Source organism: Mycolicibacterium canariasense (assembly GCF_002101555.1).
GTDB lineage: Bacteria > Actinomycetota > Actinomycetes > Mycobacteriales > Mycobacteriaceae > Mycobacterium > Mycobacterium canariasense.
In genome coordinates this window covers 1-461373 of record NZ_LQOL01000052.1, presented here as the reverse complement: position 1 = coordinate 461373, position 461373 = coordinate 1, and the positions used below count along the sequence as shown (strand labels likewise).

Genomic DNA, 461373 nt, shown 5'->3' with positions numbered 1-461373 from the left:
GCCTACCTGCCCAAGAACCAGAACTACCTGTCCTTCGTGATGATCGGAAACACCAACCGGCCCAACGGCGGCCTCTTCGAGCGACTCGCCTTCCTCGGCCACGTCCCGATCCTGGACGCCACCTTCGGGCTGCCCGCCCCCACCGACACCTGCGATCACATCTGCGCCACCGATATCGCGTTCCAATACGACGGTGTCTCCGACTTCCCGTTGTATCCACTCAACGCGTTGGCCACCCTCAACGCCATCGCCGGCTTCTGGTACGTGCACGGGACGTATCTGTCGCCGGACGGCAAGAGTGCCCCCGACGAGTTGCCCGACGACTACACGCCCGAAGAACTGGCCGCCCAGATCGCCGACCCGACCAACCAAACCGACTACGGCGACACCCGCTACATCACCATCCCGACCAGGACGCTGCCGCTGGTGCGCCCGTTCCTCGAGTTCGGCGGCTTCACCCACACCAGCTTCATCATCAAACCCATCGTGGATCTGCTGGAGCCGGTGCTGCGGGTGCTCATCGACACCGGCTACGACCGCAGCCTCAGCCCGGGGGTGCCGGCGCCGTTCCGGCTGATCCCGCTCAACATCAATCCGGTCAAGCTCGCCGGGGACGTGGTCAAGGCCCTCGGCGAGGGTGTGCAGGCCGCCCTGGCCGATATCGGCGTCAAGGTGCCCAAGGCTGCCCAGCCCGTCACCACCACCCCGACCACCAGCCTGGCGGCGGCTAAGGACTCGAACGCCACCCTGACGGCGGCCAAGACCGCCGACACCGCCAAGACCGCTGCGAGCACCAAGACCGCAGACACCCCGGTCGACACCACCAAGGTCGATACCGCGAAAGTCGATACCACCAAGGTCGATACCGCAGGGACAGAACCGGACACCACCGCCGAAACCGAGCCCGTCGACACCAAGACGAACCAACCCGCCGCCACACCGGAACCGGTGCGGCCCAAGGTACGCGGGCCGATCGGGACGGGCCCGCTGGCCCAGCTGGTTCGTCAGTTCGGTCAGGCGCTGACCGGCAAGCACGACGTGAAGTCCGCCGACGCCACCAAGCCCGGCACCGAACCCGCGACCAAGCCGCAGAGCACACCCGAAACCGAACCGGAGAAGACCGAAAAGCCCGGAGCCACCGGCGAATCCACCAGCGGGGAGGCGGCGAAGGACGACGCCGCCACCGCGAAGGCGGCGGCCTAGCCGTTCAGGTAGTCGCGCAGGCCCGCCGCGAGCGGGATCGGCACCCGCCCGACGATCCTGGTGCCGTCGACGGTGTGCTCGGTGCTCTCGATCCGGCCGTCGGCGTGCACCCGCGCCACCAGATCCCCGCGGTCATACGGGATGGTCACGTCGATCACGGTGTCGGTCGGCTCGACCAGGGCGGCCATCCGCCGGCGCAGCTGATCGAGCCCCTCCCCGGTGTGCGCTGACACGAACACCGCATCGGGCAGGGCCCGGCGCAGCTGCGCCAACGCCAGATCGCCTGCCGCGTCGATCTTGTTGATCACCAACAGTTCCGTCGCCGGCGCCCCGTCGTGGTCGGCATACACGTCGCGGATCACCTCACGCACCGCACTGATCTGCGCCATCGGATTGGCATCGGAGCCGTCGACGACATGTACCAGCAGGTCCGCGTCCACCACCTCTTCCAGGGTGGACCGGAACGCCTCGACCAGCTGGGTGGGCAGGTGCCGGACGAACCCGACGGTGTCGGTGAGCACGAACGGGCGGCCGTCGTCGAGCTGTCCGCGCCGCGTGGTGGGCTCCAGGGTGGCGAACAGGGCGTTCTCCACCAGCACTCCAGCCCCGGTCAGCGCATTGAGCAGGCTGGATTTGCCGGCGTTGGTGTAGCCGACGATGGCCACCGACGGCATATCGGCCGCGCGCCGTTTTCCCCGCTGGGTGTCGCGCACCTTCTTCATCTCGCGAATCTCGCGGCGCAGCTTGGACATTCGCTCACGGATGCGGCGCCGGTCGGTCTCGATCTTGGTCTCACCGGGGCCGCGGGTGCCCACCCCGCCGCCGGCACCGCCGGCCCGGCCGCCGGCCTGCCGCGACATCGACTCACCCCAGCCGCGCAGCCGCGGCAGCATGTACTCCATCTGGGCCAGCGATACCTGCGCCTTGCCTTCCCGGCTGGTCGCATGCTGGGCGAAGATGTCCAGGATCAGCGCGGTGCGGTCGATCACCTTGACCTTCACCGCCTTTTCCAGCGCGTTCAGCTGGGCCGGGGAAAGTTCGCCGTCGCAGATCACGGTGTCGGCGCCGGTGGCCAGCACGGTCTCGCGCAGTTCCTGTGCCTTGCCGGAACCGATATAGGTCGACGGGTCGGGTTTGTCACGGCGCTGGATCAGGCCTTCGAGGACTTCCGAGCCGGCGGTCTCGGCCAGGGCCGCCAGTTCGGCCAGGCTGGCGTCGGCGTCGGCGGCGCTGCCCTCGGTCCACACCCCGACCAGCACGACGCGTTCCAGGCGCAGCTGGCGGTATTCGACCTCGGTGACATCGGCGAGTTCGGTGGACAGACCGGCTACGCGGCGCAATGCCGTGCGGTCTTCCAGGGCGAGATCGCCGGTGCTGGGTACGGAGATTTCAGGTCGTGTCATGGGCGGCTTTCGATGGTGTCATGCCGGCCCGCGACGGTGCATCCGAATTTCGTCACGCCGGGTTGCGCCACCACTGGTCGGCGAGCTCGCCGGTCGCGACGAGCACGGACGGGCCGCGCAGGTAGCTGGTGGCCTCGGTGACGGTGACGGTGACCTCCCCGCCGGGGATGCGCACCCGCAGCGTGCCGGCGCTCTCCCCCGCATGCTGCAGGGCGGCGACCGCGGCGGCGACGGTTCCCGTTCCGCAGGAACGGGTTTCGCCGACACCGCGCTCATGCACGCGCATCGAGACCACCCCGCCGACCGGCTGGGTCAGCACCTCGACGTTGACGCCGTCGGGGAACTGCTCGGCGTCGAAGGACACCGGCGCGGCGACGTCGAGCACCGCCAGCGCCGTCGCGCTCAGTTCCGTGACGCAGGCCAGGTGCGGATTGCCGACGTCGACGGCCAGCCCGTCGAAGGCGCGGCCGGCGACCACCGCCGATCCGCTGCCCACCACGTTGGCCTTGCCCATGTCGACGGTCACCTCGGCATGGACATCGTCGTGCCGGTGCACCACGACCGGGCGCGGCCCGGCCAGCGATCCGACCACGAATTCGTCGCGGCGCTCCAGGCCCGCGGCACGCAGATAGTGGGTGAACACTCGGACCCCGTTGCCGCACATCTGTGCGATCGACCCGTCGGCGTTGCGGTAGTCCATGTACCAGTCCGCCGCGGCCACCCCTTCGGGCAGCGCCGGGAAAACCCCGGCAGCCAGCGCGGCGCCGGCGGTGGTGACGCGCAGGACACCGTCGGCTCCCAGCCCACGACGCCGGTCGCACAGGGCGGCGACGGCCTCGGGGGTGAGGTCCAAGGCGGCGTCGAGGTCGGCAAGCACGACGAAGTCGTTCTGCGTGCCGTGCCCTTTCGCAAACCTCATCCGTCCAGGATAGCGACCGCGGTATCGGCCAGGTCCGATGCCGAACCGTCGAGCCAGTTCACCCGGTGGTCGCGGCGGAACCAGGAGCGTTGCCTGCGCACGTAGCGGCGGGTGCCCATGAAGGTGGGTTCGCGTGCGGCCGAGCCGTCCCCGCCGGCGTCCAGGTCGGCCAGCACCTGCGCGTAGCCGAGCGCGCGTGCGGCCGTCACCCCGGTGCGCAGCCCCACCCCGATCAGACCGGTCACCTCGGCGACCAGCCCCTCGTCGAACATCGCATCGGTGCGCTGCCGCAGCCGCTCGTCCAGAAGCTCGGTCTCCCAATCCAATCCGATGATCGCGGTGTCCCAGCGCGGCGTCCCGATCCGCGGCGCCGACGCGGCGAACGGCTGACCCGTCAGCTCCACCACCTCCAGCGCGCGCACGATGCGGCGGCCGTCGGTGGCCAGGATCGAAGCCGCGGCCTGCGGGTCGACGCGCCGGAGTTCGTCGTGCAGCGCCGCCACCCCCACCTCGGCCAGCCGCGCCTCCCAGCGGGCCCGCACGTCGGGATCGGTGGCCGGGAACGACCACTGGTCCAGCAACGACTGGATGTAGAGCATCGAACCGCCGACGATCACCGGCACCGCCCCGCGGTCCATGATCGCCTCGATATCGGCGGCGGCGCGTTCCTGGTAGCGGGCGACCGACGCGTTCACCGTGACGTCGAGGACGTCGAGCTGATGGTGTGGGATGCCGCGGCGCTGCTCGACCGGCAGCTTGGCGGTCCCGATGTCCATCCCCCGGTACAGCTGCATCGCGTCGGCGTTGACGATCTCCCCGCCGAGCCGCTCCGCGATATCCAGCGCCAGCGCCGACTTACCGGTCCCGGTCGGCCCGATCACGGCCACCGGCCGGGTCACGGTGCACATCCCCCGGTCGCTATGTGCGCCAGCGCCGGACGCCACACCCCGGCGAAGTAGCCGACGCCGTAGGGCGCACCCCGGTACAGCTCGGTGGCCTCCGCAGGCGCGCCGAGCCCGGCCAGCACCTGGTAGGCCACCCGGCCCACCACGCCGGCGCCCAGCCGGGCCAGGGCCGCGGTGTCGCCGGTGGCCAGCGCGTCATCCAGGACTTCTTGCACCGCAACCGAATCGGGGTCGTGCCCTCCGGGCGCCGACGGCGTCAGGGTGTGCGCACCGTCGGCCACCACCAGCACCCCGACCGCGTCGGCGGCGGCATCGATCTCGGTGCGCAGGGCGCCGCCGGCGGCCACGGCCGCCTCGGCATCCAGATCGTCGCGGTACACCCGGACCTCGGCCCGCGCGCCCGGCGCCGCCAGCCCGCGCACCCAACCGGCGATCAGCGCGCACAGCGGCAACTCGGCGAGGGCACCGGCCGCCCCCGGTGCGAGTTGCACCCGCAGATCGACGCCGTACCCGGCGAACGTGCCGACCGCATCGGGCGCGATGAGCGCGGCGGCCGGGCCGGTGCCGACGACGATCCAGCGCGACGGCAGCGCCGCGGCCGCGGTCGCGACGGCGGTACGGGCATCGCGAAGTTCGGCCGTCACGTCCGGGGCCGCTCCGGCCAGCTCGGGCACCAGCACGGGAGCCGACGGGATCACGGCGATGGCGGCCAACACCCGGACCACGTTATCGCTACGTGTGGGCGGGCTCCTGCGCCCAACCGGCCTCGCCGCGGGCCAGCGCGCCGGTCGCGACCACCATGACCAGCACGGCGGCGATCAACGTGATCCAGCCCGCATCGCCGGGCCGCAACGTCTCACCGAGCACCACGATGCCCAGGATGGACCCCACCACGGGTTCGGCGTCCGTCATCGCCGGCAGCGACGCGGTGAGGGTCCCGGCCCGGAACGCGGCCTGCTGCCACCCGGTCGCGGCGACGGCCACCAGCGCCCAGGCGTAGAGCTCCGGGGTGCTCAGCACCGCCAACGGGCCGTGTTGGAGGCGGTCGACCACGCCCTTGGTCAGCACCGCGAACAGTCCCCACATGGCGCCGGACACGCAGGCCAGCAGGATCGCGCCCACCGTCCCCGACCAGATGCGTGCGCCGATGATGCACAGCACCAGCGCCGGCCCGAGGACCGCCCCGACGGCCAGCCACACCTGCACCGACGCCCGGGAGTGCCCCGCGGTCGGATTGCCGACGGTCACGATGACCGCCACCGACGCGGCCAGCAGCGCGGCCCAGGTCCATTCGAACCGGGTCACCCGCCGGTGCGTCAGGCGCGCGTTGATCGGGAGCGCGAACAGCAGCGAGGTCACCAGCAGGGCCTGCACCAGCAGCACCGACCCGAATCCCAGCGCGGCGGCCTGCAGTCCGAAACCGGCCCCGGCCACCAGGCTGCCCAGCCACCAGCGGCGATCGCGCAGCAGCCGCGCGAACAGCCGCAGATGGCCGACGGATTCGTCGCTCACCTGCTGCGCCGACCGCTGATGGATGACGTCGCCGACGGCGATGAAGAACGCGGCGCCCAGCGCCAACAGAGCGGCGATATCCGCTTTGTGCATCGGTGACTCCAAACCTCTCAGCTGCGCTGAGCGTGCCGTCAGTGGTGGTGATCTCGCAACCGAGGGACCCGGTCCATCACGAAGCCGTACGCACGTCGGCCGGTGACCTGCTTCAATAGCGTGCGGAAGCTATTGGCGCCGCGTCGCGCGGCAGGTGCGGGTCAGCCCGCGTGGAGGTGGAGAAAACTCATGACGACCAGCGATTCCGACGCTCCCAAGCCGGCACCGCGCCCAGGTCCCCGGCCCGGCCCCCGTCCGGGCCCCAAACCGGCTGCTGCCGCCGCCGCGGCCCCGGCCGTCATACCGCCCACCACCCCGGCCGTCGATCCGCACCGGTTCGGCCGTGTCGAACCCGACGGCACCGTCGTGCTGATCACCTCGGCGGGGGAACGCGTGATCGGGTCCTGGCAGGCCGGTGATGCCGAGGCGGCCTACGCCCACTTCGGCCGCCGCTACGACGATCTGCACACCGAGGTCGCCCTGCTGGAGACGCGGCTGGCGTCGGGCAGCGGTGATGCCCGCAAGATCAAGACCGCCGCCGCCGCCCTGCTGGAGGGGCTGCCCACCGCCGCCGTACTCGGTGACGTGGACGCGGTGCACGCCCGGCTGACCGCCATCGTCGAACATGCCGGCGACGCCGCCGCGGCCGAGCGTGCCCGGCGTGACGAACATCGCGCCACCCAGACCGCGCGTAAGGAGGCGCTGGCCGCCGAGGCCGAGGAGATCGCCGAGAACTCCACCCAGTGGAAGGCCGCCGGCGACCGGCTGCGCGAGATCCTCGACGAGTGGCGCACCATCACCGGGCTGGACCGCAAGACCGACGACGCGCTGTGGAAGCGGTATTCGGCCGCCCGGGAGGCCTTCAACCGGCGGCGTGGCTCGCACTTCGCCGAGCTGGACCGGGAACGGGTGGGCGTGCGCCAAGCGAAGGAAGCATTGTGTGAGAAAGCCGAGGCGCTCAGCGATTCCACCGAGTGGGCGGCGACCGCGGCGACCTTCCGGGATCTGCTGGCGCAGTGGAAGGCCGCGGGCCGGGCCGCCAAGGACGTCGACGACGCCCTGTGGGCACGCTTCAAGGCCGCCCAGGACACCTTCTTCGCCGCGCGCAACGCCGTCAACGCCGAGCGCGACGCCGAGTTCGGGGCGAACGCCGCGGCCAAGGAGGCGCTGCTGGCCGAGGCCGAGGCCATCGACGTCAGCGACCCGGACGCGGCGCGGGCCGCCTTCCGGGCGCTCGGCGACAGATGGGACGCCATCGGCAAGGTGCCGCGGGAACGTTCGGCCGAATTGGAGCGCCGGTTGCGCGCGGTCGAGAAGAAGGTGCGTGACGCGAGTTCGGTGAGCCATGTGGACGCCGAGGCGGTGGCCCGCGCCGAACAGTTCCGCGAGCGCGCCGAGCAGTTCGAGAAGCAGGCGGAGAAGGCCGCGGCGGCCGGCCGCACCAAGGATGCCGAGCAGGCCAGGGCCAGCGCCGCGCAGTGGCGGGAGTGGGCCGAGACCGCGGCCGAGGCCGTCAGCAAGAAGCGCTAGCCAGGCCCTCTAGTCGTCGCCCGCGTCGTCGCCGAGATCATCGAGCAGGCCCTTGCTCTGGCGCTGCGCGAGGGCGCGGCGGCGCTGTTCCTCGGCGGCCAACTGCACCGCGGTACGCGACCACACCACCCGCGCCCAGTTGTAGGCCAGCAGGATCACCGCGATCCAGCCGATGATCAACCCGATACCGGGGCCGGGGTGGCCGTGGGTGGCGGTCTGGCGTGACCAGACCGCCAGCATGCCCGCCGGGCAGGCCACCGCGGTGCCGGCCAGGGCGATCCAGGCCAGCGTCCAACGCCGGGTCAGCAACGCCAAGATGGAAAAGCCCACGCCGAAAACGAGTGTGAGCCAGACGAATACCCGCGACGGCAGGGCGACGCCGTCGTTGATGGCGGTCTGGTCGCCGACCAGCACGTCCAGCCCGCGGGTGGAGCCCATGTGCGGCAGCGCGAACGACAGCGCCACCACCAACACCAGCACGGCGACCACCACCGCGCGGCCGCCCGGGTCGATCTCGGCGGCGACGCGCCGCTCGGCGGCCTCGATATCGCCCTTGTAGGCGTCGAATTCCTTGTCGCTCATCGGGCACATCCCGACGTGGCCGCGGCCGCGGGTGGCGCGCCGATGCCCGGCATCCCCAGGCCGACGCCGGTCACCGGGCGCTGACCGGCGGCATGCGCGTCACCGGCCCTGGTGCGGCGGTGGCTGCGCACGGCACCGTCGGCAATCAGGTGATGCGGCGCGGCCCCGGTGATCACGGTGGTGACGATGTCACCGGGACGGATGTCGGCCTGCCCCGGGGCGAAGTGCACCAGCCGGCCGTCGCGGGCGCGCCCGGACATCCGTGCGGTGGCAGCGTCCTTACGGCCCTCGCCGGCGGCCACCAGAACCTCGACGGTGCTACCGATCTGAGCCTTGTTCTCCTGCCAGGAAATCTCCTCCTGCAGGGCGATCAGGCGCTGATACCGTTCGCTGACAACGGCTTTCGGCAGCTGGTCCGGCAGCTCGGCGGCCGGCGTGCCGGGCCGCTTGGAGTATTGGAAGGTGAAGGCACTGGCGAACCGGGCCTGACGCACGACGTCCAGGGTGGCCTGGAAATCGTCCTCGGTCTCCCCCGGAAATCCGACGATGATGTCGGTGGTGAGCGCGGCGTGCGGGATGGCGGCCCGCACCCGGTCGATGATGCCCAGGTAGCGCTCGGCCCGATAGGACCGACGCATCGCCTTGAGGACGCGGTCGGACCCCGACTGCAGCGGCATGTGCAGCGTCGGGCACACATTCGGGGTGGCCGCCATCGCCTCGATCACGTCGTCGGTGAATTCGGCCGGATGCGGCGAGGTGAACCGCACGCGTTCCAGTCCGTCGATGCGGCCACAGGCGCGCAGCAGTTCGGCGAACGCGCCGCGGTTGCGCGGGATGTCCGACCACATCGCCGGGTCCTCGCGCAAGCGCTCGTCCGCTGCGAACGACACGCCGTAGGCGTTGACATTCTGGCCCAGCAGGGTGATCTCGAGCACACCCTGGTCGACGAGGGTCTGCACCTCGGCCAGGATATCGCCGGGCCTGCGGTCCACCTCCTTGCCGCGCAGCGACGGGACGATGCAGAACGTGCAGGTGTTGTTGCAGCCCACCGAGATGGAAACCCATGCCGCGTAAGCGGATTCACGTGACGCCGGCAGCGCCGACGGGAACTCCTGCAGCGCCTCGGCGATTTCCACCTGCGCCACCCGCTGATGGCGGGCGCGTTCCAGCAACACCGGCAACGAACCGATGTTGTGGGTGCCGAACACCACATCCACCCAGGGCGCCTTGGTGAGCACCGCGTCACGGTCCTTCTGCGCCAGGCACCCGCCGACGGCGATCTGCATGTTCGGGTCGGCGCTGCGCCGCGGCGCAAGATGGCTGAGGTTGCCGTAGAGCTTGTTGTCGGCGTTCTCGCGCACCGCGCAGGTGTTGAACACCACGATGTCGGCGTCGGTGCCGTCCGCGGCGCGCACATAACCGGCGGCGTCGAGCAGCCCGGCCAGGCGCTCGGAATCGTGCACGTTCATCTGGCAGCCATAGGTGCGCACCTGGTAGGTGCGTGGGCGCGCGTCGGCGCCTGCGGACGCCTCGTCCTCGCGCGCCATCATCGAAGTCACGACAATCATGTTACGGGCGCGCCGATACGCCCCAAGCTGAGCATTCCCTGGGTAGGGTCAGTGCCCATGACCACCGCGACCTCGGTCCCGATGATCTCGATACAGGGCGTCGACAAGTATTTCGGCGACCTGCATGTCCTCAAGGACATCAACCTCGACGTGCCGCGCGGGCAGGTAGTGGTGATCCTCGGACCGTCGGGTTCGGGCAAGTCAACCCTGTGCCGCACCATCAACCGGCTCGAGCCGATCGACTCGGGCACCATCGCCATCGACGGCGACGTGCTACCCGAGGAGGGGCGCAAGCTCGCGCAGCTGCGCTCCGACGTCGGCATGGTGTTCCAGTCGTTCAACCTGTTCGCCCACAAGACGATCCTGGAGAACGTCGCCCTGGCGCCGATCAAGGTGCGCAAGACCGGCAAGGACAAGGCTCGTACCGAGGCGCTGGCGCTGCTGGAGCGGGTGGGCGTGGCCAACCAGGCCGACAAGTACCCGGCCCAGCTGTCCGGCGGGCAGCAGCAGCGGGTGGCGATCGCCCGCTCGCTGGCCATGCACCCGAAGGTGATGCTGTTCGACGAGCCGACCAGCGCGCTGGACCCGGAGATGATCAAAGAGGTGCTGGCGGTGATGACCGACCTGGCTACCGAAGGCATGACGATGCTGGTGGTCACCCATGAGATGGGGTTCGCCCGGCGAGCCTCCCAGCGCGTGGTCTTCATGGCCGACGGCGCCGTGGTCGAGGACGCCGAACCCGAGCAGTTCTTCACCGCTCCGCGGTCCGACCGGGCCAAAGACTTCCTCGGCAAGATCCTGAACCACTGATGCAACTAAAGGAGCGCTCTATGTCCCTGCGATTCCGGATGGTCACCGCCGCGCTGGTCGCCGCCGCGATGCCGTTCGCTCTGGCCGCCTGCGGCGGCGGTGACGACAGCAAGAAGGTGACCGTCGGCATCAAGTACGACCAGCCCGGCCTGGGGCTGAAGAACCCGGACGGCACGTTCAGCGGTTTCGACGTCGATGTCGCCACCTATGTGGCCGGTCAGCTCGGATACAAGCCGGAGGACATCGAGTTCAAGGAGGCACCGTCGAGTCAGCGCGAGAACCTGATCCAGAACGGGCAGGTGGACTACATCGTCGCCACCTACTCGATCACCGATGCGCGCAAGGAGAAGGTGGACTTCGCCGGCCCCTACCTGATCACCGGGCAGAGCCTGCTGGTGAAGGCCGACAACACCGACATCACCGGCCCGGAGTCGCTGCAGAACAACAAGCGGCTGTGCTCGGTCAGCGGGTCCACGCCGGCGCAGCGGATCAAGGACAAGTACCCGGGCGTGCAGCTGCAGCAATACGACACGTACTCGGCGTGTGTCGAGGCGCTCAAGACCGGTGCGATCGACGCGGTCACCACCGACGAGGTGATCCTGGCCGGATACGCGGCCCAGAGCCCCGGCACCTTCAAGATCGTCGGCGAGCCGTTCTCCGAGGAGCGCTACGGCATCGGCCTGAAGAAGGGTGACACCGAGCTGCGGACCAGGATCAACGACGCGATCACCAAGATGGAGACCGACGGCGCCTGGAAGACGGCGTTCGACAAGAATCTCGGCCCGGCCGGTATCACCGCGCCCGCGCCGCCGACCGTCGACAAGTAGACCACGCAGGTCCCGTGGCGATCTTCACCGAATACCAGGACCGGATCTTCGCCGCGTTCTGGATGACGATCCAGCTGACGGTGTACTCGGCCATCGGCGCGCTGGTGCTGGGCACGGCGCTGGCGGCGATGCGGTTGTCGCCCGTTCCCGTGATGCGGGCGCTGGGCACCGGCTACGTCAACGTGGTGCGCAACACCCCGCTGACGCTGATCCTGGTGTTCTGCTCGCTGGGGCTCGGTAACACCTTGCACATCACGCTGGCCGATCCGATGTCACCGACCTCGATCGCCGACAGCGGCTTCCGGCTGGCGGTGCTCGGCCTGACCGTCTACACGGCATCCTTCGTCTGCGAGTCCATCCGTTCCGGGGTGAACACGGTGCCCATCGGGCAGGCCGAGGCGGCCCGCTCACTCGGCCTGACGTTCGGGCAGAACTTGCGGATCATCTTGTTGCCGCAGGCTTTTCGCGCGGTGATCATCCCGCTGGGTTCGGTATTGATCGCGCTGACCAAGAACACCACGATCGCCTCGGCGATCGGCGTGGCCGAGGCGGCACTGCTGATGAAGGAGATGATCGAGAACACCGCGGCGCTGCTGCTGGTCGGCTCGATCTTCGCAGCCGGGTTCGTCATCCTGACCTTGCCGATGGGGCTGTTGTTCGGGTGGTTGGGCAAGCGCTGGGCGGTTTTGCGATGAGCGCTTGCGCGAAGAGCCGGAGGTCCCGATGAGCGCCTGCGCGAAGAGCCGGAGGTCCCGATGAGCGCCTGCGCGAAGAGAAGAGTGCACCGATGAGCGCTTGCGCGAAGAGAAGAGTGCACAGATGAGCGGGGCATCGGTCCTCTACGACGCGCCGGGGCCGCGGGCCCGGGTGCGCAACATGATCACCGCCGCGCTGACGGTGCTGGTGTTCGCGGCGATCCTGGGCTGGGTGATCTGGAAGTTCGCGGCGGCCGACCAGTTCACCGCCGCCAAGTGGGAGCCGTTCCTGACGGCCAACCTGTGGAAGAACTACGTCCTGGAAGGCGTGCAGGGCACGTTGACGGCCGCGGCGCTGTCGATCGTGCTGGCGCTGGTGCTCGGCTGTGTGCTGGGCGTGGGCCGGTTGTCACCGGTGGGCTGGATCAGCTGGACGTGCGCGACCGTGGTCGAGTTCTTCCGGGCGGTGCCGGTGCTCATCATGATGCTGTTCGCGTATGCGTTGTTCGCCGAGTACGACGTGTTCCCGTCCAAGCAGCTGGCGCTGGCCGGCGTGGTGACGGGCCTGACGTTGTACAACGGCGCGGTGATCGCCGAGATCGTGCGCACCGGCGTGCATGCGCTGCCGCGCGGCCAGGCCGAGGCATCCTCGGCGCTGGGCCTGACCTGGCTGCAGACCATGCGGTCGATCCTGTTGCCGCAGGCCATCACCTCGATGCTGCCGGTGCTGGTGTCACAGATGGTGGTGGTGCTCAAGGACACCGCCATCGGCTACCAGATCACGTTCATCGAGATGGTGCGCCAGGGCACCAGCGTGGGCACGTCGTACGGCAACCTGATTCCCGCGCTGCTGGTGATCGCCCTCCTGATGATCAGCCTGAATTTCGGGCTGTCCTGGTTCGCGACCTGGCTGGAGGCGCGGCTGCGCCGGTCCAAGAAGGGCCCGGAGCCGGTGACGCCGAAGGAATTCGTCCAGGACGGCTCCGCGGTCTAGTCGACCGGCCACGCCTTGAGCGCCCGGTCGGCGATGGCATGCAGTTCGGCGCGGGTCGCACCGCTGGCGGCCTGCACGGCGATGCCCTGGCAGATCGAGGCGATCCAGCGGGCCAAGGCGGCGGGATCCTCGCCGGGGATCTCCCCGGCGGCTCGGGCTTCGGCGAAACGCTCGGCCAGCACCTGCACGCCGGCTGCCCGCATATCGGCCAGGTCGGCCTGCAGTCCGGCGGCGTCCGGGCCGACCGCGAGTGCGCTCTGCACCAACAGGCAGCCGTGCGGTCGGTCCGGTGCGGTGGTCGCGTCGGCGGTGCCGTGCACCATCGCGTGCGCCACTTCACGCGCGGTGGGCTGTGCCAGTGCGGCAGCCGCGTAGCCGCCGTGGCCGGTGACGTAGTGCTGCACGGCCTCTCGGAACAACTGTTCTTTGCAACCGAACTGGGCGTAGAGGCTGCGCCGGTTGATGCCGGTGGCGTCGGTCAGGTCGGTGATGGACACCCCGTCGTAACCGTGTGCCCAGAACAACCGCATCGCGGTCTCCAGCACGGTCTGCGGGTCGTACTCGCGGGGTCGTCCGATCGCCATCCACCCTCCTGGTGTGATGTCCGCCACAGTTCGGAATGGTCCGGTTCCGCAGCGGCTTGAGCTGACTGTAATTAGTAACCAATCGGTTCGAAAGAACCATCCCGGCGGCGGAGGGCCCCATGACCACAACATCGACAGCATCCCTGGCCGGTAAGCGCACCCTGGTGACGGGCGGGTCGCGCGGTATCGGCGCCGCGATCGTCCGGCGGTTGGCCGCCGATGGCGCGGCCGTCGCCTTCACCTACAACTCCTCCCCGGAGCCGGCCCAGGCACTGGTCGCCGAACTCGACGCGACCGGTGCGAAGGTGGTGGCCATCCAGGCCGACAGTGCCGACGTGGCGGCCGTGGCCGCCGCGGTCGACCAGACGGTGGCGCAGTTGGGCGGGCTGGACATCCTGGTCAACAATGCCGGGGTGGCGTATCTCGCCCCGATCGAGGACTTCCCACTGGAGGAGTTCGATCGGCTGGTGAACATCAACGTGCGCGGCGTTTTCGCCGCGATTCAACGGGCCGTACCGCACCTCGGCGACGGTGGGCGCATCATCACCATCGGCAGTGTGAACGGCGACCGATCACCCGTGGGTGGACTCTCGGTCTACTCCCTGACCAAGGCCGCGGTCGCCGGTTTGACCCGCGGGCTGGTGCGCGAACTGGGCCCGCGCGGGATCACCGTCAACAACATCCAGCCCGGACCGATCGCCACCGACATGAATCCCGAGGAGGGCGAGCTCGCCGACTTGACGCGTTCGTTCATCGCCGTCGGTCACTATGGGCACACCCGCGATATCGCCAGTGCCGTGGCCTACCTCGCATCGCCGGACGCCGGATACATCACGGGCACCAGCTGGAACATCGACGGAGGATTCGTCGTATAGATCAGCGCGGAGGATTCGTCGTATAGATCAGCGCGGAGGATTCGTCGTGTAGCCGGCTTACAGGCAACGCAGCGGATTCGTCGTCTAGACGATGCGTCGCGCCTGTTCTTGGGCCAGTTGGGTTTTGACCACATCGAAGGCCATGGTCTGGCTGTAGCCACGGCGAGCCAGCATGCCGACCAAGCGGCGGGTGACCTTGGCTTCGTCGTCGAGGTTCTCCCGACGCAGCCTGGCGGCCACCAACTGCTCGGCCTGCACCCGCCACTCCCCCGCGTCGACACCGTCGAGCGTCTCGGCGATGACATCGGCATCGACACCCTTGGTTCGCAGCTCAGCAACCAAGGCGCGCTTGCCTTTTCCGGAATTGACCCGCCGGGACCGAACCCATTCCTCGGCGAACGCGGCGTCGTCGATCAATCCGACCTCGGCCAAGCGGTCCAGTACCCGGGCACTCACATCGTCGGGGTAGCCGCGTTTGGTCAGCTGCCCCGCCAACTCGGCCCGGGTACGGGCCCGCACGGTGAGCAGGCGCAGACACACGTCCCGCGCCTGCTCCTCGCGCTTGGGTTCTTCGGCGGGCCCGGTCTCAGAAGTCGACCGGGGCGGGCAGAACGTCATCGTCGGTCACCACGGCACCGATGCCGAGCTTCTCCTTGATCTTCTTCTCGATCTCGTTGGCCACATCGATGTTCTCCAGCAGGAACTTTCGGGCGTTCTCCTTGCCCTGCCCCAGCTGCTCGCCGTCGTAGGTGAACCACGAACCGGACTTGCGGATGAAGCCGTGCTCGACACCCATGTCGATGAGCGAGCCTTCGCGGCTGATGCCATGGCCGTACAGGATGTCGAACTCGGCCTGCTTGAACGGCGGGGACACCTTGTTCTTGACGACCTTCACCCGGGTGCGGTTACCCACCGCGTCGGTGCCGTCCTTGAGCGTCTCGATCCGCCGGACGTCCAGGCGCACGGAGGCGTAGAACTTCAGCGCCTTACCGCCGGTGGTGGTCTCGGGCGAGCCGAACATCACGCCGATCTTCTCGCGCAGCTGGTTGATGAAGATCGCGGTGGTGCCCGAGTTGTTCAGCGCACCCGTCATCTTCCGCAGCGCCTGGCTCATCAGGCGGGCCTGCAGGCCGACGTGGCTGTCGCCCATCTCGCCCTCGATCTCCGCACGCGGCACCAGCGCGGCGACCGAGTCGATGACCAGGATGTCCAGCGCACCGGAGCGCACCAGCATGTCGGCGATCTCCAGGGCCTGCTCACCGGTGTCGGGCTGGGACACCAGCAGTGCATCGGTGTCCACGCCGAGCTTCTTGGCATATTCCGGGTCCAGCGCGTGCTCGGCGTCGATGAACGCCGCGATGCCCCCGGCGGCCTGGGCGTTGGCCACCGCGTGCAGCGCGACGGTGGTCTTACCGGAGGATTCCGGTCCGTAGATTTCGATGACCCGGCCTCGCGGCAGGCCGCCGATGCCCAGTGCCACGTCCAGGGAGATGGATCCGGTGGGGATGACGGAGATGGGCTGGCGCACCTCCTCGCCGAGGCGCATGACCGAGCCCTTGCCGTAGTTCTTCTCGATCTGCGCCATCGCCAGTTCGAGCGCTTTTTCGCGGTCGGGAGCCTGTGGTGCCATGGTGATACCTCTCCGGTAGTCGTTCGGTTGACCGGTGTTCCGATCGGTTGGCTGCGACATTAGGGCCAGCCACCGACAAGTCAGCTCAGTCGAACGCTCACCACCCTAACGAACAGGTGTTCGAAGGCAAGTTAGACACGCCGGGCGGGGTTTTTCACCGGGCGAGCGCAGCGACGGGGAAGCACCTCCCGTCTCACCACTGCTCGCGCGGCACCTCGAAGTCGGCACACAACGCCCGCCACACGTCCCGCGGGTCGACACCGGCCTCGATGGCCTGTGCGGCGGTGCGCCCCATCCCGCTCAACACGTGGTCGACGAGCACCGAGGCGCCGTACGCCGAGCCGAACTGAGCGCTGACGCGTTCGTGGAATTCGGTGAGCCGCACGCCACCAACCTACCCAGCCGCCGACAGCGCGTCATGGCACACCCGTACCGGATCGGCCACCTCCGCGATGCCTGCCGCCGCCCGCCGCGCGGCCGCGCGGTGGGACGGTCCGGACAGCACCTCGGACACCGCCGCCGCCAACGACTCCGCCGTCAGCGGCCGGACGAACGGCCCACTGCCTTGGCGCGCAACACGATTGGCGATCTCCCACTGGTCACCGCCACCGGGCACCGTCACCAGCGGCACGCCGTGCACCAGTGCCTTGGACACGATGCCGTGCCCGCCACCGCACACCAGCACGTCGGCCTTGCTCAGCAGTTCGTCCTGGCGGCCCAGACCGACCACCGCCCACGGCGGGACATCCAGCTCGGCACCACCCAGCCGGGAGACCACCACTCGCGTCCCGGCGGGCAGACCCCGCCCCGGCGTCAGCGCCGACAGTGCCAGTTCGGCCAGCCCACCGGCCCCGGTTACGGCCGTCGACGGCGCCACCACCACGAGCGGCCCGGCACCGGGCGGCGGTTCCAGCACCTCGGCGGTCGGCTCGAAATGCAGCGGCCCCACCACCACCGCGGCGGCGGGCCAATCCGGCCGGGGCACCTCCAGGGCGGGCAGGGTGGCGATGAGCATGCGCAGCGGGCCCGGGTCCGGCCCGGGCAGCCCGATCCCGGCCCGCGCCTGCGCGCGCTGCCGGTCACCGTCGCGCACCGATCGCGCGGTCAGCGTCCGCAGCACCGTATCGCGGAACCACCCGCGCAATCCGGTGCCGGGCGCCAGGCCGCTGCCCAGCGGCGGCAGCCCCTTCGACGGCCGGTACAGCGGATGCGGGTCCAGCTCCACCCACGGCAGCCCGAGCAATTCGGCGGCCAGCCCACCACACACGGTGATGACATCGGACACCACCAAATCCGGTGCCAGCGAACGTATTACGGAGACATTGTCGAGCGCCATCCGGGCCGCGCGCCGATGGATCTTGGCCCCGGCGTCGCCGTCGTCGTCACCCTCGCGCACATCCAGACCGGCCAGCGGCACCGCATCGACCCCGGCGGCGCGCGCGGTGGCCAGCCACCGTTCACCGGTCAACAGGGTCGGGGCGTCGCCGGCGGCCAGGAATCGCAGGCACAGCGCGATCGCCGGGAACGCATGCCCGGGATCGGGCCCGGCCACCACCGCGACACGCACGGCGCCCACCCTGCCACACCCTGCACCCTCTACCCTGAGGGACATGACCGAGCAGCAGGTGGCCCCGGTCGGGGCCGACAATATCGCCACCGTAACGGCGTTCCTGAACTCCCTGCGCGCACCCGACCTGGATGCCGCCGCCGAGCTCCTCGACGAGAACCTCGTCTACCAGAATGTCGGCTTCCCCACCGTGTACGGCCGGCGCCGCGCCATCAAGCTGTTCCGCGCAATGGAGCGGCCCAGCTTGGGTTTCGACGTGAAGATCCATCGCTCCGCGGCCGAGGGCGCCAGTGTGCTCAACGAGCGCACCGACGTGCTGATCCTGGGGCCGGTGCGGCTGCAGTTCTGGGTCTGCGGCGTGTTCGAGGTGCACGACGGGCGCATCACGCTGTGGCGCGACTACTTCGACCAGTTCGACTTCGCCAAGGCGATCGTGCGCGGCCTGGTCGGTGCCGTGATCCCTGCGCTGCGTCCCGCACTGACATGACCGAACGCACCAAACCCAACCTGTTCCAGCTGATCGGCTACTGCTGCAACCGGCGGCTACCGGATTCGATGCTGGATTGGGTCCGCAACGACCTCACCGGCCCGGGCGCCACCCGCCGGGTCATGCTGCGGGTGCTCATCCCGGCCGTGCTGATCCTCATCCCGTTCTGGTTCGTCCCCATCGACTTCGTCACCCGAGCCAGCATGACGGTCCCGATCCTCATCCCGTTCGTCTATTTCTCGCACGCGCTGAACAAGATCTGGCGCAAGCACATGTTGCGGGTGCACGGCCTGGACCCCCACCTGATCGACAAGATCCAGCGGGAGAAGGACGCCGACAAGCACCGGTCCTATATCGAACGATTCGGGCCGCGCCCCGACGGTGTCGAGACGGGCACGCACGACCTGTAGTTCAGGCGCCGCGCAGCCGGCCGAGCTCGCCGTAGGCCTGCGCCCAGCCCTGCAACCGGTCGGTGGCCCCGGTCAGTTCGTTGCGGTGTCGCTGCGCGGTCATCGGCGAATCCACCGACGACACCAATTGTGCTGCCGCAGTGACCATTTCGTTGTACTGGCGGGCACCCGAGTCCAACTGAACGGCGAATGCGCGGATGGTTGGGGTCAGGTGTGCCCGGGACTGCGGGGACGCCGCGGCGGCCCGTTCCATGGCCGTCACCTCACCGGCCGTCGCGGCCATCGCGGAGGCGGTCTGCGCCGCCACCGCGGAAATCTCGCGCAACTCGTCGGCCGGCAGCAACCCGGACCGCTGCAGCACCCCCAGCAGCGACAACAGACCGCGTTCCGCGGATGCCAGCGCCGCCATCGGCGCCCGCGCCGCCGAGCCGCGGGGCGGTAACCGCCGGGGCGCGCCGGTCTCGGGCAACGGTTCCCGGCGCAGCCAGCGGTAACGCAGGAACAGCAGGGTCGCCGGGAACGCGGCAGCCGCCGCGATCGCACCGGTGACGATGAGCGCCCACACCGGGGTGCTCCACGACGCGAGCAGGCCGGTCACCGCGACCCAGAACGCGGTGGTGCCGGCGAAGAACCAGCCGAGTCGGCGCGCCCAGCGCCGCTTGCGCAGCAGCTTGGCGCGCGGGTCGGCGAGCGTCGCCAGCCTCTGCGCCACGACGTCGGAGAACTCGGCCGCGGTGTCCACACCGCGCTGCACCAAGCCGGATATGGTCTCCCGCCGACCGGGATGCGAGCTCCCCACCATCGATGACCCAGCCGAACCTATTGGGACAGACGGTCTTCGGGAGCGGCCGCCGGCGGGTTGGCGGCCGGGGTGGCCGGCGCGGCAGCGGTGCCACCGGCGGGCAGCTGATCACCGCGCATCGAGGCACGGATCTGCTCCAGCCGGGAATGGCCGGCCATCTGCACGCTGGCCTGCTGCACCTCCATCATGCGGCCCTGCACGGAGTTCTGGGCCAGCTCGGTGGCACCCATGGCATTGGCGTAGCGGCGCTCGATCTTCTCCCGCACCTCGTCGAGGTTCGGGGTGGTGCCGGGTGCGGCGATCTCGCTCATCGACCGCAGGGAGGCGCTGACCTGCTCCTGCATCTTGGCCTGCTCGAGCTGCGAGAGCAGCTTGGTGCGTTCGGCGATCTTCTGCTGCAGCACCATGGCGTTCTGTTCGACGGCCTTCTTGGCCTGGCCCGCGGCCTGCAGGGACTGGTCGTGCAGCGCCTTGAGGTCCTCGACGCTCTGCTCGGCGGTCACCAGTTGCGCGGCGAACGCCTCGGCCGCATTCGTGTACTCGGTGGCCTTGGCGGTGTCGCCGGCCGCGGTGGCCTGGTCGGCCAGCGTCAGCGCCTGCCGCACATTGGCCTGCAGCTTCTCGATATCGGCGAGCTGGCGGTTCAGCCGCATCTCCAGCTGCCGCTGGTTGCCGATGACCTGGGCGGCCTGCTGGGTGAGCGCCTGGTGCTGACGCTGGGCTTCCTCGATGGCCTGCTGGATCTGCACCTTCGGGTCGGCGTACTCATCGACCTTCGAGTTGAACAGCGCCATGAGGTACTTCCACGCCTTGACGAACGGATTGGCCATGGGAACGTTTCCGCCTTCGTGTCTGTCGAGTCTGCGCTTTTGCTTGGTGCCAACCTAACGGTTCACATGCACGTCAGGCCACCGCCATGGACGGAACCTGAGCCGCGACCTGTGGAATGACGACCTTGGTGGTCACGTCGATCCGGCCCATCGCGTTGGCCGCGCCGGCCTCCTGGCGCGCCATCTGCTCGCCCGCGTCGGTCAGCACCCGCGACAGCGGGACGTCCAGGGCGTCGCAGATCGAGGCGAGCAGCTCACTGGAGGGCTCCTTGCGGCCGCGCTCCACCTCGGACAGATAGCCCAGGCTGACCCGGGCAGAGTCGGACACGTCGCGCAGCGTCCGGCCCTGGGTGGTCCGCGCGTGCCGCAGCACGTCGCCGATAACCTCGCGCAGCAATGTGTTGGTCATACCTGGGTCAACGCGACCGGTGCGCCGTCGGTTCCCGAGATCAGGAACGCGTCCGGGAGTCCCTGACCGCCGACACCACGTAGTCGACGCCGGTCACCACGGTGAGCACCACGGCCAGCCACATGATGGCCATCGCGGTGGTCAGCCACAGACCCGACAGCGGCAGGATCAGCAGGCCGATGGCGATCGCCTGCACCAGGGTCTTGAGCTTTCCGCCACGGCTGGCCGGGATGACACCGTGTCGCAGCACCACCAGCCGCAGCACCGTGACGCCGATCTCACGGACCAGGATGACGACGGTGATCCACCAGGGCAGGTCGCCGAGCGCCGACAGCCCGATCAGGGCCGCGCCGATGAGCAGTTTGTCGGCGATCGGGTCGGCCAGCTTGCCGAACTCGGTGACCATGCCGTAACTGCGGGCCAGCGCGCCGTCGAAGTGGTCGGTGATGACCGCCACCGCAAAGATCACGAAGGCGACTGTGCGCCAGACTGTTTCATGACCGTCACCGATGAACAGTGCGTAGACGAACACCGGGACCAGGACCAGGCGCACACCGGTGAGCAGGTTGGCGACGTTGGCGACGGACGCGCGGGGCACCGTGGGATCTGTATCTGGTTTGCCCGGCACGGGCATCAGGATATCGGTTGCCGATGCCGATACTCTCGCTGCTGTGAATGAGGCGCCTGCTCAGTCGGTCGATCCCCTGATTGTGCGGAGGGCTCGCACCTCGGATGTGCCCGCCATCAAGGCGCTGGTGGACATCTACGCGGGCAAGATCCTGCTGGAGAAGAACCTGGTCAACCTGTACGAGGCGGTCCAGGAGTTCTGGGTGGGCGAGCTCGACGGCGAGATCGTGGGCTGCGGTGCCCTGCACGTGCTGTGGGCCGACCTGGGCGAGGTGCGCACGGTGGCCGTACATCCCAAGGTGCGCGGCAAGGGCGTCGGGCACCGGGTGGTGGCCCAGCTGCTGGACGTGGCGCGCGAACTGCACCTGCAGCGCATCTTCGTGCTGACCTTCGAGACCGAGTTCTTCGGCCGGCACGGCTTCACCGAGATCGAGGGCACCCCGGTGACCGCCGAGGTGTACGAGGAGATGTGCCGCTCGTACGACACCGGCGTGGCCGAGTTCCTGGACCTGTCCTACGTGAAGCCGAACATCCTGGGCAACACCCGGATGCTGCTCACCCTCTAGGACACGTCCCCGTCAGAACTCGTCGTCGTCGGCGTCGGCCCCGTTGGCGTCGGCACCGCCGCGGATCAGCGCCAGCGTGCCGGCCAGCTCGTCGGGCTTGACCAGCACCTCGCGCGCCTTGGAGCCCTCGGACGGTCCGACGATGTTGCGGGTCTCCATCAGGTCCATCAACCGGCCGGCCTTGGCGAACCCCACCCGCAGCTTGCGCTGCAGCATCGAGGTGGACCCGAACTGTGACGACACCACCAGCTCGACGGCCTGCAGGAACACGTCCATGTCGTCGCCGATGTCGGGATCGACATCGCCACGGTCACCGCCGCTGGGCTTGGCCTTGGTGACGCCCTCGACGAACTCGGGCTCGGCTTGCGACTTGGTGGCCTCGACGACGGCGTGGATCTCTTCGTCGGTGATGAACGCACCCTGCATACGGGTGGGCTTGTTCGCGCCCATCGGCAGGAACAGGCCGTCGCCCATGCCGATCAGCTTCTCGGCACCCGGCTGGTCCAGGATGACGCGTGAATCGGTCAGCGAGGAGGTGGCGAACGCCAGCCGCGACGGCACGTTGGTCTTGATCAGGCCGGTGACGACGTCGACGGACGGCCGCTGGGTGGCCAGCACCAGGTGGATCCCGGCGGCGCGGGCCTTCTGGGTGATCCGCACGATGGCCTCTTCGACATCGCGCGGCGCCGTCATCATGAGGTCGGCGAGCTCGTCCACGATCGCCAGGATGTACGGGTAGGGCTTGTAGACCCGCTCGCTGCCCAGCGGCGCGCTGATCTCGCCGGAGCGCACCTTCTCGTTGAAGACGTCGATGTGTCGCACCCGGGACGCCTGCATGTCCTGGTAGCGCTGTTCCATCTCCTCGACGAGCCAGGCCAGCGCGGCCGCCGCCTTCTTCGGCTCGGTGATGATCGGCGTGATCAGGTGCGGGATGCCCTCGTACGGGGTGAGCTCCACCATCTTCGGGTCGATCAGGATCATCCTGACCTCTTCCGGGGTGGCGCGCGCGAGCAGCGACACCAGCATGGAGTTGACGAAGCTGGACTTACCGGAACCGGTCGAGCCGGCGACCAGCAGGTGCGGCATCTTGGCCAGGTTGCACGAGATGAAATCGCCCTCGATGTCCTTGCCCAGGCCGATCACCAGCGGGTGGTGGTCCCGGCGGGTACTCGGCGCGGTCAGGACGTCAGCCAGGCGCACCATTTCCCGATCGGTGTTGGGCACCTCGATGCCCACCGCCGACTTGCCCGGGATGGGGGCCAGCATGCGCACGCTCTCGGTGGCGACCGCGTAGGCGATGTTGCGGTGCAGCGCGGTGATCTTCTCGACCTTCACACCCGGGCCGAGTTCGACCTCGTAACGGGTGACGGTCGGGCCACGGGTGCAGCCGGTGACGGCCGCGTCGACCTTGAACTGCTGCAGCACCGAGGTGATCGCATCGGTCATGTGCTGATTGGCCACGGTGAGCTTCTTCGGTGGCTCGCCGGCGACCAGCAGGTCCATCGAGGGCAGGACGTAGGGCCCCTCGACGACGCGGTCGAGCACCAGCGTGTCGTCCGGCTTCTTCTTCGGCGCTTCCGGCTTCTTGCGGGCCGGTTTCGGCGCTTCGATGGCGCGCGGCTCGGGCAACTCCTCGGCGCCATCGGCTTCGATGGGCTCGGGCAGCGGGTAGTTGTCCAGCGGTGTGCCGGCGGGGCGGGGCAGCTCGGCGGTGGGCCAGGTCTGCACGTCGCCCTCGCCGTAGGTGGCGGGATCGTCGTAGTAGCCATCCGAGAAGTCGTCGGCGACGTCGGCCGGGCCGGCCGTATCGTCCTCGTCGTAGTACTCGTCGTCATAGTCGCCGTCGAATGCCCTGGTGTGGAACATGTCCCGCAAGGTGTCGGGCAGTTCCCTGATCGTGGTGCCGGTGACCAACAGCAGGCCGAACAGCACGCCGATCACCAACAGCGGGGTGGCGATCCACACGGTGAGGCCGTCGGACAGCGGGCCGCCGATGGCGAAGCCGACGAACCCGGCGGCCTGCCGGCGTGCGGCGGGATCCTGCGGGGCCCCCGACCAGATGTGCCAGAGGCCCAGCACGGGCAGCGCGATCATCGCCGAGCCGAGGATCAGTCGAGGGCGGGCGTCCACGTCGGGTTCGGTGCGCATCAGCACCACGGCGACGACACCGAGGATGAGCGGCACCAACACCACCGCAGCACCGATCACCGCGCGGACGGCGAAGTCCACCCAGCCACCGACCGGCCGGGCCGCGTCGAACCAGGAGCTGGCCGCCACGATCACGGCGAGACCGAGTAATGCCAGGGCGATGCCGTCGCGGCGGTGTCCCGGCTCCAGTTCGCGGGCGCGCCCGACCGAACGAGCGGTGGAACCCGCGCCCTTGGCCAGCATCATCCAGCCCGCGCGGGTACCGCGCCCGACGGCCGCGCCGGCGCCGGCCAGTGGTGACGACGTCCGCCGCGGGGCGGGCTTGCCGGGCTTTTTGCGCGGCGCGGCGGGCCGCGCCGGCTTGGCACGGCCGCGGGTGGAGCTCGCCGAACCGGTCTTCGACCTGGTCGAACGGGTCGTGGACCTGGCTGCGGTCTTGTTGGCCATGGCTCCAAGCCTAGTCGCAAGAGCCCCATCCTTACCATCAGCCACACAGGTCACAGAAAGGTTGCAATCCGTGGGCCGTGACCGGCGCCACCACGGGTAGGTAGGCTAGACACCTGTCCGGTCGCATTCACCGAGGAGTTGCCCGCCCATGCCCGTTGTCGTCGTCGCCACGCTGACCGCCAAGCCCGAGTCCGTCGACCTGGTCAGGGACGCATGCAAGACCGCCATCGAGGCCGTGCATTCCGAGCCGGGCTGCGAGCTGTACTCGCTGCACGAGGCCGACGGCACCTTCGTCTTCGTCGAGCAGTGGGCCGACGAGGAGGCGCTCAAGACGCACGGCACCGCACCGGCGATCGGGGCCCTGTTCGGCACCATCGGCGAGCATCTCGACGGCGCGCCCGACATCAAGATGCTCGCCCCGGTGGTCGCCGGTGATCCCGCCAAGGGCAAGCTGCGGTAGCAAACCCGTGGGATCCCTGACCGGCAAGGTCGCCTTCATCACCGGTGCGGCACGCGGCCAGGGTCGCGCACACGCGCTGAAACTGGCCACCGAGGGTGCCGACATCATCGCCGTCGACCTGTGCGACCAGATCGCGTCGGTGCCCTACCCGCTGGCCACCCCCGACGATCTGGCGGCCACGGTCAAACTCGTCGAGGAGACCGGACGCCGGATCGTCGCCGTACCGGCCGACGTCCGGGACCGGGATGCGCTCAAGACGGCGCTGCGGGCGGGTACCGAGGCCCTCGGCGGCCGGCTCGACATCGTCGTCGCCAACGCGGGCATTGCGCCCATGGCCGACGAGCACGCCTGGCAGGACGTGCTCGACGTGAACCTCACCGGCGTGTACCACACCGTCGACGTCGCGATGAAGCCGATGATCAAGTTCGGCAACGGCGGGGCGATGGTGCTGACCAGTTCGGTGGCCGGGCTGGTGGGGCTGGGCTCGCCGATCGGCGGGTCGGTGGGCTACGCCGCCGCCAAGCACGGCATCGTGGGCCTGATGCGGGTGTACGCCAACTTTCTGGCACAGTTCAACATCCGGGTGAACTCGGTGCACCCCGCCGGGGTGAACACGCCGATGATCGACAACGAATTCACCCGGTCCTGGCTGGAAGGCATGGCGCAGCAAGACTTCCGTGGTCCCGATATGAGCAACGCGCTGCCGGTACAGACACTGGAGCCCGAAGACATCGCCAATGCGGTGTACTGGTTGGTGTCCGACGCGGCGCGGTACGTCACCGGGGTGGCGTTGCCGGTGGATGCGGGGTACGTGAACAAGCGGTAAGCACGGAGGGGGACCGATGGGGGCAGCGAATCCGGAGGCACAGACGGCTTTCGGACCGATGGTGCTGTCGGCCGTCGAGCATCACGAGCCGGCGCAGCGCCGGTTGGTCGACGACGACCTGGCCGCCGCTTTCCTGCCCGGCGGGTTGCGTACGCTCGTGCGGTTGACGAGTGTCGGCCCGCTGCGACGCGCGCTGCTGGCCGCCTCGGACCGGTCGGCGCCGGGCATGTGGACGGGCATCGTGTGCCGGAAACGCTATATCGACGAACGGGTTTCCGATCCGGTCACCGAGTTCGACGCCATCGTCATCCTCGGTTCCGGGTTGGACACGCGGCCCTACCGGATCGCCCGGTACAGCGACCTGCCGGTCTACGAGGTGGACCAGCAGATCAACATCGACCGCAAAACCGCGACGGTACAACGCGTCCTCGGCGCGGTGCCGGCATCGGTGCGCCTGGTGAGCGTGGACTTCGAACAGGACGATGTGATGGCCGCGTTGGCCGACAACGGGTTTCGCGACACCGGCCGCACCCTGTTCATCTGGGAGGGAGTCACCCAGTACCTCACCCCCGCGGCACTGCACGCCACCTTCCAACAGTTGCGCGCCGTCGCGCCCGGCAGCCGGTTGATCTTCACCTATGTGCGACAGGATTTCATCGACGGCACCAACCTGTACGGCTCGCGCTCGCTGTACCGGCGCTTCCGCCAGCGCCGGCAGGTGTGGAAGTCGGGTTTCGTCCCCGAACAGGTCGAGGAGGTGCTGACGGGGTACGGGTGGCGGCTACTGGAACAAGCCGGCCCGAGCTACTACCGCGACACCTACATCCGGCCCACCGGGCGCGCCCTGTCTGCGTCGCCCATCGAATGGTCCGCCGTGGCCGAGCGCGTGCGTGATTAGATCTCGATGACCGTCGGCACGATCATCGGCTGCCGTCGGTAGGTCTCCCCCACCCACTTGCCCACGGTGCGGCGCACCGCCTGAGCGATCCGGGTGGTGTCGGTGACCTGTTCTGCGGCAAGACGTTCCAACTCCGCCTCGACCTTGAGGGCGACCGGTTCCAGCGCCTTCGGATCTTCGGAGAAGCCCCGGGAGTGCAGATGCGCGGGTCCGGCCGGCTTGCCGGTACCCCGTCGCACCACGACGGTGACGGCCACGAATCCCGAAGACAGCGTGAGCCTTTCACCGAGCGTGGATTCGCCGACATCACCGGTGATCAGCCCGTCGACGAACATCTTGCCGACCGGTACCGCACCCGCGATGGAGGCGACACCGTTGACCAGGTCGACGCTCACCCCGTTCTCGGCGAGCATGATGTTCTCCGGCGGCACCCCGGTGCGCACGGCCAGCGCGGCGTTCGCGCGCAGGTGCCGCCAGGTGCCGTGCACCGGCATCACATTGCGCGGCCGCACCCCGTTGTACAGGAACAGCAGCTCACCTGCGTAGGCGTGGCCCGAAACATGGACGCGCGCTTGGGCATTGGTGACGACGCGGGCACCGATCTTGGACAGCTCGTCGATGACGCCGAACACCGCCTCCTCATTGCCGGGGATCAGCGAGGAGGACAGGATGATGAGATCCCCGTCGGTCAACGTGATGCTGCGGTGCTCACCGCGCGACATCCGGGACAGCGCAGCCATCGGCTCGCCCTGGGTGCCCGTCGTGATCAGCACCACCCGGTCGGCGGGCATCATCTCCGCCGCGGCGATGTCCAGCACGTCGTCGTCGTTGACCCGCAGAAAGCCGAGTTCTCTGGCGATGCCCATGTTGCGGACCATGGACCGGCCGACGAAGGACACCTTGCGGCCCAGCGCCACCGCGGCGTCGATGATCTGTTGCACCCGGTCGACATTGGAGGCGAAACAGGCCACGATCACCCGGCCTTCGGCGCCGCGGATCAGCCGGTGCAGGGTCGGACCGACCTCGCTCTCGGACGGACTCACCCCAGGATGCTCGGAATTGGTGGAATCGCAGAGGAACAGGTCCACCCCGGCGTCGCCGAGCCGCGACATGCCGGGCAAGTCGGTGGGCCGGCCGTCCGGCGGGAGCTGGTCCAGCTTGATATCGCCGGTGTGCAGCACCGTGCCCGCACCGGTGTGCACGGCGATCGCCAGGGCATCAGGGATGGAATGGTTCACGGCGAAGTACTGACATTCGAACACGCCGTGACTGCTGCGCTGCCCCTCGGCCACCTGCACGAACTTCGGCTTGATGCGGTGCTCTCGGCACTTCTCGGCCACCAGCGCCAGGGTGAATCGTGATCCCACCACCGGGATGTCGGCGCGCAGCTTGAGCAGGTGCGGGATGGCGCCGATGTGGTCCTCGTGGGCGTGGGTGAGTACCAGGGCCTCGATATCGTCGAGGCGGTGTTCGATGTGCCGCAGATCGGGCAGGATGAGGTCGACGCCCGGCTCGTCGTGACCGGGGAACAGCACGCCGCAATCGATGATGAGCAGCCGGCCCAGGTGCTCGAAAACAGTCATGTTGCGGCCGATTTCGCTGATACCGCCGAGCGCGGTGACCCGTAGCGCACCTGGGGCCAGCGGGCCCGGCGGAGCGAGGTCAGCAGGCATCACAAGACGCCGGCGGCGCGCAGGTCGGCGGCCAGCTGCTCGATCTCGGCGGCGTCGGCGGGTATCTGCGGCAGACGCGGGTCGCCGGCGTCGATACCCAGCAGGCGCAGCCCTTCCTTGGCCATGGTCACCCCGCCCAGCCGGGACTGGGCGGCACTCAGCGGGCCGAGCCCGGCATTGATCTTGCGTGCGGTGGCGATATCGCCGGAATTGAAGGCCGACAACATTTCTCGCAGATGGGTGGCGGCGACGTGGCCCCACACGCTGATGAATCCGACGGCGCCCATCGCCAGCCAGGGCAGGTTCAGTGCGTCATCGCCGGAGTAGTAGGCGATGCCGGTGTCGGCGATGATCTGCCCGCCACCGTGCAGGTCGCCCTTGGCATCCTTGATCGCGACGATGTTCGGGTGCGCCGACAGGGTGCGGATGGTGTCCCATTCGATGGGGACCACCGAGCGCGGCGGGATGTCGTAGAGCACGACCGGCAGGTCGGTGGCGTCGGCGACGGCGGTGAAGTGGGCCACCAGCCCGCGCTGGGTGGGCCGCGAGTAGTACGGGGTGACCACCAGTAGGCCGTGCGCGCCGGCCGCGGCGCTGGCCTTGGCCAGGTGCACGCTGTGGGCGGTGTCGTAGGTGCCGGCACCGGCGATGATCCGCGCCCGGTCGCCAACCTCGTCCAGCACGGCCTCCAGCAGCGCGATCTTCTCGTCGTCGGTGGTGGTGGGCGACTCTCCGGTGGTGCCGGAGATCACCAGGCCGTCACACCCGGAGTCGACGAGATGCTTGGCTACCTTCTTCGCACCACCCAGATCAAGCGAGCCGTCCGGGCCGAACGGCGTCACCATGGCAGTCAGCACGGTGCCCAGGCGTGCGCTGACGTCGATTCCGGTGGTGGTCACGCGGGCAAGATTACCCGTTCGATCTCACGGTTCAGTAGCGCGGGCGAGCTGCGGGGCACCAGCTCGGACGTTAGGGTCGGCCATGACACTTGTGGGGCGGCTGCTGTCCGTCATCGACGCCGACATCTTGCCGCTCACCGAACGGGGCGTCGCCGCCGGCAACAAGGTGTTCGGTGCGGCGATCGTGCACAAATCGGATCTGTCGCTGGTGGTGGCCGGCACCAACGCCGAGACGGTCAATCCCCTGTGGCACGGCGAGGTGCACACGCTCCAACAGTTCTACGAGCTGCCCGGGCATCCGCCGACCAGCGAGCTGTTGTTCCTGTCGACCCACGAGCCGTGCACCATGTGCATGTCTGCGATCACCTGGGCCGGTTTCGACAACTTCTACTACTTCTTCAGTCACGAGGATTCCCGCGACGAGTTCGCCATCCCACACGATCTGAAGATCCTCAAAGAAGTGTTCGGCCTGGAACCCGGCGGCTACCGGCGCTCCAACGCCTTCTGGACGGCGTACTCGATCCCGGACCTGATCGACGACGAGGACGAGCCGCTGCGCACCGAGCTGCTGGCCAGGCGCCAGCTCATCGCCGACCGGTACGCGGTGCTGTCGGTGCAGTACCAGGAGTCCAAGGGCGGCAACGATATTCCGCTGAGTTGAGCGGACCGCGACAGACCGGGAGAGTCAGAAGGGCGGATCACTGCCGCTGCCGGCGCGTTCGGCTGTGTTGCGGGTGCGTTCGGCTTTGATCCGGTGCGCACAGTCCTGCGCGCGGGTGCGTGCCCGTTTGGGCATCATCCGGCCCCGATCCGCGCCGCCGACTCGGGTGATCGGCCGCCGCGGCGGGACCTCGGTATGCACCACCGCGCCGCCCAGGATCGACGCGCCGACGACCTTGGTGTAGGTGTGCCCGGTCGGCGCGGTCCAGGTCACCGACCCGTCCGACGCCAGCCGCGGGGTCCAACCGCAGAACGTCTTGAGCAGATGATGCTCACGGCACAACGGCTGCAAATTGCCCGGATGCGTCGCCCCCGCCGGCCACGGAACCACATGGTCCACATCGCATTTGTCGGCGGGCCGGCCACAACCGGGGAACGTGCACGTCAGATGCCGCGCCCGCACCGCCGCCGTCAACTTCTCCGAGGGATCATGGCGCGGCTCAACCCTAAGATCGGCAGGATCGGCCACCGGTTTCACCGTCGCACCGGTGGCCACCAAATCCGCCACCATCGCCGCCGGGACCACCGCACCATCGAGCAGCACCCCCGGCCCGGCAGGGCGCACCTCGGCCGGGGTCGGGGCAGCCTCAGTAGTCGGGGCAGCCTCAGTAGTCGGGACAGCCTCAGTAGTCGGGACAGCCTCAGTAGTCGGGACAGCCTCGACCGAGGGCACCCGATCGACCACCACATGGATGGTCACCGCTGTTGCCCGCGGATCCTTACCGCTGCCCCCACACTCGGGGTCCCCGCACAAACAGGCCAACCGCTCCAACTGCGGGCCCACCACACCCAAGGTGGCCAGGGCATCGGCGCGGCGCTGACGCACCGTCCGCGGATCATTGGCGCACACCGTGGCAGCCAAACCATCCAGGCGCCGCTGCAACGCCTGCTTATCGGTCACCCGCAACCGACCCCAAAACGACGCCACCCCATTCGGGTCGTCCTTATCGTCGAACTCCACATAGACATCCGAGGCCGCCGCCGCCGACCGCAGCACCGCCGCAGGGTCGAACTTCTCCACCCACACATCGACCGCGCTGATCAGCCCCGCCTCCGACCGCGACCCGTAGCCGGCGGCCTCCCCCGCGATCGCGGCATCGATCAACGCCAAAGCATCGGCGTCCTCGACCAACCGGGTACGCCAAGTGATCGCATCGACCACCGCCGCCGACACCGCCCCGGCCGCGAACAGCGCCGCCGTACGCGGCAACCGGTCACGCAACGCCACCGCGATCCGCATCTGCCTGGACGCCGCATACGGGCTCAGATTGCACGCCGCACCCACCTGGGCCTTAGCCCACGCCCACCCATCGATCACCTGACGAGCGAACTCATCATCCTCGTCCTCACACTGCCGGGCGGTCACCTCACCCACCAACACCAACCGCCACGCCGCCGCCCTGGCCTCAGCCCGCGACGCCGCCGTCAACGCAGAGATCAACGCCTCATCACTGAGCTGCACCGGATTCGCGTCGAACACATGTTCGATTATGCCACTAGGGTATGACACGTCGCGCATGAAAAATCCGGGGCCCGACGAGGGGTTCAGTCGCTGAGCACACCCGCCCGCCGCATGGCGGCGGAGATGTGCTCGAAATCGATCGCGACGTGCGCCCGGGCCAATGCATCGGCCGCGTCGGCCTGCCCGTCGACGATGGCGTCGATGAGGACCTCGTGCTCATCGAGGGCACGCAATTCCATCTGACGCATCGTTGCCGGCTCACCCCACAGGTGGGCCGGTGCGGCGATGCTCACCGAGGCCTCGAGGTCGAGCAGCACCTGCGTGAGCACGGCGTTGTGCGCGGCGGCCATGATGGCCAGATGTAGAGCACTGTCCGCCTGCTGAGCGGCGAGCCCACTGTCGGCTCGGCGATAGTCCTCGAGGGCGGACCGCAGTCGCGTGATGTCGGCGGGTGTGCGGGATTCGGCCGCCGCCCGGCACACCGCGCCGTGCATCCGGCAGATGGCATCGCAGCGGTCGCGCAATTCGGCCACTCGCATGGTCAGCGTCCTGCCGACCGTCTCGGTGGACGAGTCCGGCCACTGCTGCAGCACATAGGACCCGCCGCCGCGGCCGCGCCGCGTCTCCACCAGCCCGCGTTCGACCAATCGGGCCAGCGCCGCGCGGACCGTCATCCGGCCCACCCGCAGGGCCGCGGCGAGTTCGCGCTCGGCGGGAAGCCGCGCCCCGGGCAGATATTCGCCGATGGCGATCGCGGTGACCAGCCGGTCGGTGATCTCGTCGACCCGCGTGTTGGGTTCGAGCTCACGGTCCAGCAAACCAGGTACACCCGCGCCGATCAGCTGTGCCATACCCCTGCCCCTCTCCCGCACCCGACCACAGTATCGATGCCAATTGTTAAAACTCGATTAATGGTCTTGCAGTGAGACCATTACGGCCCCATGCTGCCTTCATGCTCCGCACGACGCACACCATCCCGTTTCGCGACCACCAGACCTGGGTCCAGATCACCACGCCGGAATCAGAGCGCACCGACGCGCTTCCGCTGTTCGTCCTGCACGGCGGTCCCGGGATGGCGCACAACTACGTGGCCAACATCGCCGAGCTGGCCGACGAGACCGGCCGCACCGTCATCCACTACGACCAGATCGGCTGCGGCAACAGCACCCACCTGCCGGATGCGCCCGCCGAGTTCTGGACCCCGGACCTGTTCGTCGACGAATTCCACACCATCCGCACCGCGCTGGGCATCGACCGCTATCACGTCCTGGGGCAGTCCTGGGGTGGCATGCTCGGCGCCGAGATCGCGGTGCGCCGACCCGACGGGCTGGCGTCGCTGTCCATCTGCAACTCCCCCGCCTCGATGCAACTGTGGGTCGAAGGAGCGGCCGAACTGCGGGCACAGCTGCCCGCCGACACCCAGGCCGCCTTGGCGCGCCACGAGGCCGACGGCACCGTCACCGACCCCGAGTACCTGGCCGCGACCGCCGAGTTCTACCGCCGCCACGTGTGCCGGATCGAGCCGATGCCCGAGGACTTCGCCGACAGCGAGGCGCAGATGGAGGCCGAACCCACCGTCTACCACACCATGAACGGGCCCAACGAGTTTCACGTCATCGGGACGCTACGCAACTGGACGGTGATCGAACGGTTGCCGGCGATCACCGCACCGGTGCTCGTTGTCGCCGGCGAGTTCGACGAGGCCACGCCCGCGACGTGGCAACCGTATGTCGACAACATCGCCGATGTCCGCAGTCACGTCTTCCCTGACACCAGTCACTGCACGCATCTGGAGAAGCCCGCCGAGTTCCGCGCGGTCATCGCCGATTTCCTCGCTTCCCACGATCTGGCCGCCGCCGCCCGGGTCTGACCCCACCACCCACCTGACAGGACACCCCATGGCCACCACCTCCACCCACCTCACCACCGGTGAGGGGCAACGCAGTCTCGAATCATTCGGCTACAAACAGGAACTCAACCGATCCATCTCGACCCTGGACCTGGTCGTGTACGGCCTGGTGTTCATGGTGCCGATCGCGCCGTGGACCATCTTCGGCACCGTCTACAACAGCGCCTCCGGCATGGTGCCGCTGGTCTATCTCATCGGCCTGATCGCCATGGTGTTCACCGCCCTGGCGTACGCGCAGATGGCCAAGTCGTTCCCATTGGCAGGTTCGGTGTTCGCCTATGTGGGCCGCGGCATCCACCCCGGGCTGGGTTTCTTCGCCGGCTGGGCCATCCTGCTCGATTACCTGCTGATTCCCACCCTGCTCTATGTGTTCGCGGCCGAATCGATGATCGGGCTGTTTCCCGGAACACCGCGCTGGCTGTGGGCGATCGTGTTCGTGATCGTCAACACCGCCATCAATCTGCTGGGCGTGGGCTCCCTGAAGATCGTGAACCGGCTCTTCCTGGCCCTCGAGCTGGTGTTCCTGGTGCTGTTCGTCGTCATCGCGGTGCGCGCCATCAACGGCCAGTCGCTGCCGAACGTCGCGTGGAGCACCACCCCGATCTGGAACTCCGAGGCCATCAGCGCACCCCTGATCGCGGGCGCCCTGTCGATCGCCGTTCTGAGCTTCCTCGGTTTCGACGGCATCTCCACGCTGGCCGAGGAGTCGACCGGTAAGAAGAACCCGGCGGGACGAGCCATGATCATCGCCTTGTTCGTGGTCGCCGGGTTGTTCATCACCCAGACCTGGTTGGCCAGCCTGCTGGCCGGCGGCCGTGCGTCCTTCAGCGACGACGAGGTCGGTAACGCCTTCTTCCTGCTGGTGCAGGCGGCCTCCAACACCGGGTGGATGAACGCCTTCTTCGTGGTCAACGTGCTCGCGGTCGGCTTTGCCAACGCGATGGCCGCCCAGGCCGCCACCAGTCGGCTGCTGTTCTCGATGAGCCGGGATCGTCAGCTGCCGGCCTTCCTGTCCAACATCAGCTCGCGCAAGGTCCCGTTCGCCGCCGTCCTGGTGGTGAGCGCGCTGAGCCTGGTGCTGGTGCTGTTCTTCGTCGGCCAGATCGGGTTGATCTCGTCCCTGGTGAACTTCGGCGCCCTGTTCGGCTTCTGCCTGCTGCACCTCTCGGTGGCCTGGTACTACCTGGTGCGCAAGAAGTCGAAGAACTACCTGTTGCACGGGGTGGTGCCGCTGGTGGGGCTGCTGATCATCGGTTACGTGCTGTTCAACGCCGACCCGCTGGCCAAGATCGGCGGCCTGGTATGGCTGGCGATCGGCGCCATCGTGTTCGCCGCCAACGTGATCCGAGGCCGTCGGGCGCCGCTGCCCGTCGAAGGCTAGGAGGATAGAAGGCTAGAAGGCCGACGCGGCCAGGACACTCGGCCCGGCTCGAGCGTGGAAAGCGATATCACCGGTGATATCGCTTTCCACACTCGAGTGTCTAGACCCTGCGCCGCAACTCGCGCACCAGATCACCGCGCTCCCCGACCGTGACCGCACCGACACCCAGCCACGCAGCCATCGACTGCAACTCGGATGCCAGGGCGCCGGCCACCCGGGATCGGTCCTGGCCGTCCTCGGCGAACGCACCCACCACGTGCAGCGCCCCGTCGGTGCGTTTCAGGTCCACACGGCCGACCAGCTCACCGTCGAGCAGGAACGGCCATACGTAGTAACCGAATTGGCGTTTGGACGCGGGCACGTAGATCTCGATGCGATAGCGGAAGCCGAACAAGCGCTCCACCCGAGGGCGAAAGAAGATCAACGGGTCGAACGGGCACAGCAGCGCCGTGCCCCGGTCCAGACGCGGAATGCGCACCCCGGCACGCAGATACGCCGGCGTCCCGTCGACGTCGACGGGTTCCAGCAAGCCCTCGTCGACCAGCGCCGCCACCGTGGGCTTGCTCTGTTTGGGGCTCAGCCGGAAATAGTCCCGCAGGTCCGGCTCGGTCGCCACCCCGAGCGCTCCGGCTGCCCGCAGGATCAACTCGCGCAGGGCCTGCTCGTCATCGACCTCGCGGGCCAGCACATGCGGTGGCAGCACCTTCTCGGTGAGGTCGTAGTGCCGCGCGAAGCCGACCCGGGTGGCCGTGGTGAGTCGGCCCGACGCGAACAGCGCCTCGGCCACCCACTTGGTGTCGCTGCGATCCCACCAAGGACCTTTGCGGCCCCGCGGCTCGGATTCCAGGTACGCCTCGATCTGGCCCGCGGTGGACGGCCCGAGCACGTCGAGGGCAGCGATGACATCCTCGGCCAGCCGCTGGTTCTTGCGGACGATCTCGGTGCCCCACCGGCCGTGGGTGTACTCCCGCATCCGCCAGCGCAGCAGTGGCCAGTCCTCGACGGCCATCAGCGCCGCCTCGTGCGCCCAGTACTCCACCAGCAGGCGCGGCGCCCGCGCGCTGTGGCTCCAGGCGGCCCGGTCCAGCGCATCGCGGTCATAGGCGCCGAGCCGGCTGAACACGGGCGCATAGTGGGCGCGCACCGCCACCGACACCGAATCCAGCTGCAGCACCTGGATCCGGGAGATCAGCCGCTTGAGGTGCGCCCGGGTGACCGGGCCCGCCGGCCGGGCGTCGTGGAAACCCTGCGCGGCGACGGCGATGCGGCGGGCCTGGGCGACGGTCAGAGATGGCACCCGGTCATCGTTGCGCATGGCACCGACAACGGCGCTCAGCGGTGGTACGAACAGAACCGGTAGCGCAGCCCCGTACCACTGGTCAGCCAGTCCCCACGGGTCACCGACCAGGAATCGTCGAGGGTGGGTGCGAAGGCATCCCCGTCGACGTCGACGTCGATCTCGGTGACCTCGCAGCGGTCGGCCAGCGGCAGTGCCAGCGCATACAGCTGGGCACCGCCGATCACCCAGCCGTCCAGGTCGGCGGGCAGCTCACCCACCACCTCGGCGCCCTCGGCCACGTACGACCGATCGCGGGTCACCACCACATTGCGACGGCCGGGCAGCGGGCGCACCTTCGCCGGCAGCGACTCCCAGGTGAGCCGGCCCATGATCACGGTCTGGCCCAGGGTCAGCTCCTTGAACCGGGCCTGGTCCTCGGGCAGCCGCCACGGGATGCCGTTGTCCAGACCGATCACCCCGGAGGTCGACTGCGCCCAGATCAAACCGACCGTCATACGGCGACGGGTGCCTTGATGGCCGGATGCGGATCGTAGTTCTTGATCTCGATATCCTCGTAGATGTAGTCGAAGATCGAATCACGCTGGGCCAGAACGAGTTCCGGATATGGCCGCGGGTCGCGTGAGAGCTGCAACCCGACCTGCTCGACGTGGTTGTCGTAGATGTGGCAGTCCCCGCCCGTCCAGATGAACTCCCCCACCCCCAGGCCGGCCTGGGCGGCCATCATGTGGGTCAGCAGCGCGTAGCTGGCGATGTTGAACGGCACCCCGAGGAACAGGTCGGCGCTGCGCTGGTACAGCTGGCAGCTCAGCCGGCCGTCGGCCACGTAGAACTGGAAGAACGCATGGCATGGCGGCAACGCCATCTGCGGTATCTCGCCCACGTTCCAGGCCGACACGATGTTGCGGCGGCTGTCGGGGTCGCGCTTGAGCAACTCCAGCGCCGCGCTGATCTGGTCGATGTGCCCACCCGACGGGGTGGGCCAGGACCGCCATTGCACGCCGTACACCGGGCCCAGATCACCTGCCTCGGAAGCCCATTCGTCCCAGATGGTGACACCGTGCTCCTGCAGCCAGCGCACGTTCGAGTCGCCGCGCAGGAACCACAGCAGCTCATAGACGATCGACTTGGTGTGCACCTTCTTGGTGGTGATCAGGGGAAAACCGGCGGTGAGGTCATAGCGCATCTGGTGCCCGAACAGGCTGCGGGTCCCGGTGCCGGTGCGGTCGGATTTCGGTGTGCCGCGCTCCAGCACCAGACGCAGCAGATCCTCGTACGGGGTGGCGATGGGCACGCCCACAGCTTACGTCCGGCGGGCAGGAGTGGAGTAGAACGGACCCCATGCCGATCACCCACGACAGCATCACCACCTCCGATGGCACCGCGACCGTTGCCGTAGCGACCCCCGAAGGTCAGGGCCCGTGGCCCGGCGTCGTTCTCTTTCCGGACGCCGGTGGCCTGCGCCCCACCATGGAGCAGATGGCGGGCAAGCTGGCCGGGTTCGGCTACGTCGTGCTGGTGCCCGACGTGTACTACCGCAATCCGGGGTGGGGGCCGTTCGACCTCAACACGGTGTTCAGCGACCAGGAACAGCGCAAGCAGCTCTTCGAGCTGATGGGCACGCTCACCCCCGAGGTCTTCGCCGCCGACGCCGAGGCGTTCTTCGACTACCTGGAGGCGCGTCCCGACGTCACCGGGACGAAGTTCGGCACCACGGGGTACTGCATGGGCGGACGCGCCTCGCTGATCGTCGCCACCCGGGTGCCCGAGCGGGTCGCGGCCGCACTGTCCTTCCACGGCGGCCGGCTGGCCGTCGCCGACGATCCGGACAGCCCGCACCTGCTCGCCGACAAGATCCAGGCCGTGGTCTACGTGGCCGCCGCCGAGAACGACGGGTCCTTCACCGAGGACGACGGTAAGCGGCTCGAGGACGCGCTGTCCGGAGCGTCCGTCGAGCACACCATCGAGTTCTATCCGGCCGCGCACGGTTTCGCGGTGCCCGATCACCGTGCCGTGTACGACGAGGGCGCCGCGCAGCGGCATTGGGAGAACACCGAGCGGGTGTTCGGCGCCGCGTTGGCCCCGGCCTGAACCCGGCCGAACGGGTAAGCGACGATTGACGGCGTGTACGACCAGCCCAGCGCCTTCCAACCCGATCCCAGCGAACCCGGATTCCGCATCGACCCGGTACTGGCCCGCAGCTGGCTGCTGGTCAACGGCGCCCAGTACGACCGCTTCGCACCGGCCGCCCGGTCCCGCGCGGACGTCGTGATCCTCGATATCGAGGACGCCGTCGCCCCCAAGGACAAGGTGGCCGCCCGCGAGAACGTGGTGCGCTGGCTGGCCGAGGGCAACACCGATTGGGTCCGGATCAACGGGTTCGGCACCCCGTGGTGGGCCGATGATCTGGAGATGCTGAGCAACACCGGGGTGGGCGGGGTGATGCTGGCCATGGTCGAAGGGGTCGACCACGTCACCGAGACGGCCCGCCGGCTGCCGGACGTGCCGATCGTCGCACTGGTCGAGACGGCCCGCGGGCTGGAGCGCATCACCGAAATCGCCTCGGCCAAGGGCACCTTCCGGCTGGCCTTCGGCATCGGTGACTTCCGCCGCGACACCGGGTTCGGTGACAACCCGGCCACCCTGGCCTACGCGCGGTCCCGGTTCACCATCGCCGCCAAGGCCGCGCAGCTGCCCAGCGCCATCGACGGACCCACGGTCGGGTCCAGTGCCCGCAAGCTCAGCGAGGCGACGGCGGTATCGGCGGAGTTCGGGATGACCGGCAAGATCTGCCTGACCCCGGAGCAATGTCCCACGGTGAACGAGGGCCTGTCCCCTTCACAGGAGGAGATCAGTTGGGCGCGTGAGTTTTTCGCGGAATTCCAGCGCGACGGCGGGGAGATCCGCAACGGTTCGGATCTGCCGCGCATCGCGCGCGCCAACAAGATCCTGGATCTGGCGAGGGCCTACGGCATCCATGAGTCCGATTTCGGCGACGATCCCGACCACGTGCCGGCGCCGTCGGACACCTTCCACTACTGAGATCGCCGGCGGGAGTGCGCGTACGTCGCCACCGCCCGGATGATCCCGCGCGCGGCGTACACCGCCGCGAGGATCGACAGCAGGATCAGCACGATGAACATCACCAGCCAGTTGCTGCGGCTGTGGCTGACGTTCCACCACACGACGGTGAACAGCACGGCGCAGATGAACACCACGATGTCACGCCAGTTGCCGGTGTAGGACGCCGCGATCGCGCGGATTTCGCGGTTCTTCTCGACGGCGGCGACGATATCGTCGATGCGGCTGTCGATGGAGCGCTGCAGCGCGGCCCGGCGCTCCACGTCCTCTTCCGGAATGCCTTGCAGCAGCTCCATATCCGCCTTGATGGAAGCGCGGACATCCGGGCCCTTGAAGGTGCCCGCCGCGATACCGAGTAGCGCGCCGCCGGCGATCGGTGCGGCTCCCAGCGCGAGTTCAGCGATCCCTGGCATAGCGGGGAGCCTACCGCCCGCGTCAGTTGCGACGCAGCGACTCGATCCGGTCGGCCAGCATGGTGGTCCACTCGCCGACGTAGTCCTCATCGGCGGTGTCCAGGGCGGGCGCGTCGAACACGATGCGGGTGATGCGTTTGCCCAGCAGGGCGTTGACCCCGAACGTGGCGATACGGCGGGCGGCCTGCTCACCCAGATCCGGTGCGCACGCCGTGATCCAGTCGGCGAGTTCGGTGTACAGGCCGTCGACCAGGGCGGCATACGCGGCCTGGACGCCGGGTGATTCGGCGGCCGGGGTACGCGCGGCAACCCGGAGGAATTCGGCCTCCCGGTCCAGCACGCTGAGCAGATAGCGGCACAGCAGTGTCAACTCGGTGCGCAACTCCCCCTGTCCGGCGAACAGGGCGCTGATATCGCGCATGGCGCGGCGCCGGTCCAGCTGCCGGTCGATACCGGCGGCCAGCAGGGCTTCCTTGGACTTGAAGTGGTTGTACAGCGCCCCGCAGCCGGGCACCAGGCCCGCGGCCTTCTCGATCTGATTGATGCTGGTGGCCCGGTAGCCCTGCGCGCCGAACAGCCGCATGGCCTCGTTGACCAGTCGTTCCTTCGTCGATACCTGCACCCTTGACCATCCATAAGTGAGTACATATATTCGGTAGGACATCACTATAACCCGAGGAGGCCCGATGCCGGGCAGCGATCGCGCGGTCCCGCGCGGACGGGTACGCCGCACGATGCCGGTGGCGGGGTTCACCGCCCGGGCGGCGGGCGGACGCGTGGTGGCGACGTTGCGCGAGAAGGCGGGTGACACCGGCGCCGTCGAGCGCTTCCACGAACGCACCGCGCAGCGGTACGTCGAGTTGCTCGGCCACTCCAAGGGCGTCCTGATGAAGGCCGGGCAATTGATGTCGATGGTGGACGCCGCCGCGATCGGCGCCGGCGAACTCTCGCCCTATCAGGAGGCCCTGACCCGCCTGCAGGCCGGCGCCCCACCGATGGACTCCGCGCTGGCACACCGCGTTCTGGAGACCGAACTCGGGCGCCCGGCCGGTGAACTGTTCGCCGAGTTCGACAGCGAACCCATGGCTGCGGCCTCCATCGGTCAGGTGCATCGCGCGGTGCTGCACGACGGCCGCCGGGTCGCGGTCAAAATCCAGTATCCGGGTGTGGCGCAGGCCATCCGCGACGATCTGTCCAACACCGAACTGCTCTCCACCGTGTTCCGGTTCGCCGCGGGTGCGGCCGGCACGCTGGGCGCGGCCCTGCCCGATATCGGCGAGGCCGCCGCCGAGATCTCGGCACGCATCTCCGAGGAACTCGACTACCGGCAGGAGGCCGCCCACATCACGGCATTCGCCGACCTGTATCGCGGACACCCGTTCATCCGGGTGCCCGACGTCATCCCCGAGGCCTCCGGCGACCGCGTGCTGACCATGACCTACCTGCACGGATTGGATTGGGCCGCAGCACAGAACGCAACACAGGACCTGAAGAACACCTGGGCCGAGGTGATCAGCCGGTTCAGCACCGGTTCCTACCGGCACGCCAACCTGTTCCACGCCGACCCGCACCCCGGCAACTACCGGTTCGGCACCGACGGCACGGTCGGCTTCCTCGACTTCGGCTGCGTGAAGGTGCTCACCGAACGCACCCGCCGGATGATCGTCACGATGCTGCAAGCCGCGATCACCGGCCGCAAGGACGAGCTGCGCGCGTCGATGGTGGAAAGTGGCTTCTTCGCCGAGGATTCCACCCTCACCGCCGATGACGCCCATGCCTGGTATGCCGGGGTCGTCCACGAACTGATCGGTCCGCAGCCGGCCACCTACACCGAGCAGGCCTCCGCGCGGGCCATCGAGTACCTCGTCGACGTCCGCGCCTCCGACCACCCGCTGCGCCGGATGTCGGTGCCGCCGGATTTCGTCTTCTTCTCCCGGCTCAACCTCTCGATGAACGCGATCTTCACCACGCTGCACGCCACGTTCAACGCCCGCGATTCCGTCGACGACATGGACGGATTGGCCGAACCCACCAGCGATCTGGGCCGCCGGCACGTCGCCTGGGTGCGGGAGCGCGGCCTGCCGTTCGGATTGGATCACCATGACCAGCGCTGAGATTCGTTCCGCCCGGCTGCCGTGGGACGCCGCCGATCCGTACCCGTTCTACGAGCGCCGGCGCCGGCACGGCAATGTGGTGTGGGACGACACCGCCCAGGCCTGGCTGGTGCTGGGATACGACGCGGCCCGCCAGGTGCTCGGCGGAACGGGCTGGACCAGCGACCCGTTCGCCAACGCGCTGGCGCAGGCGTCGGTGGACGCCGTCGGCCGCGAATTCGCGCGCTCCTCCATGCTTTTCGCCGACGGTGACGTACACCGACGGCTACGCGGATCGGTCCGCGACGTCTTCACCCGCGGTTTCGTCGCCGACCTCGGCGAAGGGGTGCGGTCGATCGCCGACAGTCTGATCGGGCATCAACCGGCGGCAACCGAGTTCGACTTCATGGCCGAGATCGCGCTGCCCCTGCCGATTGCCGTCATCAGCGCGTGGCTGGACCTCGGCAGCGATGCCGCGCACCTGCTGCGGGAGGTGTCCCCCGTCATCATCCGGATGCTCGGCACCTTGGCCGACCCGGACGAGATGACCGCCGGGACGGCCGCTTCGGCGGCGCTGATGGCCGAGTTCCTGCCCACCGCGGCCGACCGGCGGACACATCCGGGCGATGACCTGTTCAGCTTCATCGCCGGGGATCCGGCCCTGTCGCTCGACGAGGTCGTGACGACGGCCATCCTGATCGCCGTCGCCGGCCACGAGACCACCGCCAACCTGCTCGGGGCGGCGATGATGACCGTCCTGACCCCGGATGCCGACGGCGCCCGGATCGCCGACCGCGTCGACCCGGCCGACCCGGCGCTGGTGGCCGAACTGATCCGGCTGGACGCTCCGGTGCAGTCCACCGTGCGCACCGCCACCACCACGCAGCGCCTCGACGGGATCACCATCGAGGCGGGCCAGAGCGTGCTGGTGGCGGTCGCCGCCGCCAATCGCGACCCCGCGGTGTTCGACGAACCTGACCGGTTGCGGCTGGACCGCGCCGCACCCGCGCCGTTGTCGTTCGGATACGGCGCGCACTACTGCCTGGGCGCGGCGCTGGCGCAGCTCGAGCTGTCCATCGCCCTGCCCGCGATCCTCGCCCGCCGACCCGCGCTTTCCGGCCCGGTGAGCTGGCGCGACACGCCGGCCATCCGCGGTCCGCTGAGCGTGCCGATGGTGTTCGGCGGGTGATCCAGGAGTCGGTGGTGATGATCTACCGCGACGGCGGCGATCGCTGGATCGACGAAAGCTTGCCCACACAGCGGAATTTCATCGCCGAGGGCACCCACGCCGCCGAGGACAGTGCCCGCCGGTTCGGGCCGGGTGCGGCGCTGGATTGCTTGGGCGGCACCTACAACGTCGTCGACGACGAACCTGTCACCGCGCGCGACAACGTGGCCGCGATGGCGGCTGAGACCGCCGGGTGAGCTGTACGTCACCCGGCGGTGAGCGCAGGCACCGTCCAGGCGCCGGTGAAGAACTCGCTGCGTGGACGGTACAACCGAATCAGGTAGTTCCAGCCGTTCGGTGTGATGATGCAATTGGGCGGAGCTTCGTCGCCGACCTCGGCCCGCAAGCGCACGGTGATCGACCCGTCCTCGTTCGGCACCCCGGTGACACTGTTGACCGAGTACAGGTTTCGCGGATTCGGCTCGAAGAAACCCGCAGCGTTGTAGACCGAGACCGACCAGAAAGCGTCGACCGGAACATCTTTGAAGGTCAGCTCGTAATCACCCGGCGGTAACGCCGGGTCGACACCGACATAGGAGGCCTCCGAGGTCGGCAACCCGCCCCATCCGGCGGCGGTGCCGATGAGGTGGTGGACCGGATCCACCTCGTCCGGACGTCCGAAGGTCCGCTCGAATGCGGTCAGACCACTCGCCAGGCTGAGCAGGGCGTCTCGAGTCTTGTCCAGACTTGCTTTGTCGTAGTCCGGCGCGATGAAAGTTTCCGAAGAGCTCGTCTCCAGCGCCATCCGGTCCTGCAGGGCGCTCACGGCAGCGACGTCGTCCGGGTCGAGCGGATCCACCAAGGTGCGGACACCGACCATGACGTACCGCGACCCACTCAGCTCCTGGGTCAGAAGGTGACGGCCCGGCTCGTGCAGGATCACGTTGATGTAGTGGTCCTCGTTCACCACCATCGCGGACATGTACCGCCCGTCGGATTCGGGAAGGGTGAGCCAGGCCGGTTCCGCAAGGTCGAGGATGGCAAAGCTGTACAACGTGTCCCGGTTCAGCCGGATGACGGTCTGCTCATCGATCGACGCCGGCAGGCGGTTGTGCCGGAACACATTGACCCCGCCCGCGTCGCGTTGGATATCGGCGAACATCCTGTGCGTCTCGGCACGGACAAAGTTGTCGGCATTGACCAACACCGCCATGTCAGATTCTCCCGTCGATTGGTGACACCCCGACCTCATCTGAAGACCGGGGCAATCTCTGATTGCCGCGGCTCAGTCGCTCATCAACGCAGCGGCGACCGTCGCCCCGAGATTCCAGCACGCCTCCAGCGCAGCCTTGCCCGGTTTGCCCGAAACCACCACATACTCGGCGGCCTTCACCCAGCCCAGCCCCGCGGTGATACCGGTGATGGCGCGTTCGGCGCCCTCGGTGCCCTCGTTGCCGTGCAACCACAAGCCGAACGGCCGGCCGCGGGTGGAATCCAGGATCTGGTAATACGACTCGTCGAAGGCGTGCTTGAGCGCCCCACTGAGATAGCCCAGGTTGACCGGGCTGCCGAGCAGATAGCCGTCCGCCGCCAACATGTCCACCGGCGACACCGTCAGGGCCGGCCGGCGCACCACCTCGACACCCGCGATATCCGGATCGGTCGCCCCCGCCAGCACCGCCTCGAACATCTCCTGGCAGTGCGGAGAGGGCGTGTGGTGCACGACGAGCAGCCTCACGCGCGGTGCACCGCCCGTTCCATCTCGACAGCTGTGCGCATGGTTTCCCGCGCGCGGCTGCGGTCACCGGCGTAGTCGTAGGCACGGGCCAGCCGGTACCAGCGCACCCAGTTGTCCCGATCGGCCTCGAGTTCGTCGCGCACCGTTGCGAACAGCTCGTCGGCCGCGTCCCGGTCGATCCGGCCGGACGGCATCCGCGGCAGCGCGCTGACGTCGAGTTCCATGCCGCTTTCCCGGGCCAGCCGGGCCAACCGCTGATGTGCGAAACCGGCCCGCAGGGTGCTCACCATCGCCCACACACCGACGATCGGCAGCAACAGCAGCGCCACCCCCAGTCCGATGGCCGCCCACTCCCCCGAGGCCAGGAAGGCGAACGCGATCCGGCCCAGCATCACGAAGTAGACGACCATCGCGACACACATGAAGCCGATCAACAGCTGGATGCGCAGGCTGCGCACACCCTCACCGGCCATCAGAGATCGAGCAGCGGTTCGATGCCGATGGTCAAGCCGGGGTACTGGGCGACCTTACGGACCCCCAGCAGCACCCCCGGTACGAACGACGTGCGGTCCAGGCTGTCGTGCCGGATGATCAGGGTCTCACCCGTCGTGCCGAACAGCACCTCCTGGTGGGCGACCAGTCCGGCCAGCCGAACCGAATGCACCGGGACGCCGTCGACATCGGCACCGCGGGCACCGGCGAGCCCGGTGCTGGTGGCATCGGGATTGGGCGGCAACCCTTTCCGTGCCTCGGCAATGAGCTTGGCGGTGCGCGCGGCGGTGCCCGACGGCGCATCGGCCTTGTGCGGGTGGTGCAGTTCGATGACCTCGACGGACTCGAAGTGCCGGGCGGCCTGTTTGGCGAAGTGCATCGTGAGCACGGCGCCGATGGCGAAGTTGGGGGCGATGAGCACCGAGACGCCGGGTGCGGCGTCCAGCCAGGCGCGCACCTGGGCGATGCGCTCGTCGGTGAACCCGGTGGTTCCCACGACGGCGTGAATACCGTTGTCGATCAAGAACTTCAGATTGTCCATCACCACATCGGGGTGGGTGAAGTCGATGACGACCTCGGTGTCACTGTCGGTCAGGATGGTCAGGGCATCACCCGCATCGACCTCGGCCGACAGTTCCAGATCGGCGGCGTCCTGGACCGCGGCCACCATGGTCGCGCCGACCTTGCCCTTGGCACCCAATACTCCCACTCGCATGGGGGCAGCCTACTGCGGTGCCCGTACCGTGGAACCATGCGCCTGCACCCCGCCGCCCTGCCGATCACGGTGGCCGCGCTGGCCGCGGCCGGCTGTTCGGGCACCGCCGCGGCAGAGGTGGGCGACGAGCTGGACGGCCGGACCTTCGTCTCGGTGGCGGTGGCCGGCGAGCAGATTCCCGGCGGCGCGCCACTCACCGTGACCTTCGCCGGCGGGCAGATCCGCACGTTCGCCGGCTGCAATCACGGATCCGGCCCCGTCGATCTCGGCGACGGCCGGGTGGTCACACAGCTGGCCACCACGATGATGGCCTGCCCGCCGCCGGTCGGCGACGCCGACGCCTGGGTGGACCGGTTGTTCCAGGCGCAGCCGTCGTGGGCGCTGTCCGGGGACACCCTCACGCTGCACGGCCCGGCGACGACGGTGACGCTGCGTGACAGGTCGGTGGTGGACCCGGACCGTCCGCTGATCGGCACCAGTTGGCGGGTGGACACCCTGATCACCGGGCAGGCCGCCATGACATCGGTGGCGCTGGAACAGTCCAAGCCCGGACTGACCTTTCGTCCCGACCGGACGGTCACCGGGTGGACCGGATGCAACACCTTCTATGGTCGCGTCGACGTCACCGGTGACACCGCAACCTTCGGGCCGCTGAACCGCAGCGGCCCGGCGTGTGCCGGCGAGGTCGGTGACATCGAACGGTCGATCCTGCGGGTGCTCACCGGTTCGGTCACGGCGTCGGTCGATGCCGATCGCCTGACACTGACCGGCGCCGAAGGCAACGGATTGGTGCTGCGCGCCGAGTAGCATCTCGCCATGCATGGCGCGAAGATCCTCATCAGCGGACCGACCGGACAGGTCGCCGCACCGCTGGCGATATCACTGGCCGCCGAGAACGAAGTGTGGGGCATCGCCAGGTTCACCGACGCCGCGGCCCGAGACAATCTGGAACGGGCCGGGATTCGCTGCGTACCGGCCAATCTGGCCGCCGGCGACTTCAGCGGTGTGCCCGCCGATTTCGACTACGTCCTCAATCTGGCGGTCGCCAAGAGCGGACGCTGGGACAAAGATCTGGCGGCCAACGCCGAATCGGTGGGGCTGCTGATGGCGCACTGTGCCGATGCGAAGGCATTCCTGCACTGTTCGTCGGCCGCCGTCTACGACCCGCCCGACGATGATCCGCGCACCGAGTCGACCGCGCTCGGTGACAACCACAAGTCGATGCTGCCGACGTATTCCATCTCCAAGATCGCCGGTGAGGTCGTGGCGCGGACCATGTCCCGCGCGCTCGGGGTGCCGACGGTGATCGCCCGGCTCAACGTGCCCTACGGCGACAACGGGGGCTGGCCGTTCTACCACATGGAGATGATGCGTGCGGGCGTCCCGATCCCGGTTCCGCCCGGCGGGCCCGCCTACTACAACCCCATCCACCAGGACGACATCCTCGCGATGCTGCCGGGGATGCTCGCCGCCGCGTCGGTGCCGGCGACGACGGTCAACTGGTGTGGCGATCAGACGGTGAGCCTGCAGCAGTGGTGCACCTTCATCGGCGAACTCATCGGCACCGAGCCGGTGTTCGAGGTGAGCGAGCAGGCCCTGCGCGGCGGCCCCACCGATACGACGCTGATGCATGGACTGGTCGGCGATACCGCGGTGGACTGGCGCGACGGTATCCGCCGGATGGTGGCCGCGTTCCACCCGGAGTTGGTGTCGCGCTAAAGCGGCGAGGCACCGCGCAGATGCTCGAAGATCAGCGAGGTCTGCGTACCGGCCACGTCGGCGTCGGCGTTGAGGTTCTCGACCACGAACGACCGCAGGTCCTCGGTGTCGCGGGCGGCGACATGCAGGATGAAGTCGTCGCCGCCGGCCAGGAAGTACACGTCCATCACCTGAGGCCGCTTACGGATCTGGGCGATGAAGTCGCGGATGCGTCCGCGCGCGTTCGATTGCAGGCTCACCGAGATCATGGCCTGCATGGTCAGCCCCACCGCCGCCGGATCGATATCGGTGTAGAAGCCACGGATCACCCCGATCTCCTGCAGGCGGCGCAGCCGGCCGTGGCAGGTGGAGGGGGCGATGCCGACGGTCTCGGCCAGCGCGCTGTTGGAGATGCGGGCATCGGCGTGCAGGGCCAGCAGCATCCGCCGGTCGATGTCGTCGAGCTCGGCGGGTCGAACATCCTTCGGCCCGGGAGCCAGACGCACGCGCGCGGGCGTTGATTGTTCACGCATGGCAGGAGTCTAGCGAATTAACATCAAGGTCATTGCCTCCAGGGCGAAGGTTCTTCACACTGATACGCAGAAACCACCGGTCCCCACAGGAGCATGAAATGCGCGTCGGCATCCCGACCGAGATCAAGAACAACGAGTTCCGCGTCGCCATCACCCCGGCCGGCGTGGCCGAACTGACCCGCCGTGGCCACGAGGTCGTCATCCAGGCCGGCGCCGGCGAGGGCTCGGCGCTGTCGGACAGCGACTACAAGGCCGTCGGCGCCCAGATCGCCGCCACCGCCGACGAGGTGTGGGCCGAGGCCGACCTGCTGCTCAAGGTCAAGGAGCCCATCGAGGCCGAATACTCGCGCCTGCGCAAGGGCCAGACCCTGTTCACCTACCTGCACCTGGCGGCGTCCCGACCGTGCACCGATGCGCTGCTGGCCTCGGGTACCACCTCGATCGCGTACGAGACCGTCCAGACCGCCGACAATGCCCTGCCCCTGCTGGCCCCCATGAGCGAGGTCGCGGGCCGGCTGGCCGCCCAGGTCGGCGCCTACCACCTGATGCGCACCCAGGGCGGTCGCGGTGTGCTGATGGGCGGTGTGCCCGGTGTCGCCCCGGCCAAGGTCGTCGTCATCGGCGGCGGTATGGCCGGCGACAACGCGGCCGCCGTGGCCTGGGGTATGGGCGCGCACGTCACCGTGTTCGACCTCAACGTCAACACCCTGCGCAAGATCGACGCCGAGTACGGCGGCGCCATCGAGACCCGCTACTCCTCGAGCCTGGATCTCGAAGATGCGGTCAAGCAGGCCGACCTGGTGATCGGCGCGGTCCTGGTGCCCGGCGCGAAGGCTCCCAAGCTGGTCACCAATGCGACTGTCGCCCAGATGAAATCCGGCGCGGTTCTGGTCGACATCGCGATCGACCAGGGTGGCTGCTTCGAGGATTCCCGGCCCACCACCCATGACGACCCGACCTTCGCGGTGCACGACACGGTGTTCTACTGCGTGGCCAACATGCCGGGCGCGGTGCCGCGGACGTCGACCTACGCGTTGACCAACGCCACCATGCCGTACGTGCTCAAGCTCGCCGACAAGGGCTGGCAGGCCGCGTGCGCCGCGGACGCCGCGCTGGCCAAGGGACTCTCGACCCACGAGGGCGCGCTGCTCAACGAGCACGTCGCCAACGACCTCGGCCTGCCGTTCACCGACCCGGCGGCCGTGCTGGCCTGACGTTTCACCCCTACCGTCGCCCGGCTGGATCTTCCGGCCGGGCGACGCGTGTCATCACGGGTGGTTCGGGTCCAGCAGGTAGGGCAACACGAGGGTGGCGAGCTCGCCGATCAGCGGTCGCAACGCGTCGGCCTTCGGATCGTCGGCGGCCGAGCGCGTCATGATCGCCAGCAGCACCCGCCGGCCGTCGGGTCCATAGGCGATGCCGACATCATTGGTGCTGCCGTAATCGCCGCCGCCGGTCTTGTCCGCCGTGGTCCACCCCTGCGGCAGCCCGGCCCGCATGCTCGATGTCTCGTTCGCCCGCATCCACTGCTCCAGCAACGACCGTTGCGGCGGGGCCAGCGCATCCCCGGCCAGCAGCGCGCGATACCCGCCGGCCAGTGCCGCCGGCGTGCTGGTGTCACGGAGGTCGCCGGGAATCGCCGAGTTCAGCTCGGTCTCCCAACGGTCCAGCCGGGTCCGCTCGTCCCCGATGCTGCGCGCGTACGCGGTGATCGCCGGCGGACCGCCGAGCCGCTTCAGCAGCAGATTCGCCGCCGTGTTGTCGCTGACCTGCAGCGCCGCCTGGCACAGGTCCGCAAGCGTCATCTCGGTGCCCGCTCGCGGCCCGGTCCGCGGCGAGTTCGCGACCACCGCAGCCGGATCGACGAATTCGGTTGCGTCGAGGGAGAATTCACCGCGGCTCACGCCCTGCAATATCCGGCCCGCGGCGTAAGCCTTGAACGTCGAACACATGGCGAAGGACTCGTCGGCGCGATGCGACACCGCGCCCGGCCCGTCCAGGTTGACCGCCGACAAGCCGACCACCGCGTTATGCCGGCGTTCCAAGGCGCCGATCCGTTGGTCGAGCGGGGATCCGGGGTCGGCGTGCACCTGTGCCGTGGTGCAGACGGCCGCGGCGAAGGTCAGGCCACCGATGAGGGCGCTACGTCGGGACAGTCGCATGCCCCCGACTCTACCGGTCAGCCCGTGATCTGTCGGAGACGTTGCGGCAGTGAGCGTTTCGACTTGTGCGGCCCCAGCACGGCGGCACCCAGTGGTCTGGCGAGCAGCTTGCGCGCCACCGCGTTGACCTCGTCGAGGGTCACCGCGTCGATCTGCGCCAGCGTCTCGGCGATGGTGCGGTGAGCTCCGTAGTTGAGTTCACTGCGACCCATCCGGTGCATGCGCGAGCCCGAATCCTCCAGGCCCAGCACCAATCCGCCGCGAAGCGAGCCTTTGGCGATGCGGCATTCGGCCTCGGTGATGCCGTCGCGAGCCACCTCGGCCAGCACATCGGTGGCCAGCCGCACCACCTCGTCGAAACGCTCCGGCAGGCACGCGGCGTACACCGACAGCGCACCGGCGTCGGAGAACATGTCGATGGTCGAGTAGACCGAGTACGCCAGCCCCCTGGTCTCCCGGATCTGTTGGAACAGACGGGAACTCAGTCCACCGCCGAGCGCGTTGTTGAGCACCGACAGCGCCCAGCGGTGTTCCCAGTACCGTCCGGGCGTCCGCACGCCGGCCAGCACATGGCTTTGCTCCGAGTCGCGGTTGACCACCAGCAGCCCTGGCTGCCCGGGAACGCGACCGGTGCCCTTGCGGTGCGGCAGCGGGCCGCGCCCGGAAACCAGGTGCGGGCCGAAGTACTCCCGGGCCAGCGCGACCACGTGCTTGTGATCGATGTTGCCGGCGACCGCGAGCACCATGCGCTCGGGTGTGTACCGGCGGACGTGGAAGGAGTGCAGCTGGGCACGGGTCATCGCCTCGATGGATTCCGTGCTGCCGATCACCGGACGGCCGACCGGGTGATCACCGAACATGGCGGACAGGAACACATCCCCGAGGGTGTCCTCGGGATCGTCGTCGCGCATGGCGATCTCTTCGAGCACCACATCGCGTTCCACCTCGACGTCCTCGACGGCACAGCGGCCGCGCAGCACCACATCGGCGACCAGGTCAACCGCGAGTTCCACGTCGGTGTCCAGCACGTGCGCGTAGTAGCAGGTGTGCTCGCGCGCGGTGAACGCGTTGAGCTCGCCGCCCACCGCGTCCACCGACTGCGCGATGTCGACCGCCGAGCGCGTCGGCGTCGACTTGAACAGCAGATGCTCCAGGAAATGCGCGGCGCCGGCCACCGACGGCCCCTCGTCACGGGATCCGACACCGACCCACACCCCGACCGATGCGGAGTGCACGGACGGGATGTACTCGGTGACCACCCGCAACCCTCCGGGCAGCGTGGTGGCCCGCACTGCCTCGGAGGTGTCCGCGCCGCCGGATCCGCGGCGCAACGCCGGTTTAGGTGGCATGACGATCAAGCGGCGAGGTTCGAGCCGCGTTGACGAATGCGGCCCGTGGACTACGCGTCAGCGGTCGCGGCATCTGCAGGAGCGTCAGCGGGAGCTTCGGCAGTCTCGCCCTCCTCGGCGACCAGGACCAGCGAGATCTTGCCGCGGTTGTCGATATCGGCGATCTCGACGCGCAGCTTGTCGCCGACCTTGACGACGTCCTCGACCTTGGCGATGCGCTTGCCCCGGCCCAGCTTGCTGATGTGCACCAGCCCGTCGCGGCCCGGCAGCAGCGACACGAACGCTCCGAAATCGGTGGTCTTGACGACCGTGCCGAGGAACCGCTCGCCGACCTTGGGCAACTGCGGATTGGCGATGGCGTTGATCTTGTCGATCGCCGCCTGCGCCGCCTCACCGTTGCTGGCGCCCACGAACACGGTGCCGTCGTCCTCGATGGAGATCGAGGCGCCGGTCTCCTCGGTGATCGAGTTGATCATCTTGCCCTTGGGCCCGATCACCTCGCCGATCTTGTCGACCGGCACCTTGATGGTGGTGATCCGCGGCGCGTACGGGCTCATCTCGTCGGGCTCGTCGATGGCCTCGGCCATCACCTCGAGGATGGTGGTGCGCGCATCCTTGGCCTGGCTCAGCGCACCGGCCAGCACCTGGGACGGGATACCGTCCAGCTTGGTGTCCAGCTGCAGCGCGGTGACGAAGTCCTTGGTACCGGCGACCTTGAAGTCCATGTCGCCGAACGCGTCCTCGGCGCCCAGGATGTCGGTGAGGGCGACGTAACGGGTCTCCCCGTTCACCTCGTCGGACACCAGACCCATGGCGATACCGGCCACCGGTGCCTTCAGCGGCACACCGGCGTTCAACAGCGACAGGGTCGAGGCACACACCGAACCCATCGAGGTGGACCCGTTGGAGCCCAACGCTTCCGACACCTGGCGGATGGCGTACGGGAACTCCTCGACCGACGGCAGCACCGGCATCAGCGCACGCTCGGCCAGCGCGCCGTGGCCGATCTCGCGGCGCTTGGGCGAGCCGACGCGGCCGGTCTCACCGGTCGAGAACGGCGGGAAGTTGTAGTGGTGCATGTAGCGCTTGGTGGTCTCCGGTCCCAGCGAGTCGATCTGCTGGGCCATCTTGACCATGTCCAGCGTGGTGACACCCATGATCTGGGTCTCGCCGCGCTCGAACAGGGCGCTGCCGTGGGCCCGCGGAATGACGGCGACCTCGGCGCTCAGCGCCCGGATGTCGGTGATGCCACGGCCGTCGATGCGGAAGTGATCGGTCAGGATGCGCTGGCGCACAAGCTTTTTGGTCAACGCGCGGTAGGCGGCACCGATCTCCTTCTCGCGACCGGCGAACGTCTCGCCCAGACGCTCGAGCACCTCGCCCTTGATCTCGTCGGTGCGGGCATCGCGTTCGGCCTTGCCCGCGATCGACAGCGCCTCGGCCAGCGCGTCGGTGGCCACCGCGGCCACGGCATCGAAGGCGTCGTCCGCGTAGTCCGGGAACACCGGGTAGTCGGCGGTTTCCTTGCCCGCGGCGGCGTGCAGCTCTTCCTGCGCCTTGCACAGCGTGGCGATGAACGGCTTGGCGGCCTCCAGGCCCTCGGCCACCACGGCCTCCGTCGGCGCACCGGCGCCACCGTTGATCAGTTCGATGACATTGTCGGTGGCCTCGGCCTCGACCATCATGATCGCGACGTCGGCACTGTCACCGGTGCCGACCACCCGGCCGGCGACGACCATGTCGAAGACGGCCTTCTCCAGCTGCTCGACGGTGGGGAACGCCACCCACTGGCCCTCAATCAGCGCGACGCGCACGCCGCCGACCGGACCGGAGAACGGCAGACCCGCGATCTGCGTGGACGCCGACGCGGCGTTGATGGCCAGCACGTCGTACAGATCCTTGGGATCCAGGCTCAGCACGGTGACCACGACCTGGATCTCGTTACGCAGGCCGCTGACGAACGTGGGACGCAGCGGCCGGTCGATCAGCCGGCAGGTCAGGATCGCGTCGGTGGACGGGCGGCCCTCACGACGGAAGAACGAACCGGGGATGCGGCCCGCCGCGTACATCCGCTCCTCGACGTCGATGGTGAGCGGGAAGAAGTCGAAGTGATCCTTCGGGGTCTTGCTGGCGGTGGTGGCGCTGAGCAGCATGGTCTCGTCGTCGAGGTAGGCGACGACGGAGCCGGCGGCCTGCCGGGCCAACCGGCCGGTCTCGAAGCGGATGGTGCGGGTGCCGAAGCTCCCGTTGTCGATGACGGCGGTCGATTCGAAGACGCCTTCGTCGGTTTCAACTGCAGACATAAGTGTCCGTACAGCCTCTCTGTCGGGTATTCAACTGTTTCGCACGTCTAGCGCAACAGATTCCCGTCCTGGATGCGGCTACGGCCGTCGATCGAAGCGGCCGGGAGCCGAACTCCCGGCAGCCACTACCGAAGACCGCCCGATCCCTCGGACGATGCGTGACGCGCAGGAACGGTGCGCGCTTCACACGCGCGAACCGCACCAAAGTGTCAAGGCCACGTGGCCTAAAACATCCCCATGCTACACCGCGACCTTGTCGCCTCCGTCAGGCGACGTCCTCGACGCACACGGTGAACTGTCGTTGGTCATACGGGTACCCCAGCCCACTGGCGCACTGGTCGGCATCGACCACGTCCTGCAGGATCTGCGTCGCCCGCTGCCGGTGCGGCTGACCGGTGTCGCCGCAGTCGACGCGCACGGGGTCACGACCGTGGTCCGGGTCGATGCTCATGCAGCCCCCGACCACCCAGTCGATATCCATGCAGACGGTGCTGCCCACGTCACCGAAGGCGCTGTGCATGGAGTAGTACGAGTCGACGTCGGTCGGGCAGTCGTCACCGGTGGCGACGGTCGCGACGACCTTGTAATTGGACTCCGGACTACCGCACTGCGCCTTGATGGCCTCCGGGCGGTCGGCCGGTCCACCGACCTTCAGGCAGTCGCCGGCGCGCAGATCCGCGGCGGCGGCCGACGAACAGCCGGTGGCCAGTCCCCCCAACAAGCAGAACGCGGCCAGGACGGCCGCGGCGCCGGGAGTCAGCGACGCAGACCGAGGCGCTCGATCAACGACCGGTAGCGCTCGACGTCGACCTGCGCGACGTACTTGAGCAGCCGGCGCCGACGACCGACCAGCAGCAGCAGCCCCCGCCGCGAGTGGTGGTCGTGCTTGTGCAGCTTGAGGTGTTCGGTGAGATCGGAGATCCGCTTGGTCAGCAGGGCAACCTGAGCCTCCGGCGAGCCGGTGTCGGTGTCATGCAGGCCGTACTGGCCGAGGATTTCCTTCTTCTGTTCGGCAGTGAGCGCCACGAATACAACTCCATCAAAAAGGTCCGCGAGGATCATCTGGGGCGCGGCCGCCGCGAACTGCAGCACGCGCTGGGTCGCCGGGAAGTCTAGCAGTCCCCTAGTGCGCAGCAAGAATCGTGCGGGCGCGGGCGGTATCGCCCTGCATCGCGACGACCAGGTCGTCCACCGAGTCGAACTTCTCCTGGCCGCGGATGCGGGCCACGAAGTCCACGGCGACGTGCTGGCCGTAGAGGTCGGCCTCGGTGTCCAGCACGAACGCCTCGACGGTGCGGGTGCGCCCGGAGAAGGTCGGGTTGGTGCCCACCGACACCGCCGCCTGGTAGCGCTGCCCGGGTGTCACGGTGCCGACCACCGGGCCGTGGCCCAGGACGGTGAACCAGGCCGCGTACACCCCGTCGGCCGGGATGGCTGAGTGCATGGGCGGCGCGACATTGGCGGTCGGGAAGCCGAGCACCCGGCCGCGGCCGTCACCGCGCACCACCACGCCTTCCACCCGGTGCGGGCGGCCCAGCGCCTCGGCCGCGGCCACCACGTCGCCGGCGTCGACACAGGACCGGATATAGGTCGAGGAGAACGTGACGGTCTCGTCCCGGTTGGTGGCGGCCGCCGCGGAGATCTCGGAAACCAAAGACATGCCCTCGACGGCGAACCCGAACCGCTCGCCCGCCTTGCGCAGCAGGTCGACGTTGCCGGCCGCCTTCTTGCCGAAGGTGAAGTTCTCACCGACCACGACCTCCACCACGTGCAGGCTCTCCACCAGGAGTTCGTGGATGTAGCGCTCGGGCGTCAGCTTCATGAAATCGGCGGTGAACGGCATCACCAGGAACACGTCGACACCGGTCTCCTCGACCAGCTCGGCGCGCCGGGTCAGCGTGGTCAGCTGTGCCGGATGGCTACCGGGGAACACCACTTCCATCGGATGCGGATCGAAGGTCATCAGCACCGTCGGCACGCCGCGCGAGCGGCCGGATTTGACCGCGTGGCTGATCAGTTCGGCGTGACCGCGGTGCACCCCGTCGAACACACCGATCGTGATGACACATCGCCCCCAGTCCGTGGGGATGTCTTCCAGGCCCCGCCACCGCTGCACAGCGCAAGCCTACGGCGCGCCGGCCGCGCCGTCTGCGCTGGATCCCCGGATCAGGTGACGATTGCCTAAACTTTGTCGGTGTGAGGCCCCAGTGAGTCCCAACGGCACCCCGCAAGACCTGACGACGGTTGCGCAGGACTACCTCAAAGTCATCTGGACCGCCCAGGAGTGGTCCAGGGAGAAGGTGAGCACCAAGTTGCTCGCCGAGCGGATCGGGGTGTCGGCGAGCACGGCGTCGGAGTCGATCCGCAAGCTCGCCGACCAGGGCCTGGTCGATCACGAGAAGTACGGGGCGGTGACGCTCACCGAGTCCGGCCGGCGCGCGGCGCTGGCCATGGTGCGCAGGCACCGGCTGATGGAGACCTTCCTGGTGCGCGAACTCGGCTACGGCTGGGACGAGGTGCACGACGAGGCCGAGATCCTGGAGCACGCCGTGTCCGACCGGATGCTCGACCGGATCGACGCGAAACTCGGCTATCCGACCCGGGATCCGCACGGGGATCCGATCCCGGCGGCCGACGGCAAGGTGCCGACCCCACCGGCGCGTCAGTTGTCGGCGTGTCATGACGGGGAAACCGGGACGGTGGCCCGGATTTCGGATGCCGATCCCGAGATGCTGCGCTATTTCGACAGCGTGGGTATCAGTCTGGACTCGCGGCTGCGGGTGCTGGCCCGGCGTGACTTTGCCGGCATGATCTCGGTGGGCATCGAGTCCGCCGACGATTCGGCCGATGCCGGCACCACGGTGGATCTGGGAAGCCCCGCGGCGCAAGCGATTTGGGTTGTCCCCTAGGAGTCGATCAGCGAGCCGAGTGCACCAGGCGCAACTGGGGGCGGGCCGCATCGGCCTGTGCCTGCGCCTGCCGGGCCAACCCGTCGAGTCCGGCCAGACTCCCGATCAGCTGGCTGACGCCATCGGCTTCGACGGCATCGAGAATCGCCGGGCTCAGCAGCGCACCGCTGAACTGCGCGCTGGCGGTGATCCACGAGCCCGAACCCGCGGGTGAGAGCCGGAACATCAACCGCACCGACAGTCCCTGCAGACCGGTAGCGGTCAACTCGATGCGGGTGCCGTCGTCGATGCTGTCGACCACCCAGTCCAGGGTGTCGGTGATACCCAGCATGCAGATCTTGGCGCTCAGCCGGGTTCCGGCCTCCAGGCCGTCCGGCGGTTCGGCAACCCAGCAGTCGTGCACGGCAAACCACTGGTCCCAGGACCGGGGATCGGTGAGCACCTCCCACACCGCGGCCGGCGCGGCGACCAGGTGTGATGCGGCGTCAACATGCCCGATCTGCACCTCACGCTCGCGGTGCGAGAAGATGCGCGCGCCATCGCGTCTGGGTGCCGCTCGCCGGCCATCCGTGGCATAACCGAACCACTCGGAGGGATACGCAGGCAGCTGCACTGTCATATCCTGAACAACGCAGCACGAATAGCTGCGGTTCCCATGAATTCTTGTGGCCCTGGTCTCGAATTGATCACGAAGCGGCAAGCGCCACACCGCAAACCGCACGCTCACCACCGGTCACGTCAGTTGCAGCAGCCACACCGGCCACAGCATCACAGGGTGGCCGGCCGCAGGACGACCACCGATGTGGTGCGCGACGTCCCGTCCCGCAGCAGCGCGATGACCCGGCCGTCCGGCGCGGTGGCGGCATACACCCCGTCGATACCCGCGGGCGCCAGCGCCCGACCGTGCCGCGCGTCCTCGGTCTCGGCGGCGGTGAGGTCGCGGCGCGGGAAGCCCAGCAGGCAGGCCTCGTCCAGGCCGTAGGACAACCGCGCGTCGGCTTCCAACTGATCGATGGTGCGGGCCTCGCCCAGGCCGTACCGGCCGACCTTGGTGCGGCGCAGCGCCGTCAGGTGCCCACCGACACCGAGGGCGGCACCCACGTCGCGGGCCAGCGCCCGGATGTAGGTGCCCGACGAACAGTCCACCTCGACGTCGACATCGACGAAGGTGTCCACTTTGCGCACCGAGAGCACCTCGAACCGGTCGATGCGCACCGGCCGGGCGGCCAGTTCGACGGCCTGCCCTTCGCGCGCCAGCTTGTAGGCGCGCTGGCCCGCGACCTTGATGGCGCTGACGGCCGAGGGCACCTGCTCGATGTCGCCGCGCAGTGCGGCCACCGCCGCCTCGATCGCGGAGTCGGTGACGTGCACGGCGGAAACATCCTGCAGCACTTCACCTTCGGCGTCTTCCGTAGACGTGGTGCGGCCGAGGCGGATGGTGGCCGCGTACGACTTGTCGGTGGCCGTGAGCAGTCCGAGGATCTTGGTGGCCCGTTCGATACCGACCACCAGCACCCCGGTGGCCATCGGATCCAACGTCCCGGCGTGTCCCACCTTGCGGGTCCCGAAGAAGCGCCGGCACCGCCCGACGACATCATGGCTGGTGAGGCCGGCGGGCTTGTCGACGATCACCAGTCCGGGTGCCGGACTCACAGCGTGATCGCCGTCAGCGCGATTCCGTCGGCCACCGACCAGCGCCCGGCCAGCGCGGTCAGCGGCGGACCGGACTCGGCGGCCGGGTCGATCAGGATCCGGGACTCGAACGTCCCTGCCGCACCTGACGAGTCGGGGGTGAACGTGATGTGGGCATCCTCGAAGCCGAGCCACCGGTGCGTCAGCGGGAACCAGGCCTTGTAAGTGGCCTCTTTGGCGCAGAACAGGATTCGGTCCCAGTGCAGGCCACCCGGCAGGCCGGACAGGTGTGCCCGTTCGGCGGGCAGGCTGATCGCGTCGAGCACCCCCTTGGGCAGCACATCGTGCGGTTCGGCGTCGATGCCCAGCGAGCGGACATCGGAGCTGCGCCCCACCACCGCACCGCGGAAACCGTCGCAGTGCGTCAGGCTGCCGACGACACCGTCGGGCCAGCACGGTTCGCCCTTGTCGCCCTTGAGGATCGGTGCCGGCGGCACACCCAGCTCACCGAGCGCCTGCCGGGCGCAGTACCGAACGGTGACGAACTCGTTGCGCCGCTTGGCCACCGAACGCGCCACCAGCGGTTCCTCCTCCGGCAGCGGCGCCAGACCGGGCGGGTCGTCGTAGGTCTCGGCCGACACCACGACCTCGGGCACCAGGGCACGCAACAGGGCCACGGTCAGTACCCCCGCCGGGCCCTGATGCGCTCCTGCATCTTCTGGGCGTTGTCGCGCATCTCGGCGGTGATCTCGAAATGCCCACCGAACTCGTTGAGGTATCCAGGCGCATACACCGGGTCCGGCAGGATCTGACGTAACCAGCGATATGGCTTGCGGCGGCGCCATTCTCGCGGATAGCCGACCGAGACCTCCTCGAACCGCACGCCGTCGTACCACGTGGTGCGCGGGATGTGCAGGTGCCCGTAGACCGAGCAGATGGCGTTGTATCGGGTGTGCCAGTCCTTGGTGGCGGTGGTGCCGCACCACAGCGAGAACTCCGGGTAGAACATCGCGTCGCAGGGTTCGCGCACCAGCGGGAAATGGTTGACCAGCACGGTCGGGTTCATCCAGTCCAGGTCTTCCAGCCGCTTGCGTGTCTTGGCCACGCGGTCGCGGCACCAGGCGTCGCGGGTGGCGTAGGGCTCGGCCGACAGCAGGAACTCGTCGGTGCCGACGACATTGCGTTCCCGGGCCACGGCCAGGCCCTCGGCCTTGGTGGCGGTGCCCTCGGGCAGGAAGGTGTAGTCGTAGAGCAGGAACATCGGCACGATGGTGGCCGGGCCACCCTCCTCGTTCCACACCGGGAACGGGTGCTCGGGGGTGACGATGCCCATCTCGTCGCACATGGTGACCAGATAGTCGTAGCGTGACTGCCCGAAGATCTGCATCGGGTCCTTGTTGGTGGTCCACAGTTCGTGGTTGCCCGGTACCCAGATCACCTTCGCGAACCGCTTGCGCAGCAGATCCAGCGCCCAGCGGATCTCGTCGGTGCGTTCCCCGACGTCACCGGCGACGATCAGCCAGTCCTCCGGCGAGGACGGGTAGAGCGATTCGGTGACCGGCTTGTTCCCGGTGTGACCGGTGTGCAGGTCGCTGATGGCCCATAGCACGGGCCTGCGCTGTTCTCGTGACGTCGCGGACACAACGAACCAGCCTACTTGCGGTGCCCGGGTCGCGGCACGACCACCGTGCGAGCAACTAGAACCTGTTCTGATTTCTCGTCCGGGCGCCCCGCGCACCCTTGTACACTCCCCCGCAGTGCCCGGAAGTCCCGGGCCCGTGGAGGGGATGTGATGGCGGCCAAGCTGCGTCTGCTGTCGGCACTGTGCGCGCTCGTCGCGGCGGTGGTCGTGGTGTGGCAGGCCGACCCGGCCGGCGCTCCGGCACAGGTCCGGGCCGCCGATCTGCCCCTGACGAACGTGTCGACCAGCATCAAATGGCCGGTCATCGAGACCACCGACCCGTCCCCGTTCGATCCGTGCCGGGATATCCCCCTCGACGTCGTGCAGCGCATCGGCCTGGCGTTCACCCCGCCCACGCCGGAGGACGGCCTGCGCTGCCACTACGACGCCGGCAACTATCAGATGGCCGTCGAGGCGTTCGTGTGGCGGACCTACGAGCAAACACTGCCCGCCGACGCCGTCGAGCTGGACATCGCCGGCCACCGCGCGGCCCAGTACTGGATCATGAAGCCCACCGACTGGAACGACCGGTGGTGGATCACCTGCATGATCGCGTTCAAGACGAGCTACGGGGTGCTGCAGCAGTCGGTGTTCTACTCACCGATCCACTCCCCGGACGCGCCCGACTGCCTGCAGACCAACCTGGCGCGGGCCAACGAGCTGGTCCCCTACTACAAGTTCTGACGCTGCCGTCGTGGCCGCACGGCCGTCAGCCGACCGACCGGCGCACCCGTTCGGCGATACCGGCCAGGGCGGCCTCGTCGTGCACCGGCGCACCGTAATCCGGGCGCACCGGTAGCTGCAGCCAACTGGCGCAGCCCGCGTACTGCGGCAGCCTGGGCAGCCGGACCGGCCGCACCAACGGGTAGGCCTGCACCACCAGCACCGTCAGCCGGTGCCGGGGACGGAAGTCCAGCCGGTCGGTGCGCACCGACTCGGCGGTCCAGATATGCAGATCGGCGATCTCGTCGACGGCTTCCGGCCGGTTCACCGCGACGGCCGCCAGCACGCGGGCACCGGCGCGCAGCGTGACCGCGTCCTCGGTGCTGTCGGCTTCGTCGGTGGCGGTGGCCAGCAGGTCGCGGTGCCCGGGGCGGACCCGCTCGGCGTGACTGTGCGCGACCGTCGGGAACAGCAGGAACTCGCCGGCCTGCACCTCGAACCGCTTCTCGTGGATTCCGCCCTTGCGCAGCAGCACCGTCTGGCGACCGGCGAGCAACGCCCGCACCACCGCACCCCACTCCTTGAGCGCGGGTGAATTCACGTGGCGGCCAGGCGCGCCCGCACCTCCGGGCGGCGCAGCGGGGGCACCGTCTTGGGTGGCTGGCGGCGCGGGGGTAGCTGCCGCAACAACCGCGTGGTCACCTCGGTGACCTCCGCGACGGCAGCCTCGAAGGCGGCCTCGTTGGCGGCGGTGGGCCGGGTGATGCCGCTGACCTTGCGGATGTACTGGCGCGACGCGGCTTCGATCTCCTCGGCGGTGGCGGCCGGCTCCAGGCCCCGCAACTCGGTGATGTTTCGGCACATGGCTCCACGATAGGTTCACCGGCATGACATCTGCGGACGTTCTGCTCGTCGACACCACCGACCGGGTGCGCACCCTCACCCTCAACCGGCCGCACGCACGCAACGCGCTGTCGGCGCAGCTGCGCACGGCGTTCTACGCGGCGCTGCGGGCCGCCGACGCCGACCCCGAGGTCGACGTGGTGATCCTGACCGGGGCGGACCCGGTGTTCTGCGCGGGCCTGGACCTCAAGGAGCTGGGCGAGCGCACCGAGCTGCCCGATATCTCGCCGAAGTGGCCGCCGATGACCAAACCCGTGATCGGAGCGATCAACGGCGCCGCGGTGACCGGCGGGCTGGAACTCGCCCTGTACTGCGACATCCTCATCGCATCGGAGAACGCCCGCTTCGCCGACACCCACGCCCGCGTCGGCCTGCTGCCCACCTGGGGTCTGTCGGTGCGGCTGCCCCAGAAGGTCGGGGTCGGCCTGGCCCGCCGGATGAGCCTGACCGGTGACTACCTGTCGGCCGCCGACGCGCTGCGGGCCGGCCTGGTCACCGAGGTGGTTCCGCACGGGCAGTTGCTGCCCGCGGCCCGCAAGGTGGCGGCCGCGATTGTCGGGAACAATCAGAAAGCCGTTCGCGCCCTGCTGGATTCGTATCACCGGATCGACGCCGAGCAGACCCAGGCCGGGCTGTGGATCGAGGCCGAGTCGGCGCGCGCCTGGATGGCGGACACCTCCGGCGACGATATCGCCGCCAATCGGGCGTCGGTATTGGAGCGGGGCCGCGCCCAGGTCCGCCCCTAGCCGATGCTCATATGAGCAAAGATATGCGCATGTGTTGACTTGGTCTCTTCGCCCTTCCTAACGTGATGGCCGTCACGCGCCCCGATGACGAGGCGCACGTTAGGAGGAGCGATGAGACTGGCAAGGGTGGCGGCGGCGGTAGCCATCGCCGCGACCACGGTGATCGGTTCGGCCGCCTGCACGATGCCCGGCGACAAGGGCGCCGGCGGCGCCAACCCGGCGGGTGACGGGCCCGTCAAGATCGGGTTCAGCCAGGCCACCCAGCAGAGCCCCTTCTACGTCGCGCTGACCGACGCCGCCAAGCAGTCCGCCGAGCGCGACGGCAACCAGCTGTTCTTCGCCGACGCCAACGGCGATGTCACCAAACAGAACAACGACGTCCAGGATCTCATCACCCGCGGCATCAACGTGCTGGTGATCAACCCCGTCGACCCCAAGGGCGTCGCCCCGTCCATGGCCGCCGCGGCGGCCGCGGGCATCAAGGTGGTCACCGTCGACCGGCCCGTCGAGAACGGCGCAGCGGCATTCGTCGGGCGCGACAACAAGGCGATGGGCCAGACGGTGGGCGAAGCCGCGGTGGCGGCGCTGGGTCCCGCCGGCGGCAAGATCATCGAGATTCAGGGCGACGCCGGTGGCGCGGTGGCCCGCGATCGCCACGACGGTTTTGCCGCCGCGGTGGCGGGCCGGCCCGGCATCACCGTGATCGACGGCCCGTACTGCGACTACATCCGGTCCAAGGCGGTCACCGCGATGCAGGATCTGCTGCAGGCCCACCCGGACGTGAAGGCCGTCTACGCCCAGAACGACGATATGGCCCTGGGCGCGCTGCAGGTGCTCGACGAGAACAACCGCCGCGACGTGCTGGTGTTCGGTGTCGACGGGCTGATGGAGGCCGTCCGCGCGATCGCCGGCGGCAACCAGTACGTGGCCACCGCGCTCAACGATCCCAACACCGAGGGCCAGCTCGCCGTGCAGACCGCGGTCAAGGTCGCCAAGGGTGAGTCGGTTCCCCAATTCATCGACGCCGGAACGGGTTTGGTCGACAAGGCGAACGCCGCGGCGCTGGTGGGTGACACCACGTTCGCCAAGGCGCCCGCACCGCCGGCCTGACCCGGCCCTCGACCTTCGCCATCCCCAGAACTCAGGAGATCACCATCCATGACCACTGAAGCACCGACCCGCGGCCTGGCAGGCGGCGATGTCCTCCCGCAGACCATGACCGCCGCCGTGATGCACGCCCCCGGCGACATCAGGGTCGAAGCCGTCGCGGTGCCCAGGCCCGGACCGGGGCAGGTGCTGCTCAAGGTGGCTGCCTGCGGGGTCTGCGGATCGGACATTCCCCGCATGCTGCGCAACGGCGGCTACGTCATGCCGATCATCTGCGGCCACGAGTTCTCCGGGTGGATCGCCGAACTCGGCGCCGGCGTCACCGGTTTCGAGGTCGGCGAGCTGGTCTCGGTACCGCCGCTGATCCCCTGCCGCACCTGCGATTTCTGCCTCAAGGGTGCGTTCGGGTTGTGCGAGGACTACGACTACTTCGGCAGTCGAAGTGACGGCGCCTACGCGCAGTACGTGGTGTCGCCGGTGGGCAATCTGCTCAAGCTGCCCGCCGGGATCGATCCCCGCGCCGCGGCCATGATCGACCCGGCGGCGATCGCCTTGCACGGTCTGTGGAAGACGGGGTTGCGCGCCGGGCACCGCGTGCTGGTCATCGGCGCCGGGCCGATCGGGCTGTTCGCCGTCCAGTGGGCCCGGCTGCACGGTGCGACCGAGGTGGTCACCGTCGACCTGAGCGAGGAGAAGGCCGCCATGGCGCGCGAGGCCGGTGCCACCGCCGCCGTGCAGAGCGCCGACGAGGCCCGGGCCCTCGGCGGGCGCGGGTTCGACATCGTGCTGGAATCCGCGGGGGTGCCGGCGACCGCCGATATGGCGGCCGACCTGACCGGCCCGCACGGGCACGCGGTGTTCATCGGCATCCCGCACGCCCCGGTCCCGCTGGGCAAGGACACCTTCAACCGGTTCATGCGGTTGGAGGCCAGCCTGCACGGGTCGTGGAACTCCTTCTCGGCGCCGTTCCCCGGCGACGAGTGGCGCACCTCGGCGCAACTGATGTCCACCGGAGCGCTCAAGTGGGAGTTCATGATCACCCATGAGCTGCCTCTGTCGGCACTGCCGCAGACCATGCACCAACTCGGCGAACGATCGATCTTCTCGTCGAAGGTGCTGTTCCTGCCCAACGAGGACTGACCATGGGAATTCTGCTGTCCATCGACCTGGGCACCGAGGGCGCCCGGGTCGGCGCCTTCACCGAACACGGCGAGGTGCTCGGTGAGGCACACCGGGCCTATCCCACCCGGTTCCCCAAACCGGGCTGGGCCGAACAGGATCCGCGGCAGTGGTGGGACGCCATCGGCGCGGCCACCCGGGAGCTGCTGAGCACCGAGGGTTGCCGCCGGGCCGGCCCCGTCATCGCGATCGCGGCGGCCACCACCGCGTCCACCGTGGCCGTGGTCGACGCCTCCGGCGCACCGCTGCGCCCGGCCATCCTGTGGATGGACTGCCGCAGCAGCGCCGAATCCGAACGCACCGCCAAGCTGGCCGCCGAGCATCCGATCCTGAACTGGTCCGGTGGGTCCGATGCCGCCGAATGGCTTGTCCCCAAGGCGATGTGGCTACGCACCCACGACCAGGAGAACTACCGCAAGGCCGACCGGATCGTCGAAGCGGTGGACTACCTGACCTTCCGGCTGACCGGGCAGTGGGTCGGCTCGCAGATGAACGCGGTGTGCAAGTACAACTACGACACCATCGCGGGGCGCTTCCCCACCGAGCTGTACGCCGCGCTCGGTGTCGACGACCTGGCGGCCAAGCTGCCCGATCGCATCGTCGAGGTCGGCGGTGTGGCCGGAACGCTGTCCCCCAGTGCCGCAACCCATCTCGGGATCTCCGGCAGTCCCGTCGTCGCCGTCGGCGGGATCGACGCGCACGTCTCGCTGCTGTCCTGCGGCGACCGATTGGACGGCCTGGTCTCGTTGGTGTCCGGGACGTCGTCGGCGATGATCGCCGAGGTCGACGAGCCCACCGACACCCACGAGGTGTGGGGTCCGTACCCGCACGCGTTGCACCACGGTAAGTGGCTGGTCGAAGGCGGCCAGGTGAGCAGCGGCTCGGTGCTCAAGTGGGCCGGCGAGTCGATCATGGGCGTGGCCCGGGCCGACCTGCCCGGTCTGATCGACGAGGCCACCGCCGTCGACCCGGGCGGGCACGGCCTGCGGGCGCTGGACTATTTCATGGGCAACCGCACACCGCACCGCGACGCCACCCTGCGCGGCGCCGTCATCGGGCTCTCGCTGGGGACCACGAAGGCCGAGCTCTACCGGGCCATGGTCGAGGCCGTCGCCTGCGGCACCCGTGCGGTGATCGAGTCGTTCGAACGCGCCGGGGTGTCCTGTGAACGCCTGGTGTTCTCCGGCGGCATCGAACGAAACCCGTTGTGGCAGCAGGTTACCGTCGACGTGCTGGGCCGCCCTGCCGAGTTCGTGGTCGGCGCGAACCTGACGCTGCGGGCCTGTGCGGCGATCGCGGCCACCGGGGCCGGGGTGACCGGATCACTGACGCAGGGGTCGCGGTTGTTCGGACCGCAGGTCCGCACCCTGGAGCCGGAGCCGCAGCGCGTCCCCGTGTATCAGCAGACCTATGCCGACTACCAGCGCCTGACCGCGCTGGTGCAACAGTTCGGTCGATCGAGGTGAGTCGGTGATGGCGCATCCGTCGGAGCGCAGTCATACCGAACTGCTGCTCCACGTCGCGCAGTGCTACTACGAGCACGGCCGCACCCAGGAGGATATCGGACGTGAACTGCACCTGACCCGGTGGAAGGTGGGGCGCCTGCTCGACGAGGCCCGTGAGGTCGGCATCGTGCAGATCAGGATCGTGCATCCGCAGGCCCGCCGCGCCCACCTGGAGGTCGCCCTGCGCAGCGAATTCGGGCTGCGGGAATGCATCGTGGTGCCCGGGCCGGACACACCCGGCACCGACGGCCACATCGCGGCCGCCGCGGTCGGGTATCTCAAGGCCAACGCCTCCTGGATCACCACGCTGGCGGTGTCGTGGGGAAACACGTTGCAGCACATCGCCGCCGTGCTGCCGGCCGGCTGGACCAGCGGCATCGAGGTGATCCAGGCCAACGGCGGAGTCAGCCGCTCGGTACGCCCGACCACCGCGGCCAACATCGCCACCGGCATCGCGCACAGCGGCAACGGCCGGGCCACCCTGCTGCCGGTCCCGGCGATCGTGGAGCGGATCGAGACCCGCGACGCCCTGTACGCCGAAGGTTTCGTCGTCGACGTGCTCAGCGGTGCGCGCGGCGCCGACGCCCTGCTGTTCTCCCTCGGCGCGCTGGCACCGAACTCGGTGCTGGTGGAGTCCGGCGCGGTGACGCCCGCGGAGCTGCGCGAGTTGAAGGAGCGCGGGGCCATCGGTGACGTGCTGGCGCACTACATCACCGCGGCCGGCGAGATCGCGCATCCCGGAATCGACAGCAGGACGGTCGGACTGGGTCTGGACGACGTGCGCAACGCCAACTGTGCGATCGCGGTCGCGGCCGGGCCGGACAAGGTGCCGGTGGTGCGCGCCGCCCTGCACAGCGGCCTGTGTTCGGTGTTGATCACCGACGAACCCACGGCCACCACGGTTCTCGAGCAGAGCGCCGCCACGGTGGGAGCGGGCTCGACATGCTGACGATGACAGGGATCGTCAAGACCTTCCCCGGCACCAAGGCCTGCAACGGCGCCGACCTGCAGGTCGCCGAGGGCGAGGTGCACTGCCTGCTCGGCGAGAACGGCGCGGGCAAGAGCACGTTGATGAAAATCCTGTCCGGCTCCTACACCCCGGATGCCGGCACCATCGCCCTGGACGGCACCGCGGTGACGTTCACGTCCCCGCTGGACGGGGTGCGGGCCGGGATCAACACCATCTACCAGGAACTCGACCTGGTACCCGATCTGAGCGTGGCCCAGAACCTGTTCCTCGGGCACGAACCACGGCGCGGTCCGTTCGTGGCGCGCAGACAACGGGATCGGCTGGCCGCAGCGGCCATCGCACGCGTCGGTGGCATCTTCAGCCCGTCCAGCATCGTCGGCGAGCTGTCGGTGTCCGACCAGCAGCTCACCGCCATTGCCAAGGCCCTGACCACCGAGGCCCGCATCGTGGTGATGGACGAGCCGAGCGCCACCCTGACCGAGCATGATCTGGCCGCGGTGTTCCGGGTGATCCGGGAACTCACCGCGGCCGGGAAGTCGGTCATCTACATCTCGCACCGCCTCGACGAAGTGAAGGAGATAGGCGACCGCGCAACGGTCATGCGCGACGGCGCCACCGTCGGCGTGTTCGATATCGCGTCGGTGTCCAAGGAGCAGCTCGTCGAGGCGATGATCGGCCGGCCGGTGGCGTCGCGGCCGCCCCGGCGGCACCTGGGCACCCCACCCAAACCATTGCTGCACGTGCGCCGGGCCGTGGTGCCCGCCCTGATCGACGTGCGGGACATCACCGTCGGCCGCGGCGAGATCGTCGGGCTGGCCGGGCTGGGCGGCTCCGGCCGATCCACCTTGCTGGCAACCCTTTTCGGGGACCGTAAGGCCGATCTGGACATCACCCTCGCCGGCCGGTCCATCACGTCGTTGAACCCGCGCGCGGCCGTGGACCTCGGGATCGGACTGGTACCCGAGGACCGCAAGCGCCAGGGCCTGTTCCTGGAACAGTCGATCCTGCGCAACGCGGCCATCGCGACCCTGCAAGCGCGCCGGATCAATCCGTTGGGCCGGGCCCGCCAGGTGTGCGAGCCTCCGCTGCAGCGCCTGGGCGTCAAGTTCGCCGGCCTGGGCCAGCCGGTCGGCCAGCTCTCCGGCGGCAACCAGCAGAAGGTCGTGCTGGCCAAGTGGATGGCCCGCGGCGTCGAGCTGCTGCTGCTCGACGAACCGACCCGCGGGCTGGACATCGGCGCCAAAGCCGACCTGTTCGAGCAGGTGCACGCGCTGGCCGACTCCGGCGTGGGCATCGTGATGGCCTCCAGCGAGCTCAGCGAACTCACCGAGAACTGCCACCGCATCTGGGTCATGCACGAGGGCCGCAACATCGCCGAATACCACCCCGCAATCACCCCGGCAGCGGACATCGCCCGCTGCATCGTCACCGGAAGAACGAAGTCCACCCATGACTGAACTGATGAACCGCCCCACCTCACCCGGTCCCGTCACGGCTCCCGCGGGCAGGGCGCCACGCCGCAACCTCATCATGCGGTTCAATCTGCTGTTCATCTTCATCGCCCTGTTCGTGGTGGCGTCGGTGTCCGCGCCGCAATTCCTCACCAGCCAGAACATGGCCAACCTGTTGCAGCAGTCCAGCCTCACCGGGATCGTCGCCGTCGGGATGACGGTGGTGATCCTCACCTCCGGTATCGATCTGTCGGTCGGCAGCGTCGCGGCGCTGTCGGGAATGCTGGTGGCGCTGCTCATCGGCATGGGGGTGCCGTGGCCGGTGGCCATGACCCTGGCGATCGCGGCGGGTCTGGTGTTGGGCGGGGTGATGGGCGGCCTGAGCGCCTATCTCGCACTGCCGGCGTTCATGGTGACCCTGGCGGGCATGCAGAGCATCCGCGGCCTGACCTACCTGACCACCAACGGCACCCCCACCACCGCCGAGATCCCGATGGGTCTGCGGTTTCTGGGGGCCGGCTCGATCGCCGGCATCCCGGTGGTCGGCGTCATCTTCGTGGCCACCACGGTGGTCGTCGGATTCATGCTGCGCCGCACCACCTTCGGTGAACACATCTACGCCGTGGGCAGCAATCCGCAGGCCGCGCGGCTGTCCGGCCTGCCGGTGCAGCGCATCACCACCACCGCCTACGTGATCTGCTCCGGGCTGGCCGCGTTGACCGGTGTGCTGCTGACCGCCCGGCTCACCATCGGCCAGCCCACCGCCAACACCGGCCTGGAGCTGGACGCGATCGCCGCGGTGGTGCTCGGCGGCACCAGCCTGTTCGGTGGGAAGGGCGGCGTGCTCGGCACTTTCATCGCGGTTCTACTGTTGTCGGTGTTGCGCAACCTGTTCAACCTGCTGGGGCTCAGCTCGTTCTTCCAGATGTTGGTCACCGGCCTGATCCTGATCGCGGCCCTGATCATGAACTACCTGCTCGACCGGCAGTCCAAGCGCGCGGCCTGACCGGTCTGCCCCATGACTCTTTGCCCATGACGACACGAAGGACACCGATGACCGACACCTCAGACCGTTCCGCCACGATCGACGTCGCGGCCATCATCGACCACACGCTGCTCAAGCCGGAGGCCACGCCCGCCGATGTCGCCGCCTTGATCGCCGAGGCGGCCGAGCTGGGCACCTACTCGGTGTGCGTGTCCCCGTCGATGCTGCCGATCACCGTGCCCGACGGGCTGAAAGTGGCTGCGGTGTGCGGTTTCCCGAGCGGTAAGCACATCTCGGCGGTCAAGGCCGCCGAGGCCGCCGGCGCGGTGGCCGACGGCGCGGACGAGATCGACATGGTGATCGACGTGGGCGCGGCCAAGGCCGGCGCGTTCGACGCGGTGCAGGCCGATATCGCGGCCGTGCGGGCGGCGGTGCCGGCGCCGGCTGTGCTGAAGGTGATCATCGAGTCGGCGGCCCTGACCGACGACGAGATCGTCGCGGTGTGCCGGGCGGCGGTGGCCGCCGGCGCCGATTTCGTCAAGACCTCCACTGGTTTCCATCCCGCCGGCGGGGCAAGCGTGCAGGCGGTGGAGCTGATGGCACGCACCGTGCGCGACGCGGGCCTGCAGGTGAAGGCTTCCGGCGGGGTGCGCACGCTGGCCCAGGCCCGGGCCATGATCGCCGCGGGCGCCACCCGGTTGGGCGTGTCCGGGTCGCGGGCGCTGCTCGCCGACACCGGTGACGCCACGGGGTACTGAGCGGCGCTGAACTCACCCGGTCCCGGCCACCAACCAGCGGCCCGAAAATGCGCGCCAGCCAACGAGAACCAGGCGCAGCACCATGAAGGTGGACAGCCCGGACCAGATTCCGGCCAGGCCCCAGCCGAATGCCAGCGACAGCCAGATCAGCGGCAGGAACCCGGCCAGCGCGCTGCCCAGCGTCGCATTGCGCATGAACTTCGCGTCCCCGGCGCCCAGCAGCACCCCGTCGATCGCGAACACCACACCGGCGATCGGGATCTGCGCCACCAGGAACCACCACGGCACGTCGATGGCGTCCAGCACCGACCGGTCGTCGGTGAACAATGCCGGCACCACCGGCGCGCCGGCGGCGAACAGCGCGGCAAGCAGCACCGCCGCCACCGCCGAGAACACCGTCACCCGCCAGGCCACCGATTTGGCCTGTCCCAGGTGACCGGCACCGAGCGCCGCGCCCACCAGTGACTGCGCCGCGATCGCCAGCGAATCGAGCACCAGCGCAAGGAAACTCCACAACTGCAGCACCACCTGGTGCGCGGCCACCGCGGCCGCACCGAAGCGCGCCGCCACCGCGGCCGCCGACACGAAGCACACCTGAAAAGCCAACGAGCGCACCACCAGATCCCGGCCCATCACCAGCTGCGAACCCAGTACCGTGACATCGGCCCGCAGCGGCACCCGTTCGGCCAGCAGCGCCCGGCAGAACAGCAGTGCCGCCGTCCACTGGCCGACCAGGTTCGCCACGGCCGACCCTTCCAGCTCCAGTCGCGGCAACCCCAGCCAGCCGTACACCAGCAGCGGGCACAACACCGCCGACACGGCGAACCCGAACACGACGTAGCGCAGCGGCCGCGCGGTGTCCTGCACGCCGCGCATCCAGCCGTTGCCGGCGAGCGAGATCAGGATCGCGGGCGCGCCGCAGATGGCGATGCGCAACCACGGCAGCGTCTCGGCGGCGATGGCACCACCGTCGGCCAGCACCGACACGATCGGTACCGCGGCGGCCTGCACCACCGCCACGATCAGCAAGCCCAGCCCCACCGCCAACCAGGTGGCCTGCACACCCTCGCGCACGGCGCTGCCGCGATCACCCGCACCGAAGAACCGCGCCGAGCGGGCGGTGGTGCCGTACGACAGGAACGTGCCCTGCGAGGCGACCAGCGACAGCACCAGCCCACCGATCGTCAGCCCGGCCAGGCTCAGCGCGCCGAGGCGCCCGACGACCGCGATATCGAACAGCAGGTAGAGCGGTTCGGCCGCGAGCACGCCCAACGCGGGCAGCGCGAGGCCGGCGATCCGCCGGGCGGTGGCCGGCTCATCGGCCGACCCGCCGGCGGCCGGATCAGTCAAGTGCGCGGCGCAGCGCTGCCGCCACCTCGTCGGCGCTTCCGGTGGCCGTGTATCCGGCGGCCTGGCGATGACCGCCACCGCCGAATCCACCGGCCACCCCGGAGATGTCCAGGGTCTTGGAGCGCATCGAGACCGACCACTGCCCGGGTTCAGTCTCCTTGAGCACCGCGGCCACCTCTGCCTCGGCGGTGGTGCGCACGATATCGACGATGCTCTCCACCTCCTCCGACCGCGCCTTGGACCATTCCGCGTGCGGCACAACGGTGTACACCAATCCCCCGCCGGCGGCGGCGTCGGGGATCAGCCGGGCCGCACCCAGCACGCGTGACAGCATCGGCAACCACGCGAAGGGATGGGTGTCCATCAACGTGCGGCTGATCGCGGCGTTGTCGACGCCGATGCCCAGCAGCCGTTCGGCCAGCCGGTGTGCCCGGGCGCTGGCCCACCGGAACGAGCCGGTGTCGGTGGTCAGCCCGGCGTACAGGCAGTGCGCGATCGGGCCGTCGATCGGCTTGCCCCAGGCGTCGAGCAGGTCGGCCACCATCATCGTGGTCGAGTCCGCCGACGGGTCGACATAGTTGGCGGTGCCGAACAACGCGTTGGACGCGTGATGGTCGATCACCAGCACCGCACACCGGCCGTCGGCGAGCTCGGCGAGACTACCGAGCCGGCTCAACGTGGGGATGTCGACGGTGACGACGAGGTCGGCGTCCGGGCGCACCTGGTCGGGCGCCACCAGCAGGTGCACCCCCGGCAGGCTGTGCAGGGATTCGGGCAGCTGCGCCGGTGCGGCGAAGCTGACCTGGACGTCCTTACCGGCGGCCGCGGCCACCTGGGCCAGCGCCAACCCGGCACCGATGGTGTCGGCGTCGGGATACACGTGACAGACCACGACGATGGTGCGGGCGGCGGCGCACAGCCCGGCGGCGCCGTGGGCGTCGACTCTGGCGCCTGGTACCGCTACCTCAATCGTCGAATCGGTCGTCGTCACCGGTGTCCTCAGCCGAGCTTCTACGGTCGTCCTCCGCCCCAGTGACACGGTACGGGTCGGCCTCGCCGGCCGGCACGGCGCCCTCCCTGACCCGGGCCAGGTCGGCATCGGCCGCCTTGACCCGGGACAGCAGCTCCTCCATCCGGTGCGCGGCGTCGGGCACCGTGTCCCTGGCGAACGCCAGCGTCGGGGTGAACCGCACCCCGGTGCCGGCGCCGACCTTGGACCGCAGCACACCCTTGGCGCTCTCCAGCGCCGCGGCGGCTCCGGCGTAGTCCGGCTCGTCCTCCAGCGTCGACCCCAGCACCGTGTAGTACAGCGTGGCGTCGTGCAGGTCGGCGGTCACCTTCGCGTCGGTGATCGTGACTCCCGCCAGGCGGGGATCCTTGATCTCGTACTCGATGGCCGAGGCGACGATCGTGGAGATCCGCTTGGCGAGCCGTTTGGCGCGCGCCGGATCAGCCACTGTGTCCTCTCCTCGTCACGGAACCGCTCATCGTCACACCCGCGCCTTTTCGACCAGCTCGTACGTCTCGATGACGTCACCCTCCTTGATGTCGGAGTAGGTGAGCGTCAGACCGCACTCGTACCCGTCGCGCACCTCGGTGACATCGTCCTTCTCACGCTTGAGCGACGAGATGGTGAGGTTCTCGGCCACCACGACGTTGTCGCGCAACAGGCGGGCCTTGGCGTTGCGCCGCATGATGCCCGACTGCACCAGGCAACCGGCGATGTTGCCGACCTTCGACGACCGGAAGATCGCGCGGATCTCGGCGCGGCCGAGCTCCTTCTCCTCGTAGACCGGCTTGAGCATGCCCTTGAGCGCGCTCTCGATCTCGTCGATGGCCTGGTAGATCACCGAGTAGTAGCGGATCTCCACGCCTTCGCGGTTGGCCAGCTCGGTGGCCTTGCCCTCGGCCCGGACGTTGAAGCCGATGATGATGGCGTCCGAGGCCGAAGCCAGGTTGACGTTGGTCTCGGTGACACCACCGACACCGCGGTCGATGACGCGCAGCTCCACCTCGTCGTCGATCTGGATGCCCAGCAGGGCCTCCTCGAGCGCCTCGACCGTACCGGCGTTGTCGCCCTTGAGGATCAGGTTCAGCTGGCTGGTTTCCTTCAGCGCCGAATCCAGGTCCTCCAGGCTGATCCGCTTGCGGCTGCGCGCGGCCAGCGCGTTGCGCTTGCGTGCACTGCGCCGGTCGGCGATCTGGCGGGCGATGCGGTCCTCGTCGACCACCAGCAGGTTGTCACCGGCACCGGGCACCGACGTGAAGCCGATGACCTGCACCGGCCGCGACGGCAGCGCCTCCTCGACGTCCTCGCCGTGCTCGTCGACCATGCGGCGCACCCGGCCGTAGGCGTCGCCGGCGACGACCGAGTCGCCGACCCGCAGGGTGCCGCGCTGGATGAGCACCGTGGCCACCGGGCCGCGACCGCGGTCCAGGTGCGCCTCGATCGCCACACCCTGGGCCTCCATGTCGGGGTTGGCCCGCAGGTCCAGCGCCGCATCGGCGGTCAGCAGCACGGCCTCCAGCAGCGCCTCGATATTGGTGCCCTGCTTGGCCGAGATGTCGACGAACATCGTGTCGCCGCCGTAATCCTCGGCCACCAGGTTGTACTCGGTGAGCTGCGCCCGGATCTTCTGCGGATCGGCGCCTTCCTTGTCGATCTTGTTGACCGCCACCACGATCGGCACGTCGGCCGCCTGCGCGTGGTTGATGGCCTCCACCGTCTGCGGCATGACGCCGTCGTCGGCGGCGACCACCAGGATCGCGATATCGGTGGCCTTGGCACCACGGGCACGCATGGCGGTGAACGCCTCGTGACCCGGGGTGTCGATGAAGGTGATGAGCCGCTCGGCGCCGTCGTGCTCGACGCTGACCTGGTAGGCACCGATGTGCTGGGTGATGCCGCCGGCCTCGCCCTCGCGGACGTTGGCCTGGCGGATGGTGTCCAGCAGTCGGGTCTTGCCGTGGTCGACGTGACCCATGACGGTGACCACCGGCGGCCGGGACTGCAGGTCCTCTTCGCCGCCCTCGTCCTCGCCGTAGGTGAGGTCGAAGGACTCCAGCAGCTCGCGGTCCTCGTCCTCGGGGGACACCACCTGCACGACGTAGTTCATCTCGCTGCCCAGCAGCTCGAGCGTCGAGTCGTCCACCGACTGGGTGGCGGTGACCATCTCACCGAGGTTGAACAGCGCCTGCACCAGCGAGGCCGGGTTGGCGTTGATCTTGTCGGCGAAATCGCTCAAGGACGCGCCGCGGGCCAGCCGGATGGTCTCGCCGTTGCCGTGCGGCAACCGCACACCACCGACGACCGGGGCCTGCATGTTCTCGTATTCGGCCCTTTTCGCGCGCTTGCTCTTGCGACCGCGCCGCGGGGCACCGCCCGGGCGACCGAAGGCACCCGCGGCACCGCCGCGCTGACCGGGGCGGCCACCGCCACCACCGGGCGCACCGCCGCCACCGGGGCGACCGCGGAAACCACCGCCGGCACCGGCACCAGCACCAGCACCGCCACCGGCGCCACCGCCGCGGTAGTTACCGCCGCCACCGCCGGGACGCGCACCCTGACCGGGGCGCGGACCGCCGCCGGGTCCGGGACGCGGACCACCGGGACGGCCGACGGCACCGGGACGAGCGCCGGGCGGACGCGGCGGCATGTTGCCGGGCGAGGCGCCACCGGGCCGCGGGCCCGGACGGGGACCACCGGCACCCGGGCCGGGGCGCGGACCGCCGGGACCGGCCGCCGGGCGCGGAGCCGGACGTTCGACCGGCTGCTGGGACGAGAACGGGTTGTTGCCGACGCGCGGGGCACGCGGTGCCGGCTTGGGGCCGGGACGCGGGCCGGGCCGGGCATCGGCGGGCCCAGTTGGGGCGGCCGGGGTAGCCGATGCCGCAGGAGCGGCCGGTGCGGGGGCGGCCGGGGTCGGCGCCGGGCCGGGGCGCGGACCCGGGCGTTGCGCGGGTTGCGCCTCGACCGGGGCGGAGGCCGCCGGAGCCGCCGGAGCCGCCGGCGGCGGGGTGACCGGGGCGGCGGTGGCCGGCTTCGGACCGGGCCGGGGGCCCGGTACCGGGGCGCCACCCGACGATGCGGCCGGTTTCGCCGCGGGAGCGCTCTTGGCGGGCTTGCCGCCGCCGAACGATTCCCGCAGCCGGCGGGCCACCGGGGCCTCTACCGTCGACGATGCCGACTTGACGAATTCGCCCTGTTCACTAAGTCGGGCGAGCACTTCCTTGCTGGTGACACCGAGTTCCTTGGCCAACTCGTGTACGCGGGCCTTACCTGCCACTACATCTCCTCGTCTGGAGGCGACAGCGGTAGTAGGGCCGCGCCTCGGGTTTAGCTATGACGCATGGTCATCGGGACTTCACGGTGTGCTCATGTTCTTCGCTACCTGTTCTCTAGCCCGTGGCGGTCGGGTGCCCGAATTGCTTCGACGTACTCGACCACCGCGGAAATCTCCGGTGAACCGGTGATCCGCAACGCTCGGGCGAAGGCCCGCCGCCGGATCGCCGCTTCGAGGCATTGCCGGTCGGGATGCAACCACGCACCCCGCCCAGGCAGGCTACCCGCTGAGTCGACGGTTACGGCGTAATGGCCGGGCCCGTCGAGGACAGCGGCCAGCCGAAGCAGATCGACGGCCAACTCTCGCTTCCGGCAACCCACACACGTCCGCACCGGTCCATCAGGGCTACGGTGCGCACGAGGCTGGGAAATCGGAGTCTCGCGCTGGATCACGGTTCAGTCTACCGTCACCGTTCGCGCAGACAGAATCGCGTGTCGGGGACGGCCGGCCTCACGCGGTTCCCGGCTCGGCGGCGTCGCTGCGGATGTCGATCCGCCACCCGGTGAGCCGCGCCGCGAGCCGGGCGTTCTGCCCTTCCTTGCCGATGGCCAGTGACAGCTGGAAGTCCGGCACCACCACCCGGGCCGCCCGGGTGGTCTCGTCGATGACCGTCACCGACACCACCTTGGCCGGGGACAGCGCGTTGGCGACGAACCGCGCCGGGTCGGCGTCGAAGTCGATGATGTCGATCTTCTCCCCGGACAGCTCGCTCATCACGTTGCGCACCCGCTGGCCCATCGGCCCGATACAGGCGCCCTTGGCGTTCAGCCCGGGCACCTTGGAGGTCACGGCGATCTTGGACCGGTGACCGGCCTCGCGCGCGACCGCGACGATCTCCACCGAGCCGTCGGCGATCTCCGGCACCTCCAGTGCGAACAGTTTGCGCACCAGATTGGGGTGGGTGCGGGACAGCTCGATCTTGGGCTCCCGGACCCCGCGGCTGACGCCGATGACGTAGCAGCGCAGCCGGTCGCCGTGCTCGTAGCGCTCACCGGGCACCTGCTCGGCCGGCCGGATCATGCCGTCGGAACCCTTGGCCTCGGTCCCGACCCGCACCACCACGTTGCCGCGGGTGTTCTCCCGCGCGTCGCGCTGCACGACGCCGGCGACGATATCGCCCTCGTGCGCGGCGAACTCGCCGTACATCCTCTCGTTCTCGGCATCGCGCAGTCGCTGCAGGATCACCTGGCGCGCCGTGGTGGCCGCGATACGGCCGAAACCCTCTGGGGTGTCGTCCCATTCGTTGATGAGGTTGCCGTCGGCATCGCACTCCCTGGCGATCACCTTCACCACGCCGGTCTTGCGGTCGACGTCGATCCGGGCGTCGGCCTCATGACCCTCGGTATGCCGATAGGCCGTGAGCAAGGCCGACTTGATGGTCTCGACGACGACGTCGACGGAGATGCCCTTGTCGGCTTCGATGGCGTGCAGCGCCGCCATATCGATGTTCACGCGTCGCTCCCCTTTCCAGACTGCTCCACCAGATCCAATTCACGTTGATTGGGCGGCGAAAACTCAACTTGTACAACAGCTTTGGTGATATCAGAGAGCTGGATCACCCGGACCGACAGCTTGCCGCGCTCGTTGACCACGAGGTGCACGGCGCCGTCGCCGGTGTGGCCGATGCGCCCGGTCACCGACGAACCGTCGGTGAGCACCGCTTCCACCTTGCGGGTGCGTGCGCGCCGGAAATGCTTCTCCTCGGTCAGCGGCCGATCGACCCCACGCGATGTGACTTCCAGCACGTAAGGCGCCGCTCCGGCGCCGTCGAGCGTGTCGAGCGCCTGTGAGGCGGTGTGCGACAGGGCCGCGATGGTGTCCAGGTCCAAGCCGTCGTCGCCGTCGGCGACGACGGTGATGCGCGGCGGCCGGACCGACGCGTTGATCACCACGTCCTCGATTTCGTAACCCGCGCGCGCGAACTCACCGTCGAGTAGCTCGAGCACTTGCTGTTGCGTCGGCAGCAGCGGGACATCCGGTGCCACGGCGAGCTCCTCATCTTGAGTTGTGCGGACACATTCCGCGGGCATGGCCCGAGGAATCGGTTACCAAACGATACGCCAGGCGTGCCGGCGCTTTGGCCAAACGAACAGCCGGACGGACGAACCACCCCGCCCACCATGGCAGGATGTGGGCGTGCCGAGCGCTTTGCCCACGATCTCTCGCCGGCGGCTGTTGGTCACCGCACTTCCCGCCGGCGTGGTCCTGACCGCGCTCGGCACGGCCGCCTGCGCACCCGCACCCCCGCCACCCGAACTCGCCGATCTGGTAGCGCAATTCGAGCGCGCGCACGCCGACAGCCGGCTGGCCGGACTGGCCGCCACCACGGCGCGGCCGCGGCTGGTGCCGGCGTTGACCACCGTGGCCTCGGTGCGTGCCGCCCATGCCAGGGCGCTGTCCGACGAGATCACCCGGATCACCGGCGGCCAGACACCGACCACCGCCGCGACGGCCACCACGGCCGCCTCGGGGGCCGCCTCGGGGGCCGCCTCGGGGTCCACGTCGGGCGCGCCCGCCCCGGCCCCGACCGTGGCCGACGTGACCGCGGCCCTGCACACCTCGGCCGAGAGCGCCGCGCAGCTGGCGACCACGCTGTCCGGATACCGGGCCGGGCTGCTCGGCTCCATCGCCGCGGCCTGCACGGCGTCCTATGAGGTGGCCCTCGCCGACCCCGGGCAGGCCCGATGACCTCGCCCCAGCCGACACCGTCGACCACCAAGACCCCGGAGTCGGCGGCGCCCGACCCGAACCGGCCCGGCGATCCGGCCGACGCCGCACTGTTCGACGCCGTGGCCGCCGAGCACGGCGTCATCTACGGCTACGGCGTGGTGTCGGCGCACTCCACACCGGATGAGAACGACCTGGTATCGGATGCCATGGCCCAGCACCGCGAGCGGCGCGAGCAGGCGATCGCCCGGCTGACCGCCCGCAAGGCGGCCGTCCCGCTGCCCGCCGTGGGCTACCAGCTGCCGTTGGAGGTGTCCGATCCGACCCAGGCCGCCCAGCTGGCGGTCCGCATGGAGGAGGACACCGCGGTGGCCTGGCGCGCGGTGCTCGAACAAGCCACCTCCACCGAGGACCGCGCGTTCGCGGTGACCGCGCTGACCCAGAGCGCGGTGCTGGCCGCACGGTGGAGCCAGGTGCTCGGCGCCGCCCCGGTCACGCTCGCGTTCCCGGGCGGCAGCGAGTAGGGGCTACCCGCGGAGCAGGGTCGAGATCTCGGCCGACGCCCCGTCCACCGCGATCTCGCGGGTCTCGCCGGTGAACCGGTTGCGCAGCTCGACCACCCCATCGGACCAGCCGCGCCCCACCACCACGATCCACGGCACCCCGAGCAGTTCGGCGTCCTTGAACTTGACGCCCGGGGAGGCCGTGCGGTCGTCGAGCAGCACCTCAAGACCCAGCCGATCCAGCTCGGCGGCCAGCTCACCGGCGCCGGCCCGCGCGGCCGTGTCCTTGTTGGCGATCACCACGTGCGCGTCGAACGGCGACACCGACGCCGGCCAGCGCAGCCCCAGCTCGTCGTGGTGCTGCTCGGCGATCACCGCGACCAGCCGGGACACCCCGATGCCGTAGGAGCCCATGGTCAACCGCACCGGCTTGCCGTCCTCGCCCAGCACGTCCGCGGCGAACGCGTCGGTGTACTTGCGGCCCAACTGGAAGATGTGCCCGATCTCGATACCGCGCGCCGAGGTGAGCACACCGGCACCGTCCGGGGACGGGTCGCCGTCGCGCACCTCGGCCGCCTCGATGGTCCCGTCCGGGGTGAAATCACGTCCGGCGACCAGACCCACCACGTGCTTGCCCAACTCGTCGGCACCGGTGATCCAGGCCGTGCCGTCCACCACCCGCGGATCCACCAGGTAGCGAACGCCGTTGGCCTGCAACCCCTTCGGGCCGATGTACCCCTTCACCAGGAAGGGGTTGGCCGCGAAATCGGCATCGTCGAGCAAGGCGTACTCGGCGGGTTCCAGCGCGGCGCCGAGGCGCTTGTCGTCGACCTCACGGTCGCCGGGGATGCCGATGGCCAGCAGTTCCCAATCGCCGCCCGGCTCCCGCACCTTGAGCAGCACATTCTTGAGCGTGTCGGCGGCGGTGGTGGTCCCCGGCAGCGTCGCGTTGGCCCAGTCGACCAGGGTGGCGATGGTCGGGGTGTCCGGGGTGTCGTGCACGACGGCCGCCGGCAATCCGTCGATCGGGCGCGCCTCCGGAACGGCGGTGATGACCGCCTCCACGTTCGCGGCGTACCCGGACTCCAGGCACCGCACGAAGGTGTCCTCACCGATCGGGCTCTCGGCCAGGAACTCCTCGGACGCGCTGCCGCCCATCGCACCCGACACCGCGGACACGATCACGTACTTCACGCCGAGCCGGCCGAAGATGCGCTGATACGCCTCGCGGTGCGCGTGGTAGGCGGTCTTGAGGCCGTCCTCGTCGATGTCGAAGGAGTAGGAGTCCTTCATGACGAACTCGCGCCCGCGCAAGATGCCCGCGCGCGGCCGCGCCTCGTCGCGGTACTTGGTCTGGATCTGGTACAGCAGTACCGGGAAATCCTTGTAGGACGAATACTCGCCCTTGACGGTGAGGGTGAACAGCTCCTCGTGGGTGGGGCCGAGCAGATAGTCGTTCTTGCGGCGGTCCTGCAACCGAAACACGTTGTCGCCGTACTCTGTCCACCGATTTGTGGTCTCGTACGGGGCGCGCGGCAGCAGCGCCGGGAACAGGATCTCCTGCCCGCCGATACCGTTCATCTCGGCGCGGACGATGCCCTCGATCTTGCGCAGCACCCGCAGCCCCAACGGCAGCCAGCTGTACAGACCCGGCCCGATCGGGCGGACGTACCCGGCGCGGATGAGCAGCTTGTGGCTGGGCACCTCGGCATCGGCGGGATCATCGCGCAGGGTGCGCAGGAACAGTTCGGACATCCGGGTGATCACAGCGGGCCAGCCTAGTCGGATGGCTCAATCACGCCCCTGCCAGGTGCAGACGCACGCCTCGTTGCCTTCGGCGTCGGCGAGCACCCAGAAGGCGGGTGCGCGCCGGTCGGACAGCAGTCGGCCGCCGGCCGCCAGCGCCGCCTCCAGGCGGGCCTCGGCCTCGTCGTGCGGGACGTCGACGTCGAGGTGGAGGCGATTCCGCGGCTGCTGCCCGCCCGGCACCCGCGGCGCATCCATCTGCTGGAACCAGATCGTCGGGCCGCGACCGGTGGGGTCGACCAGGCCGGCGGTCAGATCCGAGGGGCCGGTCTCGTCGACATAACCGGTGACGGCTTTCCAGAACGGTCGTACCGCGGGGATGTCGAGCGCGTCGATGGCGATCTCCAGCGCCTGCACCGACACCGCGCCCGCCGTGGTGGCGTGACCGTCCGCGGCGAGCGCGGCAGAGATCGCCTTGGCGATCCGGACATCCCCGTCGGTCACGCCGAGCGGCGATCGCAGCCGCAGCACCGCGCGGTCGGCCCGCAGATCGATGCCGAGGTGGTGCCGTTCGGCAGACCCGGCCGCCCTCGCCGCCGAAGCCGCCACCGCGGCGGCCTCGGCCAGCGACGGCACCCGGACCTCGGTGTACAACGCGCCGAGCACCAGCCGCCAGCCCGCGGCCGCGACGGCATCGGAGATCTGCTGCCGGGTGGGCAGGGCCGCGTCGGTCGTGGCTGTTTCGTCGGTCGTGGCTGTTTCGTCGGTCGTGGCTGTTTCGTCGGTCGTAGCTGTTTCGTCGGTCACAGCTCCCCCGCGTCCACGGCTTCCTTGGTGTGCTGGGCCCGCGCGATATCCCGCGCGGAGAACCCGATGAACAGGGCGGCCACCCCGACCAGAACAGCGATCGCGGCGATCCACAGCAGGGAGTAGGTGTAGCCGTGGCCGAGCGCGTCCAGCTGCGCCGGTGTCATCTCCCCGACCGGTCCGGTGGTGCCGCCGAGGTAGAGGGTGCGTGAGGTCTGCACGGCCTGGATCACCACCAGCACCAGCGGCCCACCCAGGTTGTAGACCATCAGCGTCACCGACGACACCGGGCCGATCTCGCGGGGGCCGACCTTGGCCAGCGTGCACAACGGCAGGATCACCGAGATGACGCCGATGCCGGCGCCGCCGACCACCACCGGCAGGAACAGGTCGGGGAAGTACGGGATGGACCGGTCCAGCGTGGAACCGAACAGCATCGCCGCCAGCACCAGCGCGCCGCCGCCGATGATCACCCAGCGCGGTGCCACCCGCGGCGCCAGCCGGGTGGCCACCACGTTGCCGACCACGAACGCCAGCGCGAACGGCATGAAGCAGATCCCGGCCCGCAACGGCGAGTAACCGAGCACGTCCTGCACCAGCAGACCGATCATCACGCTCAGCGTCAGCATCACCCCGCCGGCCAGGAAGTAGGCGGCGAAGGAGGCCACCCGGTTGCGGTTGTCGAACATCGACAGCGGTACCAGCGGGTTGTCCGTGCCCCGCTCGTCGATCAGGAAGGCGATGAAGAACACCACGGCCGCTATCGCGGCGCCGATCACCCAGGGATCGGTCCAGCCCAGCGGCGGGCCCTGGGTGAACACCAGTACCCCACAGGTACAGGCCATGGTGGCCAGCAGCGCCCCGGTGACGTCCAGCTTGAGCCGGGCCTGGCCAGTCTCGGCGAGCCTGGTCACCGCGATCCAGACGATGATGATGCCGATCGGCACGTTGACCAGGAAGGCCAGCCGCCACGACACCCCGGTGAGCGCTCCGCCGAGTACCAGCCCCAGCACCGACCCCAGGCCCTGCATGGCCGCCGACACCGCCAATGCCTGGTTGCGGGCATGCCCGACGGCGAAGGTGGTGGCGATCAGGGCCAGGCCGGTGGGCGCGGCCACCGCGGCGCCGACGCCCTGCACGGCCCGGGCGGCGATCAGGGTGTACGGGTCGGTGGCCAGCCCGCACACCAGCGAGGCGATGGTGAAGACGCCGACTCCGGAGATGAAGGCCCGCTTGTGCCCGATCGCGTCGCCGACCCGGCCGCCGAGCAGCAGCAGGCCGCCGAAGGTCAGCACGTAGGCGGTGATCACCCAGCTCTTGGCGGCATCCGACATGCCCAGCTCGGCCTGCATGCGGGGCAGCGCGACGATGACGATGGTGCCGTCCAGCGTCGACATCAGCTGCATACCGGTGATCGCGACGATCGCGACCCCGAGCACACGGTCCGACAAGCGCGGGACAGCACGGTCTGACGCCGACATGACACCCGACCCTACCGAGCGCGCGGCACAACCCGCCCCATCACGCGTCGTGCGGCCTGCCGACGGGCTGCGCCGGCACACCCGGTGTGCCGATCCGGCCGGCCAGCCACGGCAGCGTGGCCGCGAAGGCCTGGGCCGCGAACGGCCAGTCGTGCCGCCCCGGCCAGGACTGCACGGTGCACGCGATCCCGTAGCCGCCACCCAGACCGCACAGGGTGCGCGCGGCGACGTCCTGCCCCTCGGGATTGGCCAGTGGGTCGCGGCCGGGGCCGCCGTCGGGCACCACGAACAGTGCCGAGAGGTCGCGGTAGGCCCCGTGCCTGCGCATCACGGTGGCGGGATCGAACTCGGCCCAGGCGTCGGCGTCGCCGCCGAACAACCGGTCGATGGTCTGCTGCCGGCTGCCCGAGTTCGGGCCGAGGTCACCGGCGATGTCGACGAAGGCGCTGAACATCTCGGGTCGGCGCACCGCGAGTTCCACGGCGCAGGTGCCGCCCATGGACCAGCCCACGATCCCCCATCCGGCGCGGTCCTGGCTCACTCCGAAATTCGAGATCATGTACGGGACAACGTCTTTGGTGAGGTGTAGGGACGCGTTGCCGCGGGCGCCGTTGACGCATTCGGTGTCGTTGTCGAAGCGGCCGGTGGGATCGACGAACACGAAGACCGGTGCGTTACCGCCGTGCGCGCCGGCGAAGCCGTCGATGATCGCCGCCGCGTTGCCGGCGCGCAACCAGTCCGCGGGCGTGTTGAGCTGGGCACCGATCATCATGACCGTGGGCAGTTTGGGCGGCGGATTGCTGGCGAACCAGGCCGGCGGCAGATAGATCAGCTCGTCGCGGTGGTCGAAGTTCGACGCCGCCGCGCTGATCGTCACCGGCAGCACCACGCCGTGGTCCGGACGGACGTGCGCCAGTTGCAGCTCGGTGACGGTCATCCGGTCGGCCTGGTCGGGCACGGCCGGGTCGGTGAGCCGGCTCCAGGCGCTGCCGACCGTCGGGAAGTAACCGACCCAGAGGTTGACCAGCAGCACCGCGCACAGCGCGCAGGCGGGCACCGCCACCAGGGAGACGGCGCGGCGCCACCACCGGGCTCGCAGCCAGCCGAGCACCGTGACGACGGCACAGAAGCCGGTCAGCGCGATCCACAGCCAGAGGCGGTGCGGGGCCGGGTCGCCCGCGATGCCGACGGAGCCGATGTAGGCGTACGCGGCGCCGGCCAGGCCGATGCCGCCGACCGCGGCGGCCGCGAACACGAGCCGGCCCGCGCGACGGACGACGGCCAGCGCCACCAGCGCCAGGGCGGCGCACTCGATCAGGGACGGCAGCGGGCCGTGGGTCAACGCCAGGCTGCCGAGGTACCGCCACCCCATCAGTCGGTGGGTGCGGGCGGCCGGGTCACGGCGCCAGGCTAAAACCCCCGGCTGTGCGTCGACTGAACGTCAGTCGAGTTCGCCGGCGTCCAGCGCGTCCTTGACTTCCTGGGCGTGGGCGACCTCTTCGGCGGTGTACCGGATGAACAGCGCCACCGCACCCACCAGGACGGCCACCGCGGCGACCCACAGCAGGCCGTAGGTGTAACCCTGGTCCAGGGCGTGCAGCTGCGCGGGATTCATGTTCTTCACCGGGCCGGTGGTGCCGCCCAGGTACAGGGTGCGCGAGGTGATGACGGCCTGGATGATGGCCAGCACGACGGGCCCGCCGAGGTTCTGCAGCATGAGCGCGATCGCGGATACCGGGCCGATCTCGTCGAATCCGACCCCGGCGATGGCCGAGACGGTCAGCGGCACCACGATCATCCCGATGCCGAAGCCGCCGACGGTGATGGGCAGCACCAGGTTCGGGAAGTACGGGATGCCGGCGTTGAGCGTGGAGCCGTAGATCATGGCGCCGAGCACCAGGATGCCGCCGGCGATGACCAGCACGCGGGGCGAGAACCTGGACACCAGCACCGAGGACGCGCCAAGGCCGATGCCCAGCGCGATGACGAACGGGATGAAGCCGATGCCCGCCCGGAGCGCGCTGTAGCCCATGATGTCCTGCACGTACAGCCCGATCAGGACGGTCAGCGTGAACATCACGCCGCCGGCCAGGAACACCGCGGCCAGCGTGGCGACCCGGTTGCGTTCCCGGAACAGCGAGAACGGGACGACGGGGTTCTCCGCGGTGCGCTCGACGTACAGGAAGGCCAGGCCGAACAGTGCGGCGGCGGCACCGGAGACCAGGGTGATCGGCGACAGCCAGCCCTGCTCCGGGCCCATCGAGAAACCGAACACGGCCGCGGTGCAGGCCAGGGTGGCCAGGATGGCGCCCGCGGCGTCCAGCTTCATCGGCGCCCGGTCGGTTTCCTGCAGGGTCTTGCGGGCCAGCAGGATCATCACCAGCCCGATCGGGATGTTGACCAGGAAGGCCAGTCGCCAGGACACCTCGGTGAGCGCGCCGCCCACCACCAGGCCCATGACCGAGCCCACGCCGGTCATCGCCGCGAACACGGCGGTGGCGGCGTTACGCGCCGGACCCTTGGGGAAGGTGGTGGCAACCAGCGCCAGACCGGTCGGCGAGGCGATCGCCGAACCGACACCCTGCAGCAGCCGGGCGACGACCAGGGTGGCCTCGTCCCAGGCCACCCCGCACAGCACGGAGGCGATGGTGAACAGCGCAACGCCGACGATGAAGGTGCGCTTGCGGCCGATGGTGTCGCCGAGGCGGCCGCCCAGCAGCATCAGGCCGCCGAAGGTCAGCACGTACGCGGTGATGACCCAGCTGCGGCCGGCGTCGGACAGGCCCAGTTCGTCCTGGATCTTGGGCAGCGCGACGATCGCGACGGTGCTGTCCATGGTGGCCAGCAACTGCATGCCGCCGATGGCCATGACCGCGGCGATGAAGTTCCAGGACGGCAGCCATGCCGGCAGCCGGTTGTTGCGTCCTGGCCGGTCCTGCTCGATACGCATGGGCAGCGCGCGATTGTTTCCGCGCGCCCGCTCGGCGTCGTTGAGAGCCGTCATACGGGTTACCTTACAGTAATCTTAAGAATCCTTTAACTGCCGAAACCGGCGACGGCCCCGATCACGATGATCGCCGGGGGCCTGATGCCCTCGCTCCGGACGGTTTCGGCGACGTCGGTGAGCGTCGCGCGCACCGTGCGCTGCGCGGCGGTGCTCCCGTGCTGCACCACCAGCACCGGCGTATCCGCTGGTCGGCCGCCCGCCAGCAGCGCGTCGGCGAACAACTCGATGCGCTCGACAGCCATCAGCAGCACGATCGTGCCCGTCATCTGGGCCAGCGCATCCCAATTCACTAACGATTCGGGGTGCCCCGGCGCAACATGGCCGCTGACCACCACGAACTCGTGGTTGACGGCCCGATGCGTGACCGGAGTGCCGGCCAGGGCGGGCACCGCTATGGCACTGGTCACACCGGGCACCACGGTGACCGGAATCCCGGCCTCGGCGCAGGCGAGCACCTCCTCGTAGCCGCGGGCGAAGACGAACGGGTCACCGCCCTTGAGGCGCACGACGAACTTGCCGGCCTTGGCCCGTTCGATGAGGACGTCGTTGATGGCCTCCTGTGCCATCGCGCGGCCGTACGGGATCTTGGCGGCGTCGATCACCTCGACGTGCGGCGCCAGCTCGGCCAGGAGCTGCGGCGGGGCCAGCCGGTCGGCGACCACGACATCGGCCTGGGCCAGCAGCCGCCGGCCCCGCACCGTGATCAGCTCGGGGTCGCCCGGTCCCCCGCCGACCAGCGCCACCCCCTCGTGCACGGTGTCGGGGGCCTGCGCGCCGATCACCCCGCCCGCGAGCGCCTCGTGGATGGCGGTGCGGATCGCCGCGGAGCGGCGGTGCTCGCCGCCGGCCAGCACGCCGACGGTCAGCCCGTCGAACTCGAAGGAGGCCGGCGTGACCGCGGTGCCCGCGCGGGCGGCGTCGGCGCGGACACAGAAGATACGGCGCCGCTCGGCCCCCGCGACGATGGCGGCGTTCACCTCCGGATCGTCGGTGGCGGCCAGCACATACCAGGCGCCTTCCAGATCGTCGTCACGAAAGTCGCGCAGCGTCAACGTGATCGGGTGCATGACTTCGACGGCGGGAGTGGCGGCCCGGGTGATCACGTGCACGTCGGCCCCGACCGAGATCAGCAGCGGCAGCCGGCGCTGGGCCACGCTGCCGCCGCCCACGACGACCACTTTGCGCCCTTCCAGGCGCAGCCCGACGAGGTAGGCGTTCTCCGAACTCAAATTGCTCCTCGCGTCCGCGGCACTCACTGTCACGCGCCGAGCTTAAAGGTTTGCGCGGCCGCGACGAACCGGGTGATGGCCCGCGGATGCGCTGCGGGATGGGTGTGCAGATACCCGGCATGCACACCGCGATGCACCGCGCCGTCGACCGCCCGGCGTGTGGCAGGACCGGCAAACGCCCAGGCCTGTTCGTAATCGGCCGCGAAAGTGACTGTGGTGCGGTGGAATTCGTGTCCGGTGACGCGCTCACCGACCCGGTGCAGCGCCGAATCGGACACCGCCACCGCGTCGCGGTAGCCCAGCGTCAGCCGCTCGGTGAACCGGGCCGAGCCGGCCAGCACCCCGCACATCGGCACCCCGTCCAGATCGTCGACCAGGTAGGTCAGCCCGGCGCATTCGGCATGCACCGGGGCGCCCGCGCCGGCCAGCCCGCGGATCTGGGCGCGCACCGCCGCGTTGGCCGACAGCTCGGCGGTGAACTGTTCGGGGAAGCCGCCGGGGATCACCACGGCCGACGTGCCGGTCGGCAGGTCTTCGGCCAGCGGGTCGAAGTCGACGACGTCGGCACCGGCGGCCGCCAGCAGTTCCCGGTGCTCGGCGTAGCCGAAGCTGAAGGCCCGCCCGGCTGCCAGCGCGACCGTCACGTCCCGGACCGGCTCGGCCGTCGCCGGGCTCCACGGCGCGGCGGTGACACCGGCGCCGGCGGCCGCCAGCACGGCGGGCACGTCGACGTGCCGGGCCACCAGGTCCGTCATCGCCGCAACGGCGCCGATCGCGCGCTGGCCGTACTCGACGGCGGTGACCAGTCCGAGGTGACGCGAGGGCACCTCGAGTTCCGCCGCCCGCGGGACCGCCCCCAGCACCGGGACGCCGGCGTGCTCGCAGGCCTGCCGCAGCACCTGCTCATGCCGCGGCGACCCCACCCGGTTGAGGATCACCCCGGCGAACCGCAGTGTGCTATCGAAGGTCGAAAACCCGTGCAGCAGTGCGGCAATGCTCTGGCTCTGGCCTCGGGCATCGACCACCAGCACCACCGGGGCGCCGAGCAGGCCGGCGACCTGGGCGGTGGAACCGCGGGCCGGGCCGGCGTGTTCGGCGATGCGCCCGTCGAACAGGCCCATCACGCCTTCGACCACCGCGATGTCCGCGCCGGCGCTACCGTGCCGGTACAGCGGGCCGACCAGATCCTCCCCCACCAGCACCGGGTCCAGGTTGCGTCCGGGCACCCCCGCGGCCAGGGCGTGATAGCCGGGGTCGATGAAGTCCGGCCCGACCTTGAACGGCGCGACGCGGTGCCCGGCCCGGCGTAGCGCGCCGATCAGGCCGGTGGCCAGCGTGGTCTTGCCGCTGCCCGACGCGGGGGCGGCGATGACGACCGCGGGGGTCAGCACCGGCGGGCCGTCGCTACCACTCGATACCCCGCTGGCCCTTGCGGCCCGCGTCCATCGGGTGCTTGACCTTGGTCATCTCGGTGACCAGGTCGGCGGCGTCCAGAAGCGCCTGCGGCGCATCGCGTCCGGTGATCACCACGTGCTGGTTGCCGGGCCGCGCGGTGAGCACCTCGACCACCTCGTCGACGGGGATCCAGCCCCATTTCAGCGGGTAGGTGAACTCGTCGAGCACGTAGAAGTCGTGCCGGGTGTCAGCGAGCCGGGTGCGGATCTCGGCCCAGCCGTCGCGGGCCGCCTCGGCGTGGTCCACCTCGCTGCCCTGCTTGCGGGTCCAGGACCAGCCCGAGCCCATCTTGTGCCACTGCACCGGGCCGCCAACGCCGTGCTCGTCGTGCAGCCGGCCGAGCGCACGAAAGGCGCTCTCCTCGCCCACCTTCCACTTCGCGCTCTTGACGAACTGGAACACCGCGATATCGAATCCCTGGTTCCAGGCGCGCAGCGCCATGCCGAACGCGGCGGTCGACTTCCCCTTGCCGGGCCCGGTGTGCACCGCCAGCAGCGGGGCGTTACGGCGCGCCTTGGTGGTCAGCCCGTCGTCCGGAATCGTGAGCGGTTGCCCCTGTGGCATCGGTCGTCTCCTAGGCTGCTGATTCGACGGCTGCCGATTTGACCAGCGAGGTGAGCTCGCCGGCCTGCAATTGGTTCAGCCGGACCGCGGGGGCGCCCAACTGCCCGGCCAACCGGGTGGCCAATCCCAGTCGCACGTACGAGGTTTCACAATCCACCACGACGGCGGCGGTGCCTTCGGCCGCCAACAGCCGGGCGGCGGTCGCGGTGCGGCCCAGCGGGTCGGGGCCGCCGGTGGCCCGGCCGTCGGTGAGCACCACGACCAGCGGGCGCCGGGCCCGGTCGCGCGCCTTCTCGCGCAGGATCACGTCCCGCGCCGCCAACAACCCTTGTGCCAGTGGGGTTTTCCCGCCGGTGTCGAACCGCGCCAGCCGTCGCCCGGCGATGTACACCGATGAGGTCGGGGGCAGCAGCAGCTGCGCCCGGTCCTGCCGGAAGGTCACCACCGCCACCTTGTCGCGGCGCTGGTAGGCGTCGCGCAGCAGGGACAGCGTCGCGCCGCTGACCGCCGACATCCGGTCCCGGGCGGCCATCGAACCCGAGGCGTCGACGACGAAGATCACCAGGTTGGCCTCGCGGCCCTCCCGGACGGCACGCCGGACATCGTCGGGGCCGATCTGCGGCCGGCCGGCCCGGCGCTGGTTGCCCGCGGCCGCCAACACCGACGCGAACACATGCACGCCGTGGCCTTCGCCGGGCACGTCGGTGGCGGCGACGGTGCTGCCGGTGCGGTTACGGGCCCGCGACCGGCGCCCCGGGGCGCCCTCGCCGACGCCGGGGACCAGCAGCGCTTTCGTGCGGAACGTGCCTGCCGGCGGCGCGCTCTGGCGGGTACCGCCGCCGGGATTCTGCTGCGGGGCTTGACCGTTCGACGGCTCCGAGGGTTCCGTGGAACCACCGCCACCGGGTGGGTCGGGATCCGGATCGGGATCCTGGTCGGCCCCCCCTTGGTCGGCCGCGGCCAGCGCCTCGTCGAGGCGGTCCTGGTCCAGGCCCGGATCGTCGAACGGGTCACGACGGCGCCGGTGCGGCAGTGCCAGTTCCGCGGCGATCCGGATGTCCTCTTCTGCCACGGTGATCTTCCCCGTCGCTGCGCTCGCCCCGCTGACATTCCCCGTCGCTGCGCTCGCCCCGCTGACATTCCCCGTCGCTGCGCTCGCCCCGATTCCGGACCGGCGCCAGGCCGCGTGCGCCACCGCGGTGCGGGCCAGCACCAGGTCCGCACGCATCCCGTCCACGTCGAAGGCCGCGCACAGCGCGGCGATCCGCCGTAACTCGTTGTCGGGCAACACCACGTCGGCCAGGGCGGCCCTGGCCGCGGCGATCCGGCCCGCCAGCTCGGCATCCTGGGCCGCGTAACGGTCGGCGAAACCCACCGGGTCGGCCTCGTAGGCCAGCCGTTGCCGGATCACCTCGACGCGCACGTCGACATCGCGTGAGGCGGCCACGTCCACGGTGAGCCCGAACCGGTCCAGCAGCTGCGGGCGCAGCTCGCCCTCCTCCGGATTCATGGTGCCCACCAACACGAACCGGGCGTCGTGGCTGTGCGAGAGGCCGTCGCGTTCGATGTGCACCCGGCCCATCGCGGCCGCGTCCAGCAGCACGTCCACCAGGTGGTCGTGCAGCAGGTTGACCTCGTCGACGTACAGCACGCCGCCGTGCGCGCGGGCCAGCAGGCCGGGCTGGAAGGCGTGTTCGCCGTCGCGCAGCACCCGCTGCAGATCCAGCGAGCCCACCACCCGGTCCTCGGTGGCCCCGATCGGCAACTCGACCAACCGCGCCTCGGCGTCGACCTGGGACAGGACGGTGGCCAAGCCGCGCACCGCGGTCGACTTGGCGGTGCCCTTCTCACCACGGATCAGCACCCCGCCGATATCGGGGCGCACCGCGCACAGGATGAGCGCCAGCCGGAGCCGGTCATGGCCCACCAGTGCGCTGAACGGATAGGTCACTACTGCTGCCCCGCTCCCAGACCCGGTCTGATCATCGGCACGTGCGGGATGCCGTCCTCCAGGAATTCTTCGCCGTCGCGGACGAATCCGTGCGCGCCGTACATCTCCTGCAGATAGGTCTGCGCGTCGATGCGGCACGGGTAGTCACCCACCTCGGCGATCGCGGCCTGCATCAGCCGGTTGGTGTGGCCGTTGCCGCGGTCGGTGCGCTTGGTGCACACCCGGCCGATCCGGAACACCTTCTCCCCGCCGGGATGCTCCTCCATCAAGCGCAGCGTCGAAATCACCCGACCCTCGGCATCTTCCAGCCAGAAGTGCCGGGTCTCGGCGAGCAGGTCGCGGCCGTCCAGTTCGGGGTACGGGCAGGCCTGCTCCACCACGAACACCTCGACGCGCAGCTTCAGGATCTCGTACAGCGTGGCTGCGTCGAGATCCTGCGCCCAGCTCCGGCGCAACGCGACCGTCATCGGCGCACCGTCGTCACACGGCCGCGGGCGTGTCGAGCTGCAGCACCCGGGTGCCGTGGTCCCACACCTCGCGGAACAGCCCGGGCTCGTTGGACAGCTTGACGCCCAGCGACGGGACCATCTCCTTGAGCTTGGGCGCCCAGGCCGCGTATCGGTCGCCGAAGCAGCGTTGCATCACGTCCAGCATCGCCGGCACCGCGGTCGAGGCGCCGGGTGAGGCACCCAGCAGGCCGGCGATGGATCCGTCGGCGGCCGAGAGCACGGTGGTGCCGAATTCCAGTACGCCGCCCGCACCCTTGCGCCGGATCACCTGCACCCGCTGCCCGGCGATATCCAGCTCCCAATCGGAATCCCGTGCGCTGGGCGCGAATTCGCGCAGCGTTTCGACCCGGTCGGCCTCGCTGAGCAGCAGCTGGCCGACCAGGTAGTTCACCAGGCTCATCTCGGTGAGCCCGACGCCCAGCATGGAGGCCAGGTTGTTCGGCTTGACCGACAGCGGCAGGTCGGTGAACTTGCCCTGCTTGAGGAACTTCGGCGTCCAGCCCGCGAACGGACCGAACAACAGCCAGGATCTGCCGTTGATGACGCGGGTGTCCAGGTGCGGCACCGACATCGGCGGCGCGCCCAGCGGCGGCTGGCCGTACACCTTGGCCTGGTGTCCCGCGGTCAGCTCCGGGTTGTTGGTGCGCAGGAACGCCCCGCCGACCGGGAACCCGCCGAATCCCTTGACCTCGGGGATGCCGGACTTCTGCAGCAGCGGCAGCGCGCCGCCGCCGGCGCCGACGAAGACGAACTTCGCGTTGATCTTGTACTTCTCGCCGGTGCGGCGGTTGACGTAGCGCAGCGTCCAGGTGCCGTCGGACTCCTTGCTCAGGTTGCGCACCTCGTGCCCGAACAGCGTGTCCATGCCGTGCGCGGCGCCGTACCCGATGAGCTGACGCGACAGCGAACCGAAGTCGACGTCGGTGCCCGACTGGGTCCAGTTCAACGCCACCGGTTCGGAGAAATCGCGCTTGGCGGCCATCAGCGGCAGCCGGCGCGCGAACTCGTCGGGGTCGTCGATGAACTCCATCGAGGCGAACAGCGGGTTGCCCACCAGCGCGTCGTAGCGCGCCTTGAGGTACCCGACATTGCGCGCCCCGTGCACGAAGGACACGTGCGGGATGGGGTTGAGGAAGTTGCGTACGTCGGGCAGCACGCCGTTCTCCACGGCGTAGGTCCAGAACTGCCGAGACACCTGGAACTGCTCGTTGACGTTGACGGCCTTGGCGATGTCGATGGTGCCGTCGGAGTTCTGCGGGGTGTAGTTCAGCTCGCACAGCGCGGAGTGGCCCGTGCCGGCGTTGTTCCAGGGGTCGCTGCTCTCGGCCGCCGCGCCGTCGAGGCGTTCGATCAGCGTGATCGACCAACTCGGCTCCACCAGGCGCAGCAACGCGCCCAGGGTCGCGCTCATGATTCCCGCGCCGACGAGCACGACGTCGGTCTTGGCTAGCTTGGGGTCAGACACCGTTGGCTGGTCCTTCGTTTCGCACGGCCCGCCGCAGCGGTACGCGACGGTTCTTGTGATCCTCAGGTTATCGCGACGCATCTGCCGGGTAACGGGCCGTGCCGGGTGCTTTCGGTCACCACGCCGCTAGGGTGAAGCCGTGACGGCATCGCAGGGCCATGCTCAGGTGCAATGGGAACCCGACGTCCTGTCCGGCTATCGACAACTGACCGTCCCGCTGGGCCCCGACCCGGACCGCGAAGGGGACCTGGTGGTCACGCTGGTCCGGCGTGAACAGGACCCGGAACGGGACCCAGGGCACGACCCTGCCCGGCACCGCGCGGTGGTGCTGGTGCACGGGTTCACCGACTACTTCTTCCACACCGAACTGGCCGACCGGTTCGCCGCCCGCGGTTTCGCGGTCTACGCGGTGGACCTGCCCAAATGCGGCCGCTCCTGGCGTGATGGGCAAACCCCGCACTTCACCACCGACCTGGCCCGCTACGACGTCGCGCTGCAGGCCGCGCTCGATCACGTCGACGCCGACGAGGTGCTGGTCTACGGGCACTCGGCCGGCGGGTTGGTGGTGACGCTGTGGCTGGATCGGCTGCGCCGCCACCGCACCAGCGGGCGCGTCACCGGACTGGTGCTCAACAGCCCCTGGTTCGACTTGCACGGGCCGGCGATCCTGCGCAGCGCACCGACGTCGGTGGCGCTGCGCGCGCTGGCCCGGTGGCGCACCACACAGGTGATCCGCCGCCCGACCGGCGAGGGCGGCTACGGCACCACCCTGCACCGGGACTATGCCGGGGAGTTCGACTACAACCTGGAGTGGAAACCGGTCGGCGGCTTCCCGGTGACGTTCGGCTGGATCAACGCGATCCGGCGGGCGCAGGCCAGGCTGCACCGCGGCCTGGATGTCGGGGTGCCGTCGCTGATCCTGCGCTCGAGCCACAGCGTCCCGGAATCCAGGGATCCCGATGCCATCCAGCGCGGCGACGCCGTGCTCGACGTCGCGCAGATCGCGCGGTGGGCCGGCTGTGTCGGCAATCGCGGCACGATCGTGCCGATCACCGACGCCAAACACGACGTGTTCTTGTCCCTCGCCGGCCCGCGAATGGCCGCCTACCGCGAACTCGATGCCTGGCTCAGCTGGCATCTCACCGAGCTCGACCACCGAAATCCTTCCACCGCAACACAATCCGGATAGGGCGCCACACGCGTGCAGCACTACGACCTGACGATCATCGGCACCGGCTCGGGCAACAGCATCCCCGACACCGGCTTCGACGCCCGCTACGGCCAGATGCGCATCGCCATCGCCGAGCAGGGCACCTTCGGCGGCACCTGCCTGAACGTGGGCTGCATCCCGACCAAGATGTTCGTCTACGCCGCGGAGGTGGCCCACACCATCCGCGATGCGCGGCGGTTCGGCATCGACGCCCACATCGACGGTGTGCGCTGGCCCGACATCGTGAAACGGGTCTTCGGCCGGATCGACCCGATCGCGGCCTCCGGCGCGGCATACAAACGCAGCCTGCCCAATATCGACGTCTACGCCAGCCACGTCCGGTTCACCGGCGTGCGGGACGGCCGCTACCTGTTGCGCACCGAGGCCGGCGACGAGTTCAGCTCCGATCAGGTGGTGATCGCGGCCGGGTCGCGGGCCACGGTGCCGCCGGCGATCCGCGACTGCGGGGTGGCCTACCACACCAGCGACACCATCATGCGGATCGAGGAGCTGCCCGAGCACATGGTGATCGTGGGCGGAGGGTTCGTTGCCGCCGAGTTCGCGCATGTGTTCTCCGCGCTCGGCGTCCGGGTGACCGTCGTGGTGCGCGGACCGGGCATGCTGACGCACTGCGATGAGACGATCTGCCACCGTTTCACCGACCTGGCCGCAGCGAAATGGGATCTGCGCACCCACGTCAACGTCATCGGGTCGCGCACCGAGAACGGGCGCACGGTGCTGGAACTCGACGACGGCTCCGAACTGGACACCGATGTGCTGCTGGTGGCGACCGGCCGGGTGCCCAACGGGGACCTGCTGGACGCCGAGCTCGCCGGGGTCACCGTTCGCGATGGCATGGTGGCGGTCGACGAGTATCAGCGCACCACCGCCCGCGGCGTCTACGCCCTCGGCGACGTGTCCTCGGACTACCAGCTCAAGCACGTGGCCAACCACGAGATGCGGGTGGTGCGGCACAACCTGCTGCTGGACTGGGACGACACCGCGGCGATGGTGGCCAGCGACCACCGCTTCGTACCCTCGGCGGTGTTCACCGACCCGCAGATGGCGATGGTCGGCCTCACCGAGGGGCAGGCCCGCGAGGCCGGCCACGACATCGTGGTCAAGGTGCAGAATTACGGCGACACCGCCTACGGCTGGGCGATGGAAGACACCACCGGGATCGCCAAGCTGATCGGCGAGCGCGGCACCGGCCGGATCCTGGGGGCGCACATCCTCGGCTACCAGGCCTCATCCATCATCCAGCCGCTGATCCAGGCGATGAGCCTCGGCCAGCCCGCCAAAGCGGTTGCCACCCAGCAATATTGGATTCACCCCGCACTTCCCGAGGTGATCGAGAACGCGCTGCTGGGGCTGCTCTAAGCCGCCGGTGTGGCCTCCCAGCGTTCCTCGATCCGGCCGAAGCGCCACACCCCGATCGCGATGAGCCAGGTGAGCACGAACATGCCGACGATCGAGAAGCCGACGAATTCCAGATCCGCCGAACCGATCACCGTCAGCGGACCGGACGTGATACCGAGTCGATCCACCAGCAGGCCGGTGAGCACGATGACACCGATGGCCAGCGCGACGAGCACCGACAGCACGGTGACGGTCAGGTTGTAGTACACCTTGCGGATCGGCTTGAGGAACGCCCAGCCGTAGGCGCGGGCCATGAAGATCCCGTCGAGGCTGTCGAACAGGCTCATCCCCGCGGCGAACAGCACCGGCAGCACCAGCACCGCGTACCAGGGCAGCGTGAAGGCCGCGGTGCCGGCCGCCAGAACCAGCAACGCCACCTGTGTGGCGGTATCGAAACCCAGGCCCATCAGGAAACCGACCGGGTACAGGTGCCACGGCTTGTCCACCCGGTGCATCACCCGGCCCACCAACCGGGCGAGCAGCCCCCGATTGTCCAACTGCCGCTCCAGTTCCTGCTCATCGAACTCGCCGCGGCGCATGGCCCGGAACACCTTGGCGATGCCCACCGCGGCGAACAGATTGGTCAAGCCGATCAGCAGCAGGAACGTGCCGGCCACCACCGAACCGATGAGCCCCAGGGTGGCCAGCATCGCGGAATCGTCGTCCTGCACCGGGCCGGCGACGGCCCGCACGCCCAACGCCAGCAGCAGCGCCAGCCCGAACACCACGCTGGAATGCCCGAGCGAGAACCAGAACCCGGCCGACAGCGACCGGGTGCCCTCACCCACCAGCTTGCGGGTGGTGTTGTCGATGACGGCGATGTGGTCGGCGTCGAACGCGTGCCGGGCGCCCAGCAGGTAGGCCGTCACCCCGAGCCCGACGCCGAACACGCCGGCCGAGCCCAGTGTGATGTGCTGGGGTGCCACACCGAAAACCAGGACGCCCCAACCGAATACGTGCAGTGCCGCGACCACGCCGGCGATGCCTGCGATGGAGATCCAGTCGGCCCGGTCGAATCGCGATGACATCACCGCAGCGTAGGACTCCGCACGATATCTGTCTACCTGAACAGATGATCAGGCGTGCCGCGCGCCGATCCAGTGCAGCAGGTCGTGCACCACGTCGTCGTCCAGGCGGTAGGACACCGTGCGCCCGGTCCGGGTGCTGGACACCCAACCCTGATCACGCAGCACGCGAAGGGCTTGGGAGGCGGCGTTTTCGGAGCGCCCCAGCACGGCGGCCAGATCGCCGACACAGATCCCGGGGGCCCGGTGCAGGGCCAGCAGGATCTCCAGCCGGTGCGGATCCGACAGCAGGTCGAACCGCCGCGCCCACCCCGCGGTGTCGACATGGGGATCTGCAGGTCCGGCCACGCCCCGATCGTAGTGATTTGTGCACATCCCGTAACGCCCACCGTGACAAAACGTGCACAAATCCCTAGTCGAGGAAGCCGTGCAGCAGCGCGGCCGACCCCGCGACGTGCGCCGCCATCGCCGTCCCGGCGCCGTCGGCGTCCCCGGCCAGGATCGCCATCACGATGGCCTCGTGCTGTTCGTCGGAATGGGCGATGTTGCGGGACAACAGCGGGATCTGATCCAGCAGCGCGTTGATCCGCATCCGGTTCTGGGCCACCAGCGGCACCAGCGACGGCGACCCGGCCGCCTCGGCGATGGCCAGATGCAGTCGGGAGTCCAACCGCCGGTAGTCATCGGGATCGGCGCCGCGCACGTCGCCCAGCCGCGACCACAGACCCTCCCGCTGCACCGCGGTCAGCGTGCGCCCGGCCGCCATCCGGGCCGCCCCCACCTCGAGGATCTCGCGCAGCCGCACGGCGTCGTCGATCTCCTCCCGGGTCAGACCGTCGCCGCTGGCCGGCAGCGCGGGCATCTCGGTGGCCAGGAAGGTGCCGCCGTAGCGGCCCCGCTTGGAGACCAGATACCCGGCGTCGGCCAGCGATCTGATGGCTTCCCGGACGGTGTCGCGGCTGACCCCGAGCCGGGCGGCCAGCTCCCGTTCCGGCGGCAGCGAGGCCCCCGGCTCCAGCACCCCGAGCCGGATGGTCTCCAACAACCGACCGACGGTGTCCTCGAAGGCGTTGCCGAGCCGCACCGGGCGCAGCAGCGCCTCGCCGGCGGTCAGCGGCTCGGACAGCCGATCGGACTCAGACATCGGAGCACACCTACCGGCTCACAGCGGCGTGACGTAGTGGCCGCTGATGCCGCCGTCGACCAGGAAGGTCGAGCCGGTGATGAACGATGCGTCGTCACTGGCCAGGAACGCGACCGCGGCGGCCAGCTCCTCGGGCTCGGCGAACCGGCCCACCGGCACGTGCACCAGGCGCCGCGCCGCCCGCTCGGGATCCTTGGCGAACAGTTCCTGCAGCAACGGGGTGTTCACCGGGCCGGGGCACAGCGCGTTCACCCGGATGCCCTGGCGGGCGAACTGCACCCCGAGTTCCCGCGACATGGCCAGCACCCCACCCTTGGACGCGGTGTAGGAGATCTGGCTGGTGGCCGATCCCATCACCGCGACGAACGACGCGGTGTTGATGATCGAGCCCCGCTGCGCGGGCACCATGTGCCGCAGGGCGGCCCGGCAGCACAGGTACACACTCTTGAGGTTGATGTCCTGCACCTTCTGCCAGGCGGGCAGCTCGGTGTTCTCGATCAGGTCGTCCTCGGGCGGGCTGATCCCGGCGTTGTTGAACGCGATGTCCAATCCCCCGTGCACCTTCACGGCCGTGTCGAACAAATGGTCCACCGCGTCCTGATCCGACACGTCGACCTGGACGAAGGTGACGTTGAGTTCGTCGGCGACGGCTTGTCCGGTCACCGGGTCGACATCGCCGATGACGACGATGGCGCCTTCGGCCTGCATCCGCTTGGCCGTGGCCAGCCCGATCCCGCTGGCACCCCCGGTGATGACGGCGACCTTGTCCTTCAGCCGCTGGCTCAGATCCATCTACAGCTCCTCACTGTGCTCATTCGTCGGCTCGCCGACATGCTCAATTCGCCGGCTCGCCGACGTGCTCAATTCGTCGGCTCGCCGACATGAATGAAAACGTTCTTGGTTTCGGTGAAAGACAATGGCGCATCCGGGCCTAGCTCCCGACCGAGCCCGGACTGTTTGAAGCCGCCGAACGGCGTGCTATAGCGCACCGACGAGTGCGAGTTGACGCTGAGGTTCCCGGCCTCGACGGCGCGCGAAACCCGAAGGGCGCGTGACACATTGTCGGTCCAGATGGATCCCGACAATCCGTAGGAGGTGGCGTTGGCCAGGGCGACGGCATCGGCCTCGTCCTCGAACGGCAGCACGGTGACCACCGGCCCGAAGATCTCCTCGGTGACGGTGCGGTCGGCCCGGGTCGGGGTCAGCACGGTCGGGGCGAACCAGTACCCGGGCCCGCCCGGCGCCGACCCGCGGAAGGCGACCGGCGCGTCCTCGGGCACATAGGCCGACACCGACTCCCAGTGCTTCTTGGAAACCAGTGGCCCCATCTCGGTGTCACGGGCGGTCGGGTCGCCCACCACCACCCCCTTGACCGCGGGTTCCAACAACTCCATGAACCGGTCATAGATATTGCGCTGCACCAGGATCCGGCTGCGGGCACAGCAATCCTGGCCGGCGTTGTCGAACACGCCGTAGGGGGCGGTTGCCGCGGCCCGCTCCAGATCGCAGTCGTCGAAGACGATATTGGCGCTCTTGCCACCCAGCTCCAGGGTGACACGCTTGACCTGCGCGGCGGCGCCGGCCATCACCCGAGTACCCACCCGGGTGGAGCCGGTGAACACTACCTTGCGCACATCGGGATGGGTGACGAACCGTTCGCCCACCACCGGCCCCGCCCCGGGTAACACCTGGAAAAGCCCTTCGGGCAGGCCCGATTCGAGGGCCAGCTCGCCCAGCCGGATAGAGGTCAGCGGCGTCCACTCGGCGGGCTTGAGCAGCACGGCGTTACCGGCGGCCAGCGCCGGGGCGAACCCCCAGGCCGCGATGGTCATCGGGAAGTTCCACGGGGTGATCACACCGACCACGCCGAGCGGCTCGTGGAAGGTGACGTCGAGTCCACCGGCCACCGGAATCTGCTTGCCGGACAGACGTTCCGGGCTGGCCGCGTAATAGGTGAGCACATCGCGGACATGCCCGGCCTCCCACTCGGCCTGGCCGATCGGATGCCCGGAGTTGGCCACCTCAAGGGCGGCCAGTTCGGCGATATGGGCATCGACCGTCGCGGCGAATGCGCGCAACGCACCCGCCCGGTCGGCGGGGGCCAGCCGCGCCCATTGACGCTGGGCGGTCACCGCGGCCGCCACCGCGTCGTCGACCGCCGCCTCGTCGAGCAGCTCGACGGTGCGCAGTACCTCCTCGGTGGCCGGATTGATGACCTCGCAGGTGCTCATGAAACCCTTTCCGTCGCATACTCGCCGGCCGCCTGCACCAGGCCGGCGAACAACCGCAGATCGTCCAGCCGCTCCTCGGGGTGCCATTGCACCCCCACGACGAACCGGTCGCCCGGCAGCTCCACACCCTCGATCACCCCGTCGGTGGTGTCCTGGGCGCTGATGATCAACCCGTCCCCGAGCCGGTCGATGGCCTGGTGGTGATAGCACTGGGCATCCGAGGACTCGCCGATGAGACCCGCCAGCCGAGTGCCCGGCACGGTCCGCACGTGCGAGGTGCTGAACACCGCGTTGCCCTGCTGATGGCGGGTGTGGCCCAGCACGTCGGGCAGGTGCTGATGCAGGGTCCCCCCGAGCGCCACGTTGAGCACCTGGGCCCCGCGGCAGATCCCGAGCACCGGTATGCCGCGGCGCAGCGCGGCCCGCAGCAACGTGAACTCCCATTCGTCGCGCGGGCCGGCCGGCTCGTCGGTCGCCGAGTGCCGTTGCTGGCCATAACTTTCCGGGTTGACGTCGCGGCCGCCGGTGATGATCAGCCCGTCGACGCCGCGCAGCACCCGCTCGACCACCTCGGCACCGTGCGGCTGCGGCGGCAGCAGCACCGCGGTGCCGCCACCGCGGTTGACACCCTCGATGTAGATGGCGGGCAGGAAACTGGCCTGCACATCCCACACCCCGGTCTGCGCCTGCTGCAGGTAGGTCGTGAGTCCGATGACCGGCCGCGGTGACCCGGGGTTCTGGTCAGAGGCGCTCAAAGCCCCTTCTCCTTTCCCAATCCGTGACGGCCCCGTTGAACGCGGCCAGTTCGACACGTGCGTTGTTGAGATAGTGCTCGACGACGTCGTCGCCGAACGCCGAGCGGGCCACCGCCGATCCCGCGAACAGGTCGGCCGCTTCGGCCAGGGTGCTGGGCAGGCGCTGGGCGCCACCGGCGTAGGCGTTGCCGGTGCACGGCTCTTCCAGTTCGAGGCCTTCGTCGATGCCGTGCAGGCCCCCCGCGATCAGCGCCGCGACCGCCAGGTACTGATTCACGTCCCCGCCGGGAGCTCGGCATTCCATCCGCATCCCCTGCCCGTGCCCCACCACCCGCAGGGCGCAGGTGCGGTTGTCCATTCCCCACGCCACCGCCGTCGGGGCAAAGCTTCCGTCGGCAAAGCGCTTGTAGGAGTTGATATTCGGAGCATAGAACAATGTCAGCTCACGCAGCGTCGCCAGCTGGCCGGCCACGAAGCTGCGGAACATCGCCGACATGCCCAGCGGGTCCGCGTCGTCGGCAAACACCGCCGAACCGTCCGTGGCACGGAAGGACAGGTGGATGTGGCAGCTGTTGCCTTCCCGTTCATCGAATTTCGCCATGAACGTCAGCGATTTGCCGTGCTGGTCGGCGATCTCCTTGGCACCGTTCTTGTAGATGGTGTGGTTGTCGCAGGTGACCAACGCGTCGTCGTAGCGGAAGGCGATCTCCTGCTGCCCGAGGTTGCACTCGCCCTTGACGCCCTCGCAGTACATACCGGCGCCTTCCATCCCGCGGCGGATGTCGCGCAGCAGCGGCTCCATCCGGGTCGAGGCCAGCATGGCGTAGTCGACGTTGTAGTCGGTGGCCGGCGTCAGACCGCGATAGTCGGCGGCCCAGGAGGCGCGGTAGGTGTCCTCGAACACCATGAATTCCAGCTCGGTGCCGACGAACGCGGCCAGTCCGCGGTCGGTCAGCCGGTCGAGTTGCCGGCGCAGGATGCTGCGGGGCGCCTGGACCACGGGACGACCCTTGGGGCCCGCAGGACCCCACGACAGGTCGGCCATCACCAGGGCGGTACCGGGCAGCCAGGGCAGCAGGCGCAGGGTGGTGAAGTCGGGGGTCATCACCATGTCGCCGTAGCCGGTCTCCCAACTGGAGATCGCGTAGCCGTCCACGGTGTTCATGTCGACGTCGACGGCCAGCAGGTAGTTGCAGCATTCGGCGCCGTGGGCGGCGACCTCCTCGACGAACAGCCGCGCGGACACCCGTTTGCCGGTGAGCCGGCCCTGCATATCGGTGAACGCGACGATGACGGTGTCGACGTCTCCGTCGGCGACAAGACGCTCCAGCTCGAACTGCGTCAGCATGCAGAACGCTCCCTCTCTACGACGAGAAGTCAACCATTACCGCCCTTGACTACCGCAGGCGCGTTGTCTTCGACGGTCATTCACCTACACATTTACACAACCGTCACCTCAAAGGTAGGACAGCAGACCAATAGGGGCTTATTCTGCCCCCTAGATCCGGGGGTCCGCCGACAAGGAGACTGCTGTGCCAGAAGGCCATGAACTGCTCGACGAGGACGAACGACATCTCGCCAGCCTCGGCTACACCCAGGAACTGCACCGGTCCTGGTCGAGTTTCTCCAACTTCGCCATCTCGTTCTCCATCATCTCCATCCTGGCCGGGTGTTTCACCTCGTTCGGCCTGGGCTGGAACAACGGCGGTCCCGCCGCCATCGCCTGGGGCTGGCCGATCATCGCGGTCTTCATCCTGATCATCGGGCTCTGCATGTCCGAGCTGGTCTCGGCGTTCCCGACCTCCGGCGGAATCTATTGGTGGGCAGCCAAGCTCGGCGGACCCAAGGCCGGTTTCTACACCGGCTGGCTGAACCTGATCGGCCTGATCGCCATCCTGGCGTCGGTGGCCTACGGCAGCGCCACCTTCCTGGACCTCACGCTGGGCACCTTCAGTCAATGGTGGCTGTCCCACTACAGCCTGGAGCGGGTGTTCGTCATGTTCCTGGCCATCCTGGTGGTGGTGGCCGTCATCAACATCTTCTCGTCGCACCTGCTGGCGGTCATCAACAACATCTCGGTGTGGTGGCACGTCTTCGGGGCGGCGGCGGTGATCGTCATCCTGTGGCTCATCCCGGCCCAGCACGCCAGCTTCTCCACCGTGTTCGCCACCACCGTCAACAACACCGGCTTCTTCGGCGGCTCTACCTCGGGCCTGGCGTTCCTGTTCTTCGTGCTGCCCATGTCTGCGATCCTGACCCAGTACACGATCACCGGCTACGATGCGTCGGCTCACCTGTCGGAAGAGACCAAGAGCGCAGCCGACGGTGCGGCCAAAGGCATCTGGCGGTCCATCTTCTACTCCGCGATCGGCGGCTGGATCCTGTTGTTGACGTTCCTGTTCGCGGTCCAGGACGTCGACGGGGTGACCGCCGGCGGTGGCGCGGTGGCCACCATCTTCACCCAGGCCATGGATTCCAAGTGGGTCGGCGTCGTGCTGCTGATCTCGACGGCGGGCCAGTTGTTCTGCACCACCGCCTGCCAGACCAGCGCCTCCCGGATGCTGTTCGCCTTCAGCCGGGACCGCGCGGTCCCCGGGCATCAGCTGTGGTCGAAGGTCAACGCCAACCGGGTGCCCGCCAATGCGGTCATGGTGACCGCGGCGATCGCCGCCCTGCTGACGCTGCCCGCGCTGGTGAAGGTGGACATCAACGGGGCCCCGGTACCCGTCGCCTTCTTCGCCGTGGTCTCCATCGGCGTCGTCGGCCTCTACCTGTGTTTCGCGGTGCCGATCTACTACCGCTGGAAGGCCGGTGACGCGTTCCCCCTGGGCAAATGGAACCTGCGCGGGCACCACAAGTGGATGGCGCCGGTGGCCCTGGCCGAGATCGTCATCACCTCCATCATCGCCATGTTCCCCACCTCCATCGGCGGCGCGCCCTGGGATCCGAGCTTCGAGTGGAAGTTCGTCAACTACACGCCGATCCTGGTGGGCACCGTGCTGGTGCTGCTCTACATCTACTGGCATGTGTCGGTGAAGCACTGGTTCACCGGTCCGGTGAAGCAGGTGGACATCACCGGCGGCGAGCTGACCGACGCCTGAGCCTGAGCTCGCCTACCGGTCCACACCCCGTCGCTTCGCTCGCCTACCACGTACTGGTGCGCATCACGATCTCGGTGGCGACCTGGGCGGTGGACTCGCCGGCATTGCGCCGGCCGAGCAACTCCACCAGGCGGTACTCACCGTAGACGTAGCGCTGGCTGGCGACGGCCACCGCACGCGCGGCGGGGTTGCTCACCAGCACGGTGGTGTTCATCTCCACCGGCGGGCAGGTGTCGTCGCGGATGACCCCGGCCTGGTCGGCCACCCGGGGGTGGCCGCGGTCGATCGCCACCAGGCCGATGAACCGGTCCAGCCGGGTCGCCGCCAGCCGCCAGGCCAGTTCGCCGCCGAGGCGGTCCCCGACCAGCAGACCCCACCGCACCCCGAGCACGTCGAGCACGCCGACCACCGAGTCGGCCGTCACCTGCGGGTCGGGGTAGATGACGATGGTCCGGAGCGATGCGTTGTGCAGCCGCTGGCACACGGCGTCGTAGGCGCGGGCACCGGGAGCCGCGGCGCCCAGCAGCACCACCACGCCGCCCTTGTCCGGGCCGGCCACCTCCACGGCGACGGGCACCCCGTCGACGGTCACCATGGTCGAAGGCATTGCGTCACGCTAGGACATCATCCGGTCCGGCATGGCCGTTTTGGCCCGTCTGCAATCCGGGTTTCAGCGCTGCGCGAGACGGTGCGCCTGTTTGCCGACGACCTCGGTGAAAGTTTGCGGCAGCGTGGCCCGGACCGGCACGGTCGGGTCCGGCGTCGGGAACGCAACCGCGAAAACCGCCATCCCGTCGACGTTTTCGAACGACGAGTAGACGCTGCTGCGTTCGGAGCCGAGCTGCATCGTCTGCTCGTAGACCAGTGCGCCGGGGCGGTCGGTGCTCAGCCGGGTGGTGGTCATCGGGATGCCGGGCATGGACCGGTCGAAGAAGGTCTCATAACGCGCGCACCGATGCGCGGTCGCGGTGATGGCGTCCAGATCCAGTTGCCAGCTGGACACCGTGACCACCATGCGGGCCCCGTCGTAGCTGACGCTGTACTTGGCGGCGCTGCCCGGCCCCCGTTCGGCCGAGGCGGCGATCACCCGGGTGAAGCCGTCACTGCAGCCCTCCGGGGTGGACAGCATGGCCGGCGGTGCACCCGCGCCGTCGGGTACACCGGGCTGCTCGACGATCCGGTCATAGCGCACGCCGGCCGGGAAGTCGGGCGCGGTCAGCACGACGTTCTGCAGCCGGGCACCCGGCCAGGTCGCGGTTCCGGTCACCACCTCGCCGCAGCCGGCGACCGCCACCGCGGTCAACGCCGCCCCTACCAGCCGGGCCGTCATCGCCCCAGGTTACCGGCACGGCCGCCGGTCAGGTGCGGCGCTTGGCCACCTCGGGTTCGTCATCGGCCGAGGGTTCGGGTGCGCGCCAGTCCCGTTCACTCGACCGGTTTGAGTGGGTCGTGGCCGATGGTCATCAGCGCTCGGCGCCATTCCTGTTGCCCCGCTGTGGGTTCCATGTCGACGCCGCGCTCGGCGTGCACCATGTCGACGACCTGGCGCATGGTTTGCGCGTCGGCGTCGGTCAGGTCGGAGCGCCGCTTCTGCAGCACCGCGAGGACGCGCCGCCCGTACTCGGGGGCAGCCTCGTCGGGAAACCGCTCTGCAGTCTCGCCGGAGGCCATCGTGCGCAGCCAATCCGACAGCTCCCGCGACGACATGTTCACGACGCGGTGGAATTCCTCCCACAAACCGGCGTCGACTTCGGTGTTCCGGTGCACAGCACCACCTCCCGTGGGTTCAGCTGCTGGAGTCGGGCTGCCTGGCGTCCTCCATTCGGCGCACCCGCCGGTGCTCGACAGCGAACCAGCTCATCGACACCACGAACACGACGGCGGCGATGGCGGCCAGCACCGTGCCCGTGCCGGTGTGCGCGGTGGCGAAGGCCGCCAGGCAACCGACGAAGGCCACCAGGGCGACGCCGAGCAGTACCAGCGCCGGGAAATTCTTGTTGTCCTTCATGGACTCACCCGCATGGGGGCGCGTCGTGCGCGCATGATCCAACGGGTCCTGTGGCGACCGCATGGCAACTCCTTCCCCTCCTGAGCTACCCGGCGCCCGTGGCGCCCAAACGCCGATGCGGTCAGGCGGGGCCGGTGGTCGAGGAGATGACCGGACGCTGCGGCGGCCCGTCCAGCAGGGCGAGCACCGCGTCGAGGTCGGCGTGGGCGGCCAGCGCGTCGGCCATCACGTCCAGCTGTGCGTCCCGCCGCGCCCGCACATCGGTGTCGGCGGCCACCACGAAGCCGGTGCGTCCGGCGGCCGCCGCCACCTCGCCGAGCCAGGCCCGGCGGATGTCGTCGTTGTCCAGCAGTCCGTGCCAGTGCGTGCCGAACACCGCACCGTCGCGGATGCCGACCCCGAGCCAATCCTGCGCACCGCAGCGGCGCACCTGACCGTGGTGGATCTCGTAGCCGTGCAGCGGGGTCTCCCAGTGCCGCAGCGTCTTCTGCGGCTCGAAGACGATATCGGCGTCCAGCAGGCCCAGGCCGTCCACCGCCCCGGCCCGGGATTCCACCGGGTCGTCGATACGCCGGCACAACATCTGGAATCCACCGCACACACCCAGCACCGGACGCCCGGCCCGCGCGTGCGCGTGCACTGCCTCGGCCAGACCACGGCCCCGCAACCAGGCCAGATCGGAGACGGTGGCCTTGCTGCCCGGCAGCAGCACGACGTCGGCGTCGGCGATATCCGCCGGTTCGGCGACCCAGCGCACCAGCACGCCGGGTTCGCAGGCCAGGGCCTCCACGTCGGTCGAGTTCGAGATGCGGGGCAGCCGCACCGCAGCCACCCGCAGCCACTGCCGCCCCAGGGGCGCCACCGGGTCACCGAGGGTGGCGCCGGCGGTCACCGACAGCGAGTCCTCGGTGTCCAGCCACAACGACTCGAGGTGCGGGATCACGCCGTAGGTCGGCCGGCCGGTCCGGTGCCGCAGCTGATCCAACCCCGGGGCCAGCAGGGCCGGGTCGCCCCGGAACTTGTTGACCAGGTAGCCGCTGATGAGTTTCTGGTCCTCGGGCTCGAGCACCGCGACGGTGCCGAACAGGTGCGCCAGCAGGCCGCCGCGGTCGATATCGCCGACCAGCAGCACGGCCAGCCGGGCGGCGCGCGCCAGACCCATGTTCGCCAGATCGGTGGCCCGCAGGTTGATCTCGGCCGGCGAGCCGGCGCCCTCACAGATGACCGCGTCGAATTCGGTTCGCAGCGAAGCCAATTCGTCGGCGACGATGGTGGCCAGCTCGGTGCGCCGGGTGAAGTAGTCGCCGGCGGCCATGGTTCCGGCGACCTGGCCGCGCACCACCAGCTGCGACGTGCGGTCGCTGCCGGGTTTGAGCAGGATCGGGTTGAACCGGATGCTGGGGGCCAGGCCCGCGGCACGAGCCTGCATGGCTTGTGCGCGGCCGATCTCCCCGCCCTCGACCGTGACGGCCGAGTTGTTGCTCATGTTCTGCGCCTTGAACGGCGCCACCCGGATTCCCTTGCGGGCCAACAGCCGGCACAGCCCGGCGACGACCATGGACTTGCCCGCGTCGGAGGTGGTGCCTGCGACCAGCAGGGCGCCGCCGGTCACGCCAGGGTGAGGATGTCGGCGCCGTCCGCGGTGACCACCAGCGTGTGCTCGAACTGCGCGGTCCACTTGCGATCCTTGGTGGCGACGGTCCAGCCGTCGTCCCAGATCTCGTAGTCCAGCGAGCCCAGGTTGATCATCGGCTCGATGGTGAACGTCATCCCGGGTTCCAGCACGGTGTCGACGGCCGGCTGGTCGTAGTGCAGCACCACCAGTCCGTTGTGGAAGGTGGTGCCGATTCCGTGCCCGGTGAAATCACGAACAACGTTGTAGCCGAAGCGATTCGCATAGGACTCGATGACCCGGCCGACGACTGAGAGCTGACGGCCCGGCTTGACCGCCTTGATGGCCCGCATGGTCGCCTCGTGGGTGCGCTCCACCAGCAGCCGGTGTTCCTCGGAGACGTCCCCGGCCAGGAAGGTGGCGTTGGTGTCGCCGTGCACGCCGTCGATGTAGGCGGTGACGTCGATGTTGACGATGTCACCGTCCTCGATCACGGTGGAGTCCGGGATGCCGTGGCAGATCACCTCGTTGAGCGAGGTGCAGCAGGATTTCGGGAAGCCCTTGTAACCCAGGGTGGACGGGTAGGCCCCGTGGTCGATCATGTACTCGTGCGCCACCCGGTCCAGGTGGTCGGTGGTCACGCCGGGGGCCACCGCCTTGCCGGCCTCGGCCAGGGCGCCGGCGGCGATCCGGCCCGCCACCCGCATCTTCTCGATCACCTCGGAGGTCTGCACCCACGGCTCGTGGCCCTCGACGGCGGTCGGTTTCCAGGCGTACTCCGGACGGGGGATGGACTTGGGCACCGGCAGGGTCGGGGACAGCTCACCGGACCGAAGGGGCGCGCGCACAGGCATGTGTCCAGCGTAATGGTGCGCATCCGGCTCCCGGCACCGGTGCCGGGCCATCCTCACCTTCGCCGGGCTCGAACCCCGCTGACATTGCGCAGCCGCGGCGGCACCCAGGAGCGCCGTGGACCCCGGATGTCCACCGACCCGCAGACGACCTTGCCGGTGAAGACGATGTGTGGGGTGCCTTCGGCGGGAGCGTCCCTGCGGTGGTCGGTGGCGCTGCCCACGACGACCTCGACATCGTCGATGGACGCGCTGGCCCCGTCCGGCAGCCGGATGTCCAGCCCGCCGAACTTGAGGTCGAGTTCGACCACGATCATCGGTCCGGCGAACCGGGCCCGGGTCAGGTCGAGATCCACCGACCCCATCCGGCGGTGCAGGGCCAGCCGGCTGGGCACCACCCACTCCCCCTGCCGCTTCAGCGAACCCAGCACACCGCGCAACTCGACCCGGTCGGCCGCCGACGTCACGATCGCACCCGGCCCGGGCAGATCACCGACGAGTTGGTCCAGATCGGAATGCAGCCGAGCCGCCGAGACCAGCGCCGAGCGCTCCTCGAACTCGCCGATGTCGATCAGCCCGAGGGCCACCGCATTGTGCAGCCGCCGCAGGGTGCCGTTGCGATCGGCGTCGGAGACGCGCAGAGGCGTGTGATCGTCAAGGCCTGTCATGGTGGTTCCTCCGGCACCCAGGCTACCGAGGACCGCAGCCGGTCAGGCCAAGTAGTCCGGCGGCAGGCCGTTGAGCATGTCCCGGCACATCCGGACCGCGTACTCCGAGCTGCCGCCGCCGACGATCAGTGCGGCGAACGCCAGGTCACCGCGGTACCCGGCGAACCAGGCATGTGAGCCGCCGTTGAACTCGGCCTCCCCGGTCTTGCCGCGGACGTCGCCGAGCCCGTTGAGCTCCTTGGCGGTGCCGTTGGTCACCACCAGTCGCATCATGGGCCGCACGGCGTCCAGCATCTTGGCCGAGATGGGCGCCCCGGCGGCGGTCACCTGGGTTTGCCGGCCCAGGATGAGTTGGGGCACCGGTGTTTTCCCGGCCGCGACGGTGGCCGCCACCAACGCCATCCCGAACGGGCTGGCCAGCACCTTGCCCTGGCCGAAACCGTCCTCGGTGCGTTCGGCGAGGTCGACCGTGGGCGGAACCGACCCGGTGACCGTCGGGATTCCGTCCACCACGAAGTCCGAGCCGAGGCCGTACTGTGCGGCGGCCTGGGTGAGGCCGCGCGGTGGCATGGTGCTGGCCAGTTCGGCGAAGGTGGTGTTGCACGAGTTCGCGAACGCTCGCGACATCGGCACCGTGCCCAGGTCGAAGGCGTTGTAGTTGGTGACGACGCGGTGGCCGATCTCCAGCGTGCCGGGGCAGCCGAGCAGCGTGTTCGGGGTCGCCATATCGCGCTCGATCGCCGCGCCCGCGGTGACGATCTTGAACGTCGATCCCGGCGGGTACAGCCCCATGGTGGCCGTCGGCCCGTCGGCGTCGGCGGCGGGATTCTGGGCGACCGCCAGGATCTCCCCCGTCGACGGTTTGATCGCCACGATCATCGCCTTCTTGCCGACCATGTTCACGGCATCCTGCGCGGCGTTCTGCACCGCGCGGTCCAGGCTGATGGTGACCGACGGGGCCGGGTTTCCGGGCACCTCGTTGAGGACGTCGACGTCCACCCCGTTCTGGTTGACGCTGACCACCCGCCAGCCGGCCTGACCCACCAGGTCGGCCGAGACGGCCTTCTTGACCTCCGAGATGATGGCCGGCGCGAAGTGCTCGTCGGTGGGCATCATCTCGGGCTGCGGGGTGATCACCACGCCAGGCTTCTTCCCGATTGCCGCCGATACCCGGTCGTTGTCGTCCTTGCGCAGCGTGATGAGATCCAGCGGCTTGGTCGACGAGCTCGCTTCCTCGGCCAGCCGCTGCGCGTCCAGGGTGTCGTCGAAGGGCCGCAGCGCGTCGACCACCGCCCGCGCCGTCGGCATCAGGTCGGCACCGGCGACCCGCGCGTCCAGCGCGTAGTGGTACAGGTAGCCCGGGACCAGCACGTCGGTGCCGCCACGCTCGTTGACCGAGGCCCGCCGCGGCGGGTCGGCGCGCAGGGCCAGCGTCTGGTTCTCACCGAGCTGTGGGTGCAGTCCGGTGGCACTCCACCGAACCTGCCAGTGCCCCTCGTCGCGGATCATGTTGAGTTCGCCGTCGTACGTCCAGACCCGGTCCTTGGGCAGGTGCCAGCTGTAGCGGTACTTGATGGTGCCGGTGTCCCCGGCGTACTTGGAGCCCAAAATCTGGGTGTCCAGCCGGCTGGCCTGCAAGCCGGACCACGCCTCGTTCAGCGCGGCCTGGGCCTGCGCCGGGTGATCGGCCAAATCCGCTGCCGCCGTGGTGTTTCCGGTGGCCAACGCGGTGAAGAACGCTTCCGCGGTGGGTTCGGGTCCGTTCGGCTTGGGTGTGCAGGCGCTCAACGAGGCGGCGGTCGCGACGACCGCCATCACGGCTGCGGCGACGCGCGAGACTGATGAGGTGATCGTTGCCATTGAGACAGATGTTAAAGATGTGACAACCCCAGACGGTGGAGGCGCACCGAGACCGGACCGTGATCCGCCGCTCAGTCGAGCAGCACGGTCGCGAAGGTACCCACCTGAGTGAAGCCGATCTTGGCGTACGCGCCGCGCGCGACGTGGTTGTAGCCGTTGACATAGAGGCTGGCCACCCGGCCGCCGCGCAACACGGCATCGGCCAGCGTGGCGGTGCCGGCGGCACCCAGCCCACGGCCCCGCCAGTCCGGATGCACCCACACCCCCTGGATCTGGCCCACCGTCGGTGACTGGGACCCGACCTCCGCCTTGAACACCACCTCACCGCCCTCGAAGCGGGCCCAGGCCCGGCCCGCCGCGATCAGGCCGGCGACCCGGCGCCGGTATCCGCGGCCGCCGTCGCCCATCCGCGGGTCGATCCCCACTTCGCCGATGAACATCTCGATGGCGGCCACCAGATAGGCGTCGAGTTCGTCCATCCGCACCGGCCGTACCGCAGGATCGAGGGCGCACTGGGGCGGACCGGACAGCGCCATCAACGGTTGGTCGTCGCGCACGTCGCGGGCCGCGCCCCAACCCACCTCCAGGCGCTGCCACAGCGGTAGCACCAACTCGGCCCGCCCGACCAGTGACGAACATCGCCGCGGCGCACTCATCGCCTTGTCGGCGAAGGCGGCGATGTCCTCGATTCCACCGCGCAGCGGAATCAGGTTCGCCCCTGCGTAACACAGCGATTCGGCGGCGCGGCCACGCGTCCACAGCTCACCGCCGATCGCATTCGGGTCCACGCCGTGGTCGAGCACCCGGCAGGCCACCATGCACGCACCGACCGGGTCCGCGTCGAGGACTTCACGCACCGAATCCAGGTCGCGTACCACCGTGACACGGCGCTCGTCGGTGAGGCGGTACAGGGGCGGAGCCGACATGAGCTTCTTTCTGAAACGTTCCCGAACCGAGTGGCAAACCTGAACCGGGGGTGAGCCCGCTCACAGCGCCAGGTTTCAGCTTACGGTGACAACCGGCGGGCCGGAGGGACTTCCTTGTGCGTCGGCCGCGCCGTCGATCTCCGAGGCGATGCGCATGGCCTCTTCGATCAAGGTCTCCACGATCATCGCCTCGGGCACCGTCTTGACCACTTCACCCTTGACGAAGATCTGCCCCTTGCCGTTGCCCGATGCCACCCCGAGGTCCGCTTCGCGGGCTTCGCCGGGTCCGTTCACCACGCATCCCATCACCGCCACGCGCAATGGCACGTCGAGGCCGTCCAGTCCCGCCGACACCGCATTGGCCAGGGTGTACACGTCGACCTGCGCGCGCCCACAGGACGGACAGGACACGATCTCCAGGCCGCGCGGCCGCAGGTTCAGCGACTCCAGGATCTGGGTGCCGACCTTGATCTCCTCGGCCGGCGGTGCCGACAGCGACACCCGGATGGTGTCGCCGATACCGCGCGAGAGCAGCGCACCGAACGCGACCGCGGACTTGATGGTGCCCTGGAAGGCCGGTCCGGCCTCGGTGACGCCGAGGTGCAGCGGATAGTCGCACTGGGCGGCCAGCTGCTCGTAGGCCGCGACCATGACCACCGGGTCGTTGTGCTTGACGCTGATCTTGATATCGCCGAAGCCGTGCTCCTCGAACAGCGAGGCCTCCCACAGCGCGGATTCGACCAGGGCCTCCGGGGTGGCCTTGCCGTACTTCTCCAGCATCCGCTTGTCCAGCGAGCCGGCATTCACGCCGATGCGGATCGGGATGCCGGCCGCGCCGGCGGCCTTGGCCACCTCCTTGACCCGGCCGTCGAATTCCTTGATGTTGCCCGGGTTCACCCGCACTGCCGCGCAGCCCGCGTCGATCGCGGCGAAGATGTACTTCGGCTGGAAGTGGATATCGGCGATGACGGGGATGTTGGCCTTCTTGGCGATGATCGGCAGCGCGTCGGCGTCCTCCTGCCGCGGGCAGGCCACCCGGACGATGTCGCAGCCGGAGGCGGTCAACTCGGCGATCTGCTGCAGCGTCGCGTTGATGTCGTGGGTCTTGGTGGTGCACATCGACTGCACCGAGATCGGCGAGTCGCTGCCCACCCCCACGTCGCCGACCTTGAGCTGGCGGGTCTTACGACGCGGAGCCAGGGTGGGTGCCGGCGGGGCCGGCATACCCAGACCGATGGAAGTCACTTCATCTCCAAACTTCAGGGTCCGACTATTGGAACAGTCTGATGGGGTTGACCAGGTCGGCGGTGACGGTCAACAGCATGTATCCGACGACGAACACCAGCACCACGTAGGTGGCCGGCATCAGCTTCAGGTAGTTCACCGGCGCCGCGGCGACCTTGCCGCGGGCCGCGCGGATCATGTTCCGGATCTTCTCGAACACCGCGATCGCGATGTGGCCGCCGTCGAACGGCAGCAGCGGGATCAGGTTCACCGCACCGAGCACGAAGTTCATCTGCGCCAGGAAGAACCAGAACGCCACCCACAACCCGTGATCGACGGTGTCGCCGCCGATGATGCTGGCGCCGACCACGCTGATCGGGGTCTCGGGGTCGCGTTCGCCGCCGCCGATGGCATTCACCAGGGCGCCGACCTTGGTGGGGATCTTGGCCAGCGATTTACCCAGTTCCACGGCCAGGTCCCCGGTGAAGGTGAAGGTGGCCGGGATCGCGGTGAGCGGGTTGTACTGGGTGGGTCCCGGCGGGGCGGCCGCACTGACGCCGATGGCGCCGACGGTCACCGTGGCGGTGGCGTCCTTGTCCGCGTACCGCTGCGTCCGGGTGACGTCGACGACGGTGGCAAAGCGTTGCCCGTCGCGTTCGTAGACCACCGGGACCGGGCCGGACAGCTTGCGGATGGCGGCGGCCATATCGGCGAACGTCGCCACCTCGTTGCCGTTGACCTTGACGATGGTGTCGCCGGGCCGGATACCGGCCTGCGCGGCCGGCCCGGGGCCCGGGTCCGGGCACGGCCCGAACGGGTTGTCTCCACCCTTGCTGATCTGCGGTGCGACACAGGAGGTTTCGCCGACGACCGCGGTGGTGGGCGGATGCAGATTGGGCAGGCCCCAGATGACGGCGATGGCATAGATGAGCACCAGGCCGATGAGGAAGTTCATGCCCGGCCCGGCGAACAGCACCGCGACGCGCTTCCAGACCTTCTGCCGGTACATCGCGTAGGGGCGCTCGTTGGGGGCCAGCTCTTCGACCGACGTCATCCCGGCGATATCGCAGAACCCGCCCAGCGGTACCGCCTTGAGGCCGTACTCGGTGTAGCCGAGCTTGTTGGGGCGCATGGTCGACCACAGTGTGGGGCCGAAGCCGACGAAGTAGCGGCGCACCTTCATGCCGGTGGCGCGCGCCACCCACATGTGCCCGCATTCGTGCAGGGCCACCGAGACCAGAATGGCCAGCGCGAACAGCGCGATGCCGATAGCAAACATCATCGGGCTGCGGTGACCTCCTGCGTCGGTGCGGTGCGGATCAGGCGCTGGGCCGCGGCTCTTGCCCAGTCCTGCGCGTCGAGTACTTCTTCCACGGTAGCGGGTTCGGCGGCCCACTGGTCTGCGGCGTGCAGCACGTCGGCAACCGTTCGCACGATCGACGGAAACGAGATACGGCCGGCCAGGAACGCCTCGGCCGCCTCTTCGTTGGCCGCGTTGTACACCGCGGTGAGACAGCCGCCCCGCCGCCCGGCGCTGCGGGCCAGTTCCACCGCCGGGAACACCGCCGCGTCCAGCGGCTCGAATGTCCAGGTCGACGCGGTGTTCCAGGCGCAGGCCGGCGCCGCCCCGGGCACCCGGTCCGGCCAACCCAGCGCCAGCGCGATCGGCAGCTTCATGTCCGGGGGGCTGGCCTGCGCCAGCGTGGACCCGTCGGTGAAGGTCACCATCGAATGCACGATGGACTGCGGATGCACCACCACCTCGATGCGGTCGTAGTCGACACCGAACAACAGGTGCGTCTCGATGAGCTCCAGACCCTTGTTGACCAGCGATGCCGAATTCAGGGTGTTCATCGGTCCCATCGACCAGGTGGGGTGCGCCCCGGCCTGCTCCGGGGTGACGCTTTCCAGGGCGTCGGCGGTCCAGCCGCGGAACGGACCGCCCGACGCCGTGAGTACCAGCGAGGCGACCTCGTCGGCGCTGCCGCCGCGCAGGCACTGCGCCAGCGCCGAATGCTCGGAGTCCACCGGGACGATCTGCCCGGGTGCGGCGGCGGCCAGCACCAGCGGGCCGCCGGCGACCAGCGATTCCTTGTTGGCCAAGGCCAGCCGGGCCCCGCTGTGCAGGGCGGCCAGGGTGGGTTTCAGGCCGAGCGCTCCGACCAGGGCGTTGAGCACCACATCGGCCTCGGTGTCCTCGACGATGCGGGTGGCCGCATCGGGCCCGCGGTAGGCCGCCTCGATCTTCGCCCCCGGGTCGGCGACGGCGATATTGCGGACACCGGTCTCCGCGGCCTGCCGGGCTAGCAGGTCGGCGTTACCGCCGCCGGCAGCCAGCCCCACCACCTCGAAACGCTCGGGATTGGCGGCGATGACCTCGAGCGCCTGGGTGCCGATGGAACCGGTGCTGCCCAGCAGCAGAACCCGTACCCGGTCGCTGCGCCCCTGCCCGCCGTATCCGCTCACCGATCCATTGTGCCGCGTCGAACGGCGGACGACGGTACCGACGCAGAATGCGGCATCCCGGCACGGATTCGTCCGGGCACCCATCCGGGCGGCCCGGCGCACCGAATACGTCGGTGAGGGCGGCAAAGGAGGCCGCTCCACGACAGATTCGAGTAATGCCAGTGATGACCAGAGCTCAATCGAAAACCCTCGCAGTGACCGGACTTTCGGCGCTCACCCTGTTCGCGGGCATCGCGTGTTCGAGGGATTCCTCCACCAGTGCGACCGCCGCTCCGGAGACCGCCACGTCGACCAGCGCGGCGGCGACCCCGACGTCGGCCATGGCCGATCCGGCCGCCGGTCTGGTCGGCAACGGTTGCGCGGCCTACGCCCAGCAGGTGCCCACCGGCCCGGGCTCGGTCGCCGGCATGGCGCAGGGGCCTGTCGCCGTCGCCGCCTCCCACAACCCGATGCTTACGACGCTCACCGCGGCGTTGTCCGGCAAACTGAACCCCAACGTCAACCTCGTCGAGACGCTGGACAGCAACCCCGGGCTCACGGTGTTCGCGCCCACCGATGACGCATTCGCCAAGATCGACGCGGCCACCCTGGACAAGCTCAAGACCGATTCCGACCTGCTGACCAAGATCCTGACCTACCACGTGGTCGAAGGGCAGGCCGGACCCATGCAGGTCGCCGGTGAGCACAAGACCCTGCAGGGCGGCACCGTCACGGTGACCGGCGCCGGCCCCGACCTGAAGGTCAACAACGCCGGACTGGTGTGCGGCGGGGTGAAGACCGCCAACGCGACGGTGTACATGATCGACACCGTCCTGATGCCCCCGGCGTAATCGACTGCGCCACAACAGAACCACGAGCGGCGCCCCAGCCGCGCATCGCCCCCGCAGCGCGCGGGGCGCCGCTCGTCCCCCGGATTCGTCCGGCTACCGCTGCCTGGCAGCCGGATCGGCGGTGGCCTCGATCTTCAGCACCCGCTCGCCGCGTAAGGTCAGCATCAGTACCGCGAACACCCGGCCGCGGTCGAAGGCCAGCAGCACCGATTCGGTTGGGCTGACCACGGTGGCGCCCGGTCCCAGGTAACGCAAGAGGTTCACCGCAACATCGTGCGGACCGTGATTGACCTGCTGCCGGTCCTGGTGCAACACCGTGCCCACGCCCCAGACCTGCGGATCGAGCACCGCCGTCAACGCGGCCAGATCGCCGTTGGCACAGGCGGTGATGAAGGCCTCGGTGGCGCGGCGGTGATCGGCCCGGGTCACCGCGGCCAGCCCGGGCCCGGCACCGGCGATCTTGGTCCTGGCTCGCCGGGCCAGCTGGCGGCAGGTGCCGACCGGCCGGCCGACGGTGGCGGCGATCTCCTCGAACGGCGTGCCGAACACGTCGTGCAGCACGAAGGCCACCCGCTCCGCCGGGCTGAGGGTGCGCAGCACCGCCAGCAGCGCCGCGCTGACCTCGTCGTCGAGGGTGACCCGGTCGGCCGGGCCGGGAACCGGGTCGGGCAGCGTCGCGGCGGCAACGTCGCCGTCGGGCCGAACCCGTTGCACCCGTGCCGAGCGCAGCAGATCCAGGCACAACCGGCCCGCCACCACCGTCAGCCATGCGCGGAGGTCGTCGACGGTTTCACCGGCCCGGGCCAACCGCAGAAAGGCCTCCTGGGCAATGTCTTCGGCGTCGCCGACATCGCCGAGCATCTGGTAGGCCAGGTTCACCAGATAGGCGTGGTGCGCCCGCCACGCGGTGTCGATCGATCCGGTCATGGTGTTATGACGATCTCGCGCCGCGAAAAGTTACGGGTAACTTTTCCCGACGGTGGCCCGTCCTTGATGGCATGACAACAATTCTGGTCACCGGGGCAACCGGCAATATCGGCCGCCCCCTCGTCACACATCTGCTCGATGCCGGGGCCGAGGTTCGTGCCGTCACCCGCTCGGCCTCACCGTTTCCGCCATCGGTGACCCCCTTGGTGACCGCGGTGCCCACCGCCGCGGCCGGCATGCCCGGCGCCGACGCGGTGTTCCTCAACTCCCGCGCGCTCGTCGGCGAGCTGGCCGCCACCGTGGAGCTCGCGCGCGCGTGCGGTGTCGGCAAGGTGGTGGCGCTCTCGGCCATCAACGCCGATGACGACGACGCCCGCCAGCCGTCCCGGGTGCGCGGCGACCGCAACCGGGAGTGTGAGCAACTGGCGATGGCCTCCGGTTTGGAGTGGGTGAGCCTACGCCCCACCGTGTTTGCCTCGAATTTCGCGGGCATGTGGGCCGGTCAGATCCGGGCGGCAGACGTGGTGAGCGGGCCGTATGCGCAAGCCGCCACGGCCGTCGTCGCCGAAACCGATATCGCCGCGGTGGCCGCGGTCGCGCTGCTGACCGATCGGCTCGACGGCCGGCGCATCCCGCTCACCGGCCCTCAGTCGCTCACCAACACCGAACTCGTCGCGACGATCGGCACGGTGCTCGGGCGCGACCTGCGCTACGCGGAGCTGCCACCGGCAGCGGTGCGCGGCCGCTTCGCCGCCATCGGGTTCCCCGCGGCATTCGCCGACGCCTATCTCGGCCTGCTCGAGGCCGGGCTGGGCCGTCCGGCGTCGGTCACCGGCGAGGTGCAGCGAATCCTGGGCCGGCCGGCCACGACGTTCGCGCAGTGGGTGCACGAGAACCGATCCCTGTTCACCGAATACCAAGGAGCCCAACATGTCTGACAAACTCAAGCCCCCTACCTGGCTCAAGCCGATGAACAAACTGGTGGTCGCCCTCGGCAGGCTCGGGGTGCCGGCCGGGCCGTCTCAGGTGCTCACGGTGCCGGGCCGCAGAACCGGGCAGCCGCGCAGCACACCCATGACACCATTCGAACACGGCGGAGCGCTGTACACCGTCGCGGGCTACCCGGGCGCGGACTGGGCGGCGAACGCCCGCGCCGCCGGGACCGGTGTACTGACCAGGGGCCGGCACTCCCGCCGGGTGCGCATCGTGGAACTGACCGTCGACCAGTCCCGGCCGGTGTTGCGCGCCTTCGCCGAGAAGGTGCCGGTAGGCGTCGGGTTCGCCAAGCGTTCGGGCCTGGTCACCGACGGCACCCCCGACGAGTTCGAGGCGCTGGCCGGCCGATTGGCGGTGTTCGAACTGCGATGTGTGGAGCCGCACCCGTAACCATTACGGGTGCGGCTCCACACATCACCGACCCGGCGGGAAGTGCTCGATCCAGTGCCGGGCGATGTCGACCCGGCGGGTGACCCAGACCGCGTCATGGCTCTGCACGTGGTCGAGGAACCGCTCCAGCGCGGCGATGCGGGCGGGCCGGCCCACCAGTCGGCAGTGCAGACCGATCGACAGCATCTTGGGCGCGCCGGCCTCGCCCTCGGCGTACAGCACGTCGAAGGCATCCCGCAGATAGTCGAAAAATTCTGTGCCACTGGGGAACCCACTGGTCGACACGTACTTCATGTCGTTGGTGTCCAGCGTATAGGGCACCACCAGATGGTCGCGCTCCCCGACCCGCGTCCAATACGGCAGGTCATCGGCATAGGAGTCCGAGTCGTACAGGAACCCGCCGTGTTCGACCACCAATTGCCGCGTCTGCGGCGAGTCCCGGCCGGTGTACCAGCCCAGCGGGGGCGCCCCGGTCAGCTCCGTCAGCAGCGCGACGGCCTGGGCCATGTGATCGCGTTCCAGCTCGACATCGGCCAGTTGATAACTCACCCAGCGCAGTCCGTGGCAGGCGATCTCGTCACCGCGTGCGGTGAACGCGGCCACCGCCGCGGGGTTACGGGCCAGGGCCATCGCCACCCCGAAGATCGTCAGCGGCAGGCCGCGACGGTCGAACACGCGCAGCACCCGCCACAGCCCGGCGCGGGAACCGTACTCGTACAGCGACTCCACGCTCAGGTGCCGATTCGGGAAGGACTGTGCACCGATCACGTCGGACAGGAAGGTCTCCGAGCCCGCGTCACCGTGCAGCACCGAGTTCTCGGCGCCCTCCTCGTAATTGAGCACGAACTGCACGGCGATCCTGGCTCCGCCGGGCCACCGCGGGTCGGGCGGGTGGGGTCCGTAGCCGATCAGGTCGCGCGGGTAGGCGTCAGCCATGTCTGGCACCGCAAGCTTCGCTCACGAAGCTAATGTCGCATGCCACCCCGCGTCGTCGCATCGTGATGATGGCCTCAGCGCAACGCCGCTGCGCGCCGGCCGAGCACGGAATGCCGGCGGCCGTACACCAGGTACACCGCCACTCCGATGGCCAGCCAGATCCCGAACCGCAACCATGTCAGCCCGGTGAGGTTGAGCATCAGCCACAGGCATGCGGCGATCGAGGCCAGCGGCAGCAGCGGCACCCACGGGACGCGGAAGCCGCGTTGCAGATCGGGTCTGGTGCGGCGCAGCACCAGCACACCGGCCGAGACCAGGACGAAGGCGAACAGGGTGCCGACGTTGACCATCTCCTCCAGCTTGCCGATCGGGAACACCGCGGCCGCCACGGCGGTCAGCACCGCGACCAGGATGGTGATCCGCACCGGCGTGCCGTGCGCACCGGTGTGGGCCAGCCGTCGCGGCAGCAGCCCGTCGCGGGCCATCGCGAACAGCACCCGGGACAGGCCGAGCAGCAGCACCATCACCACGGTGGTGAGCCCGGCCAGGGCGCCGATCGAGATGACCTTGGCCGCCCAGTGCACGCCGTTGAGCTCGAAGGCGGTGGCCAGATTGGGATGCCCGGCACCGGCACGTTTGAGCTCGGTGTGGGACGCCATGCCCGTCAGCACCACCGCAACCGAGACGTAGAGCAGGGTGACCACGGCCAGCGAGGCCAGGATGCCCTTGGCTACGTCGCGCTGCGGTTCCTTGGTCTCCTCGGCGGTGGTGGCCACCACGTCGAAGCCGATGAACGCGAAGAACACGATGGACGCCCCGGCCAGCACGCCGTAGAGGCCGTAGTGGCTGCCGGTGGCCCCGGTGAACAGGGAGAACACCGACTGGTCCAGGCCGGTCCCGCCGTCGGATCCGGTTTCCGGAGCGGGGATGAACGGCGTGTAGTTGGCGGCCTTGATGAAGAAGGCGCCCACGATCACCACGAGCAGCACCACCGACACCTTGATGGCGGTGACGGCCGCGCTGAACCGCGACGACAGCTTGGTGCCGTAGGCGAGCAGGGTGGCCACCACCGCCACGATCAGCAGGGCACCCCAGTCCAGGGTCAGCGGACCGATTTCGGCGGTGCCGCCGGCGAACCCGAACACGGTGCCCAGGTAGCTGGACCACCCCTTGGCCACCACGGCCGCCCCGATGGCGAACTCCAGGATGAGGTCCCAGCCGATCATCCAGGCCGTGAACTCGCCGAAGGTGGCATAGGAGAACGTGTAGGCGCTCCCGGCGACCGGCACCGTGGAGGCGAACTCGGCGTAACACAGCGCCGCCAGTCCGCAGGTGACCGCGGCGATGACGAACGACACCGAGATGGCCGGACCGCTGATGTTGGCGGCGGTGCTGGCCGTCACCGTGAAAATGCCGGCGCCGACGACGACGGACACGCCGAACACGGTGAGGTCCCACCAGGTGAGGTCTTTGCGGAGCCGGGTACCCGGTTCGTCGGTGTCGGCGATGGACTGTTCGACGGTTTTGACGCGACTGCCTGCCATCCTGGGAAAGTACCCACATCGGGTGGTCGGTCGGGCGTGATCGCACGGGTGTGCCAGAATGACGCGCAGAAAGTCTGGACCGACCTGGACGGAAGAGGAGCAGCCGTGGCCAACACCGAGGTCGAGCGTCACACCGGCGTCGACGTGGAAGACGTTCCGTCCGCAGCCTGGGGTTGGTCCAAGGAGAACCACACCTGGATCCACATCGGCGGCATCCTGTCGGCGATCTTCCTGCTGTGCATGCTGCGCGGTAACCACGTCGGCCACGTCGAGGACGTTTTCCTGATCCTCTTTGCCATCGCCATTCTCGCGTTGGTGGCCCGCGACTGGTGGGCCCGCCGGGCCGGCTGGTACCGCTGACCATCTGACCGAGTTCAGATCCGGCCCGTCCGACGGATACCGGGGCCGCCCTGTGGAAATGCTCGACCACCCCTGACTCGACACCGCCGCATGGCGTGACATTTTCACCACCCTCTGTAAAGCTCTGTGGAATATCGTGGGCATCGCGACCACCGGCCCGGAGTGAGGAAGCGTCGATGTCTGACTGCTACTACGCATTGGTCGACGCCGACGGCGAACACGGCGAGAGGTTCCTGGCCACCGATATGGTGCGCGGCACGTGGTCTGCCGATATCCAGCACGGTGCGCCGCCGTCGGCGCTGCTGGTACGCGCGATGGAAGGCTGCGATCGGCGCGACGACACCCGGTTGAGCCGGGTGCTCATCGATCTGTTGGGACCCGTTCCGGCCGAGGGAGATCTGTGGGTGCGGGCCCGCCGCGAGCGGCCGGGCACCCAAATCGAGTTGATCACCGCGGAGATGCTGGCCGCGGCGCCGGACGGCACGGTCCGTCCGGTGGTGCGTGCCAGCGGGTGGCGGCTGCAACAGCAGGACACCACCGAGGTCGTGCACACCTCGGTGCCGCCGTTGCGTCCAGTGGCGCGGGCCTACAGCCTCGACATGGCCAGGAACTGGGAACCCAATTACCTGCACAGCCTCGACTGGCGCTGGCTCACCGAACCGCTGGCCGACGGCCCCGGGGAGTGCTGGCTCACCCCGACAGTGGATCTGGTGGCCGGCGAACCGATGACGCCGCTGCAACGCTTGTTCGCGGTCGCCGACGACGCCAACGGGATCGGCACCAAGCTCGACATCCGCGGGTGGACGTTCCTGAACACCGATCTGGTGGTGCATGTGCACCGCATCCCGGAAGGATCGTGGATCGGCATCCGCGCCGAGACCAACTACGGTCCGGACGGGATCGGCACCACACTGGGCACGCTGTTCGACGAGCGCGGCGCGATCGGCGCCATTCAGCAGTCGGTACTGGTACGCCGTCGCCGACCGGGCACCTGACCGTCCGTCCTCCGCCCGCAAGGTGGCTGCGGGACAATGGGTAACAGCTCCTCGGCGGCGGCGGCGACCGTCGGTAACCTGGCTCCATGGCCGATACCGGAGAGCTCGACCTCGCCGACCAAGCCGCACTCGGCAGCGGCGCCACCTTCTGGACCACCAAGGCCGTCGGCCCGGTTCGGTCCATGGTGCTCACCGACGGCCCGCACGGGGTACGCAAGCAGATCGACGGCAGCACCGAGCATTTGGCCACCGGGCGCAGCGCCCCGGCAACGTGTTTTCCGCCAGCCGTGGGGCTGAGCCAGACCTGGGACCCGGATCTGGTCGAGCGGATCGGTACCGCCTTGGGGCGCGAGAGCCGCGCGCTCGGTGTCGACGTCCTGCTGGGACCGGGGATCAACATCAAGCGTGACCCCCGGTGCGGGCGTAACTTCGAGTACTTCTCCGAGGATCCCCTGCTCTCGGGCACGCTCGGGGCGGCCTGGGTGCGCGGCGTCCAGGGTGCCGGCGTGGCGGCGTCGGTGAAGCACTTTGCGGCCAACAATGCCGAATTCGACCGGATGCGAGCCAGTTCCGACGTCGACGAGCGCACCCTGCGGGAGATCTACCTGCGCGCCTTCGAACACGTGGTGCGCACCGCGCGGCCGTGGTCGGTGATGTGTTCCTACAACCGGATCAACGGGGTGTACGCGGCGCAGAACCGCTGGCTGCTCACCGATGTGCTGCGCGGCGAATGGGGTTTCGACGGCGTGGTGGTCAGCGACTGGGGTGCGGTGGCCGACCGGGTGGCGGCGGTCGCCGCCGGACTGGACCTGGAGATGCCTGGCACGGGCGGGCTCTCCGATCGGGACGTCGTCGAGGCGGTCGAACGGGGAGACCTGCCCCGTGACGCGGTGGCCCGCGCCGCAGGGCGGGTGAGCCGACTGGCCGAGCGGACCCGGCAAAATTCCGGCGCCACACCGTCGTTCGACACCGACGCGCATCATCTCCTCGCCAGGGAGGCGGCCGCGCGGGCGATCGTGCTGCTCAAGAACGACGGCGACCTACTACCGTTGCGCCCGTCCCGGATCGCGGTGATCGGCCGCTTCGCCACCCAACCGCGGTACCAGGGTGGCGGCAGTTCGCACGTCAACCCGACCCGGCTGGACACGGCGCTGGAGGAGATCCGCAGGCTCGCCGGCGATCACGAGGTGACCTATGCCGATGACGCGCGCCTTGCCGCGGCCGCCGACACCGCGGTGGTCTTTCTCGGCCTGCCCGCCGAGGCCGAGTCCGAGGGCTTCGACCGTGCCCATATCGATCTGCCTGCCGAGCAGATCGAGCTGCTGCGCGAGGTGGTGCGGGTGCAACCGCGCACGGTGGCGGTGCTCTCCCACGGCGGCGTCGTCCGGTTGGACGAGGTGGCCGCGCTCGCACCGGCCATCCTCGACGGCGCCCTGCTCGGGCAGGCCGGGGGCGGAGCCGTCGCCGATGTGCTGTTCGGCGGTGTGAATCCGTCGGGGCGGCTCACCGAGACGGTGCCCGCGCGGCTCCAGGACGTGCCCGCCTACCTGAATTTTCCGTCCGAGCGGGGTCACACCGCCTACGGTGAGCGCATCTTCGTCGGGTACCGCTGGTATGACGCTCGGGACTTGGCCGTCGCGTACCCGTTCGGTCATGGATTGTCCTACACCACTTTCGACTACCGCGGTATGGAGGTGGCCGAGCACGACGACGGGCTGACCGTCACGGTGACTGTCGCCAACACCGGCGACCGGCGCGGCAGGGAAGTGGTGCAGGTCTATGCGCACCTGGCGTCGTCCCGGGTGGACCGGCCGCCGCGCTGGCTGGTCGGGTTCGGCTCGCTGGACCTGGAGCCCGGCGCCACCGGCGTCGTCGAGATCCCGGTGTCCCGCCCCGACCTCGCCCACTGGGCGGATCGCTGGATGGTGGAGAGCGGCGAGTACACGCTGTGGGCCGCCGCATCCAGCCGGGACCTGCGGCTGCACACCATGGTGCAGGTCAGCGGTGACGACGAACCCGAGCCGTTCACCCGTGAATCCACCCTGGGCGAGGTGCTGGCCGATCCGGTGGCCGCGCCGATCCTCAGCACGGCGATGGGCGAATTGTCCGGCAGCGGAACCGAACTGGACGGCATGCTGGCGCTCATCGGCGCCTTGCCGTTGGACCGGCTGGTCGGGTTCAGCGGTGACCGGTTCACCCGCGACCACCTGGACGGGTTGCTGCTTCGAATGAACGCGCACCGCGACTGCTGACGGGCACTGCCCGCCCTCCGAGCACGTGCGGGTCCGGGCCGATCGGTGCGGCGATCGACACGGTCAACACACTGCAGCCCGGGTGTAACGGTGGAACTACTACCATCGAGAATGTGAAACAGCCATTGACCGCCGATGCGGGCGAGGACACCTCGACGCAACGACGGATTCTGGTGGCCACGGCAGAGGTACTCGGGCGCAGCGGACAGACCAAGCTGAGCCTGTCCGAGGTGGCGCTCCAAGCCGGCGTCTCCCGGCCCACGCTGTACCGGTGGTTCGCCTCCAAGGAAGAGTTGCTCGCGGCGTTCGGCAGGTACGAGCGCCAGATGTTCGACACCGGCATCAGCCAGGCCACCTCGGGCCTGCGTGGTACCGAAAAGTTGGATGCCGCACTGCGATTCATCGTGGAGTATCAGCGGTCCTATTCCGGTGTGCGGCTGGTCGACATCGAACCGGAAGTGGTGATCAAGCAGCTGTCGCACATCATCCCGTTGATGCGGGCGCGGCTGCTCAAGCTGATGCCCGGGCCCAACGGACCGGTCCGGGCGGCCACCGCCATCCGGGTCGCGGTTTCGCACTACATCGTGCGCAGCGATGACGAGGGGCAGTTCCTGGCTCAGTTGCGCCACGCGGTCGGTATCCGCCACACCGACCCGGCTTGATCCCGCCCAAACTCACCTATGGGCCGGAAAGTGCGAGAGCATTCCGGCGCAGCGTCGGTCTCGGCGCAGACGCTGCGCAGACCGGTCAGCCCTCGGCCGCCAACTGCCCGCACGCGGCGGCGATCTCCCGCCCCCGGGTGTCCCGCACGGTGCACGAAACACCCTTGGCCTGAACACGTTTGACGAACTCGCGCTCCACAGGCTTGGGGCTGGCATCCCACTTGCTGCCCGGCGTCGGGTTGAGCGGGATGAGGTTCACGTGCACCAGCGACCCCAGCTTGGCGTGCAGTTTCTTACCCAGGAGGTCGGCGCGCCAAGCCTGATCGTTCACATCGCGGATCAACGCGTACTCCACCGACACCCGCCGGCCGGTCACATCGGCGTAATAGCGTGCGGCGTCGAGGACTTCGTCGACCTTCCAGCGATTGTTCACCGGCACCAGGGTGTCGCGCAGCTCGTCGTCGGGGGTGTGCAGCGACAGCGCCAGGGTCACGCCGAGCTTCTCGTCGGCGAGCTTGCGGATGGCCGGCGCCAGGCCGACGGTGGACACCGTCACCGAGCGAGCGCTGATACCGAACCCGTCCGGCGGCGGTGCGGTGATGCGGCGGACGGCCGCCACCACGCGGTTGTAGTTGGCCAGCGGCTCGCCCATGCCCATGAAGACGATGTTGGACAGCCGGCCGTCATGCTCTTCGCGCATCGTGAACGACGCCGCCCGCACCTGCTCCAGGATCTCCGCGGTGGACAGGTTGCGCTGGAGCCCGCCCTGACCGGTCGCACAGAACGGGCACGCCATCCCGCAGCCGGCCTGCGACGAGATGCAGACGGTGTTGCGCTGTCGATAGCGCATCAGCACCGACTCGAAGGTGGTGCCGTCCAGCGCCCGCCACAGCGTCTTGCGGGTCTCCCCCGCATCGCACTGGATCTGCCGCGCCGCGGTGATCAACGTCGGGAACAGCTCGTCGGCCACCGAGGCACGCACCGCGGCGGGCAGATCGGTCATCTCGTGCGGGTCGGCGATCAGCCGGCCGTAGTACTGATTGGCCAGCTGTTTGGCCCGGAATGTCGGCAACCCGAGTTCGGTGACGGCGGCCACCCGCCCGGCCTCGTCGAGATCGGCGAGATGCCGTGGCGGCATCCCGCGACGCGGGGCTTCGAAGACCAGTTCCTGCTTCATGTTCCGTTCCAGTATCAGGCTTGTCCGGCGAGAACGTCACGCACGGTTTGTTCGACGGTATCCAGGACCACGGCGTCGATGCCGGTCCGGCCGCGCACGAAGACCGACGCCCGGCTGGCCGGCGGCAGTCCCTCGGCCAGGCACAGCCCATCGGGCAGTCGGCCGATCATGGGCAGCAGCGCCACCCCGAGCCCGGACCGCACGGCGGCGAACAGCCCGGACAGATCGGCGGACTCGGCGGCGATGCGGTAGTCGATACCCAGCCGTTCCAGCGTGGCGAACGTGGGTTCGCGCAGGGTGCACGGTTCGGAGAACATCACCACCGGCAGCGGGCCGGCGGCCGGGATGGCGAACGACCGGCCCGAAACCCATTTCAGCGCAAGCATTCCGGAAGCATGGGCGGGGTCCAGCCCGGAGCCGTCGAGCAGCACCGCGAGATCGACGAGGCCGTGTTCGATGGCGTCGGCCAGTGTGACGTTGCGGTCCAGCCGGAACCGCAGCCGCCAGTCGGGCAGCCGACTGCCCAGGGCGGCGGTGAGCGCGGGCAGCATGACGTCGGCGCCGTGCTCGGTGGCCCCGATCAGCAGCGCCCGCTCCTCGGCGGCCCCCAGGTCGGTCAGCGCCGCGTCGTGGGCGGCGAGGATGGCCCTGGCGTGGCCTAGGACGCGATGGCCCAGTTCGGTGAACGCGACGCCGCGGCCGGATCGTTCGACGACGGGCCCGCCCACGACGGCCTCGATCCGTCGGACATGCTGGCTGACGGCGGACTGCGTCATGTGCAACACCGCGGCCGCACGGTGAAACCCACCACAATCGGCCACCGCCACCACGCTGCGTAGCGGGGCGATATCCAGCACTTGACCCACCCGGCTAAGGTACTCCGATCAGCAGTAACGATCAAAAATCGGCCTTTTTTCGGTCAATTCGAGATCAGTCCGGGGATCTGATCAGCATTCGTGATCGGTTTCGATTGCCGATATTCGTTGGACCCGGCACCGCCGCGCCGTCGACCATGAGGTCATGACGCAGGCCATGCCGTTGCGCACCGCAACCACGGTGACGTTCTTCTACGCGCTGGGCTACCCGATCGGCAACTTGGCGGTGCACGCCCTGTCGCCGATGGCGGTGCTCGCCTTCCGGTTCGGCCTGGCCGGCGCGATCCTCGGCGGGTGGGCGGTACTGGCCCGGGTGCGGTTCCCGACCGGGCGCACCCTGGTGCACGTCGCGGTCGCCGGTCTGCTCATGCAGGCAGTCCAGTTCTGCGCGCTCTACGTCGCGATCCAGCACGGCGCGCCCGCGGTGCTGTGCGCGGTGGTGATCGCGATGAACCCGGTCGCCACGGCTCTGCTGGCCGCTGCCGTCCTGAAAGATCGGCTCACCGCGCGGCGGGTGGTGGCCCTGGTACTCGGGGTGGCCGCGGTGCTCGCGGCGTGCGCTACCCGGCTCATCTCGACCGGCGGGGTGGACCCGGTGGTCGGCCTGCTGTTGGTCGCGTTGCTGGGCCTGGCCGCCGGTGGGGTGTACCAGCAGCGGTTCTGCGCCGGTGTCGACTTTCGCGCGTCCACCACGGTGCAGAACGCGGTGGCCTTCGTGCCCGCCTTGGCCTTCACCCTGACCACCCCGTTCCAGGTGCACAACGCGACGCACGCCGTGCTGGCGGTGGCCGGGGTGGTGCTGCTCAACGCGATTCTCGGGGTGTCGCTCTACGTGCGGGCGATCGGCCTGTACGGCGCGTCGTCGGTGGCGATGTTGTTCTGCGTCATTCCCGCGGTCGCGGGTGTGCTGTCCTGGCTGATGCTCGGCGAGCGGGTGAACCTGGGGATCGCCGTGGGGCTGGTGTTGGGGGCGCTGGCCTGCTGGCTGAACGCGTCCAGCCTGCGCGGCAGCCAGCGGCGAAGCGACTCGGGATCAAGCGAGAAGCGTCAGGACGATCCAGCCGACGACCGCGGACGGCAGCATCGCGTCGATCCGGTCCATGATCCCGCCGTGACCGGGTAGCAGCGTGCCCATGTCCTTGATGCCCAGATCGCGTTTGACCTGAGATTCGACCAGATCGCCCAGCACACCGGTGATCACCAGCAGCACGCCCAGCGGCACGCCCACCCAAGCCGGCTTGTCCAGCAGGAACGCCACGATCAGCACGGCGGCGGTGACCCCGAACAGCAGTGACCCGCCGAGACCTTCCCAGGATTTCTTGGGGCTGATCGCCGGCGCCAACAGATGCTTGCCGAACAGCACGCCCGCGGCGTAGCCGCCGATGTCGGCGAACACCACCGTCGCGATCACGGTGAACACCCGCACGCCGCCGTGGTCGGCGAAGATCAGCAGGGCGGTGAAGGCGGCGAACATCGGCACCCAGGTGGCCAGCAGCACCGTCGCCGCGATGTCGCGCAGGTAGTTCACCGGTTGCCGGTCCAGGCCCTGGCCGACCAGTCGCCAGACCATGCACACGACGATCGTCCCGCCGTAGGCGCCCAGTAGGCCGGCGACGCCGAACGGCCAGGTCAGCCAGATCATCGCCTGACCACCGGCCAGCAGCGCCATGGTGGGCAGGTCGTAGCCGTGCTCGCGCAGCCGCCGGATCACCTCGTGGGTGGCGATGCCGATGGCGACCGCCAGCAAGGGCAGCCACCAGATCGGCGCGAAGAGCAGGGTGCCGATGGCCATGGCGCCGAGCACGGCGCCGACCGCGATGGCGGCGGGCAGGTCACGTCCGGCGCGCGACGTCTTCTTCGGTGGCTCGGTCTGTGCCACGGGTCGGGGATGCTGGGAGGTCACCTAGACCTCCAGCAGCTCGCCTTCCTTGTGTTTGACCAGTTCGTCGATCTGCGCGACGTAGGTGCCGGTCGTCTTGTCCAGATCCTTCTCCGCGCGGCCCACCTCGTCCTCGCCGGCCTCGCCGTCCTTCTTGATCCGGGCCAGCTCGTCCATCGCCTTGCGGCGGATGTTGCGGACGGACACCTTGGCGTCCTCACCCTTGGACTTGGCCTGCTTCACCAGCTCGCGGCGGCGTTCCTCGGTCAGCTGCGGGACGGAGATGCGGATGACGTTGCCGTCGTTGGACGGGTTGACGCCCAGATCCGAGTTGCGGATGGCGTCCTCGATGTTGCGCAGCTGATTGGCCTCATAGGGCTTGATCACCACGAGCCGGGCCTCGGGGACGTTGATGCTGGAGAGCTGGGTGATCGGCGTCGGCGAACCGTAGTAGTCGATGGTCAGCCGGGAGAACATACCGGGGTTGGCGCGACCGGTGCGGATCGACGCCAGGTCGTCCCGCGCCACCGCCACCGCCTTCTCCATCTTCTCTTCGGCATCGAAGAGGGTTTCGTCGATCACTGCGTTATCTCCCGTCGCATTCGCTCGCCCAGGGCGGTATCTCCCGAAGCATTTCGCTCGCCCAGGGCGGTATCTCCCGAAGCATTTCGCTCGCCCACAGCATCTCCTTCACATCCCCGGTCGTCAGCTGGTGACCAGCGTTCCGATCTTCTCACCTGCGACCGCTCGGGCGATATTGCCGTGCGTGAGGAGATTGAACACCAGCATCGGCATGCCGTTGTCCATACAGAGGCTGAATGCGGTGGCATCGGCGACCTTGAGGCCGCGATCGATCACCTCGCGGTGGGTGATCTCGGTCAGCAGTTCGGCGTCGGGCACCTGGCGCGGATCCGCGGTGAACACCCCGTCGACGGCCTTGGCCATCAACACCACCTCGGCACCGATCTCCAGCGCGCGCTGGGCCGCGGTGGTGTCGGTGGAGAAGTACGGCAGGCCCATACCGGCACCGAAGATGACCACGCGGCCCTTCTCCAGATGCCGTCGGGCGCGCAGCGGGATGTAGGGCTCGGCGACCTGTCCCATCGTGATGGCGGTCTGCACCCGGGTGTCGATACCTTCCTTCTGCAGGAAATCCTGCAGGGCCAGGCTGTTCATCACGGTGCCGAGCATGCCCATGTAATCGCTACGGGTGCGCTCCATCCCCCGCTGCTGCAGCTGCGCGCCGCGGAAGAAGTTGCCGCCGCCGATGACGACCGCGACCTGGACGCCGCTGCGCACCACCTCCGCGATCTGCTGGGCCACCAGGGCGACCACATCGGGGTCCAGGCCGACCTCTCCACCACCGAACATCTCGCCGCCGAGTTTGAGCAGCACACGCGAGTACGCCGGCCGGATCTGTGCTTCCGCCATGAGACTCCTTCGTTGCGGCACTTCCCGACACGTTTGCGATATCCAATCCTGCCTCATGACGACGCCCCGGCCACGTCGGGGTGGCCGGGGCGTTTCTCTGACGAGAGTCGTCAGGCGAGGTGTGCCGACAGCAGCCAGGCGCCCACCGATTTGCGGCCGTTGGCCTCATCCCGGACGTCGGCGCCGGCGAAGGCGCCGAAGTCGGCGATCCCCGGGGGCACCTGGGCGTGGATGCGGGCCGGCCGGATCTCGTCGACCTCCCAGTACCTGCCGACCACGTCTCGCAGTTCGTCGGCGGTGACCGGGTTGACCGGGCTGTCGGTCGGCATCCCGGTGGCGTCGAAAACCAGGACGAAGTACGACGCGCCGGGTGCGGCGGCCCGCACGATGGACTGTTGATAGCCCTCGCGCAGCTCCACCGGCATCGAATGGAACAGCGTCGAGTCGATGATGGTGCCGAACCGGCCGTCGTAGCCGGTGAAGGAGCTGATATCGGCGACGGCGAAGGTGGCGTTGGTCAGGCCACGCCGGGCCGCCTCGGCGCGGGCCAATTCGATGGCGGTGGGCGACGAGTCCAAACCGACGGTGGCGAACCCGCGCGCGGCCAGGTCGAGTGCGGTGGCCGCTTCCCCGCATCCGGCGTCCAGCACCTCACCGTGCACCCGTCCGGCCTGGATCAGGGCCGCGATCTCCGGCTGCGGCTCACCGATACTCCACGGCGGCTTGGCGCCCTCGAACTGCGCGGCTTGGCCCCGGTAGGCCGATTCGAAGATTTCCTGCGGTGTGGTCATGACTCCGGTATATCAACGTGCTTGATATGTGTCAATATTCTTGATGTGGGCGACACCGTCGATGACCTCCCCCTCGGCTACCTGCTGCACCGAGCGGCCACGGCGCTGCGCGCCGAGGTGATGGCCACCGTGCTGGAGCCGCTGAATCTGACCTTCGCCCAATACCTTTGCCTGCGACTGCTGTCGTTCCAGCCGGGCCGCTCCAACGCCGAACTGGCGCGCGAGGCCAACGTCTCGCCGCAGGCGATGAACATGGTGGTGCGGGGCCTGCAGGAGATCGGCCTGGTGTCCCGGCCGGCCACCGTGCCGGCCGGCCGCGCGCTGCCCGCCGAACTCACCCGTGAGGGGGTGGCGCTGCTCAAGCGCACCGACGCTGGCGTGCGGGCGGCCGAACTCAAGGTGCTCGGGCACCTCGGGGACCGTCAGCGTTCGGAGCTGAAGCGCATGCTGGCCACCGTCACTGAATAGCCGCGAGTAGCCGCGGGTAGCTGAGTCAGAGCACGAAGGTGGCCGGCGCCTCCGTGCCTCCGCTCGGGCTGTCCCGCAACACCGACCCCTGGACGAAGTCCGCCTTCTCCGCGGTCCGGAACAGCAGGCCGATGGTGTCGCCCGCCGACGCGCTCTCCAGCGACTTCCGGAAAGCCTCGATCCCGTCCACGCGGAAGGCCCGGTCGGCGACCCACAGGGTGTCGCCGACGCGGACCTCACCGGCATCGACCCGACCGGTCACCACGACGCCGCGCCGCTTGATCACGAACACGGCGTCGATCCGCATGCTGAACACGGGCGTAACGCTACCCGCGGAACTAGTGGTGGTGGCAGGCTTTCGGCGGCGACGGCGGCAGATCCAGCGCCGGGTTGCCGTCGAAGAAGCCGAGCGGCTTGAGGTGGAAACCCGTGTAGGCGCAGGGCATCACCGGCCAGTCCTCGGGCCGCACCACGTGATGGGCGCCCAGGGTGTACCAGAGCACCACGTCGGTGTCTTCCAGCGGAGCATCGTCGGCGACGAACTCGGGCAGGCCCTGCATGTCGGCGGACTGGTACATGTAGTCGCCCGCGGCGAACTTCTCCGAGGGGTCATAGCGGGTCACCCACAGGTTGTGCTGCACGAACCGGGCGCGGTCGTAGATGTAGGAGCCTTCCTGCACCATCACCGGCACGATCTCCTTGGGCACCAACTTGTATGCGACGGGGGCACCGAGTTCGTTCACCTTGGACGGGTTGGTCACCTTCCAGTACCGGCCCGTCTCCCAGTTCCAGTCCCGCGCACCTTCGGCCTCCGACGCGACCAGGGTGTCCTGGGTGATCCACGCATTGTGGTGCGGGTTGAGCGCCGGGTCCGGCTCGGGAACCGAATCCACCTCGTACACACTGTTTCCGGCGCCGTCGATGCTCATGTCCAGCCGGAAGTTGAAGAAGTGCTGGTGGTTCGGGCCGTAGATGCCGGGAGCCACCATCTTGCCCCAGCGCGGTGTCTCACCGTCGGCCACGGCACCGGTGGTCAGTACGCCGGACAACTTCACCTCGACCTCGATGGAGGCGTCGTTGTAGAAGTACCAGAAGAAGCCGTACTCGTAGTTGCCGACGGTGCAGATCATCGAGACCACCAGCCGGCGCGACCGGCGCACCTCGACCTCCCCAGTGCGGAAGTCGGTGTGCTTCCAGGAGATCCCGAAGTCCTCCTCGTGCATGCAGATCGCGTTCGGGATGGTGACCGCGTTGCCGTCGGAGTCGTTGACCGTCCCGTCGAAGTAGTGGATCTCACCCAGACAGTCACAGCCCAGCGTCAAGGGGTTGGCCGAGAACCCCATTCCCACTTCGCCCATGTCGAACACGTTCTTGTTCCAGTGCGTCGGCGAGGTGTCACCGTAGGGCACCACCATCTCCGACAGCGACCCGCGATAGAGGATCGGCCGCGTCTGACCACGGTCGGTGTAAGTCACCTCGTGGATCGTGATGCCTTCGCGCGGGTTGAAACCGATTCGCAGGGACCACTTCTGCCACTGCACCTTCCAGCCGTCGACGGTGAAGCTGGGCCCGTCGGGCTGGGTGATCTCGATGGGTTTGACGTCGTCGCGGAACTGCGTGAACGCCGGCCGGTTGTCGGGCGAGAACATGAACTGTTCGGAGTAGTTGCCCGCGGTCGGCGGCAGCGGGACCACGCCGTGGTCCTCGATGTCGATGACTTCCATGGCGTCCAGATCGAAGGTGACGATCAACCCCTCGACCGGGCGGGCGTAGCCGTGCTCGGACGGCGCCGCACGCATGAACGTCAGCGGACGACAGATCAGCGGCGAGTTGTCGTAGTGGTCACCCGCACCGTAATAGCCTGCCGGCCAAGGGTCGATCATCGCCAGGCTGAAGTCGGTGACCCCGCGTTTGCGCATCGCCTCCTGCCATCGCGGATCCTCGCGGACCTTCTCCTCTACGCCCGTCATATGCTCGACGAGGTAGGACGGGAAGCGTCCCGGCACCGCCGTCCACGACTCGATGACCCGCGCACCCAGGTCGACGACGGCCTCGTACATCATCTTCGCCGCCGCGTCGTACATGCTCGCGAACGCCCGCCGCGGCACATCGGTGAGGAAGGTCAGATCCGGTGTCTTCTCCGGTTCGGCCAGTTGGATCATCACGAATTTCAAGGTGGGACTGGCATATTCGGAGCCGGTGATGATCGCGGCCGCGGCCTCGATCTCGGCCCCGCTGAGCGGGTCGAGTGGGTAGCGGGTGGTGGGTGCGGCGGCGCCCGCACCGGGCACCGTGTCCTCCATGGTCACTTGGCTGTTTCCTCTGCTTCCTTGGTGAGATCGAACACCGCGAGATGGGCCAGCGCGTCGTCCTGGGACACCTTGTGCGCCGAGCGGCGGCCGAAGATGTAGACGATCAGGCCGAGCGCGAACATGCCGACGCTGATGCTGCCGACCCAGGCCATCCATTCCCCGTCCCCGACACCGGAGCTGGAGAGCCAGGATTTGGCGAAGGAGTAGTAGACGCCGGCGATGGTGCCCAGTGTGCCGACGACGACGGTGATCCAGACCCCGACCATGCCGCCCGGGATACGCCAGAACGTCTCGCTGGCATAGCGATCGGCGTACTTCTTGCGGGAGATGACGACCGGGATCAGGAAGAAGAACCCGGACAGCAGCCACACCGTCGACAGGCCGCCCTGCAGGAAGATCGTCGTGTTGACCAGGCTGCTCTGCGAATACAGCCCGATGATCAGCAGCGATGACAGGACGCCCTGGATCAGGATGGCCGACACCGGGTTACGGGTCCGCGGGTTCAGGTGGGTGAAGATCCGCGGCAGGTGGCGCTCAAGACCGGAGACGAAGATCAGCCGGGAGTAGGCCACCTGATAGGTCATCAGCGCCACCACGATGATCAACGCCAGCACGACAGCGCAGATCTCCATCAGCCCGGGGAATCCCGACACGCCCAGCATGCCGATCACGCCGGTCACCGCGTCGATCTGGTCGGTGGGCAGTGCCATCATCGTGCCGAGCGTCGTCAGCAGGTAGATCAGCACCAGAGCGGTCGACCCCCACAGGATCATGCGCGGTCCGCTCTTGCGCACCGACAGGAACTCCGCACCCATGTTGTACGGGGTCTCCACACCGAGCAGGTAGAGCAGCACGGTGCCGTACAGGAAGCCCGACACCGCGAAGTTCGGGATCACGGCGTCGTGCCAGTTGAACGGTGTCGCCGAGCCGTGCTTCACCGCGAAGAGCAGACCGCAGATGAAGATGGTCAGTGCCAGCGCGCCGAACACCACGAAGACGACGTTCATGATCCGCTGGTTGGCGGCGAGCTTCGCCAGCGCCAGCCCGATCACCACCCACATGATGACCAGTTGCAGGATGACGCTCGACATCACCCCCAGTTCGGCGTGGAAGGCCAGCAGCAAGAAGGACAGCACCACCGCCGGTGAGGAGGCGGCATTGAGGATGACCGGCACCCAGGACAGGTAGCCGCCGATGAAGCCCCAGGTCTCCCCCATCGTGCGGGTGGCCCAGATGTACACCCCGCCTTGGCCGGGCCACAGGTTGCCCAGCTCCACCACGGCCATACCGGCCGGGACCAGGAAGGTGAGGATGCCCAGGATCCACATCGGGATGGCGGTCCAGCCGCCGGTGGCCATCACCGATGAGCCGGTGATCCAGCAGATGATGAACACGTAGGCGGCGGTCAGGCCGAACGTGCTCATCACCTTGGGCAGGATCTGTTCGGGGACCAACTCGGTGGTCATCAGTTTGTCGCGTTCGGCGGTTGCCGGATGTTCCAGTTCTTGTGTCATGAATTGTCTCCCAATACCGTTGGATCAGTTGACGATCTGTCCGTCTCGCATCCGGACAACACGGCTCGCTTCGTCGGCCACCGTGGGGTCGTGGGTGCTGGCGACGACCGTGACGCCGAGCGTCGAACACAGGTCGCGCAGCATGCGCACCACCGTCTCCCCCGTGCGGTGATCAAGATTGGCGGTCGGCTCGTCGGCCAGCACCAGCGTCGGATTGCTGATCAGCGACCGCGCGATGGCGGTGCGCTGCTGCTCACCGCCCGACATCTTGGTGGGCTGGTGGTGCACCCGGTGCCCCAGACCGACCAGCTCGAGCAGTTCGATGGCCCGCTTTCGCAACGCCTTGCGGTCGTAGGGCTCGAACATCAGTGGCAGTTCGACGTTTTCGACCGCCGAGAGGAACGGGATCAGGTTGTAGCTCTGGAAGATGAAGCCGATGGTGTCGTGCCGCAGCGCGGCGAACTGGCTCTCCGAGATGGTCGAGGTGTCCTGTCCCGCGACGCGCACGATGCCCTTCGTCGGACGGTCCAACCCGCCGATGATGTTCAGCAGTGTCGACTTACCGCTGCCACTCGGGCCCATCAGGCACACGAATTCGCCGGGCACGACCCGTAATTCCACGGCCTTGAGGGCTTTGACGACCTCGTCGCCGAGTTTGTGCAGCTTCCACACGTCGGAGATCTCGATGACGGGTGCGGTGGTGTCCGATTCACCTGTCGCGGCGCCGGATTCGCTTGCCGCGGTGGCCGACTCATTGATGGCGGTCATGTATTCCTATCCCGTACTCAGTGATCGGATGGGTGGGCGGGAGGCGGCATTCCAGGTGGGCACGACACTGGTGGCCAGCGCCGCGACGATGCTGACGACGACGGCGATGACGGTTCCCAGTACCAGACCACCGATAGCGACGCCGGTGGGTACGAATCCGAGCGCGCCCAGCACCAGTCCTGTGACGATGGCCAGCAGCGCCCCGCCGACCGCACCCAGCATTGCGGCGATGACGGGTTCGACCAGCAGGGCGATCACCACCGGGCTGCGGGCGATGCCGTTGGCGCCCAGCACACCGAGCTCCCTGGTGCGCTGCGCCACCGTCCGGGTGGTGGCGACGGCCACCTCGACCACCCCGACCAGCAGCACGGTGACGGCGATGAGCACCACCGCGGCGCGGATCTCGTCGGCGTGACCCAACGATGCGGACTGGACGCGGATACCCTCCGACATGCCGAACACCAGGACCACCAGGAAGGCGCCGGTGGCCGTGGTGATGGCGGGCAGGATCATTTCCGACAGCCGGCGGCGCGCCGCCAGCCAGCCGTAGGACAGTCCGTAACGCATGGCTAGCTGTGTCCTTTCCTCTTCGCGCACGCGCTCATCGGTGCCGTTTCCTCTTCGCGCACGCGCTCATCGGGCTCCCAACAATTCGACCGGCCGCTGTTGCAGCAGCCGGTGCACGGGGATCAGGGCGCCGACGATCGCCATGGCGGGGATGAACGCAGCAACCATGCCGGCGGCCTGCGCCCAGGCGGTCACCGTCGCGATACCCGGAATCACCAGGGCCACAGCAGCTCCCGCTCCCAGCACGCCGACGGCGTAGGCGACCACGAAGACGATGGCGGACTCGACCAGGAAGAAGTACAGCACCTCGTCGGCGAGTCCGATGCTCGACATGATCCCGAACTCGCGTTTGCGTTCGGAGACGGCGGCCAGGAACGAGGACACCGCGATGACGAATCCGAGGATGAGACCGATCGTCGAGATGAGGCCGAGCGTGGAACCGGTCACCTTGCCGGAGAACAGTGCCGAGAAGTTCTGCTCGAAGCTCAGCGGACCGACCCCGCCGACGGTGTCGTAGATCAGTCCCTGTCCGCCGGCCTCGGGTTGCACCGACGGGTCGGTGGTGGCGGGCAGTCCGGTCGCCGCGCCGAACACCTGGGCCAGGTCGCGACGCTTCTCCTGACCGGCGGGCGCGGTGATGGTCCACCAGCCGTTGTCACCCACCACGGTGCGCGCCAGTTCCGTTGGGATGGAGGCTGATTGGCCCGAGCCGGCGATATCCACCGTCAGGTTCTGCCCGCCGATCGCCACCTGGTCGCCAGGGTGTACACCCACCCGCGCGGCGAGTTGTTCGCCGATGGCGGCATGGCCCGCGGGGACGGTGTCGGTGCCACGGATCGACACCGGGATGCCGTTGACGGTGGTGGTGCCCGACAGTGTGCGGACCGCGGACCAGCCGTCCGGCACGGTGCTGATGGCCGGGGCGGGGCCGGCGGCCACCAGGGCCTGGGCGTCGTTGTCGTAGTGCACGCCGGCGGCGGGCACCACCCACAACTGCGCGTCGCCGATCACGTCGGTGACCGAGTCCGCGCCGGTGATGGCAAAACTCGCGGCGATGGTGCGCACGACGGTGACGCAAGCGATGGCCAGCGCGATGCCCAGGACCGACAGCACGAACCGCTCGGGCCGGCGTTTGATGTTGGCCAGTGCGAACCGGATCAGGCACCAGAAGGTGTTGCCGGATGCGGCGGCGATCTCCGGTGGACGGGTGATCGTGGGTGGTGCAGCGGACTCCACGAGGGGAATAGTCGGACCGCGGTGTTTCGCCCGATCGAGTCTGTGGTATCCGGCGCGTTAACGGGTGGTGGTTGCCATTACAACGACATGTCTTAAGACAACGGATTTCGTTGTCGATTCAGCCCTGGATCCGCGGAAACGGCTGCACTTCCTCGAGTTCGTAGGCCAATTCGAGCAGAATTCGCTCTTGGCCCTGCGGGGCGCTGAACATCATCCCGACCGGTAATCCGTGTGTGGAGCGGCCGAGGGGCAGTGAGATCGCCGGGTCTCCGGTGACGTTCTGCAGCGGTGTGAAGGCCACCCATTCCACCAGCCTGTCGATGATCTGTTGATAGGGCGCGGTCGGGTCGAGGTGTCCGATCGGTGGTGTCACGTCGGCCAGTGTCGGGGTGAGCAGCACGTCGTAGGAGGTGGACAGCCGCGCGATGATCCGGCGGGTTCGGGCCAGCCTGGCGATCACCAGCGGCATCCGGTACAGGTTGCGCCCCGCCATTGCCTCCAGGCCGACGGTGAGGTTGTCCAGTTTGCCCTTGTCGAAGGTCGGGCCGAATGTGCGCGGGCCGCCGCGCACCAGGGCGAAGGCCAGCAGCGACCAGTACAACAGGAAGTCGTCCATGAACGACGCCGGCACCGGGTTGGCGATCTCGGTGACCCGGTGCCCGAGCCCCTCCAGTTGCACCGCGGTCTTCATCGTCAGGTCCCGGACCTCCGGGCTGGCTTGGCGGGCAATCGATTCCGTGCACACCGCGATGCGCAGCCGGGTACCGCCCGGTCCGGTGACATCACCGACGGGGGGCAACTTCGGATTGCGTCGCAGCCGTTCGGCCTCGCGGTAGAACGCCGCGGTGTCGCGCACCGATCGGGTGAGCACGCCATTGGCGACGATGCGCAGCGGCATCTGGCGCATCTGCTTGTCCAGCGGCAGCCGGCCACGGGATGGTTTGAGCCCGACCAGCCCGTTGCACGCGGCCGGGATGCGGATGGACCCGCCGCCGTCGTTGGCGTGCGCGATGGGCACCACCCCGGCGGCGACGAAGGCACCCGATCCGGACGACGAGGCCCCGGCAGTGTAGTCGGTGTGCCACGGATTGCGGACCGGCCCCAGCCGGGGATGCTCGGCCGAGGCGCTGAACCCGAATTCGGACAGCCGGGTCTTGCCCAGCGCGACCAGGCCGGTGCCGAGGTAGGCGCGGGCGAAGTCACCGTCGGCAACTGCCGGGCGCGGCACCCAGGCGTCGGTGCCGTCCATCGTGGGCATCCCCGCGACGTCGACGTTGTCCTTCACGAACGTCGGGATGCCGGCGAAGAAGCCGCTGCGGGGTGCGCCGGCGCGGGCCCGGTCGAACGCCTCGTGGGCCAACCCGTTGAGGGCGGGGTTGACGGCTTGCGCGCGGGCGATGGCGGCGTCGATCAGTTCGGCCGGCGAGACGTCGCCGGCGCGCAGGGCGGCGACCAGCGCCACCGCGTCCAGGTCACCGAGGGCGTCGACGCCGAAGGCGTGCACACGTGTCATGCGCCCGACGGTACCAGCACGTACCAGCACTCGGGCGCGCAGACAGAAATGTCCCCCCGCACCGCGGTGCGAGGGGACATCTGTGCCTGTTGGGCCCTTAGGCCTGGCCGACCTCGAACCGGACGAACCGGGTCACGGTCACGCCGGCCTCGTCCAGCAGCGCCTTGACGGACTTCTTGTTGTCCGACACCGACGGCTGGTCCAGCAGCACCACGTCCTTGTAGAACCCGGTGAGCCGGCCCTCGACGATCTTGGCCAGCGCGGCTTCGGGCTTGCCCTCTTCCTTGGCGGTCTCCTCGGCGATGCGGCGCTCGTTGGCGACGACATCGGCGGGCACCTCTTCGCGGGTGAGGTACTTGGCCTTCAGCGCGGCGATCTGCAGGGCCACCGCGTGCGCGGCGCCCTGGTCGGATCCCGTGTACTCGACCAGCACGCCGACGGCCGGCGGCAGGTCGGCGGCGCGCTTGTGCAGGTAGGTCTCCACCTGGCCGTCGAAGTAGGCGACCCGGCGCAGTTCCAGCTTCTCGCCGATCTTGGCGGACAGGTCCGCGACGAGCTGCTCGACGGTGGTGTCGCCCACCTTGGCGGCCTTCAGCGCGTCGACGTCGGTCGCCTTGGACTCGGCGGCGGCGGTGACGATCTGTTCGGCCACGCCCCGGAATTCGTCGTTCTTGGCGACGAAGTCGGTCTCGGAGTTCAGCTCGATCAGGGCGCCGTCCTTGGCGGCCACCAGGCCCTCGGCGGTCGCGCGCTCGGCGCGCTTGCCGACATCCTTGGCGCCCTTGATGCGCAGCACCTCGACGGCCTTGTCGAAATCGCCGTCGGTCTCGGTGAGCGCGTTCTTGCAGTCGAGCATGCCGGCGCCGGTCAGCTCCCGCAGGCGCTTGACGTCGGCAGCGGTGTAGTTAGCCATAAAAGCGTTCTCCTGGAAATTTAGGAAGCGTCGGTGGTGGTGTCGGCAGCGCCGGTGCTGTCGGCGGTACCGGTGGTGGCACCCGCCAGCAGCTCCTGCTCCCACTCGGCGAGCGGCTCGGCCGCCGCCCCGTCACCCTGGCCGGCCTCGGTCTTACCGGCGCCGGCGCGGGCCTGCAGGCCTTCGGCGACGGCGGAGGCGATCACCTTGGTGAGCAGCGCGGCCGAGCGGATCGCGTCGTCGTTGCCCGGGACCGGGTAGTTGACCTGATCGGGATCGCAGTTGGTGTCGAGGATGGCGATCACCGGGATGCCGAGCTTGATGGCCTCGTTGACGGCCAGGTGCTCCTTGTTGGTGTCGACGACCCAGATGGCCGAGGGCACCTTCTGCATGTCCCGGATACCGCCGAGGCTGCGCTCCAGCTTGTTCTTCTCACGCGTGAGCATGAGGATTTCCTTCTTGGTGCGGCCTTCGAACCCACCGGTCTGCTCCATGGCCTCGAGCTCCTTGAGGCGCTGCAGGCGCTTGTGCACGGTGGAGAAGTTGGTGAGCATGCCGCCCAGCCAGCGCTGGTTCACATAGGGCATGCCGACCCGGGTCGCCTCGTCGGCGATGGATTCCTGGGCCTGCTTCTTGGTGCCGACGAACAGGATGGTGCCGCCGTGGGCCACCGTCTCCTTGACGAACTCGTAGGCCTTGTCGATGTAGGTCAGCGTCTGCTGCAGATCGATGATGTAGATGCCGTTGCGGTCGGTGAAGATGAACCGCTTCATCTTGGGGTTCCAACGACGGGTCTGGTGCCCGAAGTGTGCGCCGCTGTCGAGCAGCTGCTTCATGGTTACAACAGCCATGAGTGCGTGATTCCTTTGTGTCGGTTGTCGTCCGGAATCGGTCGATCCCGGACCCTGGCGTCTGCAGCTGCCGGACCCGCTTCGGTTTCCCGAACCAGGACCGCCCGGCATGCTGGTGCAACCCGAATCGAGCGGGGTTGCGGGGCAGGCGCGCGAAGTCAGCCCACGGATGTGAGCTGCGGATAGCAGTTTACACCGTGGACACAGGTGCTTTTACCACTGCAGTTATGCACAGTCGGGCCGTTGTCCACATTTCCCGGCGGACGGGTTTCCAACTCGTCGGCAACCGGCTGAGCTGGGCTGATGAAGTTGTCGGCGGTATTGGCTGTGGCAGCGTTGGCGGCGGCGCTGTTCGCGGCACCGGCATATGCGGACACCCCGCGGCTGCGTTGGCCGCTGCAACCCCGGCCGGTGGTGACCCGCGCCTTCGACCCGCCCGCCGCCCGCTGGAACAGCGGTCACCGCGGGGTCGATCTGGCCGGTTCCCCCGGCCGGCCGGTCTACGCCGCCGGGCCAGGAACGGTGGTGTTCGCCGCGGAATTGGCCGGGCGCCCGCTGGTCTCCATCGCCCATCCCGGCGGCCTGCGCACCAGCTACGAACCGGTGCGCCCCACGGTGCGGGCCGGGCAACTGGTGCAGGCGGGCAGTCCGCTCGGGGTACTGCTCGGCGGCCACCCCGGCTGCCCGGCGACGGCCTGTCTGCATTGGGGTGCCATGTGGGGTGCGGCGGCCCGGGCCGACTACGTCGACCCGCTGGGGTTGATCGCCGAGACCCCGATCCGGCTCAAGCCGCTGGGCCGCGCGCGGCGCGGCGGTCAGCTCCCAGTGCCGAGTCGACCGAGAAAGCTCAGCATGATCGAACCCACCAGATCAGGCTGATCACGCTGAACCCAATGCCCGGCTCCGGCAACGACGTCCAGGGTGGCCGCGGGTATCGCGGCTGCCGCGTCGTGGGCGTGCGCCACCGGCACGGCGGAGTCGCTGCCGCCGTGGACGACGAGGACCGGCACGGCGATGTCCGCGAGCCGGTCCCGGTAGTCGGTGCGCAGGCCGGTGCACCGGACCTGGTCGCGCTGCCACTGTTCGAACGCGGCGAAGGCGTCGTCCGATCGCGCGGCGGCCGACACCTCGTCCAGCAGTTCCGGGGTGCGCCGGGTCGCGTCCCGCACCAGGGCGGCCATACTCCGCTCCAGCATCCAGCGGTGGCGCGCCACACCGCGGCTCAGCGTGGTGAGCAGGCCGGTGCGCAGCAGCGCCCAGGTCAGCACCTGTCGTGGCCCGGAGAACGGGCCGTCGGACAACCGGGGCATCAGCCCGTAGCTGCCCAACAACATCGCCGCGGTCACCGAACCCGGCCTGGCCAGGGCGTGCCCGATGGTCATCCCGCCGCCCAGTGAGAGGCCACCGGTCACGTGCGGACCCAGATCCAGCGCGTCGGTGAACTCGCCGACGTAGTCGACGAGGCGCTGCTGGGTGGCCCGCCACGACGCGGCCGGGCTACGCCCGTAGCCCGGGTGGTCGGGGGCGACGACGCGATGTCCAGCCGCGGCCAGCCGTGGTCCGATCTCGCCCCAGGACAGCGCCGCGTTGTCCAGCCCGCCGCCGTGCAGCAGCACGACGGTCAGACCAGAGGCCGGACGGCGGGCAGCCCATTCCAGATACGACACCGTGGCGCCGGGCAGATCGACGGTCGATCGCTCAGGCACGCGGATGTGCCTGGTCGTGCACCGCCCGCAGCCGTGCCACCGTGACATGGGTATAGAGCTGCGTGGTGGCCAGGCTGGAGTGGCCGAGCAGTTCCTGCACGATGCGCAGGTCGGCCCCGCCTTCCAGCAGGTGGGTGGCGGCGCTGTGCCGCAGGCCGTGCGGGCCGAGGACGGGTGCGCCGTCTACGGCGGCCATGGTGTCGTGCACGACGGTGCGGACCTGGCGTTGATCGACCCGGCCGCCGCGGGCACCCAGCAGCAGCGCCGGGCCGGACTTCGCGGTGACCAGTTTCGGGCGGCCGTCGCGCAGCCACGCCTGCAACGCCACGGCGGCTGGTTCACCGAACGGCACCGTGCGCTGCTTGTTGCCCTTGCCCAGTACCCGCAGCACCCGGCGGGAGGTGTCCACGTCGTCGATGTCCAGGCCGCACAGCTCGCTGACCCGGATCCCGGTGGCGTACAGCAACTCCACCATCAGGCGGTCCCGCAGCGCCAGCGGGTCCCCTTGTTGCGCACCGGATTTCAGCGCGTCCAGGGCGTCGAGCGCCTGGTCCTGGCGCAGCACCGCCGGCAGCGTGCGATGCGATTTCGGGGTTTGCAGCCGGGCCGCGGGATCGGTGCGTAACAGTCCCCGGTGGCACGCCCAGGCGGTGAACGTCTTGACCGCCGACGTGCGGCGGGCCAGCGTCGTGCGCGCCGCGCCGGCGCCGGCCTGGCCGGCCAGCCAGGACCGCAGCGTGATGAGGCTCAGGCTTTCCAGCCCACCGCCGGTGAACTCGAACAGCGACCGCAGGTCACCGAGGTAGGCGCGGCGGGTGTGCTCGGAGCGGCCGCGTTGCAGGGCGAGGTAGGTGTCGAATTCCTCGAGGATGGGCTCGATCTGCACTCCCCCACCGTGCTGCGCCGGGGTCGGGCTGTCTAGGTGACGCGCCGCAGCGTGTCCGGGGTGAGATCAGCCAGTGACCGGTATCCGTCGACCGCCATGATCAGGTCCGCCTCGGCGAGCAGCGAGCGCAGCACGTGCACCACCCCGTCGACCCCGCCGAGCGCCAGACCGTAGGCGTACGGGCGGCCGACGCCGACCGCGGTGGCCCCCAGGGCGAGCGCCTTGACGATATCGGCGCCGCTGCGCACCCCGGAGTCGAACAGCACGGGCATCCCGTCGGCGGCGGCCACCACCTCGGGCAGGCAGTCGATGGCGGGCAGGCCGCCGTTGGCCTGGCGGCCGCCGTGGTTGGAGCAGTAGATGCCGTCGACACCGACATCGCGGGCCCGCCGCACGTCGTCGGGATGGCAGATGCCCTTGACCAGCAACGGCAGTGTCGTCAACGTCCGCAACCAGGCCAGGTCGTCCCAGGTGACGCATTGGCCGAAGGTCTGGATCCAGTTCAGGATCGCGGCTTGCGGGTTCTCCTCGGGCGGCTGCGCCAGCCCGGCCCGGAACACCGGGTCGCTGGTGTAGTTGGTCAGGCAGTGCCCGCGCAGCTGCGGGAAGTTGGAGGTGCTCAGGTCGCGGGGTCGCCAGCCCGGCACCCAGGTGTCGAGGGTGACGATGATGCCGCGATATCCGGCGGCTTCGGCACGCGCCACGAAACTGGCCGCCAGGTCCCGGTTCTTCGGGGTGTAGAGCTGGAAGAAGCCTGGGGTGTCACCGAATTCGGCGGCCACGGCTTCCAGCGGATCGGTGGTCAGGGTGGATACCACCATGGGCACGCCGGTGCGCGCGGCCGCCCTGGCCGCGGCGATGTCACCGTGCCCGTCCTGAGCGCACAGCCCGATCACCCCGATGGGCGCCATGAACAGCGGCGAGGGCAGCGTGAGCCCGAACAGGTCGACCGTCAGGTCACGTTCGGTGGCCCCGACGCACATGCGGGGGATCAGACCCCAGTTCTCGAAGGCGCTGACGTTGACCCGCTGGGTGCGTTCGTCGCCGGCGCCGCCGGCCACATACGACCACAGCGACGCGGACATCGCCTTTTCGGCGCGCTCCTCCAATTCGGCGTAACCGATCGGGAGCGAGGGCACCACCCCGGACAGGCCCTGCAGGTAGATCTCGAACTGGAAGTCGCCGAATGCCATGGGGGTCAGTCTGGCTGGCCCGCTTCCGCTTTCGCCAGCTCGGCCTTCCACTGCCGGAAGGTCTCCTCGGTGCGCCCGCGCCGCCAGTACCCGGAGATGGACGCCCACTTGGCCTCCACACCGCGCTCTTTGCGCAGGTAGGGCCGGATATTGTGCATGACGGCCTGAGCCTCGCCGTGCACGAACGCCTGCACCTGGCCGGGCCACCATGGCGCCCCGCGGACCGCCGCCACCAGGGGCGCGTTGTCACCGGCCTGGGTGTCGGGCACCTCGTCCGCCCGGCCACCGCGATGGATCCAGTGCACCGCGACGCCGGCCGGCGCGGGCAGTTCCAGCTCGTCCTCGGGCCCGGCGACCTCCACGAACACCTGCCCGACGGCGTCGGTGGGCAGCGCGTCGAGTGCGGCGCTGATCGCGGGCAGCCCGGCTTCGTCGCCGGCCAGCAGGTGCCAGTCGGCGGCCGGGTCCGGGGCGTAGGCGCCGCTCGGGCCCATCAGGTATGCCGGCTGGCCTGGCTTGGCCGCCGCCGCCCAGGGGCCGGCCACGCCTTGGTCGCCGTGGACGACGAAATCGATGGTGATTTCGCCCCTTTCGGTGTCCACGTTGCGCACCGTGTAGGTGCGTACCGTGGGGCGGTGGTCCTCGGGGAGCTCGCCGAAGCTGTCCAGGGTCAGCGGCTGCGGCAGCGCGGCGACGTCGACGCCGTCGGGAACGATGGCCAGCTTGACGTAGGAATCGGTGAACGGGCTGGGGGTGAAGGTGTCGAAGCCCTGCCCCTGGTGGCTGCCGCGCAGCACCAGCCGGATCATGTGCGGGGTCAGCTGCGTGGTGCTGACCACCTCGAAAGTGTGGACCGGACGTCCCGCCATGGCGGTCCCCCATTTCTGTCGATCGATTCCGTGACCACTGTACGAGCGGTCGCCCCGGCACGGTCGGCTACACGTGCCGGGGGTCGCGGTGATGACGGTCAGGTCGTCAGCGGTCCATCGATCAGGACCAGTTCAGCGTCGGCAGCAGGTGGGCGGTCGCGGCCCAGAGCTGTTGTTCGCGGACGCGGTCGTGGGCGAACGGCTGCACCGGCCGCTCGGCGTTCTTGACCACGAAGGCTCCGTCTTTCAGGTGGGCCCATCGGGCGTCGACGGCGACCGAGGCCAGCAGCGGACCCGACCGCGCCGGCGATGAGACCCCAGGGATCGCCTGGATGGCCCGCCCGATCCGTTGGACGGCAGCGCCGCCGAACCCGCGCGACAACCCGGTGCCGGGCATGAAGCCGGGTTCGAACACCGCGACGGTGACCCCGTCCGGGAGGTGCCGTTGCAGTTCGTGGGCGTAGTACAGGATCGCCAGTTTCGCATTGGAGTAGGCGATCCCGCTGTGCTCCATGGTCGCCGGCTCGTCCGGCGGCAACGGACGTGCGATCTCGATCGGATCTCGCCACCGCGCCGGCGCGACGTGCAGGATCTTGCGAAAGATGTTCTGGTGGTAGGTGTTCGATCCGACGAGCACGATGCGGGCGGGTGCGCTGAACTGGTGGCGCAACTCGCCGATCAGCTGGGCGTGGGCCAGATAGTTCACCGCGAAGGTGAGCTCGTAGCCGTCGGCCGATGCCGTGTGGGTGTCGACGGACATCAGGCCGGCGTTGGCGATCAGTCCGCGCAACGGCCGCGTCTGCCCCGCCGCGACCAGCTCGCCGACCGCGCCGGCCGCGGCGCGGACATCGGACAGCCTGGTCAGATCCGCGCCGATGTCGTGGACCACGGCCCCTTCCGCGCGTGCTTCCGCGGCGACGGAGCTCAGGGCGTCGCCGGGCCGGCCGACCAGCAGGAGGTCCGGTCGCTCGGCGTGGGGCCGGCGCGCCAGCGCCAGCGTGGTTTCCCGGCCCAGCCCGCCTGTCGGCCCGGTGATCAGGACGGTGCCCGGTGTCATCGCAGTCATGTCCGCCACGGTGGACGCGCGCGCCCGTCTTAGCCAGCAGTCGGGTGTTCCTGGGACTGTCAGGGCCAGGACACCGCCGCCGCGCGCACGCACACTGGAGTGATGGCCTCACCCGAGTTCGGCCGCGTCGTGCGGCAGTGGCGCGGTCGCGTGATGCCCACCACCGTCGGCATTGCGCTTGGCGGCCGGCGCCGCGCGACAGGATTGCGCCGCGAAGAGCTGGCCGGGCTGGCCGGTATCTCGGTCGACTACCTGACACGTTTGGAGCAGGGCCGTGCCACGTCACCCTCGGCCCAGGTCGTCGAGGCACTGGCCCGCTCGCTTCGGGTCACCGACGCCGACCGTGCCCTGTTGTTCCGGTTGGCCGGGCACGAACCGCCCGGCCTGGACCTGGTGCCCCAGCGCATCACACCCAGCGTGCAGCGTCTGCTGGACCGCCTGGCCCACACGCCCGTCGCCGTGCACGATGCGACGTGGACGCTGGTGACGGCCAACGCCCCCTACGACGCGCTGATGGGCGCCACCACGCAATGGCGCGGCATCGAACGCAACGCCGTCTGGCGCCACCTGCTCGGCCCCGGTTCGCGTGCGGTGCAGACCGCGGACCAGAAAGCGGAGTTCCACGCCCACCTGGTCGCCGATCTGCGGATGACCGCTGCCCGCTACCCCGCCGACCCACGTCTCAAGAGGCTGATCCGCGAGCTCACAACGCAGAGCCCCCGATTCGTCGAATTGTGGGAATCAGGCGCTCCCCCTGTCCCTTCGGATTTCGGCAAGCACAAGGTGATCGATCACCCCGGGGTCGGCCGCATCACCCTGGAATGCGACACCCTCATCGTCACCGCCGAGGATCTGCGCATCACCATGTACACCGCCGAACCCGACACCGAGGACGCCGACCGCCTCGCCCTGGCGATCGTGCTGGGCACCCAGGTGATGGCCGACTGAGCCCGCTTCACGTCGCCGCGATACGCCACCTCCCGTCCCGCCGCTCGACCAGACCGGAGGCCTCCAGCAGCGCCAGTGGCCCGAGTACCGACTCGGGCGCCAGTGCCGCGTCGACGGCGATCTGCTCGACACTGCGGTAGCCGCGGGCCGGCAGCGCCTCGTACACCACCTGTTCGGACCTCGACAGTGCGTCGAGCTTGGCCACGGGATGCGCCGGAATGTCCGCGAATTCTCCTGCCTTTCCTACTATTTCGATCAACTCGGCGGCCCGGTCGACCAACGTCGCCCCACCCCGCAGCAGCACGTGGCAGCCCGCCGACGCCGACGACGTCACCGGCCCGGGCACCGCACACACCACCCGGCCCATGGCATCGGCCCAGCCGGCGGTGTTGGCGGCCCCGCTGCGCAATCCGGCCTCCACCACGACGGTGGCGCGACCCAGTGCCGCCACCAGACGGTTACGGGCCAGGAAGCGGAAGCGGGCCGGACGCACCCCGGGCGGATACTCGGTGATCACCAATCCGCTTTGCGAGATACGGTGCAGCAGGGCCGAATGCCCGCTGGGATAGGGCACGTCGATACCGCCGGCCAGCACCGCCACCGTGCAGCCGTCGGCGGCCAGCGTCGCGCGGTGCGCGGCACCGTCGATCCCGTAGGCGCCGCCGGAGACCACCGCCACATCCTGTTGGGCCAAGCCTTCGGCCAGACTGGCCGCGACATGCTCGCCGTACGCGGTGGCGGCCCGGGTTCCCACGATGGCCGCGGCGCGGTCGGCGATGTCGTCCATGCGTGCGGGCCCGACGGCCCACAGCACCATCGGGACGTACCCGTCCTGCTTCTTGCGGACGTTTTCATTGCCGAACGCGGCGAAGGCCAGATGCGGCCATTCGTCGTCCTCCGGGGTGATCAGCCGGCCGCCCCGGCGGTCGATCAGCTCCAGATCGTCTGCCACGCAATCCAGTTCGCGGCGCGCCGCGACCACCTCGGTCAGCGGTTCAGGTTCGGTGCCGGACCGAATTCTCGCGGCCGCCTCGAGGGCGCCGTGCCGGCCGACATATTCGGTTAGGGCGGGGCAGGGCGGTTCGGCCACCCGGGACAGATAGGCCCAGGCCTGGCGCGTGCGGTCATCGGCCATCGTGCACCACCACGTCGCGGAAGCTCAACGCCGTCCAGACGTCCTCCACCGTCGGGGACTGCTTTCCGGCGAGGTCGGCGATGGACCACGCCACCCGCAGGGTGCGGTCCACGCCACGGATGCTGAGGGTGCCCCGATCCAGGGCGGTGCGCAGCGGCTCCATCGCCGTCCGGCTGAGCCGGAACGCCCGCCGCAGCACCGGCCCGGGCACCTCGGCATTGGTACGCACCCCAACGGGTTGCCAGCGGTGTGCGGCAGCCGCCCGGGCGTCGGCGACGCGTTCGCGCACCGCGGCCGTCGGTTCGGGGGCCTGGTCGGCGAAGGCTCCGGCACGCACCTGGTGCATCTGCACCCGCAGGTCGACCCGGTCCATCAACGGACCGGACAGCTTGCCCAGGTAGCGGCGTTTCACCGCGGCCGGACACACACAGTCGCGTGGGTTGGCCGGTGCACATGGGCATTCGTTGGCCGCCAGGATGAGCTGGAATCGTGCCGGGTAGCGCGCGACACCGTCCCGGCGCGCCAGCCGGATCTCGCCGTCCTCCAACGGTGTCCGCATGGCTTCCAGCACGCTGGTGCCGATCTCCGCGCATTCGTCGAGGAACAGTACGCCGCGATGCGCCCGGCTGACCGCGCCCGGGCGGGCCATGCCCGACCCGCCACCCACCATCGCCGCCACGCTGGACGTGTGATGCGGGGCGATGAACGGCGGCTCGGTGATCAACGGCGTCGCCCCGGTCAACAACCCCGCCACCGAATGAATCGCGGTGACCTCCAACGCCTCGTCCTCCGACAACGGCGGCAACAAACCCGGAAGCCGCTGCGCCAACATCGTTTTCCCGATCCCCGGCGGACCACTCAAAAACAAATGATGCGCACCGGCCGCAGCCACCTCCACCGCATAACGCGCCTGGGTCTGCCCCACCACATCGGCCAGATCCACCGTCGGCCGCGGCGCCGGCGCCACCGCATCCACCCGGCCCGCCAACCCACCCTTGCCCGCCAACCACGCCTGCAACTGCCGCAGAGTGCGCACACCCCACACCTCGATGCCCTCGACCAGACTCGCCTCGGCCAAGTTCTCCTCGGGCACCACCGCCACCGGCCAGCCCTCCTGTTTGCCCGCGCGCACCGCCGGCAGAATCCCGGTCACCGGCCGCACCCGACCATCGAGGGCCAATTCGCCCAGCAGCAACGTCTTTTCCAGCCGCGGCCACTCCTTCTTGCCGTGCGCCGAGAGCACCGCGGCCGCCAACGCCAGGTCATAGGCCGAACCGTTCTTGGGCAACGTCGCCGGCGACAACGCCAACGTCAACCGCGACATCGGCCACTCGTTACCGCAATTGGTGATCGCCGCCCGCACCCGATCCCGCGACTCCTGCAACGCCGCATCCCCCAAACCCACCAGATGCACCCCCGGCAGACCCGAGGCGATATCGGCCTCGATCTCCACGATGACACCCTCCACCCCGCGGATGGCCACCGAAAACGCCCGCCCCAACGCCATCAGCCGACCCCCCGCACATGCGCCAACTCCGGCACCCGGGTCCGCCCGATGCGCACCCCGATCACATCGATACGCACACCCGCCCAGCTGCGGTCCTGCTGGGCCAGCCACAACCCCGCCAACCGCCGCAACCGGCGCACCTTCACCGGTGACACCGCCTGAGCCACCCCACCGAACGCATCACTGGTCCGGGTCTTGACCTCCACGAACACCACCGTGGCACCCTCGACAGCAATCACATCCAACTCGCCGTACCGGCACCGCCAATTACGCTGCAACACCCGCAAACCCAACGACTGCAGATGCTCAACCGCCAACCGCTCCCCCAACGCCCCGATCTCGGCGCGACTCCATGTCTCCATGAATCAAAGAGTCGCCAGCACCCCCGACAGAACCGATCGGGTCAGCCCTCGCGAGGGGTAGTTATCCACAATCGCGGATCCATCCACAGCCGCCGGCGGCGCAGATCTCGAAAGCCCTTTACTACCAGGCCATCACCTGCGACTCCGGGGAGCGCGCCGCGGACTCGAACTCACCCAGAACCGACACGGTCGACCCGACCGGGAGCACCTCGGTCAGTTCCCCCGCCAGCCGGCGCAAAGCCCGGGGTGACGGCAGGTCGACGTCGATCAGCACCAGGTATCTGTTCGTTTCCCGGATGCCCCTGGCACTGAGCAGCTCGCAGGACAACACGTTGCCCACGCGTCCGGCCCGCCGGCGGGGCAGCGACTGCAGGAACGGTCGCACCACGGCGAGCAGCGCATCGTGCTGCTCAGCGAGTGCGTCAGCGGCCGCGGCTTCGATCGAGAGTGCCCACGTCGTCATGGCGACCAACCGTAGGGCGACCGAGCCTGCTCGAACTGAGTAGGCGAGTACTTGCTCTCAGGCCAGCGCGTCGAACTTCCGTCTGGCCGTCAGGCCAGCGCGTCGAACAGCGCCGCCAACTGGCTCGGCGACACCGCGACACCGCACTGCCCGCGCAGCGACGTCAACGGGCGGGCGATGTTCTGCAGATCCAGGAACTCACCCGGGTGCCCGACGAAGTAACCCCTGATCGCGGCGGTGGCGTCGGGGGTCGACTGATTGCCGGCCGCGGTCAGCACATCGTTGGCGCCGGGGTGAGCGTCCAGGTAGGCCCCGGCCTGGCTCAGCACGCCACTGGCGGTGGTGGCAAGGCCGCTCGCCGAGCACGGGTCAGCGGCGGCAGCGGTCGGGGCGGAGACGGTCGCGAAGACGGCGGACGCGCTGAACAGGAGGATGGCAATCGGCTTCATCGCTCGATCCTATGGATTCGCTGCGAGAATCCGCATCCTTTGCGCACAGTGGCCCGCGCGCGTGGCGGACTTGTCGGACCGCAGCGCTACCTTCGCGCCATGACTTTCGACATGGAGTCCTACGTCGACCTCGACCTGCCGGCCCGGCGTTCCCCGGCCTTCGGTTCCTTCGACGCCGATGCGGCCATGGATCGCGTCATCGAGTTCTGTATCTCCCGCGACGTGCATCTGGGCACCAAGTACTCGGTCATCCCGCAGCTCGACCGGGCGCTGCAGATCGCCGCCCTGATCGGGCCGGACAAGCGCTGGACCCGTATCGCCCGGTGGTCGGGCAACGACGACGCGGGCGACGTGCCCGGCGTCATCCGCAACGACCTGCGGGACATCCTCTACAGCCGCTTCGTCGCCGCCCTGCCCGACGCCCGGTGGCTGCCGCCGATCAGCGTGGTCTCCGTCAGCCGGTGGGCGCGGTTCTCCCAGTCGATGCGCACCGCACGCGATCTCGGTCTGGGCTGGATCGTGCCGATCCACCGCGAGGTACTGCTGGTGCCCATGCCGACGGTGCGCTACGCCGCCCCCGATTCCACGGGCGCCGGCACCGTCCTGCACGACGACACCGGCCGCCCGGCCATCGAATGGTCGGACGGCTCGGGCATCTTCTATCTGCACGGCACCGAGTTCGACGAGGCGGTCTATCACCGGATCGTCGCCCGACAGATGTCCATCGAGCAGGTTGCCGGGTTGCGCAACGCCGACCAGCGTTCGATTGCGTTGCGCTACCTCACTTTCGAGCAACTCATCGGTTCTGGCGCGCAGGCGGTCGACATCGATGGGGTCGGTCCGGGGTTGTATCGATTGCCGCTGCCCCCGCGGTTGGCACGCGACCGCGCCCCGGGATACGGGGCATCCGACTTTTTCGTGCACCGCGGCGGCACCGTGGAGTGGCTGGACCCGCGTATCTGCTTACCCCGCAACACCGAACCACCCCTGCCCGGTTCGGGCGCGCACAGCCCCGAACCGCCGGTGCCCCTCGAACCGCGAAGATAGCCGCACCGACACCGGTATGTTGCTAAGGGCAGCCTCAACTACGAGAGGACCCCTTGATGCGCGCCCGATGGTGTCGATTCACCGCCTTGTTGTCGGTCCTGGCCCTGGCGATCGCCGCCACGGCCTGCTCATCCGGCAAACCCAGCGACGAATTGCTGATCTACAACGCTCAGCACGAGTCGCTGACCAAGGAATGGATCGACGCGTTCACCAAGGAGACCGGCATCAAGGTCACCTACCGGCAGGGCGGTGACACCGAACTGGGCAACCAGATCATCGCCGAGGGAGCGGCGTCGCCGGCCGACGTCTTCCTCACCGAGAACTCCCCGGCGATGGCTGCGGTCGAGAAGGCCGGACTGTTCGCCGACGTCGACCCGACGGTCCAGCAGCAGGTGCCCGCGCAGTACCGGCCGGCGTCGAACAAGTGGACCGGCGTCGCCGCGCGCACCACCGTGTTCGTCTACAACAAGACACGGCTGCAGGAGAACCAGCTGCCCAAGTCGATCATGGACCTGCAGTCGGCACCGTGGAAGGGACGCTGGGGCGCCCCGCCGGCCAAGGCCGATTTCCAGGCGATCGTGGCGGCCATGCTGGCCCTCACCGGTGAACCGGCCACCGCCGCCTGGCTGGCCGGGATGAAGACCAACGCGACCGTCTTCCAGGACAACATCGCCACCCTGCGCGCGGTGAACGACGGTCAGGTCGACGGCGGCATCATCTACCACTACTACTGGTTCCGCGACCAGGCCAAGACCAAGGACATCAGCGCCAACACCGCCCTGCACTACTTCCGCAACCAGGACCCGGGCGCGTTCGTCAGCATCTCCGGTGGCGGTGTCCTCAATTCGAGCAAGAAGAAGGACCAGGCCCAGCAGTTCCTGCGGTTCATCACCGGTAAGGCCGGCCAGGAGGTGCTGCAGAAGGGCACCTCGTTCGAATACCCGGTCGGCAGCGACGTCGCGGCCAACCCGGCGCTGCCCGCGCTGGACACTCTGCAGGCGCCCCGGGTGAACCCGTCGGATCTGAACGCCGCCAAGGTGACCGACCTGATGACCGCCGCGGGACTGCTGTAGGTGGTCACCACCCAGGCGCCGCCACGCAGCACCCGGACCAGGACGGGGCCGCTGCTGAGTGCCACCGTGGCGGTGCTGGTCGCACTGACGTTCATTCCGCTCGGCTACGTGGGATGGGCGATCGCCAGCACCGGGCCGGCCCAGGTGTACCAGTTGGTGGTCCGTCCCCGCGTCGGGGAATTGCTGGTCAACACCGTCGGACTGGTGGTGGTGACGGTGCCGATCTGCCTGTTCGTCGGCGTCGGTGCGGCCTGGCTGGTGGAACGCACCGACGTGCCCGGCCGCACGATCTGGCGCCCGTTGCTGGTGGCTCCGCTGGCCGTGCCGGCGTTCATCAACAGCTACGCCTGGGTGAGCGTCTGGCCGGCCCTGCACGGCTTCGGCGCCGGGGTGCTGGTCTCGGCGCTGTCGTATTTCCCGTTCGTCTATCTGCCCGCCGCGGCCACGCTGCGCCGGCTGGATCCGGCCATCGAGGAATCCGCCCGCGCGCTGGGCTCCAGTCCGGTCGGCGTGTTCTTCCGGGTGGTGCTTCCGCAACTGCGGTTGGCGGTGCTGGGCGGCGGGTTGCTGATCGGGGTGCATCTGCTCGCCGAGTACGGCGCGTTCGCCATGCTGCGCTTCGCCACCTTCACCACGGCGATCTTCGAGCAGTTCCAGGCGACCTTCGACGGTGCGGCCGGAGCCACCCTGGCCGGCATCCTGGTGACGCTGTGCCTGGCGCTGCTGCTGACCGAGGCGGCCCTGCGCGGCACCGCCCGATTCGCCAGGATCGGGTCCGGCGCACCCCGCGCGATCACCCCGACCCCGTTGCACACCATGGGTTTACCGGCACTGGTGGCGCTCACGGCGCTGACCGCGCTGGCCCTCGGCGTGCCGGTGTGGACGCTGCTGCGCTGGTTGTGGATCGGCGGCGCGCAGGTCTGGTCGGTCGCCGACCTCGGCACCGCGCTGCTGCAGACGGCGGGCCTGGCCGCGGTGGCGGCGGCACTGACCACGGTGCTGGCGTTCCCGTTCGCCTGGCTGGCCGTGCGTTTCAGCGGCCCGTTGGCCCGGGCCGTGGAGGGCGCCAACTTCATCACCAGCGCCATGCCGGGCATCGTCACCGCGCTGGCCCTGGTGACGGTGGCCATCCGGTTCGCTCCGCCGCTGTATCAGACCACCGCCCTGGTGCTGGCCGCATACGTGTTGATGTTTCTGCCCCGCGCGCTGGTCAGCCTGCGCTCCGGGCTGGCCCAGGTGCCGCCCACGCTCGAGGAGGCCTCGCTGTCCCTGGGCCGGACCCCGGCACATACCTTCGTGCACGTGACGTTGCGATTGACCGCCCCCGCCGCGGCCGCCGGCGCCTGCCTGGTGTTCGTGGCCGTCGCCACCGAACTGACCGCCACCCTGCTGCTCGCCCCGACCGGCACCCGCACCCTGGCCATGCGGTTCTGGTCGTTGTCCAGCGAGTTGGATTACGCCGCCGCGGCGCCCTACGCCATGATGCTGGTGCTGCTCTCGATCCCGGTGACCGTGCTGCTGTTCAAACAGTCCACCAAGGCGGCAGCCCTGTGAACACCCTTGAGATCAGCACACTGTCGAAGTCCTTCGGGACGGCGCAGGTGCTCGATTCGGTGGATCTGACCCTGGCGGCGGGCAGCACGACGGCGGTGGTCGGTGCGTCCGGCTGCGGGAAGACCACGCTGCTGCGCCTGGTGGCCGGGTTCGAGAATCCCGACGCGGGAACCGTCACCATCGACGGCACCCAGGTCGCCGGCCCGGGCCGATGCGTCGCCGCGCACCGGCGGGCCGTCGGCTACGTCGCCCAGGACGGCGCCCTGTTCCCCCACCTGAGTGTGGCCGCGAACATCGCCTACGGCCTGCCGGGCCGGCGCGGCAGCGCCGCGGTGCGCGAGCGGGTCACGCAGCTGCTGGACACGGTGTCGCTGGACCCGTCGTTCGCCGACCGGCGCCCCCACCAGTTGTCCGGCGGTCAACAGCAGCGGGTGGCGCTGGCGCGTGCGATGGCCCGCCGCCCGGTACTGATGCTGCTCGACGAGCCGTTCTCGGCGCTGGACACCGGGCTGCGCGCAGCCACCCGCAAAGCGGTCATGCAGGTGCTCCGCGATGCGGGTGTCACCACCCTGCTGGTCACCCATGACCAGGCCGAGGCACTGTCGATCGCCGATCAGGTGGCCGTGATGCGCGACGGCCGGTTCACCGGTGTCGGTACGCCGCAACAGGTTTACCGTCATCCGGCGGATCGGTTCACTGCCGAGTTCCTGGGCGACTGCGTGCTGCTGCCGTGCACGGTGCGCGACGGCTGCGCCGAGAGCGCCCTGGGCCGGGTCCCCGCCGCGGCCGACGACGGCCCCGGCACCCTGATGCTGCGGCCCGAACAACTGCACGCCACCGTGGCCGCCGACACCGACCACGGCGCCGGTCTGGGCACCGTCATCGCCACCGAGTTCCTGGGGCACGAGGTGCTGTTGACGATCGACCCGGGCGGGGACACCCCGGCATTCACCGTCCGCCAGCACAGCGTCGACCCGCCGCCGGTCAATGCCAAGGTACGCATCGACATCGTCGGAAGCGGCTTGGTTTTCCGGTGAGCCCGATGATCGACCACCTGAGCAGTTTCGGCGACCGACCCGCGGTGCACTGCGCGGGCACGACGCTGACCTACCGTGAACTGGCCGACCGGGTGGCGGGCGCCGCAACGGAATTCGGCACCGGCCGCGGCATTGTGCTGATCGAGGTGCACAACGACACCGCCACGCTGGTGCACTACCTGGGCGCCCTGGCAGCCGGGCAGGTTCCGTTGCCGGTTCCGCCCGGGCGTGACCACAGCGACCTCATCGAGTGCTACCGGCCCGATGTCGTCATCGACGCCGGCGGCGTGCACCACCGCGGCCAGCAGGGGCATCGCCTGCACCCGGACCTGGCACTGTTGTTGTCGACGTCGGGCAGCACCGGGTCCCCGAAACTGGTGCGGTTGTCCACCGCCAACCTGCTCGCCAATGCCGCGGCCATCGCCGAATACCTGAACATCCGCGAAACCGACTGTGCGGCAACCACCTTGCCCATGTCCTACTGCTACGGACTATCGGTGATCCACAGTCACCTGCTGCGCGGGGCCGCGCTGCTGTTGACCGACCTGTCGGTGACCGACGACGAGTTCTGGGTGCTGTTGCGCCGGCACCGCGCCACCACGTTCGCCGGGGTGCCCTACACGTTCGACTTGCTGGAGCGCATCGGCTTCGAGGACATGGACCTGCCCGATCTGCGCTACGTCACCCAGGCCGGTGGCCGGATGCCGCCGCACCGGGTCCGTGACATCGCGGAGCTGGGCCGGCGCCGGGGCTGGGAGCTGTTCGTCATGTACGGCGCCACCGAGGCCACCGCGCGGATGGCCTACCTGCCGCCGCATCTCGCGTTGCGCCACCCGGGCGCGATCGGCCGGGCCATCCCGGGCGGGCAGCTGGCGGTCGACGCCCCCGACGGCGAGGTCGGCGAACTGACCTACCGCGGACCGAACGTGATGCTCGGCTACGCGCACGCCGCCGACGATCTCGCGCTGGGCCGCACCGTCGAGGTGCTGCGCACCGGTGACCTGGCCCGCCACCTCGGCGACGGGTTGTACGAGGTGGTCGGCCGGGCCAGCCGGATGGTCAAGATGTTCGGGCTGCGGATCGACCTGCAGCGGCTGGAGGGGACGCTGCGCGACCGCGGCATCATCGCGTTGTGCACCGCCGACGCCGACACGCTCGTGGTGGCCGCGCTCGCCGAGCCGGACCGGGTGCGCCGCGCCGTCGCCGCCGGCACCGGTGTGCCGGCCGGTGCCGTCCGCGCCGTGCGGGTCGACGAGCTGCCGGTGCTGCCCTCGGGTAAGCCGGACTATCCCGCGGTGGCGGCGCTGGCGCCACCGCCGCCGGCCGCCCAGACCGTGCGCGCGCTGTTCGGCGACGTGCTGCATGTCGATCCCGAGAGCATCGACCCCGGCGCCAGTTTCGTCGATCTCGGCGGCAACTCCCTGACCTATGTCGCGATGTCGGTGCGGCTGCAGAAGATTCTCGGTCGGCTGCCCCCGCAGTGGCAGCGCATCCCGCTGTGCGAGCTGGAGCGCACCCCGCCACCGGGAACCCGCCGCACCGTGCTGGAAACCAGCGTCGCGCTGCGGGCGCTGGCCATCATCCTCATCGTCGGATCGCACGCCGAACTGTTCACCCTGTGGGGCGGCGCGCACATCCTGCTCGGCGTGGCCGGGTACAACTTCGGCCGGTTCTGCCTGACACCGGTGTCGCGCAGTGACCGGGTCCGCCACCTGAGCCAGACCATCGGTGCGATCGCGATTCCCGCGATCGCCTGGGTGGCCATCGCCCTGCTCATCACCGACGACTATCACGGCACGAACCTGTTGCTGGCCAACAAGTTTCTCGGTCCCGCCGACAGCATGACGGCCGGCCGGCTGTGGTTCGTCGAGGTGCTGGTGTGGGTGCTGGTGGGGCTGACCGCGCTGTGCTGGCTGGCCGACCGCGCCGAACGACGCCATCCGTTTGCCTTCGCCGCAACGTTGTTGGCGCTCGGGCTGGTGCTGCGTTTCGAGTTTCCCGGCCGCGACGCCTGGTTCTCTATGCTGGCGTTCTGGTTCTTCGCGGGGGGTTGGGCGGCGGCGAAGGCCACGTCGGTGTGGCAGCGCCTGGCGGTCACCGCGGCGCTCGCGGTCGGCCTGCACGGGTATTTCGGCACTACCGGCCGCGAGGTGCTGGTGTTCACCGGGTTGGCGCTGCTGATCTGGCTGCCGGCGCTGCGCTGCCCGGCGCGGCCGGCGGTGATCGCGGGCGTGATCGCCGAGGCGTCGCTGTACACCTATCTCACGCACTTCCAGGTGTATGCGTTGTTCGGCGAACACCGACTGCTCGGGGTGCTGGCCTCGATCGCGGTGGGCGTGGCGTTGAGCCGGCTGATCGGCGCGATCCGCAGGCGGATTCGTCAGTCCCGGTCGGCGAACAGCCCTTCCTGGACCAGCGTGGCGGCGATGGTGCCGTCGGCGCGCAGCAGGCTGGCGGTGATGACGCTGCGGCCCCGCGCCGCCGCGGGCGAGGACGACTCCAGCAGGTTCCACTCGTCGGCGCGTACCGACTGATGCAGCCAGATCGACGAGTCGGTGGTGCCGGTGCGGTGCACGCGGTCGCGCATCGCCGACCCGTGCACGTGTGAGGCCGGGTCGACCCCGTACAGGTCGGTGATGTAGACGGCGATGAGGGTGTGCAGCAACGGGTCGTCCGGCAGCGGCGCCGTCACCCGCCACCACATCCGCCGGACGAAATCGGCGCCCGATCCGATGTCGTCGATCCGGATGTCGAGTTCGGCCAGCGGCAGCGACGGCGCCGGGCCGGGCGGCCCGGTCCGCGGCAGGAGGTCCGGATGTGTCGGCATTGCCTGCCGCACACCGTGTTCGGGGCCGCTCAGCGGCACCGTGAAAGAGACGGTGCCCGTGGTGAGCAGCCGTCCGGCCTGCCGGCTCTCCACCCGCCGCGCCGCGGCGGTGCGCCCGTCGTAGATCCGGTCCACCCGCAGATCCAGCGCCACGCCCGCGTCCCCGCCGCGCAGGAACTGCAGATGCATGTTGGTGGGCTGGTAGCGCGCATCGAGGGTGTGACACGCCGCGGCCAGGCTCTGCGCGGCGATCAACCCGCCGTAGGCGCGTTTGCCGTCCGGGCCAGCGGCCGGCCCCGTCCACGCATCGTGGCCGGCCTCGGTCAGCTCGAACAGCGCGGCGAGATCGCTCATGCGACCGTCCCAGCCGCGGTGAGGTCGGCGATCTCGTCGGCGCCGAGCCCCAGTGCGTCGGCGAGCACCTGCGCGGTGTGGTCGCCGAGCGCGGGTGCCGGCACCGCGGGCGGGTAGACGCCGTCGACGGCGATCGGCAGCCCGGGGGCCAGGTAGCTGCCGACGCGTGGTTGGTCCAGGGTGGTGAACAGCGGGTTGTCGGTCACCTTCGGGCCGGCGGCGGCCTCGGCAAAACTGCGGTAGCGCTCCCACAGGATCGAGGTGTCCGACAGCGTGGCGGTGATCTCCTCGGCGGTGTGCGCGCTGAACCACGGGGTGAACAGCCCGGTCAGCGCGTCCCGGTGACGGTAGCGCTGCCCCTCGTCGGCGAAATCGGCACCCAGCGATTCGGCCAGGGCGGCAACGGCTTTGGTGTTGCCGGTGATGTCGGTCAAGTCCCGGAAATGCCGGCCGGTGAGCGCGACGATCATGAACGCGGCACCGTCGGCGCTGGCGAACTGCTGGCCGTACTGGCCGTAGATCGCGTTGCCGATCCGGGGCCGGTCAGCGCCGTTGACCATCACTTCGGTCAGGAAGCTCAGGTTTCCGGCGGTGGCCAGTGCGACATTCTCCAGCGGAATCGAGACCCGTTGCCCCTGCCCGGTCCCGTCGCGGTGCCGCAGCGCGGTGGTGACGGCCAGCGCCGCATACAGGCCGCAGGCGACGTCCCAGGCGGGCAGCACGTGGTTGACCGGAACGTCGAGACCGGCCGGCCCGGTCACCAACGGGAACCCCAGCCCGGCGTTGACGGTGTAGTCCACACTGGTCCCGCCGTCGGCCCGGCCGGAAATCTCCACGTGGATCAGATCGGGGCGGCGCGCCGTCAAGGCCTCATACGAATGCCATTGCCGCCCAGCGACGTTGGTGATCAGCACGCCCGCATCGGCGATCAGCCGGCACACCAGGTCCTGCCCTTGCGCGGAGCGCATGTCCACCGCCACCGACCGCTTGCCCTTGTTCAGGCCGGCCCAGTAGATGCTGTCGCCGGCCGCGGTCACCGGCCACCGGTGATAGTCGGCGGCCCCGCCCACCGGATCGACCCGGATCACCTCGGCCCCCAACTGGGCCAGCGTCATGCCGGCCAGCGGGACTGCGACGAAACTGGAGATCTCGATGATGCGGACACCGGACAGCGGCCGGGCGGGCTGGGGTGCGTCGGTCACCCGCCCACGATAGGCAGGTCCATCTCCCGTCACGGTCGCCGCCCCGGCCGCCCCTCCGGTTCGACCGGACAGGCCATGGCCGCACAGGCTAGTTTGTTGGCGTGGCCTCGATCACCCTCGACACCCCCGCCGGTCCGATCGACGCACTGCTGGACACCCCGAGCGGCTCCGGGCCGTGGCCGGGCGTGGTTGTCGTGCACGACGCCGTCGGCTACCGGCCCGACAACGAGGCGGTGTCGCAGCGCATCGCCGACGCCGGCTACCTGGCGCTGACCCCGAACCTGTACGCCCGGGGCGGTCGGGCGCGCTGTATCACCCGGGTGATGCGGGAGGCGCTGACCCAGCGTGGCCGCTCGCTGGACGACATCCTGGCCGCGCGGGATCACCTGCTGGGCTTGCCGGAATGCACCGGAACCGTCGGGATCGCGGGCTTCTGCATGGGTGGTCAGTTCGCGCTGATCTTGTCCCCCAAGGGTTTCGGCGCGGCGGCCCCGTTCTACGGCACGCCCCTGCCGCGCGACCTGGACCGCACGCTGGCCGGCGCCTGCCCCATCGTGGCGAGCTTCGGCCGGCGTGATCCGCTGGGGATCGGCGCACCGGAGAAGCTGCGCCGGGTCACCGGCGCCCGCAACATCACCGCCGACATCAAGATCTACCCGAAGGCCGGGCACAGCTTCGCCAATCAGCTACCCGCGCAGCCGCTGCTGCGGGTCACCGGGTTCGGTTACGACGAGGCCGCCACGGCGGACGCCTGGTCCCGGGTGTTCGCATTCTTCGACGAGCACCTGCGGACATAGCGGCGATCAGCCGGGTCAGTCCGGCAGCCGCAGCTCGGGTTTCTCGACCTCTTCGATGTTCACGTCCTTGAACGTGATGACCCGGACCTGCTTGACGAACCGAGCCGGCCGGTACATGTCCCACACCCAGGCATCGGCGAGCCGCAGCTCGAAGTAGACCTCGCCGTCGGCGTTGCGCGGCACCAGCTCCACGCTGTTGGCCAGGTAGAACCGCCGCTCGGTCTCCACCACATAGCTGAACTGACCGACGATGTCCTTGTACTCGCGATACAGCGAGAGCTCCATCTCGGTTTCGTACTTCTCGAGATCCTCGGCACTCATCTGCTCTGCTGTCCTTCGTCTAGGTTGGGCTCCATCATTCCGCACGCTGTGGCGTCGCGTCGCACCGATCCGGCAACGCGTGCGATGTTGACGAACGAGAACCGGTGCTGGCTGCACGGGCCGAGCCGCTCCAGCGCGGCCGTGTGGCCCGGGGTGCCGTACCCCTTGTGCTCGGCGAAGCCGTATCCGGGGTGTTCGCTGTCCATGCTGACCATCAGGCGGTCGCGGCTGACCTTGGCCAACACACTCGCCGCGGCGATACACGCGGCTGCGGCGTCACCGCCGATCACCGGCAGCGAGGGCACCGTCAGACCGGGCACCCGAAAACCGTCGGACAACACGTAACCGGGCCGGACCGGCAGACCGGCCACCGCTCGGCGCATCCCCTCGATGTTCGCGTGGTGCACGCCGCGCCGGTCCACCTCGGTCGATTCGATGATCACCACGTGGTACGCCACCGCGTAGCGACGGATGAGCGGGAACAGCCGTTCCCGTTCGGCCTCGGTGAGTTTCTTCGAGTCGTCCAGCGCGGCCAGGCTGGACAGCCGATTCGGGCCCAGCACGCAGGCCGCCACGACCAGCGGTCCTGCGCAGGCACCGCGTCCCACCTCGTCGACGCCCGCGACCGGTCCGAGCCCGCTGCGATACAGCGCGGACTCCAGGGTGCGCAGCCCGGATTTGCGGATCACGGTCCGCGGTGGCCAGCTCGCCGCCAACGCCAAGACTCCTAAGATGCGGGCGCCGTCTGTGGGTTCACGCTGTCCACACCGCCCCACCGCGACGGCGGCCACGCGATGAACCGGGCCTTACCGATGACATTGTCCACCGGCACGGTGCCGGGCACCGGGTCACCCGTGCACAGCAGGCCCTTCTGCGCATCGGCCGGCAGGTTGGCGCAGTGCGCGCGGGAATCCGCCGAGTGGGTGCGGTTGTCCCCCATCACCCACAACCGTCCCTCGGGCACCTTGACGGGGCCGAACTCGTTACCCAGGCAGGGGTAGACGTTGGTGTCGGCCATCATCGTCGTCGGATCCAGATAGGGCTCGTTGAGCTTCTTGCCGTCCACGGTCAGCCCGGTGGCGGCGCGGCATTCGACGGTTTGGCCGCCCACCGCGATGACACGCTTGACCAGATCGTTCTCATCCGGCGGCACGAAACCGACGAACGACAGCGCGTTCTGCGCCCAACGGATCACCGGGTTGTCGGACCGGATCGACTTGTAGCCGATGTTCCAGTTCGGCGGACCCTTGAAGACGACCACGTCACCGGGCTCGGGCTTGGAGAACCGATAGGTGAGCTTGTCCACCATGATCCGGTCGCCCACACAGCCGGCGCAGCCGTGCAGGGTGGGTTCCATCGATTCCGACGGGATCAGATAGGGCCGGGCCACGAAGGTGAGCACCACGTAGTACATGACCAGCGCGATGGTGACGAGGATGACCCCTTCACGTACCGCACCCGATTTGCGCTTGGGCTCGTCGGTTTCCTGGTCCTCGACGGTGTCGGTGACGGAATCTTCCACGCCATCTGCCACGTCCGAATCCGACCCGTCGGCGGCCGCCGTACCTTCTTTGTCCTCGGTCACGGCATCAGGGTAGTCAGCATTTCTGACCGCTCCGGCAGGCGTGCCGGAACCAGCGTCAGCGCTTCTCCTTGATCTTCGCCTTCTTGCCGCGCAGCTCGCGCAGGTAGTACAGCTTGGCGCGACGCACATCGCCGCGGGTCACGACGTCGATGTGGTCGATATTGGGCGAGTGCACCGGGAAGGTCCGCTCGACACCGACGCCGTAGCTCTCCTTGCGCACGGTGAAGGTCTCCCGGATGCCGCCACCCTGGCGCCGGATCACGACACCCTTGAAGACCTGGATGCGCTCCTTGGAGCCCTCGATAACCTTCACGTGCACGTTGACGGTGTCGCCGGGGCTGAAGGCCGGGATGTCGTCGCGCAGCGACGTCTGATCGACGAAGTCCAGCGTGTTCATCGGTGACACTTCCTTGCTAGTAAGCGGCTCCTGCGGGACCGCGCAAGTGCGCGGCCGAGCCGAGGTATTCGGGCTTATCGGGTTCTGCGTCACGCAGCAGGCTTCGCCCCTTTCGGCGAGGCCGTGCGCAGACAACTGCTCAATTGTGCCAGATGGCGTTCGTCCGACGAAATCGGCACATCCGGGCGCAAAACTCCACCGCGCCGGGCGGGCGACAACCGCCGTCAACCGTTAGGCTACAGATGGGTCAGCGCCACCTGCTACGACCGCTTCGAAGGTCGGGCGTTCCGGCCGACTCAATGGTTCACACAGCGTGTTACCGGGCTGTTGACAGGCATGCCAGGAGGAGAGCTATGCGGGCGCGGCCGTCGAAGCTCATGACGGTGGCTGCCACGGTGCTGTGCACCGGCGCGCTGGTATCGGCCTGTGAGGCCAAGGTCTACGGAACCCCGCCCCCGCCACCGGAGTCCCCGCAGTTGACCGTCATCGCTCCATTGGGGAACTCCGCGCCGCTACCCGAGGCACCGCCCGACCAGCCCGCGGCGGCCTTTCAGGGGCTGGACGCCCGCGTGCGGCAGGCCGTCGCCGACGCCTCGGCCGACGGCGCCGACATCACCGTGGCGATCCTGGACCGCAACACCGGCCAACTGGTCACCAGCGGGGACATCGACACGATCGCCATCGCCTCCGTGGTGAAGTTGTTCATCGCCGACGACCTGCTGCTGCAGGAGGCCAACGGCCAGACCACGCTGAGCCCGGACGACCGCAGGATGCTCGACGTCATGCTGCGCTCCAGCGACGACAGCGCGGCCGAGGTGTTCTGGAACCGCAGCGGCGGCAGCGACATCATCAACCGGGTCGTGAGCCGCTACGGGCTGTCCGCCACCCGGCCCCCGGGCAACGGGCGCTGGTACAACACCACCAGCACGGTGACCGACCTGGTGCGCTACTACGACATGCTGCTCTCGGGCAAGGGCGGGTTGCCCGCCGCCGATGCCAGCATCATCCTGGCCGATCTCGCCGAGTCCACCCCGACCGCACCCGACGGGATGGTGCCCGGCGGCGTCTACCCGCAGCGGTTCGGCATCCCGGAAGGGTTGTACGCCGAACCGGTTGCGGTGAAACAAGGGTGGATGTGCTGCATCGGCGCGGACTGGATGCACCTGTCCACCGGCGTGGTGGGCCCGGACCGTCGCTACGCGGTGGCGATCAGCTCCATGCAGCCCGCCGATGCCGACGAGGCGCGCAAGACGATCACCGCGGCCGTGTCGACGATCTTCCCCGGCGGCCGCATCTAGAGTAAGTCGGGCCGGCGTTCCCGGGTGCGCTGCAGCGACTGCTCGTGCCGCCACGCCGCGATCTTGGCATGGTCACCCGAGCGCAGCACCGGTGGCACCTCCAGCTCGCGCCACACCTGCGGACGGGTGTAGCTGGGCCCTTCGAGCAAACCGTCGGAATGCGAATCCTCTTGGTGCGATTGCGGATTGCCGAGCACATCGGGCAGCAGACGCACCACGGCCTCCACCATGACCAGCACTGCCGCCTCCCCGCCGGCCAGCACGTAGTCGCCGATGGAGACCTCCTCCACCCGCATCCGGCGGGCGGCGTCCTCGGCGACACGCTGGTCGATGCCCTCGTAGCGACCACAGGCGAACACCAGGTGCGATTCGGCGCTCCAGCGCTGCGCGGTGGCCTGCGTGAACGGCCGGCCCGCGGGCGTCGGGATCACCAGAAGCGTTTCGGCCGAACAGATTTCGTCGAGTGCCGCACCCCAGACCGGCGCCCGCATGACCATGCCGGGCCCGCCGCCGTAGGGCGCGTCGTCGACCGACCTGTGCACATCGTGGGTCCACCGCCGCAGATCGTGCACGCCGAGGTCGAAGATCCCGGCCTCCAGCGCCTTACCGGGCAGGGCCTGGCGCAGCGGTTCCAGATAGTCGGGGAAGATCGTGACGACGTCGATCCGCATGGCGACCTAAAGGTCTTCGAGGTTGAGCAGACCGTCGGGCGGATCGATCTCGACCAGCCGGTCCTCCAGCGACACCGCCGTGACGATCGCCGAGACGAACGGCACCAGCACCTCGGCCCCCTCGGCGGTCTTGACCGACAACAACTCCCCCGCCGGGGTGCGCAGCACCTCGGCCACCGTCCCGACCGCGGTACCGTCCACGGTCCGCACCGCCAGCCCTTCGAGCTGGTGGTCGTAGAACTCGTCGGGGTCCTCGATCGGCGGCAGCTCGTCTGTGCTCACCACGAACAGCGTGCCGCGAATCTCGTCGGCGGCGTTGCGGTCGGTGACACCGGTCAGCCGCACCAGCAGTCGCCCACCGTGTTCGCGCACCGAATCGATGACGAATTCGCGTTGCGGCGCATTGCGTTTGGCACCACGAAGCCGGGCGCCCGGGCTGAACCGGGCGTCCGGGTCGTCGGTGCGGACCTCCACGACGACCTCGCCGCTGATGCCGTGGGCCTTCACCACCCGACCGACGACGAGGTCCATGATCTGAACGACTACTGGGTTTCTATTGATCCGTGTCGACCACGTCGACGCGGATGCCCCGGCCGCCGATCCCGGCGACCAGGGTGCGCAGCGCGGTGGCGGTGCGACCGCCGCGGCCGATGACCTTCCCCAGATCATCGGGGTGCACGTGCACCTCCACCGTGCGACCGCGACGGTTGGTCACCAGGTCGACCCGGACATCGTCGGGGTTGTCGACGATCCCGCGAACGAGGTGTTCGACGGCGTCGACGACTACGGAGCTCATTCGGCGGCGGGCTCAGCCGCGGCGTCGGTGGCCTCGGCGGTCTCGCCCTCGGCGGCCGCGTCGTCCTTCTTGGCAGGAGCCTTCTTCTTCTTGAGCTGGGTGGCCTCGCCGGTCGGGGCGTTGTCGGCGGCGGCCAGGGCCGCGTTGAACAGGTCCAGCTTGGACGGCTTGGGCTCCTTGACCTTCAGCGTGCCCTCGGCACCCGGCAGGCCCTTGAACTTCTGCCAGTCACCGGTGATCTTCAGCAGCGCCAGGACGGGCTCGGTGGGCTGCGCACCGACGCCCAGCCAGTACTGCGCGCGCTCCGAATCGATCTCGATCAGGCTCGGCTCTTCCTTGGGGTGGTAGCGGCCGATGACCTCGATGGCGCGGCCGTCGCGGCGGTTACGCGCGTCGGCGACGGCGATGCGGTACTGGGGGTTGCGGATCTTGCCGAGACGGGTCAGCTTGATTTTGACAGCCATGTGAAAGCGTTTTCTCCTGTATGTGCCACGCTGCAATTCGGCGATCTCCGGCGGGTTGCCGGGATCCGGTTTTGCCTTACGTGTGTGACCGGCGCGCAGCGCATCTAACGGTGTCGCGCGACAGACAGCCGCCTATTGTGCCAGAGCGGGTGTGGCCTGCCCAAATCTAGACAATCTTGTCGAAGCACTTCACCTCGACGCGGCGGCTCATCCGCCAGCCCTCGCCGGTGCGCACGAACTCGTCCTCGTACCAGAGCCCGCAGAACAGCACCTGCTGTTGCTCGCCTCCCAAAACCATCGGGTTGAAGCACAGCGTCCGCGACGTGGCGGTGTCCCCTGCCAGCCGGATGTCGACGTTGCCCAACATGTGCGCGTACGCCGGGAAGTTCGGCAGCACCTGAGCCAGCCACGCCTTCACCTCGGGGAAATGGCCGTCCACCCCGCCCATGGCGCGGTAGTCGATATAGGCGTCCGGGGTGAACACCCGGTCCAGGTCGTCGAACCGGCGAGTGTCGATGGCCGTCGAGTAGGCGATCAGCAGATCCTGGATTTCCAGGCGGTCAGAGATCTCTTCGATGCTCAGCACGCCTCGATTGAACCACTACGCCTGCGGGCCCACCGGCCCTTCCGACGGTGGCCAGTGCTCGCCGGACCACTCCCCCGGTTCGCCGTGCTCACCGCGCGACAGCGGCACCCATTGTTCGGTGGGCGCCGGCTGTTTCGACGACGGGAAATCGCGCAGCTTGCCCGAGGGTTCGGCATCCCACTTGGCGAAGGTCAGCGGTGTCTGCAACCACGCGAACAGCAGGTTGTACACGGCTTCCAGCGAGTCGAGGTGCGTGCGTTCCCAGCCGTGGCTGCCGTCCAGCCCGAAGCCCACCAGGGCGGCCCTGGTGTTGGCACCCGCCTCGATGGCGGCCGCGGCGTCGGAACGATAGAACCGGAACACGTCCCGCGCGTGCGGAATTCGCCGTTCCTTGGCCAGCCGGCACAGCTTGCGGGTGAGGTGGTAGTCGAACGGCCCGTGCAGATCGGCCATCGGGATGGTCACCCCGTCCTCGATGGAGTGCTGCCCCGGCGCACACACCGCGTTGTCCACCGACACCAGTTCGGCGACATCGGGGTGCAGGCCGTGGCTGGCGCCGTGCCCCACCTCCTCGGTGATCGTCACCATGATCGTCGTCTTGTGCGGCAGCACGATGCGGTCGTCGGCGATGGTCTTGGCCAGTGCCAACGCGACGGCCACCCCCGCCTTGCCGTCCAGGTGCCGCGACACGATGAACCCGTCGGAGGTCAATTCCGGGGCGGCGATCAACGCGACGAAATCACCGACGTTGAACCCGAGCCGTTCCAGGTCGGCCCGGGTGCCCACCTGGCGGTCGATGCGCACCTCCACGTTCGACCAGTCCGTGGGCTGGGTGTCGATCTCGTCGCCGAACGCATGCCCGGACGCCTTCAACGGCATCACGGTTCCGGTGAAGAACTGGTCGGGATCGTCGGTCATGATCCGGACCCGCGCCCCGGTGGCAAATCGCGCCGAGAACGTCCCGACGGGCACCACCTCGAGCCGGCCGTTGTCCTTGAGGTCGCGCACCATGCAGCCGATGGTGTCCGCGTGCACCACGACGGCGCGGTCGGTGGTCTTGGACTCACCGGGCAGTTCGGCGGTCAGGGCCCCGCGCCGGGTCAGCATGAACGGCACCCCGAGGTCGTCGAGGATGTCGCCGATCAGCTGCATCACCGCGTCGGTGCGCCCGGACGGGCTCGGCGTCTGCAGCAGCCCCAGCAGCGTGTCGATCATCCACGCCCGGGTCGCCTCCGGCATCACCGCACGTTCGGACACCATGTCTCCTCACTCCCGCACTGAAATACGCGAACTTCGGCCGCAACGGGCCGTGCGCTACCCCTGGTCGACGGGGTCGGGCTGCCAGGCCCACGGTGTGGCCGCGGTACGAGGAAACAGTAGATCCACGAAGGCCTGGGCCGTCGGGCGCGGTTCGTGATTGGCCAGCCCGGGGCGTTCGTTGGCCTCGATGAACACGTATTCCTCGCCGCGGACCGACGGCACCATCAGGTCGATCCCGGTGACCGGGATCCCGATCGCGTCGGCCGCGTCGACGGCCACCCTGGCCAGTTTCGGGTTCACGTCGTCGGTGACATCGCCGATGGTGCCGCCGGTGTGCAGGTTGGCGGTGCGCCGCACCACCAGCCGCTCGTTGATGGGCAGCACGTCGTCGAGGTCCCAGCCGGCGTCGCGCACGGTGTCGACGGTGACATCGTCGATCGGGATCACCGATTCACCCTGGGTGGCCGCCGCACGCCGGCGGCTCTGCGCCTCGATCAGCTGACGGATGGTGTGTTTGCCGCTGCCCAGCACCTCGGGCGGACGCCGCACGGCGGCGGCGATCACCTTGCCGTTGATGACGACCAGCCGCAGATCCTCACCCTCGCAACGCTCTTCGATGAGCACGTCGGGGCAGTGTTTGGCGGCCCACTGCAGGGCCCGGTCCAGTTCATCGGGTTTGGTGACCCCGACGGTGATACCGGCCCCTTGCTCGCCACGGGCCGGCTTCACCACCACCGAGCCCACCTCGCGCATGAACGCGTAATCGTCGTCGTCGAAGGTCGCGGTCCGCCCGCGCGGCACCCGGACACCGGCCTCGGACACCACGCGGCGGGCGACGCGCTTGTCGTCGCAGCGGCTCATCGCCACCGCATTCGTCAACTCGGACAACGATTCCCGGGTCACCACGCTGGTGCCGCCGTGGGTGAGCCGCATGTAGCCGCCCTTGCCGTCGAGCACCTCGACGTGGATCCCGCGCATGATGGCCTCGTCGGCGATGATCCGGGCGTACGGATTCAGCTCGGCCAGGCCCTCCTCCTCCTGCACGGGGGCGAACAGCTTCTCGTTGATGGCGTTCTTGCGCTTGATGCCCAGCGCCGGGACACGCTGGAAGCCCATCCGCTCGTAGAGGGCGATCGCCCCCTCGTTGTCGTGCAACACCGACAGGTCCATCTGCGCCCGGCCGCGCCGGATGAACTCCTCCACCAGCGAGCGCACCAGCAGCCCGCCCACACCCGGCCGTGACACCGCCGGGTCCACCGCCAGACACCACAGGCTGGAACCGTTCTCCTGGTCCCCGAACAGCTGGCGATGATCGATGCCGGTCACGGTGCCGATCAGTGCGCCGGTGTGTTCGTCGATGGCCACCAGGTAGACCATGTGCGGTTCGCGCTGGACGTTGTTCCACATGAGTTCGACGTCGGCGGGCACCATCCGGCAGCGCACGTAGATCTCGTTGATCGCCTCGCAGTCCTGGATCGACCGCACCGGCCGCACCACCACTCCCGGCACGTCACCGGGCCAGTAGTCGCCGCGTTCGGAGAAGGTCAGCCGGTAGGTGAAGCTGGGATCGATGAAGAACTCCTGCGGATGCAGGGCGACGAAAACGTGTGGCGCGTCCAGATACATGCCGATATCGCGGCGGCCGCTGGCCTCGGCGCGCAACGCGGTGCCGAACTCCTCGGAATCGGCGAAGGTCTGGCCGAACACCAGTCGCCCCCACCCCAGATCCTGCACCACTCCGGTGTCGTCGCGAGTCTCTGCCATGGTCACGCCCGACCTCCGTCGACGTGCTGCGCCAGCCACATCTCCAGCAAACCGATCTGCCACAACGGGTTTCCGCGCAGCGGGGTGAGATTGCCGTTCGGGTCCGCGAACAGCCGCTCGACGCTGTCCGCGGCGAACAGCCCGCGGTCGCGGGCTGGGGCGCTGTGCAGGGCGTCGCGGACCAGGTCCAGGTACGGCCCGGCCAGGTGTTTGAGCGCCGGGACCGGGAAATAGCCCTTCGGCCGGTCGATGACCTCGCTCGGGATCACCTGGCGGGCAGCCTCTTTCAGCACACCCTTGCCGTCGTGGGCCGTCTTCAGCTGCGGCGGGCAGGTCGCGGCGAGTTCGACGAGCTCGTGGTCGAGGAACGGCACCCGGCCCTCCAGTCCCCAGGCCATGGTCATGTTGTCCACCCGTTTGACCGGATCGTCGACCAGCATCACGGTGGTGTCCAGCCGCAGCGCCCGATCGGTGGCGGTGGCCGCCCCCGGGGCGCCGAACCGGTCGCGCACGAAATCGCCGGCGACATCGGTGTCGAGGCGCCACTGGGGCGCCAGCAGGGCGTTGACGGCGGTGTGGTCGCGATCGAAGAATGCCGCGCGGTACCGGGCGACGGCGGCATCGACGTCATCGTCGGCGGCGTGCGCCATCGGCGGGTACCAGTGGTAACCGGCGAAGATCTCGTCGGCGCCCTGACCGGACTGCACCACCTTGACGTGCTTGCTGACCTCTTCGGACAGCAGATAGAACGCCACGCAGTCGTGGCTCATCATCGGCTCGCTCATGGCGCCGATCGCGCTGGACAGCGCGGGCAGCATGCGGGCGGTGTCGATCCGGATCTGATGGTGATCGGTCCCGAAGTGCCGGGCGATGACGTCTGAGTACTTGAACTCGTCGCCTTCCTCACCGCCGGCGGCCTCGAAGCCGATCGAAAAGGTCTGCAGCCCATGCTGTCCGGCCTCGGCCAGCAGACCGACGATGAGACTGGAATCGAGCCCGCCGGACAGCAGGCAGCCCACCGGCACATCGGAGACCAGCCGACGCTCCACCGCGGTGCGCAACGCGGCCAGCACCGCGTCTTCCCAATCCTTGGCCGACCAGGTGCCGCGTTCCTGCACGCGTTCGAACACCGGGTTCCAGTAGGTGCGCTCGACCCGGCGGCCGTCCGGTTCGATCCGCATGATGGTGCCGGGGGCGAGTTTGCGCACCCCGCGCAGGATGGTGTGCGGTGCGGGCACCACCGAATGGAAGCTCAGGTAGTGGTGCAGCGCGACGGGATCGATCGAGGTGTCCACGCCGCCGCCGGCCACCAGCGCGGGCAGGGTGGACGCGAACCGGAACGCGCCACCCACCTCGGCCCAGTACAGCGGTTTCACGCCCAGCCGGTCGCGGGCCAGCAGCACCTGGCCGCTGTCGGTGTCGGTCACCGCGAAGGCGAACATCCCGTACAGCCGGTCCACCACGCCTTCACCCCAGGCGTGGAATCCCTTCAGCACCACCTCGGTGTCGCTGTGGGAGAAGAAGCGGTAGCCCTTGGCGATCAGGTCGTCGCGTAGTTGCGGGTAGTTGTAGATGCAGCCGTTGAAGGCCACTGTCAGATGTAACTCGGGGTCGTGCATCGGCTGGTGACCGTGACTGGACAGGTCGATGATCGCCAGGCGGCGGTGGCCGAAGGCCACCCCGTCCTTACTCCACACGCCGCCGCTGTCCGGGCCCCTGGGGATCATGGTGTCGGCCATCGACGCGATGGCTCCGATGTCTGCTGCCCGTCCGCGAGCGACCTCGCCGGCGATGCCGCACATGGTGTGAACCACCTCTTCCTCGATTGCGGGCGACGTCGCCCGGATGCTCCGGGCACGTCGCCCGCGAGCAGGGATACCCGCGGGGGGACACTTCCAACCGTAACCGATGTCACAGCCGCGGGGTTGCCCGATAGGCTGCAGGTCCCATGGGGAGATTCGTCACCGCCGCGCTGACCTGTCTGGCCGTCATGATCACCCTCGTCGCCCCGCGGGCCCTGGCCGATGTGGCGATCCCGGCCGGCGCCGCGCCGACACCGGACGGACCGGCGGAGGCCTGGCTGGTCGCCGACATGGACAGCGGCGAGGTGCTGGCCGCCCGCAACGAGTTCGACCGGTACGCCCCGGCCAGCACCATCAAGGTGCTGCTGGCGCTCACCGCACTCGACGAACTCGCCCTCGACGCCACCGTGGTCGCCGACGAAGCCGACACGAAGGTCGAGTGCAATTGCGCCGGCATCGCGCCCGGGGTCACCTACACCACGCGTCAGCTGCTCGAGGGGCTGCTGCTGGTGTCGGGTAACGACGCGGCCAACACCCTGGCCACCATGCTCGGCGGCCGCGAGGCGGCGATCGCCAAGATGAACGCCAAAGCGGTGGCCGTGGGCGCCACCGCCACCACCGCGGGCAGCCCGTCCGGGCTGGACGGCCCCGGGATCGACGTCTGGACCACCCCGCACGATCTGGCGGTCATCTTCCGGGCCGCGCTGGCCCACCCGGTGTTCGCCGGGATCACCGCGCAACCCACCGCGGTGATCCCGGGCCGGTCCGGCGACCGGGTGCTGGTCAACCAGGACGAGATGCTGGCCCGCTACCCCGGCATGCTGGGCGGCAAGACCGGGTTCACCGACCTGGCCCGCAAGACCTTCGTCGGGGCGGCGCAACGCGACGGGCGGCGTCTGGTGGTGGTGCTGATGCACGGACTGGTCCGAGAGGGTGGGCCCACGTATTGGGATCAGGCCAGCGCACTGCTGGACTGGGGTTTCGCCGCGGACGGCCGGGGGCCGGGCGTCGGGACGCTGTGAATCGCAGTTGATGCCGAACGGCAATCTGATCGCGCGCGCAGCGAGTCCTGTGCTCCGTAATCTCGTCGCGCGTGCGAAGACTGCTGACGGCGACCGCGCTGGTCGTGACCGCGACGATGACTCTCGGCGTGGTCTCCCCACGCTCGGAGGCCCAGCCGGGAACCGAACTGGCCGGGGTGCAGGCGTTCACCAACGGCCCGGCCAAGGCCTGGCTGCTGGCCGACCTGGACACCGGCGCCGTGCTCGCCGCGCAAGATCCCTACGGTAGTTACGCGCCCGCCAGCACCATCAAGGTGCTGCTCGCCACCGTCGTGCTGGACAATCTGCGGCCGGACAACTTCGCGCGGGCCAACGCCTCGCACACCGCGGTCGAATGTTCGTGCGTCGGCCTGCGACCCGGGCAGGCCTACACCACCCGGCAACTGCTGGAGGCACTGCTGATGGTGTCGGGCAACGACGCCGCGAACATGCTGGCCGACATGCTGGGCGGGCAGCGGGTGGCGGTGGCCCGGATGAACGCCAAGGCCCGGCAGCTGGGAGCCCGGCACACGACGGCGTCCTCACCCTCGGGGCTGGACGGGCCGGGCTGGGAATCGGTGACCACGCCGCACGACCTGGCGGTGATCTTCCGGGCCGCCCTGGCCTATCCGGTGATCGCGCAGATCATGCGACAGCCATCGGCGCAGTTCCCCGGCCGGACGCTGACCAACCAGAACGAGTTGCTGCGCCGCTACCCGGGGGACCTCGGCGGCAAGACCGGGTACACGAATCTGGCCCAGCACACCTACGTGGGCGCCGCGCAGCGCGGTGATCGCCGCTTGGTGGTGGTCCAGATGTACGGCAACGGTGACCTCTACGGGCAAGCCATCAGCCTGCTGGACTGGGGGTTCAGCCGCTCGGCATAGGGAGGACCCCACCCGACCCGCCCTCCAAGTAAGGTGACCCTAATTTGGGCGCGCTCGTGGAGGGAACCGGCATGGAAGAGTTGTCGCTGATCGTCGCGTACGGCACCGACATGGGCAACGCCGAGGATGCCGCCATGACCTTCGCCGAATCCGTCACCGCCCTGGGCATCGCGGCCGAAGCCGTCGAACTCAACCAGGTCGACGTCACCGAACTGCAGTCGGCGACACACCTGGTCGCCGTCGTCTCGACCTTCGGGGAAGGCGAGTTCCCGGATACCGCCACGCTGTTCTGGGAAGCCCTGCAGGCCAGCACCGACCGCCTGCACAACCTGCACTTCGCGGTGCTCGCCCTGGGCGACAGTTCCTACGAAATGTTCTGCAACGCAGGCAAATTGCTCGACGAACGACTCGAATCGCTGGGGGCCACCCGGATGGTCGACCGGGTGGACGTCGACGGCTACTACGAACAACCGGCCAAGGCCTGGACCACCGACGTGGTGAAGGTGCTGACCGCCGAACGGGGCGCGCCCGCCCCGGCGCAGGCGGTCCCCGCGGTGCAGGCGGTCGCCGCGCCGCTGCGCGAGCGCCATGAGATCGTCGAGGCCGAGGTCGCGGTGAACCGGTTACTCACCGCCGCCGGATCCGGCAAGGAGGTCCGCCACTACGAGGTGGAGCCGGCCGGGCCGGGCATGGCGTACCAAGCCGGCGATTCGCTGGCGGTGCACGCCACCAACGATCCCGCGCTGGTGTCGCTGCTGCTGACCGAACTCGGGGTGGGACCCGATCACACCGTGCCCGACCACGACGAGCCGCTCGGCGTGCTGCTCACCGAATGCCTGGAGATCCGCACCCCGTCGCGGGCCCTGCAGGAGCTGGCCGGACCCGCCGCCGACGGTGAGGACGTCCTCGACCTCGTCCGGCGCGCCGGACTGACCGCCGAGGAACTGCTGGACACGCTGCGCCCGTTGGTGTTCCGGGATTATTCGATCGCGTCCAGCCCGCTGGTGCATCCCGGCCGCATCCACCTGACGGTGGCCAGCGTGCGGTACCGCCGCGGCGACCGTGAGTACGGCGGCGTCGCCTCCACTTTCCTGGCCGACCGGGGCGACCGGATCCGGGTACACCTGCGCCCCAACCACAATTTCCGGCTGCCCGCGCCCGATGTGCCGATCATCATGATCGGGCCCGGCACCGGCATCGCCCCGTTTCGCGCCTTCCTGCAGGAACGCCGCGCCACCGCCGCACCCGGCCGGTCCTGGCTGTTCTTCGGTGACCGCCACCGTGCCACCGACTACCTCTACGGCGACGAGCTCGAAGACTTCCTGGCCGCCGGCACCCTGACCCGGCTGGACCTCGCGTTCTCCCGGGATCAGGATGTCAAAGACTATGTGCAGCACCGCATGTCGGAGAACGCGGACGAGCTGTTCGGCTGGCTCGCCGACGGTGCGCACCTGTACGTGTGCGGCGACGCCGACCGGATGGCCAGGGATGTCGACGCCACCCTGCACCAGGTGGTGGCCCGCGGCGGCGGGATGGACACCGAGGCCGCCCACGCCTACGTCAACGACCTGATCAAGAACCACCGCTACGTGCGCGACGTCTACTGACCCCTCTGCGCCCAAATGCGCATTTGGGCGAGAAAGTGCGAGTGGATTCCGGCATTTCGTCGATCTCGACGGTCAGTACACCCGTCCCCGCAGGATCACCAGATCGGGGTGCTGCACGCCGACCTCCCGCGGGTCCTCGCTGAAGCACAGCAGGTCGGCGGAGGCACCGTGCTCCAGCCCGTGCCGACCCAGCCAGGACCGGGCATCCCAGCACGCCGCGCCCAGCGCGTCGGTCGCGCTGAGGCCGACGGTGCGCAACGCCGCGATCTCGTCGCCGATGCGGCCGTGCGCGATCATGCCGCCGGCATCGGTACCCGCATAGATCGGCACCCCGGCCTCGTGGGCGGCGCCCACCCGCCGATGGCAGGAGGCGTACAGCTCACGCATGTGCTTGGCGTAGGTCGGGTACTTGCTTGCGGCATCGGCGATTCCGGGGAAGTTCTCGATGTTGATCAGCGTGGGCACCAGCGCGGTGCCGTGCTCGAGCATCAGGTCGATGACGTCCTCGGTGATCCCGGTGCCATGCTCGATGCAGTCGATGCCGGCATTGATCAGCCCGGGCAGCGCGTCCTCACCGAAGACGTGCGCGGTGACGCGGGCACCGTTGGCGTGGGCTGCGTCGATGGCGGCGGCGAGAATGTCGTCGGACCACAGCGGAGCCAGGTCACCGATCCCCCGGTCGATCCAGTCGCCGACCAGTTTCACCCAGCCGTCGCCCCAGCGGGCCTGCTCGGCCACCGCCGCGGGCAGCTGCGCCTCGTCCTCGATATCGATCGGCAGTCCCGGCAGATAGCGCTTCGGCCGCGCCAGATGACGGCCGGCCCTGATGATCCGCGGGAGGTCCGCGCGATCGTCGAAGCTGCGGGTGTCTACCGGCGAACCGGCGTCGCGCAGCAGCAGCGCACCGGCGTCGCGCTCGGTTTCGGCCTGCTCGACGGCCTCGTCATAGCTGGTGGCGCCACCGGGTTTGAGGCCGACGTGGCAGTGCGCGTCGACCAGGCCGGGGATGATCCAGCCGCCATCGAACACCGTGTCGGCGTGGGCGATCGGCTCGGCCGACAGCACGCCGTGCGGCCCATGCTCTTCGGGCGAGCCCTCATCGACAATCCACCACTGCACCTGCTCGCCGTCGGGCAGGCCCCGGCCCCGGACGTGCAGTGCCCCCATGCGGCTACTTCTGGCCGGGGAACTTCAGCTTGGACAGGTCGATGTTGGCCAGGCCCGGGGGCAGTTCGTCGAGCCCCTTGGGCATCCCGGTGAGGTCCGGGAAACCGGCGGGCAGACCGGCACCCAGCGGATTCTTCGGCGGCGTCGGGCCCTTCCCGGTCTGGCGGCCCTTCTTCTTGCCGGCCTGCTTGTTCTTGCCCTTGGCGGCCTTACGCGCAGAGTTCTTGCGGCCGAACGGCATTCCCATCTGGCCGGCCATCTGCGACATCATCTTGCGGGCCTCGAAGAACCGATCCACGAGTTGATTGACCTCGGAGACGCTGACGCCGGAGCCGTTGGCGATGCGCAGGCGGCGCGAGGCGTTGATGATCTTCGGGTCGGCGCGCTCGGCCGGCGTCATACCGCGGATGATGGCCTGGACGCGGTCGAGCTGGCTGTCGTCGACGGCGGCCAGCGCCTCCTTCATCTGACCGGCGCCGGGCAGCATGCCCAGCAGGTTGCCGATCGGACCCATCTTGCGGATGGCCAGCATCTGCTCGAGGAAGTCCTCCAAGGTCAGCTCGCCCGAGCCGATCTTGGCGGCGGCCTCCTCGGCCTGCTGCTGGTCGAAGACCTGCTCGGCCTGCTCGATGAGGGTGAGCACATCGCCCATGCCCAGGATGCGGCTGGCCATCCGGTCCGGATGGAAGACGTCGAAGTCCTCCAGCTTCTCCCCCGCCGAGGCGAACAGGATCGGCACACCGGTGATCTCGCGGACCGACAGCGCGGCACCGCCGCGGGCGTCACCGTCGAGCTTGGTCAGCACCACACCGGTGAAACCGACACCGGCCCCGAAGGCCTCGGCCGTGGTGACCGCGTCCTGGCCGATCATGGCGTCCAGGACGAACAGCGTCTCGTCGGGCTGCACGGCATCGCGGATGGCGGCGGCCTGGGCCATCAGCTCCTCGTCGATACCCAGGCGCCCGGCGGTGTCGACGATGACGACGTCGAAGAGCTTGGCTTTCGCCTCGGCCAGGCCCGCGGCGGCCACCGCGACGGGATCGCCGACGGTCATCTGATCGATGCTCACCCCGTCCGGGGACACCCCGGGGTGCGGCGCGAACACCGATACGCCGGCGCGTTCACCGACGATCTGCAGCTGGTGCACCGCGCCGGGGCGCTGCAGGTCGCAGGCCACCAGCAGCGGGGTATGGCCCTTGGCCTTGAGCCACTTGGCGAGCTTGCCGGCCAGCGTGGTCTTACCGGAACCCTGCAGACCGGCCAGCATGATCACCGTCGGGGGTGTCTTGGCGAAGGCGATCTGGCGGGTTTCGCCGCCGAGGATGCCGATGAGCTCCTCGTTGACGATCTTGACGACCTGCTGGGCCGGGTTGAGCGCGCCGGAGACCTCCGCGCCCTTGGCGCGATCCTTGATGCGGCCGACGAAGGCGCGCACCACGGGCAGCGAGACATCGGCTTCGAGCAGGGCAAGGCGGATCTCGCGCGCGGTCGCGTCGATATCGGCATCGGTCAGCCGACCCCGGGCGCGCAGGCCCTGCAGTGCACCGGTCAACCGGTCAGACAGCGATTCAAACACCTGGTAAGCCTAACGGTCGCGGTGAACTCTGGTCTCAGCCGAGTCGGCCGGGCTAATCTGTCAACGCATATTGACTGATATCGCCGCCGGAGGCCCGCATGAGTGCGATCGACGTCCCCCTGCCCCGGGTGAACAACCGGACCACCGCCGCGCCCGGCACCGTCCACCTCAGTCAATGCACCCACATCAGTCAATGCACACTGTGCGAGGCGCACTGCGGCATCCACGTGACGGTGACCGACGGCAAGGTCAGCCGGATCGAGGGCAATCCCGACGACGTCTTCTCCAAGGGTTACATCTGTCCGAAGGCCACCGCGATGGGCGCCCTGCACCATGACCCGGACCGGCTGCGCACCCCGATGCGACGGATCGGCGACCGCTTCGAGCCGGTCGGCTGGGACGAGGCGTTCGCCGAGATCGGCAGCCGACTGCGCCGGATCCGTAAGGAGCACGGACCCCGGGCACTGGGCATGTACCTGGGCAACCCGGCGGCGCACAGTTCGGGCGCGTTCTACGGCCTGATGTTGCGGCTGGCGCTGCTGAGCCCGAACTTCTTCTCGGCGTCGTCCATTGACCAGATGCCGCACGAGTACGCCGCCTGGCGGGTGTTCGGCTCCAACATGCTGGTGCCGATCACCGATATCGACCGCACGCAACGGCTGGTGATCATCGGCGCCAATCCGGCGGTGTCCAACGGCTCGCTGTCGGTGATGCCCGGCGCCAAGCGGCGCATCAAGGCGATCCGCGACCGCGGCGGCACGGTGGTGGTGATCGATCCGCGCCGCACCGAGACGGCGCGGCTGGCCGATCAGCACGTCGCGGTGCGCCCCGGCGGCGACGTGTATCTGCTGCTGGGCATGCTGCACGTGCTGGTCGCCGAGAACCTGTGCGACGGCATGGCCATCGCCGAGCAGGCGTCGGGCTGGGATGAACTGGCGGCCCTGGTTGCCGGCGCGACACCGGAGGCGGTCGCCGAACGCGCGGGCGTGGACGCCGACACCATCCGGACCCTGGCGCGCGAGCACGCCGCCGCGGAATCGGCGGCCGTGTACGCCCGGATCGGCATCTGCCAGCAGGAGACCGGGACACTGGTGAGCTGGTTGGTGATGGTGCTCAACACGGTGACCGGCAACCTGGACCGGGCCGGCGGGACGATGTTCTCCACCCCGTTCGCCGACCTGCCCCGCGCGGCGCGGTACGTCCCGGTCGGGCACGCGGCATGGTCGGATCGCTCCGGCCGGTACAAGTCCTTCCGCGCCGAGTTGCCGGCCGTCGCCATGGCCGACGAGATCCTGACCCCCGGCCAGGGGCAGATCCGGGCGATGATCACCTATGCGGGGAATCCGGTGTCGTCGATCCCGCAGAAGGGCAGGCTCGAGCAGGCCTTGGCGGGCCTGGATCTGTATGTGGCGGTGGACATGTACGTCACCGAGACCACCCGGCACGCCGACTTCATCCTGCCGCCGGTGTCGCCGTTGGAGCGCGAGGACGTCGCACTGCTCACCACGATCTTCAGTGTGCGCAACAACATCCGGTTCCAGCACCGGTCCTTCGAGCCGCCGGCCGGCGCCAAGGAGGATTGGGAAATTCTCAGTCGGCTGACCATGGAACTGCTGCCGGCTCCGCTGCGGCAGCTGCTGGCGCCGGTGCGCAGCCGGCTGATCGCCTTCGCCAACCCGCTGCGGATGACCGCCCTGGCCCTGCTGACCGGCCCGTACGGGCGAATCAGAAAGGGCCGCAAGGGAATCACGATGCGTCAGCTCAGAGACAGTGCAGGTGGCGTGGATCTCGGCGCGCTGCAGCCGCGGCTGGCGAAGGTCATCGCCACCGAAGACCGCTTGGTGGCACTGGCCCCCGGCGAGTTCGTCGAGGCGGCGGCAGCGTACCTGCGCAAGCCGGCCGACGACGCCGAGCGCCACTACGACCTGCAGCTCATCGGACGGCGCCAACTGCGCAGCAACAACTCCTGGCTGCACAACGTGCCGACGATGACCGGGGGCAACAACAGGTGCACGGTGCTCATGCATCCCGACGACGCCCGAACCCGTGGGTTGAGTCAGGGTGCCACCGTCCGGGTCGCCTCGGCCGTGGGCGAAATCGAAGTGCCCCTGGACATCAGCGACGACATCCGGCCCGGCACCGTGGCCGTCCCGCACGGCTGGGGTCATCGGGATACCGGCTGGCGGCACGCGAACACCTTGCCCGGGGCGAATGTGAACGCCTTGCACGACCCGGACCGGGTGGACGCGTTCACCGGAACCGCCGCGGTGAACAACACCTGGGTGGCCGTCACCGGGGTGTGAGTCAGACGCCGGCGGTCACCCGCTCCCGCGAGGTGAGCACCAGCGCGGCACCGTCGGTGATCGCGATGGTGTGCTCGCTGTGCGCGGTGCGCGATCCGTCCGCCGAGCGGATGGTCCAGCCGTCCGGGTCGAAGACGATGCGATCGGTGCCCGCCGCGAACCACGGTTCCAGCGCCAGCGTCAGCCCGGGGCGCAGCTTGAGACCACGGCCGGGCCTGCCGAGGTTGGGCACGTGCGGGTCCTCGTGCATGGTGCGGCCCAGGCCGTGCCCACCGAACTCGGTGTTGACCGGATACCCGTAGTCCGCCGCCACCGCGCCGATCGCGGCGGAGATGTCCCCGAGCCGGTTTCCCGGCATTGCCGCCGCGATACCGGCCGCCAGCGCTTCCTCGGTGGCGGTGATCAGCCGGCGGTCCTCGGCGCGCGGCGTCCCGACGATGATGCTGCGGGCCGAATCGGCGACCCAGCCGTCGATCGACACCGCGATGTCCATGGTGAGCAGATCACCGTCGGCCAGCACGTAGTCGTGCGGAAGCCCGTGCAGCACAGCGTCGTTCACCGACAGACAGATGACGTTGCGGAACGGGCCGCGACCGAACGAGGGCGCATAGTCCCAGTAGCAGGACTGGGCACCACGTTCGGCGATCAGTTCCCTGGCGCGCACCTCGAGTTCGAGGAGGTTCACCCCCGGCCTGGCGCGCCCGGCCAGATCGTCGAGCAGTTCGGCGATGAACGTCCCGGTGACGTCCATCGCCGCGATCTCTCGGGGTGTCTTCAGTTCCAACACGGCATATCTCCTCAGCGGTATGAAAATACCACCGTAGCGCAGGCTTGCGGTATTTTCATACCAATCCGGGTACGCTGGCGCCATGGTGCGTCTTCCCCTGACCGCAGAACAGCTCGCCGCGGGCAAGCGCCTCGGCGAACAACTCCGCCAGGCCCGCGGCGCCCGCACCCTTGCCGAAGTGGCCGAGGCAGCGGCGATCTCACCCGAGACGCTGCGCAAGATCGAAACCGGCCGGCTCGCCACCCCGGCGTTCAGCACCATCGCCGCGCTGGCCCGGGTGCTGCCGTTGTCACTGGATGAGTTGGCCGAGAGCTGTTTCGCGGGCTCCGACCTTCGCCACACCGGCTAACTGGCTTCGGACACCGGCTTCGGTGGTGTCGGCAGCACGGCGTAGAGGTCGCGCTCGAGTTCGGCACGCACCGCGGCGGCCTGGGCGCCGTCGGCACCGCCGGCCAGCGCCGGCACCGCGATGCAGAACACGTCCACCACGGCCGATCCCAGCGTGGTGACCTTGGCCCATTCGATGTCCAGACCGTCACGCTCGATCACCGCGGTGAGCCGGGCCAGCAGACCGGCGCGGTCCGCTGCGCGCACCTGCACGATGAACCGGCCCGGCGTGGAGCCCTCCGACCACAGGATGCGCGGCGGGGCGCTGACCTGATTGACGGGGACCGCCGACACCACCTCGCCGACCCGGGCGGTGCCGGCCGCCTCCCGGTCGCGGCGCGCGAGCGCCTCGATGACATCCAGTTCGTCGCCGAGGGCGAGGATGAACTGTTGGCGCAGGAGTTCGGCCGCCGGCGGCGACCCGAACCGCGGTGACACCACGAACATGTTGATCGCCATACCGTCGGCGCTGTTGACCGAGGCCGAATGCACCCGCAGCGAGTTCAGCGAGAGCACGCCGGCAGCCTTCGACAACAAACCGCGTCGGTCGGGCGCGATCATGGTCACGTTGTGGATGTGCGCCCCGTCGCCGGGCACCAGGTCGACGTGCACCCCGCCGTCGGCCGCCAACGAGAGGTAATGCGGATCGACGGGATCGGGCTGCGGCAACGGTTCACCGACCATCACCAGCCGGCACCGCCGCACCAGGTCGCCGATCAGGGACGCCTTCCAGTCCCCCCACACCCCGGGGCCGGTGGCCAGCGAATCGGCCTCGGCCAGCGCATGCAGCAATTCCAGCAGCACCAGGTCACCGCCGAGGGCAGCCACCACCGTGTCGATGGTCTTGGGGTCCTGCAGATCCCGCCGGGTCGCGGTGTCGGGCAGCAGCAGGTGATACCGCACGATCTTGGACAGCACCTCGATATCCGACGGCCACAAGCCCAGCCGGGTGCCCACCTGGGTGGCCAGCTCGGCGCCGATGACGCTGTGGTCGCCCCCGCGCCCCTTGCCGATGTCGTGCAGCAGCGCGCCGAGCACCAGCAGATCCGGCCGTGCCACCCGGGTGGTGAATGCGCTTGCCCGAGAGACGGTTTCGATGAGATGACGATCAACCGTCCAGATGTGCACGACGTCCCGGGGCGGTAGGTCGCGCACCGCCCCCCACTCGGGGAACAACCGGCCCCACAGCCCGGTGCGGTCCAGCGCCTCCACGGTGGCCACCGCGGCCGGCCCGGCCGACAGCATCACCAGCAGGTCCTTGAGCGCGGCCCGCGGCCACGGTGCGCGCAACTCCGGTGCCGCACCGGCCAATCGGCTCAACGTCGACGCCGCGATCGGCAATCCGGTGGTCGCCGAGGCGGCCGCGACGCGCAGGATAAGGCCGGGATCACGTTCCGGTCGGGCGTCCCTGGCCAGGATGACCTCACCGGCGAACTCGATCACCCCCTCGTCGAGCGGACGGCGCGCCGGCCGGCGCAGCGCGGCGAACCCGCGGCGCGGCAGCGCATTACCCGCGGTGCGGATACCCGCGTCGACGTAGTAGCTGACGGTGCGCGCGGCGTCGGAGAGCATCCGGGCCAGATCGAAACGGTCCCCGATGCGCAGCGAGGCGCCGATCTCGTCGGCGTACTGCGCCAGCACCTGTTCGCGGCCGCGCCGGGAGATCCGGTGCAGTTCGGTGCGCACGTTCAGCAGCGCCAGGTGCGCCCCACCGAGCGTGCCGGTGGGTGAAGCCAGCATCCGGCTGGGATAGACGTCGGCGAGTTGGGCAATGGCCAACGCATTGAGCAGCTGGACATCTCGCAGTCCGCCGCGGCCGTTCTTCAGGTCCGGTTCGGCCCGGTGCGCGATCTGCCCGCTGCGCTCCCACCGGCCCCGGGCGTGCGCCACGAGCTCGTCGAAACGGGGCGCGATCCCGGTGCGCCACTGCCGGCGCGCGCCCCCGATCAACAGCGACGACAGTTCCTGATCGCCGGCAATATGCCTGGCGTCGAGCATCGCCAAGCCGGCGGACACGTCCTCGGCGGCCACCTTCAAGGCCTCCGGCACCGTCCGCACACTGTGGTCGATGCGGATGTTGGCGTCCCACAACGGGTACCACAGCAGTTCGGCGACCTGGCTGACGATCTCGGCGGGCATGTTGTCGTGCAGCAGCATCAGGTCCAGGTCCGAGTACGGCAACAACTCACCGCGGCCCAGGCCGCCGGTGGCCACGATGGCGAAGCCGCTCGTCGCCGTGATCCCGATCTCGCTCGCCTTTGTGGTGAGCCAGAATTCGTTGAGGTCGAGCAGCGCCGCCCGCAGCGCCGCGGAGTCCAGTTGCCGGCTGCCGGTGGTCAGCAGCTGTTCGGACGCCTTGGCCAGATCCGTCGCCGGACGCAGCGATCCCGCCACCGGCGCCTCCCAACGGGCGGCCCCAGTGACGGGATCTGGTGTCTGCTCTGTCATCTCGGTCCTCCCCCGGCCGTTACTACTTTCGGTCAATCAACTGCATCGGCCGGGAGAGCACCCCCTCAGCTCATCGCCGGGTCAAAGGGCGTCGGCCCCACGCTCGCCGGTGCGCACCCGGACGACGGTGTCCACCGGGCTCACCCAGACCTTGCCGTCACCGATCTTGCCGGTGCGGGCGGCCTGGACGATGACGTCCACCACCTTGTCGACGGCGGAGTCGTCCACGACGACCTCGACGCGCACCTTCGGCACGAAGTCCACGGAGTACTCCGCGCCGCGGTAGACCTCGGTGTGGCCCTTCTGGCGTCCGTAGCCCTGGACCTCGCTCACGGTCATCCCCAGGATGCCCGTCTGCTCAAGACCGGTCTTGACGTCTTCCAGGGTAAACGGTTTGACGATTGCAGTAATCAGCTTCATTTTCCTCATCCCTCCGCGCCGTGCCGACCAAGAACGGAACCGGTTCCGACCGCCACGAAGTCGTAGCCGCTTTCCGCGTGCTCGGCCTCATCGATGCCGGATGCCTCCTCTTCCTTGTCGAGACGCAGCCCCACGGTGTATTTCACGATCAACGCCAAGATAGCCGTACCGACCGCCGAATAGACGAGAACAGCGCCCGCCCCGACGGCCTGTCGCCACAATTGGTCGAACCCGCCGCCGTAGAACAACCCGGCCACGCCGGCGCCCGTCTCCGGCGCGGCGACCAGGCCGACGAGCAGGGTGCCGAGGATACCGCCGACCAGGTGGACACCCACGACGTCGAGCGAATCGTCGAAGCCCAGCTTGTACTTCAGGCCGACCGCCAGGGCGCAGACCGCACCGGCGACGACACCGATCACCAACGCGCCCAGCACGTTGACCGAGGAGCAGGACGGGGTGATGGCGACCAGGCCGGCCACGATGCCCGACGCCGCACCCAGCGAGGTGGCCTTGCCGTCACGGATGCGCTCGGTGAGCAGCCAGGCCAGCATGGCGGCCGCGGTGGCCACCGTGGTGGTGACGAAGGTGGAACCGGCCAAACCGCCTGAGGCAGTGGCGGAACCGGCGTTGAAGCCGTACCAGCCGAACCACAGCAGACCGGCGCCCAACATCACGAAGGGCAGGTTGTGCGGCCGCATCGGGGTACCCGGCCAGCCGAGACGCTTGCCAAGGATGATCGCCAGCACGAGGCCCGCCGTACCGGCGTTGATGTGCACCGCGGTGCCACCGGCGAAGTCAACTGCCTTGAGCTTGTTGGCAATCCAGCCACCGGTCTCGGCGGTGACACCGTCGAAGGAGAACACCCAGTGGGCGACCGGGAAGTAGACGAAGGTGGCCCACAGACCGGCGAACAGCAGCCAGCCGCCGAACTTGAGGCGGTCGGCCACCGAGCCCGAGATCAGGGCGACGGTGATGATGGCGAACATCAGCTGGAACGCCACGAACACGGTGGCGGGCAGCGTGCCCACCAGCGGGATGTTCACGGCGTCGGCCGCCGCCGTCCCGGTCGCCGGGTCGGCGGCCACCGCGGCGGTGGCGTTACCGCCGATCAGTCCCTTGAGTCCCCAGAACTCGGTGGGATCTCCGAAGAGGTTGAACTTGTCGTTGCCGAAGGCCAGCGAGTAGCCGTACAGCACCCACAGCACCGTGACCACACCCATGGAACTGATGCTCATCATGATCATGTTGAGCACGCCCTTGGCTCGCACCATGCCGCCGTAGAAGAACGCCAGTCCCGGCGTCATCAACAGCACGAGTGCGGCACTCGCGAGCATCCACGCGGTATCACCGGTGTCCGGTATACCCATCGTCGGAAATCCGTCCACTCCCAGCTTCCTCCTTCGACATGCCACGGTCAGGCACCGTTGACCTGGTAGGGAACTCTGCTGAGTCGTTGTTTCGCCTACGACGCGCCTGTGTTTCGTGCGAGTGAACGGATCGGCCGGTTTCGTTTCGCCGGTGTTACGCGCTGCGTATTTGCCCTTGGCGGGTCCAGCGGAAGCGGGTTTAGACGAGCAGCGCGTCGACGAACGCGGCGGGCTCGAACGGGGCCAGGTCGTCGGGTCCCTCGCCGAGGCCGACGAGTTTCACCGGCACGCCCAATTCCTGCTGCACGCGGAAGACGATGCCGCCCTTGGCGGTTCCGTCGAGCTTGGTCAGGACCACGCCGGTGATGTCGACGACCTCGGCGAACACCTTGGCCTGCGGCAGGCTGTTCTGGCCGATGGTGGCGTCCAGCACCAGCAGTACCTCGTCGACCTTGGCGCGCTTCTCCACCACGCGTTTGACCTTGCCGAGTTCGTCCATCAGGCCGGTCTTGGTGTGCAGCCGACCGGCAGTGTCGACCACCACCACGTCGGCGCCGGTCTCGATGCCCTTGTCGACGGCGTCGAAGGCCACCGACGCCGGGTCGGCCCCCTCGGCGCCGCGGACCACCTCGGCGCCCACCCGCGATGCCCAGGCCTGCAGCTGGTCGGCCGCGGCGGCCCGGAAGGTGTCGGCGGCGCCCAGCACCACCCGGCGGCCGTCGGCGACCAGCACGCGGGCCAATTTGCCCACCGTGGTGGTCTTGCCGGTGCCGTTGACGCCCACGACCAGCAGCACCGACGGCTTGTCGGCGTGCGGCAGCGCCTTGATCGAGCGGTCCAGCTCCGGGCGCAGCTCGGCGACCAGCACGTCCTTGAGCACGGCGCGGGCATCGGCTTCGGTGCGCACCCCGGCGCTGGCCATCTTCTCGCGCAGTGCCGCGACCACGGACTGGGTGACCACCGGGCCGAGGTCGGCGATCAGCAGGGTGTCCTCGATCTCCTCCCACGACTCTTCGTCGAGATCACCGCCGCCGAGCAGGCCCAGCATGCCCCGGCCCAGGGTGTTCTGCGATTTCGCCAGCCGGCCGCGCAGCCGCTCCAGGCGGCCTTCGGTCGGCGCAATGGCGCCGCCATCGACCGGGGTCGGCGCAATGGCGCCGCCATCGACCGGGGTTGGTGCGATCTCTTCGACCACCGGCACCGGCTCGGGCCCGGGCTCGGGTTGTACCGGCTTCGGCTCGGGTGCCGGCTGCGCCGGCTTGGGCTCGGCCACCTCGACGGGCGGCTCGGGCAGTTGCACGTCGGCGATGGTGCGTTTGGGTGCGTCCCGCGGTATCGCGGCGTCATCACCGACACCGGGCGCACCGGTGCCCGTCGAGGTCGGCTCAGGGGTGCGCTCAGGGGTCTGTTCGGGGGCCTGTGCGGGCGCCTTGGTCGACTCGGCGAAGGTGATGCCCGATGCCGCGGTGTAGCCGCCGGAACGATCGATTCCGGTGGGGGTGTCCTGCTTGGATAGGCTGATCTGCCGGCGCCGGTAGCGCACCAGCCCGACAACCAGCGCAGCGACGACCAGAACGGCGATGACCGCAAGTGCGATCCACAAGGCATCTGACACGCCGCCATTGTCTCAGGGCGACCCGATGACGATCGGCCCCGGCTTCTCGGCCACCCCCGCCGACGCCATCCAAGTGCGCAAACGCCGCCATATCGACGTCTGCCTGTCCGAGCCGGTCGAATATCAGACCGTGCGCACGGGTCTGGAGCGCTACCGACTGCCCTACAACGCGCTCACCCAGACCAACCTCGGCGAGATCGACCTGAGTACCGATTTCCTCGGCGTCGGGCTGCGGGCGCCGGTGCTGATCGGGTCGATGACCGGTGGTTCGGAACTGTCCGGCACCATCAACCGCAACCTGGCCAGCGCCGCCCAGGCGCTGGGGATCGGCATGATGCTCGGTTCACAGCGGGTCATGCTCGGCGATGCCGACAGCACCTTCCGGGTCCGGGAGGTGGCACCGGACGTGCTGCTGGTCGGCAATATCGGGCTGGCCCAGTTACGGCCCGACGTGGTGCCCGACCTGCGGGCGGCGCTCGGTCAGGTGGGCGCGAATGCCGTTGCGGTGCACACCAACCCACTGCAAGAAGCAATGCAGCACGGCGGCGACACCGACTTCACCGGCTCGGTGGACCGGCTGCGCGAGCTGACCGCGGCCATCGGCTATCCGGTGCTGCTGAAGGAGGTCGGCCACGGCATCGGGGCAGCCGCGGCCGCTGCGCTGACCGACGTGCCGATCGCGGCCGTCGACGTGGCCGGCGCCGGTGGCACCTCGTGGGCCCGGGTGGAACAGTTCGTGCGCTACGGACGGATCAACGACCCCGAGCTGGCGGAGTGGGGTATCCCGACCGCCCAGGCGCTGGTCGAGGTGCGGCGCACGTTACCGGGCATGCCGTTGGTGGCCTCCGGCGGCATCCGCACCGGCATGGACGCCGCCAAGGCGATCGCGCTGGGCGCCGACGTGGTGGCCGTCGCCCGGCCGCTGCTGGTGCCCGCGATCGAATCCGCTGCCGCCGTGCAGGATTGGCTACAACGCTTCATCGCCGAGCTGCGCATCTGCCTGCACGGCTGCGGTGCCGCCGATCTGGCCGGCCTGCGCGAGATCGGGGTGACCGCTACGGGCTGACCAGTTGTTCGCCGCGCATCCGCTGCGAGATCACCTGGGTGATGCCGTCGCCCTGCATGGTGACGCCGTACAACGCGTCGGCGATCTCCATGGTCGGCTTCTGGTGGGTGATGACGATCAGCTGCGAACGCTCCCGCAGCTGCTCGAACAGACCCAGCAGCCGACGCAGGTTCACGTCGTCCAGCGCGGCCTCGACCTCGTCCATGATGTAGAACGGTGACGGCCGGGCCCGGAAGATGGCCACCAGCATGGCCACCGCGGTCAGCGATTTCTCACCACCGGACAGCAGCGAGAGCCGCTTGACCTTCTTGCCCGGCGGGCGGGCCTCCACCTCGATTCCGGTGGTGAGCATGTCCTCCGGATTGGTCAGCAACAGCCGACCCTCACCGCCCGGGAACAGCGACGCGAACACCTGGCTGAACTCGCGTTCCACGTCGGCATAGGCCTCGGCGAACACCGTCAGAATGCGCGCGTCGACCTCCTCGATGACGTCCATCAGGTCCTTGCGGGCGGCCTTCACGTCCTCCAGCTGGGTGGACAGGAAGTTGTAGCGCTCCTCCAGCGCGGCGAACTCCTCCAACGCCAGCGGGTTGACCCGGCCCAGCTCGGCGAGTTCCCGCTCGGCCTTCTTGGCGCGGCGCTCCTGGGTGGGCCGGTCGAACGGCATGGGGGCTGGGGCGGTCACCTGCTCCCCGCGCTCCTTGGCCTGCTCGTACTCGGCCAGTTCCAGCTCCGTCGGCGGCAACGGGATGTGCGGGCCGTACTCGGCGATCAGATCGGCGGCGGCCAGGCCGAACTGCTCGAGGGCCTGCTGCTCCAGCTGCTCGATGCGAAGGGCCGCTTGGGCTTTGGCGACCTCGTCGCGGTGCAGCGAATCGGTCAGGGCCGTGATCCTGGCGCCCAGTTCGGTGACTTCGGTGCGCGCGCGGCTCAACGCCTCGGCGCGCAGCCGGCGTTCGGTGGCCAGTTCGTCGCGGATCCGTGACGCGGCGGCCACCGTGGCGCCCAGCCGCGCGGCGACGAGCCGGCCGGACTCGGCCACCGCGGCCGCGACGGTCGCGGCGTACTCGCGGGCCTCCCGCGCCCGCAGCGCCCGGGCCCGGGCCTCCCGTTCGGCGGCGGCCGCGCGGCGCAACGAATCTGCCCGGCCCCGAACGGCATTCGCCCGTTCCTCGGCGGTACGAACGGCGAGCCGGGCCTCCACCTCGGTGGCGCGCGCCGCGTCGGCGGCGACGGTGGTCTCCTGCCGATCGACCTGCTCGGCCTCGAACATCGGTTCCTGCTGCGCGTTGTGCAGCCGGGTCTCCAGCTCGGTCAGTTCCTCGACGGCGGCGACGCGGCCGGTCTCCAGTTCGTCACGCTGCTTGATCAGTCGTTGCCACTCGGCGTCGGCGTTGCGGGCTTCCTGGCCCAGCCGGCCGAGCTGTTCGTAGATCGCCGAGATCGCGGCGTCGGACTCGTTGAGCGCGGCCAGTGCCTGTTCGGCGGCGTCCTGCCGGGCCCGCTGCTCCTGCATGGCCCCGGCCAGCGCGGCGGTCAGCTCGGCGCTCTGCCGCTCGACGGCGGTCAGCTCGGTGCGGGCCTTCTCGATCTCCGACGCGATCTCCAGCGTCGACACCTTGCGGTCCGAACCACCACTCACCCAGCCGGCACCGACCAGGTCACCGTCGACGGTCACTGCACGCAGATGTGGCTGCGCGGCAACGAAATCCAGGGCGTGCGACAGGTCGTCGAGCACCACCACGTCGGCCAGCAGCGCGGTGATCGCACCGCGCAACCGGTCCGGGACCTCCACCAGATCCAACGCCCAGCGCCCAGCGTGGTCGAGTGCGCCGGAGTGGGGCCGCGCGGTCACCGGCCAGTCACCCAACACGATCGCCGCCCGGCCGCCGTCGGCCTCCTTCAGCGCGGCCACCGCGGCGCGCGCGGCGCCCGGGTTCTCGGCGGCCAGCGCGTCGGCGGCCGACCCCAGCACGGTGGCGACCGCCACCTCGAACCCTTCACGCACCCGCACGAGCTTGGCGATGGAGCCGAAAAGGCCGTTGCTGCCGTGGTTTTCGGCCAACCACGCGGCACCGTCCTTGCGCTCCAGGCCCACCGCCAACGCGTCGATGCGGGCCTGCAGCGACACCACCTGGCGTTCGGCGCTGCGCTCGGCGGCCTGCAATTCGGCGACGCGTTCGTCGGCCAGCCGCAGCGCGGCCACCGACCGGTCGTGCTGATCGTCGAGGCCGACCTCGCCCTCGTCGAGTTCGCCCACCTTGGCCTGGACCAGTTCGAATTCGGCCTGGGCGTGCTCGACCCGGGCCGCCGCTTCCTCGATCCGGGCGGTGAGCCGGGCGATTCCGTCGTCGGTCGATTCGACGCGGGTGCGCATGGTGTCGACCTGACCGGACAACCGGGCCAGGCCCTCTCGGCGGTCGGCCTCGGCGCGGGCGGCGGCCCGCTGCGCCCGTTCGGCCTCGGCGGCCACCCGCTCGCGCTCGGCCAGCTCGGCGCGGGCCGCCTCCAGCGCGTAGCGCGACTCCTCCAGCTCCTCGAGCAGTTGGCGCTCCTCCTCGGCCACCAGGTCGGCCTCGGCTTCCAGCGCGTCGGGATCCCGCCCCGGCGTCGGTTCCGGCGCCGAGTCCAACAACTGGGTGCGCTCGGTGGCGATGCGCACCGTCGCGCTGACCCGCTCGGCGAGCGCAGACAGCCGGAACCAGGTCTGCTGGGCGGCTTCGGCGCGCTGGGACAACTCGGTGACGGCCGCCTCGTGAGCGGTCAGCTCCAGCGTGGCGGCCTCCAACCGCGTGCTGACCTCGTCGTGTTCGCGGCGCAGGGTGGTCTCGGCCTGGTTGGTGTCGTTGAACTCGGTTTGCCGGGTGACCAGGTCGTCGGCGGCCAGCCGCAGCCGGGCATCGCGCAGGTCGGCCTGGATGGTCTGGGCCCGGCGGGCCATCTCGGCCTGGCGGCCCAGCGGCTTGAGCTGGCGGCGCAGCTCGGTGGTGAGGTCGGTGAGCCGGGCCAGGTTGGCCTGCATGGAATCGAGCTTGCGCACCGCCTTCTCTTTGCGCTTGCGGTGCTTGAGCACCCCGGCGGCCTCCTCGATGAAGGCGCGGCGGTCCTCGGGCCGGGACTCCAGGATCTCGGAAAGCTTGCCCTGCCCCACGATGACGTGCATCTCGCGACCGATGCCGGAGTCGCTCAGCAACTCCTGTACATCCATCAAACGGCAACTGCTGCCGTTGATCTCGTATTCACCCGCGCCGTCCCGGAACATCCGCCGGGTGATGGATACCTCGGAGTATTCGATGGGCAGCGCGTTGTCGGAGTTGTCGATGGTCAGCGTGACCTCGGCGCGGCCCAACGGCGCCCGCGAGGACGTGCCGGCGAAGATGACGTCCTCCATCTTGCCCCCGCGCAGCGTCTTGGCGCCCTGCTCCCCCATCACCCAGGTCAGGGCGTCGACGACGTTGGACTTGCCCGAGCCGTTGGGCCCGACGACGCAGGTGATACCCGGTTCGAAGCGCAGAGTCGTCGCCGCGGCGAAGGACTTGAAGCCCTTCAGCGTGAGACTCTTCAAATGCATGACGGGTAACCCTACCGTCGCGGGCGTTAACGCTCGGTGAAGCCCGGGATCTGCTCACCCGCGTCGGCCCAGTCCGCCACCACGGTGTCCACCGAGCCCGGCGTGTCACCGCCGCGCAGCAGCTCCAGCAGCCGCTCGCACGCAGCCCGCGGGCCCTGGGCGACCACGTACACCCGGCCGTCGGGCCGGTTGGAGGCGAACCCGGTCAGGCCCAGTTCGAGGGCCCGCGAGCGGGTCCACCACCGGAAGCCGACGCCCTGCACATGCCCGTGCACCCAGGCGTTCAGGCGGACATCAGGCTCGGCGCTCATGGGTGTCGATCTCGAACTTCACCTCGGTGCCCGATTTCAGCGTGCGGCCCACCGTGCACACCTGGTCGATGGCCCGCTCCACCACCACCAGCAGCCGCTTCACCTCGTCCTCGGACAACCCGGACAGGTCGACCTCCAGCTTCTCCGACAGCAGCGGGTAGCGCTCCTGCTCCCGGTCGGCGGGACCGGACACCCGGATGGTGGCGGCGTAGTCGTCGCCGAGCCGGCGGCGCAGCGGCTGGTCGCTGCTCATCCCGCTGCACGCGGCCAGCGCGATCTTCAGCAGCTCGCCGGGGGTGAACACACCCTCGACGTCCTCGGATCCGACCAGCACCTCGGCGCCGCGGGAGCTGCGACCGGTGTAGCGGCGCACCCCGGTGCGCTCGACCCACAGTTCTGTCATGACGTCATTCCTACTCCCTACGTGCGGTTCCGCGCTGCCGGCCCTGCCCCGCGTTAGGGTGAAGTGCAACACCTCCAGGAGCAAACACCGTGACGTACCAGCCGCCCTCCCAGCCTGGACAGCAGCCGGATCCCTACGGACCCCAGGGCCCGTGGGATCCGCAGCAGCCGCCGGCCGCCGTGCCGTACCCCGCCTACCCGCCGTACGGCACCCCGCCGCAAGGCGGCTACGGCGTCCCACCGCAAGGCGGCTACGGCACCCCACCGCAAGGCGGCTACCCGTACCCGTACCCCTACCCGGCGCCGCCGCGACCCGCCGGCAACCGCGGCTGGCTCATCGGCGGCGGTATCGCTGCGGTGCTGATGATCGCCGTCCTGGTGGTCGGCGGGGTGCTGTTGCTGCGCTCGGGCGGGACGTCGCAAGCCTCCAAGGACGAACGCGAGATCAAGCAACTGGTCCAGGATTTCAACGCGGCGGGCAGCTCGGGCAAGTTCACCGACCTGGCGCAGTACTTCTGCAAGGCCGAGGCCGGGATGTTCGGCGCGCTCGGTCAGCTCGGCGAAATCCTGCAGGGCATCGAGATTCCCAGCAGCAGCGCCCCCAACACCGAGGTGACCGCCACCGACATCAAGGTGAAGGGCGACGTGGCCTCGGCCCACATGAACGCCGGCGGCCCCTTCGACACCGCCTACTTCCGCAAGGAGTCCGGTCAGTGGAAGGTGTGCATGTCCGCGGCCGCCGAATTCAACAAGCAGCAGTAGCCGACCGCCGCACCCGCGGCGGCGGCTGGCATTTCGGGCAGTAGAACGACGAGCGGTTCATGAACTTCTCCCGCCGCATCACCGCACCGCAGCGGCGACACGGCAGGTCCACGCGGCCGTAGGCGTCCAGTGAGCGGTCGAAGTATCCGGACTCGCCGTTGACGTTGACATACAGCGAGTCGAACGAGGTACCGCCCTGAGCCAGTGCCGCCGTCATCACCTCGGCGGCCGCGTCCAGCACCTCGGCCAACTGCTTGCGCGGCAGGCCCGACGCCAGCCGCCCGCCGTACACCCGGGCCCGCCACAGCGCCTCGTCGGCGTAGATGTTGCCGATCCCGGACACCACCGTCTGATCCAGCAGCTGGCGCTTGATCTCGGAGTGCTTGCGGCGCAACACCGTCACCACCCCGTCGCGGTCGAAGGCCGGGTCCAGCGGGTCACGCGCGATATGGGCCACCGGCAGCGGAACCTCACCGGCCATCTCGGTCACCATCCACCCCCCGAACGTGCGCTGGTCGACGAAGCTCAGCTCGGTGCCGTCGTCGAGGATCGCGGCGATCCGCAGGTGTCCGGGATTCGGTATCGGCCCGAGCAGCATCTGCCCGCTCATCCCCAGGTGCACCACCACGGCATCGCCACCGTCCAGCGTCAGCCACAGGTACTTGCCGCGCCGACCGGTGCCGACGATGCGGCTGCCGCGCAGGCGCGCCTCCAGATCGGCCTGGCCGGGCTCGTGCCGCCGGGCCGCCCGCGGATGCAGCACCTGGATCTCGGCGATGCGGTGGCCGACGATGTGGGCGTCCAGGCCGCGCCGCACCACCTCGACCTCGGGCAGTTCAGGCATCCTTGAGTGCATTCCAGGCCGACGCCGCGGCCTTGAGCTCCGCTTCCTTCTTGGTGCGCCCCACACCCCTGCCGTACTGCGTGCCGGCGACCACGACGACGGCGGTGAACTCCTTGTCGTGATCGGGGCCCTCGGACGTGACGCCGTACGACGGGGCGCCCAGCCCGCGGGCCACGGTGAGTTCCTGCAGGCTGCTCTTCCAGTCCAGCCCGGCGCCGAGTGTGGGCGCGGTGTCCAGCAGGTCGGCGAACAACCGCAGGATGACCTCCCGGGCCACCACGTTGCCGTGCTCGATATAGATTGCGCCCAAAAGGGATTCCACACCGTCGGCCAGGATGCTGGACTTGTCGGCACCACCCGAGCCTTCCTCGCCCTTGCCCAGCAACAGGTACGCGCCCAACCCCCGATCACCGAGCCCACGGCCGACGTCGGCCAGCGCCTGGGTGTTGACGATGCTGGCGCGCAGCTTGGCCAGATCACCCTCGGCCCGGTCCGGGTGGCGGTGGTAGAGCTCCTCGGTGATGGTCAGGCCGAGCACCGCATCACCCAAGAATTCCAGGCGCTCATTGGTGGGCAGGCCACCGTTCTCGTAGGAGTAGCTGCGGTGGGTCAGCGCCACGGTGAGCAGGTCGTCGGAAAGGCTGACACCGAGCGAGTCGAGCAGCGGAAGGCGATCGACGGTCACGCCTCGGCTCCGGGGCCGCCCAGATCCTCCTTGAGGCCGGCCAGCTTCGCCCAGCGCGGATCGATCTTGTCGTGCCCATGTCCCGGCTCCGCCGATGCGAGTGGGACGCCGCAGTCGGGGCACAATCCGGGGCAGTCGGGGCGGCAGAGCGGGGTGAACGGCAGCGCCAGCCCGACCGCGTCGACGATCGGTTGCTCCATGTCGACCTGGTCGTCGATCACGCGGCCGAACTCGTCGGCCTCGGTGGTCTCTTCGGTGGCGCTGCCGGGATAGGCGTACAGCTCGGTGACGTCGATGCTCACATCCCCGGTGATCGGTTCCAGGCAGCGCACGCATTCACCGGCGGTGGGCGCCGAGACGGTGCCGGTCACCAGCGCGCCCTCGGACACCGATTGGATCTGCAGATCCAGCTCCACCGGTGCGCCTTGCTCGATCCGGATGAGGTCGAGTCCGATGCGCGACGGCGCGGGGACCGTCTCGTGCACGGTGATCATCGACCCGGGCCGGCGCCCCAACCGCGAGATGTCGATGACGAGCGGATTCGAACGGGCCATATCGTCGATCCTACTTCGGCCCCAACAGCCGCCGACCGGGACGCAAACTCGATCACCGAGATTTTTATTCTGCGGGTGCGCCGTGGCCGGTGAGGTCGGTCGCGTCCGGCACCCGGCAGCGGACGTGGCGTTTTCCGGTGCCGCGGGCGCCGATACTCGACGCGTGACTGTGAAGCTGCACTGGTTCCTGCCCACCTACGGCGACAGCCGCCTGATCGTCGGCGGTGGCCACGGCACACCGGCCGGCGCGGCCGGCGGTGACCGCGAGGCCACCATCGACTACCTCGCCTCGATCGTGCGCAGCGCCGAGCGCTTCGGTTTCACCGGTGCCCTGATCCCCACCGGCGCCTGGTGCGAGGACGCGTTCGTCACCGCGGCGCTGTTGGCACGGGAGACCACCTCATTGGCGTTCCTGGTGGCCTTCCGCCCCGGTCTGGTCAGCCCCACCCTGTCGGCGCAGATGGCCGCCACCTTCGCCAGGCACGCGCCGGGCCGCATCCTGCTCAATGTGGTCGTCGGCGGCGAGGCGCACGAGCAGCGCGCCTTCGGCGACCATCTGGACAAGGACGCGCGCTACGCGCGCTGCGACGAGTTCCTCGACGTGGTGCGCCGGCTGTGGGCCGGCGAAACCGTCACCCACAAGGGTGAATACCTCGACGTCGAGGAAGCCGCGCTGGCCGTGCCGCCGAACCCGGTGCCGCCGTTGTACTTCGGCGGCAGTTCGAAGGCGGCCGGCCCGGTGGCCGCGCGGCATTCGGACGTGTACCTCACCTGGGGTGAGCCGCCGGCCGCGGTGCGGGAGAAGATCGCATGGATCCGCGCGCTCGGCGCCGAGCAGGGGCGCACACTGCGTTTCGGGATCCGGCTGCACACCATCTCGCGTGACACCTCCGAAGAAGCGTGGGCGCAGGCCGACAAGCTGGTGGCCGCGCTCGACGAGGGCACCGTGCGCAAGGCGCAGGAGGGGCTGGCCCGCAGCCAGTCCGAGGGCCAGAAACGCATGTTGGCGTTGCACGAGGCCAACCGCGCCGACGGCACCTGGAGCGATGCCCGCAGCCTGGAGATCGCGCCGAACCTGTGGTCCGGGGTGGGTCTGGTCCGCGGCGGCGCGGGCACGGCGCTGGTCGGCAGCCACGCCGAGGTGGCCGACCGGATCGCCGAATACGCCGAGATCGGTATCGACGAGTTCATCTTCTCCGGCTACCCGCACCTGGAGGAGTTGTTCTGGTTCGGTGAGGGCGTGGTGCCGATCCTGCGGCAGCGCGGCCTGTTTAACGCCGGTGCAGATGAGGCGCCCAGCGTGTCGATCCCGTTCGTGGGTTCGGCGCGGTGACATCGCTCGTCCCGGCCGCGCGTATCGCCGACGCCGACCAGGCGCTGGCCGTCGCGGCCGAGCTGGCCGAGGAGTTCGCCGCCGGTGCCGCGGCCCGTGACGCCGGCCGCGAGCTGCCGCACGATCCGGTGCGGTCCCTCAAAGAGGCTGGGCTGCTTGCCTTGTCGGTCCCCGTCGAGCACGGCGGTATCGATGCGCCGGCCTCGGTGATCGCCGAGGTGTTCCGGCTGCTCGCGCACGCCGACGCCTCGCTGGCCCAGATCCCGCACTCGCATTACACCTTCCTGGAGGCGGTCCGGCTGCAGGGCACCCCGGACCAGCGGGAGTTCTTCTACGAGAAAGTGCTCGGCGGAGCGCTTTTCGCCAACGCGCAATCCGAGCGCTCCGGTCGTATCGACGTCGACAGCACGGTCCTGCTGCCCGCCGGTGACGATCGGTACCGGTTGTCGGGACGCAAGTACTATTGCACCGGTGCGCTTTTCGCCGACTGGGTCATCGTGCGGGCCTCACTTCCGGAGGATCCGGCGCAGACTCCCACGTCGTCCACGCCGAAGGCCCTGGCCTTCGTGGCGGCGGGAACCCCGGGCCTGACCGTCGTGGACGACTGGGACGGTATGGGCCAGCGCACCACCGCCTCGGGCACGGTGACGCTCGACGAGGTGCCGGTACCGGCCGCCCACGTCGTACCGTTCACGCCGGTCTTCGCGCAGCCCACCGTGTACGGCGCCCGGGCCCAGTTGTTCCACACCGCCCTGGATGCCGGGATCGCCACCGCCGCGCTGGCCGAAGGGGTGCGGCAGGCGGCGCAGGCGCGGGCCCATTTCGAGGCCGAACAGCCGGCGGCGGTGGATGATCCGACGCTGATCCAGGTCGCCGGGAATCTGACGGTGACGGTCCGCGGGGCGCTGGCCCTGCTGGCCGAGGCCGGCCGGGCCGTGGACCGCGCCACCGCACACCTGGACGCGGACAGCGCGGCCGAGGCGTCGATCGCGGTGGCGGTCGCGAAGGTGGCGGCGACCCGGGCGTCGTTGGAGGCGTCGAGCACCCTGTTCGAACTGGGCGGCACCCGTAGCGCCGCCGGTTCGGCGAACCTGTCGCGGTACTGGCGCGATGCCCGCACCCATACCCTGCACGACCCGACCCGGTGGAAGGTGCAGCACATCGGCCGCTACACGCTGTCGGGGACGAAACCGCCCCGGCACGGCCAGCTTTGAGCTACCGCGTCGCGTAGTCGTGCGTGCCCGCGGCGGTCCGCAACTGGTGGCGGCCGCGGCTCACCGAGCGCAGCGTGCCGTTGAGGTAGTCCTCGAACTCGGCGAGCTTGCTGTCGACGTAGATATCGCATTCGCCGCGCAGGCGGTCGGCCTCGGCGTGCGCGGAGTCGACCAGCCGGGTGGCCTCGGCGGTGGCGGTCTGCACGATCTCGGTCTGCGACACCAGCCGCTGCTGTTCCTTGATGCCCTCTTGCACGGCCTTCTCGTAGGAGATGTTGCCGTTCTCGATGAGCCGGTCGGCCTCGGTCTTGGCGCGGCTGGTGCTGGCTTCGTATTCGCGCTTGGCCGCGGCGGCGATGCGGGCGGCCTCGTCGCGGGCCTCGGTCACCATCCGGTCGGCGTGCGCGCGCGCTTCGGCGACCATCCGGTCGGCCTGCGACTTGGCCTCGGCCATCATCCGGTCGGCCTCGCTGCGGGCGTGGTTGAGCAGCGAGTCGGCCTCGGCGTTGGCGGAGGCGACCGTGGAATCGGCGTGCTCACGCGCCTCGTTGAGCATGGCGTCCCTGGCGTCGAGGACGTCCTGGGCGTCGTCGAGTTCGCCGGGAATGGCGTCCTTGATGTCGTCGAGCAATTCCAGGACGTCGCCACGGGGGACCATGCAACCGGCCGTCATCGGCACGCCGCGTGCTTCCTCCACGATCGCACTGAGTTCGTCAAGCGCCTCAAACACTCGGTACACGGCAACACCCTCCAGGCGTAGTTGTTAGTGACCAGTGTGCCTGGTGTTACGCCTGTGACTGGAGTTTTGTTACGGTGTGTCGCGTCGCCGACTATCGCATCGCCGCCGCCAGGGCGTCCCTGGCCCGGTCCAGCATCGAGGCGAACGGGCCCACGACGTAGTTCAGCACCGGTGACTCGACGCCGGGATGCGGCCGCGTCGGTGCGATGGCCTGGGCTGCCTGCACCGCTTTGGCCATCCGGCCCAGATCCTCGGCGCTCAGCTGGCGCTGCAGCCGGCTGAACTCCTCGGTCTCCTCGCGCTCGGCGTGCTTGATCACGTCCGCACGGAACAGCGTCAGCTCCTCGAGGAACTCGTCGGAGGCCATGTCCATGCCTTCCAGCTTGGACAGCTGCTCCTTCGCGTCGTGCTCCTCCTCGAGCCGGGCGTCGACGATCGCGTCGCCACCGGTGACCTCACGGCGCGCCCGCGGATGCACCACCATCTCCTCGGCGGTCTCGTGCACGGCCAGCAGTTGGCGCAGGTCGGTGAAGGCGCGCTCCCTGGCGTCGGGCGCGGAGGCGGACAGCACCTCCTCGAACAGATCCTTGATCAAGTTGTGCTGGTCCTTGAGGAACCGCACGACATCGTCGGTGGACTGGACAAATGTTTCGACCACGGGTGTTACCTCCGTACACGGTCAGGTTCGGCTGGGGACGCGGTGGGCTGTGCGTCATCCCAGGCTTACCCGCCGCTGCCCGGGTTCAACCGTGCAGCTTGGCCCGCAATCGCGCGTTGACCGGCTCCGGCAGCAGATCGCTGACATCGCCACCGAGCCCGGCGATCTCCTTGGCCAGCGACGACGACACGAAGGAGTAGCGCGGTGTGGTGGCCACGAAGAAGGTGTCCACCCCGGCGACATGCTTGTTCATCTGCGCCATCTGCAGCTCGTACTCGAAATCGGTGCCGGTGCGCAGACCCTTGACGATGGCGGTCAGGCCCCGCTGCTTGACGAAGTCGACCACCAGGCCGGTGCCGGATTCCACCCGCAGGTTCGGCAGGTGTGTGGTGGACTCGCGGATCAGCTCGATGCGTTCCTCGGCATCGAACATGCCTTTCTTGTTGGGGTTCACCAGGACCGCCACCACCACCTCGTCGAACTGGGCCGAGGCCCGCTCGAAGATGTCGATATGGCCGAGGGTGACCGGGTCGAAGGATCCGGGGCAGACGGCGCCGCTCATGGTGGGTGACGTTACGCGATGCCGAACTCCAGCCGGGTGTCGCCATAGCGCCGCTCGTCGACCCGTTCCCAACCGTCGGGCCAGCGCAGCGGCGGACCGCCCGCGGCGCGTTCGACGACGGCCAGCGCGCCCGGCGCCACCCAGTCGTTGCGCAGCAACGCGGCAAGCTGCGCCTCGACCTCGGCGGCGGGCACGTCGTACGGCGGGTCGGCGAATACCAGATCCACCCGCCGGGCGGGGGCACCGGCGAGCACCTTGGCCACCGGTGCGCAGCGCACCGTGCCGGGGGCCTTCAGCGCGGCGATGTTGGCGGTGATCACGGCCGCTGCCCTGCGGTCGGATTCGACGAACACCGCGCCGGTCGCACCGCGGGACAGCGCCTCCAGTCCGAGTGCACCCGACCCGGCATACAGGTCGAGCACCGTGGCCCCGTCGAAATCCATCCGCGCGGCCAGCACGTTGAACAGCGATTCGCGGACCCGATCGGTGGTGGGCCGGGTGCCCTTGACGGGCACCGTGATTCGGCGCCCGCCGTAGGCCCCCGCGACGATCCGGGTCAGGTTAGAACCACCAGCAGGTCGCCGCCCTCGACCTGGGCGGTGGCGTTGACGGCGACGCGGGCGACGGTGCCGGCCTTGGGTGCGGTGATCGCCGCCTCCATCTTCATGGCCTCGATCGTCGCGATGGTCTGGCCCGCCTCGACGGTGTCCCCGGCGCTCACCCCGACGGTGACCACACCGGCGAACGGCGCCGCCACGTGATCCGGGTTGGCCTTGTCGGCCTTCTCGGCGGCGGGCATGTCGGTGGCGATGTTGCGGTCGCGCACCAGCACCGGGCGCAACTGCCCGTTGAGGATGCACAGCACCGTGCGCATGCCGCGTTCGTCGGCCTCGGAGATGGCCTCCAACCCGATCAGCAGCTGCACGCCGCGTTCCAGTTCGACGCGGTGTTCCTCACCCTGGCGCAGCCCGTAGAAGAACTGATTGGCACTCAGCGAGGACGTGTCACCGTATTCCTCCCGGTGCGCCTCGAATTCCCTGGTGGGGCCGGGGAACAGCAACCTGTTGAGGGTGGCCTGGCGTTTCGGGCCTGGCGCGGCCAGCAGCGCCTCGTCCTCGAGCGACAGCGGCGTCTCCGCCCTGGCTTCACCGCGGCCCTGTAGCGCCTTGGAACGCAACGGTTCCGGCCAGCCTCCCGGCGGGTCGCCGAGCTCCCCGCGCAGGAATCCGATGACACTGTCGGGGATGTCGAACCGGTCCGGGTCGGCGGCGAACTCGGTGGCGGTGGCACCCGCACCCACCAGCGACAGCGCCAGGTCGCCGACCACCTTCGACGACGGGGTGACCTTGACCAGCCGGCCCAGCACCCGATCGGCACCGGCGTAGGCGTTCTCGATCTCCTCGAACCGGTCGCCCAACCCCAGCGCGATGGCCTGCTGACGCAGATTGCTCAGCTGTCCGCCCGGGATCTCGTGGTGATACACCCGTCCCGTCGGCCCGGGCAGGCCCGACTCGAACGGCGCGTACACCTTGCGCAGCGCCTCCCAGTACGGTTCCAGCTCACACACCGCCCCGAGATCCAGACCGGTGTCGAATTCGGTGTGCGCGGTGGCGGCCACGATGGCCGACAGCGCCGGCTGACTGGTGGTGCCCGCCAACGGCGCGGCCGCCCCGTCCACCGCCGACGCACCCGCCGTCCACGCCGCCAGGTAGGTGGCCAACTGGCCGCCCGGGGTGTCATGGGTGTGCACGTGCACCGGCAGATCGAACCGGCTGCGCAGCGCGCCCACCAGTTTGGTGGCGGCCTGCGGGCGCAGCAGCCCGGCCATGTCCTTGATGGCCAGCACGTGCGCCCCGGCGTCGACGATCTGCTCGGCCAGCCGCAGGTAGTAATCGAGGGTGTAGAGATCCTCACCCGGGTCCGAGAGGTCACCCGTGTAGGACATCGCCACCTCGGCGACGGCGACGCCGGTCGCGCGCACCGCGTCGATGGCCGGGCGCATCGAGTCGACGTTGTTGAGCGCGTCGAAGATCCGGAAGATGTCGATTCCGGTCGCGGTGGCCTCTTCGACGAACGCCGTGGTCACCAGTTCCGGATACGGCGTGTAGCCGACGGTGTTACGGCCCCGCAGCAGCATCTGCAGACAGATGTTCGGCATCGCCTCGCGCAGCGCGGCCAACCGCTCCCACGGGTCCTCTTTCAGGAAGCGCAGCGCCACATCATAAGTCGCGCCGCCCCAGCACTCCACCGACAGCAACTGCGGGGTCATGCGCGCCACATACGGCGCCACCCGCAACAGTCCGGACGAACGCACCCGGGTGGCCAGCAGCGACTGATGGGCATCCCGGAACGTCGTGTCGGTGACGCCCAAAGCCGGGCTGTCGCGCAGCCAGTCGGCGAAACCCGTGGGGCCCAGTTCGACCAGCTTCTGCTTGGACCCGTCCGGCGGGCGCACCGACAGGTCGATATCGGGCAGTTTGTCCTGCGGGTACACCGTCGACCGGCGCTCCCCGTGCGGCTTGTTGACGGTGACATCGGCCAGGTAGTTCAGGATCTTGGTGCCGCGATCGGCGGGCGTGTGGGCGGTCAGCAGCTGCGGGCGGTCGTCGATGAACGACGTCGTCACCCGGCCGGCCCGGAAATCGGGATCGTCGAGCACCGCCTGCAGAAACGGGATGTTCGTCGAGACGCCGCGGATCCGGAACTCGGCAAGCGCCCGCCGGGCCCGCGTCACCGCGATGCCGAAATCCCTTCCACGACAAGTCAATTTGACCAGCATCGAGTCGAAATGCGCGGAGATCTCGGCGCCGGTGTGGGTGCCGCCGTCCAGCCGGATACCCGCGCCGCCCGGGGACCGGTAACCGGTGATACGGCCGGTGTCGGGACGGAACCCGTTGGCCGGGTCCTCGGTGGTGATCCGGCACTGCATGGCCGCACCGCGGATCGCGATGCTGTCCTGGCTCAGCCCGAGGTCGTCGAGCGTCTGGCCCGCCGCGATGCGCAGCTGCGAGGACACCAGGTCCACATCGGTGATTTCCTCGGTCACCGTGTGCTCCACCTGGATTCGCGGATTGCACTCGATGAACACGTGACGGCCCCGCTCGTCGAGCAGGAATTCGACGGTGCCCGCGCAGGTGTAGTCGATCTGCCGGGCAAAGGCCACCGCGTCGGCACAGATCTTCTCCCGCACCGCCGGATCCAGATTCGGTGCCGGGGCCAGCTCGATGACCTTCTGATGGCGGCGCTGCACACTGCAATCGCGCTCGAACAGGTGCATGACGTTGCCGGCACCGTCGGCCAGGATCTGCACCTCGATATGCCGCGGGTTGATCACCGCCTGCTCGAGGTAGACGCGCCCGTCGCCGAACGCCGACTCGGCCTCCCGGGACGCGGCCTCGACCGCCTCGGCCAGTGCGCCCGGCTCGGCCACCCGCCGCATGCCGCGGCCACCACCACCGGAGACCGCCTTGACGAACAGCGGAAACTCCATCGCCCCGGGGCCTTCTGTCGCGGCCACCAGATCGGCCACCGACGACGACGGCTCAGACGACGCCAGCACCGGCAGCCCGGCCGACTTGGCCGCCGCGATCGCGCGCGCCTTGTTGCCGGTCAGCTCGAGCACGTCGGCGCTGGGGCCGACGAACGTGATCCCCTCCCGCACGCAGGCCGAGGCCAGCTCCGGGTTCTCCGACAGGAAGCCGTAGCCGGGGTACACGGCGTCGGCGCCGGCGTGCTTGGCCACCCGGATGATCTCGTCCACCGACAGGTACGCCCGGACCGGATGACCCTCCACCCCGATCTGGTAGGACTCGTCGGCCTTGAGCCGGTGCAGCGAATTACGGTCCTCGAAGGGGTACACCGCCACGGTGGCGATGCCGAGCTCGGTCGCCGCGCGAAACGCACGGATCGCGATCTCACCGCGGTTGGCTACCAAGAGTTTGGAAATCACGAGGTGAACCCTAACTTTCTCGCCGTAACCCCGGTGTTACAAAAGGGTTGACCAATAATTCCAGAACCTCACCAGGATCATCAACACCAGTGAGGTGAACCAGAGCACCACCAGCGACCACCGCCACTGGTAGAGCAGCCGGGCCGGACCGGTGGCGGTCTCCCCGCGCCCGGCGATGGACGCCGCCACCACGAACAGCGGGATGGTCACCGACCAGACGACCATGCAGTACGGGCACAACGCACCGATCCGGTACAGGCTCTGGAAGATCAGCCAGTGGACGAACACCACGCCCAGCCCGCTGCCGATCGTCAACCCGGTCCAGTACCAGCGGGGCAGGCGCACCTTGGCCACCGCGAGCACCCCGGTCACCACCACGACGCTGAACGCGCCGATACCGATGAGCGGGTTGGGAAATCCGAACACCGAGGCCTGCGGGGTGATCATCACCGATCCGCAGGACAACACCGGGTTGATGCTGCAGGACGGCACGTAGGCCGGATTGATCAGGATCTCGATCTTCTCGATCGTCAGCGTCAGCGCCGCCGCCAATCCGACGATGCCGGCGATGAGCACCCACCAGGCGCTGGCCGGGCGCACCCCGGTGTCGGACGCCTCGCCGCCGGGCTCCTCGATGTCGGCGGCGTCCGCCGCGGGTGCTGCGGTCACGACATCCCCGGCACGTCGCCGACGATCTCCTTGACCTTGGCGACCAGCGCATCGGGCGTGCTGAACTGGTAGTCCTCACCGTTGATACGGACGGTCGGGGTGGAATTGATCTTCGTGGCCTGCGCCAGCCCCTGCACCAGGTCGACGTACTTGCCCTTGTTGATGCAGTCGGGCACCTTGCCGGCCGCCCCCGCCTGGCGCGCGGTCTCGATGATCTGCTCGTTGGTCGGGAAGGTCGTCGCCGTCTCGTTGGGCTGCTGCGCGTACATCGCGGCGTGGAAGCGGCGGAACGCGTCGATCGATTCGTCGGCGACGCAGTAGGCGGCACCGCCGGCCCGGGACGGGTAGTTCTGATTACTCGGCGCGTCCAGGATCGCGACCATGTAGTAGTCCGCGGCCACCGCACCGCTGTCGATGAGCTTGCTCACCGTGGGGCCGAACTGCTTCTCGAACGCGCCGCAGTGCGGGCACAGGAAGTCCTCGTACATGGACAGCACGACCTTGGGGTCGGACGTGCCCTCCTTGGTGATGAGCTTGCTCGAGGTCACCCGGATGGACTTGGCCTCACCGGCCGGCGGCTTCTTGTCACCGGACATCACGATGTAGAGGACCAGCGCCACGGCGAACACGACGACCACGGAGGTCAATCCGATCTGGATGAGCAGATTGCGCTTGCGGTCGGCGGCCTTGAGGTCGTAGCTGGCCTGCTTCTTGGGTTTGTTCGCCACGGATGCAGCCTACCGGCTCAGATGGGCCCGCAGCGCCGAGGTCAGATCGGCGATCGCCGCCTCGCTGCCACCTCCGAGCGGGAAGAAATTCGCGAAAGCGTGCACCAGCGAGCCGTACTCACGCCAGTCGACGGGCACCCCGGCCGCCGCGAGGGCCTGCGCGTACGCCCGGCCCTCGTCGCGCAGCGGGTCGAACCCGCCGGTGGCCACCAACGCCGGCGACAGCCCGGACAGGTCGGTGGCCAGCAGTGGTGCCACCCGCGGATCGGAGCCCTCGACGGCCGCACCCCCCAAGTAGTGGCCGTGAAACCAGTCCATATCGGCCCTCCTCAGGAAGTACCCCTCGGCGAACAGCGTCTTGGACACCGTCGTGCTCCCGAAATCGGTGACCGGGTAGAGCAGGAACTGCAGTACCGGCAGCCGCACCCCGTCGGCCCGGGCGGATTGGGTGACCACCGCGGCCAGGTTGCCGCCGGCACTGTCGCCACCGACGGCCACCTTGTCGGGATCGGCGCCGAGCTCGGCCGCGTGCTCCAGAGCCCAGCGGTAGGCCGCGTCGGCGTCCTCGGCCGCCGCGGGCGCCTTGTGTTCGGGCGCCAGCCGGTAGTCGACACTGAGGACGTGCACGCCGGCGTCGCGGCTGATCCGCCGGCACAACGCGTCGTGGCTGTCCAGGCCGCCGAGGACGAAGCCGCCGCCGTGATAGAAGACCAGCAGCGGGGCACCGTCGGCCGCGCGGTAATGCCGCACCGGGATGGCCCCGGCCGGTCCGGCGATGGTGAAATCGCGGGCCGCGACCACGACCGGTGAGCGGAACGCCTTTCCGGCCCGGTTCAGCTGAGTACGCGCGACGGCTACCTCCGAACTGGCGACCAGCCCGGAGACCTTGGACAACCGCTGCGCGGTGAGCATCAGCTGCAGCGACGTGTCGAGGGTGTTGCCGTCGACGGTGACGGTGCGGCGCCCGAGCAGCAGCCGTTTGAGCGGATCCGGGATTCTCGCCATCACCGGTATCCCGATACGCCCCATGGCAGCGGCGGTGAACAGCCTGACCCGCCCCGGATTGCGACGTGCTGGCAGACTCTGCGTCATGACTTCCCCTACCCAACCCAGGATTGCGCTCAACGACGGCAACTCGATCCCCACCGTCGGTCTGGGAGTCTGGCAGACGCCTCCGGAGGAGACGCAGCGCGCCGTCGAAGCGGCGCTGGCGACGGGCTACCGCCACATCGACACCGCCGCCGTGTACGGCAACGAGACCGAGGTCGGTCACGCCCTCAGATCGTCCGGCGTGGCGCGCGACGAGGTGTTCGTGGTCACCAAGCTGTGGAACGCCGATCAGGGCTACGACAAGGCGCTGGCGGCGTTCGACACCAGCGCCGAACGGCTCGGGGTCGACTATGTCGACCTCTATCTCATCCATTGGCCGGTGCCGGAGGCGAATCTGTTCGTGGATTCCTTCAAGGCGCTGGCCCACCTGCGCGAGCAGGGCCGGGTCCGGTCGATCGGCGTGAGCAACTTCGCGCCCGAGCATCTGCGCACCCTCGTCGACGCCACCGGGATCGTCCCGGCGGTCAACCAGATCGAACTGCACCCGCGGTTGCCCCAGCAGGAGCTGCGCGACCTGCACGCCGAACTGGGCATCGCCACCGAGGCGTGGAGCCCCCTGGGCCAGGGCGGGTTGCTGTCCGATCCCGTGGTCACCGCGATCGCCGGAACGCACGGCAAAACACCCGCCCAGGTACTGATCAGATGGCACATCCAACTGGGTAATATCGTCATCCCGAAGTCGGTGAACCCGGACCGGATCGCGAGTAATTTCGACGTGTTCGATTTCGAACTCGGAGACCAGGACATCGCATCCATCGCCACGCTCGACAACGGGACGCGGCTGGGTCCCGATCCACGCACGTTCAATTTCACAGGGTAGGTGACATGACCTCGGCCGCTGCAGTGCCCAACATCGGGCTCAGCGATGCAAACACGATCCCGGCGCTGGGCGTCGGTGTGGGAGAACTCTCCGACGCCGAAGCCGAGCGTGCGGTATCCGCCGCACTGGAAATCGGTGTGCGCCTTATCGATACCGCCGCGTCGTACGGCAACGAGGCGGGCGTGGGGCGGGCCATCGCGGCATCGGGTGTGCCGCGCGCCGAGATCTTCGTCACCACCAAGCTGGCCACCGCCGACCAGGGTTTCCAGTCCAGCCAGGACGCCGCCAAGGCCAGCCTGGAGCGTCTCGGCCTGGAATACCTGGACCTGTATCTCATCCACTGGCCCGGCGGGGACACCAGCAAGTACGTCGACAGCTGGGGCGGCCTGATGCGGCTGCAGGGCGAGAAGTTCACCAAGTCGATCGGGGTGTGCAACTTCGGCGCCGAGGAGCTGTCCACCATCATCGACCTGAGCTACGTCAGCCCGGTGATCAACCAAGTGGAGTTGCATCCGTTGCTCAACCAGGCTGCGCTGCGCGCGGTCCATGCCGAACGCAACATCGTCACCGAGGCCTACAGCCCGCTCGGGGTCGGCAAGCTGCTGGAGCATCCGGCCGTCACGGCCATCGCGGCCGAGTACGGCAAGACCCCGGCGCAGGTGCTCATCCGGTGGAGCCTGCAGCTGGGCAACGTGGTGATCCCCCGCTCGTCGTCGCCGGAGCGGATCGCACAGAACATCGATGTGTTCGATTTCGAGCTGACCGCCACGCACATGGACACCCTGGGCGCTCTCGATGACGGCACCCGGTACCGCCCCGACCCCGCCACCTACACCGGCAGCTAGCCCGGCTGGGGCCCGCCACGCACGCCCTCCTCGATCTTCTTGCCCAGATCGGGGTCGACGTTGCGCCAATATTCGAATACCCGTGACAGCACCGGCTCCTTGACGCCCTTGGAGACGTGTCCGACGATATTGTGCGCCAAGCGCTCCCGAGCCTCGTCGTCGAGCACCTCGCGCACCATCGTGCCGGCTTGACCCCAGTCGTCGTCGTCCGCGCGGAGCGCGTAAGCGGTGCGGACCATGTCGCCGTCGGCGGCCCAGTGCACCTCCGCGGTGCGTGCGGGGTCGGCGCCGGGACCACCCATCGAGTTCGGCACGTACACCGGATCGGTGACGTTGCGGATCCGCATCGCGCCGTCCTTGGAGTAGCTGTGCACCTCCACCTTCGGCGTGTTGACCGGGATCTGCTTGTAGTTCACCCCGAGCCGGTGCCGGTGCGCGTCGCTGTAGGAGAAGCCACGGGCCAACAGCATCTTGTCCGGGCTCAAACCGGTGCCGGGAACCAGGTTGTTCGGCTCGAAGGCGGCCTGCTCGATCTCGGCGTGATAGTCCGTGACGTTGCGGTTCAACGTCATTCGGCCCACCTCGTGGAGCGGGTAGTCGGAGTGCGGCCAGACCTTGGTCAGGTCGAAGGGATTGAACCGGTAGGTCTTGGCATCCTCGAACGGCATGATCTGCACCTGCAGGGTCCAGCTCGGGAAGTTGCCGCCCTCGATCGCGGTGAACAGATCGCGTTGATGGGCGTCGCCGTCGATGCCGGCCATCTCGTCGCCCTCCTCCTGGGTGAGGAACTCGATGCCCTGGTCGGTCTTGAAGTGGTACTTGACCCAGAACATCTCGCCGGCGGCGTTGAGCCAGCTGTAGGTGTGGCTGGAGTAGCCGTTCATGTGCCGCCACGACTTGGGGATGCCGCGGTCCCCCATCAGCCAGGTGACCTGGTGCGCGGACTCCGGCGACAACGTCCAGAAGTCCCACTGCATGTGGTGGTCGCGAAGGTTGCTCGACTGCAGGCGTTTCTGCGACCGGATGAAGTTCTGGAATTTCATCGGGTCCCGGACGAAGAACACCGGGGTGTTGTTGCCGACCATGTCGAAGTTACCCTCGGAGGTGTAGAACTTCAGCGCAAAGCCGCGCGGATCGCGCCAGGTGTCCGGGCTGCCGCGCTCACCGGCCACGGTGGAGAACCGGGCCACCATCTCGGTCTTGGTGCCGGGCTGCAGAAACGCCGCCCGGGTGAACGCGCTGACGTCGTGGGTCACCTCGAACGTGCCGAACGCGCCGCCCCCTTTGGCGTGCGGCTGGCGCTCCGCGATGCGCTCGCGGTTGAAGTTGGCCATCTGCTCGATCAGGTAGTGGTCTTGCAGCAGGATCGGCCCGTCCGGTCCGACGGTCAGGGAGTGTTCGAAGCTGGGAACCGGGGCACCGGCGTCGGTGGTCGCATACTTTTCGGTCATTCGTGTTTCCCTATCTCAAGCGGCGTTAGGCTGCGCCCCTCGGGGTACCCCGGATCGGCCGGTGCTATCCACAATCGGTCGGATCCATCCCGGACCGCCCGGTCGCGCCGCCCGCTGAGCGAACCGGTTCAGGTGCGCCCGAGGCCGGGCGCTGACGGGCCGAAGGGCGCCAGCAAGAACTCGTCGACGAAGCGGGCGAAGGTCTCGTCCACCACGGACGGGTCGTCGGCGGTGAAGAATTCGATGATGAATCCCTGGAACGCGGCCAGCGCGATGCGCGAGCGGGTTTCGGCCACGTGCGTGGGCATGCCCAGCGCCTCCAGCCGCGCTTGCGAATTACGCGTCAGCAGCGACAGCGTTTCCCAGGTGTAAGCCCGGTACGGGCTGTCGCGCCCGCACGCCGCCCCGAACACCTGCTCGACCACGCGCAGCGTATCCCTGCGCTCGCCGCGGGTGCAGGCGTGCCAATCCTCGAAGCACCATTGCCGGTGCGCCTCGATCGAGGTGGGCAGTTCCAGATCATCGGTCTCCGGAATGGCCGCACGTTGCCGACGATTGAGCACCTCGAGGATCAACTGCTCCTTGGTTCCGAAGTAGTACACCAACATTCGCGCACTGGTGCCCATCTCGGCGGCCAGTGTCCGCAGGCTGGTGTCGAGCACCCCGGTGCGCGCGAGGACCGCACCTGCGGCGGTAAGGAGTTCCTCGCGCTTCTCGTGGTCGGGTGCCCGCGACACGCTTGACTGTAACACTTGCTTCAACTAAACGTTGGACGATGGGTGGGCGGAGGATTCGGTGGGTGGCCCTGGTGGCCGTCGTGGCGGGGGTGATCGGCGCGCTGGCGAGCGCACTGGTGCCCGTGCTTCCGGTCCGTCAGACGACGGCGATGTTGAATTGGCCTCAGCACGAGCGGCTTTCGGATGTCACGGCGCCGTTGATCACCCTGACCCCGGTGGCGCTCACCGCGACGGTGCCGTGCGCGGTGATCCGTGACATGCCCGCGGCCGGAGGACTGGTGCTGAGCACCGCACCGGCCGAGGGCAGACGGGCGGGGCTCGACGGCATGTTCGTCACGGTGACGGGCGAACGCGTCGACGTGGTGGTCCGCAACGTGGTGGTGGCGGCCGTGCCACGAAAGTGGATGGCCGACCCGGCATGTCGACGCATCGAGATCACCTCGTCGGATCGTGGCACCTTCGCCGCCATCGCCGGACTGCCCGATCCGGCCGGTGGCGGTCCGTGGCGCAGCGGCTTCGCCGATCCGAATCTGCGTCCGCAGATCGTCGGGGTGTTCACCGATCTGCGGGGACCCGCACCGGCCGGGCTGTCCTTCTCGGCAACCATCGACACCCGCTACACCAGCGCACCGGCACCGATCAAGCGGGCCGCCATGGTGATCGGCATCGCCGCGACCGCCCTTGCGCTGCTGGCGTTGTGGCGGTTGGACCGGCGCGACGGCCGGCGGATGCGACGAGTTGTCCCGTTGCGCTGGCGTGGCTTCAGCGCGCCGGACGCGACCGTGATCGCGGTTTCGGTGTTCTGGTTCGTCGCCGGGGCGGGCTCCTCCGACGACGGCTATCAATTCGGCATGTCCAATGTGGCGGGCCAGGCCGGCTACATGTCGAACTACTTCCGCTGGTTCGGTAGCCCGGAAGACCCGTTCGGCTGGTACTACGACCTGATCGCCTACCTGACCCACGTGAGCCGCGCCAGCATGTGGTTGCGGCTGCCGGATCTGCTCTGCGCCCTGCTGTGCTGGGTGTTGTTGTCCCGCGAGGTGATTCCGCGCCTGGGCCCGGCCGTGCGGGCGAACCGCGCCGCACTGTGGGCCGCGGCGCTGGTCTTGCTGGCTGCCTGGATGCCCTTCAACAACGGACTGCGCCCCGAAGGTCAGATCGCCACCGGCGCGCTGATCACCTACGTCCTCATCGAACGCGCCATCGTGTCGGGCCGGCTCACCCCGGTCGCCCTGGCGATCGTGGTCGCCGCGTTCACCCTCGGCATCCAGCCCACCGGCCTGATCGCGGTGGCCGCGCTGCTCGCCGGCGGCCGGCCGATCCTGCGGATCATCACCCGGCGAGCGCGTGCGGTGGGGATGTGGCCGGTGCTGGCGCCCCTGGCGGCCGCCGGTCTGGTGGTGCTCACGGTGGTGTTCGCCGACCAGACGATTGCCACCGTGGCAGAAGCCACCCGGGTGCGCACCGCGATCGGGCCCAGCCAACCCTGGTACACCGAGAACCTGCGGTACTTCTACCTGATCCTGCCGACCACCGATGCCGCCATCGCACGCCGTTTCGGAATCCTCGTCACGATGGCATGCCTGTTCGCGTCGGCGCTGATATTCCTGCGGCGCAAGCGGATTCCCGGCATCGCCGGCGGGCCGGCGTGGCGGCTGATGGGCATCATCTTCGGAACGCTGTTCCTGCTCACCTTCACCCCGACGAAGTGGATCCACCACTTCGGCCTGTTCGCGGCCGTCGGCGCGGCGATGGCGGCGCTGGCCACCACCCTGCTCGGCCCGGCCGTGCTGCGGTCGGCGCGTAACCGGCTCGCGTTCCTGGCGACGGTCTTGCTGGTATTGGCATTGTGTTTCGCCTCCACCAACGGCTGGTGGTACGTGTCGAGTTACGGCGTGCCGTTCAACGACAGCGTTCCGCACCTCGGGCCGGTGACGGTCAGCGCCGTCCTGTTCGGGCTGTGCCTGGTCACAACAGTCTGCGCGGTCCTGTTCCACCTGCGGCGCTACCGTGAGCCGCGGCCGGTCCGCGTGCTGACCACCGCACCCGTACCGGTCGCCGCCGCCGTCATGGTCGTCGTGTGCGTGGGTTCGATGCTGGCCGGGGTCATCAGGCAGTATCCGACCTACTCGAACGGCTGGGCCAATGTGCGCGAACTCGCCGGTGGATGCGGCCTGGCCGACGACGTGCTGGTCGAACCGGACCCCAACACCGGTTTCCTGTCCCCGGTATCGGGCGGCGACGGTCCGCTCGGAGCACTCGGCGGCGACCACCCGATCGGGTTCAGCGCCAACGGGGTTCCGCCGCACACCCTTGCCGAGGCGGTGTGGCAGAGCCAACGCCTGGACGGCACCGACGCCGATTGGGCCGCGCCTACCGCCCTGGCCACTCCCGGTGTCAACGGCTCGTCGGTCCCGTTGCCGTACGGGCTCGACCCGGCGAAGGTCCCGGTGGTCGGCAGCTTCACCGCCGGGCCCGCGCAGCCCGCGACGGTGACGTCGGCCTGGTACGCACTTCCGCCCGCCGATCCCGCCCACCCCCTCGTGGTGGTCACCGCCGCGGGCACCATCACCGGCACCAGTGTGCGCAGCGGCCATACCACCGCCCAGTCCGTGACGCTCGAACTCGCCGGCGCCGACCCCTCGGGCCGTCCCGAGCCGCGCGGACGCCTGGAACCGTTCGACATCGGCCCGCAACCCTCATGGCGGAACCTGCGATTCCCGCGCGCCGCGATTCCCGCCGACATCCGCTACGTCCGGATCGTCGCCGACGACCGCTCCCTGGACCCGGGCGATTGGGTGGCCGTGACACCGCCCCGCATCCCCGAACTCCGCTCCGCCCAAGAGTTTCTGGGCAGCACCCAGCCGATCCTGCTGGACTGGGCCGTCGGATTGGTGTTCCCGTGCCAGCACCCCATGCTGCACGCCAACGGCGTCACCCAGGTACCCCGATATCGCATCTCGCCGGATTACCCGGCCAAGGTGGAGATGCCTGATACCTGGCAGTCCGGCGACAACGGTGGCCTGCTCGGGATCACCGATCTGTTGCTGCGCGCGCACGTGATGCCCACCTACCTGTCGCGGGACTGGGGTCGCGACTGGGGGTCCCTGCGCCGATTCGATCCCGTGGTCGAGGCCGGCGAGGCCGATATCACCCTCGGATCGCAGGTGCGCAGCGGGCTGTGGAGCCCCGGACGCATCCGGATCGGACCGTGACAGCTGAGCGATTGCTGGCAGCCCGGCCGATTGCCTCCTATCGTTAGCCCGTGGATGGAACGCCGTTCGGCCGGTATCGCCTGGTCAGGGTGCTGGGCCGGGGCGGTATGGGCGAGGTGTGGCAGGCCTTCGACACCACCATGAACCGGGTGGTCGCCCTGAAGGTGCTGCCGGCCAACCTCGCCGACGACGACACCTACCAGCGGCGCTTCCGCCGCGAGGCGCAGATGGCGGCCGGCCTGGACGAACCGCACATCGTGCCGATCCACGACTTCGGCGAGATCGACGGCCGGCTGTACGTCACCATGCGGCTGATCGACGGCAAGACCGTGCACGAACTGCTGCAGGACGGCCCGCTCTCGCCCCACCGCGCCGTGGCCATCGTCGAGCAGATCGCCGCGGCGCTCAACGCCGCGCACCGGGTCGGGCTGGTGCACCGCGACGTGAAACCGTCGAACATCCTGGTGACCGACGAGGACTTCGCCTACCTGATCGATTTCGGCATCGCCCGCACGGCCGGGGCCACCAAGCTCACCAGCACCGGCTCGACCATCGGCACGCTGGCGTACATGGCGCCCGAGCGGCTGTCCACCGACAGCTCGGATGCCCGCGCCGATATCTACGCCCTGACCTGTGTGCTGCACGAATGCCTGACCGGGATGCAGCCGTTCCCCGGCGACAGCATGGAACGCCAGGTCGCCGGCCATCTGAGCCTGCCGCCGCCGCGCCCGTCGACGCTGCGGCCCGGGGTGCCGCCCGGAATGGATCAGGTCGTCGCCACCGGGATGGCCAAGAACCCCGACCACCGCTACGCGACCACCAGGGATCTGGCCGCGGCCGCCCGCGCCGCCTTGACCGCACCCGCCGCGCCGGCGCCCGCCGCCCACGATCAACCGACCGCCGCGGGCAGTTGGCCGCCACCGCCCCCGGCGCCGGTCCCCTATCCGGCCACCCCGCCGATGTCGCACCAGCAGTGGCCCGCCGCGCCCGCGCCGGCCTGGCAACCCACCCCCACCACACAGCCGTGGTGGCGCGGGCCGGCGATCCTCATCCCGATCGGCCTGCTGGGCATGCTCGGCGTCGCCGCGGTGGCCGTCGTGCTGGTGCTCAACGCGCGGTCGCAGGATTCCGGCCGGCAGGTCGCCGCACCCACCGCCGGGTCGCGCACCTCCACGGTGGCGAGCTCCAAACCCACTGCCGCCCCGACGTATTCGTCCACCGTGCCCACCGCGACCCAGGCCGCCGACAAGCCGTCCCAGCTGCAGACCGCCGACGGGTTGGCCGCGCTACTGGACACCATCCGCGCAAAGTTCGCCGACACCATGGGCTTTCAGTTGGTGGTCTATCCCACCTACGCGGTCCTGGACCGGGTCGATCCCACCAACTCGCACGTCGAACACAGCTTCATGTACCGCGGCGGCAGTTGGCAGGAATGGGGTTCGGCGACCAGCACCAGTTCGTTCGACGTGCTCGCCGACCTCGGCGCCATCAACGTGCCCGGGGTGGCCGCCACGCTGGCCGATGCACCCCAGAAACTCGGCGCCCCGAACGGCAGCGAGGTGTATCTGATCGTGGAAGGGGCTTCCGGGGCGAGCGAAGCGACGGGGGAAGGCACAGGGGCGAGCGAAGCGACGGGGGAAGGCACAGGCGGTTTGGAGCTCGCGGTGCATTCGACGGCACCGGGTACCGGTTTCATGCAGGTCAATCCGGACGGCAGCATCAAGCAGGTCTTCCCGCCGTAACCCCTCAGCCCGCGGGGCAGGTGCCGGCCGCATCGCGCAGCACGGCCGCCGACGGCGCATCCACCGGTAGCCGGTAACCGCGCAGCACCGCGGCGAACTGCACCGCGTACTGACACCAGAACGCATGGTTGGGCGGCATCCACCGGGCGGGCTCGGCATCGCCCTTGTCCTGATTGGCCTGTCCCGCAACGGCGATCAGGTTGGCCGGGTCGTTGGCGAAGCGCAGCCGCTGCGGCTGCGGCCAGTCCCGGGCGCCCAGGTCCCAGGCCAACGCCAGCGGGACGATGTGGTATCCGTAACTGCTGTCCGGTGGCGCTGACATCTTCGACAACCTCTCTCTGGGGTGGTTTCCCGCTGTCAGCGGCATAGATATCTGGTGCTGTTCGGTGGTGTCAGCGACGTCTTCGACACGCCGCTGCGGTTCCCAGGGTTTGCCTGATGCGGGCGTAGCTTCGCATGCAGGGAGGCGGTTGCAATGGCAGCAACTCAGCGGGTGGAACTGGATGGTTCGAGCACGTGGACCGTTGTCTCGGAATCGCTGAGTGTCGTCGAGCCCGTCGAGGCATACCTGGAGTTCGGACGGCAACGCGGATTCCGGCCGAACACTGTCAAGGCCTATGCGCGGGGACTGGCGCAGTGGTGGACCTATCTCGAGCGCACGGGTAAACGCTGGAATGCGGTGCAAATCCATGACTTCGGCGCTTTCCTTACCGCAGTGCGTCACAACGAGTTCGATCCCGCTGTTCGGCAGTTGCATCCGGCGACTGCGGTGGCCGAAGCCACGGTGGCGCTGCGGTTGCGTGCGGTGATGGGCTTCTATCGCTATCACGCTGCGTCTGGTGTTGACGCTGCTCCGTTTCTCTACGAGCAGGGCCGCAGCCGTTCTGGGCGGTATCTGGCGTTTCTTGAGCATGTCGCCAGGCGCGGTGTGCGACAGCGGGTGGCAATCCGAGTTCGGGTGCCGCGCAATATCACTCCGATTCTCACTCCTAGCGAGATTGGCGCGCTGCTCGAAGCTGAGGCCACCTATTCGGTCGACTCGGGCCAGTGGGTCGGCGACGTGCGTTATCGACTGCTGTGGTCGCTGCTGGCCGAGACCGGCATGCGTATCGGTGAAGCGTTGTCGCTGCAGCACCGAGACTGGGGCACCGGCCTGGCCGCCACCGCGCAAGTGTCGATCGTCGACCGGCCACACCCACATGGTGTCGCGACGAAGTCCGGATCCCGGCGAGTACATGTCGGCAGCCGACTCGATCGGCTCTACGGCGATTACGTGTGGTGGCTGTGCGATCGCGGCGCCGACGTGACGATCGACGATTGGAACTCCAGCTACATCTTCTGCAACACCCGCCGCGCACCCCTGTACGGGCCGCTGCGCCCCGAAACGGTGTATGCGCACCTGCGGTCGGTCAAACGCCGGCTGCCGCAGATTCCGACCCGGCTGACGCCGCACTGGTTTCGCCATACCCATGCCACTGCACTGCTTCTGGCTGGCACGCCCCTGCACGTGGTCAGCCGCCGCCTCGGCCACGAAAGCGTGCAGACCACGATGAACACCTATGGGCACGTCACCGAAGACGCCGAATTGGCTGCGCTGGCGAACTGGCGTGAAGTCGTAGCCGGATGGGAGACCAATTCCGATGGTAGGTAGACGAATCCCCGTGGCGGCCGGGGCCACCGAGCCCAAGCGCCTGGACCAACGTGATCCTCGATTACCGGTGGCCGACATGTTCGACCCCCACATCGCTCGACAATTGTGGGAGTCGCTGCCGTCGGAGTGCCGCCAGGATCACTTCAACAAGAAAACGATGCCCGCGTGCTACCGAAATGCGGTGCCCGAGGTCAACGCAGGCGGCCAGTGGACGGCGTGTTACCTCAACTTCCGCGGCCTGCCTGACGCGATGACATGGGAGATCGCGTGGCTGATCCACCGCGAGATCGAGATGGGCCGCTTCGTCAATCCGAACACCTTCAACGCGACGACCCGCATCCTGCGACTCGCCACGACTGGCGGAACTAAACGCGGCCGAACCGTCAGGTCGCTGTTGCAGCTCACCCCCGAGGAATGGATGCGCGAGGCCCACGCCGCCCGGATGCGCGGGCATGAGCAGGGCGAGAGCAACGACCGCATCGCCCTGGCGCGGATCGGGCAACTCCAGGATGTGCTGGTCTACCCCTATCATCAAGGCCCGTGGTGGCAGCTCAATGTGTGGAATCCCTTGCTGGACACCCGCATACCACTCCGCGAGCACGAGCCGATGGGAGCCAACACCGCTAGTTTCACTCGGCTGAGCAGTGATTGGCTGCGCGAAGCCGCCAAACTGTGGCTGTCGGCGAACCTGTCCACCGGCCGGTACTCGTGGAGCACCATCAAATCGCGACTGGATGCCCTGAAATGGTTGCAACGCCATATCGACCAACGCGGGGATGAAGGCCCGTGCCTGACCGCCGACCCACACGCCCTGCGCCCGTTTATCCGCGGGTTCTGCGACATGATGGCCACCCACCGCATCAAGATCGGCAAGAACACCGGCCAACTGCTGGGCAAGAACCCCCGCCGCCACGTGATGGTCGCGATCGAGCAGTTCTACCGATGGATGTACGACCACCGCGACGAGGCCGCCGCCACACTGAACATGCCGCAATGGGCCGCGCTTCGTCCCGAGCACTGTGTGCTGTTTCGGCCCGAAGACAAACCCCGCCTGACCAACAAACGCACCGGTGACGCCATGGTCCTCGACGAGGACGTGATGCGGCGCATCGCCGAAGGATGCGATGTGCTGGCTCGCCCCCGCTCCGAGGGCGGGCTGGGCGACATCCAGGCCTTGCACGCCCTGATGTTGCTGATGCGCACCGGTCGCCGGATGAACGAAGTGCTGATGATGGACTTCGAGCCGCTCGAAGCGTTCCACCGAAGCACCCGTGAGAGCAACACTGCCGACGCCGGGGAGGCGTTCGTCGCCCGAATGCGCTATCAGCAGACCAAGATCGAATCGTCCACCCCGGCATCGATTCCCGTCGACGCTGAGATCGTCGCGATCATCAAAGCGCAGCAGGAGTTCGCCAAAGCGTTCCTGGTTGCCGCCGGAGAGCCCGACCGCACCCCGAAGTACCTGTTCCTGCGGACCACCAGGAACCGGCTTGGCACCAGCCCATACCCGGCCGCCACCCTGCATCTGCACCTGGGTGAACTCACCGAAGCCCTGGCCATCACCGACTCGGCCGGGCGGCCCGTGGCGATCAGCCAGACTCACCGGTTCCGTCACACCGCCGCAACCAACCTGCTCAATGCCGGGGTCCCATTGCATGTCGTGATGCGCTACTTCGGCCACGTCAGTCCCGAGATGACGCTGCACTACGCGATCACGTTGTCCCAGACCATGGAAGAGGAATTCCTCAAGTACAAGAAAGTCACCCGCGATGGCCGCACTGCCGACATCGACCCCAACGACCTCTACGACCTGCTGCACATCGATAAACGCGCAGATCGCGTCCTGCCCAACGGATGGTGCACCCTGCCGCCCAAGCAGCTGTGCGACAAAGGAAACGCTTGCTTGAGTTGCTCGGTGTTCGTCACCGACGCCAGCCATACCAGCGAATTGCGACGACAACTCGACTCCACCGAACGCCTCGTCACATCCCGCCAGAATGCATTCACCGCCAAGTACGGCACCCCGATGGGTGAGGACAACATCTGGCTCAAAGGCCGACGCGACGAGATCGCATCGCTGAACCGCATCTTGCTGTCCCTCACCGACGTCACCGACCACGCCATCCGCGGCGCCGGTGTCAACGCACAGACCATGTAGAAGGGACCCCCCACAGTCATGCCCCAGCACCTGCGCGACGCCGCCCACCGACGACACGAACACAGCCTGCAGCGAGCAACCGAAGCACTGACCGCCCTCTCGGCCGCCGGCGCACCCATCACCTTCGCCAGCGTCGCACGCAAAGCAGGCATCTCGACAGATTTCCTCTACCGCCAACCCGAACTGCGCATCAAAATCCAGCAGATGCGTACCCAGGCGCACACGCCCAGCACCGCAACCGCCGACGAGGCCGCTACGACCGGACCCTCCGCACCGGTGCGGGCGCTGTCGGCTCAGCTCAAAGACCTTCGACGCCGATACACCACCGACACCACCGCGCTGCGCCAGGCCCTTGCAGTAGCCCAAGGTGAAAACCTCGCCCTGCGCCGCAAACTCGCGGCCTACGAATAAGTCCTTCATCAGCTGCTCGGGCATGTTGCTGCCGCTTCGCGCAAGACAGGCACCGACGGCTCATCGACAGCAAGCCCATAGCCCCGCATCACCGCGATGAACTGCATCGCGTACTGGCAGTGGAACGCCGCATTGGGGGGCATCCACAACGCCGGCTCGTCGTCACCCTTATCCTGATTCGCCTGCCCCTGAACCGCGAGGAGATTCGCCGGATCATTGGCGAACCGGACACGCAGCGATTCCGGCCATGCCCACGCACCCTGGTCCCAGGAATAGGCCAACGGCACGATGTGCTCGATCTGAATAGCCGCGCCAGTCTTGTTGCCGCGCTGAAAGTTTACCGTCGTACTCGTATACGGATCATGCAAGACACCTGTAGCAACAGCACGCGGACACCGGCTGATCGCCACATACGTCTTCTCGATCAGATCGCGATCAAGGATGTCGTTCCTCGTATCGCATTGGTTATGCCCGCCAGGAGCATCGGTGTCATCGGTCCAAGCCTCCCCGAAGGCCGCACGGCGATAGTCCCCGTGGCGGACACGGGCGGGCACCACCGGGACTCCGGAAAGAACATCAACCCCCGCAGTCACCGTCGGCAGATCCGCCTCGGCCACCAACATCGATGGCCCTCCGGCCGCCGACATCACCGTCTGCACGGCCACGACAACCGCCAGAACCGCAGCCGCGCCCAACCCGATCAACCTGCGTCGCCCCATCACAGCACCACCGGTCCCACAACACGCTTGGTGGCTGTCAGCGGCATGTCATCGACCCTATGAGCTGCGCAAACACTCGCCGTTATTGTGGGAGCCCCGGATAAGATGTGGTCGATCTGCACCGCCGCGCCAACCTGGTTGCCGCGCACGAACGCGACGGTGGCATCGGTGTACGGGTCGTGCAGCACCCCGGTGGCCACCGCCGTCGGGCAGCGGGTGATCGCCACGTAGGTTTTGTCGACCAGGTCGCGATCGAGGATGTCGTTTCGCGTATCGCAGCCGTTGTGGCCACCGGGGGCGCCGTTGTCGTCATCCCATGCGCCGCCGAACGCGGCCCGCCGGTAGTCGTGCCCGCGCACCCGGGCCGGGATCTCCGGAATCCCGGCCAGCACGTCGACGCCCGCGGCCACCGTGGGGATGTCGGCCCGTGCGAGGCGCTCGCCGTCAGATTGCGTGAGTACCTGCACGGCGACGATGACCGCCAACACCACCCCCGCGGCCAGCGGCCCCCACCGCTTCACGACATGTCCAGGTACTGCACGCGTTCGGTGTCGGTGAACTGTGCGGCCAGCACGTCCAGCCCCGGCCGGCGCGGATTGGCCTCATAGGCGGTCTGACAGAACTCGCGGGCCTCTTCGATGAGGTGCCGATGATCGGCCAGCGACAGGAAATGCAGGGTCATCCGGCGGCCGGATTGGCTGTAGCCCAACACATCTCCCTCGCGGCGTTCCTGCAGATCCAGGTCGGCCAACGCGAAACCGTCGAGGGTGCCGGCCACGGCCTTCAACCGCTCGCCGGCCTTGCTCGACTCATGGGTCCGCGACACCAGCAGGCACAGGCTGGGATGCTCGCCGCGGCCGATGCGTCCACGCAGCTGGTGCAGCTGGCTGATCCCGAACCGCTCGGCATCCATCACCACCATCACGGTGGCGTTGGGCACGTCGACACCGACCTCGATGACGGTGGTGCAGACCAGCACGTCGATCTCGCCGGCCCGGAAGGCGCTCATCACGGCGTCCTTTTCCTCGGCGGGCAACCGGCCGTGCATCAGGCCGAGCCGCAGGTCCGACAGCGGACCGCTGCGCAGGAAGTCGAGCAGCTGCAGCACCGTGATGGGCGGTGGACCCTGTTCGTTGGCCGATTTTTCGGTCTCGTCGATACGCGAGGCCACCACATACGCCTGCCGGCCGGCGGCCACCTCTTCGCGGATCCGGGCCCACACCCGGTCCAACCAGGCCGGTTTGTCCTTGGTGAACACGGCATTGGTGACGATGGGCTGACGACCCCGCGGCAGCTCCCGCAGTGTCGAGGTCTCCAGGTCACCGAACACCGTCAGCGCGATGGTCCGCGGGATGGGGGTGGCCGTCATGACCAGCAGGTGCGGGGTGATGCCGCCGGTTGCCTTGGCCCGCAACCGGTCCCGCTGCTCCACCCCGAATCGGTGTTGCTCGTCGACGACCACCATGCCGAGCTGGCGAAACTCCACCGACTCCTGGATGAGCGCGTGCGTGCCGATGACGATACCCGCTGCGCCGGAGGCGATCTCGTCTCGCACCTGGCGCTTCTGTTGCGGCGACATCGATCCGGTGAGCAACGCCACCCGGGTGGCGCCGTCGGGCGCGCCGAGTTCCCCCGCGGTGGCCAGCGGGCCGAGCACCGACCGCACGGACCGGGCGTGCTGGGCAGCCAGCACCTCGGTGGGCGCCAACAGCGCGCATTGGAAACCGGCATCCACCATCTGCATCATGGCCAGCACCGAGACGATGGTCTTGCCGGAACCGACCTCACCCTGCAGCATCCGGTTCATCGGCCGGGTACCCGCCAGGTCGGCGGAGATGACGTCGAGCACCTCCCGCTGCCCCGCGGTGAGCTCGAACGGCAGCTGCCGCAACAGGGCCGCGGTCAGGCCGTCGTCGCGGCGCGGCGCAGCCGGGCCGGTCTCGCCCAGTTCGCTGTAGCGCCGCGACACCAGCGCCCACTGCAGGCCGACGGCTTCGTCGACCGCCAACCGCTCCTGTGCCCGTGCCCGCTCCACCGAGTTCTGCGCCAGGTGGACGGCCCGCAACGCCTGATCCTCGGAAATCAGATTCCATTGCTGCACAATGTCTTCCGGAAGCACCTCGGGTACCGGATCCAGCACCGCGAGCACCTGCCGCACACACCCGTACACGTCCCAGCTCTGCACCTTGGCCGTCGCCGGATAGATGGGGAAGAACTCCCGGTCGAAGGCCGCCAATGGATCCTCGGTGCCGGAGGACTCGGCGATCGCCTTCAGCGACTTGGTACCGATGGTGCGGCCGCTCGGGGATTCGAGCACCAGGAACGCCGGATGGTCCAGCTGCACGGCCTGCCGGAAGAACTTGACCTCGCCCGACATCATCAGCCGGGTGCCCTTCACCAGATCTTTCATCAGGTAGTCGGCATTGAAGAAGGTGGCCGTCACCTCGGGCCTGCGGTTGCCGAGCGTGACCCGCAGGTACATCCGCTGGCGCTTACCGGGTTGGCGCCGCATCGGTTTGGCCACCGTGTCGGTGATGACGTCGACCAGCGTGACGTGATCGCCCTCCGTGAGTTCGAGGTCCTCGCCCTCACCGCTGACCGAGATGCCGTCGCTGTACTTGCGCGGGAAGTGCCGCAGCAGGTCGTTGACGGTCTGCAGACCGAACGCCTCCTCCAACTTGGCGGCGGCCTTCGCCCCCAGCACGTTGACCAAGCGATCTCCGAGCGCGACCACGCCTATTCCACTCCGATCAGCAGTGCGTCCCCGTCATGGCCGGTGCGATAACACGTCACCTCGATACCCAGATGCCGCGCGTGCACGTGCTTGCGCAGTTGGTCACCGACGGTCTCGTCGACTCCCGCGGCCATCAGGACAGTCACCAGCTCACCGCCGGACACCAACAACAGGTCCACCAAACCCGCTGCGGCAGTGGCGATATCGTGCGCGACGATCAGTACCTCGTCACCGGTGATCCCCAGTCCGTCACCGGCTTTGCACGCACCCGCCCACGTCAGCGCCGACTCGGCGGCCACCCGCACCGACCCGTGCCGGGTGGCGGCGGCGGCACGCGCCATGGTGTAGCCGTCGTCGACGGTCTGGCGGCCGGCGTCGTGCACCGCCAGCGCGGCCAGCCCCTGCACCATCGACGCCGCCGGGACCGGGACCACGTCGATACCCCATCCGGTCGCCGCGGTGCAGCCGGCGACCAGTTCCTCGGCGGCGATGTAGCCGTTGGGCAGCAGCATCACCTGCGCAGCATCCGCCTCGACCAGTGCTCGCAGCAACTGCTGGGCGGTGATCGGGGTTGCACCGGCCCGCAGCACGCGGGCACCCTCACCGGCGAACAACTCCGCCGCGCCGTCGCCGTCGACCACCGCGAGCACGGCACGGTCCCGGGTCCGGTGCGCGTTCGGGTGCGCGCCGGACAGCGCGGTGATCTGGATCCGGCTCAGCGACCCGACCGACAGCCCCGCCTCGACGGCGCCGCCCGCATCATCGGTGTGCACGTGCACCGAGAACCGCCCGGCGCCGGCCTCGCCGATGGCCACCGAATCACCGAGGCCGTCCAGCAGCCTGCGCAACCGCCGGGCACCGTCCTGACGGCAGTCGCTGAGTAGATACATGACCTCGAACTGCGGCGTGGCGGCGGTGGTCGCCGTCTCGGCCTGACCGGCCGCCGGTTGGTAGCTCTGCCGTCGCGGCGCGGCGCCGGTCAAGGTCGCCGTCATGGCGTCGAGCAGCACCAGCAGGCCCCGCCCACCGGCGTCCACCACGCCCGCCTCGGCCAGCACGTCGAGTTGATCGGTGGTCCGCGCCAGCGCGGCCGCCGCCGCCTCACCCGCCGCACCCACCACGCCGGCCAGATCGGTGCCCGCGGTCGCGCCCACCTCGGCTGCCTCGGCGGCGGCCTGCAGCACCGACACGATGGTGCCGGGCACCGCCTCCCCCATGGACGCCACGACCAGCCCCTCGGCGCGGCGCAGGGCCTCGGCCAGCACCGGCCCGTCGATCTCGGCCAGGCCGCGCCCGGCGGTGACCTCGGCCAGCCCGCGCAGGATCTGGGACAGAATCACCCCGGAATTGCCGCGGGCGCCGTGCAGGGCGCCTTCGGCCAGCGCGGCCGCCACCCCGGCCACCCCGGCCGCGGCGTCGTCACCGGCACGGTCATCGGCCCACACCACGGCCGAACGCATGGTGAACAGCATGTTGGTGCCGGTGTCGGAATCCGCCACCGGGAAGACGTTGAGGCGGTTGATCTCGTCGGTGTGGGTGATCAGGTGCCCGACGGCGTCGTGCGCCCAGCCGCGCAGGCCGGGAGCGTCGAGCCGAGCCCCCGAAATCTCGGACACATCACTCCTCACCTGACCGCACCGGACCGCGTCAGCCTAGCCATCGCGCCCGACAATCCGGTGCGCCGATGCACAGGTTGGGGACCGTTTTGGTGATCTACCGGCCCGGCCGGTATCCTGGTCAGGTTGTCGGGTCAGCTCGCGACGCCATTTGCGGCGCAGCATCCAGACCCCCAAGTACTGATACGAGGAGTTCTAGGTATGGCTGCCGTGTGCGATATCTGCGCTAAGGGCCCCGGCTTCGGCAAGTCGGTGTCGCACTCTCACCGTCGGACCAACCGTCGCTGGGATCCGAACATCCAGACCGTGCGCGCCGTTGCCCGCCCCGGCGGCAACAAGCAGCGCCTCAACGTCTGCACCTCCTGCCTCAAGGCGGGCAAGGTCACCCGCGGCTGACCTTCAAGCCGCACGTCGTGCCGATAGGCCGGTGGACTTCGGTCCCCCGGCCTATTTGTGTTTGATCGTCACGTTGTCAGGGCAGCCGCCAGTCGATCGGCTCGGCCCCCATCTTCTCCAGCAGTTCGTTGGTCCGGCTGAACGGCCGCGACCCGAAGAATCCGCGCGACGCCGACAGCGGCGACGGGTGCACCGATTCGATCACCGCGCACCCGCCCTCGGCCAGCATCGGCTTGAGGGTGGCCGCATCGCGACCCCACAGCACCGCCACCAACGGCTGCGGCCGGGCCACCAACGCCCGGATCGCCCGCTCGGTGACCGCCTCCCAGCCCTTGCCGCGATGTGAGGCGGGGCTGCCCGGGCGCACCGTGAGCACCCTGTTGAGCAGCATCACGCCGCGCTGTGCCCATGGCGTCAGGTCACCGGTTGCCGGCACGGGGTAACCCAGGTCGGTGCTGTACTCGTTGAAGATGTTGCCCAGGCTGCGCGGCACCGGCCGGACATCGGGCGCCACCGAGAAGCTCAGCCCGACGGCATGCCCCGGCGTCGGGTACGGATCCTGGCCGACGATCAGTACCCGCACCGCCTCGAACGGGAACGTGAAGGCCCGCAAGACGTTCTCACCGGCAGGCAGGTAGCGGTGCCCGGCCGCCAGCTCTTCGCGCAGGAACTCCCCCAGCCGCGCAACCTGAGGGGCCACCGGCTCGAGCGCGCGCGCCCAGCCCGGCTCGACGAGTTCAGTCAGAGGGCGTGGTGTCACGAGCGCCAAAACTAGCGTGCCCGGCGCTCAGAACGACTGCCAGCCCGCGCTTCCCCGCCACGGCCGACCGTCCAGCCGCACACCCGCCGGCCCGTCCAGCACCCGCCCGATGGTGCGCCAGCCCAGCGGCGGCGCTCCGGCGAAGGTCGCCACCAGAGCGTGGTCCTCACCTCCGCCCAGCACCCAGTCCCAGGCGTCGGCACCCGTGGCGGCGGCCACCGGGTCCAGCACGTCATGGTCAGGGCCCAGCAGCTCGGCGGACAGGTCGATCAGTACCCCGGACGCCGCGGCGATATGACCGAGGTCGGCCGCCAGGCCGTCGGACACGTCGGTCATCGAACTGGCGCCGGCGCGGGCCGCGGCGGGGCCCTGCCCGTACGGCGGGGTGGGCACCAGGTGCCGACGCCGCAGGTCGTCGTACTCTCCGATTCCGTTGAGCCACAAGGTGTACCCGGCTGCCGAGCGGCCCAGCTCGCCGGCCACCGCCACGATGTCGCCTGGCCGGGCGGTATCGCGGCGGACGGGTGCGCGGCCACCGAGGTCACCGAGCACCGTCACCGAGATCACCCACAGCGGCGCGCTGACCAGATCGCCGCCGACGATCCCGGCGCCGAATAGGGCCGCCTCCGTCCACATCCCGTCGCTCAGCGCGATCGCGGCCGCCGCGGGCGTGTCCTTGGGCGCCCCGAAAGCCACCACGAACGCCGTCGCCGTGGCCCCCATCGCCTCGACATCGGCGGCGTTCTGCGCGATCGCCTTGCGGCCGATGTCATGCGGGGTGGACCAGTCCAGCCGAAAATGTCGATCCTGCACCAGCATGTCGCTGGACACCGCCGTCCGTCCGTCGGCGGCGAGCACGACGGCGGCGTCGTCACCCGGCCCGAGTACGACGGTCGGTGGTTGCACCCGCCCCGCGGTGATCCGGTCGATGACGGTGAATTCCCCGAGCTGGGCGAGCGTGAACTCACTGTCCGTCATCTCACCTGCCTCCACCTCGAACAGTCACGCGACCTGCGGTACGTTTGGGCCCTGCGGCGCCGAGTCTATGTAGTGAAATGGAGGGCACACCCGGTGGTGGAGGCTTTCATGCTGATTCAAACCGAGGTGGGCCGCGCCGAGGTCGTCGCCAAACAACTCGCCGGGCTGCCCGGAGTGCGCTCGGCCGAGTACGTCACGGGCCCGTATGACGTGGTCGCCCGGATCGGCGCGGAGTCCCTGACCGAACTGCACGACACCGTCGCCGCCGGCGTCCAGCAGGTCCCCGGAATCACCCGCACGCTGACCTGTCCGATCGCCGACGGGGCCGCCCCATAGAGTTGCGCAGGTGCCCGAGCCCGATATTCACGCCGATGTTCATGACGGTCCACCACGGGGCCTGATCATCGCGGCGGCCGGTGTCGCGCTGGCCGCGGTGATCGTCCTGCTGACCCTGGCGGCGATCCGGCAGAGCGATCCGGCGCCGCATCCGGTCGCCATCGCCGGGGCGCCCGCACCCGCCGCGGACAGTCCGCAGTGTGCCGCACTGCTGGCCAGCCTGCCCGACCAGCTCGGGGACTACCACCGCGCGGTTGCCGCCGAGCCGGTGCCTGCCGGGGCCGCGGCGTGGCAGCGGACCGATCCGAATGCCGATCCGGTGATCCTGCGCTGCGGGCTGGACCGACCCGGCGGTTTCATGGTCGGGGCGCCGTTGCAGGTGGTCGACGAGGTCAGTTGGTTCGAGGTCAAGGGCGACGGCGCGAGCACCTGGTTCGCCGTCGACCGCGGCATCTACGTGGCCCTCACGCTGCCGCAAGGGTCGGGCCCCAGCCCGATTCAGGTGATGTCGCGGACCATCGCGCAGGTGATGCCGGCGCAGCCCCTATCGCCCGCTCCGCCTTCCTGAGGCACTATAGGAGAGATGCGACTCAGCAAACTCACGGCCGCCACGGCGGGAACCGCCGCCATCGCCGCCGCGTTCCTGGTGCAAGCGCTGCCGGGCGACGGCCCGCTACCCCACGCCACCGATGCGGTGGTGCTCATGTCGGGCACGCCCACCGCGCCGGCGCCCGGTACGGTCGCGGCCAGAGGTGCCGCGGCTGCGCGCTGGCAGAGCACCACCCAGAGCGCGCTGAAGCGGCTGAACATCGCGTTGGCCGACTTCCAGACCGCGATGGACGCCCAGAACTTCCCGAACATGCGCGACGCGTGTGGTCGGGTCGGCAGTGTCGGGCACTCCATCCAGAAGACACTGCCGGCACCGGTGGACGGTGTCACGGCGCCGATGAGTTCGGCGGCGGCCAGTTTCATCGAGGCCGGGACGCACTGCGACGCCCTTAACCCGGACGGGGATCGCGGCGCGCTCAACACCGTGGTGTCCGCCATCCAGTCCGGGATGGGCGACATCCGCACCGCCCAGGCCGCGCTCGCGGCGGCCAGCCCGAAGAACTAACGCAGGCCGGTGCCGCGGGCCACGGCCGTGTCCACCATCGCCGCCAGCAGGGTGGGATAGTCCACGCCGCTGGCCGCCCACATCCGCGGGTACATCGAGATGGTGGTGAAACCCGGCATGGTGTTGATCTCGTTGATCACCGGGCCCTGCTCGGTGAGGAAGAAGTCCACCCGGGCCAGCCCCTGACAGTCGATGGCCCTGAACGCCCGGATCGAGAGCGCCCGGATCTCCTCGGCGACGTCGTCGTCGACCTTGGCGGGCACGTCGAGCTCGGCGGCGTCCTCCAGGTATTTGGTGGCGAAATCGTAGAACCCGTCGTCCCGGCCGCGCACCCCGGCGACCCGGATCTCGCCGACCGTGCTGGCCTCGACGCGGCCGTCGGGAAACTCCAGCACGCCGCATTCCAGCTCGCGGCCCGGCACCGCCGCCTCGACGATCACCTTGGGGTCGTGTTTGCGGGCCTGCGCGATCGCGGCCGGCAACTGATCCCACGCCGTCACCCGGCTCACGCCGATGGACGATCCCCCACGGGCGGGTTTGACGAAGACCGGCAAGCCCAGGCGCTCACGGTCCTCCAGCTCCACCGTTGCGTGCTGGGCGCGCAACACCACCTGGTCCCCGATCGGCAGCCCGTCGGCAGCGAGCAGCTTCTTGGTGAACTCCTTGTCCATGCCCGCGGCGCTGGCCAGCACCCCGGCCCCGACATAGGGCACGCCGGCCAGCTCGAGCAGTCCCTGGATGGTGCCGTCCTCCCCGTACGGGCCGTGCAGCACCGGGAACACCACGTCGACGGTGGCCAGTATGTCGCCGGCGGCCTCGCCGAGCGAGAGCAGCTGACCGCTGCGGTGCGGATCGGCGGGCAGCGCCAGCGCCGTGCCGGAGGCACCGGTCACCTCGGGTAGCCGGCCGTCGGTGATGGCCAGGGTGTCCGGGCTCCCGTCGGTGAGCACCCAGGATCCTTCGGGCGTGATGCCGACGGCGACCACCTCGAACCGCTCCGGATCGAGATTGCGCAGGATACTGCCTGCTGAGACACACGAGATCGCGTGCTCAGAGCTGCGTCCGCCGTAGACGACGGCGACGCGGATACGGGCACTCACAATCAGGAGACGTTACCGGCTGACGGCGGGACGAGGAGTCTCAGGCCAGTGCACCCTCGATATCGGCGACGATGTCGTCGGTGTCCTCGATGCCCAGCGACAGCCGGGCAAACCCGTCGCCGACGGGGTCGCCCCACCGGGCCCGGCGGTCCACGCAGGTGTGCAGACCGCCGAAACTGGTCGCGGCAACCAGCAGGGAGCTGCGTTCCACCAAGGCGTGCACGGCGGCGGCGTCGGCCAACTCCACGGCCACCAGACCGCCGAAGCGTTTCATCTGCTCGGCCGCGACCGGATACGACGGATCCCCGGGCAGGCCGGGATAGCGCACCGACCGCACGGCCGGATGGTCGCGCAGCATCAGCGCCACCGCCGCGGCGTTGCGGCACTGCCGTTCGATCCGCAGCCCGGCGGTGCCCAGACTGCGCAGCACCAGCCACGCCTCGAAGGTGCCCAGGATCGGCCCGGCCAGCAGGCGGTCGCGCTCCACACGCGCCATCAGTTCCTCGTTGCAGCCTGCGACGTATCCCGCCAGCAGGTCGCTGTGACCGGAGAGTGCCTTGGTGGCGCTGGCGACCACCAGGTCCGCGCCCAGGGACAGCGGCTGCAGGGCCAGCGGGGTGGCTGCGGTGTTGTCCACCACCAGGGTGGTGCCCCTGGACCGGCAGATGGTGGCCAGCCGATGCAGGTCGACCACGTCCAGCGTCGGGTTGACGGGTGTCTCGGCCAGCACCACATCGGCCCGCGCCGCCGCCTCGCACATCTGCGCGGCCGTCGCTTCGATGACGGTAACTCCTTGCTGCGCAAGGTATTCCACGGCATATCTGCGAACCTGGTAGTAGCCGTCGGCCGGCACCACGAGCGTGGTCCGCGGCCGGGTCAGGACGCGCAGCACCGAGGTGATGGCCCCCATCCCCGAGCCGTAGGTCAGCGCGGCGGACGCACCCTCCAGCTCGGCCAGCGCCGACTCCAGTTGACGCCAGGTCGGATTCGACGCCCGACCGTAGGTGTCCAACTCCGCCGATTCGTCGGCCGCCAGATGATACGCCGACGCAGGCACCGGCGCCGGCGCCACGGGATCACCCGGAACGGCTTGCCCCCCAACAGCATTCACGCTGCGGGTGGAGTCTCCGTAACCGGTGCTGACCATGGTTTCCCTATTCCGGTTTGGTGCTGCGCCCCAGCAGCAGCATGACGGCTTCCTTGACCGACAACCCGCGGTGGCACACCTGGTGCACGGCGTCGGTCAGCGGCATCTCGACGTCGTAACTGGACGCGAGCGCCAGCACCGACTGACACGAGGTCACCCCTTCGGCGATGTGCCCCTCGGCGGCCTGCAGGGCCGACTCCATCGAGCCGCCCAAGCCGAGACGCTCCCCGAACGACCGGTTGCGCGACCGCGGCGAGGTGCAGGTCGCGACCAGATCCCCGACGCCGGCCAGCCCGGCCAGGGTGGCCCCTTTGGCCCCCAACGCGATTCCCAGCCGCATGATCTCGGCCAGACCGCGGGTGATGATGGCGGCCGAGGTGTTCTCGCCCAATCCGACGCCCGCGGCCATCCCACAGGCCAGCGCGATGACGTTCTTGCAGGCGCCGCCGATTTCGGCGCCCACCACGTCGGTATTGGTGTACGGCCGGAAGTACGGGGTGGAGAACGCCCGCTGCAGCGCCACCGCCCGGCCCGAATCGGTGCACGCGACCACGGTGGCCGCGGGTTGCTCGTCGGCCACCTCCTTGGCCAGGTTGGGCCCGGACACCACCGCCACCCGGGCCGGGTCGGCACCGGTGACCTGAACGATCACCTGACTCATCCGCATCAGGGTGTCCAGCTCGATACCCTTGGCCAGGCTCACCAGCGTGGCATCGGCACCGATCAGGTGCTTCCACTGTTCGAGATTGCCGCGCATGGTCTGCGACGGCACTCCGAGCAGCACGGTGCAGGCGCCGTCCAGCGCCTCGGCCGGATCGCTGGTCGCCCGGATACGCGCGGGCAGCACGGTGTCTTCCAGATAGAACGGGTTGCGGTGGGTCGCGTTGATCTCCTTGGCGAGCTCGGCCCGCCGCGTCCACAACGTGACACCGTTACCGGCATCGGCAAGCACCTTCGCCAGCGCCGTACCCCAGGCACCGGCACCCATCACCGCGGCTTCGACCACGCTTCACCCTAACGCGCCGCGGACTGCTGGCAGGATGGCAAGTGTGAGGCAGGGGCAGTCGGCGACGGGCGCACCCAGCGTGCTGCCACAGGTGGGCCTGGTGATCGCAGTCAAGCGGCTCAACGCCGCCAAGACCCGGCTCGCGCCGGTGCTGTCCGCGGCCACCCGCCAGCGTCTGGTGCTCGCCATGCTGAGCGACACCATCGCCGCCGCGGCCGCCGCCTCGGCGGTGAGTTCGATCACCGTCGTCACACCGGACCCCGCGGCGGCCGCCGCGGCGGTCGGCCTCGGCGCCAGGGCGCTGACCGACCCGACGCCCGACGGTCACCCCAACCCATTGAACAACGCCCTGAGGGAAGCCGAAAGATCCCATGACACAACGAATATCGTCGTGCTCCAGGGTGACCTGCCGGCGTTGCGGGCCGGCGAGCTCTCCGATGCCATCGTCACCGCCGCACGCCACCGACGCAGTTTCGTCGGCGACCGGCATGGCAGCGGCACCTCGGCGCTGTTCGCGTTCGACTCGCCGTTGGATCCCCTGTTCGGCACGGATTCCGCACGCCGCCACGCTGATTCGGGCGCCGTCGAACTCGCCGGCGACTGGCCCGGCTTACGCTGCGATATCGACACCCCTGACGATCTGGCGGCCGCACTGCGGCTCGGCGTCGGCCCCGCAACCAGCCGGGTGGTCGGCAATCTGACGTGCACGGGGTGCGACGGGTAGACCCGTCCCACCGCGATGCGCAATGATCGGTACATGACCGAAGCCGAGACGCGACCTGCCGATGCCGAGTGGACGTCACCCGAAAGCACTCCCGACGCGCCCCCGGCCGCGACCTCGGCGTCTCCGGTGGACGCGCTGCCCGAGGATCGCTACCTCAATCGCGAGCTGAGCTGGCTGGACTTCAACGCCCGCGTGCTGGCACTGGCCGCCGACCCGTCGCTGCCCTTGCTGGAACGCGCGAAATTCCTCGCCATCTTCTCCTCGAATCTCGATGAGTTCTATATGGTTCGGGTCGCCGGGCTGAAGCGCCGTGACGAGATGGGGTTGTCGGTGCGTTCGGCCGACGGCCTGTCCCCCCGCGAACAACTGCGACGGATCGGCGAGCGCACCCAGCAGTTGGCGAGCAGGCACGCCCAGGTCTTCCTGGAATCGGTGCGGCCGGCACTGGCCGAGCACGGCATCGTCATCGTCGCCTGGAACGATCTCGACGAGCGCGAGCGCGAGCGGCTGTCGACGTACTTCCACGAGCAGGTGTTCCCGGTGCTCACCCCGCTGGCGGTGGACCCGGCCCACCCGTTCCCTTTCGTCAGCGGTCTGAGCCTCAATCTCGCGATCACCGTCCGCCAGCCCGATGACGGCACCCAGCACTTCGCCCGAATCAAGGTGCCGGACAACGTCGACCGGTTCGTCGAACTGCCGGCCAGGCAATCCGAGGACGGCACGGCGGGACCGGTCCGGTTCCTCCCGCTGGAGACGCTCATCGCGGTGTTCCTGCCGGTGTTGTTCCCCGGCCTGGAGATCGTCGAGCAGCACGCCTTCCGGATCACCCGCAACGCCGACTTCGAGGTGGCCGAGGATCGCGACGAGGACCTGCTGCAGGCGCTGGAACGGGAGCTGGCGCGGCGCCGGTTCGGCTCACCGGTGCGCCTCGAGGTCGCCGGCGACATGACCGAGAACATGCTCGAGCTGTTGTTGCGCGAACTCGACGTGCATCCCGGTGATGTCATTCAAGTACCGGGTCTGCTCGACCTGTCGTCGCTCTGGCAGATCTACGGTGTGGACCGGCCCGACCTGAAGGACCGTCCGTTCGTGCCCGCCACCCCACCGGCTTTCGGCGAGCGCGAAACCCCGAAGAGTATCTTCTCGACGCTGCGCGACGGTGACGTGCTGGTGCACCACCCCTATGATTCGTTCTCCACCACCGTGCAGCGGTTCATCGAGCAGGCCGCCGCGGATCCGAACGTGCTGGCCATCAAGCAGACGCTGTACCGCACCTCCGGTGATTCGCCGATCGTCAATGCGCTGATCGATGCCGCCGAGGCCGGCAAGCAGGTGGTGGCGCTGGTGGAGATCAAGGCGCGCTTCGACGAGCAGGCCAACATCAAGTGGGCCAGGACGCTGGAACAGGCCGGTGTACACGTGGTGTACGGGCTGATCGGGCTGAAGACGCACTGCAAGACCGCACTCGTGGTGCGGCGCGAGGGATCGACGATACGACGGTATTGCCACATCGGCACCGGCAACTACAACCCGAAAACCGCCCGCCTGTATGAGGATGTCGGCCTGCTGACCGCCTCACCGGAGGTCGGCGCCGACCTCACGGACTTGTTCAACTCGCTCACCGGCTACTCCCGCAAGGAGTCCTACCGCAACCTGTTGGTCGCGCCGTACGGCGTGCGCCGAGGCATCGTGGAACGGATCGAGCGCGAGATCGCCGCGACCCGCGACGGCGCGGAGGGCCGAATCCGGCTGAAGGCCAACGCGCTCGTCGACGAACAGGTGATCGACGCGCTCTACCGCGCTTCCCAGGCAGGGGTGCGGGTGGAGGTGGTGGTACGCGGAATCTGTGCGCTGAAACCGGGGGTGGCCGGGTTCTCCGAGAACATCGTCGTCCGCTCCATCCTCGGCCGGTTCCTGGAGCACTCGCGAATTATTCACTTCAACGCCATCAACGAGTTCTGGATCGGCAGTGCCGACATGATGCATCGTAATCTCGACCGCCGGGTCGAGGTCATGGCTCAGGTGAAGGATTCTCGGCTGACAGCCCAGCTCGACGACATCTTCGAGTCCGCAATGGATCCGGCCACCCGATGCTGGGAGCTGCGGGCCGACGGTCACTGGACAGCTTTGCCACTCGAGGGCCAGACGGTACGCGATCACCAGGTGTCGATGATGGAACGCCATCGGCATCCGTGACGGCTTCACACGCCGCCGCCACACGACCGCATAGGAGTTGATGTGCCGAACACGGTGACCCGCCCCAGGACGATCCACGCGGCGGGCGCGGTGCTGTGGCGGGAGAACGGTTCCGGCGCGAACGGCGACAGCCCGGTGGAGGTCGCCGTCGTGCACCGTCCCCGGTATGACGATTGGTCGCTGCCCAAGGGCAAGGTGGACCCTGGCGAGACCGAACCGGTCACCGCGGTACGCGAAATTCTCGAGGAGACCGGGTACGCCTGTCAGCTGGGCCGCCGCCTCCCGGCGGTCAGCTATCCCGTCGACGCCGACATCAAGAAGGTGCGGTACTGGGCGGCGCGCACCATCGACGGCGAGTTCATCCCCAATGTCGAGGTGGACCAACTGCTCTGGCTACCGCCCGCGCAGGCGCTGGATCACCTGCAATACCCGCACGACCGGAAGGTGCTGCGACGCTTCACCAAAGCACCGGCGCATACCAGCACTGTGCTCATCGTCCGGCACGGACTGGCCGGCAGGCGGTCCCGGTACAAGGGCGACGACCGGAAACGCCCGCTGGACAAGCGGGGTCGGGCACAGGCCGAATCACTTGTCGGGCAGTTGCTCGCGTTCGGTGCCGACCGGCTGTACGCGGCGCCCCGGACGCGCTGTCAACAGACGTTGGAGCCGCTGGCCGAGGAACTCGGCGTGCCGATCGTCGAAGAGCCGGCACTGACCGAGGAGGCCTACACCGACCACCGCGGCCGTGGCCGTTCCCGTGTGCTCGAGATCGCGAGCGAATCGGTCCATGCCGAGGGCACACCGGTGATCTGCACGCAGGGCAAGGTCATTCCGGATCTCATCGCGTGGTGGTGTGAACGCGATGGGGTGAAGCCGGACAAGTCGCGCAACCGCAAGGGCAGCACCTGGGTGCTCTCGCTGGCGGGCGAGCGTCTGGTGGCTGCCGATCACATCGGCAGCCCGCTGGCCATCGAGGATTGAATCCAGAGGACCGAGCGCACGCGAATACGCCGTGGATCTTGGTGATCCACGGCGTATTCGTGTCGTTATCGGGGTGTTCTACTTGCGGCCGCGCTTGACGGGCGCTGCCTTCTTGGCCGGAGCCTTCTTGGCGGGAGCCTTGGTGGCGGCCTTCTTGGCCGGAGCCTTGGTGGCCGGAGCCTTCTTCGCCGGGGCCTTCTTCGCCGGTGCAGCCTTGGTGGCAGCGGCCTTCTTGGCCGGAGCCTTCGCGGCGACCTTCTTGGCAGGAGCCTTGGCGACAACCTTCTTGGCCGGAGCCTTGGTGGCCGGAGCCTTCTTCGCCGGGGCCTTCTTGGCCGGGGCGGCCTTCTTGGCGGCGGTGCGCTTTGCCGGGGCGGCGGCCACACCACGCTTCACGGCCGGACCATCGGCCGGGAGCTTTTGTGCGCCAGAAACAACCGCCTTGAACTGAGCACCGGGACGGAACGCCGGCACCGAGGTCGGCTTCACCTTGACGGTCTCACCGGTGCGCGGGTTGCGCGCAACGCGAGCGGCGCGGCGACGCTGCTCGAAGACACCGAAGCCGGTGATGGTGACGCTCTCGCCCTTGTGCACAGCCCGCACAATCGTGTCGACGATGTTCTCAACCGCCGCAGTAGCCTGTCGACGATCGGTGTCCAACTTGGCTGTGAGTGCGTCGATGAGCTCTGCTTTGTTCATCCAAACCCTCCGAAGTCAGTGGTCCACTTTGGACCGACTAGAGGACACGGTAAACCCTTATGCAGCAGATTTCCAAGAGCCACGCGCAGTTTCAGGCATAGCTGAGAGACTTTTTTGGATTCGGTTGCCCCACTTGGGCGGTGGTACGACCGTCCGAGAATGTGGTTGCCGGGCGGGATTTGGCTCCCCGGAGGGCCCGAAATCAGGCCGGCAAAGTGGTCGGCTTGAAGCTCGGACGGCGCCGCTCGAAAGCCGCGATTTCGTCCTGTTTCCGCAGCGTAAGGCCTATATCATCGAGTCCTTCGAGCAGCCGCCAGGCGGTGTAGTCGTCAATCTTGAACGGCACCATGACCGTTCCAGCGGTGATATTCCGATCTTGAAGATTCACAGTGATTTCCAGACCCGGATTCTGCTCGATCAACTTCCACAGCAGTTCCACATCGTCATGTGTGACTTCCGCCGCCAACAGGCCCGCCTTGCCCGCATTGCCGCGGAAGATATCGCCGAATCGGGGCGAGATGACGACCCGGAAGCCGAAATCCATCAGGGCCCACACGGCGTGTTCGCGGGAGGATCCGGTGCCGAAATCCGGGCCGGCGACCAATACCGACCCTTTGTCGAAGGGCGCCAAATTGAGAATGAAGGCCGGATCGGTCCGCCAGGCGGCGAACAATCCGTCCTCGAAACCGGTTCGGGTGACCCGCTTCAAGTACACCGCCGGGATGATCTGATCGGTGTCGACATTGGACCGCCGCAGCGGGACGCCGATTCCGGTGTGAGTGGTGAAAGCTTGCATCAGAGTCTCCTTCTAGCGGGTCGGTGCGGGGGCCAGATCGGCGGGCGAGGACAGCGTGCCGCGCACCGCGGTGGCGGCGGCGACGGCCGGCGACACCAGATGGGTGCGCCCGCCCTTGCCCTGGCGTCCTTCGAAGTTCCGGTTGGAGGTGGAGGCGCAGCGCTCGCCGGGTGCCAGCTGATCCGGGTTCATCCCCAGACACATCGAGCAACCGGCCTGCCGCCACTCCGCCCCCGCGGCGGTGAAGATCTCCCCCAGGCCTTCGGATTCGGCCTGCGCGCGCACCCGCATCGAACCGGGGACGACGAGCATCCGGACGCCGTCGGCGATCTTGCGGCCGTCGAGGATTTCGGCCACCACGCGCAGATCCTCGATACGCCCGTTGGTGCACGACCCGACGAACACCGCGTCCACGGCGATATCCCGCATCGGGATACCCGCGCGAAGGCCCATATATGCCAATGCCTTTTCCGCGGCCTGGCGCTCGTCGTCGCCGGCCATCAGCTCCGGGTCGGGCACGTTCGCCGACAGCGGCACGCCCTGCCCGGGGTTGGTGCCCCAGGTGACGAACGGGCTCAGCGTAGCGGCGTCGATGTACACCTCGGTGTCGAATTCGGCGCCCTCGTCGGTGCGTAACCGGCTCCAGGCCGCCACCGCAGCATCCCAGTCGGCGCCCGTCGGCGCGTGCGGCCGGCCCTTGAGGAATTCATAGGTGGTCTCGTCGGGGGCCACCATCCCCGCCCGGGCGCCGGCCTCGATACTCATGTTGCAGATCGTCATGCGGCCCTCCATCGACAGCGATTCGATGGCACTGCCCCGGTATTCGATGACGTGCCCCTGCCCGCCACCGGTGCCGATCTTGGCGATGACCGCCAGGATGATGTCCTTGGCGCTCACACCGGGGGGCAGCACACCGTCGACATTGACCGCCATGGTCTTGAACGGCTTGAGCGAAAGCGTCTGGGTGGCCAGCACATGTTCGACCTCGGAGGTGCCGATACCCATGGCGATAGCCCCGAATGCGCCGTGGGTGGAGGTGTGGCTGTCCCCGCACACCACCGTCATGCCCGGCTGGGTCAGACCCAGCTGCGGACCGATGATGTGCACGATGCCTTGCTCGGCATCGCCCATCGGGTGCAAGCGGATACCGAATTCCTTGCAGTTGCGTCGCAGCGTTTCCACCTGAGTGCGCGATACCGGGTCGGCGATCGGCTTGTCGATATCGACGGTCGGCACGTTGTGGTCCTCGGTGGCGATCGTCAGATCGGGCCGGCGCACCGGCCGGCCGGCCATCCGCAAACCGTCGAACGCCTGCGGGCTGGTCACCTCGTGCACCAGATGCAGATCGATATAGATGAGGTCGGGTTCCTTGGCGGCGTCGGCACCCCCGCCACGCGTCACAACGTGGTCGTCCCACACCTTTTCGGCCAGGGTCTTCGGCTTCTGGACTTGCTCCATGACTGTCTCGATTCGTGTCGGGGCGTCCGAACGTGACGGGCTGGCAATCTCACGATACGGAACGCTAGTATCTCCCTATGAGACAGGATAGCGGCATCGGCGTCCTCGACAAAGCCGTGGGTGTGTTGCACACGGTGGCCGAATCGCCCTGCGGTCTGGCGGAACTGTGTGAGCGGACCGGACTTCCCCGAGCCACCGCCCACCGGCTCGCCGCCGGCCTGGAAGTGCATCGGCTGCTCGCCCGCGACCCGGAGGGTCGCTGGCGACTGGGCCCCGCGCTGACCGAACTCGCCGGCCACGTCAACGATCCCCTCGTGGCCGCCGGTGCGGCGATCCTGCCGCGGCTGCGCGAAATCACCGGCGAGAGCGTGCAGCTGTACCGGCGAGAGGGCACCGCGCGGGTCTGCGTCGCCGCGCTGGAGCCGCCCGCCGGACTGCGCGACACCGTTCCGGTCGGCACCCGGTTGCCGATGACGGCCGGATCCGGAGCCAAAGTCCTCCTGGCATTCAGCGATGTGGCCACGCAGCAGGCGGTGCTGCCGTCCGCGAAATTCACCGAACGCACGCTGGCCGAGGTACGCAAACGCGGATGGGCGCAAAGCGCCGCCGAACGCGAACCCGGGGTGGCCAGTGTGTCGGCACCGGTGCGCGACGCCCGCGGCACGGTGATCGCCGCGGTGTCGGTGTCCGGACCCATCGACCGGATGGGGCGTCGGCCCGGAGCCCGTTGGGCTGCCGATCTGCTCGCCGCGTCGGAGGCGTTGACCCGCAGACTGTGAGCCGCGACCGCGCAGATGCGGCCAGATCTGCGACAGGGCGTAGCAAGCACAGCGAATGGCTCTATCCTTCGATGTGAAGTGGCCAACACGTTGGCCCGGAGGAGGAACCACGGCGACGCAGTCCCCCCAATGGCTCGCCACCGCCCGGATGTTGCGGAGGGCGGGCTTCGGCACGTCCGGCCGCCAGGTGGACGACGTGGTGAGCCAGGACTGGTCGGTGTACCTGGACAAGGCGCTGAACGGGAATCCGGACACCGACCCGGGAGCGATCGCCACGCCGATGCCGGCCCCCGTCACGCCACCACTGCCTCCGGACGATGCCAACCAGCAGGTCCGCACCCAGTTCATCAGCGGCTTGTACGGGCAGATGCAGGAACTCTCGGCCTGGTGGTTGCGTCGGATGGCCGCCGTGCAGCAGCCCATCCACGAGAAATTGACGTTGGTGTGGCACAACCACTTCGCCACGTCAGCGGAGAAGGTGGTGGCGGCCGAGCTGATGGCCGCCCAGAATCAGAAATTGCGCACCCTGGCCCTCGGGGACTTCGGGGTACTCGCGTACGCGATGCTGACCGACGCCGCGATGGCGCAGTGGCTCGACGCCGTGCGCAACACCAAGGCGGCCCCCAACGAGAACCTCTCCCGGGAATTCATGGAGCTGTTCACGTTGGGGCACAACAACGGTTACACCGAAACCGATGTCCGCGAAGGCGCCAGGGCACTGACCGGACGGTACGTGGCACCGGGCGCGAGAACGATCGTCGCGCCGGAGAATCACGACACCTCACCCAAGACGGTGCTCGGTGTCACCGGTAACCACGACGACAAGGCGTTCTGCGATATCGTGCTCGGCCAGCCCGGCTCGGCGGGTTTCGTCGCCGGAAAGTTGTGGCGACTGCTGGCCTCGGACTCTCCCGCCGCGCCGGACACCCTCGCCCGGCTGGTCGCCGCGTACGGACGGGACCGGAATCTGAAGGCACTGACCAAAGCCATCTTCCTGGACCCGGCGTTCACCGCCGGCGCGGGCAGCATGGTCAACCCGCCGGTCGAATGGTTGATGGGTGTCATCCGCACACTCGCGGTCCCGCTGGACGGGCCGGACACCATCGCCGGTTGCAGTGCGGTACTGACCGTGATGGGACAACGGCCGTTCTATCCCTACGATGTCGGCGGCTGGCCCCGCGGCCAGGCCTGGTTGTCCACCACCAGTACCGCCGCGCGAGTATGGGCGGCCAACAAATTCGTCCCCATGGGCGACATCTCGGTCGTGCAGGACGCCGGCGCGACCGACCGTGTCGATGCCGCCGGGTACCTCCTCGGGATCGGTGCGTGGTCGGACAGCACGGCCGCCGCCCTCACACCGCTGGCCGGTAATCCCGTCCGGCTGGTCATCGCCGCGGTCAACACACCCGAATACCTGACGTCCTAGCGAGATACGCCGATGCCCCAGATGAACCGACGCAATTTCCTGATCGCCAGTGTGGGGGCTGCGGGTCTGCTCTCGGGCGCGGCCGTCACGCTTCCCCAACTGCTGCACCACGGGCAGCAGCGCCCACTGGCCAGCGATGCGGGCATCCTGGTGATCCTCACCCTCTACGGCGGCAACGACGGCATCAACACCGTGATCCCGGTCACCGACAACGCCTATCACGATGCGCGCCGCGATCTGGCATTCGCACCGCACGAGGTTCTCGACCTCGACGGCCGGCTCGGGCTGAACCCGGCGCTGACCGGGCTCAAGGACATCTGGGCGGACAATCAGCTGGCGATCGTCCGCGGCGTGGGCTACCCGAAACAGGACCGCAGCCACTTCCGTTCGATGGACATCTGGCAGACGGCCTCACCGGCCGCACCCGCGTCATCGGGCTGGATCGGGCGCTGGCTGGACAGCAGTGGCGACGATCCGCTGCGCGCGGTCAACGTGGGATCGGTGCTGCCGCCGCTGGCCGTCGGTGAGAAGCACGTCGCCGCAGGTCTTTCCGTGAGCATCCCGCAGATACCCGACGACGTGGCCGACACCCTGGATGCGCTCAGCTCACCCGATCCCCGGGATTCGCCGGCCATGGCCGCGGTCCGCAGCAACTACAAGGCCTACAAGACAACCGATTCGGCATTCAGCGCGTTCACCGACAAGCCGCTGCCCGATCCGACCGTCACCGCGGGCCGGCAGCTGGCCGAGGACCTGGACCTGGTGGCCCAGTGCGTGAAGGCCGGTGTCCCGACCCGGGTGTACATGGTGACCCTCGGCGGCTTCGACACCCACGCCGACGAGCGTGGCGAGCACCAGCGGCTACTCACGGCTCTCGACGATGCGCTGGCGCCGTTCCTCCGGCAGATGGGACGCACCGCACACGGCCGCAACGTCGTGGTGATGGTGTACTCCGAGTTCGGCCGGCGGGTGGGCGCCAATGCGTCCCAGGGCACCGACCACGGCACCTCGGGCCCGGTGTTCATCGCCGGCCCGCGGGTCAAGGGCGGCTTCTACGGCGACGAGCCCAGCCTCACCGACCTCGACGACGGCGACCTGAAGACGACGACCGATTTTCGTGACATCTATTACGAGCTACTGAGCGGGACACTGAGTTCGGATCCCGAGCCGTCGGTCGGGGCGGGCCGCAAGCCCATCGGATTCCTCTGATGCGCGATACGACGAAAGTCCCGGGACTTCGCAGTCCCGGGACTTTCCCGTTGTACCCCCGATGGGATTCGAACCCACGCTACCGCCGTGAGAGGGCGGCGTCCTAGGCCGCTAGACGACGGGGGCTAGAACGTGATCCGGAGGGAAAGCATAGCTGACGAGCTGGTGCTGACCTAATCGCCGGACCGTACTGCATTGGCTGGGGTACCAGGACTCGAACCTAGAATGGCTGAACCAGAATCAGCTGTGTTGCCAATTACACCATACCCCAAGGGCTGCCCATCACCGCAGGTCACAGGCATTTTCGGGCCGAATCACGTGGTGGGGGTCCGCCCACCCTCGCTTTCCGGGCCGACGAGCAGACTACCAAAGATTTCGGAGTGCTTTTCACACGGGCCGTCATACCCCGGCCCGCACCGCTCGCAACCTGGCCAGACTGCGCTCGGCGCCCAGCAGTTCCATCGACTCGTACAGCGGCGGGCTCACCGTCGCGCCGGTGACCGCGACGCGGATCGGGCCGAAGGCCTTCCTCGGCTTGAGCTCAAGCCCGTCCAGCAGGGCCGCCTTGAGGGCGGTCTCGATGGCCGGGGCGGTCCACTCGGCCAGCCCCTCCAGGGCCGCCAAGGCGGCGTCCAGGACGGGCGCGGAGTCCGGACCGAGTTCCTTGGCCGCCGCCTTGTCTTCGAGCACATAGGCGTCGTCGTTGAAGAACTTCAGCAGCTCCCAGGCGTCGCCGAGCACCACGATGCGGGTCTGGATCAGCGCCGCCGCCTCCGCGAACGCCGCGTCGTCCAGCGTGGTGTCGTGCCCGTGCGCACCCAGGTACGCGTCCAGCCGGGCGGTGAAGTCCTGGGGCGTCAGTTGACGGATGTGTTCGGCGTTGATGGCATCGGCCTTCTTCTGGTCGAATCGCGCCGGGTTGGAGTTGACGTCAGCCACGTCGAAGGCGGCCACCATCTCGTCGAGACTGAACACATCGTGGTCGTCGGCGATACCCCAGCCGAGCAGCGCCAGATAGTTGAGCAGCCCCTCCGGGATGAATCCGCGATCGCGGTGCAGGAACAGGTTCGACTGCGGGTCGCGCTTGGACAGCTTCTTGTTGCCGTCACCGAGAACGCTTGGCAGGTGGCCGAATTCAGGCACCCATTCGGCGATCCCGATCCGGATCAGGGCATGGTAGAGCGCGATCTGGCGCGGAGTGGACGGCATGATGTCCTCACCCCGCAACACATGGGTGATCCTCATCAGCGCGTCGTCGACCGGATTGACCAAGGTGTACAGCGGATCTCCATTGGCCCGGGTGATCGCGAAGTCGGGCACCGAGCCGGCCGGGAAGCTCACCGGCCCGCGGACCAGGTCGTTCCAGGACAGGTCCGCATCGGGCATCCGCAACCGCAGCACGGGTTTACGTCCCTGCGCCGCGAACGCCGCGCGCTGCTCGTCGGTCAGGTCGCGGTCGAAGTTGTCGTAGCCCAGTTTCGGATTGCGGCCCGCCGCGATGTGCCGGGCCTCCACCTCTTCCGGTGTGGAGTACGCCTCGTACACCTCGCCGGCGGCCAGCAGTTGGGCGATCACGTCGCGGTAGATGTCGGCGCGCTGCGATTGGCGGTAGGGCGCGTGCGGCCCACCCACCTCGACGCCCTCGTCCCAGTTCAGCCCGAGCCAGCGCAGCGCGTCCAGGATCGCGTCGTAGCTCTCCTGGCTGTCGCGGGCGGCGTCGGTGTCCTCGATGCGGAACACGAAGGTGCCGCCCGTGTGCCGGGCGTAGGCCCAGTTGAACAGCGCGGTGCGGACCAGACCGACGTGCGGGGTGCCGGTCGGCGACGGACAGAAACGTACGCGCACAGCCATCGTCTATTTTCCTTTACGCACAACGGGATTGGTGAGGGTGCCGATACCCTCGACGGTGATGCTCACGGTGTCGCCGTCCTCGATGGGGCCGACGCCTTCGGGGGTTCCGGTGAGGATCAGGTCGCCGGGCAGCAGTGTCATCACCGCCGACACCCATTCCACGATCGCCCCGACGTCGTGCAGCAACAGCGCGGTATTGCTGTCCTGACGCACCTGCCCGTTGACCTCGGTGCGCAGGTCCAGCCCGGACGGGTCCACGGCCGTCTCGATCCACGGGCCGACCGGACAGAAGGTGTCGTGCCCCTTGGCCCGCATCCACTGGCCGTCCTTCTTCTGCTGATCGCGCGCCGAGACATCGTTGGCAATGGTGTAGCCGAGGATGTAGTCGGCGGCCTTGGCCGCGGGCACGTCCTTGCACGGCCGTTCGATGACGGCCACCAGTTCACCCTCGTGGTGGACGGGGTGCGCGTCGGCGGGCAGCTGGATGGGCACATTGGGGCCGATGATGGCGGTGTTGGGCTTGAGGAAGATCACCGGATCCTCGGGCGGTTCCCCACCCATCTCTCGGGCATGCGCGGCGTAATTCTTGCCCATGCAGACCACCTTGCTGGCCAGGATCGGCGCGAGCAGCCGCACATCGGCCAGCGGCCAGCTGCGGCCGGTGAAGGTGGGGTTGCGCGACAGATACTGCTCGGCGATCTCGCGGCACACCGCATCGGAGTTCGGGTCGCCTTCGATGACTACGAAGGCGACGCCGTCGGGACTGGCGATTCGACCAAGACGCATTGGTCCAGCCTAATGAGCGAACTGCGCCGCCAGAAAAGGGGTGGAGTCCGTCATCGACGCCAGGACCGTCCCCGAGTGGTCCTCGTCCGGGTAGACCTTCAGGGTCACGTCCTGACCGCTGGCCCGCAGCCCTTCGTCGAGCGCGATGGACAGCGTCGGCGGCACGTCGCGGTCACGCAGTCCCACCCCGAGAAAGATCGGCCGGTCGTACCCGTCGGTGGGCGTGCCCAGGTAGGCGTCCAGCGCGTCGGCGAGCCCGGGCAGCGATGCCAGTGGCGCCCGGAAGAAGCCGCTCGGCGTCATACCGGCCAGCGCCTTGTCCAACGCCGGCTTGCACAGCGTCTCGGCTTGGTGCACGGCGGTACGCCCGGAAGGGGTCAGCACGTCGTCGATGCCGAGATCGGGCCTCGCGTCCCGCAGCCCGGCCAGGATGTAGGCCGCGTAGCTGTTGGCGGCCGGGCCCACGGTCGGGGGCAGCGTCATATCGGGCCCGGCCTGTTCGACGATGGATTCCACGTTGAACGGGGTGCCGGTGGCCACCACCCCTCGGTAGTCCAGGCCGGTTCCGCGGCTGAATTCGGTGGCCCAGCGAGCGCTGTTGACGGCCGCGCTGCCGCCCTGTGATTGACCGACCAGCGCCCACTTGGGCGACAGGGGCAGATCGAGCTGATGCGCGGCGATCACCGACTCGACGACGCTGTGCGCGGTCGAGACGCTGTTGAGATAGCTCATCAGCCCGGGTGTGCCCAGCCCGGCGTAGTCGGAGCCCACCACCGCGTACCCCTGGTGCAGCCAGTGCGACAGGTACTCGCTGTCGCGCGCGCTGCGCGGCAGCGCGGACGGCGTGCAGTCATCGCCGAGGCCGACGGTGCCATGCGCCCAGGCAATCACCGGCCAGCCGCCCTCGGGTGCCGGGCCGGCCGGCACGAATACCGCGGCCGTGCTGACCGCCGGTGAATCATGTTGATCCACTGTGGAATACAGGATCCGGTAGGCGTGCGCCGCGGCGGGAACGCTGAGGGCGGGGTTCAGCGTCTCCGACGCGATCAGCTTGCCGGGCGCCGGGATCGGGGCGTTGAAGTGGCGGGCATCCAGACCGGACCACTCGGGTGGGGCCGCCGCCGCGATCGGTGCTGCGGCCACCATCCCGAGCGCCAGCACGAGTCCGGCCAGTCTGCGCAGGTTCACCGACCCAGGTTATGACAGTTCCCACGTCTCTCATATTCTGAGATTTCTGTTCAATATCATGGGAACGGCGTGGCACCATGACGGTATGACCACCACGACTATCGGCACCGCCCGTCGCTGGTCCATGCTGGTGATCGCGCTCACCGCGACCACCTGCGCCAACGTCTTCATCAACGGGGCCGCCTTCCTCATCCCGACCTTGCACACCGAACGCGGACTGGATCTGGCACGGGCGGGCACCTTGTCGGCCATGCCGAGCCTGGGCATGGTGACGACGCTGATCCTGTGGGGCTATGTCGTCGACCGGTTCGGCGAACGCCTGGTACTGACGCTGGGCTCGGCACTCACGGCGGCGGCCGCGTTCGCCGCGGCCTCGGTGCAGTCCCTGGTCGCGGTCGGCGCCTTCCTGTTGATCGGCGGAATGGCCGCGGCCAGCAGCAATTCCGCGAGCGGGCGGCTGGTGGTGGGCTGGTTCCCGCCCGAACAACGTGGCCTGGTGATGGGCATCCGGCAGACCGCAACACCCCTGGGGGTGGGACTGGGCGCGCTGATCATTCCCCGGCTTGCCGAATCTCACGGTGTCGCAATGGCATTGCTGTTCCCCGCGATCGTGTGCGCGCTGGCCTCGGTCATGTGCCTGGCCGGCGTCATCGACCCGCCGCGGCCACCGCGCGCCGAGGCCCCCGACGAGCACCTGGCCAACCCCTACCGCGGCTCGTCGATGCTGTGGCGCATCCACGCCGTGTCCGTGCTGCTTGTGGTGCCGCAATCGGTGGTGTGGACGTTCACCTTGGTGTGGTTGATGACCACCCGCGGATGGTCGGCAGCCTCGGCCGGGCTGCTGGTGACGGTCGCCCAGATCCTCGGTGCGGCAGGACGGATCGCGGCCGGGCGCTGGTCGGACGTGACAGGGTCGCGGCTGAGGCCGATCCGCACCATCGCCGCGGGTGCGGCGGCATCCATGGCACTGCTGGCCGTCACCGACTGGCTGCACTCCCCCGTCAGCGTCGCCCTGGTGGTGATCGCCTCGGTGATCACGGTGTCCGACAACGGGTTGGCCTTCACCGCCATCGCCGAGATCGCGGGCCCGTTCTGGAGCGGGCGCGCGCTGGGCACCCAGAACACCAGCCAGCACCTGGCATCGGCTGCCGCCGCACCGTTGTTCGGCGCGCTGATCGGATTGTTCGGTTACCCCGCGGCGTTCGCGGTGTGCGCGCTGTTCCCGGTGGTTGCCATCCCGGTGGTGCCCACGGACGCCCACGACGCGAGTTAGGCGCTCATATCCCCGGTCTCGGGGATGCCGTCGGCCAGCCCGTAGCGCAGATGCACGGTGCCCTTGGGACTGGCGGCCGGCGGTTGCAGCAGCGTGAGGTTCGCAGGCACCGCACCGCCGTCGAACACCTTCTTACCGGCGCCCAGCACGATCGGGTGCACCCAGAGGTCGAGACGATCGAACAGCTTCTCCCGCAGCAGGGTCTGCACCAGGTCGAGGCTGCCCACCACGCACACCCTCCCGTGCCGATCCCGGATCTCGCGGACCGCCCCGACCAGATCGGGGCCCAGCTGTGTCGACCCCGCCCAGGACAGCTCGGGCCTGCCACGGGAGGCCACGTATTTGGGGATGCGGTTGAACAACGTGCCGAAGGCGTCGTCCTGGTGCGGCCAGTACGCGGCGAAGATGTCGTAGGTGCGCCGGCCGAGCAGCAGCGCGTCGACTCCCTCGTAGGCCGCGGCGATCTGCGCCCCGGTGACATCGTCCACCAACGGCGCCTGCCAGCCGCCGAAGGCGAACCCGTCGGGGTCCTCGTCGGGGCCGCCCGGCGCCTGCGCGACGAGATCGACGGTGGCGAACAGTTCTATCTGGATGGTTCCCATGGTGATCAGACCCACACCGCAACCAGAACTCATCGCGGCCGCCAAACGGGCCATTACACACCGTGTTTCACGCTGTGTATGTGTCGACAATCACGGACGGAGGTGTTGTCGAGTGTGCGCCGGACGCGCAGAATCGAGGCAGTAAACATTGGAATTGTTCCAGTTTAGAAAGGCGTTCGATATGCCGTTGCTCACCATCGGTGACCAGTTTCCCGCGTACGACCTCACGGCCGTCATCGGCGGTGACCTGTCCAAGGTCGATGCCAAGCAGCCCGACGACTACTTCACCAAGGTCACCAGCGCCGACCATGCCGGCAAGTGGCGGATCGTGTTCTTCTGGCCGAAGGACTTCACCTTCGTCTGCCCCACCGAGATCGCGGCCTTCGGCAAGCTGAACGACGAGTTCGCCGATCGGGACGCCCAGGTGCTAGGGGTGTCGGTGGACAACGAGTTCGTGCACTTCCAGTGGCGGGCCCAGCATGAAGACCTCAAGAAGCTGCCGTTCCCCATGCTGTCGGACCTCAAGCGCGAACTGGCCACAGCGACAGGGGTACTGAACTCCGAGGGCGTCGCCGACCGGGCCACCTTCATCGTCGACCCCAACAACGAGATCCAGTTCGTCTCCGTGACGGCGGGTTCGGTCGGTCGCAACGTCGACGAGGTCCTGCGGGTGCTCGACGCCCTGCAGTCCGATGAGCTGTGCGCCTGCAACTGGCGTAAGGGCGACCCCACCATCAACGCCGGCGAGCTGCTGGCCGAGGCGGTCTGATCGCGCATGAGTATCGAGCGAGAAGCGGAACGGGATCGCGCATGAGTATCGAGCGAGAAGCGGAGCGGGATCGCGCATGAGTATCGACAACATCAAAGAGGCGCTGCCCGAGTACGCCAAGGATCTCAAACTCAACCTCGGCAGCATCGCCCGCAGCACCGAGCTGTCCGAACAGCAGCTGTGGGGGGCCTTCGTCGCGACGGCCGCTGCCACCAAATCGCAGCGACTGCTACGAGAGATCTCCGAGGACGCGCTCGATGTGCTGTCCGAGGAGGCCTACCACGCGGCGCTGGGCGCCGCGGCGATCATGGGCATGAACAACGTGTTCTACCGCACCAAGGGCCAGCTTGACGGGCGCTACGATGATCTGCGGGCCGGGTTGCGGATGAACATCATCGCCAATCCCGGTGTCGCCAAAGAGGATTTCGAGCTGTGGTCGCTGGCCGTCTCGGCGATCAACGGCTGCGGGCATTGCCTGGCCGCGCACGAGACCGTGCTGCGCGATGCCGGGGTGGACCGGGCCGTGATCTTCGAGGCGATCCGGCTGGCCGCCATCGTCTCCGGGGTGGCGCAGGCGCTCTCGACGGTCGACGCGCTCGCCGCGGTTTAGTCTGCCGGCTGCTGATCCTGCCGCCCGCGCGGCAGGATCAGCAGCGCCGCGACCAGGAAGCACAACGCCCCGACGAACGTGCCGAGATTGGCCAGCGGAGCGTCGACCGTCGCTCCGGCCCTGGTGACGAACGCGGCCAGCGCCGACACCCCGAACGCGACGCAGCCCACCAGGTTGATCCATTCGGCCTGCCAGTCAACCGATTTGGGTGCCCACCACCCGACCACCACGACGCCTAGCACCCCCGAGATCAGGAAGGCCGTGGATCCGGTGGCATCCGGGGCCCAGACATAGCGCCGCTCCCCGAGCACGCTGTGCGCCCACACCGCCGCACCCGTGCTGACGTTGAACAGCACGGTGCCGACGAACTGCACGGCCGACGACCACCACGGCACACCGTCATCGGACAGGCGCAGCTGCATCCAGGCCGCGGTGGTGAAGAACCAGGATCCGACGAAGCACAACGCGTTCGCCGCTCCGGAGCCGGCCAGCGCGGAGAATCCCGGTACCGTCGCCGTCGCGAAAAAGGCCGACCCGACGACGAACAGCCAGCATTGCCGGCGCAGCGTCGCGACGGCGCCCATGACGCTTACAGCAGCGCGAGGATCCGGTCGCCGACCGCACTGGTCGACAGCGTGGCATCGCCACGGGTCGCCAGGTGCTCGGCGACCGCCTTGTCCACCCGCGCCGCCGCCGCGTCCTCACCCACATGGGCCAGCAGCAGCGCCACGCTCATCACCGCGGCGGTCGGATCGGCAATCCCCTGCCCGGCGATATCGGGCGCACTTCCGTGCACCGGCTCGAACATCGACGGATTGGTCCGCGTCGCGTCGATGTTGCCGCTGGCGGCCAACCCGATGCCACCGCATACCGCTGCCGACAGGTCGGTGATGATGTCGCCGAACAGGTTGTCGGTGACGATGACGTCGAACCGGCCCGGGTCGGTGACCATGTGGATGGTGGCTGCGTCGATGTGCTGATAGGCCACCTCGACGTCGGGGTACTGCGCGCCGACCTCGGCGACGATGCGCGACCACAGGCTGCCCGCGAAGGTCAGCACGTTGGTCTTGTGCACCAGCGTCAGGTGCTTGCGACGGGACTGGGCGCGGGCGAACGCATCCCGCACCACCCGCTCCACACCGAACGCGGTGTTGACGCTGACCTCGGTGGCCACCTCGTGCGGCGTGCCCACCCGCAGCGCGCCCCCGTTACCGGTGTAGGGGCCCTCGGTGCCTTCGCGCACGACGACGAAGTCGATGCCCGTCACCCCCGACAGCGGGCTGGTGACACCCGGATACAGCCGGCCGGGCCGCAGATTGACGTGATGATCAAGGGCGAAGCGCAGTTTCAGCAGCAGCCCGCGCTCCAGCACGCCGCTGGGCACCGACGGATCGCCGATGGCGCCGAGCAGGATGGCGTCGTAGCCGCGCAGTTCCTCGATGGTCTGCTCGTTCAGCAGTTCACCGGTGGCGTGGTAGCGCCGGGCACCCAGGTCGTACTCGGTGCGTTCGACGCCGGGCAGCACGGTGTCGAGCACCCGCAGTGCCTCGGCGATGACCTCGGGACCGATGCCGTCGCCGGCGATGACGGCCAGTTTGTTCAGGGAAGTCACGACAGGTCAACCACTTCCAGTGTGGTGGCGCCGACCGCCTCGGCGATGGCGGCGCGCACGGTCTCGGGGACGTCGGTGTCCAGGCGCAGCATGACGGTGGCGCTGTCGCCGCTGGCGTCCTGGCTCATCTGGGCGGCCAGGATGTTCACGTCGGCCCCACCGAGCAGGGTGCCGATCTTGCCGAGTGCACCGGGCTGGTCGCTGTAGTTGACCACCAGGTTGTAGCCCTCGGCGCGCAGATCGAGGTTGCGGCCGTTGATCTGGACGATCTTCTGCACCAGGCTCGGTCCGGACAGCGTGCCGGCCACGTTCAGCGATCCGCCGTCGGCGTAGACCGCACGCACGTCGACCACACTGCGGTGGTTGGGGCTCTCGCTGGCGGTGGTGATCTCGGCGGTGACACCGCGGTCGGCGGCCAGCGCGGGCGCGTTGACGAATGTCACCTGCTCGTCGACGACGGCCGAGAACAGGCCCCGCAGCGCCGAGAGCTTCAGGATGCCAACATCTTCTGTGCCACCGGCAGCCAGCTCACCACGCACCTGCACGGTCAGCGACACCGGCGCGGCGTCGGCCAGCGAGCCGACCAGCAGGCCGAGCTTGCGCACCAGATCCAGCCACGGCGCCACCTCCTCGCCGACGGCTCCCCCGCCCACGTTGACGGCGTCGGGCACGAACTCGCCGGCCAGCGCCAGCTTCACACTGGCGGCCACGTCGGTGCCCGCGCGGTCCTGCGCCTCGGCGGTGGACGCACCCAGGTGCGGGGTGACGACCACCTGCGGCAGTTCGAACAGCGGGCTGTCGGTGCACGGCTCGGTGGCGAACACGTCCAGACCGGCGGCCCGCACGTGGCCGCTGGTGATCGCGTCGGCGAGTGCCTGCTCGTCGATCAGGCCGCCGCGCGCGGCGTTGACGATGATCACGCCGGGCTTGGTCTTGGCCAGGTTCTCCTTGCCGATCAGCCCGGCGGTCTCCTTGGTCTTGGGCAGGTGCACCGAGATGAAATCGGCGCGGCCCAGCAGCTCGTCGAGGCTCAGCAGTTCGATGCCGAGCTGAGCGGCGCGGGCCTGGGAGACGTACGGGTCATAGGCGACGATATGGGCGCCGAATGCGGCCAGCCGCGCCGCGACCAGCTGGCCGATCCGGCCCAACCCGACCACCCCGACCGTCTTGCCGAAGATCTCGGTGCCCGAGAACGAGGACCGCTTCCAGGTGTGCTCGCGCAGCGTGGCATCGGCGGCCGGGATCTGCCGCGCGGCCGAGAGCAGCAGCGCCAGCGCATGCTCGGCGGCGCTGTGGATGTTGGAGGTCGGCGCATTGACGACGAGCACACCGCGAGCGGTGGCGGCGTCCACGTCGACGTTGTCCAGGCCCACCCCGGCGCGCGCCACGATCTTGAGCTTGGGCGCCGCGGCCAGCACCTCGGCGTCGACGGTGGTGGCCGAACGGACCAGCAGCGCGTCAGCGTCGGCGACCGCTTCCAGCAGCTTCGGGCGGTCCGGACCGTCCACCCAGCGGACCTCGACCTGGTCGCCGAGGGCGGCGACGGTCGATTCGGCGAGCTTGTCGGCGATCAGTACAACGGGAAGACTCACGCGGCCAGGATAGTGGGCGGCAATCTCGACGAAACACCGGGCGTTCCCCCAGGATGAGGTCATGGATGTCACCGTCGTCGGAAGTGGGCCCAACGGGCTGAGCGCCGCCGTGATCCTGGCCCGTGCCGGATTGGCGGTCCGGGTCATCGAGGCCCAACCCACCCCCGGCGGCGGTGCACGCACCCTGCCCGACCCCGACTACCCCGATATCCGCCACGACATCTGCTCGGCCGTGCATCCGTTGGCGCTGGCATCACCGTTCTTCGCCGACTACGACCTGCCCGCGCGCGGGGTGCGGCTGGCCGTCCCGGACATCTCGTATGCCAACCCGCTACCCGGCCGGCCGGCAGCGATCGGGTATCGCGATATCGCCCGCACCTGTGCCGAACTGGACGACGGCGAGTCGTGGCGGCGTCTGCTCGGCCCGCTCGTCGACGACGCCGAGGCGGTGGTGCGACTCATCCTCGGCGACAAGAGGTCGGTGCCACCGGTGTCGGCCGCGCTGAAAGTCGCCCCGCGACTGCTGGCTCAGGGCAGCCCGCTGTGGGGCACACTGCGCGGCGACGACGCCAGGGCGTTGTTCAGTGGCGTTGCGGCGCACACCATTTCACAGATGCCGTCGCTGGTGTCCAGCGGCGCCGGGCTGATGCTGGCCACCCTCGGGCACGCGGTGGGCTGGCCGATCCCGGTCGGCGGGTCGCAGGCCGTCGTCGACGCGCTGCTGGCCGACCTGCTCGACCACGGCGGCGAACTGGTGCTCGGCACCGAGGTGACCGCGGCACCGGGCGGGGTGGTGCTCTACGACACCGCGCCCACCGCCCTGCTGTCCGTCTATGGCGACGCGTTGCCGCCGGGGTACGCCCGTGCCCTGCACCGTTACCGCTACGGCCCGGGGGTGGCCAAGGTCGATTTCGTGCTGTCCGGTGAGATCCCCTGGAGCGATCCGCGTTTGGCGCACGCGCCGACGTTGCACCTGGGCGGAGGCCGGGAACGGATGGCGCTGGCCGAGGCGGAGATCGCCGCCGGCCGGCACGCCGAATGGCCGATGGTGCTGGCCGCGCTACCGCACCTGGCCGACCCGGACCGGGTGGACAGCGGCGGCCGACGCCCGCTGTGGACGTATGCCCATGTGCCGCATGGCTCTTCACGGGACATGGCCGCGACGGTGACCGAGATCTTCGAACGGTTCGCCCCCGGCTTCCGCGATGTCGTCGTCGCGGTGCGCAGTGTGCCGGCGTCACGGTTGGCCGACCACAACGCCAATCTGGTCGGCGGCGATATCGGGGTGGGCGGCAACAACATGGTCAGCGCACTGGCCGGTCCCACGCCTCGGCTGGATCCGTGGAGCACCCCGGTCCCGCAGGCGTATCTGTGTTCGTCGGCCACCCCGCCCGGCGGTGGCGTGCACGGGATGGCCGGGTACTACGCCGCCCGCACCGTGCTCAGAAAGGAATTCGGGATCCGGAAACTGCCCTCGCTGGCACCGTGAGAACCGGGACCATAACGGGTATATCCCGGCCGTGGTTGATGAACCGAGCGCGCTGGACGACGCGCACGCCCGCCCGGCCGGCGTCAGCGACGAGACCGTCGAGGCCGTGGGCAAGGTGTCCGAGGCGCTGGAATACGTCGAGCGGGCGCGGGGGCACCTGTATTCGTTCCACCAGTTGATGGGCCACGCCGACCTGTTGCTCGGAGAGGCCGCCGATGCCCTGCGCACCGCCGGGCACCCCGAGGTGGCCGACCGGCTGAGCCAGGACATGGTCGGGCGCAACGTCATCCGCGGCCGCTGGACCTTCCAGGTGGTCGAGGAGTTCGACGACGACTACTGGCAGCGGTTCCGCGAGCACGAGAAGCGGGTCCGCGACGAGCTCATGGGCGGTCGGCGCCACGTGTTCGAGGCCGAGATGAAAGAGGAGCGCCGCACCAAGGGCCGCGACGGGCACGAGGCCACCCCGTAGCGATTTGTGCACGTTCCGTACCGCCTGGCGTTACGGAACGTGCACAAATCGCGGGAAAAACTAGGCGGTTTCGGTGATCGGCCGGTCGACCCAGCTCATCAGGTCGCGCAGCTTCTTGCCGGTGACCTCGATCGGGTGCTCGGCGTTGGCCTTGCGCAGACCCTCGAGTTCCTTGTTGCCGCCCTCGACGTTGGCGACCAGGCGCTTGACGAAGGTGCCGTCCTGGATGTCCTTGAGGATGCCGCGCATCCGCTCCTTGGTGTCGGCGTCGATGACGCGCGGGCCGGAGATGTAGCCACCGAACTCGGCGGTGTCGGACACCGAGTAGTTCATCCGGGCGATGCCGCCCTCGTAGATCAGGTCGACGATCAGCTTGAGCTCGTGCAGCACCTCGAAGTAGGCCATCTCGGGGGCATAGCCCGCCTCGACCATGACCTCGAACCCGGTCTTGATGAGCTCCTCGGTGCCACCGCACAGCACGGCCTGCTCACCGAACAGGTCGGTCTCGGTCTCTTCCTTGAAGGTGGTCTTGATGACACCGGCGCGACCGCCGCCGATGGCCGACGCGTAGGACAGCGCCAGCGCCTGGCCCTCGCCCTTGGGGTCCTGGTCGATCGCGATCAGGCACGGCACACCCTTGCCGTCGACGAACTGGCGGCGCACCAGGTGGCCGGGGCCCTTCGGGGCGACCATGCCGACGGTGACATTGGCCGGCGGCTTGATCAGGCCGAAGTGGATGTTCAGGCCATGCCCGAAGAACAGCGCGTTGCCGTCCTGCAGGTTGGGCTCGATGTCGTTGCGGAAGATCTCGGCCTGCGCGGTGTCGGGCGCCAGCAGCATGATCACGTCGGCCCACTTGGCCACCTCGGCCGGGGTGTCGACCTCCAGGCCCTGCTCCTCGACCTTGACGCGGGACTTCGAGCCCTCCTTCAGGCCCACCTTGACCTGCACGCCCGAGTCACGCAGTGACAGCGAATGGGCATGGCCCTGGCTGCCGTAGCCGATCACCGCGACCTTGCGGCCCTGGATGATCGACAGATCCGCGTCGTCGTCGTAGAACAGTTCGATTGCCACTGACTTTTCCTTCTCTTTGTCTCTTGTGTCGTTCGCTGAAGCTATTTGGCGGTGCCGATGGCGCGCGGACCGCGCGCAAGCGACACGATGCCGGACTGCACGATCTCACGGATCCCGTACGGTTCCAGCACCCGCAAAAACGCCTCCAGTTTGGCAGGGGTGCCGGTGGCCTCGATCGTCAGGGACTCGGTGGACACGTCCACGACCTTGGCGCGGAACAGATTGACCGCCTCGATCACCTGGCTGCGGGTGGCCGGATCGGTGCGCACCTTGATCAGCGCCAGCTCGCGCGAGACCGACTGTTCCTCGTCCTGCTCGACGATCTTGATGACGTTGATCAGCTTGTTGAGCTGCTTGGTGACCTGCTCCAGCGGGAAGTCCTCGACCTCGACGACGATGGTCATCCGGGACAGGTGCTTCTGCTCGGTGGCGCCGACGGCGAGGCTCTGGATGTTGAACCCGCGCCGCGAGAACAGCGAGGCGACCCGGGCCAGGACGCCGGGTTTGTCCTCGACGAGGACGCTCAGGGTGTGGGTCGTTGCGCTCACGCGTGTCCCTCGTTTCCTTCGTCGTCGAACAGCGGCCGGATGCCGCGGGCGGCCTGGATCTCGTCGTTGCTGGTGCCGGCGGCGACCATCGGCCACACCTGGGCGTCGGCGCCGACGATGAAGTCGATGACCACCGGGCGGTCGTTGATGGCGCGCGCCTGGTTGATCACGTCCTCGACGTCTTCGGCGCGCTCACACCGCAATCCGACACAGCCCAGCGCCTCGGCCAGCTTCACGAAATCCGGGATCCGGTGGCTGTGCGTCGACAGGTTGGTCTGGCTGTAACGCTCCTCGTAGAACAGCGTCTGCCACTGCCGCACCATGCCGAGGTTGCCGTTGTTGATCAGCGCCACCTTGATCGGCGCGCCCTCGATGGCACAGGTGGCCAACTCCTGATTGGTCATCTGGAAGCAGCCGTCACCGTCGATCGCCCACACCTCGGCCTCGGGCCGGGCGAACTTGGCGCCCATGGCCGCCGGGATGGCGAAGCCCATGGTGCCCAGCCCGCCGGAGTTCAGCCACGTCTTGGGGTTCTCGTATTTGACGAACTGGGCGGCCCACATCTGGTGCTGGCCGACGCCCGCGACGTAGAGCGCCTCGGGACCGGCGATCTGGCCCAGCTTCTCGATGACGAACTCGGGGCTCAGGCTGCCGTCGCTCTGCGGGCCGTAGCTCAGCGGGTAGGTCGCCTTGATGCTGGACAGGTACTCCCACCAGTTGTCCAGCTTCAGCGACGCCGCGTTGACGCCGTCGCGGCGCAGCACCGCGAGCAGATCGGTGATGACGTTGCGGACATCGCCGACGATCGGCACGTCGGCGTGCCGGTTCTTGCCGATCTCGGCCGGGTCGATATCGGCGTGGATGACCAAGGCGTCGGGAGCGAAGGATTCCAGCTTGCCGGTGACGCGGTCGTCGAAGCGGGTGCCCAGCGCGATCAGCAGATCGCTCTTCTGCAGCGCGGCGACCGCCGAGACGGTGCCGTGCATACCGGGCATGCCCATGTGCTGCGGGTGGCTGTCCGGGAACGCGCCGCGCGCCATCAGGGTGGTGACCACCGGGATGCCGGTCAACTCGGCCAGGTCCATCAGCTCGGCGGTGGCCTCGCCGCGGATCACGCCGCCGCCGACATAGAGCACCGGCTTACGGGCCTCGGCGATCAGCTTGGCGGCCTCACGGACCTGCCGGCTGTGCGGCTTGGTGTTCGGCTTGTAGCCGGGCAGGTCCATCACCGGCGGCCAGGAGAAGGTGCACTGGCCCTGCAGGATGTCCTTGGGGATGTCGACGAGCACCGCGCCGGGGCGGCCGGACTGGGCGATGTGGAACGCCTCGGCGATCACCCGCGGGATGTCGTCGCCGTCGCGCACCAGGAAGTTGTGCTTGGTGATCGGCATGGTCATGCCGGTGATATCGGCTTCCTGGAAGGCGTCGGTGCCGATCAGGCCGCGCCCGACCTGCCCGGTGATCGCGACAACCGGGATGGAGTCCATCTGGGCGTCGGCCAGCGGGGTGACCAGGTTGGTGGCACCCGGCCCCGAGGTGGCCATCATCACACCGACCTTCCCGGTGGCGTGGGCGTACCCACTGGCGGCGTGCCCGGCGCCCTGCTCGTGCCGGACCAGCACGTGGCGCAGCTTCTGCGAGTCGTAGAGCGGGTCGTACACCGGCAGCACCGCCCCGCCGGGGATCCCGAAGATCACCTCGACGCCGATCTCCTCCAGGGAGCGAACAACCGACTGAGCGCCAGTAAGTTCAATGGGCGCAACATGTTTGGTCTGCGGCGCCGTCTTGGCCGGCGCCACATGTGCGTTCGCGCGCGGGGCGGATTCGGGGGGCCGCGTGGTGGGAGCGCTCACGGTGTCCTCTTCGTCTCGGGGTTGGGATTCATGACTGTTTGGTACTTGGGCAAGAAAAAACCCCCGTCAGCGGAAGCCGCTGTACGAGGGTTGGCGCGTCGATGCTGTGTGCTATGCCCGAGTGAGGGCCAGCGCGGCATCAACGCGCCAACCAAGTACTACGAGAATCTCGGGGGTCTGCATAACAACCGACCGTAGCCCGCGTACTGGTCAAAGGTCAAATTGCCCCGGCCGAGCACCCATGCGCGGTGGTGGCCCGACGACGCGGTGCGAAGATGGTGGGCGTGAGTTCCGCTCGTGCGCAGACCGATGTCGTCATCCGCATCTCCCCGATGGCCCATTTCGGGGTGGGCTTTTTCACCCTGGGTCTGCTCGCCCTGATCTTCGCCTGGCCCAGTTATGCCGCCGTGCTGCTCGTCATACCGATCCTGTTGTCGGCAGCCATCATTCGGTACCGCACGGTGGCCGACCGCGACCACGTCACCGCCCGCACGCTGCTGCACAGCCGCACGGTGGACTGGTCTCAGATCGACGGGCTGCGCTTCACCAAGAGTTCCTGGGCCCGGGCCCGGCTCACCGACGGCAGCGACATGGTGCTGCCCGCGGTCACCTTCTCCACGCTGCCGTTGCTGACCGCCGCCAGCGGCGGCCGGGTGCCCAACCCGTACGAGTGACTATCCGATCGGATTGGCGCCGTTGAGCAGCACCCAGAAACCGACGCCGACTCCGACGCCCAGCAGCAGCGCCAGGAACGATCCGACGAACGGGCGACGGGCCCAGCCCCGGCCGGCGTCCAGGCCGTAACGTCCCGGGCCGGTCAGGATCAGCGCCGCGGCCACCAGCACCAGGGTCACCTGATGCTCGTGCCCGGACGGCACCACGAAGCTGACGAAACTGTGGTCGGGACTCGCGGCCACCGATGCCAGCAGGGCGTTGATCAGGTAGGCGAGCGCGGCGGCGGCGGCCAGCGGGGTGAACAACCCGAGCACCAGCAGCACGCCAGCGCCGATCTGCGCACCGGCCGCGACATAGGTGATCAGACCGGCGTGCTGGTAGCCCAGCTCGGTCAGTGACCCCTGGAATCCACCCAGGCCCGTGCCGCCCCACCAGCCGAAAGCCTTCTGCAGGCCGTGTACCACCAGCAGCGCACCGAGTCCGGCGCGCAGCAGGAACAGGCCCAGGTCGGCGGTCCCGCGCCGGCCCGCCGCGCGGACGCGCTGGTCGGCGTCGAGCGGTTCGATCTCGGTGGGAACCGCCGGCGCAACCGGCGCCGCCGCATAGGGATTCGGTGCCGCATAGGGCAGCGGTTCCGGCTCGCCGAGCAGCGGATAGCTCGGCTGGTCGGGTTTGGCGGTCCCGGTGGTGTCGTACCGCGGGATCGCCGTCGTCTCGAAATCGCCCCCGTATGTCGACGAGGGCAGGTCGTCTTCTGGGTCGACCAGCCGCGCCGACGCCGGCCGTTGCCAATCGGTCACGTCATGAGGTTCAGCGGTCACGATTGCCAGGGTAAGTGCAAGACACGCCGAGACTCGGGATTGGCGCGGCACAAATGCGCACGTATCCACACCGATGCAGTCTCGTGACACGGCGCCGCGACGGGCCGCGGGTGGGCACCTTCATGGCGCGCCCGACGAAACCATCCGTAGTCTGGCCTGCATGAGAGAGGGCGGGCCGACGCTGACGGCGCTTCGCAGCGCCGCGGTGCTGTGCGCGGTGATGGTGGCGGGCGCCGGTTGCGCCCGGTTCGACGACGCCCAGTCGCAGCCGTTCACCACCGAACCACAGATGGAGGCGCCGCCCTCGTCGTCACCGCCGCCACCCCCGCCGCTGCCCGGCACCCCGTTCCCCAAGGCATGCCCGGCTCCCGGCGTCATGCAGGGCTGCCTGGAGAGCACCAGCGGCTTGATCATGCTCCCGGACAGCCAGTCCGCGCTGGTCGCCGAACGCACCACGGGCGCGGTGAAGAACGTCTCGACCAAGGCCGAGCCGACGGTGAAGGTGGTCATCCCGGTCGACCCGTCCGGTGACGGCGGCCTGCTGGACATCGTGCTGTCCCCCACCTACTCGCAGGACCGGCTGATGTACGCCTACATCAGCACCCCGACCGACAACCGCGTGATCCGGATCGCCGACGACGACGTGCCCAAGCCGCTGCTGACCGGCATCCCGAAGGGCGCCACCGGTAATGCCGGGTCGCTGATCTTCACCAGCCCGACCACACTGGTGGTGCAGACCGGGGATGCGGGCAACCCGGCCCTGGCCAATGACCCGGCCTCGCTGGCGGGCAAGGTGCTACGCATCGAGCAGCCGACGACCATCGACCAGGCCCCGCCGACCACCGCGCTGTCCGGGCTGGGTGCGGCGGGCTCGATGTGCACCGATCCGGCCGACGGCTCGCTCTACATCACCGACCGGACCCCGACGGCCGACCGGCTGCAGAAGATCAGCAAGGACTCCAAGGTGTCCACGGTGTGGACCTGGCCGGACAAGCCCGGGGTGGCCGGCTGCGCCGCGCTCGACGGCGCCGTGCTGGTCAACCTGGTGAACACCAAGCAGACGGTCGCGGTGCGGATGGCCCCGGACACCGGCGCGGTGACCGGCGAACCCGAAGTGGTGCGCCAGGACCAGCACGGTCATGCCTGGGCGCTGGCGGTGTCCCCGGACGGCAACGTCTGGGGCGGCACCATCAACAAGACTTCCGGTGACGCCGAAAAGCTGGACGACGTGGTGTTCCCGCTGTTCCCGTCCGGTGGCGGCTTCCCGCGCAGCAACGCCGACAAGACGTAACCGCAGGCGGAACTAGCTACAAGCGCTGATCACCAGTTCGCGCACCCGCGCGGCATCGGCCTGGCCCTTGGTGGCCTTCATCACCGCGCCGACGATCGCGCCGGCGGCCTGGACCTTGCCGCCGCGGATCTTCTCGGCGATATCGGGTTGAGCCGCGAGAGCTTCGTCGATGGCGGCCTGGATCAGTGAATCGTCGCGCACCACGACCAGTCCGCGATCGTTCATCACCTGCTCCGGCTCGCCCTCGCCGGCCAGCACCCCCTCGACCACCTGGCGGGCCAGCTTGTTCGACAGCTTCCCGTCGTCCACCAGTTTGACCACCGCGGCCACCTGTTGGGGGGTGATGGGCAACGCGTCCAGTTCCACGCCGCTCTCGTTGGCCTTCTGCACCAGGAAGTTGCCCCACCACGCGCGGGCCGCCTCGCTGGAGGCGCCCTGGGCCACCGTCGCGGCCACCAGATCGATGGCACCGTTGTTCACCAGGTCGCGCATCACCTCGTCGGAGATGCCCCACTCTTGCTGAATCCGCTTGCGCGCCAGCCACGGTAGTTCGGGGATGGTGGTGCGCAGGCGCTGCACCAGCTCGGCACTGGGCGCCACCGGCTCCAGATCCGGCTCCGGGAAGTACCGGTAATCCTGCGCGGTCTCCTTGCTGCGCCCGGCCGTGGTGTAGCCGGTCTCGTGGAAGTGCCGGGTCTCCTGGGTGACGGTGCCGCCCGAGGTCAGTACCGCTGCCTGCCTGCGCATCTCGTAGCGCACGGCCACCTCGACACTCTTGAGCGAGTTGACGTTCTTGGTCTCGGTGCGGGTGCCGAACTCGTTGGCGCCCTTGGGTTTCAGCGAGACGTTCGAGTCGCAGCGCATCGACCCCTGATCCATCCGGACATCGGACACACCCAGGGCGCGCAGCAGATCGCGCAGCGCGGTGACGTAGGCGCGCGCAATCTCCGGCGCCCGCTCACCGGTGCCGTCGATGGGCTTGGTGACGATCTCGACCAGCGGCACCCCGGCCCGGTTGAAGTCGGCCAGTGAGGTGGTCGCCCCGGCGATGCGGCCGGTGTCGCTGCCCAGGTGGGTCAGCTTGCCGGTGTCCTCTTCCATGTGGGCGCGCTCGATCTCCACACGGAAGGTGGTGCCGTCGTCCAGCGGGACGTCGAGGTAGCCGTTGACCGCGATGGGCTCGTCGTACTGGCTGATCTGATAGTTCTTCGGCTGGTCCGGGTAGAAGTAGTTCTTCCTGGCGAACCGCCCCCACGGGGCGATGGAGCAGTTGAGCGCCAGCCCGATCCGGATCGCCGATTCGACGGCGGCCTCGTTGAGCACCGGCAGGGAGCCGGGCAGCCCCAGGCAGACCGGGCACACCTGAGTGTTGGGCTCGGCGCCGAACTCGTTGGCGCAGCCGCAGAACATCTTGGTGGCGGTCGACAGCTCGACGTGCACCTCCATGCCCATGACGGGGTCGAAGGCGGCGATGACCTCGTCGTAGTCCAGGAGCTCGGCGGTATCGACAGACATGGCGTCGATCCTAGTGGGAGGCCTGCCGGCCGAAAAACGCCCCGTCAGCCGAAGAATTCGGCGGCGTCGTCGTAGCGGGACTGCGGCACCAGTTTGAGCTGGCGCACCGCGTCGGCCAACGGCACCCTGCCGATGTCCTGACCGCGCAACGACACCATCATGCCGAACTCGCCGGCGTGCGCGGCGTCGGCGGCGTTCACCCCGAAGCGGGTGGCCAGCACCCGGTCGTAGGCGGTCGGGGTGCCGCCGCGCTGCACATGGCCGAGGACCGTCACCCGCACGTCCTTCTTGATGCGCTTCTCCACCTCGAGGGCCAGCTGCTGGGCCACGCCGGTGAACTTCTCGTGGCCGAACTCGTCGAGGCCGCCCTGGCGCAGCGACATGGTGCCCTCCGCCGGCTTGGCGCCCTCGGCGACGACGCAGATGAAATGCGAAGAGCCGTGCTGGAAACGCTTCTTGACCAGGCGGCACACCTCCTCGACGTCGAACGGCTGCTCGGGGATCAACGTCATGTGCGCGCCGCTGGCGATGCCGGCGTTCAGCGCGATCCAGCCGGCGTGCCGGCCCATCACCTCGACCAGCATGACGCGCTGATGCGATTCGGCGGTGCTGTGCAGCCGGTCGATGGCCTCGGTGGCGACCTGCAGCGCGGTGTCGTGCCCGAAGGTCGCGTCGGTGCAGTCGATGTCGTTGTCGATGGTCTTGGGCACCCCGACCACCGGGACGTTCTCCTCGGACAGCCAGTGCGCCGCGGTCAGCGTGCCCTCACCGCCGATCGGGATGAGCACGTCGATCCCGTTGTCCTCCAACGTCTGCTTGATCTGGTCCAGGCCGGCCCGCAGCGTGTCGGGGTTGACCCGGGCGGTGCCCAGCATGGTGCCGCCCTTGGCCAACAGCCGGTCGTTGCGATCGTCGTTGGCCAGTTGCACGCGGCGGTCCTCCAGCAGGCCGCGCCATCCGTCGAGGAAGCCGACCACCGAGGACCCGTAGCGCTGGTCGCAGGTCCGCACCACCGCCCTGATCACCGCATTCAGCCCCGGACAGTCACCACCACCAGTCAGCACGCCAATACGCATGGTGTAGATCCTGCCAGTTCCGTCCCGGCGGGGCGCACCGGCGCGGGCCGCCGCCAGCCGGTTACAGGGCCGTCGGCAGCGCGCCGCGGGCCGCCTCGTACGCCGCGCCCACCCGGTACAGCCGGTCGTCGGCCAGCGCCGGGGCCATGATCTGCAGGCCGACCGGCAGACCGTCGTCGGCCGAGAGTCCCGACGGCACCGACATGCCGCAGTGCCCGGCCAGGTTCAGCGGCAGGGTGCACAGATCGAACAGGTACATGGCCAGCGGATCGTCGACCTTCTCCCCCAGCCGGAACGCTGTCGACGGCGTCGCCGGAGTGGCCAGCACGTCGACGCTCTGGTACGCCCGGTCCAGGTCCCGCGCGATCAGCGTGCGCACCTTCTGCGCCTGGTTGTAATAGGCGTCGTAATAGCCCGCCGACAGTGCGTAGGTGCCGATCATGATGCGGCGCTTGACTTCCGGCCCGAATCCGGCGGCCCGGGTCAGCGCCATCACCTCTTCGGCGCTGCGCGTGCCGTCATCGCCCACCCGCAGCCCGTACCGCATGGCGTCGAAGCGGGCCAGGTTGCTCGACACCTCCGAGGGCAGGATCAGGTAGTAGGCCGCCAGCGCGTGGTCGAAGTTCGGGCAGTCCACCTCGACGACCTCGGCGCCCAGCGCGGTCAGCTGTTCGACCGCGGCGTTGAACGAGGCAAGCACACCGGGCTGGTAGCCCTCACCGCGCAGTTGTTTGACGACGCCGACCCGCACGCCCGTGAGGTCGCCCGCCGCACCGGCCTTGGCCGCGGCCACCACATCGGGCACCGGGGCATCCAGCGAGGTCGAGTCGCACGGGTCGTGCCCGGCGATCACCTGGTGCAGCAGTGCGGTGTCCAGCACGGTGCGCGCGCAGGGCCCACCCTGGTCCAGCGACGACGCGCAGGCGATCAGGCCGTAGCGGCTGACGGTGCCGTAGGTGGGTTTGACGCCCACCGTGGCGGTCAGCGCCGCCGGCTGACGGATGGACCCGCCGGTGTCGGTGCCGATCGCCAGCGGGGCCTGGAATGCGGCGAGCGCCGCGGCGCTGCCGCCCCCGGAGCCGCCCGGCACCCGGTCGGTGTCCCACGGGTTGCGGGTGGGCCCGTACGCCGAGTTCTCGGTGGACGACCCCATCGCGAACTCGTCCATGTTGGTCTTGCCCAGGATCGGGATGCCGGCGGCCCGCAGCTTCGCGGTGACCGTCGCGTCGTAGGGCGAACGCCAGCCTTCCAGGATCTTGGACCCGGCAGTGGTCGGCGCGTCGGTGGTGGTGAAGACGTCCTTGAGGGCCAGCGGCACCCCGGCCAGTGGCGAGGGCAGCGTCTCACCCGCGGCCACCCGGCGGTCGACCTCGGCCGCCGCGGCCAGCGCCTGTTCGGCGCCGACGTGCAGGAACGCGTGATAGCGCTCGTCAGTGGCGGCGATCTGGTCCAGATGCGCCTGGGTCACCTCGGTCGAGGACACCTCTTTGGCGGCGATGCGGGCGCCGAGGGTGGCGGCGTCCTGCCTGATGAGTTCGGTGGTCATTCGGGCTCTCCCAGGATGCGGGGCACTGCGAAGCGGCCGTCCTCGGCGCGCGGCGCGGCGGCCAGGGCCTGGTCCTGCGCCAAGCTCGGCACCACCTCGTCGGGGCGGGTGACGTTGACGCTCTTGAGCGGGTTGTCGGTGGCTTCGACGCCGGTGACGTCGACGGACTGGATCCGGCCGACATGCGCCAGGATGGCGTCGAGCTGGCCGGCGAAGCTGTCCAGCTCGCCGTCGGTCAGGGCTAGACGGGCCAGCCGCGCCAGGTGGGCTACCTCGTCCCGGGAGATCTGTGACACGACAAAGCAGCCTAGTCGCTGGGGCTGCGCTCCAGATTCGCCGCTCCCCGACGGCTGTGACAAGGTGTTGGCCGTGCCGTCATATCTGCTGCGGGTCCAGCTGGAGGACCGACCGGGCAGCCTCGGCTCGCTGGCCGTCGCCCTCGGCTCGGTGGGCGCCGACATCCTGTCCCTCGACGTCGTCGAGCGCGGCGCGGGCTATGCGATCGACGACCTGGTGGTCGACCTGCCCGTCGGCGCGATGCCCGACGCGCTGATCACCGCCGCCGAACACATCCAGGGCGTGTACGTCGACAGCATCCGACCGCACACGGGGTTGCTGGAGGCGCACCGCGAACTCGAGTTGATCGACCACATCGCGGCCGCCGGCGAGCGCGCCGACAAGCTGCGCGTGCTGGCCGACGAGGCGCCGAAAGTGCTTCGGGTGGGCTGGTGTTCGGTGCTGCGCCACACGGAGGCCGGGTTGCAGACCGTCGTCGGCAGCCCCAGCGCACCCGAGACACTGGCCGACACCGCGCCATGGTTGCCGATCGAGCACGCCGCGGTGCTGGACGGCACCGCCGCCTGGGTGCCGCAGGTGTGGCGTGACATCGACACCACGCTGGCGGCGGCGCCGCTGGGCGACCATCACACCGCGGTGTTGCTCGGCCGCCCGGGCGGGCCGGCCTTCCGGCCGTCGGAGGTGGCCCGGCTGGGCTACCTGGCCGGGATCGTGGCCACCATCCTGCGCTGAGGCTCAGGCTCCGGCCGGCACCGGATAGCGGTCGTTGACGTCGGCGTTGCTGTCCTTGCGGGCGCAGTGGGCGCAACAGAAGATGGCCTCGGGCGTCTCGATGCCGTGGCCCAGGATGCGGCAGCCGCAGTGCGCGCACTCGGGCGCCACCTTGGCCGCCGCGCATTCGATGCTGTCGAAGGTCGCGCTGTTGCCCTCACCCCAGCTGACCGTGAAGGCCTTGTCGTAGTCGTTGCCACAGGTATCGCAGATCGCCATATTCGGTCCCCTCTCGTCGTTGTCGAGGGGTAACCGGTGCGCGGCGGCGGCAAACTAGACGCCGTCGGGGCCGTTCTCCAGCAGCGCGCGGAAGCCGTCCTCGTCGAGGATCGGCACCCCGAGTTCGACGGCCTTGTCGTACTTGGAACCCGGGGCGTCACCGGCCACCACGTAGGCGGTCTTCTTGGACACCGAGCCGGCGGCCTTGCCGCCGCGCACCAGGATCGCCTCCTTGGCTTCGTCGCGCGAGAAACCGGTCAACGATCCGGTCACCACGATCGACAGGCCCTCCAGCGTCCGCTCGACGCCGGCATCGCGTTCGTCGGCCATCCGCACGCCCGCGGCACGCCACTTCTCCACGATGGCCCGGTGCCAGTCGACGGTGAACCACTCCTTGACCGCGGCGGCGATGGTCGGGCCGACGCCTTCGACGGCGGCCAGCCGCTCCTCAGAGGCCGCCACGATGGTGTCGAGATCACCGAACTCACCGGCGAGGGCCCGCGCGGCCGTCGGCCCGACGTGGCGGATGGACAGCGCGACCAGCACCCGCCACAGCGGTTGGGATTTCGCCTTGCCCAGGTTGGCCAGCAACCGCTTACCGTTGGCGGACAGTTCACCGGCCTTGGTGGTGAAAAGGTCGGTGCGCAACAGATCTTCGGCGGTCAGGGTGAACAGGTCGCCCTCGTCGGCGATCACCCCGGCCTGCAGCAGCGCGATCGCCGCCTCGTAGCCCAGGCCCTCGATGTCGAAGGCGCCCCGGCCGGCGACGTGGAACACCCGCTCCCGCAGCTGCGCCGGGCAGCTGCGGGTGTTCGGGCAGCGGATGTCGGCGTCACCCTCCTTGGCCGGCGCCAGCGGGGTGCCGCATTCGGGACATGTTGTGGGCATGACGAATTCGCGTTCGGTGCCGTCGCGCAGGTCGACCACCGGTGCCAGCACCTCGGGGATCACGTCACCGGCCTTGCGCAGCACCACGGTGTCGCCGATCAGCACGCCCTTGCGCTTCACCTCGGCGGCGTTGTGCAGGGTGGCCAGCCCCACCGTCGACCCGGCCACCTTGACCGGCTCCATGTAGGCGAACGGGGTGACCCGGCCGGTGCGGCCGACATTGACCCGGATGTCGAGCAGCTTGGTGGTGACCTCCTCGGGCGGGTACTTGTAGGCCACCGCCCAACGCGGCGCACGGGAAGTGGAACCGAGCCGGCGTTGCAGCGCCACGTCGTCGACTTTGACCACCAGACCGTCGATTTCGTGTTCGACATCGTGGCGGTGCTCACCCCAGTAGGCGATCCGTTCGGCCACCGCGGCGATGCCCTGCACCCGGGTGGTGTGCGTGGACACCGGCAGGCCCCAGGCTCCCAGCGCGCGGTAGGCGTCGTGCAGCGACGCGAACGTCGCACCGTCGACACGGCCCAGGCCGTGACAGATCATCCGCAGCCGGCGCCGCGCGGTGACGGCCGGGTTCTTCTGCCGCAGCGACCCCGCGGCGCTGTTGCGCGGGTTGGCGAACGGCGCCTTGCCCTCGGCCACCAGGCCGGCGTTGAGATCCTCGAAGTCCGCGACCCGGAAGAACACCTCACCGCGCACCTCGAGGACCGCCGGCAGCGGGAATTCGTCGGAGGCGGTGAGCCGCTCGGGGATGTCCTCGATGGTGCGGGCATTGAGGGTGACGTCCTCACCGGTGCGTCCGTCGCCGCGGGTGGCCGCGCGGACCAGCCTGCCGTCCCGGTAGACCAAGGCCAGCGCGACACCGTCGATCTTCAGTTCGCACAGATACTCGGTGTTCTCACCGGTTTCGGCGCTGATCCTGGCGGCCCAGGCCGACAGCTCGTCACTGTCGAAGACGTTGTCCAGGGACAACATCCGCTCCAGATGGTCGGCCGAGGCGAAGTCGGTGGCGAAGCCCGCGCCGCCGACCAGCTGTGTGGGCGAGTCCGGGGTGCGCAGCTCCGGGTGCGCCTCCTCCAGCGCCTGCAGTTCGCGCAGCATCGCGTCGAACTCGGCATCGGAGATGACGGGTGCGTCCTTGACGTAGTAGCGGAACTGGTGCCCGCGCACTTCCTCGGCGAGTTCCTGCCAGCGTCCACGCACCTCAGAGTCCGATGAGCTCACCTGTGTGAGGCTAGTCGAGGCCGCTGACACGATTTGCGGGTCGGCATCGCCGGCGAACGTAGACTGCTTGCCGTGCCGCATCCCGTGATGTTCAGCGACGACGATTTCGGGCTGGCCGAGGTTCGCGCCATCGCGCTGGACTTCCCCGAGGCGTTCGAGAAGGTGTCCTGGGGCCGGCCGGTGTTCTGCGCGCCGAAGATGTTCGCGATGTTCGGCGGCAACGTTAAAGGTGCCAGCGGGATGACGGCGTACCCGTCGTCGCTGCTGGTCAAGGTCGACGAGTCCGATCGCCGGGCGTTGGAACAGGACCGCCGCTTCTTCTTCCCGGCCTACATGGGGCCGTTCGGCTGGCTCGGATTGGACCTGACCGTGAGCACGGTGGACTGGGGCGAGGTGCGCGAACTCCTCGACGCGTCGTTCCGGCTGATCGCCAGCAAGAGGCTGATCCGGGCGCTCGACGAGCGCTAGCTAGCGGCCCGCTCAGACCCGGATATCGTCCAACCTGGTCACCGGCACACCCTGGACCTCGGTCTCGCGGTGATCGGTGCGCCGGAGGTAGTCGACAAGGCCCTGCGGCGCATAGCCCGCCGCGTGGCGGTGTCTGAACACCGCGCTGGTGGCCACTGATTCGTGCCCGCGGGTGGCCTCGCCGAGTCTCCGGTGAAATGGTGCGATCCACCGGTAGAGGCCTTTTCGTGAATCCTCGAAGGCGGCGCCGGGGTCGGGGGACACGCATGTCTGCGCACGGCCGGCTTCCTCAGCGGTTACCGGGTCCGCGCCCGTACACGTGGTGAACGCGTCGTCGCTGAACCGCAGCCCGCGTTCCCGGGCCCGCCTCGCCATCCACAACAACGGGATGTCGCTGAGTTCGTGTCCAGCGCTACCCCCTCCGACGTCACAGTGCACGCCGCTGAACCAGACCTGCTCGACGACTTGCTCTTCGGGAGCCGGGTCCTGTTGCGTCCACAGCGCAGGCCGGAACGGGCCGCGCTGTTCGTCGATGGAGAGGGCGTGAAACGCGGCATCGACGGTGGTGCTCAGGTCCGTGTCGTGAAACTGCCAACGTCGATTCAGCCAGCTGACCACATGGAGGCCGTCGACGGGAACGCCCAACGCGCCCACCGTGTCCCACACGCCGATGAAGTGGATGCGCGGCTCGTAGGAGTAGGACCGTCGGAAGATCGTCGCCGAGAGGCTGCGGGGGTCCTTGTTGCGGTCGCGATAGAGCCGGTAGGCCTCATCGACACGCCCTTCTTCCTGACGACGCAAGATACCGCAGTTACGGACGAAACCCGCTGCGCTGCGAGCGGTGAACGCTCCGCGGCTGAATCCGAAGAAGTAGAGCCGGTCTCCCGGCTCGTAGTTCTGCACCAGGAAGCGATAGGTGTCGCGGACATTTCGCGACAAGCCGTAGCCGAAAGCGCCGCCGCGCAAGCGTTCCCGCGGGCTGGAACCGACTCCGCGGTGATAGAACACCCGCTGCTCTCGGCCGTCCGCGTCCGCATCGGCTAGGGCGAGCGCGATTTTGGTGACGTTGGTCGGACTCTTCTGATCGGGCGTGTTCCACGTTCCGTCACAACATATGACCAGACTCTTCGACATCATCATCCCCCTGGACACCACACCGTGCTGCATCCACGATGAACGACGGGCCGGCAGAAGCGATGAGTACTTCGCTACCTGTCCTCGACGCGACAGGATCAGGCGGGCCTGTCGGCCCCGGCGCCCAACGCCAGGAACGTCCGCAGCCGGTCCAGCACCAAGTCCGGACACTCCTCGATGATCCAGTGCCCGGCGCCGGGCACCAGTTCGAGGTCGAAGTCGCAGCAGTGTTCGGGCAGCACCCGCAGCAGTTCGGGGGTCAGCACCGAATCCTCGGTGCCGTGCAACCAGCGGACCGGGACGGTGACGTGGTGCTGGTCGTACTCGCCGCGCATCCAGCGCGAGGCCTCGCGGGTCTGGAAGGTGCGGTACCACTTGGAGCCTGCGACGGCATAGGCCGGCCGGGCCAGACAGGCCCGGTAGAAATCCATGTCCTCGGCGGGGGTCACGTAGTCACCGCCGACCCAGGAGCCCAGCAGCCGGAAGAGGCGCATCTTCGGGTCGGCGATCACCTTGGGACCGATGACGGGAAGCAGCATCGGGATCTGGTACCACATCCGCCAGATGTTGGCGAAGGCCGTCAGATCGCGCTTGAGCCACGGCACGGCGGTGTTGATCCCCATGAACGACGCCACCTTCTCGGGGTGACGCAGCATGAAGATGGTCGCGACGGGACCGCCCCAGTCGTGGGCGACCAGGCGCACCGGACCGACGCCGAGGGCGTCCACCACACCGGCCAGGTCGTCGGCCAGGTCGTTCTTGAAGTAGCGGTCCCCCGGCGGGGTGGAACTCCAGCCGGCACCGCGCAGATCCGGGCACAGCACCCGGTACCCGTCGGCGGCCAGCGGTTCGATATGGCGGCGCCACTCCCACCAGTTCTGCGGGAACCCGTGCACCAGCATCACCGGCGGCCCGTCCGCGGGGCCGGCGTCGGCGACGTGGATCGTCACGCCAGAGCCGAGGTCGAGGTAACGGTGCTGCACGCCGGGGAGATCGGGCGGGTTGTCCATGGAGACAACCTACGCGATGACCCCCGGTATCCGATACCACCGGTAACGAATCAATGTGTCAGCGTACGGCCAGGCCGGAGGCTGCCTTGGCGGCACGCGCCTGCCGGTATCCCAGCACCGCGCCGGCCAGCGGGATGAGCAGCAGCCCGGCCAGGCCGAACCAGGATGTCCACGGCTGCCCGGGCCGGGTGTTGTCCCAGGCGTGCAGCGCGAACAGGTCCACCGGCGCACTCGGGTGCACGGGCGGTTGCGGGATGCCCAGCGGCGCGGGCTGGGGCACCACGACCACCGGCGGCGGGACCGCAACATCAGGCTGCGGCGCGGGCACGGCGGGAATCCCCGGCGCGGGCCCGGGGTGGCGGCCGTTGCCGAACGTCACCTTGGGAGCGACGAAGACCGGCGCCGTGGCGGACAGGCGTGAGCCCGATGATCCCGACGACCCGGAGGAACCGGACGCCGGCGGTTTCGCCGGTTTCGGCGGTTTCGGCGGGGCGGCGACCGCCGGGGACCGGCCGGAGCCGACCACGGCCTGCGGCGCCCGGCCCACGGTGTCGGGGCGGGCCCGGCCGGGCGCACCGCCATTGCCGCCGCCACCACGCTCGGCACGGTGGGCGTTGCGGTCCTGTCCGGCATGGCCGCCGGAATCCCCCGGCTTGGCGCAGGCGATCGCCACGGTCGGGCCGCCGGCCAGCATCAACAGCGAGAGCGCGACGGTACCCGCCGCCACGGTCCGCTTCGCTCGATCCACAGGGCTCCCCCGCCGTCCGGACCTCACCATACTGCGAACCGATGTTTGCGGGCTAGACCGCGTCCGGATCCTCACGCAGCCCGTCTGCGGCCTGCTGCAGCAGACTCAGCGCGCTCCGCGCCCAGTCCGCGGTGGCGCCGGCCAGCCCGCACGCCGGGCTGATGCCGATCCGGTCGCGCAGCACCGTACGGGCAAAGCCCAGCCGGTCGGTGACCGCCGCCGCCGCGCCGGCAACCTGGTCCGGCGCCGGGCGCCGTGACGGCGCCGTTCCGGGGACGACGCCAAGCACGACGGTGCGTCCGGATTCCACGAACTCCCCGATACCGTCCAAGTCGGCGGCGTCCAACGTCGCGGCGTCTACGGCGACTGCTTGAATTTGACTGCCCTGCAACAGCTTCCACGGAGCATCGGGGGCACAGCAGTGCACCATCAGCGCGCCGCCCACCCGCTGGGCACACTCGTCGAGCAACGAGCCGGCCACCGCGGCGTCGACCGGATGCACCGCCGACATGCCGGTCACCCCGGTCAGCCGGCCGGCCAGTGCAGCGGGCAGCGACGGTTCGTCGAGCTGCACCACCACCTCGGTGCCGATGCGGCGGGCCACCGCGGCCCGGTGTGCGGCGACGCCCTCGGCCAGCGAGGCCGCCAGGTCACGCACGGCGCCCGCGTCGGTGATGGCGCGGTGCCCGTTGGGCAGTTCCAGCTGGGCGGCCAGCGTGATCGGGCCGGGCACCTGCACCTTGACGGTGCGGCCCTGGCTGCCGCGCAGACCGGCCTTCTCCCAGGCCTCCTCCAGCGCGTCGAGATCCTCGTCGAGCAGGCTGACCGCGCGGCGCAGCACGGCGCTGCGGCCAGGACTGATGCGATAACCACGGGGCACGGTGTCGATGCCGATGTCCACCAACAGCGCACCGGCGCGGCCGATCAGATCGGCGCCGATCCCGCGGGCGGGCAGCTCGGCCAGGTGCGGCAGCGTGTGCAGTTCGCCGACGATCACCTCCGCGGCCTGGCGCGCCGACGCGCCGGGCCAGGATCCGATACCGGTAGCGGCGGCGAAAATACTCACGCAGCCAACACTATTCGATCGTCATTCAGCGCACGATGGTGGCGCTGCCGAGTACCTCGTCGCCGGCCGGATCCGGCCGGTAGAGCACCATCGTCTGGCCGGGCGCCACGCCCCGCAGCGGGGTGCGCAGTTCGGCGTGCAACTGCCCGTCGCGCAGCTCGACGACGGCGTCCACCACGCCGCCGTGGGCGCGGACCTGCACCACGCACTCCACCGGACCGGTGGGCGCGCTGCCGGAGGTGAACACCGGCTTGTCCCCGCGCAGCGTGGTGATGTCCAGTTCGACGGCCGGGCCGACGCGCACCGTGCCGGTGTCCGCGTCGATCCCGGTGACATAGCGGGGCGCCCCGTCCGGACCGGGCCCGGCGATGCCGAGACCCTTGCGCTGGCCGATGGTGAAGCCGTGCACGCCGTCATGCTCGGCCAGCACGGTGCCACCGGTGTCGACGACGGCGCCGGGCCGGACGCCGATCCGGGCGCCCAGGAACGCACGGGTGTCCCCGGACGGGATGAAGCAGATGTCGTGACTGTCGGGCTTGTCGGCGACGGCGAGCCCGCGCCTGGCGGCCTCGTCGCGGATCTGCGGCTTGGGGGTATCGCCGATCGGGAACAGCGCGTGCCGCAACTGGGTGGCGGTCAGGACGCCCAGCACATAGGACTGGTCCTTGTCCGCGTCCACGGCCCGGCGCAGCCGGCCGCCTTCCAACCGGGCGTAATGGCCGGTGGCCACCGCGTCGAAGCCCAGTGCCAGCGCCCGCGCCGACAGCGCGGAGAACTTGATCTTCTCGTTGCAGCGCACGCACGGGTTCGGGGTCTCGCCACGGGCGTAGGAATCGACGAAATCGTCGATCACGTCTTCCTTGAAACGGTCGGCGAAATCCCATACGTAGAACGGGATGCCGAGGATGTCGGCGACCCGGCGTGCATCGCCGGCGTCCTCCTTCGAGCAGCAGCCGCGCGATCCGGTGCGCAGCGTGCCGGGCGCGCTGGACAACGCGAGATGGACGCCGACGACATCGTGGCCGGCGTCGACCATCCGGGCGGCAGCCACCGAGGAGTCGACGCCGCCGCTCATCGCGACCAAGACCCGCATCACAGCACCCCCGCACTGGCCAGGGCCGCCGCCCTGGCTCGTTGCACCGCCGCGGGCAGCGCCGCCAGCGCGGCATCCACGTCGGCGTCGGTGCTGGTGTGCCCCAGGGACAGGCGGAGTGAACCGCGTGCGGTAGCGGGGTCGGCACCCATCGCCAACAGCACATGCGAGGGCTGCGCCACCCCGGCCGTGCAGGCCGAACCGGTGGAGCACTCGATACCCTTGGCATCCAACAACATCAACAACGAGTCGCCCTCGCAACCCCGAAAAGTGAAGTGGGCGTTACCCGGCAGTCGTCGATCGCCGAGCGCACCGTTGACGTCCACATCCTCGATGGTCTCCCGTACGCCCTCGACCAGACGGTCACGCAACGCCGCGACCCGCGCGCCGGTGGCCTCCAGGCCCTCGACGGCCACCCGGGCGGCCGCGGCCATGGCCACCACACCGGCGACATCGGGTGTGCCCGAACGGACATCGCGTTCCTGGCCGCCGCCGTGCAGCAAGGGCAGACACGCGGTGTCGCGGCGCAGCAACAGCGCGCCGACGCCCATCGGGCCGCCGAACTTGTGCGCGGCCACCGACATGGCGGCCAGCCCGCTGGCCGCGAAACCGACCGGGATGTGGCCGACGGCCTGGATCGCGTCGCTGTGCATGGGGATATCGAATTCGGCTGCAATGGAAGCCAATTCAGCGATCGGCTGGATGGTGCCGACCTCGTTGTTGGCCCACATCACCGAGATCAGCGCGATATCGTCGTGCTCGGCCAGAACGGCGCGCAGCGCCTCGGGCGAGACGGAGCCGTCCGAGGCGACAGGCAGCCAGCTGACCTCGGCGCCCTCGTGCTGCACCAGCCATTCCACGGCGTCCAGCACGGCGTGGTGTTCGATCGGTGTGGTGACGATGCGGCGCAGCTGCGGCGACGCATCCCGGCGGGCCCGGTAGATGCCCTTGACCGCGAGGTTGTCACTCTCGGTGCCGCCGGCGGTGAAGATGATCTCGGACGGGCGGGCGTCCAGCAGGGCGGCCAGCGCCTCACGGGCCTCCTCCATCCGGCGCCGTGCCGAGCGTCCCGACGTGTGCAATGAGGACGCGTTGCCCACCGTCGCCAGCACAGCCGTCATCGCCTCGATGGCAGCGGGGTGCATCGGCGTGGTGGCGGCATGGTCGAGGTAGACGGCGGTCATAGCCTGTCCAGGATAGCCGCCGGATCGTCGGCCGGACCCGCAGGTCAGGCCGCGACGATCTCCCCCGCTTCGCTCGCCCCTGCAACATCCCCCGTCGCTTCGCTCGCCGCGCGCTCATGCCCGTGCGCGCGCCGGACCGCGTCCCCACGCACCGCCGCCTCGCACCGGGCCTTCAGGTCGCGGCGGGATGTGCCGGGCAACTGCAGCGACTGCACCCGCACGTGCACGATGGTGCGCCGCGCGGTGACCAGGCGCCGGATCGACGCCAGCAGGGTGTCCTCGCCGATATAGGCCGGAACGGTGGACGGACGGCCGTCGCGATGGTGGTAGGTCAGCCGCAGCGGCTGCACCGGACGGCCGGCGTCGACCGCGGCCTGGAACATGGCCGGCCGGAACGGGCCGTAGCCCAGCCCGCACCAGGTGGTGCCCTCGGGGAAGGCCACCACGGTGTGCCCGGCCCGCAGCCGGGCGGCCACCGCGTTGACCACGCCGGGCAGCCGGCGCAGATTGCCCCGGTCGATCGGGATGACCTTCATGAGACGCGCGACCACGCCGAGGGCCGGCCAGTCGATCAGGTCGGCGCGCGCCACGAACGAGCCGGGCATGACCGCGCCGATGGCGAAGATGTCCAGCCACGAGACGTGCCCGCTGACCACCAAGACGCCGCGCAGGTTACGAATCGGTCCGCCGGACACCGTGATCCGCACCCCGATGCAACGCAGCATCAACCGGCAGTACCCCCGTTGGATATGGGACCGGCCGGGCATCGGCACCGCCAGCAGCGGTACCGCGGTGATCAGCAGCACCGCGCCGATGACCCGCAGCGTCGTGCGGGTCCAGACGGCCGGCCGGGAGCCCAGCGGCGCGGCACCGGCGTGCATACAGCTGGCGTCGCAGGAGGCCTGCGGCAACCAGGGGTGGTGCGCGGTCATGCGCCGGCCGCCATCTCGCCGGCCTGCGCAACCGAGCGCAGCCGTTTCAGGTACCGCACGTCGGCCTTGCGTTTGTCCAACAGGGCCGGGAAATCGCCGACGCCGAAGTCCGGGTCGTGCGCGGGCTCACCGCACACCTCGGCGCCCAGGCGCAGGTAACCGCGCATCAGCGCGGGGACACTGACCCGCGCGGGTGGATCGATCTCGTCGAGGGTGCGCCCGTCGATGGTCACCGGCCGGTACGGGCGGACGGTGTACTCCGCCGGTGCACCGTGCCTGCGGAGCACGAAATCGCGCACGCCGCGCAGCTGGCTGCCGGGGATTTCGTACATTGGATGCGTGGGCACCGATACGCAGCCGGTGACGTAGTCGTATCCGCAGCGGTCCAGGTAGGCCAGGATGCCGGCCCACATGAGTAGCACCACGGCGCCGTTGCGGTGATCACCGCGCACCACCGCGCGGCCCATCTCGACCAGGGAGGGACGCAGGGTGTCCAGCGCCCGGACGTCGAATTCGGTTGCGGTGTACAGGCTGCCCGCGGCGATGGCGCCCGGCGGCGGCAGCATCCGGTAGCAGCCCACCAGTTCCCCCGAGGTGTCCTCACGGACCAGCAGGTGGTCGCAGAACTGGTCGAAGCGGTCAGCGTCCAGCCCGGCCTCGAATCCTGGACTGGTGGATGTCAGGGCGAATCCGGGTTCGGAGGTGAACACATGGTGGCGCAGACGCTGCGCGGCTTCGATGTCGCCGGCGTCGGTGGACAGCAGCAGGGTGTAGCGCGGGCCGGCGGCAGCGGGCGCCGCGTGATCGGTGTCATCAGCCGGTATGAGTACGGATGCGGTGCTCATAACCAGCACGGTCGCCCACCCGGGTCTCCGGAGGGCATCGGGCGCGTGACGTGTCCGTGCACGCTCAGTGACGAAATGTGGCCAGCGCCGGCTATTCGACGAACACCACGTTGTCCTGCACCGGGTTGCGCGGGGTCGTCAGGTTGTTGGCCGGGAACGCGGGATCCGGGTAGCCGATCGCCAGGCCGCACAGCACCGTGAGCTCGTCCGGGATGCCGAGGTGGGCCCGCAGGATCTCGGGATACGCCGCGATGGACACCTGCACACAGCTGCCGAGTCCGCGCTCGGCGAGCGCCAGCAGCAGGGTCTGCAGGAACATGCCGACCCCCAGGGCGTCGACCACGCCCAGATCGCGGTGCATGCACACCACCGCGCCGACCGGCGCCCGGAAGAACTCCCAGTTGCGCAACTGGGCCAGCCGCCGGCCGTCCTGGTCGTGACGGGCGATCCCCATCGAGCCGTACACCAGGCCGCCGAGCTCCTGCCGCAACGGCAGGTACGTCTCGGGGATCCCGGTGGTCACCGGCAGCTCGAGGGAGGCCTCCGCCAGCAGCGCCTCGACCAGCCGGTCCCGGCGCGGGCCCGAGGCGAGGAACAGCCGCCACGGCTGGATGTTGGAGTTCGACGGGGCGCGCATGGCGAGAGTGAGCGCCTCTTCGAGCAGTTCCCGGGGAACGGGCTTGTCCCGCAAGAACAATCGAGTCGAGCGCCGCTTTCGCGCGAGATCCCCGAGGTCGGTCATGGCCGTGGCACGCGCGCGTCCCCGGTGACCAGGCTGGCGCGCTGCAGCGGGGTACCGAAGTAGGTGGCCTGGGCGTCGACCACGACGGTCTTGTCGCTGCCCTGGGCGGCCAGCACGCGGCGAGCCAGGTCGGCGAAACTGATCTGCGCCGGTCCGCCGATCTCGATGATGCCGTCGCGCGGATCCGCGGTCGCGGCATGGGCCACCGCGGCCGCGACATCGTCGGACGCGACCGGCTGGATGAGCGCGTCCGGTGCGCGGACCACGTCGCCGGCGTCCAGCGAGGCCACGATGGCCTCGGTGAACTCCTCGAACTGGGTGGCCCGCACGATCGTGTACGGCAGGCCGGATGCGGTGATGGTCCGCTCCTGCGCCACCTTGGCCCGCAGGTATCCGCTCTCCGGCAGCGTGTCGACCCCGACGATGGACAGCGCGACGTAGTGCCGGACGCCGGCCGCCTTGGCAGCGGCCACCAGGTTGGCCGTGGAACGGGTGAAGAAGTCCATCACCGGGCCGTCGTCGAACGACGGTGAGTTGACGACGTCGACCAGCACGTCGGCGCCCGCCAGCGCGTCGGTGAGTCCGTCTCCGGTGAGCACGTCGGCACCCGACGTGCGGGACGCGGCGACGACATCGTGTCCGTCGCTGTTGAGCAGGTCGACCACCTTCGAGCCGATCAGGCCGGTGGCCCCGATAACCGAAATTCTCATACACCCAGACTGCCGCTCGGGGCCCGGGATGGAGCCCTTGAAAACCCGTAGTCCAGAGTACGAAAAAGCCCCCGGACGCGCGTCCGGGGGCTTCTTCGTGAAGCGATCAGCCCTTGCGGGCCTTGATGGCGTCGGTGAGCTGCGGGGTCACCTTGAACAGGTCGCCCACGATGCCCAGGTCGGCGATCTCGAAGATCGGCGCCTCTTCGTCCTTGTTGACCGCGATGATGGTCTTGGACGTCTGCATACCGGCACGGTGCTGGATGGCACCGGAGATGCCGAGCGCGATGTAGAGCTGCGGCGACACGGTCTTACCGGTCTGGCCGACCTGGAACTGGCCCGGGTAGTAGCCCGAGTCCACCGCGGCGCGGGAGGCGCCGACGGCGCCACCGAGCGCGTCGGCCAGGTCCTCGACCACCTTGAAGCTGTCCGCGCTGCCCACACCGCGGCCACCGGCGACCACGACACTGGCCTCGGTGAGCTCCGGGCGGTCACCGGCGACGACCGGCTCGCGGGACGTGATCTTGGTCGCATTCTCGGCCTGGGCCGGGACCTCGACGTTGACAACCTCGCCGGCACCGTCGGCCGGGGCGGCCTCGACAGCACCCGGGCGGATGGTGATCACCGGCAGCTCACCGGTGGCCTGGGCCTCGACGGTGTAGGCGCCACCGAAGATGCTGTGCACGCCGATGCCACCGTCTTTGAGTTCGACGATGTCGACGAGCAGACCCGAGCCCAGGCGCGCGGCCAGCCGGCCGGCCACCTCTTTGCCCTCGGCGGTGGCGGCGATGACCACACCGGCCGGCGCGGCCGACTCGGCCAGCGCGGCCAGCACGTCGACCTTCGGGGTGACCAGGTAGGTGTCCACATCGGCCGACTCGGCGACGTAGATCTTGGCGGCACCGGCGGCCTTCAGACCGTCGGTCAGGCCGGCGGCGGTGCCGGGGGCGGCCACCACGACGGCGGACGGCTCGCCCAGAACCCGGGCGGCGGTGATGAGTTCGGTGCTGACCTTCTTCAGCGCACCATCGGCGTGCTCGACGAGCACAAGTACTTCAGCCATGAATATGTCCTTAAGTGTGTGTCTGAGGGATCGGGCGACTAGATCAGCTTCTGGGCGACCAGGTACTCGGCGACCTTGGTGCCGCCTTCACCTTCGTCGGTGATCTTCTCGCCGGCGGTCTTCGGCGGCTTCGGGGTGGACGACAGCACCTTGGTGCCGGCGTTGGCCACGCCCACCTCGTCCGCCTCGACACCGATCTCGGCCAGGGTCAGGACGGTGACTTCCTTCTTCTTGGCGGCCATGATGCCCTTGAAGGACGGGAAGCGCGGCTCGTTGATCTTCTCGTTCACGCTGACCACGGCGGGCAGGGTGGCCTCCAGGCCGAATACGCCCTCGTCGGTCTCCCGCTCGGCGGTGACCTTGCCGCCCTCGACGTTCAGCTTGCGCACGTGGGTCAGCTGCGGCAGGCCCAGGTACTCGGCGATGACGGCCGGGACGGCGCCGCCGACACCATCGGTGGCCTCGTTGCCGGCGATGACCAGCTCGGTGCCTTCGATGGTGCCCAGCGCACGGGCCAGGGCCCAGCCGGTCTGGATGACATCGGAACCGTGCAGGCCGTCGTCCTTGAGGTGGACCGCCTTGTCGGCACCCATGGACAGGGCCTTGCGGATGGCTTCGGTGGCGCGCTCGGGACCGGCGGTCAGCACGGTCACGGTGCTGTCGCCACCCTCGCGCTCCTTGATCAGCAGCGCTTCCTCGACCGCGCGCTCGTTGATCTCGTCCAGAACGGCGTCGGCCGCCTCCCGGTCGAGAGTGAAGTCGCCGTCGGTGAGCTTGCGCTCCGACCAGGTGTCAGGGACCTGCTTGATCAGGACCACGATGTTCGTCATGACTGTGGTTCGTCCTCCTCGATGAGGCCGTCAGCCGGCCTGGGCATATCACGAATTACGCAACGGCCACCAGGTTACCCGTCGGTAACTTTTGCGGCACGCAAGGACACCATAACCGCTCAATCCGCTCATCAAGACCTCACGGTCGCCGGGCACCGTTCGCGAACACCTCATCACGGGTTAGCCTGCCTTCCAATGAGCACATTCGGTTCGGTCGACAACCCGGGCGCGCAGCCTTCGCTGCCGCTGACCGGTGAACGCACCATTCCCGGCCTCGCCGAGGAGAACTACTGGTTCCGCCGGCACGAGGTGGTCTACCAGCGGCTGGCCGAGCGCTGCGTCGATCGCGACGTGTTGGAGGCCGGGCCCGGCGAGGGTTACGGCGCCGATCTGATCGCCGGCGTGGCCCGCCGGGTCATCGGCGTGGACTACGACGAATCCGCGGTGGCCCACATCCGGGCGCGGTACCCGCGCGTGCAGATGCACTTGGGAAATCTGGCCAACCTTCCCCTTGCCGATGCGTCGGTGGACGTCGTGGTGAATTTCCAGGTCATCGAGCACCTGTGGGATCAGGCCCAGTTCGTCGGCGAGTGTTTCCGCGTGCTGCGGCCCGGCGGCGTGCTGATGATGTCGACCCCGAACCGGATCACCTTCTCCCCCGGCCGGGACACCCCGCTCAACCCGTTCCACACCCGGGAGCTGAACGCCGCCGAGTTGACCGAACTGTTGACCGACGGTGGCTTCGTGATGGAAGCCATGCTCGGCGTCTATCACGGTGCGGGCCTGACTGCGATGGACGCCCGGCACGGCGGTTCCATCATCGACGCCCAGATCGCCCGCGCGGTCGCCGGCGCGCCGTGGTCGGACGAGCTGCTGGCCGATGTCGCCGCGGTCAGCACCGACGACTTCGACCTGACCGATGCCCGGGAAATTGACGACAGCCTGGACCTGGTGGCGATCGCGATCCGGCCATGAGCGAGCCGGTACCGGGCCTGTTCACCCTGGTCCTGCACACCCACCTGCCGTGGCTGGCCCACCACGGGCGCTGGCCGGTCGGCGAGGAATGGCTCTACCAGTCCTGGGCGGCGTCCTATCTGCCGCTGCTGCGGACGCTGCGCACGCTGGCCGCCGAGGGCCGCGGACGCCTGGTCACCCTGGGCATGACGCCGGTGGTGACCGCCCAGCTCGACGACCCGTACTGCCTGGCCGGGATGCGGCACTGGCTGGCCAACTGGCAGCTGCGCGCACTGGAGGCCACCACGGTCCGGTCCGGCACCGCGTTCGCCGCGCCGGAAGCCATGCGCGCGTTCGGAACTCACGAATTCGAAGCGGCCGAGCGCGCGCTCGACGAGTTCGGCTCGCTGTGGTGCCACGGCGCCAGCCCGCTGCTGCGCGGACTCATCGACGGCGGCACCATCGAACTACTCGGCGGCCCGTTGGCCCACCCGTTCCAGCCGCTGCTGCACCCGCGGTTGCGCGAATTCGCGCTGCGCGAGGGCCTGGCCGATGCCGCGCACCGCTTCGCGCACACCCCGACGGGCATCTGGGCGCCTGAATGCGCGTATGCGCCGGGCATGGAAACCGGTTATGCCGCAGCCGGTGTCAGCCATTTCATGGTCGACGGGCCCTCGCTGCACGGCGACACCGCCGTCGGCCGCCCGGTCGGCGAGTCGAACGTCATCGCGTTCGGGCGCGATCTGCAGGTCAGCTACCGGGTGTGGTCGCCCAAGTCCGGCTATCCGGGTCACGCCGCCTACCGCGACTTCCACACCTACGACCACGTGACCGGCCTCAAACCGGCACGGGTCACCGGCCGCAACGTGCCGTCGGCGGAGAAGGCACCGTATGACCCGCAGCGGGCCGACCGCGCGGTGGACGCCCATGTGGCCGATTTCGTCGAGGTGGTGCGCCGCCGACTGGTCGACGAGGGCGAACGCACCGGACGCCCGGCCCACGTGGTGGCGGCGTTCGACACCGAACTGTTCGGCCATTGGTGGCATGAGGGCCCGCTGTGGCTGGAGCGGCTGCTGCGGGCGCTGCCGTCCGCCGGCATCCGGGTCGGCACCCTGACGGACGCCATCGAGGCCGGTTTCGTCGGCAGCTCCGTCGAATTGCCGCCCAGCTCTTGGGGTTCCGGCAAGAACTGGCAGGTATGGAATGGGCCGGCGGTGAGCGATATCGTGCAGCTCAACAGTGAGGTGGTGGACACCGCGCTGACGGCGGTGGACAAGGCACTGGATGCGACCGACGCGCCGCACACCCGCGACCGGGTGGCCGACCAGATCCTGCGCGAGACACTGTTGACCGTTTCCAGCGACTGGCCCTTCATGGTGAGCAAGGATTCGGCGGCCGAATACGCCCGCTACCGCGCGCATCTGCACGCGCATGCGACCCGCGAGATCGCCGCCGCGGTGGCCGCCGGGCGGCGCGACCACGCACAGCGACTGGCCGAGGACTGGAACCGCGCCGACGGGTTGTTCGGCGCGCTCGATGCCAGGAGGTTGCCGCGATGAGCGCTCGCGCGAAGAGCAGAGGGCACCGATGAAGATCCTGATGGTGTCGTGGGAGTACCCGCCGGTGGTGGTCGGCGGATTGGGCCGGCACGTGCATCACCTGGCCACCGCGCTCGCCGAGGCGGGCCACGAGGTGGTGGTGCTGTCCCGGCGGCCCGCGGGCACCGACCCGAGCACCCATCCCTCCACCGACGAGGTGAGCGAGGGGGTGCGCGTCGTCGCCGCCGCGGAGGACCCGCACGAGTTCGACTTCGGCACCGACATGATGGCCTGGGTGCTGGCGATGGGACATGCCATGACCCGGGCCGGCCTGGGCATCCGCACCCCCGCCGGGCGGCCCTGGCGCCCGGACATCGTGCACGCGCACGACTGGCTGGTGGCCCATCCCGCCATCGCGCTGGCCGAGTTCTTCGACGCCCCTTTGGTTTCGACCATCCACGCGACCGAGGCGGGCCGGCATTCCGGTTGGGTGTCGGGCCCGATCAGCCGCCAGGTGCACGCGGTGGAGTCCTGGCTGGTGCGCGAATCCGACTTCCTGATCACGTGTTCGGCGTCCATGGGTGACGAGATCACCGAACTGTTCGGGCCCGGCCTCGCCGAGACCCGGGTGATCCGCAACGGAATCGACGCCGCCGCATGGCCATTCGCCGAACGCGACGCACACGACGGGCCGCCCCGGCTGCTCTATCTGGGTCGGCTGGAGTACGAGAAGGGCGTGCAGGACGCCATCGCCGCGCTGCCACGCATCCGGCGCACGCATCCGGGCACCACGCTGACCATCGCCGGTGACGGCACGCAGCGCGACTGGCTTGCCGAGCAAGCCCGGAAATACAAGGTGGTCAAGGCGATCGAGTTCGTCGGGCGCCTCGACCATGCCGAGCTGGTGCAGATGCTGCACACCGTCGACGCCGCCGTGCTGCCCAGCCACTACGAGCCGTTCGGCATCGTCGCGCTGGAGGCCGCCGCCACCGGCACTCCCCTGGTCACCTCCAATGTGGGTGGCCTGGGCGAGGCCGTCATCAACGGTGAGACCGGCGTGTCCTTCCCGCCGCACAACATCGCCCAGCTGGCCGCCGCCGTGCGTACCGTGCTGGACGACCCGGCCGCCGCGCAGCGCCGCGCCATCGCCGCCCGCGAGCGCCTCAACCACGATTTCGACTGGCACACCGTCGCCGCCGAGACTGCCCAGGTGTACCTGGCCGCCAAACGTGGTGAGCGCAACCCACTGCCGCGCCGGCCGATCATCGAGCACGCACTGCCGGACCGCTGAGGCTCAAAAAGGCGGTTCGCCTTGGCTTTTGAGTCGTTGTTGACATAGCCGCTCCTTCCGCTCGTCGATGCGCGCTTGGTTGCCGGCGCGTTCGGCCCTGATCCGCTGGGTCCGTTCCTGGGCGCGGGTTCGCCGACGGGTAGGCATCTTGAGCTCGCGCCCGGCGGCCGGATCTGCGCGGCCCAGCGTCGGCGTCCCGGTCGGGGCGCCGAGCTCCGGGAACCAATGCGCCCCGTGGGGTGTGGTGGTGTAGGTGTTCCCGCTCGGCGTGGCCCAGACGACGGCACCGTCCGGCAGTTGGAGGTCGCTCCAGCCGGTGTGGAAGGTCTTGAGCAGGTGATGGAATCGGCAGAGCAGCTTGAGGTTTGACGGATGTGTCGGGCCTGCCGGCCATGGAACGGTGTGGTCGATGTCGCACTCGGTCGCGGGTACATCGCAGCCGGGGAAGCGGCACGTCAGGTCGCGGCAGCGGACGAAATCCGCGAGTGCGACACTCGGCCGGTACCCGGGTTCGGCCTGCGCCGGCGGGATTTTCACCCGTTTCACCGTGGCTCCATCGGTGACGAGCTGGGTGATCTGTTCGGCCGGGATCAGTCCATGGTCGGGCAGCAGCCCCGAAGCGTGCGGGTCACCGCTGAGGCCGGCTTCGTCGGCGATCAGGTGGATCACGAACCTGCCGTTGACTGGCGCCGCGGCGACCTCGATGGCCGGGCAATTGTCCTGACCGCACTGACAGGCCAACGGGCGGCCCATCGCCAGCGCTCCGATGGCGTCGGCGCGACGCTGCGCCTTCGTTCGCGGATCTCTACGGCACACCCCGTCGGCGAGCACGTTCAGCGCCGCGTCGAAGGCCGCGGCATCGGCGGCGCGTGCGCGGGCCCAGATATCGGCGACACCGGGTGGTCCGGGATCAATATCGACGCGCCGTTTTTCGACGGCCGGACGCGGAGCACGCACACCGGCCGGATCGTTGCGGGCGATGATCTCGTCGACGCGTTTCTGTTGCTGTGGGCCCGAATAGCGAGCCCAGCCGGCTACTTTGGCGGCGATATTGGCATCGATGACGGTCAACCGCGCGGGATCCTCGACCAGATCGGTACGCGCCACCACGGTCGCGATGAGTCGCCTGTCGACTGCACCGGTGGCATACACGGCGGCCACCGCGGGCAGCCGTTCACGCAATGCGATCGCCAACTCGACCTGTGCCTTGGCGCGCCGCTGCGATACCCCCTGGGCAGCCGCAACTTCGGCTGCCAGGCCGCTGTAACCGTCGATGACCCAGTTGAGTTTCTCCACGTCGCCCTCGGGCGAGCGGAGCTCGTACAGGTCGGCGATTGCGGACAGCCGGGCCGCCCCGGCGGCGTTCTCCTGACGACTGGCCGCAGCCATCGACTCCAGCGCCTCGGCGGCCTGTCGACGCTCCGCATTCACCACACTATCGAACATGTGTTCGATTTTAGTCGGCTCCACCGACACGCTACGCACCAAAATGCCTAAACGCGGCAGCCCCGTCGCTTAGCTGAGCTAGCCAATCAGGGCCAGGTACCTAGCTCACCTCAGCGATGCGGATGGCGTCGAGCGGAGAAGCTCCATTGCCCGCTCAGCGGGCGGCTTTCTTCCGCTCGATATCCGCCAGTGCCGCCGCCAGTTCGGCGCGGTCGGCGGCGGAAGCATCCCAAGCCACCTTGCGGTTCTTGACCACCTTGGCCGGCGCGCCGACGGCGATGGAGTAGTCTGGGATCTCCCCCTTGACCACCGCGTGCGCGCCCAGCACACAGCCGCGCCCGATCGACGTCCCGCGCAGGATGGTCACCTTCGCCGCGACCCAGGTGTCCGGCCCGATCCGTAGCGGGCTCTTGACGATGCCCTGGTCCTTGATCGGCAGTTCCAGGCTGTCCATCTTGTGGTCGAAGTCGCAGACGTAGCACCAGTCGGCCATCAGCACCGAGTCACCCAACTCGATGTCCAGGTAGGTGTTGATCACGTTGTCGCGCCCCAGCACCACCTTGTCGCCGATGCGCAGCGAACCCTCGTGACACCGGATGGTGTTCTTGTCCCCGATGTGCACCCACCGACCGATCTCCATGGTGGACAGTTCCGGGGTGGCCTGGATCTCCACGCCCTTGCCCAGGAACACCATGCCGCGGGTGATGATGTGCGGGTTGGCCAGCTTGAATTTCAGCAGCCGCCAGTACCGGACCAAGTACCACGGCGTGTACGCCTTGTTGGCCAACACCCAGCGCAAGGAGTCGGTGGTCAAGAATCGCGCCTGACGCGGATCACGCAGTCGAGAACCGCGCCACCTCTTGTGAAGGGGTGCGCCCCACATCGTCGTCATGGCCGGTCAGCCTACGCGAGGGTGGCACCGGATAGTCTCGGGACTCGATGCCTGCTTCCACGACGTTGCCTGCTTCCTCTACGGCGATACGCCGCTTCGCTGCTGTGCTGGGTGTTGCGGCGCTGACCGTGACTTCCTGCGGGAACACCGACTCCTGGGTGGAGGCGCATCCCGCCCAGGGCTGGTCGGCCCAGTACGCCGACGCCGCCAACAGCAGCTACACCCCGGTGGACGGGGCGAACACACTCAAGCTGGAGTGGAGCCGGTCGGTCAAGGGTGACCTCGGCGCGCAGGTCGCCCTGGGCGCCGGCGGATACCTCGCCGCCAACGCCCAGACCGCCGACGGCTGCTCGCTGATGCTGTGGGAGAGCGACAACAACGGCAGGCAGCGCTGGTGCACCCGGCTGTGGCAGGGCGGCGGTATGTCCAGCCCCCTCATCGACGGCTTCGACAACCTCTACATCGGTCAGCCCGGCGCCATCATGTCGTTCCCGCCGACCCAGTGGATCCGCTGGCGCCAACCCGTCATCGGGATGCCCACCACGCCACGGCTACTGGACCCCGGCCAGCTGCTGGTGCTCACCCATCTGGGTCAGGTGCTGGTGTTCGACGCACACCGCGGCACCGTGATCGGCACCCCGATCGATCTGGTGGCAGGAGTCGATCCCACCGATGCGCAACGCGGCCTGCAGGATTGCGCGCCGGCCCGGCGCGGCTGCCCGGTGGCGGCGGCACCCGCCTTCTCGGCGGACGCCGGCATCGTGGTGGCCACCCTGTGGGAGCCGCAGGCACCGGCCCCGGCACTGATCGGCCTGCGGTACACGCCGAACCAGACACCGATGCTCACCCGCGAATGGACCAGCACCGCCGTCGGCGGCGGCCCGCTCGCCGCCCCGGTGCTCTCGGCCGACGGCCGCACCGCCTACGTCAACGGCCGCGACCGCAAGCTGTGGGCGCTCAACACCGCCGACGGCACGCCGAAATGGTCGGTGGCACTGGACTTCCAACCCCAGACCCCGCCCTCGGTATCACCGCAGGGCGTGATCGTCTCCGGCGGCGGACCGGGCGCCAAACTGGTCGGTGTCAGCCCCGACGGCAAGATCGCCTGGACTCGTGACGACGCCGAGCCGCTCTCGACATCGAGTCAGGCCGGTGCGCGGGTGGCGTACACGGTGACCCGCGACGGTGCGAACGGCTTGGCGCTGTTGGCCTTCGACCCCACCGACGGTCACACCCTCAACCGTTATCCCCTGCCGGAGGCCACCGGGTGGCCGGTCGGCGTGTCGGTCGGCCACGATCGCCGCGTGATCGCCGCCACCAGCGACGGCCAGGTCTACGGTTTCGCCCCGGCCTGACTCAGGCGATCATCGGGTCGATGGGCCCGCGCGGCACCGATACCTGCACGGCCCCGGCCGCTTCCGGCAACAACTCACCCTGGCTGAAGAAGAAGATGATCGCGTCGTTGGTGATCGCGAAGTTCTGATAGTTCACCGGGTCCAGGCCCGCCGCGGGTGCCACCGGATTGACCAGACCCGACTGCTTGGCCAGTTCGGCCTGCACCACCGGGAAGATCGCCGGCAGCGGGTCGGTGCCCGCCCGGAACAGGTTCTCGAAGGTGATCGGCTTGCGGAGCGCCTGATCCCAGTTGAAGGCCTTGTAGAAGGTCTGCGGGTGCGCACCGCCGACGTTCTGGTAGGTGGTGAAGACCACCGACTGCGTGGCCCGGGGCGGCACCGACGAGTTGTACTGGGTTGTGGTGGTGTCCAACTCGTAGGGCATCCCGCGCGAGTCCGGCGTCCGCGCGACGTTCAGGAACCCGTCCCGGGTCTGCTTGACGTAGTCGAAGACGGCGTTCTGGTTCGGGAAATCGGTCGGGAAGGTGATATTCAGGGTGTAGGCCGGATCGGTGGCCTGCACCACGCAGGTCGAGTCAGGCCCCGGGTTGCCGCCCACATCGGAGCATTTCGGCGGGGCGGCCGAGGCCACTGCCGTGCTTGCGGACCCCAGCAGCACAAGAGACACGGCCAGCGAAACAACACGCATCGGGTGACTTCCTCCGAGTCCGGGACGGCACGGGCGCCGTCGCCGTCAGATTACCTGTGGCGTCATCGCGACGGCCGACAAATGAACGCCACCGCACGACTCGCCGCGCCGGTGCCGATCCGGGTGATCACCACGCTGAACCGCTCGGCGCCCCGCGGTTTGAGGCGCCGCCGCAACGCGTCCGGGTCGACGTCCACTCCGCGCACCAGGATCTCGACCGCTCCGGCATCACGCGCGCTCAGTTCCCGACGCAACCGCTTCTCGTCGAACCCGATCTCGGCGAGCACCTCGAAACCCCGCACCCCGTCCGGCAATTCGTCACCGGACAGGTAGGCGATATCGGGATCCAGTTGCCACAGCCCGTGCCTGGTCCCGTACTGGCGTACCAATCCGGCCCGCACCACGGCGCCATCGGGGTCGACGATCCAGCGCCCCGCCGGCGCCACCGCGCAGTCGTCGGGATCGGCGTCGGTGACCTGCTCGCCCCGGTCCAACAGGGTGGCCCGGCGCTCGGCGGTGGCCAGCCCGGCCGACCACAGACACGCCTCGCGCACGCTGCCGCCCAGAGAGCACACCTCGATCTCACCGTGGAAGCCGAGCTCACCGAGCTGGCCGAAATCGATTCCGGGGGCGCATTTCACCACCAGGTCGCGACCGCGGTAGACCTCCAGCAGCAGATCCAGCGCCGGGGTGTAGTCGCGCGGGTCGAATCGCCGCCGGCCCGCGCTGCGCCGGGCCGGGTCGGCCACCACGACGGTGTCGCGGGTGACCGGTACCAGGGCGTCGGCGCGGCACAGCTGCACACCGGCGACGTTGCTGCGGGCCATGGCAAGTCGCACCGGGTCCAGGTCGCTACCGAGCAGCACCGCGGTGGTGTCCCGCAGGGCGGCCAACTCCGCGCCCACCGAACAGGTCACGTCGTGCACACGCCGGCCGGCCAGCCGAGCGGCGCGGTGCCGGGCCACCGGCTCTGCGGTGCACTGCTGCAATGCCTCGTCGGTGAACAGCCAGCCCGCCGGGTCGACGAACTTGGCCGCCGCCCGGCGCCGCAGCAACACCGTCTCCACCAGCACGGCGGTACGGTCACCGAAACGCGTTCGCGCCGAGGCGATATCGGCCACCCGGCTGGCCTCGGTCAGCCGGTAGCGACCGACTTCGGCCAGCGCCGCCCGGCCTTGATCGCCACGCAGATAGGCGACGTCGTCGAGGCCGAACGCTACCCCCACGTCAAGAAGGCTTGACCCCGGTGACCATCACGTTGTAGAACCAGCCCTTGGGCACCACCCGGCGCCACACGTTGGAGTCCACCCACGACAGCGACGTCCAGCTGTTGAACGCGAATTTCGCCCAGCCCCAACCCAATTTGCCGGGGGGCACCGACGCCTCGAAGGTGCGGATCGGCCAGCCCAGCATGGCGGCGGTGAATTCCTCGCTGGCGGTGGCGACCTCGACCGCGCCGGCGTTGATGGCCATCCGCTCCAGATCCGACGGCTCGAAGGTGTGCAGGTCCACCACGGCCTCCAGCGCGGCGGCGCGCGAGGACTCGTCCAGTTCGGCCTGCGGCCGGCGCCAGCCTTCCAGGCCGGGCAGCTTGGTGATGTTGGTGGACAGGTGCCAGGTCAGCGTCGACAGGTTGCGGGCGTAGACATTGCCCTTACTGGTCGGCTCGCCGGCGAAGACGAAGCGACCGCCCGGCTTGAGCACCCGCACCACCTCACGCAGGGACAGTTCCACGTCGGGGATGTGGTGCAACACCGCGTGCCCCACCACCAGATCGAAGGTGTTGTCCTCGTACGGGATGCCCTCGGCGTCGGCAACCCGACCGTCGACGTCCAGTCCCAGGCCCTGACCGTTACGGGTGGCCACCTTCACCATGCCCGGTGACAGGTCGGTGACCGAACCGCGCCGGGCCACCCCCGCCTGGATCAGGTTCAGCAGGAAGAAGCCGGTACCGCAGCCCAGCTCCAGGGCCCGGTCGTAGGGCAGTTCGCGCTGCACCTCGTCGGGCACGATGGCATCGAACCGGCCGCGGGCGTAGTCGATACAGCGCTGGTCGTAGGAGATGGACCACTTGTCGTCGTAGGTCTCGGCTTCCCAGTCGTGGTAGAGCACCTGGGCCAGCTTGGTGTCCTTCAACGCGGCCTCGACCTGTTCGGCCGTGGCGTGCGGGTTGGGGGCCGCGTCGGCGGCGACATCAGTGTCGGCGGGCGTGTGGTCCGTGCTCGTCATATGGGCAGCCTAACTCCCGGTCACGGTGCCGAAGACCTCGACGTAGTGGCGCACCCCGTCACCAGCGCCGTCGAGCATCGCCTTGGCCCCCGCCAGCACGTGCGCGGGCGCCTCCAGGAAGCGCCGTGCCCGGCCCAGTGCGGCGTCGTACACCCCGTCCGGGGCCACCATCTCGTCGATCAAGCCGATCTCCAGGGCCTCCTGCGCGCCGACGAACCGGCCGCTGAACACGAGGTCCTTGGCCCGGCTGAGCCCGATCGCGCGGACCAGGCCGGTCGTGCCCGCCGTGGGCAGCAGCCCGGCAAGCACCTCGGTGGCGCCGAACTTGACGTTGTCACCGGACACCCGCCAGTCGGCGGCCAACGCCAACGCCAGCCCGGAACCGAGCGCGTACCCGGTCACCGCCGCGATCGTGGGTTTCGGGATGCCGGCGACGGCATCGACGGCGGCCCGGCACGCCCGGGTGACGCTCTCGGCGTCGCCGGGCCGCAGCCGGCGCAGCTCGGGCACGTCGTCACCGGCGCAGAACACCTCGTGGCCGCCGTAGAGGATCACGGCGCCGACGGCCGGATCGCCGCCCAGCTCCGCGGCCGTCTCGCCGATCTCCCGGCACATCTGGCGGGTCAGCGCATTGCCCGGCGGGCGGGACAGCGCCAGGGTGCCGATGCCGTCGTCGACGACCGGGGTGACGAATTCGCGCACGTCAGTACCCCTGCGGTGCGCGCCGGTTGCGCACGGCGTTGTACCGGGCGCCGTCGAAGAATTCGATGTCCCAGTCGCCGGTGCCCTTGTCCGCGGACAGGGTGGGCTCCATCGCGACGATCTTGCGCTCGGTGGCCAGCACCTCGGCCACGGTGCGCCCGTTCAGCGAGTCCAGCTGCGACCAGGTGGGCGGCAGCAGGAACGAGCGGCCCTCGGCGAACTCGTCGAGTGCGGCCTGCGGCGTGGACCAGAACGCGCGGTCGCTCTCGGTGTTCTCCCCGTCGGCGCGCTGGCCGGCCGGCAGCGCGCCGACGAAGAAGTAGGTGTCGTAGCGGCGGGTGCGCTCCTCTTTCGGGGTGACCCAGTTGGCCCAGGGCCGCAGCAGGTCGGCCCGCAGGACCAGTTTCTCGGTGCGCAGGAAGTCCGCGAAGGACAGCGAGTTGTTGGCCAGCGCCGCCCGCTGGTCCCGGTACACCGACGCGTCGTCGACGAGGATGTCCGAGTCGTCGGCCGCTCCGGCGAACAGCACCCCGGACTCTTCGAACGTCTCGCGGGCCGCGGCGCACACCAGCGCCTCGGCGAGGTCGACATCGACGTTGAGGCGCTCGGCCCACCACGTCGGGGCGGGGCCGTACCAGGCGATGTCCTGGCCGTCCCCGGGGGCAGGAGCGGAGCGACTGGGGGGGTTTTTGTAGTCGCGTTCGTCGACACCGCCGCCGGGGAAGACCATCACCCCCGCCACGAAGTCCATCGCGGAGTGCCTGCGCATCAGGAAGATCTCCAGCGACTCCGGGGTGCCCCGATCGCGCAGCAGCATGACCGTCGATGCCGGCCGGGGAGTCAACGGATCGTCGGGGGTACTCATGCGCCGGCCTCGCAGGCTCGGACGGCACATTCAGCGCCGATGATTCGCTCGCAAGCTTCGCTCATGCGCGCCTCCTGTGTGCCGCCCGGCTGCGGACCCGCCGCGCGAAATAGCGTCCGTCGACCATCTCGAGGGCGATCGACTGCCCGAAGGCGGTGGACAGGTTCTCCGATGTCAGCACATCGGTGAGCAGACCGGAAGCGACCACGGCACCTTCGGACAGCAGCAGGCAGTGGCTGAAGCCGGGCGGGATCTCCTCGACGTGGTGGGTGACCAGGACGATGGCCGGCGCGTCCGGGTCGGCGGCCAGGTCGGCCAGCCGCGCCACCAGTTCCTCGCGGCCGCCCAGGTCCAGACCGGCGGCGGGTTCGTCGAGCAGCAGCAGCTCGGGATCGGTCATCAGCGACCGCGCGATGAGCACGCGCTTGCGCTCACCCTCGGACAACGTTCCGTAGCTGCGGTCGGCCAGGTGCTCGGCGCCGACGCTCTCCAGCATGTCGACGGCCTGCTCGTAGTCGACGTCGTCGTACTTCTCGCGCCAGCGGCCCAACACCGCATAGCCGGCCGAGACCACCAGATCGCGCACCAGCTCGTCGTCGGGCACCCGCTGGCTCAGCGCCGAACTGGACAATCCGACCCGGCTGCGCAGCTCGGCCATGTCAGTGCGGCCGAGCCGCTCCCCCAGCACGAACGCGGTGCCCGAGGACGGATGGTCGACGGCGGCGGCGATGCGCAGCAGCGAGGTCTTACCGGCCCCGTTGGGTCCGATCACCACCCAGCGTTCGTCGAGCTCGACAGCCCAATCGAGCGGCCCGACCAGGGTTTTGCCGCCGCGGCGCAGGCTGACTCTGGCGAAATCGATCAGCAGGTCTGGATCGGATTCACGCTCGGTGTCTGGCACTCGCCCATCGTAGTGTCGAGCTCCTTGCCGACCCGGGAGCGCCCCGGGACGCCGAAGTCGTGGAACAGCAGCCGGCGCGGCATGAACCGCAGGATCAGCTGGACCAGCGGGCCGATGCCGAAGGCGTACACCACGGTGCCGACACCGACGGTGCCGCCGAGCAACCAGCCGGCCGCCAGCACGGTGGCCTCGATGGCGGTGCGGACCAACCGCACCGAGAGACCGGTGCGCGCCACCAGGCCGGTCATCAGGCCGTCCCGCGGGCCGGGGCCCAGCCCGGCCCCGATGTAGAGCACGGTGCTGATGGCGTTGAGCAGCACCGCGCCCAGCATCAGGGCGATGCGGGCCGGCAGCGACTCCGGCGCGGCCAGCAGGGCCAGTCCGGCATCCACGGTCACCGCGATGACGACGACGTTGGCGACCGTGCCGATGCCAGGCTTGTTGCGCAGCGGGATCCAGGCCAGCAGCACGATCACGCCGACCACCGCGGTGGCGGTTCCGATCGTCATCGGCGTGTGCCGGGTGAGGCCCTGGTGAAACACGTCCCACGGGTCCAGTCCGAGGCCGGCGCGCACCATCATGGCCATCGACAGGCCGTACCCGACGAGCCCGACCAGCAGCAGCGCCGCCCTGGCGATGCCGCCCCTCATGCGTGATCGGGGAAGCGAGCGCGGATGGCGTCCAGTTCGTTGCGAACGCGCCGGGCATCGGCGTCACCGCCGGGTCGCACGCGGTTCGACGGACCACTGCGGTGATACTTCGACGCCAGTCGGGATAGCCAGTTGGTGTTCACGTTGCCAGTTTCCGATCAGACTGGCTTGCACATCAATAGCCAGTTCGACCATACTGGCATCAAATGTCGATAGAAATGGCTGCCAGATCACTCGATGAGGACCTTTTGGCCCGCGAGTTGGGTAACTGGCGCACCTCCAGCGCCACCGGCCCGGCCTACGTCGGATTGGCGGACGCCATCCGGCTGCTCATCGTGGACGGGCGGGTGCCGGTCGGCGCCCGACTGCCCAGCGAACGCGCCCTGGCGGACGCCCTTCGGGTATCGCGTACCACGGTCACGGCCGCCTTCACCCAGCTCCGCGAGGACGGCTACCTGCAGGCCCGCCGCGGGGCGCGCAGCACCGCGGCGTTGCCGCCCCGGCCCGAGATCGCCGCCGAGCCGACCACCGGCGCCACCGTCAGCCTGGCCGCCGCCGCGCTGTCGGCGCCCAGCGCCCCGGTCATGGAGGCCTTCGCCGCGGCCACCCGCGATATCACGCCGTACCTCAGCGAACCCGGGCACGACCTGACCGGTGTGTGCGCCCTGCGCACCGCGGTCGCCCAGCGGTACTGCGACCGCGGACTGCCCACCGACCCCGGCCAGATCATGATCACCAGCGGCGCCCAGCACGCCATCGGGCTGATCCTGGCCGCGTTCACCGAGCCGGGCGACCGCGTGCTCGTCGAGCAGCCGACGTATCACGGTGCACTGTCGGCCATTTCCACCGCGGGGGCCCGCGCGGTCCCGGTCCCCCTCACCGAGGACGGCTGGGAGTTGGACGCGGTGCACGCGACGCTGCGCCAGCTCTCCCCCAGCCTGGCCTACCTGGTCCCGGACAACCACAATCCGACCGGCTTCACCATGTCGGCGGACGAGCGAATCCGGTTGGGGCACATCATCTCCGAAACCCGGACCCGCACCGTCATCGACGAGTCGATCATGGACATGTGGATCGACCAGGCGCCCCCGGCGCCGCTGGCCACCAGCGTGCCGCGGCACGACCTGGTGATCACGGTCGGGTCGATGTCCAAATCATTCTGGGGTGGCCTGCGGGTCGGCTGGATTCGCGCCGAACGCAGCACCCTGGCCACCATCGCGGCGATCCGGCCGTCGGTGGATCTGGGCACCCCGATCCTCGAACAGCTCACGGCGGCAAGGCTCATCGAGGGACGGGACACGGTGCTGGCCGAACGCCGGGCGCTGCTGCGCAGCCGCCGGGCCTACCTGCTGAATCTGCTGGAGCGCCGGCTACCCGACTGGCGGCCCGGGTCGGGCCCCAACGGGATGTCGCTGTGGGTCAAGCTGCCGGCCCCGATGAGCACGGCGTTGTCGGCCTCGGCCTCGCGGTTGGGCCTGGACCTACCGGCCGGCCCGCGGTTCGGGGTGGACGGCACCCTGGAACGGTTCGTGCGGGTGCCCTATGCGCTGCCCGAGCCGCAGCTGGACGAGGCCGTCGACCTGATGGCACGGGCCTGGGCGGCCATCACCGGCGCCCCCGAACCGGAATCCCACGCAGTCGTGGTCTAGCCCTGGCTCTGCTGCAGGGCGATGCACTTACCCACGTTCTCCGGGGTGCACGGGATACCCGCCACCGACGACAGACCGCCGGGCGTGTTCTGCACCAGCGGCGGCGCGGCATTCGGCGGTGGCACGACGGCATTGCCGCTGGTGCTGCTGCCCTGGCCGGCGCCGGCCACGCATACGCCGGGGAAATGACTGGGTCGGGTGCCCCACGGGCAGTCCGCCGAGGCCGGGGCGGCGAGCACGACCGCGCCGCTGGCGATCGCGGCCGCGCAGGCACCCACAAGAACCGTCCGTCTCACCAACACCATGCCTCCACTGTAGAGGCCCGAGCCATGCGCGGCGCTGCTAGTCGGGGATATCGACCCGACGCACGGTGCCGTCCACCGCGTCGGCGGCCTCGATCTCACCGCGGGTCACCCCGAGGATGAACAGCACGGTATCCAGGTACGGGTGGCTCAGCGAGGCGTCGGCGACCTCCCGCAGGGCCGGTTTGGCGTTGAACGCCACACCCAGCCCGGCCGCGGTGAGCATGTCGATATCGTTGGCACCGTCACCGACGGCGACCGTCTGCTCCATCGGCACGCCGGCCTGCTGCGCGAAATCGCGCAGCGCCTTGGCCTTCCCGGGCCGGTCGACGATCGGGCCGATCACCCGGCCGGTCAGCTTGCCGTCGACGATCTCCAGGTCGTTGGCGGCGACGTAGTCCAGCATCAGCTCGTGCGCCAGCGGCTCGATCACCTTCCGGAAACCGCCGGACACCACACCGCAGTGGAAGCCCAGCCGGCGCAGGGTGCGGATGGTGGTGCGGGCGCCCGGTGTCAGCTCCAGCTCGTCGGCGACCTCGTCGACCACCTCGGCGGGCAGCCCGGCCAGCGTGGCGACCCGCTCGCGCAGCGAGGCCTCGAAGTCCAGTTCGCCGCGCATCGCGGCCTCGGTGATGGCGGCGACTTTGGCCTCGGCACCGGCGCGCGCGGCCAGCATCTCGATGACCTCGCCCTGGATGAGAGTCGAGTCCACGTCGAACACGATGAGCCGCTTGGCCCGCCGGGACAGGCTGTAGTCCTCCAGGGCGATGTCGATGCCCAGCTCGACGGCGGCCCGGGCCATGGCCGCCTGCAGCTGTCCGTAGACGCCACCGGGCGGCACCGAGACCCGCAATTCCAGCCCGGTCACCGGGTAGTCGGACACCCCGCGGATGGTGTCGATGTTCACCCCGAGCTCGGCGGCCGCCCTGGCCACCACCCCGAACGCCTCGGCGGTGATGGGCCGGCCCAGCACGACGATGGTGTGGGTCGACGGCTCGCGCATCACCGGAAGGTCGGCGCTGCGTTCGATGGTCACGTCCAGGCCCACCCCGTGGATGGCCGCCCGGACGTCGTCACCGAACGCGACGCCGTCGGCCACCTCCGGGGGTGCCGAGATCAGCACGCCCAGGGTGAGCCGGCGCCGGACCACCACCTGCTCGACGTTGAGCAGCTCGACGTTGTGCCGGGAGAGCACTTCGAAGAGCGCCGATGTGACGCCGGGCTGGTCGAGTCCGGTGACGGTGATCAGTACCGACACCTTTGACGGAGGCACGCCGATCAGGGTCAGGTGCGGACGTGCTCGTCGTCGAGGCGCGTCACATCGCCGTCACTCGGACCGTGCGAACGGCCGATGTGCGCCTCGGCGCGCATCCGCTCCACCATGTGCGGGTAGTGCAGCTCGAAAGCGGGCCGCTCGGAACGGATCCGGGGCAGCTCGGTGAAGTTGTGCCGCGGCGGCGGGCACGAGGTGGCCCACTCCAGCGAGTTGCCGTAACCCCACGGGTCGTCCACCACGACCGGTTCGCCGTAGCGCCAGCTCTTGAACACGTTCCACACGAACGGCAGCGTCGAGATACCCAGGATGAACGCGCCGATGGTCGAGATGACGTTCAGCGTGGTGAACCCGTCGGTGGGCAGGTAGTCCGCGTAGCGGCGCGGCATGCCCTCATCACCGAGCCAGTGCTGCACCAGGAAGGTGGTGTGGAAACCGATGAACGTCAGCCAGAAGTGCAGCTTGGCCAGGCGCTCGTCGAGCAGGCGGCCGGTCATCTTCGGGAACCAGAAGTAGATGCCCGCGTAGGTGGCGAACACGATGGTGCCGAAGAGCACGTAGTGGAAGTGCGCGATGACGAAGTAGGAGTCGGTGACGTGGAAGTCCAGCGGCGGGCTGGCCAGCAGCACACCCGACAGGCCACCGAGCAGGAAGGTGATCAGGAAGCCGACCGAGAACAGCATCGGCGACTCGAAGGTCAGCTGCCCCTTCCACATGGTGCCGATCCAGTTGAAGAACTTGATCCCGGTGGGCACCGCGATCAGGAACGTCATGAACGAGAAGAAGGGCAGGAGAACGGCACCCGTGGCGTACATGTGGTGCGCCCACACCGCCACCGACAGGGCTGCGATACCCAGCGTCGCGTAGATCAGGGTGGTGTAGCCGAAGATCGGCTTGCGGCTGAACACCGGGAAGATCTCGGAGACGATGCCGAAGAACGGCAGCGCGATGATGTACACCTCGGGGTGGCCGAAGAACCAGAACAGGTGCTGCCACAGCAGCACACCGCCGTTGGCCGGGTCGTAGACGTGTGCGCCCAGGTGCCGGTCGGCGGCCAGGCCGAACAGCGCGGCGGTCAGCAGCGGGAAGGCCAGCAGCACCAGGATCGAGGTCACCAGGATGTTCCAGGTGAAGATGGGCATCCGGAACATCGTCATACCCGGGGCGCGCATGCACACCACGGTGGTGATCATGTTGACGCCACCGAGGATGGTGCCCAGACCACCGACGGCCAGGCCCATGATCCACAGGTCACCGCCGGCACCGGGCGAGTGGATCGCGTCGGTCAGCGGCGAGTAGGCGGTCCAGCCGAAGTCGGCGGCGCCACCGGGGGTGATGAAGCCGGCGATGGCGATCAGCGCGCCGAACAGGAACAGCCAGAACGAGAAGGCGTTCAGCCGCGGGAAGGCGACGTCGGGGGCGCCGATCTGCAGCGGCAGCACCAGGTTGGCGAAACCGAACACGATCGGGGTGGCGTAGAACAGCAGCATCACCGTGCCGTGCATGGTGAACAACTGGTTGAACTGCTCGTTGGACAGGAACTGCAGGCCCGGCAACGCCAATTCGGTGCGCATCAGCAGCGCCATCAGGCCGCCGACGAAGAAGAAGATGAAGCAGACGACGCAGTACATCATGCCGATCAGCTTGTGATCGGTGGTCGTGATCAGCTTGTAGATCAGGTTGCCCTTGGGGCCCATCCGCTGCGGGAACGGACGCCGTGCCTCGAGTTCTCCGATTGGGGGCGCTTCGGCTACCAACAGATCCTCCAAAAAAATCGACGGGTCATCCCGGCAGTGTTCGTTCGTGATCTTATCCCCCATCGCCGCCCGCGGCGGCGTGGGTCCTACAAACTGTCGTATTCGGCCGTGGCGACCGGATGTTACCGTCGGCGACGTGCTGTTTCCCTGTGCCCGCATCGCCCAGGTCGCCGCGAGCGGCGCGGCTGTCACGGCGCTCACACTGACGTCGCTGACCGGCTGCGGCAGCGAGCAGAGCGCCACCCCCACCACGGCCCCGGGCGCGCCCATCACCAGCACCACCCGCATCGCCAGCGCGGGCGTGCTGGGCAACCAGCGCCGGCCCGACGAATCCTGCGCCCCCGCCCCGGCACCGGGCGATCCGGCCGCGCGTGTCGTGCGCAATGCGCCCGCCGCTGGGGTGCCGGCGACCACCGAGGTGAGCGGTGATCCGCAGCGCATCGTGGCGCTGTCCGGCGACCAGCTCGACGCGTTGTGCGCACTGGGCCTGCAGGGCCGGATCGTCGGGACCACCCAGCCGGCACCGTCGTATCTGGGCGGTGTGATCCACGGCGCCCCCGGTGTCGGCGATGCGGTGACCCCGGACCTCGACGCCATCGGGCGGGCCGCACCGGACCTCATCCTCGGCTCGTCGGCGTTGACACCCTCCGACTTCGACCCGTTGGCCCGGACCGCCCCGACGGTGTTCACCGGGGCGCCGGGAGCCGGCTGGCAGGACACCCTGCGCACGGTCGCCGCGGCGGTGGGCCGCCCGGAGGCCGCGGACCGGCTGCTCGACGGGTTCACCCAGGACGCCCACAAGACCGGCCAGCAGAACGACGCCACGCATTTCCAGGCGTCGGTGGTGCAGTTCACGCAGAACACCGTGCGGGTCTACGGCGCGGACAACTTCCCGGCCAGCGTGCTGCGCGCGGTGGGCGTGGATCGCCCTGCGGCCCAACGCTTCACCGACAAGCCCTATATCGAGCTGGCCCCCGACGGGGACCTGTCCGCCGCCGACGGCGACATCGTCTACCTGTCCTTCGACTCGCCCGCCGCCAAGGACCGGGCCGCGGCGGTGCTGGACAGCCCGGCCTGGCGCAAACTGTCGGCCAACCGGGACAACCGGGTTTTCATCGTGAACAACGAGGTATGGCAGACCGGCGGCGGCGTGGTGGCAGCTCGCGGCATCCTCGACGACCTGCGCTGGCTGAACGCCCCGATCAACTAGGCCGGCAACGGCTTTCGGCCGAACTGACCCAACGCCAGCGAGCCGTCCGGCAGTTGCAGTTCGCCTGCCTCGATGCGCCGGCGCAGATAGGCGAACGTCTGCGCGGTCTGCGCGAACAGGTGTTCCCCGGCGCGTAACGTGGGCCGGCTCTGGGCTTCCGCCGAGTCGAACTGCGGTAGTGGTTTGACCTCGGTGTGATAGTCGACGTTGAAGAACAGCGGGAACGAGTACCGCTCCTCGGCGACCTTGCGGACCCGGTGGCTGGTGGCCACGAACGCGCCGTTGGTCCACAACTCCAGCAGGTCACCGATGTTGACGACGAAGGCGCCGGGCACCGGCGGCACGTCGATCCACTCGCCGGCCCCGTTGAGCACCTCCAACCCCGGGGCGGTCGGCTTGAGCAGCGTGAAGCACTCGTAGTCGGTGTGGGCACCGATACCGATGCTGTCCCGGGCGTCCGGGTTGTACGGATAGTGGATCAGCCGCAGCTGACTCGGGGTCTTGGTGGCGTGCCGGGCGAACACCTCCGGATCCTCGCCGAGCGCGACCGCGAATGCCCACAGCAGCCGCTGCCCCACCGCCAGCAGCGCCTGATAGTAGGCGGTCACCGCCTCGGCGAAGCCGGGCAGCTCCGGCCAGGTGTTGGGCCCCAGCATCGGGTTGCCGGCCAGGTAGTCCGGGTCGTCGGCGGGCAGGTCCAGGGCGGTGTCGAAGGCCTCCTTCAGATCCGGGACGGTGCCCTCCAGCCCTTCCTCACCGATGGGGACATAGCCGCGGTGGCACCGGGACAGGCCGATATAGCTGCGCATCTTCTCTTCCACCGGCAGGGCGAAGAACTCCTTGACCGCGGCCAGCATGTCGTCGAACAACGATTCGTCGATGCCGGTGCCGCTGATGTAGAAGAACCCCACCTCGGCCGCCGCCCGGCCGATCTCGCCGGCCACCCGCTCCTGTTCGGCACGCTCGGGTGCGTACAGTCCGCTGATGTCGATGACGGGCACCGACGTGAATGACGTGACGCCACTCATAGATCCACGTTCCCTTCCGATCCCTGTATCGTCCAGCGCACACCGTTGGCCTGGATCTCGTTTCCGGACAAGCTGATTGCGAGCTCCCGGCGCTTCACGCCGGTGACCACCGTGGTGCCGCCGGCCCAGCCGAACAGGGCGCCCGCGCGGACCAGCAGCGCGGGCGCGCCGTTCGGGCCGGACAGGAACAGCGCCCCGGTCGGGGTGGGGTCCACCGGATCGCGCACCCAGTGCTCGACGTAGTTCTCGTGCACCCCGGTCTCGACGAGCACCTCGCCGTCCCAGTGCATCCGGCCGGCGTCCGGGAACGGTCCCGGGGGTTGCAGGTCCACGGCGCGGTGCCATGCGAACACGTCACCGTCCTGGTGCAGCCGCCCGGCGAAGCCGCGCGAGTCGACATATCCGGTCGGGCCCTGCAGCCAGAGCACGCCGGGGGTGTCGTCGCGCGTGCCGTCGGCCTCGATCAGCAGGGTGCGCCGCCACAGGCCGGCGCAGTCGGTCATGGCGACGGTGGTCACGATCGCTCCCATCGGCGCCGCAGTGTCTCCAGCCCCTCCTCGGTCGGCACGCCGAGGGCGCGCACCCGGGCGATGCCGCCGTCCGGGTAGGCCTGCACGCGCAGGGCGGTCACCGCCCGCGCGTCGACGGGGAACACCTGACGCGCATCGGCGATCAGGCGGGTGCGCGGCAGCACCGGGGTGTCGAAAGCGACCCTCCCCCAGCCGTGTTCGCGGTCCGGGCAGCTGCGACTGCCGAGCACCGACACCTCGGTGCTGGCGTTGAACACGAAGTAGGAGGTATCGATCTCGATACGGCGCAGGTCGGCGGGGACGGCGAACGAGATGATCACCGCGTCATGGGTGTCGGGTCCGATGTCGCGGCGTCGACGGGTCTCCCAGCCGTCGCCCATGTTGTGCGGCCGGTTCGGGGCGACGAGCACGGCCGCACTGGAATAGAAACTGTCGCTGCACCATTCGACCCGTCCGCCCTGTTCCAGCCCGGACACCTCGACGGTGACGTCGGTCCACAGCGCCGGATCAGGCACCACCTCGCCGTAGGCCCGCAGCCGGGCGACACCACCGTCGGACTGCAGCCGCAACCGCAGATGGGTCCAGCGCCGGTGATCCCGCACGGCCAGCAGATTGTGCGAATCCGCCTTCAGCACGGTGGTTTCCACCACCGTCGTCCACTCCACCTCGGATCCGGCCGGGTTCTGGGTGCGCTCCAGTGTGCAGGCGTCGACGGCGCAGGCGGTCGGGTGGTTACCGGAGAAGAACCGGGTGTCCACGTCGACGGTGTGCAACCGGCCGGGTGCGCCGAGTCGGATGATGGCCCAGTCGCCGTCCGGGCCGGCGTGCCGCCGGGTCTCCCAGCCGTCGACCACCTCGCCGCGCAGGTCGTAGGTGCCGGGCACGAAGGCCGGCTCGGACGGGTCGACGAGCCGTTCCTTGAAGCCGAAGGATTCGTCGCTGGCGGCCACCACGGCGCCGCCGACGGTGCGGGAGGCGAGATCGACGTCGGTCACGAGCCCAGCTCTTCCGATGAGCGCTCGCGCGAAGAGCCAATGGCCTCCGATGAGCGCTCGCGCGAAGAGCCGATGGCTTCCGATGAGCGCTCGCGCGAAGAGTCGATAGCTTGAGAGATGGGCCAGTGGCTGCGCGGGTTGTCCGGCCCGGGCGCGTAGACCCCGGCCTTGCTGGTGGACAGCCCCAGCCCCACGACGGCCTGCGCCAGGGCGACGGCGGCCGCCACCCCGTCGACGGCGGGCACGCCGAGCTTGGCGGAGATGGCCGCGGTCACCCCGGCCATGCCGGCACAGCCCAGACAGATCACGTCGGCGCCGTCCTCGCTGATTGCGCGGGCCGCCTCGTCGACGATGGCCTGCACGGCGCCGGCCGGGTCGGCGTCCACCTCGGCGGTGCCCAACCCGCAGGCGCGCACCGAGGCACAGTGCGCGTCCAGGCCGGCCAGCAGCAGCCGGTCCTGGATCGGTGGGATGGACCGGGCCAGGGTGGTGATCACCGAGTACCGCCTGCCGATCAAGTGCGCCACGTGCGCGGCGCATTCGGCGATGTCGAAGACGGGGACCGACAGCATCTCGGCCAGCGCGTCGCGACCGTGCTCGCCGAATCCGGCCAGCACCACGGCGTCGAAGTCGAAGGCGTCCGCCTGGATCAGCCGGGCGACGAGATCCATCACCCCGACAGCGGACAGGTAGCTCTCGGCGGCGGAGTCGATCGCCTCGGCTCCGAAATACGGTGACCGGCAGACTATTTCGACATCCGGTCGGGCGACGGCGCGCGCGGCGGCCGCGATCTCGGCGGTCATGGCCGCCGAGGTGTTCGGGTTGAGCACCAGGATTCTCATACCGGCTCCCCTATCCGGGCCAGGGCCGGCACCCCGGCCACCCAGGTCTGTAACACCGCACCGCGCAGGCTCATCCCGTCGTACGGGCTCACCGGGTGCCGGTGCCACAGTTCGGCGGCCCGCACCGTCTCCTGCGCGTCGGGGTCGAAGGCGCACAGGTCGGCCCGCAGCCCCACCGCGATCCGGCCGCGGTCGGCGTATCCGGCCAGCGCGGCCGGCCCCTCGGACATCCACCGGCTCAGCTCTGGCAGACCGAAACCGCGCCGGCCGGCCTGCGTCCACACCGCCCGGGGCCCGAGCTGCAGCGAGCTGATGCCGCCGAACGCCCGCCCGAAATCCCCGCCCGCCTTGAGCTCCGCGGTGCACGGCGAATGGTCGGACACGATCAGGTCCAGGGTGCCGTCGGCCAGTGCCGCCCACAGCGCCTCGCGGTTGGCGCCGGCGCGGATGGGTGGGCACACCGCGAACTCGGTGCCGCCGTCGGGAACGGCCTCGGCGCCGAACGTCAGGTAGTGCGGGCAGGTTTCGGCCGTGACGGCCAGGCCATCGGCCCTGGCGGCGGCCACCGAGGGAATGACGGCGGCGCTGGAGACGTGCACGATGTGTGCCCGAGCCCCGGTGGCCCGCGCGGTGTCGATCACCAGGCCCACCGCGTCCTGTTCGGCGGCGTCGGGGCGTGAGGCCAGAAATGACCGGTAGTCCCGCCCGTTCGGGCGGGGACTGCCGTCCAGGACCGCGGGGCTCTCGGCGTGCACCAGCAGCACCGAATCCAGTTCGGCGATGCGGCCCATGGCATCCCGGAACTCGGCGGTGCTCAGGTGCGGGAAGTCCGGGTTGCCCGAATCGGCCAGGAAGCACTTGAAGCCGCGCACCCCCGCCCGGGCCAGCGGACCCAGCTCATCGAGGTTGCCCGGCACGACACCGCCCCAGTAGCCGACATCGACGTGACAGTTGCCCGCTGCCGCAGCCTCTTTCACCTCCAGCGCCGCCACACTGGTGGTCACCGGCCGGCAGTCCAGCGGCATGTCGACCAGTGTGGTGATACCGGCCGCGGCGGCGGCCGCGGTTGCGGTGGCGAACCCTTCCCAGTCGGTGCCGGGATCGTCGATGTGGACGTGGGTGTCCACGAATCCGGGTAACAGCACCGCACGCTCGGGCAACCGGACGTCCTGCGCGGCCGGGTGATTCGCATCGGCGGCGCCGACGAACGCGATCACGCCGCCGGTGATCCCGACCGACGCCGGCACCAGGTGTCCGTCGACGAGCACCCGCTCGGCGCGCAGGACGCAGTCCATCACGATTCGACCGGCCCGAACCTGTCGTGGAAATGCTGGGTCAGCTCCGGCCAGACATGCGGGTCGTGACCGGGGATCAGCTGGTACCCCTTGTCCGCGGCGAGGCGTTTGAGCTTGCGGATCGGCTCGACGGTGTCCTGAGGGTCGACGTCGATGAAACCGCCGATGGGGAGTTCGTGCTCGATGTTCTCGGTCAGATCGGCGGCGTCGAAGGCGAACACGAACCCGTCACCACCGACCGATTCGTCGAGTTCCACCACGAAGCTCTGATGCCCCGGCGTGTGCCCGTAGGTCGGCACCGCGCTGATCCCCGGGGCGATCTCGGCGTCGCCGTCGGCCAGGCGCCACTCGATGTTGGGATCGTCGAAATCCACCCGGACGATCGCATTGCGTTCGGGCTCAGGATGATTCGACAGCCCGTACTCAAGTTCTCGGCGCTGGGCGTGCACCGGGACCTTGCCGGCGAACAGTTTCAGCCCGCCGGCATGGTCGTGGTGCAGGTGGCTGACGGCGACGGTGTGGATGGCATCGAAATCCACCCCGACCTCGGCGAGCCGCTGCTCGATCGGCTCACCGGGGCCGGGCAGCACCGGGCGGTACTCGACGGTCGGGAAGAACCGCCGGTACAGCGCCGGGTCCCGCACCAGGGCGGTGTTGAATCCGGTGTCCAGCAGGACCCAGCCGCCGTCGGTCTGCAACAGCACGCCCGGAACGGGTTCGCGCAGCCGTTCCTCGGGCGGGGCACCGTACACCGACACCGACTTCGGCAATTCCTCCCAGCCCAGGGTCAGCAGGATGATCCGGCGCACCCCGCTCTTGCGGACCAGCGTCGCCATCAGCCCACCGACAGTGCGGCCAGCCGCAGCGTGTTCGGATCGGTGACCACGTGCGCCTGCTCGACGCCCTTGAGCCACGGCTGAGCCACCATGAAGTCGTTGACGTCGGCGACGTTCAGCCAGCAACCGGTCTTGATCGCTTCCTCACCGGCGGTCGAGAAGTCGGCGTCCGAATCGGTCGGCAGACCCTTGGCCAGCGCATCCTTGATCGCCGGCGATGAGCACCCGAAGAAGTTCAGCCCGCCGTCGGCGTCCCAGGAGATGTGTCCCCAGGTGTAGGGCGACGGTGCGTCCGGCCAGCCGAGGTAGGTCATGATCTCGGGTGCCGCCTGTGCGTCGCCGCCGATCCAGCCGTAGATCTCCGAGGTGGGATAGGCCTGCACCTTGGCGTTCAGCCCGGCCGCGGCCAGCTGCGTCTGAATCAGGTTGCTGATCAACTGGTTGTCCGGGTTGGACGAGTCGTAGCCGATGGTGACGGCCTTCTGGTCGGCCGGCAAACCCGCCGCCAGCCCGGTCAGCACGGACGGATCATGGGTCACCGACTGCTTGCCGTATTCGGCAGCCATCATGTTCGGCGGATAGATCTGCTCGGCTTTCTTGCCGCGGCCGAAGTACGTCTGCTTGACCAGTTCGTCGACGTCGATGGCCTGCATGACCGCGGTGCGGTTCTTGGCGTCGGTCATCATGCCCTTCTTGGGGTTGATGTACACGAAGTTCGACATCATGGTCGGCAGCGAGTAGTTGGCGAAGGACTTGTTGTCCAGGTAGGACTGCACCGCCGAGGATGGCAGGTCGTGCAGGATCGCCGCCAGCTGGCCGTTGTTGAACTGCAGTTGCTGGGCCGACACGTCGGTGATCACCGGGAGCTCGACCTTCTCGAAGTACGGCTTGGCGCCCCAGTAGTCCGGGTAGGCGGTCAGTTCGTACTTGGAGCCGACCTCGGCCGCGGTCAACGTGTACGGACCGGTACCCAGGTCGTGGTTGGTGAGATAGCCCTGCGCGTTGTCGGTGCCGGCGTTCTTCTTCAGGCCCTCCGGGCTGAGCATGCGCGGCCCGTACGGGCAGGCCAGGTAGTCCAGGAACGCCGAGTTGGGTGCCTTCAGCGTGACGGTGACGTCGTAATCGCCTTGGGTGGTCACCGATTCGATGTCGGAGACCATATACGCCGGTCCTTGGTTGACCGCCGCCCTGCGGTCGAAGGACGCCTTGACGGCGGCGGAGGTGAACGGGGTGCCGTCGTGGAACTTCACCCCTTGACGCAGCTTGAAGGTGAACACCTTGTTGTCCGGTGAGGCCGTCCATTCGGTGGCCAGCAGCGGTTGCAGCTCGGGCTTGTCGGTGCCGGCCTTGTACTGCAGCAGGCCCTCGTAGGTGTTGGTGGTCAGCAGCAGCCCCTGCCCGGCGTAGTAGATGTCGGGGTCCGGCGGCTGGCCCGGATCCTGCAGGAACGACAGGTGCAGCACCTTGTCGGTGGGGGCGGCGTTCGGCGTGCTGCCCCCGCCGGAGTTCGACCCGCCGCAGGCGGTCAGGGTCAGGGCCGCGGTCGCGCCGACCGCGAGGAGCATGCTGAGTTTCTTCATCGGGCGGCTCCTTCGAGGACGGGGTTTGTCGAGGACGCGCCGGAGCCGCCCTGGCGGCGACATCCGGCGAACGCGGCGAGGATCTCATCGGTGGTGCGCATGGCGCCGGTCTGCAGGTACTCCATGGCGTCCAGCGCGGCGTCGTGGCGGTATTGGGAGGACCCGCCGACGCAGTCGGTGACGACGCGGACGTAGAAGTCGCGCTGGTGCGCGTCGGCGAACGTGTAGTGCACACAGACGTCGGTGAGGCCGCCGATCAGGATCAGCGTGTCGGCCTTCAACCCGGACAGCACGATCTCGAATTCGGTTCCGATGAAACCGGAGTAGCGGCGCTTGACGATGTGGAATTCGTGGTTGGGGCCGTCGAAGTCGGGCAGCAGCTCCGGGTGCAACGGTGTGCCGGGCCGGCCGTCGATGCAGTGTGGCCCCTCGACACCGTCGAGTTCACGGCCGAAGTCGATGCCGTTGGCGCGGTGCACTTCCTGGAAGAACACGATCGGGATGGCCGCGGCCCGGGCGGCGGCGATCAGTTGGCGCGCATTGGCGATCCGATCGGCGTATCCGGCCATGTGGGGGATGCCCACCTCCTCGACCGGCATGTCGCCGGACTCCTGCATGTCGACCACGACAAGCACGGGATTGCCCACGATGAGCGGCTGTTTTGGCACCTAACCTCCTGTGACGGCGATACGGGGATCTGCGGCGGCCTGGAGTAGGTCCACGGCCGTGTTGATGACGACGTAGAGGGCACCGAGCATCAGCGTGACGCCGGCGATGGCCGGAAAGTCGGCGACGGGGATGCTCTGCGCGATGTACTGCCCGATCCCGGGCCAGCCGAACACCTGCTCGACCACGAGCACACCCGAGAACATCAGTCCGACTTGCAGTCCCGTCATCGACAGGGCCGCACCGACGGAGTTGCGCAGCACGTGCCGGGCCATGATCCGGGTCTCGGACAGCCCCTTGGCCCTGGCGGTGCGGGCGTAGTCGCTGTCGATATCGGCCAGCAGGCTGCTGCGCAGCACCCGCCCGATCGCCACGGCCGGGCCGATCGCGATCACCAGGGCGGGCAGGATCAGATGATGTACGGCGTCGGCCACCACGTCGAAGCGGGCGTGCAGCAGCCCGTCGACGGTGAGCAGGCCCGTCGGCCCGTCGGGCGGATTCGGTACGGCCAGACGGCCGTTGGCCGGCACCCAGCCCAGGGTCTGGTAGAAGACGATCAATCCCACGATGCCCAGCAGGAACATCGGCGCCGACGACCCGGTGAACAACACCGCGCGCAGCACGCCGGCACCGCGCCACTTCAGCGTGGTGCTGAAGGCCAGCAACACGGCGAGCAGGATCGCGATGAGCAGCCCGGTCAGCGCCAGCTCCAGCGTGGCCGGGAAGAAGGATCCGAGATCGGACAGCACCGCGTGCCGGGTCCGGTAGGAGGTGCCCAGGTCGCCGGTGACCGCCCCGGTCAGGTAATGCCAGAACTGCACGAGCACAGGGTCGTTCAGGCCCAGCGCCTCGCGGCGGGCGGCGACGGCCTGAGCCGAGGCCTGCGCGCCCAGCTGCGCCTTGACCGGGTCCAGCGGTGAGATGTTCTGCAGCACGAACAACACCGCGGTCAACGCGACCAGGATGGCGACCATGGCTCCCAGCCGGGAGGCTATGAAGGTTTTCATGTCTATCTCGTCTTCATCAGGTTGCGCAGGCAGTCACCGGCGATGTTGGCGATCAGCGCCAGCACCAGCACGCCGAGGCCCGGCATCACCGGTAGCCACCACTGCTGCAGGAAGTAGCTGAGGTTGCGTGCCGAGTCGGCGCCCAACTCGGGTGCCGGCGCGGCCTGCCCGAGCCCGAGGAACGACAACGCGGCCAGGGTGAGGATCAGCGTGCCGATGTCCAGGCTGGCCGCCACGAGCGCATTGGGCACCGCGCCCGGCAGCAGGTGCCGTCCGGCGAGCCGGAATCGACTGACCCCGGCCAGCTTCGCCGCTTCGACGTGCGGCCGCGCGGCCAGCCGGGCCACCTCGCCGCGGACCAGCCTGGCGTAAAACGGCCACCACACGATGGACACCGCGATCAACGTGTGCAGGAAGCCGGGTCCGAGGGCGGCCACCACCGCGATCGCCAGCACGGGGGCGGGCAGCGACAGGAAACCGTCGGTGATACGCATCAGGGTGGCGTCCACCCAGCCGCCGGTGGCACCGGCGATCAGTCCGACCAGCCCGCCGATGAACAGCCCGAGCGCCACCACCGCCAGTGCGGCGAACCAGCTGGACCGCGCACCGTAGAGCACGCGGGACAGGATGTCGCGCCCCACGCTGTCGGTGCCGAGCAGGAAACCGTTGGCGCCCGGTGGCTGCAGCGGCATCCCGACGGGCGTGAGCGGGTCGTGCGGCGCCAGCAGCGGCACGGCGACGACGATCAACGTCACCAGGATCACCAGGGCGAAGCCCGCCCAGTTCACGATCGCCGAGCGGGACTGCGGCAGCGTCAGCCGCCATTTCTGGCTGCGGACCAACACGGGTGCGGGCATCGCGTCCAGCGTCGAGCTGACCATCAGCGCACCTTCCGTTCGATGCAGGCGACCTGGTGCGGGTTGCCCGGCGAACCTTCCAGGCGGACGTCGAGTTCGGCACCGGCGCAGGCGTCGACGGCGATCGGGCAGCGCGGGTGGAACGCGCACCCTGGCGGCGGCGACAGCGGGCTGGCGGGTTCGCCTGGCAATACCCGTGATTCGCGGCCCAGGTCCGGGATGGAGTCGACGAGTGCCCGGGTGTACGGGTGGACGGGATCGCCGATGACCTGTTCGGCCGGGCCGACCTCCACGATGCGGCCCAGGTACATCACCGCGATGCGATCGGCGACGACGCGGGCCACCGACAGATCGTGCGTCACGAACACCACCGACATGTCCAGGCTGCGGCGCAGATCACCGATCAGGTTGAGCACCGAGGCGGCCAGCGACACGTCCAGCGCGCTGGTGGGCTCGTCGCACAACAGCACCGGTGGGGGCACCACGGTGGCCCGGGCCAGCGAAACACGTTGCCGCTGACCACCGGAGAGCTGACCGGCACGCGACTTGGCCACCTCGGCGGGCAGGCCGACCCGGTCCAGCACCTCGATGACCGCATCGCGGCGCTGCGCCCGCGACATCTTGGTGCCGCGCAGCCGTTCGGCGATCAGCTCACCGACCGACAACCACGGCGTCAGCGAGGCACCGGCGTCCTGGAACACCATCTGCGGGCGCTGCCCACCGGCCAACGTGACCGAGCCGGAGGTCTGCTTCTCCAGTCCGGCGATGACGCGCAGCAGCGTCGACTTGCCCGATCCACTCTCGCCCACCAGTGCCACCGATTCACCGTGACCGACCCGGAGCGTCACCCCGCGCAGCGCCTGCAGTTTGCCGCGTCGGGCCACCGCGAAAGTCTTGGTGATATCAGCCAATTCGATCGCCGGTGCGGTATCGCCGGCGACCGGGACCGCCGACTCGGCCGCGGGTTCGGGCTGCGCAGCGGCCTCGGTCGCGCCGGGTGGCAACAGGCAGGCGCTCACCCGGCCCGGCGCCACCGGGATCGGGTCCGGCAGTGTGTGCGAACAGTCCTCGGTGGCCAGATCGCAGCGCGGCACGAACGCGCATCCCGGTAGCGGCTCCAGCGGGCTGGGCACCGAGCCCGGCAATGCGGCCAGCGGCCTGCCGCGCTGCGTGTGCAAGGTCAGCCGGGAACGCAGCAGCCCGCGGGTGTAGGGGTGTGCGGGCGTCTGGAGTACCTCGGCGGTGGGCCCGATCTCGGCGATCCGTCCCGCGTACAGCACCGCGATGCGATCCGAGATCTGCGCGGCCACTCCGAGGTCGTGGGTGATGAAGACGATGCTGCACCCGATCTGGTCGCGCAGGCCCTGCAATAAGGTCAGCACCTGCGCCTGCACCGTGACGTCGAGTGCGGTGGTGGGTTCGTCGGCGATGATGAGTTCGGGGTCGCCGGCAATGGCGATGGCGATCATCACCCGCTGCCGCAGGCCGCCGGACAGTTCGTGCGGGTAGGACCGCATACGACGGGCCGGCTCCGGAATGCCCACCGCGGTCAGCAGCCGCAGCGCTTCCTCGGTGCTACCGGCCGCCTCTGCGACCTGTCTACCGATGCGCATGGTCGGGTTCAGTGAGGTCATCGGGTCCTGGAACACCGCGCCCAGGTCGAGGCGGCGCACCTTGCGCAGGGTTTTGGCGTCACCGTGCACCATGTCCGTGCCCGCCACCGAGATGGCGCCGTCGATGCGGGCCCCGGTGGGCAGCAGGCCGAGCATGCCGAACCCCAGCACGCTCTTACCCGAGCCGGATTCGCCCACCAGGCCCAGGATCTCGCCGGGTGCGATGCCGAGGGTGACGCCGCGCAGCGCGTGCACGTCGCGCCCGCCGCGGCGGAACGTCACGTGCAGATCGTCGATGCTCGCGACGGGTTCGGGAGCCGATGCCGCGGTGATCGCTGCGCTCTCCCCGCAGGGCGCGTGGACCGCGGAAACGACGATGCCCATGTGCGTTCTCCCGATCTGTCGCGGCCTGGCCTGTCAGTTGACAGTTTTCACGGCCGGCGTACCCGATGGGTATCGCTGGCGTAACCAATTCCGCGTCGCAAGTAACCGAGGCGTATCGCGCGTTTCTGTCATGTGACAGATACGGCACGGCATACCTTTCGCACCCCCGATGGGCCACGATGAGACCATGTCGCTCACCCGCGCCGGCCGACCCAGGTTGCAGACGCAGCGACGACCCGGAGTGACGGCCCGTGACGAAATCCTCGATGCGGCAGGCGAACTGTTCACCACGCTGGGTTATGCGGGCACGTCCACCCGGAGTATCGCCGAATCCGTCGGCATCCGGCAGGCGTCGCTGTATCACTACTTCGACACCAAGGACGACATCCTGTGCGCCCTGCTGAGCCAGACCGTCACCCCGACCCTGGCCTTCATCCCGGCGTTGTTGGACGCCTCCCCGGCGTTGACGGCCGAGGAGCACCTGCACGCGCTGGCGAGCTTCGACGGTGACCAATTGCTCAACGGCCGCTGGAACCTGGGCGCGCTCTATCTGCTGCCCGAATTGCGGGACGCCCGGCTGGAACCGTTCTGGTCCGACCGGGAGCGGCTGCGGCTGCATTACCTGGCGGCGAGCCGGGCGGTGCTGGAGTGCACCGGGGTGCATCCGGCGGCGGCCGACCTGCCGTTCCGGCTGGTCGAGTCGCTGGTCAACATGTGGTCGGAGCCGCACGGCCCGGAACGGGCGGAACTGCCCGTCCACGTGGCCGACGCATGCCTGCGTGTGCTGGGCAGCGTGGATGCGGCGACCCCGCGATTACGGGAGTCCAGCGCGGCGGTGATCGAGCGGCACCGTGAGCGCGTGGGCGCTGCCGCTCCGAACCTGGCGCCCCGATAACCTCTGGCGGTGTTCCACGTGCTGACGTTGACCTACCTGCAGCCCGACGACATCGTCGACCGGACCCGGCCGGCCCACCTGGACTGGCTGGCCGCGGAGGTGGCCGCGGGGCGGGTGTTGCTGGCCGGGCGCACCGAAGCCCGCGGCGCCGTACTGGTGGTCGGCGACATGTCCGCCGCCGAGGCCGACGCCGTCATCGCCGGGGATCCCTACACCCAAGCGGGGCTGGCACGCTATGACCGGGTGAGCTTCACGGCCGGATTCCGCGCATCAGGTCTATAACTTGGCTCACACGGGTAGCCGGGACTAGATGGGCCGCGGTACTTGTTGAAATAGCGCGACGGCGCAGCGTCGCGCCCTGATTACAGTTACCTTCGCTAACGTTTCAGTGAAGGCGTGTTGCCCGCTCAGAAGACGCAGTCGACGAAGAGGACCGAACGACATCATGACGACCACCGTTTCCGCCTACGCCGCCACCTCGGCCACCAGCCCGCTGACCAAGACCACCGTCGAGCGCCGCGCCGTCGGACCGCACGACGTCGCCTTCGACATCAAGTTCGCGGGCATCTGTCACAGCGATATCCACACCGTGAAGGCCGAGTGGGGCACCCCCAACTACCCGGTGGTACCGGGCCACGAGATCGCCGGTGTGGTCACCGAGGTCGGGTCCGAGGTCACCAAGTACAAGGTCGGCGATCACGTCGGCGTGGGCTGCTTCATCGACTCCTGCCGTGAGTGCGACAACTGCAAGGCCGGCCAGGAGCAGTACTGCACCGGCGAGTACGGCATGCACGGCACGTACAACTCCACCGAGCGCGACGGCAGCCCGACCTACGGCGGCTACAGCACGGCGATCGTCGTCGACGAGAACTACGTGCTGCGCATCCCGGACTCGATTCCACTGGACAAGGCCGCTCCCCTGTTGTGCGCCGGTATCACCCTGTTCTCCCCGCTGAAGCACTGGAACGCGGGCCCGGGCAAGCAGGTGGCCGTCATCGGCCTGGGCGGTCTGGGCCATATGGGTGTGAAGCTGGCCCACGCGCTGGGCGCGCACGTCACGGTGCTGAGCCAGTCGCTGAAGAAGATGGAGGACGGTCTGCGCCTGGGCGCCGACGAGTACTACGCCACCTCCGACCCGGACACCTTCACCAAGCTGGCCGGCAAGTTCGACCTGATCCTCAACACCGTCTCGGCCAACCTGAGCATGGGCGCCTACCTGGGCCTGCTCAAGACGGACGGCACGCTGGTCGAGCTGGGCATCCCCGAGCATCCGCTGGAGGTGCCGACCTTCGCGCTGGCCGGCGGCCGGCGCAGCATCTCGGGTTCGATGATCGGCGGCATCCCGGAGACCCAGGAGATGCTCGACTTCTGCGCCGAGCACGACGTCACCCCGGAGATCGAGGTCATCGAGGCGTCCTACGTCAACGAGGCCTACGACCGGGTCCTTTCGTCGGACGTGCGCTACCGCTTCGTCATCGACGCATCCACGATCTGAGACCGGCACACCAGCCCTGCCGCCCGGGCCTCCTCTTCCCCGGGCGGCACCGGGCTGCGCCCTAGCGGTCTAGCTGTCGAGGTCTTCCACCCCGGACAGCGGCCACCCGGCGGCGGCGAGCCTGGCCGCCACCCGGCGGACGTTCTCCGGACCGGCGTCGTGGTGGGTGACCTCGGCGATGAACGTCTCGATCTCGTCGTGGCCGATCGCCCCGTCGGCCAGCGCGGGCGATCCGGTCGCGGTGATATTGGCGACGACCTCCTTGACCTGATCCTCGGTCAGCGGGGTGTTGCGCAGCAGGGCCAGCAGCGGCACCCGGTCGGCACCGGGCACGCCCTCGGGGTATCCGGCGCGCAGCCAGTCCAGGATTCGGGCGACGAGCGAGGTCGACGTGGTCACGCGACAAGTTTCTCGGGTTCGGTCAGTGGGCGCCACTGCCGGTTCACACAGTTCGCCGGTCATTCACTCGTCGTTCACGCCGCATGCATGTTGCAGGGCACGGACCACGCTGTGCTTGCCGAGGTCGACCTTGAACGCGTTCTGGCTCAACGGCTCCGCGCCGGCCATCAGCAGTTCGGCCGCATGCCGGAACACCGCGGTGGCCGGCCGTTCACCGCGCAGCACCGCCTCGGCCTCCGGTGACCGCCAGGGTTTGGCCGCGACACCGCCGAGCGCAATGGCCGCCGACGCGATCACCCCGTCCTTGAGCTGGACGCCGGCGGCCACCGACACCAGCGCGAATGCGTAGCTGTGCCGATCCCGCACCTTGAGATACCAGCTCGCGTCCGCGAACGGTGTCGGCGGCAACTCGATGGCGGTGATGAGCTCGTCCGCGGCCTTGGTGTTGTCCCGGTCCGGCCGGTCCCCGGGCAACGCGAAGAACTCTGCGATCGGGAGGGTGCGCTCCCCCGCGGGGCCGCGCAGCCGCACGACGGCGTCCAGGATCGCCAGCGCGACGGCCATATCGGAGGGGTGCACGGCCACGCAGTGCGCACTGGCGCCGAACAGCGCGTGCTCCCGGTTGAAGCCACCCACCGCAGCGCAGCCCGACCCGGGTGAGCGTTTGTTGCACTGCGCGAAGGCCGGATCCATGAAGTACGGGCACCGGGTGCGTTGCACCAGATTGCCGCCCGCGGTGGCCATGTTGCGGATCTGGGTGGTCGCACCGGACAGGATGGCCTGCGACAGCACCGGATAGCGGGTCCTGATCAGCCGGTGGTTGGCCACCGCGCTGTTGGTCACCCCGGCCCCGATGCGCACACCGCCACCGGGTGTGGCCGTGATGGTGTCCAGCCCGATCCGGCGGATGTCGATGAGGGCGTCCGGGGCCTCCACCCCGGTCTTCATCAGATCCAGCAGATTGGTCCCGCCGGCGAAATAGCGTGCGCCCGTGGCGGCTTCGTTGATCGCGTCGGGAACACTGACCGCGTGCCGGAATGCGAACGTCTTCACGGTCGGTCCCCGGTGACGGAGGCGATGGCGGCGACGATGTTGGCGTAGGCGCCGCAACGGCAGATGTTGCCGGCCATGCGCTCGCGAATCTCGTTGCCCGACAGGCACGGTGGCCCGTTCACCACGTCTGCGCGCGGCCCGTCGAAGGTGCTGGCGCACAGGTCGCCCCTGGCGTGCTCACGCAGCAGGGCGTGTGCCGAGGACAGCTGTCCGGGGGTGCAGTAGCCGCACTGAAATCCGTCGTGCTCGACGAACGCCTGTTGCAGTGGCGTCAGGGTGTCACCGTCGGCCAGCCCCTCCACCGTGGTGACCTCGGCTCCGTCGATGGACACGGCCAGGGTCAGGCAGCTGAGCACCCGCTCGCCGTCGACGTGCACGGTGCAGGCCCCACACAGGCCGTGGTCGCAGCCCTTCTTGGTGCCGGTGAGCCCCAGGCGCTCGCGCAGCACGTCGAGCAGGGTGGCGCGAACATCGGTGTCGATCTCGGTGTCGGTGCCGTTGACCGTCAGTTTCATCTCGGCTCCTCGTACCGGGGTGAGAAGGGTGTCATCAGGCTTTCCAGGGTTATCGGCAAGTCCCGCAACCGCTTTCCGGTGGCGTGGTGGATCGCGTTGGCGATGGCCGCCGGCACCCCGCAGGTGCCGATCTCGCCGATGCCGCGCACACCGATCGGGTCCAGCCCGAAATCGGCGATGTCGACGAAGGCGATGTCGAACTCCGGCCGGTCGGCATGGGTCGGCACGTAATACTCGCCGATCAGTTGGGCGGTCCTCGGATCGCGCGGGACCTGTTCCAGCAGCGCCATTCCGATCCCGAAGGTGATGCCGCCCATCACCTGGTTGGTGGCCAGTTTCGGGTTGAGCACCCGGCCGCAGTCCAGCACCGCCGTCCAGCGCGTCACCGTGGCCCTGCCGATCTGCTCGTCGACCTCCACCTCGCAGAAGTGCGCGCCGAAGGATTGGGACAGCGGGCCGGTCTCGGCGGCTCCCCCGGCCGACACGGTGAAGCTGAGTGCTGCCCGTAGCGCTCCGCCGCGGCGCAGCAGGTCGGCCAGTGTCGTGGGATCCCCGTCGTAGTCGGGGCAGTGTTCGGCGAGCCGGCGCCGCCATTCGCGCGCCGCGGCGTGCACGGCCGAGCCGACCGTCGCGGTGGTCTGCGAGGCACCGCTATAGGGCGCGTCGGGAAAGCTGGAGTCACCGGAGCAGAAACTGACCTGTTCGAGCGGCAATCCGCAGCCGTCGGCGGCCAGTTGCGCCATCACGGTGCGCACCCCGGTGCCGATCTCGTGGGTGGCCGAGGCGAACCGGACCCGGCCGTCGGCGTCGGTATCCACCCGGCAGCCGGCCGGCATCCGGCGGCCCGGGTAGGTGGCGGTGGCCACGCCCCAGCCGACCTGCACGCCGTCCCGCCGCATCGAGCGGGGTTTCGACGGTCGGTCTGCCCAGCCGAACCGTCGCGCGCCCTGCTCATAACACTCGGCCAGGTGCTTGCCCGAGTACGGGCGCCCGCTGGGCTGGTCGAGCTGCGGGTCGTTGGCCAACCGCAGCGCCACCGGGTCCAGCTGCAGCCGCTCGGCCAGTTCGTCCATGGCGACCTCGAGTGCGAACAGCCCGGGCGCCTCACCCGGGCCACGCATGAAACACGGTGTGGGCGCGTTGATTCGGGCCACGGTGTGCGAAACCGCCAGTCGCGCAGACTGGTACAGGAAGCGTGCGGACAGTCCGACCGGTTCGCAGAAGTGCGCGACGGTGGAGGTTTCGGTGAGGGTGTGCTGCTCGGTGCTGAGCAGGGCGCCGTCGGTGTCGGCGACCAGCGCCACCTGTTGTTCGGTGCGCGGCCGGTGACCGGTCGAGGTGAACATCTGATTGCGGGTCAGCACCAGCTTCACCGGACGGCCCACCGCGCGTGCGGCGACGGCACACAGCACCACGTGCATCCACAGGAAGCTCTTGGACCCGAACGCACCGCCGACGAATTCGGAGACGATGTGCACCCGCTCTTCGGGGACCCCGAGATAGGCGGCCAGCGCCCGGCGTTCACCGGTGATCCAGCGGGTGCTGTCGTGCACCGTCAGGGTGTCACCGGTCCATTCGGCGATGGTGGCCGACAGTTCGATCGGATAGTGGGTGTTGCGTGCGGTGGTGTACCGGGCAGCGATCCGCACTCCGGTGGGTTCGGCATCCGGCCCGCGACGATCTTGCAGCTTCTCGTCGTCGAGTTTGACGAAATGGTCGGGGCGGTAGGCCCCGTGCCGGACGAGACCGTCCCGCTCGTCGGCGGGCACCGGCTCCGCGAGCACCTGGTTGGCCGTCAATTGCGCTGGTACGCTCCGGTACTCGAACCGCATCAGCGCGGCCGCCTGCGCCGCGTTCTCGGGCGAATCCGCGACCACCACGGCCATGTGCTGGCCCACGTGTTGCACCGTCAGATCCGACAGCGGCGGCCGGCGCTCCAGCGGCAAGTCCCAGGTGAGGTCGTCGGGAAGCACGTGCAGCGGTGGACAGTTCAGCGGGGTCAGAACGTAGAGCACACCGGGCGCGGCGGTGGCGACCGCAGCGGCGGCCGCCACCGATTCCTCGGTCACCACGCCGTGCGGTATCTCGGACTGCACCAGCGCCGCGTAGGTCACCCCGGCCACCGGGGTGTCGGCGGTGTACCGGGTGGCCCCGGTGACCTTGGCGCGTCCCTCGACCCGGTCGACCGGCCTGCCGACGCTCAGGTCGCCCATGGTCCTGGTCCCTTCTGGTCAACTATCTTGCGGGTGAATCGGTTTCAGTCGAGCGGATTGCGCCGGTCGACGATCAGCGGATCGGCGGGGGTGAACGGGAAGTTCGGCAGATCGTCGATGTGGGTGTTGAAGGCCGCGGCCAGCACCTCGCGCGAGTAGGCGCTCGCCGAGGCACGATAGCCGATATCGGCGGGGAACGGCTGGTCGAAGAAGATCAGGAAGTGCCAGTCGTCGGTGCCGATGTTCTCGATGTGATGTGGGTAGGCACGCGGGATGAAGTACATGTCACCCGTGGTCATGGTCCAGGTATCAAGGGAGCCATCGGGATTCATAATAGTCATCCGGGCGTCACCGTGCTGGACGTAACCCATCTCGGCGGTGACCGGATGCCAGTGCGGCTCACGCATACCGTCCTCGGCGACCCGCAGCGAGTACATCGAGATGTCCTTCAGCGCCGGCCAGAACTGGTCCCTGGCGAACCTGGCGTTGCCGCTGGCGTAGTTCAATCCCGGTGCCTGGGCTTCGATGTCGAACTTGTGCGGATCCTCGAAGTACGCCGACGCGGGGATCTCGGGGTCACCGACGCGGGCGGCCAGCTTGTGGTCGGTGAGTGGATGGGGCGGGAAAGTCGCGGTGTCGCGCCGGATCTTGGCCAGGTCCGAGGCCGGCAGGTCATAGGTGTTGCCCAGCACCGCATCGGTGAAGGCACCGAACGTCGCGCCGAACCCGAAGTCCTCGGGACGCTCGTTGCGGAAGGCGATGATGAACTCGGCCACGTCGGTGCCGATGTTCTCGATGTGATGCAGCGCCCCGGAGTCGATGTGGAACATCTGGCCGGCCGTGACGATGAAGTTGGCGAACTTGCTGTGGTTGTCCAGTACCGAGACCAGCGCGGTGCCGGACACGCAGTAGGTCAGCTCGTTGGCGTTGGCGTGCCAGTGCGGGGTGCGCATCGCGCCGGGGTTGAGCAGCACACGCTTGATGGACAGTCGGTTCAGGATGGGCAGGTTGTCGGCGGTGACGCGGCGCATCGAGCCGAAGTCGTTCTCCTCGACGATCTCGCCGTCGAGCAGGGACAGCGTGTGCGTGCCACGGGTGACTGCTGCAGTCATTTCGATCTCCTCTGGCTGGACTGGTTCGACGTGTTCACCTTGCTCCACTGCGGGGGCGATGTCTGCAATGCTGGCTGCCAATCCCCGGGGAACGCTGCCGGTACCGGCCGGGTAGCGCTAGCCCCCATATCGACCCGATACCGCGCCGCCGCGACGACGAAATGCGAGAATGTCGCGGCTGCACGGGCGGCTGGCGGCTGGGCGGAAAGGGCATACGGGTGGCTATACGAGTTGTCATCGCCGAGGACGACGTGTTGTTGCGGGAGGGCGTGGCAAGTCTGCTGCAGCGGTCGGGATTCGACGTCGTCGGGCAGGCCGGTGACGCACCGACGCTGCTCGAGGTGGTGCGGGCGCAACGCCCCGAGCTGGTGCTCACCGATATCCGCATGCCACCCGGCCACAGCACCGAGGGGCTGGACGCCGCCCGCACCATCCGCGCCGAGCACCCGGACACCGGCATCGTGGTGCTCTCGGCGCATATCGACGTCGAACACGCCACCGAGCTGCTCGCCGGCGGGCATGCGATCGGGTACCTGCTCAAGACTCGCGTCACCGATGTGGAGGATTTCGTCGACACCCTCAACCGGGTGGCCGCCGGCGCCTCGGTCATCGATCCGGCGCTGGTCACCGAGCTGGTGTCGGCACGGCGGCGCAACGATCCGCTGTCCGCGCTGAGCTCACGCGAACGCGAGGTGCTGGCCCTGATGGCCGAGGGGCTGTCCAACGCGGGCATCGGCAGGCGACTCTGGGTTACCGAGGGCACGGTGGAAAAACACGTGCGCAGCATCCTGACCAAGCTGGACCTGCCGGAAACCGGCGACGATCACCGGCGGGTGCGCGCGGTGATCCTGTTCCTGGACGCGCGCTGACCTCAGCCGTGCAACAGGCCGCGGATCGCCTCGGGCGACAACGCGAACTTGGGCAGGAAACCGCGGGCCGGGCTGTCGGCGATCAGGTCGGCGAAGTCCTGTTCGTCGTGGGTGGAGATGAGGATCACCGGCACATCGGTGAGCTGCTCGGCCACGTCGAAACCGTTGTCGGCGCCGAGGTCGACGTCCACCAGCGCGACGTCGGGTCGCAGCGCCCTGCTGGCGTCCACCGCGCCGGCGCCGTCGGTGGCCGTGCCGACGACGGTGATCCCGCCGTGCGCCAGCATCGTCGCTGCGGCATCCCGAAAGGCGGCGCTGTCGTCGACGATCAGCGCCCGCACAACCGGTGAACCAGACATACTCCGAGCTTGACAGCACCACGCGGCCGAGGCATTACCGCTAGCCGGAAAGTTCGCTGTCAACTTCGGCAATAACATCTGCGGGGTGAACTGGCATTCGTGGTCCGGTCGTGCTCTGGCCCTCGTCGTGCGGCCCACTGCCCGGCCCCTGGGGTGGGGTGTGGTGGTGGCCGCCGGCTTCATCGCCGCCGAGACGCTGGTGGTGCTGGCGCTCAAGCGGGTGTCCCCCGATGACGCGTTCGGGGCGGTGTTCCTGCTCGGGGTGCTGGTGGTCTCGGCCGGTTGGGGGTTCGGGCTCTCGGTGGCGACGTCGGTGGCCAGCGCGCTGGTCTACACGTACTTCCACCTGGAGGGCCGGGACAGCCTGGCACCGGCGGTCGGAGTATTCCTCACCCTGGCGCTGGTCACCAATGTGCTGGTCGGACAGGCCCGGCTGCGCACCGCCGAAGCCGAACAGCGCCGCCGCGAAGCGACCGGGCTGGCCGATCAGCAGGCCGCGCTGCGGCGGGTGGCCACCCTGGTGGCCCGCGGGGCGCCCACCTCCGAGGTGTACGACGTCGCGGTCTCGGAGTTGGCACACAGCCTCGGAGCACAGCATGTCACGCTGCTGCGTTACGAATCCGACGAGCACGCTGTGGTGCTGGCGACCAACGATCCCCGGGCTTTCGCTGCCGGCCAACGGTTTTCGCTGGCGGGCGACAATGTCGGCACCCGGGTCCGCGCCACCGCCGCCCCGGCCCGCATCGACGATTACGGCGCGGCCACCGGCGAGGTCGCCACGATGCTCACCGGGTTGGGCATGCGCTCGGGTGCCGGCGCGCCGGTGATCGTGGACGGTCAGCCGCGCGGTGCGCTCGTGGTGGCCTGGCCGAAGCCGTACGGCGCCGCCGAGCACGCCGAGGCGCATATCTGTGATTTCGCCGATCTGGTGTCCACCTCGATCGCCAATGCCGAGACCCGCGCCGAACTGACCGCGTCGCGGGCCCGCATCGTCGCCGCCGCCGACCAGGCCCGGCGCGGCTTCGAACGCGATCTGCACGACGGCGCTCAGCAGCGCATCGTCGCGCTCAGCCTGCAGTTGCGCGCGGCCGAGGCGGCCGCCGAGGGCAACGTGCGCACCCAGTTGTCCGGCATCGTCGAGGGTCTGGCCGGGCTGTATGCCGACCTGCAGGAATTGTCCCGCGGCCTGCACCCGGCGATCCTGTCGAAGGGCGGGCTGGCACCCGCGATCCGGACGCTGGCCCGCCGGTCGCCGGTGCCGGTCGAACTCGACCTGCACGTCGACGCGCGGTTACCGGAGTCCGTCGAGGTGGCCGCCTACTACGTGGTGGCCGAATCCCTCACCAACGCAGCCAAATACGCCAAGGCGGAGGTGATCACCGTCACGGCGGTCGCCGATCAGGCCGGGCTGCGGCTGACGGTGACCGACGACGGTGTCGGTGGCGCGGTGGCGGGCGGGGGGTCGGGTCTGGTCGGTCTGCGCGACCGGGTGCAGGCGCTGTCCGGCGAGTTCGGGGTGTCCAGCGCCGCGGGGGCCGGGACCACCATCACCGCGGCTATCCCGCTGAACGCCTGAACGGCAGCACGCGACACACTTCCTGAGGTCGCCGCGCCGGCGCGGGGCCGACGTAGGACGGGTGCCTGCGCTTGGCCTCGACGAGCGCGCGCATGTTCTGCCGGGCGCGTCGCGGCGCGAGCTCGACGACGTTGGTCTCGGCAATCGCGGTCGCTGCCATGATGTCCCCTCCTGTACGGGTCGTGCATCCGTCACCTTTGAGGTTGCTCGCCCAATGGAGGAAGACCTTCAACGAAAGCCGTGAAGTTGCTGAGAAAGCGTGGGTCGGCGCCGGAACGGCAGCACCCGGCATGACACCTGCGCGCCCACGGCATCGGCCGACGCCACCCGCCGGCGTGTGGCCGCCGGTGTCCGGCGCAGATCGTGCCGGGCCCGTCGGGACGCGAGGTCGACGACATTGCTCGCTGTGACACCTGCCAATACCCGTGCTGTCATGATCGTCCCTCCTCGCCCTGACCTGCGTGAGAATGCCCCGTTCGGGGGGTGGGCAAACCGCTCGTCCGCCAGGTGTAGAGCGGGCTCCACCGGGGTAATCCCGGCAACACGAAAACACCGGCTGAGGAAGGCGGCATGCGACTACGGCGGAGTGCACTCTCGGCTCCCGGGATCAGCCGGAAGCGGCGCGGGAAGGGGTTCGCCTACTACGGTCCGGACGGTTCGTTGCTGAATGACGAACCGACGATCACCCGGATCAAGGCGCTGGTGATTCCCCCGGCCTGGAAGAAGGTATGGATCTGCCCGTTCCCGAACGGACACATCCAGGCCGTGGGCACCGACGCGGCGGGCCGGCGCCAGTACCTCTATCACCCGCAATGGCAGCAGGAACGGGCCGAGGAGAAGTTCGACCGGGTCCTGGAGATGTCCACCCAGCTGCCGGACTGGCGTGCCAAGGTCGCCGCGGATCTCGGCGGCAAGGGCCTGGGCCGGGACCGCGTGCTGGCGCTGGCGCTGCATCTGCTGGACCAGGGGTACTTTCGCGCTGGCGGCGAACAGTACGCCGAGGAGAACGAATCGTACGGCCTGGCAACGTTGTTGTGCGAACACGTCAGTGTCCGAGGTGACGCGGTGTCCTTCGACTACCCGGCCAAGAGCGGCGTGCAGCGGCGCCTGGAGTTGGCGGATCCCGAGGTGGCGCGCGCCGTCAAGGCCTTGTTGCGCCGCGGGGACGGGAGCGAACGGCTGCTGGTGTGCCGGGCCGCTTCCGGCTGGGCCGACATTCGCTCCGAGGATCTCAACGCGCGGTTCAAGGAGCTGGTGGGCGCCGAGTTCAGCGTCAAGGACCTGCGGACATGGCACGGAACGGTGCTGGCCGCGGCCGCGTTCGCCGACGCCGATCCCCCGGTCTCCAAGCGCGTGGTCAAACGCGTCGAGGCGGCCGTGATGAAAGAGGTCGCCGAGTCGTTGGGCAACACGCCCGCCGTCGCCCGCAGTTCCTATGTCGATCCCCGGGTGGTCGCCGGCTACGAGCAGGGTCTGACCATCGCCACCGGGGTTCGCCGCGCGGCGAGGATCGACGATTCCGTTGCTGCACAAGCGGCTCTGGAGAAAGCCACCCGCAACCTGATCCTGAAGGTCGACAAGGGCACTGCCGCGTCCCGACGGCCCACGGGTGCGCCGATGCCGACGGCGGCGTGAGCGTCGCCATCCGCCGCGCAGTGCACTCCGAATGCCTTACGACGCCGGCGACGACCCGCGCGAGGAGGGACGCAAGAGGGAGAGGACAAGGCATGCCGGGTGTGCAGACCATCGCCAAGCAGGTGGTGCAGACGGTGGGATCCGTGGCCGGGATCAGGATCGGGCTGGAGGAGCCGACGTTCAACGCGGTGGAGCTGGCTCGCGGGGTGCAGGTGCGCCACTACCGGGAGCGGATCGCGGCCCAGACGCGGGTCCGGGGGCAATCGGAGGAACAGGCCCGATCCACGGGATTTCGGCGCCTCGCCGCGTACATCTTCGGCGGCAACGACGGTGGCCGGAGCATCGCGATGACGGCTCCCGTGGCGGTGCAGACCGATCGGTCCCGCGGCGCCAAGATCGCCATGACCGCGCCGGTCGCCCAGCAGCGCGATACCGACGCGTGGGTCATCCGCTTCTTCATGCCCGCGCAGTGGACCATGGACACGCTGCCCACACCCGATGACCCGCGCGTCGAACTGGTGACGGTCCCACCGCAGAAGTACGCCGTGTTGCGGTTCAGCGGCGGCCGTCACGCCCGGCGGGTCGCCGAGCAAACGGCCAGGTTGCGGGATGTCCTGCGGGAGAATGGGTTCGAGGCCGCCGGTGAACCCACGGCGTGGTTCTTCGACCCGCCGTGGACGCTGCCGTTCCGCCGCCGCAACGAGGTCGCCATCCCCGTCGAGTGACGCGCGACTGTGCCGATTCAGAGCCGACACATAGCTGATAATTATATTCGCTAACTAACCTTGCAGACATGAACGCACACAAACTGATTGCCGGCATGGCGATCGCCGGTGGATTGACAGCAGCAGCAGTCGGCATCGGAGCGGGGACGGCCGCGGCCGCACCTGCCCCGACAACCGGTCCGGTCCCGGCCTGGGGCCCTCCGCCCCCACCCGGACCCGGCTGGGGAGGCCACGACCACGGCTGGGGCCGGCCCGGCGACGGCTGGGGGCCGCCGCGCGGTTGGAACCCGAACGAAGGCCCGTGGGGACCGGCCGGCTGGAACGGCGGCTGGCAGCCCCCGGGCGCCGTCTGCCTGGGACAGTGGTGCATCTAGCCGGGCATCCCGGCGTCAGAAGTCCCAGTCCTCGTCTTCGGTGTTGACGGCCTTGCCGATCACGTAGCTCGACCCGGAGCCGGAGAAGAAGTCGTGGTTCTCGTCGGCGTTGGGGCTCAGCGCCGACAGGATCGCCGGGTTCACGTCGGTCTCGTCCTTGGGGAACAGCGCCTCGTAACCCAGGTTCATCAGGGCCTTGTTGGCGTTGTAGCGCAGGAACTTCTTGACATCCTCGGTCAGGCCGACGCCGTCGTAGAGGTCCTGGGTGTACTCGGTCTCGTTGTCATACAGCTCGAAGAGCAGTTCGTAGGTGTAGTCCTTGAGCTCTTGGCGCTTGGCCTCGTCCACCAGGGCCAGCCCGCGCTGGTACTTGTAGCCGATGTAGTAGCCGTGCACGGCCTCGTCGCGGATGATCAGCCGGATCATGTCGGCGGTGTTGGTCAGCTTGGCCCGGCTGGACCAGTACATCGGCAGGTAGAAGCCGGAGTAGAACAGGAAGCTCTCCAGCAGCGTGGAGGCCACCTTGCGCTTGAGCGGATCGTCGCCGCGGTAGAAGTCCATCACGATCTGCGCCTTGCGCTGCAGGTTCGGGTTCTCCTCCGACCAGCGGAACGCCTCGTCGATCTCGGCGGTGGAGCACAACGTGGAGAAGATGTTGCTGTAGCTCTTGGCGTGCACCGACTCCATGAACGCGATGTTGGTGTAGACGGCTTCCTCGTGCGGGGTCAGCGCGTCGGGGATCAGGCTGACGGCGCCGACGGTGCCCTGGATGGTGTCCAGCAGGGTCAGACCGGTGAACACCCGCATGGTGAGCTGTTTCTCGGCGTCGGTCAGGGTGCCCCAGGACGGGATGTCGTTGGACACCGGCACCTTCTCCGGCAACCAGAAGTTGCCGGTCAGCCGGTCCCAGACCTCGGCGTCTTTGTCGTCCTGAACCCGGTTCCAGTTGATGGCCGAGACACGGTCGATCAGCTTCATTCCGTCGGACATCTGGAACCCCAATTCGGTGCGTGGTGAGTGGCTGCCACGACACTACAACTGGGGGCCGACAACACGCCGGAGCCCCACAAATTGTGTTTTCGTGTCGCGTCGGTCAGGCCGTGAACTCGTACTCGGCCGGCTGGAAATGCCGGGTGGACAGCCAGTACTGCCAGGTCATCCCGCTCCACAGGGTCCGGTTGACACCGTGGGCGTCCATGTACCAGCTGTGGCAACCTCCGGTGCTGAACACCGTACCCGCCAGATCGTGCTGCAACTGCGCGTTGAAGTCGTCCTGGGCCCGCCGCGTCGGGGCCAGCGCCTTCGCGCCCGCGGCGTCGGCGGCGGCGATGGCCTGCGCGACGTAGCGGATCTGCGACTCGATCATGAAGACCACCGAGTTGTGCCCCAGCGCGGTGTTCGGGCCGAGCAGGAAGAACAGGTTCGGCATCCCCGCCACGGCGATACCGCGGTGCGCGGCGATGCCTTCCCGCGTCCAGCGGTCCACCAGGTCCTCACCGCCGGCACCCTTGATGTCGACGTAGGTGTAGGAGTCGGTGACGTGGAAGCCGGTGGCCCACACGATGACGTCGACCGGATGCTCGGCACCGTCACCGGTGACGACGCCGGTCGGCGTGAGCCTGGCGATCCCGTCGGTGATCACGTGCGTCTTGGGGTTCGCGATGGCGCGGTAATAGGTGTCGGAGTTCAGGATTCGCTTGCATCCGGCGGTGTAGTTCGGGGTGAGCTTGCGGCGCAACTCGGGATCTTTGATGCTGCGGTTGATGTTCCAGCGGCCCAACAGTTCACCGATCTTGAGCAGCCGCGGCTGCCGCGTCATGGCGAAGCCGACCCCCTCGTGGATCCAGTAGATGGCCGCACGCATCAGCGCCCGGGTGCCCGGAACGTAGGTGAACGCCCGCCGCATCCATTGTGGGAAGGCATTGTTCGGCCGCGGCATCACCCAGGCCGGGGTGCGCTGATACAGATCGAGCCCGGCCACCTGGTCGATGATCGCCGGGACGATCTGGATGGCGCTGGCACCGGTGCCGATCACGGCCACGCGCTTGCCGGTGATGTCCACGTCGTGGTCCCACTGGGCCGAGTGGAACATCGCCCCGGCGAACGTGTCGGCGCCCTCGATATCGGGAATCGACGGGATGTGCAGGCCGCCGGCCCCGGAGATCAGGAACTGCGCGACGAACTCCTGCCCGGACTTGTCGAAGACATGCCAGCGGCAATCCTGCTCATCCCAGTGCGCACGGTCGACGAAGGTGTTGAACCGGATGTTGCGGCGCAGGCCGTACTTGTCGGTGACGTGTTTGAGGTAGTCGAAGATCTCCGGCTGGAACGACCACATGTGGGTCCAGTCCGGTTTCGGCTCGAAGGAGAAGGAGTACATGTGCGACGGGATGTCGCACGCGCAGCCCGGGTAGGTGTTGTCCCGCCAGGTGCCGCCGATCTCGTCGGCCTTCTCCAGGATGAGGAAATCCCGGTCGGTGAAGCCCTGCTTCTTCAGCGCGATGCCCATCCCGAGTCCGGAGAACCCGGATCCGATGATCAACGCGCGGGTGACGACGGCGGACATAGCTCACGGCCTTTCCCGGGAACGGCGGTACCGGATATCCAGTATCCAGACTGGGTGACCGCGACCGCAACAGCCGCAGCTCAGGCGCCCAGGTCCACCTGTTGGCGCTTGACTGCCTTGCTGACCGGCTGATCGGGATCGATCGCGACACCCATCAATTCGCCGGTGCCGTTCACCGCACCCATCATGATCGTGGTCATATGGGCGACGAACTGGTCCATCGGCATCCGGCGGGCACCGTCGTCGCTGCCACCCAGCCACCAGTCGGTGGCCGAGGCGGCGGTGCCGAACAGCGCGAACGCGGCCAATTCGAAGACCGCGGGGTCCAGGTCCATGTCCTTGAGCTCTCCGCTGACCATGTCGGCGATCGCCAGGGTGATGTCGCGGCCGCGATTGACCGTCGTCATCGCCGCCGCCGACTGGTCGGCGAACCGGCCCTGCAGCAGGAACCGCACCACGTTCGGGTGCTGGTCCACCAGCTCCACGTAATGTTCCACGGCCCGGCCGATGATCTGCCGGGCGGTGTCGGTCTCGATGTTGATCGACGGGATGACCGCCGCCCACAGCATGTCGCGCATCCGCTCGCCGATCTGGGCGAACATGTCGGACTTGTCGGTGAAGTGCCGGTAGATCTTCGGTTTGGCGGTGCCGGCTTCCTCGGCGATCTCCCGGACGCTGACGTTGGGGCCGAGCCGGTCGATCGCCCGGAAGGCCGCGTCGATGATCTCCCCGCGCACCTTCTTGCGATGCTCCCGCCACCGCTCGCTGCGCGCATCGACCTTCACGCCCGGTTGCCCACCGGGCAGCGGTATGGAGGGAAGAGATGGTCTGCGCACCCACCTACTGTACCGGGCTGGCGCTTTCTGACCTGCCGTGACCGCACGACGTCCTACCGGTTGCGGACGGACGCCCGTACCGCTTGGGTAGCATTGCACGGACACAATCCCTTTCAACGAGGCGGAAGATGACGGCCCGATACGACCTGGTCATCGCGGGCGGGGGCCCGTCTGGATCAGCGGCTGCCTGGCAGGCCGCCCAGACGGGGGCACGGGTGATCGTCCTGGACAAGGCGGACTTTCCCCGGGACAAACCCTGTGGTGACGGCTTGACCGCGCGCGCGGTCAGCTACCTGCAAAAGATGGGCCTGGCCGACGAGGTGGCCAAGTACCACCGGATCAACCGGGTCACGGTGTACAGCCCGAGCGCCTGGGAGTTGTCGTTTCCCCGCCGGCCCGGAATGCCCGACCACGGGCACACCGCCAGCCGCACCGACCTGGACCTCAAGCTGCTCAAGCACGCCGAGTCCGCCGGCGCCGAGGTCCGTCAGGGCGCCGAGGTGGCCGGCCCGGAATTCGACGCCGACGGCCGGGTGGTGGGTGTGGTGCTCAAGAGCGGTGAGAAGGTGCTCGGCGACGCCGTCATCGCGGCCGACGGAGCCTACTCGCCGATCAAGCGGGCGCTGAAACTGGATTCCCAGTACAACGGCTACTCGGCCATCGCGATCCGCTCCGAGATGCATGCCAACCGCCCCGACGGCGACAGCATGGACATCTACCTGAAGCTGCTGTTCCAGGGCGATCAGCTACCCGGCTACGGGTGGGTGTTCCCGATGGGCAACGGCGTCTTCAACATCGGGTTGGGCTACGTCAACAGCTACAAGAACTGGCAGTCGATCAACGCCACCCAGTTCCTCGGTGAGTTCCTGCGGTCGTTGCCGCACGACTGGGAGCTGCCGCCGATCGAGGAGTTGAAGAAGAACAAGAGCGTGCGGGCGTGGCGATTGCCGATGGGCTTCACCGCCTGGCCGCCGTGGCGTCCCGGTGTGCTGTTCACCGGCGACTCGCTGGGTGCCGGCAAGCCGGCGTCCGGCGCCGGTATCTCCAAGGCCCTCGAATCCGGCTTGGCCGCAGGCGAATGCGCCATCGCGGCGCTGCAGAACGGTGGTCCCGACGACTTCACCAACTATGCGCAGCGGATGGAAGCCGCGTGGGGCAGGGAGTACCGGCGTGGCCGTTACATGCACAAGCTGATCGGCAACCCGAAAGTCGCCGAGGCCGGTATCAAGCTGATCGACAATGCGGCGTTCCGCGACCGGCTGCTCAAGGCGCTGTACAAGAAGGCGCAGGGGCCCGCGCACCAGAAGGTCTAACCGAACGCGTACTGCACGTGTTCGTCGACGGCGACGAATCCGATCCGCCGATAGACCCGGTTGGCCACCTCGTTGGCGGCATCGGCGAACAGCACGACCTCGTCGGCGCCGCGGGCGTGTGCGTGCCGGGCGGCGGCCGCGGTCACCGCGGCCGCGTATCCGTGCCCGCGGTGCCGCGGCGGGGTGAACACCGGGCCGATCCGCGACACGCCCGCCAGCGGCGCATGCACCCGGGCCATGCTGACCGGTGCGCCGCCGACGGTCCACAGCACGATGTCGCCGTCGGTGAGGGCGATCTGGTGCAGGTAGGCCCGCCGGGCCTCGCGGTCGGATGCCGCGCCGAAGGCCTCGACGAAGAACGCGTCCAGCCAGTCGACGAGCAGGTCCACCTCGCGTCCGACGGCCGGCCGGCCCTCCCCCGGCACACCGGCCGGCGTCGCCAACGCCGCCAGCCGGTACAGCGGCTCCACCTCGGTCAGCTCGGCGCGCATGCCTGTGGTATCACTCCAGGCCGTCGCGAATGCCGTTGTGCTGTCCCGCGTTCCGCGCACGCTCGGCAATCGCGGGTGGGTCCGCGTCAGCGCGGCTGCCACGTCTGCGGCGCCGGCCGGCGGCAGGCCGCTGGTCAGCAGGGCGGCGTCGCCGAGCTGAACGGCGGCACCGACCGTGACACCGTCGGTGACCGACACCATGAGGTGGCCTTCATCGGATACCGGCAGGCGCAGGGTCGTCAGCTCGACCGTGAAGGTCACCGGGTCGGGCAGATAGACCGACCTGGCGACCGGGGCGAACTCGTCCCGGGTGCGGTGCAGGCTGACGTGCATTCTTCCCAGGGTGGCCGGGTTCGCCGGGCGGCGCCACCGAATTTCGCCGTGCCGGTGACGTCACTCGCTGTGGGTCAGTTGGTCGGCATACGCGGCGCCGGCGCTGCCGTTGAGTTTCGCCGCGTCGAAGCCGTATCCGACCGCGTCACCACGGATCGCGCGCAACGGATCCTCGAAGTCGCGGAAGTAACCCATCGCCCACGCACCCTCCTGGTAGCCGATGAGCTTGAGCAGGTCGTCATCGAGGGTGCGCGCGACGTCGGGTGGCACGGAGAGGAACTGGTTCTCCTCCTGGCGAACCCAGCCCACGCAGTAGTTGACGTTGATGGCACGCCGAACCTGGTCGCTGCGGTTGGCCGCGCCGCTGTGCACGATCTTGCCGGTGTACAACAGCACCGAACCGCGTGACATCTCGGCCTGCAGGCACTCGTCGTCGGCATAGTCGGTGGGTTTCTTGTCGCCGACCTGACTTCCCGGCACCACGCGGGTGGCGCCCATCTCGGCGGTGTAATCGGTCATCGCCCACAGCGTGTTGCACTGCACGTGGTAGTCATCGGGGAACGGGTAGAAGTCGAAGGCATTCTGGTCGCGATGCAACGCCTGATCCGATTCGCCGGGTTCTATCGAGATGACCTGGGTCAGCATCAACTGAAAAGCGCTGGCGTGGCCGAGGAAGTCCGTGCAGACCCCGAGGACGGTCGGGTTCTGAATCAGTGTGCGGCACGCCGGCGATCGGGCGATGAGCGCACCGGTGCGCCGCGTCTTGCGGCCGATCATCGCGTTGTACCCCATGGGCGTCGCGTCCAGGTACGGCGCCAGCTCATCGGTGATGGTGTCCATCAACGAGTTCGGCACCAGCTCGTCGACGATCACGTAGCCGTCACGGCGAAGGTGGTCGGCCAGCTCGGCCGCAGAGGTGGTGGCCGGTACGTGGTTCAGCGCGGTCATGGGTTCGAGTATCTCGAAGAATATGTGTTGACCAGGTAAAACAGCGTCACGCATCCGTTACGGCCACGCGGTGGGGTCAGCGGCCGCGCTTGGCGGGCTTGCGGGCGATGACCGCCCGGTCCGCTACCCGAATAGCTGACCGACCTTGAGCACCAGTTGATAGGCGCCGTAGCCGAACGGCAACACGACCCACAACCAGGCCAGCGCGATGTACACCTTGGGCACCGTCGGCGTGTAGTCGTGCAGTTCGGCGGGCAACTCGCTCATCGAACGACCTCCTTGGTGACGACGCGCGATGAATCAGTTTGGTTTTCATGCCATTTCGAGTCCACCGGGCGGATGAGTTCATTGCACACCAGAGCGATGACCAGCAGCCCGATCATGATGGTGAACGACACCGTGTACAGCGCGGGACCGTCCTTGCCCGCCGCGGCCTGGCTGTCGGCCACCGAGTTGACGATGATCGGCCCGAGGATCCCGGCCGCTGACCACGCGGTGAGCAGACGTCCGTGGATGGCGCCCACCTGGAAGGTGCCGAACAGGTCGCGCAGATAGGCCGGGACGGTGGCGAAGCCGGCGCCGTAGAACGACAGGATGAGGATGGTGGCGATCAGGAACACCAGCTTGTTGGAATTCTGCATCAACGTGATAGTCAGGTAGAGCACAGCACCCACACCGAGGTAGAGCCGGTAGGCATTCTTACGGCCGATCACGTCCGAGAGACTGGACCAGCCGATCCGGCCGAGCATATTGCCCAACGACAGCATCGCCACATAACCCGCGGCCGCGGCGGCCAAGGCGCCCGCCGCCGCGCCCGCCGTCGGGAAGTAGTCCTGATAGATCGGCGAGGCCTTCTCCAGGATGCCGATACCGGCCGTCACGTTGAAGCACAGCACCACCCACAGCAGCCAGAACTGCGGGGTTTTGACGGCGTTGGCCGCCGACACCTGGCCGCCGGTGACGATCGAACCCTGCTGCACCGCGGGTGGCGTCCAGCCCGGCGGCCGCCAGTCCGGCCGGGGCACCCGCACCAGCAGCCACCCCAGCGACATGAACACCGCGTACGCCAGCCCATGCACCACAAACGTTTTCGCGATCCCGGCGGGGTCGGGGCCGAAGGCCTTGAGCATGGCCGTCGACCACGGTGATGCGATCAACGCTCCGCCGCCGAAGCCCATGATGGCCAGCCCGGTCGCCATTCCCGGCTTGTCCGGAAACCACTTCATCAGCGTCGACACCGGCGAGATGTAGCCGATTCCCCAACCGATTCCGCCGAGCACGCCATAGCCCAGGAGCACCAGCCAGTACTGACCGGTGGCCAGGCCGGCGGCGCCGACCAGCCATCCGCCGCAGAAGCAGCACATCGCGGCGAACATCGCCATGCGTGGACCGTTGCGGTCCACCCAGGTACCGAAAACGGCCGCCGAGAGCCCGAGCATGACGATGCCGATGGTGAACGGCAAGGCGCTGAGCGTGCCGGAGATGCCCAGCGCTCCCTCCAGCGGTTTCTTGAACACGCTCCACGAGTACGCCGCGCCGACGGACAGGTGGATGGACAGGGCCGCCGGCGGCACCAGCCAGCGGCTCCACCCGGGTGGCGCGACAATGCGCGCACGGCTGAAGAACGTCGCGGTGGACGTGGATGTCATGCTAGGCCTTTCGTGGTCTCCTGGCGCCCGTGCTGCCACCGCGAGCGACCTACCCGGGCGTCGACCCGGGAACGCCTGAAGCGATTCCTTGCAGGACTCTAGCGAAACCACCGACGACCCTGAAACGTTTCAGGAAAATTGCCGACGCAAGTAGTTCGGGCCGCTATGCCGCCCAATGTGGGCCCTGTGCACACGAATGTGCGACATCACGTACACCCGCCCCACAGTCGCGGTGGGTCAGCGCCGGCCGCGCTTGGCCGGCTGGCGGGCGACCTTGCCCGCCGCGGCGCGCGCCGCCTGCTTGGCCAGCGTCTTCTCCCGGGCGGTGCGCTTGGGCGCCGGCTCAGCCTGCCCGCGCGAGGACCCCGGTTTGCGGCCCCGCACCACACCGACGAACTCCTCGACCAACGGTGACTGCGGCCCTTCCGGCACGGTGAGCACCACCGGGCAGGGCGGCGCGTCGGCGATCGGCCGGTAGGTCAGGTCCTTGCGGTGGTACAGGCGCGCCAGCGACTGCGGCACGATGAGCGCACCCATCCCCGCGGCGACGAGTTCGATTGCGGCCTCGGTGGTTTCGGGCCAGTATTCCACCGAGGCGCCGGGAGCTGCGGCCCAGGCCACCACGTCGTCGAGCGGCACCAACACCGGCTCGCCGTCGAGGTCGGTGGCGGTGATCTCGTCGGTGGCACTGAGCAGGTGATCGGTCGGCACCACCGCCACCGTGGCCTCCTCGTAGAGCGGGATGACCGCCAGGCCCGACATGTCGGCCGGCAACCGGAGCACCGCCACGTCGACCTCCCCGGTCCGCACGGCGTCGGCCGCGGCCGCGGCGGCGACGGCGCGCAGGTTCAGCGGCGCGTCGGGGTGGCGCTGCGTCCAGTTCCTGGCCCACTTCGCCGGCGTCGCCCCGGGGACGTACCCGAGGGTGAGCGAGGTCTGGGTCACGGGATCAGGCTACCGATACGCTTCTCCCATGAGCAGGCCCAACGCGCAATCGATGAAACCGGCCACCGCGGCCAAGAAGCTGGACGTGTACTTGCCCGCGACGCCGGCGGAGTTCCAGGAGAACGCGATCACCCGCGCCGAACTGGCCGCGCTGCAGGAGGATCCACCGCAGTGGCTCAAGGACCTGCGCAAGAACGGGCCGCACCCCAAGAACCTGGTCGCCGCCAAGCTGGGCGTCTCGATCGCCGGCCTGGCGCGCGGCGGCGTCACCGGCGCGCTGACCACCGAGCAGATCGAGGCGCTGCTCGAAGAGATGCCGGACTGGCTGGTCGCCGAGCGAGAGAGCTATCAGAACGTGCTGCGCGAGGAGCGGCGGCTGAAGGCGGCCCGGGCGGAACAGGCTCGGGAGAACGGTCGGCGAGACTGAAGCCAGGGACGCCGCGGCGGCGTGATCGATCCCTGGCTTCAGTGTCGGCCCACCATCACAGCATGCAGCTGACGCAGCCCTCGACCTCGGTGCCCTCCAGTGCCATCTGACGCAGCCGGATGTAGTAGAGCGTCTTGATGCCCTTGCGCCAGGCGTAGATCTGCGCCTTGTTGACGTCGCGGGTGTTGGCGGTGTCCTTGAAGAACAACGTCAGCGAAAGCCCTTGATCCACATGCTGAGTGGCCGCGGCGTAGGTGTCGATGATCTTCTCGTACCCGATCTCGTACGCGTCCTGGTAGTAGTCCAGGTTGTCGTTGGTCAGGTACGGCGCCGGGTAGTAGACGCGCCCGATCTTGCCTTCCTTGCGGATCTCGATCTTGGACGCCACCGGGTGGATCGAGCTGGTCGAGTGGTTGATGTAGCTGATCGACCCGGTCGGCGGGACGGCCTGCAGGTTCTGGTTGTAGATGCCGTGCGTCTGCACCGACTCCTTGAGCCGGCGCCAGTCATCCTGCGTCGGAATGTGGATGTCGGCGTCGGCGAACAGCTGCCGGACCCGCTCGGTCTTCGGCTCCCACACCTGCTCGGTGTACTTGTCGAAGAACTCGCCCGAGGCGTACTTGGACTGCTCGAACCCACCGAAGCGGGTATCCCGTTCGATCGCAATGAGATTGCTGGCCCGCAGCGCGTGGTACAGCACCGTGTAGAAGTAGATGTTGGTGAAGTCGACGCCCTCTTCGGAGCCGTAGTGGATCCGCTCGCGGGCCAGGTAGCCGTGCAGGTTCATCTGGCCCAGGCCGATGGCGTGCGAGCTGTTGTTGCCCTGCTCGATGGACGGCACGGACCAGATGTGGGTCTGATCGCTCACCGCGGTCAGTGCCCGGATGGCCACCTCGATGGTCTGGGCGAAGTCGGGTGAGTCCATCGCCTTGGCGATGTTCATCGAGCCGAGGTTGCACGAGATGTCCTTGCCCACCTTGGCATACGACAGGTCCTCGTTGAACTCCGACGGCGTGGAGACCTGCAGGATCTCCGAGCACAGGTTGGAGTGGGTGATCTTGCCGGCGATGGGGTTGGCCCGGTTCACCGTGTCCTCGTACATGATGTACGGGTAGCCCGACTCGAACTGGAGCTCGGCCAGCGTCTGGAAGAACTCGCGCGCCTTGATCTTGGTCTTGCGGATCCGGGCGTCGTCGACCATCTCGTAGTACTTCTCGGTGACCGAGATGTCGGCGAACGGGACGCCGTAGACGCGCTCGACGTCGTACGGCGAGAACAGGTACATGTCCTCGTTCTTCTTCGCCAGCTCGAAGGTGATGTCCGGAATCACCACGCCGAGCGACAGCGTCTTGATCCGGATCTTCTCGTCGGCGTTCTCCCGCTTGGTGTCCAGGAACCGGTAGATGTCCGGGTGATGGGCGTGCAGGTACACCGCGCCGGCACCCTGGCGGGCACCGAGCTGATTGGCATACGAGAACGAGTCCTCCAGCAGCTTCATGATGGGGATGACGCCCGAGGACTGGTTCTCGATGTTTTTGATCGGTGCGCCGTGCTCACGGATGTTGGTGAGCAGCAACGCGACTCCGCCGCCGCGCTTGGACAGCTGCAGTGCGGAGTTGATGGAGCGCCCGATGGACTCCATGTTGTCTTCGATGCGCAGCAGGAAGCACGACACCGGCTCACCGCGCTGCTTCTTGCCCGAGTTGAGGAATGTCGGGGTGGCCGGCTGGAACCGTCCGTCGATGATCTCGTCGACCAGTTTCTCGGCCAGGTCGGTGTCCCCGGCGGCCAGGGTCAGCGCCACCATCACCACGCGGTCCTCGAAGCGCTCCAGGTAGCGCTTCCCGTCGAACGTCTTCAGGGTGTAGGAGGTGTAGTACTTGAAGGCGCCGAGGAAGGTCGGGAACCGGAACTTCTTGGCGTAGGCGCGATCCAGCAGCGACTTGATGAAGTTCCGCGAGTACTGGTCGAGCACCTCGCGCTCGTAGTACTCCTTCTCGATCAGGTAGTCGAGCTTCTCGTCCTGACTGTGGAAGAACACCGTGTTCTGGTTGACGTGCTGCAGGAAGTACTCCCGCGCGGCCTGGACGTCCTTGTCGAACTGGATCTTGCCGTCTTTGTCGTACAGGTTGAGCATCGCGTTGAGCGCGTGGTAGTCCGTCTCCCCGGGGAGCGCGTGAGTGCCGGTGACTACAGGCTCTGCAGCTGTGACGGTTGGTGGCACGTCTGTTCCTTCCAAAAGTCTTGTAATCCCGCGCGGACGGCTTCCACGTCGTCGGGTGTTCCCATGAGTTCGAAGCGATACAGGTAGGGCACGCCGCACTTGCGGGACACCACGTTGCCCGCGTAGGCGAACTCGGCGCCGAAGTTGTTGTTGCCCGCGGCGATGACGCCGCGGATCAACGACCGGTTGTGCTCGTTGTTGAGAAAGGCGATGACCTGTTTGGGGACGTATCCCCCGTTGTTGATATCGGGTGTGGCCTTGCCGCCACCGTAGGTCGGCAGGACGAGCACGTACGGCTCATCGACCTCGATTCGGCCGTGCAGCGGGATCCGCGTCGCCGGGATGCCCAGCTTCTGCACGAAGCGGTGGGTGTTCTCGGAGACGCTGGAGAAGTACACCAGGTTGGTCATCCGTCAACCCTCTCGCCCGTGACTCGTCTGACTAAGCGCTGACAGCCGCCGCCGCGAGCGCCTTGATCCGGTCCGGCCGGAAACCCGACCAGTGCTCGTTGCCGGCCACCACGACCGGAGCCTGCAGGTAGCCGAGGGCCATCACGTAATCGCGGGCCTCCATGTCGACGCTGATATCGACCACGTCGTAGGCGATGCCCGCCTTGTCCAGGGCCTTGTAGGTGGCGTTGCACTGCACGCACGCGGGCTTGGTGTACACGGTGATCAACGGCTGAGTCATCGGCGGTACGGCTCCTCTTGCGGATAGGACTGGCAACTTGTCTGGTATAGCGTTCCCGCGGCCCCCGGGATTCCTGCCGGCCGGGGCCGAGATGCGCCTGCCGGCGTGACGCCGACCGGTCTGATTCCGGGCCCCGACCGACCCGTACTGCTTGGGGTCCGTCGGTTCGCCAAACACTACACCTAGTGTCCGACAAACCGAAGACATACAAGATGTTCTGAACCACATTCGTGAAATTCCCTGGTCGTAAGCCCTTCGAGCGCGACACGCCGCGGCGTGTCGCATGTCACATCGAGGTGTGTCGCCATATGTAGGGGTCTACCACCGGGCACCGACAACCCGCGGGGCCCGCGGAGGCCGGCAGCAAAAAGCCGCCGGCGCCTCCCCCAGGGAAGACGCCGGCGGCTTTTGTACGTTGCCTACCCGACCTCGGCGGCGAGCTTGCCCACGACGTCGCGCACGCTGGCCACCACCTCGGCGGTCTCGCGCGGGTGCTTGCCGTCGAAGGTGGTCGCCGGGATCGACAGCTTCTCCTCGATCACGCGCGGGCCGGCGATACCGAAGGATTTACGGGTCTCGTCATGCGCCCACACGCCGCCGTACTGTCCCAGCGCGGTCCCGATGACGGCCACCGGCTTGTCCTTGAGCGCGCCGTTGCCGTACGGGCGGGAGAGCCAGTCGATGGCGTTCTTCAGCACGCCGGGGATGCTGCCGTTGTACTCGGGCGTGACCACCAGCGCGGCGTCCGCACCCGCGGCCGCCGCGCGCAGGGCGACCACCGACGCCGGGGCATCCTCGGTGTCGATGTCCTCGTTGTAGTGCGGCAGGTCGCCGAGCCCCTCGTAGAGCCGCAGTTCCACGCCGTCCGGCGCGGACTCGGCGGCCAGCTCGGCGAGCTGGCGGTTCACCGATGCGGCCCGCAGGCTGCCCACCAGTACGAGGACGTTGGTATCCGGCATGTTCACTCCCTGAGTCTGTACGGTCATTGCCATCGTCACACAGTCTAATCGGACCGTGGTCCGAATAATTCCCGCTGAGTTAAAGTGCAGGCATGGGCGCCCCGGATCCGCTGACAGCGCTGCCGCTGACGAGCGGCGCCGTCCCGCAGGAACGCGGTGACGCCGCACGCAATCGCGCCCTGTTGCTGGATGCGGCGCGACGGCTGATCGCCGAGCGCGGCGCCGAGGGCGTCTCCATGGACGACGTCGCCGCGGCGGCCGGGGTCGGCAAGGGCACCCTGTTCCGGCGCTTCGGAAGCCGGGCCGGCCTGATGATCGTGCTGCTCGACGAGGACGAGAAGGCCGAACAGCAGGCATTCATGTTCGGCCCGCCGCCGCTGGGTCCGGGCGCCGCGCCGCTGGAGCGCCTGCTGGCCTACGGCCGGGAGCGGCTCCGGTTCGTCCGTACCCACCACGCGCTGCTCTCCGACGCCAACCGCGACCCGCAGATGCGGTTCAACTCCCCCGCCACGTTGCACCGCACGCATGTCCGGATGCTGCTGGAGTCCGCGGGCACCACCGGCGATCTCGACGCGCAGACCGACGCGCTGCTGGCCCTGCTCGACGCCGACTACGTCGTGCACCAACTCGACGACCGCGGCCAGGACCTCGACCGCCTCGGCGACGCATGGGAAGACGTCGCCCGCAAACTCTGCGGCACGTGAAATCCTGGATCCTGCATGTGGACCTGGACCAATTCCTGGCCTCGGTCGAGCTTCGCCGCCACCCCGAACTCGCCGGGCTGCCGGTGATCGTCGGCGGATCGGGTGACCCCACCGAGCCGCGCAAGGTGGTGACCTGCGCCTCGTACCAGGCCCGCGAGTTCGGTGTGCACGCCGGCATGCCGCTGCGCACCGCGGCCCGCAAATGCCCGGACGCCACCTTCCTGCCCTCGGACCCGGCCGCCTATGACGCCGCCTCCGAAGAGGTGATGGGCCTGCTCCGCGATCTCGGTCATCCGCTGGAAGTCTGGGGCTGGGACGAGGCGTACATCGGTGCCGCCGTGGATGATCCGTTCGAGCTGGCCGACCGGATCCGCACGGTGATCGCCGCCGAGACCGGGTTGTCGTGCTCGGTGGGCATCAGCGACAACAAGCAGCGCGCCAAGGTGGCGACCGGTTTCGGTAAACCTGCCGGGGTGTACCAACTCACCGACGCGAACTGGATGGCCGTGATGGGTGACCGACCCGTGGACGCGCTCTGGGGTGTCGGGCCCAAGACGGCGAAAAAGCTTGCCGCCCTAGGTATCACCACCGTCGCCGATCTGGCCGCCACCGATGCGACCACCCTCACCGCCGCTTTCGGTCCTACCACCGGACTGTGGATTCTGTTGCTGGCCAAGGGTGGTGGCGATGACACGGTGAGCACCGAGCCGTGGGTGCCACGGTCGCGCAGCCATGTGGTCACCTTCCCGCACGATCTCGTCGACCTCGCCGAGATGCAGGCCGCGGTTGCCGATCTGGCCCGGCGCACCCTCGCCGAGATCGTCGAGGCCGGCCGCACCGTGACCCGTGTCGCGGTGACGGTCCGCACCAAGACGTTCTTCACCCGCACCAAGATTCGCAAGCTCGCCGTCCCCGGTAACGACCCCGAACCCATCGTGGCCACGGCGATCGACCTGCTCGGTGAGTTCGACCTGGACCGTCCCGTGCGGCTGCTGGGGGTACGGCTGGAACTGGCGATGCCGTGCTGAGCACCGTTGCGGTCCGCGGCTACCGGTCGCTGCGCGATATCGCACTGCCGCTGGGTCAGCTGACCGTCATCACCGGTGCCAACGGCACCGGGAAATCCTCGGTGTACCGGGCGCTGCGCCTGCTGGCCGACTGCGCCGGCGGTGCGGTGATCGGCTCGCTGGCCCGCGAGGGCGGCCTGGAATCGGTGCTGTGGGCCGGTCCCGAGCAGACCGCCGGCGCCCGGCGCACCGGCGAGAGCACCGGCACCACCCGCACCCGCCCGGTATCACTGGAACTCGGTTTCGCCTCAGACGATTTCGGCTATCTGATCGACCTGGGCCTGCCGCAGTACGCCGGGCCCAACTCGGCCTTCGCCCGTGATCCGGAGATCAAACGCGAGGTGGTGTTCGCCGGCCCGGTCGCCCGCGCCAGCGCCGTCCTGGTGCGGCGCGCCGGCGAGTACGCCGAGGTGATCGCGGAGAGCGGCCGCGGCTTCGACCCGCTGACCCGCGGGCTGCCGACCTACCACAGCGTGCTCTCCGAATTCGCGCATCCGGGAGCGCATCCGGAGTTGGCGGCGGTGCGGGACCGGTTGCGCGGTTGGCGGTTCTACGACGGCTTCCGGGTGGACGCCGGCGCCCCGGCACGCCGGCCGCAGATCGGGACCCGCACGCCGGTGCTCGCCGACGACGGTGCCGACCTGGCCGCGGCGGTGCAGACGATCCTGGAGGTCGGCCAGGACGATCTGGTCCGGGCGGTGGCCGATGCGTTCGACGGGGCGAGCATCTCCGTCGCCGTGCACGACGGCCTTTTCGACCTGCAACTGCAGCAGGTCGGGATGCTGCGCCCGCTGCGGGCCGCCGAATTGTCCGATGGCACATTGCGTTTCCTGCTGTGGGCGGCCGCACTGTCCTCACCGCGGCCGCCGTCGCTGATGGTGCTCAACGAACCGGAGACCTCACTGCACCCCGATCTGGTCGCGCCGCTGGCCGCGATGATCCGGTCGGCCGCCACCCGCACGCAGGTGGTCGTCATCACCCACGCCACGGCGCTGGTGCGCCGGCTCACCGCGGACTCCGAGGTCGCGCTGTACAAGGAATGGGGCGAGACCCGCGTCGACGGGCAGACCATGCTCACCGCACCGCGGTGGGACTGGGGTAAGCGCTAAACCCGGCGCGGCTTGGGCCGCAGCGCCCGGGTGAACAGCACGTTCACCCGGGTCATGGCCACGCTGTACGGCCACCAGGCCAGCCGCTTGAACAGGTGCAGCGCCCGGATGTCGGTCGAGGTGTAGATCAGGAAGCGGTTGCGGGCCACGCCGGCGAGAATCTTGGCGGCGGCATGCTCGGGCGACACCGCATGCCCGGCGAACCGGTCCACCCATTTCGCCACCCGGGGGTCGTCCCGGTCCACGCCGACGATCTGAACCGTGTGCACCAGAGGAGTTTTCACCGCACCGGGCACCACCACCGATACGCCGATACGGTGCCGGGCCAGATCGAACCGCAGCACCTCGCTCAGCCCGAGCAGCCCGAACTTGCTGGCACTGTAGGCGGCATGCCAAGGCAGCGCGACGATGCCGGCCGCCGAGGACACGTTGACCAGATGACCCCCGCGCCTGGCGGCCACCATCGGCGGCAGGAACGACTCGATGACGTGGATGGGGCCCATCAGGTTGACGTCGATCATCGACTTCCAGTGCTGGTGGGTGAGCGTGGAGACGGTCCCCCAGGCGGAGATGCCCGCGATGTTGCAGACCAGATCCATCGAGCCGTGCGCGGCGTGGATGTCGGCGGCCAAGGCCGTGACCGCGTCGAAATCGGTGATGTCCAAGGCCCGGTGAACGCTCACCCGGCCGCCGAGCGCTTCGGCATCGGCAACGGTGAGCGCCAATCCGTCGGCGTCGCGGTCGGTGAGGAACAGTTCGGCGCCGTCGGCGGCCAGTCGCAGGGCGGTGGCGCGGCCGATGCCACTCGCCGCGCCGGTCAAAAGACACCTTTTGCCCGCGAACGTTTCCGGCATGGCCCAGATGCTACCGGCGGTACCAGTCAGATCGTGTTACCGCCCCACAGGGCATGCAGCCACAACTGCTCCAACACGTCGACGATGCGCTCCCGGTCATTGCCGTTTCCCACGGACGGCAGGTCACCCGAGAACGCCATCACCGTGGTGGCGCCGAGGGTGCGAATGAGAGTAGGGACGTCGTCGGAGATGGGGTGCGCGGTGCCCGCCGCGATCTCACCCTGGACCACCGCGATGATCTGGTCGATCACCGCGAGCATCTGCTCGTCCTGGATCCGGCGGATCTCGGCGTCGGTGGCCCTGGCGGCGTAACAGGCCGACATCACCGGATCGTTGTGGGCGAACGTCAGCGCGGCACTGCCGACCATCCGCTTGGCGAACGCGGCCGGAGTCTCGTCGGGTCCGCGTGGCGCGAAATGCTGAGTGAGCTCCTCGAGTTCACGGGTCGCCTCGGCCAGAATCTGGGCCAGCACGGCGTATTTGGTGTCGAAGTAGAAGTAGAACCCGGACCGCGCGACGCCGGCGCGTTCGCTGATCATGCTCACCGACAGGTCGGCGAACGGCCTCTCCTCCAGCAGTTCGCGGACGGCCGCCACGATGGCGTCGCGTTGCCGGTCACCCCTGCTGCGGCGAACCGGCGGTTCCGGCGCCGATTCCGGCTGTGCAGTCATGGTTTAGACCTTCGCATCGCGGCGCGCCAGATCAAAACTTGACATGCGTCAAGTCGGGCATACAGGATGGCTGCACGAGTGACATCGACCACAGGTCTGTCAGCCCGACGATCTTCCAGGAGTACCAGCGATGCCTACCATCAGCACTCCGGCCTACCTGCTCGACCAGGCCAAACGCCGACTGACCCCCACCCCGGTGACCATCCCGGGCATGGGTGTGGTCGAGAAGAAGTTGCTGGCCCACGAGTGGGACGAGTTCCCGCTGGCGCCGGCCCCGCCGGGCAGCGGCCTCAAGACGGTGATGGGCGACGCCGGGTTGCCGGTGTTCGGGCACATGATCGAGATGTTCCGCGGCGGCCCCGATTTCCTGCTGCACCTGTACCGCAAGTACGGCCCGGTGCACTACATGTTCTCCCCGGTGCTGCCCGCGGTGCTGGCGCTGGGGCCCGACGCCACGCAGGCGGTGTTCTCCAACCGGAACAAGGACTACTCGCAGCGGGCCTGGGATCCGGTGATCGGTCCGTTCTTCGACGGTGGACTGATGCTGCGCGACTTCGACGACCACATGTTCCACCGCCGGATCATGCAGGAGGCGTTCACCCGCAGCCGGCTCACCGGGTACGTCGAGCACATCGACTCGGTGGCCAGCCAGGTGTTGGCCAACGACTGGGTGGCCAACGACAAGCGCTTCCTGTTCTATCCCGCGGTCAAGGAACTCACCCTGGACATCGCCTCGGTGGTGTTCATGGGCCACCAACCCGGCGCCGACCGGGAACTGGTCACCACGGTCAACAACGCCTTCACCACCACCACCCGCGCCGGTAACGCGATCGTGCGCAAGCCGGTGCCGCCACTGAGCTGGTGGCGCGGGATCAAGGCCCGCGAGACGCTGGAGGACTACTTCAACAGCCGCCTGGCCGAGAAGCGCGCCTCCGGTGACACCGACATGTTCAGCGTGCTGTGTCATGCCGAGGACGAGGACGGGCAGCGGTTCACCGACTCCGACATCGTCAGCCACATGATCTTCCTGATGATGGCCGCGCACGACACCTCCACCTCGACACTGACCACGATGGCCTACCACCTGGCCGCCAACCAGGACTGGCAGGAACGCTGCCGCGAGGAGTCCGATCGGATCGGCGACGGGCCGTTGGATATCGAGGCACTGGAGAAACTGGAAACCTACGACCTCGTGATCAACGAGGCGCTGCGGATGCAGACGCCGCTGCCGTTCAACTTCCGCCAGACCGTGCGCGACACCGAACTGCTGGGCTACTACCTGCCGGCCGGCACCAACGTCATGACCTGGCCGTCGATGAACCACCGGCTCGAGGAGCTGTGGACCGACCCGGACAAGTTCGATCCGTCCCGGTTCGCCGAACCGCGCAACGAGCACAAGCAGCACCGGTATGCGTTCGCGCCGTTCGGCGGTGGTGCGCACAAGTGCATCGGCATGGTGTTCGGCCAGTTGGAGATCAAGACCGTCATGCACCGCCTGCTGCGGCGCTACCGCCTGGAGCTGACCCATCCCGGGTACCGGCCGCACTACGACTACGGCGGGATGCCGGTGCCGATCGACGGCATGCCCATCGTGCTACGCCCGATCCGCTGACCCCGGGCCGCACGGTCACGCCGCCAGGCGGTTGGCGCAGGCGATGAACGCTCGCAGCGCCGACTCGATCGGGGATTCCGACCATCCGATCGCCCACTGCGTGGACATGCCGTCGGTGCCGCGGATGAAGGTCGCGGTCTGGCCGCCGGCGCGCAGCTGGTGGAAGTTGAGCATCTCGACGGCGACGCCGGCGTCGTAGAGCATCGCGGTCAGCGCGGCGATCGGTGCGGGCTCGGTGGCCAGCGACGCGACGGTCCGGTCGCTCAGCGCCACCGGGCCTGCGCCGGAACCGAAAGTGGCCGCAACGTCGTCCCAGGTCATGTCGCCCGCCAGTTCGCGCACACCGCGCGGCAACGGGGTGTCGAAGAAGTCGGCGAAACGGGGACCGGTGAAGGTGGTGGTGATGGTCACGTGTCGGTCTTTCTGCTCTGAAGGGAGCGACCGACGGGTAGTAGCTTCCGACCCACAGCGGGGGGTCGGTCTGGATCAGACCCCGCTGCGGGTGCTGGCTACTACGAGAATGCGATGCACGTCAGCGAGGTTAGCGGCTGCGCCCCCGGGCGTGCAACCCGTTTTACCGGCCCACCGCACGCACCAGCAGCGGGATGAAGGGCCGATGGTTGGCCCGGCCGTCGCGACGGAACGGCATGCTGTCCGCGGAGGCGCCGTACCACTCGGCACGGCTGATCCCGGACAGGTCCAACCGATACCCGCACAGCGCCGAGACGGTGTGCAACAGCAGGGTCCCGGTGCGGCCGTTGCCTTCGCGGAACGGGTGCACCTGGTTGTGGTCGGCGTACAACCGGGACAGCTGGTAGGCCAACGCGGGGCCGTCGCCGGGTGGCGTGGTCACCACCCGGCGAGTCCGGTCGGTGATCTCCACCATGCGGGCGGCGATATCGGCCTGCCACCCGAAAGCCGTGTCACCGAGCCGTAATTCGGTGACGCGGTACTCCCCCGCCCACGCGTACACGTCGGCGAACAGCCGGCGGTGGATCACCCGGGCATCGAGATCGGCGGCGCCGGTGCGCCCCGCCGCGATCCGCAGCTGCCAGGCCAGCATGCGGCCGGCGGTCGCGATGAACTCCAGCTCGGCCAGCGCAGTCTGCTCGGCTACGCCGAAGTTGTTGCGCAGCACCGTGGTTCCCGCAATGACGTACGGAATCCGGCGCCGCAGCACCCGGCGGCGCGGTGCGGATGTGGCCGGTGGGTGCCGGGCCCGATACCGGGCCAGATACTCGCCGAAGCTCAGGTTGGCATCGGCCAGGCGCGCCAAGTCGGCCAGCTGCTCGCCGGTGGGCCGCCAGCCCTCCAGTCGTTGCGCGGCGACGGTCTGCTCCAGCGCGCGGCGCACCGCACCGGAGCCCACTACCGGAACGCCGATGTCGATGCCAGGAAGGTGAGTTTGCGGCTGAGCGCGGCCACTTCGCGGTGCACGCCGCGCAGCACCGCCCGCTCGTGCGGGGCGATCTCGGCCAACCCGATCACGTCACCGACCGGCGCGCCCCGCAACCACGGACCGGCGCGCAGACGCCAACGGAACCTGGTCAACCACAGGAAGCACTCGTGCAGGGTCGACACGTCGTCGGCGTCCAGGATGCCGACCGCGCCCGCGGCGTCGAGGCGATCCAGGGTGGACACCGCCGCCGAGCCGGCCGACAGGCCGGCCCAGCGGGCGATCTTGACCACCGGGTCGACCATCGCCAGCTTCAGATCCACGGTGTCGGCGTGCCGGGAGAAGATGCGCAGTCGCGACGGAAAGCCGGCGCGCATGGTGGTGGCATCGTCGAGCATCGCCTGACGGACCGGGTAATGCCGGTGCGCCGCCTCGACGGCGCGGACCCGCAGCAGGTCCCCGCTGCCCGGGCCGACCTCGACGGCGTCGGCCATCAGTCCGGTCATGACGACGCCCCGGTCCGTGCGCGGCTCGGCCGCCCAGTGTTCGATGCCCTCGAGCCAGCTCGATGCCCGGCGGCAGAACCGCGGCCGGCTGGCCAGCACCCCGTTACCGTCGCCCTGCACCCCGCAGCGCTCCAGCAGCGCGTGCACGTCGGCGGCCCGGGCCAGCAGGGCGGCCTTCTGCTCGTCGGAGACGGTGTCGGCCGCCACGATCATCGTCTCGACGTCCGACCCCGGGGCGGCCTCGCCGCGGGCCGCACTGCCGGAGACGAACCAACTCCATTGCGGTTCGCCGGTGCCGGAGGCCAGCCGGACGGCCGCGGCGACACCGTGGCGCAGCACCGCCGACCAGCCCGCAGCAAGGTCCGGCGCCGGGGTGTGGGCGGCCAGCTCGTCGATCAGTGCCAGGCGGGCTTGCTCCATCGCGGCGCGCAGACCGGCTTCGTCGTTGGCAGCGTCCATGGCATGGGCCGCACCGGAAGGCATGGCATCGATTGTCACTCGCCTGCCCCCGGCGCGCTGGTCACACAGATGTCACATCGAGGAAATGTGCGGATCAAAAACACGCTCTAATTTCTATCGCACGACAGTTATTCGCCACCACTCAGGAGCACATGCATGACCGCCACCTTCGACCCGGCGATCTCCTCCCAGGAGGACGCCGCCACCCTGGAGGAGCTCGGCTATACGCAGGAGTTGCACCGTGGCATCGGCGGGTACGCCGCATTCGCCGCCGGCTTCTCCTTTGTATCGATCCTCACCACCGTGTTCGCCTTCTTCCCACTGGGTTTCGCGCTCGGCGGGCCGGCCTTCTTCTTCACCTGGCCCATCGTGTTCGTCTGCCAGTTCTGCGTCTGCCTGGTGTTCGCCGAACTGTCCGGCAAGTTCCCGGTCGCCGGCGCCATCTACCAGTGGTCGCGCCGGCTGGCCGGCAACGCCGTCGGCTGGTTCGCCGGCTGGTTCATGCTGGTCGGCTACATCGTGTCCATCGCGGCGCTGGCCATCGCCATGCAGACCGTCCTGCCGCCGATCTGGCAAGGCTTCCAACTCGTCGGCACCGACATGGATCCGCTGTCGGTCGACGGCGCCACCAACGGCATCATCCTGGGCGCCATCACCATCGTCGCGTGCACGGTCATCAGCGCCGCCGGCGTGCGGTTCATGGCGCGCATCACCGTCACCGGCGTGACCCTGGAGATCATCGGGGTGGTGCTCATCATCGGTGCGATGTTCTTCACCGCCGAACGCAGCCCGGTGCAGGCCGTCACCGACACCGGCGGGCACGGCTCGGGCCTGCACTACCTACCCGCCTTCCTGGCGTCGATGTTGATGGCCGCCTACGTGATGTACGGATTCGACAGTGCGGCAGAGCTTTCCGAGGAGACCAGGGATCCGCGCCGCACCGCGCCGAAGGCGATCGTCAACGCCCTGCTGGTGTCGTTCGTGGGTGGCGGGTTGATGATCCTGGCCGCCCTCATGTCCGCCCCCGAACTGGGTGACGACTTGGCGCACGGCGGCATGGCGTGGGTCATCGAGAGCCAGCTCGACACCTGGCTGGGCAAGACCCTGCTCGGCCTGGTCGCGGTGGCGATCTTCTCGGCCACCCTGGCCATCCAGGCGTCGGCCTCCCGGGTGATGTTCTCGATGGCGCGCGACAACCGGCTGCCATTCGGGAAGGTCCTGGCCAGGGTCAACAAGCGCACCGGCACCCCGGTGATCACCGGCGTGGCGGTCAGCCTGCTGGCCATCGCGGTGCTGCTGGTCAACCTGGGGCAGTCCAGTGTGTTCGCCGCCATCGCCTCGGTGTCGGTGGTCATCGTCTACCTGGCCTACCTGATGGTGACGGTACCGGCGTTGATCCACCGGTTGCGCGGCACCAGCCTGTCGCACGGCAAGCCGGTGATGGATCTCGGCCGCTGGGGCGTCCCGGTCAATCTCGTCGCGGTGGTGATGGGCGCCCTGCTGGTGATCAACATCGGCTGGCCCCGCCAAGAGGTCTACAACCCGGCCGGCGATTCGTGGTTCCTGCAGTACTTCGCGGTGATCTTCGTCGCACTGACGCTGGTCGCCGGGTATGTCGCGTACCGGGTGGTCCGGGACCGCGAGGGGGCACCCGACCCCGTCGACGCGCTGGTCGCCCGCAAGAAACGCTGATCCGCTCCCCGCGAGCAGACACGGAATCCGGGTTTCACCGCGGTGAAACCCGGATTCCGTGTCTGCTCGGGCGTTCGGCCAGGATGGGCCGGTGACGTGGTGGGAGGTGCTGTTCTTGGTGGCCGCCGGAATCGGTGGCGGCTTGACCGGCAGCATCGCCGGGCTCGCGTCGGTGTCCACCTACCCGGCCCTGCTGCTCGTCGGCTTGGCGCCGGTGGCCGCCAACGTCACCAACACCGTGGCGCTGGTGGGCAACGGCATCGGATCGGTGTGGGGGTCACTGCCCGAACTGCGCGGCCAGGGTCCCACCGTGCGACGGATGCTGCCGGCGGCCGCGCTCGGTGGCGCAGCCGGCGCGGCGCTGCTGCTGTCGATCCCGGCCGAAGGGTTCGAGAACGTGGTGCCGGTGCTGCTCGCGGCGTCGTCGGTGGCGATCGCGCTGCCGGTCCGCAATGACCCCGACCACGTCCACAGCACCAAGCACCGTGTCCTGCAGATGCTTTCGGTGTTGGCGATCTGCGTCTACGGCGGATTCTTCGGGGCCGCGGCGGGCGTGCTCCTGCTGGCCTTGTTCCTGCGCACCGGCAGCGCCACCCTGGCCGACGCCAACGCCGCCAAGAACGTGGTGCTCGGCGTGGCCAACGGCGTGGCCGGGCTCGGCTTCATCGTGTACGCGCCGGTGAGCTGGGCCGCCGTCGTACCGCTGGGACTGGGCTGCGTGCTGGGGGCACGGCTCGGACCGGTGGTGGTGCGCCATGCCCCGGCGACCCCACTGCGCATGCTCATCGCGGTCGCCGGGCTGGGCCTGGCGGTCAAACTCGGGCTGGACACCTACCGCTGAGTTCGGTCAGTGGTGGTACTCCACGCAGGCCTGCGCACCGTTGATGACGCCTTCGCGGAATGCGCGCACCCGATCGAACCCCGCCCCCTGCCGATCGGCGTCGTCGGCGCCGCGGAACACCAGCAACGCCTTGATGCCTTCGTCGAGATCGCCCGGCGAGATCGACCAGGAGCTGGTCTCGGCACGGTTGTGCAGGATGACGCTGGCGGTGTAGGCGCCGGCGAAGCAATCGCCGCGTGCGGTCGAGGTCTTCTCGTCGGAGTCGTCGCCGAGGCGGGTCAGCGCGGCGAGCCCGTATTGGGTGGCCAGCAGCGTGGCGACCGCATAGTCACCGCCCTGTCGGTACACCCGAGGCATGGTCTCGGCGTTGTCCCAACCGACGTAATCGTCGGGGACGCAATAGAACAACGAGAATCCTTCGGCGGATTGACCACCGCAGTCCGGCGGGCTCGACGGATCGAACGGTTCCAGTCCGTGCACCGGCACCCATTCCTGGCCGCGGGTGATCTCCGGGTACACCTGGGTCCAGTAGTCCTCCAGGTCGTAGGGGACGCCGTTGACGATCGAGTCGTACGGGGCGTCACCACCGCTGGCTTCGTCCTCCGGGTCGGTGAAGGGCAGGGCGAGCACCACCGGGTCGTCGTCGCGGTACTGCTTGCACCGCTGCAACCCGTTGTCGAAGCCGTCCTGGAACGCGCCGACCCGGTCGAAGCCGCTGCCGTGTGCGGACGGGTCGAGCTTGTCGGTGCCGATCGGGTCACGCAAGTCCAGGATGCCCGCCAGCGAGATGTCCAGTTCGGCGCTGGTCACCTCGAAGACCTTGTCGTCCTTGGCGTGCCGGGCCCAGGAGCCGGCGAAGCAGTCGGCCTGGAGTTCCCGGGTGATGGTCCGGGCGGTGAAGTTGGACCGGGCCTGGATGGCGTGGCCCCATTCGTGGGCCATCACGATCGGGATGACGAAATCGCCGTACTTGGACTGCAACTCGGGGAACAACCCGGCGGAGTCCCATGCGACGACATCCTCGGCGCCGCAGTAGAAGGCGTTGCCGGCCACGTCGTCGGGGCTCGACGCGCACGGTGGCGTCTCCCCCGAGGACGGGTCGACGGCGAAGAAGCCACCCGAGACGGGTTCGTAGTCCTTGTCGTACAACTCCGGGAACTTCTCGCCCCAGAACTGCTGCAGATCGGCGATGGCCTGCACGGCGAGTTCGTTCAGCCGGCCGGAGGCATCACCCTGCACCTCGATGCCACTGGTGTCCGGCTTGGACCGGGCCGGTGTGTTCGCCGATGTCGGGATCTCGACCTTGGCCGCGCCGCAGCCGGCGACCACCACCACCGCGGTGCACGCCGCGGCGATTTGCTTGAGCATGGGCAAACAATAATGCACCGGTTTGGAACCGGCTTGAAATCCGGTGAGCAGTTTCTTTGCGATATCAAGCGCGTTCGGCGGCGATTTGGGCAACCGATCAGACGGGGACCGCCCGGGGCGTACCGCGGGCCCGCGTCCCGCTGCCTGGGGACACAGCGCGCCCCTGGCCGGCACGGTGGCCTACCCCGGCGGGGCCTCCAATCTCAACCGGAAGTGCAACGTCAACGGAAACGGCGTCACGGTTCGGTAAGGCTTTCCAGAACCTCCCTGGGCTAGCGTGGATTCGTGAGCGCGCCCATCGCCCCCGGTACCCGATTGCTCTGCGGTGTCGCCTCCGCGGCGATCACGCTCGGTGTCAGCGCACTGGCGGCGATCCCCCTGGGCGCGTCGGCCGACGCCCGCACCGCCGTGGGGTCGAGCGTCATCGACCACACCCCCGGGCCGGTCAAGGAATGGGCGATCCAAACGTTCGCCACCTTCGACAAACTGTTCCTGACGGTGGCGGTGCTGGTGGTGATCGCCATCCTCGCCGCGCTGGCCGGCCTGCTGGAGCGCCGCCGCGTCCCGATCGGCAGTGTCATGTTCGCCGCCGCGGGAGTGGCCGGGTGCGTGGCCGTGCTGACCCGCACCGGCGCCCGCCCGCTGGACATCGCGCCGACGGTGGTGGGCACGCTGGCCGGAATCCTGGCATTGCGTTTCCTCACCTCGGGGCGGCTGCGCGACGATTCCGCCAACAGTGCCGCCGAGACCGATCCGGGCCGCCGACTGTCGTTGGCCGCCCTCGGGTTCCTCGGGGTGGGCACCCTGACCGGCGCGTTGGGCACCATCTACGGTGGCCGGGTCAATTCCGTTTCCGGCGACCGGAATTCGTTCACCGCGCCGCCGCTGACCAAACCCGCCCCACCGGTACCGGCCGGGGTACAGCCGGCCGGCGTGGCGCTGCCGAGCTTCGTGACCGGCAACGCCGACTTCTACCGGATCGACACCGCACTGGCGGTGCCGCAACTGTCCCGGGCCGAGTGGAAACTGCGCATCCACGGCATGGTCGACCACGAAAAGACCTACCGCTTCGACGATCTGGCCGGTTTCGAACTCATCGAGAAGATGGTCACCCTGACATGCGTGTCCAACCCGGTCGGGGGTGACCTCATCGGCAACGCGGTGTGGACCGGCTACCGGGTGCGTGATCTGCTGGCTGCCGCCGGCGTCCATACCGACGCCGACATGGTGCTGTCCACGTCCAGCGACGGCTTCACCGCCGGCTCCCCGGTGCAGGCACTCACCGATGGTCGCGACGCGTTGCTGGCCATCACCATGAACGGTCAGCCGTTGCCCGTCGAGCACGGTTACCCAGCGCGGCTGGTGGTGCCCGGACTCTACGGCTACGTCTCCGCGACCAAATGGGTGGTCGACCTGGAACTCACCAGATTCGACCGAGCCCAGGCCTATTGGACACAGCTGGGCTGGGCCCCGCAGGGACCGATCAAGACGCAGTCCCGGATCGACGTACCGCGGTCCGGAGCGGATGTCCCACAGGGCCCGGCCCGGTTCGGCGGGGTGGCCTGGGCCCAGAATCGCGGGGTACGCGCGGTCGAGGTGCGTATCGACGCCCCCGGCCAAGAGGGCACCTGGCAGCCCGCCACGTTGGGCTCGGCGTACTCGAACGAAACGTGGCGGCTGTGGAGTTTTGACTGGCAGGCTGATCGGCCGGGTCTGCATACCATCACCGTGCGCGCGACCGACAACACCGGGGCGGTACAGACCGCCGACATCGCCGATGTGGTGCCCGACGGGGCGACCGGCTACCACAGCGTCGACTTCGCCGTCACCTAAATCGGTTTCGCGGACCACCCATGCCGGGCTATGTTGTCCGGCATGACATCTGCGCCCGCTCAGCGCTGGCGTACCACGCTGCGTTCGGCCCTGCTACAGGCCCGCAAACAGCGCGACACCGTGCGGGTCGCGGCGCTGCGCAGTGCGCTCGGCGCGATCGACAACGCCGAGACGCCGGACATGGCCGAAACCCACACCCGGATCGACGGACCGATCGCGCACAGCGTCGCCGGGCTGGGCGCCGCCGAGGTCGCGCGCCGTGCACTCACCGAGGCCGAGGTCCTGGCCCTGCTACACGCCGAGATCGACGAACGGATCAGCGCGGCAACGCAGTTCAGTGCCGGCGGGCACGGTGACCGGGCGGCACGATTACGCGCCGAGGCCGCGGTGCTCGACGGGTTTCTGACCGGGCCCTGATGCGGCCGCGGCGTGGTACTGCGGGCTCGTCGGATCACGGAACTCCCGGCCGGTCATCTGTTCGGTCCTGACCCGGACGAAATGGTCGCGGCGACCACTCACCCATGGCGAGACGAAGGTTCCGGCGATCTCGACCAGTTCGTCGACATCGGTGACCGGCTCGGCGTGGCCGACCACCGTCACGCTCCACCCGGCGCGCAGATCCTGGTCCAGTTCGTCGGCCTCGAAGGCCACCACTTGGCGGCCGGCGGCCGCGGCCAGCTTGCCGCCACCGGCGACCCGGATCACCACATCGTCGTGCCACAGCCGGAAGTTCACCGGCTGAACGGCGGGTAGCGCGCTCTCGGTGAAGATGAGCCGGCCGACGCGGGTGGTCTGCAACCTGTCCAGGCACTGCCTACGGTTGAGGACGTCGAGGTCGTGTGTGTTCGGCATGATTCCCACTGTCCGCCGGGACGTGGGTCGGGCACAGGGCCGAAAGTCCCGACTTGTCGGCCCTGCGTGGCACCGTGGAACCATGTTGCTCAGCGCGGTGGCAGAGGCCTCGGTCGATGTGGCGGCGGCGTCGTCGCGGCTGGCCAAGACTGCCCGGGTGGCCGACCTGCTGGCGCACGCAGATCCCGCCGATGTCGGCCTGGTGGTGTCCTGGCTGGCCGGTGAGCTCCCCCAGCGACAGATCGGTGTGGGCTGGGCCGCCCTGCGCCACCTGCCCCCGCCCGCCGACGCCCCCACACTGACGGTGTCGGGGGTGGACCAGGCGTTCTCCCGGATCAAGGCCACCACCGGCAAGGGCTCGCAGGCGCTGCGCTCCCAGCTGCTCGGCGACCTGTTCACCGCGGCCACCGCCGCCGAGCAGGCCTTCCTGCGCCGCTTGTTGTCCGGTGAGCTGCGCCAGGGCGCCCTGGCCGGGGTGATGTCCGAGGCCGTCGCCAAGGCCGCCGGGGTGCCCGCAGCGCAGGTGCGCCGGGCCGCGATGCTGGCCGGTGAGCTGCCCACCGTCGCCGTCGCCGCGTTGTCCGATGGCGCCGCCGGTCTGGCCCGGTTCGCCCTCACGGTCGGCCGGCCGGTCGGCCCGATGCTCGCGCAGACCGCCACCGCCGTCGGTGACGCACTCGAAAAACTGGGCGGTGACGTGGTTTTCGAGGCGAAGTTGGACGGCGCCCGGGTGCAGATCCACCGCGACGGTGACCGGGTGTCGGTGTACACCCGCAGCCTCGACGACGTCACCGCACGGCTGCCGGAGGTGGTCGATGCCGCCCTGGCGCTGCCGGTGACCCATCTCATCGCCGACGCCGAGGCGATCGCGCTGCGTCCGGACGGCCGTCCGCACCGGTTCCAGGTCACCGCGTCGCGGTTCGGCAACAAGTCGGGCGCCCGGGAACACCCCCTGTCGGTCTTCTTCTTCGACGTGCTGCACCATGACGGCACCGATCTGCTCGACCTGCCGACCACCGACCGGCTGGCGGTGCTGGACGCGGTCGTGCCCGCCGGGCAGCGGGTGGACCGGCTCATCACCGCGGATGCCGACGCGGCCGGACAATTCCTGCAGACGGTGCTGGCGGCCGGTCACGAAGGGGTGATGGCGAAGTCGTCGGCCGCCCCGTACGAGGCAGGCCGGCGCGGGTCCGGCTGGCTCAAGGTCAAACCCGTGCACACCCTGGACCTGGTGGTGCTGGCGGTGGAATGGGGTTCGGGTCGGCGCGCCGGCAAGCTGTCCAACATCCACCTGGGTGCCCGCGATCCCGCGACGGGCGGATTCGTGATGTTGGGCAAGACGTTCAAGGGCATGACCGACGCCATGTTGGACTGGCAGACGCGGCGTTTCACCGAACTCGCCGTGGGAGGCACCGACGGGTACGTGGTCGCGGTGCGGCCGGAACAAGTCGTGGAGATCGCCTTCGACGGGGTGCAGGGCTCCACGAGGTATCCGGGCGGGATGGCGTTGCGCTTTGCGCGAGTGGTCCGTTATCGCGACGACAAACGCGCCGATGAGGCCGACACCATCGACACCGTCCGGGCCCATTACGAACGCGGCGATTCACCCTAAACGGCGGTTCGGCCCCGGCCCGGTTTGTCGCGGTGAAAAGATCGCCCTATGGCTTCACCGACGAAACCTCTGGAAGAACGCAAGGGCGATATCACCTATATCCGCACCGATGAGGACCTCCCGCCGGTCGCGATCATCGATCGCTCCCCCATCACCGTGCGGCACCGCGTCATCTTCGGGGTGATCGCCCTGCTCGGTGCGATCGCCTGGGCTGTCATCGCATTCCTGCGCGGTGAGACGGTGAATGCAGTGTGGTTCGTCATCGCGGCCATCTGCACCTACGTCATCGGATTCCGGTTCTATGCGCGGTTGATCGAGAACAAGATCGTCCAGCCGCGCGATGACCACGCCACCCCGGCCGAGATCTTCGAGAACGGCACCGATTACATGCCCACCGACCGGCGGGTGCTGTTCGGCCATCACTTCGCCGCGATCGCCGGCGCCGGACCGCTGGTCGGGCCGGTACTGGCCATGCAGATGGGATACCTGCCCGGCACCATCTGGATCATCATCGGGGCGCTGGTGGCCGGTTGCGTCCAGGACTACCTGGTGCTGTCCATTTCGGTGCGCCGCCGGGGCCGCTCACTGGGCCAGATGGCCCGCGACGAGCTCGGCAGCATCGGCGGTGTGGCCGCGATCGTCGGCGTGCTGGTGATCATGGTGATCCTGCTCGCGGTGCTGGCCCTGGTGGTGGTCAACGCGCTGGCCGAAAGCCCGTGGGGGGTGTTCTCCATCGCGATGACCATTCCCATCGCGATCTTCATGGGCTTGTACCTGCGCTTCCTTCGCCCGGGCCGGGTGTCCGAGGTGTCACTCATCGGCGTCGTGCTGCTGCTGCTGGCGGTCGTCGCCGGCGGCTGGGTGGCCGAAACATCCTGGGGTGCCGACTGGTTCACGCTGTCGAAGGTGACGTTGTCGTGGTGCATCATCATCTACGGCCTGGCAGCCTCCGTGCTGCCGGTGTGGCTGCTGCTGGCACCGCGCGATTACCTGTCGACGTTCATGAAGGTCGGCACCATCGTGCTGTTGGCCATCGGCATCCTGCTGGCCCGCCCGGTGATGCAGGCACCGGCACTGTCCCAGTTCGCCGGCAGCGGCTCGGGCCCGGTGTTCGCCGGCGCACTGTTCCCCTTCTTGTTCATCACCATCGCCTGCGGCGCCCTGTCCGGGTTTCACTCGCTGATCTCCTCGGGGACCACACCGAAGCTGCTGGAGAAGGAATCGCAGATGCGGCTGATCGGCTACGGCGGCATGCTCACCGAATCGTTCGTGGCCATCATGGCGCTCATCACCGCGGCGATCCTCAACCAGCATCTGTACTTCGCCATCAACGCACCGTCGGCGCAAACCGGTACCACCGCTCAGACCGCGGCCGATTACGTCAACGGCCTCGGGCTGTCCGGCCAGCCGATCACCGGCGCGGAGATCACCGATGCCGCCGAGAGCGTCGGAGAGAAGTCGGTCGTTTCCCGCACCGGCGGGGCACCCACCCTGGCCTTCGGCATGTCCGAGGTGCTGCACCAGGTGTTCGGCGGGGCGAGCATGAAGGCATTCTGGTATCACTTCGCGATCATGTTCGAGGCCCTGTTCATCCTCACCACCGTCGACGCCGGCACCCGGGTGGCCCGGTTCATGCTGTCGGACGGGTTGGCCAATCTTGGTGGGCCGCTGAAGAATCTGCGCGATCCGAGCTGGCGGGTCGGTGCGTGGGTGTGCAGCATCATCGTGGTGGCCGCGTGGGGCAGCATCCTGCTGATGGGTGTCACCGACCCGCTCGGTGGGATCAACACGCTGTTCCCGTTGTTCGGCATCGCCAACCAGCTGCTGGCCGCCATCGCGTTGACGGTGGTCACCGTGGTGATCATCAAACGCGGGCTGGTGAAGTGGGCGTGGATCCCGGGTGTGCCGTTGCTGTGGGACCTGACCGTCACGATGACCGCGTCGTTCCAGAAGATCTTCTCCGGGGATCCGAAAGTGGGCTACTGGACCCAGCATTCGCAGTACGTTGCGGCCAAGGACGCCGGCAAGACCGCGTTCGGGGCGGCCAAGAATCCCGACCAGTTGGATGCCGTCATCCGCAACACGTTCATCCAGGGCACCCTGTCGATCATCTTCGCCGTGCTGGTGCTCATCGTGTTCGTCGCCGGTGTGGTGATGGCCCTGCGCGCGTTGCGCGGGACGGGCCGCCCGCTGTCCGCCGACGACCCGGTGCCCTCCGCACTGTTCGCGCCGGCCGGGCTGATCCCCACCGCCGCGGAGAAGGAGGTGAGCAAACTGTGGGACGCCTTACCGACCTCGCCGGCCAGATCCGTTGGTACTGCTCATCATTGATGGGCGACAACCACTACCAGCGCTACCTGCGGCATCGCCGCCGCACCCACCCCGGCGAACCGGTGCTCACCGAGCGGGAGTACTGGCGTCAGCGCCACGCGGCGGCCGACGCCAACCCCGCCGCCCGCTGCTGCTGACCGTCGCGTCGGCGGACACTCGGTGCGCTCACCCGCCGCTGCGGACTGACGTCTCCGCGTTGCACCGCAGCACCTTTGGCTGTTCCCGAAGGTCGGCGAGTACGCCCGCGATGGCCGGTTCGGGGAGTCCGGGCGGGAATCCGGGCAGCACCCGGTCGATCACGCCGGCGCAGCGCTGCCGCAGCGCGTCGGCCACCTCGGACAGCGGGGCGACGACGGCGAAGGCGGCCAGCACCTCGTCATCGACGAGGTCGGCCATGGTGTCCCATTGTCCCAGCCGCGACAGGCGGTGCAATTCGGTGTGCAGTTCACCCCAGCCGTGCACGTCCAGCACCGCCCGATACGCCGGGGTGGACCCGTAGAAGGCGATCTCCTTGCGTTGGGCGGCTGCCGCAGCGGCGAACTGCTCCTCCGTCTCGCCGGTCACCACGAAAACCGGGCAGGACACCTCGAACGCGTCTCGGTGGCGTCCCGCCCGTGTCAGCCCGGCCAGCAGCGCCGGGATGGTCACCTCGTCCAGATAGCGTTTGGTGGTGAAGGCGTGTGCGATCAACCCGTCAGCGACCTCACCGCACAGGTGCGTCAGGCCGTCGCCGACCGCCGCGATGAAGATCTTCGGCACCCCGTATGGCTGCGGCTCCGGGGTGAACATCGGCGTCATCAGTTTGTGGGTGTAGAACTCACCCTCGAAACTCAGCCTGGTGTGGTGCTGCCAACACGACCAGATAGCTTGTACCGCAGCGACGAACTCGCGCATCCGGCGCACCGGCTGGCCCCACGGCATGCCGAACCGCTTTTCGATGTGCGCTTGCACCTGGGTACCCAATCCGAGGATGAACCGGCCACGCGAGTAGGCCTGGAGGTCCCAGCCCAGATTGGCGACCAGCATCGGGTTGCGCGCGAATGCCACGGCAACGCTCGTGCCCAGCTGCATCCGGGATGTGTGCTCGGCGGCGAGCAGAAGCGGCAGGAACGGGTCGTGGTTGACCTCACCGGTCCAGCAGCCGTCGTAACCCTGTGCTTCCAGCGCGCGCGCCGCGGCAGGCACCTTGTCGAGGTCACTGGGCATCCCCCGATCGATGCTCAGCCGGGCGCCGTTACCCATGCGGCGACGCTACAGTAGCCAATTCGGTACGGTCAACGCCTGCGCGGCGGGCGGCCGATGCGGCGCAACGGGTTCCCGCTCAGCCACCTGCGCGGGCATGAGGACCATGATGAGCAGATGCAGACACCTGAACTCGGCGCGGCGACCGGCGACGCGGATCTGATCGCGCGGCTCGAACCCCTTGCGCGCGCCGCTGGTCTCGGGGACCGGCTGAGCGTGGTGTGCATCAGGGGCGGCGTTCACCGCCATGCCCATTTCGGGGCCGGGCCCGCCACGGTTTACGAGATCGGTTCGGTCACCAAGACGTTGACAGCACTGCTCTTCGCAGAGGCAATCGAGTCGGGCGAGCTGCGGGCCGATACCCGTGTGGGGACACTGCTGGACCTCGCGCACAGCCCGGCGGCCGACGTGACGCTCGAGGAACTTGCCAGTCACCGCTCCGGGTTACCGCGAGTCGCCACCGGCCTGTGGGATCGCGCCAACGCGATTGTGGCGGTCCTGCGGCACCGCAATCCGTACACGGCCGACCTACAGCGGCTGCTCGGGCACGCCAGGTCGGCGAAAATAGTTTCCAGGGGCCAGTTTTCGTACTCCAACCTGGGCGCTGCCCTGCTGGGCCAGGCGCTCGCTGCCCACGCCGGGACCGGGTTTCCCGAACTGCTGCACCGTCGCCTGTTCACTCGGATCGGTATGACGCGTTCGAGCACACCGTTGTCCAGCGCCGACCTGCCCGCCGGCGCGCCGACAGGATGGAGCGCGCGCGGCACACGCGAGCAGGCCTGGACTTTGGGCGCGTACGCCCCTGCCGGCGGGGTGCGCTCGACTGCCGCCGATATGGCCATTTACGCGCAAGCGTTGCTCGACGGTGACGCGCCGGGCCTCACCGCACTCGAACCCCGTTGGGATGCCGGCAACGGGAGTCGGGTGGGTTACGCGTGGTTCACCGATCGCGTCGACGATGTCGACATCGCCTGGCATAACGGCGCAACCGGTGGCTTTTCGAGCATGCTGGCGCTTGACCGGCGCGGGGGCGCCGCGGTGGTGATCCTGGCCAATACCGCGGTCGCGGTCGACGAGATCGCGCTACGGCTTCTGGTGGAGGCCACGTAGCGGCTTCGATCAGCGGAAGTCCCTGGGCCGGGACTTGTCGTACCCCCCCTCTGCGAGAATTAGGTCATGTCCCAGCGCCGCAGCGTCTTCGGAGCCCAAAGAGCGGTTGGCGGTGCTGTTCGACGAGATCGGCGAGCTGTGCGGGCAACGCAACGCCATCGACGGGGGTACCAACCCTTCCAACCGCCAGCCAGCAGTGGCAACTAGGCGGCCACTCCGGCACGCTTGCTAGATTCGCAGTAAGTGAGTCGGCCCAGCGTTGTGTCGTCCCAACCCTGGCCGCCGGCCACGAGAGGATCACTGCCCGTGCCCTACCTGGGATTACTGGTCACCGCGTTACTGGTGACCGCCATCGTCGACATCGCGCGCGCCGACGAGGAGCGCATCCGCGGCTTCGGCCGCACCCAATGGACATTGCTGGTCGTCCTCGCCCCGGTGGCAGGCGCGCTCGCCTGGTTCATCGCGGGGCGCCCGACTGCCGATCGGGTCGCCCCCATCGCGCCGATCGTCGACGACGCCGCCGAAGACGAGTTCCGCCGGCAGTGTCGGGAGCGCGCCGAGATGCAACGCCGGGCGGGGCGGTCACAACGCGACAGCACGCCCGACTGACGCACACCTCATACCGACCAGAAACATAGTGAAGCTCTTGTGACGTCGGCTGACCGCTAGGGTCATGTCATGGACCAGCAGCTCAATTTCGTCACCATCGCCGCGGTCGACCTGGACACGACCCGTCGTTTCTACGGCGCACTGGGCTGGCATGCGTTGCTGGACGTCGAGGGTGAGATCGTGTTCTACCAGACCGCTCCGGGACAGGTGCTCGCGTTCTTCCTCGCCGAGAAATTCAATGCCGACCTCGGATTGCCCGCCGACCATCCTGCCGCCGCGGTGTCCGGAATCACCCTGGCCCACAACGTCGGCAGCGACAGTGCGGTGATCGACATCGTCGCGGCGATGGCCGAAGCCGGTGGCACGATTCTGAAAGCCCCGCAGCCCGGCCAGTTCGGCGGGGTGTTCCACGCCCACGTCCGCGACCCCAACGGGGTGATCTGGGAGATCGCGCACAATCCGGGATGGCGGGTCGATCCGGACGGCACGGTCCGGATCGGCTGAATCACGCCACCCGGCGGTTTGTGCGGTTTCGTCCGCGACGCGCCGGTCGCCGCGGATCGATCCGCACAAACGAGCACCTCAGCCCGGGCGGATCACGCCCCGCTCGGTGAGGTGCTCGGTCATCGGCCGGACCCCGACGGTGAAGTGCTCGGCCATCGCGGCCCGCACCATATCGCCGTCACGGCGCTGCAGCGCGTCGAGCACCGTGCGGTGATCCCGGATCGACTGGGCCGGCCAGCCCTCCAGGGTGGGAAACACCGACTCCGGAGCGTAGCGGGTGACGACGGACATCACCTGCGTCAGCTTCGGTGAATCGGCGATGACGTTGATCAGCCGGTGAAACTCGTGGTTGAGCCGGACGGTGCGATCCAGATCGTCGTGGTCGTAAGCCTTTTCGAGGGCGTCCTGGATGGCGGTGAGCTCAGCCAACTGTTCGTCGGTGATGTTGGCGGCCGCCCGCGCCCCGAGCTCGCCGCCGATATAGGCCTGCAGATTGGCGACGTCGGCGATATCGCGGGCGGTGACCTCCAACACCATGAACCCACGGCGGGGGTGCTGCACCAGCAGGCCCTCGGCACGCAGGTTCAACAGCGCCTCGCGCACCGGCGTGACGCTGATGCCGAGATCGGCCGCCAGCTGGTCCAACCGCAGGTACACCCCGGCCGGATAGGTGCCGTGGAAGATCCGGCGCCGCACCACCCGCGCGACATCATCGGAGAGCTGCGGGCGGTCGGCGAGCTCGGCTTCCCCCCGTCGCTTCGCTCGCCCCTCGGAGTCAGACGCGATACTCATCGAGCAGGTTCTTACTGATGATCGTCTTCTGGATTTCGCTGGTGCCCTCACCGATCAACAGGAACGGTGCGTCGCGCATCAGCCGCTCGATCTCGTACTCCTTGGAGTAGCCGTAACCCCCGTGGATCCGGAAGCTCTGCTGGGTGACCTCCGAACAGAATTCGCTGGCAAGGTATTTGGCCATGCCCGCGGCCATATCGTTGCGCTCACCGGAATCCTTGAGCCGTGCGGCGTTGACCATCATCAGATGCGCGGCCTCGACCTTGGTCGCCATCTCGGCCAGTTGGAAGGCGATCGCCTGATGCTCGGCGATCGGCTTGCCGAACGTGGCCCGCTGCTGGGCGTAGCGCGCGGCCAGTTCGAACGCCCGGATACCCACACCGCACGCGCGTGCCGACACGTTCACCCGGCCCACCTCGATGCCGTCCATCATCTGGAAGAAGCCCTGTCCCGGAGCGTTTCCGAGAATGTCGTCGGCGGAGGCGCGGTAGCCGTCGAAGACCAGTTCGGTGGTGTCGATGCCCTTGTAGCCCATCTTGTCGATCTTGCCCGGAATGGTCAGGCCGGGCTTCACCTCACCGAAACCGGCGGGCTTCTCGATCAGGAAGGCGGTCAGGTTGCGGTGCGGCTTGGCTTCTCCCTCATCGGTTTTCACCAGCGCGGCCACCAAGGTCGAGCTGGCGCCGTTGGTCAGCCACATCTTCTGCCCGCTGATCGTGTAGTTGCCGTCGGTATCCCGGACCGCCTTGGTACGGATGGCGGCGACGTCGGAACCCAATTCGGGTTCGGACATCGAGAAGGCTCCGCGTACCTCACCGGTGGCCATCCGAGGCAGGTGACGCTGCTTCTGTTCGTCGGTGCCGTGTTGGCGCAGCATGTAGGCGACGATGAAGTGGGTGTTGATCACGCCGGAGACGCTCATCCAGCCGCGGGCCAGTTCCTCCACGCACAGCGCGTAGGTCAGCAGCGACTCCCCCAGCCCGCCGTACTGCTCGGGAATCATCAGCCCGAACAGGCCCATCTGACGCATGCCGTCGACGATGCCCTGCGGGTAGGTGTCGGAGTGTTCCAGCTCCTGGGCGTTAGGGATGATCTCCCGATCCACGAATTGCCGTACCGTCGAGACGATTTCGGCCTGCACCTCGGTCAGGCCGAGGGTCTGCGCCAAGCGGGTCATGCGACGATCCGTTCGAACACGGCGGCCAGCCCTTGACCGCCTCCGATGCACATGGTTTCCAGCCCGTACCGGGCTCCGCGGGCGTCGAGTTCGCGGGCCAGCGTGGCCAGCATCCGGCCGCCGGTGGCGCCGACCGGGTGCCCGAGCGAGATCCCGGAGCCGCGGACGTTGGTGCGCTCCATGTCCGTCTCGGTGAACTTCCATTCCCGCAGCACAGCCAGTGCCTGCGCGGCGAACGCCTCGTTGAGTTCGACGAGGTCGATCTGGGAAAGCGTCAGGCCGGCATTGCGCAGCGCGACCTCCGTCGCCGGCACCGGGCCGATGCCCATGACGTGGGGCGCCACCCCGGCCAGCCCCCACGACACCAGGCGGACAAGGGGTCGCAAGCCGAGTTCGGCGGCGCGCGCGGCGGTGGTGACGATGCACATCGACGCCGCGTCGTTCTGGCCGCTGGAGTTTCCCGCGGTGACGGTCGCCTCCGGGTCTTGTTTTCCCAGAATCGGTTTCAACCTGCTCAAGGCCTCCACCGAGGTGTCGGCACGGGGGTGCTCGTCGGTGTCGATCGACTGCTCACCGGATCTCGACGACACCGTGACGGCGACGATCTCCCCGGACAGCACGCCGTCCCGTTGTGCGGCAACGGCTTTCTGGTGTGAGCGCACCGCCAGTTCGTCCTGTTCGATGCGTGAGATGCCGTACTGCCGCCGAAGGTTCTCCGCGGTCTCCAGCATGCCGCCCGGCACCGGGTAGTTCTTTCCGCCCGCCGTGGTGCGGCCGCGGGCCAGGCCGTCGTGCACCCGGATGCCGGTGCGGGAGCCGCCCCAGCGCATATCGGTGGAGTGGAACGCCACATTGCTCATCGACTCGGCACCGCCTGCGACGACCAGATCGTTGGCCCCGCTGCCGACCTGCAGGCAGGCTTGGATGACGGCCTGCAGCCCCGATCCGCAACGGCGGTCCACCTGCATGCCGGGCACCGTGATCGGCAGTCCGGCGTCCAGCGCCACCACCCGGCCGATCGCGGGCGCCTCCGGAGACGGGTAGCAGTGTCCGAGGATCACGTCGCCCACCGCGTCGGCGGGGACACCGGTGCGCTGCAGCAGTCCGCGCAGCGCGGCGACGCCGAGTTCGACGGCGGTCAGCGAGGCGAACATCCCGCCGTAACGACCGATGGGCGTGCGAATCGGCTCGCAGATCACCACGGTGTTCGCCGCCACGGACATCAGATGTGCCGCCCGCCGGTCACTTCGAGTACGCAACCGGTCATGTACGAGGACATGTCAGACGCCAGGAATGCCGCCGCCGAGGCGACCTCGCTGGGCTCGGCGGCCCTGCCCATCGGGATCTCTGCCAGCTTCTGATCCCAAATCCGTTGCGGCATGGCCTCGGTCATGGCCGAGCGGATCAGGCCGGGCTGGATCGCGTTGATCCGCACGCCGAGATGCGCCACCTCCTTGGCCGCGGCCTTGGTCAGGCCGACGATACCGGCCTTGGCCGCCGAATAATTCGTCTGTCCGACCAAGCCGACCTTGCCCGAGATCGACGAGATATTGATGATGGCACCGCTTTTCGCTTCGCGCATGATGTTGGCCGCCAGCCGGGTGCCGTTCCAACAGCCCTTCAGGTGCACGTCGATGACCTGATCGAACTGTTCCTCGGTCATCTTGCGCATCGTGGCGTCACGGGTGATACCGGCGTTGTTGACCATGATGTCCAAACCGCCGAAGGTCGCGACGGCCGCGTCGACGAGGGCCTGCATCTCGGCGGCGTCGGTGACGTCAGCCCGCACCGCGTGGGCGACGGCGGGACCGCCGAGTGCGGCCACCGCGGCCTCGGTCGCCTCGGGGTTGAGGTCCCCCAGGACCACCCGGGCTCCCTCGGCGATGAATCGTTGCGCGATCGCGAATCCGATTCCTTGGGCACCACCGGTGATCACCGCGGTGCGACCGTCTAGCAGGGCCATCGGCTTCCTTCCTCTGAGACCTCGCGGGCTGGAGCTGAACATAAAATATGATATTTCTTGCATCAAGTCTGAATCCCCCGGGCAGCAGTCAGGAGTCCGACCCATGACGTCCACGATCAGCAGTGAAGTCAGCGACAAGGATTTCGCCGACATCCTCGCCGCCACCCGCCAGTTCATCCGCGCCCAGGTCATGCCGCGTGAGTTGGAGATCATGGCCACCGACAAGGTGCCCGACGACATCCGCGACCAGGCCAAGCATCTCGGGTTGTTCGGCTACGCCATCCCCCAGCAGTGGGGCGGCCTGGGGCTCGACCTCGTTCAGGACGTCGAACTGGCGATGGAATTCGGCTACACCAGCCTGGCGCTGCGGTCGATGTTCGGCACCAACAACGGCATCGCGGGTCAGGTCCTGGTCGGCTTCGGCACCGACGAGCAGAAGTCCCGCTGGCTGGCGGGCATCGCCTCCGGCGAGGTGGTGGCATCGTTCGCGCTCACCGAACCGGGTGCCGGCTCGAATCCGGCGGGCCTGCGATCGAAGGCGGTGCGCGACGGCCAGCAGTGGGTGATCAGCGGCCAGAAGCGGTTCATCACCAATGCGCCGACCGCGAATCTGTTCGTGGTGTTCGCCCGCACCCGCCCGGCCGACGCCGATGGCGCGGGGATCGCCGTGTTCCTGGTGCCCGCCGATGCGCCCGGCGTGGTGGTCGGCAATAAGGACGCGAAGATGGGGCAGGAGGGCGCCTGGACCGCCGACGTCAGCTTCGACGAGGTCCGCGTCGGCGACGACGCCCTGGTCGGCGGCAGCGTGGACATCGGCTATCGGGCGGCCATGACCTCATTGGCCCGCGGTCGGATACACATCGCCGCCGTGGCGGTGGGCAGCGCCGCGCGCGCCCTCGACGAGTCGGTGGCGTACGCCGCCACCGCCACCCAGGGCGGCACACCGATCGGCAACTTCCAACTGGTGCAGGCCATGCTCGCCGACCAGCAGACCGGCGTGATGGCCGGCCGGGCGCTGGTCCGGGAGGCGGCCAGGCTATGGGTGTCGGGTGAGGACCGCCGCATCGCGCCGTCGACGGCGAAGCTGTACTGCACCGAGATGGTGGGCAAGGTCGCGGATCTCGCGGTCCAAATCCACGGCGGCAGTGGGTATATGCGCGAGGTGGCGGTGGAACGCATCTATCGCGAGGTGCGATTGCTGCGCCTGTACGAGGGCACCAGTGAGATCCAGCGGCTCATCATCGGTGGTGCCCTCGTCAAGGCGGCTCAGGCGATATAGCGGACGATCGACTCGGCCACCGCGGCGGGTTTGTCCGATCCCTCGATCTCGACCGTGATGGTGACGGTGGCCTGGGCGGTGCCCTCGGCGGGCGCCGCCACATCGGTGACGACACCACGTGCCCGGATCTTCGCGCCCACCTTGACCGGGCTGACGAAGCGCACCTTGTTATAGCCGTAGTTCACCGCGAGCTTGATGCCGTCCACCCGGTAGAGCTGGTGGGAGAAATGCGGCAGCAACGACAGCGTCAGCAGGCCGTGCGCGATGGGCCCCCCGAACGGTCCACCTGCGGCCCGCTCGGGGTCGACGTGGATCCATTGATGATCTTCGGTGGCGTCGGCGAACAGGTTCACCCGGTCCTGGGTGATCTCCAGCCATTCCGTGGGCCCGAGTTCGGTGCCGGCGCCGGCAATGAGCTCGTCAAGATCGGTGAAGACTTTCACAATTTCCCCTCTCGAGATACTGCTTCATACATAGCCTGCGTAGGGTGCGGACGAATCACCGGGCCCCTCCTCAGTTCGCGCGGACCGCGGGGTGCGTGTCGAGTCGCAGGCCCCGGAAGGGTCTGCATCCCCGGTCAGCAGTATTGACCAGACAATTATTGACACGGCCTCCAATTTTTGCCGTAACCTAGGCTCGGCGGATGTTAATTGACGCCCAAACAATAAAAGACGTACGTGTACACATTGCTGGTCAAACACCGATTCGCAAGCAGCAAATAGTTGGCATTTCCGGTCAGAAGTTTCCGCTGGAATTACTCCTGAGTATGACGATACTTATTTGACCTATTTGAATAAGCATGGAAATGCACGTCATCGCGGAAGCGGTGCCGGCGACTCGATCGGGGTACAGATGAGGGCTTCCTTGGCCGAGGCGGCGACACCGGCACTGCCCGCAGCCACGACTGCGCACTGGCACGACGGCGCCACCGGCTGCACCCTGGTGCTGAGCACGCCGTCGGCCGAACCGGAGCTCTGGGACGACTTCATCGACGGCGCGACGGCCAGTTACCGGGAACACGGCGCGGAGCGCGCCATCGACGTCGACGTCCTGCGCGATCCCGCCATGACATCGCTGTTCCTGGCCGCGATCGACCCCGATGGCACAGTGGTCGGCGGCGTGCGTGCCCAGGGGCCCTATGTCGACGTCGAGCAGTCGCACGCCATCGTCGAATGGGCGGGCCAACCCGGGCTGTCGGCGGTGCACAAGATGATTGCCGACCGCATCCCGTTCGGCGTGGTGGAGATCAAGACGGCCTGGGCCGGCAAGCACGACCGCGGCCGCTTCCTGACCGCTGCCCTGGCCCGGATGCCACTGCACGCGACCGCGATCCTGGGCGCCAAGTTCGCGATGGCGACCGCCGCCGACCACGTGCTCGACCGCTGGCGGTCCTCCGGCGGTATCGTCGTCTCCCGCATACCCGCAACGCCGTACCCGGATGCCAGATACCAAACCAAGATGATGTGGTGGGACCGTGCCGAATTCACCCGCTCCGCTGAGCCCCAGCAGATCTCGACGATCCTCGCCGAGTCGCGAAACCTGTTGCCCCTCATGACCGATCTCGACGACGAGGCCACCGCCGCCGGGAGTGACGCGTGACCGATCCGGGCAACGCGATCACCCTGTCCGACGACCATCCCGACCAAGCCGAGCTGCTCCGGCAGTTGCGCGCCCGCCCTGATATCGAATTCGTCGACCACCGGGAAACCCAGCGCACCGCCCTGCGCGCGCTGAACCCGGTGCCGGCGGACGACATCCTCGACGAGCCCCCGCGGTGGGTCTACTTCCCGTGGCGGCGCGCTGTGGTGGCGATGCTCGGCCCACTGGGTTTCCGCCGACTCCGGCTCGACCGGAACCGCAATCTGATCACGCTCGACGAACAACACCGCCTCGGCCAGTTGCGTATCGGCGTGGTGGGGCTCAGCGTCGGTCATGTCATCGCCCATACCCTCGCCGCCCAGGGGGTCTGCGGTGAACTGCGGCTGACCGACTTCGACAATCTGGAGCTGAGCAATCTCAACCGGGTGCCCGCGACGGTTTTCGACGAGGGCCAGAACAAGGCGATCGTGGCGGCACGCCGGATCGCCGAGATCGACCCTTATCTGACCGTGCACGCCGACACGTCGGGAATCACCGCCGACACGATCGACCCCTTCCTGGACGGCCTGGACATCCTCGTCGAGGTGTGCGACTCACTCGACACCAAGGTGCTCGTCCGGGAGGCCGCACGGGCCCGTCGCATCCCGGTGCTGATGGCAACCAGTGACCGCGGCCTCGTCGACGTCGAGCGGTTCGACCTGGACCCGACACGTCCCATCCTGCACGGATTGCTCGGCAACGTGGAAACCGCCGGGCTCGCCGGCCTCACCAGCGCCGACAAGGTGCCCTACGTGTTGGGCATCCTGGATGCCGGTCAGCTGTCGGGGCGGATGGCGGCATCGTTGTGCGAAGTGGGCGAGACGTTGTCCACCTGGCCGCAACTGGCCGGTGAGGTGACCCTCGGCGCTGCGCTGATCGCCGAGGCGGTGCGGCGCATCGGCTCGGGCGAGCCCCTGCCCTCGGGCCGGGTACGCATCGATATCGGCGCCCAGCTGGCACAGTCCACCGATCCTCGTGCGGCACAGCCGCTGTCCCGCGCACACCAGGATGATCCTGCGGAGCCGGGTGAACCGACATCGGTACCTGCGGCTATGGCGGCCGCCGCGATCCGTGCGCCGTCGGGAGGCAACGCTCAACCGTGGCACATCGATATCGGGCCGGACTCCCTGACGGTGCGCATCGATCCGGAGCGCACCACCATGATGGACGTCGAATTCCGCGGCAGTGCCGTCGCGTTGGGTGCCGCGGTGTTCAATGCGACCGTGGCAGCCGCGGCCCACGGCCGTGGCAGCGAGGTGCTCATCGGAGCCGGTGGTGAACGCTCTCCCCTGGAGGCCGTCATCACACTCGCCGGCACGGCCGAGCCGGAGCTGGCCGAACTGTACGGCCCGATGCTCGACCGCGCCACCAATCGGCATCACGGTTCCGGCCGGGAGATCTCGGCGCATCTGGCAGAGCTGTTGCGCACCACGGCCACCCGGTTCGGCGCCCGCCTGCACCTGCTCACCGCCGGGCCCGAGATCGAAACCGGAGCAGCCGTGCTCGCGGCGGCGGACCGAATCCGCTACCTGACGCCGAGATTGCACGCGGAGATGTTCTCCGAACTCTGGTGGCCGGGAGATCCCAAACCGGAGTACGGAATCGACGTGCGCGGTCTTGAGCTGCCGCCGTCGGACCTTGCCGTGCTCGACGTGTTGCGTCGCCCGGATGTGATGGCGCACCTGGCTCGTTGGAACGCCGGTGGCGTGTTGGGCGACAACACCCGCGACCGCGTCAGGGCGGGGGCGGCGTTGGCAGCCATTTCGTTTTCTGGACACACCCTTGCCGATTACGCCCTCGCGGGACAGGCCGTCGAGGCGGTCTGGATCACCGCCCAGATGCACGGTCTGGCCGTGCAGCCCATCTCTCCGGCCTTCCTCTACGCGCACGACGAGCGCGAATTGGACGCGTTGTCGCCGGCCTTCACCGATGAACTGCGTTCCCTGCAATACACTTTCCGGAAGTTGATCGGCGCCGGACCACAGGAGGCGCAGGCGTTGGTGTTTCGACTCACCGACGCCCCGCCTCCGTCGGTACGGAGCCGCCGTCAGCATCCACCCCGCCAGACCGCGTCGCCGTGACGGCAACGCCCGCACAAGAGGTAGAGGTGCCGCGACCCAGTCTGGAGCTACTCGTCACAGCGGTCGCAACTCGGCTGATCGCCGTCGATTCGGCGACCGCCATCCCCGTGAGCAGGCAGGTGCTCGCCCAACTCGTCGAGTATTTCGACGTCGACTTCAGCTTCCTGCGACACAACGACCACGCGATCCATGCCACCCGGCTGGTCGCCGAGTGGCCGCCCAGGCCCGAAGGCGAGGGCCCGGATCCGCTCGCGCTGATCTACTTCGCCGATGCCGATCCGGTGTTCAAGCTCGCCGAATCGCTCAAGGAACCTGCGGTGTTCGACCGCAACAAGACGCTGGACTACCAGCGCACCATCGAGTCGGGCCGGCACATCCCCACCACCTCGATGGCCTGTGTGCCGCTGTTGTCCGGCGAAGTGACCACTGGGGTGTTGGGTTTCGTCAAGGTCGGTGTCCGGCAGTGGAGCGACGAAGAACTCAACGCCCTCATGGCCATCGCCTCGCTGTTCGCTCAGGTGCAGGCCAGGACCGAGGCCGAGGACAGACTGCGGTTCCTGGCCGAGCACGACGATCTGACCGGACTGCACAACCGCCGGGCCCTGACCGCGCATCTGGACGAGCGGCTACGGGCCGGCAGGCCGGGTCCGGTGGTGGCCTTGTTCTTCGATCTCGACAGGCTCAAAGCGATCAACGACTACCTGGGGCACATTGCCGGCGACCGGTTCATCAGGGCGCTGGCCGAGCGGCTGGCCGCGGCCGTCGGCCCGGCCATGATCGCGCGCCTCGGCGGTGACGAGTTCGTGGTGGTTCCGGACGCCGTGATGACCGCCGCGGAAGCGGAAGAACTGGCCTACCGGCTGCAGGCCGTGCTGCGCGAACGAGTGCCCATCGACGGCGAAATGCTCACGCGCACCGTGAGCATCGGTGTTGCGCTCGGTGTCCCCGGCCGCGACACCACGTCTGACCTGCTGCGCCGAGCCGACCAGGCGGTGCTCACCGCGAAGGGCACCGGTGGCAACCAGGTCGCGGTGTTCTCCGACACGATGGAGCTGGAGAACGAATTCCGCAACGATATCGAGCTGCACCTGCAGAACGTGGTGGAGACCGGTGCCCTGTTCCTGCGCTATCTCCCCGAGATCGATATGCGCACCGGACGGATACTCGGCGCCGAGGCGTTGGTGCGCTGGCAGCATCCGACGCGTGGTTTGCTGTCCCCCGACTCGTTCATCGGGGTGGCCGAGTCCATCAACCTTGCCGGCGAACTCGGCCGCTGGGTGATGCGGACCGCGTGCGCCGATTTCGCGCGGTGGCAGGCCAACGGGCTGGGGCAGGACACGGTGCTGCGGGTCAACGTGTCGCCGGTCCAACTCGTCGGTGACGGATTCGTGGAATCGGTGGCCGGTATCTTGCACGAGTTCGGGCTGGAGCGCAGCTCGGTGTGCTTGGAGATCACCGAGAGCATCGTGGTGCAGGACATCGAGACCGCCCGCATCACCCTGGCCGGACTGCGGGACGTGGGCGTGCAGGTGGCCATCGACGACTTCGGCACCGGATACAGCGTGTTGTCACTGCTCAAATCCCTGCCGGTGGACGCGATCAAGATCGACAAGAGTTTCGTTCAGGATCTCGGTGCCAGCCCCGGTGATCTCGCCATCGTCCGCGCCATCATCGCGCTGGCCGAAGCCTTCGGGCTGGAGTTGATCGCCGAAGGGGTGGAGACCGATTCGGCCGCACTGACACTGCTGCGGCACGGTTGCCATCGCGCCCAGGGTTTTCTGCTGTCCCGCCCGATCTCCAGCGACGCGATGGAGTCGCTGCTGCGCCAACGCAGCGTTCCGGTGGATTTCTCGACGGGCTTGCGGCCTTAGCCGGGCAGGTCCTCGGTGTGCACCAGTTCCAGCCGCACGAATCGGCTTCCGGCCAGGCCGACGAGCGCGAACTCTCCTTCGGCCGGTACCGCGGGCAGGGCCGGGATGCGGGCCGGTGCCAACGCCAGCCCGTGCCGGACGTGCACCGTGTACTCGCCGTCGGGGGTGTCGAACACCGCGCCCACCACCTGCCCCTCCTCGAACACCAGCCGCTGCAGCGCCGCGTCGCCGAGCACGGCAATGTCCCGCGCTCGCACCGCATCGGCCATCCAATCGGACACCGCCCGACCGTCCGCCTCGCCGAGCGTGGCCACGCCCACCGAACGTCCGTCCGACGTGCGCCGGGTGGCCGGCCAATGGTCGACGGTGGTGAGCACGGCACCGTACTGGGACGCCAGGCAGGTCGCGGCCCACGCCGGCAGCTGCGCCCCGTCGAAGGTCTGCACCACCGCCTTACCCTTACCCGAGCGCGGCCGGGGTGTGGTGTGTACGGTCCGGACGGTCAGGTCGGCCGAGGCGGGTTCGGCCGGCGCCACCACGCCCGCCGTCAACTCGGACAGGTACTCCTCGGTGAGTGGGTCCTCGGCGATGGGGAGCCATCCGCGGGCTCCGGGCGGCGCGTCCGGGCCGCCCTCCGGTGGGGTGGCGATCAGGACGTCGAGCCCGGCGTCCGCGGCCAGCACCGCGTAGGCCCGGCCACCCGGGCCCGCCCCCACGGCCAGCACCGCAACTTCGTCATCCCACATTTCTCGTTAGCGTCCTCACAGTTGCTCAATTTCGATCGCCGCGTACGCAGTTGGCTTTGAGCAACAGTGGCGATGAGGTCGGACGGCCCCGAGCATCGCGGCTGTCCCCGTAATCAACACATGTGAAAGTACCCGATCGCGGTCGCACCGTGTCGCGCCCACCCCGGTTCACAACGAGGAGCCGCGGTCCACGCAAGGGATCGAGGGGGTTTGCCAGCGTGGACCGCGGCAACGCCATGAAGATAGCACCACGCGATCTGGAAGGCCCGGGTAAAACCCTGTCACGAACCGTCGTCCCGGCAAGATAGAAGTGGAAGTTATATTACGTAGTTAGATAGCCGACGGAGAGGCGGGCGAAGGATGGATCTGAGTTGGTCGGCGGCGGATTCCGCCTTCCGCGACGAGGTGCGCGCGTTTCTCGCCGCCGAGCTCACCCCCGAACTGCGACGCGCGGGTCGGCTGATGACCAGTGTGTACAGCGATCACGAGGCCAGCATGCAATGGCAGCTGATCTTGCACAGCCGGGGCTGGGCAGCACCGGCATGGCCGGTGCAGTACGGCGGATGTGATTGGAGCCTGACCCAGCACTACATCTTCAGCAGGGAATCGCAGCTCGCCGGCGCTCCCTCGTTGTCGCCGATGGGAATCCGGATGGTGGCGCACGCGATCATCAAGTACGGCACCCAGGTACAGAAGGACTTCTTCCTCCCCCGCATCCTGACCGGCGAGGTGTTCTTCTGCCAGGGCTATTCCGAGCCGGAGGCGGGTTCGGACCTGGCCGCCCTGTCCATGTCCGCGGTGTCCGACGGCGACGACCTGGTCTGCACCGGCAGCAAGATCTGGACCACGCACGCCACCGAGGCCAACTGGATGTTCGCCCTGGTGCGCACCTCCCGGACCGGCAAGAAGCAACAGGGCATCACCTTCGTCCTCGTCGACATGACGACACCGGGTATCCAGATCCGGCCGCTGGTCATGACCTCCGGCGAAGAGGTGCAGAATCAGGTGTTCTTCGACGACGTGCGGGTGCCGAAGGCCAACGTCATCGGCCGGATCGACGACGGCTGGACCGTAGCGAAATACCTGCTGGAGTTCGAACGCGGCGGTGGCGCCGCCGCTCCCGCCCTTCAGGTGATGGCCGAACAGATCGCCGAGGTCGCCGCGACACAGCCCGGTCCGGCCGGTGGTGTGCTCCTCGACGATCCGGCTTTCGCCCGCAAGTTGGCCGATGTCCGGATCCGCACCGAGGTGCTCGAAATCCTGGAATACCGGGTGCTGGCGGCGCTCGCCGGCGGCGGGCATCCGGGCGCGGCATCGTCGATGCTCAAGATCATCTCCACCGAATTGAGCCAGGCGCTCACCGAGTTGCTGATGGAGGCGGCCGGCCCGCGCGGTCGGGCCTACCAACCGCACGCCACCTGCCCGGGTGGGCCGATCGCCGACTTCGTCGCGCCCGAGGACGGCTACCTCAGTGGGGAGCCGTGGCAGGCGGTCGCCCCGCTGCGCTACTTCAACGACCGGGCCGGTTCGATCTATGCCGGCAGCAACGAGATTCAGCGCAACATCCTCGCCAAGGCGGAGTTGGGACTGTAAATGGACTTCACCCTTTCCGACGAGCAGGAGCTCCTGCGCGACGGCCTCACCAAGTTCCTGTCGACCCGGTATCAGCTGCAGTCCAGCCGGGCCGCCGCCAAGACGGGTGCCGGCTGGCAACCCGAGATCTGGCGAGCGTTCGCCGACGAGCTGGGCATCCTCGGCGCTGCGCTGCCCGAGCGGGTCGGCGGAATCGGCGGCGGCCCAGTCGAAGTCATGGTGATCGCCGAGGCGTTGGGGTACGCACTGGTGGTCGAGCCGTATGTGGATACTGCCGTGGTGGCCGGTGGTCTGTTGTTGAGAGCCGGCGCAAGTGAACTCCTGCAGAAGCTGGTCGCCGGTGACGCGATCGTCGCACTGGCCGCAGCCGAGGTGCAGTCGGGTGATCACTGGCAGGGTGTGACCACCGCCGCCCGCCCCGACGGTGACCGCTGGGTGCTCGACGGTGCAAAGATCGTGGCGCTCAACGCTCCCCTGGCCACTCACCTGCTGGTGACGGCAACGACGCCGGCCGGGTTGTCGCTGTTCCTGATCGATCGCGGCGGTGACACCGCCGGGCTCACCCTGCGCTCGTTCCGCACCGTCGACGACCGCTGGGCCGCCGACATCCACCTCGACGGGGTCCGGGCCACGTTGCTCGGCGAGGAGGGGGCGGCCTGGCCGTCGCTGGCGCAGGCCCGTGACGAGGGCGCCGCCGCGGTGTGCGCCGAGGCCGTCGGGAACATGCGAAAGGTGTTGGCCGACACCGTCGAATACAGCAAACAACGCCAGCAGTTCGGCGCCCCGATCGGCAGCTTCCAGGCGCTGCAGCACCGCATGGTGGATATGCACATGGAACTCGAGCAGGCGGTGGCCGCGGTGTATCTGGCCGTGTTGAACCTGCAGGCCGAGCCCGATCAGCGGGCCAGGGCGGTGTCGGCGGCCAAGGCGACCGTGGGGCGGGCCGCCCGGTTCATCGGCCAGAACGCGGTGCAACTGCACGGCGGGATGGGTATGACGGAGGAACTCGCGATCGGGCACTACTTCAAGCGCCTCACCGCCGTGCAGTACGAGTTCGGGTCCACCGACTTTCACACCGCGCGCTACGCCGCTCTCACCAGGGCGTGACGGTCACACCGGGTTCGACGCCGACACCATGGCACGATCGGAGCCCATGACCGCGCTGCTGCTGCATGAGCTGATCACCGCGGGCGCCGCCGAGACGCCCGACCGGCCCGCCGTCATCGGCCCGGACGGAACGTCGATCAGCTTCGCGCAGTTCGACGATCAGATCCGCGCCACGGCGGCGTGGATCGCGGCGCGCAGCCGGCCGCGTGACCGCATCGCCGTCATCGCCGACAACAGCGCCGGCTATGCGCGCCTCTACTACGGTGTGCCACGCAGCGGGCGCACACTGGCGCTGATCAACCAACGATTGAGCAGCGCGGAGCATCGGGCCCAACTCGAGACGGTGCGGCCCGCGCTGGTTCTCGGCGACTCCCGTTATCTCACACCGCTGTCCGGGACCGGCCTGCCGCTGGTGTCGTTCGACAGCCCCGAATGGCACGGCCCCGTGCAGCGGTACGACGACGTGTCCGCGGATCCCGACGCCCCGGCCTGGCTGTTGTTCACCAGCGGCTCCACTGGCGAACCCAAGGGTGTCCTCCACACGCACCGGTCACTGCTCACCGCCGCACGCGGGACTATCGCCGGCCGGTCGGTGCGGCCGGGTGGGACGTATCTGCTGCCGTTTCCGATGTGCCATATCGCCGGTTACAACATGGTGGTGCACCACGGTGTCGGTGCGACGGTGCTGCCGGTGCCCGCGTTCCGGCCGGACGCCTTCGTCGCGGCGGTGAACACGTACGGCGTCACCGCGTGCTCGCTGGCCCCGACGATGCTGCACAGCCTGCTCGATCATCTGGACGAGACCGGCACCGAACTGCCCACCCTGCGCGATATCGCATACGGCTCGGCGGCCATCCCGGCCGACCTGTTGGAGCGGGCGATCACCGGGTTGGGCGCCGATTTCCATCAGGGGTACGGGATGACCGAGACGGGCGGCAACATCACCTTTCTCGGGCCCGACGATCACCGCTGCGGGGACCCTGCGGTGCTGGCGACGGCCGGACGGCCGCATGCCGGCGTGCAGATCCGCATCGCCGGTCCCGGCCCGGTCGGCGAGATCCTGGTCCGCGGTGCACAGGTCGCCGCCGGCTATTGGCCGGACACCCCCGCCACCGTCGACGGTTGGCTGCACACCGGCGATCTCGGTTACTTCGACGGTGACGGTCGTCTGGTGGTGTCGGACCGGCTCAAGGACGTGATCATCACCGGCGGGGAGAACGTGTCCTCCCGGGAGGTCGAGGACGTGCTGTGCCGGCATCCCGGCGTGGAGCGGGTTGCGGTGGTCGGTGTGCCGGATCCGTATTGGGGCGAGGCGATCTGCGCCGTGGTGGTCCCGCAACCCGGCGTGGAGGTGACCGCCGCACAGCTCGTCGACCAGGTGCGCGGCAGCCTCGCCGGCTTCAAACGGCCCCGGCACGTGTTGTTCGTCGACGAGCTCCCGCTGACCGGTAGCGGCAAGATCGCGAAACAGGCGGTGCGCCAGTACGCCCGGGACCGGCTGGGTTAGGGCACTGCGCCTTGCAGGCCGGCCCGTTCCACGCTCATCAGGCTCTCGGTGTGATGCTCGGCCCAGTACGCCTTCGCGCCGCCGTTGAGTCCGAAAAGCCGCTTGCTCCAGAGCAACCAGACCACGGCGATGACGTTGATGACCACCGCGGCCACCCGCAGCACGGTGATCTTCTCGGTCAGCTCGTAGATCTCCAGCGGCAGGAAGGCACTGGTCGCGACCACCGCGAAATACTCACCCCAGCGCTTCATCAACCACAGCCCGGCCGCCTCCACCAGCTGGGTGCAGGCGTAGGCGGCCAGCCCGACCGCGATCCACAGCAGCGTCGTGGGCGACAGCGAGAACGCCTCGCCGATATGCCGGATGATCTTGGAATCGTCCAGGTTCCAACCGATCTGGTCGGCCAGCGGACGCAACAGCGGCAATTCCTGCTCGAACGCCTGCTTGAGGTGCTCACGTTCACCGCGGACCTTGAGCACCCCGCCGGCGGCCAGGAGCAGCAGCAGCGCGCGAATCACCCGCTCGGCGGCCAGGATTCGCATCAAGGTGCGGTCCCGCAGCAACCGGCCACGCGGCACCTCGGGTGCAGTGTCGGCAGGCCCGCGGCCGCGCGGCGGTCCGACGACGAACGTCTCGCAGCGCAGGCAGCGCCACGCCTCGCCGACCGGGGTGTCCACGCGCAGCCGCTCACGCAACTCGGGCTCGTCGGGCGCGAACGTGGCATGCCCGCGCAGGCCACACGACCGCAGCGCGAAATTCACCATGCCGGGCACCTTACCGGCGCGAGGTTTACTCGGGTTGCTTGTAGCGGTTCAGGAAGCCCAGGCCGGCGATCGCCGGGCAGATCACTACCGATCCGAACTTTCCGCGGGCGGACACCGTCGCACCACTCCCGGTGCGCGCATCGCGCGGCGCCTAGGGTTGAGCACATGACCACAGTCGCCGACCACGTCATCTCGACCCTGCGCGCCAGCGGGGTGCAGCGCGTCTACGGATTGCCTGGGGACAGCCTGAACGGGCTGACCGACGCCATCCGGCGGTCCGACGGTTTCACCTGGGAGCATGTGCGGCACGAGGAAGCCGCCGGGTTCGCCGCCGCCGCCGACGCGGCCCTCACCGGACGCCTCGCGGTGTGTGCGGGCAGCTGCGGACCGGGGAACCTGCACCTGATCAACGGACTGTTCGACGCACAGCGCAGCCGGGTGCCGGTGCTGGCGATCGCCGCGCACATCCCGCAGGCCGAGATCGGGTCGCAGTACTTCCAGGAGACCCGGCCGCAGGAGCTGTTCCGCGAATGCAGCGTGTATTGCGAACTGGTCACCACCGCCGAGTCGGCGCCCCGCGTCCTGGAGATGGCGATGCGCGCCGCCGTCGAGGAGAACGGTGTCGCCGTCGTGGTCGTCCCCGGTGAGATCTTCCTGTCCAAGATCGCCGACGTGCGCGTCACCCCGGTCCTGCCCGCCCATCCGGTGGTCCGCCCCTCCGATGACGAACTGCGGCGGGCGGCGTCAATCCTCAACGGCGCCAGCAACATCACCATCCTCGCCGGCGCGGGCGTGCAGGGCGCGCACGACCAACTGGTGCAGCTGGCCGAGACCCTGCAGGCTCCGGTCGTGCACGCCTTGCGCGGCAAGGAATTCGTCGAGTACGACAACCCGTATGACGTCGGGATGACCGGTCTGCTCGGCTTCGCCTCCGGTTACAAGGCCATCAAGGAAGCCGATGTGCTGCTCATGCTGGGCACCGACTTTCCCTACCGGCAGTTCTATCCGGAGAACGCCACCGTCATCCAGGTGGACATTCGCGGCCGCAATCTGGGCAGGCGCACCCCTATCGACCTCGGGCTGGTCGGCACCGTCACCGATACGCTGGCCGCCCTGGCGCCACTGCTCACCGCCCGGCACGACCGCACCCATCTGGACCGGTCCCTGAATCACTACCGCAAGACCCGTCGCCGGCTCGACGAGTTGGCCGTCAACGACCGCGACCGCACCCCCATCCGCCCCGAGTACGTGGCGGCCGTAGCCGATCGGCTGGCCGCCGACAACGCGGTGTTCACCGTCGACGTCGGTTCACCCGTGGTGTGGGCGGCGCGGTACCTCACGATGAACGGCAAGCGCCGGCTGCTGGGTTCCTTCAACCACGGCACCATGGCCTGCGCGCTGCCGCTGGCGATCGGTGCCCAGACCGTCAACCGGGACCGGCAGGTGGTGGCGTTCGCCGGCGACGGCGGACTGACGATGCTCTTCGGCGAGCTGATCACGCTCGTCCAGAACCGGTTGCCGGTCAAACTGGTGGTGTTCAACAACTCGTCGCTCAACTTCGTCGAACTTGAGATGAAGGCGGCGGGCATCGTCACCTTCGGCACCGACCTGGAGAACCCGAACTTCGCCACCGTGGCCCAGTCTCTCGGCTTGTTCGCGCGCCGGGTGGAGAATCCGGCCGACCTTGAGTCCGCGTTGAGCGCGGCGCTGGCGCATGACGGGCCGGCACTGGTGGACGTGGTGACCGCGCGGCAGGAGTTGTCGATTCCGCCGGCGATCACCGTCGAACAGGCAAAGGGCTTCTCGCTGTACGCAATCCGCACCATCATGGCCGGCCGCGCCGACGAACTGCTCGACCTGATGACCACGAACGTGGCGCGCCGCATCCTCGACTGACGAATGTGACGGCGAACACCCCAATTCGCCTGAGCTGTATCGAATCTCACACCGCGAAAGTTGCTTTACACAGAATTAACAAGCACCATCGAGGTGTTCCACATACTGGGCGATCCCCAAACTGTGGACGTCGATGAACAACGAAAGCCCCCGTAACCCGGGGGCACTTTCAAGGAGTGAGAAGAATGTCTTTCGCGAAGTTTCGCGCCGACGTGAAGCGTGCCAACAACCGGCGGCGCCTCTACGCGCGGATCAACGCAATGCCCCACTCGACGGTTCGTGAGGAACTGATCGCGGTGGCGCAGCGGTACGAACTCGAAGATTCCGCACGCTGATCCGCTGATCGAAAACGATCTGGCAGACAGAGCCGGTGGCCCACGCGGGCCCCGGCTCTGATTTGTTCTGGGCTACCGCCACGGGCTGCCGCCGCGCCGCCCCTGCGGTAACCAGCCGAACGGGTCGCCGTCGGCGGCCACGTACTCCAGGCTGACATGGCCCTGGTAGCCGCGACGGTTCAGCTGGGCGAGGTGGCCCGCGAAGTCGATCGTTCCGGTGCCCGGCATGCCGCGCCCCGGTGCGTCGGCGATCTGAACATGCCCGATGCGCTCGGTGTAGGTCTCGATCACCGCGTCGAGATCATCACCGTTGACTCTCAGGTGATAGAGATCGGCCAGCAGCCGCAGCGATGGCGATCCGACCCGGTCCAGTACCGCGACCACGTCCGCGGCCGTCCGCAGCGGATACCCGGGAACCGCGCTGAGCGGTTCGACGAGGACGATCGCGCCGACCGTGTCGGCCCGTGCCGCCGCATGAGCCAGGTTCTCGGTGGCCACCGCGTCTTGCGCTTCTACCGGCAGGCCGTCGATCCGGTTACCGTAGAGCGCATTGAATCCCTTGGTGCCCAATCGTTCCGCGATACCGATCGCGACGTCGACGTTGTCCCGGAACTCGGTCCGCCGAGCCGGATCGGACAGCAAGCCACGCTCCCCCGCCGCCATCTCACCACCGGCGAAGTTCAACGCCACCAGCGCCACCCCGGCGTCGGCGACGGCCCGGACGAACCCGTCGACCTCGGCATCACCGGGCACGGAATCAGCGAAGGGCCACCAGAATTCGACCGCCTCGAAACCCGCATCCCGCGCGGCCTGCGGCCGCTGCAGCAGCGGCAGCCGGGTGAGCAGGATCGAGCAGTTGACGACGTAGCGGGCGCTCACGACTCATCCACGCCCGTAGTACGGCATGGCGCGAGCCATCACGGTCAACTCGGGTACCGAAACCTCAAGCGGCATATCGACGAGGTGGGCCACCGCCCGGGCGACATGCTCGACGTCGAAGGTCGGCTCGGCGGCCAGGGTTCCGTCGGCCTGCAGCGTCTCACTGAATCCGGCGGTCATGTCGGTCGCCGCATTGCCGATGTCGAGCTGGGTGACGCAGATGTCGAGGTTGCGCAGATCCAGCAGCATCGATGCCGTCAGCCCGCTGATCGCATGCTTGGTGACGGTGTAGGCCAGGCTTTTCGGCCGCGGCCGGTGCGCAGACAGCGAGCCGTTGTTGATGATCCGCCCGCCGCGAGGGAGCTGCGCGGCCATGATGCGCGCGGCCTCGCGGGCGCAGAACACCGAGCCGTCGACGTTGGTGCGCCAGACGTTGTGCCACTGGTCGGTGTCGATATCGGCGATCGATGCGGACGGCCCGAAGATCCCGGCGTTGTTGAACAACACGTCGACCCGGCCGAAGGCCGACGCCGTGTCGGCGAACAAGGCCTGCACCGACGACGGATCGGTGACATCGGTGGGCACCACGCGCGCATGGGGCCTGCCGTCGGCGGTCTCGACGAGCTGCTCCGGCCGGCGTCCGGCCAGCACGACGCGATGTCCCGCGTCGAGCAGAACCCGCGCCGTGGCACGGCCGATCCCGCTACCGGCGCCGGTGATGACGACAACCTTGATCACCAGGGGATTGTCACACGGAGCCCCGCCGACATTGCGCCGCCCGTGCCGTCCCCGGTCCGGGGCGAATCCGGCTGGCGGAGGGAAGAGGCGGCGCGCCGATTCACCCACCGGGCTGTCGGATCAGCAGCTCCGGCCCGGCAGCGGCGACGATCGGGGTCCCCCGCGCCGCCAGCAGGGCGGTGACATCCGCGCCGACCAATGGCGCCAATTCGGCGCTCATCCTCGCCGTGAGATGCGAACCGTCGCGGTACACCAGCGTGTCCCCGATGATCGCCGGGCACGTCCTGTCGTTGCACAGATAGTCCGCGTAGTCCAGATAGGCGGCCGGTCGGCCGGCCGCCAGCTCCCGCTCGGTCTCACGGATGCGCCGATCGAGCGCGACGGCGCGCGGTAGCGCACAGCGCGGGGCGTCATCGACGAAACGCCCGAGGCAGATCGACGGTGTGACACCGATCGACGGCGTGTCGGCGAAGATTCCGACGCGGGACGCCTTGGGGAGGTGATCGAGAAGGGTGGCCAAAGCGCTCCCCCAGTCCCCGGCCGGGTCATCGGAGCGGCTCAGGTAGTTGCGCGGGTAGCCGGCGAGCAGGATCAGGTCGGGCTTCGCGCCGGCAAGTCTGTCGATCACCGCGCTGCGCCAGGCCGCGCATGCCGCGTAGTGCGCGATGGCGATCGGAACGGCCGGGCACGCACTCTTGGTGTGGCTGTCCAGCCTTATCACCCCGCGCTCGGCGAGCGCCGCCAGAGCCGGATACCACTGGGTGGCATGGGAATCCCCGAACAACACCACCAGGGGTGCTGCCGGGTCCGTGCCGGTCAGGCAGCCGGCGGCGTCGGTGGACCACTGCGACCGGTGACAGCCGTTGGTGTACACGACGGGCTGGTCGCTCTCGGCGGTATCGAGGCCCGGGTTGAGATTGTCCGGGACATACGGCGTGCCTGCGGGTTTGAGGCTCAGCGACGTGTGTGCGAACGGTTTGGCGACGCTCAGCGGAGGATTGATCGCCACCGAGGCCGTCGCCCCGGCGACGACGATGGCGGCCATCCCGGCCGCGGCCACCGCGAAGGTCCGGCGCGAACGCGCCCCGGTCAGCCATACCGCTCGCTGGCCCGGTTGTTCCACATAGCGGTAGAGCAGCCAGGCCAGCGGAACGCATGCCGTCGCCGCGACGACGCGCAGCCAGAGCGGCAGGGAATGCATGTATCCGGTCGCGGCGACGGGCAGCATCAGGATGGGCCAGTGCACCAGATACAGCGAGTACGAGATGTCACCGAGCCAGGTGAGTGGACGAACGCTCAAGAGGGCGGCGGGGCCGCGCGCGACGGGTCCGGCTGCGATGAGCAGTGCCGCGCCGGCGACCGGAACGACCACCGCGTACCCGGGGTACTCGGTGGTGGTGGAGAAGAGCACCCCGGTGCCGACGATGGCGCCCAAGCCCAGCCAACCGGCCAGCGGTGCAATCGAAGTCGGCAGAATCCGGCCGCGCCGGAGCACACCGAACGCCACCAGGGCGCCGAGTCCGAACTCCCACATCCGCGCGGGCAACATGAAGAACGCATTCGCCTGGGAGAACCCGGTCAGCCAGACGCACAGCGCGAACGAGACGCCCGTCAGCGCGGCGAGCGTCACCCCGAACCGCCACCCCAGCGCGAACCGGCCGAACACCAGCGCCAACAGGACGGGCCACACCAGGTAGAACTGTTCCTCCACGCCGAGCGACCAATAATGCAGAAACAGCGAGGGCGTCTTCTCCGCCAGGTAGTCGGTCGCGTTGTAGGCGAACAAGAGGTTGGGAATGTACAGCGCCGCCGCGACCGCATCTTTGACGACGTAGCGGAACTGCACGGGTGATACCAAGACCGTCGACGCGACCAACGTGGCGACGATGACGAGGAACGCCGCCGGCAGCAGGCGCCGTGCCCGCCGTGCGTAGAAGGCGCCGTAGCCGATATGGCCGCCGCGCTGCAGGCCTTCCAGCAAGTGGGTGCTGATGAGAAAGCCCGAGATGACGAAGAACACGTCGACGCCCACGTAACCACCGCCGAAACCGGGGATCTCGGCGTGGAACAGGAGCACCAGGGCCACCGCTACGGCGCGCATGCCCTGGATGTCGAGGCGCTTGGATCGTCGACCCGGCTCGAACGACAGCTTCGGCACGGTCACGCGTGTTGTTGATTCCGCAAAGGCGAGTCGGACATGGGCGAAGAATAGGCGACCACCGGCCCAGCGGCTGAACGGCTAGATGACCTGGCGGTATTCGGCGACGCGGCAAGCTGCGGCACGCCCGCAGCAAATACTCACAGGAAAGCGGATCTAGTTAATTCTCATTCGGCAGCACTGTCACGCCTTGCAGACACCCTTGGTGCGGTTACCCACGAAAACATCCCCGTCCACGCAGAACTGGCAATCTTGTGTTGCGCAGCACCCACCGTCGAGAGCAGTCGACGGCGATGCTGACCGCCTCACACCCACTCGCGCTGCCGGTGTTCGTCACAGGCTCGGCGGTGATGTCAGCCCTGCAGCCGTTCGGCGATCAGCGGTCCCAGCTGTTCCAGGGTGTCGGCGTCCAGCAACTCGGAGTGCCTGCACGCCACGGTCACCACCTCCAGCCGACCGCGCACATGGGCCTGCCAGCCCTGGGAGGCGACACCGTGCAGATCCATCTCCAGGATGGCGGCGTCGACGAAGAAGACGTCGCCGTCGTAGCGGCCGTAGTCGGCCCCGGCGGTGAATCGCTCAGCGGCGACATAGTTCTCCAGCACCTGGGCAATTCGGGTGTCGTCGAGCATGGCGATGGCATCCCCGCCGTCACGGACCAGCGTCACCGCGTCGGCCACGGTCATCCGGGTTCCGGCCTGGACCGCGAAGCCCATCTCCCTCAGCAGGCTGCCCAGAACCGCCTCGGCGTCGAAGTCGGCACCGGGCGCGGTATCGGGCCGCGCGTCGAGCATGCCGACGAAGCCGACCTCCCGACCGCGCCGGCGCAGCTCCGAGGCGATCAACAGCGCCATCGACCCGCCGAAGGACCAGCCGAGCAGCCGGACCGGACCGGTCGGCGCCACCCGTTCGACCGAATCCGCATATTCGTAGGCGAGTTCGGCGATGGTGTCCGGCAGCCGGCCGGTCGCGAACAGGGGTGACTGCAGGCCGTAGATCGGAATATTCTCCGGCACATACCTTTTCAGCCCGGCGAACTGCCAGCTCAGACCGCTGGCCGGGTGCACGCAGAACAGCGGGGCTTCGGCCCGTCCCGTCGCTTCGCTCGCCGCTGAATCGCCGGTCACGCGCAACGGCAGTATCGGGTCCAGACTCGCCGTGTCGGCGCCACCACCGTGCAACCGTGACGCGATATCGGCCACGGTCGGTGTCACCATCAGATCGGCCACCGCGATATCGACGCCGAACTCCCGCCGGATCGCCGACGCCAGCCGCACCAGCAACAGCGAATGCCCACCCAGGGCGAAGAAGTCATCGTCGATGCTGGCGCTCGCCCCCTCGCCCTTCCCCGTCGCTTCGCTCGCCCTCTCGCCATTCCCCGTCGCTTCGCTCGCCCCCTCGCCATTCCCCGTCGCTTCGCTCGCCCCTAAACCGAGCACTTCGGCGAACAGGGCGCACAGCCGCCGCTCGTCGTCGGTCCGCGGCGCCCGACCGGTACCCGCGGTGATCTCGGGCTCCGGCAGTGCGTTGCGGTCCAGCTTGCCGCTGGGTGTCAGCGGGAACTCCGTCAGCTCCACATATGCAGCGGGCACCATGTGGACCGGCAGCGCGGCCGCGGCGTGTTCGCGCAAAGCTGCGGCGGCATCGCTTCGCTCGCCCCCGGTCCCGGCAACGTAGTACGCCACCAGCCGGTCGTTGCGGACCACCACCCGCGCCGAGGACACGCCGGGATGACCGGCCAGCACCGTCTCGATCTCGGCGGGCTCGATGCGCACCCCGCGCAGCTTGATCTGGTCGTCGCTGCGGCCCAGATACTCCAGCTGGCCGTCGCGGCGCCAGCGCACCACGTCACCGGTGCGGTACAGCCGCGTGCCGCTGCCGAACGGGTCGGCGACGAACCGATGCGCGGTCAAGCCCGGTCGATGGAGATACCCGTCCGCCAACTGGACACCGGCCAGATACAACTCGCCCGGCGCACCGTCCGGGACCGGTTCGAGGTAGCCGTCGAGTACGTGCGCGCGCACGTTCCAGCCGGGCACGCCGAGCGCCACCGGGCCGCCGTCGGCGGTCCAGCCCAGCACGTCGACGGCTGCCTCCGTCGGTCCGTACAGGTTGTGCAGCGGCACACCGAGTGCCGCGGCGAACCGGGCAGCCAGGTCATCGGCGAGGGCCTCGCCGCCGACCGTCACCCGCGTCAGCGACCGGCACTGCGCCGAACGCGGTTCGTCCAGGAACAGTTCGAGCATCGACGGCACGAAGTCCACCGCCGTGACCCGTTCGGCGACAATGGTTTCGGCCAGGTAGGCCGGATCACGATGCCCACCGGGCCGGGCGATCACCAAGGTGGCGCCGACGCTCAGAGGCCAGAACACCTCCCACACCGAGGTGTCGAAGCTGATCGGGGTCTTCACCAGCATCCGATCCCCCGCTGTCAGCGGGTACGCGTCCTGCAGCCAGGAGATCCGGTTGACTATGCCGATGTGTGGGACGGCCACCCCCTTGGGCCGGCCGGTGGACCCGGAGGTGTAGAGCACGTAAGCCCATGCGGCAGGGTCGATCTCATGCAGCGGAGGCCGGCCGTGTCCGTCCCGTAGCCGGCGGACGACCGCCGGGTCGGACAGCACGATCTGCGCTCCCGAATCGGCCAGCATGTAGTCGCGGCGGTCCTGCGGGTAGTCCGGATCCAGCGCCAGGTATGCGGCACCGGATTTCGCGACGGCCACCAGCGCGACGATCAGCTCGATCGACCGCGGCAGGGACACTCCGACGATGCCTCCCACCGCCACGTCGAGGCCGGCGGCCAGCCGGTCGGACCAGGTATCGAGTTCGTCGTAGGTCAGCTCGGCGCCCTCGAATCGCACCGCGACCGCGTTCGGGGTCAGTGCCGCCTGTCGAGATACCAACCCGCCCAGGCCGATCGGGGTGACCGGGTGGTCGGTGGCATTGCGGGCGGCCACGGTGGCGCGTTCGGTCTCGTCGAGCAGGTCGAGCGCGCCCACCGGAAGCGTGCTGTCGTTCGCGAACTGGTCCAATGCGGTGATCACGCGGCGCGCCAAGGTGCGTACCGTCGACGCGTCGAAGAGGTCGGCGCTGTATTCGGCCATGATGGTGGCACCGCCGCCGTCGCGGTCGTCGATCAGGGTGAAGCCGAGATCGAACATGGCCGCGGCGACGGGCGGCTCGGTCCACCGGGTCGGCAGCCCGAACATCTCGGTCGGCCCGCCGGCCCGCAGGTGGTAACCGACGAACACGTTGAACAGCGGGTTGCGTCCGGCCACCCGCGGCGGATTGAGCATTTCCACGAGTTGGTCGAACGGCAGTTCCTGGTGCGCGAACGCGGCGAGGTCGGCGGTGCGCACCCTGGCCAGCAGTTCGTCGAACGTGGGGTTGCCCGACACATCGGCGCGCAGCACCACGGTGTTGACGAAGAAGCCGATCACCTCGCTCAGTGCCGCCTCGTCGCGGCCGGCCACCGGTGTGCCCACGACGATGTCGTCGCCGGCGCCGAGCCGGTGCAGCACCGCGGCCACCCCGGCATGGAGCAGCATCAGCGGGCTGACCTGGTGACGGGTGGCCAGATAGCGCAGTGCCGCAGCGGTTTCCGACGGGATGTCGACGTAGGCGACACCGCCGGCGCCGCTGGGTCGCGGCGGGCGGGGCCGGTCGGTGGGCAGCGCGAGCTCGTCGGGCGCCCCAGCCAGTGCCGTACGCCAGAACTGGCGCTGCTGGTCGGCGACCCGGTCGAGCAGGTCGCGCTGCCACAGCGTGTAGTCGGCGTACTGCACCGGCAAGGCGGCAAGCGCGGCCGGTGCACCGCCGAGCCTGGCCGCGTAAGCCTGGTTGAGATCGGCCAGGAAAGGCCCGTCCGACCACTCGTCGGTAGCGATGTGATGCAACAGCAGCACGACGGTGTACTCGTCGGATGCCGTGCGGAGCACGCTGACCCGTATCGGTATCTCGACGCTCAGATCGAACGGCCGTTGCACTGCGGTGGCGATCTGCCGGTCGGCGTCGGCGGCGTCGAGCAGCTCGATGGGCGCCCGCGATCCCTTCGGCAGGATCTGCTGGACGTACTCGCCGTCGTCTTCGGCGAATACGGTGCGCAGCGCCTCGTGTCGAGCGAGAACGTCGGCCAGTGCGTCATCCAGGACGTCCAGTCGCAACGGCCCCTGCACCTGGAAGGCCAGCGGGTAGTTGTAGGCCGAACCGTTCTCGCCGAGGCGGTCCAGCATGAGCAGCCGCTGTTGGGCCGGGGACGCCGGAATCCGGTCGGGTCGCGGCAGCACGACCAGTTCGGGGCGCGCGATCATGCGCGGCCGCTCGTCCAGGAGTGCGGCGAGCTCGCCCACGGTGGGCGCGTCGAAGACGTCCCGGATGGACATCTCGACGCCCAGGTCGGCACGTACCCGGTTGATCAGCCGGATACTGACCAGCGAATGCCCGCCCAGGTCGAAGAAGTCGTCATCCACCCCCACCTCGTCCAGGCCGAGAACCTCGGCGAACAGCCCGCACAGCGTCTCCTCCGTCGGCGTCTGCGGTGGCCGGCTCGCCGGGCGCTGCTGCGCCACCTCGGGTAGCGCCCGGGTGTCGAGCTTGCCGTTGTCGGTCATCGGCAGGGCGTCGAGCACGGCCATCGCCGAGGGCACCATGTAGCCGGGCAGCACCGTCTTCAGGTGGCCGCGCACCCGCCGGATCAGGTCCGCATCATCCGCACGTGAACCGGCCGCGACGAGATAGCCGATCAGCCGATGCGATCCCGAGGTGTTCGGGTCGGGACGGGCGACGACGGCGGCCTGCCCGACGTCGGGGTGTGCGGCCAGGGCCGCCTCGATGTCCCCGAGCTCCACCCGGTAGCCGCGGATCTTGACCTGATCATCGGTGCGGCCCAGGAAGTCCAGGTTGCCGTCGGGGCGGCGGACGACCAGGTCACCGGTCCGGTACATCCGCGCATCCTCGTCGCCGCTGGCCTCGAACGGATTGGCGACGAACCGCCCGGCGCTCAGGGCGGGCTGACGCAGGTAGCCGCGGGCCAGCCCGGCACCGGCGATGTACAGCTCACCCGGGGTGCCGTCCGGCACCGGGCGCAGCCAGGCGTCCAGGATGTAGGCGCGGGTGTTCCAGATCGGGGTGCCCACGGTCGGGGTTGTGCTGTCGTCGGTACCGCCGCCGAGGGTGTTGATGGTGTATTCGGTGGGCCCGTACAGGTTGTAGCCGTAGCTGGTGTCGCTGTCGCGCAAGCGATTCCACACCGTGGCCGACACGGCCTCACCGCCGAGCAGTACCAGCACGGGTGCGTGCCCCTCGGGGGCGAGCGAAGCCGCACGGGAAGAGCCGCGGTCCAGCAGGCCCTGTTCGATCAGCAGTTGCGCGTAGGTCGGGGTGACGTTGATGACGTCGATCCGATGTTCGTGGCAGTAGGCCACCAGTGCGGTGGCGTCGCGGCGCAGGTCCTCGTCGCAGATGTGCACCTCGTGACCCTCGATCAGCCACAGCAGTTCCTCCCACGACATGTCGAAGGAGAACGACACGGTGTGCGCGATGCGCAGCCGCCGGCCGCCGGCCTTGGCGATGGCCGGAGCGAAGATGGCCTCCCGGTGGTTCAGGTGCATGTTGGTCAGCCCGCGGTGCGGGGTGAGCACACCCTTCGGTTTGCCGGTGGAGCCGGATGTGTAGATGACGTAGGCCGGTTCGTCCAGACCGGGGCGGTGACCGTCCCAGATCGCCGGCGCCGCCGCGAGTTCGGCGGCCGTCTCGGGGTCGTCCAACACCAGTACCGGGCAGGATGCCACTGCCACGGCACCGATCCGGCCGGCCACCGCGCGGGTGGTGATGATGGCGGCCGGCTGCCCGTCGGTGAGCATGACGGCCAGTCGGTCGTCGGGATAGTCGAGTTCCAGCGGCAGGTATGCCGCACCGGAGCGCAGTACCGCGAACAACGCCACCACCGCGGTGATGGACCGTGGGATGGCCAGTGCCACCGTGGTTTCCGCACCGATCCCGCGTGCCCGCAGCACCGCGGCCATCCGGTTCACCTCGGCGTCGAGCTGTCCGAAATCGATGCTCTGGGCGCCACACACCAGCGCGGTGTGGCCGCCGGCGGTGCGGCTACGCTCGGCGAGCAGATCGATGACGGTCGCCTCAGGCAACGGATGCCGGGTCGAATCGGCCTGGGCGAGTTGCCTATCGGCTTCCTCGGGGAGCACCAGCTCGGCCGCGGCCAGGGTCGCGGCCGGATCCATCCCGAGCAGGACCTGCCGTAGCCGGTCCAGCAGTCGCTGCGCGTGCGCGCGGTCCACCACGTCGGGCCGATACTCCAGTTTCATCCACAGTCGGCGCCCGGGTGAGGCCACCCAGGTCAGCGGGTAGTGCGAGGCGTCGATCGAATCGTGGCCGACGATCCCGTACTCGGTCTCCATGTCGGTGAAGGTGTCGTCGTCCAGGAAGTTCTGCAGCACATAGAGACTGTCGAACAGGGTTCCCTGCTGGCCGACGGCGCGCTGGATATCGCCGAGCCCCAGGTATTCGTGGTCCATCAACAGCAGGCGGTCGCTCTGCACGGCACGCATCGCGTCGGCGACGGTTACCTGCGGCCGCAGACGCACCCGGGTCGGCACCGTGTTGAGGAACAGCCCGATGACCGCGTCGATCCCGTCGATGTCGGTGGGACGCCCGGCGACCGTCGAGCCGAAGACCACATCGTCACTTCCGGTCTCGTAGGCCAGCACCAGTGCGAGCGCGGTGCTGATCAACGCATTCAGGGTCACCCCGCAATCCCGGGCGATCTGGGACAGTCGGCTTGTCTGCCCCTCGGTGAGGAAGAAGTCCAGCCGCAGGGCCAGGGTCGGCGCGGTACCGACAGCCGCGGGCACCACCAGCGTGGGAGCCGGAAGGTCGGCCAGGGCCCGGCTCCATTGCCGGCCGGACTCGGTGCGGTCCTGCGTGGACAGCCAGCGCAGGTAGTCGGTGAATTCTGCATGCGGCAGCGGAAGGTTCGCCGGGGTGCCGCGTTTGGCGGCCGCGTATTCGGCGAACAGTTCGCGTAGTAGTTGTTCGCGCGACCAGCCGTCCAGCAGCAGGAAGTGGTAGCTCAAGATGAGCCGGTCGGTCTCGGCGGTACGCAGCACGGTGAGCCGGACCAGCGGTGCTCGGGTGATGTCGAAGGTGCGCAGCCGCTCCTGTGCAGTGATGGCCGCGACCCGGTCTTTCGCGTGATCCGCCGCGAGCCCGGTGAGGTCGACGACTTCCGGTTCGCACGTGGGGTTTTCGGCGATGACCGCCACCGGGTGCGGCAGCTCGTCGGCTCGGAAGCCCGACCGCAGCACGGGGTTGCGGCGCATCACCGCCGCGACGGCCGCGGCGAGCGCCGTCGTGTCGACCCGTTCGGCGAAGTCGAACACGTTCTGCACGATGTACACCGCGGCGTCGGAATACCGCGCCTGGAAGTAGACACCTTCCTGCAGTGGGGACAGCGGCCAGATCGTCTCCACCGCTTCACTTTCGGTGATGTGGTCGATCTGCTGCTGGGTCAGGTCCACCAGCGGCAGATCCGACGGGGTCAAGGCACCGCTCGCCGTCGCCAGGCTGCCGAATTCGCGCAGCACGGCCGTCCAGTGGTCCGCGAGGTCCCGGACGGAGCCGGCGAACTCGCCGTCCGGGTAGGTCAGTGTCGCGCGCAGCCGTGGGCCGTCCTGCGTCTCGTCGCAGATGACGTTGATCTCCAGCAGGTACGGCGTGCCCAGGTCGGGGTCGGGTGCCACCCGTAGGGCATGCACCTCCGGTGCCGACTCCCAGTCACCGTCGGAATCCGAGGCCCAGCGGCCCAGATAGTTGAACAGCACCTGCGGTGGCGCGAGTCGGCCCAGCGCCGCCGCGGTGCGCGGGTTGCAGTACCGCAATTGGCCGTAGCCCAGCCCGCGGTCGGGGACCGAGCGCAGCCGTTCCTTGACGTCCTTGAGCACGGCCAGGTGGTGGTCACCCGCGCCCTCGGCGAGCGAAGCGACGGGGATTGATGACCCGGCGAGCCGGACCGGTGCGATGGCGGTGAACCAGCCGACGGTGCGGGACAGATCGAGGTCGTCGCCCCAGCCGTCGCGGCCGTGCCGTTCCAGGTCGAGGACGAACGGCGCGTCGGCCACGCCCCCGCGAGCGATGCGCCAGCGCTGCACCGCGACGTGCAAGGCGGCCACCAGCGTTTCGTTGACGTCGGCATTCGCGGCGGCGGGCACCGTGGTCAGCAGCGGCAGCGTCTCGGCGGCGGTCAGCCGGATCTCGTGATCCCGGGTATCCCCGACGGTGAGACCGAACGTGGCGGCCTGCGGGTCGAGTTCGCCGCCGGGTGCCAGGGTGGCGGTCCAATGTTCGAATTCGGCCAGTCGGGCGGCCTGCTGGGCGTTCTCGTTGACCGCCCGGGCGTAGGTGCGCAGCGACGTCGGCACGGGTGCCAGCCGCTGCCGGTTCCAGGCTTCGCCGAGATCGTCGACGAGGATCCGCCAGGACACGGCGTCGACGGTGAGGTGGTGGGCCACCAGCAGCAGCCGTCCTTGCCGTTCGGCGCCCAAATCGAACCACACCGCCTGCAGGACGGAGCCGGCTTCGGGGTCGAGGCGGTCGGCGGCGGCGTCGGATTCGGTGCCGATCAATGCCCGCAGAGCGTCGTCGTCGATACCGGCGGCGTCCACGTGCCGGACCGTGACCTGTTCACCCGCTGTGGTTTCCAGTGACCAGAGGGTGGGTGCGGGCCGGTGCAGGCGCAGCCGTAGCGCGTCGTGTCGGGCCACGACGGCGTTGACGGCGGCCTCGAGCCGCTCGTGAGTGGCGCCGGCGGGCGTGCGCAGCAGTTCGGCCTGATTGAACCGGGACACGGTACCGCCCAGTTCGGCGAGCCGTTGCACGATCGGGGTCAGCATGACCTCACCGAGGTCTGGTCCTGAGTCGTCGGCGGCCGTTTCGAGTTGGACCGCAGGGCTTCCGGCCGCCTCGGCAAGACCTGCCGGGGTGCGGGCGGTGAACACCTGTTGCGGGGTGATCCGCACGCCGAGACGGCGGGCCCGGTTGACCAGTTGGATGGCGATGATGCTGTCGCCGCCCATCGCGAAGAAGTCGTCGTCCACTCCGACGTCGGTGCCCAGGATCTCGGTGTACAGCGCGGCGAGCATGCCGGCGACACCCTGGTCGGTTCCCACGGGTACGAGCGTGGCCACGGTTTCAGCGGGTGCCGGCAGCGCGGCGCGGTCCAGTTTGCCGTTGACCGTGAGCGGCAGCGCGTCGAGGCCGATGAGTACGGCGGGCACCATGTAGCCGGGTAGTCGCGCGGCGAGTTCGTCTCGGGCGGCGGCGAAATCGGACTCGCCGACCAGATAGCCGATCAGCCTGGCCCGGCCCGCCGCATCAGGGTGGACGGCGGCGGCAGCATTGGTGATGCCCGGCAGCGCGGCGAGCGCCGACTCCACCTCACCCAGCTCGATGCGGTAGCCGCGGACCTTGACCTGCTGGTCGGAGCGGCCGATGTAGACGAGTTCACCGTCCTCGGCCCACATCGCGGTGTCCCCGCTGCGGTACAGCCGCTCACCGTTCGGATCGAACGGGTTGGCGACGAACCGGGAGGCGGTGAGGCCGGCCCGGCCGGCGTAGCCGCGCGCGAGTTGGCCTCCGGCAACGTACATCTCACCGATCACGCCGGTGGGTACCGGTTGCAGGGCGTTGTCGAGCAGGTGAATCTGCAGGCCCGGCAGGGGTCCGCCGATCACACTGCGGGCATCCGTGGCGTCGGTCGCGGTGAGTGGACGGAACGAGACGTGCACGCAGGTCTCGGTAATGCCGTACATATTGACCAGCTGCGGTGTGTCCGGGCGGTGTCGTTCGTACCAGCCGGTCAGCCGGCTGGTGTCCAGGGCTTCGCCACCGAACACGATGTAGCGCAGGGCCAGCGTCCGGCGACGGCGCCGGTCGGCGTCGATGAGGGGATAGAACGCCGACGGCGTCTGGTTGAGCACCGTCACGCCCTCGTCGCCGAGCAGGTCGATGAAGCGGTCCGGGTCCCGTGCCACGTCCTGCTCGACAATCACCAGTCGCCCGCCGTACGACAGCGCGCCCCACAGTTCCCAGACCGAGAAGTCGAAGGCAGCGGAGTGGAACATGGTCCACACGTCCGTCGGGCCGAACTCGAACAGCGTTGTGGCGCTGTCGAATAGTGCGGCAACCTGGCGGTGCGCGACGGTCACGCCCTTCGGAACACCGGTGGACCCGGAGGTGTAGATGACGTAGGCGGGATGGTCGGGGTCGACCCGCACCTGCGGGGCGGGTCCGGCGTGCCGCGCGGCATCGGCGAGCAGCACGGTGCGGGCCGATCCGGTGGGCACCCGGTCCGGTGTGTCGGTGAGGACGCAGACCGGGGCCGCGTCGGTGACGATGTGGTGCAGCCGTGCCGCCGGCGAGTCGATGTCCAGCGGAACATAGGCGCCCCCGGCCTTGAGCACGGCCAGCAGACCGACGATCAACTCGGTGGAGCGCGGGAGCGCGACCGCCACCCGGGATTCCGCGCCGACACCGAGGTCGGCGAGCGCCGCAGCCACTGCTGTGGAACGGGCGTCGAGTTCAGCGTAGGTGAGCCGTTCGGCTCCGCAGCTGACGGCCACCGCGTCCGGGGTCCGGGTCACGACGCCCGCGAAGAGCTCGACCAGAGTGCGGTCGGGTCCGGGGCGGGCGACATCGGCGATCACCCGGGCGCGTTCGGCGTCGGTGCGCAGGTCCACGGTGGCGACGGGGGCGTCCGGGTTCTCGGCGAAGGCGGCCAGGATACGTTCCACCCGTTCGGCGTACCGCTCGGCCTGGGTAGCGGTCACCACGTCGGCGTCGTACTTGATCTCGATGCCGAGTCGTTCGTCGAGATAAGCGACGAACGACAGCGGGTAGTGCGGGGCGTCGGTTCCGGTGAAGCGGTGGAACGTCAGCGCCCGGGGATCATCCGGAGTCTCGGTGCCGGTGGCCGGGAAGTTCTCGACCACGACCATGGTGTCGAAGAACCCGCGGACGCCGGCCAACTTCGCCAATTCGGCCAAGCCGAGCTGTTGGGCGTCGAGCAAGCCGCTCTGCTGATCCTGCAGGGCCACCATGACGGCGCCGATCGGGGTGTCGTGCTGCCATGCCATCGGTACCGGCAGGGTGTTGATGAGCAGTCCGACAAGGGAATCCGTGCCGGCCAGCTCTCCCCCGCGGCCGGAGACGGTGGAACCGAAGACCACCCGGGTGCGGTCCAGCAACCGACCGAGCAGCAGGCCCCACGCTCCGTGCAACACGGTGCTGGGGGTGACGCCCCGGTCCCGGGCGGTCCGGGTGAGTGCGGCGGTCAGCTCCGGGGACACCCTGCGCACGGCGCTGCGGTGCGCGCCGATGGTCTCCCGCCCGGCGGCGAACAGGATGGTGGGTTGCGCCCCGTCCAGGGCGTCGGACCATATCGCCCGGGCGGCATCGCGGTTCGCACCGATCGTGGCCTCGACGTGGTCGCGTAGGGTCGCCGTCACGGGCGCCAGGCCGGTGGCCGCGCCGAGGCCCGCGTTGTAGTGGGCGATGATGTCGCCAAAGATCACCGGGTAGGACCAGCCGTCGGCGACGATATGGTGCATGGTCTGGATCAGCCGGTGCTCGGTATCGCTGAGCGATACCACGGCGTAACGGACCAGCGGGGCCTCCGACAACATGAATGGCCGCGATAGCTGTTGTTCGGCAACACTTTTCACGTCACCCGTGGACACGGCGAATTCGATGGCCGGGTCGGAGAAAATGACCTGGGCGATCCTCCCGTCTCGCAGTTCGCGGAACCCGGCCCGCAGCGCCTGGTGGCGACACACGGTCGCGGTGACGGCGGCGCGCAGCAGCGCGATGTCGAGGGGTCCGCTGATCTCGGCGATCTGCTGTACCCGGTAGGTGTCGACGACGCCGTCGGGGCCCGCCTCGAGGAAGGCGCTGTGGAAGTACATGCCTTCCTGCAGTGGCAGCAGGGGGAGCACGTCCTCGATCTCACCGAGGTGCTCCCAGTCGTCGAGGTCGTCCTGGCTGATCGCGATGAGATCGAAGTCCGACGGGGTGTGGCCTGTCAGTGCCCGGCACCGGGTTAGCGCGTCGAGCGCATCGGTCCACATCGCCGCCAGCTGGTGGACGTCGGCGGCGGCGATCAGCCCGGCCGGCCAGGACAGCGTCATGGTCAGGACGGTGCCCTCGGCACCGTCCTCGGCGAGGGCGTTGATCTCCAGGGGCATGGCCGGATTGGAGTTGTCGACGCCTTCGCGCAGCGCCCCGATGTCGGCGACGGCCTCCCAGTCCCGTCCGGCTCCCCCGGCGAACCGGCCCAGGTAGTTGAACAGGATCTGCGGTGCCGCACCGTGTACCGGTGCCGTCGGGTCGAGGTAGCGCAGCACGCCGTAGCCGAGACCGCGGTTGGGGACGGTGCGCAGTTGCTCCTTGACCGCCTTGGCTGCCGTCGCCAATGCCGGGCCGGCGGCGAGAACCTCGGCCCACGGCACCGTGCCGGGGTCGATGGCGACCGGGTAGATGGAGGTGAACCAGCCGACGGTGCGGGATAGATCCAGATCCTGGGCGAGCGAAGCGACGGGGGAACGATCCCGGGCGAGCGAAGCGACGGGGAGAAGGTCGGATTCGCGGCCATGGCCTTCGAGGCTGAGCAGGGTGGCGCGTGCGTCGGTATGGCCACGGTCGGCGCGCCACTGGGCCAGGGCCAGGCTCAGACCGGTCAGCAGCACGTCGTTCACACCGCCGTACATGGCGGCCGGCACCTCGGCCAGCAGTGCCGTGCTGAGCTCGGGCGACAACGAAACACTGTGGTGGACCGTGGTTTCCGCGACGTCGAGAGCGGAGTCCAGCGGCCGGTGGCCGAGGTCCGGGTCCGGCGTGGCCAGCACGCGGTTCCAGTGTTCGATCTCGTCGGTGAACGTGGCCGCACCGATGGTTTCGGACCAGGTCCGGTACGAGGTTGGCACCGGGTCGACAGTCGGGACGCGGCCCGCGGCCACGTCGGCCCAGGCGCGCGACAGATCCTCGGTGAGGATGCGCCAGGACACGCCGTCGATCACCAGGTGGTGGATGACGAGCAGCAGCTGCTTCGCTTCCTCATGCCAGACCGCCCGCACCATGGTGCCGGTGGCCGGATCCAATTCGGCAGCCGCGGCGGCGACGACGGCGCCGGTGACGGCACCGGGTCGCCGGCTGACGGCGAATCTCGGTGTCGCCGGGGGAACGGTCAGCGTCCAGCCGGTCGCGGTCCGGTCCAGCCGGGCCCGCAACATGTCGTGCCCGCCGAGGACAGTCTGCAGGACCAGTTCCAGTTGTTCGCTGGTGATTTCGGCCGGGGTGGCCAGCACCATCGACTGGTAGAAGTTCGCCAGCGGGGTGTCGGACTGCGCCGTCTCGGCGAGTATCGGCGTCGCGGTGATCGGTCCGATTCCGCTGTCCGCGACAGTCGCCGCCGGGGCGGTCTCGGTGACCGAGGCTGCCAGCGCGGAGACCGTGCGACGCCGGAAGATGTCCCGCGGTGTGAGCTGCAGGCCGGCCTTGCGTGCCTTGCCCGAGACCGCGATCGAGGAGATGCTGTCCCCGCCGAGGGTGAAGAAGTCGTCGTCGATACCCACTTCTGACAGGCCGAGCACGTCGGCGAAGATGCCGGCCAGCAGCTCTTCGCGATGGTCGCGCGGGGCGCGGGTGGGACCGGACGCCGGCGTGACGGGTTCGGGCAGGGCCTTGGTGTCGAGCTTGCCGTTGACGGTGAGCGGCACGGTGTCCAGGACGCCGTACAGGGCGGGCACCATGTAGTCGGGCAGCGTCTGGGTCAGGGCTGACCGCAGTTCGACCGCCAATTCCGCCGGATTGCAGGGTGATTCGGGCACCACGTAGCCGGCGAGCTGTTTGGTGTTGGTACCCGATCCCGCGATGCCCGACCGTACGACGACGGTTGCGTGCCGAATACCCGGCAGCGCCTGCAGCGCCGCGGCCACCTCACCGAGTTCCACCCGGTAGCCGCGGATCTTCACCTGATCGTCGCTGCGGCCGAAGAAATCCAGGATGCCGCTGGCGTCGGCACGCCGCGCCACCAGATCACCGGTGCGGTACATCCGCCCACCGGGGTTGTTCGGGTCGGCGACGAATCGGTCCGCGGTCAGGCCGGCGCGGTGCAGATAGCCACGCGCCAAACCCGTTCCGGCGATGTACAGTTCGCCGATAACCCCGTCGCGGACCGGGCGCAGCCAGGCGTCCAGGATGTACGCGCGGGTGTTCCAGATGGGCCGGCCGACGGTCGGGGTGACGCTGTCGTCGGTACCGCCGCCGAGGGTGTTGATGGTGTATTCGGTGGGGCCGTAGAGGTTGTAACCCGTGCTGTCCGGCCTGTCGCGCAACCGGTTCCAGACGTCCTCGGACACCGCTTCCCCACCCAGCAGCACCAGGGTCGGGGCGTGCCGGCCCGCGTCGAGGAGGCCTTCGGCGAAGAGGTGGTGCGCGTAGCTCGGGGTGACGTTGACGACGTCGATCCGGTGCTCGTGGCAGTAGGCCACCAGTGCGGTGGCGTCGCGGCGCAGGTCCTCGTCGCAGATGTGCACCTCGTGACCCTCGACGAGCCAGAGCAATTCCTCCCACGACATGTCGAAGGAGAACGACACGGTGTGCGCGACCCGCAGCCGCCGACCGCCGGCCTTGGCGACGGCCGGGTCGAAGATCTCAGCCCGGTGGTTGAGCTGCATGTTGGTCAGGCCGCGGTACGGCGTCACGACCCCCTTGGGGCGGCCGGTGGAACCCGAGGTGAAGATCACGTATGCCGGGTACTCCAGCCGGTCGGCTCCGGTGAAGGCGCCGAGTTCGTCGTCCGACAGCGCGGTTCCGGGGGTCTGGGCGAGCGCCTCGATCACCGTCGCACTGTCCGGGCTCAGGACGGCGGCGCCGAGACCGATCTGGTGTGCTGTCAGTTCGGTGCTGGATTCCGGGCACACCAGCAGCACCGGCCGGGCGTCGTCGAGCATGCCGGTGAGCCGGGCCAGCGGGTAGTCGCGTTCCAGCGGCAGGTACGCCGCGCCGGTGCGCAGCACGGCGAACAGCGCCACCACCATGTCCAACGACCGCGGCAGCGCCAGTGCCACCACCTGTTCCGGCCGGGCGCCGTGCGCGATCAGCAACCGGGCCAGCCGGTTGATTCGCTCGTCGAGTTCGGCGTAGGTGAGCCGTTCGGCGCCGAAGACGAGCGCGGTGTCGTTCGGGCAGGAGGCCGCGCGCTCGGCCAGCAGGTCGGCGATGGTGGCGCCGCCGATGGGGTGTTCGGCCGTGCGCCACTGTGCCGCCAGCTCGTCGTGTTCGGCGTCCAGGATGAGGTCGAGCGCGCCGATCTGGGTGTCCGGCTGGGTCAGCAGCAGCTCGACGACGCGGCACAGCCGGGCCACCATCGCGGCCGCGGTGTCGGCGCCGACGACGTCGGGCCGGTACTCGAGTTTGATCCGCAGCCGCTCCCCCGGCGTGAGCACCCAGGTCAGTGGGTAATGGGTGGTGTCCACGAAGTCGACGCCGACGATGCCCTGTTGGCGCTCGAAGTCGGTGAAGGTGTCGTCGTCCAGGAAGTTCTGCAGCACGTAGAGACTGTCGAAAAGCTGCTGATGGCCTGCGGCGCGGGTGATGTCACCGAGCCCGACGTATTCGTGTGCCATCAGGGCCAGTCGGAAGTCCTCGACGCCGCGCAATAGTTCGGCGACCGTCGCGGTCGGCGCCATCGCCACCCGGACCGGGACGGTGTTGAGAAATTGACCGATCACATGCTCGACACCGGGCAGCTCCGGCGGCCGGCCGGCGACCGTGGTGCCGAAGACGACATCGGTGTTGCCGGTCTCGTAGCCCAGCACGATGCCCAGCGCGGCGGTGAGCACGGTGTTGGCGGTGGTGTGTTCGCGCCGTGCATGCTGGTCCAGCAGTGCGGTGACGCCGGCGGAGAGTTCGCCGTAGACCCGTTCCGGTAGGGCCGTTTCGGCTCCGCCGGCAGGGTCGGCGATCAGTGTCGGCTCCGTCAGTCCGCTCAGGGCCTCGGCCCACGCCCTGGCAGATGCTGCATGATCCTGCGCGGCCACCCAGCGCAGGTAATCGGCATAGGTGGCGGCGCCCGCGGGCAGGGCACCCCGCAGACCACCGGAGTTGTACAGCGCGAACAGCTCTCGCAGCACCAGTTCGCGGGACCAACCGTCCCAGAGCAGGAAGTGGCAGGTCAGCAGCAGCCGGTCGCCGCGGCCGGGCCGTCTGATGACGGTGAGACGCACCAGCGGGGGTGTGGTCAGGTCGAACGGTGCGGTGCTGTCGGCACGCATCACTTCGGCGAGTTGTTCTTCGGCCAGATCGGCATTCAGCTCGGTCAGGTCCACCTCGCCCACCGTGGCGGGCACGAAGCGTCCGATGTACTGCACGGGTCGGGGCAGGTCGGCACTGGTGAATCCGGCACGCAGGTTGTCGTGCCGGGACAGCATGGCTCCGAACGCCACGCGCAGCGCGTCGATGTCGAGCCGGTGGTCGAAGTCGAACACGTTCTGCGCCAGATAGGTGTTGACGTCGTCGGTGTAGGTGCACTGGTAGTACACGCCCTGCTGCAGCGGCGACAGGGGCCAGACGTCGGCCACCTCGACCGGGCAGGAACCCGTCAGCCTGGCCAGATCTTCATCGGAAAGTCCGTGCCATGCTTCGACTTTCGCCGGACCCGGCGCGGCGACGGGTGTGGCGGCATCCGGTACGGCACCGAGTGCGCGTGCCGTGCGTAACCGGAACAGGTCGCTGGTGGCCAGGGTGATGCCGGCCCCGGCCAGCCGGTTGACCACGCGCAGCGCCAGCAGGCTGTCACCGCCGAGGGCGAAGAAGTCGTCGTCGATGCCGGCTTCATCGATGCCGAGCACCGCGGCGAAGACGGCACAGATCTGCGATTCCCGGTCGGTGCGCGGTGCGGTGTGCGACGTGGCGATCACCGGTTCGGGCAGCGCCCGACGGTCCCTTTTCCCGTTGGGCAGCAAGGGAATGACGTCGAGCAGGGTGATCGTGGCCGGGGTCATGTGCGTGGGTAGCGTGGCGGCCACCGCGGCGCGCACGGTCGCCGGGTCGAGGGTGCTGCCGGCGCGGGCCACCACGTAGCCGTCCACGCGCTGCCCGCGGACGGTGACCACGGCGTCGGCGATGTCGGGCAGGGCGGTCAGCGCGGCTTCGACCTCGCCGAGTTCGACGCGGAAGCCGTTGATCTTGACCTGGTTGTCAGCGCGTCCCAGGTACTCGACGGCCCAGTCGGGCGTCCATCGGGCCAGATCGCCGGTGCGGTAGAGCCGTTCGCCATCCGCACTGAACGGGTCTGCGACGAACCGGGTGGCTGTGTCGGCGCACCGGCCGAGGTAGCCTTGCGCCAGTTGGGCACCACCCACGTAGATCTCGCCGACGGCGCCCGGCGGTACCGGGGACAGATCGGGCCCGAGCAGGTAGATTCGGGTGCCCGGGACCGGCCGGCCCAGCGTGACGGCCTGGCTCACCGGGCCGGCGAGTACGTCACCGGCCACTTCGGAGGATCCGTAGGAGTTCACGATCTCGGCTTCCGGTGAAACCCGTTGCAGCGCCTCAACCGTGGCGGCATCCAGGGCTTCGCCACTGCAGATCCAGCGCCGCAGGGAGCCGAGTTTGCGCCCTCCGACCTCGGCCATCGCCGATCCCAGGCTGGGTACCACCAACAGCTGGGTGGCGGCCACGTCGTCGACCAGGGCGGCCAGCGCCGCGCCGTCCTTGGCGGTGGCGTCGTCGGCGATGACCGTGGTGGCACCGGAGACCAACGCGCCGAGCAGTTCGGTGGCGCCGTCGATGAAGCTCATGGAGCTCTTGGCAATTCGGATGTCGTCGCGGTCCTGCGACCACACCGCCCTGGCCCAGGACAGTCGGTTGGTCAGGGCGCCGTGGGTGACGATCACGCCTTTGGGTCGGCCGGTACTGCCCGAAGTGTAGACGATGGATGCGGCGTCGTCGGGTTCGATATCCGTGTCGCGCCACGGGTGCCCCTGGGCGTCGGCGTGCACCACCTGCAGGTCATGGGTAGGTAGCGCGGTGCCGTCGGTGAGCACCACCACCGGCCGCGCATCGGCGAGCATGTAGCTGATGCGGACGGCGGGATAGCCGGGGTCGATCGGTAGATAGGTTGCGCCGGTGCGTAATACGGCCAGCAGTGCGATCGCCGTGGTGGCCGTCCGGCTGGTGGCGACGGCGACGATGTCACCGCGGCGCACACCGGCGGCCAGCAGGGCTCCGGCCAGGACGGCCGCCCGGTCGTCGAGGTCTCGGTACGTCAGCCGCATGCCGGACCGGTGTCCCGGCGCTTCGTTGGCCTGCAGGGCCACCGCGGCCGGGCTGCGGCGGACCTGGTTGTCGAAGAGTTCGAGGACGGTGCCGGTGCGGGCCGGCGCACCGGTGCCCGATCGCAGTACCTGGTCACGGCCGGGGGCGTCGAGGACCTCGATATCGCCGCAGCGGGCGGTGTCACCCGCTGCGAGGATGGCCGCCAGCGTACGGCGATACAGCGCCAGCACGTGTTCCGCGGTGCCCGTGTCCACCACGGCGCGGTCGTGGGTGAGCGCGACATGCAGGCGCTCCCCCGGTTTGACCATCAGGGTCAGCGGATAGTGCGGGGCCTCGATGACCTCCATGTCGGTCACCCGGATGGCGGCGTCCCGGTTGTCGGCGGCCGGGTAGTTCTCGACGACCACCAGGGTGTCGAAGAGTTCGGGGATCCCGATGGCGTGCTGGATGTCGGCCAACGCCACGTGATGGTGCTCGAACACCGCGGCGTGGGCGTGGGCGTGCCGTGCGACCACGGCCGCCAGGGTGTCCGCCGGGCTCCACTGGGTGCGGGCGGGCACCGTGTTGATCAGCAGGCCGACCATGTCGTCGATGCCCGCGACATCACTGCCCCGGCCGGAGACGGTGCTGCCGTGGACCACGTCGGTCCGGCCGGTGAGCCGGCCGACCGTGATCCCCCAGGCCGCACCGAGCACTGCGCTGACGGTCACACCGTGACCGGCGGCCCAATCGGCGATGTGTGCGTCGATGTCGGCTGTCACCCTGCCGAATCCCGCGCCGGCCGACCGGCGCGGCGGCAGCGCGTCCGCCAGTCGGGTCGGCTCCGCGACGCCGTCGAGTTCCGCGCACCACGCGGTCAGGGATTCCGCTGGTGACGTGCCGGCGAGCCAGGCCAGGTGGTCGCGGTAGCGCGCGGGCACCGGCAGCCTGCCGGTGTCGGGATCGTCGTGCAGGGCGGCCAACTCGCGCAACACGATCGGTACCGACCAGCCGTCGGCGATGATGTGGTGCACGGTCTGGATGAGGACGTGCCGGTGCGTCGAGAGCCGCACCAGGGTGTAGCGCATCAGCGGCGGATCGGCGAGGTCGAAGGGTTCGGTGCGCTGTTGCTCGGCGATCTGCGCGATGTGTGCCGTCGCGTCCTCGGCGGCGTGAGCGCTGAGGTCGTGGTAGTCCCACCGCACGGCGGGCGGGGTGCTCGCCAGGGTGGCGACCAGGCTGCCGTCGGCCAAGGGCCGAAACGATGCGCCCAGCTGCGGGTGCCGGGCGATCAGGGTGTCGGCGGCCTGGCGCAGCCGGTTCGGGTCCAGCGGCCCCTCGTAGGAGACGATCTGTTGCACCACATACGGATCGGTGTCGGCATAGGTGGAGTGGAAATAGATGCCTGCCTGCAACGGCGATAGCGGCAACACATCGGCGACGGCCACCGGCAGGGCGTCGATGTCGGCCTGGGTGAGTGCCACCAAGGGGAAGTCCGATGGGGTCGGCCCGGTGACGTCGGTGCTGTGCGCGATGGCGGTCAGCACCGACGTCCAGGCCTGCGCGAGTTCGGTGACGCGGTCCTTGTCCAGGACACCGGCCGGCCAGGAGAAGGTGGCTGCCAGGCGGGTACCCTCGTCGGTGTCGACGGCGACGGCGTTGATTTCGAGGGCGCGCGGCAGCGGCATGCGGGGATCACGATCCTCGCCGACCGTGGCATCAACCATCGTCCAGGGTGTCTGTTCGGTGCCGGCGAAGCGGCCGAGATAGTTGAACAGGATCTGCGGGGCAACCGATAGGTCCGGACGCTGACGGCCCGAAAGATAGCGCAGCGCACCGTAGCTCAGCCCATTGCGTGGGACGGCGCGCAGTTGTTCCTTGACGGTCTTGACCGCGGCGCCGAGCGTGGGCCCGCCGGCCATCAGCTCGGCCCAGCTGGCGACGCCGGGCTGCAGGTGGACGGGGAAAAGTGTCGTGAACCAGCCGATGGTGCGCGACAGGTCCAGATGCTCGCCCGCGGCGCCGAGGTGATCGGGTTCGCGGCCGTGCCCTTCGAGCTCCAGCAACAGACCGTGGTCGTCCCCACGCCAGTGCGCCACGGCCAACGCGAGTGCGGCCACGAGCGCATCGTTCACGCCGCCCCGGATGGCGGCGGGCACCGGCCCGAGCAACCGCGCGGTGCTGTCCTGGTCCAGCCGGACGGTGAGCCTGTCTTCGGTGGCCACGGTGTCGGTCGCCGGATTCAGCGCCCTGGTGCCGATCAGCGGGTCGTCGGCCGCCACCGCGCGCAGCCAGTAGGCCTCATCCGTTGCGAAGTCGCCGCGGATGCACGCGGCGCGAAGTTCGGTCGCCCATTGGCGGAAGGTGGTGTCGGGCTTGGCGATGGCGATCGGCCGCCCTGCGGTGATATCCGCCCATGCCGACTGCAGATCCTCGGCGAGCACCCGCAGTGACACGCCGTCGATCACGACATGATGCACCACCAGGATCAGCCGGCCCGGTTCACCGGCGCCGTCCAGCCATACGGCGTTGAGCATCCGACCCGCCGCGGGGTCCAGTTCGGCGACGGCTCGATCATGCGCCGCCTTCTGATCGGCGGATCGGTCGATGCGCGTGAGGATGTCGGCGGCGGCCACCGCGGCGGTCACCGGTACCGTCAGTCCGCCGTCGCTGCCGAGTCGGGCACGCAACAGGTCGTGACAGTCCAGCAGGGCGTCGAGCATCGCGGTCAGTGCCGGCGGGGTGAGGCCGGCCGGAGTGTGCACGGCCATCGATTGGAAGAAACCGTCTGTGCCATTGCCGATTTCGTGCAGCCACGCCAGGATCGGGGTGGGTTCGACGTTGCCGGTGCCCGGCACGGTTGCGGGACCGGCCACTTCGATGTCGGTGACGGCGGCGGCGAGCGCGGCGGGAGTGCGCAGGGTGAGCACGTCGCGCGGCCGAACCCGCAGACCGGCGCGGCGGGCCCGGCTGACCAGCCCCATCGCGGCGATGCTGTCACCGCCGATCCCGAAGAAGTCGGTGTCGGCGCCGACGGACGGCACCCCGAGCAGATCGGCGTACATGTCGCAGATCACCTGCACGCGTGGATCGGTCACGGCCGCACCGGAACCGGCATCCACGACGACCGGCTCGGGCAGGGCCCTGCGGTCGATCTTGCCGTTGGCGGTCACCGGGAACTCGTCGAGCACCAGCACCGCACCGGGCACCATGTGCTCGGGCAGCTTCTCGGCGCACCAGGTGCGCAATTCGCCAGGGTCGGCGCCGGTGGTGGACAGGGCGTAGCCGGTGAGCTGCGCTCCCCCGGCGGGGGTCTTGCGCAGCACGACGGCCGCGTGCCTGACCTGTGGGTGCGCGGCGAGGACGGCCTCGATCTCCTCGAGTTCGACGCGCATGCCGCGGATCTTGACCTGATTGTCGGCGCGGCCCAGGAATTCGAGTACGCCGTCGGGTGTCCAGCGGGCAAGGTCGCCGGTCCGGTACATGCGAGAGCCGTCCTGCGCGAACGGGTTTGCGATGAATCTCGCTCCGGTGAGCCCGGGTGCGTTGACGTAGCCGCGGCCGAGCAGGAAGCCGGCCGCATACAGTTCGCCGCCCACGCCGACGGGCACGGGCTGCAGATCGTCGTCGAGGACGTAGAGCTGGGTGTGCGGATTGGGCCTGCCGATCGAGGTCTCGATGCGCTCGGCGCGGTCGCGGTAGATCACGTGGGAGACGCCGATGGTGGCCTCGGCCGGGCCGTACCCGTGATAGAGCGTGGTGGACAGCTGGGTGCGGAACCGGTCGAACAGGGCCGGGGTCAGCACCTCTCCGCCGCACCAGACGTGCTTGAGCCCCGATAGCGGACTCGTGGCCGTGTCTGTCTCGGACGCGAGATCCAACAAGACGTCGAGCATCGACGACACCAGGTAGACGAAGGTGACCTTTTCCGTCGCGATCAGGTCGAGCAGGTACTGCGGGTCCCGTTCGCCGCCCGGATCGGCGACCACCACGTAGCCACCGGACACCAGTGGGAGTAACACTTCGTTGATCGAGATGTCGAAGGACAGCGGCGCTTTGAACAGGGAGGCATCGCCTGGTCCGAAGCCGAGGATCTCCTGCACCTGCCAGTTCAGCCGCTCGCAGATGGCCTCGTGCCGGATCATCGCACCCTTGGGCTTGCCCGTGGATCCCGAGGTGAAGATGACGTACGCCAGTTGGCCGGCGTCGATATCGACGGCGGGGGCGGTCGCGGGCTGGTCCTCGAAATCCCAATCGTCAAGGTCGAGTTCGATGGGGTTCGGGTCGCCGGGGCACGCGGCGCCGGGCGCGACGAGCACAGCAGTGGCCCGGGTGTCGGCGAGCACCTGGGCGCGCCGTTCGGCCGGCCACTGCGGGTCCAGTGGGACGAAGGCACCGCCGGCGGCCAGGATGGCGACCACCGCGATGACCATCTCGGTCGAGCGCGGTACCGCGATCGCGACCACCCGCTCATGGTCGACGCCCTGGGCCCGGAGATAATTGGCGAGCTGGTAGGCGCGCACCGCAAGACCGCGGTAGGTCAGCCGGATATCGCCGGAATCTCTACCCGTCGCTGCGCTCGCCCGGCTCACGACGGCGAGTGCATCCGGTGTCAGTCGTGCTTGCTGCGCGAACAGCTCGGGAACGGTGGCCGTGGCCGATGGCCACGTCTCGTTGTTCCACTGCCGCAACAGTTCGAGTCGATCCTCCACAGTCAGGCCGTCACTCGCCCCGGTAGTTTGCCCCGTCGCTTCGCTCGCCCCGGTACCCTTCCCCGTCACGCGTCCGTCCTCTCCGCATCCATGTGACGCGCGCTCCAAGCACGCCAGAGTTGGGCGTACCGTCCCTGCGCCGAAATCAGTTCGGCGTGGGTTCCCTCTTCGATGATCTCGCCGTGTGCCATCACCACGATCCGGTCGGCGGTGGCCGCTTGGGTGAGTCGGTGTGCGACGACGAGTGTGGTGCGGCCCTCGGTGACGGCCGCCGCCGCGCGCTCCAGGTCACGTGCACCCTGACTGCCCGCCTCGGCGGTGGCCTCGTCCAGCACGGCAACCGTCGGGTCCAGCAGCAGCAGCCGGGCCAGGGCGAGCTGCTGTGCCTGAGCCGAGGTCAGTTCGTGACCGCCCTCACCGACCACGGTCTGCACACCGTCTTCCAGGGCGGCCACCCACTCGCCCGCCCCTACCGTATCCAGTGCCGCAAGCACTTCCGAGTCGGTGGCGTCGCATTTGGCCAGCCGCAGATCGTCGGCCAGCGGCCCCGCGAACACATGCACGTCCTGACTGATGATCGCGACGTGCTTGCGCCGCTGCTCGGTGGTCAGGTCGGCCAGCGGGACACCGCCGATCCGAACCTCACCGCCCTGCTGGTCCAGCACGCCCGCGGCGATCCCGGCGAGGGTGGATTTGCCGGCACCGGTCGACCCGACCAGCGCCACCCGCTGCCCCGGCTCGACCCGCAAGCTCACCCCGTGCAGCACCGGATGCGCACCGTCGTAGCTGAACTCCAGGTCGGTCAGCTCGAGCGCCGCGTCGTGAGGTTCGGCGATCGGTGTGTCCGAGACCGGAGGCTGCGGGATGCTGACCAGACCGACCAGCCGGGCCAGGCTGGCGCCCGCGTCCTGTGCCTCGTCGACGGTGAACAGCAGCATGGTGATCGGCCCGAACAGCCGGTGGAACAGCAGGGCTGCCGCGGTCGTCTGACCGACCGTCACCGAGCCGTGCTGCACCAGCCAGTACCCCGCCACCAGAATCACTGCAAGACCGATGAATTCGGCGCGGTTGATCCGGCCGACGAACCGGGTGAAGAAGGTGAAGACACCGATCGAGATGTCACGCACCCGTGCCGAGGCGTCCTCGATCCCGTCCCGGTGCGCGGCGTGGTTGTGGTAAGCGTGCACGGTCGCTGCGCCCAGCATGCTCTCCATCAGCACTTGCGATCGCTCGGCGATGACGCGACGCTCCTCGGCGTACCGCGGGGCGGACCGCGGCAGGTACCACCGCAGGGCCAACAGATAGAACGGGATGGCGACGGCGCCGGCCAGCGCCAGGCGCCAGTCCAAGCCGAGCATCGACACCATGGTCAGCGCCGCGAGCATGAGCGCCGAGAACATCGTCGGGAAGACATCCGTGACGGCTTTGGCGATGGTCGAGACGTCCGTGCTCACCCGGGAGAGCAAGTCTCCCCGCCCAACTCGCTCCACGGTGGGGGTGGGCAGTGCCAGCGCGCGATCCACCCCGGCTTCCCTGAGGTCGGCGAGCATGACGGCACCGAGCCGGCCGATCAGGAAGTTCGACCATCCGGTGGCGATACCGCCGACGACCGCGGCGCCGACCAGCACGGCCGCAACCGCGACGATGACCGAGGTCGGCGATCCGTCGATGATCCGGTCGACGAGCACGCCGAGCACGTACACCGGCGCCACCGCGGCGGCCGCCGCCAATACACCGACCACCAGTGTTGCGCTCAATGCGCCAGGGCGCGAAGACAGTTCACGACGTAACCAGGACCAGGTCTCGCGGCCGGTCGCGACGGGAAGGATGGTGGCACTCATCGGTGTCCGAGGCTCTTCGCCCGAGAGGCTCATCGCAACACCGCCGCGGCGTAGTCGGGCCGGTTCATCAGATCCTCGTGGCTACCCTCGGCGACGACGCGGCCGCCGTCAATCAGCACCACCCGGTCGGTCACCGCGAGCAGCGCCGGACTGCAGGTGACGATGACGGTGGTGAAGCTCCTGTCGCCGGGGCCGTGCCGCAGCGTGGCGATACCGTCGGCCACCGCGCTTTCCGTCACGGCGTCCACGGCCGTCGTCGGCTCGTGCAGCACCAGCACAGGCGCGGCCTGTAACAGCGCACGGGCCAGGGTCAGCCGTTGGCGCTGCCCACCGGACAGGCTCGAGCCGCGCTCGGACACGCCGTGGTCCAGGCCGTCGCGGTGCACCTCGATGACGTCGACAGCGTTGGAGGCCTGCAGGGCCTTGGCCAATCCGACCGGATCTGCCACACCGGACACGAGATTGGTCCGCAACGATCCGGTGAACAGGTCGGCCTTGTGCGGCTCGACCAACAGGGCACGCCGGGCCGCGGCGAGGTCCAGCTCGTCCAATGCCACACCGCCGATGCGGATCTCGCCGACATACTCGTCCCGGGCCAGCCGTCCGGACAACACGCTGACAAAGGCGTCGGCGTCGCCGGCCCTGATGGCGACGACACCGATCAACCCGCCGGGTTCGACGGACAACGTGACGCCGTCGAGGGTGCCGTAACGCACGCCATCGAGATCCACCCCGTGCGGTCCCGAACCCAGCGTGCCCGTTCCCGGGGTGAGCGCCAGGGGCGCATCCTCGATCCAGCCGACACGCTCGGCGGAGGCGCGTGCCTCGGCGATCCAGCTGGGCACCTCGGCCATGGTGCCGAAGGGTTCGAGCAGGAACTGCGCCAACCCGATCACGGTGATCAATTGACCGACGGTGATGTCCCCGCGCAGCGCGAACCAACCCGCCAGTACGGCGATCCCGACCGCCAGTAGCGCACTCAATGCGGTGGAGAAACCCAGATAGACACCCTGTGTCCGGGCGGCCCGGACGCTGGCGGCCATCGCGTCGCGGCTCACCGTGCGGTAGCGCCGCGCGGCGGCGCGCTCGGCACCGATGCCGCGCAACGGCCGCAGCCCGGCGATGAGATCGGCCGACATCGCGGTGGCCTCGCCGGCCAGCTCCTGCTGATCGGCGATGCGCCGGGTGATGACCGGCCCTCCGAAATGCAGGACCAACAGGATCAGGGGGGTGCCGAGCAGAACGGCCAAACCGAGCGGGACGTCGATGGTGATCAATACCGTGGCGCACACCGCAATGGCGGTGACGGCGCCGGCGATGCGCGGAATGTAGTCCAGCAGATACGACGTGTTGTCGGCATCGGTACTGGCGATCGACAACAGTTCGCCGGTGCGCTGGCTGGTGCGCAGCCGTTGCGGGTGCAGGATCCGATCGGCCAGATCGACACGGAGCTGGTGGCCTTCGGTGGCGATCGCCCGCATCAACTGCCGCGCTCCCAGCCGATAGCCGACGGTCAACGCAACGAACAGCACCGCGAGCGCACCGATCCAAATGACGAGTTGGGTGAGATCGCCGACTTTCACGGCCCGGTCGATGACGACGCCGATGAGCACCGGCACCATCGCCTCGCACACCTGATGACCGCAGATGAGCAGCGACCCGCTGGTGAGCAGCCGGGCGTTACGGGTGACGGTGCGCCACAGGATGGCCGCGCCGGTACGGGTCCGCACCGACGCCTGCTCGGTGCTTACGATGAGCCGTCACCCAACGCCGACCCGCCGGCCGCGGCCATCCGCAGCCGAAGACTCTTGGGCCGCATGTCCGTCCAGTTCTGCTCGACATAATCCAAACAGGCCTGACGACTGGTCTGGCCGTCGGCACCGAACGCGACGCTCCACCCTCCCGGCACTTGCTTGAACGTGGGCCACAGCGAATGCTGCTCCTCGTCGTTGACCAGCACGAAGAACGTCCCTGTCTCGTCGTCAAAGGGATTGCCCGACACAAAGTCTCCTCAGCAGTGACGTGATTGTCGACGTACCTCTGGCACGCCCGCCCGAACCTGGACACACTATCAAAGGTTAGGCTTGCCAAATACAGCTTGATACAGAAGGTGAGACATGCGGGTAGCAATGTTCGGGTACCAGACCTGGGGACACAAGACCCTCGAGGCGCTCATCAAATCGCCGCACGAAGTCGTCCTGGTCGTCACCCATCCGCCGAGTGACCAACCATATGAATCGATTTGGGCGGATTCGGTGGAGGAACTGGCCGGCGATCACGGAATCCCGGTGCACCTGGCCCAACGGCCCGACGCTGCGCTGATCGAACGGGTCCGGGATGCCCAACCCGACATCATGGTGGCCAACAATTGGCGGACGTGGTTGCCCCGCGAATTGTTCGACCTGCCGCGACACGGCACCCTGAACCTGCATGACTCACTGCTCCCCCGCTTCACCGGCTTCTCGCCGGTGATCTGGGCAATGATCAGCGGCGCCAACGAGGTTGGTCTCACCGCGCACCGGATGGACGACGATCTGGACACCGGCGACATCGTGCTGCAGCGTTCCATCCCGATCGGCCCGACGGACACCGGGACCGAGTTGGTGCGGGCCACCATCGACCTCATCCCCGAGGTGCTGGTCGAGTCGCTGGATCTCATCGAGCGTGGGGCGGCGACCTGGACAGCGCAGAATCTGGAGGAGCGCACGTTCTTCCACAAGCGCTCGGCCCGGGACAGCATCATCGACTGGCGTTGGTCTGCAGTGGAATTGGACCGGTTTGTACGGGCCTTGTCCGATCCGTACCCGAATGCCGTCACCTACTACCGCGGAGAGCGGATCCGGATTCTCAAGGCGACGGTGTCGCGGTATCGATACGGCGGTACCCCGGGCAGGGTGTTCATCGCCGAGGGCGACGGGATGGTGATCGTCACCGGCGCCGACGCACATCGGGGTGAGAGTCCGGGGCTGGTGATCCAGCGGATTCGCCTCGACGACGGAACCGAACTCCCCGCGCTGGAGTACTTCGGTCGCGGCGGCGGATATCTCGACGACCGTCCGTGAACACCGGGTAGCGGGGTTGGCGCACCAACCCCGCTACGGTGCCGGGGTTTTCAGCCGCCACCGACCAGTTCGCGGCTCTGCCTGTTCACCTCCACGTGCTGGGCGATCGATGCGACAATCTCACCGCTGCGTACCGCGACATTGGACAGCAACGACGAGCTGAGCCCGTGCGTGTGCTCGGTGCCGCCCTGCAGATAGATGGCTCCGGTGATATCCCGGGCGGTACGCAGCCGGTAATCGCGGCTCAGCTCGGGCAGATGCATGCCGAGCTCGCCGGCCGCGTAGAGGTCTCCGAGGATGTCCGGCAACGGCATCGGGACGAATCCGGTCGCGTAGATCACCGCATCGCAATCCAGCACCTCGACCGTACGGGTCGGATGGTGTTTGATGCTCACCCGAACTCCGGCGCTGTGCTCGACGGCGCTCTGTACGCTCGACGCGCCGCGGAAGAACAGCCGCCGCTTGCCCGCCACCCGCTCGGCGTACTCGCGGGTGTACAGCTCCTCGATCAGAGGTAGGTCGACACAGGAGTAGTTGGTGGCGCGGTGGTAGTCCATCAGCCGCTGTCGGACCGTCGGCGCGGCGGTGTAGAAGTCGTCCACCGCTGCGGGGTCGAAAACGCGGTTTGCATAAGGACTGTCGTCAGCAGGGCTGTAACCGTACTTCGCGAACACGCCGTGAACTTCGGCATTCGGATACGTGACGTGCAGGTAATCGGTGACCTCGGCGGCACTCTGTCCGGCACCCACCACGACGAACCGGTTATTGGTCGTGGACGGCACCTGGCGGATCTTGGTCAGCAACTCGTGGTTGTGGAACTGCCGGGCCGTCTCGGTGACCCCGACCGGCAGCTGTGCCTGCAGGCCCCCGGCCAGCACCACGGTCCGGGCGCGCATCGTGCGATGGGTGCCGCCACTGGCGACATCGATTGCCAGCCAGTCGCCCTCGTCGCGGACTCGTACCGCACGCGTCCCGTAGTGCACCGTGGCGGCCACCCGAGCGGCCGCCCACTCCAGGTAGTCGTGGAACTCCAGCCTGGTGGGGAAGAACGTCTGGTGGTTGATGAAGTCGCTGAGCCGGCCACGGTCGGTCAGATAGCTCAGGAAGGTGTATCGGCTGCGCACGTTGCGCTGGCTGGCCAAATCTTTGAGGAACGAGATCTGCATGGTCGTCCCCGGGATGAGCATGCCGGTGTGCCAGCCGAATTCCGGCTTCGCCTCGACGAACTCGGCCGTGATGGCCGACTGCGCCCCGCGGCCGTGGTTGTGTTCCTCGATCGCGATTGCCAACCCCAGGTTCGACGGGCCGAAACCCACGCCGATGACGTCGAGAATGCGGTCTACACCGTTGCCAGAGGTGCCATTCCCCGCCGATCTTGCCATCAGGCGCCCGCTATCTGATCGATCGCACCCGGCACCGGTTCGGACGGATCGCAACCCTGGGCCACGATGCGGTTGTGGGCGTCGACGTGCACCACCCGCGGTGCATGATCGGGTACTTCCCGCTCATCGACGGTACGAAACGACATGATGATCACGAGGTCACCGGGCTTGACGAGATGTGCTGCGGCCCCGTTGATGCCGATGACACCGGAGCCCGCGGCACCGGTGATCGCGTACGTGGTCAGGCGCGCCCCATTGGTGATGTCGACGACGTCGACCTGCTCCCCTTCCAGAATGTCCGCAGCGCGCATCAGCTCCTCGTCGATGGTGATCGATCCGACGTAGTGCAGGTCAGCCTGAGTGACGGTGGCGCGATGCACCTTGCCCCCCAGCATGGTTCGGAACATGTGAGTCCCCCAAGCGGTTGTTAAGTTAGTTTGTACCCAACTGACGGTTAGGCGCGAAGCGTAGGTTAACCTAACCTAATGCCGCTTACAAATGTTGGTTCGGCCCTCGGCCGTACCTGCGCCCTCCTGGTCACCGCTGTACTTCTCGCCGGCTGCGGCGGGACCACTGCCAAGAACGACTCCGCCGCCGCGAGCACCTCGGCTGCGGCGGAAACCATTGCGATTGAGCACAAGTTCGGCGAGACAAAGGTGTCCGCACACGCGCAACGAGTGGTCACCGTCGGCTGGAATGACCAGGACGATGTGTTGGCCCTCGGCGTGGTACCTGTCGGTACCCGCAGCTTCTTCGACAATTACAACGACTTCCCGTGGGTGAAGGCGGCGACCGACGGTAAGGGCGTGCCGGTGATCCCCGGTGACGAGATCAACTTCGAGGCCATCGCCAAGGCAAAGCCGGACGTCATCTTCGCCATCTACGAGACCATCGACAAGAAAACCTACGACCAACTGTCGCAAATCGCGCCCACGGTCGTGCAGTCGGACAAATACCCCGACGAGGAGACACCCTGGGATGTCCAGCTTCTGACCATCGGCAAGGCCCTGGGTAAGCAGACGCAGGCCCAGGGATTGGTCGACAAGGTCAACTCCAAGATCAGCGAGACCAAAACCTCTCATCCCGAATTCGCGGGCAAGACGCTGGTCGCCGATTACACCACCGAGCTGAACTCGCAGTACCTGCTCCCGGCCGGCGATCCGCGCCGCCAGCTGTTCGACGCCCTGGGATTCAAGGCTCAGCATGACACCGGTGATGTGTCCGACGAGAAGCTGGCCCTGCTCGAGGGCGACGTGCTGTTCGTCAACGGCCTCACCAAGGAACAGGTCGCCGGTTCGCCCGCGTTCAGCAGACTCAAGGTCGTGCAGGACGGGCGCACCCTGTACGCGGGTTCCGATTCCACACTCAGCGGCGCGCTCACCTACAGCGGACCGGAGGCACTGCTGTATGCGTTGAACGTGCTCACCCCGGAACTGAGCAACGCCCTGACCGGTAAGCCGGTCGCCGACCTCTCGAATTCCTAGGTTATACCCCGGGCGTTCGCCCGCTCCCTGTCGCGAGCCGACGCCCGGGGAATCACCAGCGGCGTCCCCGTCTGCGGGTCGTCGATGATCTGACACTTCAACCCGTAGACGTTCTCGACCAGTTCGGCGGTGACCACCTCTGCTGGATCACCTTGAGCCACAATTGCCCCAGCCTTCATCGCGATGACCCGATCGGCGAACCGGCAGGCGTGGTTGAGGTCATGCAGCACCGCGACGATGGTGCGCCCCTGGGCGGCGTTCAACTCCACGAACAGATCCAGAAGTTCGATCTGGTGGGCGATGTCCAGATACGTGGTCGGCTCGTCGAGCAGGATGAGCGGCGTCTCCTGGGCCAGCACCATCGATACCCACACCCGTTGACGCTGGCCACCGGACAGTTCGTCCACCGGCCGGCCGGCGATCGCGGTGATACCGGTGGCGGCCATCGCCTCGGCGACGACGTGTTGGTCCCGCTTCGAGTACTGCCGCAGCGCCCGCTGGTGCGGAAAACGGCCCCGCGTCACCAGATCTGCGACCGTGATGCCTTCCGGCGCGATGGAGGATTGCGGCAACAGCCCGAGTTTGCGGGCGACGTCCCTGGTGCGTAGACCGGTGATGTCGGCCCCGTCGAGGATCACCTGTCCCCCGACCGGGCGCAGCAGTCGGGCCAGCCCACGCAACAACGTCGACTTGCCGCAGGCATTCGGTCCGACAATCGCGGTGATGGCGCCCTCGGCGATGTCGACGGTCAACCCGTCCACGATGCGGCGGTCGCCATACCCCAACGACAAGCCACGCGCGCCCAACTCAGTCATGTCACTGTCCCTTCCGGGCCTGCACCACCAGCAGCCAGATCAGATACACCCCACCGGCCACCACGGTGACCGCCCCTACCGGAAGTTCAGCCGGGGCAAAGATTCTCAGGGCCAGGAGGTCGCTGGACAACAGTAAGAACGCCCCCATCACCGCCGAGGAGACCAGCCCCACGCCCGGCGTTCCGGCGACCCGGCGGGCCAGTTGGGGTGCCGCCAGCGCGACGAACGAGATGGGTCCCGCCGCCGCGGTGGCCACGGCGATGAGCAGGACACCGACTCCGAAGTAGGCGACCCTGGCCCGCTCGGGCCGCACGCCGAGTCCGCCCGCCGCGTCGTCGCCCATCTGCAGGATCGGCAGCTGCGGGCCGATCGGCACCAGGATGGCGATGACGATCGCGACGCATACCAGCACCGGGATCGCCTGTTCCCAGTGCAGTCCGCTGAGGGTGCCCTGCTGCCAGATGGCGGCCGTGATCGCCTGGTGCAGTTTGATTTTGAGGATGATCCACTGGTTCAGCGAACTCAGCATGGCCCCCACACCGATACCGACGATGATGAGCCGGAACCCCGCCACCCCCTGCCGGTAGGCCAGCAGGTACACCACCACGGCGGTCAGCAGCCCACCGATCACCCCGCCGAGCGCGGTGAGGTAGTACCCGCCGCCGAACGCTCCGATGGCCACCAGCGCGCCGGTGTAGGCGCCGAAGTTGAACCCGATGACGTCGGGGCTGCCCAGCGGATTGCGGGTCAACGCCTGAAAGATGGCTCCCGACATGCCCAGTGCCGCGCCGATCACCAGCGCGAGCACGATCCTGGGCATTCGCCACTGCAGCACCAGGACACTGACGAAGCCCTGCTCGCGGCCGGTCAGTACATCGATCACCTCGGCGGGCGACACCGGATACTCCCCCACGCCCAGCGCGAGCACCGCCAGGATCAGCGCGCCGAACCCGAGCCCCGACAGCACCGTGACGCTGCGCCACGAGGCCCGCAGTGATAATGCCGGTTCACGGCGCAGCACCAGCTGCCTGCGCCCGAAATCGACGGGATCGAGCCCGCTCACAGGCCACTCGCCGTCGTCCGGCGAACCAGCCAGATCAGGACCGGCGCCCCGATGAAAGCGGTCACGATGCCGGCGGGCAACTCGCCCGGGGGTACCACCACCCGTCCGACCACATCGGCCGCGAGAAGCAGTGCCGGCGCCGCGAACACGCAGTAGGCACAGATCCATCGCCAGTCCGGCCCGGTGAACCAGCGCACCGCGTGCGGCACCATCAATCCGACGAAGCCGATCGGTCCGGCCGCGGCGGTGGCCGCGCCGGCCAGCAGCGTCACGCCCACCAGCCCCAGGACCCGGGTCCGAACCACGTTGCCGCCCATGGCCACCGCAAGATCATCCCCCAGCGCGACGGCGTTGAGCCCCCGACTGACATAGAGGCACAGCGCAGCGCCGAGCACCACGAACGGCGCGACGGTCACCGCCACCTCCATCGGCCTGCCGTCGAGGGCACCGGCATCCCAGAACCGCATCGAGTCGAAGGCGCGCGGGTAGTGCAGCCGGATGGAGAACGAGACCCCGTCGGCGACGGCACCCACTGCGACGCCGGCCAGCAGCATCCGCACCGGTGTGGCCGTCATCCGTCCCGACGCGGCCACCGCGTAGACCGCCAGCATCGCCACGAACGCGCCGAGAAAGCCGAACCAGATGTAGCTCGACAGCGAATGCAAGCCCAGCAGCGCGATCGCGGACACCACGAACAGACCCGCCACCGACTCGATACCCAGGATCTGGCTGTCCGCCAACGGGTTACGGGTGATGCCTTGGATGAGCGCACCACTGAGTCCCAGCGCGATGCCGACGACGACGCCGAGGACGGTGCGTGGAATGCGCAGTTCGTGCACGATCCATTCGTTGCCGGTGTCGCTGTAGTCGGTGACGGCCTGCCAGACCGTCGCCAGACCCACGGTCTGGGTGCCGACGGCCAGGCTGAGCACACACGCCAGGACGAGAAGCGCAATACAGACCAGTAAGCCGGTCAGACGCCGGTGCGCCGCTGCGGTGAGGTCGGGTTGGGCGGTAGCGATCGCCATCGGCTACCGATGCCTACAGGCCGGCGCGTTCGAGTGCGAGGTCGTACTCCTCGGCGGCGATCTTCTCGCCTTTGCCCGCGGCGAGTGCCCGCTCGTAGATCGCCTCCACCTCCGTGCTGACCGCCTCGTATCTGCGGTCCCAGGTCTCGGAGTCGAACCGCCAATACCCGACGATGTCGTACTGGTCGGCGACCCAGCCGCATTCACTGCGCAGATACTTACGGACCACCCGGGTGGCCTGCGCCTCCCCGGCAAACCAGCAGTATCCGCGGCCGGCGGGATGGGGGTGTGCACGGACCAGGTCGGGCAGAGCGCTGGGCGCGTGACCGTTTCCGGTGCCCGCGGTGACCACCACCGGGACATCGGGCCGGGCGGGCACATAGGTCAGGTCATCCTCGTCGGCGACCTCGACGATTGCGGTGGCGGCGGCGCCCTGGGGAAGTTCCTCCAGAATCCGGGCCAGCGCAGGGAGTCCGGACAGATCGGCGACCAGTAGCTGCCAGGCACCGGCCGGCTCAGGCCGGTACCAGCTGCGCGCGTGGTCGAGGCGGACCCGCAGGCCGGGGGCGGCGCGTCGTACCCAGCGGGTGGCCAGCCCTGTGTCGTGCAGGACGAAGTCGCAGGTGAGGTACCTGCCGTCGACGTGGCGCACGGTGTAATTGCGGCCCTCGGCCTCGGCGTCCGGAACGGATAGCCCCGGTGACGGGAAGTAGATGCCTACCGCGGCGTCACCGACGTCCGGCAGTCCCAGCACCTCGATCTCCGGGACCTCGAACACCACACGCCGCAGACGTGGACCGATTTCGCTGACCTCGGCGACGACACCTGCAACTCCCATGCAGTGCAGGCTAACCTAACCGAGGAGCTCGTCGGACCAGGGCACACGGCTGGCCACGCCGGCCGATCAGTCGGCGGCGCTTACGACGCCTACCCTGAGCGGCAGGACTCCGAGTAAGGGGGCACGGCGCTCATGTCAGCTTCGCGGGCGACACGCGTGCGCGGGAGACGGATCCTGCGTGTGGTGGCGCTCGCCGGGACGCTCATCGTGGCACTGTTGCTCGCGGGTTGGGCTCTGGTCCTGGCATTCGTCGGACAGGAGTACCGGATCCCGTCGGTGGCGATGGCGCCAACGGTCAAGCCCGATGACCGCGTCGTCGTGAACAAGCTCGCCTACCGCAGTCACCCACCCCGACCCGGCGACATCGTGGTGCTGCGCGCACCGGCGCACTGGAACGTCGGCTATCCGTCGCCCCGGTCCGCCAATCCGGTGCTGCGCGGGGCGCAGGACGCGCTGGCGCTGTTCGGGTTGGGGGCGCCGGATGACCACGCGATCGTGACGCGGGTCATCGCGGTGGGCGGGCAAACCGTCGAATGCCGGATGGAAACCGGCGTCACGGTGGACGGCACCCCGATTGCTCAGCCCTACCTGGACAAGACCGCCCTGGAAGTGGATCCGGCCCTGCTGCCCTGTCTGGGCAGTGCTTTCGGTCCGGTCACGGTGCCGGCGGGCAGGCTGTGGGTGATGGGCGACAACCGCACGCATTCGGCCGATTCGCGCGTTTACTGCGCCCACGTTCAGGCTCATGTCGAGCGTGGCGTGCTGTGCACCGGTGACCCGGCGTCCGGGACCGTCGCGGTCGACGACGTCATCGGCCTCGTCTGGTCGGTACAGCCCGGCGGCAGCCAAATCCGTTGAGCGGTAACCATCTCGACAGGCCGGTGCCCCCGGCCGAGGGGTCGGGGGCACCGGGTGGATATGCCGGATCAGGCGCTAGTACCAGACTTTGCGCCCGCCGACGGGGCGCCCGACCTGGCCGAGCACCAGCAGCACCAGGCCGACGACCAGGACGATCCAGCCGATGGTGGCGATGATGGCGGGGACCGGCAGCAGATAGCCGATCGCGATGAGGACGATGCCGAGGACGATCACCGTGGGCTCCTTGGTTATTGACGACAGCGACAACACTCGTATACCCCGCAGCGGCCCCTTCTAATCACGCACGAAGTGAGCGGCAGCAACGTTCGGTGCGCCGCGCGGTTGGTGCACGGTGTCGGAGGAGCCGACGGGTGTGGTGGTCAGCTGAGCGAGATCAACGCGTCGTGCGCGTCGAACGGCAGCGGTTGATTGGTGGTCGCGGTGACGACGATGTTGGTGAGGGTGATGGAGCCGCCGTGATTGTCCAGGAAAGCCGTGTCGGCGGCGTCGCGTCCGGTCGCGATGCGGACCAACGTCTGCCGTGGCGCCAGGTAGGTGGCGTCGACGACGTACCACCGGCCGTTCACGAAGGCTTCCGCGACGGCATGGAAGTCCATGGGTACGCAGCCCGGTGCGTACACCGCGACGACGCGGGCCGGGACATTGACCGCCCGCAGCAGGGCGACGACAAGGTGCGCGTAGTCCCGGCATACGCCCGCCCCAGCCAGCAACGTGTCCTCGGCCCCGTCGATGGGGTCGCTGCTGCCCGGCACATAGCTCAACCGCGCCCCGACCCACGACGAAATCGTCTCCAATAGCATTGCGGTGTCGGTATATCGGCCGAACTCGTGCCCGGCGAAACCGAAGAATTTGTCCGACTCGGCGTAGCGGCTCGGCCGCAGGTACTGCGACAGGTCGTAGTCGGTGACCGGGGCCGGCTCGCTGTGACCGGTGATGGTCGCGCCGTAGTCGACGGTAAGACTGCCGACCCCGACGTCGAGCTTGTGGATCCGATTGCCGTGTACGCCGGTGATCTCGGTGGCGAAGACTGTTTGCCCGTTCAGGACGAACGTCAGCGACTCAGATATCTGGGCGCCCGGGTGTGGGGCCACGGCGATCTGGAACTCCAGGGCAGCCGGCTCGGTGATGTCCACGTCGAGGTGGGCGCCCACCTCGCGGATGAGGGTGCTGATGGTCTCCGCCGATCTGTGCTCGAGTGACGCGCTCTGGCCGCGGCGTGTCGGCTCTGCCACGTCCGTGCCCTGATCGCGCTGAGCTTAGCGTCACCGCGATGAGCGCGCCCACCTGCTCGCGCGGGACGGCTCGGGATTCAGCGTGATGCCGCCGCCATCAACTTGCGATGCGCCGATTCCGGTTGCTCGCCCGCCGGAATCACCTCAAGCACCAGCCGACCGGCGTCCAATCCGAGAACCTCGATGGTGTCGACGGGTTGACGCTGATAGCCGTCGAGGCGCACCGACCGGCCACCTGTGAACAGCTTGCGCGGCGGCGTGGCCCATTCATTCACGTTGTAAAGCACCCGCTCGATTCTGCCGAGACGAACCGACAGGACGGCCAACAGATCTGGAAGTTCCGCGGTCAGGTCGCCGCTGTGCGGCCACCACGCCCCGTCCGCCCGCCCGGCCGTCGGCGCTTTCGGCTTCAAACGAAGCCGTGGTGTCTCCACGGGAACAACATGATCGGGGTCATTCTTACGGGTCTGATGCGACGTCATGACGACGGTCCGTTCTTGGCGGATGCACCGCCGGACACTTCGACCGGGGCGACACGACTCGACTCGGTCACGTGTGCAGGAACCACCGGTAGGCGCCAGTCTACGCCCACGCGGCCCACCGTCACCGCCGATCGCGACCACGAGCGATATTGAGTGCGCGCGTTCCTAATTCGTATGCGATCGGGACAGTCGAAATCTACTCGGCCTTCAGCCACTGCGCATCGGCAACAACCAGGAGTCGTTCGGCGTTGCTCCGCGGCACATGTGTCACAGCGGGCCCCTCGTACCGCGGGCCCGATATGCCGCGGATGCCAGCGAGTGATCCTGCAGGGATAGCGCCTCGATCCCCGGCGCCGTGGACGCCAGCAGCCGGGTCAGGATGTCACCGGGCCGAGCCTCGACCGCGCAGGTGACGCCGAGCTCGGGCAACAACCGCATCGCGTCGTACCAGCACACCGGGCGGGCCACCGCGGCGGCCAGGTCTTCGAGGACAGCGTCCGCGCTCAGCACCGCACGTCCGCCGGTGTTGGTGAGATAGTGCGCCGTCGGCGTCCTGCGGGGTACATCGGCGAGACGGCGGGCCAGTTCCGTCGCCGTCGCCTGTTGCAGCGGGCAGTGCGAGGCCACCGTGACGGCCAGTCGCCGGTAATCGGTTGCGCCGGCGGTGTCAGCCGCCGCGGCCATCCGCTGCAACGCGCGGGTGCTGCCGCTGACCACGGTCTGGGTGGCACCGTTGATGTTCGCCACCCAGAGCGGATCCTCCTCGGTCGCGATCCGCGCGACGAGCTGCCGGGCCGTCCGCTCGGGCAGGCCGGTCACCGCGGCCATCCCCCACTCGCCGCCGGCGCACGCTTCCTCCATCGCGCGCCCGCGTACAGCAACGACCTCCAGTGCCTCCGACAGGGTCAGCACTCCCGCCGTCACGGCTGCGGCGAAGGCACCGGCCGAATGGCCGGCGACGAATTGCGGTGTGAGCCCGTAATCGTCGACCAAGGCCCGGGCGCACGCAACACCGGCGACGAGCAGCGCACGTTGGGTGTTCGCGGTCGAGGCCAACGCAGCGGCACTGTCGATGCCGGTGGGCGACTGCGCCAAGGTGGCAGTGATTGCGGGACTCGCGGGCAAGGTGTGCAGCATATCCGGCTGCTGGGAACCCTGGCCGGGAAACAGCAGCGCCAGGTTCACGCGATCACGTCGGTGCGAGCGATCAGCCGGGGACCGTCGGCGGTGCGGAGCAAAACTTCCGTTGTGCCACCGGTGAGTTCGGCCAGCGCGACCGCCCCCAGCTGCGTCTCCACCTGGCAGTCGATACGGACGGCCGAAGCCCGCACCGCTTCGTCGGCTACGGCCAGTTGGGTCGGCCGCGGCATCCGGATGATCAGATCGAGATCACTGTCCGCGGTGACGGTTCGGACGTGGGTGGCCAGTTCAAAGCCCACGCTGCCGGTCGGCCCCCACGCCACCCCGGCTTCGTCGAGCACCGGCCCGATCAATTCCAACGCGCGTAAGGCGGGCCGGTCGGGTGCGACTCTCCGGCGGGCCAATTCCTCGGGGGTCACCACCGCGATGGCATCCTCGGTGCTCATCTGGAAGGGGAAGCGCGCCGAACGTGTCGGTCCGCGAACTCCGACGGCGATCCGCCCCGGTCTGGCGCGGGCTCGGCGGACCACCACCCATGGCGTGGCCTCCAACGCGTCGTGGACCCAGTCCGGCGCCGCGGGCGGCAACACCGGCGTGGCCGAACATTGCAGCAGGTCGTGTGGGTTCACGGTGAATCCCATTGCTGAGCAATGAGATCACGTACCCGACGGGAGGCTTGTCGGGTGACGCGCGCCGCCTCCGATTCGAGCCGATTCGACAAATCGCGCGGGGCGTTGCGGGCGCGGGCGATGGCGGCGTCGATGGCGGCGCGCACGGTCGCGATGTCAATGCCGGTGGGCGTGTCCGGGTCCTCGACATGAAGGAGGCCGTCGCAGTAGCCCAGTTTGGCCCAGTCGGTGATTCGGTAGCTCATGGGCAGGATCGTGGAGCCCAATTGCTCGAGCTCCTCGACGGTGCGCCGGGTGATCCGCGCTGCGGCTTGCTTGTGCATGGCGTGGATCTCCACGCTCGGGTGACTCAGGGCCAGAATCTGATTGGCCTGCAGGCCGTGGGTCAGAAAGCCCCCGGACAGCGCGGTACCGACCACGACGGCAACGACCGGGTGCCCGGCGACCCTTGCCGCATGGTACGCGTCGGTGGCTGCAGCCATCGCCTGGTGCAAGCCGGCAATTTCCTCATTGCGACCGTAGGCCTGGCTGGGAACGTCGACGACGGCGACAAGCGCGCGTTTGACGTCTGCCGAGGCATCCTCGCCGATCAGATTTCTGATGCTCTGCGCGAGCGCCAGTGATTCGGTGAGACCTACCTGACCCTGCCGAGCCCGGTAGAAGCGGTTGTCACGGTCGGGTACCACCGCCAGGTAGCGTGCCCCCGCCACATCAGCCGACACGACCGAGGGCACAACCGGTTCCGCGTCAACCCCGGAGAGGCCCTGCAGCCATGTCAGGCCCCGCCTGCTCGCGGTGCCGGCGTCGGCCTGGGCCGGGGCGCTCGGATTCAGCGCACCCAGTCGGGCCGCCAGTGCGTCCACCTGTTCACTGCGATGCCGCCCCGGTTCGGGTACCCCGGCAGCCAGGGCGTCGATCAGCGCAGCACGGATCCGGTCGGCGTCGTCGGGCACCAACGCGTCGGCCAAGCCGGCCGCATACCTCCGCTCACCACCGTCGACAGCCCAGATCAATGCGTGATCGCTGGAATCGAATTCATCGACACCGGCTTCCTGTTCGATGACGGCGGGACCGTTGAGGCCGATGCGGGCGTGCGGCGTGACGATCAGACGGGTACACAGTCCCGCAGCGATACTCATCCCGCCGAATGAGCCGACCGTGCCCGCGATGATGCCGATCACCGGCGCCAAGGGCCGCAGATCCAGTACCGCCGAGCAGATTTCGGCGACCGCGTTGAGCCCCAGGTTTGCCTCCTGAAGCCGTACTCCGCCGGTCTCGAGGAGTATCACCGCGGCGGTCGGCACGCCGTTGCGGGAGTCGTTTGCGGCTTGCAGGAGTGCCTGCGAGATTTTGGCGCCGGACACCTCACCGGTGCCGCCGCCCTGGAAGCCTTGTTCGATCGCGGCGACCACAACGGGCTTTCCGTCGACCGTGCCACGCGCGATGACGGTCCCATCGTCGGCCTGGGGGGTGATGCCCTGCGGCGCCAACCACGGTGATTCCAACCGGTCGAAGGGACCGGCGAGCACCCGTGCCGTGCCGGGATCAAGCAGCGCGCTGGCACGGCCCAGGGCGCCGAGTTCGATGAAGCTGCGTCGCCGCAACAACTCTCGCCAGGACTCGTCGATGAGCAGGCCGGTCATGCTATCGCGGCCTCCGCGGCTTGTCGCAGTCGCAAAGTCACGACCGCCGGAGTGGCACCGAAGTCGTTGAGTTCCCAGCGGCCGGCCAACGCGGTGTGCCCGAAGAAACGGTCCAGGGCGGCACGCCAGACGGTGTCGAACCCGTCGACACTGGTCCGGACCCGAACCGTGGCGCGATCGCCCGGCTCTTCACCGGCCGGTGGTTGCAGCAGGATTTCCAGATCTCCGGATGCGACCACACCGACGTGAGCGGCCCGTGCCGCGGCGTCTGCGGCCGGATAGTGAAAGGTCATGGTGTGCATTCGGCGCTCTTTCGGTCTGCGAGCTCGTCGAGGAACAGCGTTACCGCCAGCAGGTCGGCGCTGCCGCCGGGAGAGATGCGCCGGCGCAGGCAGAGGTCGTCGAGTTCGGTGAAACGGATCCGTCCGGCCGGTGTGCGGTATCCCCCGGCAGTCAACGTCGCCGAGGCCGCCGATTGGATCGCGCGCAGCCCGGCCCAGCCGTCCCGGTGCAGCACGCAGGTGTCGTCGACGTGGGCGATCAGGGCCAACAGCGCATCCACCCGTGCCGTGTCCTCGGTGCCGCCCTCGGCGCGAGTTGCCGACAACATGGGCAGTGCGTACCGGTGCACCGCAGGAAAACCGTTCTGCGCCTGTCCGACAGCACCGCCGACCCGGTAGCGGCGCCGCGCCAGCTCGCCATGCGATGGACTTTGTGCCGGCGTGACGGCGGGGTCGGCCGTGCGGGCCAGCCGTGCGGCATTGGTGACGGCGTCACCGGCCAACGCTGCCCCGGCGCACAGCAGTCCCAGCGCCCACAGCGCGCCGCGATGCGTGTTCACCCCGCCGGTCGCCTCGAGCATCCGGGCTTCACCGGCTCGCCCGATCTCGCCGAGGGTCGCACGCAAGTCGGCACCCATTCCCAACTCCATTGCAGCCGTTGCGCATTCGACGAAGGGCAGGTGCAGCGATTCGATCGCGGCGTGCAACATGTCCAGATCCATGTCGGTATGGGCACCCGACCCTCGCCGGTCCACCAAGCCCGGTTTCGGTGTCAGCTCCGCCTCACCGACGAGGGCATCACTCGCAAGTTTCGCCAAGTGAACTGCTCGGTTGATTGTCGCGGTGGGCACGGGTCACCAATCCCTGAATTGGGAGGGCGGTTCGTAGAGTCCGCCGGACCAGGCGACCAGGTCGGCGATGCTGCGTGCCGCCAGCAGTGACCGGTTGGCCAACCTGGTTTCCACCTGGAGATCCTGGGGGAAGGCAACCAGGCCGTCTCGGCGCAGCGCTTCGGTGCGTTTCGTATCGGCTGCCCTGCCGATCGGTGTCACGCCGGCGATCGCCGCCAGCGCGGCGCGGCGGTCGGCGAGCGAGTGGGCTTTGTAGAGATAGGCCACGCCTTCCTCGGTGACGACGTGGGAAACGTCGTCGCCGTAGATCATCACCGGCGGCATGGCGAGGCCGGCCTGTTGTCCGACGTCGACGGCGTCGAGTTCCTCGACGAAGGTGGGAACGCCACTGGCACGGAAGGTTTGGACCATCTGGACCACGAGTTTGCGGCCGCGCCGGCTACTGCCCTCACCGTGGGCCAGATTGAGCCATGCCGGTGAGGCGTGCCGGCGGCCGTGCGGATCATGACCCATGTTCGGTGCGCCGCCGAAGCCCGAGATCCGCCCGTCGGTGACCGTCGAGGAATTCCCGTCTCGGTCGATCTGCAGCGACGATCCGATGAACATGTCGATGGCATATTGCCCGGCAAGTTGGGCCAGCGCGCGGTTGGACCGCAGCGAGCCGTCGGCACCGGTGAAGAACACGTCGGGGCGGGCGGCGACGTAGTCGTTCATCCCGGACTCACCGCCGAAGCTGTGGACCGACTCCACCCAGCCCGATTCGATCGCGGGAATCAGCGTCGGGTGCGGGTTCAGCACCCAGTGTTTGGCTATCCGGCCCTTCAAGCCGAGGCGCTCACCATAGGTTGGAATGATGAGTTCGATTGCCGCGGTGTCGAATCCGACCCCGTGGTTGAGTGACACGACCTCGTGGCGTTCGTAGACACCGCGTAGCGCGATCATTGCCGTGAGGATCTCCACGTCTCCGATGTGCCGCGGGTCGCGGGTGAACAACGGTTCCAGGAAGAACGGACGATCGGCCTGCACCACGAAGTCGACCCAGTCGGCCGGAATGTCGACCCGTGCGAGGCTGTCGGTGGCGACGATTTCGTCGGCCTGCACGATCACGATGCCGTCACGGAACGCCGCCGCTTCGGCGATCGTTGGGGTGTCTTCGGTATTGGGTCCGGTGTAGAGGTTGCCGTGCTCGTCGGCAGCAGATGCGCACAGCAGCGCGACATCAGGGATCAGGTCGACGAACATCCGCGCATACAACTCGACATAGGTGTGGATGTCCCCGATGTGCACGGTGCCGTCTTCGACGAGCTGCGCGATCCGCACGCTCTGCGGGCCGGCGTAGCACAGGTCGAGCCTGCCGGCGATGCCGCGTTCGAACAGATCGAGGTGCTCAGGCCGCGACACCGAGGGAATCAGCATGTGCAGTCCGTGGATTCGGGTCGGATCACACTCGGCGAGTGTCCTGGACAGGAAGTCGGCCTGCTTCTGGTTGTCCCCCTCCAGTGCGACACGGTCCGCAGGGCGGAGTACGGCGTGGAAGAAGTCGGTGAGCTCGCTCGGCCGAATCAGCTTGCCGTCGCTGTGCGCGGCGCCTGCCCGTATCCGGTCGGCCTTGGCCGCGCGGCGGGTATCCCACATCTCAGCCGACCGACCGTGCTGCGTCGAGGATGACGGCGGTGACGGCGTCGGGGTGACAGATCAGTGCCAGATGCGAACCGCCGCGTCGGGCCGTGGCCTCACCGGCCCCCTTGATCACAACCATCTCCGATGGCATGGCTTCTCCAGGCGTTGTGGCATGCCGAGGTGGAAGCCTTGGCCGCACTCGATACCGAGATGAATCAAGGTCTGGAGCTGGCCGGACGTCTCCACCGCTTCGGCGACAATCCTCGCATCCATCTCGGCGCCCAGCGAGGCAAGCGCCGTGGCTATGGCCCGCTTGGCCGGATCGTTGTCGATGTCGGCAATCAGCTCACCGTCGATCTTGATGATGTCAGGACGAAGGCGCAGTAATTGAGCAAAGCTCGCATAGCCGGCGCCGGCATCGTCGACCGCCAGGCCGATCCCCCGATCGCGCAGGCGCTTCAGGCCCACAGCGAGGTCGTCGGGAAACGGCTCGTGCTCAGTGATTTCAATGATCAATTCTCGGTCTTGGGCTATCAAGAAGTCCTGGATCGGCTCTTCCAGTGCAGCGGTCGGACTCAGATTGACCGCGACCGGACAATCGGTCGGGATGCCCTGCGCGGCAGCCAAGACGGCACGCAGCGCGGCATCTTCCAGGTCGAGGCCCCGCCCCAGGCGGCGCGCCGTGCTGAACCACTGCGCCGGAGTCAACCCCGACGACACGGGAAAGCGCACCAGCCCTTCGTAGGCGATCGTCTTGTCGCTCGCCAGATGCACGATGGGTTGGAACGCCACGCGAAACAAGTCGGGTTGGGCGAGCAGCGCATCCAGTCGGATCTGGTGCCCCTCGGTCTCGACTGCCTCGGGCATCATCACCGATGCGACGAACCGAGCCGTGAAGGCTCCCCGCGCACCGTCTTGACCGTCGATGATCGTATGTGTGAGCAGCGCCGAGAGCTCCGATTGGCTGCTGATCAATGCCGAAACAAAGTCGCTGACCGCGACCATCGGGTCGATGTCCTTTGCAGTGAAGGCACCCGGGGCCGCGGCGGCCAACATCAGAGAGCCGGTGGCTACACCATTGTGTATCAACGGAATAACGGCCCATGATCGAGTACCCCACTGTTTGTTGAGCGCACGGACTTTCCGCGACAACCGGCTGTCCGTTGGCGCGTCGTTCACGAAGAGCGGCTGTTTCGCCCGGGCCGCGGCGCCCTGCAAACTGCGGTCCTTCGGGATCACGAAGCCCAGGGCAGGCGCCAGTACGCCACTGGCCGACACCGTCACGTAGGCATTGTCGGAGGCGCGAAGCAGGGTGATGGCTGCACCATCAGCGTTGGCCATGAATGCGCACGCTTGCTCGGCGACGCGAACCATCAGCGACGCTGGATCCACCGAAGTGGTCAATGCGTGTATCAGCCGATTCATTGCGCCTTTCCTCCGCATCGGCCACCAGCCCCTGCAAGTCGTTCTGGTGTATGGCGAGGCCCGCGGCACTACGGCCTCACTCAGGTTACGCACATCTTCTGCGGCGACACCGCACAACAGAGAATTCGGCCGTCAAAGAGCCTCATTCGACGGGATCGAACCGACCGGGCAAAGCCGGGCAAGGCGCCGCGACCGCGGCCCACGGACTCCAAACCGGCCGGAATTCCGGCGTGCGTCGCAGCACATCGTGACTAGCTCCTGAGGTCGCTGACCGTGGTGGCGAGATCTGCCAGACCAAGTGACGCCACCCCGATGGCGACGACGGCAAGAGATGGCAGGTCTACATCCTTAAGCGGAGACACCAACGCCGCCAACGCGTCCCACTGACGGTCGAAGTCAGTTCCAGCATGCTCCTCTGACGTCTGCTCGCTCTCGCTCGGCACTCCTCGCTCATGGCGGCAGCCTGGTCGGTGGTGTACCGAACGTGGCCGTTGGCCTTCCAGCGGTAGCACACAGTATTGGACCGATTGCGCGCGGCGTCGTACAAACATCGAGATGTAGACGATTGGATGACACGCACTGTAGACGGTATGACTATCGGGCCGTTCAGACGATCCGAGTTCACCACCCTTTGACTGTCTGCCAATGAAAGTCGCCGCCATGGTGAGCGAGGGCGGTCGGCCTTTAACGACCCACTCGATCGTCGAGGCTGCGAACGCCCCTGTCCGGTGGAGGGAGCTAAGGGATTCGAACCCCTGACCCCCACACTGCCAGGACCGGGCAGACTCCTCGACCAGGCGGAACGGGCGCAGATTCTCGTGTAGACGACGTATTTGGGGCAGCAACTGTTGTCAGCGTTGTCGTCAAAACTGTCGTCAGCGCGAGGGATGTGCTGATACGACGCCGTTGGAGTCGGCGCAGTAATGACGCTAGGGCTGTACCGATGCGAGGAGGAGCTCTGCGGTGAGCTCGATGTCGTCCAATGCCATCGCCTGGCCTTCCGGGATATTTCTGATGCGGCTTAGCGACCGTTTCGCGTGAGTAATCAGCCAAAGCTTCACGTAGAGCAGGCAATCAGCCCGCAACTGCGGATCCGCGCCCGAACGTTGTTGTCGCGCAGCGGCACCGGCAGTCGGGTCGAGCACCAACCGTACGATGTCCAATAGGTCGCTGGCCTCCTTGGCCGCGCCTCAGTCCATCAGTGATTGCAGCTTCATCGCGATGAGCGGCCCAGGCTCGGCGACGCGCACGGTGACCGGCGCGAATCCTGGCGTCCGCAGCGACATTGGGGATGCCGTCGCTGCTGCCCAGTTGTGCGCCATGATATGAAGGCGTCCCGTGGCGTCGTCGGGAAGCTCCCGAAGTGCCGCGTCAGTTACACCGAGAACGTCAACCTCGACAACACCGGCCAAAGTGTCCAATAGCGCTCCTGCGGGACCGCGCGGAGTCGCGCCAGCATCAAGAAGCAGTTCGAGCTGCGATCGTTCGTCGCCAGCGCCTTCGGCGCAGTCCAGGTGCAAAAGCTAACCCCGGCCGCACTGGCCGACTGGTCAGCTGCGCTTGCAGGCAAGAGCGGCCAACCACTGGCGCCGGCCACCAAGCGCCGCGCCATCGTTCGGCTCAAGCCGGTGATGGCGCACGCGAAGCGGATGCGCTGGCTGCCGTATGACCCGTCAACCGACCTCGAATCGCCTGAGCAGAAGTCGATCACCGCGACGGCCGCCGATGACATCTGGACACCCGCGCAAATGTCCGTGTTTCTCGATCACGTCTCGACGCACCGCCTCGCAGGGTGCTTTGCACTGACGCTACTTGGCCTGCGCCGCGAGGAGGTGGGCGGGCTGCGGTGGTCGGACATCGACCTAGAGGCGGGCGTGTTGCGCATCCGCCAGGCCCGAGTCGACGTCAATGGTCGCGACACCATCGTCACGCCCAAGACCGACCGCAGCGCCCGCGATCTCCCGGTGCCCGCACGGAAGCTGGGCATGCTGAAAGCAATGCGCACCGTCCACCTGCGGGAGCGCTTGGCTATTGGCCGGCCGCTCGCGGATGCCAGCCTCCTACTATCGCGGGCTGATGGCACTCCCCTGCCGGTGCGCGAATACTCGCGCGAGTTCACCGCCCAGCGCACGACCGCCGGCCTCAAGGCGATCACGCTCGGCAAGCTGCGCCACTCAAACATCTCCCGGATGCGAGCCGCGGGAGTCGCCGCCGATGTCGTCGCTGCCTGGCACGGGCATACCGAGCGCATGACCCAGGCGGTGTATGGCCGAGTCACCGATGACCGACTCACCGCGGCGTCGGCGGTGTTCTCTGCGCCGAAAGGACAAAGCCCGGCGGTAGGACAGAGTTAGGACATTTCGACCCGACTGCCACACACCCCGCAAACAAAAGAAACCCGACTTGTACGGTGTCAAGTCGGGTTTCTCAAACGTGGAGCTAAGGGGATTCGAACCCCTGACCCCCACACTGCCAGTGTGGTGCGCTACCAACTGCGCCATAGCCCCGTAACTTGTGCTCACCGAAAGTACACCACTCGTACCCCTGGTTCAAAACCGCTGGTCACGGGAGCTCACCGCCCGCCTCCGGCCCCAACGGGCGGGCCGGCGTGTGGTCCTGCGCGGCCATCCCGCGGGTCTCGGGCGCGAAAACCCACCCGAGCGCGGCGATCAGCAGGATGACGCCGCTGATCACGAACGCCGAACCGAACGACACGTACTGGGCGATCTGCCCGACAGCCAGCGATCCGATGATGGAGCCGACATCGGCCATCATCTGGTAGGCCGCCACCGCGGTTCCGGCCCGGGCCTTGCTCCCCACGATGTCGGCCACCGCGGCCTGCTGTGGCGAACTGAACACCCCGGCAGCCGCCCCGGCCACGAACGCGGCCGCCATGAACAACGTCAGCGAGGACGTCAGCCCGACCAGCAGGGTGGCCACCCCGGACACCGCGAGCCCGGTGATCAACGGCACCCGACGGCCCACCCGGTCGGACAGGTGACCGCTGGGAATCACCGCCGCGACATTGCCGATCGCGAACACCGCCAGCGCCAACCCCGCCATCCGCGGACCCTGGTCGAGCACCTCGGTGACGAACAGCGGCACCAACGCGACACGTAACCCGAACACCGACCAGCCGGTGGCGAAGTTGGAGAACATCGCCGCCAGGTAGGCGCGATTGCGCAGCACGGTCCGCACCGTCACCGTGGGCCCGTCCCGCTCGGCGGGCGCCGCCAGCGGCGAATGCCGCAGGCTGACCCACACCACGGCGGCGGCCACCAGCAGGGCCACCCCGTAGATGGCGAACGGCGCGGACAACCCCAGCCCTGCGGTCAACGCCCCCAGCACCGGCCCACCGACCGACCCGACCAGGAACGCGCTGGAGAACATCCCGGCCACCCGGCCGCGGGCATCCTCCGGTGAGATGCGGATCATCAGCCCGAGCGAAGACACCGTGAACATCGCCGACCCGAACCCGCCGAGCGACCGGAACACCAGCAGCTGCCAATAGGTCTGCGCGAACGCGCACGCCCCGGTGGACACCGCGACGATCAGCAGGCCGGTCAGGTAGACCCGCCGCTCCCCCAGCTTCTGCACGAAGACGCCGGAGGCGGGCGCCGCGCACAACCGCATCAACGCGAAGGCGGTGATGACGAACGTCGCGGCGCTGATGCTGACGCCGAAGTCGCGGGCGTACTGCGGCAACACCGGCGCGACGACGCCGTACCCGAGGGCGATCACCGCGTTGGCCGCGATCAGTACCCAAACCTCACCGGGCAGCTTGGCCTTCTGGCGCGTCGTACAGTTGTCCGTTTGCTCCTCGCGTCCGCAGTCGCCCTCCGTAACGGAACTCACCCGATGACTGTATTCACCAGCTCCTTGGCCGCCTCCTGCACCTCGGCAAGATGTTCGGCTCCCTTGAACGACTCCGCGTAGATCTTGTAGACATCCTCGGTGCCCGACGGCCGGGCAGCGAACCAGGCGTTGTCGGTGGTCACCTTCAGCCCGCCGAGGGCCGCGCCATTACCGGGTGCGGTGGTCAACTTCGCAGTGATCGGCTCACCGGCCAGTTCGGTCGCGGTGACCTGCTCGGCCGACAGCTTGGCCAGCCGCGCCTTCTGCTCCCGGTCGGCGGGGGCGTCGATGCGGGCGTAGGTCGGCGCTCCGTACTTGTCGGCCAGTTCCGCGTAGCGCTGCGACGGGGTCGACCCGGTGACCGCCAGGATCTCCGAGGCCAGCAGCGCCAGGATGATGCCGTCCTTGTCGGTGGTCCAGGTGGTGCCGTCGGTACGCAGGAACGACGCCCCCGCGCTCTCCTCACCCCCGAAACCGATTGAGCCGCTGATCAATCCGTCGACGAACCACTTGAAGCCGACCGGCACCTCGACCAGCTTGCGGCCCAGCCCGGCCACCACCCGGTCGATGATCGACGAACTCACCGCCGTCTTGCCGACCGCGGTGTCCGCGGACCAGCCGGACCGGTGGGTGTAGAGGTAGTCGATGGCCACCGCGAGGAAGTGGTTCGGGTTGAGCAGCCCCCCGTCGGGGGTGACGATGCCGTGCCGGTCGGAGTCGGCGTCATTACCGGTGGCGATCTGATACTTGTCACGGTTGGCGATCAGTGAGGCCATCGCGTTCGGCGAGCTGCAGTCCATCCGGATCTTGCCGTCGGTATCCAGCGTCATGAACCGCCAGGTGGCGTCGACCAGCGGGTTGACCACCGTCAGGTCCAGCTGGTGCCGCTCGGCGATGGCGCCCCAGTAGTCCACGCTGGCCCCACCGAGCGGGTCGGCGCCGATCCGGATGCCCTGCGCACGGATGGCGTGCAGGTCCACCACATTCGGCAGGTCCTCGACATAGGTGTTCAGGTAGTCGTGATGCTGCGCGCTCTGCAGGGCCCGGGCCAGCGGCACCCGCTTCACGTCCTTGAGGCCGCCGCGCAGAATCTCGTTGGCGCGCTTGGCGATCCACCCGGTGGCATCGGTGTCGGCCGGTCCGCCGTTGGGCGGGTTGTACTTGAAGCCGCCGTCGCGGGGCGGGTTGTGCGACGGGGTTACGACGATGCCGTCGGCCAGGTCCCCCACCCGGCCCCGGTTGAAGGTCAGGATGGCGTGGCTGACCACCGGAGTCGGCGTGTAGCGGTCGGCGGTGTCGATCATCGCCACCACGTCGTTGGCGGCCAGCACCTCCAGCGCCGACGCCCACGCCGGCTCGGACAACGCGTGGGTGTCGCGACCGATGAACAGCGGGCCGGTGGTGCCCTGAGCGGCGCGGTACTCGACGATGGCCTGGGTGGTGGCCACGATATGCGCCTCGTTGAACGCCCCGTCGAGACTGGAGCCGCGGTGCCCGGACGTCCCGAACACCACCTGCTGCGCGATGTCCTCGGGGTCGGGCACGATGGCGTAATACGCCGTCACCACGTGCGCGATATCGATCAGGTCGGACGGGTCTGCCGGCTTACCGGCACGTGGATTGGCAGCCATGCCCACGATTCTTGCCTACTTGCCGCAAGCCTGCCGCAAGTGCGTCACAAGTACGGCGCGACAACGTATCCGACATGAACAGTTCCGCACGATCAGCCCAACAGACCACCGTCCCCGACCTGTCCGGTATCACGATGGCGCACCGCGCGATGATTGCCGACGTCGGGCGCATGGCCGCGCTGCTGGGTGGCATCGCCCAAGGCACCCACACCTGCTCACACCCCAAGGACGTCGATCGCTACATCCGCTTGCTGTGCGATTCCATCCACCACCACCACACCGTGGAGGACGAGGTGCTGTGGCCGATCGTCACGGCGTCGGCGGGCAACTTCGTCGACCTGTCCGAGCTCATCGACGACCATGCCGCACTCGACCCGCGGTTGGATCGCATCCGAGTGCTGTCCACCGCGTTCCGGACGGCGCCCGGTCAGCCCACCGCGGCGCCCCTGGCGGCCGCGCTCGCCGACCTGTACCAGTTGGTGCGCGAGCACATCGCCGATGAGGAGCGAGCGGTGTTCGCGGTGATCCGCGAACACGTGTCGGTAGCCGACTGGGCGGTCGTCGAGAAGGCAGCGCAGCGCGCCGGCAAGATGTCGTTCGACGGGCCGCGGGTCATGAAGGTGGCCACCCCGGAGGAGTTCGCCAACGCCGCGGCCGGCGCCAACCCGTTGCTGATCGCCTTCGTCAAACTGATGATGCGACGGCACAATCGCTTCGAACGCCGGGTCTTCGGCTAGAGCAGGGCCGCCGCCTCGGCTGCCAGCCGGCGCGTCAGCTCCGCGGCGGCAGCCCGATAGCGGTCCGCCGTGGCGGTGTCACCGTCGGCTTCGGCCAACGCCGCCAGCGCCTCGTCGACCGGACCGGTCAACAAGGTGCCGTTGTCCAGGCCGGCCATCCGCCCGCTGTAGGGCATCAGCTCCGCGGCCACCGCGCGAGCCACCTCAAGGTCGCCCATCCGCACCGCGGCATGCACGCGCAGGGTGGCCAACGCCACCCAGTGATAGGACCGTTCGAGCGGGACCCGCTGCGACCAGACCTCCCGCGCCTCGGCCGTTCTGCCCACCGCCATCAGGGCCAGCGCCGTTCCGTCGGCCATGGTGGCCGACACGGTGCGATGCAACACCAGCAGCTCGTCGGCCATCGGCCCCAGATCACCGCGGGTGAGCGCGGCGCTGATCCGTCCCACCAGACCGACGAACACACCGTTGGCGACGCCGTGTTCGGCAAGGCTGACACCGGCGGCCACGTACCGGGCCTCGCCCTCGTCCGGGCGGCCCGCCAGCACCGTCAGCTGCGCGGAGTAGGCATCGAGCACGCCCAACAGATGCGCCAGCTGCCCGGTGCCCGCGCGGGCCACCGCCTGATCGACGTGGTGCCGCGCCGCGGCCAGATCGGAACGGCCCGACGCCGCCAGGAACAGCAGCCAGTGCCCGACGGCCTGATAGTTGACGGCACCGCACTCCTGGGCGGTGCGCAGCAGCTCGCCGAATGCGGCGTCCCGCTGCTCGGCCAGATCCGGTCCCAGACAAGCGAAGGCACGGACGTTCAGGGCGGCGCACAGCAGCCGGGCGTGCGCGTTCGGGTCCTGCGCGTACAGCGCGCGGGCCAGCTGGAGGGCTTCGGCACTGGCGGTCAACGCCGTCGCGTGCTCGGCGCCTTCCACCTCTTTGAACAACGTGATCAGCAGGCGCACCCGCAGGTGCGGCGGGTGCTCACGGGTCAGCAACCGGCGCAGCGGCTCCACGATCACCGGATCGATGTGATCGCCGGTGCGCAGCCGCCACACCAGCGGGCTGTCCAGTGCGGTCAGCGCCTGTACCAGCAGGGCGGCATCGTCCGCGGCGACGGTGACGGTCCGGTTCAACTCCACGCGCGCCGAGATCGCGTCACCGGCACGCGCCAACGCGGAGATCAAACCGCAGCGGGCGGGGACGGCGCGCTGCGGTTGCGCGCCGGCCAGCTCGAGCATCCGCACCGCGGCCCGCCATTGCCGCGCGGCCTCACCCGGGGCGCCCACCGCGTCGGCCTCACGAGCGGCGGCGGTGGCGAACTCCGCCGCCGCATCGGCAGTCTCGGCCGTGGCGGCGGCCACCGCGTGGTAGGCCAGCGTGGCGGCGTCGGCACCGCGCCGGCGCAGCATGTCCAGCGCGGCGGCGTGTAGCCGGGTGCGACGCAGCAGCGCGGTGTCGTCATACAGCGTGTCACGGATCAGACTGTGCGCGAACCTGATCCGTCCCGGCGCCGGCTCGTCGAGCAAGCCGGCCAGCACCGCGGGTTCCAGGGCGTCGAGCAGTTCGTCGCCGCTGTGCGCCAGCTCCTCCAAGAGATCCAGCTCGACCTCGCGGCCGAGCACCGCCGCCTGGCGCAGCGCGGTGGCGGTCTGCCCGGGTAGCCGAGCCAGCCGGCGGCGCACCACGTCACGCACGCCGGCCGGGACCCCGTCGTACGCGGCGGCGGGACCCTCGGCAGCCATCAGCCGGGCCATCTCCCGTACGAACAGCGGATTGCCATCCGTCCTGTCCCGCAACAGTTTCAGGGTTTCTGCCGTCACCGCGGGCAGGCCGCAGTCGGTGGCCAGTTCGACGAGGGCCGTGTCGTCCAGTCCGGCGAGGTGCAGGTGTGCGGCGGTGGCATTGGCCAGCGCCGCGCGAGCCATCTCCAGTTCGGCGCCGGATTCCGACGGGCGATAGGTGCCCACCGCGAGCACCGGGTGCGCCGCGAGCCGGTCGGACACCAGGCGCAGCAGTTCCAGCGTCAGGCCGTCGGTGCGGTGCAGATCATCGAGCACGACGGCCAGCGGCTGCGCAGACGCGGCCCGGCCGAGCACGTCGGCCAGGGTGTGCGCCAACCAGAAGGCCCCACCATCGGCTGCGGCGGCATCGTGTAGCAGCGGTGCCAGCGTCGCGGCCTCCGTGGGGTCCAGCCCGGCCCGGAACGTGCCGAGCACCTCGGTCCAGGCCCAGCCCGCCGGCGCACCGTCGACCTCGGGGCAGCGCCCCAGTGTCACCACCCACCCGGACTGCCGCAGGGCCGCCGCGGCGGCGTCGGCCAACGTGGTCTTGCCCGCACCGGCCTCACCGCCGATCCACACCACCTTCAGCCCTTCACGGCAGGCCGCCGCGGCAGCCGAGGTGATCGCGGCGAGTTCGGCTGCGCGGCCACGGGTCCGGGACATCGTCGGCGCCGGCGCGGCGGGGTCTGGCAGGACGGCTGGAGCTACAGCGATGGGTTCGAGGTGATCGGCCTGACGCAGGATGTCACGTTCCAGGTCGCGCAGTGCCCGGCCGGGCTCGAGGCCGAGTTCGCCGGTCAGGTACTCACGGGCGCGGCGCAGCACCTCCAACGCGGCGACCTGCCGTCCGGCGCGGTAGTGCGCGGCGGCCAGCAGACACGCAGCGGTCTCCCGGCCCGGATGGTCGCGGACGTGCGATTCCAGCAGCCGCACCACGACGGCGTGCTGCCCGAGTGCGGACTGGGCGCCGGCGTAGGACTCCACGGCCGACAGCCGCAAATCGGTCAGCCGGGCCACCTCCGGCGCAGCCCAGAACGTATCGGCGACCTCCACGTACGGATCGGCGACCCACCCGGCGAGGACATCCGCCAATTGGTGCGACCGCGATTCGGCCGCAACGGTTTTGGCTTCCAATGACCAGATGTCGACGGCGTCGTCGGGTAACCGCAGGCAGTAACCCGGTGCGGCACTGACGATCACCTGGGCCGCGGCGCGGCGCTGCCGCCCAGGTTCCAGCACCCGGCGCAGGTGAGAAATGTATGCCTGCAGCGCGGCCAGTGCCTTCGGTGGTGGTTCCCCTTCCCACAGGTCTTCGATGAGCCGGTCCACCGACACCACCTGACCGTGCGCCAGCACCAGCCTGGCGAGCACCGCCCGCTGTTTGGGACCACCGAGATCAACCTGCTCGCCATGCACCCATGCACGGATCGGGCCCAGTACACAGATCCGCACAGCCGTCATGGTGTGCCCAACATAACGTTGCGAGCAACGGGCGACATACTGAGCGGCATGACTGGCTTCGACCGACGCGAACTGGCGGCCGTGTTCGCCGGTGGGGCCCTGGGCACGCTGGCCCGGGCGGGGCTCGGGCACGTCCTGGCGGTGCCGCCCGGGCACTGGCCGTGGCCGACGTTCATCGTGAACATCGTCGGCACGGTGCTGCTGGCGTTCTTCACCACGCGCCTGCTGGAGCGGTTGCCGACATCGGCGTACCGCCGGCCGCTGCTGGGCACCGGGTTGTGCGGGGGCCTCACCACGTTCTCCACCATGCAGGTGGAGACGGTGGCCATGCTGGAGCACCGGTTCTACGCGCTGGCCGCCGCCTACACCGTGGCCGGCATCGCGGTCGGGCTGCTCGCCATGCACGTCACCACCGCGCTGGTGCGGCGAGCGCGGGTCCGATGACGACCGTCGCACTCTGGATCGGGGTCGCGCTGATCGGCGGCGTCGGAGCGGTATGCCGGTTCGTGGTGGACAAGCGCGTGCAGCAGCGGGTGTCGCGGCCGTTTCCGGTGGGCACGTTGGCGGTCAACGTCAGCGGCGCCTGGCTGTTGGGTTTCATCGGCGGGCTGGCGCTGAACCCGGACGCGGCGCTGCTGGCCGGCACCGCGTTCGTCGGGGCGTACACCACCTTCTCGACGTGGATGTTGGAGACCCAACGCCTGGGCGAGGAGCGCCAGATATCGCCGGCGATCGCCAATATCGTGATCAGCGTGGCGCTCGGGCTGGCGGCGGCGTGGCTGGGCCAGACGATGGGAGCCGCGCTGTGAACACCGAGTATCTCAAGCTCACCGCGTATTTCGGGGAGCGGTTACGTGGGCAGCGCCGCTTCGTCGCCGACGAACTGCTGGACCTGTTCGGAGCGCACCGGGTGGCCAACAGCGTGGTGCTGCGCGGCAGCGCCGGCTATGGCCCTCGCCACGAACTGCGCAGCGACCTGACGCTGTCGCTCTCGGAGGACCTGCCGGTCGCCGTGGCCGCGGTGGACCGCGCCGAACGGATCACCGGACTGGCCGAGCAGGCCGTGACGATGATCAGCCGGGGCATCGTCACCCTCGAGCGCGCGCAGCTGGTCGGTGCGCCACCACCCGAGCACGCCAAACTGACCGTGTACGTCACGCGCGCCGGGTCCCATCGCGCCGTCTGCGACGTCCTGCGTGCGCACGGCTTCGCCGGGGCTGCCGTGTTTCTCGGCGTGGACGGCACCGCGGGTGGCCAGCGCAGGCGGGCCCGCTTCTTCAGCGCCAACACCGATGTCCCGGTGATGATCATCGCCCCGGGCACCGGCGACCAGGTGGCCGCCGCCGTGCCCGAGCTACAGCGGCTGGTGCCCGGCGCCACCATGACGGTGGAGCGGGCACAGTTGTGCAAGCGGGACGGCCGACTGCTCGCGACGCCGGACCCGCTGCCCGCCACCGATGCCGAAGGACGGCCGCTGTACCAGAAACTGATGATCCACACCGCCGAGAACACCATGGCGCCGTACGGCGAGGTACCGATACACCGGGCGCTGGTCGCCCGACTTCGGGAACGCCGGGCGGTCAGCGGGGTGACCGTGCTGCGCGGCGTCTGGGGCTTCCACGGTGACCATGAACCCCACGGCGACAAGCTGTTTCAGCTCAGCCGCCGGGTACCGGTGACCACGGTGATGGTGGACACCCCGGCACGCATCGCAGCGTGCTTCGATATCGTCGACGAGTTGACCGGCCGGCACGGGCTGGTCACCAGCGAGCTGGTGCCGGCCCTGGTGAGCATCGACGGCGGCCACCGGCGCGGCGATACGGGACTGGCCGCGCACAGCGGATGACGGCACGAGGTAAGCCTAGCCTTGGCTAACTTGCCCGTGTAGCGTCCCCCGACATGGAACAGTCACCACCCGCTGCTGTCAACCCTGAGCTGCTCGCCATCCTGAGAGATGACCTCAGCATCGACGTCAGCCGGATCACCCGGGACTCCCGGCTGATCGACGACCTGGGCATGGATTCGGTGGCCTTCGCGGTCGGCATGGTGGCCATCGAGGATCGCCTCGACGCCGCCCTCACCGAGGAGGATCTGCTCAGCTGCGAGACCGTCGGCCAACTGGAGGCCGCGGTGCTGGCCAAACTCCCCGCCGGGCAGGGCAACTCGTGAACCCTCTGGCCGAAGCCCTGCGCCAGTCGATGACCACGTCGACCAACGACCTGCACGTCTTCGACACCGAAGCCGGCACGTGGACCCGCCACCCGTGGGCCGAAGTGCATGCCCGCGCCGAGAACGTGGCCGCCCGCATCTGCGCCGACGGTGCCACGGCCGTCGGCCTCGTCGGGGATCCGAACGTCGAGCTCATCGCCGCGATCACCGGCGCCTTCCTGGCCGGTGCCGCCGTGTCGATCCTGCCCGGGCCGGTCCGCGGCGCCGACCCGAAACGATGGGCGCAGTCCACCCTGGCGCGGTTCGACGGTATCGGCGTGCGCACGGTGTTCAGCCACGGCGGGCAGCTGCGCGAACTCGGCACCACCGAGAGCGCACTGACCGTGCACGACGTCACCACCGTCGCGCACCCGCGCCGGTCGGTCACCCACGACGGCACCGTCGGGAACACCGTCGCTGTCCTTCAGGGCACCGCCGGATCGACGGGAACGCCTCGTACCGCCCAGCTTTCGCCCGATGCGGTGCTGGCAAACCTGCAAGCACTGGTGACCCGCGTCGGCGTGGATGCCGGCGAGACGGGTCACTCGTGGCTGCCGCTGTATCACGATATGGGGCTGTCCTTCCTGCTCACCATGGCACTCGGTGGGGCCAACCTGTGGCAGGCGCCGACGTCGGCGTTCTCGGCGCAGCCGTTCGGCTGGTTGAAGTGGCTCACCGACAGCCGCGCCACCGTGACCGCCGCACCGAACATGGCGTACAACATCGTCGGCAAGTACGCCCGCCTGGTCAGCGACGTCGACTTCACACACCTGCGGTTCGCCCTCAATGGCGGTGAGCCCGTGGACTGCGAGGGCAGCGCCCGGTTCGCCACCGAGATGGCCCGCTTCGGCCTCCAGCCGGGCGCGCTGGCGCCGTCCTACGGCTTGGCCGAATCCAACTGCGCGGTCAGCGTTCCCGCCCCGGGTGTCGGGCTGCGCGTCGACGAGATCCAGGTGCTCAGCGACGACGGCGGCTACGTGCGCAAGCACGCCGTGCTCGGTGAGGCGATCCCCGGCATGCAGGTCCGGATCACACCGAACGAGCAATTCGCCGGCACCATCGTCGACCGCGAGGTCGGCGAGGTGCAGGTCCGCGGTACGTCGATGATGAACGGCTACCTCGGTGACGAACCCATCGACCGGGAAAGCTGGTTCCCGACAGGCGATATCGGCTACCTGCTGGACGGCGGCCTGGTGATCTGCGGTCGGGCCAAGGAGATCATCACCGTGGCCGGGCGCAACATCTTCCCCACCGAGATCGAACAGGTGGCCGCGCAGATCGACGGCATCCGGCCCGGCGCCGTGGTGGCCGTCGGCACCGGCGGATCCTCGACCCGGCCGGGACTGGTGATCGCCGCCGAATTCAAGGGTGCCGACGAACCCGCGGCACGCAGCGCGCTGGTGCAGCGCATCGCCTCCGAATGCGGTGTGGTACCCGCCGATGTGGTGTTCATGCGGCCCGGGTCCCTGCCCCGCACCTCGTCGGGCAAGCTGCGCCGCCTCGAGGTCAAACGAAATCTGGAGGCTGCACCGTGACCGTTGCCGCACCGTCCCACCAGACCACCGACGACTTCGCGGCCCTGCTCGGCCGGGTGTTCAACCACCAGGTCACGGCGTGGACAGCCGAAGCCGAAGCGACCGAACATTTCCCGCGCGAGCTCATCGAGTACCTGGGCCGTGAGGGTGTGTTCGCCGCCAAATGGGGCCAGGACAAGCAACCCGACGTCGGCAAGGTGATCGCCCTGGCCACCGAGCTGGGCCGACTGGGTTCGGCCGGCATCGCGGTCGGGGTGAGCCTGCACGACTCGGCGATCGCCATCCTGCGCCGCTTCGCCCGCAACGACCACCTGCGCGATATCGCCGACCGCGCTATCCGCGGTGAGGCGGTGTTGTGTATCGGCGCGTCCGAAGAGTCCGGCGGATCCGACCTGCAGATCGTCGGCACCGAAATACGGTCGGCACGCGGCGGTTTCGAGGTCAGGGGCATCAAGAAGTTCGTCTCCCTGTCCCCCATCGCCGATTATGTGATGGCGGTGGCGCGCAATGTGGACAACGACCCGTCGAGCCGGCACGGCAACGTGGTGGTCGTCGCGGTCCCGCTGAACGACCCCGGGGTGGAGGTGCAGACGCCTTACCGCAAGGTGGGCGCCGGCCCGCTCGCCACCGCCGCGGTGCACATCGACACCTGGGTGCCCGCCGATGCGCTGGTCGCCCGCCCGGGCACCGGGTTGGCCGCGATCTCCTGGGGATTGGCGCACGAGCGGATGTCGGTGGCCGGCCAGGTGGCCAGCAACTGTCAGCGACTGCTGGGAATCACGTTGGCGCGCATGATGGATCGCCGCCAGTTCGGTCACACCCTGTACGAACACCAGGCGCTGCGGATGCGGGTGGCCGACCTGCAGGCCCGGGTGGACATGCTGCGTCATGCACTCGTCGGCATCGCGGCGGGCAAGACGCTGGACCTGCGCACCGCCGCGGCCATGAAGGTCACCGCGGCGCGGCTGGGTGAAGAGGTGGTCAACGAATGCATGCACATCTTCGGCGGCACCGGCTATCTGGTCGACGAAACCCCGCTGGGCCAGTACTGGCGCGACATGAAGCTGGCCCGGGTCGGCGGCGGCACCGACGAGGTGCTCTGGGAGTTGGTGGCCGCGGCCATGAAGCCCGACCATGACGGCTATGCCGCCATGATGGCCCGCTGACCCTACCGGTGGGCCGGGATGTCGTCGGGGGTGCGGGGGAACGTGTAGAGCGCCATCCGGCGATTCGACATCTGATGCTCGCCCAGGAAGGTGCACCCGACGTATTCGACCAGCCGGCGCGCTCCGGCGTTACGGTGATCGGGATCGAACATCACCCGCCGGCACCGCGGCTCGCCGGCGAACAGGTCGACCAACAGTTTGGGTAGGATCAACGCGGCGATGCCCCGGTTCACCAGGGTGGTGTCGGCGATGGCGGCGTGAATGCCCAGGTCGTACGGGTCGGCGTCGTACCGGGTGGCGATGGAATCCTTTGCCGCCCGATAGATTTCGATATAGCCGACATCCTCACCCTTCCGGCTGGTGACGAACGGGCGGGAGAACGAGCCGGCCAGCTGGGCCTTGAGGTACAGGCGCCAGCGTTCCGGCGGCCAGTCGTACTCCCACGCCTGGGCCAGGTGCGGCAGATTCATCCACTGCGAGATCATCTCGGCGTCGGCGTCGGGGTCGGCCACCCGGGCGCCGTAGGGCGCGGCGATCTGCGGGATCGTCGGCGCCGGGACGGCGCGGACCTCATCGGAAATCGTGGTCAACTCGCGCGGCAGGATGGGCAGCGCCTCGTCAGTCTCGATCATTTGAGGGACGAGCCTACCCAACACCGCCAAGTTCCGGTGAGCTACGCCAACGGCCCGCGCAGCCACTGACAGCGGTTCGTCGGGGAACACCGGCGGGCGGTCGGGCTAACTGCGCGGCGGCCACACCGGCGCGCCCAGTTCGCGCGACACCGTGCGGGCGGTATCGCGCAGCGCGTCGATATCGGCCGGCTCCAGCGGCCAGCGGCCGGTGGGCACCACCAGTCCGATCGCGCCGATGGCCTCGGCCGAGGAGTCGAAAACGACGGCGGCGGCGACACATTCACCGAGCACCGCTTCCTCGACCTCGGTCGCCATACCGGTCCGGCGGGTCTGCGCGAGCTGTTCGGCGAGCACACCGGCGTCGGTGACGGTCTCCCCCGTCATACTGCGCAGATCCGTCGGGGCGTAGTTCGCTCGAAATGCCAGCAGGCCCTTGCCGAGCGCGCTCGCATGGGCGGGGATGACGATGCCGACCTCCGGCATCTGCCGGGTACCGTCCGGCCGCGGCTCGTGCGCCACCACCACGACCTCGTCGAACAACAGCACTGCGGTGCGCACCGCGCAGCCGGTGCGCCGGGCCAGCCCTTCGGCCCAGATGGCCACGCGGGAGCGCAGTTCCAGGCTTTCCAGGTATACGTTACCCAGGCGCAGGGTGGCCGGCCCCAGCCGGTAGCGGCCCGAGTCGAGTTCCTGCTGCACCATGCCGTGCGCCAACAGGGTGCGGACCAGGCCGTGCACCGTCGAGGGCGCCAGCTCGATGGCGGTGGCAATCTCACCCAGGCTCATCCGGCGCCCACCCTGCAACACCGTGAGGATGCGCAGCGCACGATCCACCGCCTGGATCATCCCGGCCCTCCCGCCCGTGTACAGACCTCTTGTGCACCCCGAAGCATAAGCGTATGGTCCAGATCACATTCGACATTATCGAATGTGGTCCGAGATAGTCGCAGCGGGGTGCCGCCCCGTCGTTCAAGGGAGAACGCGATATGGACGAACCCTCGCTCTTGCAGAAGATCGCGGCCGAGACGCTCGGCACGGCATTCCTCGTCTTCATCGGGGTGGGCGCGGTGCCCGCCACCATCATCGTGAACGGGGACGCGCCGTTCACCATGGCCGACCTCGGCATGATCTCACTGGCTTTCGGCACCGTCGTGGTGGCCACCGTCTACGCCCTGGGGCATATTTCCGGTAACCACATCAATCCCGCCGTGACCATCGGGCTGGCGGTCACCGGCCACTTCCCCTGGTCGCGGGTGCCCGCGTACATCGCCGCCCAGGTGGTGGGCGCCATCGCCGGGGCCGCAGCGATCCTGGGGGTGCTGGGCACGGCAGCCCGCGACGCCGGGCTGGGCATCGCCACCTACTCCCCGCAGACAAGTCCGGTACAGGCTTTTTTCGCCGAGTTCGTGGGTACGTTCATTCTCGTGTTCACCGTCTTCGGCGTGATACACCGCAAGGCCCCGGCCGGTGTCGCCATCGGTCTGGTCGTGTTCGCCGCGATCATCCCCGTCGCCCCCACCACCGGGGCCTCGATCAACCCGGCCCGCACCGTCGGCCCGATGCTCGTCCAGCAGTTGGCCGGCGGCTCGGTCGCCTGGCACCAGCTGCCCGTCTACGTCCTCGCCGAACTGCTCGCCGGCGCACTCGCTGCGCTCAGTTACGTCGCCATCTCCCGCACCCGTGCCGACGCCACCGTGGCGCCGGTGGCCACCCCGTCCGCTCCCACCAACGCAGCAGCCTGAGGATCCCAGCATGAAAAAGCTCATCAACGACCCCGCTGATGTCATCGCCGAAGCCTTGCGCGGCATCGCCTTTGCGCATCCGGAGTTGCGCGTCGACCACGCCAACCGGATCATCTACCGGGCCGACGCCCCGGTCGCCGGCAAGGTCGGTGTGATCTCCGGCGGCGGTTCGGGGCACGAGCCACTGCACGGCGGCTTCGTGGGCCAAGGCATGCTCGACGCGGCCTGCGCCGGTGAGATCTTCACCTCCCCGGTGCCCGACCAGATGCTGGAGGCAACCAAGACCGTCGATAGCGGTGCCGGCGTGCTGCACATCGTGAAGAACTACACCGGCGACGTGATGAACTTCGAGATGGCGGCCGAACTGGCCGCCGCCGAAGGTGTCACCGTCGAGTCGGTGATCGTCGACGACGATGTCGCGGTGCAGGACAGCACCTACACCGCCGGCCGGCGCGGGGTCGGCGCGACCGTACTGGTGGAGAAGATCGCCGGCGCCGCAGCGGATCTGGGCCGCCCACTGGCCGAGGTCGCCGACGTGGCGCGCCGGGTGAACGCGGCGTCGCGCAGCATGGGCGTGGCGCTGACGTCGTGCACCGTGCCCGCGGTCGGCCATCCGACGTTCGATCTGCCCGACACCGATATCGAGATCGGCATCGGCATCCACGGCGAACCCGGCAGGCAACGGGTACCGATGCAACCCGCCCGCGCCATCGCCGAGCAGATGGCCGAGCCCGTGCTGGCCGATCTCGACTTCGCCTCCGATGACGGAGTGATCCTGTTCGTCAACAGCATGGGCGCCACCCCGCTGATCGAGCTGTACGTCATGTACGCCGAATTCGTGGCCATCCTGGACAAGGCGGGGGTACGGATCGCCCGTTCACTGGTGGGGCCCTACATCACCAGCCTGGACATGGCCGGCTGCTCGGTGACCGTGCTGCGCGCCGACGACGAATTGCTGCGCCTGTGGGACCACCCCGTCAACACCCCGGCGCTGCGGAGAGGATGCTGAGCATGGATGTGGCCCAACTGCAGGCCTGGGTACGGGAATTCGCCCGGCTGATCGCCGAGAACGCCCAGCATCTCAGCGATCTGGACGCCGCGATCGGTGACGCCGACCATGGCATCAACATGAACCGCGGGATGACCGCGGTGGTCGCCGCCCTCGACGAGTCACCACCGGCCGATGCCCCCGCGGCGTGCAAACAGATCGGTATGACGCTGGTGAAGTCTGTCGGCGGGGCCAGCGGTCCGCTCTACGGCACCTTCTTCCTGCGGATGGGCCCGGCGTGGGACCAGGGTTTGGCCGCCGCGCTGCGGGCCGGCGTCGAAGGGGTCGTCCAGCGGGGTCGCGCCGAACTGGGTGACAAGACCATGTTCGACGCCCTGGCGCCGGCGCTGGAGGCGCTGGAATCCGGCGGTGACCTGGCCGCCGCGGCCGCCGCGGCCGAAAAGGGCCGCGACGGAACAGAATCCATGGTGGCCCGTAAGGGCCGGGCCAGCTACCTCGGGCAGCGCAGCGTCGGGCACATCGACCCGGGCGCGGCGTCGGCGGCACTGCTGCTCACCGCGGCGGCAACGGTGGTGGGCACGTGACGGTCGGATTGGTCGTCGTCTCGCACAGCCGCCCGCTGGCCCGCGCCGCCGTCGCCCTGGCCCAGGAGATGGTGCACGGCAAGGACATCCGGATTGCCATCGCGGCGGGGCTGGACGACACCACTTTCGGCACCGACGCCGCCGACATCGTCGACGCCGTCACCGACGCCGACACCGGCGACGGCACGGTGGTGCTGATGGATCTGGGCAGCGCCGTGCTGTCCGCCGAACTCGCGCTGGAACTGCTCGACGACGAGGTACGGGAGCGGGTGGTGCTGTGCCCCGCGCCACTCGTCGAGGGGCTGGTGGTGGCGGCCGTCGCGGCCGCCGGTGACGCGTCGGCAGCCGAGATCGCCGCCGAGGCATCGGGGGCACTGACCGGCAAGATCGCCCACCTCGGCCCGGCCGCCCCCGCGCCGGAGTCCGCCGACGCACACGCCGCCGACGAATTGACCGGCAGTTTCGTCGTCGCCAACCCGCACGGATTGCATGCCCGTCCCGCCGCCCGGCTGGCCCAGGAGGTGCGTCGCCGCGATGCCCGGGCCCGTATTCGAAACCCGCGCACCGACTCGGGCTGGGTGGATGCCGCCAGCCTGTCCAAGATCGCCACCCTGGGCGTGCGCAGCGGTGACGAGGTGCAGGTACGAGTCTCGGGCAGCCAGGCCGCCGAGACGCTGGAGCACATCCTGGCCCTGGCCGCCCGCAACTTCGACGAAACCATCGGCACAGCAATCGAAGTGGTGCCCGAGCCGGCCCGCAACCAACCGATCGGCGCGGGTCCGGGTCTCGGCATCGGCCCGGCCCGCTCGGCCCGTGCCGGCGATGTCGTGGTGCCGGACGGCCCCGGCGAGAACCCGGCCGCGGAGCGGCGGCGCCTCAGCGCCGCGATCGCCGAGGTGCGCCGGGTCGTCACGACGGTGCGGGCCCGGACCGCACGCGATGTCGGTGAGACCGAGGCCGGCATCTTCGATGCCCACCTGTTACTGCTCGACGACGATGCGCTGCTCGGCAGCGCCCAGCAGCGGATCGACCAGGGCCACAACGCCGCCGCCGCGTGGTCGGCCGCCGTCACCGAACTGGCCGCCGAGTTCAGTGCACTCACCGACCCGTACCTGCAGGCCCGCGCCGCCGATGTGCGGGCCGTCGGCGACCAGGTGCTGCGGGTGCTGGTGGGCAGTGCCGCCGCTGCCCACGAGGTCAGCGGTGTGGTGGTGGCCGCCGACCTGAGCCCGGCCGAGGCCGCCGAACTCGATCCGAGCCTGGTGGCCGCGGTGCTGCTGGCGTTCGGCAGCCCGCAGGCGCACAACGTGATCCTGTTACGTGCCAAGGGCATCCCGGTGGTCGTGGGGGCGGGCCCCGCGGTGCTCGACATCGCCGACGGCAGCACGGTGGCGGTCGACGGCACCCGCGGCGAGTTCGTCGTCGACCCCGGCGCCACGGTCCGCGCCGCGTTCGAGGCCAAGGTCGCCGCACTCGCCGAACGCCGGCAAGCGGCCCGGGCCCGGTCGGCCGAGCCCGCAATCACCCGCGACGGGGTGCGCATCGGTGTCGGCGCCAACCTCGGTTCGGTGGACGATGCCAGGGCGGCCGCCGCCCACGGCGCCGATTTCGCCGGCCTGATCCGCACCGAGTTCCTGTTCCTGGGGCGCCGGCAGGCGCCCGACACCGAGGAGCAGCTCGCGGTCTACCGCAAGATCGCGGAAGCGCTTGAGGGACGCCGGATCACACTGCGCACCCTGGACGTCGGCGGGGACAAGCCGCTGGATTTCCTGCCGCTGCCGGTGGAGGGCAATCCGTATCTGGGCGTGCGGGGCTTGCGGATGTCGCTGGCGCATCCGGAACTGTTCACCGAGCAACTGCTGGCCATCGCCGCACTCGCCCGGCACACCCCGGTCAGCGTGATGTTCCCGATGGTCAGCACCCTCGACGAACTGTTCGCGGCGCGCCGCCTGCTCGACGACGCGCTGGGCAGCACGGGTCCGCGGCCACCGGCCGACCTGCAGGTCGGGATGATGGTCGAGGTTCCCACCGCCGCCCTGAAGGCCGCCGCGTTCGCCCCGCACGTCGACTTCTTCTCCATAGGCACCAACGACCTGACCCAGTACACGATGGCCGCCGACCGCAACAACGACGCGGTGGCCGGGCTCGGCGACACCTTCGATCCCGGGGTGCTGCAGTTGATCGCGGCCACCTGCCGGGGCGCAGCCGGGCAGGCCGGCGTCTCGGTCTGTGGGGAGTTCGCCGCCGACGAACGGGCTGCGGGACTGCTCATCGGGCTCGGGGTGGAGGCGCTCAGCGTCACTCCGCCGGCCATACCGGCCACCAAGGAGGCGGTGCGCGCCGTCGACGGCGCGCACGCGGCCGCGCTGGCAGCGCAGGTGTTGTCGGCCGAGTCGGCGTCGGCGGTGCGCGAGCGCCTCTGAGTCGGAGCGACCCGGCTACAGGTCGCTGGCGTCGTCGGGGACGTCGACGGCGTGCTCGGCGAGCGCCTCCAGCGGCACCACGTCCAGGGTGCGTTCATGGGTCGACGCCATCACGACCGGGGCGGCGTACCCGTCCTCGTAGGCGCGCAGCCAGTTGCGGGCGGTGACGCACCAGCGGTCACCGGGCACCAGCCCGGGAAACCGGTACTCGGGCATCGGGGTGGACAGATCGTTGCCGATCGAACGCTGGTGTTCCAGGAACTCCCGCGTCACCACCGCGCAGATCGAGTGCAGGCCGGGATCCTCGGGGCCGGTCGAGCAGCAGCCGTCCCGGTAGAAGCCGGTGAGTGGTTCGCTACCACAGGGTTCCAGCGGGCCGCCGAGCACATTGCGTTCGGGCATCGTCTCATCATGCCCTGCCGGACCCGGCGGTGAGCGGTGCCGGCCGCGCCCGTCCCAGCGTCGCCGATACGCGCCGGTAACCGGCACTCTGTACAGTCGTAGCCGTTGCCAGCGTGGCGGCACTGGCATGAGGGTGATCAACGAGATGAGCATGAACGGTTCGGCGAGCGATGCCGCGACGGCAATCGAGGAGCTGGCGCTGACCGAACCCGACGATCCCCAGCCGCCGGCGCCCCGGCACATCCCGAGCTCCGATGACGGCGCCACCACACCCGGCGGCCCCATCATGGTGCTGCTCGGCACCGGGGTCTACGTCGCGGTCAAGGTGTGGCGGTATCGGCGCCGGCGCCGTCGTCAGGGCTGACCACCCACTGACCGCGGTACAGCGTCCCGGTCACCCCCAGGTCGGAATCCAGCACCACCAGATCCGCAGGTGCACCCGGCACCAGGCCGGGGCGGCCCAGCCCGAGCGCGCGTGCCGGGTTGACGGTCGCCTGGCGCACCGCCTGCAGCAGCGCCGCATCCCGGTCCAGGCCGCTGTGCGTGACGGCGAACCGGAACACCGCGTCCATGGTTGCGGTGCTGCCCGCGATGGTGTCGGTGCCGGCCACCCGGGCCACCCCATCCACCACTTCGACGGACATGGTGCCCAGCCGGTAGTGGCCGTCGGCATTGCCGGTGGCGGCCATCGCATCGGTGATCAGGCTCACTCGGTCATTTCCCGTCGCTCCGCTCGCCCCGGTGGCACTCGACCGGCAGACGTGCCGGTAGATCGACGGGTCCAGATGCACCCCGTCGGTGATCAACTCGAGGGTCACCCGCGGGTCTTCCAGCAGCGCGATGATGGGGCCGGGCGCACGATGGCCGATCGGGCGCATCGCGTTGAACAGGTGGGTGCCCACCGTCGCGCCGGCCTCGATCGCCGCCACGGTCTGCCGGTAGCCGGCCTCGGTGTGACCGACGGCGGCCACCACCCCGGCTTCGGTCAGCCGACCGATCGCGTCCAGCGCCCCGTCGCGTTCCGGGGCCACCGTCACCATCCTGACCGCACCCGCCCCGGCATCCAGAATACGTTGCAGCTCAACGGGATCCGGGTCACGCATCAAGGTGGCGTCGTGTGCGCCGCAGCGCTGGGCGGACAGCCATGGCCCTTCCAGGTGGATCCCGTCGATCAGCCCGGCGTGGGTGTGCTCGGCCAGCGCCGTGACCTGGCGCAGCAAATCCTCGGGGGCGGCGGTCACCAGGGAGGCGATCAGCGTGGTGGTGCCGTGGCGGCGGTGCAGGCCGACCGCCGCGGCGGTGGCGGCCGCCGTGCCCGCCGAGAAGTCGGCGCCGGCGCCGCCGTGTACGTGGGTGTCGACGAACCCCGGCACCACCACCGCGGCGCTGTGGTCGGCCGGTGCCGGGGGCACTCCGGCGCCGACGGCGCGCACGGTGGTGCCGGTGGTCTCGATCCATCCGGGCCGCAGCAGGTCGGTGCCGGTGAGCAGGGTGTCGGCGGCGATCAGCACTCAGATACCCTGCCAGGCCGGCTTGGACCGGTAGGCCTCGCGGTAGTAGTCGGATAGTTGCAGGCGGCGGGCCGCCGCATCATCGAGCAGCACGGTGACATGCGGGTGGTGCTGCAGGATGGTCGCCGGCCACATCGCCGATACCGAGCCTTCGACGAGGTGGTGTACCGCCTCGGCCTTGGCCGCGCCGCGGGCGATGAGGATGACGTGCCGGGCGGCCATGATGGTGGCCAGCCCCTGGGTGAGGCAATGGGTGGGCACCGCGTCCACGTCGCCGCCGAAGAAGCGGGCGTTGTCGACACGGGTCTGCCGGGTCAGGGTCTTGATCCGGGTGCGCGACGCCAATGACGACCCCGGCTCGTTGAAGCCGATGTGGCCGTCGGTGCCGATGCCGAGGATCTGCAGGTCCACTCCACCGGCGGCGGCGATCGCGTCCTCGTAGGCGGCGCAGGCGGCCGGGATGTCGTCGGCCAGGCCGTCGGGACCGGCGACCGCGCCGGGGGCGAAGTCGACGCGGGAGACGAAGACCGTGTCGATGACATTGCGGTAACGCTCCGGGTGCTCGGCGGGCAGCCCGACGTACTCGTCGAGGGTGAACCCGCGGGCACGGGCGAAGCTGAGCTGCCCGGCGTCGCAGCGCGCGACGAGTTCGTCGTAGATGACCAACGGCGACGAACCGGTGGCCAGGCCGAGCACCGCGTCCGGTTTGCGGGTGAGCAGCGCGCCGATGGCGTCGGCGGCCAGCTCCCCCAGCGCGGCCGGGTCGGGCCCGATGACGACCTCCATTACTTTGCCGCCGCGAACAGCGCTGCCCCGCTGGCGATTTCGCCGTCGGCGCGCTGGGTGATGTTGCCGGGTTCACGTTCGTCCATAACCACGACCGGCACGATCGGGTTGAGTCCCTTGGCGACGACGGCGGGCACGTCGTAGGTGACGATGAGCTGGCCCGCGGTGACGTCGTCGCCCTGGGTGGCATGCGTGGTGAAGCCTTCGCCGCCCAGCGCGACGGTGTCCAGGCCGAGATGCACCAGGACGCCGACGTTGTCGTTGGTCATGATGATGTAGGCGTGCGGCATGAGCTTGATCAGCTTGCCGGTGACCGGGGCGAGCGCGTCGATGACGGTGTGAGGCGGGTCGATCGCGGCGCCGTGGCCCACCATGCCCTGGGCGAACACCGGGTCCGGAACCTGCTCGAGGGCGACCGCTCGTCCGGCGACCGGGGCGTGAACATGTGTCGTCATGGTTACCAACCCTACGAGGATGCCCCAACCGAGTCTTGCCTTCCCCGGTTCTCGTCTAAGCTGCGCCCAATGAGTCAGTCGACGAAACCCGGTACCAGCAGGCGGGTTCCAGGATTTGCGCAATTGCAGCGGCTCGGCAAGAGCCTCATGCTGCCCATCGCTGTGCTGCCCGCGGCAGGCATTCTGCTGCGGCTGGGACAGCCCGATCTGCTGGGGCGCATCGACGCTCCGGTGATCGGCGCCTTCTTCAAGGCGATGAGCGCCGCCGGCGATGCAGTGTTCGCAAACCTGCCGCTACTGTTCGCCGTTGGCGTTGCCATCGGGTTCGCCCGCAAAGCGGATGGCTCCACGGCGCTGGCCGCCGTAGTGGGCTATCTGGTGGTCGAGGCGGTGTTCAAAACCATGTCGCCGATCGTGCTGGCCGGCGAGCTGGACAAATCCGGCGAACAGGCGCAGATCAACTACAGCGTCTTCGCCGGGATCGTGGTGGGCCTGGTCACGGCCTGGCTGTTCGACCGCTACCACACCATCCAATTACCTTCGTATCTCGGCTTTTTCGGTGGGCGACGATTCGTCCCGATCGTGGTGTCGCTGGCGTCGTTGTTCATCGGCTTCGGCCTGAGCTACTTCTATCCACTGTTCGACGCGGGGTTGACCGGGCTGGGCAAGTTCATCGGCGGCGCCGGCGCGTTCGGCGCGTTCGTGTACGGGTTCGCCAACCGCATGCTGATCCCGCTGGGCCTGCACCATATCCCGAACTCGTATGTGTGGTTCCTCTACGGCGACTACCAGACACCGGACGGCAACACGGTGACCGGCGAGCTGACCCGATTCGCCGCCGGCGATCCGAGCGCGGGCATCCTGACCTCCGGGTTCTACCCGATCCTGATGTTCGGATTGCCGGCCGCCGCGCTGGCGATGATCCACGTCGCCAACAAGAAGCAGCGCAAGGTCGCGGTCGGCATCCTGTCCGCCGCGGCGTTGACGGCCTTCCTCACCGGGGTGACCGAACCGCTCGAGTTCGCGTTCATGTTCGTGGCGTTCCCGCTGTACGTCGTGCACGCCGTGTTGACCGGTCTGTCACTGGCCATCGCCTACCTACTCGACATCCATCTGGGTTTCTCGTTCTCGGCCGGGCTGATCGACCTGCTGCTCTACGGCACCGCACCGGCGGCGAAGAACATCCCGCTGCTCATCGGTATGGGGGTAGTGTTCTTCGTCGTCTACTACCTGCTGTTCCGGTTCGCCATCACGCGCTGGAACATGCGCACGCCGGGCCGCGAACCGGAGGCCGAGTTCGAGGCTGAGGAGCAGGCCAACCTGGGCGAGGGTGCCGAGTCGGCGACCGCCATCATCACGGATACCCGGGTCGATGCCCGGCCTGATGCTCGGCCTGATTCGAAAGCCGAGCAGCTGATCGCCGCGTTCGGCGGCCGGGAGAACCTGGTCAACGTCGACGCCTGCATCACCCGGCTGCGGATGGAGGTGGCCGACCCGACCAAGGTGGATCAGGCGCGGCTGAAAAGCCTTGGTGCAGCGGGGGTCATCGAGGTGGGCAACGGTGTGCAGGCGGTGTTCGGCACCGAGGCCGAGGCGTTGAAGAACGACATCCTCGGCATCCTCTAGAGGTCGGCGAAGCAGCGATTGCTCTGCCCGGACGGGATTGTCGCGTCCCGGCTGGAGAACTTGCCGACCACGCCGGTGCTGGTCACCTGCACACTGTCGGCCTTGATGCCCAGCGGGTAGTTGTCGTTGAGCTTGGTGGTCAGCTCGTTGAGTGCGGACTGCACGGTGTCCTTGGCGAACGGTCCGGTGACGTCGGTGACGTTCAGGTTGAGCTTGCCGTCGGCGACCACCGGTTGCGCGGTGACGGTGGTGCCGCCGGCAGCTTCCAGGATCAACGTTCCGGCACCCGCGTCGGTGCGCACGGCCGTCACCAGGCTGCCGACGACTGGCAGGTTCTCGGCCACCGTGTCCTTGATCCCGGCCGACGTCCAGGACAGTGTCGCGTCCAGGGAGCCGATGGTGCCCTTGGAATTGTCGGCGTCCTTGAGCGTGATATCGCTGAGCGTGACGTCGGCGGTCATGCCCTTGGCCTCCTGCACCTGGTTGCCGGCGGTGGCCACCGAGATGTTGGTGTAGTCGCCGGACAGGTACTGCCACAGGAACGGCGGATTCACCGAGAACGACACCTCGGCACCGTCCTGTACCAGGCAATCGGTGATATTGGACAGCACGTCGGCCGCCTTGTACCTGGCATACAGTTCGGCGCCGGCCAGGCTGCCGACCACTAACGCGATCACGATGACGGCGACCAGGACGATGGTCTGCTTGTTGCGTTTCCTCGCCGGTGGCGGCGTGCCGGGCCGCTGGAACTTCTCGGTCGCGGGTTCCGGGGCGCGCAGCCTTTCGGTCGGCGGCTCCTGCCATCCCCCGACGCCACGGGGCTGGGGAATCCGCTGCGTCGGCCCCTCCGGGCGCGGCGGACGAGGGATCCGTCGGGTCGCCGGGTCAGGCGGCGGTGTCGACATCCGGCAATTCTCCCCCACCAGGCTGGGCGCACGGTGTGAGATTCACACATGAGCATCGTCCGGCCCGACATCGTGATCCTGATGACCGACGAAGAACGCGCCGCCCCACCGTACGAGACCGAGGCCTTACGGCAGTGGCGGCACCGCGCCATGGCCGGGTGGCGCTGGTTCGACGAGCACGGGGTGCGCTTCACCCGGCACTACACCGGGTCGCTGGCCTGCGTGCCCAGCCGGCCCACCCTGTTCACCGGGCAGTATCCGGATCTGCACGGGGTCACCCAGACCGACGGCATCGGCAAGCGGTACGACGATTCACGGTTGCGCTGGCTGCGCCGCGGTGAGGTGCCGACGCTGGGCAACTGGTTTCGCGCCGCCGGCTATGACACGCACTACGACGGGAAATGGCATATCTCGCACGCCGACCTGACCGACCCCAGAACCGGAAAACCGTTGGCCACCAATGATGATGCCGGCATCGTCGACCCGGAGGCGGTCCAGCGCTACCTGGACGCCGATCCGCTGGGGCCGTACGGCTTCTCCGGCTGGGTGGGCCCGGAACCGCATGGGGCGGGCCTGGCCAACAGCGGGTTTCGGCGGGACCCGCTGTTCGCCGACCGGATCGTCGCCTGGCTGGATGACCGGTACGCCCGTCGCCGGGCCGGTGATGCGGCGGCCATGAAGCCGTTCCTGCTGGTGGCAAGCTTCGTCAATCCGCATGACATCGTGTTGTTTCCGGCGTGGGCCCGCCGGTCGCCGCTGCAGCACTCACCGCTGGACCCGCCACCGGTGCCGCCCGCACCCACGGCCAAGGAGGACCTGCGGTCCAAGCCGGCCGCGCAGGCCGCGTTCCGGGAGGCCTACTACTCCGGGTACGGGCCGGCCGGGGCCATCGAGCGGACCTACCGGCGCAAGGCGCAGCAGTACCGCGATCTGTACTACCGGTTACACGCCGAGGTGGACGGCCCGCTGGACCGGGTACGCCGCGCTGTCACCGCGGGCTCCACCGAGGCGGTGCTGGTGCGCACGTCGGATCACGGTGATCTGCTGGGCGCGCACGGCGGGCTGCACCAGAAGTGGTTCAACCTGTACGACGAGGCCACCCGGGTCCCGTTCGTCATCGCACGCGTCGGCGCGGGCGCGACGGCGGCGCGCACCGTCGAGGCGCCGACATCTCATGTGGACCTGGTGCCGACACTGCTCGGCGCGGCCGGTGTCGACGTGCCCGCCGTCGCGGAGGTGTTGGCCGAGACGTTCAGCGAGGTGCATCCACTGCCCGGGTGCAACCTGATGCCGGTGGTGGACGGTGGCGCCGCCGACGACGACCGGGCGGTGTACCTGTTGACCCGCGACAACGTGCTGGAGGGTGATACCGGGGCATCGGCGGCGGCGCGGGCGATCGGCGCGGTGGCCAATCCGCCTGCCCCGCTGCGGATTCGGGTGCCCGCCGACGTGGCGGGCAATTTCGAGGGCCTGGTCCGCAGGCACGAGGGCCGGCTGTGGAAGCTGGTGCGCACCTTCGACGATCCGGGCACCTGGACCGAGCCCGGGGTGCGGCAGCTGGCATACAGTGGGCGCGGCGGCGAGCGGTACCGCACCGATGTGCTCGACGATCAGTGGGAGCTCTACGACCTGACCGGCGATCCGATCGAGGCCGTCAACCGCTGGGACGATCCTGAGCTGGACGAGGTGCGGCGCTTCCTGCGCGCGCAGCTCAAAGAGGTGCGCGCCGCGGCGGTGCCCGAACGGCACAATCCGTGGCCGTACGCAGACCGGCACAAGCCGGCCGGGCGGGGTTGGCTGCGGTTCTAGCGTCACGCCTTGGCGAGATGCACCAGGAACTCGATGGTCGCGACCGGCTCAACCGCCAGCAGTGACGCGAACGGTTTCGGCGGGGACACGTTGTAGTCGTAGAAGCGGACCGGGATGGCGCCGGCAACGTCGACCCGGTCTGCGGTGCGGGCGATGGTGGTGTGCGCGGACGCCGGGCGGCTCACGCCGTGCAGGGTCAGGTGGATGGGCACCTCGACGTCGACAGCGCGGCCATCGTCGGGTACCGAGGTGAGGTCGACGGGTGCGCTGACGGTGACCTGGGCGGTGGGAAACTTGGCGGTGTTCATGACGTCGGGGCCGCGGAATCGTTCGTCGCGCCCGTGGTGCGCCGACGCGATGGATGCCACGTCAACCGTGAATTCCGCTGATACCAGGCGAGATTCGGTCACCTCGGCGTGACCGGTGACATCGGAGGTACGGCCGTTGACGTCGACCATCTGCCACAGCAGCTTCTGCTCGGCGCGGTAGCCGGCCTGGGAGCCGGGCTGCACGGTCCAGGAGCCGTTGACGTCGGTGGTGGCCGGCTGGGCACCAGACGGCAGCGCGAAGGCGGGTTCGGGGGCGCCTTCGACAAAGGTGCGGAAGGCCCACGGTGCCACCGCCACCGCGGCGACCACCAGCACAATCAGCAAACCCACGATAATCCGCCAGCGCCGTTTCTTCACGGTCAATATGGTGCCAGAATGTGACGTCGTTGTGCCGCGATCCGGCTATTCAGCTAACCGTGTCGGACCGCCCGATTATTGATTCCCTTGCTGGGCAAATACCATCGAGAGCGTTATGACCGAGAACGCCCTGGACACCCGCACCGCCGGCCGCGTCGCCGCGGAGGCGGCCCGTCGCCGCACCTTTGCCGTCATCAGCCACCCCGACGCGGGTAAGTCGACGCTGACCGAGGCGCTGGCGCTGCATGCGCGGGTGATCACCGAGGCCGGGGCGATCCACGGCAAGGCCGGGCGCCGGTCCACCGTGTCGGACTGGATGGAGATGGAGAAGGCCCGCGGCATCTCCATCACCTCCACGGCGCTGCAGTTCCCGTACCGCGATTGCGTGATCAATCTGCTGGACACACCGGGTCACGCCGACTTCTCGGAGGACACCTACCGGGTGCTGACGGCCGTGGACGCCGCGGTGATGCTCATCGATGCGGCCAAAGGCCTTGAGCCGCAGACGCTGAAGCTGTTCCAGGTGTGTAAGCACCGGGGCATCCCGATCATCACGGTGATCAACAAGTGGGACCGGCCCGGACGGCACGCCCTGGAGTTGATGGACGAGATCCACGAGCGCATCGGGCTGCGCACCACTCCCCTGACCTGGCCGGTGGGCATCGCCGGTGATTTCAAGGGGGTGATGGACCGCCGCGCAAACAAGTTCATCCGGTTCACCCGCACCGCCGGCGGGGCGACCGCCGCGCCCGAGGAGCACATCGCGGCCGCCGACGCCCACGACGCGGCCGGCGATGACTGGGACACCGCCGTGGAAGAATCCGAACTGCTGTCCGCCGACGGCTCCGATTACGACCGCGACACGTTCCTCGGTGGCGAGTCCTCGCCGGTGTTGTTCACCTCGGCGGCGTTGAACTTCGGCGTGAACCAACTGCTGGACGTGTTGGTCGAGTTGGCGCCCCCGCCCAGTGGCGCGGTGGATGTCGACGGGGTGCGCCGCCCGGTGGATTCGCCGTTCAGCGCGTTCGTGTTCAAGGTTCAGGCCGGGATGGACTCGTCGCACCGGGACCGTATCGCCTACGCGCGGGTGTGCTCGGGCTCGTTCGAGCGGGGTGAGGTGCTGACCCATGCCGGGACCGGGAAGCCGTTCGTCACCAAGTACGCGCAGTCGGTGTTCGGCCAGCAGCGCTCCACGCTGGAGAACGCCTGGCCCGGTGATGTGATCGGGTTGGCCAACGCTCAGGCACTGCGCCCCGGCGACACGCTGTATGTCGATGTGCCGGTGCAGTATCCGCCGATTCCGAGCTTCTCTCCCGAGTTCTTCTCGGTCGCCCGCGGTAAGGACCCGAGCAAGCACAAGCAGTTCCGCAAGGGTATCGAGCAGCTGGAGCAGGAGGGCGTGGTGCAGGTGCTGCGCTCGGACCGCCGCGGTGAGCAGGCGCCGGTGCTGGCCGCGGTCGGGCCGATGCAGTTCGAGGTCGCCACCCACCGGATGGCCACCGAGATCGGCGCGCCGATCACGTTGGAGCCCTTGCCGTATCAGGTTGCCCGGGTGCTGGATCCCGCGGACCTGGAGTTCATGAGCAAGCAGGTGTCCTCGGAGGTGTTGACCCGTACCGACGGCGCGTTGCTGGTGCTGTTCTCCACCAAGTGGCGGTTGGAGGGCTTCCAACGGGACAACCCGTCGGTGAAACTGCGGTCGCTGGTGGCGGCCGAGGGATAGGCCGGGTCTGTGGCCCGGTGGGTATGTGGTGAATGCCCGCCTCCGAGCGACTTTCGAGCGACAACCGGCCCTTGCTGAAAATCTGCCGCCGCGAGTGGTATCACTTCGGTATCATCAAGCCATGGGTATGACTCTGCGCACCAGTGACGAGCAAACCGAAGCGCTACGTCGACAAGCCGCCGCAGAAGGGCGGTCGATGCAGGCCGTGGCCCTGGACGCGATCGACGAGTACATCGCCCGGCGATCCCATAAGTCGAAGGTCGATGCCGCCCTCGATCGCGTCCTCACCGAAGAAGCCACCGTCCTCGAGCGCCTCAAGGACGCATGACCGAGTACCTCGATCTCGAAGACCTCCTCGAGATCGCGCGACGCGCCATCGGTGACGACGTCGCCGTTCGCGATTACGGGTTGCTGCAGTCCGCGTTGGCCCGCCCGCGGGCGTCCGTTTTAGGCGAGGATGCCTACCCGGACGTGCTCCTCAAGGCGGCGGCGTTGATGCAATCGTTGGCGCGCAATCTCGCGCTGGCGGATGGTAACAAGAGGTTGGCATGGACGGCCTGCCGGACATTTCTCGCAATCAACGCAGAGTGGCTCACAGCGCCCGAGGACGATCGTTTCGATTTCGTCATCGCGGTTGCCACGGGAAGCGAGCCGGTGCTGGAAGAAATCGCCGATCGGCTTCGCAGTTGGCACCGGCTGACCGGGGATAGCACCGTGTAACTCGCGTTTATCGACCCATCACAACGCGTTGGTATTGTTCTACGACTATCTGCAACCGAGGGGGGCAAAGTGGCAGATCTTTTTGAAGTCGATACCGCGGGGCTGCGGTCGGGTGCTGCTGACAGCCAGACACTAGCGACTGCTTTAGGTAACGGCACATTCGGCTCCGGTCGAAGCGGGTCTCAAAAGAGTCATGCGGGCGTTGCGGCCGTGGACGCAGCGGTGGCTTCGACTCGCGGCACGCAATCGCGTCGCATGGGTGAACAATCGGCATTCTTGACTGCGGGTAGCGATCGCTACGAAAGCACTGACACCAGCCAGGCGGAACGCGTCGCGGGAGCTATGTGACAGTGGTTGCACCCGTTTCATTGGCTGCATCGACACACCCAACGCGGCCACAGATCGAAGGTTGGGATATCACTCATCTAGAGGCTGCTGCCGACCGCTGGCGCAGTCAAGCCGATCATTCCGAGCGCGCCTTCGAGCAGCATCGTCAGAACATGTCGGCTCCCGGCGGCACGACTTGGCTGGGAGACGCCAAGGACTCTGCCCTGCATCGGGTAACCACTGACCTGGCAGTGGTTCGACGCCAAGTCCAAGTCCAACGAGCTTGCTCGGACGTCGCTGTCAATGGCTGCCAAGACTTGCGCAATGCTCAGCGAAAAACCTTGGAGGCCATCGCCGAAGCCGAAGCGGATGGTTATCAGGTGCGGGAGGATTTGTCGGTGCTTGATACCCGCGATATGCCGCTGTCCGAGATGGTGCAGCGGCGAAGACGAGGCATCGAACATTCTGAGTACATCCGTTGGAACGCCGAGCAGCTCGCCGCGGCGGACGCGCACATCGGAACGCAACTCACGACTATGGCGAATGAACTCGCGGGCATATCGTTCACCGGTGGCGGTGATGACGACTCGGTGCAGATGCTCGATGATCATAAGCCCAAAGATCACCAGCTCTCCGAGGCACGCAAACGCGCCATTGCCTACGCAGACGAGTGGGCCGGCAGTGAAAGCGATCCGCACAGACACAACCCCGATTACGCCAACTTCGGAGACGGAGGCGGAGACTGCACCAATTTCGCTTCGCAGGTAATGCGTGCGGGCGGGTTTCAAGACGTCGGCGACGGTATTGACGACTGGCATCGCGGCGATGGAGCAATGATCAGAACCTGTGGATGACCCTCGGTGGGGCGGCATGAAAGTGGGCGCACCTTCCCGGGGATGATCTGA

At 68.8% G+C, this 461373-nt stretch carries 431 protein-coding genes, 3 tRNA genes and 4 pseudogenes (1 of these 438 only partly in view); 153 read left to right on the top strand and 285 right to left on the bottom strand.

All coding sequences use genetic code 11. The features are described from left to right. A protein-coding gene (locus AWB94_RS18220; protein ID WP_062656524.1) for a PE-PPE domain-containing protein crosses the window boundary here: on the top strand, window positions 1–1203 show its 3' portion. It extends 459 nt beyond the left edge of the window; the window shows 1203 of its 1662 coding nt (coding positions 460–1662); its start codon lies beyond the left edge, outside the window; the stop codon is at window positions 1201–1203. Here the strand turns inward: AWB94_RS18220 and hflX are convergent. From hflX to AWB94_RS18195, 5 genes are read right to left on the bottom strand one after another with little or no spacing between them, the layout of a single operon-like run. After that, window positions 1200–2606 (bottom strand): GTPase HflX, encoded by a 1407-nt coding sequence (gene hflX / locus AWB94_RS18215; protein WP_062656523.1) that lies wholly within the window; start codon window positions 2604–2606, stop codon window positions 1200–1202. The genes AWB94_RS18220 and hflX overlap by 4 nt on opposite strands. A gap of 52 nt (window positions 2607–2658) precedes the next feature. Then, entirely contained in the window at window positions 2659–3525 is an 867-nt protein-coding gene (gene dapF, locus AWB94_RS18210; RefSeq protein ID WP_062656522.1) for a diaminopimelate epimerase, read from the bottom strand. Beyond that, window positions 3522–4433 carry a tRNA (adenosine(37)-N6)-dimethylallyltransferase MiaA gene (gene miaA / locus AWB94_RS18205; protein ID WP_084395113.1) on the bottom strand — a complete coding sequence of 304 codons (912 nt, stop codon included), beginning with the start codon at window positions 4431–4433 and terminating at the stop codon, window positions 3522–3524. The genes dapF and miaA overlap by 4 nt, the downstream gene beginning before the upstream one ends. Next, window positions 4421–5146: a class III extradiol ring-cleavage dioxygenase family protein gene (locus AWB94_RS18200; protein WP_062656634.1), complete on the bottom strand. Its 726-nt coding sequence runs from the start codon at window positions 5144–5146 to the stop codon at window positions 4421–4423. Before AWB94_RS18200 ends, miaA begins: the two co-directional genes overlap by 13 nt. 16 nt (window positions 5147–5162) lie before the next feature. Then, window positions 5163–6035 (bottom strand): DMT family transporter, encoded by an 873-nt coding sequence (locus AWB94_RS18195; RefSeq protein ID WP_062656521.1) that lies wholly within the window; start codon window positions 6033–6035, stop codon window positions 5163–5165. A gap of 189 nt (window positions 6036–6224) precedes the next feature. Here AWB94_RS18195 and AWB94_RS18190 point away from each other — a divergent pair, with 189 nt between their 5' ends. Beyond that, window positions 6225–7565, top strand: a complete 1341-nt coding sequence (locus tag AWB94_RS18190; protein WP_062656520.1) for a DUF349 domain-containing protein — start codon at window positions 6225–6227, stop codon at window positions 7563–7565. Between the two features lie 9 nt (window positions 7566–7574). Here AWB94_RS18190 and AWB94_RS18185 read toward each other — a convergent pair whose 3' ends face one another. Beyond that, on the bottom strand, window positions 7575–8156 hold the full coding sequence (locus tag AWB94_RS18185; protein WP_062656519.1) for an Rv2732c family membrane protein: 582 nt from the start codon (window positions 8154–8156) through the stop codon (window positions 7575–7577). After that, window positions 8144–9697, bottom strand: coding sequence for a tRNA (N6-isopentenyl adenosine(37)-C2)-methylthiotransferase MiaB (miaB, locus tag AWB94_RS18180; protein WP_062656633.1), 1554 nt, complete (start codon window positions 9695–9697; stop codon window positions 8144–8146). Before miaB ends, AWB94_RS18185 begins: the two co-directional genes overlap by 13 nt. A 99-nt stretch (window positions 9698–9796) precedes the next feature. Here miaB and AWB94_RS18175 point away from each other — a divergent pair, with 99 nt between their 5' ends. The 4 genes from AWB94_RS18175 to AWB94_RS18160 all read left to right on the top strand — a co-directional run bounded on the left by AWB94_RS18175 (window position 9797) and on the right by AWB94_RS18160 (window position 13041). Beyond that, on the top strand, window positions 9797–10525 hold the full coding sequence (locus AWB94_RS18175) for an amino acid ABC transporter ATP-binding protein (protein WP_062656632.1): 729 nt from the start codon (window positions 9797–9799) through the stop codon (window positions 10523–10525). Between the two features lie 20 nt (window positions 10526–10545). Beyond that, window positions 10546–11352: a glutamate ABC transporter substrate-binding protein gene (locus AWB94_RS18170; protein ID WP_109762177.1), complete on the top strand. Its 807-nt coding sequence runs from the start codon at window positions 10546–10548 to the stop codon at window positions 11350–11352. A 14-nt stretch (window positions 11353–11366) separates the two neighbouring features. Continuing rightward, window positions 11367–12047 carry an amino acid ABC transporter permease gene (locus tag AWB94_RS18165; protein WP_062656517.1) on the top strand — a complete coding sequence of 227 codons (681 nt, stop codon included), beginning with the start codon at window positions 11367–11369 and terminating at the stop codon, window positions 12045–12047. Window positions 12048–12171: 124 nt separating this feature from the next. Beyond that, on the top strand, window positions 12172–13041 hold the full coding sequence (locus tag AWB94_RS18160) for an amino acid ABC transporter permease (protein WP_062656516.1): 870 nt from the start codon (window positions 12172–12174) through the stop codon (window positions 13039–13041). On the opposite strand, the gene AWB94_RS18155 is transcribed toward AWB94_RS18160, so the two are convergent. Beyond that, window positions 13038–13625, bottom strand: coding sequence for a TetR/AcrR family transcriptional regulator (locus AWB94_RS18155; RefSeq protein ID WP_062656515.1), 588 nt, complete (start codon window positions 13623–13625; stop codon window positions 13038–13040). The two genes, AWB94_RS18160 and AWB94_RS18155, sit on opposite strands and share 4 nt — an antisense overlap. Before the next feature lie 119 nt (window positions 13626–13744). Between AWB94_RS18155 and AWB94_RS18150 the strand changes: the two genes are divergently transcribed. Continuing rightward, on the top strand, window positions 13745–14500 hold the full coding sequence (locus AWB94_RS18150; RefSeq protein ID WP_062656514.1) for a 3-oxoacyl-ACP reductase family protein: 756 nt from the start codon (window positions 13745–13747) through the stop codon (window positions 14498–14500). Window positions 14501–14584: 84 nt separating this feature from the next. Here the strand turns inward: AWB94_RS18150 and recX are convergent, their stop codons facing one another. The 4 genes from recX to AWB94_RS18130 form a co-directional block, all read right to left on the bottom strand. Then, complete coding sequence (recX, locus tag AWB94_RS18145) at window positions 14585–15118, bottom strand: recombination regulator RecX (protein WP_062656513.1); 534 nt, start codon at window positions 15116–15118, stop codon at window positions 14585–14587. Next, on the bottom strand, window positions 15087–16130 hold the full coding sequence (gene recA / locus AWB94_RS18140) for a recombinase RecA (RefSeq protein ID WP_062656631.1): 1044 nt from the start codon (window positions 16128–16130) through the stop codon (window positions 15087–15089). The genes recX and recA overlap by 32 nt, the downstream gene beginning before the upstream one ends. Before the next feature lie 193 nt (window positions 16131–16323). Beyond that, entirely contained in the window at window positions 16324–16515 is a 192-nt protein-coding gene (locus AWB94_RS18135; RefSeq protein ID WP_062656512.1) for a DUF3046 domain-containing protein, read from the bottom strand. A 9-nt stretch (window positions 16516–16524) separates the two neighbouring features. After that, complete coding sequence (locus AWB94_RS18130; RefSeq protein WP_062656630.1) at window positions 16525–17697, bottom strand: glycosyltransferase; 1173 nt, start codon at window positions 17695–17697, stop codon at window positions 16525–16527. A 43-nt stretch (window positions 17698–17740) separates the two neighbouring features. On the opposite strand from AWB94_RS18130, the gene AWB94_RS18125 reads away from it, so the two are divergent. Beyond that, complete coding sequence (locus tag AWB94_RS18125) at window positions 17741–18184, top strand: limonene-1,2-epoxide hydrolase family protein (RefSeq protein WP_062656511.1); 444 nt, start codon at window positions 17741–17743, stop codon at window positions 18182–18184. After that, window positions 18181–18594, top strand: a complete 414-nt coding sequence (locus tag AWB94_RS18120) for a DUF5313 domain-containing protein (protein ID WP_062656510.1) — start codon at window positions 18181–18183, stop codon at window positions 18592–18594. Before AWB94_RS18125 ends, AWB94_RS18120 begins: the two co-directional genes overlap by 4 nt. Before the next feature lies 1 nt (window position 18595). Here the strand turns inward: AWB94_RS18120 and pspM are convergent, their stop codons facing one another. From pspM to pgsA, 4 genes are all read right to left on the bottom strand, one after another. Beyond that, window positions 18596–19396 (bottom strand): phage shock envelope stress response protein PspM, encoded by an 801-nt coding sequence (pspM, locus tag AWB94_RS18115; RefSeq protein ID WP_062656509.1) that lies wholly within the window; start codon window positions 19394–19396, stop codon window positions 18596–18598. Window positions 19397–19413: 17 nt separating this feature from the next. Continuing rightward, window positions 19414–20226: a phage shock protein PspA gene (gene pspA, locus AWB94_RS18110; RefSeq protein ID WP_062656508.1), complete on the bottom strand. Its 813-nt coding sequence runs from the start codon at window positions 20224–20226 to the stop codon at window positions 19414–19416. Window positions 20227–20299: 73 nt separating this feature from the next. Continuing rightward, window positions 20300–20635, bottom strand: coding sequence for a transcriptional regulator ClgR (gene clgR / locus AWB94_RS18105; RefSeq protein ID WP_024455542.1), 336 nt, complete (start codon window positions 20633–20635; stop codon window positions 20300–20302). 40 nt (window positions 20636–20675) lie between these two features. Continuing rightward, complete coding sequence (gene pgsA / locus AWB94_RS18100) at window positions 20676–21269, bottom strand: CDP-diacylglycerol--glycerol-3-phosphate 3-phosphatidyltransferase (RefSeq protein ID WP_062656507.1); 594 nt, start codon at window positions 21267–21269, stop codon at window positions 20676–20678. Window positions 21270–21345: 76 nt separating this feature from the next. Between pgsA and AWB94_RS18095 the strand changes: the two genes are divergently transcribed. Then, complete coding sequence (locus AWB94_RS18095) at window positions 21346–21828, top strand: amino-acid N-acetyltransferase (protein ID WP_024455540.1); 483 nt, start codon at window positions 21346–21348, stop codon at window positions 21826–21828. A gap of 12 nt (window positions 21829–21840) precedes the next feature. Here AWB94_RS18095 and AWB94_RS18090 read toward each other — a convergent pair whose 3' ends face one another. Beyond that, on the bottom strand, window positions 21841–24423 hold the full coding sequence (locus AWB94_RS18090) for an FtsK/SpoIIIE family DNA translocase (RefSeq protein WP_084395111.1): 2583 nt from the start codon (window positions 24421–24423) through the stop codon (window positions 21841–21843). Window positions 24424–24571: 148 nt separating this feature from the next. On the opposite strand from AWB94_RS18090, the gene AWB94_RS18085 reads away from it, so the two are divergent. Genes AWB94_RS18085 through AWB94_RS18075 form a run of 3 tightly spaced genes read left to right on the top strand, consistent with a single transcriptional unit; the run spans window position 24572 to window position 26607 of the window. Continuing rightward, window positions 24572–24883: a putative quinol monooxygenase gene (locus AWB94_RS18085; RefSeq protein ID WP_046873252.1), complete on the top strand. Its 312-nt coding sequence runs from the start codon at window positions 24572–24574 to the stop codon at window positions 24881–24883. A 7-nt stretch (window positions 24884–24890) separates the two neighbouring features. Next, window positions 24891–25709 carry a mycofactocin-coupled SDR family oxidoreductase gene (locus AWB94_RS18080; RefSeq protein WP_062656506.1) on the top strand — a complete coding sequence of 273 codons (819 nt, stop codon included), beginning with the start codon at window positions 24891–24893 and terminating at the stop codon, window positions 25707–25709. 16 nt (window positions 25710–25725) lie between these two features. After that, entirely contained in the window at window positions 25726–26607 is an 882-nt protein-coding gene (locus AWB94_RS18075; RefSeq protein ID WP_062656505.1) for an SAM-dependent methyltransferase, read from the top strand. On the opposite strand, the gene AWB94_RS18070 is transcribed toward AWB94_RS18075, so the two are convergent. Next, window positions 26604–28280 carry a ribonuclease J gene (locus AWB94_RS18070; RefSeq protein ID WP_062656504.1) on the bottom strand — a complete coding sequence of 559 codons (1677 nt, stop codon included), beginning with the start codon at window positions 28278–28280 and terminating at the stop codon, window positions 26604–26606. The genes AWB94_RS18075 and AWB94_RS18070 overlap by 4 nt on opposite strands. Continuing rightward, entirely contained in the window at window positions 28280–29125 is an 846-nt protein-coding gene (gene dapA, locus AWB94_RS18065) for a 4-hydroxy-tetrahydrodipicolinate synthase (RefSeq protein ID WP_234811782.1), read from the bottom strand. Before dapA ends, AWB94_RS18070 begins: the two co-directional genes overlap by 1 nt. A 136-nt stretch (window positions 29126–29261) precedes the next feature. On the opposite strand from dapA, the gene AWB94_RS18060 reads away from it, so the two are divergent. After that, complete coding sequence (locus tag AWB94_RS18060) at window positions 29262–29840, top strand: deaminase (RefSeq protein WP_062656502.1); 579 nt, start codon at window positions 29262–29264, stop codon at window positions 29838–29840. Between the two features lie 24 nt (window positions 29841–29864). Here AWB94_RS18060 and AWB94_RS18055 read toward each other — a convergent pair whose 3' ends face one another. After that, window positions 29865–31379, bottom strand: a complete 1515-nt coding sequence (locus AWB94_RS18055; RefSeq protein ID WP_085122469.1) for an HNH endonuclease signature motif containing protein — start codon at window positions 31377–31379, stop codon at window positions 29865–29867. Window positions 31380–31444: 65 nt separating this feature from the next. Further along, entirely contained in the window at window positions 31445–32212 is a 768-nt protein-coding gene (locus tag AWB94_RS18050; RefSeq protein WP_062656500.1) for a FadR/GntR family transcriptional regulator, read from the bottom strand. A 101-nt stretch (window positions 32213–32313) separates the two neighbouring features. Between AWB94_RS18050 and AWB94_RS18045 the strand changes: the two genes are divergently transcribed. Continuing rightward, window positions 32314–33231, top strand: coding sequence for a proline iminopeptidase-family hydrolase (locus AWB94_RS18045; protein WP_062656499.1), 918 nt, complete (start codon window positions 32314–32316; stop codon window positions 33229–33231). Window positions 33232–33259: 28 nt separating this feature from the next. Then, window positions 33260–34651, top strand: coding sequence for an APC family permease (locus AWB94_RS18040; protein ID WP_062656498.1), 1392 nt, complete (start codon window positions 33260–33262; stop codon window positions 34649–34651). A 100-nt stretch (window positions 34652–34751) separates the two neighbouring features. Here AWB94_RS18040 and AWB94_RS18035 read toward each other — a convergent pair whose 3' ends face one another. Genes AWB94_RS18035 through AWB94_RS18025 form a run of 3 tightly spaced genes read right to left on the bottom strand, consistent with a single transcriptional unit; the run spans window position 34752 to window position 37242 of the window. After that, window positions 34752–35948 (bottom strand): winged helix-turn-helix domain-containing protein, encoded by a 1197-nt coding sequence (locus tag AWB94_RS18035; RefSeq protein ID WP_062656628.1) that lies wholly within the window; start codon window positions 35946–35948, stop codon window positions 34752–34754. Between the two features lie 35 nt (window positions 35949–35983). Next, on the bottom strand, window positions 35984–36445 hold the full coding sequence (locus AWB94_RS18030; protein ID WP_062656497.1) for a dihydrofolate reductase: 462 nt from the start codon (window positions 36443–36445) through the stop codon (window positions 35984–35986). Beyond that, the gene (locus tag AWB94_RS18025; protein ID WP_062656627.1) at window positions 36442–37242 is read right to left on the bottom strand and encodes a thymidylate synthase; all 801 of its coding nucleotides are present in this window, start codon (window positions 37240–37242) and stop codon (window positions 36442–36444) included. The genes AWB94_RS18030 and AWB94_RS18025 overlap by 4 nt, the downstream gene beginning before the upstream one ends. 47 nt (window positions 37243–37289) lie before the next feature. On the opposite strand from AWB94_RS18025, the gene AWB94_RS18020 reads away from it, so the two are divergent. Together AWB94_RS18020 and AWB94_RS18015 are read left to right on the top strand one after the other, a co-directional pair. Then, entirely contained in the window at window positions 37290–38039 is a 750-nt protein-coding gene (locus tag AWB94_RS18020; RefSeq protein WP_062656496.1) for a dienelactone hydrolase family protein, read from the top strand. A 33-nt stretch (window positions 38040–38072) separates the two neighbouring features. Then, window positions 38073–38990: an HpcH/HpaI aldolase/citrate lyase family protein gene (locus AWB94_RS18015; protein WP_062656495.1), complete on the top strand. Its 918-nt coding sequence runs from the start codon at window positions 38073–38075 to the stop codon at window positions 38988–38990. Here the strand turns inward: AWB94_RS18015 and AWB94_RS18010 are convergent. Continuing rightward, the gene (locus AWB94_RS18010; RefSeq protein ID WP_062656494.1) at window positions 38984–39442 is read right to left on the bottom strand and encodes a hypothetical protein; all 459 of its coding nucleotides are present in this window, start codon (window positions 39440–39442) and stop codon (window positions 38984–38986) included. The two genes, AWB94_RS18015 and AWB94_RS18010, sit on opposite strands and share 7 nt — an antisense overlap. Before the next feature lie 22 nt (window positions 39443–39464). After that, window positions 39465–40025, bottom strand: coding sequence for a TetR/AcrR family transcriptional regulator (locus AWB94_RS18005; RefSeq protein WP_084395127.1), 561 nt, complete (start codon window positions 40023–40025; stop codon window positions 39465–39467). Between the two features lie 103 nt (window positions 40026–40128). Between AWB94_RS18005 and AWB94_RS18000 the strand changes: the two genes are divergently transcribed. Genes AWB94_RS18000 through AWB94_RS17990 form a run of 3 tightly spaced genes read left to right on the top strand, consistent with a single transcriptional unit; the run spans window position 40129 to window position 42960 of the window. After that, window positions 40129–41556 carry an ABC1 kinase family protein gene (locus tag AWB94_RS18000; protein ID WP_084395110.1) on the top strand — a complete coding sequence of 476 codons (1428 nt, stop codon included), beginning with the start codon at window positions 40129–40131 and terminating at the stop codon, window positions 41554–41556. Next, window positions 41543–42724, top strand: coding sequence for a cytochrome P450 (locus AWB94_RS17995; protein WP_062656492.1), 1182 nt, complete (start codon window positions 41543–41545; stop codon window positions 42722–42724). The genes AWB94_RS18000 and AWB94_RS17995 overlap by 14 nt, the downstream gene beginning before the upstream one ends. Further along, window positions 42721–42960: a hypothetical protein gene (locus AWB94_RS17990; protein ID WP_062656491.1), complete on the top strand. Its 240-nt coding sequence runs from the start codon at window positions 42721–42723 to the stop codon at window positions 42958–42960. The genes AWB94_RS17995 and AWB94_RS17990 overlap by 4 nt, the downstream gene beginning before the upstream one ends. Before the next feature lie 8 nt (window positions 42961–42968). Here AWB94_RS17990 and AWB94_RS17985 read toward each other — a convergent pair whose 3' ends face one another. From AWB94_RS17985 to dapB, 4 genes are all read right to left on the bottom strand, one after another. Further along, the gene (locus tag AWB94_RS17985) at window positions 42969–43916 is read right to left on the bottom strand and encodes a DUF1214 domain-containing protein (RefSeq protein ID WP_062656490.1); all 948 of its coding nucleotides are present in this window, start codon (window positions 43914–43916) and stop codon (window positions 42969–42971) included. A gap of 72 nt (window positions 43917–43988) precedes the next feature. Further along, window positions 43989–44393, bottom strand: coding sequence for a flavodoxin family protein (locus AWB94_RS17980; RefSeq protein ID WP_062656489.1), 405 nt, complete (start codon window positions 44391–44393; stop codon window positions 43989–43991). A gap of 44 nt (window positions 44394–44437) precedes the next feature. Beyond that, window positions 44438–44914, bottom strand: a complete 477-nt coding sequence (locus AWB94_RS17975; RefSeq protein ID WP_062656488.1) for a hypothetical protein — start codon at window positions 44912–44914, stop codon at window positions 44438–44440. After that, on the bottom strand, window positions 44914–45648 hold the full coding sequence (gene dapB, locus AWB94_RS17970) for a 4-hydroxy-tetrahydrodipicolinate reductase (protein WP_062656487.1): 735 nt from the start codon (window positions 45646–45648) through the stop codon (window positions 44914–44916). The genes AWB94_RS17975 and dapB overlap by 1 nt, the downstream gene beginning before the upstream one ends. 36 nt (window positions 45649–45684) lie before the next feature. On the opposite strand from dapB, the gene AWB94_RS17965 reads away from it, so the two are divergent. Both AWB94_RS17965 and AWB94_RS17960 read left to right on the top strand, forming a co-directional pair. Next, window positions 45685–46455 (top strand): META domain-containing protein, encoded by a 771-nt coding sequence (locus AWB94_RS17965; protein ID WP_062656486.1) that lies wholly within the window; start codon window positions 45685–45687, stop codon window positions 46453–46455. Between the two features lie 9 nt (window positions 46456–46464). Beyond that, window positions 46465–47367 carry an NAD-dependent epimerase/dehydratase family protein gene (locus tag AWB94_RS17960; protein ID WP_062656485.1) on the top strand — a complete coding sequence of 301 codons (903 nt, stop codon included), beginning with the start codon at window positions 46465–46467 and terminating at the stop codon, window positions 47365–47367. Here AWB94_RS17960 and aldR read toward each other — a convergent pair. Continuing rightward, the gene (gene aldR, locus AWB94_RS17955; RefSeq protein ID WP_062656484.1) at window positions 47364–47879 is read right to left on the bottom strand and encodes an HTH-type transcriptional regulator AldR; all 516 of its coding nucleotides are present in this window, start codon (window positions 47877–47879) and stop codon (window positions 47364–47366) included. The genes AWB94_RS17960 and aldR overlap by 4 nt on opposite strands. A gap of 98 nt (window positions 47880–47977) precedes the next feature. On the opposite strand from aldR, the gene ald reads away from it, so the two are divergent. Continuing rightward, the gene (gene ald, locus AWB94_RS17950; protein ID WP_062656483.1) at window positions 47978–49093 is read left to right on the top strand and encodes an alanine dehydrogenase; all 1116 of its coding nucleotides are present in this window, start codon (window positions 47978–47980) and stop codon (window positions 49091–49093) included. Between the two features lie 54 nt (window positions 49094–49147). Here the strand turns inward: ald and bla are convergent, their stop codons facing one another. The 6 genes from bla to AWB94_RS17920 form a co-directional block, all read right to left on the bottom strand. After that, window positions 49148–50041 (bottom strand): class A beta-lactamase, encoded by an 894-nt coding sequence (bla, locus tag AWB94_RS17945; RefSeq protein ID WP_062656482.1) that lies wholly within the window; start codon window positions 50039–50041, stop codon window positions 49148–49150. Between the two features lie 17 nt (window positions 50042–50058). Continuing rightward, on the bottom strand, window positions 50059–51390 hold the full coding sequence (locus AWB94_RS17940; RefSeq protein WP_062656481.1) for a M16 family metallopeptidase: 1332 nt from the start codon (window positions 51388–51390) through the stop codon (window positions 50059–50061). Between the two features lie 50 nt (window positions 51391–51440). Then, complete coding sequence (locus AWB94_RS17935) at window positions 51441–53693, bottom strand: polyribonucleotide nucleotidyltransferase (RefSeq protein WP_062656480.1); 2253 nt, start codon at window positions 53691–53693, stop codon at window positions 51441–51443. Between the two features lie 265 nt (window positions 53694–53958). Continuing rightward, a complete protein-coding gene (gene lppU, locus AWB94_RS17930) occupies window positions 53959–54453 on the bottom strand; it encodes an LppU family putative lipoprotein (RefSeq protein WP_409365971.1) in 495 nt (164 codons plus the stop codon). Beyond that, window positions 54450–54719, bottom strand: a complete 270-nt coding sequence (gene rpsO / locus AWB94_RS17925) for a 30S ribosomal protein S15 (RefSeq protein WP_024454057.1) — start codon at window positions 54717–54719, stop codon at window positions 54450–54452. The genes lppU and rpsO overlap by 4 nt, the downstream gene beginning before the upstream one ends. A gap of 97 nt (window positions 54720–54816) precedes the next feature. After that, window positions 54817–55809 (bottom strand): bifunctional riboflavin kinase/FAD synthetase, encoded by a 993-nt coding sequence (locus tag AWB94_RS17920; RefSeq protein WP_062656478.1) that lies wholly within the window; start codon window positions 55807–55809, stop codon window positions 54817–54819. A gap of 91 nt (window positions 55810–55900) precedes the next feature. Between AWB94_RS17920 and mntR the strand changes: the two genes are divergently transcribed. Next, complete coding sequence (gene mntR, locus AWB94_RS17915) at window positions 55901–56602, top strand: manganese-binding transcriptional regulator MntR (protein ID WP_062656477.1); 702 nt, start codon at window positions 55901–55903, stop codon at window positions 56600–56602. Window positions 56603–56609: 7 nt separating this feature from the next. Here mntR and AWB94_RS17910 read toward each other — a convergent pair whose 3' ends face one another. The 4 genes from AWB94_RS17910 to AWB94_RS17895 form a co-directional block, all read right to left on the bottom strand. Further along, complete coding sequence (locus AWB94_RS17910; protein WP_165605307.1) at window positions 56610–57215, bottom strand: type II toxin-antitoxin system Rv0910 family toxin; 606 nt, start codon at window positions 57213–57215, stop codon at window positions 56610–56612. A 155-nt stretch (window positions 57216–57370) separates the two neighbouring features. Next, window positions 57371–58255 (bottom strand): tRNA pseudouridine(55) synthase TruB, encoded by an 885-nt coding sequence (gene truB, locus AWB94_RS17905; protein ID WP_062656475.1) that lies wholly within the window; start codon window positions 58253–58255, stop codon window positions 57371–57373. Further along, window positions 58252–58917 (bottom strand): 4'-phosphopantetheinyl transferase PptT, encoded by a 666-nt coding sequence (gene pptT / locus AWB94_RS17900; protein ID WP_062656625.1) that lies wholly within the window; start codon window positions 58915–58917, stop codon window positions 58252–58254. The genes truB and pptT overlap by 4 nt, the downstream gene beginning before the upstream one ends. Beyond that, a complete protein-coding gene (locus AWB94_RS17895) occupies window positions 58914–59876 on the bottom strand; it encodes an ACP phosphodiesterase PptH (protein WP_062656474.1) in 963 nt (320 codons plus the stop codon). Before AWB94_RS17895 ends, pptT begins: the two co-directional genes overlap by 4 nt. 150 nt (window positions 59877–60026) lie before the next feature. Between AWB94_RS17895 and AWB94_RS17890 the strand changes: the two genes are divergently transcribed. Next, window positions 60027–60599, top strand: coding sequence for a DUF3558 domain-containing protein (locus AWB94_RS17890; RefSeq protein WP_062656473.1), 573 nt, complete (start codon window positions 60027–60029; stop codon window positions 60597–60599). A gap of 25 nt (window positions 60600–60624) precedes the next feature. On the opposite strand, the gene AWB94_RS17885 is transcribed toward AWB94_RS17890, so the two are convergent. Further along, window positions 60625–61179, bottom strand: coding sequence for a DUF1802 family protein (locus tag AWB94_RS17885; RefSeq protein ID WP_062656472.1), 555 nt, complete (start codon window positions 61177–61179; stop codon window positions 60625–60627). Beyond that, a complete protein-coding gene (locus AWB94_RS17880) occupies window positions 61176–61442 on the bottom strand; it encodes a DUF2277 family protein (RefSeq protein ID WP_062656471.1) in 267 nt (88 codons plus the stop codon). Before AWB94_RS17880 ends, AWB94_RS17885 begins: the two co-directional genes overlap by 4 nt. A 23-nt stretch (window positions 61443–61465) precedes the next feature. On the opposite strand from AWB94_RS17880, the gene AWB94_RS17875 reads away from it, so the two are divergent. From AWB94_RS17875 to deoC, 8 genes are all read left to right on the top strand, one after another. Further along, a complete protein-coding gene (locus tag AWB94_RS17875; RefSeq protein WP_062656470.1) occupies window positions 61466–62227 on the top strand; it encodes an enoyl-CoA hydratase in 762 nt (253 codons plus the stop codon). Window positions 62228–62338: 111 nt separating this feature from the next. After that, window positions 62339–63337 carry a substrate-binding domain-containing protein gene (locus AWB94_RS17870; protein ID WP_062656469.1) on the top strand — a complete coding sequence of 333 codons (999 nt, stop codon included), beginning with the start codon at window positions 62339–62341 and terminating at the stop codon, window positions 63335–63337. Between the two features lie 48 nt (window positions 63338–63385). Continuing rightward, on the top strand, window positions 63386–64474 hold the full coding sequence (locus tag AWB94_RS17865) for a galactitol-1-phosphate 5-dehydrogenase (protein WP_062656468.1): 1089 nt from the start codon (window positions 63386–63388) through the stop codon (window positions 64472–64474). A 2-nt stretch (window positions 64475–64476) separates the two neighbouring features. Continuing rightward, window positions 64477–65979, top strand: a complete 1503-nt coding sequence (locus tag AWB94_RS17860) for an FGGY-family carbohydrate kinase (RefSeq protein WP_062656467.1) — start codon at window positions 64477–64479, stop codon at window positions 65977–65979. Window positions 65980–65986: 7 nt separating this feature from the next. Next, window positions 65987–66967 (top strand): sugar-binding transcriptional regulator, encoded by a 981-nt coding sequence (locus AWB94_RS17855; protein WP_062656466.1) that lies wholly within the window; start codon window positions 65987–65989, stop codon window positions 66965–66967. After that, window positions 66961–68445: a sugar ABC transporter ATP-binding protein gene (locus AWB94_RS17850; protein WP_062656465.1), complete on the top strand. Its 1485-nt coding sequence runs from the start codon at window positions 66961–66963 to the stop codon at window positions 68443–68445. Before AWB94_RS17855 ends, AWB94_RS17850 begins: the two co-directional genes overlap by 7 nt. Continuing rightward, entirely contained in the window at window positions 68438–69445 is a 1008-nt protein-coding gene (locus AWB94_RS17845) for an ABC transporter permease (RefSeq protein ID WP_062656464.1), read from the top strand. Before AWB94_RS17850 ends, AWB94_RS17845 begins: the two co-directional genes overlap by 8 nt. 47 nt (window positions 69446–69492) lie before the next feature. Next, complete coding sequence (gene deoC, locus AWB94_RS17840) at window positions 69493–70182, top strand: deoxyribose-phosphate aldolase (RefSeq protein ID WP_062656463.1); 690 nt, start codon at window positions 69493–69495, stop codon at window positions 70180–70182. Window positions 70183–70194: 12 nt separating this feature from the next. On the opposite strand, the gene AWB94_RS17835 is transcribed toward deoC, so the two are convergent. The 7 genes from AWB94_RS17835 to rimP form a co-directional block, all read right to left on the bottom strand. Then, entirely contained in the window at window positions 70195–71532 is a 1338-nt protein-coding gene (locus AWB94_RS17835) for an MATE family efflux transporter (RefSeq protein WP_062656462.1), read from the bottom strand. Further along, window positions 71525–72523 (bottom strand): DHH family phosphoesterase, encoded by a 999-nt coding sequence (locus AWB94_RS17830; RefSeq protein ID WP_062656461.1) that lies wholly within the window; start codon window positions 72521–72523, stop codon window positions 71525–71527. The genes AWB94_RS17835 and AWB94_RS17830 overlap by 8 nt, the downstream gene beginning before the upstream one ends. Beyond that, window positions 72498–72989 (bottom strand): 30S ribosome-binding factor RbfA, encoded by a 492-nt coding sequence (gene rbfA / locus AWB94_RS17825; RefSeq protein ID WP_062656460.1) that lies wholly within the window; start codon window positions 72987–72989, stop codon window positions 72498–72500. The genes AWB94_RS17830 and rbfA overlap by 26 nt, the downstream gene beginning before the upstream one ends. Window positions 72990–73022: 33 nt before the next feature. Next, complete coding sequence (gene infB, locus AWB94_RS17820) at window positions 73023–75818, bottom strand: translation initiation factor IF-2 (RefSeq protein ID WP_062656459.1); 2796 nt, start codon at window positions 75816–75818, stop codon at window positions 73023–73025. A gap of 101 nt (window positions 75819–75919) precedes the next feature. Further along, window positions 75920–76195: a YlxR family protein gene (locus tag AWB94_RS17815; protein ID WP_234811772.1), complete on the bottom strand. Its 276-nt coding sequence runs from the start codon at window positions 76193–76195 to the stop codon at window positions 75920–75922. 130 nt (window positions 76196–76325) lie between these two features. Then, window positions 76326–77327 carry a transcription termination factor NusA gene (gene nusA, locus AWB94_RS17810; protein WP_062656458.1) on the bottom strand — a complete coding sequence of 334 codons (1002 nt, stop codon included), beginning with the start codon at window positions 77325–77327 and terminating at the stop codon, window positions 76326–76328. After that, the gene (rimP, locus tag AWB94_RS17805; protein ID WP_062656624.1) at window positions 77324–77860 is read right to left on the bottom strand and encodes a ribosome maturation factor RimP; all 537 of its coding nucleotides are present in this window, start codon (window positions 77858–77860) and stop codon (window positions 77324–77326) included. The genes nusA and rimP overlap by 4 nt, the downstream gene beginning before the upstream one ends. Before the next feature lie 151 nt (window positions 77861–78011). Between rimP and AWB94_RS35540 the strand changes: the two genes are divergently transcribed. Further along, a complete protein-coding gene (locus tag AWB94_RS35540; RefSeq protein ID WP_062656623.1) occupies window positions 78012–78563 on the top strand; it encodes a hypothetical protein in 552 nt (183 codons plus the stop codon). Beyond that, window positions 78560–79066 (top strand): ferritin-like domain-containing protein, encoded by a 507-nt coding sequence (locus AWB94_RS17795; RefSeq protein WP_062656457.1) that lies wholly within the window; start codon window positions 78560–78562, stop codon window positions 79064–79066. Before AWB94_RS35540 ends, AWB94_RS17795 begins: the two co-directional genes overlap by 4 nt. Before the next feature lie 3 nt (window positions 79067–79069). Here AWB94_RS17795 and AWB94_RS17790 read toward each other — a convergent pair whose 3' ends face one another. From AWB94_RS17790 to mqo, 11 genes are all read right to left on the bottom strand, one after another. Then, window positions 79070–80812, bottom strand: a complete 1743-nt coding sequence (locus AWB94_RS17790; protein ID WP_062656456.1) for a proline--tRNA ligase — start codon at window positions 80810–80812, stop codon at window positions 79070–79072. Between the two features lie 24 nt (window positions 80813–80836). Next, window positions 80837–81511 (bottom strand): VOC family protein, encoded by a 675-nt coding sequence (locus AWB94_RS17785; RefSeq protein WP_062656622.1) that lies wholly within the window; start codon window positions 81509–81511, stop codon window positions 80837–80839. Between the two features lie 83 nt (window positions 81512–81594). Further along, window positions 81595–83079, bottom strand: coding sequence for an MFS transporter (locus tag AWB94_RS17780; RefSeq protein ID WP_062656455.1), 1485 nt, complete (start codon window positions 83077–83079; stop codon window positions 81595–81597). Between the two features lie 40 nt (window positions 83080–83119). Further along, the gene (locus AWB94_RS17775; RefSeq protein WP_062656454.1) at window positions 83120–84451 is read right to left on the bottom strand and encodes an alpha/beta hydrolase; all 1332 of its coding nucleotides are present in this window, start codon (window positions 84449–84451) and stop codon (window positions 83120–83122) included. Window positions 84452–84520: 69 nt separating this feature from the next. Beyond that, a complete protein-coding gene (locus AWB94_RS17770) occupies window positions 84521–86083 on the bottom strand; it encodes an MFS transporter (protein ID WP_084395109.1) in 1563 nt (520 codons plus the stop codon). 32 nt (window positions 86084–86115) lie between these two features. Next, window positions 86116–87315: a uroporphyrinogen-III C-methyltransferase gene (cobA, locus tag AWB94_RS17765; RefSeq protein WP_062656620.1), complete on the bottom strand. Its 1200-nt coding sequence runs from the start codon at window positions 87313–87315 to the stop codon at window positions 86116–86118. A 29-nt stretch (window positions 87316–87344) separates the two neighbouring features. After that, complete coding sequence (locus AWB94_RS17760; protein WP_062656453.1) at window positions 87345–88706, bottom strand: cobyrinic acid a,c-diamide synthase CobB; 1362 nt, start codon at window positions 88704–88706, stop codon at window positions 87345–87347. Between the two features lie 13 nt (window positions 88707–88719). Further along, complete coding sequence (gene cobO, locus AWB94_RS17755) at window positions 88720–89334, bottom strand: cob(I)yrinic acid a,c-diamide adenosyltransferase (RefSeq protein WP_062656452.1); 615 nt, start codon at window positions 89332–89334, stop codon at window positions 88720–88722. A 10-nt stretch (window positions 89335–89344) separates the two neighbouring features. Further along, the gene (locus AWB94_RS17750) at window positions 89345–91285 is read right to left on the bottom strand and encodes a magnesium chelatase subunit D family protein (RefSeq protein ID WP_085122467.1); all 1941 of its coding nucleotides are present in this window, start codon (window positions 91283–91285) and stop codon (window positions 89345–89347) included. Beyond that, the gene (locus AWB94_RS17745) at window positions 91285–91752 is read right to left on the bottom strand and encodes a GNAT family N-acetyltransferase (protein WP_062656450.1); all 468 of its coding nucleotides are present in this window, start codon (window positions 91750–91752) and stop codon (window positions 91285–91287) included. The genes AWB94_RS17750 and AWB94_RS17745 overlap by 1 nt, the downstream gene beginning before the upstream one ends. A gap of 13 nt (window positions 91753–91765) precedes the next feature. Continuing rightward, window positions 91766–93259, bottom strand: a complete 1494-nt coding sequence (gene mqo / locus AWB94_RS17740) for a malate dehydrogenase (quinone) (protein ID WP_062656449.1) — start codon at window positions 93257–93259, stop codon at window positions 91766–91768. A 139-nt stretch (window positions 93260–93398) separates the two neighbouring features. On the opposite strand from mqo, the gene AWB94_RS17735 reads away from it, so the two are divergent. Then, window positions 93399–94448: an alpha/beta fold hydrolase gene (locus AWB94_RS17735; protein WP_234811771.1), complete on the top strand. Its 1050-nt coding sequence runs from the start codon at window positions 93399–93401 to the stop codon at window positions 94446–94448. A gap of 12 nt (window positions 94449–94460) precedes the next feature. Further along, window positions 94461–95849, top strand: a complete 1389-nt coding sequence (gene mtr, locus AWB94_RS17730; protein ID WP_062656448.1) for a mycothione reductase — start codon at window positions 94461–94463, stop codon at window positions 95847–95849. On the opposite strand, the gene nicT is transcribed toward mtr, so the two are convergent. From nicT to AWB94_RS17695, 7 genes are all read right to left on the bottom strand, one after another. Then, a complete protein-coding gene (nicT, locus tag AWB94_RS17725) occupies window positions 95846–96916 on the bottom strand; it encodes a Nickel transporter NicT (RefSeq protein WP_062656447.1) in 1071 nt (356 codons plus the stop codon). The two genes, mtr and nicT, sit on opposite strands and share 4 nt — an antisense overlap. Before the next feature lie 48 nt (window positions 96917–96964). Next, window positions 96965–97261, bottom strand: coding sequence for an ArsR/SmtB family transcription factor (locus AWB94_RS17720; RefSeq protein ID WP_234811770.1), 297 nt, complete (start codon window positions 97259–97261; stop codon window positions 96965–96967). 64 nt (window positions 97262–97325) lie between these two features. Further along, a complete protein-coding gene (locus AWB94_RS17715) occupies window positions 97326–98057 on the bottom strand; it encodes a FadR/GntR family transcriptional regulator (protein WP_062656445.1) in 732 nt (243 codons plus the stop codon). A gap of 18 nt (window positions 98058–98075) precedes the next feature. Further along, window positions 98076–98849, bottom strand: coding sequence for a 3-oxoacyl-ACP reductase (locus tag AWB94_RS17710; RefSeq protein ID WP_062656444.1), 774 nt, complete (start codon window positions 98847–98849; stop codon window positions 98076–98078). A gap of 68 nt (window positions 98850–98917) precedes the next feature. Beyond that, window positions 98918–100288, bottom strand: coding sequence for an aldehyde dehydrogenase family protein (locus tag AWB94_RS17705; protein WP_062656443.1), 1371 nt, complete (start codon window positions 100286–100288; stop codon window positions 98918–98920). Next, window positions 100285–101043 (bottom strand): gamma-glutamyl-gamma-aminobutyrate hydrolase family protein, encoded by a 759-nt coding sequence (locus AWB94_RS17700; RefSeq protein ID WP_062656442.1) that lies wholly within the window; start codon window positions 101041–101043, stop codon window positions 100285–100287. Before AWB94_RS17700 ends, AWB94_RS17705 begins: the two co-directional genes overlap by 4 nt. Next, a complete protein-coding gene (locus AWB94_RS17695) occupies window positions 101030–102391 on the bottom strand; it encodes a glutamine synthetase family protein (RefSeq protein ID WP_062656441.1) in 1362 nt (453 codons plus the stop codon). Before AWB94_RS17695 ends, AWB94_RS17700 begins: the two co-directional genes overlap by 14 nt. Before the next feature lie 184 nt (window positions 102392–102575). On the opposite strand from AWB94_RS17695, the gene AWB94_RS17690 reads away from it, so the two are divergent. After that, the gene (locus AWB94_RS17690) at window positions 102576–104144 is read left to right on the top strand and encodes an amino acid permease (protein ID WP_062656440.1); all 1569 of its coding nucleotides are present in this window, start codon (window positions 102576–102578) and stop codon (window positions 104142–104144) included. A 43-nt stretch (window positions 104145–104187) separates the two neighbouring features. On the opposite strand, the gene AWB94_RS17685 is transcribed toward AWB94_RS17690, so the two are convergent. The 12 genes from AWB94_RS17685 to dxr all read right to left on the bottom strand — a co-directional run bounded on the left by AWB94_RS17685 (window position 104188) and on the right by dxr (window position 115759). Further along, window positions 104188–104751 (bottom strand): alpha/beta fold hydrolase, encoded by a 564-nt coding sequence (locus AWB94_RS17685; RefSeq protein ID WP_062656439.1) that lies wholly within the window; start codon window positions 104749–104751, stop codon window positions 104188–104190. Window positions 104752–104814: 63 nt separating this feature from the next. Beyond that, window positions 104815–105474 (bottom strand): hypothetical protein, encoded by a 660-nt coding sequence (locus AWB94_RS17680; protein ID WP_062656438.1) that lies wholly within the window; start codon window positions 105472–105474, stop codon window positions 104815–104817. 95 nt (window positions 105475–105569) lie between these two features. Further along, entirely contained in the window at window positions 105570–105911 is a 342-nt protein-coding gene (locus AWB94_RS17675; RefSeq protein WP_062656437.1) for a DUF3140 domain-containing protein, read from the bottom strand. Between the two features lie 19 nt (window positions 105912–105930). Next, complete coding sequence (usfY, locus tag AWB94_RS17670; RefSeq protein WP_062656436.1) at window positions 105931–106215, bottom strand: protein UsfY; 285 nt, start codon at window positions 106213–106215, stop codon at window positions 105931–105933. Between the two features lie 58 nt (window positions 106216–106273). Next, window positions 106274–107764 carry a cobyric acid synthase gene (locus tag AWB94_RS17665; protein ID WP_062656435.1) on the bottom strand — a complete coding sequence of 497 codons (1491 nt, stop codon included), beginning with the start codon at window positions 107762–107764 and terminating at the stop codon, window positions 106274–106276. Continuing rightward, window positions 107761–108618, bottom strand: coding sequence for a type I methionyl aminopeptidase (map, locus tag AWB94_RS17660; RefSeq protein ID WP_062656434.1), 858 nt, complete (start codon window positions 108616–108618; stop codon window positions 107761–107763). The genes AWB94_RS17665 and map (AWB94_RS17660) overlap by 4 nt, the downstream gene beginning before the upstream one ends. 53 nt (window positions 108619–108671) lie before the next feature. Continuing rightward, a complete protein-coding gene (locus AWB94_RS17655; protein ID WP_062656433.1) occupies window positions 108672–109283 on the bottom strand; it encodes a DUF1707 SHOCT-like domain-containing protein in 612 nt (203 codons plus the stop codon). A 42-nt stretch (window positions 109284–109325) separates the two neighbouring features. After that, window positions 109326–111143 (bottom strand): penicillin-binding transpeptidase domain-containing protein, encoded by a 1818-nt coding sequence (locus AWB94_RS17650; protein WP_062656432.1) that lies wholly within the window; start codon window positions 111141–111143, stop codon window positions 109326–109328. A 71-nt stretch (window positions 111144–111214) separates the two neighbouring features. Beyond that, on the bottom strand, window positions 111215–112069 hold the full coding sequence (locus AWB94_RS17645; RefSeq protein WP_062656431.1) for a GNAT family N-acetyltransferase: 855 nt from the start codon (window positions 112067–112069) through the stop codon (window positions 111215–111217). A gap of 75 nt (window positions 112070–112144) precedes the next feature. Next, the gene (gene ispG / locus AWB94_RS17640; protein ID WP_062656430.1) at window positions 112145–113314 is read right to left on the bottom strand and encodes a flavodoxin-dependent (E)-4-hydroxy-3-methylbut-2-enyl-diphosphate synthase; all 1170 of its coding nucleotides are present in this window, start codon (window positions 113312–113314) and stop codon (window positions 112145–112147) included. 25 nt (window positions 113315–113339) lie between these two features. Next, window positions 113340–114575, bottom strand: coding sequence for a M50 family metallopeptidase (locus AWB94_RS17635; RefSeq protein ID WP_062656429.1), 1236 nt, complete (start codon window positions 114573–114575; stop codon window positions 113340–113342). Next, the gene (gene dxr, locus AWB94_RS17630) at window positions 114572–115759 is read right to left on the bottom strand and encodes a 1-deoxy-D-xylulose-5-phosphate reductoisomerase (protein ID WP_062656618.1); all 1188 of its coding nucleotides are present in this window, start codon (window positions 115757–115759) and stop codon (window positions 114572–114574) included. Before dxr ends, AWB94_RS17635 begins: the two co-directional genes overlap by 4 nt. Window positions 115760–115923: 164 nt before the next feature. On the opposite strand from dxr, the gene AWB94_RS17625 reads away from it, so the two are divergent. Continuing rightward, window positions 115924–116589, top strand: a complete 666-nt coding sequence (locus AWB94_RS17625) for a fasciclin domain-containing protein (RefSeq protein WP_062656428.1) — start codon at window positions 115924–115926, stop codon at window positions 116587–116589. Window positions 116590–116682: 93 nt separating this feature from the next. On the opposite strand, the gene sigI is transcribed toward AWB94_RS17625, so the two are convergent. Further along, the gene (gene sigI, locus AWB94_RS17620) at window positions 116683–117516 is read right to left on the bottom strand and encodes an RNA polymerase sigma factor SigI (RefSeq protein ID WP_062656427.1); all 834 of its coding nucleotides are present in this window, start codon (window positions 117514–117516) and stop codon (window positions 116683–116685) included. Window positions 117517–117587: 71 nt separating this feature from the next. Here sigI and AWB94_RS17615 point away from each other — a divergent pair, with 71 nt between their 5' ends. Both AWB94_RS17615 and AWB94_RS17610 read left to right on the top strand, forming a co-directional pair. After that, window positions 117588–118454, top strand: coding sequence for an NmrA family NAD(P)-binding protein (locus AWB94_RS17615; RefSeq protein WP_062656426.1), 867 nt, complete (start codon window positions 117588–117590; stop codon window positions 118452–118454). Then, window positions 118447–118902: a nitroreductase family deazaflavin-dependent oxidoreductase gene (locus tag AWB94_RS17610; protein WP_062656425.1), complete on the top strand. Its 456-nt coding sequence runs from the start codon at window positions 118447–118449 to the stop codon at window positions 118900–118902. The genes AWB94_RS17615 and AWB94_RS17610 overlap by 8 nt, the downstream gene beginning before the upstream one ends. Window positions 118903–118926: 24 nt before the next feature. Here AWB94_RS17610 and puuE read toward each other — a convergent pair whose 3' ends face one another. Both puuE and AWB94_RS17600 read right to left on the bottom strand, forming a co-directional pair. Further along, the gene (gene puuE / locus AWB94_RS17605; RefSeq protein WP_062656424.1) at window positions 118927–119838 is read right to left on the bottom strand and encodes an allantoinase PuuE; all 912 of its coding nucleotides are present in this window, start codon (window positions 119836–119838) and stop codon (window positions 118927–118929) included. Between the two features lie 74 nt (window positions 119839–119912). After that, complete coding sequence (locus tag AWB94_RS17600) at window positions 119913–121382, bottom strand: amino acid permease (RefSeq protein ID WP_062656423.1); 1470 nt, start codon at window positions 121380–121382, stop codon at window positions 119913–119915. 105 nt (window positions 121383–121487) lie between these two features. Here AWB94_RS17600 and AWB94_RS17595 point away from each other — a divergent pair, with 105 nt between their 5' ends. From AWB94_RS17595 to AWB94_RS17580, 4 genes are all read left to right on the top strand, one after another. Then, a complete protein-coding gene (locus AWB94_RS17595; RefSeq protein ID WP_062656422.1) occupies window positions 121488–121742 on the top strand; it encodes a DUF2631 domain-containing protein in 255 nt (84 codons plus the stop codon). Window positions 121743–121918: 176 nt separating this feature from the next. Then, complete coding sequence (locus AWB94_RS17590; protein ID WP_062656421.1) at window positions 121919–122737, top strand: thioesterase family protein; 819 nt, start codon at window positions 121919–121921, stop codon at window positions 122735–122737. 86 nt (window positions 122738–122823) lie between these two features. Then, window positions 122824–124989: a glycoside hydrolase family 3 C-terminal domain-containing protein gene (locus tag AWB94_RS17585; protein WP_062656420.1), complete on the top strand. Its 2166-nt coding sequence runs from the start codon at window positions 122824–122826 to the stop codon at window positions 124987–124989. Between the two features lie 113 nt (window positions 124990–125102). Beyond that, complete coding sequence (locus AWB94_RS17580; RefSeq protein ID WP_062656419.1) at window positions 125103–125651, top strand: TetR/AcrR family transcriptional regulator; 549 nt, start codon at window positions 125103–125105, stop codon at window positions 125649–125651. Between the two features lie 85 nt (window positions 125652–125736). Here AWB94_RS17580 and rlmN read toward each other — a convergent pair whose 3' ends face one another. Continuing rightward, window positions 125737–126828, bottom strand: a complete 1092-nt coding sequence (gene rlmN, locus AWB94_RS17575) for a dual-specificity RNA methyltransferase RlmN (protein WP_062656418.1) — start codon at window positions 126826–126828, stop codon at window positions 125737–125739. Between the two features lie 14 nt (window positions 126829–126842). After that, complete coding sequence (locus AWB94_RS17570; RefSeq protein WP_062656417.1) at window positions 126843–127694, bottom strand: LysR family transcriptional regulator; 852 nt, start codon at window positions 127692–127694, stop codon at window positions 126843–126845. 166 nt (window positions 127695–127860) lie between these two features. Between AWB94_RS17570 and AWB94_RS17565 the strand changes: the two genes are divergently transcribed. Further along, window positions 127861–128826: a DMT family transporter gene (locus AWB94_RS17565; protein ID WP_084395124.1), complete on the top strand. Its 966-nt coding sequence runs from the start codon at window positions 127861–127863 to the stop codon at window positions 128824–128826. On the opposite strand, the gene AWB94_RS17560 is transcribed toward AWB94_RS17565, so the two are convergent. The 4 genes from AWB94_RS17560 to AWB94_RS17545 all read right to left on the bottom strand — a co-directional run bounded on the left by AWB94_RS17560 (window position 128737) and on the right by AWB94_RS17545 (window position 131804). Continuing rightward, the gene (locus AWB94_RS17560) at window positions 128737–129606 is read right to left on the bottom strand and encodes a phosphatidate cytidylyltransferase (RefSeq protein ID WP_062656416.1); all 870 of its coding nucleotides are present in this window, start codon (window positions 129604–129606) and stop codon (window positions 128737–128739) included. The two genes, AWB94_RS17565 and AWB94_RS17560, sit on opposite strands and share 90 nt — an antisense overlap. After that, on the bottom strand, window positions 129607–130164 hold the full coding sequence (frr, locus tag AWB94_RS17555) for a ribosome recycling factor (RefSeq protein ID WP_062656415.1): 558 nt from the start codon (window positions 130162–130164) through the stop codon (window positions 129607–129609). 123 nt (window positions 130165–130287) lie between these two features. Beyond that, window positions 130288–131013: a UMP kinase gene (gene pyrH / locus AWB94_RS17550; protein ID WP_062656414.1), complete on the bottom strand. Its 726-nt coding sequence runs from the start codon at window positions 131011–131013 to the stop codon at window positions 130288–130290. A 110-nt stretch (window positions 131014–131123) separates the two neighbouring features. Then, a complete protein-coding gene (locus AWB94_RS17545) occupies window positions 131124–131804 on the bottom strand; it encodes a class I SAM-dependent methyltransferase (protein ID WP_062656413.1) in 681 nt (226 codons plus the stop codon). A gap of 45 nt (window positions 131805–131849) precedes the next feature. Between AWB94_RS17545 and AWB94_RS17540 the strand changes: the two genes are divergently transcribed. Then, window positions 131850–132272, top strand: coding sequence for a MarR family winged helix-turn-helix transcriptional regulator (locus tag AWB94_RS17540; protein WP_062656412.1), 423 nt, complete (start codon window positions 131850–131852; stop codon window positions 132270–132272). Window positions 132273–132297: 25 nt separating this feature from the next. Here the strand turns inward: AWB94_RS17540 and AWB94_RS17535 are convergent, their stop codons facing one another. From AWB94_RS17535 to rpsB, 9 genes are all read right to left on the bottom strand, one after another. Further along, complete coding sequence (locus tag AWB94_RS17535; RefSeq protein ID WP_062656617.1) at window positions 132298–132579, bottom strand: EF-Tu/IF-2/RF-3 family GTPase; 282 nt, start codon at window positions 132577–132579, stop codon at window positions 132298–132300. 31 nt (window positions 132580–132610) lie between these two features. Further along, on the bottom strand, window positions 132611–134581 hold the full coding sequence (locus tag AWB94_RS17530; RefSeq protein WP_062656411.1) for a primary-amine oxidase: 1971 nt from the start codon (window positions 134579–134581) through the stop codon (window positions 132611–132613). Next, the gene (locus tag AWB94_RS17525) at window positions 134578–136098 is read right to left on the bottom strand and encodes an APC family permease (RefSeq protein ID WP_062656410.1); all 1521 of its coding nucleotides are present in this window, start codon (window positions 136096–136098) and stop codon (window positions 134578–134580) included. The genes AWB94_RS17530 and AWB94_RS17525 overlap by 4 nt, the downstream gene beginning before the upstream one ends. Window positions 136099–136122: 24 nt before the next feature. Continuing rightward, complete coding sequence (locus tag AWB94_RS17520; RefSeq protein ID WP_062656409.1) at window positions 136123–136866, bottom strand: ABC transporter ATP-binding protein; 744 nt, start codon at window positions 136864–136866, stop codon at window positions 136123–136125. A 6-nt stretch (window positions 136867–136872) separates the two neighbouring features. Further along, complete coding sequence (locus AWB94_RS17515; protein WP_062656408.1) at window positions 136873–137433, bottom strand: ABC transporter permease; 561 nt, start codon at window positions 137431–137433, stop codon at window positions 136873–136875. A gap of 66 nt (window positions 137434–137499) precedes the next feature. Continuing rightward, window positions 137500–138678 carry an ABC transporter permease gene (locus AWB94_RS17510; protein ID WP_062656407.1) on the bottom strand — a complete coding sequence of 393 codons (1179 nt, stop codon included), beginning with the start codon at window positions 138676–138678 and terminating at the stop codon, window positions 137500–137502. 109 nt (window positions 138679–138787) lie between these two features. Then, complete coding sequence (locus AWB94_RS17505; protein ID WP_062656406.1) at window positions 138788–140182, bottom strand: amidase; 1395 nt, start codon at window positions 140180–140182, stop codon at window positions 138788–138790. 97 nt (window positions 140183–140279) lie between these two features. Then, on the bottom strand, window positions 140280–141095 hold the full coding sequence (tsf, locus tag AWB94_RS17500; protein WP_062656405.1) for a translation elongation factor Ts: 816 nt from the start codon (window positions 141093–141095) through the stop codon (window positions 140280–140282). A 20-nt stretch (window positions 141096–141115) separates the two neighbouring features. After that, window positions 141116–141946: a 30S ribosomal protein S2 gene (gene rpsB / locus AWB94_RS17495; protein WP_062656404.1), complete on the bottom strand. Its 831-nt coding sequence runs from the start codon at window positions 141944–141946 to the stop codon at window positions 141116–141118. A 303-nt stretch (window positions 141947–142249) separates the two neighbouring features. Between rpsB and AWB94_RS17490 the strand changes: the two genes are divergently transcribed. Beyond that, a complete protein-coding gene (locus AWB94_RS17490) occupies window positions 142250–142825 on the top strand; it encodes a M23 family metallopeptidase (RefSeq protein WP_084395106.1) in 576 nt (191 codons plus the stop codon). Here AWB94_RS17490 and AWB94_RS17485 read toward each other — a convergent pair. The 5 genes from AWB94_RS17485 to AWB94_RS17465 all read right to left on the bottom strand — a co-directional run bounded on the left by AWB94_RS17485 (window position 142762) and on the right by AWB94_RS17465 (window position 147666). Continuing rightward, on the bottom strand, window positions 142762–143652 hold the full coding sequence (locus AWB94_RS17485) for an alpha/beta fold hydrolase (RefSeq protein ID WP_234811768.1): 891 nt from the start codon (window positions 143650–143652) through the stop codon (window positions 142762–142764). The genes AWB94_RS17490 and AWB94_RS17485 overlap by 64 nt on opposite strands. Further along, window positions 143645–144532, bottom strand: coding sequence for a tyrosine recombinase XerC (locus AWB94_RS17480; protein ID WP_062656616.1), 888 nt, complete (start codon window positions 144530–144532; stop codon window positions 143645–143647). Before AWB94_RS17480 ends, AWB94_RS17485 begins: the two co-directional genes overlap by 8 nt. A 38-nt stretch (window positions 144533–144570) precedes the next feature. Next, entirely contained in the window at window positions 144571–145731 is a 1161-nt protein-coding gene (locus AWB94_RS17475; RefSeq protein WP_062656402.1) for an alpha-hydroxy-acid oxidizing protein, read from the bottom strand. Between the two features lie 5 nt (window positions 145732–145736). Beyond that, a complete protein-coding gene (locus AWB94_RS17470; protein WP_062656401.1) occupies window positions 145737–146600 on the bottom strand; it encodes a siderophore-interacting protein in 864 nt (287 codons plus the stop codon). 121 nt (window positions 146601–146721) lie between these two features. After that, complete coding sequence (locus AWB94_RS17465) at window positions 146722–147666, bottom strand: SDR family NAD(P)-dependent oxidoreductase (protein WP_234811767.1); 945 nt, start codon at window positions 147664–147666, stop codon at window positions 146722–146724. A gap of 102 nt (window positions 147667–147768) precedes the next feature. On the opposite strand from AWB94_RS17465, the gene AWB94_RS17460 reads away from it, so the two are divergent. Beyond that, window positions 147769–148614, top strand: a complete 846-nt coding sequence (locus AWB94_RS17460; RefSeq protein ID WP_062656400.1) for a helix-turn-helix transcriptional regulator — start codon at window positions 147769–147771, stop codon at window positions 148612–148614. A 7-nt stretch (window positions 148615–148621) separates the two neighbouring features. On the opposite strand, the gene dprA is transcribed toward AWB94_RS17460, so the two are convergent. The 5 genes from dprA to AWB94_RS17435 all read right to left on the bottom strand — a co-directional run bounded on the left by dprA (window position 148622) and on the right by AWB94_RS17435 (window position 152530). Next, complete coding sequence (gene dprA, locus AWB94_RS17455; RefSeq protein ID WP_062656399.1) at window positions 148622–149749, bottom strand: DNA-processing protein DprA; 1128 nt, start codon at window positions 149747–149749, stop codon at window positions 148622–148624. Further along, window positions 149739–151256, bottom strand: coding sequence for a YifB family Mg chelatase-like AAA ATPase (locus tag AWB94_RS17450; protein WP_062656398.1), 1518 nt, complete (start codon window positions 151254–151256; stop codon window positions 149739–149741). The genes dprA and AWB94_RS17450 overlap by 11 nt, the downstream gene beginning before the upstream one ends. After that, complete coding sequence (locus AWB94_RS17445; protein ID WP_062656397.1) at window positions 151256–151618, bottom strand: YraN family protein; 363 nt, start codon at window positions 151616–151618, stop codon at window positions 151256–151258. The genes AWB94_RS17450 and AWB94_RS17445 overlap by 1 nt, the downstream gene beginning before the upstream one ends. Window positions 151619–151739: 121 nt before the next feature. Further along, on the bottom strand, window positions 151740–152081 hold the full coding sequence (locus AWB94_RS17440) for a hypothetical protein (protein WP_062656396.1): 342 nt from the start codon (window positions 152079–152081) through the stop codon (window positions 151740–151742). Window positions 152082–152170: 89 nt separating this feature from the next. Then, a complete protein-coding gene (locus AWB94_RS17435; protein WP_062656395.1) occupies window positions 152171–152530 on the bottom strand; it encodes a heme-binding protein in 360 nt (119 codons plus the stop codon). A gap of 99 nt (window positions 152531–152629) precedes the next feature. Between AWB94_RS17435 and AWB94_RS17430 the strand changes: the two genes are divergently transcribed. From AWB94_RS17430 to AWB94_RS17415, 5 genes and pseudogenes are all read left to right on the top strand, one after another. Then, the gene (locus AWB94_RS17430; RefSeq protein ID WP_085122465.1) at window positions 152630–153577 is read left to right on the top strand and encodes a hypothetical protein; all 948 of its coding nucleotides are present in this window, start codon (window positions 152630–152632) and stop codon (window positions 153575–153577) included. A 56-nt stretch (window positions 153578–153633) separates the two neighbouring features. After that, window positions 153634–154650, top strand: coding sequence for an iron ABC transporter substrate-binding protein (locus AWB94_RS17425; RefSeq protein WP_062656393.1), 1017 nt, complete (start codon window positions 153634–153636; stop codon window positions 154648–154650). Further along, the gene (locus tag AWB94_RS35850; RefSeq protein WP_062656392.1) at window positions 154651–156204 is read left to right on the top strand and encodes an ABC transporter permease; all 1554 of its coding nucleotides are present in this window, start codon (window positions 154651–154653) and stop codon (window positions 156202–156204) included. Further along, entirely contained in the window at window positions 156201–157241 is a 1041-nt protein-coding gene (locus AWB94_RS35845; RefSeq protein ID WP_062656391.1) for an ABC transporter ATP-binding protein, read from the top strand. Before AWB94_RS35850 ends, AWB94_RS35845 begins: the two co-directional genes overlap by 4 nt. Beyond that, window positions 157238–159685, top strand: a pseudogene (locus tag AWB94_RS17415) (AMP-binding protein); the annotation flags it as partial. The gene AWB94_RS35845 and the pseudogene AWB94_RS17415, both read left to right, overlap by 4 nt. Here the strand turns inward: AWB94_RS17415 and AWB94_RS17410 are convergent. Together AWB94_RS17410 and AWB94_RS17405 are read right to left on the bottom strand one after the other, a co-directional pair. Continuing rightward, a complete protein-coding gene (locus AWB94_RS17410) occupies window positions 159622–160422 on the bottom strand; it encodes an acyl-CoA thioesterase (protein ID WP_062656390.1) in 801 nt (266 codons plus the stop codon). The pseudogene AWB94_RS17415 and the gene AWB94_RS17410 overlap by 64 nt on opposite strands. Beyond that, window positions 160419–161624, bottom strand: a complete 1206-nt coding sequence (locus AWB94_RS17405) for a CoA transferase (RefSeq protein WP_062656389.1) — start codon at window positions 161622–161624, stop codon at window positions 160419–160421. The genes AWB94_RS17410 and AWB94_RS17405 overlap by 4 nt, the downstream gene beginning before the upstream one ends. A gap of 101 nt (window positions 161625–161725) precedes the next feature. Here AWB94_RS17405 and AWB94_RS17400 point away from each other — a divergent pair, with 101 nt between their 5' ends. Beyond that, complete coding sequence (locus tag AWB94_RS17400; RefSeq protein WP_062656388.1) at window positions 161726–162421, top strand: dienelactone hydrolase family protein; 696 nt, start codon at window positions 161726–161728, stop codon at window positions 162419–162421. A gap of 15 nt (window positions 162422–162436) precedes the next feature. Here the strand turns inward: AWB94_RS17400 and AWB94_RS17395 are convergent, their stop codons facing one another. Genes AWB94_RS17395 through rplS form a run of 4 tightly spaced genes read right to left on the bottom strand, consistent with a single transcriptional unit; the run spans window position 162437 to window position 164724 of the window. Next, window positions 162437–162742 carry a DUF2469 domain-containing protein gene (locus tag AWB94_RS17395; protein WP_024450376.1) on the bottom strand — a complete coding sequence of 102 codons (306 nt, stop codon included), beginning with the start codon at window positions 162740–162742 and terminating at the stop codon, window positions 162437–162439. Next, the gene (locus AWB94_RS17390; protein ID WP_024450377.1) at window positions 162739–163458 is read right to left on the bottom strand and encodes a ribonuclease HII; all 720 of its coding nucleotides are present in this window, start codon (window positions 163456–163458) and stop codon (window positions 162739–162741) included. The genes AWB94_RS17395 and AWB94_RS17390 overlap by 4 nt, the downstream gene beginning before the upstream one ends. A gap of 11 nt (window positions 163459–163469) precedes the next feature. Then, window positions 163470–164456 (bottom strand): signal peptidase I, encoded by a 987-nt coding sequence (lepB, locus tag AWB94_RS17385; protein WP_409365968.1) that lies wholly within the window; start codon window positions 164454–164456, stop codon window positions 163470–163472. Beyond that, the gene (gene rplS / locus AWB94_RS17380; protein ID WP_024450379.1) at window positions 164383–164724 is read right to left on the bottom strand and encodes a 50S ribosomal protein L19; all 342 of its coding nucleotides are present in this window, start codon (window positions 164722–164724) and stop codon (window positions 164383–164385) included. The genes lepB (AWB94_RS17385) and rplS overlap by 74 nt, the downstream gene beginning before the upstream one ends. Before the next feature lie 353 nt (window positions 164725–165077). Between rplS and AWB94_RS17375 the strand changes: the two genes are divergently transcribed. After that, a complete protein-coding gene (locus AWB94_RS17375) occupies window positions 165078–166022 on the top strand; it encodes a serine hydrolase (RefSeq protein WP_062656387.1) in 945 nt (314 codons plus the stop codon). Here AWB94_RS17375 and trmD read toward each other — a convergent pair. The 8 genes from trmD to AWB94_RS17335 all read right to left on the bottom strand — a co-directional run bounded on the left by trmD (window position 166019) and on the right by AWB94_RS17335 (window position 173365). Next, window positions 166019–166693 carry a tRNA (guanosine(37)-N1)-methyltransferase TrmD gene (trmD, locus tag AWB94_RS17370; RefSeq protein WP_062656386.1) on the bottom strand — a complete coding sequence of 225 codons (675 nt, stop codon included), beginning with the start codon at window positions 166691–166693 and terminating at the stop codon, window positions 166019–166021. The genes AWB94_RS17375 and trmD overlap by 4 nt on opposite strands. A gap of 6 nt (window positions 166694–166699) precedes the next feature. Continuing rightward, complete coding sequence (gene rimM, locus AWB94_RS17365; RefSeq protein WP_062656385.1) at window positions 166700–167224, bottom strand: ribosome maturation factor RimM; 525 nt, start codon at window positions 167222–167224, stop codon at window positions 166700–166702. A gap of 22 nt (window positions 167225–167246) precedes the next feature. Continuing rightward, entirely contained in the window at window positions 167247–167489 is a 243-nt protein-coding gene (locus AWB94_RS17360; protein ID WP_024450383.1) for an RNA-binding protein, read from the bottom strand. Continuing rightward, entirely contained in the window at window positions 167486–167953 is a 468-nt protein-coding gene (rpsP, locus tag AWB94_RS17355) for a 30S ribosomal protein S16 (RefSeq protein WP_062656384.1), read from the bottom strand. The genes AWB94_RS17360 and rpsP overlap by 4 nt, the downstream gene beginning before the upstream one ends. Window positions 167954–168119: 166 nt before the next feature. Continuing rightward, entirely contained in the window at window positions 168120–168539 is a 420-nt protein-coding gene (locus tag AWB94_RS17350) for a nuclear transport factor 2 family protein (protein ID WP_062656383.1), read from the bottom strand. Between the two features lie 15 nt (window positions 168540–168554). Further along, complete coding sequence (locus AWB94_RS17345; protein ID WP_201029532.1) at window positions 168555–169799, bottom strand: osmoprotectant NAGGN system M42 family peptidase; 1245 nt, start codon at window positions 169797–169799, stop codon at window positions 168555–168557. Between the two features lie 54 nt (window positions 169800–169853). Further along, window positions 169854–171563, bottom strand: a complete 1710-nt coding sequence (ngg, locus tag AWB94_RS17340; RefSeq protein WP_062656382.1) for an N-acetylglutaminylglutamine synthetase — start codon at window positions 171561–171563, stop codon at window positions 169854–169856. Window positions 171564–171565: 2 nt separating this feature from the next. Continuing rightward, a complete protein-coding gene (locus AWB94_RS17335; protein ID WP_062656612.1) occupies window positions 171566–173365 on the bottom strand; it encodes an N-acetylglutaminylglutamine amidotransferase in 1800 nt (599 codons plus the stop codon). A gap of 146 nt (window positions 173366–173511) precedes the next feature. Between AWB94_RS17335 and AWB94_RS17330 the strand changes: the two genes are divergently transcribed. The 3 genes from AWB94_RS17330 (at window position 173512) to AWB94_RS17320 (ending at window position 176899) form a co-directional block, all read left to right on the top strand. Beyond that, complete coding sequence (locus tag AWB94_RS17330) at window positions 173512–174387, top strand: D-alanyl-D-alanine carboxypeptidase family protein (RefSeq protein WP_062656381.1); 876 nt, start codon at window positions 173512–173514, stop codon at window positions 174385–174387. A 116-nt stretch (window positions 174388–174503) separates the two neighbouring features. After that, entirely contained in the window at window positions 174504–175292 is a 789-nt protein-coding gene (locus AWB94_RS17325) for a D-alanyl-D-alanine carboxypeptidase family protein (protein WP_109762195.1), read from the top strand. 71 nt (window positions 175293–175363) lie between these two features. Next, entirely contained in the window at window positions 175364–176899 is a 1536-nt protein-coding gene (locus AWB94_RS17320) for a diflavin oxidoreductase (RefSeq protein WP_062656379.1), read from the top strand. A gap of 72 nt (window positions 176900–176971) precedes the next feature. Here the strand turns inward: AWB94_RS17320 and AWB94_RS17315 are convergent, their stop codons facing one another. Next, a complete protein-coding gene (locus AWB94_RS17315) occupies window positions 176972–178066 on the bottom strand; it encodes an amidohydrolase family protein (protein WP_062656378.1) in 1095 nt (364 codons plus the stop codon). A 4-nt stretch (window positions 178067–178070) separates the two neighbouring features. Continuing rightward, the gene (ffh, locus tag AWB94_RS17310) at window positions 178071–179642 is read right to left on the bottom strand and encodes a signal recognition particle protein (protein WP_062656377.1); all 1572 of its coding nucleotides are present in this window, start codon (window positions 179640–179642) and stop codon (window positions 178071–178073) included. 98 nt (window positions 179643–179740) lie between these two features. Here ffh and AWB94_RS17305 point away from each other — a divergent pair, with 98 nt between their 5' ends. Continuing rightward, a complete protein-coding gene (locus tag AWB94_RS17305; RefSeq protein WP_084395104.1) occupies window positions 179741–181945 on the top strand; it encodes a molybdopterin-dependent oxidoreductase in 2205 nt (734 codons plus the stop codon). 1 nt (window position 181946) lies between these two features. Here the strand turns inward: AWB94_RS17305 and map (AWB94_RS17300) are convergent, their stop codons facing one another. Further along, window positions 181947–182732: a type I methionyl aminopeptidase gene (gene map, locus AWB94_RS17300; protein ID WP_062656376.1), complete on the bottom strand. Its 786-nt coding sequence runs from the start codon at window positions 182730–182732 to the stop codon at window positions 181947–181949. 82 nt (window positions 182733–182814) lie between these two features. Here map (AWB94_RS17300) and AWB94_RS17295 point away from each other — a divergent pair, with 82 nt between their 5' ends. Next, on the top strand, window positions 182815–183081 hold the full coding sequence (locus AWB94_RS17295) for a helix-turn-helix domain-containing protein (protein WP_062656375.1): 267 nt from the start codon (window positions 182815–182817) through the stop codon (window positions 183079–183081). Here AWB94_RS17295 and AWB94_RS17290 read toward each other — a convergent pair. The 4 genes from AWB94_RS17290 to ftsY form a co-directional block, all read right to left on the bottom strand. Beyond that, window positions 183078–185567 carry a [protein-PII] uridylyltransferase gene (locus AWB94_RS17290; RefSeq protein WP_062656374.1) on the bottom strand — a complete coding sequence of 830 codons (2490 nt, stop codon included), beginning with the start codon at window positions 185565–185567 and terminating at the stop codon, window positions 183078–183080. The genes AWB94_RS17295 and AWB94_RS17290 overlap by 4 nt on opposite strands. A gap of 81 nt (window positions 185568–185648) precedes the next feature. Continuing rightward, the gene (locus tag AWB94_RS17285; protein WP_003881099.1) at window positions 185649–185987 is read right to left on the bottom strand and encodes a P-II family nitrogen regulator; all 339 of its coding nucleotides are present in this window, start codon (window positions 185985–185987) and stop codon (window positions 185649–185651) included. Window positions 185988–185992: 5 nt separating this feature from the next. After that, window positions 185993–187354 (bottom strand): ammonium transporter, encoded by a 1362-nt coding sequence (locus AWB94_RS17280; protein ID WP_062656610.1) that lies wholly within the window; start codon window positions 187352–187354, stop codon window positions 185993–185995. Between the two features lie 199 nt (window positions 187355–187553). After that, the gene (ftsY, locus tag AWB94_RS17275) at window positions 187554–188969 is read right to left on the bottom strand and encodes a signal recognition particle-docking protein FtsY (protein WP_062656373.1); all 1416 of its coding nucleotides are present in this window, start codon (window positions 188967–188969) and stop codon (window positions 187554–187556) included. A gap of 25 nt (window positions 188970–188994) precedes the next feature. On the opposite strand from ftsY, the gene fni reads away from it, so the two are divergent. Continuing rightward, window positions 188995–190035 (top strand): type 2 isopentenyl-diphosphate Delta-isomerase, encoded by a 1041-nt coding sequence (fni, locus tag AWB94_RS17270; protein ID WP_062656372.1) that lies wholly within the window; start codon window positions 188995–188997, stop codon window positions 190033–190035. Here the strand turns inward: fni and smc are convergent. From smc to AWB94_RS17255, 3 genes are read right to left on the bottom strand one after another with little or no spacing between them, the layout of a single operon-like run. Further along, complete coding sequence (smc, locus tag AWB94_RS17265) at window positions 190025–193606, bottom strand: chromosome segregation protein SMC (protein ID WP_062656371.1); 3582 nt, start codon at window positions 193604–193606, stop codon at window positions 190025–190027. The genes fni and smc overlap by 11 nt on opposite strands. A 26-nt stretch (window positions 193607–193632) precedes the next feature. Continuing rightward, window positions 193633–193917: an acylphosphatase gene (locus AWB94_RS17260; protein WP_062656370.1), complete on the bottom strand. Its 285-nt coding sequence runs from the start codon at window positions 193915–193917 to the stop codon at window positions 193633–193635. Continuing rightward, window positions 193901–194320, bottom strand: a complete 420-nt coding sequence (locus AWB94_RS17255) for an OsmC family protein (protein ID WP_062656369.1) — start codon at window positions 194318–194320, stop codon at window positions 193901–193903. Before AWB94_RS17255 ends, AWB94_RS17260 begins: the two co-directional genes overlap by 17 nt. Before the next feature lie 89 nt (window positions 194321–194409). Between AWB94_RS17255 and AWB94_RS17250 the strand changes: the two genes are divergently transcribed. Beyond that, the gene (locus AWB94_RS17250) at window positions 194410–195081 is read left to right on the top strand and encodes a nuclear transport factor 2 family protein (protein WP_131805262.1); all 672 of its coding nucleotides are present in this window, start codon (window positions 194410–194412) and stop codon (window positions 195079–195081) included. On the opposite strand, the gene mutM is transcribed toward AWB94_RS17250, so the two are convergent. Genes mutM through AWB94_RS17235 form a run of 3 tightly spaced genes read right to left on the bottom strand, consistent with a single transcriptional unit; the run spans window position 195065 to window position 197164 of the window. Beyond that, the gene (mutM, locus tag AWB94_RS17245; RefSeq protein WP_062656367.1) at window positions 195065–195925 is read right to left on the bottom strand and encodes a bifunctional DNA-formamidopyrimidine glycosylase/DNA-(apurinic or apyrimidinic site) lyase; all 861 of its coding nucleotides are present in this window, start codon (window positions 195923–195925) and stop codon (window positions 195065–195067) included. The two genes, AWB94_RS17250 and mutM, sit on opposite strands and share 17 nt — an antisense overlap. Then, a complete protein-coding gene (gene rnc / locus AWB94_RS17240) occupies window positions 195918–196610 on the bottom strand; it encodes a ribonuclease III (RefSeq protein WP_062656366.1) in 693 nt (230 codons plus the stop codon). The genes mutM and rnc overlap by 8 nt, the downstream gene beginning before the upstream one ends. Beyond that, complete coding sequence (locus AWB94_RS17235) at window positions 196607–197164, bottom strand: YceD family protein (RefSeq protein WP_062656365.1); 558 nt, start codon at window positions 197162–197164, stop codon at window positions 196607–196609. Before AWB94_RS17235 ends, rnc begins: the two co-directional genes overlap by 4 nt. A 163-nt stretch (window positions 197165–197327) precedes the next feature. Here AWB94_RS17235 and AWB94_RS17230 point away from each other — a divergent pair, with 163 nt between their 5' ends. Continuing rightward, on the top strand, window positions 197328–198497 hold the full coding sequence (locus AWB94_RS17230; protein WP_062656609.1) for an LLM class flavin-dependent oxidoreductase: 1170 nt from the start codon (window positions 197328–197330) through the stop codon (window positions 198495–198497). Next, a complete protein-coding gene (locus AWB94_RS17225) occupies window positions 198494–199711 on the top strand; it encodes an SfnB family sulfur acquisition oxidoreductase (RefSeq protein WP_062656364.1) in 1218 nt (405 codons plus the stop codon). Before AWB94_RS17230 ends, AWB94_RS17225 begins: the two co-directional genes overlap by 4 nt. Before the next feature lies 1 nt (window position 199712). On the opposite strand, the gene sepIVA is transcribed toward AWB94_RS17225, so the two are convergent. From sepIVA to AWB94_RS17185, 8 genes are all read right to left on the bottom strand, one after another. Then, window positions 199713–200450, bottom strand: coding sequence for a cell division protein SepIVA (gene sepIVA, locus AWB94_RS17220; protein WP_024450410.1), 738 nt, complete (start codon window positions 200448–200450; stop codon window positions 199713–199715). Between the two features lie 91 nt (window positions 200451–200541). Continuing rightward, the gene (locus AWB94_RS17215) at window positions 200542–201108 is read right to left on the bottom strand and encodes a hemerythrin domain-containing protein (protein ID WP_062656363.1); all 567 of its coding nucleotides are present in this window, start codon (window positions 201106–201108) and stop codon (window positions 200542–200544) included. Window positions 201109–201193: 85 nt separating this feature from the next. Then, a complete protein-coding gene (gene coaD / locus AWB94_RS17210; protein ID WP_062656362.1) occupies window positions 201194–201670 on the bottom strand; it encodes a pantetheine-phosphate adenylyltransferase in 477 nt (158 codons plus the stop codon). 11 nt (window positions 201671–201681) lie between these two features. Further along, window positions 201682–202230 (bottom strand): 16S rRNA (guanine(966)-N(2))-methyltransferase RsmD, encoded by a 549-nt coding sequence (gene rsmD, locus AWB94_RS17205; protein ID WP_084395121.1) that lies wholly within the window; start codon window positions 202228–202230, stop codon window positions 201682–201684. Continuing rightward, complete coding sequence (locus AWB94_RS17200) at window positions 202227–205619, bottom strand: pyruvate carboxylase (RefSeq protein WP_062656360.1); 3393 nt, start codon at window positions 205617–205619, stop codon at window positions 202227–202229. Before AWB94_RS17200 ends, rsmD begins: the two co-directional genes overlap by 4 nt. 36 nt (window positions 205620–205655) lie before the next feature. Further along, window positions 205656–206255 (bottom strand): vitamin K epoxide reductase family protein, encoded by a 600-nt coding sequence (locus AWB94_RS17195; RefSeq protein WP_062656608.1) that lies wholly within the window; start codon window positions 206253–206255, stop codon window positions 205656–205658. Window positions 206256–206284: 29 nt separating this feature from the next. Beyond that, window positions 206285–207016, bottom strand: a complete 732-nt coding sequence (locus tag AWB94_RS17190; RefSeq protein ID WP_062656359.1) for a DsbA family protein — start codon at window positions 207014–207016, stop codon at window positions 206285–206287. Window positions 207017–207025: 9 nt separating this feature from the next. Further along, on the bottom strand, window positions 207026–208108 hold the full coding sequence (locus AWB94_RS17185) for an alpha/beta hydrolase (RefSeq protein ID WP_084395102.1): 1083 nt from the start codon (window positions 208106–208108) through the stop codon (window positions 207026–207028). Between AWB94_RS17185 and AWB94_RS17180 the strand changes: the two genes are divergently transcribed. Beyond that, window positions 208107–208946, top strand: coding sequence for an aldo/keto reductase (locus AWB94_RS17180; RefSeq protein WP_062656358.1), 840 nt, complete (start codon window positions 208107–208109; stop codon window positions 208944–208946). The two genes, AWB94_RS17185 and AWB94_RS17180, sit on opposite strands and share 2 nt — an antisense overlap. Before the next feature lie 5 nt (window positions 208947–208951). After that, the gene (locus AWB94_RS17175) at window positions 208952–209791 is read left to right on the top strand and encodes an aldo/keto reductase (protein ID WP_062656357.1); all 840 of its coding nucleotides are present in this window, start codon (window positions 208952–208954) and stop codon (window positions 209789–209791) included. Here AWB94_RS17175 and AWB94_RS17170 read toward each other — a convergent pair. Both AWB94_RS17170 and AWB94_RS17165 read right to left on the bottom strand, forming a co-directional pair. Beyond that, window positions 209788–211242, bottom strand: a complete 1455-nt coding sequence (locus tag AWB94_RS17170) for a catalase (RefSeq protein WP_062656356.1) — start codon at window positions 211240–211242, stop codon at window positions 209788–209790. The genes AWB94_RS17175 and AWB94_RS17170 overlap by 4 nt on opposite strands. A 128-nt stretch (window positions 211243–211370) precedes the next feature. Next, entirely contained in the window at window positions 211371–211979 is a 609-nt protein-coding gene (locus AWB94_RS17165) for a TetR/AcrR family transcriptional regulator (RefSeq protein ID WP_234811766.1), read from the bottom strand. A gap of 38 nt (window positions 211980–212017) precedes the next feature. On the opposite strand from AWB94_RS17165, the gene AWB94_RS17160 reads away from it, so the two are divergent. Both AWB94_RS17160 and AWB94_RS17155 read left to right on the top strand, forming a co-directional pair. Beyond that, window positions 212018–215194: an arabinosyltransferase domain-containing protein gene (locus tag AWB94_RS17160; protein WP_062656354.1), complete on the top strand. Its 3177-nt coding sequence runs from the start codon at window positions 212018–212020 to the stop codon at window positions 215192–215194. 50 nt (window positions 215195–215244) lie between these two features. Beyond that, entirely contained in the window at window positions 215245–216936 is a 1692-nt protein-coding gene (locus AWB94_RS17155; RefSeq protein WP_085122462.1) for a serine/threonine-protein kinase, read from the top strand. 4 nt (window positions 216937–216940) lie between these two features. On the opposite strand, the pseudogene AWB94_RS17150 reads toward AWB94_RS17155, so the two are convergent. Next, window positions 216941–217225, bottom strand: a pseudogene (locus AWB94_RS17150) (HNH endonuclease family protein); the annotation flags it as partial. Window positions 217226–217429: 204 nt separating this feature from the next. Here AWB94_RS17150 and AWB94_RS17145 point away from each other — a divergent pair. The 3 genes from AWB94_RS17145 to AWB94_RS17135 are packed head-to-tail and all read left to right on the top strand — an operon-like array spanning window position 217430 to window position 221156. Beyond that, window positions 217430–218587, top strand: a complete 1158-nt coding sequence (locus tag AWB94_RS17145) for a tyrosine-type recombinase/integrase (RefSeq protein ID WP_062656352.1) — start codon at window positions 217430–217432, stop codon at window positions 218585–218587. A gap of 10 nt (window positions 218588–218597) precedes the next feature. Beyond that, window positions 218598–220745: a tyrosine-type recombinase/integrase gene (locus AWB94_RS17140; RefSeq protein ID WP_062656351.1), complete on the top strand. Its 2148-nt coding sequence runs from the start codon at window positions 218598–218600 to the stop codon at window positions 220743–220745. Window positions 220746–220763: 18 nt separating this feature from the next. Continuing rightward, entirely contained in the window at window positions 220764–221156 is a 393-nt protein-coding gene (locus AWB94_RS17135) for a DUF6262 family protein (RefSeq protein WP_062656350.1), read from the top strand. A gap of 8 nt (window positions 221157–221164) precedes the next feature. Here AWB94_RS17135 and AWB94_RS17130 read toward each other — a convergent pair whose 3' ends face one another. The 4 genes and pseudogenes from AWB94_RS17130 to AWB94_RS17115 all read right to left on the bottom strand — a co-directional run bounded on the left by AWB94_RS17130 (window position 221165) and on the right by AWB94_RS17115 (window position 226216). After that, a complete protein-coding gene (locus AWB94_RS17130; RefSeq protein ID WP_062656606.1) occupies window positions 221165–221875 on the bottom strand; it encodes an HNH endonuclease family protein in 711 nt (236 codons plus the stop codon). Between the two features lie 101 nt (window positions 221876–221976). Next, window positions 221977–222396, bottom strand: a pseudogene (locus tag AWB94_RS17125) (hypothetical protein); the annotation flags it as partial. Then, complete coding sequence (recG, locus tag AWB94_RS17120) at window positions 222393–224609, bottom strand: ATP-dependent DNA helicase RecG (RefSeq protein ID WP_062656349.1); 2217 nt, start codon at window positions 224607–224609, stop codon at window positions 222393–222395. The pseudogene AWB94_RS17125 and the gene recG, both read right to left, overlap by 4 nt. A 2-nt stretch (window positions 224610–224611) precedes the next feature. Further along, window positions 224612–226216: a fatty acid kinase ATP-binding subunit FakA gene (locus tag AWB94_RS17115; RefSeq protein ID WP_062656605.1), complete on the bottom strand. Its 1605-nt coding sequence runs from the start codon at window positions 226214–226216 to the stop codon at window positions 224612–224614. Window positions 226217–226426: 210 nt separating this feature from the next. Here AWB94_RS17115 and rpmB point away from each other — a divergent pair, with 210 nt between their 5' ends. Beyond that, window positions 226427–226621: a 50S ribosomal protein L28 gene (gene rpmB / locus AWB94_RS17110; RefSeq protein WP_062656348.1), complete on the top strand. Its 195-nt coding sequence runs from the start codon at window positions 226427–226429 to the stop codon at window positions 226619–226621. A gap of 76 nt (window positions 226622–226697) precedes the next feature. Here rpmB and AWB94_RS17105 read toward each other — a convergent pair whose 3' ends face one another. Together AWB94_RS17105 and AWB94_RS17100 are read right to left on the bottom strand one after the other, a co-directional pair. Beyond that, complete coding sequence (locus tag AWB94_RS17105) at window positions 226698–227381, bottom strand: uracil-DNA glycosylase (protein WP_062656347.1); 684 nt, start codon at window positions 227379–227381, stop codon at window positions 226698–226700. A 27-nt stretch (window positions 227382–227408) separates the two neighbouring features. Beyond that, on the bottom strand, window positions 227409–228359 hold the full coding sequence (locus tag AWB94_RS17100) for a thiamine-phosphate kinase (RefSeq protein ID WP_062656346.1): 951 nt from the start codon (window positions 228357–228359) through the stop codon (window positions 227409–227411). A gap of 93 nt (window positions 228360–228452) precedes the next feature. Between AWB94_RS17100 and AWB94_RS17095 the strand changes: the two genes are divergently transcribed. From AWB94_RS17095 to AWB94_RS17085, 3 genes are read left to right on the top strand one after another with little or no spacing between them, the layout of a single operon-like run. Further along, a complete protein-coding gene (locus AWB94_RS17095; protein ID WP_062656345.1) occupies window positions 228453–228695 on the top strand; it encodes an Lrp/AsnC family transcriptional regulator in 243 nt (80 codons plus the stop codon). A 10-nt stretch (window positions 228696–228705) separates the two neighbouring features. Then, window positions 228706–229263 carry a DUF3515 domain-containing protein gene (locus AWB94_RS17090; protein WP_234811765.1) on the top strand — a complete coding sequence of 186 codons (558 nt, stop codon included), beginning with the start codon at window positions 228706–228708 and terminating at the stop codon, window positions 229261–229263. A 15-nt stretch (window positions 229264–229278) separates the two neighbouring features. Beyond that, the gene (locus AWB94_RS17085) at window positions 229279–229809 is read left to right on the top strand and encodes a hypothetical protein (protein ID WP_062656344.1); all 531 of its coding nucleotides are present in this window, start codon (window positions 229279–229281) and stop codon (window positions 229807–229809) included. Here AWB94_RS17085 and AWB94_RS17080 read toward each other — a convergent pair. The 3 genes from AWB94_RS17080 to AWB94_RS17070 are packed head-to-tail and all read right to left on the bottom strand — an operon-like array spanning window position 229806 to window position 233062. Beyond that, window positions 229806–230909: a D-alanine--D-alanine ligase family protein gene (locus tag AWB94_RS17080; protein WP_062656343.1), complete on the bottom strand. Its 1104-nt coding sequence runs from the start codon at window positions 230907–230909 to the stop codon at window positions 229806–229808. The two genes, AWB94_RS17085 and AWB94_RS17080, sit on opposite strands and share 4 nt — an antisense overlap. 40 nt (window positions 230910–230949) lie before the next feature. Next, on the bottom strand, window positions 230950–232056 hold the full coding sequence (locus AWB94_RS17075) for a cystathionine gamma-lyase (RefSeq protein ID WP_062656342.1): 1107 nt from the start codon (window positions 232054–232056) through the stop codon (window positions 230950–230952). Between the two features lie 7 nt (window positions 232057–232063). Beyond that, window positions 232064–233062: an NAD(P)H-dependent glycerol-3-phosphate dehydrogenase gene (locus AWB94_RS17070; RefSeq protein WP_084395100.1), complete on the bottom strand. Its 999-nt coding sequence runs from the start codon at window positions 233060–233062 to the stop codon at window positions 232064–232066. 43 nt (window positions 233063–233105) lie between these two features. Between AWB94_RS17070 and cofC the strand changes: the two genes are divergently transcribed. Genes cofC through mutT1 form a run of 3 tightly spaced genes read left to right on the top strand, consistent with a single transcriptional unit; the run spans window position 233106 to window position 236963 of the window. Continuing rightward, a complete protein-coding gene (cofC, locus tag AWB94_RS17065) occupies window positions 233106–233786 on the top strand; it encodes a 2-phospho-L-lactate guanylyltransferase (RefSeq protein ID WP_234811764.1) in 681 nt (226 codons plus the stop codon). 33 nt (window positions 233787–233819) lie between these two features. After that, a complete protein-coding gene (locus AWB94_RS17060; protein WP_062656339.1) occupies window positions 233820–235982 on the top strand; it encodes an RNA degradosome polyphosphate kinase in 2163 nt (720 codons plus the stop codon). A gap of 42 nt (window positions 235983–236024) precedes the next feature. Further along, window positions 236025–236963: an 8-oxo-(d)GTP phosphatase MutT1 gene (gene mutT1, locus AWB94_RS17055; protein ID WP_234811763.1), complete on the top strand. Its 939-nt coding sequence runs from the start codon at window positions 236025–236027 to the stop codon at window positions 236961–236963. A 78-nt stretch (window positions 236964–237041) separates the two neighbouring features. Here the strand turns inward: mutT1 and AWB94_RS17050 are convergent, their stop codons facing one another. The 3 genes from AWB94_RS17050 to leuC all read right to left on the bottom strand — a co-directional run bounded on the left by AWB94_RS17050 (window position 237042) and on the right by leuC (window position 239916). Continuing rightward, window positions 237042–237662, bottom strand: a complete 621-nt coding sequence (locus AWB94_RS17050) for an HU family DNA-binding protein (protein ID WP_085122460.1) — start codon at window positions 237660–237662, stop codon at window positions 237042–237044. Window positions 237663–237864: 202 nt separating this feature from the next. Continuing rightward, a complete protein-coding gene (gene leuD, locus AWB94_RS17045) occupies window positions 237865–238458 on the bottom strand; it encodes a 3-isopropylmalate dehydratase small subunit (RefSeq protein WP_062656336.1) in 594 nt (197 codons plus the stop codon). A 12-nt stretch (window positions 238459–238470) separates the two neighbouring features. Then, a complete protein-coding gene (gene leuC, locus AWB94_RS17040) occupies window positions 238471–239916 on the bottom strand; it encodes a 3-isopropylmalate dehydratase large subunit (protein ID WP_062656335.1) in 1446 nt (481 codons plus the stop codon). Between the two features lie 77 nt (window positions 239917–239993). Between leuC and AWB94_RS17035 the strand changes: the two genes are divergently transcribed. From AWB94_RS17035 to AWB94_RS17025, 3 genes are all read left to right on the top strand, one after another. Beyond that, window positions 239994–240695: an IclR family transcriptional regulator gene (locus AWB94_RS17035; protein WP_062656334.1), complete on the top strand. Its 702-nt coding sequence runs from the start codon at window positions 239994–239996 to the stop codon at window positions 240693–240695. A gap of 148 nt (window positions 240696–240843) precedes the next feature. Continuing rightward, window positions 240844–242121 (top strand): DUF1800 domain-containing protein, encoded by a 1278-nt coding sequence (locus tag AWB94_RS17030; RefSeq protein WP_062656333.1) that lies wholly within the window; start codon window positions 240844–240846, stop codon window positions 242119–242121. Between the two features lie 12 nt (window positions 242122–242133). Beyond that, window positions 242134–243330 carry a DUF1501 domain-containing protein gene (locus AWB94_RS17025; protein WP_062656332.1) on the top strand — a complete coding sequence of 399 codons (1197 nt, stop codon included), beginning with the start codon at window positions 242134–242136 and terminating at the stop codon, window positions 243328–243330. A gap of 53 nt (window positions 243331–243383) precedes the next feature. Here AWB94_RS17025 and AWB94_RS17020 read toward each other — a convergent pair. From AWB94_RS17020 to AWB94_RS17000, 5 genes are all read right to left on the bottom strand, one after another. Further along, window positions 243384–243456: transfer RNA gene (locus tag AWB94_RS17020), tRNA-Glu, on the bottom strand. A 70-nt stretch (window positions 243457–243526) separates the two neighbouring features. After that, window positions 243527–243601, bottom strand: a tRNA-Gln gene (locus AWB94_RS17015). A 128-nt stretch (window positions 243602–243729) separates the two neighbouring features. Continuing rightward, window positions 243730–245181 carry a glutamate--tRNA ligase gene (gltX, locus tag AWB94_RS17010; protein WP_062656331.1) on the bottom strand — a complete coding sequence of 484 codons (1452 nt, stop codon included), beginning with the start codon at window positions 245179–245181 and terminating at the stop codon, window positions 243730–243732. 3 nt (window positions 245182–245184) lie between these two features. Continuing rightward, window positions 245185–245967 carry a fumarylacetoacetate hydrolase family protein gene (locus tag AWB94_RS17005; RefSeq protein WP_024450453.1) on the bottom strand — a complete coding sequence of 261 codons (783 nt, stop codon included), beginning with the start codon at window positions 245965–245967 and terminating at the stop codon, window positions 245185–245187. Between the two features lie 9 nt (window positions 245968–245976). After that, window positions 245977–247113 carry an alpha/beta hydrolase family protein gene (locus AWB94_RS17000; protein ID WP_062656603.1) on the bottom strand — a complete coding sequence of 379 codons (1137 nt, stop codon included), beginning with the start codon at window positions 247111–247113 and terminating at the stop codon, window positions 245977–245979. Window positions 247114–247240: 127 nt separating this feature from the next. On the opposite strand from AWB94_RS17000, the gene AWB94_RS16995 reads away from it, so the two are divergent. Then, window positions 247241–248428 (top strand): MFS transporter, encoded by a 1188-nt coding sequence (locus AWB94_RS16995; RefSeq protein WP_062656330.1) that lies wholly within the window; start codon window positions 247241–247243, stop codon window positions 248426–248428. Here the strand turns inward: AWB94_RS16995 and AWB94_RS16990 are convergent. Beyond that, window positions 248425–249030, bottom strand: a complete 606-nt coding sequence (locus AWB94_RS16990) for a dihydrofolate reductase family protein (RefSeq protein ID WP_062656602.1) — start codon at window positions 249028–249030, stop codon at window positions 248425–248427. The two genes, AWB94_RS16995 and AWB94_RS16990, sit on opposite strands and share 4 nt — an antisense overlap. A gap of 181 nt (window positions 249031–249211) precedes the next feature. Here AWB94_RS16990 and AWB94_RS16985 point away from each other — a divergent pair, with 181 nt between their 5' ends. Continuing rightward, the gene (locus tag AWB94_RS16985) at window positions 249212–249799 is read left to right on the top strand and encodes a peroxiredoxin (protein WP_062656329.1); all 588 of its coding nucleotides are present in this window, start codon (window positions 249212–249214) and stop codon (window positions 249797–249799) included. Between the two features lie 76 nt (window positions 249800–249875). Beyond that, on the top strand, window positions 249876–250409 hold the full coding sequence (ahpD, locus tag AWB94_RS16980; RefSeq protein ID WP_062656328.1) for an alkyl hydroperoxide reductase AhpD: 534 nt from the start codon (window positions 249876–249878) through the stop codon (window positions 250407–250409). On the opposite strand, the gene AWB94_RS16975 is transcribed toward ahpD, so the two are convergent. The 3 genes from AWB94_RS16975 to serA are packed head-to-tail and all read right to left on the bottom strand — an operon-like array spanning window position 250406 to window position 253613. Further along, window positions 250406–250993: a hypothetical protein gene (locus AWB94_RS16975; RefSeq protein WP_062656327.1), complete on the bottom strand. Its 588-nt coding sequence runs from the start codon at window positions 250991–250993 to the stop codon at window positions 250406–250408. The genes ahpD and AWB94_RS16975 overlap by 4 nt on opposite strands. Window positions 250994–250998: 5 nt before the next feature. Then, a complete protein-coding gene (locus AWB94_RS16970) occupies window positions 250999–252021 on the bottom strand; it encodes a 3-isopropylmalate dehydrogenase (protein ID WP_062656326.1) in 1023 nt (340 codons plus the stop codon). After that, entirely contained in the window at window positions 252018–253613 is a 1596-nt protein-coding gene (gene serA / locus AWB94_RS16965) for a phosphoglycerate dehydrogenase (RefSeq protein WP_062656325.1), read from the bottom strand. The genes AWB94_RS16970 and serA overlap by 4 nt, the downstream gene beginning before the upstream one ends. A gap of 61 nt (window positions 253614–253674) precedes the next feature. Between serA and AWB94_RS16960 the strand changes: the two genes are divergently transcribed. Both AWB94_RS16960 and AWB94_RS16955 read left to right on the top strand, forming a co-directional pair. After that, a complete protein-coding gene (locus AWB94_RS16960) occupies window positions 253675–255102 on the top strand; it encodes a phytoene desaturase family protein (protein WP_062656324.1) in 1428 nt (475 codons plus the stop codon). A 31-nt stretch (window positions 255103–255133) separates the two neighbouring features. Next, on the top strand, window positions 255134–255571 hold the full coding sequence (locus AWB94_RS16955) for a hypothetical protein (RefSeq protein WP_062656323.1): 438 nt from the start codon (window positions 255134–255136) through the stop codon (window positions 255569–255571). Window positions 255572–255631: 60 nt separating this feature from the next. Here AWB94_RS16955 and ilvC read toward each other — a convergent pair whose 3' ends face one another. Genes ilvC through AWB94_RS16940 form a run of 3 tightly spaced genes read right to left on the bottom strand, consistent with a single transcriptional unit; the run spans window position 255632 to window position 259046 of the window. Further along, a complete protein-coding gene (gene ilvC, locus AWB94_RS16950) occupies window positions 255632–256645 on the bottom strand; it encodes a ketol-acid reductoisomerase (protein WP_062656322.1) in 1014 nt (337 codons plus the stop codon). Between the two features lie 41 nt (window positions 256646–256686). Beyond that, the gene (ilvN, locus tag AWB94_RS16945) at window positions 256687–257193 is read right to left on the bottom strand and encodes an acetolactate synthase small subunit (protein WP_024450466.1); all 507 of its coding nucleotides are present in this window, start codon (window positions 257191–257193) and stop codon (window positions 256687–256689) included. Further along, on the bottom strand, window positions 257190–259046 hold the full coding sequence (locus AWB94_RS16940; RefSeq protein WP_062656321.1) for an acetolactate synthase large subunit: 1857 nt from the start codon (window positions 259044–259046) through the stop codon (window positions 257190–257192). Before AWB94_RS16940 ends, ilvN begins: the two co-directional genes overlap by 4 nt. 275 nt (window positions 259047–259321) lie before the next feature. On the opposite strand from AWB94_RS16940, the gene AWB94_RS16935 reads away from it, so the two are divergent. Next, the gene (locus AWB94_RS16935; protein ID WP_062656320.1) at window positions 259322–259720 is read left to right on the top strand and encodes a PH domain-containing protein; all 399 of its coding nucleotides are present in this window, start codon (window positions 259322–259324) and stop codon (window positions 259718–259720) included. Here the strand turns inward: AWB94_RS16935 and AWB94_RS16930 are convergent, their stop codons facing one another. Continuing rightward, complete coding sequence (locus tag AWB94_RS16930; protein ID WP_084395099.1) at window positions 259721–260542, bottom strand: DoxX family protein; 822 nt, start codon at window positions 260540–260542, stop codon at window positions 259721–259723. It lies immediately after the preceding gene. A 160-nt stretch (window positions 260543–260702) separates the two neighbouring features. Between AWB94_RS16930 and AWB94_RS16925 the strand changes: the two genes are divergently transcribed. Continuing rightward, window positions 260703–261833 (top strand): PQQ-dependent sugar dehydrogenase, encoded by a 1131-nt coding sequence (locus AWB94_RS16925; protein WP_062656319.1) that lies wholly within the window; start codon window positions 260703–260705, stop codon window positions 261831–261833. A 12-nt stretch (window positions 261834–261845) separates the two neighbouring features. Here the strand turns inward: AWB94_RS16925 and gatB are convergent, their stop codons facing one another. From gatB to gatC, 4 genes are all read right to left on the bottom strand, one after another. After that, complete coding sequence (gatB, locus tag AWB94_RS16920; RefSeq protein ID WP_062656318.1) at window positions 261846–263348, bottom strand: Asp-tRNA(Asn)/Glu-tRNA(Gln) amidotransferase subunit GatB; 1503 nt, start codon at window positions 263346–263348, stop codon at window positions 261846–261848. Window positions 263349–263392: 44 nt separating this feature from the next. Next, a complete protein-coding gene (locus AWB94_RS16915) occupies window positions 263393–264424 on the bottom strand; it encodes an ATP-dependent 6-phosphofructokinase (RefSeq protein ID WP_062656317.1) in 1032 nt (343 codons plus the stop codon). Between the two features lie 61 nt (window positions 264425–264485). Beyond that, on the bottom strand, window positions 264486–265970 hold the full coding sequence (gatA, locus tag AWB94_RS16910) for an Asp-tRNA(Asn)/Glu-tRNA(Gln) amidotransferase subunit GatA (protein ID WP_062656316.1): 1485 nt from the start codon (window positions 265968–265970) through the stop codon (window positions 264486–264488). After that, a complete protein-coding gene (gatC, locus tag AWB94_RS16905) occupies window positions 265967–266266 on the bottom strand; it encodes an Asp-tRNA(Asn)/Glu-tRNA(Gln) amidotransferase subunit GatC (protein ID WP_062656315.1) in 300 nt (99 codons plus the stop codon). Before gatC ends, gatA begins: the two co-directional genes overlap by 4 nt. 73 nt (window positions 266267–266339) lie before the next feature. Between gatC and AWB94_RS16900 the strand changes: the two genes are divergently transcribed. After that, on the top strand, window positions 266340–266999 hold the full coding sequence (locus AWB94_RS16900; protein WP_062656600.1) for an ACT domain-containing protein: 660 nt from the start codon (window positions 266340–266342) through the stop codon (window positions 266997–266999). 3 nt (window positions 267000–267002) lie between these two features. Here AWB94_RS16900 and AWB94_RS16895 read toward each other — a convergent pair whose 3' ends face one another. Continuing rightward, window positions 267003–267257 carry a metallothionein gene (locus AWB94_RS16895; protein ID WP_062656314.1) on the bottom strand — a complete coding sequence of 85 codons (255 nt, stop codon included), beginning with the start codon at window positions 267255–267257 and terminating at the stop codon, window positions 267003–267005. A 54-nt stretch (window positions 267258–267311) separates the two neighbouring features. Then, window positions 267312–269369 carry an NAD-dependent DNA ligase LigA gene (ligA, locus tag AWB94_RS16890; RefSeq protein ID WP_234811762.1) on the bottom strand — a complete coding sequence of 686 codons (2058 nt, stop codon included), beginning with the start codon at window positions 269367–269369 and terminating at the stop codon, window positions 267312–267314. Window positions 269370–269441: 72 nt separating this feature from the next. Here ligA and AWB94_RS16885 point away from each other — a divergent pair, with 72 nt between their 5' ends. Beyond that, window positions 269442–269837, top strand: coding sequence for an MmcQ/YjbR family DNA-binding protein (locus AWB94_RS16885; protein WP_062656313.1), 396 nt, complete (start codon window positions 269442–269444; stop codon window positions 269835–269837). A gap of 12 nt (window positions 269838–269849) precedes the next feature. Here AWB94_RS16885 and AWB94_RS16880 read toward each other — a convergent pair whose 3' ends face one another. The 12 genes from AWB94_RS16880 to AWB94_RS16825 form a co-directional block, all read right to left on the bottom strand. Beyond that, on the bottom strand, window positions 269850–270971 hold the full coding sequence (locus tag AWB94_RS16880) for a T6SS phospholipase effector Tle1-like catalytic domain-containing protein (RefSeq protein WP_062656598.1): 1122 nt from the start codon (window positions 270969–270971) through the stop codon (window positions 269850–269852). A 98-nt stretch (window positions 270972–271069) separates the two neighbouring features. Continuing rightward, window positions 271070–271981: an alpha/beta fold hydrolase gene (locus AWB94_RS16875; protein ID WP_062656312.1), complete on the bottom strand. Its 912-nt coding sequence runs from the start codon at window positions 271979–271981 to the stop codon at window positions 271070–271072. A gap of 58 nt (window positions 271982–272039) precedes the next feature. Next, window positions 272040–272729 (bottom strand): hypothetical protein, encoded by a 690-nt coding sequence (locus AWB94_RS16870; RefSeq protein ID WP_062656311.1) that lies wholly within the window; start codon window positions 272727–272729, stop codon window positions 272040–272042. Between the two features lie 52 nt (window positions 272730–272781). After that, complete coding sequence (locus tag AWB94_RS16865) at window positions 272782–273795, bottom strand: uroporphyrinogen decarboxylase/cobalamine-independent methonine synthase family protein (RefSeq protein ID WP_062656310.1); 1014 nt, start codon at window positions 273793–273795, stop codon at window positions 272782–272784. Between the two features lie 25 nt (window positions 273796–273820). Continuing rightward, complete coding sequence (gene mnmA / locus AWB94_RS16860; RefSeq protein ID WP_062656597.1) at window positions 273821–274888, bottom strand: tRNA 2-thiouridine(34) synthase MnmA; 1068 nt, start codon at window positions 274886–274888, stop codon at window positions 273821–273823. Continuing rightward, window positions 274888–276072 (bottom strand): cysteine desulfurase family protein, encoded by a 1185-nt coding sequence (locus AWB94_RS16855; protein ID WP_062656309.1) that lies wholly within the window; start codon window positions 276070–276072, stop codon window positions 274888–274890. The genes mnmA and AWB94_RS16855 overlap by 1 nt, the downstream gene beginning before the upstream one ends. A 44-nt stretch (window positions 276073–276116) precedes the next feature. After that, on the bottom strand, window positions 276117–277004 hold the full coding sequence (locus tag AWB94_RS16850) for a lysophospholipid acyltransferase family protein (RefSeq protein ID WP_062656308.1): 888 nt from the start codon (window positions 277002–277004) through the stop codon (window positions 276117–276119). Continuing rightward, window positions 277001–277849 (bottom strand): GNAT family N-acetyltransferase, encoded by an 849-nt coding sequence (locus tag AWB94_RS16845; protein ID WP_062656307.1) that lies wholly within the window; start codon window positions 277847–277849, stop codon window positions 277001–277003. The genes AWB94_RS16850 and AWB94_RS16845 overlap by 4 nt, the downstream gene beginning before the upstream one ends. A 91-nt stretch (window positions 277850–277940) precedes the next feature. Then, the gene (locus AWB94_RS16840) at window positions 277941–278591 is read right to left on the bottom strand and encodes a nitroreductase (protein ID WP_062656306.1); all 651 of its coding nucleotides are present in this window, start codon (window positions 278589–278591) and stop codon (window positions 277941–277943) included. Further along, a complete protein-coding gene (locus tag AWB94_RS16835) occupies window positions 278588–279301 on the bottom strand; it encodes an SDR family oxidoreductase (RefSeq protein WP_062656305.1) in 714 nt (237 codons plus the stop codon). Before AWB94_RS16835 ends, AWB94_RS16840 begins: the two co-directional genes overlap by 4 nt. A gap of 106 nt (window positions 279302–279407) precedes the next feature. Next, window positions 279408–280364 (bottom strand): electron transfer flavoprotein subunit alpha/FixB family protein, encoded by a 957-nt coding sequence (locus AWB94_RS16830; RefSeq protein WP_062656304.1) that lies wholly within the window; start codon window positions 280362–280364, stop codon window positions 279408–279410. Window positions 280365–280402: 38 nt separating this feature from the next. Beyond that, window positions 280403–281194, bottom strand: a complete 792-nt coding sequence (locus tag AWB94_RS16825) for an electron transfer flavoprotein subunit beta/FixA family protein (RefSeq protein WP_024450491.1) — start codon at window positions 281192–281194, stop codon at window positions 280403–280405. 195 nt (window positions 281195–281389) lie between these two features. Between AWB94_RS16825 and AWB94_RS16820 the strand changes: the two genes are divergently transcribed. Genes AWB94_RS16820 through AWB94_RS16810 form a run of 3 tightly spaced genes read left to right on the top strand, consistent with a single transcriptional unit; the run spans window position 281390 to window position 284977 of the window. Further along, a complete protein-coding gene (locus AWB94_RS16820; protein WP_062656303.1) occupies window positions 281390–282169 on the top strand; it encodes a class I SAM-dependent methyltransferase in 780 nt (259 codons plus the stop codon). After that, complete coding sequence (locus AWB94_RS16815; protein ID WP_062656302.1) at window positions 282166–283707, top strand: 1,4-alpha-glucan branching protein domain-containing protein; 1542 nt, start codon at window positions 282166–282168, stop codon at window positions 283705–283707. Before AWB94_RS16820 ends, AWB94_RS16815 begins: the two co-directional genes overlap by 4 nt. Before the next feature lie 28 nt (window positions 283708–283735). Further along, on the top strand, window positions 283736–284977 hold the full coding sequence (locus AWB94_RS16810) for a glycosyltransferase family 4 protein (RefSeq protein WP_062656301.1): 1242 nt from the start codon (window positions 283736–283738) through the stop codon (window positions 284975–284977). A gap of 3 nt (window positions 284978–284980) precedes the next feature. Here the strand turns inward: AWB94_RS16810 and AWB94_RS16805 are convergent, their stop codons facing one another. Then, complete coding sequence (locus tag AWB94_RS16805; RefSeq protein ID WP_062656300.1) at window positions 284981–286423, bottom strand: HNH endonuclease signature motif containing protein; 1443 nt, start codon at window positions 286421–286423, stop codon at window positions 284981–284983. A 154-nt stretch (window positions 286424–286577) separates the two neighbouring features. Then, window positions 286578–287315 carry an acyltransferase gene (locus AWB94_RS16800; protein WP_062656299.1) on the bottom strand — a complete coding sequence of 246 codons (738 nt, stop codon included), beginning with the start codon at window positions 287313–287315 and terminating at the stop codon, window positions 286578–286580. A gap of 47 nt (window positions 287316–287362) precedes the next feature. Here AWB94_RS16800 and AWB94_RS16795 point away from each other — a divergent pair, with 47 nt between their 5' ends. Next, window positions 287363–288670: a BamB-related PQQ repeat family beta-propellar protein gene (locus AWB94_RS16795; RefSeq protein WP_062656298.1), complete on the top strand. Its 1308-nt coding sequence runs from the start codon at window positions 287363–287365 to the stop codon at window positions 288668–288670. Window position 288671: 1 nt separating this feature from the next. On the opposite strand, the gene AWB94_RS16790 is transcribed toward AWB94_RS16795, so the two are convergent. From AWB94_RS16790 to yczE, 7 genes and pseudogenes are all read right to left on the bottom strand, one after another. Further along, window positions 288672–289358: an esterase gene (locus tag AWB94_RS16790; protein WP_062656297.1), complete on the bottom strand. Its 687-nt coding sequence runs from the start codon at window positions 289356–289358 to the stop codon at window positions 288672–288674. Window positions 289359–289420: 62 nt separating this feature from the next. After that, window positions 289421–290572 (bottom strand): annotated as a pseudogene (locus AWB94_RS16785) (THUMP-like domain-containing protein); the annotation flags it as partial. A 13-nt stretch (window positions 290573–290585) separates the two neighbouring features. Further along, the gene (locus AWB94_RS16780) at window positions 290586–291587 is read right to left on the bottom strand and encodes a class I SAM-dependent methyltransferase (protein ID WP_062656296.1); all 1002 of its coding nucleotides are present in this window, start codon (window positions 291585–291587) and stop codon (window positions 290586–290588) included. Between the two features lie 9 nt (window positions 291588–291596). Continuing rightward, entirely contained in the window at window positions 291597–292289 is a 693-nt protein-coding gene (locus AWB94_RS16775; protein WP_062656295.1) for an enoyl-CoA hydratase-related protein, read from the bottom strand. 1 nt (window position 292290) lies between these two features. Then, window positions 292291–293154: an NUDIX hydrolase gene (locus AWB94_RS16770; protein WP_109762167.1), complete on the bottom strand. Its 864-nt coding sequence runs from the start codon at window positions 293152–293154 to the stop codon at window positions 292291–292293. Between the two features lie 61 nt (window positions 293155–293215). After that, a complete protein-coding gene (locus AWB94_RS16765) occupies window positions 293216–294055 on the bottom strand; it encodes an ABC transporter ATP-binding protein (RefSeq protein WP_062656293.1) in 840 nt (279 codons plus the stop codon). Then, window positions 294016–294705: a membrane protein YczE gene (gene yczE, locus AWB94_RS16760; RefSeq protein WP_062656292.1), complete on the bottom strand. Its 690-nt coding sequence runs from the start codon at window positions 294703–294705 to the stop codon at window positions 294016–294018. The genes AWB94_RS16765 and yczE overlap by 40 nt, the downstream gene beginning before the upstream one ends. Window positions 294706–294911: 206 nt before the next feature. Here yczE and yczR point away from each other — a divergent pair, with 206 nt between their 5' ends. After that, window positions 294912–296354, top strand: coding sequence for a MocR-like transcription factor YczR (yczR, locus tag AWB94_RS16755; protein ID WP_062656291.1), 1443 nt, complete (start codon window positions 294912–294914; stop codon window positions 296352–296354). On the opposite strand, the gene AWB94_RS16750 is transcribed toward yczR, so the two are convergent. From AWB94_RS16750 to ctaD, 3 genes are read right to left on the bottom strand one after another with little or no spacing between them, the layout of a single operon-like run. Next, window positions 296351–296659, bottom strand: a complete 309-nt coding sequence (locus AWB94_RS16750; protein ID WP_062656290.1) for a hypothetical protein — start codon at window positions 296657–296659, stop codon at window positions 296351–296353. The two genes, yczR and AWB94_RS16750, sit on opposite strands and share 4 nt — an antisense overlap. Window positions 296660–296696: 37 nt before the next feature. Continuing rightward, window positions 296697–297929, bottom strand: coding sequence for a phosphoserine phosphatase SerB (gene serB, locus AWB94_RS16745; protein ID WP_234811761.1), 1233 nt, complete (start codon window positions 297927–297929; stop codon window positions 296697–296699). An 11-nt stretch (window positions 297930–297940) separates the two neighbouring features. Further along, complete coding sequence (gene ctaD, locus AWB94_RS16740) at window positions 297941–299686, bottom strand: aa3-type cytochrome oxidase subunit I (RefSeq protein ID WP_062656595.1); 1746 nt, start codon at window positions 299684–299686, stop codon at window positions 297941–297943. Between the two features lie 136 nt (window positions 299687–299822). On the opposite strand from ctaD, the gene AWB94_RS16735 reads away from it, so the two are divergent. Further along, window positions 299823–300896 (top strand): iron-siderophore ABC transporter substrate-binding protein, encoded by a 1074-nt coding sequence (locus AWB94_RS16735; protein ID WP_084395097.1) that lies wholly within the window; start codon window positions 299823–299825, stop codon window positions 300894–300896. Here the strand turns inward: AWB94_RS16735 and AWB94_RS16730 are convergent. Genes AWB94_RS16730 through AWB94_RS16680 form a run of 11 tightly spaced genes read right to left on the bottom strand, consistent with a single transcriptional unit; the run spans window position 300893 to window position 312529 of the window. Next, complete coding sequence (locus tag AWB94_RS16730; protein ID WP_062656288.1) at window positions 300893–301924, bottom strand: isopenicillin N synthase family dioxygenase; 1032 nt, start codon at window positions 301922–301924, stop codon at window positions 300893–300895. The two genes, AWB94_RS16735 and AWB94_RS16730, sit on opposite strands and share 4 nt — an antisense overlap. Further along, window positions 301921–302442 (bottom strand): hypothetical protein, encoded by a 522-nt coding sequence (locus AWB94_RS16725; RefSeq protein WP_062656593.1) that lies wholly within the window; start codon window positions 302440–302442, stop codon window positions 301921–301923. The genes AWB94_RS16730 and AWB94_RS16725 overlap by 4 nt, the downstream gene beginning before the upstream one ends. After that, on the bottom strand, window positions 302439–303449 hold the full coding sequence (gene alc / locus AWB94_RS16720) for an allantoicase (protein ID WP_062656287.1): 1011 nt from the start codon (window positions 303447–303449) through the stop codon (window positions 302439–302441). The genes AWB94_RS16725 and alc overlap by 4 nt, the downstream gene beginning before the upstream one ends. After that, the gene (locus AWB94_RS16715) at window positions 303446–304291 is read right to left on the bottom strand and encodes an aspartate/glutamate racemase family protein (RefSeq protein ID WP_084395096.1); all 846 of its coding nucleotides are present in this window, start codon (window positions 304289–304291) and stop codon (window positions 303446–303448) included. Before AWB94_RS16715 ends, alc begins: the two co-directional genes overlap by 4 nt. Further along, window positions 304288–305586, bottom strand: a complete 1299-nt coding sequence (gene allB / locus AWB94_RS16710; protein WP_062656286.1) for an allantoinase AllB — start codon at window positions 305584–305586, stop codon at window positions 304288–304290. The genes AWB94_RS16715 and allB overlap by 4 nt, the downstream gene beginning before the upstream one ends. Then, the gene (locus tag AWB94_RS16705) at window positions 305586–306422 is read right to left on the bottom strand and encodes an N-acyl homoserine lactonase family protein (protein ID WP_062656285.1); all 837 of its coding nucleotides are present in this window, start codon (window positions 306420–306422) and stop codon (window positions 305586–305588) included. The genes allB and AWB94_RS16705 overlap by 1 nt, the downstream gene beginning before the upstream one ends. Continuing rightward, window positions 306422–308002 (bottom strand): ABC transporter substrate-binding protein, encoded by a 1581-nt coding sequence (locus tag AWB94_RS16700; RefSeq protein WP_062656284.1) that lies wholly within the window; start codon window positions 308000–308002, stop codon window positions 306422–306424. The genes AWB94_RS16705 and AWB94_RS16700 overlap by 1 nt, the downstream gene beginning before the upstream one ends. After that, window positions 307999–308670 (bottom strand): cysteine hydrolase family protein, encoded by a 672-nt coding sequence (locus AWB94_RS16695; protein ID WP_062656283.1) that lies wholly within the window; start codon window positions 308668–308670, stop codon window positions 307999–308001. Before AWB94_RS16695 ends, AWB94_RS16700 begins: the two co-directional genes overlap by 4 nt. Then, the gene (locus AWB94_RS16690; protein ID WP_062656282.1) at window positions 308671–309675 is read right to left on the bottom strand and encodes an ABC transporter permease; all 1005 of its coding nucleotides are present in this window, start codon (window positions 309673–309675) and stop codon (window positions 308671–308673) included. Between the two features lie 2 nt (window positions 309676–309677). Next, entirely contained in the window at window positions 309678–310556 is an 879-nt protein-coding gene (locus AWB94_RS16685) for an ABC transporter permease (RefSeq protein WP_062656281.1), read from the bottom strand. After that, the gene (locus AWB94_RS16680; protein WP_084395095.1) at window positions 310556–312529 is read right to left on the bottom strand and encodes a dipeptide ABC transporter ATP-binding protein; all 1974 of its coding nucleotides are present in this window, start codon (window positions 312527–312529) and stop codon (window positions 310556–310558) included. The genes AWB94_RS16685 and AWB94_RS16680 overlap by 1 nt, the downstream gene beginning before the upstream one ends. 187 nt (window positions 312530–312716) lie before the next feature. Between AWB94_RS16680 and AWB94_RS16675 the strand changes: the two genes are divergently transcribed. From AWB94_RS16675 to AWB94_RS16665, 3 genes are all read left to right on the top strand, one after another. Further along, the gene (locus AWB94_RS16675) at window positions 312717–313424 is read left to right on the top strand and encodes a TetR/AcrR family transcriptional regulator (RefSeq protein ID WP_062656591.1); all 708 of its coding nucleotides are present in this window, start codon (window positions 312717–312719) and stop codon (window positions 313422–313424) included. Window positions 313425–313433: 9 nt separating this feature from the next. Beyond that, on the top strand, window positions 313434–313706 hold the full coding sequence (locus AWB94_RS16670) for a YciI family protein (protein WP_062656280.1): 273 nt from the start codon (window positions 313434–313436) through the stop codon (window positions 313704–313706). Between the two features lie 163 nt (window positions 313707–313869). Then, entirely contained in the window at window positions 313870–314919 is a 1050-nt protein-coding gene (locus tag AWB94_RS16665; protein ID WP_062656279.1) for an NAD(P)-dependent alcohol dehydrogenase, read from the top strand. Between the two features lie 69 nt (window positions 314920–314988). On the opposite strand, the gene AWB94_RS16660 is transcribed toward AWB94_RS16665, so the two are convergent. From AWB94_RS16660 to AWB94_RS16640, 5 genes are all read right to left on the bottom strand, one after another. Then, a complete protein-coding gene (locus AWB94_RS16660) occupies window positions 314989–315318 on the bottom strand; it encodes a DUF3349 domain-containing protein (RefSeq protein WP_062656278.1) in 330 nt (109 codons plus the stop codon). A 63-nt stretch (window positions 315319–315381) separates the two neighbouring features. Further along, on the bottom strand, window positions 315382–316371 hold the full coding sequence (locus AWB94_RS16655; RefSeq protein WP_062656277.1) for an FAD binding domain-containing protein: 990 nt from the start codon (window positions 316369–316371) through the stop codon (window positions 315382–315384). Then, window positions 316368–316886, bottom strand: a complete 519-nt coding sequence (locus tag AWB94_RS16650) for a (2Fe-2S)-binding protein (protein WP_062656276.1) — start codon at window positions 316884–316886, stop codon at window positions 316368–316370. The genes AWB94_RS16655 and AWB94_RS16650 overlap by 4 nt, the downstream gene beginning before the upstream one ends. Next, entirely contained in the window at window positions 316883–319099 is a 2217-nt protein-coding gene (locus AWB94_RS16645; RefSeq protein ID WP_062656275.1) for a xanthine dehydrogenase family protein molybdopterin-binding subunit, read from the bottom strand. Before AWB94_RS16645 ends, AWB94_RS16650 begins: the two co-directional genes overlap by 4 nt. Window positions 319100–319143: 44 nt before the next feature. Then, complete coding sequence (locus AWB94_RS16640; protein WP_062656274.1) at window positions 319144–320211, bottom strand: cupin domain-containing protein; 1068 nt, start codon at window positions 320209–320211, stop codon at window positions 319144–319146. Between the two features lie 224 nt (window positions 320212–320435). Here AWB94_RS16640 and AWB94_RS16635 point away from each other — a divergent pair, with 224 nt between their 5' ends. Further along, window positions 320436–321080, top strand: coding sequence for a response regulator (locus AWB94_RS16635; RefSeq protein WP_409365970.1), 645 nt, complete (start codon window positions 320436–320438; stop codon window positions 321078–321080). A 2-nt stretch (window positions 321081–321082) separates the two neighbouring features. Here AWB94_RS16635 and AWB94_RS16630 read toward each other — a convergent pair whose 3' ends face one another. Beyond that, complete coding sequence (locus tag AWB94_RS16630; RefSeq protein ID WP_062656272.1) at window positions 321083–321439, bottom strand: response regulator; 357 nt, start codon at window positions 321437–321439, stop codon at window positions 321083–321085. Between the two features lie 85 nt (window positions 321440–321524). Between AWB94_RS16630 and AWB94_RS16625 the strand changes: the two genes are divergently transcribed. Then, a complete protein-coding gene (locus AWB94_RS16625) occupies window positions 321525–323015 on the top strand; it encodes a GAF domain-containing sensor histidine kinase (RefSeq protein WP_234811760.1) in 1491 nt (496 codons plus the stop codon). Here AWB94_RS16625 and AWB94_RS34665 read toward each other — a convergent pair. Then, a complete protein-coding gene (locus tag AWB94_RS34665; protein WP_131805261.1) occupies window positions 322996–323175 on the bottom strand; it encodes a hypothetical protein in 180 nt (59 codons plus the stop codon). The genes AWB94_RS16625 and AWB94_RS34665 overlap by 20 nt on opposite strands. Window positions 323176–323243: 68 nt before the next feature. Further along, a complete protein-coding gene (locus AWB94_RS34660; RefSeq protein ID WP_131805260.1) occupies window positions 323244–323450 on the bottom strand; it encodes a hypothetical protein in 207 nt (68 codons plus the stop codon). 135 nt (window positions 323451–323585) lie between these two features. On the opposite strand from AWB94_RS34660, the gene AWB94_RS16620 reads away from it, so the two are divergent. The 3 genes from AWB94_RS16620 (at window position 323586) to AWB94_RS34655 (ending at window position 325749) form a co-directional block, all read left to right on the top strand. Next, window positions 323586–324650, top strand: a complete 1065-nt coding sequence (locus tag AWB94_RS16620) for a DNA topoisomerase IB (RefSeq protein ID WP_062656270.1) — start codon at window positions 323586–323588, stop codon at window positions 324648–324650. Between the two features lie 92 nt (window positions 324651–324742). Continuing rightward, window positions 324743–325375: an SOUL family heme-binding protein gene (locus AWB94_RS16615; protein ID WP_062656269.1), complete on the top strand. Its 633-nt coding sequence runs from the start codon at window positions 324743–324745 to the stop codon at window positions 325373–325375. 68 nt (window positions 325376–325443) lie between these two features. Further along, entirely contained in the window at window positions 325444–325749 is a 306-nt protein-coding gene (locus tag AWB94_RS34655; protein WP_131805259.1) for a hypothetical protein, read from the top strand. 15 nt (window positions 325750–325764) lie between these two features. Here the strand turns inward: AWB94_RS34655 and nrdF are convergent, their stop codons facing one another. The 3 genes from nrdF to AWB94_RS16600 all read right to left on the bottom strand — a co-directional run bounded on the left by nrdF (window position 325765) and on the right by AWB94_RS16600 (window position 329151). After that, window positions 325765–326739 carry a class 1b ribonucleoside-diphosphate reductase subunit beta gene (gene nrdF / locus AWB94_RS16610; RefSeq protein WP_201029530.1) on the bottom strand — a complete coding sequence of 325 codons (975 nt, stop codon included), beginning with the start codon at window positions 326737–326739 and terminating at the stop codon, window positions 325765–325767. A 103-nt stretch (window positions 326740–326842) separates the two neighbouring features. Further along, on the bottom strand, window positions 326843–328315 hold the full coding sequence (locus AWB94_RS16605; RefSeq protein WP_062656268.1) for a flavin-containing monooxygenase: 1473 nt from the start codon (window positions 328313–328315) through the stop codon (window positions 326843–326845). 80 nt (window positions 328316–328395) lie between these two features. Further along, window positions 328396–329151, bottom strand: coding sequence for a TetR/AcrR family transcriptional regulator (locus AWB94_RS16600; protein WP_084395093.1), 756 nt, complete (start codon window positions 329149–329151; stop codon window positions 328396–328398). Window positions 329152–329279: 128 nt separating this feature from the next. On the opposite strand from AWB94_RS16600, the gene AWB94_RS16595 reads away from it, so the two are divergent. Continuing rightward, window positions 329280–330464: an NAD(P)/FAD-dependent oxidoreductase gene (locus tag AWB94_RS16595; RefSeq protein WP_062656267.1), complete on the top strand. Its 1185-nt coding sequence runs from the start codon at window positions 329280–329282 to the stop codon at window positions 330462–330464. Here AWB94_RS16595 and AWB94_RS16590 read toward each other — a convergent pair. The 5 genes from AWB94_RS16590 to AWB94_RS16575 all read right to left on the bottom strand — a co-directional run bounded on the left by AWB94_RS16590 (window position 330461) and on the right by AWB94_RS16575 (window position 334830). After that, on the bottom strand, window positions 330461–331288 hold the full coding sequence (locus AWB94_RS16590) for a GNAT family N-acetyltransferase (protein WP_062656266.1): 828 nt from the start codon (window positions 331286–331288) through the stop codon (window positions 330461–330463). The genes AWB94_RS16595 and AWB94_RS16590 overlap by 4 nt on opposite strands. Window positions 331289–331348: 60 nt before the next feature. Next, window positions 331349–332236 (bottom strand): phytanoyl-CoA dioxygenase family protein, encoded by an 888-nt coding sequence (locus AWB94_RS16585; protein ID WP_062656265.1) that lies wholly within the window; start codon window positions 332234–332236, stop codon window positions 331349–331351. Between the two features lie 123 nt (window positions 332237–332359). After that, on the bottom strand, window positions 332360–332503 hold the full coding sequence (locus AWB94_RS34210; protein ID WP_109762160.1) for an MFS transporter small subunit: 144 nt from the start codon (window positions 332501–332503) through the stop codon (window positions 332360–332362). Further along, on the bottom strand, window positions 332500–333885 hold the full coding sequence (locus AWB94_RS16580; protein ID WP_062656264.1) for an L-lactate MFS transporter: 1386 nt from the start codon (window positions 333883–333885) through the stop codon (window positions 332500–332502). The genes AWB94_RS34210 and AWB94_RS16580 overlap by 4 nt, the downstream gene beginning before the upstream one ends. A 237-nt stretch (window positions 333886–334122) precedes the next feature. Next, window positions 334123–334830, bottom strand: coding sequence for a LysR family transcriptional regulator substrate-binding protein (locus AWB94_RS16575; protein WP_062656263.1), 708 nt, complete (start codon window positions 334828–334830; stop codon window positions 334123–334125). Window positions 334831–334858: 28 nt separating this feature from the next. Between AWB94_RS16575 and AWB94_RS16570 the strand changes: the two genes are divergently transcribed. Further along, on the top strand, window positions 334859–335257 hold the full coding sequence (locus tag AWB94_RS16570) for a DUF5997 family protein (protein ID WP_062656262.1): 399 nt from the start codon (window positions 334859–334861) through the stop codon (window positions 335255–335257). A 55-nt stretch (window positions 335258–335312) separates the two neighbouring features. Here AWB94_RS16570 and nrdE read toward each other — a convergent pair whose 3' ends face one another. The 4 genes from nrdE to AWB94_RS16550 all read right to left on the bottom strand — a co-directional run bounded on the left by nrdE (window position 335313) and on the right by AWB94_RS16550 (window position 339130). Then, entirely contained in the window at window positions 335313–337481 is a 2169-nt protein-coding gene (gene nrdE, locus AWB94_RS16565; protein ID WP_084395092.1) for a class 1b ribonucleoside-diphosphate reductase subunit alpha, read from the bottom strand. After that, window positions 337448–337891: a class Ib ribonucleoside-diphosphate reductase assembly flavoprotein NrdI gene (nrdI, locus tag AWB94_RS16560; protein WP_024451106.1), complete on the bottom strand. Its 444-nt coding sequence runs from the start codon at window positions 337889–337891 to the stop codon at window positions 337448–337450. Before nrdI ends, nrdE begins: the two co-directional genes overlap by 34 nt. Before the next feature lie 31 nt (window positions 337892–337922). Beyond that, a complete protein-coding gene (gene nrdH, locus AWB94_RS16555) occupies window positions 337923–338171 on the bottom strand; it encodes a glutaredoxin-like protein NrdH (RefSeq protein WP_036402661.1) in 249 nt (82 codons plus the stop codon). Window positions 338172–338590: 419 nt separating this feature from the next. Next, complete coding sequence (locus AWB94_RS16550) at window positions 338591–339130, bottom strand: NADPH-dependent FMN reductase (protein WP_062656588.1); 540 nt, start codon at window positions 339128–339130, stop codon at window positions 338591–338593. A 92-nt stretch (window positions 339131–339222) separates the two neighbouring features. Between AWB94_RS16550 and AWB94_RS16545 the strand changes: the two genes are divergently transcribed. The 3 genes from AWB94_RS16545 to AWB94_RS16535 are packed head-to-tail and all read left to right on the top strand — an operon-like array spanning window position 339223 to window position 342010. Then, window positions 339223–339834, top strand: a complete 612-nt coding sequence (locus AWB94_RS16545; RefSeq protein ID WP_062656260.1) for a TetR/AcrR family transcriptional regulator — start codon at window positions 339223–339225, stop codon at window positions 339832–339834. Further along, on the top strand, window positions 339831–340862 hold the full coding sequence (locus tag AWB94_RS16540; RefSeq protein WP_109762158.1) for a DNA polymerase IV: 1032 nt from the start codon (window positions 339831–339833) through the stop codon (window positions 340860–340862). Before AWB94_RS16545 ends, AWB94_RS16540 begins: the two co-directional genes overlap by 4 nt. Further along, window positions 340856–342010 carry an AAA family ATPase gene (locus AWB94_RS16535; protein ID WP_062656258.1) on the top strand — a complete coding sequence of 385 codons (1155 nt, stop codon included), beginning with the start codon at window positions 340856–340858 and terminating at the stop codon, window positions 342008–342010. The genes AWB94_RS16540 and AWB94_RS16535 overlap by 7 nt, the downstream gene beginning before the upstream one ends. On the opposite strand, the gene AWB94_RS16530 is transcribed toward AWB94_RS16535, so the two are convergent. Both AWB94_RS16530 and AWB94_RS16525 read right to left on the bottom strand, forming a co-directional pair. After that, a complete protein-coding gene (locus AWB94_RS16530; protein WP_062656257.1) occupies window positions 342007–342864 on the bottom strand; it encodes an SDR family oxidoreductase in 858 nt (285 codons plus the stop codon). The two genes, AWB94_RS16535 and AWB94_RS16530, sit on opposite strands and share 4 nt — an antisense overlap. A gap of 26 nt (window positions 342865–342890) precedes the next feature. Further along, a complete protein-coding gene (locus AWB94_RS16525) occupies window positions 342891–343535 on the bottom strand; it encodes a TetR/AcrR family transcriptional regulator (protein WP_062656256.1) in 645 nt (214 codons plus the stop codon). Between the two features lie 130 nt (window positions 343536–343665). On the opposite strand from AWB94_RS16525, the gene AWB94_RS16520 reads away from it, so the two are divergent. Continuing rightward, window positions 343666–345147 carry a cytochrome P450 gene (locus tag AWB94_RS16520; RefSeq protein WP_062656255.1) on the top strand — a complete coding sequence of 494 codons (1482 nt, stop codon included), beginning with the start codon at window positions 343666–343668 and terminating at the stop codon, window positions 345145–345147. Window positions 345148–345162: 15 nt separating this feature from the next. Here the strand turns inward: AWB94_RS16520 and AWB94_RS16515 are convergent, their stop codons facing one another. The 3 genes from AWB94_RS16515 to AWB94_RS16505 all read right to left on the bottom strand — a co-directional run bounded on the left by AWB94_RS16515 (window position 345163) and on the right by AWB94_RS16505 (window position 347532). Further along, entirely contained in the window at window positions 345163–345558 is a 396-nt protein-coding gene (locus tag AWB94_RS16515; protein WP_062656254.1) for a hypothetical protein, read from the bottom strand. 163 nt (window positions 345559–345721) lie between these two features. Further along, complete coding sequence (locus tag AWB94_RS16510; protein ID WP_062656253.1) at window positions 345722–346516, bottom strand: Fic family protein; 795 nt, start codon at window positions 346514–346516, stop codon at window positions 345722–345724. Then, on the bottom strand, window positions 346516–347532 hold the full coding sequence (locus tag AWB94_RS16505) for a putative nucleotidyltransferase substrate binding domain-containing protein (RefSeq protein WP_062656252.1): 1017 nt from the start codon (window positions 347530–347532) through the stop codon (window positions 346516–346518). The genes AWB94_RS16510 and AWB94_RS16505 overlap by 1 nt, the downstream gene beginning before the upstream one ends. A gap of 132 nt (window positions 347533–347664) precedes the next feature. On the opposite strand from AWB94_RS16505, the gene AWB94_RS16500 reads away from it, so the two are divergent. Further along, window positions 347665–349200, top strand: coding sequence for an amino acid permease (locus tag AWB94_RS16500; RefSeq protein ID WP_062656251.1), 1536 nt, complete (start codon window positions 347665–347667; stop codon window positions 349198–349200). Between the two features lie 91 nt (window positions 349201–349291). Continuing rightward, window positions 349292–350041, top strand: a complete 750-nt coding sequence (locus tag AWB94_RS16495; RefSeq protein WP_062656250.1) for a sulfite exporter TauE/SafE family protein — start codon at window positions 349292–349294, stop codon at window positions 350039–350041. A gap of 6 nt (window positions 350042–350047) precedes the next feature. Here AWB94_RS16495 and AWB94_RS16490 read toward each other — a convergent pair whose 3' ends face one another. Continuing rightward, the gene (locus AWB94_RS16490) at window positions 350048–351409 is read right to left on the bottom strand and encodes a neutral zinc metallopeptidase (RefSeq protein ID WP_062656587.1); all 1362 of its coding nucleotides are present in this window, start codon (window positions 351407–351409) and stop codon (window positions 350048–350050) included. Window positions 351410–351694: 285 nt separating this feature from the next. Here AWB94_RS16490 and AWB94_RS16485 point away from each other — a divergent pair, with 285 nt between their 5' ends. After that, window positions 351695–353242 (top strand): molybdopterin-dependent oxidoreductase, encoded by a 1548-nt coding sequence (locus AWB94_RS16485; RefSeq protein ID WP_084395091.1) that lies wholly within the window; start codon window positions 351695–351697, stop codon window positions 353240–353242. 42 nt (window positions 353243–353284) lie between these two features. After that, window positions 353285–353659: a GatB/YqeY domain-containing protein gene (locus AWB94_RS16480; protein ID WP_062656585.1), complete on the top strand. Its 375-nt coding sequence runs from the start codon at window positions 353285–353287 to the stop codon at window positions 353657–353659. On the opposite strand, the gene AWB94_RS16475 is transcribed toward AWB94_RS16480, so the two are convergent. Further along, window positions 353612–354094 (bottom strand): pyridoxamine 5'-phosphate oxidase family protein, encoded by a 483-nt coding sequence (locus AWB94_RS16475; protein WP_062656584.1) that lies wholly within the window; start codon window positions 354092–354094, stop codon window positions 353612–353614. The genes AWB94_RS16480 and AWB94_RS16475 overlap by 48 nt on opposite strands. An 82-nt stretch (window positions 354095–354176) precedes the next feature. Here AWB94_RS16475 and AWB94_RS16470 point away from each other — a divergent pair, with 82 nt between their 5' ends. The 3 genes from AWB94_RS16470 to AWB94_RS16460 are packed head-to-tail and all read left to right on the top strand — an operon-like array spanning window position 354177 to window position 358174. Continuing rightward, complete coding sequence (locus AWB94_RS16470; RefSeq protein ID WP_062656249.1) at window positions 354177–355706, top strand: ATP-dependent DNA ligase; 1530 nt, start codon at window positions 354177–354179, stop codon at window positions 355704–355706. 48 nt (window positions 355707–355754) lie between these two features. After that, window positions 355755–358037, top strand: coding sequence for a carbon starvation CstA family protein (locus AWB94_RS16465; RefSeq protein ID WP_062656248.1), 2283 nt, complete (start codon window positions 355755–355757; stop codon window positions 358035–358037). Further along, on the top strand, window positions 358037–358174 hold the full coding sequence (locus AWB94_RS16460; RefSeq protein WP_234811759.1) for a CstA-like transporter-associated (seleno)protein: 138 nt from the start codon (window positions 358037–358039) through the stop codon (window positions 358172–358174). Before AWB94_RS16465 ends, AWB94_RS16460 begins: the two co-directional genes overlap by 1 nt. A 28-nt stretch (window positions 358175–358202) precedes the next feature. Here the strand turns inward: AWB94_RS16460 and AWB94_RS16455 are convergent, their stop codons facing one another. Further along, a complete protein-coding gene (locus AWB94_RS16455) occupies window positions 358203–359279 on the bottom strand; it encodes an LLM class F420-dependent oxidoreductase (RefSeq protein ID WP_062656247.1) in 1077 nt (358 codons plus the stop codon). 117 nt (window positions 359280–359396) lie between these two features. On the opposite strand from AWB94_RS16455, the gene AWB94_RS16450 reads away from it, so the two are divergent. The 3 genes from AWB94_RS16450 (at window position 359397) to AWB94_RS16440 (ending at window position 361502) form a co-directional block, all read left to right on the top strand. Then, the gene (locus tag AWB94_RS16450; RefSeq protein WP_165605305.1) at window positions 359397–360389 is read left to right on the top strand and encodes a serine hydrolase domain-containing protein; all 993 of its coding nucleotides are present in this window, start codon (window positions 359397–359399) and stop codon (window positions 360387–360389) included. 306 nt (window positions 360390–360695) lie between these two features. Further along, window positions 360696–360998 carry a PLD nuclease N-terminal domain-containing protein gene (locus AWB94_RS16445; RefSeq protein ID WP_062656245.1) on the top strand — a complete coding sequence of 101 codons (303 nt, stop codon included), beginning with the start codon at window positions 360696–360698 and terminating at the stop codon, window positions 360996–360998. Window positions 360999–361067: 69 nt separating this feature from the next. Next, window positions 361068–361502 carry a VOC family protein gene (locus AWB94_RS16440; protein WP_062656244.1) on the top strand — a complete coding sequence of 145 codons (435 nt, stop codon included), beginning with the start codon at window positions 361068–361070 and terminating at the stop codon, window positions 361500–361502. A gap of 78 nt (window positions 361503–361580) precedes the next feature. On the opposite strand, the gene AWB94_RS16435 is transcribed toward AWB94_RS16440, so the two are convergent. From AWB94_RS16435 to fabG, 4 genes are read right to left on the bottom strand one after another with little or no spacing between them, the layout of a single operon-like run. Further along, complete coding sequence (locus AWB94_RS16435; RefSeq protein ID WP_062656243.1) at window positions 361581–362294, bottom strand: GntR family transcriptional regulator; 714 nt, start codon at window positions 362292–362294, stop codon at window positions 361581–361583. Next, complete coding sequence (locus AWB94_RS16430) at window positions 362278–363471, bottom strand: acyl-CoA dehydrogenase family protein (RefSeq protein ID WP_062656242.1); 1194 nt, start codon at window positions 363469–363471, stop codon at window positions 362278–362280. The genes AWB94_RS16435 and AWB94_RS16430 overlap by 17 nt, the downstream gene beginning before the upstream one ends. Next, a complete protein-coding gene (locus AWB94_RS16425; protein WP_062656241.1) occupies window positions 363468–364694 on the bottom strand; it encodes an acetyl-CoA C-acetyltransferase in 1227 nt (408 codons plus the stop codon). Before AWB94_RS16425 ends, AWB94_RS16430 begins: the two co-directional genes overlap by 4 nt. Next, entirely contained in the window at window positions 364694–365434 is a 741-nt protein-coding gene (gene fabG, locus AWB94_RS16420; RefSeq protein ID WP_062656240.1) for a 3-oxoacyl-ACP reductase FabG, read from the bottom strand. Before fabG ends, AWB94_RS16425 begins: the two co-directional genes overlap by 1 nt. Before the next feature lie 103 nt (window positions 365435–365537). Here fabG and AWB94_RS16415 point away from each other — a divergent pair, with 103 nt between their 5' ends. Continuing rightward, a complete protein-coding gene (locus tag AWB94_RS16415; protein ID WP_062656239.1) occupies window positions 365538–366713 on the top strand; it encodes an acyl-CoA dehydrogenase family protein in 1176 nt (391 codons plus the stop codon). Here AWB94_RS16415 and AWB94_RS16410 read toward each other — a convergent pair. Then, window positions 366701–367156: a MaoC family dehydratase gene (locus tag AWB94_RS16410; protein WP_062656238.1), complete on the bottom strand. Its 456-nt coding sequence runs from the start codon at window positions 367154–367156 to the stop codon at window positions 366701–366703. The genes AWB94_RS16415 and AWB94_RS16410 overlap by 13 nt on opposite strands. Before the next feature lie 409 nt (window positions 367157–367565). Here AWB94_RS16410 and AWB94_RS16405 point away from each other — a divergent pair, with 409 nt between their 5' ends. From AWB94_RS16405 to AWB94_RS16395, 3 genes are read left to right on the top strand one after another with little or no spacing between them, the layout of a single operon-like run. Further along, window positions 367566–368312, top strand: a complete 747-nt coding sequence (locus AWB94_RS16405) for a hypothetical protein (RefSeq protein ID WP_062656237.1) — start codon at window positions 367566–367568, stop codon at window positions 368310–368312. Beyond that, window positions 368309–370432, top strand: a complete 2124-nt coding sequence (locus AWB94_RS16400) for an Rv1355c family protein (RefSeq protein ID WP_062656236.1) — start codon at window positions 368309–368311, stop codon at window positions 370430–370432. Before AWB94_RS16405 ends, AWB94_RS16400 begins: the two co-directional genes overlap by 4 nt. A gap of 26 nt (window positions 370433–370458) precedes the next feature. Beyond that, on the top strand, window positions 370459–372303 hold the full coding sequence (locus tag AWB94_RS16395) for a putative bifunctional diguanylate cyclase/phosphodiesterase (protein WP_062656235.1): 1845 nt from the start codon (window positions 370459–370461) through the stop codon (window positions 372301–372303). Here AWB94_RS16395 and AWB94_RS16390 read toward each other — a convergent pair. Beyond that, the gene (locus AWB94_RS16390; protein ID WP_062656234.1) at window positions 372300–373049 is read right to left on the bottom strand and encodes an FAD-dependent oxidoreductase; all 750 of its coding nucleotides are present in this window, start codon (window positions 373047–373049) and stop codon (window positions 372300–372302) included. The genes AWB94_RS16395 and AWB94_RS16390 overlap by 4 nt on opposite strands. 360 nt (window positions 373050–373409) lie before the next feature. On the opposite strand from AWB94_RS16390, the gene AWB94_RS16385 reads away from it, so the two are divergent. The 3 genes from AWB94_RS16385 to AWB94_RS16375 are packed head-to-tail and all read left to right on the top strand — an operon-like array spanning window position 373410 to window position 377256. After that, a complete protein-coding gene (locus AWB94_RS16385; protein WP_062656233.1) occupies window positions 373410–374642 on the top strand; it encodes an acyl-CoA dehydrogenase family protein in 1233 nt (410 codons plus the stop codon). After that, window positions 374643–375749, top strand: a complete 1107-nt coding sequence (locus AWB94_RS16380) for an acyl-CoA dehydrogenase family protein (protein ID WP_062656232.1) — start codon at window positions 374643–374645, stop codon at window positions 375747–375749. Between the two features lie 46 nt (window positions 375750–375795). Continuing rightward, window positions 375796–377256: an AMP-binding protein gene (locus AWB94_RS16375; RefSeq protein WP_084395089.1), complete on the top strand. Its 1461-nt coding sequence runs from the start codon at window positions 375796–375798 to the stop codon at window positions 377254–377256. Here the strand turns inward: AWB94_RS16375 and AWB94_RS16370 are convergent. Continuing rightward, window positions 377253–378020, bottom strand: coding sequence for a DUF2127 domain-containing protein (locus AWB94_RS16370; RefSeq protein WP_062656231.1), 768 nt, complete (start codon window positions 378018–378020; stop codon window positions 377253–377255). The genes AWB94_RS16375 and AWB94_RS16370 overlap by 4 nt on opposite strands. 165 nt (window positions 378021–378185) lie before the next feature. Here AWB94_RS16370 and poxB point away from each other — a divergent pair, with 165 nt between their 5' ends. Beyond that, window positions 378186–379916, top strand: a complete 1731-nt coding sequence (gene poxB / locus AWB94_RS16365) for a ubiquinone-dependent pyruvate dehydrogenase (RefSeq protein WP_062656230.1) — start codon at window positions 378186–378188, stop codon at window positions 379914–379916. A gap of 185 nt (window positions 379917–380101) precedes the next feature. Beyond that, complete coding sequence (locus AWB94_RS35155; protein WP_165605304.1) at window positions 380102–380251, top strand: hypothetical protein; 150 nt, start codon at window positions 380102–380104, stop codon at window positions 380249–380251. Between the two features lie 72 nt (window positions 380252–380323). Here the strand turns inward: AWB94_RS35155 and AWB94_RS16360 are convergent, their stop codons facing one another. The 7 genes from AWB94_RS16360 to AWB94_RS16330 all read right to left on the bottom strand — a co-directional run bounded on the left by AWB94_RS16360 (window position 380324) and on the right by AWB94_RS16330 (window position 410908). Beyond that, window positions 380324–381130 (bottom strand): hydroxypyruvate isomerase family protein, encoded by an 807-nt coding sequence (locus AWB94_RS16360; protein WP_062656229.1) that lies wholly within the window; start codon window positions 381128–381130, stop codon window positions 380324–380326. Between the two features lie 3 nt (window positions 381131–381133). Continuing rightward, a complete protein-coding gene (locus AWB94_RS16355; protein WP_084395088.1) occupies window positions 381134–381868 on the bottom strand; it encodes an SDR family oxidoreductase in 735 nt (244 codons plus the stop codon). Between the two features lie 100 nt (window positions 381869–381968). After that, on the bottom strand, window positions 381969–384032 hold the full coding sequence (locus tag AWB94_RS16350; protein ID WP_062656228.1) for an acyltransferase family protein: 2064 nt from the start codon (window positions 384030–384032) through the stop codon (window positions 381969–381971). Between the two features lie 347 nt (window positions 384033–384379). Continuing rightward, window positions 384380–407071: a non-ribosomal peptide synthase/polyketide synthase gene (locus tag AWB94_RS16345; RefSeq protein ID WP_062656581.1), complete on the bottom strand. Its 22692-nt coding sequence runs from the start codon at window positions 407069–407071 to the stop codon at window positions 384380–384382. Between the two features lie 59 nt (window positions 407072–407130). Next, window positions 407131–408906 carry an ABC transporter ATP-binding protein gene (locus AWB94_RS16340; protein WP_062656227.1) on the bottom strand — a complete coding sequence of 592 codons (1776 nt, stop codon included), beginning with the start codon at window positions 408904–408906 and terminating at the stop codon, window positions 407131–407133. Between the two features lie 29 nt (window positions 408907–408935). Next, window positions 408936–410636: an ABC transporter ATP-binding protein gene (locus tag AWB94_RS16335; protein ID WP_062656226.1), complete on the bottom strand. Its 1701-nt coding sequence runs from the start codon at window positions 410634–410636 to the stop codon at window positions 408936–408938. Window positions 410637–410653: 17 nt separating this feature from the next. Beyond that, the gene (locus tag AWB94_RS16330) at window positions 410654–410908 is read right to left on the bottom strand and encodes an MbtH family protein (RefSeq protein ID WP_062656225.1); all 255 of its coding nucleotides are present in this window, start codon (window positions 410906–410908) and stop codon (window positions 410654–410656) included. 115 nt (window positions 410909–411023) lie between these two features. Between AWB94_RS16330 and AWB94_RS16325 the strand changes: the two genes are divergently transcribed. Continuing rightward, window positions 411024–411968 (top strand): methionyl-tRNA formyltransferase, encoded by a 945-nt coding sequence (locus tag AWB94_RS16325; RefSeq protein ID WP_062656224.1) that lies wholly within the window; start codon window positions 411024–411026, stop codon window positions 411966–411968. Window positions 411969–412018: 50 nt separating this feature from the next. Here the strand turns inward: AWB94_RS16325 and AWB94_RS16320 are convergent, their stop codons facing one another. Both AWB94_RS16320 and panD read right to left on the bottom strand, forming a co-directional pair. Then, window positions 412019–413350, bottom strand: a complete 1332-nt coding sequence (locus AWB94_RS16320; protein WP_062656223.1) for a lysine N(6)-hydroxylase/L-ornithine N(5)-oxygenase family protein — start codon at window positions 413348–413350, stop codon at window positions 412019–412021. Further along, on the bottom strand, window positions 413350–413757 hold the full coding sequence (gene panD / locus AWB94_RS16315; RefSeq protein ID WP_062656222.1) for an aspartate 1-decarboxylase: 408 nt from the start codon (window positions 413755–413757) through the stop codon (window positions 413350–413352). The genes AWB94_RS16320 and panD overlap by 1 nt, the downstream gene beginning before the upstream one ends. Window positions 413758–413835: 78 nt before the next feature. Between panD and AWB94_RS16310 the strand changes: the two genes are divergently transcribed. Continuing rightward, window positions 413836–414834 (top strand): iron-siderophore ABC transporter substrate-binding protein, encoded by a 999-nt coding sequence (locus AWB94_RS16310; protein ID WP_084395087.1) that lies wholly within the window; start codon window positions 413836–413838, stop codon window positions 414832–414834. Here the strand turns inward: AWB94_RS16310 and AWB94_RS16305 are convergent. The 4 genes from AWB94_RS16305 to AWB94_RS16290 are packed head-to-tail and all read right to left on the bottom strand — an operon-like array spanning window position 414831 to window position 418578. Beyond that, complete coding sequence (locus tag AWB94_RS16305; protein ID WP_062656221.1) at window positions 414831–415649, bottom strand: ABC transporter ATP-binding protein; 819 nt, start codon at window positions 415647–415649, stop codon at window positions 414831–414833. The genes AWB94_RS16310 and AWB94_RS16305 overlap by 4 nt on opposite strands. A 1-nt stretch (window position 415650) precedes the next feature. Beyond that, a complete protein-coding gene (locus tag AWB94_RS16300) occupies window positions 415651–416712 on the bottom strand; it encodes a FecCD family ABC transporter permease (RefSeq protein ID WP_062656220.1) in 1062 nt (353 codons plus the stop codon). Continuing rightward, window positions 416709–417740 (bottom strand): iron chelate uptake ABC transporter family permease subunit, encoded by a 1032-nt coding sequence (locus tag AWB94_RS16295; RefSeq protein ID WP_062656219.1) that lies wholly within the window; start codon window positions 417738–417740, stop codon window positions 416709–416711. The genes AWB94_RS16300 and AWB94_RS16295 overlap by 4 nt, the downstream gene beginning before the upstream one ends. A 13-nt stretch (window positions 417741–417753) precedes the next feature. Then, window positions 417754–418578 carry a siderophore-interacting protein gene (locus tag AWB94_RS16290; protein WP_062656218.1) on the bottom strand — a complete coding sequence of 275 codons (825 nt, stop codon included), beginning with the start codon at window positions 418576–418578 and terminating at the stop codon, window positions 417754–417756. 183 nt (window positions 418579–418761) lie between these two features. On the opposite strand from AWB94_RS16290, the gene lepB (AWB94_RS16285) reads away from it, so the two are divergent. Next, window positions 418762–419436 carry a signal peptidase I gene (gene lepB / locus AWB94_RS16285; protein ID WP_165605303.1) on the top strand — a complete coding sequence of 225 codons (675 nt, stop codon included), beginning with the start codon at window positions 418762–418764 and terminating at the stop codon, window positions 419434–419436. 75 nt (window positions 419437–419511) lie between these two features. Here the strand turns inward: lepB (AWB94_RS16285) and AWB94_RS35150 are convergent, their stop codons facing one another. From AWB94_RS35150 to AWB94_RS34650, 13 genes are all read right to left on the bottom strand, one after another. Further along, window positions 419512–419670, bottom strand: coding sequence for a DUF6131 family protein (locus AWB94_RS35150; protein WP_165605302.1), 159 nt, complete (start codon window positions 419668–419670; stop codon window positions 419512–419514). Window positions 419671–419816: 146 nt separating this feature from the next. Continuing rightward, entirely contained in the window at window positions 419817–420608 is a 792-nt protein-coding gene (locus AWB94_RS16280; RefSeq protein WP_084395116.1) for a transglutaminase-like domain-containing protein, read from the bottom strand. A 158-nt stretch (window positions 420609–420766) separates the two neighbouring features. Continuing rightward, window positions 420767–421171 carry a DUF5994 family protein gene (locus AWB94_RS16275; RefSeq protein ID WP_084395085.1) on the bottom strand — a complete coding sequence of 135 codons (405 nt, stop codon included), beginning with the start codon at window positions 421169–421171 and terminating at the stop codon, window positions 420767–420769. 267 nt (window positions 421172–421438) lie between these two features. Beyond that, window positions 421439–422356: an ACP S-malonyltransferase gene (locus AWB94_RS16270; protein ID WP_062656215.1), complete on the bottom strand. Its 918-nt coding sequence runs from the start codon at window positions 422354–422356 to the stop codon at window positions 421439–421441. Next, the gene (locus AWB94_RS16265; protein WP_165605301.1) at window positions 422353–422940 is read right to left on the bottom strand and encodes a malonate decarboxylase holo-ACP synthase; all 588 of its coding nucleotides are present in this window, start codon (window positions 422938–422940) and stop codon (window positions 422353–422355) included. Before AWB94_RS16265 ends, AWB94_RS16270 begins: the two co-directional genes overlap by 4 nt. After that, window positions 422937–424583, bottom strand: a complete 1647-nt coding sequence (gene mdcD, locus AWB94_RS16260; RefSeq protein WP_062656213.1) for a biotin-independent malonate decarboxylase subunit beta — start codon at window positions 424581–424583, stop codon at window positions 422937–422939. The genes AWB94_RS16265 and mdcD overlap by 4 nt, the downstream gene beginning before the upstream one ends. Further along, a complete protein-coding gene (gene mdcC, locus AWB94_RS16255; protein WP_062656212.1) occupies window positions 424580–424885 on the bottom strand; it encodes a malonate decarboxylase acyl carrier protein in 306 nt (101 codons plus the stop codon). The genes mdcD and mdcC overlap by 4 nt, the downstream gene beginning before the upstream one ends. Next, a complete protein-coding gene (locus AWB94_RS16250) occupies window positions 424873–425715 on the bottom strand; it encodes a triphosphoribosyl-dephospho-CoA synthase (RefSeq protein ID WP_062656211.1) in 843 nt (280 codons plus the stop codon). Before AWB94_RS16250 ends, mdcC begins: the two co-directional genes overlap by 13 nt. A gap of 3 nt (window positions 425716–425718) precedes the next feature. Next, a complete protein-coding gene (mdcA, locus tag AWB94_RS16245; protein ID WP_062656210.1) occupies window positions 425719–427350 on the bottom strand; it encodes a malonate decarboxylase subunit alpha in 1632 nt (543 codons plus the stop codon). A gap of 1 nt (window position 427351) precedes the next feature. After that, window positions 427352–427474 (bottom strand): hypothetical protein, encoded by a 123-nt coding sequence (locus AWB94_RS36130; RefSeq protein ID WP_264021041.1) that lies wholly within the window; start codon window positions 427472–427474, stop codon window positions 427352–427354. Next, window positions 427465–428760 (bottom strand): sensor domain-containing phosphodiesterase, encoded by a 1296-nt coding sequence (locus AWB94_RS16240; RefSeq protein ID WP_062656209.1) that lies wholly within the window; start codon window positions 428758–428760, stop codon window positions 427465–427467. Before AWB94_RS16240 ends, AWB94_RS36130 begins: the two co-directional genes overlap by 10 nt. Before the next feature lie 929 nt (window positions 428761–429689). Then, entirely contained in the window at window positions 429690–429905 is a 216-nt protein-coding gene (locus AWB94_RS16230) for a hypothetical protein (protein WP_131805258.1), read from the bottom strand. Between the two features lie 45 nt (window positions 429906–429950). Further along, entirely contained in the window at window positions 429951–430181 is a 231-nt protein-coding gene (locus AWB94_RS34650; RefSeq protein ID WP_131805257.1) for a hypothetical protein, read from the bottom strand. Window positions 430182–430274: 93 nt separating this feature from the next. Between AWB94_RS34650 and AWB94_RS16225 the strand changes: the two genes are divergently transcribed. Then, complete coding sequence (locus tag AWB94_RS16225; protein ID WP_234811757.1) at window positions 430275–431114, top strand: tyrosine-type recombinase/integrase; 840 nt, start codon at window positions 430275–430277, stop codon at window positions 431112–431114. A gap of 80 nt (window positions 431115–431194) precedes the next feature. Here AWB94_RS16225 and AWB94_RS16220 read toward each other — a convergent pair. From AWB94_RS16220 to pgm, 3 genes are all read right to left on the bottom strand, one after another. Continuing rightward, window positions 431195–431267 (bottom strand) — tRNA-Ala (locus tag AWB94_RS16220). A gap of 55 nt (window positions 431268–431322) precedes the next feature. Continuing rightward, complete coding sequence (locus AWB94_RS16215; RefSeq protein ID WP_062656206.1) at window positions 431323–432615, bottom strand: MFS transporter; 1293 nt, start codon at window positions 432613–432615, stop codon at window positions 431323–431325. Continuing rightward, the gene (gene pgm / locus AWB94_RS16210) at window positions 432612–434246 is read right to left on the bottom strand and encodes a phosphoglucomutase (alpha-D-glucose-1,6-bisphosphate-dependent) (RefSeq protein ID WP_062656205.1); all 1635 of its coding nucleotides are present in this window, start codon (window positions 434244–434246) and stop codon (window positions 432612–432614) included. The genes AWB94_RS16215 and pgm overlap by 4 nt, the downstream gene beginning before the upstream one ends. A gap of 74 nt (window positions 434247–434320) precedes the next feature. On the opposite strand from pgm, the gene AWB94_RS16205 reads away from it, so the two are divergent. Then, entirely contained in the window at window positions 434321–434983 is a 663-nt protein-coding gene (locus tag AWB94_RS16205) for a hemerythrin domain-containing protein (protein ID WP_062656204.1), read from the top strand. Here the strand turns inward: AWB94_RS16205 and AWB94_RS16200 are convergent. Then, entirely contained in the window at window positions 434980–438219 is a 3240-nt protein-coding gene (locus tag AWB94_RS16200) for an ATP-binding protein (RefSeq protein WP_062656203.1), read from the bottom strand. The genes AWB94_RS16205 and AWB94_RS16200 overlap by 4 nt on opposite strands. Before the next feature lie 48 nt (window positions 438220–438267). Here AWB94_RS16200 and crcB (AWB94_RS16195) point away from each other — a divergent pair, with 48 nt between their 5' ends. Genes crcB (AWB94_RS16195) through mbtN form a run of 6 tightly spaced genes read left to right on the top strand, consistent with a single transcriptional unit; the run spans window position 438268 to window position 443128 of the window. Further along, on the top strand, window positions 438268–438663 hold the full coding sequence (gene crcB / locus AWB94_RS16195; protein ID WP_062656202.1) for a fluoride efflux transporter CrcB: 396 nt from the start codon (window positions 438268–438270) through the stop codon (window positions 438661–438663). Beyond that, entirely contained in the window at window positions 438660–439028 is a 369-nt protein-coding gene (gene crcB, locus AWB94_RS16190; protein WP_062656201.1) for a fluoride efflux transporter CrcB, read from the top strand. Before crcB (AWB94_RS16195) ends, crcB (AWB94_RS16190) begins: the two co-directional genes overlap by 4 nt. Continuing rightward, window positions 439025–440065 carry a putative PII-like signaling protein gene (locus AWB94_RS16185; RefSeq protein WP_062656200.1) on the top strand — a complete coding sequence of 347 codons (1041 nt, stop codon included), beginning with the start codon at window positions 439025–439027 and terminating at the stop codon, window positions 440063–440065. Before crcB (AWB94_RS16190) ends, AWB94_RS16185 begins: the two co-directional genes overlap by 4 nt. Before the next feature lie 53 nt (window positions 440066–440118). Continuing rightward, window positions 440119–440388, top strand: coding sequence for an acyl carrier protein (locus AWB94_RS16180; protein ID WP_062656199.1), 270 nt, complete (start codon window positions 440119–440121; stop codon window positions 440386–440388). Between the two features lie 5 nt (window positions 440389–440393). Then, window positions 440394–441962, top strand: a complete 1569-nt coding sequence (gene mbtM / locus AWB94_RS16175; RefSeq protein WP_234811777.1) for a long-chain-fatty acid--ACP ligase MbtM — start codon at window positions 440394–440396, stop codon at window positions 441960–441962. Then, a complete protein-coding gene (gene mbtN / locus AWB94_RS16170) occupies window positions 441959–443128 on the top strand; it encodes a mycobactin biosynthesis acyl-ACP dehydrogenase MbtN (RefSeq protein WP_062656198.1) in 1170 nt (389 codons plus the stop codon). The genes mbtM and mbtN overlap by 4 nt, the downstream gene beginning before the upstream one ends. Before the next feature lie 2 nt (window positions 443129–443130). Here the strand turns inward: mbtN and AWB94_RS16165 are convergent, their stop codons facing one another. Both AWB94_RS16165 and AWB94_RS16160 read right to left on the bottom strand, forming a co-directional pair. Continuing rightward, window positions 443131–443760, bottom strand: a complete 630-nt coding sequence (locus AWB94_RS16165) for a GNAT family N-acetyltransferase (protein ID WP_062656197.1) — start codon at window positions 443758–443760, stop codon at window positions 443131–443133. Between the two features lie 105 nt (window positions 443761–443865). Beyond that, window positions 443866–444606, bottom strand: a complete 741-nt coding sequence (locus tag AWB94_RS16160; protein WP_062656196.1) for an IclR family transcriptional regulator — start codon at window positions 444604–444606, stop codon at window positions 443866–443868. 140 nt (window positions 444607–444746) lie between these two features. On the opposite strand from AWB94_RS16160, the gene AWB94_RS16155 reads away from it, so the two are divergent. Genes AWB94_RS16155 through ptsP form a run of 4 tightly spaced genes read left to right on the top strand, consistent with a single transcriptional unit; the run spans window position 444747 to window position 449518 of the window. Beyond that, entirely contained in the window at window positions 444747–445502 is a 756-nt protein-coding gene (locus AWB94_RS16155; protein WP_062656195.1) for an MIP/aquaporin family protein, read from the top strand. A 10-nt stretch (window positions 445503–445512) separates the two neighbouring features. After that, window positions 445513–446511: a dihydroxyacetone kinase subunit DhaK gene (gene dhaK, locus AWB94_RS16150; RefSeq protein WP_062656194.1), complete on the top strand. Its 999-nt coding sequence runs from the start codon at window positions 445513–445515 to the stop codon at window positions 446509–446511. Between the two features lie 2 nt (window positions 446512–446513). Then, window positions 446514–447095, top strand: a complete 582-nt coding sequence (gene dhaL, locus AWB94_RS16145) for a dihydroxyacetone kinase subunit DhaL (RefSeq protein ID WP_062656193.1) — start codon at window positions 446514–446516, stop codon at window positions 447093–447095. Further along, window positions 447092–449518: a phosphoenolpyruvate--protein phosphotransferase gene (ptsP, locus tag AWB94_RS16140; protein WP_062656192.1), complete on the top strand. Its 2427-nt coding sequence runs from the start codon at window positions 447092–447094 to the stop codon at window positions 449516–449518. The genes dhaL and ptsP overlap by 4 nt, the downstream gene beginning before the upstream one ends. A gap of 15 nt (window positions 449519–449533) precedes the next feature. On the opposite strand, the gene AWB94_RS16135 is transcribed toward ptsP, so the two are convergent. Beyond that, a complete protein-coding gene (locus AWB94_RS16135; protein ID WP_062656191.1) occupies window positions 449534–449920 on the bottom strand; it encodes a DUF2237 family protein in 387 nt (128 codons plus the stop codon). A gap of 127 nt (window positions 449921–450047) precedes the next feature. Here AWB94_RS16135 and AWB94_RS16130 point away from each other — a divergent pair, with 127 nt between their 5' ends. After that, window positions 450048–450284, top strand: a complete 237-nt coding sequence (locus tag AWB94_RS16130) for a hypothetical protein (RefSeq protein ID WP_062656190.1) — start codon at window positions 450048–450050, stop codon at window positions 450282–450284. Here AWB94_RS16130 and AWB94_RS16125 read toward each other — a convergent pair. The 3 genes from AWB94_RS16125 to AWB94_RS16115 are packed head-to-tail and all read right to left on the bottom strand — an operon-like array spanning window position 450241 to window position 452672. Next, on the bottom strand, window positions 450241–451431 hold the full coding sequence (locus AWB94_RS16125) for an N-acetylglucosamine-6-phosphate deacetylase (protein ID WP_062656189.1): 1191 nt from the start codon (window positions 451429–451431) through the stop codon (window positions 450241–450243). The genes AWB94_RS16130 and AWB94_RS16125 overlap by 44 nt on opposite strands. Beyond that, a complete protein-coding gene (nagB, locus tag AWB94_RS16120; protein WP_062656188.1) occupies window positions 451432–452217 on the bottom strand; it encodes a glucosamine-6-phosphate deaminase in 786 nt (261 codons plus the stop codon). Further along, on the bottom strand, window positions 452217–452672 hold the full coding sequence (locus tag AWB94_RS16115; protein WP_062656187.1) for a PTS sugar transporter subunit IIA: 456 nt from the start codon (window positions 452670–452672) through the stop codon (window positions 452217–452219). Before AWB94_RS16115 ends, nagB begins: the two co-directional genes overlap by 1 nt. A gap of 69 nt (window positions 452673–452741) precedes the next feature. On the opposite strand from AWB94_RS16115, the gene AWB94_RS16110 reads away from it, so the two are divergent. Then, entirely contained in the window at window positions 452742–454298 is a 1557-nt protein-coding gene (locus AWB94_RS16110) for a PTS transporter subunit EIIC (RefSeq protein WP_062656186.1), read from the top strand. Here the strand turns inward: AWB94_RS16110 and AWB94_RS16105 are convergent. Beyond that, window positions 454295–455203, bottom strand: a complete 909-nt coding sequence (locus AWB94_RS16105; RefSeq protein ID WP_062656185.1) for an LmeA family phospholipid-binding protein — start codon at window positions 455201–455203, stop codon at window positions 454295–454297. The genes AWB94_RS16110 and AWB94_RS16105 overlap by 4 nt on opposite strands. Before the next feature lie 48 nt (window positions 455204–455251). Here AWB94_RS16105 and AWB94_RS16100 point away from each other — a divergent pair, with 48 nt between their 5' ends. Beyond that, a complete protein-coding gene (locus AWB94_RS16100) occupies window positions 455252–457012 on the top strand; it encodes a sulfatase-like hydrolase/transferase (protein ID WP_062656184.1) in 1761 nt (586 codons plus the stop codon). Window positions 457013–457014: 2 nt separating this feature from the next. On the opposite strand, the gene AWB94_RS16095 is transcribed toward AWB94_RS16100, so the two are convergent. Beyond that, on the bottom strand, window positions 457015–457698 hold the full coding sequence (locus tag AWB94_RS16095) for a YceI family protein (protein ID WP_064961282.1): 684 nt from the start codon (window positions 457696–457698) through the stop codon (window positions 457015–457017). A 115-nt stretch (window positions 457699–457813) separates the two neighbouring features. Between AWB94_RS16095 and AWB94_RS16090 the strand changes: the two genes are divergently transcribed. The 4 genes from AWB94_RS16090 (at window position 457814) to AWB94_RS16075 (ending at window position 461322) form a co-directional block, all read left to right on the top strand. Next, window positions 457814–459421, top strand: a complete 1608-nt coding sequence (locus AWB94_RS16090; protein WP_062656182.1) for a peptide chain release factor 3 — start codon at window positions 457814–457816, stop codon at window positions 459419–459421. 121 nt (window positions 459422–459542) lie between these two features. Further along, window positions 459543–459749: a FitA-like ribbon-helix-helix domain-containing protein gene (locus AWB94_RS16085; RefSeq protein ID WP_062656181.1), complete on the top strand. Its 207-nt coding sequence runs from the start codon at window positions 459543–459545 to the stop codon at window positions 459747–459749. Beyond that, window positions 459746–460141, top strand: a complete 396-nt coding sequence (locus AWB94_RS16080) for a type II toxin-antitoxin system death-on-curing family toxin (protein ID WP_062656180.1) — start codon at window positions 459746–459748, stop codon at window positions 460139–460141. The genes AWB94_RS16085 and AWB94_RS16080 overlap by 4 nt, the downstream gene beginning before the upstream one ends. A 344-nt stretch (window positions 460142–460485) precedes the next feature. Further along, a complete protein-coding gene (locus AWB94_RS16075; protein WP_084395081.1) occupies window positions 460486–461322 on the top strand; it encodes an amidase domain-containing protein in 837 nt (278 codons plus the stop codon). Window positions 461323–461373: the final 51 nt, after the last annotated feature.

Bases quoted from the DNA above. Each gene is read 5' to 3' on its own strand.
- hflX (WP_062656523.1), bottom strand. From the start codon at position 2,606: ATGACACGACCTGAAATCTCCGTACCCAGCACCGGCGATCTCGCCCTG.
- dapF (WP_062656522.1), bottom strand. From the start codon at position 3,525: ATGAGGTTTGCGAAAGGGCACGGCACGCAGAACGACTTCGTCGTGCTT.
- miaA (WP_084395113.1), bottom strand. From the start codon at position 4,433: ATGTGCACCGTGACCCGGCCGGTGGCCGTGATCGGGCCGACCGGGACC.
- AWB94_RS18195 (WP_062656521.1), bottom strand. From the start codon at position 6,035: ATGCACAAAGCGGATATCGCCGCTCTGTTGGCGCTGGGCGCCGCGTTC.
- AWB94_RS18190 (WP_062656520.1), top strand. From the start codon at position 6,225: ATGACGACCAGCGATTCCGACGCTCCCAAGCCGGCACCGCGCCCAGGT.
- AWB94_RS18185 (WP_062656519.1), bottom strand. From the start codon at position 8,156: ATGTGCCCGATGAGCGACAAGGAATTCGACGCCTACAAGGGCGATATC.
- miaB (WP_062656633.1), bottom strand. From the start codon at position 9,697: ATGATGGCGCGCGAGGACGAGGCGTCCGCAGGCGCCGACGCGCGCCCA.
- AWB94_RS18175 (WP_062656632.1), top strand. From the start codon at position 9,797: ATGATCTCGATACAGGGCGTCGACAAGTATTTCGGCGACCTGCATGTC.
- AWB94_RS18170 (WP_109762177.1), top strand. From the start codon at position 10,546: ATGTCCCTGCGATTCCGGATGGTCACCGCCGCGCTGGTCGCCGCCGCG.
- AWB94_RS18160 (WP_062656516.1), top strand. From the start codon at position 12,172: ATGAGCGGGGCATCGGTCCTCTACGACGCGCCGGGGCCGCGGGCCCGG.
- AWB94_RS18155 (WP_062656515.1), bottom strand. From the start codon at position 13,625: ATGGCGATCGGACGACCCCGCGAGTACGACCCGCAGACCGTGCTGGAG.
- AWB94_RS18150 (WP_062656514.1), top strand. From the start codon at position 13,745: ATGACCACAACATCGACAGCATCCCTGGCCGGTAAGCGCACCCTGGTG.
- recX (WP_062656513.1), bottom strand. From the start codon at position 15,118: ATGACGTTCTGCCCGCCCCGGTCGACTTCTGAGACCGGGCCCGCCGAA.
- recA (WP_062656631.1), bottom strand. From the start codon at position 16,130: ATGGCACCACAGGCTCCCGACCGCGAAAAAGCGCTCGAACTGGCGATG.
- AWB94_RS18125 (WP_062656511.1), top strand. From the start codon at position 17,741: ATGACCGAGCAGCAGGTGGCCCCGGTCGGGGCCGACAATATCGCCACC.
- AWB94_RS18120 (WP_062656510.1), top strand. From the start codon at position 18,181: ATGACCGAACGCACCAAACCCAACCTGTTCCAGCTGATCGGCTACTGC.
- pspM (WP_062656509.1), bottom strand. From the start codon at position 19,396: ATGGTGGGGAGCTCGCATCCCGGTCGGCGGGAGACCATATCCGGCTTG.
- pspA (WP_062656508.1), bottom strand. From the start codon at position 20,226: ATGGCCAATCCGTTCGTCAAGGCGTGGAAGTACCTCATGGCGCTGTTC.
- clgR (WP_024455542.1), bottom strand. From the start codon at position 20,635: ATGACCAACACATTGCTGCGCGAGGTTATCGGCGACGTGCTGCGGCAC.
- pgsA (WP_062656507.1), bottom strand. From the start codon at position 21,269: ATGCCCGTGCCGGGCAAACCAGATACAGATCCCACGGTGCCCCGCGCG.
- AWB94_RS18090 (WP_084395111.1), bottom strand. From the start codon at position 24,423: ATGGCCAACAAGACCGCAGCCAGGTCCACGACCCGTTCGACCAGGTCG.
- AWB94_RS18085 (WP_046873252.1), top strand. From the start codon at position 24,572: ATGCCCGTTGTCGTCGTCGCCACGCTGACCGCCAAGCCCGAGTCCGTC.
- AWB94_RS18075 (WP_062656505.1), top strand. From the start codon at position 25,726: ATGGGGGCAGCGAATCCGGAGGCACAGACGGCTTTCGGACCGATGGTG.
- AWB94_RS18070 (WP_062656504.1), bottom strand. From the start codon at position 28,280: ATGCCTGCTGACCTCGCTCCGCCGGGCCCGCTGGCCCCAGGTGCGCTA.
- dapA (WP_234811782.1), bottom strand. From the start codon at position 29,125: ATGGTGACGCCGTTCGGCCCGGACGGCTCGCTTGATCTGGGTGGTGCG.
- AWB94_RS18060 (WP_062656502.1), top strand. From the start codon at position 29,262: ATGACACTTGTGGGGCGGCTGCTGTCCGTCATCGACGCCGACATCTTG.
- AWB94_RS18050 (WP_062656500.1), bottom strand. From the start codon at position 32,212: ATGGCACAGCTGATCGGCGCGGGTGTACCTGGTTTGCTGGACCGTGAG.
- AWB94_RS18045 (WP_062656499.1), top strand. From the start codon at position 32,314: ATGCTCCGCACGACGCACACCATCCCGTTTCGCGACCACCAGACCTGG.
- AWB94_RS18040 (WP_062656498.1), top strand. From the start codon at position 33,260: ATGGCCACCACCTCCACCCACCTCACCACCGGTGAGGGGCAACGCAGT.
- AWB94_RS18030 (WP_062656497.1), bottom strand. From the start codon at position 36,445: ATGACGGTCGGTTTGATCTGGGCGCAGTCGACCTCCGGGGTGATCGGT.
- AWB94_RS18020 (WP_062656496.1), top strand. From the start codon at position 37,290: ATGCCGATCACCCACGACAGCATCACCACCTCCGATGGCACCGCGACC.
- AWB94_RS18010 (WP_062656494.1), bottom strand. From the start codon at position 39,442: ATGCCAGGGATCGCTGAACTCGCGCTGGGAGCCGCACCGATCGCCGGC.
- AWB94_RS18005 (WP_084395127.1), bottom strand. From the start codon at position 40,025: ATGCGGCTGTTCGGCGCGCAGGGCTACCGGGCCACCAGCATCAATCAG.
- AWB94_RS18000 (WP_084395110.1), top strand. From the start codon at position 40,129: ATGCCGGGCAGCGATCGCGCGGTCCCGCGCGGACGGGTACGCCGCACG.
- AWB94_RS17995 (WP_062656492.1), top strand. From the start codon at position 41,543: ATGACCAGCGCTGAGATTCGTTCCGCCCGGCTGCCGTGGGACGCCGCC.
- AWB94_RS17985 (WP_062656490.1), bottom strand. From the start codon at position 43,916: ATGGCGGTGTTGGTCAATGCCGACAACTTTGTCCGTGCCGAGACGCAC.
- AWB94_RS17980 (WP_062656489.1), bottom strand. From the start codon at position 44,393: ATGTTCGAGGCGGTGCTGGCGGGGGCGACCGATCCGGATATCGCGGGT.
- AWB94_RS17975 (WP_062656488.1), bottom strand. From the start codon at position 44,914: ATGGCCGGTGAGGGTGTGCGCAGCCTGCGCATCCAGCTGTTGATCGGC.
- dapB (WP_062656487.1), bottom strand. From the start codon at position 45,648: ATGCGAGTGGGAGTATTGGGTGCCAAGGGCAAGGTCGGCGCGACCATG.
- AWB94_RS17965 (WP_062656486.1), top strand. From the start codon at position 45,685: ATGCGCCTGCACCCCGCCGCCCTGCCGATCACGGTGGCCGCGCTGGCC.
- AWB94_RS17960 (WP_062656485.1), top strand. From the start codon at position 46,465: ATGCATGGCGCGAAGATCCTCATCAGCGGACCGACCGGACAGGTCGCC.
- aldR (WP_062656484.1), bottom strand. From the start codon at position 47,879: ATGCGTGAACAATCAACGCCCGCGCGCGTGCGTCTGGCTCCCGGGCCG.
- ald (WP_062656483.1), top strand. From the start codon at position 47,978: ATGCGCGTCGGCATCCCGACCGAGATCAAGAACAACGAGTTCCGCGTC.
- bla (WP_062656482.1), bottom strand. From the start codon at position 50,041: ATGCGACTGTCCCGACGTAGCGCCCTCATCGGTGGCCTGACCTTCGCC.
- AWB94_RS17940 (WP_062656481.1), bottom strand. From the start codon at position 51,390: ATGCCACCTAAACCGGCGTTGCGCCGCGGATCCGGCGGCGCGGACACC.
- AWB94_RS17935 (WP_062656480.1), bottom strand. From the start codon at position 53,693: ATGTCTGCAGTTGAAACCGACGAAGGCGTCTTCGAATCGACCGCCGTC.
- AWB94_RS17890 (WP_062656473.1), top strand. From the start codon at position 60,027: ATGGCGGCCAAGCTGCGTCTGCTGTCGGCACTGTGCGCGCTCGTCGCG.
- AWB94_RS17880 (WP_062656471.1), bottom strand. From the start codon at position 61,442: ATGTGCCGAAACATCACCGAGTTGCGGGGCCTGGAGCCGGCCGCCACC.
- AWB94_RS17875 (WP_062656470.1), top strand. From the start codon at position 61,466: ATGACATCTGCGGACGTTCTGCTCGTCGACACCACCGACCGGGTGCGC.
- AWB94_RS17870 (WP_062656469.1), top strand. From the start codon at position 62,339: ATGAGACTGGCAAGGGTGGCGGCGGCGGTAGCCATCGCCGCGACCACG.
- AWB94_RS17865 (WP_062656468.1), top strand. From the start codon at position 63,386: ATGACCACTGAAGCACCGACCCGCGGCCTGGCAGGCGGCGATGTCCTC.
- AWB94_RS17860 (WP_062656467.1), top strand. From the start codon at position 64,477: ATGGGAATTCTGCTGTCCATCGACCTGGGCACCGAGGGCGCCCGGGTC.
- AWB94_RS17855 (WP_062656466.1), top strand. From the start codon at position 65,987: ATGGCGCATCCGTCGGAGCGCAGTCATACCGAACTGCTGCTCCACGTC.
- AWB94_RS17850 (WP_062656465.1), top strand. From the start codon at position 66,961: ATGCTGACGATGACAGGGATCGTCAAGACCTTCCCCGGCACCAAGGCC.
- AWB94_RS17845 (WP_062656464.1), top strand. From the start codon at position 68,438: ATGACTGAACTGATGAACCGCCCCACCTCACCCGGTCCCGTCACGGCT.
- deoC (WP_062656463.1), top strand. From the start codon at position 69,493: ATGACCGACACCTCAGACCGTTCCGCCACGATCGACGTCGCGGCCATC.
- AWB94_RS17795 (WP_062656457.1), top strand. From the start codon at position 78,560: ATGACCTCGCCCCAGCCGACACCGTCGACCACCAAGACCCCGGAGTCG.
- AWB94_RS17780 (WP_062656455.1), bottom strand. From the start codon at position 83,079: ATGTCGGCGTCAGACCGTGCTGTCCCGCGCTTGTCGGACCGTGTGCTC.
- AWB94_RS17775 (WP_062656454.1), bottom strand. From the start codon at position 84,451: ATGGGGTGGCGGTACCTCGGCAGCCTGGCGTTGACCCACGGCCCGCTG.
- AWB94_RS17770 (WP_084395109.1), bottom strand. From the start codon at position 86,083: ATGACGGCTCTCAACGACGCCGAGCGGGCGCGCGGAAACAATCGCGCG.
- cobO (WP_062656452.1), bottom strand. From the start codon at position 89,334: ATGCCACAGGGGCAACCGCTCACGATTCCGGACGACGGGCTGACCACC.
- AWB94_RS17745 (WP_062656450.1), bottom strand. From the start codon at position 91,752: ATGACGGTCGCGTTGCGCCGGAGCTGGGCGCAGGATCTCGACGCAGCC.
- nicT (WP_062656447.1), bottom strand. From the start codon at position 96,916: ATGTCATCGCGATTCGACCGGGCCGACTGGATCTCCATCGCAGGCATC.
- AWB94_RS17715 (WP_062656445.1), bottom strand. From the start codon at position 98,057: ATGTCTGAGTCCGATCGGCTGTCCGAGCCGCTGACCGCCGGCGAGGCG.
- AWB94_RS17710 (WP_062656444.1), bottom strand. From the start codon at position 98,849: ATGGATCTGAGCCAGCGGCTGAAGGACAAGGTCGCCGTCATCACCGGG.
- AWB94_RS17705 (WP_062656443.1), bottom strand. From the start codon at position 100,288: ATGAGCACCTGCGAGGTCATCAATCCGGCCACCGAGGAGGTACTGCGC.
- AWB94_RS17695 (WP_062656441.1), bottom strand. From the start codon at position 102,391: ATGCTGACGCAGTTCGAGCTGGAGCGTCTTGTCGCCGACGGAGACGTC.
- AWB94_RS17685 (WP_062656439.1), bottom strand. From the start codon at position 104,751: ATGCCTTCGACCATGGTGACCGTCGACGGGGTGCCCGTCGCCGTGGAG.
- AWB94_RS17680 (WP_062656438.1), bottom strand. From the start codon at position 105,474: ATGACGGCCCGGCTGGTAGGGGCGGCGTTGACCGCGGTGGCGGTCGCC.
- usfY (WP_062656436.1), bottom strand. From the start codon at position 106,215: ATGCGGTCGCCACAGGACCCGTTGGATCATGCGCGCACGACGCGCCCC.
- map (WP_062656434.1), bottom strand. From the start codon at position 108,618: ATGCCTGTGCGCGCGCCCCTTCGGTCCGGTGAGCTGTCCCCGACCCTG.
- AWB94_RS17655 (WP_062656433.1), bottom strand. From the start codon at position 109,283: ATGACAGGCCTTGACGATCACACGCCTCTGCGCGTCTCCGACGCCGAT.
- AWB94_RS17650 (WP_062656432.1), bottom strand. From the start codon at position 111,143: ATGGCAACGATCACCTCATCAGTCTCGCGCGTCGCCGCAGCCGTGATG.
- AWB94_RS17645 (WP_062656431.1), bottom strand. From the start codon at position 112,069: ATGTCGGCTCCGCCCCTGTACCGCCTCACCGACGAGCGCCGTGTCACG.
- AWB94_RS17635 (WP_062656429.1), bottom strand. From the start codon at position 114,575: ATGATGTTTGCTATCGGCATCGCGCTGTTCGCGCTGGCCATTCTGGTC.
- AWB94_RS17625 (WP_062656428.1), top strand. From the start codon at position 115,924: ATGACCAGAGCTCAATCGAAAACCCTCGCAGTGACCGGACTTTCGGCG.
- sigI (WP_062656427.1), bottom strand. From the start codon at position 117,516: ATGACCGGATCGATCGACACCGCGTGGCGGGCGCACCACGCCTATCTG.
- AWB94_RS17615 (WP_062656426.1), top strand. From the start codon at position 117,588: ATGACAACAATTCTGGTCACCGGGGCAACCGGCAATATCGGCCGCCCC.
- AWB94_RS17610 (WP_062656425.1), top strand. From the start codon at position 118,447: ATGTCTGACAAACTCAAGCCCCCTACCTGGCTCAAGCCGATGAACAAA.
- puuE (WP_062656424.1), bottom strand. From the start codon at position 119,838: ATGGCTGACGCCTACCCGCGCGACCTGATCGGCTACGGACCCCACCCG.
- AWB94_RS17600 (WP_062656423.1), bottom strand. From the start codon at position 121,382: ATGGCAGGCAGTCGCGTCAAAACCGTCGAACAGTCCATCGCCGACACC.
- AWB94_RS17590 (WP_062656421.1), top strand. From the start codon at position 121,919: ATGTCTGACTGCTACTACGCATTGGTCGACGCCGACGGCGAACACGGC.
- AWB94_RS17585 (WP_062656420.1), top strand. From the start codon at position 122,824: ATGGCCGATACCGGAGAGCTCGACCTCGCCGACCAAGCCGCACTCGGC.
- rlmN (WP_062656418.1), bottom strand. From the start codon at position 126,828: ATGAAGCAGGAACTGGTCTTCGAAGCCCCGCGTCGCGGGATGCCGCCA.
- AWB94_RS17565 (WP_084395124.1), top strand. From the start codon at position 127,861: ATGCCGTTGCGCACCGCAACCACGGTGACGTTCTTCTACGCGCTGGGC.
- pyrH (WP_062656414.1), bottom strand. From the start codon at position 131,013: ATGGCGGAAGCACAGATCCGGCCGGCGTACTCGCGTGTGCTGCTCAAA.
- AWB94_RS17545 (WP_062656413.1), bottom strand. From the start codon at position 131,804: ATGACCACACCGCAGGAAATCTTCGAATCGGCCTACCGGGGCCAAGCC.
- AWB94_RS17535 (WP_062656617.1), bottom strand. From the start codon at position 132,579: ATGCGGATCGACGCCGTGTTCGTGATCAAGCGGCGCGGCGTCGTGGTG.
- AWB94_RS17525 (WP_062656410.1), bottom strand. From the start codon at position 136,098: ATGACACAAGAACTGGAACATCCGGCAACCGCCGAACGCGACAAACTG.
- AWB94_RS17520 (WP_062656409.1), bottom strand. From the start codon at position 136,866: ATGACCGCCATCAATGAGTCGGCCACCGCGGCAAGCGAATCCGGCGCC.
- AWB94_RS17515 (WP_062656408.1), bottom strand. From the start codon at position 137,433: ATGCGTTACGGACTGTCCTACGGCTGGCTGGCGGCGCGCCGCCGGCTG.
- AWB94_RS17505 (WP_062656406.1), bottom strand. From the start codon at position 140,182: ATGACACGTGTGCACGCCTTCGGCGTCGACGCCCTCGGTGACCTGGAC.
- tsf (WP_062656405.1), bottom strand. From the start codon at position 141,095: ATGGCTAACTACACCGCTGCCGACGTCAAGCGCCTGCGGGAGCTGACC.
- rpsB (WP_062656404.1), bottom strand. From the start codon at position 141,946: ATGGCTGTTGTAACCATGAAGCAGCTGCTCGACAGCGGCGCACACTTC.
- AWB94_RS17490 (WP_084395106.1), top strand. From the start codon at position 142,250: ATGAAGTTGTCGGCGGTATTGGCTGTGGCAGCGTTGGCGGCGGCGCTG.
- AWB94_RS17475 (WP_062656402.1), bottom strand. From the start codon at position 145,731: ATGGCATTCGGCGACTTCCAGTTCGAGATCTACCTGCAGGGCCTGTCC.
- AWB94_RS17470 (WP_062656401.1), bottom strand. From the start codon at position 146,600: ATGGCGGGACGTCCGGTCCACACTTTCGAGGTGGTCAGCACCACGCAG.
- AWB94_RS17465 (WP_234811767.1), bottom strand. From the start codon at position 147,666: ATGACTGCGATGACACCGGGCACCGTCCTGATCACCGGGCCGACAGGC.
- AWB94_RS17460 (WP_062656400.1), top strand. From the start codon at position 147,769: ATGGCCTCACCCGAGTTCGGCCGCGTCGTGCGGCAGTGGCGCGGTCGC.
- dprA (WP_062656399.1), bottom strand. From the start codon at position 149,749: ATGGCCGATGACCGCACGCGCCAGGCCTGGGCCTATCTGTCCCGGGTG.
- AWB94_RS17450 (WP_062656398.1), bottom strand. From the start codon at position 151,256: ATGGCGTTGGGGCGGGCGTTTTCGGTGGCCATCCGCGGGGTGGAGGGT.
- AWB94_RS17445 (WP_062656397.1), bottom strand. From the start codon at position 151,618: ATGGAGACATGGAGTCGCGCCGAGATCGGGGCGTTGGGGGAGCGGTTG.
- AWB94_RS17440 (WP_062656396.1), bottom strand. From the start codon at position 152,081: ATGACGACGTGGGCACTCTCGATCGAAGCCGCGGCCGCTGACGCACTC.
- AWB94_RS17435 (WP_062656395.1), bottom strand. From the start codon at position 152,530: ATGAAGCCGATTGCCATCCTCCTGTTCAGCGCGTCCGCCGTCTTCGCG.
- AWB94_RS17430 (WP_085122465.1), top strand. From the start codon at position 152,630: ATGACTTTCGACATGGAGTCCTACGTCGACCTCGACCTGCCGGCCCGG.
- AWB94_RS17425 (WP_062656393.1), top strand. From the start codon at position 153,634: ATGCGCGCCCGATGGTGTCGATTCACCGCCTTGTTGTCGGTCCTGGCC.
- AWB94_RS17410 (WP_062656390.1), bottom strand. From the start codon at position 160,422: ATGAGCGATCTCGCCGCGCTGTTCGAGCTGACCGAGGCCGGCCACGAT.
- AWB94_RS17395 (WP_024450376.1), bottom strand. From the start codon at position 162,742: ATGAGTGCCGAGGATCTCGAGAAGTACGAAACCGAGATGGAGCTCTCG.
- lepB (WP_409365968.1), bottom strand. From the start codon at position 164,456: ATGTGCGTCGCGCCAAGCTGTACTACCTGCGCGAGCTGCGCGGCAAGA.
- rplS (WP_024450379.1), bottom strand. From the start codon at position 164,724: ATGAACACGCTGGACTTCGTCGATCAGACGTCGCTGCGCGACGACATC.
- AWB94_RS17375 (WP_062656387.1), top strand. From the start codon at position 165,078: ATGCGGGCGCGGCCGTCGAAGCTCATGACGGTGGCTGCCACGGTGCTG.
- trmD (WP_062656386.1), bottom strand. From the start codon at position 166,693: ATGCGGATCGACGTCGTCACGATCTTCCCCGACTATCTGGAACCGCTG.
- rimM (WP_062656385.1), bottom strand. From the start codon at position 167,224: ATGGACCTCGTCGTCGGTCGGGTGGTGAAGGCCCACGGCATCAGCGGC.
- AWB94_RS17360 (WP_024450383.1), bottom strand. From the start codon at position 167,489: ATGAGCTCCGTAGTCGTCGACGCCGTCGAACACCTCGTTCGCGGGATC.
- rpsP (WP_062656384.1), bottom strand. From the start codon at position 167,953: ATGGCTGTCAAAATCAAGCTGACCCGTCTCGGCAAGATCCGCAACCCC.
- AWB94_RS17345 (WP_201029532.1), bottom strand. From the start codon at position 169,799: ATGGTGTCCGAACGTGCGGTGATGCCGGAGGCGACCCGGGCGTGGATG.
- ngg (WP_062656382.1), bottom strand. From the start codon at position 171,563: ATGGCAGAGACTCGCGACGACACCGGAGTGGTGCAGGATCTGGGGTGG.
- AWB94_RS17335 (WP_062656612.1), bottom strand. From the start codon at position 173,365: ATGTGCGGCATCGCCGGCGAGGTCGCTCGCGGACGGGCAGCAGACATC.
- AWB94_RS17330 (WP_062656381.1), top strand. From the start codon at position 173,512: ATGGGGAGATTCGTCACCGCCGCGCTGACCTGTCTGGCCGTCATGATC.
- AWB94_RS17325 (WP_109762195.1), top strand. From the start codon at position 174,504: ATGACTCTCGGCGTGGTCTCCCCACGCTCGGAGGCCCAGCCGGGAACC.
- AWB94_RS17320 (WP_062656379.1), top strand. From the start codon at position 175,364: ATGGAAGAGTTGTCGCTGATCGTCGCGTACGGCACCGACATGGGCAAC.
- AWB94_RS17315 (WP_062656378.1), bottom strand. From the start codon at position 178,066: ATGGGGGCACTGCACGTCCGGGGCCGGGGCCTGCCCGACGGCGAGCAG.
- AWB94_RS17305 (WP_084395104.1), top strand. From the start codon at position 179,741: ATGAGTGCGATCGACGTCCCCCTGCCCCGGGTGAACAACCGGACCACC.
- AWB94_RS17295 (WP_062656375.1), top strand. From the start codon at position 182,815: ATGGTGCGTCTTCCCCTGACCGCAGAACAGCTCGCCGCGGGCAAGCGC.
- AWB94_RS17290 (WP_062656374.1), bottom strand. From the start codon at position 185,567: ATGACAGAGCAGACACCAGATCCCGTCACTGGGGCCGCCCGTTGGGAG.
- AWB94_RS17285 (WP_003881099.1), bottom strand. From the start codon at position 185,987: ATGAAGCTGATTACTGCAATCGTCAAACCGTTTACCCTGGAAGACGTC.
- AWB94_RS17280 (WP_062656610.1), bottom strand. From the start codon at position 187,354: ATGGGTATACCGGACACCGGTGATACCGCGTGGATGCTCGCGAGTGCC.
- fni (WP_062656372.1), top strand. From the start codon at position 188,995: ATGACGATCGGCCCCGGCTTCTCGGCCACCCCCGCCGACGCCATCCAA.
- smc (WP_062656371.1), bottom strand. From the start codon at position 193,606: ATGCATTTGAAGAGTCTCACGCTGAAGGGCTTCAAGTCCTTCGCCGCG.
- AWB94_RS17260 (WP_062656370.1), bottom strand. From the start codon at position 193,917: ATGAGCGCCGAGCCTGATGTCCGCCTGAACGCCTGGGTGCACGGGCAT.
- AWB94_RS17255 (WP_062656369.1), bottom strand. From the start codon at position 194,320: ATGACAGAACTGTGGGTCGAGCGCACCGGGGTGCGCCGCTACACCGGT.
- mutM (WP_062656367.1), bottom strand. From the start codon at position 195,925: ATGCCTGAACTGCCCGAGGTCGAGGTGGTGCGGCGCGGCCTGGACGCC.
- AWB94_RS17235 (WP_062656365.1), bottom strand. From the start codon at position 197,164: ATGGCCCGTTCGAATCCGCTCGTCATCGACATCTCGCGGTTGGGGCGC.
- coaD (WP_062656362.1), bottom strand. From the start codon at position 201,670: ATGAGCGGCGCCGTCTGCCCCGGATCCTTCGACCCGGTCACCCTCGGC.
- AWB94_RS17180 (WP_062656358.1), top strand. From the start codon at position 208,107: ATGACTTCCCCTACCCAACCCAGGATTGCGCTCAACGACGGCAACTCG.
- AWB94_RS17185 (WP_084395102.1), bottom strand. From the start codon at position 208,108: ATGACGCAGAGTCTGCCAGCACGTCGCAATCCGGGGCGGGTCAGGCTG.
- AWB94_RS17175 (WP_062656357.1), top strand. From the start codon at position 208,952: ATGACCTCGGCCGCTGCAGTGCCCAACATCGGGCTCAGCGATGCAAAC.
- AWB94_RS17170 (WP_062656356.1), bottom strand. From the start codon at position 211,242: ATGACCGAAAAGTATGCGACCACCGACGCCGGTGCCCCGGTTCCCAGC.
- AWB94_RS17160 (WP_062656354.1), top strand. From the start codon at position 212,018: ATGGGTGGGCGGAGGATTCGGTGGGTGGCCCTGGTGGCCGTCGTGGCG.
- AWB94_RS17135 (WP_062656350.1), top strand. From the start codon at position 220,764: ATGCCCCAGCACCTGCGCGACGCCGCCCACCGACGACACGAACACAGC.
- AWB94_RS17130 (WP_062656606.1), bottom strand. From the start codon at position 221,875: ATGGGGCGACGCAGGTTGATCGGGTTGGGCGCGGCTGCGGTTCTGGCG.
- rpmB (WP_062656348.1), top strand. From the start codon at position 226,427: ATGGCTGCCGTGTGCGATATCTGCGCTAAGGGCCCCGGCTTCGGCAAG.
- AWB94_RS17100 (WP_062656346.1), bottom strand. From the start codon at position 228,359: ATGACGGACAGTGAGTTCACGCTCGCCCAGCTCGGGGAATTCACCGTC.
- AWB94_RS17085 (WP_062656344.1), top strand. From the start codon at position 229,279: ATGCGACTCAGCAAACTCACGGCCGCCACGGCGGGAACCGCCGCCATC.
- AWB94_RS17075 (WP_062656342.1), bottom strand. From the start codon at position 232,056: ATGGTCAGCACCGGTTACGGAGACTCCACCCGCAGCGTGAATGCTGTT.
- AWB94_RS17060 (WP_062656339.1), top strand. From the start codon at position 233,820: ATGACCGAAGCCGAGACGCGACCTGCCGATGCCGAGTGGACGTCACCC.
- AWB94_RS17050 (WP_085122460.1), bottom strand. From the start codon at position 237,662: ATGAACAAAGCAGAGCTCATCGACGCACTCACAGCCAAGTTGGACACC.
- leuD (WP_062656336.1), bottom strand. From the start codon at position 238,458: ATGCAAGCTTTCACCACTCACACCGGAATCGGCGTCCCGCTGCGGCGG.
- leuC (WP_062656335.1), bottom strand. From the start codon at position 239,916: ATGGAGCAAGTCCAGAAGCCGAAGACCCTGGCCGAAAAGGTGTGGGAC.
- AWB94_RS17035 (WP_062656334.1), top strand. From the start codon at position 239,994: ATGAGACAGGATAGCGGCATCGGCGTCCTCGACAAAGCCGTGGGTGTG.
- AWB94_RS17030 (WP_062656333.1), top strand. From the start codon at position 240,844: ATGTTGCGGAGGGCGGGCTTCGGCACGTCCGGCCGCCAGGTGGACGAC.
- AWB94_RS17025 (WP_062656332.1), top strand. From the start codon at position 242,134: ATGCCCCAGATGAACCGACGCAATTTCCTGATCGCCAGTGTGGGGGCT.
- gltX (WP_062656331.1), bottom strand. From the start codon at position 245,181: ATGGCTGTGCGCGTACGTTTCTGTCCGTCGCCGACCGGCACCCCGCAC.
- AWB94_RS17005 (WP_024450453.1), bottom strand. From the start codon at position 245,967: ATGCGTCTTGGTCGAATCGCCAGTCCCGACGGCGTCGCCTTCGTAGTC.
- AWB94_RS17000 (WP_062656603.1), bottom strand. From the start codon at position 247,113: ATGGTGGCCGCAGCACCGATCGCGGCGGCGGCCCCACCCGAGTGGTCC.
- AWB94_RS16995 (WP_062656330.1), top strand. From the start codon at position 247,241: ATGACCACCACGACTATCGGCACCGCCCGTCGCTGGTCCATGCTGGTG.
- AWB94_RS16990 (WP_062656602.1), bottom strand. From the start codon at position 249,030: ATGGGAACCATCCAGATAGAACTGTTCGCCACCGTCGATCTCGTCGCG.
- AWB94_RS16985 (WP_062656329.1), top strand. From the start codon at position 249,212: ATGCCGTTGCTCACCATCGGTGACCAGTTTCCCGCGTACGACCTCACG.
- ahpD (WP_062656328.1), top strand. From the start codon at position 249,876: ATGAGTATCGACAACATCAAAGAGGCGCTGCCCGAGTACGCCAAGGAT.
- AWB94_RS16975 (WP_062656327.1), bottom strand. From the start codon at position 250,993: ATGGGCGCCGTCGCGACGCTGCGCCGGCAATGCTGGCTGTTCGTCGTC.
- AWB94_RS16960 (WP_062656324.1), top strand. From the start codon at position 253,675: ATGGATGTCACCGTCGTCGGAAGTGGGCCCAACGGGCTGAGCGCCGCC.
- AWB94_RS16935 (WP_062656320.1), top strand. From the start codon at position 259,322: ATGGTGGGCGTGAGTTCCGCTCGTGCGCAGACCGATGTCGTCATCCGC.
- AWB94_RS16925 (WP_062656319.1), top strand. From the start codon at position 260,703: ATGAGAGAGGGCGGGCCGACGCTGACGGCGCTTCGCAGCGCCGCGGTG.
- gatB (WP_062656318.1), bottom strand. From the start codon at position 263,348: ATGTCTGTCGATACCGCCGAGCTCCTGGACTACGACGAGGTCATCGCC.
- AWB94_RS16915 (WP_062656317.1), bottom strand. From the start codon at position 264,424: ATGCGTATTGGCGTGCTGACTGGTGGTGGTGACTGTCCGGGGCTGAAT.
- gatA (WP_062656316.1), bottom strand. From the start codon at position 265,970: ATGACCACCGAACTCATCAGGCAGGACGCCGCCACCCTCGGCGCCCGC.
- AWB94_RS16895 (WP_062656314.1), bottom strand. From the start codon at position 267,257: ATGGCGATCTGCGATACCTGTGGCAACGACTACGACAAGGCCTTCACG.
- AWB94_RS16880 (WP_062656598.1), bottom strand. From the start codon at position 270,971: ATGTCGAAGAGTCTGGTCATATGTTGTGACGGAACGTGGAACACGCCC.
- AWB94_RS16875 (WP_062656312.1), bottom strand. From the start codon at position 271,981: ATGGACAACCCGCCCGATCTCCCCGGCGTGCAGCACCGTTACCTCGAC.
- mnmA (WP_062656597.1), bottom strand. From the start codon at position 274,888: ATGCGGGTCTTGGTCGCGATGAGCGGCGGCGTCGACTCCTCGGTGGCT.
- AWB94_RS16855 (WP_062656309.1), bottom strand. From the start codon at position 276,072: ATGACCGCCGTCTACCTCGACCATGCCGCCACCACGCCGATGCACCCC.
- AWB94_RS16850 (WP_062656308.1), bottom strand. From the start codon at position 277,004: ATGACCGCGCACCACCCCTGGTTGCCGCAGGCCTCCTGCGACGCCAGC.
- AWB94_RS16845 (WP_062656307.1), bottom strand. From the start codon at position 277,849: ATGAGCACCGCATCCGTACTCATACCGGCTGATGACACCGATCACGCG.
- AWB94_RS16840 (WP_062656306.1), bottom strand. From the start codon at position 278,591: ATGACCGACCTCGGGGATCTCGCGCGAAAGCGGCGCTCGACTCGATTG.
- AWB94_RS16835 (WP_062656305.1), bottom strand. From the start codon at position 279,301: ATGAGAATTTCGGTTATCGGGGCCACCGGCCTGATCGGCTCGAAGGTG.
- AWB94_RS16830 (WP_062656304.1), bottom strand. From the start codon at position 280,364: ATGGCTGAAGTACTTGTGCTCGTCGAGCACGCCGATGGTGCGCTGAAG.
- AWB94_RS16825 (WP_024450491.1), bottom strand. From the start codon at position 281,194: ATGACGAACATCGTGGTCCTGATCAAGCAGGTCCCTGACACCTGGTCG.
- AWB94_RS16820 (WP_062656303.1), top strand. From the start codon at position 281,390: ATGAGCACATTCGGTTCGGTCGACAACCCGGGCGCGCAGCCTTCGCTG.
- AWB94_RS16815 (WP_062656302.1), top strand. From the start codon at position 282,166: ATGAGCGAGCCGGTACCGGGCCTGTTCACCCTGGTCCTGCACACCCAC.
- AWB94_RS16810 (WP_062656301.1), top strand. From the start codon at position 283,736: ATGAAGATCCTGATGGTGTCGTGGGAGTACCCGCCGGTGGTGGTCGGC.
- AWB94_RS16805 (WP_062656300.1), bottom strand. From the start codon at position 286,423: ATGTTCGATAGTGTGGTGAATGCGGAGCGTCGACAGGCCGCCGAGGCG.
- AWB94_RS16800 (WP_062656299.1), bottom strand. From the start codon at position 287,315: ATGACGACGATGTGGGGCGCACCCCTTCACAAGAGGTGGCGCGGTTCT.
- AWB94_RS16795 (WP_062656298.1), top strand. From the start codon at position 287,363: ATGCCTGCTTCCACGACGTTGCCTGCTTCCTCTACGGCGATACGCCGC.
- AWB94_RS16790 (WP_062656297.1), bottom strand. From the start codon at position 289,358: ATGCGTGTTGTTTCGCTGGCCGTGTCTCTTGTGCTGCTGGGGTCCGCA.
- AWB94_RS16780 (WP_062656296.1), bottom strand. From the start codon at position 291,587: ATGACGAGCACGGACCACACGCCCGCCGACACTGATGTCGCCGCCGAC.
- AWB94_RS16770 (WP_109762167.1), bottom strand. From the start codon at position 293,154: ATGAGTACCCCCGACGATCCGTTGACTCCCCGGCCGGCATCGACGGTC.
- yczE (WP_062656292.1), bottom strand. From the start codon at position 294,705: ATGAGGGGCGGCATCGCCAGGGCGGCGCTGCTGCTGGTCGGGCTCGTC.
- yczR (WP_062656291.1), top strand. From the start codon at position 294,912: ATGTCGATAGAAATGGCTGCCAGATCACTCGATGAGGACCTTTTGGCC.
- AWB94_RS16750 (WP_062656290.1), bottom strand. From the start codon at position 296,659: ATGGTGTTGGTGAGACGGACGGTTCTTGTGGGTGCCTGCGCGGCCGCG.
- AWB94_RS16730 (WP_062656288.1), bottom strand. From the start codon at position 301,924: ATGAGTGGCGTCACGTCATTCACGTCGGTGCCCGTCATCGACATCAGC.
- AWB94_RS16715 (WP_084395096.1), bottom strand. From the start codon at position 304,291: ATGAGAATCCTGGTGCTCAACCCGAACACCTCGGCGGCCATGACCGCC.
- allB (WP_062656286.1), bottom strand. From the start codon at position 305,586: ATGGACTGCGTCCTGCGCGCCGAGCGGGTGCTCGTCGACGGACACCTG.
- AWB94_RS16705 (WP_062656285.1), bottom strand. From the start codon at position 306,422: ATGGCGACGCTGGTCCGCAAGAGCGGGGTGCGCCGGATCATCCTGCTG.
- AWB94_RS16700 (WP_062656284.1), bottom strand. From the start codon at position 308,002: ATGAAGAAACTCAGCATGCTCCTCGCGGTCGGCGCGACCGCGGCCCTG.
- AWB94_RS16690 (WP_062656282.1), bottom strand. From the start codon at position 309,675: ATGAAAACCTTCATAGCCTCCCGGCTGGGAGCCATGGTCGCCATCCTG.
- AWB94_RS16685 (WP_062656281.1), bottom strand. From the start codon at position 310,556: ATGGTCAGCTCGACGCTGGACGCGATGCCCGCACCCGTGTTGGTCCGC.
- AWB94_RS16680 (WP_084395095.1), bottom strand. From the start codon at position 312,529: ATGGGCATCGTCGTTTCCGCGGTCCACGCGCCCTGCGGGGAGAGCGCA.
- AWB94_RS16675 (WP_062656591.1), top strand. From the start codon at position 312,717: ATGTCGCTCACCCGCGCCGGCCGACCCAGGTTGCAGACGCAGCGACGA.
- AWB94_RS16665 (WP_062656279.1), top strand. From the start codon at position 313,870: ATGACGACCACCGTTTCCGCCTACGCCGCCACCTCGGCCACCAGCCCG.
- AWB94_RS16650 (WP_062656276.1), bottom strand. From the start codon at position 316,886: ATGAAACTGACGGTCAACGGCACCGACACCGAGATCGACACCGATGTT.
- AWB94_RS16645 (WP_062656275.1), bottom strand. From the start codon at position 319,099: ATGGGCGACCTGAGCGTCGGCAGGCCGGTCGACCGGGTCGAGGGACGC.
- AWB94_RS16640 (WP_062656274.1), bottom strand. From the start codon at position 320,211: ATGACTGCAGCAGTCACCCGTGGCACGCACACGCTGTCCCTGCTCGAC.
- AWB94_RS16630 (WP_062656272.1), bottom strand. From the start codon at position 321,439: ATGTCTGGTTCACCGGTTGTGCGGGCGCTGATCGTCGACGACAGCGCC.
- AWB94_RS34665 (WP_131805261.1), bottom strand. From the start codon at position 323,175: ATGGCAGCGACCGCGATTGCCGAGACCAACGTCGTCGAGCTCGCGCCG.
- AWB94_RS34660 (WP_131805260.1), bottom strand. From the start codon at position 323,450: ATGACAGCACGGGTATTGGCAGGTGTCACAGCGAGCAATGTCGTCGAC.
- AWB94_RS16620 (WP_062656270.1), top strand. From the start codon at position 323,586: ATGCGACTACGGCGGAGTGCACTCTCGGCTCCCGGGATCAGCCGGAAG.
- AWB94_RS16615 (WP_062656269.1), top strand. From the start codon at position 324,743: ATGCCGGGTGTGCAGACCATCGCCAAGCAGGTGGTGCAGACGGTGGGA.
- AWB94_RS34655 (WP_131805259.1), top strand. From the start codon at position 325,444: ATGAACGCACACAAACTGATTGCCGGCATGGCGATCGCCGGTGGATTG.
- nrdF (WP_201029530.1), bottom strand. From the start codon at position 326,739: ATGTCCGACGGAATGAAGCTGATCGACCGTGTCTCGGCCATCAACTGG.
- AWB94_RS16605 (WP_062656268.1), bottom strand. From the start codon at position 328,315: ATGTCCGCCGTCGTCACCCGCGCGTTGATCATCGGATCCGGGTTCTCC.
- AWB94_RS16595 (WP_062656267.1), top strand. From the start codon at position 329,280: ATGACGGCCCGATACGACCTGGTCATCGCGGGCGGGGGCCCGTCTGGA.
- AWB94_RS16590 (WP_062656266.1), bottom strand. From the start codon at position 331,288: ATGCACGTCAGCCTGCACCGCACCCGGGACGAGTTCGCCCCGGTCGCC.
- AWB94_RS16585 (WP_062656265.1), bottom strand. From the start codon at position 332,236: ATGACCGCGCTGAACCACGTACCGGCCACCACCTCTGCGGCCGAGCTG.
- AWB94_RS34210 (WP_109762160.1), bottom strand. From the start codon at position 332,503: ATGAGCGAGTTGCCCGCCGAACTGCACGACTACACGCCGACGGTGCCC.
- AWB94_RS16580 (WP_062656264.1), bottom strand. From the start codon at position 333,885: ATGACATCCACGTCCACCGCGACGTTCTTCAGCCGTGCGCGCATTGTC.
- AWB94_RS16570 (WP_062656262.1), top strand. From the start codon at position 334,859: ATGAGCAGGCCCAACGCGCAATCGATGAAACCGGCCACCGCGGCCAAG.
- nrdI (WP_024451106.1), bottom strand. From the start codon at position 337,891: ATGACCAACCTGGTGTACTTCTCCAGCGTCTCCGAGAACACCCACCGC.
- nrdH (WP_036402661.1), bottom strand. From the start codon at position 338,171: ATGACTCAGCCGTTGATCACCGTGTACACCAAGCCCGCGTGCGTGCAG.
- AWB94_RS16550 (WP_062656588.1), bottom strand. From the start codon at position 339,130: ATGCCGGATACCAACGTCCTCGTACTGGTGGGCAGCCTGCGGGCCGCA.
- AWB94_RS16545 (WP_062656260.1), top strand. From the start codon at position 339,223: ATGGGCGCCCCGGATCCGCTGACAGCGCTGCCGCTGACGAGCGGCGCC.
- AWB94_RS16530 (WP_062656257.1), bottom strand. From the start codon at position 342,864: ATGCCGGAAACGTTCGCGGGCAAAAGGTGTCTTTTGACCGGCGCGGCG.
- AWB94_RS16525 (WP_062656256.1), bottom strand. From the start codon at position 343,535: ATGACTGCACAGCCGGAATCGGCGCCGGAACCGCCGGTTCGCCGCAGC.
- AWB94_RS16520 (WP_062656255.1), top strand. From the start codon at position 343,666: ATGCCTACCATCAGCACTCCGGCCTACCTGCTCGACCAGGCCAAACGC.
- AWB94_RS16505 (WP_062656252.1), bottom strand. From the start codon at position 347,532: ATGCCTTCCGGTGCGGCCCATGCCATGGACGCTGCCAACGACGAAGCC.
- AWB94_RS16500 (WP_062656251.1), top strand. From the start codon at position 347,665: ATGACCGCCACCTTCGACCCGGCGATCTCCTCCCAGGAGGACGCCGCC.
- AWB94_RS16490 (WP_062656587.1), bottom strand. From the start codon at position 351,409: ATGCTCAAGCAAATCGCCGCGGCGTGCACCGCGGTGGTGGTGGTCGCC.
- AWB94_RS16480 (WP_062656585.1), top strand. From the start codon at position 353,285: ATGACATCTGCGCCCGCTCAGCGCTGGCGTACCACGCTGCGTTCGGCC.
- AWB94_RS16475 (WP_062656584.1), bottom strand. From the start codon at position 354,094: ATGCCGAACACACACGACCTCGACGTCCTCAACCGTAGGCAGTGCCTG.
- AWB94_RS16470 (WP_062656249.1), top strand. From the start codon at position 354,177: ATGTTGCTCAGCGCGGTGGCAGAGGCCTCGGTCGATGTGGCGGCGGCG.
- AWB94_RS16465 (WP_062656248.1), top strand. From the start codon at position 355,755: ATGGCTTCACCGACGAAACCTCTGGAAGAACGCAAGGGCGATATCACC.
- AWB94_RS16460 (WP_234811759.1), top strand. From the start codon at position 358,037: ATGGGCGACAACCACTACCAGCGCTACCTGCGGCATCGCCGCCGCACC.
- AWB94_RS16455 (WP_062656247.1), bottom strand. From the start codon at position 359,279: ATGGGTAACGGCGCCCGGCTGAGCATCGATCGGGGGATGCCCAGTGAC.
- AWB94_RS16450 (WP_165605305.1), top strand. From the start codon at position 359,397: ATGCAGACACCTGAACTCGGCGCGGCGACCGGCGACGCGGATCTGATC.
- AWB94_RS16440 (WP_062656244.1), top strand. From the start codon at position 361,068: ATGGACCAGCAGCTCAATTTCGTCACCATCGCCGCGGTCGACCTGGAC.
- AWB94_RS16435 (WP_062656243.1), bottom strand. From the start codon at position 362,294: ATGAGTATCGCGTCTGACTCCGAGGGGCGAGCGAAGCGACGGGGGGAA.
- AWB94_RS16430 (WP_062656242.1), bottom strand. From the start codon at position 363,471: ATGACCCGCTTGGCGCAGACCCTCGGCCTGACCGAGGTGCAGGCCGAA.
- AWB94_RS16425 (WP_062656241.1), bottom strand. From the start codon at position 364,694: ATGTCCGTGGCGGCGAACACCGTGGTGATCTGCGAGCCGATTCGCACG.
- fabG (WP_062656240.1), bottom strand. From the start codon at position 365,434: ATGGCCCTGCTAGACGGTCGCACCGCGGTGATCACCGGTGGTGCCCAA.
- AWB94_RS16415 (WP_062656239.1), top strand. From the start codon at position 365,538: ATGACGTCCACGATCAGCAGTGAAGTCAGCGACAAGGATTTCGCCGAC.
- AWB94_RS16405 (WP_062656237.1), top strand. From the start codon at position 367,566: ATGAGGGCTTCCTTGGCCGAGGCGGCGACACCGGCACTGCCCGCAGCC.
- AWB94_RS16390 (WP_062656234.1), bottom strand. From the start codon at position 373,049: ATGTGGGATGACGAAGTTGCGGTGCTGGCCGTGGGGGCGGGCCCGGGT.
- AWB94_RS16385 (WP_062656233.1), top strand. From the start codon at position 373,410: ATGGATCTGAGTTGGTCGGCGGCGGATTCCGCCTTCCGCGACGAGGTG.
- AWB94_RS16380 (WP_062656232.1), top strand. From the start codon at position 374,643: ATGGACTTCACCCTTTCCGACGAGCAGGAGCTCCTGCGCGACGGCCTC.
- AWB94_RS16375 (WP_084395089.1), top strand. From the start codon at position 375,796: ATGACCGCGCTGCTGCTGCATGAGCTGATCACCGCGGGCGCCGCCGAG.
- AWB94_RS16370 (WP_062656231.1), bottom strand. From the start codon at position 378,020: ATGGTGAATTTCGCGCTGCGGTCGTGTGGCCTGCGCGGGCATGCCACG.
- poxB (WP_062656230.1), top strand. From the start codon at position 378,186: ATGACCACAGTCGCCGACCACGTCATCTCGACCCTGCGCGCCAGCGGG.
- AWB94_RS35155 (WP_165605304.1), top strand. From the start codon at position 380,102: ATGTCTTTCGCGAAGTTTCGCGCCGACGTGAAGCGTGCCAACAACCGG.
- AWB94_RS16340 (WP_062656227.1), bottom strand. From the start codon at position 408,906: ATGAGTGCCACCATCCTTCCCGTCGCGACCGGCCGCGAGACCTGGTCC.
- AWB94_RS16325 (WP_062656224.1), top strand. From the start codon at position 411,024: ATGCGGGTAGCAATGTTCGGGTACCAGACCTGGGGACACAAGACCCTC.
- AWB94_RS16320 (WP_062656223.1), bottom strand. From the start codon at position 413,350: ATGGCAAGATCGGCGGGGAATGGCACCTCTGGCAACGGTGTAGACCGC.
- panD (WP_062656222.1), bottom strand. From the start codon at position 413,757: ATGTTCCGAACCATGCTGGGGGGCAAGGTGCATCGCGCCACCGTCACT.
- AWB94_RS16310 (WP_084395087.1), top strand. From the start codon at position 413,836: ATGCCGCTTACAAATGTTGGTTCGGCCCTCGGCCGTACCTGCGCCCTC.
- AWB94_RS16305 (WP_062656221.1), bottom strand. From the start codon at position 415,649: ATGACTGAGTTGGGCGCGCGTGGCTTGTCGTTGGGGTATGGCGACCGC.
- AWB94_RS16295 (WP_062656219.1), bottom strand. From the start codon at position 417,740: ATGGCGATCGCTACCGCCCAACCCGACCTCACCGCAGCGGCGCACCGG.
- AWB94_RS16290 (WP_062656218.1), bottom strand. From the start codon at position 418,578: ATGGGAGTTGCAGGTGTCGTCGCCGAGGTCAGCGAAATCGGTCCACGT.
- AWB94_RS16275 (WP_084395085.1), bottom strand. From the start codon at position 421,171: ATGACGTCGCATCAGACCCGTAAGAATGACCCCGATCATGTTGTTCCC.
- mdcD (WP_062656213.1), bottom strand. From the start codon at position 424,583: ATGACCGGCCTGCTCATCGACGAGTCCTGGCGAGAGTTGTTGCGGCGA.
- mdcC (WP_062656212.1), bottom strand. From the start codon at position 424,885: ATGCACACCATGACCTTTCACTATCCGGCCGCAGACGCCGCGGCACGG.
- mdcA (WP_062656210.1), bottom strand. From the start codon at position 427,350: ATGTGGGATACCCGCCGCGCGGCCAAGGCCGACCGGATACGGGCAGGC.
- AWB94_RS36130 (WP_264021041.1), bottom strand. From the start codon at position 427,474: ATGGTTGTGATCAAGGGGGCCGGTGAGGCCACGGCCCGACGCGGCGGT.
- AWB94_RS16240 (WP_062656209.1), bottom strand. From the start codon at position 428,760: ATGAATCGGCTGATACACGCATTGACCACTTCGGTGGATCCAGCGTCG.
- pgm (WP_062656205.1), bottom strand. From the start codon at position 434,246: ATGGCTGCCAATCCACGTGCCGGTAAGCCGGCAGACCCGTCCGACCTG.
- AWB94_RS16205 (WP_062656204.1), top strand. From the start codon at position 434,321: ATGAACAGTTCCGCACGATCAGCCCAACAGACCACCGTCCCCGACCTG.
- AWB94_RS16200 (WP_062656203.1), bottom strand. From the start codon at position 438,219: ATGACGGCTGTGCGGATCTGTGTACTGGGCCCGATCCGTGCATGGGTG.
- crcB (WP_062656202.1), top strand. From the start codon at position 438,268: ATGACTGGCTTCGACCGACGCGAACTGGCGGCCGTGTTCGCCGGTGGG.
- crcB (WP_062656201.1), top strand. From the start codon at position 438,660: ATGACGACCGTCGCACTCTGGATCGGGGTCGCGCTGATCGGCGGCGTC.
- AWB94_RS16180 (WP_062656199.1), top strand. From the start codon at position 440,119: ATGGAACAGTCACCACCCGCTGCTGTCAACCCTGAGCTGCTCGCCATC.
- AWB94_RS16165 (WP_062656197.1), bottom strand. From the start codon at position 443,760: ATGATCGAGACTGACGAGGCGCTGCCCATCCTGCCGCGCGAGTTGACC.
- AWB94_RS16160 (WP_062656196.1), bottom strand. From the start codon at position 444,606: ATGATCCAGGCGGTGGATCGTGCGCTGCGCATCCTCACGGTGTTGCAG.
- AWB94_RS16155 (WP_062656195.1), top strand. From the start codon at position 444,747: ATGGACGAACCCTCGCTCTTGCAGAAGATCGCGGCCGAGACGCTCGGC.
- dhaK (WP_062656194.1), top strand. From the start codon at position 445,513: ATGAAAAAGCTCATCAACGACCCCGCTGATGTCATCGCCGAAGCCTTG.
- dhaL (WP_062656193.1), top strand. From the start codon at position 446,514: ATGGATGTGGCCCAACTGCAGGCCTGGGTACGGGAATTCGCCCGGCTG.
- AWB94_RS16135 (WP_062656191.1), bottom strand. From the start codon at position 449,920: ATGCCCGAACGCAATGTGCTCGGCGGCCCGCTGGAACCCTGTGGTAGC.
- AWB94_RS16130 (WP_062656190.1), top strand. From the start codon at position 450,048: ATGAGGGTGATCAACGAGATGAGCATGAACGGTTCGGCGAGCGATGCC.
- nagB (WP_062656188.1), bottom strand. From the start codon at position 452,217: ATGGAGGTCGTCATCGGGCCCGACCCGGCCGCGCTGGGGGAGCTGGCC.
- AWB94_RS16115 (WP_062656187.1), bottom strand. From the start codon at position 452,672: ATGACGACACATGTTCACGCCCCGGTCGCCGGACGAGCGGTCGCCCTC.
- AWB94_RS16110 (WP_062656186.1), top strand. From the start codon at position 452,742: ATGAGTCAGTCGACGAAACCCGGTACCAGCAGGCGGGTTCCAGGATTT.
- AWB94_RS16105 (WP_062656185.1), bottom strand. From the start codon at position 455,203: ATGTCGACACCGCCGCCTGACCCGGCGACCCGACGGATCCCTCGTCCG.
- AWB94_RS16100 (WP_062656184.1), top strand. From the start codon at position 455,252: ATGAGCATCGTCCGGCCCGACATCGTGATCCTGATGACCGACGAAGAA.
- AWB94_RS16090 (WP_062656182.1), top strand. From the start codon at position 457,814: ATGACCGAGAACGCCCTGGACACCCGCACCGCCGGCCGCGTCGCCGCG.
- AWB94_RS16085 (WP_062656181.1), top strand. From the start codon at position 459,543: ATGGGTATGACTCTGCGCACCAGTGACGAGCAAACCGAAGCGCTACGT.
- AWB94_RS16080 (WP_062656180.1), top strand. From the start codon at position 459,746: ATGACCGAGTACCTCGATCTCGAAGACCTCCTCGAGATCGCGCGACGC.